Origin of the sequence: Psychrobacter sp. VH5, assembly GCF_050572635.1 — a bacterium.
Taxonomy (GTDB): domain Bacteria; phylum Pseudomonadota; class Gammaproteobacteria; order Pseudomonadales; family Moraxellaceae; genus Psychrobacter; species Psychrobacter celer.
In genome coordinates, this window is record NZ_CP192145.1 from 2364528 (window position 1) to 2825900 (window position 461373).

Consider the following 461373-nt stretch of genomic DNA (forward strand, 5'->3'; position numbering starts at 1 on the left):
GGGTAAAAAAGCACAAGACAAAAAGTACTATCGTCACAGTGGCTACCCAGGTGGTATCAAAGAAACCAACTTCACCAAGCTGATTGCACATAAGCCTGAAGATGTTCTATACAAAGCTGTTAAGGGTATGCTTCCAAAAGGTCCTCTTGGCTATGCGATGATTAAGAAGCTAAAGCTATATGCCGGGGAAGAACATCCACATACTGCACAGCAACCTAAAGAACTAGACATCTAAGGAGTCACTTATGGAACGCAATTACGGAACTGGTCGCCGCAAGACGTCTACTGCTCGTGTCTTTTTAGCGAAAGGTACTGGTGCTATCGTTGTTAACGGTAAACCACTTGATGAATACTTCAGCCGTGAAACTTCACGCATGGTCGTTCGTCAGCCACTAGAATTACTAGACTCTGCTAACGAATACGATCTATACGTAACCGTTGCAGGCGGTGGTATCAGTGGTCAAGCGGGTGCAATCCGCCACGGCATCACGCGTGCATTGATCGAAGCTGACGAAACATTAAAGCCTGCTCTAAAATCAGCTGGTTTTGTTACTCGTGACTCACGTCAAGTCGAACGTAAGAAATTGGGTCTACGTAAAGCACGTAAACGTCCACAATTCTCAAAACGTTAATCAAAGCTATCTCTTATCTTTTTGCGATTGGCCGCTTTATCTCAAAACAGTCCTATTCGCATTAAGCCAAAGAGTAGATTTGCAAAACCTTATAAGCTGGTCACAGCTTATAAGGTTTTTTTATGGCTGTTTTTCTAAGACTATTCTACAAAAACCTGCTACACGCAAAAACCACCTTGTAAAGTATTCAGCACTACCCCATCATGATAGTAACTTTTATTACCTCATCCTTATTATGAAAGCGCCAGAACAATACGACCCCAGCAAGCACCCAAAGACTGATGTATCAGGCTCACGCCCTGCGTCACCTAATCATACGGCCAAAAACAACAGCAAATCACCGACCATCCCTGCCGGTACGCCGACCATCACACAAAACCACAAACGCACCGCACAAGCAGAAAAAAAGCCTTTTGAATGGCAGTTTTTGTTGCCTAAATACTGGGGCATTTGGCTATTATTCTTTTTTATATTACCGATGATATATCTGCCACTACGTTGGCAGTTTTGGTTGGGTCGTAAGCTGGGTATTTTGGCTTACACCGTAGCAGGCTCGCGGCGGCGTGATACGCTGATAAATCTTAGGCTGGCCTTTCCAGAAAAGCCAGAAGCTGAGCGTGAGCTGATGGCAAAGCAAGTGTTTGTCAATCAGGGCATCGGTGTGTTTGAGACCTTATGTGCTTGGTTTCGCCCCAATGTCTTTACTCGTACTGTCTCAATCTCAGGACTACAGCATTTGGTTAATGCGCAAAACGACAATCGCGCTGTGATTTTGTTGGGTGCTCATTACACCATGCTGGATTTGGGCGGTTTACTCTGTACGCAGTTTTTTGCCGCCGATTGTATGTACCGACCTCAAAACAATCCATTGCTCGATTGGTTTATCTACAACGGCCGCACCACTATCTTTGGTAAGCAAATCTCTAGCCGCGATATGCGAAGCCTAGTCACCTCAATCAAAGCCGGACACGTGATTTGGTACTCACCCGATCAGGATTACGGCCTCAAACAAGGGGTGATGGCACCGTTTTTTGGTGTACCAGCGGCCACCATTACCGCCGCCAGACGCATGGCAAAACTGGGTGACAAACAGCATCCACCTGCCCTCATGGCACTGCATACCTATCGGCAAACGCCTGATAACCTACCGCGAGGCAAACGTCCTCATTATCACCTGACCATTACCCCAGCGCTGGAGAACTATCCTAGTAATGACGAGGTGGCTGATGCAACACGTGTCAATGAGATATTAGAAGGACTGATTCGTATTGATCCGACTCAGTGGATGTGGTTCCATCGCCGCTTCAAAAACGGCCCTGATGGTCGTACAGATATTTATAAGTAGACATTGATACCCAAACAAAGCAGTAGGTAAATTTGTTATAATTTGCGCCATCAAATTGAGTCGTTGACGTCAATACCACTCTTTTACTTAAGTAAAAACACTAGGGCCTGTCCTCATTTTAAAAATGGCGATAAAAATGAGATAAATTGCCGCCAAACAAGGAAAATAGCGCAGATAATATCAAGATATTCGTCAGCTATTTGACACCGTTTGGCCAGATTTAGCCGTTTTTAGCCCATTTAGATGGCTATCGATTGAATTGAGGGTACGCCCTAATAGCACTCTAAAAAATTAAAAAGTAAACCAACCACGGATTTATCATGACTAATCAAACTGACGCCCCTAATAAAGAACACAAACGCATCCTCACTGGCATCAAACCAACAGGTATCCCGCATCTAGGTAACTATGTCGGTGCCATTCGTCCAGCGATTGAGTCGATCCAAAATAGCGACGATGAGGCGTTTTTCTTTTTGGCCGACTATCACGGCATCATCGGCTGCTACGATCCTGCTGTCATCCATGAGTCAACCAAAATCATTGCTGCGACGTGGATTGCTTGTGGTCTTGACCCTGAGCGCGTGACTTTCTATCGTCAGTCGGATGTGCCTGAGATACCAGAGCTGGCTTGGATTTTGAACTGCTCATGCGCCAAAGGTCTGATGAACCGTGCCCATGCCTATAAAGCTGCCGTCGATATTAATATGGAAAAGGCAGATGTCGATCCAGACCAAGGCATCAACATGGGGCTGTTTGGCTATCCTGTGCTCATGGCGGCGGACATCTTAATGTTCAACGCCACCCACGTCCCCGTAGGCCGTGACCAAGTACAGCACATCGAGATGGCGCGTGACATCGCTGGCACCTTTAACCATCGCTATAAACCGCTCTTTACCCTCCCCTCAGCGGTCGTTGATGAAGACATCCCTCTGCTGACAGGGCTTGATGGTCGTAAGATGAGCAAAAGCTATAGCAACACCATTCCTCTATTCGGTGAGCCCAATCCGCAAGTCAACGCTGAAAAGCAAATGCACAAAGCCATCATGAAAATCGTCACCAACTCGCAATTGCCGGATGAGCCAAAAGACCCTGATGACTCAGCACTTTTTGAGATTTACAAAGCCTTTGCCACTGCTGAAGAAATCGCGGATATGCGCGCACAGTATGCCGCTGGTATCGGCTGGGGTGATGCCAAGCAAGTATTGTTTGATAAAATAAATAGCGAGATTGCGCCATTTCGCGCGCGTTATGAGGAGCTGATGGCCAACCCCAAAGAGCTTGAAGAAATCCTACAAATGGGGGCGAACAAAGCGCGCCGTCATAGCCGCAAACAGTTAGACAAGGCGCGCCGTGCTATTGGAATACGTCCACTTGCCAAACTTAAATAGCGCCTTACGTGGCAAAGTACGTCGCCATCAGGACAGATGCTAAACATGCAAACCTCAACGACCAAACAATCAGCCGCTTTAGATAAAGCGGCTTTGTCTGCTAGCACGCCTGACAAAAAAGACAGCACCGCTATCAGCCAAATACCGCTACGTATCTATCAAACGCCCATACAACATCTGCCCGATGATCTGTACGTGCCGCCTGGGGCCTTTGCCATTTGGCTTGAGCAATTTGCCGGGCCACTTGATTTTTTATTGTATCTGGTCAAAAAAAACAACGTCGATCTCACGCAAATGCCCATCTTGCCTATCACAGAGCAGTATCTGGCTTATATCAGTGAGCTAGATACCGAGCATTTTGAGCTGGCGGGCGACTACTTACTGATGGCATCCACATTGATTGCGATCAAGTCTGAACTGCTGCTGCCCGCGCCTGAGGTGCCAAGTGATGAGCGTGACCCAAAGGCAGAGCTGATCGAGCGCCTTGAAGAATACGCACAGATCAAGGCGGTCAGTCAACGCTTGGACAATCTGGTGCGTATTGAGCGCGATGTGTTTTTAGCGATGGTCAGCATGCCCAGCACCGAGGTGATGAGCGCCGAATTACCTAGCTATTCACCAACTCTGTTGATCGATAGTTTGTTTAAGATGCAGTTGCAGCCTGATTATCAGATGCACACCATCAAAGTCGATGCCGTGCCGCTGTCTGATCGCATCGCCAGCATCAGCCGTCAGCTAAGCACGGATGGCGCGCGCTCATTTTATGAGCTTTTGGACAATACCCAAGGTAAGATCGGTGTGGTGGTCAGCTTCGTTGCCGTACTGGAGCTGATAAAACGGCAGCTGGTTGGCGTTGTAAATACCGATTTAGAAAGCCGTCCTAACGATGCTGGTACTGATGCTGATGCTGATGCTGATGCTGATAAAGGGGCTGCAGAAAATGACCACATAGAACAACTCACGCTACAGTGGCTGGCTTAATAGTTTTTAGTAGAGAATATATGCAATGACAGACAACCAGCACCAATCGCCAACACAGACGGACGATTATTTAGAGACGATGAGTAAGCATATCGAAGTGCTGTTGCACGCATCAGAGACACCTCTTACTGACACGGTCTTAAAAAAACAGCTGTCGTTAACGGTCGAAGAGCTGACCCAAGCGCTAGAGCGGTTACAATTACGCTTAGCCAGCGGCGTGCTTAGGCTGTACAAGACCGCCAGTGGTTATCGACTACAAATCTCTGACGACTATAGCGCGCTCATTCAGCGTGTGTTTCCGCAGCGTCAAGAGCGCCTAAGCCAAGCCCTGCTTGAGACTCTAAGCGTCATCGCCTATAAGCAGCCTGTGACCCGTAGCGATATCGAGCATGTCCGCGGCGTGACGCTATCGAGTAACATCTTGCGCCAACTGTTTGATAAAGGCTGGATCGTCGAGGAAGGCTATAAAGACACCTTAGGGCGCCCTGCACTGCTGCATACCACGCCGCAGTTTTTGGACGCATTTGGGCTGACGCATTTGGATGAACTGCCGCCTATGCCAGATATGGAAGCTATCCAAGCGATGTCTTAGAGTCTTGCTGCCATAAAAAAGGACAAACCGCGCAAGGCTTGTCCTTTTTTTATACATAGTCGGTTGTTTTGAGGACTAGACTTACTGATTGATGACGTCCACACCCTTTGGCGGGGTGAATTTAAACTGGCTACTACCAATACTCGGGTTTAGCTTGATATTGCTAAACTTGATAGAAGTAGTCTGACCCAAACTGTCATTGAGCACCATCATCACAGGCTTGCCGCCGCTAAAGCTCATCGATAGGCTCTTAAAGCTCGCGCTATCAGCTTTTGGATAAAGCACGTAGTAGTTTTTATTATCATAAGGCTGGGTGATTTTGAAGTTTTTATCAATTTTACTAGGATCACCCGACAGCAATAACGCTGGCGTATTGCCTACTTGGCTATCGACATTTTGTTTGGTCGCTTGTTCTAAGTCTTTATCATAGACCCACATCGAGTTGCCGTTGGCTACGATAAGCTGCTGCGATGGGGATTTGGTTTCCCAACGAAAATTATTGGGACGCTGTACGTTCATCGTACCTGTGAAGGTGCCACTATTGGCGCCTTTGGTGGTTTGGCTAAAGCTTGCGGTCATACTTTTGGTGTTTGCCAAAAGCTTATTTAAGCGCTTAGCGGCCATTAAATTGTCCGCGGGGGCGGCGGTTGCTGACTGGCTGATCGCCATCATAGGGGCAGCCACGCCGAGTGATGTCATCAATACGCCTGTCAACGCACTGCTCATCAGTTTTTGCGTTAAAGTGGTTGGTTTGCTAGATATCGTCATACTCATTCCTCTCTCAACATGCAAATCGCATAAAAATAAAATGTCTTCATTAAAATTGTTTTTTTCAACAAGTGCTTATCTCGCGCCAAAAAATCGACGTGAGTAAACAATGCAGACAGTGTGCCAGTTTTTTTATTACACGCCTAGTCATCGTTTGCAATCTTTACTACGGCTGCCATACACGCTTGTAACTGATTGACGCGCGGCGACTGTACATCATAAACCAAACGCACTGCCCTATGGCGCGTGATTGGGCAAGTTTTTTAGATTCCTTCCAAACCGGTCGTCTAATAGGCCAATAGCCGTCTTTTAAACTCGTAAGCTGGCAGACAATGGCTGATACAAAGCGCCCAACAAAACACTTAGCTCAAAGCAATTAGCTCAAAACGCTCAATAACGTTCGTGAGAAATGACTGGCATAAAAAAAGCCCCTACTGCCATCAGACAGTAGAAGCTTTTTTGTCGTCATTTTATATAAATGAAAGATAAATAAAATGACGTCGCATCATTGCTAAGCCGTTATAGGCCATGAATTATGCGCTTTCAACCGATACATAACGACGGTTGAACTTACCTTTGGTCGCAAACTTTACAACGCCGTCATTTAGGGCAAATAAAGTATGGTCACGACCCATGCCAACGCCTTCGCCTGCGTGGAACTCTGTACCACGTTGACGTACGATGATGTTACCAGCTGTGATAGCTTGGCCACCAAAGATTTTTACGCCGAGCATTTTTGGGTTTGAATCACGACCGTTACGAGTCGAACCGGCAGCTTTTTTATGTGCCATGAGAAAATCTCCTTGTTAATGTGACTTATCGCCAATGCGATAACTCTTAAGCATTTAGTGCGCTAGTTTAGCGATAATCGCTAAATAGGGAATTAGGCATTAATGGCTTTGATTTTTAACAAGGTGTACCATTGGCGGTGACCTTGCTCTTTGTGATAGTGCTTACGACGGTTGTGCTTGATGATACGGATTTTTTCGCCGCGACCATGCTCAACCACTTCAACTTCTACGCTAGCGCCTTCAACAACAGGCTGACCGATTTTGACGTTATCGCCGTCAACAACCATCAACACGTCTTCTAGTTTGATTGTCTCGCCTTTTTCTGCTTTTAGTAGCTCAACTTTTAAAAGCTCATCGACGACAACGCGGTGCTGCTTACCACCAGTTTTGATTACTGCGTACATTGTATGACTCCGTTTAACCCGTGTGCCGTGGCTGATGTTATATCAACGCTTCGATAACGAACACGACAGGGAAAAATTAAAGGCAATATTTTACGGCTTTTTGCTCATAAAAGCAAGCCGCGCCTCTTGTTTTTGTAAGGTGGTTACCTGAATACCATCGTCCGTATCTCCCTGCTTGTCAGTGACGATCAAGCTTTATAAAGGCGGCCGCTATTGCTACACACTTTTTATGGCCAGCAACTGTTTATAACTTACAATCAATGAGTGTGAATGCCCAGTTGCTTAGTCTAGCAGACACGCTAGCAAATACGACGAATGGCTAATGCCTAACGGTGGCCATTATAGCTTATATAATCAGTGACTTACATTGCTTTATTTGCTCTTTGGTTGCTTTTAATGTCTATTCTCGGTTGGCTTTTAGCGTCTACCTTCCCAGCCCAGCACCTATCCGCATCAGCGCACTACACTTTAACCAACCATTCAAAAACACAGCTATGCTATTATAACCAAAACGACGCCTTTGCTATATAAGACCGAGGCTACCAAACTTTTTTATTTTGACTGATATGACGATTTATTATGACCAGTACCCTTTTAGACACGAATACGCCTAACGCTCAGCCCACGCCCAGCTATGCCGATATCCAAAGTATCGTGGCCGATGATTTTGAGATCATGGACAAACAAGTATTTGGCAGCCTGAACTCCAAAGTACAACTCGTCATGAGCGTCTCACAGCATGTGATCAATGCAGGGGGCAAACGTATGCGCCCACTGATTACGCTGCTTTGTGCGCGTATGTTTGACGACAATCCATCAGAAAAAGCGATGCATTTGGCGGCCATCACAGAGATGCTACATACCGCAACCTTAGTGCATGACGATGTGATCGATGAATCAGGTCAGCGCCGCGGCAAGCCCACAGCCAATGCCACGTGGGACAACGCCACCGCCGTACTGGTTGGTGATTATCTAATCGCCCGCGCCTTTAATTTATTGGTTGGTTTTCAAAGCTTGCCATTGTTGCAAGTCTTCTCTGATGGCACTTGTGATATCGCTGAAGGTGAGGTATTACAATTACAGCATCAGCATAATCCAGCCGCGACAGAAACCGACTATCTCAATATTATCGACGGTAAGACCTCACGCCTATTTATGATGGCGACCCAAGGCGCGGCTATTTTGCAAGGACAAGAGCAGCATCTACAAGCCCTAGCTGATTTTGGTCAGCATTTTGGTAATGCCTTCCAGATTATCGATGATGTGCTTGATTACAGCGGCGATAGTGAGCTGATGGGCAAAAACTTAGGCGATGATTTGAGTGAAGGTAAGCCAACGCTACCGACTATTAAGGCGCTTGAGCTACTCAAAAACAGCGACAAGCAAGGTTATGAGCAGCTGCGTATCGCCGTACAAACGGGTAAAACACCGAATGCTGAGCAGCTGATTGAGTTGGTACGCAGCTCCGGCTCATTAGATTACTGTAAACAGCGTGCACTAGAGGAGACGAGATTGGCACAGAAAGCACTGGGCACACTGCCTGACAACCGTTATCGTCAAGGTCTGTACCAGCTGACTGAGCTCGCTAGCGCACGATTGGTATAATGACATATGAATCGTCTGTGTTATTAGCTAATTGAGACGGCTCATTTTTTAGCAGCGTTTTTGAGCAACCGAGCCATAAATATTCATTGATCAAAAGCAACAGTATCTAAAAAGACACCCTCTTAAAACGGGTGTGTCAGCCAAATAGTTACCTTTCTTTAAGTTTCATAAATCCTGACGGTACTATAATTGTGTCAGGATTTTTTAATGGTTAAATACTGATTGACCACGCTCATTAGAGGCTACTGACTGGTCTAAGTCGCTATATTTTAAAGGTCATAGTTAGGGGTTGATAAATTCGTCAATTTGTTGACAAAGCAGATTTTTGGCGGTTTTAAAACCTCAATAACACTATGGCTTTACAATTATAACAAAAAATTACAATAAATTTGCATAGCGGGTTGTATGTCTTCTTATTAGCTGCTAGTTGGTGTAGCAGTTACTATGGCGGGATTTTATTTACTCAGCGAGCACAGTGCGGTCAGTTTTTGTCAGCTTTCCTATCGTGAATCACTTGACTGTGGGGTTACCCCAATAGTTTATAATAACTCTTTAAATTTACTAACCTACTTTGTGGTCTGCCTAAACTTGTAATATCACATTTACCAAATCGCGTCTCAATCAAACTCGCTACTGGCTGCCTTACTAGCGATTTTTATTAAATCCATTGACTCAAAGGTTGAGTATGCCGTACTGGCATGAATGTGCAGAATAAGTAGACCCTCGATATTTCGTACATCAAAATTTATTGATAAACTTTTCATACTGCCATTATTCTTTATAGATATTGCCGAGGACATTGATGAAGCATTCTACTCTTGCGCTTGTAATAGCATCTGTGCTATCTGGAGCTGTACTGGTTGGCTGTGACAAAAACGAGGACGCCGCTGGTGAGCAAGCCGCTCAGCAGCAGATGCCGCCTGCGGTCGTCAACGTCCAAACCGTCACATTTGATACCGTCCCTCAAGTACAGACATTCTCCGGACGTACCGCCGCGTATCAAACCGCTGACGTCCGCCCACAGGTCAATGGTGTCATCGACGAAGTGCTGTTCCGTGAAGGCAGTAACGTCAAAAAAGGCCAGCCCCTTTATCGTATCAATACCGACAACTATGCGTCTTCTGTCGCCAGTGGGCAAGCCGCGGTGCAACAAGCACAAGCCAACTATCAGACAGCACAGGCCAACAACGCCAATGCCAAAGCTGAGCTAGCCAGCCGCCAAGCATCATTGGCGCAGGCGCAAAACGACTTACAACGTCTGCAAGGGCTGGTCGATATCGATGCCATCTCCAAGCAGCAATACGAACAAGCACAAACCGCGGTACGCACCGCACAAGCTGCTGTACAAAGCGCGGCGGCCGCTGTCGCACAGACCCAAGCGGGCATCGAGAGTGCCAAAGCAAGCATTCAAACGGCTAAGGCTGGGCTACAAGCCAGCACGCTAGACCTCAACCGTACCATCGTACGTGCGCCATTGACGGGTCGCACGGGCCGCTCAAGCGTGACGGCGGGTACACTAGTGAGCGCAGGTCAGTCCGATCCGTTGGTGACCATCTCTCGCTTAGATCCTATCTATGTCGATATCAGTCAGTCATCATCTGAGCTACTAAAGCTACGCCAACAAATCTCTGAAGGCAAAGCACAACCAGGTATGAACTCTGTGGAGCTGGTATTAGAAGACGGCTCGGTCTATCCGGTACGCGGTAAGCTTGCGCTGTCTGAGGCCAAAGTCGATGAATCTACAGGCGCGGTCACCTTGCGAGCGATTTTCCCAAATAGCAACAATATCTTGTTGCCAGGCATGTACGTCACCGCTCGCCTCACGCAGAGCGTCATCACCAACGCCGCCTTAGTACCACAAAGTGCGGTCATGCGTACGCCTAAAGGCGACACGCAAGTGTACATCGCTGACAAAAACAACAAAATCCAAGTGCGTCCAGTCACCATCAATGGTACTTATGATGGACAATGGATCGTCACAGATGGCCTGCAAGCGGGTGATAAATTGGTCGTTATTGGTGGCTCGAAGGTCAAACCTGAGCAAGAAGTGGTGGTAAAACCACTAGAGAGCGCCAATCCAGCACCATCTACAAAAGGTGCTGAAGCCAAAACACCGCAGCAAGCGGCAAAAACAATGGATAAGAAGCCAGCTGGTAATGACACCTCTGAAAACAACGCTACCAAAGAAAAATCAACAGAAGCCGCTGCTAACTAATTCCATTCAAAGATAGGAAGACTTAGGGATATACTATGTCACGTTTTTTTATTAATCGCCCTATTTTTGCATGGGTGCTGGCTATTTTGGTCATGCTCATCGGGGTGATATCGGTCATCAATCTACCGATCGAACAGTATCCACGTATTGCACCGCCGACGATTTCGGTGAGTGCCAGCTATCCTGGTGCCAACGCCCAGACCGTCGAAGACTCCGTTGTCCAGATCATTGAGCAACGTATGAAGGGCCTTGATGGTCTGATGTATATGTCATCGTCGAGCTCCTCAAACGGTAGCGGCTCTGTGACGCTCACTTTTGAAAACGGCACAGACCCTGATACGGCACAGGTACAAGTACAAAACAAACTACAAGCGGCCATGAGCTCGCTACCTGAGTCGGTGCAGCGTCAAGGCGTCAACGTCAACAAATCCTCCAGTAGCTTTTTGATGGTGCAGGCATTTATTTCTGAAGATGGCAGTATGGATCGTGCTGATATTGCCGATTACATCAACTCAAACGTCGTCGATCAGCTTAGCCGCGTAGAAGGCGTGGGTGAAGTGCAAGTGTTTGGCTCCTCTTATGCCATGCGTATCTGGTTAGATCCTGCGCGATTGCGTAGCTACAACATGGTGCCCTCTGACGTGGTCAGCGCTGTACGCGCGCAGAACGCACAAGTCTCAGCCGGTCAGTTAGGGCAAGCACCTGCTGACACCGAACGACAAGTCATTAACGCCACCGTCACCGTACAGAGCTATCTACAAACTCCTGAAGAGTTTAAAGATATCTTGCTAAAAACAGACACCTCGGGCGCGCAAGTACGCCTCGGCGATGTCGCTGATGTCGAAATCGGTAGTGAAAACTATAGCATCATCTCCTTGTATAACGGTCAAGAAGCGGCAGGTCTAGGTATTTCATTGGCTGCAGGCGCAAACGCGTTAGAGACCCGTGAGGCGGTCGGCGCACGTATGGCGGAGCTTGAGAAAAACTTCCCAGCAGGCCTTATCTCTGTTGTCCCTTACGACACCACGCCGTTTGTGCGTTTGTCTATCGAGCAAGTGGTTCATACACTGATCGAAGCGATCGTGCTGGTATTTATCGTCATGTTTATTTTCTTACAGAACTGGCGCGCCACCATCATTCCTACTCTTGCTGTCCCTGTCGTACTCTTAGGTACGTTTGCGGTGTTGTATGTCGCAGGATTTAGTATCAACGTATTGACGATGTTTGCAATGGTACTGTCCATCGGTCTACTGGTTGATGATGCGATCGTTGTTGTCGAAAACGTAGAGCGAATATTAGAAGAAAACCCTGATATTTCGGTCAAAGATGCAACCGTTCAGTCGATGGGCGAGATCAGTAAGATTGTTATTGGTATTGCGCTGATTTTGTCTGCCGTATTTGTACCGATGGCCTTTTTTGGCGGCTCGACAGGTGTTATTTATCGTCAGTTCTCTATCACCTTGATCACGAGCATGGCGCTGTCAGCCTTGGTGGCATTGGTGTTCACCCCTGCCCTATGTGTGACCTTGCTAAAACGTGGTAAGAGCCATGAAAAAGGCAGTACTGAACAACAAAAAGGCTTCTTTGGCTGGTTCAACCGCGGCTTCTTTAAGCTAAGCCGCTCTTATGAAAACTTCGTCGGCAAAAGTATTCGTTTTAAGTGGTTGTACCTGATCGGCTATGCCGCCATTATCGGTATTATGGCAGTGGTGTTCTTGCGTATTCCAGGTTCGTTTTTGCCAGAAGAAGACCAAGGTATTATGTTTACCTTAGTCCAGCTTCCTGCTGGCTCCACGCTAGATGAAACACAAGACGTGCTCGATAAAGTCAGTAATTATTACGACACACAAGAAGGCGATAATATTGCCTCTGTCTTTACCGTTGCTGGTTTTAGTTTTGCAGGTCAAGGCCAAAACATGGGTCTGGCATTCGTTCGACTGTCAGATTGGGAAGAGCGCTCAGGCGATGAAAACACCGCACAAGCGGTAGCAGATCGCGCGATGGGTTATTTCTTTACCCAGTTAAATGAAGCGCAAGTATTTGCCATCGTGCCGCCAGCCATTACTGAGCTTGGTAATGCCAGTGGTTTTGATTTGATGCTACAAGACAGTGGTAACCTTGGACACGAAGGGTTGCTTGAAGCCCGTAATATGCTCTTAGGCATGGCAGCACAGAACGATAAAGTATCTGGCGTGCGTCCTAACGGTCAAGAAGATTCACCGCAGCTCAAAGTCAATATCAACCAAGAGCAAGCAGCGGCTTATGGCCTATCGCTTGGCAGCATCAATAGTGTTATTTCTACGGCTTGGGGCTCGAGCTATATCAACGACTTCGTCGATCGTGGTCGTATCAAGCGTGTCTATGTTCAAGGTGAAGCCAGTAGCCGTACCAATCCTGATGACATCGGTAAGTGGTATGTACGTAATGATACGGGCGACATGATTTCATTTGATGCATTTTCTAGCAGTGAATGGCAATCAGGGTCACCGCGTCTGACGCGTTATAACAGCTTACCTTCGATGAATATTCAGGGTAGCGCCGCTCCAGGCTTGAGTACTGGTGAAGCGATGAGCTCAATGGAAGCGATGATTGACAAGTTGCCTGAAGGCATCAGCTATGAGTGGACGGGCATGTCATTAGAAGAGCAAAAGTCAGGCGCCCAAGCGCCGATGCTTTATGCGCTTTCAATCCTCGTCGTATTTTTGTGCTTGGCGGCACTATATGAGAGCTGGTCTATCCCCTTCTCTGTCCTATTGGTTATTCCACTTGGGGTATTGGGTGCGGTGATATTTACGTGGTTACGCGGTTTTGCTAACGACATCTACTTGCAAGTGGGTCTACTCACCGTCGTTGGTTTGTCCGCCAAAAACGCCATCTTGATTATTGAATTTGCTAAAGAACACCAAGAAGAAGGCTATAGTCTCAAAGAGGCCGTTATGACCGCAGCACGTCAACGTCTGCGTCCAATTATCATGACCTCACTAGCCTTTGGGCTCGGTGTTGTGCCATTATTCCTCGCCACAGGACCAGGTTCGGGCAGTCAGAATGCTATTGGTACCAGTGTGGTCGGTGGTGTCTTAACCGCTACCTTCCTCGGCATCTTCTTTATTCCTATGTTCTTTATTTGGGTGCGCAGCATGTTCCCTTATAAGGACAATGAAGATCACAATGGTAAAGGGGATGATGATAACCATCCAGGTGGTAACGGCGGCGGTGATAATCCGGCCCCATCTGCCCCTACAGAAGATAAGCAATCATTAACTCCTCCTGCGAGTTATCAGCCTGTAAGCCTTGGAGATAATACACAATGAGCTCTTTATTCTTAACCTCTAACTCAGCCGTAAGAGCGGTAAGCTCTAAAGCTTTACTAGCTACTGGTAAATCATCGCGCCTACTTGGCCTGAGCGTGCTAGCTCTGAGTATGGCCGCTTGCAATACTATCCCTAAAGCAGATACAAGCCCCGTTCTCGCTGAGCCTAACCTGCCTATCGAGCAAGCTTATGGCGCTTTTGGTGATGAGACTGTTAGCACCTCTGAGCAGCCTAGTATCGCCGGACAGCGTTGGCAGGATTTTTATAGCGATGAGCGTCTTAAAGGGTTAATCGCTTTAGGTCTTAGCAACAATAAAGACTTTGAGAGTGCCCGTTTGGCTATCGAAAAAGCGCGAGCGCAGTATCGTATTACTGATATTAATGATTTGCCTGCGATCAACGCCAGTGGCGGCTACACGCGTCAAGCGCAAAATAGCGTCGACAAAAACCCCAATAGCAGCTATAACGTCAACCTAGGCTTGGCCAACTATGAGCTGGATTTTTGGGGCAAAATTGCCAGCTTAAAAGATCAAGCCTTGCAAAATTTCTTAGCGACGAGCGCCGCCAAAGACGCCACGCAAATCAGCCTGATTAGTAACATCGCCCAAAGCTATGCCAACCTAAGCTATAGCTTGGCGCAGCTAAAACTGGCAGAAGCCACTGCTGAGAGCCGTGAGCGCTCGCTGTTTATTGCCGACAAACGCTTTGAAGCTGGGGTCGATCCCAAACTGCCCTCATTACAAGCCAGCGCGTCTTTAGAAAATGCCAGACTGGCGGTACTACGCGCCCAGAGTAGTATTTTGACCTCGCGTAATGCCTTGCAGTATCTGATTGGCGCCCCGATTCCAAATGAGCTGATTCCAGCGCCTGCCGTCAGTAATATCACAAGCCAGCAGATCTTTAATGCCGGCTTGCCAAGTGAGCTGCTGCGTTATCGCCCTGACGTCCTACAAGCAGAGTACAGCCTCAAAGCGGCAGGTGCCAATATCGAAGTGGCACGCGCCTCTTACTTCCCTTCTATCAGCCTAGCCAGTAGTGTGGGCGTGAGTAGTGGTAGTTTGGATGACTTATTTAAGAGCGGCTCGGTGGGCTGGTCGTTTGGCCCAAGTATTAGCGTGCCTATCTTTGATGCAGGTCGCCTAGATGCCAACTACGACGTGGCCAAAATCGAGCGCGAGCAGACCTTGGCAAACTACGAAAAATCTATCCAAACCGCCTTCCGTGAAGTGTCAGATGTATTGGCCACACGTGCGACGCTAGGACAGCAGCTCGAAGCACAGTATCGTCTACAAGACAACTTTGAGCAGACCTATCAGATAGCAGATGCACGCTTTAAGGCTGGTATCGCAAACTATCTAGACGTACTCGATGCCCAGCGCTCGCTGTTCTCAACTCAGCAAGGTATCTTGGATTTGGAGCTACAAAAAATCGTCAGCCAAATCGAGCTATACCAAGCGCTCGGTGGCGGTGCCAACCTTGATGTACCAACAGCCATTCCCGTACCGCATAAAAACTTGGTACAATTGGTCAACTTACCTGCTAGCACCAACAAAGCAAAAGCAGTAAACGCTATCGAGGCTGCCAGCTCAGCACGGGTAGCCTCGCCGCAAGAAGCAGGTGCAATCAAGCAAGCACAGGCCAAAGAGACCGCGAGCTTTGAGCCAACCGCGGTGGTTGATGTCAACGACGATGGTACAACAGATGCTGCAGTCGGGGTGATCACCGAAAAAACCACCTTTGACACCAGTACAGAGACCGTCCCTGTGACCCAGATCGTTGAACCATAAGCAGTCTTAACGAGGGCAAGGCAACACAACGCCCCTCACTCTAACAGTCGATACGTACCATCAGCCCTACCGACTTGGTAGGGCTTTTTGCTTTTGACCGCGGCTATTGGGTATAGTAGTCAAACCATACTAGCCAGCCTCACATAGCCGTATCAGACGACAACGCTTAAAACATGTAAACCCATCAAACAAAACAAATATAAGGAATGATTATGAGCTATACCTTTAACCGTCAATATCCTGCCACTCGCTTGCGCCGCTTGCGTTATAACGACAATGTACGCTCGATGATTCGTGAAGTGGAGCTACACCCCAAACACTTTATCGCCCCTGTTTTTGTCTTAGAAGGCAAAAACCAGCGTGAGGCGATCTCTAGCATGCCAGGAGTCGAGCGTCTATCTATCGATCTGCTGATCGATTATGCCAAAGCGCTATTAAATGAGGGCGTCACAACCATCGATATTTTTCCCGTCATTGACAACGCCCTAAAAACCCCAGACGGCAAAGCAGCCTACGATAAAAATGGCCTGACAGCGCGCGCCGTAAAAGCCGTAAAAGACGCCGTACCAGAAATGGTGGTGATGACTGACGTGGCACTGGACCCGTATACCTCACATGGCCAAGATGGTCTGCTCGACGATAGTGGCTATGTCATCAACGATGACACCATCGAGGTATTGGTCAAGCAAGCCCTTGTCCATGCACAGGCTGGCGCTGATATCATCTCACCAAGTGACATGATGGATGGCCGTATCAAAGCCATGCGTGATGCCTTTGAGAGCGAAGGTCTTGTCAATACCGCTATCATGGCTTATTCTGCCAAATACGCCTCGGCCTATTATGGACCATTCCGTGATGCTGTCGGCAGTGCAGGCAACCTAAAAGGTGGGCACAAAAAACAATACCAAATGGACTTTGGTAACCGCACTGAAGCTTTGCACGAAGTGGCAATGGATATCAATGAAGGCGCGGATATGGTGATGATTAAACCAGGTCAGCCTTATCTGGATTTGATTCGCGAAGTCAAAAACACCTTTGGCATACCGACTTTTGCTTATCAAGTATCTGGCGAATATGCCATGCACATGGCCGCGATTCAAAATGGCTGGCTGACTGATGCGGTGATCCTAGAGTCTTTGATTGGCTTTCGCCGCGCGGGTGCCGACGGCATCTTGACCTATTTTGCCTTAGAGGCAGCGCGTCAGCTAAATAACGCTTAAAGATAAGTTTACTCAGTAGTTTATCTTTCAAAAACGCCCCAGCTCACATCGGTCAGCTGGGGCATTTTTTATTGTGGTATTTTTTTATCAGTATCCGTTAACCTATGTCAGTGAACCTCTTAAACACACAGACAATTTGATAAATGGTCACTTTAAGACAGACTTATGTCTTATCACGCTGATGTGGTGAATGAAAATCAATCGCAGGCCCGACAGGGATGATACGTGTTGGATTGATATTGGCATGACTGCCATAATAGTGCTGCTTGATATGCGTCATATTGACCGTCTCTGCAACGCCTGGCACTTGATACAACTCTCGTAGATAGCCCCATAGATTGGGATAATCAACGATACGGCGTATGTTGCATTTAAAATGACCAAAATACACACTATCAAAACGCACAAGCGTAGTAAATAAACGCCAATCTGCTTCTGTGATCGTCTGGCCGACCAAGTAGCGCTGCTGCGACAAGCGCGCCTCGAGCATGTCTAACGCCTCAAATAGCGCTGTCACTGCCTCTTCATAAGCAGCTTGCGTGGTAGCAAACCCTGCCTTATAGACGCCATTGTTTACCGCTGTATAGACCCTATCGTTGATCTCATCGATTTCGGCCAACTTCTCTGCTGGCAAAAAGTTACCAGCACGCGCGCCGACCTCATCAAAGGCGGTGTTAAACATACGGATGATCTCTGATGACTCATTGCTGACGATGGTGTTGGTTTTTTTATCCCACAAGATAGGCACCGTGACGCGCCCTGTATAATCAGGCTTCGCCGCAACGTATATCTCATAAGCATAATCGGCATCGTGTAGCGGATCAGCAATCACGCCCTCGCCTGCGGCAAACGTCCAGCCCTTATCACCCATAAACGGATGCACGACCGACAACGACACCATATCCTCCAAGCCCTTGAGCTTACGATAAAGGGTGGTGCGATGCGCCCAAGGGCAAGCCAGTGATACATATAGATGATAACGGTTTGGCTCGGCTTTAAAACCGCCCACCCCTGATGGGCCTGCGCTACCGTCTGCGGTCACCCAGTTTCTAAAGCCTGCGTCCTCACGCTGAAAACGGCCCCCACTGGATTTTGTGTCATACCACTGATCTTGCCACTCTCCCTCGACTAATAACCCCATAATCTATCCCACTCTACATTAATATCATCATAGCCTTGTCACCGTCATCATTGAGTCCTGACATCAAACAAAACAGTCTGTAAAACGACCTCTGATCAAAACCATTGCTCTTTTATGACAACCACTGAGCCATTATGACAACCATAGTAACATCAATGCCGGTGATATCTCTATGCAGCTTTATTCTTAATGCTTATCACCCACAAAACACCAGCCAAGCGCATCAGATAAATCGCTGACAGTCGCCAAACTGTAGAGGAAAGTCCATAAAAAGCTTCAATATCGAAGGAATTATAAGTATTTTCATAATAATTCAATTTTTTTATAAAAAAGGCTTGCAAAGTCTTAAAAACTTGCTAAAATGCTCAACCTAAATAGGCGTATAGCTCAGTTGGTTAGAGCGCTACCTTGACATGGTAGAGGTCGTTGGTTCGAATCCGATTACGCCTACCAGATTCGAAAGCCCCAATCTTTTTGATTGGGGCTTTTTTTATCCGTGAAATATGAGCTGTAGCGGAAAATACTTGTCTACATCGACTCATAATCATGATTACACAAACAGATTTAAATCATTTAAAAAAGTGACGGTGACCAAATGGTGACCGACCCTTTGTAACTATCCCCTAAAATAACACAGCTCAAACGTAGAGTTTCTTATAAAATACCCATAAGGAGTTTTGATATGAGCAAACGAATGACTGAGACCCAAATCGTATCGATATTAAAAGAAGCAGAAGCTGGGATACCTGCTAAAGAGCTGTGCCGTAAATACGGGGTAGCTAGCTCGACTTTTATAATGAGGAACGTTAAGAAACAGTCAGTATAGGGCGGTTGCCAGCAGATTTGATAAGCTCAAGCAGAGTTATGAAAATACGGTCGCTCTTGCTTGTGCTTATATCTGGCTCAAATTATGAATGTTCAACACGCCCTAATGATAAGCTGGTAAATAAGCTATTCTGAAAAATACATGTAAAACGCATCTCTCTAAAACAAAACTTGTAAAAGCTCTACTGATTGTCTTAGAATGGCATTGTTAAAAATCCTGTCTATTTTGTTAAGCCTTCTTTCTAAATTGCATCAACTTTAGGGTTTAGTCGAACAGGTCAACTTATCCATATATGTTACTTATACAGCATTCATAATGCTGAAAACACGATGACCCTATCATGTCTACTAAGCATCGAAAGCTTGTTTTACGATATTCATCACCAGTAACGATGTGGTTTGGCATGTTGGTCGCATGTTTCGCTTGGATCATGCACATCACGCTTTTTCTAACACCTTTATGGGACGATAACCCTCACTTAGGTCATGGCGTCTGTGCTGAGCTTGCACCAGTAGTATCGGTCATCAAACAGTATGAGCAAATACAGACTGATATTGCGCACACCAATCATCACATACCCATTGATAGTGCCGCTCATCATTTACCACACCAAGCATCGACTGCGACCGTTAAGCCTATAATAACGGTTGACGCCGCATCTTCGCAGGCAGCCTTATATAACAAAGATAAGGTTGAACGCTCTGAATCTAACCCTAATGCCGTCAAATACCATGGCTGCGACCTTTGCACTGCCATGTCTGCGGCACTATTACCAGTCACTTTTACACATACTGACTCGGCTTTGATTGAGCTGTCTCCTGTCTCAGTCACATTTTTATATCGCTCACATAGTTATTATTCGGTTAGTTTTCTAAGACCCCTCGCACGCGCTCCTCCACTAGTCACATCCATATAATCATTCACATTTATAGGCCAATATTTTTAGAGCATTAATAACGATACTCCCCATCAACGCACCTACTTGGCATGTTGATTGAGGTGCTGGTATACGCTTGCTTAAAAAAACCATGCTCAAAATGCTATCTCTTTATATCGAGAAACATTCAGTAAATGCTTACTCTAAGCCCATAAGTGGCTTGTCTGACATTCTATCTTGGTAAAAACTGAATAATCGATTTCATAAAATATTTTTGCAAATTTCTAGGAACATAAGATGTCATCTTCATCAATAAACGTTGTACCTATTTTAAAACTAAGTGTTTTAGCCTTGTCTTTGTTGCATATCAGTAGCGCTTATGCCGATTCTACAACCGTAAAGGCGTATACGCATACTACGGATGATGAGCCACATATCCGATTGCCAGAAATCGTCGTTTATGCGAAGCCATCTAGTACCGATGCCCTTGGAACAGCAGCCAGCATTAATCAAAAATTTATTAGCAGCAAACAAGTGGCAAGCAGTGATACAGCCACTATACTGACAAAAATACCCGGTCTGAATGTACAAAGTGCTGGTGGTATCTCAAACCTACCTGTGATGAGAGGCTTGGCGGACAATCGTCTACGTGTTTTAGTAGATGGTGTTGACTCAATCGCCTCTTGTCCAAATAGTATGAACTCACCCCTTTCTTATATCGCACCAAGCTCTGTAGATGAAACCACCGTCTATGCAGGTGTGACGCCTGTGAGTGTCGGTGGTAATAGTATTGGTGGCACTATCGTTGTCGAAACAGCAGAGCCTGTCTTTTCAACGGATAGCGACATACTAACTTTAGGTGAGATTGGCACATTTTATCGTAGCAATGGTGATGCTTATGGTGCCAACTTGTCGACCACAGCGGCAAACGATCAACTTAGCCTCACCTATAAAGGCAGCTTCGCACAAGCAGATAATTATAAAGCTGGTGGTAGTTTTAAATCTTATACCCAAACAGGGAACCCTAATAAAACATTAGCAAAGGACGAAGTTGGTTCAACCGCTTATGAGAGCAAAAATCAATCATTAGACATTGCTTATAAGAATGGTAATCATCTGCTACAAGGTACTTATCTGTGGCAAAACGTACCAAAAGAACTATATCCAAACCAGCGGATGGACATGCTCGACAATCAGCTTGACCGTATTAATCTACGCTATCAAGGAGAGTTAAACTGGGGACAGTTAGAAGCACAGGCCTATCATGAAGATGTCGATCACTATATGAATTTTGGAGAAGACAAACAGTTCTTGTACGGTGCCGCCAAAGGTATGCCTATGAGTACCAACAGCAAGACGATTGGAACCAATTTAAAAGCGATTGTCGACTTAGCTGAGCAAGGCACACTTAATATAGGGGCTGAATATCAAGACTATACGCTTGATGACACGTGGGCAGCATCTGGCAACGGTATGATGTCGCCAAACAAATTTCAAAATATCAACAATGGTCAACGTCAGCGTATCAGCATCTATGGCGAATGGGAAAAAGACATCTCTCCTGAATGGACAACTCAGCTTGGTACCCGCTACGAAAACGTACGTACCAGTGCTGATGAAGTACATGGCTATCAAGTCGGTGGTCAAAACAATATGACCAATCAGTTGCGAGATAGCGCTAACTTTAATGCCAGCGACCGTAGTACCACTGACCACAACATCGACGTAACCGCGATCGCCCGCTACAACATTGATGCACAAAAAATCTTAGAACTGGGGCTGTCGCATAAAGAACGCACACCCAGCCTCTATGAACGCTATACGTGGTCGACATGGCCCATGGCGGCTGTCATGAATAATACTGTTGGAGATGGCAATGGCTATTTTGGTGATCCCAATCTGAGTCCTGAAAAATCAAATACCCTATCAGCTACCTTAGACTGGCGCGCTGATGATGACAGCTGGGGTATTAAAGCCACACCTTATTATTCATATATTGATGACTATGTTGATGCCGTACAGTGGAATCGTATGACCAATACAGCGGCGGGTACTCAAACAACTAATCAATATAATGTACTGCGCTATACCAACCAAGATGCTGAGATATATGGTATAGATATCTCAGCCAATCAGGAGTTGGCAGCAAATGCTTGGGGGTACTGGGATATAGTAGGCTCTTTAAGCTATACCAAAGGGGAAAATAAAGACAGCGGCTCAGACTTATATAACATCATGCCATTTAATGGCAGTGTCGCCCTGAATCGGGAAAATAACGGTTGGACAAACCAAATCGAAGTGGTGGGTGTCGCGGCTAAAAAGGATGTATCCACCCCTCGCAACGAAATTAAAACCGCGGGTTATGGTCTCTTAAACCTCAGTACGGGCTATCAGTTTAAAGAGGTCGCAATTGAGGCTGGTATCGATAACGTATTTGATAAAAACTATGCATTACCTCTAGGGGGCGCATACATGGGTCAAGGTAGAACCATGTCTATGAATAAGGAGATAGATGGCAGCTCTAACTGGGGCACATCTGTCCCTGGCGTGGGGCGCTCGTTCTATATAGGTGTCAACTATAAGTTTTAGTTGTCATTAAGATAGATTTCTAACTTTTTTATACCATTTCCAAAAATGAGAATAACAAAGAAAACTTGGGTGATATGACCACTAACAGGTTTAATAAGTCACACAAGGCTAATCGTATTTTTGGATTTGGTATTATTTTATGGAACCATCTTTAAGACTATAGTATTTTTCACTGCGACAGTTTATATAAGGTTTTGGGGCTGTCCTAGATAAGTAAAATTATTTAGGATAGCACTATGAGAAAGAGTAAACTAAGTTGGTATAAACAAAGCAGACTCAACGAGCTATTTGTTGCTGGTTCTACAGCCAGAACAGCAGCAAGCTTAGTTGGTATTAATAAAACCACAGCCAGTTGTTACTTTCATAGGCTACGAGTGCTTATTTACGCGAATAGCCAAGACCCTGGTCTATTTGAAGGCGAAATCGAAGTAGACGAATCATACTTTGGTGGTACTCGTAAAGGCAAGCGAGGGCGAGGTGCTGGTAGCAAAGTGCCCGTGTTTGGTCTATTAAAGCGTAATGGCAAGGTCTACGCTTTTATTATACCCAATGCTAAAGCAGATACTTTGATTCCTATCATAAGAGAAAAAGTGAAGCCTGATAGCATTGTTTATACTGTCTCATTTAAAAGCTATAACGCATCAGATGTCAGTGAGTTTACTCATTATCGTATCAACCACCCCAAAACCTTTGTTAATGACAAGAATCGCATTAACGGTATAGAGAACTTCTGGAACCAAGCTAAACGGCATCTACGCAAGTTTAACGGAGTTCCAAAAGAGCATTTTCACCTCTATTTAAAGGAATGTGAGTGGCGTTTTAATCACAGTGACCCAAAGTCGCAATTACTACAATTAAAACAATGGGTTAAACAGGGTTTGAACTAGTTATCTAGGACAGCCCCATCCGTTTTATATGAATACGGGACTCAAAAAAGAAGACCTTATCGCCACCAAAACCGCCAATTCGTTCTTTGTAGGTATCGCTCAGATAGGTAGTTATACTTTTTTTGGTATCTTGACCGCGCAGCTTTGGATATATGGTTTGGTATTAGGATTAGGCGCTATCGCCGGTAATGTCATTGGCAAGCGCTTTTTGGCGGGCATGAGTGTGAAGCAGTTTCGCGTCATGCTGATTTTACTCATGGTAGTCAGTGGTTTGGTAATGATCGTACAGAATATAGAGTGGTGGCTTTAATAGTGTTTACTTCTATAAAACAGATGTATCATCGATAAAAACCCTTAGTGAATATCACCTTCACTAAGGGTTAGTGGCTATCTTAACGTTTACAGTAGTCTAGGACAGCGCATTGGCTGTTTTGCTCATAGCCGTCACTAACGGATCAAGATATTTATAGCGCTTTTGATTAAGCAAAGATGACGTCTCTAAGCTGACTGGTTTATCTATGTTTAGATAATCAAATAGCGCTTGCGCCGCTTGTTTACCAGAGGTGGCTGCTTGCTCCATCGTTGGGATTTTCCAGCGCCCAGTCACTGAGATAATCTCGCCAGCTAACACTATATTGTCCCACTGCGTCGCAGTATCAATCAGCTCGTCATCGGCATTACGTACGTAGATTTGCGCTAAGTTAACCCAGCGCTTACCGTTCTCTTGCAAGATACCCATCTCCGCCGTTTCGATATCAGCATAGTCTTGCCAATCCTCGGTATAGCGTAGATTGATAGCGTCAATAGAGCCGCCTTTTGCAATAGCTTTACGCTCGGCGGCATCGGTGATACCTAGCTGATAAAGGATTTCCTCGGCAGCTTCCTCAGGGCTACACTCCATAAAGCGCTTGCCAAACAGCGAGCCTTTATTAAACGGTGAGCTACAAGTGGCCGATAGGTTATAGTCAAAGCCGTCAGGAAACTCAACATCCTGCCAAAAGCCGTCACGGTGCTGAATTTGAAAGACGATATTCCACGGCGCATCAAAGCATAGGTTGTACGACTTACCCAAAAATGGCTCAAAAACTTTTGGCACTTCGCTCAACGGATACTGAGTGCCAAACGACCATTCATCGTTGAACGGCTTTTTGACTTGCGGCATGAGCCCCAGTTTCCACAGCACCTCATGCGGTAGCGCCATTACTGCCGCATCAAAACGCTGGTCTTGCAGGGTATGTTGTAATTGACTGTCACTTGCTTGAATATCTATGCTCAGCTGCTCGTTATCATGGTGATGCAGATTGACTATCCGTGTTTGGGTGATGAATTTGACCCCGCGCTTTTTTAGCTTATCAACTAACGCGTCAATGACTTTGGATGTGGGACGATTAAAGCAGTAGGACTTAGAAGCCACGCCTTTTGGCAGCACAGGCGCGTCAAGCATCGGCAGGAACATCAGTACAAAGCTGTCCATGATATCGACCGCTTTACTATGCATGCGCGCGCCCGTCAAAATCCCGAACCAATTGGTTATAAAGCGTTTAGTATGCGCGTCAAAGTCATCGATACCGATAATGTCGCCTGCTTTTTTATGAGCCATTGCTGCACGCTCTTCATCAGAGGCATTGACGTGATGGACGATGCGCTGCACGAGTTGCAGCATGTCTTTTTTGTTGAGATTAAAGGTCTCAATCATCGACTCAATAGTCGCCAAATCTAACGACGCGCGTCTATCGACAGCGACTTTGTTACCGCTATTTTTGCTCTGTATCTTTTCGTCATCAAGCGCGTTATTACCACTTTGATAAAACTGATAGTTATCAACAGGCGTCAACATATGCAATAAGCTCGCCCGATCAAAGAGATTAAACAAAGAAAAATAAGTCGAGCTTAAAGCACGAATAGAGTGCTCTTCAAAACGCTGCGCCTCTTCATTAAAATACCCAATCATTTTGCCACCGCAGCGCGCACGAGACTCCACAACAGTAATCTCTAGATTTGGGTCTTCGGACAGCTCAAAAGCGGCAGTTAGCCCCGAGATACCGCCGCCTGCGATAAGTATTTTACGGTTCGTAGTAGACATAGTTATACCTCGTTATTTTTATAAGTGTTATATCTTTGTTGATAACTTTGTTTGGCTCTTTGGCTGTAACAGCCTAAGGCGCTATTGAGCGTTAGACCCTACACCGCCGTTAGCTTTGATCCAGTTTTGCATCTGCTCAATCTTTGGCTGCTGAGCGGCAATAATCTCTTGCGCCAATTGTAGCATCTCCGGATCTTTTCCATACTCAAGCTGTACCTCAGCCATATCTACCGCGCCTCTATGGTGGGGGAGCATACCGCGTGCAAAGGCCATGTCGGGATTAGGGTCGGTAATACCAAGCGTCATCTCACCATGCATATCATTCATACCAAAGGGTAATCTTTAAAACAATATATATTTGAGCCTTTCTCATTATCAAGCTGTGAGGCCGCACAGCTTCCACAACTCTTTAACACCATTAGAGACAGAGAGACGCTACTTTAATCAAAACCTCTTATCAGGTGTCTAAAATTAGTTGACCACTACATTTGAAGGTGGTCTACTGTTATTGTTCTTTCCAATGATTGCGTGGTATTTAAGTATTAGCTTATGGGACGCGTTTATGATGGGTATCTCTTATAAGCTGTCCAAATTTATTGTGTCCCTACAGAGCGACTTATACTCACCTTTTACGACGCCCGCCAATACACTTTCATAACCATATCTTGGCGAGATAAATCAAACTTAGTCTTTAATTGGCGCCTTAATACTTTGGCATCAGCTGCGCTAAGCGCGCCCCAAACCTTCTCTATAAGAATAGAGCCGTCTTCTAAACGTGTATCTATAGCTGAGACAATAGCATCCGGAAGATCAATAGAAGGTGTATTCAAAATATGTACTATATTGTCTTGTTTAAAATTATCAATCTGTGCCAATGTCTGACTTAATTCAATATCTTGTAGATAAGCCGTATCTGCATCATCATTAGTGACGACAATGACGATTGGCGCTATCGTATTTTGCCAATTTTCTATTAAATTAGCGACTGTTGGTATAGACGTTTCGTCACAAATAAGCAGACACTGACCCTCATTTAAATGTGCAATTTTTTCTGGATAATCGCGTACACTTTTAAGTTGTGTTCCTGCTTGAACCGCTCTCGCCCAATTACCACCAGGTGTATCACCATGAATATAAGTATCCACCCAGCCTTGTACTTGCTGAGTTTCTGCGTCTTGCCATGCTTTTCGCAAGGTATAATAGCGCTGTAATTTCTCCGGAGCGTTATCAGGGGCGTTGGCAGATTCACTACTGATTGATATGCCACTATTCATTTCAAACAGATAAGCATATCCTGCATGATTCAGTGGCGAATCAGCAGGCGCAGTTACGACCAATCGATACATATTTGGACTGGCGTAATAACTATCAATCACAGTGAAATAACGCACTTGCTGTTTTATCGCAAGCTTGCCAAGTTTCTTTGAAGCCACCTGCAAGAGGTTAATATATTGCGACTTCAAAGTAACCGTTTCATCAATCACATTTTCAAATTCAATAAAGAATTGCTTGACCACATCAGGCAACGATTCAGCGTTATGACTTGGTAGACTTTCTGAGTTTTGAGCTGCTGCTTCGAGCAATAATCCATCGCTATAAACCTCTGCCACAACAACTGCTACATCATTACTGAGCTTAGTGTCAGCAAATGCCTCCACAAACATAGCCAGCTCATCTTGGTGTTCATCATTGACATGGTTCATGAACTTTATTTTAGCCGCCACGGGTAATGGCACTTTGTCTGTATAACGTTGATCAAAAGCTTGGGACATAATGCACCCTTTATAAAAAATTAGTTTTATAAAAAAGACAAGGCGCTTAATTCACTCAATGCGCCTCATTGATTAGGCTTGTAACCTAACAAGCCATGACTATTTCTAAAATTTAGCAGTCGCTGGTACTGACATAAAAAGTAACGATAAAACAGAATAGCATAGCGCAGATAGTCGGAAATGCGAGGATTGATTGGAGGCATTATTAATCAAGTGAGAATTACTTAAAGCCATAGTAGATAACCCATTGGGTTTGTTGGTGGTTTTAAAAACAGATCACGATTAAACGGAAACGACTCTGGCTTCATCTAGTGAAGTCAGAGCCTGTTCTTACCAGTTAGAACTCAACAACTAAAATCCTCTAGCATTATCACTAGTCACGGTATAAAAGATATTAAAAGCACTATTAGCACCAGTTTTGATAACTTTACCATCTACCGTTGCACTGGCTTCGAAATTAACACCTCCACCTGCGCTTTCACCACTGGCAATATTGGGTAGCGTCAGTGAGCGCAAAACCACTTTTTTATCAGTCACTGCGGTGTCTCGCTTGGTCAGCTTCGTACCGCGCGGTTTGACAACCTCCCCTTTGATCACTGCTTTAGACAAATCATCATAAATAATGTCAAAGTCTAATAACTGCGCCTGCTTAAGCTGAGCTTGTCCGTTTACAACAGGGATACCGATGAGCGACTTACTGCCGCGGTGAATCATGCGATTGTCTATCACTTTGCCATTATCCAGCGCTCGTGCTTCAGCAGCAACTGAGCTGGTACGATTCATCAGCATGACTTTATAACCTGGTACCGCAACTTTACCTTTTCCATCAAAAATATCAGCGACCAATTCTGGTGCATTTTTCGCTTCATTAATGACTACTCGCGCAGCGCTTTCAGAAACAGGATAGTCTTTGCCGTCAATCGTCAAATAACGAGTATCAGCATAGCTGCTTTGCGTTTTCATCAGACCCGTGGTGACAGCATTAGAGGGCGTTGCGCTCGATGATGACATCGTATTTTGACAGCCTGCGACTCCCAAAGATAATAGGGCAATAGATAAAATACAAACTTTAGATAATGGGTTTTTGCTGAAACATGAGTGAGTTGAACGTGACATAATTTAATCTCATAAGAAGGATTTTTGTGAAATACAGAATCATTAGAAAGCAGTATTATTGATAATGATTATCATATGCATTATTATTACGATATTGTAACTGATTGTCAATAATTATCAGTGGTATAAATTGCATGTGTTAATCCTCTTACAGCTTCAATATAAGCAACGCTATGTCTAAGACTTTGTTCAATAAACTAAATATGATAAAGGATAAGTATGTCAAGATTTCAGGGAAGCCTTGCAATGATAACGATAACCATGGCAGGAGTATTGATGTCACCAAGCTATGCTAAACCTGACTTGACCAAGACCGTAGATATGAGCTTATTGCATGCCAAAGATATCGGGTATCGTTTCGTATATCATACCTTTAGGGCACCTGCACCAGAACTACTCTCCTCTAGCTTAACCGATTCACAATTAAAAACACTGCAAACCTATGCAAAACCTCGTCATTATCGAGTGTGGTTAGCTATTCCTGAGCAGACAACCTATCATCTCCCCTCTAACAGTTCTGTAAAAACTCCTAGTAAAGTGCTTTATATGCTTGATGGTAATGCGGCTATTGATGATTTAGATAAGGATACGCTGCGCTTATTATCCCAGTCTACACCACAAAAATCAGCGCCTACTTTGGTCTTTATAGGTTACCAAACACCTTATCGCTTCGATGTTGATGCCCGCGCCTACGACTATACCCCACCATTATTAGCCAACACTGTAGATAACGGTGCTTTTCAAGAAGAAGGTAGAGAGCGATTAAATGGCGGGGCAGCACACTTTTATGATTTGATTGAAAAAGAAATTAAACCTTGGGTATATGAACAGTTGGGCGAGAAACCGAAGCAAGAAGCCATTTGGGGACACTCTTACGGTGGTTTGTTTGTGTTATATAATTTGTTCAAGCATCCTGAAGCTTATCAGCAGTATTTTAGTGCAGATCCATCACTTTGGTGGCAAAATGGAGAGATGATTAACTATTGGCAGGCATATCAAAATCTTCCTAAAGTGCAACTTGCAGATATAACCAATAATAAACACAAACAAATACGACTCACTTTTAGTCACTCTCCAGAGCAGACCACTATGCCAGTAGTAGCGCCTACTGTGATGAGTAAAAAAGAATTCGCCAAGGAAGTCTGTGAACACTTTGAGGAGCGTTGTAGCTATCAGTTTTACAACCAATCTCATGGAGAGGTATTTACAACCTCTCTATTAGAGAGCTTAAAGAACTTCTAAGATTAAGCCTATTCAAGATCACTTTAGCACTCTGACCTTATCTACTGCATAAGAAAAACCTCGCTAGGTTACCCAAGCAAGGCGGGAGAGAAACTTTTTACAAGATTATAAGACAATTGATCACCTAAATAAAAAGGTCTGAACCATTAGTTCAGACCTTTTTTATTCTTAAAGAAAATACTGTATCTAAGAATTAGAAATCAACACTCACATCAAACACATAAGTACGGCCAGGCTCATTAAAGGTACGTGCACCAGCATTCGTAGCGGTACCCTCACGATAAACACCCGTATCAAATAAGTTTTTGACACCAGCACCAACCGTAATCGCGTTTGTCAAATCATAGCGAGTGCTCACGTTAGCAATGGCATACGGCTCGCGATCAAGCAACGGGTCATCACTATCATCTCCCGTCGTCGCTGAAATCGTTGGGGCTTCAATCGTGCCATAGTAGCTCACATCAAAACCTGCATTCCACTGAGGCGTGATATCCCAATCGACACCCGTGTTTACAGTGAACTTAGGAATGAGCGATAATGGCTCGCCATTGTCTTTACGCTCTGAGCGGATGTTACCAGTGATATTAGAAGACCATCTTACATTGTCAGTGACTGGTACTTGTACAAAGCCTTCTAAACCTTCGACAATTGCTTCACCTTGATTGTCCCATTGAAAGATAGAACGATTGGTCGCTGTATCTACCGCCACACGATCCGTACCAGCACCAATGCGGTTATCATAGGCATTGTGATAATAAGTCAAGCCAGCATTGAGCCCAGCACCATCGTTATAAGTAAATGTCAGCTCTTTGTTCCAAGAGGTTTCATTTTCTAGGTCAGGATTACCTAAGACATGACAACCTTTTTCATCATCAGGTACCCAAGATGGGCAACCATAACCACGAGTGTAGTAAATGTAGTTTGGGTCAAGCTGGTATAGCGATGGCGCTTTAAATGCACGACTGACACCCGCCTTCACTGACCAATCAGGGCTAAAATGCCAAGTGGTGTTGATACTAGGCGACCAGTTACTGCCAGCTTCACTATGATAGTCAAAACGTAAGCCTGGCGTGACATACCAATCAGGCGTGATCTCATAGTTATCTTCTAAATAAGCACCGACGAGGTAGGCATCTGAGGTCGGATCGCGCTTGTCAGGATCGGTCTCTACATCACCAAACTCAAAACCATCCTCAAATGTCATATCAGATACCACAGGGTTATCCAGCTTTTCACCGCGGAACTCTGCACCAGCCGTCAAGGTATGACGGTCAAAATAAACATCCCACTCTGATTTGGCATTTAACGTATCGTAGGTTGCCTCTACCCATTCAAAATCCTCGCCGTCGTCAGGTATGACAATCTGACCTTCGCCACCACCCGCACTACCTTCACCCAAGCGCTCATTAATTGTCCGAGTGTACTCGACGAAACTGTTACTACTAGCGTCATCGTACTCACCGCGATGGGTGATCGCCGCGCCGTAGCGCTGCATCTTATTGGTGGTCTCACCTTCTAACTCATCTAACAAGTTTTCGTTCACTGATTGGAATAATGAGTCACCTGCCCAGCGGTTTTCTTGACGACTATAATTGACCTCAACACCGACCGTATTCATCGCATCCATCGCGTATTCGAACAGCTGACGCGCATCGATGTTTTCAACGCCTTCACGACCCGCCGCAATAGACGGTGCAGGGCCACCACGTCCATCAACAATCAGCGCATCGTCAGCATTGATATACGGGTCATCGCCTTCACTGTCGTGATAGCCAAGCGTGGTACGGAACGATAGCTTGTCTGATAGTGGACCTGCCATATTGATGTTGGTACGCCAGCTGCTGCCTTCTAGGTCACTCTCTGGCGTCTCATAGTGCCCACTGATAGAAAACTCTGACTCAGTCGGGCGCTTGGTGATGATATTGACTACCCCGCCCATACTACCAGAGCCATAACGAGCGGCTGCTGGGCCACGCAATACTTCGATGCTCTCGATAGCAGCTGGTGGTACCCACTGCGAGTCACCACGTGTGTCTTGCTCACCACCACGGCTCGGTCGCGAGGAATTACGAGAAGTGACAGGACGACCATCGATTAAAATCAAAGTGTTATTTGGCCCCATGCCGCGCAGGTCGATTTGACGCTGATTACCGCGCTGTCCAGAAGTAGAAGAGCCAGATAAATTGACGCCAGGCATTTTGCGCATGATCTCTGCAATGTCATTGGAAACAGAGGCTTTCTCGATGGCCTCTTCGCTAATGACAGACAACCCCGCCGCTTGTTCTAGCTCCTCTCGCGCCGCCTTGACGACGATAGTATCCAGCTCAACAGAAGGCATCGCTTGCTGCTCTGCCGCTTCTTGCGCTTCTATTTGTTGTACAGTAAGACCCTCGCTCTCAGCTGCAAATGCGGTAGTAGTGAGAATAGAGGCAATCGCCATGCCAAGCAGCGCTTTACCCGTCACTACGTGTAATGGCTTTGATAGATGAAGGACATGCTCAGAAGCAAAAGAGGGTGATGATGTTGGCATAAATGACAATCCTAAAGTATTTAGTATTTACCAATACCTGTTATGTTTTCTGATAGCGCTGGTCAGCAACAACCTAGTGAGTAAGTGGCAGCAAAGCACGGATATGGTTGTGTTTGATCGTTATAACGTCAGAATAAAGGCGGTATTGATATCCATAGCATCTTGAGGACAGAGCGCGCCTAGAGCGACTCGATGCTTAGTAATAAAGAGCACACACTCTAGCAACATTCAATAAATAAAGCAAATAATAATGATAACTATTATCGTTAGTATTTACTTTATTTTCTGGTGCCATAAAGTTATAAATCTAACGATCACACTTATGGTCAGGTGATGTGGCCAAAAACTCTCAAATGCATGACCTGCGAAGCTAATGGTCTGATAGTAGCAGTCATTTTCAGCGAGACGCTAAAAAAGCGACATCGTCATTACTACATAAAAGAGATACGCTGTATATATTCGCTAAACTGACATAAATTTTCTTGCGTGCTGTGCCTGCACCGACAGGTGCTGCGTAAAACTTATCTCAGTCTCGCTGTATCCTGTTTATATTGACCTGACTATATATAAAAACAGCCGATATATAATAGATATATAATGATAGCCTCTATAGTATGGGTAAAAAAACATGAATATCGAAAGTGATAACGTCAACCAAGTAGAGATTATTTATGAAGATGAGTTTTTGGTGGCGATTAATAAAGAGGCGGGGCTATTGGTGCACCGCAGCTGGCTGGATAAAGCCGAGACGCGCTTTGCCCTGCAGCTGACCCGTGATGCCGTAGGCTGTCATGTGTTTCCCGTACATCGTCTGGATCGGCCGACGTCAGGGGTATTGTTGTTTGCCAAAAGTGCGGACGTGGCGCGCACGTTGACCGAGGCTTTTACTACGCGCAAGGTAACCATATTTGGCGGTGGTACGCGGCTTTATGCCAGAGCAAGGATTTGTTGATCATGCGCTAAGCTTTCAGCCAGACGCCATCGCCGATAAGTTTGCCAATGTGGACAAACCTGCTCAAGAAGCGGTGACCCATTGGCAACGCTTAGCACAGATCGAGCTGCCATTTGCCGTATCAAAAAAGCACAACACCAGCCGCTACAGCCTCATGCGCTTAATACCCATCACTGGCCGCAAGCATCAATTGCGCCGGCATATGAAGCATTTGTTTCACCCCATCGTGGGTGATACCAGTCACGGCGATGGACGGCACAATCGATTTTTTCGTACTCAGTATGATTGCACGCGCATGCTACTGCATGCTCACAGTTTGGCGCTCAGCCATCCTGTCACCGGTGAGACACTGCTACTAAAAGCAGGACTGGACGAGCAGTGGCGGCATATTATAGAGACCTTTGCTTGGACAGCGAGTATTACAGACTAGGTACAGTTATCCATCGCTGCTATTTACCGATGCGCCAGCTTTTTATTTTGGTAAAAAAACCTTTTATTCTCTCAGAAAAGCCAAACGCCTCGGACGCAGGCACTGCTTCAACCTGATGGCGCGCCGCCAGTATCGGCTGCTGGAGTAGTCGCTCATGATGATCAAAAGCGCGATCCAAACTGATACTCATCATAGAAAAATTGGTCGGTCGTGGTAAGCAGCGATACACTTGACCCTTATTGATTAAGTCAATCACCATATGAGCATCTTTAAATTCAGTCAGCATCAACACCATCAAGTCTGGCTGGATGTTTTTTAGGGCATAAACCACAGGCGTGATGTTTTCTTCGTTGAGCGTGGCGTCAGCAATGGTGACCCCAAAGCGCTTTTTTTGTAATAAGCTTGCTGCCTGCTCCAACGTGTTTGCCCAGCTCACGGTATAGGCACCCTTAAAATGACTTTTTATTTGCTGATAGACATGCTCGTCATCGTCTAATACCAGTAGATGGCGCTTGCCAGCTGCATTACTGTATGCAGAGTGAGACAGTGCTGTGTCCCCAAAAACACTCGGGGCTATGTCTTGTGTTTGTTGAGCAATCTCTGTCGCTTTGTTGATGACGTCTTTTAGCTCGTCATTTTGCCAAGGTTTGGTGATATAACGATAAATCTCGCCTTCATTGACCGAATCAATCACCGCGTTTAGATCGGCATAACCGGTCAATAAAATACGAATGGTATTTGGCGATTTCTCTTTGATATCACGCAGCACTTCTGTCCCTTGCTTATCTGGCATACGCTGATCACTGATGACCACTTGGACATCGTGGCGGCTGACATACGCCATCAGCTCAGTGGCATCGGTGGTGGTAAATACATCGTGTGACTGGCGAAAGTGCATCTTTAAACTGCGTAAGATGCGCGGCTCATCGTCGATAAAGGCAATCTTTGGTTTTTGCATGTCATTCTCTTTATGGTTTTAAGTCTATTCATTTTCAAATAAAGCCCGAGCTGGTTTGCTCTTATGAGCATTCGACTGCACAGGCAGCAGCAGCGTAAACGTCGTGCCCTCCCCAACGACTGAGCTGACCTCCATACGTCCATGATGCTGCTCCATGATTTGCGCACTAATAGCCAGCCCTAGGCCTGTGCCCTCACCGGCTTTTTTGGTGGTGAAAAATGGCTCAAAAATCTGTACCAGCTTGCTCTCCTCAATGCCTACGCCATTGTCTTTGACACTCACGGCTAGGTACTGCTGGGTGTCATCGACAGATGACGTAATATGCAATGTGCCTTTACGATCGGCTGGCATGGCTTGAGCGGCATTATTAAATAGGTTTAATAACACTTGGTTGATTTGTGAAGGGTTGCATTGAATCAACGGCAGCTCGGCAAGCTCTGTGCTGACGTCTAGGTTTTTTAGATTGTTTCGCGCCATGACAAGGGAGGTGGTGATACAGTCATTGATATCGACTTCTTTGACTTTAGATTCATCAATTCGAGAAAAATCACGCAAGCTGACGACCAGCTCTGCAATCTGATCGACCCCGTACAGCCCGTCTTTAATCAAATCGGCCAAATCCTCACTGACCTCATCTTCTTTGATTGCCTCGCAGCATTGTAAGGTTTGCGCTATCAGTTGCTCGGTTTTTTCTGGCGGGGTATTTGGCGCTTTTAAGGCCTGCAATAACTGCTCGGTATGCTGTATCAGCTCATCAAAACGCCCAAGATTATCACCCACCAATTCCATATTGCTGCGCACATAGCCAAGCGGGGTATTGACCTCGTGTGCCACGCCTGCCACCATCTGGCCGAGCGTGGCCATTTTTTCGGAGCGTACCAGCTGCACTTGAGAGGCTTTTAGCTCATCCATGGCTTGCTGTAGGTCTTGGGTTCGAGCTGCGACTTGCTTTTCTAGATGGACATTGATTTCAGTCAGTGCGCCTTCGTTTTCGACGACACGATCAATCAGTTGGTTGGTCTGCTCACTGATGATTTGAATTTCGCTCACGCTTGAGCTGGGCAGCTTATGTGCGAGCAGTTTTTGATATTGTTTTTGTTCAATCAGTGCACCCATGTCAGCCACAGCATCCGCCATCCGCTTGAGCGGCCGCGTGAAGTAGCGACGAAACACCCATGCGGTCAATAACAAGATCGGTATAAAACCCAACAACATGGCCTGAATCAGCTTGTCAGACAACGCATTTGCCACGCTCATCATATCGTTATCAGGCTTGACGACGACCATCTTCCAATAGGTAAACGGCATACGAAAGACAAAAGCGGTCGCCGGCTGCTGCAATATAAAATCATCGGGCACAGCGATGGTCTCAACCAAATGGCTGTCTACAAGCGCAAACGTCTGATCGATATTTAATAGCAGTAAAGCAGAGAGCAGTTTGGACTCTTGCTCGCTAATCTTGTCTAGATTGGTGGTGCTCAAGATACTACGAGCAGCGAGTGTAAAGCGGCCTTCATCTTTTGCCAGTGCTTCATCGATTAGCTGATGATTGATACGCTCTAAGCTGTCCGCAATCGGTGCAAAACCAGGGCTTTGGGCGGCCAGCTGCCGTGCCGTGACTACCTCACCTTGCGGATTATTCTCAGTCGTTTGTGTGACCTTCGATTGCTCTGGAAAGGCCAAAAACCGATTGTCCAAATCGACCAAAAACACATAACCACCGAGCTTGTCTTGCCACTTTTTCATGGCAGCACCGAGGTTATCCAGCAACAAATTAAAGCTAACCACCCCATCAAAAGCCTGATTGCGACTGTCATACAGCGCCTTGGCACAGGTCATTACTCGCTGATTGCTCACAGGATCGACATAGGCTCGGCTCCAGACGCAGTGGTCGTGCCGCGCATACATCGCAGGGATGTACCACCAGTCCCGATAATACGGAGTTGGCGTTTGACGAGCTTGATTATAACGCGTCAATGGCTGCATCACGCCTGACGTGTCTCGCGCCCAGACAAACGACTGGCGCTCGCGGCCTTGTACATACATATTGGGATCAAACCACACACCGCCGCCCACGATACGCGCATCCGTCTGCTGCATGAGGTTGCCAAAGGTTTGTTTATAAATGTCATCTTGTTTTGGCAAGCCGCCTGCCATCGTGCTGGTGGCTTTGGCCAGTCCATCGACATGATTGATACTGGCCATGATGCTATTGATGGCTTCGTTGCCGGTTTCTACGACTATCTCTGACGTCATCGCTAGAATGCGCGGTTTGGCTTGGGTTTGTATGACCCAGTACACCAATAAAATAATCAACAAAAAAGCCAGTGCCAAAATAACCAAGATACGAGTGAAGATACTGCCAAACCGACCAACAACCTTCATAAACATCCCTAATGGCTATGCGTTGACTGCTATCGACATATCAATAAATAGCTAAAGATATGAGTGTGACGCAACCACGATTTATCGTGAGCACAAGGATACGGTGCCGTTATGACAATATGATGACAAAACTGGTGTTTACTATTCTTCAGACCATACAAATAAAAAAGCCCTCAGCAGTGACGCTAAGAGCTTTTTTAGAAAACGATAATAAACTTTAATTCACTAGCATTTTAAATGATAGCAAGTTAGATAATAGTACTTTAAATGATTTGTTGTATGACTCGCACTATGTGAGCGCTGGTGGCACCGAGTACGTTCCAACGACATGAGCCACCATATCACTTGAGCCTTCTGAGTACAGCGACACCTCACCCACTATCAGGGTTCGCCCCACTTTCATCAGGGTACACTCCGCCATGATACGAGCCTCAGACGAGGGTTTTCGCAAAAAATTAATCGTCAAACTGGTGGTCACGGTCAAAGGTACGATGCCGATCCTACCGAGGATGGCCACATAAATTGCCACATCCGCGATGCTCATCAATACAGGCCCTGATACCGTCCCACCTGGGCGTAGCTCATCTATGCCAATATCATGTGATAACACTGCCCCTTTATCATCTACCGACTCGACCACGCATTTGGTCTGCGGAAACTCTGCTGCCATAAAGGCGACGATCTGTTCTTTAGTTGCCGACATATAAACTCCTTGTTCAGCGGTTCTTATTCCTTTATAAGTTACTTTTTTACTTATTGCTGTTTTATTCACTGTCTTTTGCTGCTCGCGCCGTCACTCTTACCCCGCCCCACGTCACCAAAACCACACCTACCGCAATCAGTGAAGCGCCTAAAAACAACCCCTCAGGCGGCGTCTCTTTTTGCAAAAAAATAGCGATTGGCACGCCGACGACCGCGCCCACCGCGCCCAATAAGCTAAGCAGCACTGGGCCACCCGTCTTTTGTAATAAAAACAATAGCAAAAACTGCCCAGCAAAGAGCCACGCTTGTAAGACAATCACAGCAATCGGCAGCCATCCTGTATGCGGTAACGCCACTGAAAAGCCCGGCAACGCTGCACACAATAATAACAGCAATGCCGCCGCCAACAACATCCCTGGTGCTAGCGCATTGGGAGAGGCACCCGTAGGCCAGCGCAACGTGCGGTAAATATTACCAGCTGCCAGCAGCACTGGGCCACACAGCGCAATCAATACCCAAAACATACTGGTGTCTGGCGCAGAGAATTTGTGTGCCGCCAGCACCCCCGCCCCCAGTAGCGCAGCCCCCACACCAAACGCACGACTGATATCAAAGCGCTCCATGCGTAAAGTGAGCGCGGCCAGATAAGTGAGCAGCGGCGGCAACGACACAATCAGCGCCACAAACCCTGCGCCGACATGAGGAATGGCCGAAAACAGTAACAAATTAGACCCCGCCACACTGACCAAAGCGGCGATAACATAATACTCAAAGCTGCGTTTACTCAAGGGTGGCAACTCGTGCCTAAGCACAGCCAACACCAACAGTATGAGGGCGGCGCCTGCTATCGACCAAAACAAAAATGCCAATGGTGTTAGCCCCACCACTCCTGCATATTTTGCCACATTGGTCGAAACACCAATCAGTGCTCCACCCGCCAACAGACACAGTACGGGGACAAGCCATGTTGCTTTACCCGCACGTATGGGCGGCGTCATGCGTGTACTCATCGGCTATCCTATCGGATCGTATTTTATCGTTGGTCGTCATACTCATACGGTTTCATTCCGATGATGATTGGCCCCATCAGCGTAAGGGCCGCGGTAAAACCCTTGCCAATATGAGAAAACATCCATGTTTCACCCATTAATAATGCTTTAGAACGACTACCATAGCACATATCTTTGTGACTTCATCAGGTAATCCACCAAGCAGCTGTCATGCGTAGCCATCAAAAGTAAAAAAGAGTAAGACACCATACCTTACTCTTTCACTTATGCGCTTTCATTTGGGCGCCTTTAATCGTAAATACAGATCAAACCATCAAGGCGTAAACTGTGCGTATTTTGCGCAAGATGCTGGCTGCCAATAAAACTCAGTGGCAAAGAACTCATTATCACGCAGTCTGCCTTCATAGCTATCATCGAAGATAATCTTATACTGGCAAGTTTCTACGTTATTATCAGCGTCATAAAACTTGAGAATATAATCCCATTCACGAGCGTTAAAACCTTCGCTAAAGTGCGGTGTACCGATGAGCTTGTAAATCTCATCCTTTGTCGTCCCTACGCTGATCTTGGCAACATCATCGTGATTGACGATAGTACCGCCTTTTTGCCATGCTTTGTCGGGGTCAGGAAATACCAAGTCATCGGCATCGACAGAGCCATGCTGCGCCCCAGGGGTTAAGTGCCAAGTTGGTAAAATGTTTTTTTGGCTACAGCCCGTCATCGTAAAAAGTAATGCCGTCGTTGCCAGTAAGCCATAATGATATACAGATTTTTTCATTATACATCCCTAAATATGTTTTATAAGTGAGTTGACAGCGTCTACTCATGGGTAAACGCTGTCACGACATCGCAAGGTCTATTAGAAATGGAAGCCTGCACCCACTGCGCCGCCAGCATTGCCTTGGGTATCTGCGGTACCATTTACTTTAATGACCCAGCGGCCATTGTCAGACACTTTAGACACACCAATTGCCACGGCACTTTGACCATTATAAGTGGCGATACCACCGCCGACCATCGACTTTCCAGGGATGTAAGCTTGTGGCAGTGACGACATTGCCATTGCTGCCGAAATACCCGCATTGGCATCGTCTTCTACTTCATTGATTTTGTAACCGAGCTCATTGACGCTGTTACTGAGCTTCCCATCAAGCGCATTAAGCTGACCAAGATTGACAGCATCATTAACTTCGATGCCATCAGCGACACCAGTGATCGTTTTATCACCGGCATTGATACCGCCTGTGGTCATGCTTGGACCATCTTTGATGGTGATACCATTATTGCTGACTGTGGTATTACCTGTGGTCACACTATCAGCCGTGACACTGTCCACACTGATATTGCCGTTTAAGTCAAACTTGATACCGTCACCAGTGGCAGAGGTGGTGATATTATTGCCGCCCTCAAACTTAAGCGCACTACTGTCACCAATAGGCTTGTTGATATTATCCCCAGTGTCTGCCCCAAAGCTAAGACCCGTATCGAGCCTGTCAGTATTGGCTTGGATATTATCAGCATTGACTTGGATGTCTTCGTTGGCCTGAGCATTACCTTGGTTAATAGAAGCGATAGCATCGCTAATGTTGCCTTTACCAGTACCGCCGATGTTACTAGCAGTTAGATTTCCATTTGCATCATAAGTTGCATCACCACCGATAATACCTGCGACATCGCTACCAAGATTATGCAATTGACCACCATTGATGGCATCAGTACTACCTGCAGCGATAGAGCCACCTTTGACATTGGTGATAGTGGTACCTGCTGCGCCGCCTAATGTAATGCTGCCTTTATTGACAGTATCATCTGGGTTTTTGTCGTATTGCACGGCAGCGTTACTGAGCGCTTCATTGCTATCACCCAGTGCATCACTGACTGCTTTTAGCTGTGAGACGTTGACCGCATCGGAATCCGCCGTACCTGCGGCAACGCCAGTGACTTGACGATATACGTTATTAGCCGCATCACCCACAGCAACTGCGCCTATAGTACTGGTTGTGGCAGCAATAGCAGCATTGCTAACGGCCCCAAACCCTGCGATACCCGCGCCCGTCATCGCTGCAGAGCCGGTACCCAATACTACCGAGCCTTCGACAGTTTGGGTCACATTATTACCGAAGACAAAGGTGTCATTACTATTAATTGTATTGTTATTACCCACTGAGTAACTGTTACTGCCATTAATAATACTTGGATCACCAAAGGCACCAGATTTATCGCCATTAACAACGTTGCCGGTACCGATACTAATGGACTGATTACCTAACGCTTGCGCGCCATCACCAATAGCAATTGATGACTCACCTGCAACCTCTGACCTTTTACCTATAACGACAGAGTTTGTCGCATCGGCCGAGGCAAACGTGTCATGACCTAAGGCTACTGTGCTATCAGCGCCAGCTTCGATAATGGCGTTGACACCGATGGCAGTAGAGTCTAGACCACCTGCGCTTGAGTCATTGGTCACACCGTTAGCAATGTCGCCTTTGCTTTGACTACTAGCATTGGTATGGGCAAATTTTACGCCTTCCGTGTTCATTTTTTGCACCGTCTCACCGATGGTCAAGCGATCAGTGACTCCTTGGCCTTCTTTATTGTAGGTTAAGAATAAAGATTCTAAGTCATTGTTATTTACATTGTTGTTAACCACTTGATCTGCCAAATTTACCGTGACCTCATCACCGTTTTTATTAACAACTTTGACCTTAGTAACACTATCAAGCTGACCTTTATTAACTGCATCAGAAGCGTTGATACCATTGGCAACGTTAGTAAGCGTCGTTCCACCACTAACGACGATATCGTTATCATTATCATCTTTACCGACGATAGCTGGTGTACCAGCGAAGCTGACTTGGTCGTAGTTTACTGTGTTGTCAGGGTTTCGATTATACTGAACCCCGCCTGCGGTAATATTGCCAGTAATAGCGTCTAACTGACGTTTATTCACTGCATCGCCATCGTTTGTGCCATCTTTTAGGTTGGTGATGGTAGAACCACCGGCATTAATGCCACTTGCAGTAATGCTTGGACCGGTTACATCACCTTGGGTGTCTGTAAAGCTGATGCCGCTTTGATTAAAAATACTGCTGTTACCCGTTGCATCTGTAACAGTAAAGCCATCAGCACCATAATCGCTGGTGTTGGTGCCGTCTGTGACGTTGGTGCCAGTACTGGTGACAGCGGTGATATTGCTACCATCGGTGATGGTGATGCCGTCGTTGTCTAAGACGCTGTTGCCTGTGGTGACGCTATCAAGAGCAAGGTCACGCTTGGTTTTCACTTCGTAGTTACTGGCGCCAGTGGTTTGGTCGATGGTTTCAGTCACTAAGATGTTCTCACCTTGGGTCACGGTGGTCTTCGCTGCAGTCGCCGCTCCCTTCACGTTACTGATCGCATCGTTGATATTGTCTTGACCGGTACCGCCTATGTCAGTTGTGGTGATGACGCCATTTGTGTTGGATGCATTGCCGCCAATGACGTTTGCTACTGAGTCGGCTGAGTCAAACAACTGGCCGCCGTTGATGGCGTCTTTGCTGCCCGATACGACACTGCCGTTATCAACATTGGTGATCTTTTTGTTGCCGGCATTGATACCAGCGCTAGTTACGCTTGGACCGCCAGCAATGGCAAAGCCATCAGCGCCATAGTTACTGGTGTTGGTGCCGTCTGTGACGTTGGTGCCAGTACTGGTGACAGCGGTGATATTGCTACCATCGGTGATGGTGATGCCGTCGTTGTCTAAGACGCTGTTGCCTGTGGTGACGCTATCAAGAGCAAGGTCACGCTTGGTTTTCACTTCGTAGTTACTGGCGCCAGTGGTTTGGTCGATGGTTTCAGTCACTAAGATGTTCTCACCTTGGGTCACGGTGGTCTTCGCTGCAGTCGCCGCTCCCTTCACGTTACTGATCGCATCGTTGATATTGTCTTGACCGGTACCGCCTATGTCAGTTGTGGTGATGACGCCATTTGTGTTGGATGCATTGCCGCCAATGACGCTTGCTACTGAGTCGGCTGAGTCAAACAACTGGCCGCCGTTGATGGCGTCTTTGCTGTTGGCTGCCACGCTACCATCAGCCACGTTAGTAATCACCGTATCATTAGCATTAATGCCAGCTGCGGTGATGCTTGGACCCGTTGCGCCATTGGCATCAGTAAAGCTTAGACCAGTTTGGTTAACGATGGTGCTGTCTGTGCCATCGGTGACAGTGAAACCATTCGCACCATAATCGCTGGTGTTGGTGCCGTCTGTGACGTTGGTGCCAGTACTGGTGACAGCGGTGATATTGCTACCATCGGTGATGGTGATGCCGTCGTTGTCTAAGACGCTGTTGCCTGTGGTGACGCTATCAAGAGCAAGGTCACGCTTGGTTTTCACTTCGTAGTTACTGGCGCCAGTGGTTTGGTCGATGGTTTCAGTCACTAAGATGTTCTCACCTTGGGTCACGGTGGTCTTCGCTGCAGTCGCCGCTCCCTTCACGTTACTGATCGCATCGTTGATATTGTCTTGACCGGTACCGCCTATGTCAGTTGTGGTGATGACGCCATTTGTGTTGGATGCATTGCCGCCAATGACGTTTGCTACTGAGTCGGCTGAGTCAAACAACTGGCCGCCGTTGATGGCGTCTTTGCTGCCCGATACGACACTGCCGTTATCAACATTGGTGATCTTTTTGTTGCCGGCATTGATACCAGCGCTAGTTACGCTTGGACCGCCAGCAATGGCAAAGCCATCAGCGCCATAGTTACTGGTGTTGGTGCCGTCTGTGACGTTGGTGCCAGTACTGGTGACAGCGGTGATATTGCTACCATCGGTGATGGTGATGCCGTCGTTGTCTAAGACGCTGTTGCCTGTGGTGACGCTATCAAGAGCAAGGTCACGCTTGGTTTTCACTTCGTAGTTACTGGCGCCAGTGGTTTGGTCGATGGTTTCAGTCACTAAGATGTTCTCACCTTGGGTCACGGTGGTCTTCGCTGCAGTCGCCGCTCCCTTCACGTTACTGATCGCATCGTTGATATTGTCTTGACCGGTACCGCCTATGTCAGTTGTGGTGATGACGCCATTTGTGTTGGATGCATTGCCGCCAATGACGTTTGCTACTGAGTCGGCTGAGTCAAACAACTGGCCGCCGTTGATGGCGTCTTTGCTGTTGGCTGCCACGCTACCATCAGCCACGTTAGTAATCACCGTATCATTAGCATTAATGCCAGCTGCGGTGATGCTTGGACCCGTTGCGCCATTGGCATCAGTAAAGCTTAGACCAGTTTGGTTAACGATGGTGCTGTCTGTGCCATCGGTGACAGTGAAACCATTCGCACCATAATCGCTGGTGTTGGTGCCGTCTGTGACGTTGGTGCCAGTACTGGTGACAGCGGTGATATTGCTACCATCGGTGATGGTGATGCCGTCGTTGTCTAAGACGCTGTTGCCTGTGGTGACGCTATCAAGAGCAAGGTCACGCTTGGTTTTCACTTCGTAGTTACTGGCGCCAGTGGTTTGGTCGATGGTTTCAGTCACTAAGATGTTCTCACCTTGGGTCACGGTGGTCTTCGCTGCAGTCGCCGCTCCCTTCACGTTACTGATCGCATCGTTGATATTGTCTTGACCGGTACCGCCTATGTCAGTTGTGGTGATGACGCCATTTGTGTTGGATGCATTGCCGCCAATGACGTTTGCTACTGAGTCGGCTGAGTCAAACAACTGGCCGCCGTTGATGGCGTCTTTGCTGTTGGCTGCCACGCTACCATCAGCCACGTTAGTAATCACCGTATCATTAGCATTAATGCCAGCTGCGGTGATGCTTGGACCCGTTGCGCCATTGGCATCAGTAAAGCTTAGACCAGTTTGGTTAACGATGGTGCTGTCTGTGCCATCGGTGACAGTGAAACCATTCGCACCATAATCGCTGGTGTTGGTGCCGTCTGTGACGTTGGTGCCAGTACTGGTGACAGCGGTGATATTGCTACCATCGGTGATGGTGATGCCGTCGTTGTCTAAGACGCTGTTGCCTGTGGTGACGCTATCAAGAGCAAGGTCACGCTTGGTTTTCACTTCGTAGTTACTGGCGCCAGTGGTTTGGTCGATGGTTTCAGTCACTAAGATGTTCTCACCTTGGGTCACGGTGGTCTTCGCTGCAGTCGCCGCTCCCTTCACGTTACTGATCGCATCGTTGATATTGTCTTGACCGGTACCGCCTATGTCAGTTGTGGTGATGACGCCATTTGTGTTGGATGCATTGCCGCCAATGACGTTTGCTACTGAGTCGGCTGAGTCAAACAACTGGCCGCCGTTGATGGCGTCTTTGCTGTTGGCTGCCACGCTACCATCAGCCACGTTAGTAATCACCGTATCATTAGCATTAATGCCAGCTGCGGTGATGCTTGGACCCGTTGCGCCATTGGCATCAGTAAAGCTTAGACCAGTTTGGTTAACGATGGTGCTGTCTGTGCCATCGGTGACAGTGAAACCATTCGCACCATAATCGCTGGTGTTGGTGCCGTCTGTGACGTTGGTGCCAGTACTGGTGACAGCGGTGATATTGCTACCATCGGTGATGGTGATGCCGTCGTTGTCTAAGACGCTGTTGCCTGTGGTGACGCTATCAAGAGCAAGGTCACGCTTGGTTTTCACTTCGTAGTTACTGGCGCCAGTGGTTTGGTCGATGGTTTCAGTCACTAAGATGTTCTCACCTTGGGTCACGGTGGTCTTCGCTGCAGTCGCCGCTCCTTCACGTTACTGATCGCATCGTTGATATTGTCTTGACCGGTACCGCCTATGTCAGTTGTGGTGATGACGCCATTTGTGTTGGATGCATTGCCGCCAATGACGTTTGCTACTGAGTCGGCTGAGTCAAACAACTGGCCGCCGTTGATGGCGTCTTTGCTGCCCGATACGACACTGCCGTTATCAACATTGGTGATCTTTGTTGCCGGCATTGATACCAGCGCTAGTTACGCTTGGACCGCCAGCAATGGCAAAGCCATCAGCGCCATAGTTACTGGTGTTGGTGCCGTCTGTGACGTTGGTGCCAGTACTGGTGACAGCGGTGATATTGCTACCATCGGTGATGGTGATGCCGTCGTTGTCTAAGACGCTGTTGCCTGTGGTGACGCTATCAAGAGCAAGGTCACGCTTGGTTTTCACTTCGTAGTTACTGGCGCCAGTGGTTTGGTCGATGGTTTCAGTCACTAAGATGTTCTCACCTTGGGTCACGGTGGTCTTCGCTGCAGTCGCCGCTCCCTTCACGTTACTGATCGCATCGTTGATATTGTCTTGACCGGTACCGCCTATGTCAGTTGTGGTGATGACGCCATTTGTGTTGGATGCATTGCCGCCAATGACGTTTGCTACTGAGTCGGCTGAGTCAAACAACTGGCCGCCGTTGATGGCGTCTTTGCTGTTGGCTGCCACGCTACCATCAGCCACGTTAGTAATCACCGTATCATTAGCATTAATGCCAGCTGCGGTGATGCTTGGACCCGTTGCGCCATTGGCATCAGTAAAGCTTAGACCAGTTTGGTTAACGATGGTGCTGTCTGTGCCATCGGTGACAGTGAAACCATTCGCACCATAATCGCTGGTGTTGGTGCCGTCTGTGACGTTGGTGCCAGTACTGGTGACAGCGGTGATATTGCTACCATCGGTGATGGTGATGCCGTCGTTGTCTAAGACGCTGTTGCCTGTGGTGACGCTATCAAGAGCAAGGTCACGCTTGGTTTTCACTTCGTAGTTACTGGCGCCAGTGGTTTGGTCGATGGTTTCAGTCACTAAGATGTTCTCACCTTGGGTCACGGTGGTCTTCGCTGCAGTCGCCGCTCCCTTCACGTTACTGATCGCATCGTTGATATTGTCTTGACCGGTACCGCCTATGTCAGTTGTGGTGATGACGCCATTTGTGTTGGATGCATTGCCGCCAATGACGTTTGCTACTGAGTCGGCTGAGTCAAACAACTGGCCGCCGTTGATGGCGTCTTTGCTGTTGGCGGCCACGCTACCATCAACTACGTTAATGATCTTGGCACCACTGGCATCAAAACCACTTGCTTTAACTTGACCAGTAAAAACCGGCGCATCGGCAAAGTCAAATGTGACATTATTGCCTGTCTTGACTGCTGTTAGGTTAGAATCATTAGAGCTGATTGTCTGTACCGCTGTATCCGCTTTACCCAGACTGGTTTTGGTCGCTGCACTTAGATCGACGGCATAGTTAGTAGTATCATTGGTTTCAGTCCCTGGGGTAACGGCTACTGCTGTAGACCCTGCTGATACGGTGCTCTTCTTAGCGTTAACGGTGTACGCTGTGTTGTTGCCTGTGGTAGCACTGCTCACACTGGTGTTATTACCAGCCACTACTGAGCTGGTCAGTTCGCTCTCAGCCAATTGCGAGAAATTCACAGCATCAGTAGCGTTCGTGCCTTTAGCAAGACCAGTGATCTTGTTATTGTTTAAATTAGCACCACCATTCAGATTAGAAACACCAGCCACTGTTAAATCGCCACTAGTATTCAGAGAGCCTGCAGTCATTGCACCAGTAGAGGTGACAGTTGTAAATTCTGGAGTCGCAGACGTACCGATGGTAATGTCGTTACCACTACGAGTGATATTAACGTTTTTTCCATTAATAAATTTGACAGTGTCGCTAGATTTAACTGCTGACGCCGCATCACTATTCGCTTGAATCTTGAAAGTTTGGTTCTGTAAACCTGTAATATTAGTCGTATTGGTTGTCGTACGACCATCAATGTTAGTGAGTGCCGCACCCACATTATTGACAGTGGTAGCGTTATTATTCAATTTATATTCTGGTGCACTTACCACACCTGTGGTTGTATTATAAGTCGCGCTACCGCCTAGGTTTGTTGCGGTGCTATTGCCTAACGCATTTGTCTTATCATCGGAAGTAGTCTTAACAGCTTGAATGTTATCAATAAGCTTACTGCTCACCGCATAAATTTGGCTACCGTTAATTGCATCGGTAGATGTAGCTGATAGCTCGCCTGGTGCGACGTTTTTAATTTGACGTTCATTGCCGATAAGACCAACAGATACCTGACGACCTGCATCGGCTGCTGTTCCTGCAAAACTAGCGTTACCTACAAACCCAGTAAATTCAACTCCATTCACTGTCGCAGCCTGTACCTTTGAGGCAGAACCATCGGTTTTGCTTCCTGCGCCAATAGCGACTGATCCCTCTTTAGTCGCGCTTGCAGATACACCAAACGCTGATGACGCAGCCCCACTGGCTTTAGTTTGTGTGCCAAATGCAGTAGATAAACCGCCAGAGGCTACAGCTTGCACCCCAATAGCAACAGACGCAGTACCACTAGATGATGTGCTTGGGTAACGATTATTTGTATCAACCAAGTCTCTACCTGAGTATTTTTTAAAAATAGTGTTAATGTCACCACCATTAAGATCAGTCGCAAGCGTTCCATTTTGATTGGTTCTTGATGCTGAATCTAAGTCATCTCCACCAATCGCAATAGAGGAGTTTCCTGTAGCTCTTACATTAGCGCCCAAACCGACAGACTGATCACCACTGACTTGTGCATCGTAACCGATAGCGACACTTTGGCTACCTTGATTACCTGCTCTAGCAGTAGTTGACAAACCACCTATAGCGATTGCATTTGAGCCAGCTGCTGTACCGCCATCACCTGTAAATGCAAAAACTTGCGGTGATATGCTCAATCCAGCAGTAACCAGTCCCACACTTAAAGCACTCAATCGTAATAATTTCGCACCTGATGACACGGCAGCAGATGCAATAGACGTAGAACTCACGGTACTACTAGACTTACCACGGCTTTTTGCATATTCAGCAACCGCCGTAAAGCAGCCAAGCGAGCGGTTCCAGATAACTTTATAATTGCGATTCATGACATAACTCCATTACTGTCCACTGAGAAAAGCTGTTTGTTTAAAAAAGACAAAATCCATAGACTGGAATCATCAAACAATAGAAAAAAGATAGGTTTTATACAAAAAACTAAAATAATTATAACTTTAAATACTAGCTAAGATAACAGCTTTTACGTTTCACTTACCATACTAATATATATGCTCATGTCGTCAATTCTACTCATACCATGAATACAACCTTTTGTCTGAATAAAGCACAGGTCTAGTAAAAACTCTGCATTTATACAAACGAAAACAATTTACTTTTAAATCGTCTACTATCAACTTATATTTGCCCACCAATAAAAAGCTGAATGGTCATTATTTAGGTAATAAAAACTATTTTTTTATTGAGTCGCTCGGATATCGTTACAATCAGTTCGTTTCAAGCAATATGAGGTAAGCGCGTGTAAACATACGAGTAGAATGGGCAGTCAGATACTGTATTGACGTTTTATAGAGAATGATATTGAGGCCTTATTTTTCTAAGAAAATATACTTTTAAGTATCAGTATTTTAAAGAATACTGATACTTCGCTATGAACAAGTTAACTTTATATCTATAGCATCAGAAATTAAATTTACGTATGATAAGAACCAAAACTCCTAGACTCAGATATATTCGAAATTATAAATAAATATATAAATAAAAATGAATATATTACGGAAACAATATATAGCCGATCCTAAATAAAATTAGCACGCAAGGGCAATTAATACGAGTAACACTATACCTGTTTTAAAGTAGGTTATATATATTACCTTTTATGAATATTTTTATAGCTAAGATCTAAACTCACGCCAGTGCAGCCATAAACGCGTGTCTAATTCGAGCTGATGATACTCTGGCTCCATATGGCAACATAATTGATAAAATGCTTTGTTGTGCTCATGCTCCTTAAAATGCGCCAACTCGTGCACGACGATCATGCGCAAAAACTCAGGCGGCGCTTCTTTAAATAAGCTTGCCACCGTGATGCTGTTGTGCGATTTAAGCTTACTACCTTGGACGCGAGACTGCGTGGTATGAACCCCCAACGCCTGCTTGAGGACTTTTAATTTGCTGCTATAACTGACATTCGATAGCGGGCCGATTTTGCGCATAGACTGGTTTTTTATATCATTTATATATTGATAAAGCGCCTTATCGCTTTGCACTTGGTGATGATTGGGATATTTACTTTCTAGATAGTCGCCCAGCCTGCCCTCGCTGATGAGCCGTGCCGCTTGGCTTTGAATATGCTCAGAATAATGAGCGAGGTACTTGAGTGTGGTCACAGATTTATCCTTTTATATAGGGTATGTCTTAGTCAAAATACTTTAAGTACACTATGGTACTGCTGGTATAGATACCATGTTTCACTGACTATACTTTACAACTTATCTCTATATATTTTAACTTATACCACCTATTTACCTATCGCCAGCTCATAAATAAACCCCATAAGCTAACTGTAACTTATGGGGTCATCTAAAAGACAATTTTGTCACGGTATCTAGCCAGTTGACATCTGGTTATTCAACATCTAGCTCATTAACGCTCTAAATGTAGATACTGCAAATGGCGCTCATACTGATGCAGAATATCGACCAGCACTTGCTCTTTGGTGTAGCCAACCAAGTCGTACTCCTGTGAGCCATCACTTAAAAACACCTCAGCACGGTAGTAAAACTCAGCATGCTTGGTTGAGGTGTTTAAGGTAAAGTTTGGACGCTCAGCTTTGATGAGATTGACCTCATAAATAAAGTCATCTTCATCGCCATGACCGACGCGCAGCTTGATACCATCTATTTGACCATTGTCATCGTCTAGACCTGCATCGAGATCGTCGCCAATATTGGCCAGATTTCGCACATCCAATGACGTCTTTAGACCGCCAGCTCTTAGCTCTTTTTCGACATCACTCATGGCAGGTTTGACGATGTTTTGTAAAAACCGCTCGACTTGCGTATGACTTGGAAAACTAACAATACGCTGCAGACGCGCTTTCCAGCTCTTACCACTGTCAAGCACGTTTGCGGTGCCGACCGTACTGGCTTTACGCTTATTGCCCTCTTCTTTTAGGCTGCGCCACATCGACATCATGTAAAGCACCAAAATCAGCGAAAATGGCAAACCTGCGATGACAGACACCGACTGCAACGAAGCAAACCCGCCGGCGAACAGCAAACCTAAAGTGATCAGACCGGTGGCCGCTGCCCAAAATAGGCGCAACCAAACCGGTGCATCAGTATCATTGGTCATACCTTTTGAGCTAAGATTGGCCAGTACTAGCGCACCAGAGTCCGCTGAAGTGACAAAGAAAATAAGCCCAATGACCACGCCAGCGAATGATAAAACATCACTAAAAGGGAAGTACTCAAACAAGGCAAACATGCCCATCGCCGCGTCATTGATAGCGATTTCACCCAGCTCTGTCGCACCATTGGCGACCAAGTCTATCGCTGAATTGCCAAAGATAGAAAACCAAGCAAAGATAAAGCCCAGCGGGATAAACATCACACCAAAGACAAACTCACGCAAGGTACGGCCACGGCTGATACGCGCGATAAACAAACCGACAAACGGCGCCCAAGCCACCCACCATGCCCAGAAAAATATCGTCCAGCCTGATTTCCAATCGGCACCAGCGCTGCCGTCATAGGCATAGACGTCGAATGTTTTGAAAACGATGGTTTGGAAATACTGACCGATACTTTGGGTAAAGGTATTGAGCAAGTACACCGTATTGCCCATCACCAGTATCGCGATTAATAGCAATATCGACGAGAGCATATTGAATTCAGATAGACGGCGTACCCCTCGCTCTACACCAGTCATCGCTGAGATAGCCGCAGCAGCTACTACGCCTAAGATGATCAAGCTCTGCACCATCTTGCTCGACTCGATACCAAAGACATGGGTCAAGCCTGCATTAGCCTGCAGCACGCCGATGCCTAAGCTGGTGGCAATCCCCATCAAGGTACAGACCACACCAAAGGTATCAATGCCATCACCCAGCCAGCCTTTGACTAGGCGCTCGCCAAAGATAGGCGTCAGCGGTGAGCGTAGCGCCAGCGGCATGTTTTTGCGATAGGCAAAGTACGCTAGCGCCATACCGATAAGCGCATAAATACCCCAGCCATGCAAACCCCAATGCAAAAAAGTCTGAGATAACGCTTGGCGCATCGCTTCGGCACTGGCAGGCTCTAACCCCGTATGCGGCGTGAGATAATGCATCAATGGCTCAGAGGCACCAAAAAACAATAAATCGATACCAATACCGGCCGAAAATAGCATCGCTGCCCACGCCAAAAAGGGAAACTGCGCCTTTTCGTGGTCTTGTCCCAGCTTGATATCGCCGTATTTTGAAAAGCCCACAAACAAAGCAAATATACTATAAGCAGCCACCACCAGCATGTAATACCAGCCAAAGCTCTCTGATACCCACGCCATGCTCGCGCTTAATAATGCCTCACTATAATCTGGCAAGGCAATCGTCCAAATAATCAATAAAATAGAAATAATCGCTGAGCCTAAAAAAACTGTCTTATTTAGGCTCAAGGGTTTCGTCGCATCTTCTGATGGCGAGCTGTACATAAAAGACCTCAATAGGTAAATGAAACAGGATCTGATAATGCTTTGTCCGTCATAACATAGTGTAGAGTTACCACGTTATCTATATAAGCGCAGGATGCACAAAGCAGTACCAATCAATAAAAATTTGCTAAACAGTCCGCAGACCCCTTAGCACCACCGTTAAAAAACAATGAAAAGATAATCAGCGCAAAATAAAACCGATATGCTCATTTGCGTGCGGTACTGATGATATCAGTGCTCACAAGGGTGCCAGCAAATTTGCACTGATAAAAAAGACCTTTACGTTGAAAGGCCTTTTATTTGGAATTGACGTTATATTATCCTTATATCGTGCCTACTCGCTGGCACGTTTATTTATGCAGTCGTATGATAAGCACGCATCGGCTCAGCTCTGAGCGGTGCGCCATTGGCGACATAATAATCCGCTGTCGAGCGTGGTAATTGTTTACCGCGCATCTTATCAACGATTTTTTCGGCCAGCATAATGGTGGTAGCATTTAAGTTGCCACTGATGATATTTGGCATAATCGACGCATCAACGACACGCAGACCATCGATACCGTGTACCAGCCCTTCACCATTGACCACCGAATCATTACCCTCACCCATCGCACAGGTACACGACGGATGATAAGCGGTCTCGCTATGATTGCGGACATACTCATCGAGCTGCGCATCGGTCACCAGATCATCGGTCGGCGCGATAGCACGGCCGCGATATGGGTCAAGCGCTGGCTGATGCATAATCTCGCGAGTGATACGCATCGCTGCGCGGAACTCCTGCCAATCTTGCTCGTGCGACATATAGTTAAATAAAATGCTTGGATGCGCATTTGGGTCTTTTGAGATGAGCTTGACGCGGCCACGACTTGGCGACCGTAGTGAGCCCACGTGCGCTTGGAAGCTGTGCGATTTCACCGCACTACGACCATCGTAACGCACCGCTAATGGCAAGAAGTGATACTGGATATTGGGGTGAGTAAACTTCTCATCGGTACGGATAAATCCGCCACCCTCAAACTGATTGGACGCGCCAAGACCAGTACCATTAAACAACCACTCAGCACCAATCGCAGGTTTATTCCACCATTTATTGGCAGGGGCAATCGACACCGGCAGTTTACATTCATACTGCATATACAGCTCTAAATGGTCTTGTAGATTATTACCGACACCCGGCAACTCTAAAACCTCATTAATACCCAAGTCTTTGAGCCACTGACCAGGGCCAATACCAGAGCGCTGCAATAATTGCGGCGAAGCGATAGCACCTGATGAGACGATCACTTCACGAGCGGCATAGAATTTTTTGGTTTGACCTTGATGCTCAACTTTGACGCCGACCGCACGCTTACCATCGAATAAAATCACATCGGTCAAGGCACCGGTCAAAATGGTGATATTGCTACGTGGTTTGGCACGGTCGAGATACCCGCGAGCCGTTGATGCGCGGCGACCATTAGGCGTGACAAAACGATCCATTGGCCCGAAGCCTTCTTGCTGATAGCCGTTTAGATCCTCTGTACGCGGATAGCCTGCCTGCACGCCCGCTTCAATCATCGCTTCAAACAGCGGATTGACCCCAGGTTTTGAGGTGGTCATTTCTACCGGACCACCGACGCCATGATAGTCGTTTTCGCCTGCGTCGCGGTTCTCTGATTTTTTAAAGTACGGCAAGCAGTCGAGATACGTCCAGTCTTCTAAGCCCTTGATTTTGGCCCAGTCGTCAAAATCGAGCGCATTACCACGGATATAGCACATGCCATTGATGAGTGATGAGCCGCCCAGCCCTTTACCGCGGCCACAGTCCATGACACGGTTATTCATATATGGCTCAGGATCGGTTTTGTAGCCCCAGTTATACGTAGTGCCTTGTAGCGGCATCGCGAGCGCCGCTGGCATCTGCGTACGAAAGTCTAGTCGATAATCAGGTCGACCCGCTTCTAATAGCAACACCTTAATGTTGGCATCTTCGGTCAAGCGCGTGGCCAGCACGTTTCCGGCTGAGCCTGCACCGACAATGATGTAGTCATATTCAGGTGTGGTTGCTGTCATAAAACGCTCCATAATAGTAAAAATACGTCATGTCATCAGTAAGCTCACATCATGCCGGCGTATTTACCGACATGACGTGCTTACTAACGACAGCTTTCTTTGTACATTAAAACAAGTGGTTAAAACAGGTGGTTAAAAAACAAGCAGTTAACAAGCTATTAAAATACCGACTCAAACTTACCCAGCTCTACTTGGATAGATTTGGTCTGCGTATAATGCTCAAGGGCTTCGATGCCGTTTTCGCGGCCGATACCTGAATGCTTATAACCGCCAACTGGCATTTGCGCAGGCGACTCGCCCCAAGTATTTAGCCAGCAGATACCCGCCTCTATCTGTCCGATGACGCGATGCGCGCGGGTTAGATCTTTGGTTACCACCCCTGCCGCCAAGCCGTACTCGGTATCATTGGCACGGCGAATGACTTCTTCCTCAGTCTCATAAGTCAATATCGACATCACAGGGCCAAAGATTTCTTCACGCACGATAGCCATGTCATCGGTGCAATCGGTAAACACCGTTGGCGCGACATACGCGCCTTTAGCCAGCTCGTCTGTCGTCACTCGCTCACCGCCCGCCAATAGACGCGCGCCACCCGCTTTACCTTGCTCGATATAGCCAAGCACACGCTCCATATGCGGGAAGCTCACTAGTGGTCCCATATTGATATCTTCATCCATCGGATCGCCGAGTTTGATACGTTTGACCCGCGTCAAGATCGCTTCTTCAAACTTGGCTTGTAGCGCTTTTGGGATAAATACACGCGTGCCATTGGTACAGACCTGACCGGTACTATAGAAGTTCGCCATCATGGCAATATCCGCTGCCATATCGATATCGGCATCGTCAAAAATAATCAATGGCGACTTACCGCCCAGCTCTAAGGTTACGTCTTTGAGAGACGATGATGCCGCGCTCGCCATGACTTTTTTGCCCGTTGGCACGCCGCCTGTAAACGAGACTTTGGCAATATCAGGATGCTGGGTGAGTGCTTCGCCTACTTTATAATCGCCTTGTACGACGTTAAAGACGCCATCTGGCATGCCTGCCTCAGTAAAGATTTCCGCCAGTTTAAGTGCCGTCAGTGGCGTAACTTCTGAGGGTTTAAAAATCATCGCATTACCTGCAGCCAACGCTGGCGCGGCCTTCCACATCGCGATCTGAATCGGATAGTTCCATGCGCCGATACCAGCGACGACGCCGAGTGGCTCACGGCGCGTATAGACAAAGCTCGTGTCACGCAGTGGAATCTGACGACCTTCAATCATTGGCGCAAGTCCTGCATAGTATTCAACAACATCGGCACCTGTGACGATATCGACATACTTAGTCTCAGACAGCGCTTTGCCGGTGTCTTTGGTTTCAAGCAATGCCAGTACATCATTACGCTCGCGCAATATCGCAACTGCCTTTGACAAAATACGGCCACGCTCAACTGCGGTCATTGCCGCCCACACTTTTTGCCCTTGTTGCGCCGCTTTTACCGCTTCATCGATTTGCTCGGCAGTGGTTTGCTGAATGCTCGCCAGCACTTCACCTGTCGCTGGATTGATATCGTCAAAAGTCGTTAAAGAATCATCGACCGCCAGATAGCGACCGTTAATATAAGCGGTCTGCGTTTGTGTTAAATCAATAATATCTTGTAAATTATTTACGTTTGTCTGAGTAGTTGTCATAAGTTTTCCTTAAGGCGACTGAGAATTTATAAAAAAGCGTTCAGTCAATCATGCCGTCATAGGTTAAAGATAAAATTTTCTATGTGCGTGTTATTGACCAAAGCTGTTTATCAAGTTATTGGTCAAAGTCATTTATCAAAACGGTTTATCAAAGTCTTGCTGCGTCATATTTATCAAGCGCTCACGTATTGAGGCCTTGTCCGAGATATCGATACCCGAAAAGTCAGAGAGCCAAATACCATCGGCGACCAGACGTACCATACATAGCGTTTCGCTATTGTCGGTAGCGGCATATTTTTTTAGCTGCTCATTTGACCACTCAGCCCAGCGTTCGCGTAGCATCCGGTCTCCTAGCATCAACACATACAAAGTCGCTTGGCTATTAAACTCGGCCTGCCCTTTTTCGCCTAAGCTGATGGTGGCGTCGATATAAGCGCGGGTAAACGAGCCGTAGCTGACCGGATCCTTTGCCATGGCAGCATTGACTTCTGCCTCAAACTTGGCCATCGCATCATAAAACACCTCTAAGATAAGCGTATCCTTGGTAGCAAAATGATGCATCACTCCGCCTTTGGTCACGCCGACGGCATCTGCCACCGCTTGAAAGGTCACTTTAGACAAGCCCTGCTCTAGCGTGATACGCGCTGCCTCATCGAGCAGCGCCCGCCGCACCAGCTCTGGCTGTTTTTTACGTTTATGCGCGTTTTTCGTTTCCATTTTTGTGTCCATGTTCATTTTTATCTACCTGTCAGTGCACCACCGAGTTTGACAATAGGTTCATCACCACCACACCACCGACGATCATCGCAATACCGACCACCGCCGCGGTATCGAGACTTTGCTTAAAAAAGAACACCCCGACTAGTGATGTCAGCACAATCCCCAGACCGCCCCACAGCGCATAGGCGATGCCAAGTGGTATGGTCTTGATGGTCTGGGTCAACAAATAAAACGAGATGGCATAAAGCACGCCCATAATCAAGGTCGGCACCAAACGGGTAAATTGCTCTGACTTGACCAAAAAGGTCGTGCCAACCACTTCACAAATGATAGCGATAGCGAGATAACCGTAAGCAATGATGGTAGGACTCATAGCTAAGACACCTGTGTTAAATCCAGCGTACACGCTTGATTGAGTGAAATGGATAAGCAATAAATAATAGAATGCAGCCCCAAAAGAAACCACACGGTCGGTATTTTATAGAAATAATCCAGCAATGTGAAGGGCAGCCCAGCAGTTTTTTTGTTTCAAGCGATGTGCAGATTGCTTTTATATTCAAAAAGATAGCCAAATTGTCTAATCAAATTACCCGCAAAAGCTTGATAACCAACGCTGACAGCAGATTGCTTGAGCCATAAATAAAAGTAGCATATCGCTGCTATTTTTTTGTTACATGCCGCAGGTAGATGGAGACTTTAACAAAACAGACACACTATTAAGCCCATCCATATCCAGACCTATCCGCCCTAACGCGCCGTCTTATAGATACATCATTCTGAGGTGCGCTTATGACATATTAGGGTCGTTTTTATCGCTAAAATGCGCCAAGGACTGAGGGCTGGCAGTCAAACTTCACAACAACTAAAGAATATTTGCAAATTATGTCAAAATAAGGTTGACAGCCTATAACGACTTGGCTAAAATGTGCCCCACATAACGCAGACAGCAATTACTTTTAGCTTGTCATATTTACCGTTATCACAGCTTATTCTCCAATAGCTCAGTTGGTAGAGCAACGGACTGTTAATCCGTGTGTCCCTGGTTCGAGCCCAGGTTGGAGAGCCATATACGAAAAACCTTCATCATTATTTGATGAAGGTTTTTTTATGGCCGTCATTTTTGGCTCAGACAATTCTCTTATGAAATCAGTGATATAAATACCGCTGCGGTGTTCATTTGGACGATTTTGTTGTATGGTAAGAGTAGTTTGCTTGGGCTCGTTTTGTCTGAATATTTTACTCCTACTCACTAAAAATAATGGTTTATTATGATACCTGCACGTGTAAAAAATAAGTTTTCTGACCATCCGCAAAAAATCATGCGCCCGGTCAGTATTCGGCTGTCTGAAGAGATGATCGCATTATTAGAGACCACCTCAAAAGAGCTGGGCTTTAAGCGTATTCAAGGACTGATTCGCCTATACATCCGTCAAGGGCTTGATCGTGATCATCAAGACTATACCCTAGCGCACGATGAAGTGTTTATCGAGTCTTTGCGCAAGCGCGGCGTCAGTCAACGCATCATCGATGAGGCCATCGTGGTGACTCACAATAACAACATCTCCCACCCCCTATCCGAGCTACAAAACGATGATTAGCATAGATGATTAAGAAAGCCGATTCGATATACTGCCGACTATATATAGACAACAATATATAATCGACGATACATAAGCGACAGTATAAAAAACCGCTTTCTTAATGATGAACTAGATAGGCTGCGTACCAAAAGACTGAGCTTGCCCATGGCGCTCAGTCTTTTTTATGCGCCAAATGATGGTTGTCGCCCACACACAGTCTTTAGCCATAATCCAACACAACACCAAAAAAAAACCAGCTATATTAAAACCAGCCCTACTTATAAAAAAAGCCGATGACAATCACGGTCGTTGGTGCAAAACAAATTGACACGGAGGTGTACGATGGGAGGTTTCTATCCGCGTTTTAACCAAGCATTATTGTTGACGATGGCATTGGCATTTCTGCCTGCTATCTCTGCGTGCTCACAGCCGCAGGCAGATCCTAGCAAAAAAACCATTCCGACCAACTCTGATCAGTGGCAAAAAAAGCTCGGTGATACTTTTGAGCAACTGCCTAAGACCGATCAGCAGCTGCTCAGTCGTTATATGCTGCGCATGAAACTCAGCGGTGCCTATGAGTCTGGTGCGATGCCGCGCACTACGATCAAACAAGCCTTGATACAGCAGCGTGAATATGAGCGCTTGCATCCCAATAATCCCACGGGCAAAAAAAGCCCCATCATAAAAAGTCAGCAAGCGGCCACGGCCAATGCGCAACACTACCCTGTGGCGCTCTTGCCAGTCAAAAGCAGTGATAGCGACAGTTTAAACCAAGTAAAGCTCCAGTTTATGCTATCCAACCACGGCGAAGTCGCCATCGATAGCTTTAAGGGTACATTGGTGATGAAAGACATCGCTTTGACCCAAGGCAAGCGCTTTAATGTCCCGTTGACTGTGTTTGATCCTGCTATCAAACCTGAGCAGTCTGGCAAAATTATCATCGAGAGTAGCATTGAGGACATCAATGTCATGCGCGCTATCAGAAACACCAGAGACATGACTATTGAGATTAGCGAAGGGACATTGACACTAGCAGATGGTCAACACGTTGATTTTGATGAGTCTTTAATCAAATAAAACATCACTAGGTACACGACTGGGTATATAAATGAATACGCAGGTAAGAGACTGGCTAAAAAGTAACAAGCACTCTCTTGTCATTATTTAAGTGATAAAGCGCGCTGATACACACCCATAAAAAAAAGCCCCAATCAGCAATGATTGGGGCTTTTCGAATTTGGCGGAGACGGAGAGATTCGAACTCTCGAAGGGCTATGAACCCTTGCCGGTTTTCAAGACCGGTGCATTCAACCGCTCTGCCACGTCTCCATTGGTGCATCATTATATAGATATCATTTCATAATGCAAGCAGATAATCTAAAAAAATTAAATTAATTTATCGATGAGCACAAATCACGAATTTAATGACCGCTGGAGGCCAAATGCAAACACATATCAAGCAGTCTATTGGCATAGCCCCACTCGTTGTCGTACCAAGCAAAAACCTTATACTGCGTACCGACCTGCATCAGCTGCTGACCATCAATGATAAGCGACTCGGTCTGATGGATAAAGTCGCTGGATACTAGTGGCTCATCGGTATAGGCCATGATATCACGCAAATGACCGTCGCTGGCGGCTGTCAGTACTTCACGAATCGCCTCAGTGCTGACAGGCTGGGTGTCAAAGACAAAGGTCACATCGATCGCTGCAACGGTGATGGTGGGTACACGGATAGAGTGACCATTGATCTTGCCGACCATCGCCGGTAATACACGCTCAGTGGCAGCGATACTGCTCGAGGTCGTAGGTATGATGTTATGACCTGAGGCACGGGCACGTCTTGGATCTCGGTGCGCTTGATCGAGCACATTCTGGTCAGCGGTGACTGCATGAATCTCTGTCATCATCGCGGAGGTGACGCCAAAGGCCTTATCAAGGGTATCGATCAGCGGTACCAGCGCTTGGGTGGTACATGAGACGCTCGAGATAATCGGTAGCGCCCGCGTCAAGGTATCGCTGTTGACGCCCATCACGATACAGGCATCGACATCATCGAAAGGCGCTGCACCGATAATGACCTGCTGCGCGCCCGCCTCGATATGCAGATGCGCCTGCTCATAAGAGCGAAAGTGCCCCGTACACTCCAATACCACATCGACCCCTAACGCTTGCCATGGCAGGCTCTTGGGATCCGGCTCTGAGAGCATATTGATACAGTAAGTCAGGCTGTTTTTGGTCAGGCACAGCTGGGTTTTATTCTCATCCGTACTAGCGACCACCAGCTCAGCTGCCACGCCCAGCTGACTTAAGCGGCCATGCGCACTATCAAACTTTAATAAATGCAATAAAATATCAGCAGGTGCCAAGTCATTAATTGCCACCACATGAATCGCACGACCCAAGACCTCAAAACGCTCTAATAAGGCGCGCAGTACATTACGCCCGATACGGCCAAAGCCATTAATCGCCACTCGTAATGGCTGGGTATGCTCGCCTGTATAAGACATCGCGGCGACGGCTGGATCAGAGGTCAGTTGATAAGTGGCGCTAGAAAAATCAGGCATAAAAACATATCGCTATAAAGATAAAAAACACGGCAAATCACTGAGACGATATCACATCATCGCCCAGCCCTACGGGGTAATAAAAATCAAGGCCAGACGAATGGTGTTGTAATCGATACGCTGCTTGAGATGCTCAAAGACTGGGCGCAGCTTAACACTGCCATCATCATTAAAGTCATTGGGATTGTTGGCGACTTTGATCGCGATATAAGCGGTACCTACTGCCGTCATTACCTCATCGTCTGGGCGCAGATGGTCACAGGCCAAGCTTGGGTCCTGCAATTTTAACTCTGCAATATGGCGCATGATGGTAGATTGCGACAGCTGGCGCGCTTGTGATATCTCAGCGATAGACAAGCTCTCTTCGAGGAGCGTTTTGGTTACCAGCAAGGTGCTTTGGGACTTATCAGCGACTTGGTTGCGGCGTTTTTGTTTTTTGTCAATCTTTGCCTGCTGCTGCTCACGGCGCTTTTTTTGTAGCGCCGCGTAGGCATTAATCACTGATTGATTCAGCGTACCGCCCGACTTTAAGATAAACTTGTCATGCGCCTGTGTCAGACTCTCTTCATTGAGCATGGCATAGTTGGCATCCGCCTCTTCGGAGAGCGCCAAAAACCGCTTGTCCGCCCCGCGTGCGAGGGGGTCTAACTGCAGACTCATCTCATTCATGCCAAGTAGCTGCAGCCCTGCTAGCGACTTGAGGCGTGAGAGCGCCACATAGCCTTGGCCCAGCTCAAACGTGCGCGACAGATCAATCTCTGCGGCCTCTAGGGTCATGCCTTGCGATTTGTGAATGGTAATTGCCCAAGCCAGACAAAGCGGCACTTGGCTGTAGCTTGCCAGCACCTCCCCTGTCTCATCTTCGATGATCCACTCTTCTGTCTCAGCGACGACCTCACGGCCTGAGTTTAGCCGCACCACAGGCATTTTTTGCGTGGTGGGCTTTTTGGTTTTTGCCGTCTGTTTGTCTGACGTATCTGTCTTTTTGGCCGTCTCTGCGTCATCGTCTGCATCGACTTCTTCAATTAAGGCTTCGCTATTGCCCTTACCATCGTCTATCTTGACAGCGGCAAAGCCAACCAGCTCACCCATGGTGCCATTCGAGACGCCAAGCTCGGTGTTGTTTTTGATAAACATCACCTTAGCGCCGACTTTGAGCGTCAGCTCATCTTGGGTACGCACGGTCTTTTTGAGCGTGTCGACCAGCTTACTATCGCCCGTCGAGGTCGCCTCAAAACGCATCATCTCGCCATCTAGGGCGGCCAGCTCTTTATCATTGATTTTATTGACGTTGAGATTGTGAGTATACAGTCGGGTGCGCTTGATATCGACGTCTTGATCATAGGTTGCCTCTAGTGCCGCAATCGCCTCAAAGGTGACTTCTTGGCGGCGAATTTGGTTGAGAATGTCATCCAAATCCAGTCCGCCATTGGCCGCCTCGCTCACTTGACGATGCTGCTCAGACAGATAGCAAATATGAAACTTGGCATCGAGCCATGCCTCAGACATAAAAGCGAACTTTTCGCGGTTACTCTCGCCGCGACTGCCAATCGGTGGCAGCTGAAAAAAGTCGCCGGCAACGACCACTTGGATACCACCAAAGGCACTGTCGTTTTTGCGCACGTGTTTGAGCACTTGATTGACTAAGTTTAGCTGCTTGGCATGCAGCATCGATATCTCATCGATGATAAGTACCGCTGTTTCTTTTAGGCGATCTGCCAAAAACTGCTTGCGCGATAGATTGCTCAAATCGCGCTCCGTCAGCTCATCTTTGATGCCTATTCCTGACCAGCTGTGAATGGTGGTGCCGCTCATGTGCGTCGCTGCAATGCCTGTACTGGCTGTGACCGCCACTGGCACACGGCGCGCGCGCAAATAATCAATATATTGGTTAAGAGTATAAGTCTTACCCGACCCTGCCGATCCAGTCAAAAAAACGTTTTGACCTGTTTTTAAAATATTAAGAGCAGAAGATTGACGCATATATCCAAACCAATAAGTAATAAAAGAAAATAGGAAGTAAAAATACCGCACTGCATCGCACCCAAGTGTGCGGCACTGCCATTTAATTATAACAGTTGCACTCACTTTACAAAGTACTTTAGCAGGCGCTAATCGCATAACATAAAGTTATGTGATACGGAATATATCATTATAAAAAGTCATTATCTCTCAACGCCAAAGCTCAGTACGATAGAGTCATAGCTTGGTTAGGAAGGCCAAATATTTATGTTTCAACCATCATAATACCCAACAAGGAGTCGTTCATGTTATACGCCTATCCCAATACTGAAAACAGTCCCGTCCAATTCCGCAAAAAATACGACAACTTCATCAATAATGAGTGGGTCGCCCCCATCGATGGTGAATACTTTGACAACCCAAGCCCCATCGATGGCAAAACTATCTGCCAAGTGGCACGCTCAAAAGAAGCCGATATAGAAAAAGCACTCGATGCCGCACATGCTGCTAAAGACGCTTGGGGCAAAACCAGTGTCGCTGAACGCGCCAACTTGCTCCTCAAAATCGCAGACAAGATGGAAGCCAACCTCGAAGCCATCGCTATCGCCGAATGCTACGAAAACGGTAAGCCTGTACGTGAGACTTTGATGGCGGATATCCCGCTGGCTATCGATCAGTTTCGCTACTTTGCCAGTGCCATTCGCGCCCAAGAAGGCGGCATCAGCCAGATCGATGAAGACACCGTTGCTTATCATTTCCATGAGCCACTAGGCGTGGTCGGACAAATCATCCCGTGGAACTTTCCTATCCTGATGGCGGTGTGGAAAATCGCTCCCGCCCTCGCTGCTGGTAACTGTATCGTCATGAAGCCAGCTGAGCAAACACCAGCGTCCGTGCTATTTATGCTAGAGACCATCGGTATCGCTGACATCTTGCCAAAGGGCGTACTAAACATCGTCAATGGCTTTGGCGTTGAAGCTGGTAAGCCACTGGCTTCTAACCCGCGTATCAACAAAGTCGCCTTTACTGGTGAGACCACAACCGGCCGCCTCATCATGCAGTACGCCAGTGAAAACATCATTCCTGTGACGCTAGAGCTGGGCGGCAAAAGCCCCAACATCTTCTTTGCCGATGTGATGGATGAAGACGATGACTTCTTGGACAAAGCGGTCGAAGGTTTGGTCATGTTTGCCCTCAACCAAGGTGAGGTCTGTACGTGTCCGTCACGCGCACTGGTACATGAGAGTATCTATGATGAATTTATGAAACGCTGTATCGAGCGCGTCAAGGCCATCAAGATGGGCAACCCGCTAGATACTGATACCATGATTGGCGCGCAAGCCAGCTCAGATCAATTAGAAAAAATTCTCTCTTATCTTGATATCGGTAAGCAAGAAGGCGCAAAAGTATTGGTCGGCGGTGAACAAGCCAAACATGATGGCGCGCTGGGCGATGGTCATTATGTGCAGCCAACCATCTTTGAGGGCACCAATGACATGCGCGTGTTCCAAGAAGAAATCTTTGGCCCTGTACTTGCCGTCACAAAGTTTAAAGACGATGACGAAGCCATGAAAATCGCTAACGATACCTTATACGGCCTAGGTGCAGGCGTCTGGACTCGTAGTGTACATAAGGCGTATCGCTTTGGCCGTGGTATTCAAGCGGGCCGCGTCTGGACCAACTGCTATCACATTTATCCATCACACGCGGCCTTCGGTGGCTACAAGCAATCAGGTATCGGCCGCGAAAACCATCTAATGATGCTCGACCATTATCAGCAAACCAAAAACATGCTGGTTTCTTATAGTCCCAAAAAGATGGGCTTCTTTTAAGCCTGTCTGTCACGCACTTTATGGCAGCCGCCATAAAGTAATGAGTTGGTAGATATGATATCTATCAACTCACCATCCGCGATAAGGAGAATGCAACGTGAGTAATAAAATGAAAGCGGCCGTACTACATGAGTTCGGACAACCCTTGCAGATTGAAGAAGTGGATATCCCAACCCCAGGTGCCGGTCAAATATTAGTAAAAATGGAGGCCTCAGGCGTCTGTCACACGGACCTTCATGCCGTTGAAGGAGATTGGCCAGTCAAACCAAGTCCACCATTTATCCCTGGACACGAAGGCGTCGGATTGATCACAGCTGTCGGCGACAACGTCCACCATGTCAAAAAAGGTGACCGAGTCGGTGTGCCTTGGCTCTACTCTGCCTGTGGTCACTGTACGCATTGCCTAGGCGGCTGGGAAACGCTCTGCGAGCAGCAAGAAAACTCCGGCTACTCAGTAAACGGCAGTTTTGCTGAGTATGTCTTGGCCGATGCCAACTATGTCGGCATCATCCCTGAGGGCGTCGACTCTATCGAGATTGCCCCGGTGCTGTGCGCGGGTGTCACCGTCTATAAGGGTCTTAAAATGACGGATACCAAGCCTGGCGATTGGGTGGTGATCTCAGGTATCGGCGGACTTGGGCACATGGCCGTTCAGTACGCCATTGCCATGGGCCTTAATGTCGCGGCGGTCGATATCGACGATGAGAAGCTTGAATTTGCCAAAAAGCTGGGCGCCAAAGTCATCGTCAACGCCAAAGACACCGATCCTGGCGAGTATCTCCAAGAGCAGATCGGCGGCGCTCATGGCGCCCTTGTGACAGCGGTATCGGCCAAAGCCTTTGACCAAGCGCTAAGCATGCTCCGCCGCGGCGGCACCTTGGTGTGTAACGGCTTACCAACAGGCGACTTCCCTGTCTCTATCTTTGATACCGTGCTAAATGGCATTACCATTCGTGGCTCGATCGTCGGTACGCGCCTAGACTTACAAGAGTCGCTAGACATGGCAGCGGCAGGCAAAGTCAAAGCGACCGTCAAAGCTGAGCCACTTGAAAATATCAATAATATCTTTGCGCGGATGCATGATGGCAAAATCGAAGGTCGCATCGTCATTGACTATAACATGTAGACTCATGACGGTATAGGGAGTTCAGTATAAAAACGATACAGTGGGACTGGAATAAATTTTACGCAGCATCGAGCGGCGCAGGCACAGCACGCAAGGAAAATTTATACCAATTCCACGTTGACATATAATATATCTGTTTTATTGAGAATTGAGAATTGACTATATGATAGAGCTGTGCTGCGTTGTGCCGACTCTCTCTTAGTGCAGCACTGGCTTGTTGTATTTTATTTAGCCTTCTTAGTCGTATCGTTTTCACTCGCATGCTATCTTTGGTGTGAATGAAGAGGATACGACTTTTTACATGCCTCTGATTTTATACAGATATAGCCGATGCACTCTAAAAGGAATATAGCGCTACTGGGATGAATTTTGCGCAGCCTCTGGGAACGCAGCACGCAAGTAAAATTTATACCAGTAGCGCGTTTAAACTTATATAACAGTTTTATTTTCAATTGATTATAGTTAAACAATTTACCCAGTTTATTCAGTCAAGACACACCACCAATGATAAGGACATCATGATGAAAGTCACTGCTACCCCATCTTGTAAAGCACTGATCGACTTACTAAAATCCAAGCATGGCGAGCTGATGTTTCATCAGTCTGGTGGCTGCTGCGATGGCAGCTCGCCGATGTGTTACCCCTTAGGCGAGTTTGTCGTGGGCGGCCAAGATGTTTTGGTCGGCAAGCTGGTAGGCTGTCCGTTTTATATGGGTAAAGCACAATTTGAGCTCTGGCAGCATACTGACTTAACTATCGATGTAGTCGATGGTCGCGGCGCCAGTTTTTCGCTGGAGATACCCGAGGGCAAGCGCTTTATTGTGCGCTCTGAGGTGTGTGCGATCGATGATGAAACCGCTAAATAGATATTAGCTTACATTAACCACGCCGCGGCATTTAGGAAACTGCGCGCACCCATAAAAGGACTGTCCTTGGCGTGCGCCATTTTTCGCAGTGCATTACATACATTTAAATTAAGCATGTTGGATCGAAACATCATACCAAGCAATTACCGTTATGATATATTAAACAACATAATTCCGTTCTATTGAGATAACAGAATGCTACAATCAATTAGACTCAGAAATTTACGTAGTTTTGCAGATTCTGATAATTCACCTTATATCGATCTAAAGCCTATTACAGTGCTAATAGGTAAAAACAGTAGCGGCAAAAGTACGTTTTTGCGTAGTTTGCCATTACTAAGGCAGTCAGTTGAAGCCCATACTACCGGTCCTATATTATGGTATAGCTCCTATGTAGACTTTGGAGCCTTTTCTGAAGCAAAGAAATTTGATATTAAGGATAATATCATCTACTTTGACTTTAAAATTCAGCTCAGTCCTAATACTCCTAATTACTTCTCCTCCTACTACTACCATTTAAAAAGAAAAATATTAAGCTCTAAAGATGTTAATGTAGTGGTGGAAGTTGGTGTTACAGAAATCAATAATAAAACTATTTTAAAAAAATTGAGTTTGCAACTCTACAACCATAAATATATTTTTATATTTAACAATGACAAAAAGTGTGATTTGTATATAGATGGCACTTTAAGTAAGATTTCAGAAGACTTAGGTTATTTAAACTTAAATCAATTCCTACCTTTAATAGGTTTCTGGACAAAAGATAATCAAAGATTTGATGATGAAGGGGCAAGCGATTATTTCTATAATATATTACATTTAGAAATAAAGAAATATTTTGGAAAGACAAGTGACTCCACAATAAAAGATGGATTAGCTCGCATTGGTTTGAATGAAAGAGATGATATTAAAGATGTTCTAACTAAAATATTCAAAAGCAACAGAACATTTATAAAAAATTTAGAGAAAAAAGAAGAAGATATCTGTGATATGGTATATAACCTTTCTTTGTCTGCTAGTATTAGTAGCCTTTTAGTGACCATAAATAATGAGTTAGTAAATACTTTCAAAAATATCAAATATATAGCACCTCTTCGATCTACTGCAGAAAGATATTATAGACATCAGGATCTGCAAGTGAAAGAGATTGATCACACAGGTTCAAATCTAGCAATGCTTCTAAGGTCACTTCCAAAAAAAGAAAATGAACTATTTACTCAATGGACAAATGAAAATTTTGGATTCCAAGTAAAGGTTGAAGAACAAGGTTTACATTATGCTTTGAAAATAAAAGCTGGAAGTGACCCTAGAGAATATAATATTAACGATATGGGTTTTGGTTTTTCACAAATACTCCCTATCGTTGTATCTATATGGATGGAAACGTCAAGAAATAAGAAAACAACTTTGAGACAAAAAAAATCTGATATTATATTCGCAATTGAACAGCCTGAACTACATCTTCACCCTGAGTATCAATCGCGTCTTGCTAGAATGTTTGTATCTGTCATTAATACAGCAAAAGAAAGGGGGCTATCACTTAAAATAATTTTTGAAACTCATAGTCAAACTATGGTAAATACTCTTGGTGACTGTATCGAAGATGAATTACTAAACTCACAAGATGTTAATATAGTAGTTTTTGAGAAAGAACTGGATAGTAGCACCACTAAAGTAAAGTTCTCTCATTTTAATAATGAGGGATTTCTAGAAGAATGGCCAATTGGCTTTTTTTCAGGACGAAGATAATGCTATTTAAAGTTGAAAACTGCGATCCTAGTTCATATCTAAATGATTTAGATAAGATAATAGCCTTAGAAAATATAGTGAATACAAATGCCTCAAGAAACAATATAGTACTTCTTGATAGAGCAACTATAGATAGTATTAAAAAATCCGATATTTATAGTTTATCAACTAAACATTTTGTAATGGATATTGAAAAACAGAGACGAGAATATGGGGGTATCGTAAAAAATTTAGCTATATATAGTATAGTTGATTTCGACTTTGAAGGATTTGAGTGCATACGCAATATTAATCAGTGGGTTATCAAAATAGGTTATAAATTTTTTTGTGATCATGAGAATATTAGTCCCGTTAATATCGTGACTGAAGGGAAGCTAGATTTTGATTTCTACTCTTTAATAGCTAACTACTATACTAAACACATTTCATCAATTAAGCTACAGGTTAAATTCAAATTCCATAACGGCGGTGGAAGTCAATCAAAGCCTATTTTTGACAGTTTAGTCAAAGAAGGTAAGCTTGTATTATGCATTATTGATAGTGATAAATCTCATCCACATAAGGGTGAAGGATCTACTTCATCAGTTTTTACGGCTTCGGATAGAGCATATAATGGTAAAAATTTAGCTTATATCATTAACGTTAGAGAGATTGAAACGTTAATACCATTACAGATAGTTGAAAATACCCTTTCAAATAATAATCAAGTAGATACATTTGAAGAAGTAAAGCTTCTAGAAAAATCAAATCCTCTCTTTAGAACATATTTTGACCATAAAGATGGGTTGAACTTGCAGAGTGTTATTGATATTGACAATAAGCATGGAGCCTTTTGGTTACCTACTTTGTCAAGTATTAGTCGTTTCTCTAATAAAGATTGCTTCAAGAATAGTTTATGCTATAGGTGTAATGGTTGTCCTAAAATTATCGGGTTTGGTGATCATATGCTCGAGCGGGCTGTAAATAGTATGAAGACATCAAACTTAAGGAAATTCAATATTGAACCGCAGGTTATATCGCATTGGAAAAATATCGGAGAAATTATGATGGCATGGGGTTGCGTCCCAGTTTCTTCTATTTCGAGAGCGTCATAATCTAAGAAGACATATATAAAAAAAGCTGCCAGATAACTCCAGCAGCTTTTTTAAGTTTTTAGTTTGATTAAAGGATTAAACCAAACTATTTACCGCTTCAACCACAGCGTCGGCCGTAATACCAAACTCTTTATACAAATCGCTGGCTGGTGCTGACTCGCCATAAGTGGTCATACCGATGACTTTGCCATCGAGACCGACAAACTTATACCAGTAGTCTACGTGCGCCGCTTCTACTGCGACGCGGGCGCGGATGGTGGCAGGCAATACTGACTCGCGATAATCAGCGTCTTGCTCCATAAAGATCTCGGCACATGGCATAGACACCACACGCACGCCAATGCCATTTTCGCTAAGCGTCTTGTGCGCTTGCATCGCAAGACCAACTTCTGAGCCGGTTGCGATGATGATGGCTTGTAGCTCGCCTTGTTCTTTGGCTAGTACGTAACCACCTTTGGCGATGTTCGCGACTTGGCTCTCATCGCGCGCTTGATGTGGCAAGCTCTGACGGCTAAAGATCAATGCAGATGGATTGTTTGCTGACTTAATCGCTTCTACCCAAGCCGTAGCCGATTCGGTCGCATCGCAAGGGCGCCATGTGCGTAGATTTGGCGTGGTACGTAGGCTAGTCAATTGCTCAACTGGCTGATGCGTCGGGCCATCTTCACCGAGACCGATAGAGTCATGGGTATAGACATGGATGACGCGCTGCTTCATCAGTGCGCCCATGCGTACCGCGTTACGTGCGTATTCCATAAACATCAGGAACGTCGCTACGTAAGGGATAAAGCCGCCATGCAATGCAATACCATTGGCAATCGCGATCATACCGAACTCGCGCACGCCATAATAGATATAGTTGCCATCAGCGTCTTTCTCGATTCCTTTAGCACCTTTGAATAGCGTCAGGTTCGAGCCCGCTAAATCTGCTGAGCCGCCTAGTAGTTCTGGCAATAATGGCTGCAAGCTGTTGATCGCGTTTTGGCTGGCTTTACGACTAGCAACGTCACCGCCTGCTTCTTGCGTTTGCTGAATATACGCTTGCGCTTGGCTAGCAAAGTCAACAGGCAACTCGCCATTTAGGCGGCGTAATAGCTCGTCTGCCAGCTCTGGGTAGACTTTTTTGTACGCTGCAAAGTCAGCATCCCAGTTCTTTTGCTGCACATCGCCTTTGGCTTTGGCATCCCACGCTTCATAGATTTCATCGTCTAGCTCAAATGGGGCATGTTTCCAAGACAGCACATCACGAGTCAAGGCAATTTCATCATCACCAAGTGGCGCACCGTGGCTAGCCGCTAGACCTTGCTTGTTCGGGCTACCAGCACCGATAGTCGTTTTGCAAATAATTAGGCTTGGCTTAGCAGTTTCTGCAATCGCTTGCTCAGTTGCCCGCGTGATCGCATCAGTATCATGACCATCGACTTTGATAACTTGCCAGCCGTAAGACTCAAAGCGAGCTTCGGTATCATCAGTGAACCAACCTTCAACATTACCATCGATTGAGATACCATTGTCATCATAGAAGAATACCAATTTGCCAAGCCCTAGCGTGCCAGCTAGCGAGCACACTTCATGACTGATGCCTTCCATCAAGCAACCATCGCCCAAAAACGCATAGGTATGATGATCGACAACGTTATGGCCATCGCGGTTAAACTGGGCGGCAAGGGTTTTTTCGGCAATCGCAAAACCAACGGCATTGGCGATACCTTGGCCGAGTGGGCCTGTGGTCGTCTCAACACCAGGGGTATAGCCATACTCAGGGTGACCTGGGGTTTTTGAATGCAGCTGACGGAAGCCTTTTAGGTCATCGACACTGACGTCATAACCAGTCAAATGTAGCAATGCATAAATCAGCATCGAGCCATGACCATTTGATAAGACAAAACGGTCGCGGTTGTGCCAGTTAGGATCGGCAGGGTTGTGCTTTAAGAATTTACGCCACAAAACCTCGGCAATATCGGCCATGCCCATCGGCGCGCCCGGGTGCCCTGAGTTGGCTTTTTGAACCGCATCAAACGACAGTACACGGATGGCATTGGCTAGTTTACGTTCGCTAATTGGAGCTGGCATAGAGTGTCCTAATATTCGAATCAGAAATGTGGAGCATAAGAGAAGGGTTTACTCGAGGATAGTCTGCCAAAAACGCCTGACGCATCATCGACAGACAGACGATAAAGTCAAAGTGCTATATTAACATATTTGCCATCAGGCACGCTAAAAATGCGCTGATAGAATCGTTTGTATTTAATCATCATTTGTATCATTTTTTTCAAACCAACACGGATCAAAAAACCGCGAGCCCATTGATGACCCGCAGCTTAAATAGCAATGTAGATGGCAATTTAGAAAAACATCCCTGCATTAAACCAAAATGGTCTCAGCGCCGCCCATATATGGACGCAGCACTTCTGGAATGCTAATACTACCGTCAGCGTTTTGATGGTTTTCCATCACTGCCAGCAGCGTACGGCCGACAGCAAGGCCTGAACCGTTTAGCGTATGAGCAAGACTGGTTTGTTTGCCATCTTTGACTCGTGTGCCCATACGGCGCGCCTGAAAGTCGCCGCAGTTTGAGCAGCTAGAGATTTCACGATAGGTGTCTTGGCTTGGTAGCCATACTTCGATGTCGTAGGTTTTTTGCGCAGCAAAACCCATATCACCAGTACACAGCTGTACCACCCGATAAGGCAGATTTAGCTGCTGCAAGATATCTTCGGCTTGACCTGTCATCGCCTCAAGCAAATCATCTGACTGCTCGCTAGTGGCAATATTGACCATTTCGACTTTTTCAAACTGATGCTGACGAATCAGACCACGGGTATCACGGCCATGCGAGCCAGCTTCACTACGGAAGCAGGGCGTATGGGCGGTAAACTTCAATGGCAGCTCTTTGATATCCAAACGCTCACCGCGTACCAAGTTGGTCATCGGCACTTCTGCAGTCGGAATCAGATAAAAATCCATCTCATCGTTATTGGTATGATTGGTCAGTTTAAACAAATCCTCTTCAAACTTAGGCAGTTGGCCGGTGCCTTTTAGGCTCTCGCTATTGACGATATAAGGCACATAAGTCTCAAGATAGCCGTACTTGACCGTATGAGTGTTCAGCATAAACTGAATCAAAGCGCGATGCATCTGTGCCAGCTGCCCTTTGAGCACATTAAAACGACTACCGGTCAGCTTGGTGGCCGCTTCAAAATCCAGCATGCCCAAGGTTTCGCCGATATGGGTATGGTCTTTGATGTCAAAATCAAACTGACGCGGCGTCCCCCATTTGCGCACTTCGACATTATCATCCTCTGACGTTCCGACAGGCACATCTGCTGCTGGAATATTGGGGATTTGCATGGCCGCTTGTGTGATGCGCTCTTGCAAGGTGCGCAGCTCATCTTCTGCCGCCTTAATCTCCCCGCTGATGCTTTGCATTTGAGCCAGTAGCTCGCTGGCATCTTCGCCTGATTTTTTTAGCACGCCCACTTGCTTTGCACCCGCATTACGGCGCGATTGCAGCTCTTCGGTTTTGACTTGTAGAGATTTACGCTCGGTTTCGATGTTTTGCCAAAAAGCCATATCAAGCTCGTAGCCGCGAGTGGCTAGCTGCTGTTGTAAATCACTTAAATCGCCGCGTAAGAGTTTCGGATCAATCATAATAGTCGCCTGTAACGCTAAATGTGGGTAAAAGTTTAATAGGGCGTGTTGATAATCAGATCAGCCAATCAGAGCATGCTGTCAGGCCAATTCCGCTAAGATAATAGACTTACATGGCCTGTTAAAGGACCATCCCATTATCCTAAAATGGTTCTGATGAGTGTCTTCATGATGCACTGATGGATATCAAGCCGCCTGATGTGCCATGCTGGTTATAAGAATATATAATAGCCGCTATGATACCAAGACCCAGCAGATTTGACCATATTTTGCCTATATTTTGGCGATGTTCTCAGTGATATCGCGATAACGCCCTAACAAGACTTTAATGGTGCTATATTCACGCCGTAGCGCTTGTTATGCTGGAGTGATTTTTATTTTATGTAAATACCACCTGCGCACAGCGCATCCATAGAAATATAAGACCAATCCCGCCATCGCACCGCTTATATGTTTCATTTAAGAGCGCTTTTCGGTAAGATAAGCGCATATCTTTTTTCTGTCTTTAGCCAAGTATGGCGACGCTGTCCTGCTTTGGCGATCGAAACCCAACGCTGTTAACACAAGTATCTGAGAAACCTCTATGGCCCTGTACCCTTACACGCTCCAACCCATCGCCTTAAACCTCACCGAGGCCGAATTTCATCAAGCACAGTATGAGCTGTTTGCCAGTGCGAGTCCCTCATTTGGTTTATCCAGTTTTAAGACCAAAGAGTGGGTCGTCATGGCCGTGGTCGTGATACTAGCGATTGCAGGTTTGGTGTTTGTCACAGGCTACTCTACGATTATCTTTTGGTTAATGCTGGTGGCCGTGGTGATTTATGTACTGGTGCGTACCCTTGGTTTTAAATGGTACGTCAAAAGAGAGTTTGAAAAACAAGTGGCTGATCAAGAAATGCCCGATGAGATGCGCCAGATGAAGCTGGGCGTACAAAAGCACGGACTGGTGATGGCCATGCCTGTCAATCAACCAGAGATGTTTAATAGCAATCAGATGCGCGGCATGCAGATGCGTGCAGGCCAAACTCAGCAAGCCGTCATTCCATGGACTGCTGTCAAAAGCTGGGATGAAACCGACGATTACATCTTTATGATGTTTGAAGTTAAAGGCCAACAAGGCAGCCAGATCGTCCCAAAACGCCTACAAGCGCAAAAGTTTCCGATCGATACCGTGCGTCAGCATCTCCAAGAAGTGGTACCTGTCAAAGGCTTAAACCCTGAAAGCTTGCAACCTCCTGCTTAATCATATTTTTTAGCAGCTTATGATACAAAAGCGCTCTATACCTCTAGGGCGTGCCTTGGTTATAAATAACCAATCATATAGTTAAAATTAATAAATTTAACTTATCTATGATGTTTTGCTATGATAGCCACCAGTAGAAGAAAAAAGGGTTTAGAAGTCCCCAAAAGTTAGCATGAGGACGGTACCTACTTTTGATAGCAGATACCTTTGTTTATGATACTGGCTATCGGCCGCCTCATAGGCAACTGATAGATGTTGTGGTGCGAGTATCGCCGTATCATTTATATTGTTATTTTTTTTGGTAAAACGGCTATATTGTATGAATGAGCATAGCCACGTAGCCTATGACTTGCTACACTCTTAGTCTTCTTTATTATCAAGCTTTTTAGTGGTTTTTTTGGTCATCTTTTTGGTGACTCAAGATTACGTACGCTACTAGGCTTTTAATACGACTTTTTATTGAACACTCAAACTATAAGGATAATATCATGAGTAATAATGCAACCAACCAGATTGGCCTAGAAAAAGCAGACATGAGCGAAGTCATCAGCAAGCTAAACGACTTACTATCAAGCTATCATATGTTTTATATCAACGTCCGTGGTTATCATTGGAACGTCAAGGGCGAGCACTTCTTTACTTTGCACCCACAGTTTGAAGAGCTATATACCAGCCTACAAGTAGAGATCGACGAAATCGCTGAGCGTATCTTGACATTAGGTGGTACGCCACTACACGCTTATAGCGACTTTGCTCAGCACACCAGCATCTCTGAAGACAAAAACGTCAAAGATGGCAATGCTTGTGTAAAAGGTGTGGTCACAGGCCTAAAAGCTTTGATCGAAGAGCAGCGCGACGTGTCATTAGTGGCCGAAAAAGCCGAAGACCAAGGCACAGCAGACTTGGTCGATGAATACGTACAACAGCAAGAAAAACTGATCTGGATGTACAACGCGTTTTTGGGCTAAGGCTATAAAATACGCTGCTTATACTTATACATAAGCACTAAAAATATAAGTACAAAAAACATAAGCATTAAAAAAGCACCCAATGGGTGCTTTTTTTTGGTTCAAAATACTTAGGCTGCTTATTTTTGAATCCACTGACGGATTTTTTCGCGCTCCGCAGGGGTCGCCTGTAGCCATAACTGCATAAAGCTATCAAGAGTATTACCGGTTTGCACAGCCGCTGGCACAGGTTGCGCGGTGCCTGTATTGACACTACTCTGGGCCGGCTGCTCTAAAGCGGCAATCGCTCGCTGGTTTTGTCGCTCGGCGTCACCTGCACCACCAAACACGCCGCCGATGGCTTTACCCAAGCCTGAGAACAGTCCGCCTTGTTGATTGCCGAGACTTTGCTGGCTGGCGATCACGGTATTATTTTGCTCTACAGCCAATGTCGGACGTTTGGCATACTCTCTCGCCGCTTCGTACGCTTCTGGCTGATCTGGCATGGTCAGACGATAGGTCTGATTGTCTGCTAATTGCGCGGTCACACTGACATTGCCTGAGCGCAAATAGTCGTGCTCATCACGGCGCAAGTTGTACAAACGGTCGTATTTGGCCGTAATCGCATGCGTACCAGGCTGCAACGTAAACTTCTTTGTGAGCGGCTGAAAGGCACTCTGCTGCACTTCTTGACCATTGATGGCAGTGACCTTGATATGATCATCGACCAACAGCGTCACGGCCGCGTGCGATAGCATAGAGACAGAACCTGCCCCTATAAGCAAAGCACTGGTGGTCAGTTTTTTTAACAAAGAAGCATGTGGTTTCATAAGTGGGTCCAGTAGTCATGTGGCGTTTTAGAGAATAAAGCGGGTTGGCAAACAGTTGATAAAAAATGGGTAAAAACCGTTGTTTTTTTGTATGACAGCGTATGGGGTTACTCATAACATACGCCGTTATTTATCGCGCATTCAAACTTAAAAAAAGCAATCAAACCTATTAGAAGTAAGAAACACACCGCCTAAAAGTCGAGTGGCATGGTATGTTGGTCTTGCTCTGCTGTGCTGCTATCTATTTGCGTCTCTTGCGCAATATCTGCCAGCTCAGCAGCCAGCGTTTGCTCATCGATGGTACGCAGCGCATCACTGATGACGGCTTTGGAGATATTGCTGCGACCAAGATTGGAAAACATAGGCTGAATATAATTGAGCACGTCCATCATCGCACCGATACGGTGTGGTCCGTCAGTCAGCAAGTGATCGATGATACGGTCGTCAAACTGCCAGCCGCGGCGGCGCAAGATAGATTGCAGTAGCGCTTGACGGTCAGCGAAGTCATGGCCATTAGGAACCTTAAAGGTCGGCGATTGAGCCAAACGCGTCAGCAAGTCCCTTAGCCCAAAGGGTAACTCACTTGCAGGTTTGTTGGCAGCAAACAATAGCTGGCGCTGCCCTTCTCGGCTACGATTGATCAGATGAAACAAAGCCTCTTGCCACTGGGTGCTTTGCTCTAGCACCTCCAAATCATCAATGGCGATTAAATCAAAGTTTTCTAACGACGAGAGGACATGGACATCTGTATGAATCAGCTCATTGAGCGACAAGCAGATAGCCGTCTTATCCATTTCTATATACGACTCACAAATAGCGGACAACAGATGAGACTTGCCTGTCGCAGGACTGCCAAACAGGTATAACTGACCGATCAGGCCGACATGTAGCTGCCTGACTGCATCAATAATCGACATCCAACCAGGACCTGCAAAATCGCTAAGACTTGCATCGTGCTTAATGTCCAGATTGAGACTTAGCTGTGCTTCTGCCATGAATCATCAACTCGGTTTGCGTAGCGCAATCACTAAAAAGGCTAAACGACTAATATTTTTAAACTGGCTTGGGTAGCTTGTGCTTTTATGAACGCTGACCCAAGCCAACCTAGGAACGATAAATACCGTGAATACTGCGCCTATATATAACATATTTGTAAAATGACTGACAAGTCTTTTACCCTTTACCTTGCATCAATCAGCATTTACGTTCATACAATCCACGTTATCCATGTTATAACTTTTATCACTCATCATTCGGGCGCATTCTCATTTTAAAATGGTGATAACCACGGGGTAAATCAAACACTAAGACATATGAATCATTGATCCTTAAACAATGTCAGTTGCTTATGGCCTTTATACAGATCGGTTGAGCGATAATAATCATACAAATGGCGAAACAACACATTCAGGACAGCTGACACAGGCAGTGCAATCAGCATCCCGACAAAGCCTAATAAGCTTGCCCCTGCCAATACCGCAAAGATAACCCACAGCGGCGATAGACCAATCTTATCCCCCAACAACAGTGGCTGTAGGATATAGCCCTCTGCTGCTTGCCCCACCAAAAACGCCCCAACAATCAATGCCAAATAGGTCCAGTCTAGCCCAAACTGAAACAAACAGGCGACAATGGCCGCGATAAAACCGATACCAAACCCCAAGTAAGGCACAAAACTTGCGATACCTGCCACCATCCCGATGATCAGACCCAGCTCAAGGCCGATAAGCTGCAACTGCACCGCATATATCGCGCCCAGTAGTACCATGACCAGCAGTTGACCTTTGATAAATGCCATCAATGCACGGTCGCACTCATGCGCTACCTGTAACACTTTTTTGCAATAGGGTGCTGGTATGGCCATCTTCCAAGTCTGCAACCGCTGATCCCAGTTGAATAAAAAATAAAAAGTCAAAATCGGTACCAATACGATAAGACCTGCATTGTTGATAAAATTCATACTAGAGGCGATGATTTGACTCATCATCGTACTGGCATCTGCAAACTTATAGTTCGTCTGCATATAGTCGACCAAGGTTTCAGAAAACCCTTTGGCTTCTAGCTCAGGCAAACGAATACGGCTGTTATTAGCAAACCATTCACGCACGACTTGATTGTACCAATTTAGCACCTTTGGCAGATAGTCCCAAGCCGCTTGCAACTGATGCCATAACGTCGGTACCAGCCACCAAAGCAGCAGCATCATACCCAGCGTGATGGTGGCATAGACAATGATAATCGCCACCCAGCGCTTGATATATTTCGATAGGCGCTTGACCAGCGGATTAAACAAGTACGCCAGTACAAAAGCAAAAACAAACGGAATAATGACTGGCATCATCAAATACAATAAAAAAAGCGCCACCACCATCGCCGCCACAATAAATAAGCGCCGAAAAAAAGGATCTATGGTTTGGTTTATCATGGTGGGTAACCCTGCGATTGGCTAATAAAAATAGTAAACAGTGATTGACAATAATTTTGCGTTCTATTATCGCAAAGTACAGCAAAAAATCCGTCATTTTTTGTTTCTTATATGATTGTAAGTAGTAACATGCCAGCAAAACCATATGGTGCAATCACAGGCAACACTCACTTTTAGTCAATTCACTATAGTCATGATGTTTTATAGTTTGATAAGGTTTTTTTGGCAAGTACTAACGATCTGGCGCAAACTGATGCAAATATAGCGAATAAGTGGCAAGTTGCTTTGCGAGTCAGGGCGGTTTTTGGGTATAATGCGCCCACGACCTTCAGAGTTATCATAACCAACTCGCTTTTTGACCCACCTTCATTCCTTATAAATTTTGTGAGATGACCATGAGTAACAAGCCTTCTTTAAGCTACAAAGATGCTGGCGTTGATATTGATGCTGGCGATGCGTTGGTTCAACGTATTAAATCAGTGGCAAAAGCCACCTCTCGCCCTGAGGTTGTGGGCGGACTTGGCGGCTTTGGAGCGCTTTGTCGTATTCCGACTGGTTACACCTCGCCTCTACTGGTATCAGGGACGGACGGTGTCGGCACTAAGCTTAAGCTGGCACTACAGCTTGATCGTCACGATACGATTGGTATTGATCTAGTCGCTATGTGCGTAAACGATCTACTTGTATGCGGGGCTGAGCCATTGTTTTTCTTAGATTACTATGCAACAGGCAAGCTGGACGTCGATGTCGCAGCGACTGTGGTCACTGGTATCGGCGATGGTTGTAAACTTGCAAACTGTGCACTTATCGGTGGCGAGACTGCTGAGATGCCAGGTATGTATCAAGACGACGATTATGACCTCGCTGGATTCTGCGTGGGCGTGGTTGAAGAGGCAGAAGTCATCACAGGCAAAAACGTCAGCGAAGGCGATGTATTGATCGCTCTTGCCTCTAGCGGCGCACACTCAAATGGCTACTCACTAGTGCGTAAAGTCATCGAAGTTAGCGGTATTGACGTGGCTACTAGCGATGAGCAACTAGATGGTCAACCTATTCAAGATGCCTTGATGGCACCGACTCGTATCTATGTTAAAGCCATCAAAGCGCTGCAAGATACCCTTGGCAGCTCAGCCTTGCATGCCATGTCGCATATCACCGGCGGCGGTCTGACTGATAATTTACCACGTGTATTACCAGATCATCTTGCTGCTAGTATCGATACTACTAGTTGGCAATTCTCAGAGCTGTTTAACTGGCTACAAACTGAGGGCAATATTAGTCAGGCTGAGATGTACCGCACCTTTAACTGCGGCGTTGGTTTTGTGATTGTGGTGCCAGAACAGCAGGCTGATAAAGCTATTGAGATCTTAAACGACAATGGTGAACAAGCTTGGCAAATCGGCGAAATGGTCAAACGTGAAGCCGATGCCGTGGTATACCGTTAATGTCATTTGATAAGACAAACCAACCTGTCAAACCATTACGCATTGCGGTTTTGGTATCAGGAAGTGGAAGTAATCTACAAGTGCTCATAGATGCCATGCAAGCAGGTGCGCTACCGATTGAAATCGTTGGTGTCATTAGTAATCGCTATGATGCTTATGCGTTAACACGTGCGACCGATGCAGCCATTCCGGTTGCTGTCTTGTCGCACGTTGCTAGTGGCAAACGCATGGGCATCAAAACCTTTGAAAAGCACGCCACCGCACAGCTTGAAGCGTGGCAGCCTGACTTGGTCGTTTTGGCAGGCTTTATGCGGGTATTGAGTGCAGACTTTATCGATAATGCGCCTGCACCGATGATTAACCTGCACCCATCGCTACTTCCCGCTTATAAAGGGCTAGACACGCATACCCGTGTACTCTGCTCAGGTGAGCGTGAGCACGGCTGTAGTATCCATGTGGTCACCGCCGAGCTGGATGCAGGACAAGTGTTAAGCCAAGCGGTCTTGCCTATTCGTCATACCGATACGCCTGATAGTTTGCAAAAGCGCGTACAAGTGCTGGAGCATCAACTATTGCCGTGGACGATATTACAAATCGCTATTGGCGGCGTGTCATTAACGCCAAGTGAGCAAGCCTCTAGCATTTTGCCTGCCCTGCCCTTACGTCTATTAATTGACGCTTAGTTGTTTTAAGATATTATTTTCACCCACACGAAAAAAACCCAGCTATTAAGTAGCTGGGTTTTTCTTTTTAGTCTTTAACAATTTTACGTGTTATTCACTGTTATTTTCCAAATACGTGTACTGCTTTAATGTTTACAAACTCTTTGATACCAAATCCACCGTGCTCGCGACCATAGCCTGAATTCTTCACACCGCCAAATGGCAATGCAGGATTGGCAAGACCGTAACCATTGATATATACCATACCCGTATCGAATTGCTCACTGGCTAAGCGAATCGCTTTTTCTTCATCTTTTGAGAAGATAGCGCCACCTAGACCGTAACGGCTGTCGTTGGCAATGCGCATGGCATCGTCGTCATCTTTAGCGCGAATCAATGACGCCACTGGGCCAAACAATTCATCGTCATAGGCAGGCTGGCCTTTTTCGACATTTTCTAAAATGGTCGCTGGATAATAGCTGCTTTTACCTTCTGGCAGCTCACCACCGACGGCAACGGTCGCGCCTTTTTTCACACTGTCTTCAACCTGCTCATGCAGTTTTTCTTGCAAGTCTTTACGCGCTAATGGACCGATATCTGAGCTGTCATCCATTGGATCGCCAGATTTTGTACCTTCAAATTTTTCTACGATACGCTTGCGGAATTCGTCATACACGCTATCGACCACGATGAAGCGTTTTGCTGCTACGCAAGTTTCACCGTTATTGACTAAACGGGCTTGGGTACAGGTCTCTACTGCGGTTTCTATATCGGCGTCTTCTAGTACGATAAAGGCGTCATTTGAACCGAGCTCTAGTACTGATTTTTTGATTGCTTTGGCCGCTTGTTGACCAACGATACGACCAGCAGCATCACTACCTGTGAGCGTTACGCCACGTACTTTGTCATTTTCAATCAATTTTTCTGATTGGTCATGATCAATCAAAATCGTACGGAATAAATCATTTGGTAGATCGGACTCATGGAAGATTTTCTCTATTAATAATCCAGAGCCTGTTACATTGGCAGCATGCTTTAATAAAACACTGTTACCGGCCATCAAGTTAGCAATGGCATAGCGAAAGACTTGATACGCTGGGAAGTTCCATGGCTGCATACCATAGATAACACCGATTGGCTGATAAGTCACGATACCTTTTTTCATGCTTTCGATATCTCGCTCATCATCTGCAAGCGCAGCAATACCATTTTCAGCAGTGTAATCACAAATTGCTTTACAGAGGTCTACTTCTTGCTGGCTTTGCCCATAGAGCTTACCGCGCTCTTCGGTCATAAGGCGAGACAGCTCTTCTTTATATTCCATCAGCTTGTCACCGATAGTTTGAATGATACGGCCACGCTCTTCATGGCTCACCGTACGCCATTCTAAAAATGCATTATGTGACGCATCAACAATTTTGTTAACTTCATCGTTGGTCATATAATCATAATTTTTAATGTCTTCGCCCGTGGCTGGGTTTACAGTAGTAATATCTGACATGTGGATGTCCTTGTTATTTGGTTTTATGTACTTAGTATTATTGTCACTTTTAATTTAATTGTTTGGTACTTTTGATTGTTTGGTGCTTCATCGATAGTACGATTAATTTTATCGGTAGGTCGTTTTCTATCTGTGGTTATAATAACAAGGTATTTGGCGAGGAGTTTTACAATATATTGTGAAGTGTGTTGAACGTGTTAATAATGTGACTGTCTTATTAAGAATGGCTAAATAAAAAAACCAGCCGAGTGGCTGGTTCATGGCATATAAACTCATAAGGACGACACAATTAAGCTGCCTGTCATGTGTTTTTTAAATCCCGAAAAATGCTATTAAAACAAATGGTTAATAACAGGAATCTCTTGTGGCGGGTTTTCTTCTTCAGCGACCACCTGACGCGCCACGTGCATGATCAGCTGACGCAGCCAGCGATGGGCTGGATGGTGCTGAAGTAATGGCGACCAAGCCATCGTCAGCTCAAATTCAGGAATAAAAAATGGCGGCTCTTCCATGATGATACTGTCGTTGTTGGCCTGCATACGAGCCACGCGTGTCGGCAAAGTGGCAATCAAGTCTTTATTTGCTGCGAGCATGGCTGGCATCTGATAATGGCGAGTAAAAACGCTGATTTGCCGTTTTTGACCCAAGCGCTGCAATGCTTGATCAATAGAGCCAAGTCCGCCAGACTTTTCAGGGTTGACCCCAAACCCAACCCCCATACCTGTTTTGGATACCCAAACGTGCTGAGCTTTTAGGTAGTTTTTTAGATTAAAGCGGTTGGCATAAGGGCTTTCAGAGGACAGCAGACAACTGAAGGTATCACGCCAGACCAGCACTTGGTGAAAACTCTGCGGTATCTCATTAAAGCGGTTTATCGCCAAATCCACACGCCCCTGCTCCATATCACGGTAGGAGACATCAGAGGGCGTCAAAAAGTCCAAAATGACGTTGGGTGCTTCCGAACGTAGTGCCTTCACTAGCCTCGGTACCAAAGTCGCTTCGGCATAATCTGATGTCATGATTCGAAACACGCGTGAGGTACTATAAGGACGGAATTCTGTGCGTGGTTCCAGCACTTGTGTCAAGTCAGCCAATATCTCACGAATACGTGGCTGCAGCTCCAATGCACGCTCCGTTGGCGTCATACCCTCAGACGAGCGCACCAATAATGGGTCATTAAACAGCTTGCGCAACCGCCGCAAAATATTGCTCATGGCAGGCTGGGTAATGCCAAGCTGCTCGGCTGCCCGCGTGACGTTTTTTTCTCGTAACAACACATCTAAATGTACCAATAAATTTAAATCTACCCGCTGCAAATTCATATATATTTCTCTTGGCTTTTGAATAAACACCTTTTATAAGCTCGGCATTTTTTGTGCAATTATGCTGACCATCAGCCTATAACTGCATAATATCGCTATTTATTTTATATTTTGCGTTAACGCCCACTGATGATAACGCGATTTACCAGTCGTAAGCCGCTGTTATCTATACATTATAACCCATAAAAATACTAAAGATAACTATCATAAATTAGATAAATCTTGGTAAGACAGTTATAGTGAATCCATAGATGATTTGCAACACGGACCACAACTATCCTGTTTGTGCGCTATTGATGCCGGTCTATCAGAGTCTGATGAGCCGGTCGTACAAGCCGCCAAACCGTGTTGACAAAAGATACATTTATGAAAGTTATTGCTGCGACAACGTTATAAAAATCCCAATCGCAGGCCAGTTGTCCAAAGGATATCGGTCATGGATTGCGACCAAACCCAGCGAATACGGCATTGAATATTGTAACATCTCTTATCGCCAATGATGACACTGCTGTCTAATAATTTAGCGTAAGCCCCTGAGCGATATATGGATACACCCCATTGTTATTGATATTTTACCCATCATCTGTCGACGACCAAGTTTAGTAGTTTACTTGTATTTGCGAGAAAGTTTGTTTAGGGTAACTAAGGCTTGAACAGATGCTCGAACGGATGACTGATGATGGTCTCTGCTCTGATAAGCCGCCGATAACACTCAAATAAAGCATCACGAGATGCGCTTATCTGGTCAGACACCATTAGCGTTATTTTAACACGGAATTTTTCGTTTTTTTTACACCCCACCAAGGAGACTATAGATGTCAACTGCATATAAATCAGCGATCGACTTAGTACGTGAATTAAAGCAAAAGCACGGTAACTGGCAGAATATCAGCGAGACTGATGCGGCACGTATGATGATGCAAAACCGTTTTAAAACCGGTTTGGATATCGCCAAATATACTGCAAAAATCATGCGTCAAGACATGGAAGACTATGACAATGATACGTCTCAATACACACAGTCTTTAGGTGCTTGGCACGGTTTTGTCGCTCAGCAAACCATGTATGCAAAGAAAAAATACTTTGGCACCACATCTAAAACCTACATCTATCTATCAGGCTGGATGGTAGCCGCCCTACGCTCTGAGTTTGGTCCACTACCTGACCAATCTATGCACGAAAAAACCTCTGTGCCAAAGCTAATCGAAGAGATCTACACGTTCTTGCGTCAAGCCGATGCTAAAGTACTAAACGACTACTTCCGTGAGCTAAACGCAGCTGAAGAAGCAGGTCAAGATACCTCAGCTATCTTAGAGAAAATTGAAAACTTCGAATCACACGTTGTGCCAATCATCGCCGATATCGACGCAGGTTTTGGTAACGAAGAAGCGACTTACTTGCTAACCAAGCAAATGATCGAAGCCGGTGCTTGTGCCATTCAGATCGAAAACCAAGTATCTGATGCCAAGCAATGTGGTCACCAAGCAGGTAAAGTCACTGTACCGCACGAAGACTACATCGCCAAAATCAATGCCATTCGTTACGCATTCTTAGAGCTTGGTGTCGAAGACGGTGTTATCGTTGCTCGTACTGACTCTGAAGGCGCATCGTTGACGCAAAAAATCCCAGTATCACAGGAGCCTGGCGACCTTGCTTCTCAGTACATTGACTTCCTAGAAATGGAAGAAATAAGCATTGAAGACGCAAATGAGAACGATAGCCTACTTAAGCATAACGGCAAACTAGTACGTCCAGTACGTCTGGCTAACGGCCTATACCAGTTCCGTGAAGACACTAACATCGACCGCGTTGTGCTTGACTGTGTGACTGCGCTTGAAAACGGTGCTGACCTACTATGGATCGAAACACCAACGCCAGATGTTGCCCACATCAAATCAATGGTAGATCGCATCAAAGAGCAGCAGCCAAAAGCCAAGCTCGTATACAACAACAGCCCATCATTCAACTGGACGCTAAACTTCCGTAAGCAAATAATCGCTCAGTGGGAAGAAGAAGGCAAAGACGTATCAAGCTATGACAAAGATAACTTGATGAGTAGCGATTACGACGGCACTGAGCTTGACGCTGCCGCTGACGTTGCTGCACAAAACTTCCAGCGTGATGCATCACGTGAAGCAGGTGTCTTCCATCACTTGATCACCCTGCCAACTTACCACACCACAGCGCTTAGCGTACATGAGCTTGCTAAAGGCTACTTTGGTGAAGAAGGCATGCTTGCTTATGCAGCTGGCGTACAGCGCAAAGAAATCCGCGAAGGTATCTCTTGTGTTAAGCACCAAGCCATGGCGGGCTCTGACTTAGGTGATGATCACAAAGAAATCTTCTCAGGTGACAACGCGCTAAAAGCTGGCGGCGAAAAGAACACCATGAACCAGTTCTAATCATCGACTACTTTTAAGTATAGCTGATACAAAAAGCCGTCCTACATACTGTAGGGCGGCTTTTTTATTGTCCTATCATCACGCATAGGATGGTAGACTAATAATCATTCGTCGTCATTATTAGGAGTCATTATGCAAGAGATCGAACTTAAGTTTTTGGTCCCAGAGGCACGGCTGAAAGGCTTGATGCGTCAAGCAAAAGTCAAATCCTCTCAAACCACACAAATGGCTGCCCACTACTATGACACCCCTGATCAGCAGTTGGCGCAAGCAGGGATTGGCCTACGCATTCGTAAAGAAGGCGATACATGGGTGCAGACCATCAAAGCTGGCGGCGATAGTCTGGCAGCTCGCCTAGAGCACAACGCCACCTTAGACCCTGAGCATGTACAAGCCATGCTCGCTGACAAAGCGCTTATGCCTGATTTGAGTATATATAAAGACACCGCCATCGCCCCTGCTCTTGCCGCCTTTAAGCTCAAAAAACTCACCAAAAAACTCACTCAACTGTATGTCACTGATGTCGAGCGCACCACCCGCCTGTTGATAGAAGACAATGATGAAGGCGCAGACAATCAGCTGGAGATGGCCTATGACTATGGAGAGATTGTCCACGGTAATGATGATGCACTGCGTGATCGTATTCAAGAAATTGAGTTTGAGCTGGTGTCAGGCGATATTGATTTTTTATTTACGACAGCCAAGGTCTGGTGTAAGCGTTATAAGCTGTGCTTATCTACCATCACCAAAGCCGAGCGCGGTGGTCTATTGATTACAAGACAAGCGCATAGCCCTGCTGTCACTGCTGATACTCAGCTTTCTCATATCGACAACCATATCAGCATGCCTGCGTTTGTACGGGCGGCGGTGCATCATTGCCTACTACATATACTGCCCAATAGCAGCGCCATCGTCTCTGGGCGCTATGATGACGCACATGTCTTGCAGCTAGCGATTGGTATCACTCGCCTGCACGCTGCTCTGCAAGCGTTTGCCAGCTTCTCTGATGAGATCAACCCTGATTGGTCACCCATACTAGAGCAAACTCAAGCGCTACTCAGTGACTATCAGCACCTTACTCATTTGGCCTCTACTGTAGAGCCACATTTACAGCAATATGGCGCGCCTGCTGTAGAATGGACGGCTGATATTGATGCTATGAAGGTACGGCCCATGGACGCTGTCTGTGCCAATGACTTTCAATTAACCTTACTGGAGCTGATTGCTTTTGCAATGAGTGATCCAGCACTTGAGACGCACGCGGACAAAAGCGCAAAAGAGGCGCTAACAGCCGTGCTCCTCAAGCAGCAAAAAGCATTTGTGCAAGCCGAGGAGCGGCTACAACATAAAAGATACCCATGCTTAGATGGCGCTGAGTCAGAAGAGAGCGACACCGACGATGCCAAGAAAAACGGCAGCGCCCAAGAGATGAAAGGCGTCCAAGACATGCAAGAGGGTCAGCAAGCCCTACTAGCGTTAAACCAGCAGGTGACGAGCTTATATTATGTCCATGAATTTGCCGCGCCTTTGCTCAAGACAGGCCACAAAAAAAAGAAAGTAAAAAAGAAGCTCAAGCGTCAGCGTAAGCACTTGCTCAAAGCAAAACAGGCACTGAGCCACTATGACGACGCCATGCGTGATGGCCAGCACTATCAGCAAAAATCAGCGACAGAGACGCGTGCGCTATTTGGCGCAGGCTGGTTTGCTGCTACCCTAAAGACCCAACATAAACCTCTTCAAAAACGTTTGGCCAAAGTCAAAAAATCGCTGATATCAATCTAAACCATTATGCTACATACAAAAAAACAGCTCACGGTCGATGAGCTGTCTTTTTATCATTGATATTAGTAACACAAGGCCACGTTATCATCAGGCAGGCCTAGGGCGTATGAAATTACTGGCTCTCTTATAGACCCAGTACTTTCATACGCTCATTGACCGGCTCATAGGTTTTTTCGCCAGCAGGGGCTTTGATATTACCAAATGGCATCTGCGCTATCAGCTCCCAACTGTCCGGAATAGCAAACGCTGCCGCGGCATCTTCATCTACCAGTGGGTTATAATGCTGTAGGTTGGCACCGATATCCAGCGTACTCAGCTCTGTCCACATGGCATACTGGTGCATGGCTGAGGCTTGCTCTGCCCAAATAGGGAAACGCTCAGCATATAAAGCAAACTGCTCTTGTAATGATTTGGTCACGTTTCGGTCTTCATAAAACAAGACAGTACCCGCCGCCGCTCGAAAGGCGTCCAGCTTTTGCTGACTGCCTGAAAAGTCACCGTCGCCGACCGCTGCCCGCAGTTTTTCTTCAGCGATGTCCCACAGCTTTTGGTGCTCGTCACCAAACAACACCACCAGACGCGAAGACTGCGAGTTAAAGGCTGAAGGCGTATGCAAAAGCACTCGCTCTGCCATGTTGATAATCGCTTGCGGCGCGACTGGTAATTCATTGCCCAATGCATATACCGAACGGCGCTCATCAAAAGCTTGTTGTAACGTGACTAGACTTTCTTGAGACATGATCATTATCCTTATCGTAAAAGACATCATAAGTGAGCGATATCTGGCACGACACGCTCACTTTTAATAAGGCAAATATTATATCAATATGCTAAATAATATCTAGTCTCTATAAAGTTAATTTTATCAATCACTCTATAAAGTTATTCTGCTTGATGTTGCAATGTATCTGACACGCTTGATTGATCAAAGCCATTATCTGCCCATCTACGCTGCCACGATAGACACAGGCGTACCTTCCTTGACTTGCGCAAATAACGCTACGATGTCGTCATTACGCATACGCACGCAGCCATGCGAGCGCGCAACGCCCATCGGCTCGGTGTCAGGGGTGCCATGAATATAGATATAGCGCTGATAGGTATCACAGCCACCTTGGGCATTACAGCCTTTATTGTACCCTTCCTCGAGACCACTTAACCATAGAATGCGGCTTAGTATCCAGTCGCGCTCAGGGTATTGCTTTCCGAGCGCATCATCATAGATCTCCCCAGTTGGCACCCGTCCGACAAACACAGCATTGATCGGCGCATTGCCACCTATTTTTTGAGCAATGACATGCTCGCCAAGCGGCGTACAACCGCTATCTTGCTGGCTGCCGATACCGTTTTTGGCGGTAGATACGGCGTATTGCGCTATTTTTTTATCATATTGGTAGAGTGTTAAGGCTTGTTGAGCAATATTAATCACCAAATGCATATCAAGGTTTTCATGATTTTTCATAGGATATATCCAGCGGTCAGTCATCTAATTGACATCTTTGCCAACCGCGTTGTAAGTCAATGGATTGAATTTTTCTATTGTTAAGGGATTGTGCCGAGACATTTGGCACCGTAATATAGGGGCACACTTTTTGATGCTAGCAGATTATGACGACTATTTCACCGACACGTGTGTCGATGTATGATTTTTTATATCATGATACCCAGCCGATGGTATCACTTTTGGCAGATGCCGCCCAGCTTTCACTACCGCAGGCGCGTTTAGCGATGGATGCCAGCCTACAAGCTATTGTCAGTGCGCTCCTCGCCTATCAGCAGCGCTATCAAGGACAGGCGGTCAGCAAAAAGCTATTTGGGCGCGGCGCGGTCAAAGAGCTACGCCAATACAACTCGATGAACTTTGCGACGTTAGGGGCGACGTTGTACCATCGCCACGACGCTGCCGATGCGATATTTAGCGATAGTGCCCGAGTCATCAAAGCCAGTGAGCGCATTGCTTCTCAGATAAAAGCCACCTCGCCACAAGTACAAATTTTGCTCACGTCTTTGTGCGTGATTGCACTACGTGAGCTGGCTATCTTAGCAGATTATAGTCAGCTAGATAATGATGAGATCGATAAGTGGTTTGCGCTGCAGCCGCAGTTTTTGGCAGCTGAGCGTTTTGCGCAGGCTCATACGTCTAAGACAGTCGCCGCACAAGAACCGAGCCAACATGACAGTATAGACACGCCGTCTGCTGCGACAGAATCATCACCTGTAAACGCTGCCGAGCGCCGTCTATTGAGTAGCGCGCCGCTATCTAGCGTGCCCCCGATTTTTGACCCTTATTGGTATGAGCTGACTGGGTTTAGACCTGACAATCAAAGCCCTGTACAAGATATGCAGCTAGCCACTGGCAACTACCTTAAGGCCATCGGCCGCTCACCTGACAATGTCCAGCAAGGTCATCACAATGACATGCTGGTCTTTGCCCAAATGTCTGCCATCGCGCTACCACATCAGCGCTGGCTATTACAGCTGGCAAAGATATCTGATATCTATTTGAGCCGCAATCGCCTACGCATAACTTCCGAGCCTGCCAATCCACCAAAGCCGCCTTTGGTCAGTTTAGGGTTAATCGGCGGTAATAACGATAACACTCCGGCCACCATCAGCGAAAAACCAATTGAATATGACGCGGCCACGCCACTTTGGAAAAACCCCGTTATCCTTTTGATCGTCACTGTGATCGGTGTCCTTGGTGCTCTTGCGATGCTCAAATATCAAAACCAAAAGTCAGACGGTATGGTGCTGGCAACCGAGGAAGTCATAGAGCAAGACCGCCTAAAAGAGCGTCAGCAGCAAGATGTCGCCATCGTTCGAGTAGACGATGACGAGACTGCACCCGCAAATGATCAACAAACCAAATAGACAATATTTTTTTATGACCACCTCTATAACATCCTTATAACATCTTCATAATACTGTCATAAAAAAAAACAGAGGCCGCTATCGATAGCGGCCTCTGTTTTATATTTTATATAATGACGTGCTTTTTGATGATCAAGTTATCAAAAGCAGCGTAAGCGCTTATTTTGATAAATCACGACCGCGGCTGGCTTCGATGGCCAAACGCAAGCCGTTTAGACGGATAAAACCTTCTGCGTCTTTTTGATCATATGCGCCCGCATCATCTTCAAACGTGGCAATTTTTTCATCAAATAGTGAGTTATCTGACTTACGACCAACCACGCTCACCGCGCCTTTATACAGCTTCACACGTACCGTACCATTGACATACTCTTGTGATTTGTCAATCAATGCCTGTAGCATCATGCGCTCAGGGCTAAACCAGTAGCCATTGTAGATGATTTTTGCATAGCGCGGCATCAGCTCATCTTTTAGATGCGCCGCTTCACGATCTAGGGTCAGCGACTCGATACCGCGATGCGCTTTTAGCATGATGGTACCCGCTGGCGTCTCGTAGCAGCCGCGCGACTTCATACCGACATAGCGGTTTTCGACGATATCCAAACGACCGATACCGTGCTTGCCGCCTAGCTCATTTAGCTTAATCATTACCTCATATGGCTTAAGGCGCTCACCATCGATAGCAACGATATCCCCTTTCTTGTATTCAAGCTCAAGATATAACGGCTCATCGGGCGCCTCTTCTGGGCTGACCGACCAGCGCCACATATCTTCTTCTGCCTCAGCGTATGGGTCTTCTAAAATACCGCCTTCATAAGAGATATGCAGTAGGTTGGCATCCATTGAGTAAGGCGATTTTTTCTTATTGCCAGCATAGTCAATGGCAATATTATGCTCTTTGGCGTATTGCATCAAGCTCTCACGACTTGACAAGTCCCACTCACGCCACGGCGCAATAGTCACAACATCAGGTGACAACGCGACCGCCCCAAGCTCAAAACGTACCTGATCGTTCCCTTTACCTGTAGCACCGTGACTGATGGCATCGGCGTTGTGCTCTTTGGCAATCTCAACCAAACGCTTGGCGATGAGCGGACGGGCAATAGACGTACCGAGTAAGTACTCGCCTTCATAGATGGCATTGGCACGAAACATCGGGAAGACATAATCACGCGCAAACTCTTCGCGCAAATCTTCGATATAGATATTTTTGATGCCCATGGCTTGGGCTTTGGCACGGGCCGGCTCAACTTCTTCGCCTTGACCGATATCAGCGGTAAAAGTAATCACCTCAGCATCATAGGTTTCTTGCAGCCATTTAGCGATGATGGAGGTATCAAGACCACCTGAATAAGCCAATACGATTTTATTAATATTTTTTGGATCAAGTTGAGCCATGAATAACTCCTATTATAAAGTTTTGATGATGAGAATTGAGTGGGGATAAAAGCGCTAATCGTAGACAAAAAATAAGCCACCTGCTCAGTGTACATCATATTTACTATGGGCAAAAGTACCACTGCTCCGTGCGGCGCGCTTTTGCGTTAAATCTCAAATAAATATATTTTGGCGGTAGTTATTTGGCATGCCAGCTAGGTCGTTGCCCTCCTGTCTCTTTTATTGACTATATCTGGTCACATATTTAGTCAAGTAGGCAAATCTGTTATGATAGTCGGGCAGTATCACTCCCTTTTATTTCCCGTATATGACGATATAGAGCGCGACGACCTTATGACTGATTCGATTAGAGAGTTGACCATTCTTCAGCCAGACGATTGGCACATTCATTTGCGCGACGGCAAGGCATTGGGCACGACCGTGCCACATGCTGCAGGTAGCTTTAACCGTGTCATTTGTATGCCAAACCTTGTCCCCCCTGTCAAAACTGTCGATGATGCCCGCGCGTATCGTGAGCGTATCATGACGCACTTGCAAAACAGCGACATAAGCGCTGAGCGCATTGCAGCGTTTGACCCCCGCATGACGTTATACCTCACAGACAACACCACGCCACAAGACATCGAGATGGCCGCAAAATCCGGTATCGTCCAAGCGGTCAAACTTTATCCGGCAGGGGCCACGACCAACTCGGCTGATGGTGTCACTGACATCAGTGCATGCGTCGATGTGTTTGAAACGTTAGAAAAATACGACTTGCCGTTATTGTTACATGGTGAGGTGACGCAAGATCACGTGGATATTTTTGACCGCGAAAAGCGGTTTTTAGACGAGGTATTGGCACAAATCATCGTCAAATTTCCCACCCTAAAAATCGTCGTCGAGCACATTACCACCAGTGACGCCGCTGATTTTGTCTTGGCACAAGGCAATCATATTGCCGCGACCATTACCCCGCAGCATCTGATGTTTAACCGCAATCATTTGCTGGTCGGTGGTATCAAGCCGCACTTTTACTGCTTACCTATCTTAAAGCGTGAAAGCCATCAAAAAGTCCTGTTAGACGTGGCAACAAGTGGCAATCCAAAGTTCTTTTTGGGCACTGACTCCGCCCCGCACGCAACCGACAAAAAAGAAGCCACGTGCGGCTGTGCCGGCTGCTATAGCGCCTCTATCGCGTTGCCGTTATATGCCACCGCCTTTGACAGTGTCGGCAAGATAGACAAACTAGAAGGCTTCGCCAGTCGTTTTGGCGCACAGTTCTATGGTCTGCCTGTCAACCAAAGCACCATCACCCTTGTAAACACTCCAATGCAAGTGCCAAACGCTTATCCGTATTTTGACGGCACTTCTTTGACACCGCTGCTGGCGGGCGAGACACTCCCTTGGTCGATTAAAGACTAATTCGACTAAAAACTAATTCAACTAAAGACTAAGTTGATTAAAAAATAAGCCAACTCAAGAATAAGTGGCAGCGGATGCTAAAACCCGCGCTTTTATTTGCTATCCGACGATATCGACGCTACCTTGATTACCTAAAGCGTGGCTGAGATCGTAGGATGGTTTTTTAGTGATTGTTTATTCAACTTAATAATTATTTATTCAATATAACAGCACGACTGACAAAAGTGATTTAACGTGATATGACCATTCAAAACGATACCGCCTTACCCCGCAACCCTGAGCACACACCGGCGACTAGCGCAGATAGCACTGCAGGTTCGTCAGATGAGCAAGCACCACTGAGCCTAAAAGACCGGTTTCGTAAATTTTTGCCTGTCGTCGTCGATGTGGAGACAGCAGGGTTTAACGCGCAAACAGATGCGCTACTAGAGATTGCCTGCATCCCTATCTTACTCAATGAGCAGGGCGTGTTTTATCCAGGAGATGCGCTCAACGCCCATATCGAACCCTTTGAAGGAGCAAACCTAGAGCCGAGTGCGCTGGCATTTACCGGCATAGATCCCAAAAATCCCATGCGCAAAGCCATCGCCGAAGACGAAAAGACTGCCTTGCGGCGTATCTTTAAAGGTTTAAAAGAAGTCAGACGCGCAGAGGACTGTCGTCAGTGCGTGCTTATCGGTCACAATGCCCATTTTGATTTGGCGTTTTTAAATGCCGCAGTGCTACGTACCAATAGCAAAAACCACAATCCTTTTCATAACTTTTCGGTATTTGACACCGTGACACTGTCGGCCCTTGCTTTTGGTCAGACGGTACTGGCACGAGCCTGTAAAGCGGCAGGGTTAGAGTTTGATGGTAAAGACGCGCACTCAGCGCTATACGATACGCAAAAAACTGCCGAGCTTTTTTGTCATATCTTAAACAGCTACCCCATGCTCGCAAATGCCATGGCTACTGAGCCTACCGAAACTGACACCGCTACGCAAACTGACAAATAAGCCTTTAATCACATATCCTATATTGTTATGCCCTCATAATAATGCTATTGGTAAGACTAGCTGACTTTACCCTCTTGGTGCTTTAGTCGAGAAGGATATGAGAATAAAAACAGTACGCTGACGTGCCATACCAGCCTACTGCTTAGTGTTCTTATCACCCTACAGATGGTCAAAGTCGCCCACACGTCCTTGCAGTATGTGAGTCATCACTGCAAGGCTTGATAGGAGGGACTCTACTATGGATCCACAGCTCAAGTTATGGGGCACCATCCTCGGTTATATGCTACTAGCCCTGACCATCAGCGCTTGCACTTCTCTATGGATTCGGCATCATTTAAAGCGCAAAGACCTGCATCCGCGCCGTGCTATCAAAAAAAGATATTTAATTTTAAAAAGACGAAGAAAAAGGCTTGACAGAAAACGCAGACGCCATTAAAATACGCACCACTTCAGCATAAATGGTGAAAGCAGCTGAGGTATTGTTACTAGTCCCCATCGTCTAGAGGCCTAGGACACCGCCCTTTCACGGCGGTAACGGGGGTTCGAATCCCCCTGGGGACGCCACTATAAGGCGTCACTTATTAGCCCTTTTACTTAGCATAAGATAAGACTGATAAGCGCACCACCAAAAAGCCCGACTCATAACATATTATGAGTCGAGCTTTTTTTATGTTTGTTTTTTGACTCAATGACTCGGTATAGTTAAGCAAGCCACACCCTTTTTTTCTAACGAGCCACCCTTTTTCTAACTTTTAAGTTCTAGACTCGACGTACTCCCACCGCCAAAATTAAACGCTATCTGTCTGATAGATAGACACAAAAAAGCCAGCATCTATTGCTGGCTTTTTTGTGTTTGCAAGTTTAAAGTTGGCTACACACCGCTTATAGTCCGGTCAAATAAATAAGATATAGCGAAGCTGGAATAAAGGCTGGTATAAATCTTTGCCGTACCCGTCGGCGCAGGCTAACTTCCTACCAGATTTTATCTGATAGCATCAGCCACAACAATGCGACGACTATCATCGAGCCCAATACCGTTTGAATCAAAAAAAACGCTTGATGCTGACCGACTACTTTACTTAAGGTTACCCCTAAGGTACTGTACTTGATCGGCCGGGCATCAGTATTGCCTATTCTGATTTGTTCTTCGTAGTAGTTTTGCAAAATATCCAAAAACCTGTGCCACTCATCAGCACTCCAGCTATAGGGCTTAAACGGCATCAGCTTTTTCAACTCGGGGTCTCTTGTCATCCAGCGCTCAAGTGTGATAGAGCGCAGCGACCAGCTCGAAAAACGGCGCTCATCAATCGCTGAAAAATCCAAAATTTCCATGTCTTTGTGTCGCTCATCTGCCAACAAGCGATTTTTCAGATTGGTCAAAGCTTGCTCCGACCCCTCTACACATTGCAAAAAATACCCATTTCCATAGCAAAGGATACCAGTAATCTCATCCGTTTGGTTACGTTCAATCGCAATCTCTGAGATGTCATTAAGTGTACTGGGACTTGACAGACCAGTCGAAGTAATCCGGCTGATGTACACCAGCTGGCAAAGATCCGTCGTTACTGGATTTGTCGAATCATTGATTATTGACAATCCGCTTCTCCCTATATTTAGGTTAATGTAGCTAAGACAACCATACTAACGTTAAAAAAAATCTAGAGACAAGACAATCAAAAGTCATCAACTGGCTTGTTATATTATTGATTTTATAAGTATTTATATCAATTGTATTAAGTTAGTTACATCATAGGCTATTTTCGTCATTAAAGCAACCTATGTTTACCTTATAAGTTTGGTTATAGATAAATAATGATATGTTAGTACGCCTTACATTCACTAAAACAAATATAATAGAAGTATCGCTTTGTATTTTTTGCAGCGATAATATACGGTTGTATCAAAAAATCAAGGGGGTTAATAAAGCTGATGGTTCTAGCGTCTACGTAAAAGCTACCAAGGTAAAAGCTATCAAGTTTGTAGACTCAAGATAGCAGAGAGCAAGGCGGCATCATCAGGATACGTCAATTTGATATTTTGGCGACTGCCAGCCACCAAGCGGATGGGTAACCTCAAAGACTCAAAAGCACTGGCTTCATCCGTGATTGCTATCTGCTGTTCACTGACATGCTGTAGGACTTTTTGTAATTGGTCTAGGCGAAAGACTTGCGGCGTTTGTGCTTGCCATATATTGCTGCGATCAAGCGTTTTCGCAATATAAGTAGGCAGCCCCACGTCTTGTACATAGGAGTGCTTGAGGGTATCAGCGACTGGCGTCGCTAAGATGGCGCCATACGGCTCATGCATCGCCGCCGTAATGACCTTATCAATATCACAACTGGGCACCGCTGGGCGCGCAGCATCATGGATCAAGACCAAATCGGTGTCTGCAGCACCTGACTGCCGAATGGCCTCCACGCCCGCCTGCACCGACTGCCAACGCTCAGCACCGCCAGTGGCGTACTGTACCGGCAAGGCAAAATTGAGCGTTTGCGCAGTGGTGTCGTCCGCAGCGATGACCAACCAGCACTGCTCGATAAAGGCACTACAAGCGAGCCGCTCCATGCTATGCTGCAGCAATGTCTGGCCTTGAAACAAGGTATACTGCTTGGCCATAGACGCACCAAAGCGACTGCCGCGACCAGCAGCAACGATCATGGCATGTATGCGAGGAGTGGTATTCATGAGCCAAGGCCTATCAAAGAAAAATCACGGGGAGCCATGAGGTGGCGCTAAAAAAGAGGAAAAGATAAAAAGAGAGAGATTGAAAAGTGTCTGAATGTCATCGTGGTTATAATGATAATGACAAGACCAAGGTATCGCCAAACGACTGGGCTTAATGTGCCCGCCTTAATAACGACTGTGCGTCGTCGGCGCCGTGGATACCTGTACAAATGTTTCATTGGGTTTGATAAGACCTAAGTCTAAACGAGCATGCTCTTCTACCGCCTCAAGACCGTTTTTTAAGTCATGAACATCCGTACGCAACAAGTTATTTGCTGATACTTGATTGTCATTTAAGCGCTGCTGCTCTTCGATTTGTGTCAGCAGTTTTTGATGCTCAAAATGGCCATTTTCACCCAGCCAGTACTGATATTGCAGACCTAAGAGTACTGCAACGGCTAAGGCAAGTAGCATAAATTGGCTAAAGTATTTCATAAAGGGTTTACGCCAAACAAGACAGAGAGGATCAACACAGCTCAATATGCTGAACGATACCGCAAAAGCAGCCTATCGTCCAGCATACACTTACTTATCGACTGTAACTATAAGAGCGTTTAGCCACGTAGACCAATGAACTCTTCACGGCCACGGTAGCTGGCGCGTACTTGCTGCTCGATACGTAGCAATTGGTTGTACTTCGCTACGCGGTCTGAACGGCATAGTGAGCCTGTTTTGATTTGACCGGCTGCGGTACCGACTGCCAAGTCTGCAATGGTACTGTCTTCTGTCTCACCTGAGCGATGCGAGATAATCGTCGCATAGCCATTTTTCTTCGCCAGATAAATGGCGTCTAGGGTTTCTGACAGCGTGCCGATTTGGTTAAATTTAATCAAAATCGCATTGGCAATTTGCTTGTCGATACCTTCTTGCAAGATAGCAGGGTTGGTCACAAACAAATCATCACCAACCAACTGAACTTTATTACCGATTTGCTCAGTTAAGTACTTCCAGCCGTCCCAATCTGACTCATCCAGGCCATCTTCGATAGAGATGATCGGATATTGACGCGTCAGGCCTACAAGGTAGTCTGAAAAGCCTTGGCTATCAAAGGCCTTGTTGCCCTCACCTGCCAAGACATATTGTCCGTTTTTATAGAACTCACTGGCCGCACAGTCTAGCGCCAAATGAATCTCTTCACCGGCCTTATAGCCGACCTGCTCGATCGCTTGCATGATGACAGTAATGGCCTCTTCGTTGCTACGCAGGTTGGGCGCAAAGCCCCCTTCATCACCAACCGCAGTATTGAGACCTTGTGATTTTAGGACAGACTTTAGGCTATGGAAAATCTCTGTACCTGCGCGCAGGGCTTCTGAGAAGCTGGTAAAACCAACTGGCTCAATCATAAACTCTTGGATATCAACGGTGTTATCGGCATGCTCGCCGCCGTTTAGGATATTCATCATCGGTACCGGCATGGTCAATGATGTCTGATTGCGCAAGTTGGCAATGTATTGATGCAGTGGCAAGCTTTGTGACTTAGCAGCGGCTTTTGCCGTGGCAAGAGAGACCGCGAGCATGGCATTTGCGCCAAGGTTGTCTTTGTTTTCTGTACCATCTAATGCAATCATCGCATCATCAATGGCTTGCTGCTCGGTGACGTCTTTGTCCATAAGCGCACTACGGATCTGGCTATTGACGTTGGCCACGGCTTTTTTGACACCTTTGCCCATGTAGCGATCTTTGTCGCCATCACGTAGCTCGAGGGCTTCACGTGAGCCAGTAGACGCGCCGCTGGGTGCAGCAGCACGGCCGATAGTACCATCAGCCAAAATGACGTCAGCTTCGATGGTTGGGTTACCGCGCGAGTCTAAAATCTCACGGGCGCGAATGTCTTTAATTGCGGTGACGTTGGTGGTTTCTTCAGCGTACATAATGTCTGTTAATTCCTTTGGTCATGCCAAGTTTGTGGGATAAATAACGGCAACTAGAATACAAAAAAGATAAAATAAAATATCGTATAGCGCAGGTCCAAACCTATCTTGCCTACTTAGTATAATCGGCTGGGTTTGGACAAAACCAAGCGTTTATTTACGGCTTTCATGAGCGGCTATCGTACGTGGCATCATAGCATACATTTCGCCAAACTTCCCTTCTCTTGCACCGACTGACGCTCATAAAGTCATACAAACGCTCGGTTATCCGCCTATCTGGCCTCACGGCGATATCGGCGAAGGTGACTGCCCTAGCAGACTTAGGCACTTGGCAAGCGTTTATCATCAGTGTGATGAGTAGAGACGGTATTATCTAGCTCAACCTCAGTGCGAAAACGGGTCAAACGTAGCGCGTTCATCAAGACAGAGATGGAGCTCAGCGCCATTGCCGCCGCGGCAATCATCGGGTTTAAAAACCCAAACGCTGCCAGCGGTATGCCCAGCGTATTATAAAGAAACGCAAAAAATAAGTTTTGCTTGATATTGCGCAGTGTGGCGTTGGCGATTTTTTGTGCCGCATCGATATGCATCAGCGACTCGCCCATCAAGCGAGCGGAGGCGCTATGCTGCGCGACATCAGTACCCTCAAACATAGCAAAGCTGGCATCGGCAGTGGCCATCGCTGGCGCATCATTGACGCCATCACCGACCATGGCCACTTTATGGCCGGCAGTTTGCAACAGCGCGATTTGACTGGCTTTATCCCGCGGGCTCATTTGGCCATATGCCTTGTCGATGCCCAGCTGGCCTGCCACGTGATCGACCACAGACTGCTTATCACCACTCATCAAGATGACATGGATGCCGCTCTCTTGTAACGCCGCTATCGCCTGCGGAGTATCTGCCTTTAGATCATCTGCCAAAGCAAACGCCCCGAGCGGTTCATCATTGATACTAAGCGCTACGGTACTGGCGATTTGCCATACTTTTGGCATAAATTTTGGCAAAGTTAGATTGGCAAATTCTGCCGTGCCGACTTTTACCAGACCCAAGCCTGCGATATTGGCTTGGATACCCGCGCCTTTGATGACACTGATGTCAGTGACAGTCATCAGTGGCAAATGACGCTCAGCCGCAGCATTGATCAAGGCGGTCGCTAAGGGGTGACTGGCATGCGCCTCAACGCTTGCCGCAATTTGTAGCACATCATCGACAGCAATGGAGCTGTCCACCATGACATGGTCGACGATAGACGGCTTACCGACAGTCAATGTGCCGGTTTTATCAAGCACGACCGTGTCGATATTGCCTGCCGCCTCGAGGCTTTGCGCGTCTTTAAACCAAACGCCATGGCGCGCGGCCACGCCCATGCCCGCCATGATAGCCGCTGGCGTGGCCAGACCGAGCGCACAAGGACACGCGATGACCAATACCGACACCGCATGCATCAAGGCGGTATCCACCATGCCAGTCAGCCACCACGTTAGCCCAAAAGTAGCCAAAGCGATGGTCACCACCACTGGTACAAAAACAGCCGTTACTCTATCGGCAAGCCTTGCCAAGTCAGCCTTTGAGCCTTGGGCGTCGCTAAGGGCTTTGACCATATCGCCAAGCTTGGTATCGCTGCCTTTGGCACTGACGCGATACAGCAAACTGCCGTTTTCGACCAATGCCCCTGCCAGCAGCTCATCGCCTATTTGTTTTTTGAGGGGCACAGACTCACCCGTCAGATGACTCTCCACGCACCAGCCGCCGCCATCTATGACCACCCCGTCGGTCGCCACACGGCTGCCTTGCTTGGCACGCAGGATGTCACCGACTTGCACCGCCTGCAATGCGACATTATGAAAGTCGCCGTTGGGCTGCTGCTGCTCTACTTCATCTGGCGTCAGTGATAACAATAAATCGATACTGTTTAGACTGTGCTTTTTGGTGCGCTCCTCCAAATACTTACCCGTTCGCACAAAGGCGATGACCATAACCCCGGCTTCGAAATACACAGCGGGGCCATGTCCGCCAGCATATCCACTTTGCAATAGGCTGCTTAACGTGCCATCGCCATGAGTCAACCACAGATAAGTAGAATACGCCCAAATAGTCACCGTACCGATGACCACCAGCACGTCCATATTGGCAAGGCCGCCTTTGATAGACGCCCACGCACTTTTATAAAATGGCAATGCCAGTCCAAACTGGACAATGGTGGCTAGGACAAACTGAATCCAAACAGGCGGCATCCACGCCATACCAAACCCCGTTAGCATACCCGCCATACCAACCAAAAACGGCAACAAACAAATCCATAGCCCGATCAAGCGCCATGGATACTCGGTTGCCGTGTCTTTATCCGTCTGTGCAAACAAGCTGTCAGCGGCTTGCAGATTGGCGACAAAGCCGGTTTTGTTGACCCACTCTGTGACTTGTTCAGGGGTGGTCTGCGCCGGATCATAATCGATATTGGCAGTCTCACCAGCGAAGTTCACACTTGCCTCATATACCGCTGGCTTTTTGCTAAGTACCTTCTCAATCCGCGAAGCACACGCCTGACACGTCATGCCATCGATCGCCAGCTGCAAGTGCGCACGCTCAGGCGCTATCGCAGTTTTGGACTCAATATCAGTCGCCACCTTATAAGAGGGGTCAATACTGGTGCGGGTAGAATTTTTCATAAATAAAACTCGTGGTTGCGTTATAGCGCATTACATAGTCGGTTTACTCTAAAAGCGGCCAAGGCATCTATAAAGGCAACTGCCATCTCTTAACTAACAGGCGCTTCGTTTTGCGTAGGCAGACTATAGCGTTTATAAATGTATAATAAAATCAGTGAAAAAATCTAAATATCAGACGTCAAAATCAGAAAAAGGCGTCTGCAGGCAAATATAATCAATTGAAAATAAAACTGTTATATAAGTTTAAACGCGCTACTGGTATAAATTTTACTTGCGTGCTGCGTTCCCAGAGGCTGCACGAAATTACTCACAGTCGCACTGTATTTATTTTATAGTGGCTTAACGATAAAAATAAAAACATGCCCTAATCTAATGAGAGATAAATCCTACTCAAGCGTGGCTATTGCCTCATACCTAGTAAATGGCTACGACTATGCTCTATTCAAGCCCTGCAGTCAGCAACAGGCGCTGCCATCGCATCTCTCATGAAAAAAACCAGCCATGACAGCTGGTTTTGCGTTAAAGCGGTAAGACTTACGAGTTGGCGACGGTTGCATCAAAACCTGCCTCTTCGATCGCAGCGGCAATGGCTTCTGCGCTGGTTTTGCTATCATCAAATGTCACCGTTGCCAGCTTGTCAGCCAAATCGACAGTCATGGTATCTAAACCGTCGATATCACCTGTGGCTGTATGGACGCTTGCCACGCAGCCGCCACAAGTCATGCCATCGATATTGATAATACGAGTCTGGGTTGCCATGAGGGCCTCCTTATTGTTATATAACTAACCTAGTTTAAAGTAAATACAGTCATTTACTAAGGGCGTGTCCTAGCATAAGCCCTATCAGAGCCAACAACAAAGCGCTTTGGTATGACTTTATTAACTAAGGCCTTTATGCTTTATATAATCGAATCCAAATAAGTCAGATACACGGCTGTCACGTCGTTTTTATATCGGATTGACGTTATCCAGTAGGCGATACCCGATGTTCACTTTGCGCCGCCGTTATCTTTTAATTATGATAACGTTTAATCATGATAGCGTGGATTTTGCGGCGCATCGATAGGATATGGCTGCGTCACATAATCGACCATGCTAATCGCCGCCGTTAGGGCCTGAATACTGGTATCGGTATCATCATACCGCACGGTTGCTATACTGCTTGCCGCATCAAGGTCTATCGCGGTCACCCCTGTGATGTTTTTCAGCGCGGTCACCACACTGTCCAAGCCTTTGGCATCATCGATGTTTTCGATGCTGACTTGTGCTGTCTGAATTGCCATTATCCTATCCTCCTATCATGGGTTCCATTGACGCTATTAGTGAGTATCTAACACCTCAAAACCTTTGACCAAGTCATCAATCTGTTTAAGCTGACGCAAAAACGGCTCCAGCTGGCTGGTTCTGAGTGCACAGGGGCCATCACATTTTGCCACCTCTGGGTTTGGATGCGCCTCCAAAAACAGCCCCGCCAGTCCCGTTGCCATTCCTGCACGGGCAAGGGTGGTGATTTGCTCGCGGCGGCCGCCAGCACTGTCACTGCGCGCGCCTGGCTGCTGCAAACTGTGGGTCACATCAAAAAACACCGGTACGTTCATTTGTTTCATGGTATCAAACCCGAGCATATCCACGACCAAATTGTTATAACCAAAGGCACTGCCGCGCTCACAAAGTATGAGCTTATCATTGCCGCCTTCCAAGCATTTATTGATGATATGACGCATTTCATGCGGCGCTAAAAACTGCGCTTTTTTGATATTGATGATGGCACCTGTCTTTGCCATCGCATGCACCAAGTCAGTCTGACGCGACAAAAACGCAGGCAGCTGAATGATATCCGCAACCTCAGCCACTGGCGCGGCCTGATGTGGTTCATGCACATCGGTAATGATGGGTACTTGAAACTTTTCTTTGATTTGCCCCAGCCAGTCGATGCCTTTTTCTAAGCCTGGGCCTCGGTAAGAATGCAAACTAGAGCGATTGGCTTTATCAAAGCTGGCTTTAAACACATAGCCGATGCCCAAACGCTGACAGATATCTATATACTGCTCAGCAATCTCAAATGCCAATTCCTTGGACTCTAAAACGTTCATGCCGCCGAACAATACAAAAGGTTGGTCATTGCCAATATTGATCGTCTCGTTATTAGGCGTGTTAAGCGCGATATGTGATTGCGCGTTCAATAAGTTTTCCATTCAGCCGTTACCTCTTATCTTGTTATAAATAGGTCGATACCGTATTGTAACCGATAGCTTGACGAAAAAAAGTATGCAAGCGTAATTACCGACTCTTAATATCAATAACTACTAAATAATATGTCTCGCTGCTCAATATTAAGCCAAAAAAAAGACCGATCCGAAGATCAGTCTTTTTAGCAAACATCATGCTCTCACATAACAACAAATGCTTCAGTGATTACTATGTTTCGCTATGATTTTTTGCCGCTTTTACAAAGCTGTTGAACAGCGGATGACCACCGCGTGGTGAGCTGGTAAACTCAGGATGGAACTGTACCGCGATAAACCATGGATGATCTGCAATCTCAACCGACTCAACCAAATGCTGCTTAGCCGAGTAGCCTGAGATGGTCATGCCCGCTTGCTCTAGTGGCTCAATATAACGGTTATTCATCTCATAACGATGGCGATGACGCTCAGTGATATTGTTCGCGCCATAAATCTGAGCAAGCTTGCTACCAGAAACCAGCTCTGCTTGCTGCGCGCCTAGGCGCATGGTACCGCCGAGATCTGAATCATCGCTACGAATTTGTAACTCGCCGCGCTCATCTAACCACTCAGTGATCAGACCAATGATAGGCTCAGCTGTCTTACGATCAAACTCAGAAGAGTTGGCATCGATATGCAGCACATTACGGGCGTATTCAATCACCGCCAACTGCATACCCAGACAGATACCCAAATACGGCACTTTGTTTTCGCGGGCGTAAGTGATGGCTCTCATTTTACCAGTGGTACCGCGCTCACCAAAACCACCTGGTACCAAAATCGCATCGGCATCGTTTAGACGCGCATACAGCTCATCGTCCGTCTCTAGTAGCTCAGCATCGATATAGTCAATTTTGACATCTGACTGATGCACGATACCGGCATGTAGTAACGCTTCGTTGATCGACTTATAAGCGTCTGGTAACTCGACATATTTGCCGACCATCGCCACCGTCACTACCGCTTGAGGGTTGAGCTGGGCTTCGACCACTTTGTCCCAATCACTCAAATCCGCTTCAGGGACGTCAAGACCAAAACGCTCACAGATTAGATCGTCAAGATCTTGCTCATGTAGGGTGCGCGGGATTTGATAGATGCTTTGGGCATCTTCACACATGATGACTGCGCGCTCTTCGACATTGGTAAACAGCGCAATCTTGCGGCGGTTGTCTTGCGAGATATGGTGCTCAGAGCGGCAGATGAGAATATCTGGCTGCAGACCGATAGAGCGTAGCTCTTTGACTGAATGCTGGGTCGGCTTGGTTTTGGTTTCGCCAGCACTAGCGATATAAGGCACCAGCGTTAGATGCATGAGCATAGCGCGATTGCGACCAAGCTCTACTTGCATCTGACGTACCGCTTCCATAAATGGCAGCGACTCGATGTCACCGACTGTACCGCCAATCTCGATAATGGCGATATCGTAGCCTTCGCCACTGGCAAGAATCTTACTTTTTATTTCATCAGTGATGTGCGGGATGACCTGTACAGTACCGCCCAGATACTCACCGCGGCGCTCTTTGTTTAGCACGTTTTGATAGATACGACCGCTGGTAAAGTTGTTGCTCTTACTCATCTTAGAGTGGCGTAAGAAGCGCTCATAATAGCCCAAATCCAAATCCGTCTCTGCGCCATCTTCGGTGACAAACACCTCACCATGCTGAAATGGGCTCATCGTACCTGGATCGACGTTGATATACGGATCCATCTTGGTCATCGTGACAGTCACGCCACGCGCTTCTAAGACCGCAGCAAGAGAAGCGGCGGTGATACCTTTTCCTAGTGAGGACACTACCCCACCGGTCACAAATATAAACTTGGTCATAGTACTCTTTCGGTAATTGGTAAAGAAGGATTTTACTAAAAATACGCCATAAAATATAGGGCAAAAATGCAAACTGTCTGAAACTCTTGTTTTCCGCCTCAGCGGTAGACTTTTGTCACAAATAATACATACAACAAAAAAAACCCACCCCGAAGGATGAGTTTTTTATTTAGATTCTAATGGTTAGATTAGAATTTGTATTCGATACCACCACCGATACCAAAGCCGTCAAATTCAACAGACTTAACTAAGTCATCATTATAATAGATGCCTGTTTTATCAGTCGTGTTTGCTTCAGTTGATAAATAAGCACCATATAGGTGACCAGTTGTTGCCGCGTTAAATGCATATTTGCCGCCTACTACTGCACGGAATTTTTCAGCATCGTCAGCACCACCAACATTGTTTACGAAATCACCTTGAGCATAGGCAGTCCAAGGAGTCGCTGTCGCCATCTCACCACTGATAGTGAATGCATTTTCGTTATCACCTTCATCAAAATCAGTGTTTTGATATAGAGCGCCTAGCGTCACTACTGGGCTGATAGCATAGTTACCACTGACACGAGCAACTTTCAAATCATCACCTGCTTGGATGTATGTAGCACCAACGTTCATTGGACCTGCTTCGTACTTACCACCGACACCAAACGCATCACGGCCTAGTGTATCAGTATTGTTGTTTTCATCCATGGCGTACATTGCCATGAACTGCATGCCATTGATGTTAGGCGAGAAGTAGTTAAAAGTGTTGTTAGTACGCGGTGCGTCAAAGCTTGCAAGTACGACATCACCACCTAGTACGCCACCTTGAGTCACGTTAGCAAAGTTTACGTAATCATCGATAGCTGATAGACGACCACCAAGCAATGTACCGTACTGCGCGTTTTTCAAACCAAGATAAGTGTCACGTGAGTAAAACTGATCAGACTTCTCCATACGGCCACCGTCTGCATCTACAAAAGCATCACCAGCGTCAATATCGATACCGTACTCTAGTTGATAAACTAAGTCAGTGTTTGCAGTTAGTGCTTCAGAACCTTTTAGACCAATACGTGACGCGTTTGAATTTAGCTTGCTACGGTCATCTGCATCAAAGCTTTCTTTACTATTATCAGCATATACTACATCAGTATCGCCTGTGTTCAAATCTAAAGTTAAGAAGCCTTTACCATATACGGTAGGAGCGGCATTGGCTGCAGAAACAGATAGAGCAGCAACGGCTGTAGCTAAAAGTAGTTTTTTCATGGGGTATCTCCACTTTACAATTGTAGTAATGAGCGAGCTATTATTAGCTGGCGCCCATATTGGTATCGTCACAAATCCTCAAAGATATAATGTGTAACTGGCTACCGAGATTAGTCAGAAACAAGTGTGGCGAAGTTTTATTACAGTAAGATGAAAAAACCATGACTTACATAACCAGCATCAAAAAAAGTAACTGCCATGTAAACGTTGGTCTTTATCCTTCTGCTGCGTAACATCCGTTACCAAACTCATACTTCGAGTACAAGCATAACAACTTTGACATAATTTGCAACATATTTTTTTGTACTTTTAACGCGATATCTGGCGCACTCCATATCTTTTATAGTGCTCAGGCGTTGAAAAAAATGGCTATATAATGCGCTTAAATACCAATGGTTTACCGTAAGTTTTATGACAAACCATTCGATTATGCCCACTGTATTGTGTACAAAAATAAAGCGCTACTTATTCACTGATAAGTAGCGCTTATAAGCGAAACAGCATTATCGCTATCTACTATCGACATCGGGTCAATATAGCCATGTAGCAATATATACATGCATCGACACAGCTTTTATGCCGATGTATGGGATAGCGATGCACACAGGCTTAGACGTTGGCTTTTAGATCCAAGCGTGCTTGGTGCAATAGTGGCTCAGTATAGCCGCTTGGCTGCTCGCGTCCTTTAAAGACGAGGTCACAGGCCGCTTTAAAGGCATAAGACTGCTCAAAGTTGTTTGCCATAGGCTGATAGCTACTGTCGTCGGCATTTTGCTCATCGACGATCTTCGCCATACGCTTCATGGTATCCATGACTTGCTGCTCGCTGACCACACCGTGATGCAACCAGTTGGCGATATGCTGGCTTGAGATACGCAAAGTCGCACGATCTTCCATCAGGCCCACATCGTTGATATCAGGCACTTTTGAGCAACCGACGCCTTGGTTTACCCAGCGTACCACGTACCCTAAGATACCCTGCGCGTTGTTGTCCAGCTCTTGCTGCTTCTCTTCCTCTGTCCAGTTGGTGTCTTTGGCCAATGGAATGGTCAAGATATCGTCTAGGCTAGCACGCTCGCGTGATTTTAGGCTGTCTTGTACCTCGGCGACATTGACTTGATGATAATGCATGCTATGCAAGGTGGCGCCTGTCGGTGATGGTACCCAAGCGGTACTGGCACCAGATTTTGGATGCGCCGCCTTGGTCTCTAGCATCTCTTTCATCTCATCAGGCTTGGCCCACATCCCTTTACCAATCTGCGCCACACCCTGCAGGCCAGTTTCTAGACCGATATCGACGTTCCACTGCTCATAGGCGGGCTGCCATGCTTGCGACTTCATCTCGCCTTTTGGTACAAATGGGCCAGCATTCATACTGGTATGCATCTCGTCGCCTGTACGATCCAAGAAGCCGGTATTAATAAAGATAACGCGCTCTTTGGCTTGGCGGATGGCTTCTTTTAGGTTTACCGTCATGCGGCGCTCTTCATCCATGATACCTATCTTGAGCGTATGGCGCTCTAGACCGAGCAAATCCTCTACTGCATTAAACAAATCATTGGCCATTTTGACTTCATCAGGGCCATGCATTTTTGGCTTGACGATATACATCGAGCCTTTGCGTGAGTTTGATAGCGCGTTTTTTCCTTTTAGATCGTTTAGCGTCAACAGCGGCGTGATCAAACCATCCATCAAGCCTTCAAAGATTTGCTCTTGACCATTGCCCAAATCGACCAAAATCGCTGGGTTTTGCATCAAGTGACCGACGTTACGAATCAAAAGCAATGAGCGACCTGGTAAGATCAGTGTGCCGCCCTCTGGTGTGGTGTACTCACGATCTGGGTTTTGCTTACGGGTGCGGGTTTTACCACCTTTTTCAAACGTCTCTTGCAAATCGCCATTCATCAAACCTAGCCAGTTGCGATACACTTCGACTTTTTCTTCGGCATCGACCGCAGCGACCGAATCTTCGCAGTCTTGAATCGCGGTAATGGCGGACTCTAATAGTACGTCTTTGATGTTTGCTGGGTCATCTTTACCTACTGGATGGCTGGCATCGATTTGAATCTCTGCGTGTAGGCCATTGTTTTTGAGCAAAATACCAGAAGGGCTATCTGCCTCGCCGACATAACCGACGAATTTTTCGGCGTCTTTTAGCTCAGTGCTACTATCGCCCAGCTTGACTTCCAGCTTGCCATCGACGACTTTAAAGCCTGTGACATCGGTATAAGAGCCTGAGGCTAGCGCAAAATGCTCGTCCAAAAAGGCTTTGGCATAAGCGACAACGGCCGCGCCGCGCGTGGGATTATAGCTGCTGCCTGCTTCTTGACCATTTTCATCGCTGATGACATCGGTGCCATATAAAGCATCGTACAAGCTGCCCCAACGGGCGTTGGTGGCATTTAGCGCATAGCGCGCGTTGCGTACGGGGACGACTAGCTGTGGACCTGCAATATGAGCAATCTCGTCATCGACGTTTTGGGTGCTTACCGTAAAGTCATCGCCTTCTGGTAACAAATAGCCAATTTCTTGCAAAAAAGCCTTGTAAGCTGGGAAGTCAATCTCACCTTCTTTGGTAGGATTGTCTAGATGCCATTGATCGATTTGCGCTTGAATGCTGTCACGAGTCGCAAGCAGCGCTTTGTTGCGCGGCGTGAACTCTTTGATGACTTTTTCAAAACCTGACCAATAACTGTCTGAGTCCACACCGACTTTTGGCAGCACTTCGTTTTCGATAAAGTCATACAACTGCTGGTCGATGGCAAAAATACCTTTTTGAATCCGATTGGCGTTAGAAGATTGGCTCATGCTGTTATCCTTATCTATCTGTGATGGGTGTACCTACGAAGTTGCTACCACTATAGCGGTAGTAAATGGCGTGCATTTCTCTAAAATAGCGCATCCTTGATATGAGCAAGTGATCTGCGTGATGACTGTGCCTTTTCGTCGATAGTGATATCTGCTTTATATCGCGCTGGCAGTTGTTATAATGTTTGCCATCTCGAATGGGCGCTCATCGCTCCTTGATCGCTCCTTTATTGAGTCATCAAACAAAATGCCGCCTAAACAAAATATCATCCTACTATCAAATAAGGAAATAAACAAGAAAACACCATTCACCAAGTAAATACTGGGGTTGTATAATAATGATACCCTACAGCCTATCAGCGCTAAGGCTGTTTATCCTCAAATCGTGGTAATCGTTTTCTTAAGCTTTTATATAGTCAGCTCAGTATAAAAACGATAGTTAATAAGCTCAGGCGGCAAACCCAAACCTGTAAAACAACCTTTTATCTTATCCAATACTTTTTGACCATGACACAGACTATGAGTAAACCGACCATGCCAACCAATTCCCATGCTATAAATGACGACACTACAGTAGAAAGCAGTACAGAAGAAGACAGTGTAGATATCTCGCAGCTGCGCACACCGAACAAAGTAGATTTATCTGCGGTTTATGGTTTTTTGGGCGCACGTACCACGCCAGATTGGGTAGCCGCCGCTATCGCTGACCTACCTTTGATCATTCAAGATCATGCCAACTGCGAAAAAAAAGCCGCTGGCACCGCGATGAATCTACTGTTTCGCTATGAGTTTTCTTATGATTTGCAGCGTAAATTGGCGCAGCTGATACGTGAGGAGATGCTGCACTATGAGCAAGTGCTGGGTATCATGAATGAGCGCGGTCAAGAATGGCGGTACTTGAGTGCGGGGCGCTATGCCAAAGGCATGCTCAAGCACAAGCGCACTTATGAGCCTGCGGCAATGATTGACGTGCTAATCATCGGCGCGTTTATCGAAGCGCGCTCTTGTGAGCGCTTTGCAGCATTGGCTGAGGTGATTGATGATGAGCGATTGGCAAAATACTATCGCTATTTGCTCAAGTCAGAGAGTCGTCATTTTGAGGATTATTTGGCATTGGCACAGTCACTGTCGACAGAGGCTATCGATGAGCGAGTGGCATTTTTTAAAGAAGTAGAAGCAGAGCTTATCATCAGTCCTGATGCCGAGCTACGGTTCCATAGTGGCTCGCCCGCTTAACTATTTATTGTCTTCCATCAGAGGGCTATCGTACTGTTTATGGTCTTTGGCGACATGATGCGGGTCGTGATCATCTGTGACACGCTCTGCAGCCGCAGGATTGGCTTTTTGCAGCGCATCATCAGGCACGATACCGTCATTGTCGTCAGCATCTTTTAGTTCATGTTGCTGGTATTTTGGTGACTGCGCTGTCTCTGCTGGTTTTAATGAGTGGTCATTGGGATTATTCATAGCATTTCCTTATGATAGAAAGATGAAAGTAAATCAAGTGAATGAAGGATGTGCCCTAGATCATAAAAAAACTATCTGTCTTTTTTATGATTTTTTTCGTCAGGGTTTAACACCCGTGTCTGGGCATTATCGACAGTGGCATAGCGATTTTTATTGTTAATCTTATGGCTATCAGGGGCTTCGCTACTGACGGTCCTTTCATTGACGTTATCATCAAACGCAGTACCTTCTTGATCGCGTCGATCTGGCTGGCGCGCAGGGTTATCATCATCATTGACATGCTCTGTCTCTACGATGCCCTCTTCAAAAGTGTCGGTACCTTTATTTTCATTGACGTTTTCTTCGAGCTCCTCATGGTTTTTCACCGTTTGAGCACTGTCTAAAGTTTCATGCGTGTCCGTTTCTGCGATTCGAGTTTTACTTAAAGCAGGATCTCTGGTTTCCATTGTTTTGTCCTTATTATAATTATTGTTCGTATCGATAACATATTGTGCTTATCATTTGTTAGTCGTCTCGACTCAAATCATGAGCATTGAGATCAGCCACGTTTTTGCCGCCATCAGGTAGGTTTTCTTCTTTGCGCGGGTCGACATAGACCTCGTCTGTCTCCTGTGAGGCTTGTTCTGGCCCATCTATATTTGGCTGGTATTTTCGGCCTTCATAGCTGCCTTTTGGATTGTCTGGCTGTTTGATGGCAGGGTCGTGGATCGGTACTGCTTCTTCATTATTTGGGCGTGTATTGTCTGACATGCTATATCCCTCAAGTATGTATTGGCGTGGACGTGTCCTCAATTCAATCGATAGTCATCTAAATGCGCCAAAAATGGCTAGATCTAGCCAAACGGTGTCAAATAGCTAACTAATATCTCCATATTACCTGCGCTATCTTCCTTGTTTGACGGCGACTTATCTCATTTTTATCACCATTTTTAAAATGAGGACACGCCCTAATAAGTGGAGTCACTATTTATTCTGTTATCTGTTATCCTCTTATTTATCGGTACGCAAATCCTCTTCGATGAAGGCGGTTTGCTCCTCTTCGCTTAGCTGTTCAGGCGCATCGACTCTCTTATCTTCTTTGAGGTTTTGCTGAATCTTTTGACTGTCTACCTGTTCGGCTGCTTTTTTGATGTCTGATTTTGTATCAGAATTATCAGGCGTCGTATCGTGATTACTCATAGATGCTTCCTTTTTTCCTATGTTTTTATGATTGAGCGTATTTTTATTATAGAAACAAGGCTCGGCCAGACACCAGTGTGCTGCGGTATCAATGTGTGAATAAATGTGAGGTTACAAGACAGTTTGTAACTTCCTGCCAGCAGCATGCAAATAAAAGTACCCAAATGCACCCATAAAAAAAACCAAACGCCAGTATAGCCAGCGTTTGGTTTGAATCAGTATTAGAGGGCTGTTAAGACGATGCCTCTACCCCGTTGATGAGCGTTAATAAATGCTCTTGGGCAGCATGTGGCGGCGTACCAGCAGCGGGCTGTAGTTGCTGCCAGACGCCGTCGCCATTGAGTGTCCACGCTTGGGTATTGTCTTGTAAGTAGTTAATCAAGCCATCTTGATATATCTGCTGAAACAGTTTTTTATCTTCAATCGGAAACGCCACTTCGACGCGGTGAAACAAGTTACGATCCATCCAGTCGGCACTACCACAATACAGACGCTCGTCACCGTTATTATAAAAATAGTAAATGCGTGTGTGCTCTAAAAACCGGCCAATCACCGAGCGTACCGTGATGTTTTCCGACAAACCTTTGACCTGTGGACGCAGACAGCACATTGAGCGCAAAATCAGCTCGATTTTTACCCCTGCTTGAGAGGCGTCATAGAGCTTGGCGATCAGGCGACGCTCCGTCAACGCATTGACCTTGACCATGATATGAGCGCGTTTGCCTGCCTTTGCGTGAGCGATCTCATCGTCGATAAAACTCATCAACTTATCATGCAGGGTAAAGGGCGCATGCAGTAGTTTTTTGAGATTGGCAGGCTTGCCCATGCCCGTTAGCTCCTGAAATATCTTGTGCACGTCTTCTGAGATATCAGGATCGGCGGTAAACAAGCCGTAGTCGGTATAGACCTTAGCATTGGCGGCATGATAGTTACCCGTACCAAGATGCACATAACGACGAATGCGGTCATCCTCGCGGCGTATGATTAGCATCAGTTTGGCATGGGTCTTGTAGCCGACGATGCCATACACCACCACCGCCCCTGCTTCTTGCAGATAATTGGCGACTGCGATGTTTGAGGCTTCATCAAAACGCGCACGCAGCTCGATGACGGCAGTGACTTCTTTGCCATTTCGAGCAGCAGCGGCCAGCGCTTTAACGATTTCTGAATTGGTGCCTGAGCGGTACAGCGTTTGCTTAATTGCCAAGACTTTTGGGTCATTGGCGGCTTGCCATAATAGGTTGACGACAGGCGAGAATGAATGAAAAGGGTGATGCACCAGTACATCGCTTTTGCGCATGGCGGCAAACATGCTACTGGTTTTGTCCAGCTTTTTTTCTTCGCGGCGAAACGCTTTGGGTATCGCTTGCGTAAAGGGCTGATAGCGCAGCGCTGGTATATTAAAGTCGAACAATAAACGCGTGAGGTTGACCGGCCCGTTGACACGGTACAGCTGATTGTCGTGCAGCTCAAACTCATTGAGCAGATAGTCGCTGATGGGCGTTGGGCAGTCGGTGGTGACCTCTAGGCGTACCTTATCACCGAAGCGGCGGTTTTCAAGCTCACCCTCTAACGCTTTGGCGATATCCTCGACATCGTCTGCTAGGTCCAAGTCCGCATTACGCGTTAGTCGAAACTGATGACAGCCGGTGACATTCATCCCCGGAAACAGCTCGCCAATATGCTCATGAATAATGGCCGATAGCATGACGTGATGCTCTTTGCCGCCAGTCAGCTCATCAGGTAAGCGTATGACGCGTGGGAGACTGCGCGGCGCGGGGACGATGGCGAGATTGATATCACGACCAAAGGCATCTTTGCCCTCTAGGGTAGCGATAAAGTTGAGGCTTTTATTGACCAAACGCGGAAACGGGTGGGCAGGATCAATACTAATCGGCGTCAGTACAGGCGAGACTTGTTCGGTAAAATAGCGCTTCATCCATGCCGACTGCTCGCTATTTAGCTCATCGCGTTTGAGATAACGGATGTCTTCTTTGGCCAGCGCAGGCAAGATGTCTTCATTGAGAATGCGATACTGCTCAGCGATGGCTTCATGTGCCACAGCAGAGATATCATTGAGCACTTCACTGGGCCGCATACCGTGCGCGCTGGTCGACACATCACCGATATTGAGCTTTTGCATAATACCCGCAACGCGAATCTCAAAAAACTCATCAATATTTGATGAAAAAATAATCAAAAAAAACAAGCGCTCAAGCAGTGGGTGGCGCGGACTGGCTGCCTGCGCTAACACACGCAGATGAAACTGTAATAAAGACAGATCTCGGTTGATATAACTGCTGGGTGAATAACTGCCGTCTTCAAGCCGCAGCCATGCGATGTGGGCGAGATCATCCTCTTTTTTTCCATGCGCCCCATCGTTTATGCTCATCACGGCGGCGCTATTGTCAGTCTGATGCTGCTTATCATTGCTTTTGGTATCTGCCACGTCCCTACTCCTTTTGCCTTCTCGATACGTCATGATGCTGATTGTGGTAAGACTGCATTTTTCATACGTTTTTTGATGATACGCTGTTTGTTACGTAGCCGTCTATCGCCTTGGTTGTTTTCATAGTATTTTGGATTGGTCAGCATACTGATTAATAACGCCGATTCATCGCGATTTAGCTTGGCAGCCGATTTATTAAAATAGTGGTGCGCAGCGGCCTCGATACCGTAGATACCATCGCCAAACTCAGCCACGTTAAGATAAGCGGTCAAGATACGCTGTTTGTCCCACAACGTCTCTATCATCACGGTGATAATCGCCTCTTCGCCTTTACGAATATAGGAGCGATGCGCGGTCAAAAACAGATTTTTGGCCAACTGCTGCGTGATGGTCGAGCCGCCAGCCGACATCTTGCCTGTTTCTTCGTTTTTTTTGCGTGCAGCCTCGATACCCTTTAAATCAAAGCCATTATGCTGGCTAAAGGTTGCGTCTTCACTGACGATCGCTGCTTGCTTGGCAGATTTGGCAATGACGTCGTACTCTGCCCAGTTTTGCGTCACGGTGCCGCCTGTCAGGCGATGCGTGAGCATAAACATGCTGTTGTTAATGGGCTGGGTTTTCCAAATCAATAATAGCCCTGCGACCAAAACATGAAAAACCACAACCAACAACATGAACGCCAAAAATACTCGTTTGATAAATGTGCCAAAACTTGCCATGCGCGATATCCAAGTGATTGAAAAGATAAAAGGTAGCCGCTTATCCAAAAACAGCCCAAGCAGTTAACTCAAATAGCAGGTCATCTTACCTAATCTCATAATCGCTGTCATTATTTACCCCACTTCTTTATCATGTAATGAGCTATAAACAGTATTCACTTTTTATTTAAGGGTTTAAGATAAGTACTTTATAACAAACATAAAAATAAGAGAATAAATATGCATAATAGTAATAATATAAAAGCACTGCGCGCACGTATTATTGAAGCGAGCCCAAATCTTTGCAGCGCTGAAAGTTCTGATAAGTGGTGGCTACTCGGTACCTCTGGCTGCCATCTGTGTGAAATCGCTGAGCAACTTATGGTGCGCTTTCAAAGCGTACAACCTATTACCTACGAGAATGTCGATATTGCAGACTTTAATGAAGATCTGATGATGGAGTTTGCCACCACCATTCCCGTAATTCTGACGCCATCAAAACGATTAGACTATCCATTTTCAGTCATGGATTTACAGCAACTGTTAGCTCACAACTAACGGCACTTTGTTTTGATGTTATAGAGCTTTTAAATTTCTTATATTAGAATATCTACCGCTAATTTTAGCTAGTATGGTATTTCAATATTTGCTAGACTACTTTTATATTCTGTTTGGTAAATTGATTGTACTAATGCTAATGATTTACTGATCAATAATCTCAACTCTCTAACCTTGCACTCTGTTAAATCATATACATACAATTCTCAGCGAAAGCACCTAAGAGCAACTATTAGGGCGTGTTTAACACGCCTTAATAAATATAGTTAGCTGAATGTAAAACTGTTATGGATTTGAACGCGCTACTGGTATAAATTTTACTTGCGTGCTGCGTTCCCAGAGGCTGCGCAACCTACGTTTAAAAATAGCATCCCAGTAGCGCTATGACATTTTTAGAGTGTATCGACTATAGTAATAACTTAGTATGACTTTAAAACCAGTAAAAAATAAGCTGGTATACACAACAATAAGGACTGTTAATAACAATAAGGACTGTTAATTATGTACACTTTCTTAGCCTTAGCGCCAATTCTCGTTGTATTCATACTACTCATAGTTATGCGCCTGCCAGCTAAGATATCTATGAGTATTGCCTATTTGGTGACAGCTCTGCTAGCCTTTTTCATTTGGCACGCTAGTGGTGCTCAGGTAGCGGCTGCTACTGTTAATGGGATTATTGTGGCACTTACTATTTTATTCATTGTATTCGCAGCTATTTTACTGCTGAATACGCTGAAAGAAAGCGGCGCTCTTGTCGCCATACGTAAGGGCTTTATGGATATTTCACCTGATAGGCGCGTCCAAGCGATCATTGTGGCATGGTTGTTCTGCTCTTTAGTAGAAGGTTCATCAGGATTCGGAACACCATCTGCAGTGGGTGCTCCGCTGTTGTTGGCTTTAGGCTTTCCAGCGATGGCATCGGTCATGGTTATTCTTATCATTCAATCTACACCCGTATCATTCGGTGCAGTTGGTACGCCTCTACTACTTGGCGTTTGGTCTGGTATTACTGATAAACAAGATTTAGCACAGTCCATTGCCCCTACTACTGCCGAAAATTATTTATTACAGATTACAGCTAACGTAGGCCTTGTACATGCGCTTATTGGGTTTTTGATACCTTTAATTTTAAGTGCTTTTTTGACAAGGTTCTTTGGTGAAAAACGCTCCTTCATAGAAGGGCTTAAAGTATGGCCATTTGCCATTTTTGCAGGTCTTTGCTTTACTATTCCTTATTTTTTGGTTGCTAAATTTCTAGGGCCTGAGTTCCCTTCACTCATTGGCGGTTTCATTGGGTTGTTAATTGTACTTCCCGCTGCTAAGCGTGGTTTTTTGATGCCTAAAGATACTTTTGATTTTGCCCCTCGCGCAAAATGGGACAAAGACTGGCTGGGTACTTTAGACGAGGTAAAATATGATGATTCAGCAACCCCAAAGTTCTCTTTAATTCGTGCATTTTCGCCCTATTTCATTGTGATTGCTTTATTGGTCATAACTCGAGTGATTGCACCACTCAAAGCTTTTCTGGTAGGGGATTTAACAACCATTAGCCTTACTAATCTTTTTGGTACAACAATCTCTAGTAAGATACAGCTCGCCTATTCTCCTGGTAGCATTCTAATTATTACTTCTTTATTATGTATTTTACTGTTCAAAATGAATAGCCAAGCGGTGAAGCGCAGTTGGAGTAACTCGGCAAAGACCATGGTTGCTGCCGCACCAGCTTTGCTATTCTCAGTGCCTATGGTACAAGTATTCATTAATTCAGGCTCAGCCGCTGAAGTCGCTACTGCGCTACCGGCTATGCCAATATTACTGGCTGAAAGTGCTGCCGATGCTTTTCAAAATGCGTGGCCGCTAGTGTCTCCATGGATTGGGGCAATGGGTGCTTTCATCGCCGGTTCAAATACTATTAGCAATATGATGTTTTCATATTTTCAATGGTCAACAGCCAATCAGATCGGACTCAATAGCGACCTTGCAGCACAAGTAATAGCCTTGCAAGCTGTGGGTGGTGCGGCTGGTAACATGATTTCGGTGCATAATGTGGTAGCTGCTTGCGCAGTAGTCGGCTTGGTGGATAAAGAAGGCTATGTGATTCGCAAAACACTGCTAGCGATGATTTATTATGTCGTGCAAGCAGGTTTGATCGGTATGGCTATCATCTTCGGTCAAATATGGTGGTGGGCTTTAGCCGTTCTCTGGCCCATAACATTCTTTGGACTAATGTCTTTTTGTGGCAAATTTTCCCGTAGAAAACTGAATGGACGATAATCAGGCAAGCTGACGCTATTAAACTAGATCTAGTAGCGTTAGGTTAAGGTTGCCTTCTAGTTAAAACATAACAGCAATAAGAGATAAACCTATGAAAGACTTAACTAAAATCACCGAAATCGAAGATCTGCGCCGCGTTGCTGAGCGTAAAGTGCCGCGTATGTTTTATGATTATGTCGATTCAGGCTCGTGGACGCAAACCACCTATCGGAATAACGAAACCGATTTTGATCGTATTAAGCTGCGTCAACGCGTACTCGTCGATATGGAAAATCGCTCACTGGCAACCACAATGATCGGTGAAAAAGTCAACATGCCTGTCGCCATTGCACCTACTGGCTTCACGGGTATGATGTGGGCGGATGGTGAGATTCATGCCGCACGCGCCGCTGAGAAGTTTGGCGTACCGTTTTCGCTGTCGACTATGAGTATTTGCTCAATAGAAGATGTCGCACAGAATACTAATTCGCCGTTTTGGTTTCAGCTGTATGTGATGCGTGATCAAGAGTTTATGGCCAATTTGATACGACGCGCAAAAGACGCCAACTGCTCAGCGCTGATATTAACTGCCGATCTACAAGTGCTCGGCCAGCGTCATAAAGATATCAAAAACGGTCTTTCTGCACCGCCGAAGCCTACGTTGGCTAATATACTTAATCTGATGACAAAGCCTGAATGGTGCTTAAATATGCTCGGCACCAAAAGACGAACCTTTGGTAATATCGTCGGTCATGCCAAAAACGTTGAGGATCTTTCCTCCTTATCGTCGTGGACGGCGGAGCAATTCGATCCTGGCCTGAGCTGGGATGATGTGGCGCGTATCAAGGATCAATGGGGTGGCAAGCTAATTATCAAAGGTATCATGGAGCCTGAAGATGCAATATTAGCTGCGCGTAGTGGCGCTGATGCTCTAGTCGTCTCTAACCATGGCGGTCGTCAGCTCGATGGCGCACCCTCCTCTATCGCCGCGCTAAGCGATATCGTGCAAGCGGTGAGAGCTGAGAATAGCCAGATTGAGATTTGGCTCGATAGTGGTATCAGATCAGGGCAAGATGTGCTTAAAGCTATTGCATTGGGAGCGAAAGGCACGATGATTGGACGTGCGTTTCTGTATGGACTGGGCGCTTATGGTGAAGATGGCGTGCGCCGCGCATTGGAGCTAATCTACAAAGAGTGCGATGTAAGCATGGCGTTCTGTGGTCATACTGATATCAATAAAGTCACTGACGACATCTTAGTCAATGGTACTTATGAGCAGCTCAAATCGGCTTTGCCTTATCTTGCGCCGATGCGCTGGTAGTATTATTTTGTAGGTTCAAAGCTATACGAAGCGTAGCTTAAACTATTGAGTATCTAAGATGGCTATATACATACGGATTGTTTGTTGTAGCCACGCAAACCTTTATACTGCTACTCTTTAATTACTGTTAATAAATAACGGCATTTATGACTATTAAGCAGCTATTCGCCACCGCGCCTATCACCACTGTATTACTTATCAGTTTTATTGGTCTATTTATCATACAACTGCTCACAGGTGTCGATGCCAATAACCCTTCTACTGAGCAGTTATTGAATTGGGGCGCAAACGCTCTACCCTATACCATGGGTGAGGACCCTTGGCGCTTAGTCACTAGCGGCTTTTTGCATATTGGCTTGATGCATTTATTATTTAATAGCTTTGCGATGTATTTTTTTGGTCAAATCGCTGAGCCGATGTTTGGCTCCGTTAAATTCTTGGCGCTATTCTTGCTCGCAGTGGTCGGCGGTAACGTCCTCAATAACTATGTGACTTGGCAAGCGATCATAGACGGTAGCGGTCAGCCTGGACTGTCGGCTGGCGCGTCTGGCGGGATTATGGGCATCGGTGCGGCTTTACTCGTCGCGGCATTTTTTAAGATGTCAGTCAATGGCATGGTGCTCAATCTAAAAAGCTTAATTATCATCATGGGCATCAACTTAGTCTACGGCTTTGCGGTGCCGGGTATCGATAACGCTGGCCATATCGGCGGCGCGATTACTGGCTTGCTTATCGCCTTGCCTATTGCTCTCGCTTATCGTCAGCGAGAGCTGGCACAGCAAGCAGCTATGGCGCAAGCTCAGCAAGCTTATCAAAACGCGGTCCAAGCGAGCTATGCAAGCAATCATCAGCCAAGCTATCAAACGAGCTTACACGATAATCAGCGCGGTAATCCGCCGCTTACCAATATATTTGCTGATAATAATAGCCAAACCCCTGTAGACTTAAACAACACCGCGGATACTGCTGATTTTGACCAAAGTGGTGGCTATATAAATCACTACCCCACTTATATTGATCCCAAGAAATTTGCGCCAGAGCCTGTTGACGTGAGCCTGATCTGGCGACTACTGCCTTGGCTAGTCATGCTTGTTATTGTCATTGGTTTTTTGTGGTGGTGGCAAGATATTCATAACCAAATCTTGCAAATACTAGCTGCTACTGAATAACAAATTAAGTTAATATTGATGTAACCAATAACGCTAAAACTATTTCCTAACTCCCTGCCCATGAGACCCAACTATGCTTAAACTACCTGCTCCAAGCATGACTTATCGCGCTGTACTTTCCACCTTTGCTGCTACGATGCTCTTAGGGGCAGCTGGCACCGTAAGCGCCGCTCCCTTCAAAAACCTGCCTACCGATCAAGACGCTCAGCTCAGCGTAGGCGTTAACGTACTGTACTCTAATAGCGCTTATGATTTGGACGATGAAGAAGTGCGGGTACTGCCAGGGGTGTTTTATGACAACAACAGAGTCTATGCGCGCGGCGCTCAAGCTGGTGCTTATCTGATCAATGACGGCACTAACCAGCTATCTGCCTACGCCCAATTAGCAGGCAACTCATTCGATCCTGATGATGCCCACGGTGCGCTACAAGGACTAGATGAACGTAAAGCCTCGGCAGCGGCAGGTTTGACGTATTTACGCCGTACCCCGGTTGGCGGTTTCCGTATTCAAGCCGCTACTGACGTTTTAGACCGTAGTGGTGGTAATACTGCCCGCTTAACCTATCTGGCGCGTATCACTAAGAATAAACTGACCGTCTATCCGAGCATAGGTTTTGAGTATCACGATGATGACTACAACGAATACTATTACGGCGTCAGCGATGAAGAATCTGCAAAGACAGGCGTCGTCGCTTATAAATCAAACTCAAGCTTAAACCCTTATATTAACGTCAGCGCCAACTACGATTTCAACGAGCGCTGGGCAGGTTTTTTTAATCAAAGCTTAAGCTACCTGCCTAATGAGCAATACGATAGCCCTATGGTAGACTCACGTACTGATGCTACGACGACGCTTGGTTTGCTTTATAAGTTTTAATTGAGCTTAGATTTTGAATAAAAAAGACCTTGCCACATTACATGACAAGGTCTTTTTACTATTCTAAAAACTATTAGATAACTTACTTAGGATGTACCATATCGGCAGGAGTGACCCACTCATCGAACTGCGCTTCACTCATTAGATCAAGCTCAACGGCAACTTGCTTGAGCGTTTTGTTTTCTTTATACGCGGTCTTGGCGATTTTCGCTGCATTTTCATAACCGACATGACGGTTTAGTGCCGTCACCAGCATCAATGAATTATGCAAGAAGTCATCGATTTTTTCTTTGACAGGCTCGATACCGACGGCGCAGTTTTCGTTAAAGCTATTGCACGCATCGCCCAGTAGCTTGATAGATTGCAACAAGTTAAATGCGATCACTGGCTTATACACATTTAGCTCAAAGTTACCTGACGCGCCCGCCATGCTGATAGTCGTGTCGTTACCCATCACTTGCGCCACAACCATGGTCATCGCTTCTGATTGAGTTGGGTTTACTTTACCTGGCATGATAGATGAGCCTGGCTCGTTTTCTGGAATGGTCAGCTCGCCAAGACCACAACGAGGGCCTGAAGCAAGCCAGCGTACATCGTTGGCGATTTTATTGAGGCTACCTGCTAGGGTTTTGAGTGCGCCAGAAGCAAATACTTCGGCATCACGCGCCGCTAGTGCTTCAAATTTATTTGGGGATGTGACAAAGGGTAAGCCTGTCAATGTTGCCAATTGCTCAGCTGCTTTTACTGCGTAATCAGGGTGGGCATTTAGACCCGTACCGACCGCTGTACCGCCTAATGGTAACTCATATAGACCTTGTAGCGCATTGTCGATGCGAGTCAATGCATGGTCAAGCTGGCTGACATAACCGCTGAACTCTTGGCCTAGGGTCAAAGGCGTGGCGTCTTGTAAGTGCGTACGGCCGATTTTGACGATGCTATCGAACTCTTTGGACTTTTTATCTAAGGTATCACGTAGCGCTTTGACCGCTGGAATCAATAAGCTGTTGATCTGACGCGCAGCAGCGACACGAATCGCCGTTGGGAAGCTGTCGTTGGTAGACTGAGCGTGATTGACGTGATCGTTAGGATGAATCGGTGCGTAAGTGCCACGCTCAGAGCCTGCGATTTCATTGGCACGGTTAGCAAGCACTTCGTTCATGTTCATGTTTGACTGTGTACCCGAGCCCGTCTGCCAAACCACTAATGGAAACTGATCGGTAAGACCGCCGTTGATGACTTCGTCAGCGGCTTGCACGATAAGATCACGCTTATCGCCTTCGATACGCTCTAGGCTAGCATTAGTAATCGCAGCGGCCTTTTTGACTAATGCCATCGCTTCAATCATTGGACGCGGCAAGGTCTCACCACCAATCTTGAAGTTCTCACGGCTACGCTGGGTTTGCGCGCCCCAATAAGCGTCTGCTGGGACTTCGACATTGCCCATGGTATCTTTTTCGGTACGGGTGGCCTGATTTTGTGACATAACGATCCTCTTTTATTAGTAGTTGATAAATGGTTTATCATAAAAAATGCAACTAAAGCTGCACATAAGGAAAATAGGCTGTAAAGTGAGGTTATGATAGCATGGCTTATCATAAATTTCTCCAAGCCGATGCGAGTATTTATACTTACTAGACACTGAACAAATAGATACTAAGTAAAAGTGATTGATCGCCACATATCTTTTTAACCAATACTGTAAATATTATTATGACAACCAATCCACCTAGACGTCAGTTTACTCGCCTGCGCCGCCAACTAACAGATGGTGAGCGCAGACAATACGCACGCATGGCAAGTTTGTACTTGGTTAAATTGCAACAACGCTTGCCTCCGCGTGCTCGTATTGGCTTATATTATGATGGCTTTGGTGAGCTTCCTACTCAGCCACTATTGGACTGGTGTCAGCGCTCAGGCTACCGGGCATATCTGCCAGTGGTCGGCTCGCTCGGTCGTGACAATAAAGGAGACGACGATAAACGCTTGCGCTTTGTGCCCATTTATCACTCAAAACTTATCAACGTACCGACCTATATTCATCGTTTAGGGATGCCGCAAAACCGACATCGGCATTTATTATGGGCAACAGAACTGAACGTCATCATCTGTCCACTCGTAGCGGTAGATAAACAAGGCAATCGTATGGGCATGGGTGGTGGTTTTTATGATACGACTCTTGGAAGAAGCTATCAGTCTGGCGCTTCAAGGCCGCTAAAAATTGGCTGGTGCTACGACTTTCAAGTGGTAGATAAGCTTGAGCGTCAACCATGGGATGTGCCGTTAGACGGTTTGATTACGCCAAGTGGCTTAATGTGGTTTAAACCCACTCATATTGATGAGTCTGAACTAGAAACCTCTAGCGCCGATACCGTTGACACGTATTTAAAATCGTTAGGAAATGATAACAAAAGAGAAAAGCTCTACTACAGTCAAGAACAATCCTTTGACTCTGATGAGCTATCAAGCGTTATTAATGAGGCACGTTTGAATGAGCTGCTAGCGCAGAGTGACGCGTTTTTGGCTAGTTTAAGTGGTGAGATTGAGGATTTTGAAGATGACAATAAAGACCCATAAAGGATTTACAAAGACAACAATGAGCTACTTTTGCTCAAAACCACTAAGGATAGTTTTTACTATCTTGTGGATCATTTTCGTCGGTCTTATTATCACGTTAGGTTTTAGCACAGATCCCTATTTACTTCACGTTCAGAATATTCCTCCTCCGCATCCCTATCCTATAGAATTAGTCGTTATATTAATAATAGCGATGCTGTTTCACTTAAGCCTACTGGTAACTATGGATGTATATATGGATAGTCGCTGGAAGTTCTTCGCTATGCTGTTGACTAGCATTTTATTTTTATTTGGTTTCGGTATGATGGCGATGCATGCACCGCCGTCATTAGGTGGGATGATTTTTTGGACATTCCTGTCATCTTTACTATTTTTATTGCTTTGCTTTAAGCAGGTCTGTTTATTTTTTTTAAGACGATTTTTTTTGTAGAGAATCAGTTTAATAACAAGGTAATTGACATTTTAAAGCTAGGTTGAAAACCCAGCTTACACCAAACTCTACTTAACTTTGATAGCCTTACAACACCATCGCCGCTATCCAACCAAATACCAATAACGGAATGTTGTAATGGATAAAGGTTGGTACCACACTGTCTTTGATATGGTCGTGCTGGCCATCAACGTTTAGACCAGAGGTTGGTCCAAGCGTCGAGTCTGACGCGGGCGAGCCTGCATCACCTAACGCTCCTGCCGTACCAATAATAGCGACGGTTGCTAGTGGTGAAAATCCTAGTGATATACATAGCGGTACATAGATCGCCGCCACAATCGGAATGGTCGAGAACGACGAGCCAATACCCATGGTGACTACTAAACCAATGCCCAGCATGACAAATGCAGCGATCGCTTTATTTCCTGCAAACAGGTTAGTCGCACCATCAATCAGCGGCGCAATCTCCCCTGTCGCTTTCATCACTTCTGCAAAGCCTTGCGCGGTAATCATGATAAAGCCAATCATCGCCATCAGCTTAATACCATCATTAAACACCGTATCGGCATCACGCCATTTGACCACACCCGTCGCCATAAAGACCCCAAAGCCAAACATCGAGCCGAGCAGCAACGAGTCGGTATAAAGCTGCACCACAAAGGCGGTGACGATAGCCGCTAGCGCCACTAGGGTTTTGAGCTTACTTTGTGTCTTAGCGCCAGCAGCGGTTTTGCTCAAGGCGTCATTGGCCACCACGGCGTCATGCGCTTCTTTATCTACTGCGACTTGCTGATAGTCACGCGGCTTACGATAGCTGATAAATATCGCTGTTAATAAGCCGACAAGCATCCCTGTCGCCGGAATCGCCATCGCCTTAGTGACGGAGATATCGCTAATATCGATACCCGCTTCTCCAACGTTTTTGAGCATAATTTGATTGAGATAAATATCACCAAAACCATAAGGGATAAACATATAAGTGGTGACCAGACCAAAGGTCAACAGGCACGCGATCAGACGGCGATCTATCTGCATACGGTTGAACGCCAGCAGCAATGGCGGCACCAGCAGCGGGATAAAAGCGATATGAATGGGGATTAGGTTTTGGCTAAAGCAGCTCATCATCACAAGGCCTGCAAACAGCAGATACTTAATCATCGTGCTGGTGCCACCAGCATCGATACGCTTGATGACCGCTCCTGCGAGTGACTGCGGCAATCCTGAATGCGCAATCGCTACCGCAAAAGCACCTAATAATGCATAAGAGAGGGCAATACCTGCCCCGTTTTGGATGCCTTCTTGAAAGGCTTCTAAAGTTGCGGTGATACCTAAACCGGCGAGCAAGCCGCCCGCTATAGCACCAATGAGCAAACTGAGTACCACATGGACTCGCGCCAGTGACAGCCCAAGCATGATGACTACCGCCAACAGCACTGCATTGATGGTCATATTCTCGCCCCTTACCCTATGTTTTTAGCCTTGTGATGGCGCTTTTGCATTTTACCCGCTCTGCCTTATAGATAGCTTTGCCTGCCGATTGCGGCTAAGACGCGCGTCATTTTACCTGATTTTGCCCACAAAACCCACGCGCAGAACCCCGCAGACAAATAAAACCGAGCAAATAAAGAGACAATATCCTCGTTTCTGTTGGCAATAGAGCCTTGCAATTTTGTATAGCAACACCATTTATCTATCATGAAACACTGACTTGACTGAACAAGTCTAGTGAATAAGGAATGAATATATGACTGACTATAATATTGATAAAGACAATATCGACATCGATGTGTCAGCAGCAACGCCTGATACTGATGAACAAAATGTTGATAAAAACACTGCCGATAATGGCTCAGGCAATCATTTGCCGCTATTGGCGCTGCGCGATGTGGTGGTCTATCCGCACATGCAAATCGCCCTATTTGTCGGTCGCGCACCCTCCGTTAAAGCCGTCGAATTAGCGCAGGCGGAGTACGGCAACAAAGTACTGGTCGTGGCACAAAAAGACTCGCTGACCGAAGATATCGACCAAGATAACCTCTATCAGTATGGTACGGTTTGCCGCATCGTCAGCACCATGCCGCATGATAGCGATGAAAACTGCATCAAGGTGCTGATCGAAGGCCAATATCGTGCCCGCGTTGATGCTATAGAAAACCATGCAGACAGCCAAGACGACGTCTTGATGGCGACTTTTGAGCGTGCTGATCTCGATGTCAGTATGGATGAGAGCCAGCAAAAAAATACCATTCAAGCCTTAACCACGTTATTTGAAGGCTATGCTGATGCTCGTCTGCGTAATGCGCGTGAGCTAACTCGCGTGGCCAAACGCATCGATGATTTGCTTGAACTGGTCTATTTCATCTCAACCCGCGTGTCAATGGATCTTGAGGTTAAGCAATCGTTTTTAGAAGAAGACGATATCAAAACCCATATCAATACTTTAACCGAGTATCTGGTTAAGCAAAGCGCGGAACAAAACATCGAGCAAGATATCCAAGATGCGGTGCGTCAGCAGATGGAAGACAATCAGCGCGAGTACTTCTTAAATGAGAAGATGAAAGCCATAAAGAACGAGCTGTCAGAGATGAATGACGGTGCGTTTGATGGCGAAGATGATGTTGCTGAGCTAGAGCAGCGTCTCGAAGATGCTGACTTGCCAGAAGATGTGCGCAAAAAAGCCGAGCAAGAGCTGAAAAAACTCAAAATGATGCCGCCTGCATCGAGTGAATCATCAGTGGTGCGTAACTACATTGAGTGGATATTAGACACGCCGTGGAATGCCACGAGCAAAGTATCGATCAATTTAGAAAAAGCCAAAAACGTCCTCGATGAAGATCACTATGGCTTGCAAGATGTCAAAGATCGCATTTTAGAATATCTTGCCGTACAATCACGAGTGAAAAAACTTCGTGGTCCGATTCTTTGTTTAGTCGGTCCTCCGGGTGTTGGTAAAACCTCGTTGGGTGAGTCGATTGCACGTGCAACGGGTCGTAAGTTTGTACGTATGGCACTCGGCGGCGTGCGTGATGAAGCGGAAATCCGCGGTCATCGCCGTACTTATATCGGTGCGATGCCGGGTAAGATCGTCCAATCACTGGCAAAAGTCGAAGTTAAAAACCCGCTATTCTTATTAGATGAAATTGATAAAATGGCGCAAGACTTCCGCGGTGATCCAGCATCAGCGTTACTTGAAGTATTAGACCCTTCACAGAACGATACGTTTAATGACCATTATCTCGATATGGACTTGGATCTCTCACAAGTGATGTTTATCTGTACAGCCAACAGTATGGATATCCCGCCTGCGCTCTTAGACCGTATGGAAGTCATTCGTCTGCCGGGCTATACCGAAGAAGAAAAGGTCAATATCGCGCAGAAGTATCTTGTGCCAAAAGCGATTAAAAATAATGGCCTTAAAGACGGTGAGATTGAAATCGTTGAAGCAGCACTGCACAGCATCGTGCGTAGCTATACGCGTGAAGCGGGTGTGCGTAACCTTGAGCGTGAAGTCAATAAAATCTGCCGCAAAGTGGTTCGTGGTTCGGTCGAAACCCATGGTGCCCGCGCACCGAAAAAAGCAGAGCGTCAGCTGGTGGTGGTCGATGACAAAAACATCGATGATTATCTAGGCGTCCATCAGTACGACTACGGTCTGGCAGAAGAAGATCCTGAGATCGGCCGCGTGACTGGTCTTGCTTGGACACAAGTCGGTGGTGAGCTATTGACCATCGAAGCGGTGGCGATGAAAGGTAAAGGCGAGCTGAGCTTTACCGGATCGCTTGGTGACGTGATGAAAGAATCGATCCGTGCGGCCATGAGTGTGGTACGGGCGCGTGGCGACAGCCTAGGTATCGACTACGAGACCGTCAAAACCACTGATATCCACGTGCACATGCCAGAAGGCGCAACACCAAAAGACGGTCCATCGGCTGGTGGTGCGCTGACCACAGCGCTGGTCTCTGCCTTAACTGGCATTGCCATTCGCCCGGATATTGCCATGACAGGCGAGATTACCTTACGCGGTAAAATCTTACGCATCGGCGGTCTCAAAGAAAAGCTGCTGGCTGCGCATCGTGGTGGTATCAAACATGTGTTGATTCCAGAGAGTAATGAGCGCGACCTAGCTGATATCCCCGACAACGTCAAAGAAGGCTTGACCATTCAGCCAGTGGCGACAATTGATGAGATATTAAAAGTAGCGCTGGTCAGTATGCCAGTGCCACTCAAGCCTGCCAAAGTAACGGTCGATAAAACCTCAAGTAAAGCGCTGCATAACTAATCTGATTCGTTACTAATCCCGTCTTACAAAGTAAAGAGCCGCTCATCGTCATGATGGGCGGCTTTTTTGCCTCATGCTTTTTAAACCCATACGATACTTACATTTATTAACCGATTGTTGCGCATTTGATGAATAACTATACCCAATGCTTGGCTATACTGATTGCGACATTAAGCAATGCTTGAGTAATTAAGCAGTGTTTGAGGACAGTTTTTGAGTACAGTGTTTAAGTACTCAGAAAACATGAGTACTTTTAGAAAACAATAGACATTCATCACAACGAATAAATATAAATGGAGAGAATAATGAATAAGTTAATGCTTAGTAGTGCCCTATTATGTGGTTCGGCTCTTGCCATGACTGGCTGTCAAACGGTCGAAGGTCAAATGCAAACAGGCAACCCTGTCAATCAGCCAGCACTAAAATCTACCATCAAAGCCGTCGCTGGTAACCAAAACGAAGTCGGACAAGTATTTTTACGTCCAGTAGATGGCGGCGTACAGGTATATGGTAAGCTGATGAACTTGCAGCCTGGTAAGACCGTATCGCTTCATATTCATGAGACAGGCAGCTGTGCCAATATGGGTAAAGCAGCAGGTGGTCACTTCAATCCAGATAATAAACCGCACTCTAACCCTGATGACATGAATGGTCATGCGGGCGACTTGCCGAACTTAACCGCCAATGCTGATGGTGTTGCTACTATCAACTTTGTAAATAAGAAAATCTCCGCTGCTGATGCCGGTAAATATAGTGTTAACCGTTTAGCATTTATCGTGCATAGTGGGGTTGACGATTATACTAGCCAGCCAGCTGGTAATGCAGGCGATCGCGTTGCTTGCGGTATCATCGAAAAGACCTAATCGCAGTAGTTCGGTCGTGAAACATAGCCGTTTGCTAATAAAAAACCTCTTAGAGCATCTAAGAGGTTTTTTTATGGACATTAACATCGCAAGGTATGATCGAATCCAAATAAATCAGATACGCGACTATTAGGTCGCTCACTGTATCGGTATCGAAGATTGGCTATCGTTTGGACTGATATTGATTACTCCTCAACCCACTCGCCATTGCGCCAGTACAAACCCCAACGCGTGGCTTTGCCGTTTTTTTCAGAGCCGATATATTGCTCTTTTTTCTTACGTGACCAGCGCAGTATCGTTGGATTGCCATCTGGATCTTCATCTGGCCCGTCAAACAGATACTGGAATTTATCTTCCATCTTATCCTTGATAGGTCGCAGCTCAGCCAGCTTGGGCGCACGAGTTTCGCGCACTTTTGGGAACTTTGAGGCGGCGAGGAACATGCCTGCAGCGCCTTCACGCAAGATAAAATAGTCATCATGCTTGGTTGATTTGAGCTCTGGCAGATGTATCGGATCCATACGCGGCGGTGCAGCTTCACCGGTTTTTAGCACTTTGCGGGTGTTGTCACACTGCTGACAGGCAAAATAAGGGCCAAAGCGTCCAGTCTTTAGCTCCATTTGTCCATCGCACTTATCACAATCAATGGTTGGCGCATCCGAGCCTGGGACTTCAAACTTACCTTCTTCTAAGATATAACCGTCGCAGTCAGGATTGTTACCGCAGATATGCAGTTTCAGGCCGCCATCGACGATATAGCCGTTCATCGCTGTACCACATTTGGGGCAGCGTTTTTTCTCCATCAGGTCTTTGACTTCCGCCACTTCATCGGCCGCGTCGCTTTCATCAAGATTGGCAAAAGCTTCGACTGGCATCAAGTTTTTGGTGCCTTTGCAGCGCTCTTTTGGCGGTAAGTTATAACCGGTGCAGCCTAAGAACACCCCCGTCGAGCCGGTACGCAGCTGCATTGGACGCGAGCATATATCACAGTGCACGTCTGGCACATCGGTCGGGTCATTGGGGCGCATGCCATCTTTTCCTTTGGCGCGCTCGAGCGTCTTTTTAAAGTCGCCATAAAAGTTATCTAGCACATCTTTCCAGTCTTGATCGCCTTCTGCGACGTGATCTAGCTTGTCCTCTAACGCGGCAGTAAAGGTATAGTCCATTAAGTCTGGGAAGCTTGCGGTCAATCTATCGGTGACGATATCGCCCATTTTTTCGGCGAATAGACGCTTGTTTTCGAGCTTGACATAGCCGCGGTCTTGAATGGTGGAGATGATAGAGGCATATGTCGATGGACGGCCGATGCCTTTTTTCTCCAGCTCTTTGACAAGGCTGGCCTCAGTATAGCGCGGTGGTGGCTTGGTAAAGTGCTGGCTTGGGTCAAGCTTATCTAGGGTCAACTGATCGCCTTTTTTGACATCAGGCAGTAGCGTATCGTCAGTCTTGGCAGGCGGCATGACTTTGGTATAGCCGTCAAACACCATGGTACGGCCGCGGGCTTTTAGCTCGACATCGCTTGCCGCCACAAATAAATTCACCGATAGATACTTTGCTGGCAGCATCTGACAGGCGACGAACTGACGCCAAATCAGCTCGTACAGACGTATGGCATCGCGCTCAACGCCTTTGAGCTGGGTGGATTTCATATGGACATTAGATGGGCGAATCGCCTCATGCGCCTCTTGTGCGCCTTGTTTGTTGCCATAAAAATTTGGTTTTTCTGGCACATATTTATCGCCATAACTGTCTTCGATATAGCCACGCACAGCTGCCAAGGCATCACCAGACAAAAAAGTCGAGTCGGTACGCATATAGGTAATGTGCCCCGCCTCATACAGGCGCTGCGCCAAAATCATGGTCTTCTTCACTGAAAACCCTAAGCGTGTGCTGGCCGCTTGCTGCAAGGTCGAGGTGATGAACGGCGCACTCGGACGCGACTGCGTGGGTTTTTCTTCACGCTCTTTGACGATAAAATCGCTGGTTTTGAGTACGGCTAAGACTTTATCGGTCTGCTCTTTATTGGCCAGCTTAAGCGTTTTGCCGCCTTGTTTGGTCGCCTCTAGGCGAATCGAGATTTGCTCAGCATCTGTCGGTTTTTTGGCATTACTAGCAGTAACGTGGGTATCGGCATGGATCTGCCAGTATTCCTCTGGAATAAAAGCGCGAATCTCATGCTCACGCTCGACCACCAAGCGCATCGCAACCGACTGCACACGGCCCGCCGACAGACCACGTGCGATTTTTTGCCATAGCAGCGGCGATACCATAAAGCCGACGACACGGTCTAAAAAGCGCCGCGCTTGCTGGGCGTTGACACGGTCGATATCGAGCTTTGATGGCTCTTTAAACGCATTTTGAATGGCGGATTTGGTAATCTCATTAAAAACCACACGCTGGTATTTGCTATCAGGGCCGCCGATGACTTCTTTTAGATGCCAAGCGATGGCTTCCCCTTCTCTATCCATATCCGTGGCCAGATAAATTTTGTCAGCGTCTTTGGCCAGTGCCTTTAGCTCTTTGATGACTTTGGTTTTGTTTGGCAGCACTTCATAGACGGCCGCCCAGTCATGCTCTGGATCGACACCCATACGGCGCACCAGTGCTTGCTGCGCTTTTTCTTCTTTGCTCAGCGTCTCATCTTTTTTGGCAGCGGTTGTCTTTTTTGCACTTTTACTGGCACTAACGGGCAAATCACGGACATGACCGATACTTGAGCGTACGATAAAGTCATCACCAAGGTATTTATTAATGGTTTTTGCTTTGGCGGGTGACTCGACAATCACCAACGACTTGCCTTTTTTTGGGCTATCGGTCGCGGATGCTTGAGTTTTTTTGGTTGTGGTTTTTGCCATATGTGACGACACCATAATATAAGTAGATGAAAAGTAGGTTTAAATTCAGCAGCATGGCAATTTATGGTAGCTAAGTATATTCGCTCAGCAATTTATTGTAGTAATGGCTGCCAATAAAAACGGTTATGAAACAAACACTAACCATAATACAAAGCGCACGTTATAAAGACGTTACACTGCCGAGTATTAAGCTGTCAACTGCAAATGACTGAGAGTTTGCCAAAAGTGCTTGCATATTGCTATTAAATGGAGACGAAAAATTGCTTTACCAGCTTTAGGGATTTTTTTGCACTTGTCGCGCCCATTTGTCTAGGTTTGCCTTTAGGACTAATAGATCAGTCTCAATCATTTTTTGTTGATAGGCGGGGTTGGTCGCTGGACGCACATAGGCGATATCTTCCCAGTAAATCACGATGCTATTGGCTTTGGTCAACAGTCCTTTGACAAAAGGCTCGATGCTTGCAGGCAAGTCCAGCGGCGCTCTGTCCAAAGCAAAGTTGGCCGGTTTGATAACAGGCTTGCTATGAGTCGCGCGAATCGCACTTGGCACCACAAGCTTGCTGTCATCTGCACTCGTATCGACAAAGCTACTATCTGGTCGCCACTGTCCATCAATCACCTGATAGCGCGCATGGGGCAGCTGGATATCGTCCAGTATGAGGCAGTACTGCCCAAGCATGCCGCGGCCATACTCGTTGTCACGGCCTTTGATCCAATCAGGGCAACTGACCAGCTTTGGGTTGAGCTGCAAGCGGCGCGCTGTCATGCGCAGCTTATCCAAACGCTGATCGATACCGTTAGGCTTGAGCGCCATCATACTCCCTAATACAAATAGTACAATGATAACGCCGATCAATATTCCCATGATGGTGTGGCCTTTTGACTAAAAACAATGATATGAAAAATATAACGCTCACCGCTGGCGGCTAAAAAGCGCGCAGATAGACACTTATAATGCGTATCAACGCCTAAAAATCAAGCAAGTCATACACAGTAGCCGTAAACGCTTGTAGCGCGCCTCCGTACTATCACTCTTATGGATTCACTGGTATATCAATTACTTATCGATATACAAAAACACCAATACTCACAAGATACAAAAAGCTGGCGGCTCTAAAAGGTGCTATGATAAACCATAATTTTAAACGCGCGCAGGTTTATTATGAATTATCTTCTTCAGCAAAACTCATCGAGCACCGCGTCACGCCGCAAAGTCGCCACGCTAGCAAGCGATATACAAACCAGCCGACACGGTATACAAAAAAGCCGAGCAAGCCTGAGCTTGGCGATGATAGGTACGGCCGTGCTACTATTATCAGGCTGCGCCACGACCCAGAGCCTAACGCCGCAGCAGTGTCAAGCCAGCAATTGGCAGGAGGTCGGCTACGCAGATGGTGTCCGTGGTCGTTCTGGCGCGTACTTTGGACACTATACCAATCAATGCGCAAGCGTCGGCGGTGCGATGCCCAATCGCATCCAATGGGAGCAAGGGCGCCAGCAAGGCCTAAAAACCTACTGCACCGAGCTCAACGCCTATAAGCTGGGCCGTGAAGGCTACGACTGGCAGCCTGTTTGTCCGTTGGAAGGCATTGAAAAGCTAGAAGAGGCCTACTCGCAAGGGCGCTACTATTATATTCGTCAGCGCGACCTCGACTATTTGCGCACACCTTATCCATTCGGCTATGGATTTGGACGCTTTGACTATGGTTATCGTCCTTTTGGTTACGCTTGGTAATAGGGTCTACCAAACCTAAAATAAAGGAAACCTCGCAAGGTTACCCGAGCGAGGCTGGAGAAAGCATTTATTATTTTGATTTTTCTTATTGTTGTTTTGGTGGTTTTTCTGTTGATTGGCGCACTGCTACTTTTTACCACTCTGCTGCTATAACTGCCCGTTTACCCGCACTTTATACAGCCTACTCATTGACAAAGGCTATCTTGGTCAGTCCTGCTTGGCTAGCGGCGGCCAGTACCTGTGCCACGGTATCGTACTTACTGTCTTTGTCAGCACGTAGCTGCACCGAAGGATCCTCGCCTGTTGCACTTTGCTCTTGTAGCTTTGCCTCTAGCGCGTCCATACTAATCGGATCGCTGTCCCAAAATATGCCCGCGTCTTCATCAATACTGATTTGAATGGCTTTTGGTGGCGGCTCAGTGACTGCTGCGCTGGTTTTTGGCAAGTCCAATGGTACCGTTGGATTGAGCACCGTCGCCGTCAATAAAAATATAATCATCAAGACCAGCATGATATCAATCAGCGGAATGAGGTTCATCTCATTCATACTCTGACTATCATCATCACCCAGTTGAAATGCCATAATTTCCCTCGATATACTGCTTTCAATTCGTTTGGTTATTCACGCTACCACTTACATTCATTACCTAATCACTACCCTCATCAGTTTTAATGACCTTGTTAGAGGGAAGCCATTATCCCTGTGATGGGGCTGAGTTGCGATAGTGCGCGGTGTGCTGTGCGTCTTTTTGAGTGTCCTGCTGATCTTTTGCGGCCTGAGTCGCAGTGACAGTGCTAGGACGGCTATTGATCGCTACCTGCTTAGCAGATGTCGCCAACAAATCATGGGCGCGGTCATTGGCTTGGTACATCACTCGGCGATTGATACGCACCGAGAGGTTATAAAACACCACCGCTGGGATGGCAACGGCGATGCCAAGGCCTGTCATAATCAGCGCCTCACCGACAGGCCCTGCAACTTGTCCGAGTCCTGCCTGTCCGGTCATGCCGATATTGTGCAGCGCATGAAAGATGCCCCATACCGTCCCAAATAGCCCGATAAAGGGCGCAATCGCAGCGGTCGTGCCAAGGATAGGCAAGCCGCGCTCACTGGCAAAGCGGTAGCGGCCGATATGCTTGAGCAATGTCTGCTCGGTGACTAGGCGACGCTGCGCGGCATCACAGCCGGCCAGCTCAGGCTGCTTAGCGGTAATCTGCTGACTCAAATCGTCTGCGACAGTAGCGGCCAGTTTGCGGCTTTGTAGTACGCGAATAACCCCCGTCACCCAAGAGACGATAGACAAGATAAATAGCAAAAAAAACAAGGTTTTGGTCACCATGTCGCTGATTTGCCAGTAGTGCATAAAGTCCATGCCAGACTCCTTAATGTTTAATGTCATCCTATGATAGCGCGGCGTATATCACAGCTCGCCTTATCATAAAGAATCATAAAATTATAAATATTTTTTAAAATTAATGAGATGAATTCAATAAAATGCGCGCTAAGGTACAACGTAGCTAACTGGTAGATTCACAAAACCTACCTCGGGCACGCCGTTTTTTGTAAAAGGTACGAACATAGCAGAGTGCATCTTGTTTACTGCATCTCTGTCTACTCTCTTATTACCTGATGTTTCAACTAAAAGTACATCACTAACCCGGCCCTGTTTATCCACTGTCACTTTCAACAATACATTAAAAGTATCACCCGTCTTGGCATTTTTTCGAACACGATCAGGAACCTTGAAGCTCGGTGTTTTTGTTATCTCCGCATCACTAGCACTAAAACTTACTGGCGTATTGCTTGCTGCAGCTTTTGCTTTGGCTTGTGCCGCAGCCTCAGCAGCTTCTTTAGCCGCTTTCTCTGCCGCCAACCTCTCAGCCTCTTGCGCTGCTGCTCTATCACGGGCTTCTTGCTCAGCCTTCTGCTGTTCTTGCTCTCTTCTACGACGCTCCTCGGCTCTGCGACGTTCCTCAGCTCTGCGCTGTTCATCAGCCGCTTGGGTATCGACTTTAGGCTCAGTTGCCGGTGTTTTTGGCGCTTCTGTTTTAATGATATCAGGCTGCTTTTCTATTACTTTTTTAGGCGGCGCTGCTTTCTTCGGTGGCGTTGCTTTAGGCGGTTTTTCTTTGATAACCGGCTCTTTGATCGGTTTTGGTTGAGCCTTGACGATAGGCGTGGCTTTAGGTTTTGGCGGCGTTGGCTGCACTTTTGGCGCCTCCTCCTCTACCACGGCGACAGGCTCTTTTTGCGGCAATGTCACAAGCTCTATCTCAATGGGCGGCGTTTGGATTTTTGCTTCTACTGGTTTTTCAGGCGCTTTCATCGCCACTAGCGCAGCGACAGTCAAGGCATGAAGGCCGACGACGACCACGGCAGCGGCGAGCGTCAGTTTGGGAGATGGCGCGTCTAAAATCGTTGAACTCATAACACTCTAATATTCAGTGACCGAAGTAGAATGATGTAGATGATAGTGCAAACGATAATTATTATCAATAATAAATTGTGTTGATTTTATTAGACCAAGCCTAAATCAGTCGCACCCGATAAAAACGTGCTTGTTTTATTTGTAATTGGCAATACGTTAATAAAAACCATTATCATTTATATTGATAATAAGTCTCAATTAATTTATCATGACCGATTATCTATCCGATAAGACCGCTTGAGTACACTTAACTTACAATATCAACAACAACGAGCGCTTGGATAGTGAATGTACGAATGATAATAATACCGCTGAGCATCGTCTTGCCTATCACTCTATGCGATACATCCTGCAAGACCAGCTCTTTTTTTTATATAAGCCGTGTGGTGACTGTGATGGTTTTCAGACCGTCGTTGATGTTTTACAAGCTGATTACTTTGTCTCTACACCGCTCACCCAGCTGATTTACCGAGTTATTTATGTCTACTACTGTATTATCCAACCGCCTCTCTAGCACTTTTTTTAAACGTCCCTTATGGACGGCGATGGCCACCGCCCTTGCCGCGACGATCAGCGTGGCAGGCTGCAGCTCTCCTGAGTCCAACGACTCAGAGCCTGCGGACGCTCAGACCGAAAACCCAACCGCTGACCATGCCGAAAACGTCGCCAATAACGATGCTGTCTCGACGCATACCGTTACTGTCGATACCGCCAGAGGGGATATCGATCTGGCAATGAATCCATCGCCATTGGTCGTCTATGACATGACCTTGCTACAGGATTTGGCGGCGCTGGATGTGGCTGTCGATGGGGCGCCAAGTGACCTGCCTTTAGACAACTTGCATTCAGAGACGCAGCCTGATCCTGAAGAGGTGGGTACTTTATTTGAGCCTGATCTTGAGGCCCTAAACGCCATGCAGCCACAAGCGATTTTAGTCGGTTCGCGTATGGCGGAAAAATACGATGAGCTCGCAAACATCGCGCCAACCTTAGATATGACTATCGATACGGCTAATATCTATGAGTCCAGCAAACAGCGCCTGCATGATTTAGGTGCACTATTTGGTAAAAGCGCGGAAGCGGCCAAATTACAAAACGATATCGACAGCCTAATCACAGAGGCCAAAGCCGTCACCAAAGACAGTGGCACCGGTCTGGTGGTGATGGTCAATGGCAATAAAATGTCTGTCTATGGCGCTGACTCACGCTATGGCTTTATTCATAATGTCGTCAATGTGCCGATCGCTGACGATCAAATCAAAGACGGTCGTCATGGTCAGCCGATCTCTTTTGAATATCTACAAAAGACCAACCCTGATTGGCTATTCGTCGTCGATCGTAGCGCCGCTATCGGTGAAGACAGCGTGGGTGCCAAAGCAGTCTTAGACAATCCGCTGGTCGCCCAAACCACCGCGTGGCAAAAAGACCAAGTGGTTTATCTAAGCCCAGATTCTTATCTCGCCTTTGGTGGTTATTATCAGTGGATACAAGATCTGACCACGATAAAAAATGCGTTTGCAAGCGCAAAATAAACGCGGCAACCATACCAGCTATTTTTTGACCTATTATTTAATGAGCCAGTAGCCGTTATGTCGTTATTTTCATCGCGTGCCCAGGCCCGCGCCAATAGTCTTGAGGCCAGGCCCGCTTTGTCCACATCATCACCTTGGCAAAGCGGCAGCAAGGCTCTGAGCCTCACGCGTCGGCATGCGGCCCTACCGCCATGGCTTATCAACACAGCCAGCCTCATCATGATGGGGCTTTTGGTGTTATTAAGTTTGTCCATTGGCGTGGCGGATTTTTCATGGTCTGGTATTTTTCATAGCCTCATCAACCATAGCGCCAACTCAGACAGCTCGCTGATGCTGGTCAGCCGGTTGCCGCGTACTATCGCTATCATTCTCACTGGTATCGCCATGGCGGTGGCAGGGATGATCATGCAAGTGGTGCTCAAAAACCGTTTTGTTGAGCCATCAATGGTAGGGGCCACCCAAAGCGCAGCACTGGGATTGCTGGTCGTTAGCCTGCTGTTCCCTGCCAGTGCGCTACTGGTCAAGATGAGTGTCGCCACTGTCTCAACTGTGTTTGGCATGATGTTATTTATGCTCCTTATCCGCCGCATACCGCCGACAGATTATTTGATGATTCCGCTCATCGGTATTGTATTTGGCGGTATCATCGAGGCGGTGACGACCTTTATTGCCTATCAGACCGAGACGTTACAGATGCTCAGTGTTTGGCAATTTGGTGACTTCTCTGGCGTTTTGGCAGGGCGTTATGAGCTGCTATGGCTAACGGGCGCGCTGTGCGTGCTGGCTTATATCATCGCTGATAAGCTAACCATCGTCGGGCTAGGCGATAATATCGCGCTCAACTTAGGCATTAGTAAGCGGCAGGTCACTTGGCTTGGCGTCGGTATGGTGGCGATGATGAGCGCGGTCGTCGTCGTGACGGTGGGCATGATTCCTTTTATTGGTCTGGTGGTGCCAAATATCGTCAGCCGACTGATGGGCGATAAGCTGCGCCGTAGTTTGCCAGCTGTCGCGCTCCTTGGTGCCTCAGCGGTACTCTTGTGCGATATCATTGGCCGCTCTATTCGTTATCCGTTTGAAGTGCCGGTCGCCACGGTGTTTGGTGTGGTCGGCACGGTGCTGTTTTTATGGCTGTTATTGCGCGCGCCTGCTGAGCGATAAGGTGTTTTGTAATAAGGCACCTCATAACAATGTAGCGCATAATAACGCATCTGGCCATCAAGCAGCTGACTCACCACCATCGACCCTTTTCTTTATTTATTCGTCCTGTTGTCTGCTTAGACAAGCGTGGCGTTGTTACTGTTACAGGTAGCATAGTAGGATTTGCGTATGTTTTCACCGTCTAAGCATGGCTCTATAACTGGCCGCTCTACAAAGACTGACTCAGCGAAGCGTCGTTTAAAAAACAATAATTTAAATAACGAGCACCACGCAGCCCCCTCTAGCCAGAATCGCTTGGCTCAGCTTTGGGCATGGATCAGCAACCATCCAAAATCGATTGCCGCTGTTATTTTACTGGTCTCAATGACGCTATTTTTGACGCTTAACGTTCATGGTCATTGGGATTTTGCCCTACCACTACGAGGTAAAAAACTGCTGGCGCTCATGGTGGTCGGCTATGCGATTGGCGTATCGACTCTGCTCTTTCAAACCTTAACACACAATCCTATTTTGACCCCTTCTCTACTGGGCTTTGACTCGCTGTATGTGCTGCTCCAAAGCTTATTGGTGTTTTTTTTCGGGACGATGAGCTTTACCAGCATCAATCCTATTGCCAAATTCACCCTTGAGATTGTCCTGATGTTTGGCGCGTCGTTATTATTGTTTCGAGTGCTGTTTTCAAAAAGCAATCAGGATTTGACGCGGCTGATACTGGTGGGCGTTATCTTTGGGGTGTTGTTTCGCAGCTTATCAGCACTGATTGCGCGCCTGATTAACCCCGATGATTTTGTCGTGGTACAGTCGGCCAGTTACGCGCAGTTTAATACCGTCAACCCGCAGCTATTAGGGATTAGCTTCATTATCTGCACCATTAGCGCGCTGTGTATTTGGCGCTGGCGCTATCAATGCGATGTCTTGATGCTCGGTAAGGCGCAAGCGATTAATTTGGGCATTAATTATCAACGCCTCGCATTTGGGCTATTGACGGTCATCGCGGTATTGGTCGCCACCGCCACGGCACTGGTCGGGCCGGTGACTTTTTTTGGCTTGCTGGTCTGCGCCTTGACCAATCGCATCTCACGGCATATGTATCATAGCGAGCGTTTGATATTGGTCAGTTTGGTGGCGATGATTTGTTTAATCCTCGGTCAGACGCTGTTTGAGCAAGTATTGGGTATGGCGGGAGTGTTATCCGTGGTGATTGAACTGGCGGGCGGCTTGGTGTTTTTGCTACTGATATTTATGACTCAGCGGCGTTGATGACATGTCGTATTAACCTATCTAAAAAATAAGAATTATTATGATTAAACTCGATAATATCTCCCACCATATCGGCAAACAACAAATCCTGCATGACATCAGCTTGTCCTTACCAAGCGCCCAAGTCATTGCCCTAATCGGCCCCAATGGCGCGGGCAAATCCACCTTATTTTCGCTCATGGCAAGGCTACAACCGCTACAGTCTGGGAAGGTGATGTTTGGTGAGCATGATATTGTCAGTTGTCCTGCGCGCACTTTGGCTAAGACGGTGGCGATGCTCGGGCAAGACAATCAGGTACAAGGCCGCCTGCGCGTGCATGAGCTGCTGATGTTTGGCCGCTACCCGTATCATCAAGGACAGCCAAGCACACAGGATAAGCAAAAAGTACAAGAAGTGATCGCGCGTTTTGAGCTTGAACCCTTAGCCGAGCGTTTTTTATCGACGCTCTCTGGTGGTCAGCGGCAACGCGTGCTGATTGCGATGATTGTCTGCCAAGACACGCCGTATCTACTGCTCGATGAGCCACTAAACAATCTCGATATGTATCACTCTGGGCGTCTGATGCGTGAGCTGCGCGAGCTTAGCTGCAGTCAGCAAAAAACCGTGGTCATCGTCCTACATGATATCAACCAAGCCGCGCAGTTTGCCGATACTGTGGTCATGATGAAAACTGGCCAAGTGATGGCGGTTGGGCAGCCTGTCGATGTCATCACTAAAGATACCATGAAAGACTTATATAACGTCGATGTGACGGTACTTAACCATCAAGGTCGGCCAGTGATTATCGATACATTGTTATAGTTAAGCAGGACTGTAGCTACGTCACCTTATAACCCTAATGCAGCATCTTCGCGTTTGACGATTTTATGCTCATCTTCATTGCTGTCAAGTTTCCAGTAGCTAGAGATATAAAGATGACTCTTAGCCACTTCTTTTTGTTTGAAGTACTGGCGCAGCGCACGCATACTATTGAACTCGCACGCCGCCCACACTGCCACCTCACCAGCCGGCCAGCCTAGCGTCTTAATACGCTCAAAAATGGGGTAATGACTGCTGCTTGCTTCGGCATTGATTACCCACTCAAGCGTTATATTCTTCGGCTTTTGTAGCGGCTGGATATCATCCTCACTCAGCACCTCGATGACGGCATAGCCCTCGGCATCCTCGGGCAGCTGTGCTAAGTTTACCGTGATGGCGGGCAGCGCGGTCATGTCTCCCGCCAATAAAAACCAATCCGCCTCGTGATTGATAAGCTTTTTGGGGCCTGGTCCCCCAATCAAAATAGTATCACCGACTTGTGTGGTTTTGGCCCAATGTGAGGCAGGGCCTTCAGCGCCTTTGTGGTTGAGACCATGCAAGACAAAATCGACATCGATTTCATCGTCACGTTGCTGGATAATGGTATAAGTGCGCATGATGGGCTTTTTTCCTGTCTCCCCTGCAAACATCAGTTTGATATAGGCGCTTTCTTGCTCGATTGGGAAGTCTTGCATGCCCGCTCCACCAAGTGTAATGCGGCGCATGTTTGGCGTGATATCGGCAATGCCTTTTACTTCTAATACTCTTGGATTAGGTTTGGTCATTTTTTATCCTTTTATTATCATTTTAACACTTTGACATGTTTGTGCTTTAATTATGCAATGACTGCGACTCAGACATACTTTACCTTTAGTAGCAATCATAAAAAAGCCAGCTCTCATACAAAGACAGCTGGCTTTTAGATATTACCAATAACAGTTAGATTAGAATTGATAGGTCAAAGAGGTTTTGATATTACGACCCATCTCAAAATCTGTAGCCGTAGCATCAGCCGTATTTAAGCGCGATGCGTGACTGGCATAAGTTTCATCAAACAGGTTATAAACCCCAACGGTGGCTTTTAGACCATCAAACTGACGTGGTGAATAGTTCACATACACATCGTGCACATCATAGCTTGGCTTAGTCTCACCTTGATTATCAGTAATAGATGCTACATAAGTACTGCGCCAGCCTAAATCAACCATATCATTAGCTGCATAATCTAAGTTCACCATGTAGCGATCGCCCGAGTCAGCACCGCTGCCACTCACTGATGGGATACTATTGCCTGTCTTATCGCCTTCGCTACGAGCACGTGAGTAGCTCAGCCCCATACCAAAGTCACGAGTAGTGTAGTTAGCAGCCAGCTCAACCCCATCTATTTTATAGTCTTCATCACTGTTGAACATACCTTGACAGTCACCGCCTATCGCGCCGGTCTCACAGTCAATCCCAAATCTACCAGGGCGACTACCTGTACGCATAAACTGCTGATAGTTTTCGATATTAGATCTAAAGTATTTTGCACTCAATTGTAGCGCATCATCAGCAATGGTTAGATCGCGTAGCGTGGTGGCCACACCTACCTCAGAGTTATAGCCTTCTTCTGGCTTGAGATCATTATTGACATAAACACCCTCGCCATTGCTGTTAAAGACAGTTTGGCCTAAATCTGGGCCATTAAACAGCTCTGTGTAGCTTGCAAACACTTGCGTACGCGGCGCAATCTCGTAGCTGGCTGCTAGCGCGCCAACCACATTGTCGTAAGTAGAACCGCCCGCCACAAATTTAGGAGACTCATAGCGGTCGTAGCGTACACCTGGTGTCAGCGTCAGTTTGCCTATTTGCCATTGGTCTTCTAGATAGACTGAGGTGTTATTGGCATCATCATTCGCAGTTGCAGAACCATCACGTGCCATCTCAGATTCTTTTTCGTAGTGCTCAGCGCCTACGATTAGCTTATGACGACCGTTATTTGTGTCAATAACACTGGTATTTTCAATCTTAACACCTGTGGTTTTTACTTTTGCATCAAAATCAAAGTTGCCTACGTCTTCAGAATCACGCAGAATCTGCGTTTCTGTTTGATAAACGGTGGTATCAACGTCAATGAGTGAGTTTGCTGGATTAAAGTTATGATCGAGCGTATAAGTATCACGCTTTATTTCTTGTGGGATTACATCAAGACCACGACTGTTAGGAAGGCTTGGAAAATCTGGACGGAATGGGAAAACACCTTCTTTTTCGGTACGGCTAAAGCTTGCACCGACATGATGATCGTCACCAATATACGCGCCTGCTTTTAATAAGATGTTTTCGCTCTCACTGTCCTCATAAAGCTCACGGCCGTCGCCATCTTCACCAGAGTCGGTATCGCGCTTGCCATAATAAGCCAATAGGTCGATATTGTCTGTTGGCGCACCATACACAGTCGCTGACGTAAGTAGCTCATCATTATTACTGGCATAACCTGCGTGTAGTTTGGCACCGACCTTTTGACCCGGTTCGAGTAAATCTACTGCATCGACCGTTTCAAATGCTACTGCGCCGCCGATGGCATCGTTACCTAGCGTGACAGAATTGTTACCCACTGCCACTTCTGCTTGTTTTAATAGGTCTGGATCGATGGTGATATCACCCATGTGATAAAACATCGCGCCTTCTTGACGCGCGCCATCGACGGTGACTTTAAGATTGGTATCATCAAGACCACGCACACGCACGCGTTGATTGACCGATGAGGTGCCACCGACCTCAACCCCTGGTATGACATCCAAAAAATCACTTAAGTGGCTTGCCTGTGCTGCGGGCGTATAGTTGTCGATATAGACTGAGTCTTCTTGTACATTTTCACGTACTGAGGTGTTTGCCGTTACCGTAATCGTTTGTAGCGTAGTACTTGGCATGTCTTCTGCTGCCGCACTAGCCGCCTGCGTCCACAATATGGCTGCCACGCCCATAGATAATACGGTTAATTGATTGGATGAGATTGGTAACTTTACTTCACGCATAACACACTCACTTTGATGACGATCAATATTAAATTTTAGCTGTGACTGTAGCCTGTCCGGCATTTATCAATGTATTGCTATATCGCCACATTGACAAACACCAAGACGCTACAGCATGGCTCACATACGAATATTAATGATAATTATTAGCACTTAAATAATGACAGGCATCATAATCAAGTATTAACAATTTGGCAATAATGAATGTGAGAAATTAAGCGTTTTAATGATAATTTGTAAAGGCCGTCGAAAGACCTAAGGGAGGAGGATGTCGGTTGACGTATTAACATCATAAACCAATATCATAAAAAAATAGGCGGATACCTTGTTTTTTTTGTACTACTGTACTAGAATGCTGAAACAAGAGCCATTGTTCTGTTATTTATTATCTGACTGATTATTATAAGACGACATACTATGAGTACCAACCCTTATCACAGCTTATTACAGCATTTGGCAAACTGTCCTGATAGTGCGGATATCGAGGCGTTGTTTCGCGCGCTGCTGACAGAAAAAGAGCAGCAAGAGATTGCCAATCGTATACGCATCTTTGATTTGCTGGCGCGCGGCGTGACCCAGCGTGAGATATCTGAGCAATTAGGGGTTGGTATCGCCACTGTCTCGCGCGGCGCCAAAGCGATGCAGACGCATGACGTCAGCGCTTTATTGGCGACGCATAGAGAAAATGCGTAAGCGATTAGCCATTATATCAATTTTGCTTAGTATCAATTTTGTCTATCTCTATCTGACACCTATCTAACTCACTTTGGACATCACTATGACACCTACCCTACAGCACAATCCGCCTGCGGCGATTGAGATTCCCAGCAAACCGAAACGCATCAAACTCACCCAAGATATCGATTTTTTTACGTTATTTAAACGTATTGAGCGTGCTTTTGAGACCTGCTATCTGCTTGAATCACTAGGCGAAGATGGACATATGGCGCGCCACCATGCCATTGGTTTTGACCCTGTGATGACCATTGCCGCTATTGACCGCACGACTTTGGCAATTACTGATAATCAAACCGCCAAAACCCAGCACTATCAAACGGACAACCCTTATGAGCTTCTACGCAGCATCACCCCGCAGCACGTCATCGCTCGTGATCAGACAGGCGGACTGGTCGGCTACTTAGGTTATGACAGTGTCAATTTTTTTGAGCCAAGTCTCAATGCAAAGGCAAGCGACGATTTTGAACCCTTTAAATTTGGCGTCTATCTCGATGGCCTAACGCTTGATAAGATGACCGGTGAGATTTTTTATTTTTATTACCCGACTGCTCAGCAAGACAATCGTATCGAGCAAATCAAAGCCTTACTTGATGAGCCAACGCCTAGCTATGAGCCGCCCTCGGTTGAGTTTTTGGCTGATGGTATGAGCCAAGATGAGCATGCGCGCGCCGTCATGCAAGTCAAAGAAGACATCATCTCTGGGCGTATCTTTCAGTGCGAGGTGGGTTTTAAATCCAAATATCGTATCGCCGGTGATAAGATGCCGATTTATGAAAAGCTGCGGGCGGTCAACCCGTCACCGCACATGTACTTTATGAAATTTGCTGAGCAGTGCATCATTGGTGCCTCCCCCGAGCTGCTGTTTCGCTTGCGACAAGGTGAGATGGAAACCTATCCACTGGCTGGCACCGCCAAACGCGGCGTCGATGTCGCAGAAGACCGTCAGCTTGCCCGCGCGTTGCTAAACGATGCCAAAGAGATCGCCGAGCACAATATGCTGGTCGACTTGCACCGTAACGATATCGGCCGTGTCGCGCGCTTTGGTACGGTAAAGGTTCGCAGCCTGATGGACATCAAACGCTTCTCACATGTGCAGCACATTTCCTCTGAAATCGTTGGGATTTTGCACCCTGATGAAGATATGTTTAGCGCGCTTGCCAGCAACTTCCCTGCCGGTACCTTATCAGGTGCGCCAAAAGTCGAGGCAATCAAAGTCATCAACGAGCTAGAGCCTGATGGCCGCGGTGCGTATGGCGGCGCGCTTGGCTCGTTTAATTTTAATGGCGATTGTATTTTTGCCATTCCTATTCGTAGTCTATTTATCAATGGTGAGTCCGCCTACGCGCAAACCTGCGGCGGCAATGTCTACGACTCCAACCCTGCTGATGAATACTTAGAAATCCAGCGTAAGCTCTCTGCCATGAAAGTGGTGTTAGACAGCTTTATGACCGCCTAAACCCCTCTCTACTTCAGCAAAGAGTGATGACTTATGAATGTTTTGATTATCGACAACTACGACTCGTTTACCTTTAACTTATATCAATATATCGGCGAGATCTTGCAAACCATGGAGGATGATAAAGACGGCGCTAGCGCTGCAAACGTCATCGTCAAACGCAACAACGAGATCACCTTGGCTGACATACAAGCGATGAATCTGGACCGCATTATTATCTCACCTGGCCCAGGCGCACCTGATGATCCTGCTTACTTTGGTATTTGTGCAGAAGTCATCAAAATCATGGGAAAAACCACGCCGATATTGGGCGTCTGCCTTGGCATGCAAGGTATCGCCCACGTATTCGGCGGCGATGTGATACGAGCTTGCGTACCGATGCATGGCAAAGTCTCTGCCATTCGCCATGACGATGCAGGTGTTTATCAAGGCTTGCCACAAGAGGTAGAAATCATGCGCTATCACTCGCTTATGGTAAAGGCGGATACGCTACCTGACTGCTTAACCGTCACTGCTGTCGTTGCCAATGACGCCCATCATCACTTGAGCCTGACAGAGGCGGCGCTCGCAGGCGATGAGATAATGGGACTTGCCCACACCGACTATCCGATTCAGGGCGTGCAATTTCATCCAGAGTCATTTGCCACAGAAGGTGCCAAACGCTTGCTAGGCAATTTTTTACTGCAAGTTTAAATCATGCAGCCCAAGTAAATCGACTTTTAAGTTTAATGGACTTGTGTTAGTCCTTCATTAACGCTTTAATGTTAGACTGAAAACAACAAACAAAAGGCAGCCTTTAACAAGGTTGTCTTTTGTTATTTCAGCATAGTAATGAGTGATGAGCAATAGGCAACGAGCACCAAGTCAAAAAAAAGCGCCATTAGCTTAAAGACTGATACAGCTTATTGTTTGAATTTTCTAGAAAATAAAATAGAGAGCGATATGGCACATACCGAGAGCGCGATGACAGCGCGGCAGTCATGGATAGGCACCCTTCAAATCATTAGCGCTGCAGTCTGTTGGGGCACGCTTGGGATATTCTCAACCTATCTGAACCAATTAGGCTTTAGTGGCTGGCAGGTGACTATCTTGCGTATCGTGACCGCGGCGTTAATTGTTCTTTTTATGCTGCCCAAACTCTACCCGCAGCTGCTCAAGCTTAGCGCCAAACAATGGGGCGGCTTGGTATTGCAATCGTTGATTGGCGTACTGGGTATGTCGCTCTGTTATTTTTTTGCCGTCATCTATGTCGGCGCTGGCCCTGCGGTTGCTTTGCTATATACCGCACCAGTATTTAGCCTGCTGTTTTCTGCGGTGTTATTGCAGGAGCCTATCACTCGTCAGTCAGCGCTACTTGCCTTAGTTGCAGTATTTGGGGTAGGTCTGACGATGGCAGGAGATGGCGCGCAAGTCAACTGGGGTATAGGATTGGGGCTATTAGCAGGGGTGTGTTATTCGTTATATGGTGTGCTTGGCAAACGCGCGATGCATTATGCCCACCCTGCGCCGTTGGTGTTTTTTACCTCGATTATCATCAGTGCTGGCGCACTGCTGTTGTTGCCTGAGACGTATCGTACTTACGGGCAGTTATCCACCTTACCTCTGGCCACCTGGGGCTACGCACTGGGGCTTTCCTTGATTGGTACGGTAGTGCCATTTGCGCTGTATATGAAAGCATTAGAGAAACTGCCTGCCACGCGCGCATCGGTCTTTACTATCTTTGAGCCATTGACCGCTATTGCCTTAGCGATTTTATTATTGAACCAGTCGCTTAGCCTTGTTCAGTATTTAGGCGTCATGCTTATCTTACTCGCCGCGCTATTTAATGCGCTACTTAACGGTACTACTACTCGAGTGCCACGCTGGCTCAGACGGCGACCAAAATCTTTTTAGCAAAACAAAAGCCTCAGTGAAAAAACAACTTAAAAACAAATAAAGCCCCAACCATGACACCACAGTTGGGGCTTTATTTCGCTTAAAATTAAAGGCTGGTGCTATAGAGATTTGATAGATGATTTGGATGGCTGTAAATCTATTATTGTTCAATACGCTGCAAAAACGCTTGCGTACGCGGGTGAGTGGATAGCTCAAACATCTGCTGAGCGCTGCCCTCCTCAACCACATGGCCATCCTCAATTAATACCACATGATCGGCGACATCGCGCGCAAAGCTGATTTCATGCGTGACCACAACCATCGTCCAGCCCTCACTTGCCAGCTGCTTCATGGTCTCAAGCACATCTTGTACCAGCTCCGGATCGAGCGCTGAGGTCGGCTCATCAAATAGCAACAGCGACGGCTCAATGGCCAAAGCGCGGGCAATGCCGATGCGCTGCTGCTGACCACCTGATAGCTGAAACGGATACAGATCGGCTTTGTCTGCCAAGCCCACCTTATCGAGCAAGGCCAGCGCCTGCGTACGCGCTTGGGCTTTGCTTTGCCCTTGTACCACCGTCGGCCCAAGCATTAGGTTCTCTATCGCTGTTTTATGCGGAAACAAATTATAAGACTGAAACACCATGCCAGACTTACGCTGCAGTGCCAACAGGGCTTTTTTCTTAGGCTTGGTGGCAAAGTCTACCGTCAAACTACCGTCTTCAAAAGCAATAACGCCTTGATCGGGTATCTCCAGCGCATTTAGGCAACGCAAAAACGTGGTTTTGCCCGACCCTGATGGCCCTAATATCACCACCACCTTGCCTTTTTCGATGGTCAAGTCGATGCCCTTTAGCACTTGATTGTCACCAAAGGCTTTGTGAATATTACTGACTTGAATCATAGAGGTTTCCGCTGACAAATAAAGAATAATAACAAAACACGAGTAAACAAATAGCTACTACCATACTTGGCTCGTCGCTTGAGTGAAATGGCGGCAGTGGCCAATACTTGTCGGTTATTTGGCCACATAACGATCGAGTCTGGTCTCAAGCTTGCCTTGAATAAAGGTCAAAAACAAACAAATGGCCCAATAAATAAAGGCCGCTTCGGTATAGACCAGCATAAACTCATAGTTGCGGGCGGTAATGATCTGCGCTTGCTTAAACAGCTCTGTGACCAATACCAGCGACGCCAATGACGTGTCCTTGACCAGACTGATAAAGGTATTGGACAACGGCGGTACCGATACCCGTAACGCTTGCGGCAAAATCACGTGGCGAAAAGTCTGCAGATACGTCAAACCGACCGTCGAGCCTGCTTCCCACTGGCCTTTTGGAATCGACAAAATCGAGGCACGTACCGTCTCTGAGGCATAAGCACCGATATTGAGCGAAAAGGCAATAATCGCTGAAGGAAACGGGTCGAGCTTGACGCCGACGCTTGGCAGGCCATAAAAGATAATAAACAACTGCACCAGCATCGGTGTCCCGCGAATCGCCGAGACATAAATACGAGCCAGACGGTAGACAATCTCATGCAGCCAGCCGGTACGTGGCACGATACGAATCAGCGCCACGATAAGCGCAATCATCATACCGATGGCAAACGAAATCAAAGCCAACGGTATCGAATAGTAGATACCGCCCTTGAGCATCGGCCAAAACGAGTCGATGACGATTTGCGCCCGATCAGGACTCATAAAGGGCAGTAGTGCCAATAAATCGGTTAACGCTGAGGTAAGAGACGCTAGCATTATTTTTGTTGACTTATATCAGCACCAAAGAATTCTTCGCTAAGCTCGGTCAGCGTGCCGTCGGCATGCAGCTCGCTCATGGCTTTATTTAACTTCGTCACGACAGCATCATTGCCTTTTAATAGTACCAAACCTGAACCGCGCTGCTCGTCGGCCGGAGCAACCAGCTTGATCTCAAGGCCACTATCTGGGAATTTTTTTAGATAATCAAGTACGGCCAAATTGTCATTCATGGTAAAGTCAGCGCGGCCTTGCTTGACCAACTGAATCGCTTGCGCCATACCATCGACAGGGACGATTTCGGCTTGATAGCGTTCGGCCAGCTCACCATAGTTACTGCTTAACGACTGGGCGCTACGTAGACCTTTTAGGTTATCCCATGAGCCATAACGATTGTCATCGGTGGGCGCTAGTACCACAGCGCCAGACCAGCTATAAGGCTGCGCGAGGTCGTACTTTGCTTGGCGCTCAGGCGTCGTTAGGCTGACTTGGTTGGCCACCATATCGAAACGCTTAGAGTCGAGACCTGCTAGCATTGCATCCCACTGAGTTTCTTTAAACTCAACATCGACGCCGAGCTTATCCGCCACCGCACGGGTGACTTCGACATCGTAGCCGGTCAGCTTGCCGCTTTCATCGTGATAGGTAAACGGCGGATAGGTACCCTCAGTACCCACATTGATCGTGCCGCCATCGTTGATGCGTTGCAGCATATCAGAGTCACCGCTCGCGGCGTTATCAGTCGCATTGCTATCGGCGTCATTGGTAGTAGACTGACCACAAGCAGCGAGCAGGACTGTGCTGGCGGCGAGGGCTAAAAGAGTACGACGTTTCATAAGGCGTCCTTATAGATGAATGAATAAGTCTAAAAGTGTCTAGCAAAAGTATAGGGTGCCATGCTGTATGCAAAAGCTGTATAAGAAAACAGTATGATAAAACCATGCAGGCAAACACCTTTACAAACAAATCGTATTTGGACAGTGTCCGCACAGCGCGCATCGGCTTTAGCTGCCCGATTTGAGGACTGCAGATAAATTTTTCAATACTGTGTTGGCTACTTTCTGCATTTTCTTATCACAGCCTGTCCCTATCTTTAAAACAAAGGGTTTTCAAACACAAAAGCTCAATTGTTTCTATACTAGCGCACTTAGGTAAGAATAAACGTACAAAAACAGTGAGTAACAGCCAGCTCTGTACGTTTATGGTCACAGCTCGCCTGAGAACTGATAGCGCTCCCCTGCGTGCCACATTTTGACAAAGGTCAATACCTTCCCTGCTGAATAGGTCTGACGGCTCAGCACCAATGTGGGAGACTGCGGGGCAATCTGTAGCAGCGCGGCGATCTCATCTGGTGCTGCTAGCGCCTGAATGGTATAGCTACCGCGCTCCAGTGGACTTTTGGCAATCAAGTACTCACTGGTGTTGATAATACTAAAGTCTTGTTCGATAAACTCAGGCAGTTTTTGTGCATCGACCCAGCGCTCTTCAAACTGTATGGGCTGAGCATCCGCAAAATGAATGATTTTTACTTCGTATAAGACCGCCGCACTACTATCTGCCGCGCTCCTCTCGCCTGTGGTTGCCGCACTGTCGATAGCAAACTTACGGCGCAGCTCATCATCTAACATACTTGCGGTGATCACACGTTTGCTCACCACCTGCGCTTGATAATCGCGGTTAGCTGACTTTAAGTCTTGGGCGATATTGCGCACCTCTACAAAGGTATGATTAAACTGCTGCTGGGCGACAAAGGTCCCTGAGCCTTGCCGGCGCTCTAATACTCGCTCCTCGCTCAGCTCTTTTAGCGCGCGGTTGACCGTCATGCGCGATACACCAAACTCCTCAGCCAGCGCCATCTCTGTAGAGATGACCTCACCTGCTTGCCACTTCCCTGAGTGAATATTATCCAAGATTGCGTTTTTGATCCGCTGATAAGCGGGAACTTGTTTTGTCATGTCCGTGTTTTACCGTCAGTTTTAGCAAAATAATAGCTTCATAATACCATGACCATCCGTCGCCGCGGCAGCCCTCATCCATTAATCACTACCTGCGTTGGATCACCGACCACAGAAGACAAAGAAAAGCCGTCACCAAGACAGACGTACGTCAAAGATCTTACCCCATACAAAAAAATGCTTGCATGAAAAATAAATCTTTGATAATTTGTATATACAACTTATTAGGTACTTTCAATATTATCACTAAATGCCGCGCAAATAGACCACGTAAACATGCGGCATAAATAAGCGATGCACATTCAAAAGGATCTGTTCATGACTACTGCCAAAGAAACCACCACAAACAACACCCTTAAGGCAAACACCTTTACCCGCCTTGATGACAGCCGTGAAATCGCTGCGCCCACTGGTAGCGAGCTGCACTGCAAGAGCTGGCTGACCGAAGCGCCTTATCGTATGATTCAAAATAATCTACATCCTGACGTGGCCGAAAACCCAAAGAGCCTAGTCGTCTATGGCGGTATCGGACGCGCTGCCCGTAATTGGGAGAGCTATGATCAAATCCTCGCCTCTCTTAAAGAGTTAGAAGACGATGAGACCTTACTCGTACAATCTGGCAAACCCGTTGGCGTCTTTCAAACTCATGAAAACGCACCGCGCGTGCTTATTGCCAACTCTAACCTTGTCCCGCGCTGGGCAACGTGGGAGCATTTTAACGAGCTGGATCGTAAAGACTTGTTTATGTATGGGCAAATGACCGCTGGGAGCTGGATTTATATCGGCACCCAAGGCATCGTCCAAGGCACTTATGAGACCTTTGTCGAGGCAGGCCGCCAGCATTATGATGGCGATTGGAGCGGACGCTGGATATTGACCGCTGGTCTTGGCGGTATGGGCGGCGCGCAGCCATTGGCCGCAAGCTTTGCTGGTGCGACCTCTTTGAACATCGAATGTCAGCAATCCAGCATCGATTTTCGTTTGCGCACCGGTTACGTCGATAAGCAAGCGGACGATCTCGATCATGCTTATGAGCTGATCAAGCAGCATACCGCCGCTGGTGAAGCCGTCTCTATCGCCCTACTTGGTAACGCCGCCGATATCTTGCCTGAGATGGTCAAGCGCGCCAATGCAGGTGAAATCAAACCTGATCTAGTCACTGATCAAACCTCTGCTCATGACTTAATCAATGGCTACTTACCAAGTGGCTGGACCGTTGAAGAATGGAAGGCGGCACAAGAAAACCCAGAGCAACACGCGGCGTTGAGCAAAGCTGCTGCTGCCTCTTGTGCCGTACACGTACAGGCCATGCTGGACCTACAAGACATGGGTATCCCTGCCACTGATTATGGCAATAACATCCGCCAAGTGGCCTTTGATGAAGGGGTAAAAGACGCCTTTAATTTCCCAGGTTTTGTCCCCGCTTATGTACGACCACTGTTTTGTCAAGGTAAAGGGCCGTTTCGCTGGGTGGCGCTATCAGGCGACCCAGAAGATATCTACAAAACTGATCAAAAAATCAAAGAGCTGTTCCCTGAAAACACCCATGTGCATCGCTGGCTGGATATGGCAAAAGAGCGTATTCAATTTCAAGGTCTGCCAGCCCGCATTTGCTGGTTAGGTCTGGGCGAGCGTGATAAAGCAGGCTTGGCATTTAACGAGATGGTCAAAAACGGTGAGCTCAAAGGCCCCATCGTCATCGGCCGTGACCATTTAGATACTGGCTCTGTTGCCAGCCCAAACCGTGAAACTGAAAGCATGAAAGACGGCTCAGACGCGGTGTCGGATTGGGCGCTATTAAATGGTATGCTCAATGTCGCAGGCGGCGCCACCTGGGTATCATTGCATCATGGCGGCGGCGTGGGTATGGGCTACTCGCAGCACTCTGGCATGGTCATCGTCGCCGATGGTACAGAGAGCGCAGCCAAGCGCTTGGCGCGCGTACTGGTCAATGATTGCGGCTCAGGGGTGATGCGTCATGCCGATGCCGGCTACGAGCTGGCGATCAAAACCGCCAAGGACTATGGTTTACATCTGCCGATGATTAAATAGCTTGCTACTGTCCTTATATGCTCGGATGATATAAGGACATCATCAACACTTTATCAAGGACGATAATATGTCTGAACGTGATATTTTGCCTCCAGGCAGCTCTGTGCCTAGAACGCCTCTAGACAGTCCAGCGCCTGCTAGCCTACGGTCTGAAAAGCTGCTATCTAAACCCATCGCACTAATACAGCTAATCGTATGTAGCGCTATTGGCTTGGTGATGTTTTTTGTGCCCTTTACCATCGGTGACAAAAGCACGATTTTGTTTGATCATGGGGCCACTTATCTGGTCACTCAGCAACACACCTTATCTGTGACCTTGTTGTTTTTGCTGATGATATTTGGTGTTAGCAAGCCATTCATAGACGGTTCATGGCGCAAAAACCTCACCCACAAGACCCTGACCGTGTTTAAGATAATCGGTTTGGTTTTGGCGGTGATGTATATGACTGGCACCGCCCCTGCCTATATGATGGAAGCTGATATGCTGCCATTTTTGTTTGAAAAGCTGGCATTACCCGTGGGTATGATTGTACCTATTGGGGCATTAATCTTGGCTTTTTTGGTGGGTTTTGGTTTGCTTGAGATGGTCGGTGTGCTGATGCAGCCGATTATGAAACCGATTTGGAGAACGCCTGGCTCATCAGCTATTGATGCCGTTGCGTCTTTTGTGGGTAGTTACTCTATTGGTTTATTGATTACCAATCGTGTGTACCTACAAAAACAATACTCAGCGCGTGAAGCCGTCATTATTGCGACTGGGTTTTCTACGGTATCGGCAGCGTTTATGGTGATTGTTGCCAAAACCTTAAACTTGATGGAGTTTTGGAATGTATTTTTTTGGTCAACACTGGTGATTACCTTTATCGTCACCGCTATTACCGCTCGTATTCCGCCCATCAGTCTGTTTGATGATAAGGTGGAGCGTCCAACCCTCGATCATACCCGCGGCAAGCGGCTGGCCGCCGCGTTTGATTTAGGCTTAGCGACGTCGCGTCAGGCAACTGACCTAAAACAGATTTTATGGTCCAATTTTCGCGATGGTCTGATGATGGCTGCTGCCATTGTGCCCTCGATTATTGCTGTCGGGCTGACCGGTCTTTTGTTAGCCAAATACACCCCAGTGTTTGATATATTGGGTCTGCTTTTGTATCCATTTACGTGGCTCGGCGGCTTGCCAGAGCCTTTAGTGGCTGCTAAAGGTATGTCTGCTGGGCTCGCTGAAATGTTTTTGCCAGCCCTACTACTCAGTGAGGCAGATATCCTAACACGCTACGTCGCTGGGGTGATATCGATTAGCAGCGTGCTGTTTTTTTCTGCCATGATTCCGTGTGTACTTGCAACAGAAATTCCATTATCGGTTGGCAAAATGATCGTCATATGGTTTGAGCGTGTGGCCCTTAGCGTCCTACTCGCAGCCGCGTTCGGACATTTTGCTATGTATGTAGGCTGGATGGCTTAAATCGCGTCATCTGCCAGCATCAGCGCCGAGCCGATACCATTAAGTAAATCAGAACACTAAAGCATATTATTTATATTATTCATATTGTTTTTAACTTTGGGACTCTCCTATGACCGCTATCAAAACTCTGACTCTCCATCCACGTAAGCTAAGCTTTGAGATGCTACGTGATATCTATAATCACCCTGTCCACCTCACCTTACCCGCCAGCGCTTATGAGGCAATCGATGCCTCACATAACGATGTACGTACCATCATCGCACGTGATAAGAGCGCTTATGGTATCAATACTGGTTTTGGCCTGTTAGCAAAGACCCGTATCAGCGATGACCAGCTCGAACTGCTTCAACGCAACCTGATCATCTCGCATTCAGTGGGTACGGGTGAGGCGCTACCAGACAACGTGGTCAGGCTAATTATGGTGATGAAAGTAGCCAGCCTCGCTCAAGGCGCCTCTGGCGTCCGCCGCGAGGTCGTCGATAGCTTACTTGGCTTAATTAATCATCAAATTACGCCAAACATTCCGGCCAAAGGCTCCGTTGGGGCTTCTGGTGACCTTGCTCCTTTATCGCATATGACGCTGGCGATGATGGGCGAAGGCGATGTCTATGTTGACGGCAAAAAAGTCCCTGCCGCTGAGGCATTATCGCAGCATGGTCTTAAGCCTATCACTCTAGCGGCCAAAGAAGGCCTTGCCCTTATCAATGGTACACAGGTCTCAACGGCACTGGCATTGCGTGGTTATTTCTTAGCAAGAGATTTACTTGAGACCGCCACCATCGTCGGCTCTATGTCTATTGATGCTGCCAAAGGCTCGGATGCGCCATTTGATGCCCGTATTCATGAAGTGCGTGGTCATCATGGTCAGATAGAGATCGCCAAAGCGCATCGTCAGCTGATTAAAGGCAGTGCTATTCGTGCTTCGCACAATGACGAGCAAGATGATCGCGTGCAGGATCCGTATTGCTTACGCTGCCAGCCACAAGTGATGGGCGCTTGCCTTGATATCATCAACCAAGCAGGCAAGACGTTATTAATAGAATCCAATGCAGTAACGGATAATCCCCTTATTTTCAATAACGATGATGGCCCAGTGGCTATCTCAGGAGGTAACTTCCATGCCGAGCCAGTGGCCTTTGCCGCAGATATGCTCGCTTTGGCAATCGCTGAGATTGGCTCTATGTCTGAGCGCCGTGTGGCGTTATTGATTGATGCAACCTTATCAGGTGGCCTACCGCCATTTTTGGTAGAAAATGCAGGGGTAAACTCCGGCTTTATGATCGCTCACGTGACGGCCGCAGCGCTGGCTTCAGAAAACAAATCTATGGCTCACCCAGGCAGTGTCGATAGCATCCCAACCTCTGCCAACCAAGAAGACCATGTGTCGATGGCCACCTATAGCGCCCGCCGCCTATATGAGATGGCGCAAAATACCGCTACCATCGTTGGTATTGAGCTATTGGCTGCTGGTCAAGGGATTGACTTCCATCATAACCTTGCTACTTCCGAAGCATTACAGGCTGCGCATCAAAAGCTGCGTGAACAGGTGACTTTTTATGACAAAGATCGCTACCTAGCCCCTGATATCGAAGCGGCAAAACAGCTGGTATTAGATGGCGCACTGACAAAGCATTGGCAGGCATTGCGTAGCGATTGGTACGAGTCTAAATAAGTAGCATCCTTTTATAGTAAGTGCTAAATAAAAAGAGTACAGATTTTATGGCGTGCTACTGGGATGAGTTTTATGCAGCCTCTGGAGTGACGAAGTCACACAGCAAGCAAAGAAAATTTATACCAGTCGCACTGTACTTATTTTATAGCGGATCGACTATACACAAGCAATACGGATTAAAGGAAATCAGCAATGAGCCTACCAATGCCTGACACAGCCGTGAGCCACAGCGCCGCTGATATGAGCCGCTGGACTGGACGTGCCGAGCCGTTTGAGTCTGCACGCGCCCGCTATTGGTATCAAATAGCGCAGCCTTATAGCTTTGATAGCAGCAGTCAACAAAACAACCAGCAAAACGGCCAGCGCATTGGACTGGTTGGGTTCGCTTGTGACCAAGGTGTCAGACGCAATCAAGGACGCGTGGGAGCCAGAGCGGCGCCGCCTTTGATTCGTCAGGCATTTGCTGCGCTACCCGTCATCGCTGAGCTACAACAGCGCTTTGATGGGCAACTATCAACGCTACTGGGTGATGCTGGCGATATTCATTGTCATGATAATGATGATTTTGCCGAGCGTACCCTTGAGCAAGCTCAATTAACCTATGCTGATAAAGTCAGTCACATTATCCAGCAAGGCGGCCTGCCCGTCGGACTTGGTGGTGGTCATGCCATCGCTTATGGTAGCTTTTTGGGATTGTGGCAGGCGCTACAGCAGGCAGATGCTACCAGTAACAACGATGCGCCGCTGCGTATTGGCATTATTAACTTTGATGCGCATCTGGACATTCGTCAGTCTGATGTCGCCACCTCTGGTACACCATTTCGCCAAATAGCCGAGCACCTTGAAGCACAAGATCAGCCATTTCACTATTGCTGTATCGGCGTCAGCCGGTTTTCCAACACTGCTGCACTCTTTGACCGTGCTGAGCAGTTAGGCGTGCATATTATCAGTGACGAAGATTGCGCCAATAAGAAATGGAAAAAACTTGCGGCGCAAATAGAGACCTTTATCAATGACGTTGATGTCATCTATTTAACCATTGATATGGATTGCTTGCCAGCAAGCGTGGTACCGGGGGTCAGTGCGCCCGCCGCTTATGGTATTAATTTGGCATTCGTTGAGCGCGCGGTCAAATGTATCATGGCATCAGGCAAAGTAAAAATGGCTGATATCGCTGAGATTAACCCGACCTTTGATATTGATGCACGCAGCTGTAAAGTCGCCGCTCGCCTCTTAGCGACTATTATCGAGCAGCATTTACTTTTAGTATAAATAAATCGATATATAGTCGATACACTCTAAAAATGTCATAGCGCTACTGGGATGAATTTTGCGCAGCCTCTGGGAACGCAGCACGCAAGTAAAATTTATACCAGTAGCGCGTTTAAATCCATAACAGTTTTACATTCAGCTAAGCTAACTATAGAATCAAAATGTGGTTGCTATTGATATAAGTGACTGGGATAAATTTTGCGAAGCCTTTGTCTCGCTTGCGCACAACAAGCGAGTAAAATTATTTGTACCAGTCATGCTATAACATTTTAAAATAAACCAACCATACAAGGTTACTGAAGTAAATTTTGCACACCCTCTGTCAGCAGCACCACAGCAAGAAGCGTTTTTACCAACGACACACTGTCTATTTTAAAATAAACGGACGATGGATGGCTGCACTAAATCTATACTAATAAGCAGGAGCACACCATGACTCATACAATACATCCTACAGATCAAATGCATATAAACGACTCCATCCTGACTTCATTTGATCACCTCATTATCAATGCCAATCTTGCCACCTTTTCAGCGCAATACGGCTTTGATATTTATCGCGACAATCAGAGCAACAATCAAAACAATGATCAAAACAAAAGCACTCCTTATGGTCAGTTAGAAAGCGCCGCTATCGGTATCAAAGACGGCAAAATCGCATGGGTTGGTACGTATGAGCAAATCAAGCCGCATCTGACTCATTATAAAAGCGATCAAATCAAAGACGTACATGGCAAATGGATCACGCCCGGACTTATCGATTGTCATACCCATATCGTGTATGGCGGCAATCGCAGCAACGAGTTCGAAGCACGCTTGCAAGGTGCCAGTTATCAAGATATCGCCGCACAAGGTGGCGGCATCGTCTCAACTGTTAGCGCTACTCGTACAGCAAGTGAGGAAGAACTATTTACCCAAAGTGAAAAACGTCTGCTCGCCCTCTTGCGCGAGGGCGTGACCAGTATCGAGATCAAATCAGGCTATGGGCTGGACTTAGACACTGAGCGTAAAATGCTAAAAGTCGCTCGTGCGCTCGGCGACAAACACCACATTCATGTCAGCACCACGTATTTAGCCGCTCATGCGCTACCGCCAGAGTATAAAGACCGTGCCGATGCGTATATTGAGCAAGTTTGCCAGTGGTTGCCCATCTTACATAGCGAGGGCTTAATCGATGCGGTCGATGGTTTTTGTGAAAACATCGCCTTTAGTAGTGAGCAAATTAAGAGCGTCTTTGATGTTGCTCGCTCATTAGACTTGCCTGTGAAGCTGCATTCTGAGCAGCTCTCAAACATAGGTGCCAGCGCTTTGGTAGCAGAATACCAAGGATTATCAAGCGACCATCTTGAGCACTTGGCAGAAGATGATATCAAAAAAATGGCCACAAGCAACACGGTAGCTGTGCTATTGCCAGGGGCTTTTTATACGCTGCGTGATACCAAGCTGCCACCGATTGAAGCATTGCGCAAGCATCAGGTGCCGATGGCTATCTCAACCGATTGTAACCCCGGCACCTCGCCGCTCACCTCGCTGTTATTGGCGATGAATATGGGCTGTACTTTATTTTATCTCACTACTGAAGAAGTGTTGGCAGGCGCAACCGTGCATGCAGCGCAAGCATTAGGCCTCGCCAAAAAAGGCAAGATAGAAGTGGGCTGTGATGCTGACTTGGTATTATGGGACATCGCCCGCCCTGCTGACCTTGCTTATCAGATGGGGCTAAATCCTATCACAGGTATCATGGTACAAGGCAGATGGCGTGAAGCGGTATAACAAACCACTATAAAAACCTATTCATAACAAAAAATCTGGCAATACTTTATTGCCAGATTTTTTCTATTTTCAAAATTCAAACAAGCCTAGGCACCTTCTTTTTTATATAGTTAGCTGAATGTAAAACTGTTATGGATTTGAACGCGCTACTGGTATAAATTTTACTTGCGTGCTGCATTCCCAGAGGCTGCGCAACCTACGTTTAAAAATAGCATCCCAGTAGCGCTATGACATTTTTAGAGTGTATCGACTATACTATAATGAGCACATGACAAAAACCTAACCCACCGTCTATACCTTAACTACATTGATATGCTTGATCAACCATTATCAAACATCAGTAGTAGCCATCTTGCCGCAGAAGCATTTGCTGCGCTACCGCCTATCATGCAGGCGCGGCTAATACAAAGCCAGCGTGTGATATTGATCGCCAACAACCCGTCGATAGACACAGCGATCTTAAAGACGCTATTGCAGCCTACTGATATGTTGGTGTTATTTAATGATTTTATTCATGCAGACTTCTTTGCTTATCATCCGCTCGCCAAAGATTTACCAAAGCTACTGTTTTTTAGACAAATCGGTGACAGTAAACTGCATTTTGGCCTACCGCCTCGCAGCAATAATGTGACAGCAATACTCGATATGACCAAGCAAGCACCGCTTGGTATCTTGTTTGGCAATACTGCCTATCAGTTTCCCATGCCATGCGATGATCCAAACCCCGCTGATGATCCCATAACGGCTAACCGAGTGCTAGAGATTCCAGAACCGCTTGAGAAACTATTACATAGCGATAAACATTGCGCTGTGCTATCAGAGCAGCATAAAGTAGTGGCAGATTATCCTATTTTTGCTGATATTCATTCCTCTGCGCCGACGTCAGGGTTTTTATTATATCGGTTACTGTTGTCTGCACGCCTGCATATTCAGCAAAAACAGAAAGCTGAGACGCTGCTATCAATAGTTATGTTGGGTTTTAATAATGATGATAAAACTGCGCATTTTTGGGAAGGTCATAATTGGGCGTTTGAGCGGCAAGCGCTTGCAACGCCGCCGACAGGTGTGGAGATTATCCGTCAGTATTAGTTGCCCATCAAAACTCACTACTCATTGATACTAGTGACGCATCGGGATTAGCAGAACTAAGAGCCGTCTACACATACGGCGCAGCTGGACAATGTGCGGCGTCAATCTCAGCGCTACTTGGCTGCCGAAGAATCTCAATGGGCACTGTCTGCGCCTCTTGCCAGTCAATCAAACCTAGCTGCGCAAACGCTACCAGCCAGCCTGCCATCGGCCAATGTTGCCATTTATCATAAAAGCGATTGGCATTAATCACTATGCTATCGAGATGATTGAGTGGCGGCCGGTAGACGCTGTGCTGCTGATGGTAAACCACGTCATTGGTCAAATAAAAATCAATGTCTAAAGCACGTGCCATAAAAGCAAAATCGGTGTCTTCAGCGCCGTAGCCGACATAATCGGTATCAAAACCGCCGATCCGCTCAAACTGATGGCGCATTATCGCAAAGCAAAGACTCCAAAATGCGCCATAGTCTTGCGTTTTTTTAATATTAGCATCGACATTGTCATTGCGATGTTGGGTAAAGTTATCACGATAAGGGTTAAATACCGATAGCTGGTCTAAAGCGTCAGACGCCATTTGACCTTGCTGTAGTTGACTACCTTCATCATCCGTCAAAGGGCGCGTTAAATAACGTGGCTGTCCCATCAGTAGCGCATCAGGATACGTTTGCAATTTATCATATAGCCCGTCGATAAAGTCATAGGCGACGATACAATCCACATCCAAAAAAATCATAGCCTCATAGCTAGCACGTGCAGCGCCAAGATTACGGTTACGACCGATATCAAATGACATGCTATCTGCTACTCCATGCTCGGTCGCTGTAGTCGTTGCTATCTTAATAATATTTAAATCGTAGTCTGCCAGACGTTCAGCCTCGGCGTCATCATTAACGATAACCACCTCGCGCGGCCTGACGCTGCCCTGCGCCAGACTAGCAAGTAAATTGTAAAGATGACGATTGCGCCCATAGCAAGTCGTTATTACACTCACGGGAATGGTGTTATGTGCGGCGTCTTGAGCTCTGGTTGTCGTTGTCATGGAAATATTTGCTCTTATTATTATAAATTTCTTTGTTATTTGTTATTTTTTGGGTTTTAAGTCCAACTGCGGCAACAACCATTCTGCAAACCAATCTTTTACGGAAGTATAGTCAGCAATGCTATTCATAAAGCGTTGCGCCACCAAATTGGCTTGCCTATCTGTTAAAGCAGTCTGCTCATGGTCAATTGACTTATTATTCGTGGAGAGAGAAGACAATAGGCTCTGAATATCCATACTAGAGGCTGTGGCGATAAACTGTGGCCAACTAAGCGCACGACCTTGTTCGATTAATGCTGCTGCCATCACTTCTTGCTCACGGTGCGGGCGCACATCAGGCAATACAATAAGCGGCGTCGCATAATCATAGGCCTGCGCAATTGCGTTCAAGCCACACGCCATCAATAGCAGGTGACTATAGGCGATAAATGGCGTCACATCATCGACGTGGGCGGCAATATCGACACAATGCCGTACTTCATCATTGATAGGGCCAAGAGAGACGATTATAGCGTCTGGTAGTATTTGGCGTAGCTTTGACAACTTGGCATCAATCGCTTCGTGCCCGCCATAGCCTTTAATCACAGTAACGATAGAAGACTTATCGATGCTGGCGACCAGTTGTTTATGAATATAATCATCATGGGTCAATGTCATAAGCTCGTCCATAAACTCACAAAAGCTAGGCAAGCCTTGGGCTTTGCTTGGTAAAAAATCCAGATATAGCGTCTTTTGTCGTACCCAGTCTGGCGTGGCTGCCGCCTCCAATGCTTTAGGATAAGGAGCTAACAATCCAAGCGCGCCCGCAAAGGCGTTTAAGTGCGGCGCATCATCGCGCTCACCTGCTAGCCGTACATAGAGATAAGGCACACTAGCGGTACGGCATAGCATAGCGACTTCGGCGCTAACATCAATAATCATCAGGTCAATCTGGCGCTGATGTATCTCATCAAGCAGCTGCCAACTGCGTCTTTGAATGTCTTTGTTGCCCACTGGCGAGTAGTGCAAACAGCTTGGCTGCCAATACTCACCTGCTCGCCCCGCTAGCACATCATCTGGTCGCTCATCCTCAGCGTCTAAACGTACGATGTGCTCATTATTTATACTGCTAAAGCGATAACCATCAGCCGGTAAACTGGTGAATACTGTCATTTTCGAACGCAGCTCTGGTGGTAGTAAGGCGGCCAGCTTATCTGCTTGGCGGCAGTGCCCCGAGCCGTGATGATGAGCATAGTAGCCGATACGCATGGTAAAAAAGCTCCTAAGAGATGAAGGCAGTCACTGATAGTCACGACATAAAGAAAAAAGGAGAGAACGCTAGGGCGTGTCTTGGATGCTATCGCTGTCATCAACCGCTATTGCCTGCTCATATAAACGCAGATAACCATCGACCATCGTAGCGACTGAACAAAACTGCTCAGCGCGAGCACGACAGGCTGCTCGTGAAATATGCTGAATGTCAGCAAACGCTTGTATAAATGCCTTTTTATCCTTTTTGGGTACGATAATACCTGTCTGATGCGTGATAATCTCAGCACTGGCACCGACATCGAAGCCAATCACAGGTGTACCGCAAGCGAGGCTCTCAGCGAGCGTCAGACCATAAGGCTCATCCCAAGTACTGGTAAATAGCATGGCGGTGACTTGGCTTAACTGCTTGTTGATTTGATTCTTATTTAAATGACCAACATAATCAAATAACGGCATATCGCTATTCCTATCTGCCTCTAACAGCGGTGCCACATAGTCATCGAAATACGCTTCATTACTTTTGGGTCCTGCAATAATCAGGCGCTTGCCTGCCGCTTTGCAGTATTCCATCGCCAAATGCGTGCCCTTTTCAGGACAAATGCGCCCGTACCAGAAGTACACTTCATCAGCAATTGGGTTTGTATTGGCAGTAAATGAGTGAACATCGATGCCGTTATAGACCACATGCGAGGGCACAAACTCAGCAAATAGCTGCTGCTGATGACCACTGATCGCCGTAAACTGAGTCTGCGTACCCAGACGTAGCGTCAGTAGTGCCAGACGCAGCTGCGGAAAAATCGGCGTATGAAACGTGGTAAAAAACCGCGCGCCAAACGCCTGCCCCATCATCATCGGCACATGGTGCAAGCTATGATTGTGTACCACATCTATCATCCCTTGCTCATCACGGCTAATGATATCGCGCAGCGCCTGCTGGTAGACCAGATACTGATACAGCTCCTCGCGGCTCATCTCTACTGACTCATGCTCATCGGCATAAACTGTTTTTTCAAATTCATCACGGGTCATAAAGGGTACTAGTGTGGCATGGGTTTGACTGTCCGCATGAGCGTAGAGCAACACCTGATGACCTTGCGCCACCAACTCATCACAGATCAGCTGAGTGATCATCTCAAGACCACCTGCATAAGGCTGGGCAATGGGATATAACGAGTGCGCGATGATGGCAATACGTAGTGGTCTTCTTACTTTAGCGCTTGCCCCATCGATTGTCTCACACGCCGCCGGTGACTCAGGCAAGTCATATGTCTTGTGCATAACGATGTTAGGGGTTTTAGCTTTTATATGACTATTTGGGTTGGTTTTTATAGAAGTCAGCATACGTCATCCATTTATTATTTTATTATTCAGCTATATATTTTTTTATTGGATCGGTGTTATTTGGACGCTTATTTTGAGTAATATTATCTCTAGCCGTATTTGTATTTTTAGCGATATTATTTTTAATCACACAGCTTTGGTTTACAGTGTTATTGATCTCGTCATACGTATCATGCTCATCAGCATAGCGGTCATCCACCTCAGGTGGATACCCATAATTATCAAAAGCCACTTTTGCTGACCATAGCTTGAGGACAGTGACCACAAACGCACTGACAAATAACAAAGGCGAATACAGCGCTGATAGCGGTGAGGTCACAGCCAAAGTGATGACATTAAGTATGAGTAGCAGTTTTGGTAAGGCACAAACATTGGCCTGCCATACGCTGCGGCGGCTACTAATCACCGCCTGTTTGGGCGTACACACAAATGGCTTGTCGCGGCCCCACAGCACAGGCCACCATGACAACGCGCCGATTTCCCAAAAGTTCAGATGCAGTGCCCACGCTCGTCGCTTATTGGTAAAGGTTGGCGTAACGTGCCGAGCTACCTGCTGATTAAGCGGTGAGCGGTCTTGCGCATAGGCCCACAGCCGTCGCAACAAAAACACGCCATAAGCGGCATAAACCACATATAAGGGCGTAAGCAGCATTGCCATATCCACCTGTGCACCCATTATTAGAGCCGCCAGCACGATAAGCAGCGTACAGACATGCAGCACGATAAAAATCCCCGTGAAATTAATCCAGGCACTCAGCTGCGAAAAATGCGCACGCATATACTGCAAACGCTCGCCCATCGTCTGGCTTACATTTGTATTTGCGCTGCTATCAGCGGTCAGAGATGACGGCGTAACAAAGTAACGGTTGAGCACCTGTACATTGCCATATACCCAGCGCTGCCGCTGAGCGATCAGATCACACAGCGTGGTGGGCAGTATACCGGTAGCAATCACCTTGGGTATAAAACGACTGTGCAGACCCATACGATGGAGCAGCACCCCCATCTGCGCATCTTCAGTAATGGACGCTCCTGACCAGCCGCCCAAACCCACCAAAGCATCTCGGCGTATCACCGCGTAAGTACCGGTAGATAACGCCCGCTGACGATTAAAAGATCGATATAAGTGATGGTTAAAATAATGGTTTAATTCGCTATGGACATCCGCTTTATCTGCATCACGATAAAACTGCGGAAACTGCAATAAAGCATGCTCAGGATACTCGTGGATCGCGCTGATAATGGCATCACGAGCATGTGGCAACGCCTGATAATCACTATCGACCACCACCACATGACTGGCGCTAGGGTTCATCAGTCCTAGCGCCAAGTTGAGCGCACCAGACTTAAACCCTGCCACCGCATCGATATGATAAAAATGCACATTGAGATGCGGCTCTAAGCCATGACAAAAATCTGCCAAAGGCTTATAAAGCTCACGCTTAGTATGGTTGTTATCTATGATTAAAATCTCATCGTCGGCCGCTTTGATGGCTAGTAGCGATTGTATGGTCGCAAGCACCATTGTGGTAGGCTCAGCACGGGTCATCAACTGAAAGCTCAAGCGTATAGGCTGCGCGCCCTCTGCATGAGTCATCGCCTGATCGATAGTACTGACTGCATCATCTGCTAGACGCTCCATCCGCTCAAATTTACCGACAGGTTGCATGCCATTGTTTGTGTCATTTTTTATACCCTTTTGGGTGTTTTGGCGGTAGTGCTTTAGGCAATCATTGCTACGTAGATGGCTGGTTACTTGCTCGTTTATATGGTTGTTTATATGATTGTTTAATACAGGGTCTTTATACCATCTGGTCTGCGCGCGTTTGGAGGCTGGTAGATAAGCGCCAAAGGCATGCGCCGCTCGATTGCTTATAGCTTCACTGCCATTATCGTTATGATTCTGACCAACGCTGCAAGCAAACCGCTCAGCATTTGGCGTATCCTGTATCACTGGATATAAGCCCGACATACCTGAGCGGCCATCAGAATAGACCTCCTTATTGACTGTCATGATTCATCCTTTGATAAATATATCGACATTGTCAGCGGCATCGTTTGCCCGCGACATGAATGATTGATGATATAAATCCGTGCGATAAACACTGAGATAATTGATGATAGTCAAAAAGATCGGTGATAATTATTTATAAACTGTCTAAAAAAATAGATTAATGTAACTTCAAGTAAAACATGTAAAAACTTTTATAAATTAATACTTTATAATCCAAAAAACTTTAGCCGGCGTCTATTACCTCGAGTTTGCAACCAGTCTTTGCGCTCATAAATATTTTATACAGACAAAAAAATACCGCACTTATATATGATAAGCGCGGTATTTGACAGTGTCTCAGCAGCCAGAAGGCGTTAGTTTAAGATACCATAAGCGCACAGTGCGTCCGCCACCCGCTTAAAGCCGACGATATTGGCCCCTGCCATATAGTCGATATAGCCGTTGTCCGTTTGACCATAGTTTGCTGATGCTTCAGCCGCGCCGTCATGGATGTTTTTCATGATGCGCTTTAGGCGCTCATCTATTTCTTCAAAGGTTTTGTATTGACGTACCGAGTTTTGTGACATCTCAAGACCTGAGACTGCCACGCCGCCTGCGTTTGCTGCCTTACCTGGTGCATAGTGCACACGGTGCAAACGGATATGATCGACTGCCTCTGCTGTCAGCGGCATGTTTGCGCCTTCGACGATATATCTGATGCCGTTTTCGACCATATGTTTGGCATCGTCTTCGTTGACTTCATTTTGTGTGGCTGATGGAATGGCGATATCACCTTTGATGTGCCAAGGCTTTTGCTGCGCGAACCACTCACCACCATAGACATCGACATAATCGCACAGTGGCTTACTCTGGGCTTTTTGCGCTTTTAGCCAATCGATTTTTTCTTGATTTAGGCCATTTGCATCATAGAGCGTCCCTTGTGAGTCGGAGACCGTCAGAACTGTCGCGCCTAGCATGCAGGCTTTTTCGGCGGCATGGAGCGAGACGTTGCCTGCCCCTGACACCAGTACTTTTTTGCCTTCGATACTTTCGTTTTGAGCAGCGAGCATGTTTTCTAAGAAGTACACCGCACCGTAGCCTGTCGCTTCTGTACGCATCAAGCTACCACCGAATCCCACCCCCTTACCTGTCAACACGCCACCGTATTCGCGCGTTAAGTTTTTGTACATGGCAAACATATAGCTGACCTCACGGCCGCCGACACCGATATCACCAGCTGGCACATCGATGTCTTTATTGACATAGTGGTGCAGCTCACGCATAAACGCATAGCAAAAGCGGCGAATTTCGCTGTCTGTTTTGCCTTTAGGATCAAAATCAGCGCCCCCTTTACCGCCGCCCATCGGCAAGCCTGTCAAAGCGTTTTTGAAAATTTGCTCAAAGCCCAAAAACTTAAGCACTGACTGGTTGACGGTTGGATGAAACCGTACGCCGCCTTTGTAAGGGCCAAGAGCGTTGCTGAACTGGACACGCCAGCCGCGGTTGACTTGTACTTCACCTTTATCGTTTTCCCAGTTGACGCGAAAGCAGATAATACGATCTGGTTCAACCAAACGCTCGAATATCTTCATTTTTTGAAATTCAGGATGGGCATCGTATAAAGGCGCGATAGTCAGTGCCACTTCTTTGACGGCTTGGACAAATTCAGGTTGATGGGCGTAACGCGCTTCGACTTTTTCGATGGCCTGACTGATACTCATATAGGTTCCTTAGGGTAAAAATGGTGGACGTGTTTATTTACATCGATGTCGCGTCGTATGGCAACAAACGAAGGGGATTATGGACATTGATGTAAGACTACAATCGCCCCTATACACTGCGGGTATATAGAGGCTCGTGGGAGTAGAAAAGCGGGATAATGTGACGCCTGAACAAGACGCTCAGTAGCAATGACCGTTTCTATCGTATAACTATATATCATTTTTTTGGGGTATAAGTCTAGTGAATATCACCATCATGAAAAGTTATGGTCAACGTTTTTTGTATAAATCATTCGTTTGTCTGACCGCTACGCAGGCTGCTAGGCATTGTGAGCATAAAGTAAAGCGCTGGGTAAATGAAGCAAAAATTGCTACAAGCCTACTGTCTGATTGCAAGTGGCTGGGCAAAATAGAGAGAATAAAACCTTATTGCCAACTTTAGTTCGGCTTAAAATTAAAAACAACAGATAAAAGGTTGATAATGACAACTAGACGGTCAAAAAATAGCAGAACCCAGCCATTTGTTTGCTGTAACATATATCAATATAAGTGGTAAGGGTTTATAATGACCAGCGTTTGCTTCAGCCCTTTTTAGTGTCGCTGATAGTGATCTCATCCATTCAATAACCCGTCATAGAGAAAGTGATATGCGTACAGATTCGTTCCAACAAATCTTGGAAGACCTAAACAGCTCATCTGCCGATGTCGAAGCATCTGCCCTAATTTCTAACGATGGTCTGATGATTGCATCAGCCCTACCATCAGGCGTTGATGAAGACCGTGTTGGCGCTATGTCAGCCGCTTTATTGTCATTGGGTGACCGTGCAGGTCGCGAGCTGGCGCGTGGTAGTATCGATCGTATTATGATCCAAGGCGAAAAAGGCTATGTCATCATGACCTCATCAGGCGATGAAGCGGTATTGACCATCATGGCCAAGCCAAACGCCAAGCTCGGTTTGATCTTTTTGGACATCAAACGCGCCTCAGAAGCCCTAGCAAAACTTATTTAATCAATCATTGTTTGCCAGTCAATCATGACGAATACAACGATAGATAAATACAACAATAAATAAAGGAGATTACTATGGGTTCTCCAATCCCTGATGCACCAAAGCCGGATATGCCAGCTGAGCAGATGACGCTGACTTACTATGATGGCACCTCTCGGACTGTCTATGATACGGGTGTTGAGCGCCCTTATCCTGATGGTAAGCTTATCGTCTCGCGTACCGACTTAGACGGTATTCTAACTCACGTCAACGATGCTTTTGTCGAGATTAGTGGTTACACCAAAGACGAGCTGCTTGGCCAGCCGCAGTCTATCCTGCGCCATCCTGATATGCCAAAAGCGGCTTATCAAGATTTGTGGGACACAGCAAAAGCTGGAAAGAAGTGGCATGGCTATGTCAAAAATTTATGCAAAGACGGCAGTCACTACTGGGTATATGCTACTGTGGTGCCAAACGTGCGCCGCGGTGAAACCGTGGGCTATACCTCAGTACGCCGCAAGCCATCACGTAGCAAAATCGAAGCGGCAATGGCTCAGTACGCCCAAATGAAACAAGATGAGGAAGGGTAAATCATGACGACACACAATATGTTAATCGCCCCTGATTTTTCGCCTGAGCGTTTTGCAGGTTGGCATATGTTTAACACCTTGATTCAAAAGCGTGCCAACTTAAACATGCACCTAAATACGCCAGCCTCACACGCAGAGCAACAACAAATCATCACGGCTGGGGACATTCAGGTCATCTATGCCAACCCTTTTGATGCGGCAACTTTGATCCGTGAACAAGGCTACAAAGCGGTCGCACGTCCTATCGGCAAATCTGACGAAATGGTCATCGCCGCTGGTGCCAACAGCGACATCAATGTCTTAGAAGATATCAAAGCTGGTGCCACCATCGCGATGGCAAACAACCGCGATGTCAAGCTGATTGGTTTGCGCCTGCTTGAGGCTGTCGATATAGAAGAGTCTGATCTGAGCTGGGATGTCACCGAAACATATCAAGCTGCCGCGCGTAAAGTCATCAAAGGCGATGCGCAGGCAGCGTTCTTCTTGGCAGAGGTATTTCACGGTTTTTCTCGTCTTACCAAAGCTCAGCTATCGGTATTGATCGAAAGTGATTTGGCTGATATCAGTCATGTGCTGCTGATCAAAGACGATTTTCCAGATACCGATATCTTTATGGATGCCATACTCAACCTGCACAACGACCCAGACGGTCAAGAAGCATTGGCCGAGCTGGGTATGCCGCAAGGATTTGAGGCCATGGATGAAGAAGACGCCGAGTTTATGATTGATTTGATGGAAACCTTGCTTGATTAGTCGTTACTTGCTATCTTGCTTTGGCTGATTTTATTTTTTCATGGTCGATGACAGTCGTCATCGCCGTGATTATTGGGTCATGTCCATACAACTCAACACCATAGGCGCAGCCGCTATCAAGGCAAGAATAACCGCAACGAAGATGTGATCTAAAGGATCCTGTTATGTCTGATGTAGATCTGATCAAAGAAGCCGAGACCGAGGCGCGCCGTGCGTTTCGCTTTTACTCACGCAAAGTATTTTTGGCACCTGCCAATCGTCACTTTCATGAACAGCGTATCAACGCTGCCCTACTGCTGAGCGAAAAAGAGCCGCTACAGGGCGCGGTGGCAGATTTTTTTTATGGCTGCTGGTACGATATTCCTTACGATGTCAATAACCTATTTACCCGTATTAAAGACCGTCTGTACCCTCATGTTGCACAAGGCTTTCGCGACTGCATTGACAAAAAACGCTACATCCAGCGCAACAGTATGCTGGCGACGCGTTGGAGTGTATTGATATCGCCGTCGCTCAATGAGCAAAAACAGCGACTGCGCATCAGTAGCGACGATGCCAAAGAAATCTCCAAAGACATCACCGCCGAGCTGATGCAAGCACGTGCCGAGGAGGACTGGGGCACGATTGAACAAATCGAAAACGAGTTTTTTGCCCACTGTATCGCTCGCAATGATCGTCTGGCTTTTTCTTTGGTTTGGTTTCGCTTAGGCAAAAGTGACTGGCACTTTGACGAGCGCTGGAACAACTGCCAACAACGTCTTGATCAAACCAAAACCATCAAAACTTAACTTATCGCCTGTTTTATAATTTCATCACAATGGTAGCCGCTATGTCCTCTTACTTAAATGCTGATAAAACCTATCTTACCCTAACCCCAGCCGGTATTTTTGAGGCATTTTCCCAAAGCGAACCTACAGAGGAGCAGCTATCGTTACAAGACCTACTCTCTTATGAGCAAACCCTACTCGCCGCTGATTGGCTAGAGCGCTACTCTGAGACGTGGTTACAGCGCTTTATAGAGGCCGGCTGGATCGAAAAGTTGTCCCTGTTTTTGCCCGCGCCCAACTTACCATTGGATCAGTTTTTGCCTTATGTCGTCGCAAGCCTATCTGGTAAGCGCCGTGCCGCTATCGGCTCTGATGAGGGCTTTTGTCTGGCGCGCATCGGCTATAACCAAGAAGAAGCGGATATGCTGAGTGTGGCGGCGGCTGACTTTTCAGGCTTTATGCTGCGTCAAAAACAACGCGGCTGGGCAGTAGAAAGCCAAGCAATTTCGTTTTTTCAGCAAGTTGACTTGTTGATTCCTGAGACCAGTTTTGTGTTTTTGTGGATTGATGGCTCAGGATATGTGCTGATCATCGATGGCGAGCCGCTCACCAATAGCCGCGCTTTTGTAGAGCTGGTTTGGGCACTCAAAACCTCTGGACTCCGATTTTTAAATTAAGCATCTATGGCGTACTTGCTCATAACTCGTGACGGTCATGACTTTTATAAACATAAACATAAACATAAAAATAGACATGACTGACGTATCATATTCTCATTAAGAGGCACGCACTCCACTTCTATGTTTGCGTTTATAGCAGACAACTTGGTGCGGTGCGCGCTCTTTTTATCCACAATGCCCTCCTTTATCTTTATACCATACCGCCATGCTTTTATATAAGCAACGAGATAGCTGACGGCGGCACACTTCGCAACGATACTACCCTCATACGTAACAGTAGCTGGCATCGTATTGCGTCATACTGACCTTTGACGTATGCCAACCTTTACTTGTCTGTTTTTATTGATTTTATTGAACTGATGTTTTATTGAACTGCATATAGGCAGTGTTGAATATTTACCAATAACCACTGCTGTGTATGACCCACCATTTATATCAACCAGCTCCCTACACATTACGTCATTGCACAAAAACCCAGCCTTTGAACGTGGCACTCCTTGCCAAACCTTGCACTCTTGCTTATTTTTTAAGACAGTTTATGACTTCGCTGACGACTGTGCGCGTGCGTTATCAAACGATTGAAATCGGCAATACCGACATCCGTATTTGTACGCTACGTGACAATCAACAATTTTAAGCTGACCAATAAAATGCTGGAGTTTGGTTTTAGCAGTCAGCACGTAAGGCCAGAGGATACCTCTTATCTTGAGCTGCCTTTTAAGGGTCATATTTTGACCTTTGCACGCAAGGCTATGGCATCCCCCTCCTGTATGATGAACGCCTGATGTGATGGCCGCATCTTGCCACTGCTGGCGCGTGATCCAGTGAGCCATTAGGGGTTTGTAAATCCGCTGTGACATTGCTTGGTCAAAAAAACAAACCAAAGTTTATTTAATAATATGATTGCAATCGCAATATCATTCTTCTAGCATGAATTGATAGATAGCAATTGCGCATAAACCTCAAATAACTTTAAACAATATCAATTATATAAAAGATATCAGGCAGATAGATATGAAAAATACCAACACTCCCCTACGTATCGATATCGTCTCAGACGTGGTGTGCCCTTGGTGCGTCGTTGGCTACCGCCAATTGGCCGCAGCGCTTGAGCAAAGCAATACAGACTATGAGATACATTGGCACCCTTTTGAATTAAACCCAAAAATGCCAAAAGAAGGACAAAATATGCGTGAGCACATCATGGAAAAGTATGGCTCAAGTAAGGCAGAATCGGATGCCAGCCGCGCCAGAATAACAGAGGCGGGAAATGAGGTCGGCTTTCAGTTTCACTTCAACGACGACACATGGATGCACAATACCTTTAATGCGCACCAGCTCTTGCACTGGGCCGAAAAACAAGGCCACAGACATGAGTTAAAGCAAGCGCTTTTTGCAGCGCACTTCACGGACAACCGCGATATATCGGATAACGCGGTACTGGCCGATATCGCAGCAGAGGTCGGCTTAGATCGAAGCGAGGCACTGGCGGTCTTAGCAGACCAGCGTTTTGCTCGAGAGATACGCGCAGAAGAGCAGCACTGGCAGCAGCAAGGCATTCAAAGTGTGCCAGCGATGATTTTTAATGAGCGTCACTTGGTAAGCGGTGCGCAAGGGGTAGACAATTACCTCAATATCTTAGGGCAATTGGCCCATATGCCCGACTAAACCCTAAGCGTTGTCGATGAAAGGATATCTTATGCACGCTCACCCAACACCTGCGGTTATCGTCTTTGATGTCAACGAGACGCTACTCGACATAACCACTTTAGCGCCGTTATTTGCACGCCTATTCGGTGACGAAAAAATGCTCAGAGAGTGGTTTGCCCAGCTGGTGCTATAAGCGTTTCTCAAACGTCCTTATAATGCCTTGTTGTCCGCCCCCAATGTGCCAATACCGGACTTTATGGCCACAGACTTGACTACGCTTGCAGAGCAAATCATTCATCGCGCGCAAGGCTAATCGCTATGGTTTGTCTTGAGCATAAAAAAATACCGCCCCATAATAGGCGCGGTATTTTCAGTTTATCGTTTGCTGCTTAACTTAATGTTTACTCAGAAAAGTGCACCACCGAACGAATACTCTCACCTTTATGCATCAAATCAAAGGCCTCGTTGATGTCTTCTAACGGCATGGTGTGAGTGATGAAGTCTTGTAGCGGAATTTCACCTGCTAGGTAGCGCTCGACGTAGCCGGGCAACTCGCTGCGGCCTTTGACCCCGCCAAATGCTGAACCTTTCCAAACACGGCCTGTCACTAGCTGGAATGGACGGGTTGAGATTTCTTGGCCTGCGCCTGCAACCCCGATGATGACCGACTCGCCCCAGCCTTTGTGGCAGCACTCTAGTGCTGAGCGCATGACATCGACATTACCGATACATTCAAACGAATAATCCACGCCGCCGTCGGTCAATTCGACGATGACATCCTGAATGGGCTTATCATAATTTTTTGGGTTGATGCAATCTGTCGCGCCAAGCTTTTTGGCCAATTCAAACTTGCTCTCGTTGATATCGATAGCGATGATACGGCTGGCTTTGGCCATTTGCGCGCCGATGATAGCGGATAGTCCGATGCCGCCCAGCCCAAAGATAGCAACCGTTGCGCCCTCCTCGACTTTGGCAGTATTCATCACAGCGCCCATGCCCGTAGTCACGCCGCAGCCCAGCAAGCAGACTTCTTCTAATGGCGCTTCTTTATTGACTTTGGCCAATGAAATCTCTGGCAACACCGTGTATTCAGAAAAAGTCGAGCAGCCCATATAATGGTAAATCGGCTTACCATCTTTGTAAAAACGCGTGGTACCATCTGGCATCAGGCCTTTACCTTGGGTTTCGCGTACTGCCGAGCATAGGTTGGTTTTACCTGAACGACACATTTTACAGACGCCGCACTCTGCGGTGTACAACGGAATGACATGGTCGCCGACTTGCACGCTGGTCACGCCTTCACCGACTTGCTCGACGATACCGCCACCTTCGTGACCCAAAATCGCAGGAAATACGCCTTCTGGGTCTTCACCAGATAAGGTGAACGCATCAGTATGGCAAACGCCGCTGGCGACAATCTTTACCAGCACTTCACCTTTTTTGGGCAGCATTACATCGACTTCTTCGATAGATAGCGGCTCATTTGGCCCCCACGCGATAGCGGCTTTGGACTTAATAAAATTATCTGACATAGTATTCTCTCTTGTAATCATAAATAAGTGATGGCGTTAATCACGCTCAGACCAATTTAGCTTATAGCGCTTACACTGTAGAGGCAAGCGCTAGTTTGAGTCGTCTATAGGCGTTGGTTTTATATTGTCCATTATAGTTGTTTCTGCTGTGATAACAATGTGTTATATTTGCAAATATCTTTTTCACAGTGGTAATAATCATGCGCTGGGATGGTATTAGTGAGTTTGTCTATGTGGCTGAATACGAGAGCTTTACCCGAGCAGCAAAGGAGCTGGGCATCTCCACCGCGCAGGTCAGTCGGCAGATTAGCGCGTTAGAAAAACGCCTGAATATTAAATTGCTCTATCGTACGACGCGGAAGGTGTCGCTCACAGAAGAAGGGCGGGTGTTTTATCAGCATTGCCGCGGCGTGCTCGATGGCTTGGATGCCGCCGAGCAAGCGGTGAGTAACTTACAATCTAAGCCGCAAGGCAGAATCAAACTCACCGCCCCTGTCACCTATGGCGAGCAGCAACTATTGCCCCTGATCAATGACTTTATGGTGCAATACCGCGATATCGAAGTGACAGCCTTTTTGAGCAATCAAAAAATAGATCTAATAGAGGGCGGCTATGATCTAGCGGTGCGTATTGGCAAATTAAGCGACTCAACCATGATGGCAAAAAAACTCAGTCGCCGTACCAACTTTGTCTGCGCTGCACCTGCTTACCTCAAAAGATATGGTACACCATACACACTGTCTGATCTGCACAAACATAACTGCCTACTTGGTACACGTGATTATTGGCACTTTATCGAAATTAATAAACAGGCTAACAAGGCAGTGGGTCAGCAAGCGCACAAACCAACGGACACAGAAAAAAACCTACGCGTCTCAGGCAGCGTGCAATATAACAGCGGCCACAGCTTAGTGGATGCAGCATTAAAGGGTCTGGGTATCGTGCAGCTGCCTGATTATTATGTGCAGCAATATCTGGCCTCAGGGGCATTGATCAGCGTACTGGATAACTATAGAGAGCCTGAAGAAAGTATTTGGGCGATTTATCCGCACAATCGTCATTTATCGCCAAAGATTCGCTTGCTGGTGGATTATCTGGCAGCGCGTCTGGCATAGTTGGCGCTCTTACATCATCGCTGATAAGATCTAGTTGTCACGCGCGCCTTTATTATGCATGGTTTATTACGCACAATGCTATAAAGCATCGCGCTTTGATATACAAAGAGTACTTATATAGTGAGTTCAGTATAAAAACGATACAGTGAGACTGGGATAAATTTTACGCAGCATCGAGCAGCGCAGGCACAGCACGCAAGGAAAATTTATCCCATTTCCACGTTGACATATAAGGTAGGCTGCAAACGCATGACCCACCTTTTTTCTGCTTTGAAAGAATGCGCTTATTCGCAGCCCTCAGCGCATGCGATTTGCTCATGTAATTCTATTTTTAGCTTCTTTGCACATTCAATAATCTTTTTTCGATTGGCAGGTATAGCGCCATATTCAATCGCCGTTTTGCGCATTTGTACTGTCACATCATAGTGCGGATAGCTGGCGTCTCGGTGAAACAACCGCGTATCTATCTCAATCAAGGCGGCAAACTCATGGAGCTCTTGCAGGCTATCTGCCAGCATGTGGCACCATTTATAGCCTTTAAATTCTATCTGCATAAAATCGACATATATCGCCATAGAGTCGCCTCCTTTATTATCAATAGCTATTTTATCATGTGCTAAACAACGCTTTCACAAAACAGCCATTAGAACAATTCACGTGCATCTTTCTTAAGCTGCTTTAGGATAGTTTGGTACTCGCTATCATTGGTTTCAAGGTTGCTTAGACGTCCATAACGCAGCTGCCGATAGTCCCGCCTCATTTGCAAGATTTTTGCTTGTACAATCTCTGAATGGCCGCTATCTGTTAGCTTACTCACTTTACTGCTCTTATTACTACTTTTAGCATTGGTATCGGCAGTGGTATAGACAGTGGTATCAGCGTCGATATCAGTACTTGAATCATTTTCTCGATCATCAACCGCTATTGCCAAGCGCTCAAGCCAAGCCAGCTGCCCTTCACTCTCTTGACGAGCCAACTCTTTATCACTTTTACCAATACGTTTTGATAACTGTGCAAGTGGTAGGTCTGCTGGATGCCAACGCTTACGGCGACGTTGCCAAATGATTAAGATGACTATAGACATCACCATGATAGCACTGACCGCTAGCCATATAATCTGCTGCATGATTGAGCGGATATTAAACCATTTGAGTAGCGAGTCGGCTTGCTTGTCCTGATCGTAACCAACGACATCTTTTTGCCAATAGTAACTGGCTTGATCGGAGAGGCGGCGTAAGGTTTGTAGCATTTGATACTGCTGATAGCTGACTTGGGCGGCAGCACCGTCGCCAAACATCGCCGCGCCTTGCGACTGAGTCAGGGCCTCCATACCCTGCTCGATACGCTCAGGCGCGACAAAGGCGGTCGGATCGACACGTAGCCAGCCTTGACCGTCAAGCCAAACCTCCGTCCAAGCGTGCGCATCCTTTTGCCGTACTTCCCAGACATTGCCACCGCGGCTGGGCTCGCCGCCTTGATAGCCCGCCACGACGCGTGCTGGAATGCCAGCGGCGCGCATCATAAAGGTGAAGCTGGAAGCATAATGCTCACAAAACCCCGCTTTGGTCTCAAATAAAAACTCATCAATACGGTTATTATTCAGTCGTGGCGGAGACAGTGTATAACGAAAGTCCGTTTGGTTAATCCAGCGCTCCAGCGCCTGCATATAGCGCACAGGGTCTGAACCTGACTGAGCGAATAACTGCTGCGCCAAAGTTCGCGCTTGCAGGTTGCCGTCAGCTGGCAGTGTAAGATTGAGACGGCGTGATTCATCAGAGAGAACAGGGTCGATACGCATCGGTGCAAACTGCAATACGTCGTAGCGCAGCTGCTGAGTCACCGGCTGATCTTTTAATAAAGTAAAGTCTGAGGTGATTTTGACGTCTTGGCGCTGCGTAAACGGATAATCAAGCCCAAACAGCCAGCTTTGCTGCGTTGGCTCTAGGATAATCTCATAGTTAGTCGGCGCAACTTTCGCTTCATCAGGGATAGTTGCAAAGGCATTCTCAATCCAAGCAGGCGTTTGCGGTGCAGGCCGCCACTCTTGTTGCTGAGGGCTAGGACGCCACGTGACCCCATCAAACTCACTAAAGACCAAGCCGCGCCAATAGAGCTGCTGCTGTGGGGGACGATTGTCTGCAAACTCTACCCGAAATGCAAGTTCGGTCGATTGTCCTAAATTGGCAAAATCACCGGGTGACATACTATCAGAGACACCCGTGGTCGCTTGCTGACCTGAGAGCTGCACTGACCATAGCGGTGGCAGGCGCGGGAAAAACAAAAACAGCACGACCAATAACGGCAATGCGCCGATGCCAAGCACGCCCAACGTACGCAGACGCCCATCACCGCGCGTATTACCGTCGTCATTTAGCGTAATAAAGGCCAGCAGCACCGTCACCGCCCCCACGATTACCTCAAACGTCGTGACCAAGCCTTGATCCATCAAAAACAGCGCGGCGAGGACAAATAGCGATAAATTTAATACCACATAGGCATCACGGCGCTTATAGAGCTCCCACAGCTTGCTAATCAAGCATAGCACCAAAAACGCCACACCCATATCGAGGCCGAAAGCGGTGTGATAAGTCAGCCATAGCCCTGCCAGCCCTAACAAAAACCCGAGCATCTGCATGCCCTGATAGACGCGTTTTAGATGTGCTATTTTTCTAAATCGCGCTTTCACACGCGGCAGCTGAGCAATAATACTAACCACCGCAAACCCCATTAGCCATAATGGCAGATGGGCTGCATGCGGTAAGATAATGACCACTTGGGCGATCAACACCCAATAATAGGCAGGCAAAGCAAAAAATTTGGCATATCCGCTTGGCTTTTCCCCGTGTACTATCTGTGCACTGCGATGATGACCCAAGGCCAGCTGCTCAAAGCTGGCAGTTTTTATAGCGTCTGCTTTATCAAAGCGACTCGATGACGCTATCGTTTTTTTTGATAAAGGCTGTGTAGAATGATTCATGGCGCTTTTGCCAACCTTAGCAAGCACGCTTGTACAAAGCTGTCACCTGCCCCCATCGCCGCGCCGGCAGATTCATCTTGCGGTAGCTGCATCGTAAAGGGTACGCCCAGCTCACCCAAGGTCTGTACGCCATAAGCCAACTGTGCCAGTTTTTGTTCATGATGCGCGGCTGGCATATCGGCATAATCCAACGTTTGCTCATGACCGACCGGATCGGCGAAATGCTTGGTAAACATACCTTGACCTCGTGCCACATGCCCCCACGACACACGGGCCAGCGACTCACCTTCGATATAGTTGTCGAGCCGCTCAAAATCATCTTGACCTTGCTGATATTGCCCACCTGTTGGCAGATCTTTTTCATTGGCTAGCGCATACTGTGCTTGCCAATCAAAAGCCTCAGGTTTGGGATACACCCAAGCGCGACGGGCAAAATACACATAAGACCATGCGCGCATAATGCCGAGCGGGTAGACGGTTTTGATGGTGAGTCTGGGGAGCACCAGCTGGCCGCGGCTGTGCGTTTGTACTGGCAGGCGAATCGTTTGTTCGCCTTGTAGCCGTGTCACCAGTAGGGAGGTTTGAGGCTCAGCGCCAGCGTTTGCTCGGGCGTCGGTTTTTTTATCGGTCTTTTTAGTCTTTTTTCGTGGCCCTTTGCTCTTTACCTGTTCAAAGCCAAATAATAGCTGCCGTCTTGGTTGGCGGCTCTCACTAATCAGCTTTAAGGTCACCCAAACAGGCGCACCTGCCTCTGCCATAGTGACATCTATCAATTGCACCTTGAGACCTGAAATATGGGCAAAGGTCACATGAAAGCTGATAAGCCAAACGCTAACCAAATAAAAGCACAAACCCAGCACCAAGTTGTTGCCATAATTGATGCCAGCGATAAAAGTAATGATTAACAAAACAGCAAACAGCAGGCCTTCACGACTAAAAAAAATATAGACATTACGCAGCGTGAGGGTGGCGCTATCGCTTTTGGGCGCACGCGCGGCAAACCAGCGGCGTAGTGCAGAGTCCGCTGGTACAGTAAAGGCATTTGGCAACAGACTCATAACGACCCTATCCTCAAAATTAATCGTCTTATCGCTAATAAACGAGCAGCTTTAGAAGTGAGTCTATTATGAGTAAACAGACGGTCAAACAATAACAGCCACCTCAGCCAAAATACGTTGGGCGATGGTCTGCACCGCTTGTCCACCAGTCACATGCGCGGGTACAAAACGCTGACCGAGGCGATGATCGGTGACGGCAGCAAACACCGCTTGGATGTCCTCTGGTGCCACCTCCTGATGCCCCGATACATACGCATAAGCCTGCGCCGCTCGCTGTAGCGACAGCACACCACGTGGTGAAAGACCATGGTACTCCGAGCTAGCACGTGTCTTTGCAACCAGCCGCTGTAGATAGTCCAAGACCACATCAGCCACATACACGTGCTTGACACCCTGCTGCGCCAATAATACCGCCTCGGTATCAAGTACCGCGGGCAGCTCTTTTAGTAGCTCGCGGCGATCTTGACCTTGCAAAAGCTCACGCTCAGCGGCAGGCGATGGATAGCCAAGCGAGATACACAATAAAAACCTGTCGAGCTGCGACTCAGGCAATGGATAGACGCCTGCTTGCTGCAATGGGTTTTGGGTGGCAATGACAAAAAACGGCTGCGGCAGCGCATAGGTTTGGCCATCTTGCGTCACTTGCCGCTCCTCCATGGCCTCTAGCAGCGCGCTTTGGGTTTTGGGGCTAGAGCGGTTGATCTCATCTGCAAGTAACAACTGCGTAAAGATCGGCCCGGGCCGAAACTCAAAGCGCTGGTTTTTTTGCTCAAAGATACTCATACCCAAAATATCAGCAGGCAGCATGTCATTGGTAAACTGCACACGATTAAAGCTCAGGCCAAGCAGCTGGGCTAGCCCTTGTGCCAATGTGGTCTTGCCCATACCAGGCAAGTCCTGTAGCAATAAATGACCACCCGCCAGTATACCACTGAGCGCCAGCTTAATCGCCTGCGGCTTATCTAAAACGATGTGGTTTAGTTGCCCAAGCAGCTGAGCTATTTTTTGCTGATTGTGCTGATAGTCAGCGGCACTCAAGGCCGCCGTATCTGCCAGCTGCGTGGTTGGCTGAGAGGTGGTGCTAGAAGCGGGGTCGATCGCTGCATGGCTCATAGTCAGTTTTTGGCTCATTTTGGAAGAATAAACATAATAAGTCTGCGATCAATTGCCATCATCGGTCGCAGGCGGCGGCGCCGCCCTTAGGGTTGACAGATAAGCAATCACATCTGCTCGCTCTTTTGCATCCGGCATCGGGTCTGAGAGCATTTTTGAGTCTGGCATACTCTTTTGCGCATCGGCAATATAAGGGTCTAGTGTCTGTGCATCCCATACCCAGCCTGACGCCTTTAGTCCTTCACTATAAGTATAATCCTCGAGGGCGGCGGCAGGCGCGCCGTAGATATTCATCAGCTGCGGGCCTTTTTTGTTTAGCCCTGCATTTAGCTGGTGGCACTGACCGCAGGCATCTTGATAAATGATCGCACCGTTGTCGGCATCGCCCTCAGTATATATCGGCAATGTCACGGGATCACGGTGATCAGCAGGCACTTGCTCTCCGCACGCACTGAGCAATAAAACAGCGGCAACAAGGCCGCACAAACGATACTGACGAATCATAAACATGTTTGACAATCTTCAGTTAAAAGCCATAACAGATAAAAACAGGATGAGGCATGGCGTTATGAGACTTTTATGGTCTCGCTAGGCGCTTCTAGATAGTATCCTTGCAAATAGCGTGCGCCCACACTCCACGCCACCGACATCGTTGCGGCATCCTCGATATATGGCATGAGCACGTCAGCATGGACCTCAGAGGTACGCACAATCAAAGACTTAACCGTGTTGAGATTATCTGCAGAATTGATGTCTTGGATATAGCTTCGCGCCAAACGCACCATATCTGGATGTACAAAGCTGGCGATTTCGATAGACTTAGCAGATGAGCCAAAGTTATTGATACCTAACTGACAGCTGACTTGTGTCAACGCCGAAAACTGGGTTTTGGCAACGGTCAGATAGTCTAAGATGTCTTTTTCATTAAACTGCAGTGTCAAGACTCCAGCGGCACCGCCGACCGCCTTGATCAACTGACTGGCCACATTTGGCAGTTTTTTGTCGACGAGTGACGCCCCGGTGAGCTGCACCAACAGTCTGGCCTCGGGATGGGTTTTACGGACTTCGTTTATTTTTTTGCAGGCATTGATTAGTACCCAGCGGTCGATTTTTTCTAATAAATTATGCGTCTTGGCGACAGCCATGAACTGATCAGGGGTGAGTACGGTATTGTCAGCATCTGCCAGCGGTAAGCGCAGATACACCTCAAAAAAGTCGCTACGGTCTTTGTTGATGTCATATATGGGCTGAAATGACAGCTCAAAACGATTGTTGGTAATGGCATCGACCAAAGATTCAGCCAGTGCATGATCATCACTATTGGCATGCTCACTTGGGTCATACAAATGGTACGTCCCGCCATGATTGGAAGTCTCTATCATGATTTGATTGATGGCATCGATAGCACGCTCGAGCAGTACATTGGGCTCTGCAGCGTTTTTCTCTATCTTCACGATACCAATACTGACGGTGGTACTGGTGGTACGCTTATCAACTTCGATAAACATCTCACTGATGCGTGTGACAATGTGCTGTGCCAAATCTTTTAGCTCGCTGGCGCTTTTGTCTTCGACAAGCACCGTAAACACCGTATCACTAAAGCGGCTCACATGCCCGTCTTCTATCAGCTCATCTAACATATAGGCGACTTGCTTGACCGTCGCATCGACCCCTTGTAGGCCCAAACTGCTTTTTATTTTACCCACATTATCGAGCTGAATATACAAAAGCCCTGCTGTCAGTAGCCCTTGTCGTGCCTGCTCGTACACCAGCGCCATTTGTTTTTCAAAACCATGACGGTTATCGATACCAGTCAGTTTATCTTTACGCTCAGCCTCCGCTAAGCGCTTGGCCACCTCAGCGCTGTTATTGGTGTTTTGCTGAATGATAACTTGGGTGACAGGCTCACCGTCTAGGGTGGCTGAGGCAAGCTGTAGTTTGGCCTCAAAGGTGCTACCATCGGTACGTTTGCTTTCAAACTCAAACTCCACCTCTTGTCGATTGCCTTTGTCAAACTGCCGCAAAAACTGTTTAAAGCCTTTGACACTATCCCCGCCTGAAATCAAATCAACGATTGGCACGCCGATGGCATCGTTCATGGTTTTAAAGCCAAAAAGCTGCAGATAGGGGTCGTTGGCAAATATATGGATGCCTTGATCGATATAGGCGACCGCGCTTTTGGAGTTTTTAATCAAGACGTTCGCGCGTTGCTCTGCCTCAGAGATGACATGGCGTAGCGTCTTTAGCTCACGGCGGCTGCGCAAGTTGTCATGTTGCAAGCAAATAGCCATCACCACTGCCATCTCTTGCTCGGCTTTGAGCGCCTTGACCATTGTACCGCTGACGATAGCTGGCAAGCCGTCGTCATTTTGTGCGGTGGCTGCCGCCTCATCATGAAACAGACAAATCATCGGCAAATCAATACTTTGCTCTTGCACGATGCCCACCACTTCGGTGAAGTTCATGTCATAAGCACTGCCAAACACCAATACATCCCATGGCTGACGCAACAGCCTTAGCAGCTCTTCTTTATCGTCCAAAAACCCCAAATTCACACTGTCATAATAAGCGCTCAATAACTGCACAAGCCGCTCAGCATAGAGCTGATCATCATTGATGACTAACAGGTTTAGGATAGACTGAGTGCGCATAAATGGCCTTTTAATCTTATGATCATACGATCGTATTTTATCAGTGATGTTTGATACCTGAGCTTGCTTATTCAGTGCTTGGTCAGCAGATTGGGTATCGCATCAATAGAGTAACAATTTGTGCCATTATAGACAATAACTGCACCCCCTGCAGGCGAGTTTCATTAGCGGGGGTTCGCGCAGTATGTTTTGGCACTTATCCATGATTCAAATACAAAAACACAGACTTTCTCGTGTCTACTACAGGCCTGATAAAGCTTGCCTCAAATCAACCAATAGTGCTGGTAGTCAAACTATAAGCGTAGCACTTCATATTGGCTAAACTCATCAGTCATTAATAAGCGTCGCCCCAAACGTAACGGCGTCTGCTGCTGATTGATACGCATGATGACCCGATCATCGACTTGAAAATGGGCGGTTGGGACGATGAGGCTTGCCTCGGTTTGGAGCTGCTCGTCTTTCCCCATGATAAAAGCTGGCACAAAGTGCCGGTCACGCGTGTCATCACCATCGACACGTAGGCCGCAAGCCGCTGGATTGTGTCCGAGTACCTGCCACTCAATCTCTGGTGTAGCGCCATCGGCATTGACCCAGCGAGTCAGCCCTATCGAGCAATCAAGGGTGGTCGCAGTCTCAGCACGACATAACAAAAAAAGCCTCATGATCTGTAATGGCACCGGCGCGGCCACGCGCTCATCACGGGTTTTATGACTGGTGTCATGTTGGATATCTGCATCTGTAGGTAGAGGACTCAAATCGAGCTGCCTAGTCCGCGTCGGTGGTTGACGATCTACTGGCATGCTCGCAGGCTCAGTGCGCAGTCGCAAGATGCGAAACAACGATAAGGTATCATCGCCATCAAATGTCTCAGCGTTCAACCGCGTATGAGTGTTGGTGGGCAACTGATGGGTATCATAATGAGGCCGGTATGCCTCTGGCAACTCGTTTGCTACAATCAATCTGGTGAAGCTGCAGCCCTGACTGACTCGGTAATGCATGTCGTTAAATCCGCCAATCACCACAGCGTCTTGCTTTGAGCTATACTTGGTTGGCAACGTCAGCTGAGGTTGCAGATAGCGATACGTGAGCGTCATGATTACTTTATTGAGCAGCGCGCACGCCACCGCTTCTCGGCCTTCTTTTATCAATGCCTGCCTGCGTGCCTGCAGATAGGCAATCATCGGTGTCAGCTCTATAAATAAGCACTCATACCGATCCTCATAAGGATTGATGCATGAATGAGCCGTCAAGTAAGTGGGCGGCTGATTGTCTTTTAAATTGACAAACACTCGGGTTTCGCTCTCAGGCTCTATGGTGGCGAGCAGGTGCTCGGCCCACTCAGGCAACAAGCGCTGCACCAACAAGATATTAGGACGACGCATGGCACGTACGTTCAATAAGCTGTGCAAACATAGCTGACAGTACAGACGGTGAATACTGTCTGCGCGCTGAGTGAGCGTCGTATGGGCGCTCAGACTCATCAACGTTAGGCGCTGCTGATGAGCAAGGTAATACAGCTGATTGATCTTAGACCATAAGTACGATGACGGCTTTTGGTAGCAGAGCGCCGCCTCGCCTAAGAGCTTTTGATACATCAATAGTGACTGATAGATAGCAAGGGCGAGCACAGCTGATGCACGCTTTTCATGGTTGAAATAATGCTGCCAACCGTTTTTTATAGCAGATTTATCGGGATGGATGGAGCTTGTCATCTCACGCTGTATGACACCATCATAGATCATGATAACCAAATAATATAACGACCGAACTTGAGCCACGTACGCCATCTGCGCCTCACTAAAGGCAGCAGTCTCATAAATATAGTGTTGGCGCAGCGCCACAATCAATTGCTCGGCGGCCTCGATGACACAAACGGTGAGCTTAAGGCGCTGCTCCTCCTCCATATCCGCTGCCTGCAAGCCCTTCAAAATCTCTTCTAGCCGCTCAGCTTGCGCCTCATGTGTCTGTGACGGCAGACCGGTCAATAGTGTCTGCAAATAGCGCGCTTCATTATCAACAGAACGCCTTGCTGTCGTTGACTGCAGTTTTGTAGCAGACAAATACTCTTGAAACGTCGATAGGGTGATCATCCAGATTCCTAATAACTTTTAATCCAATAACTTTTCATGATATCGAATAGTTTGGCCGCGAAGCCGTTTTGTCAGACAGGCAAGAAAAGCTGATGCCAGTTGCAGGTTAATAACAGCGTATCGATTTTACTTCGCATGGCTATACTTTAATACCATCCTTACCCGCACGCTTGATCAATCCTTTACCAAGCGTCACTATTGATATTGCTTATTTGGTAGTCAGCAGCTCGCCCACTCTTTATTAGTCATTCTTTGTTTACTAATTTTTAATATAGCATATTTTGCATATCAAGCATCATGGTAAATGTTAACCGGCACTTTAAAAGGTTTATTCGGTAATTCTCTGACCAGTTTGGGTACCAGATAGCCTGGCAAAGCCGCCAGCAGCGACCAGTATAGCCTCACAGCGCTGTGCTCATCACTATCAAAATGAGCCGCGCCTGCCACTTTATCCAAAACGTGTAAATAATACGGCAGCACGCCTGCAGCAAACAGGCGCTGACTGAGCTTCGTCTGTATCGCCACGCTATCATTGATGCCTTTTAACAACACCGCTTGGTTGAGTAACGTAATGCCAGCGGCTCTTGCACGCTGTAGATGCTCCGCCGTCAGCGTGTCAATCTCATTGGCATGATTGCAGTGGATGACCATCACAATCTGACAGCGGCTTTTGGCCAACCTATCTAATAGCGGCGCATCCAAACGCGCAGGAATCACAAGCGGTAAGCGCGTATGCAGACGAATGGTGGTCAGCTGCGGGATGGCCTCAAGCGTCTCCAGCCATGCAAACAGTCGCCTGTTGGTCACATTTAGGGGATCACCGCCACTTAAGATAACCTCATTGATTTCAGGGTGCGCTGTGATATAGTCAATGATATGTGCTTTGGCATCGGCGGTGGGCATATTGGCACTATAATCAAAGTGCTGACGAAAACAGTAGCGGCAATGAATGGCACAAGCCCCCGTGATGGTCAGCAGCACTCTTGATTGGTATTTGTGCAGCAGGCCTTTGATAGGGTTTTGGTCGTTTTCTGCTAGTGGGTCCGCCACGTAGCCTGTGACTTTTATTTGCTCTTGCTGGTCGGGCAAAACTTGTTTGAGCAGCGGATCCTCGGAGTCGCCGACTTTCATTTTTGCAACAAAAGCACGCGGCACACGTAGCGCAAAGTGTTTCGGCACATAGATCTCTGTGCGTAGCGTCTCAAGCTTTAGGATGCTAAGCAATTCATCCACGGATGTAATGGCTTCGGATAATTGCGTTTGCCAGTTTTTTTGTGTGATTAAATGGTTTATCATGACAGCCTATTACCTGTGCCCAAAAGCCGCTATTATACGCCCTTAGTGTCTACCCCATCAAAGTATCCCGCCTAGCCTATTTTGCTAAGTGCGACAGACACAAGTGATGGTATGAAGTTTGGCGCAATAAGCCCTGCAACCACCAGCACATAGCATAGTGATACCCCCTACTTACAAACCCTTAGGAGTCTCTTGTGGCAAGTTTTTCTACCAATGAATTTAAAGCAGGTCTAAAAGTCATGCTGGATGGCAATCCTTGTGCCATTCTTGAAAACGAATTTGTCAAACCGGGTAAAGGTCAAGCCTTTAACCGCGTCAAACTGCGTAACCTTCGTAGTGGCAAAGTACTTGAGCAAACGTTTAAATCAGGCGACAGCTTAGAAGCCGCTGACGTACTAGACACTGAAATGAACTATCTATACAACGACGGTGAGTTTTGGCACTTTATGCATCCAGAAACCTTTGAGCAGCTGCAAGCCGACAAAGCGGCCGTTGGTGATGCACCAAAATGGCTAAAGGACAACAGTAATGAGCTTTGTGTCATTACTTTATTTAATGGCGTACCCTTATCCGTCACGCCACCAAACTTTGTTGAGTTGCAAATCACAGAGACCGATCCTGGCGTACGCGGCGATACCTCAGGCGGCGGCGGCAAACCTGCCACGCTAGAGACTGGCGCGGTTGTACGTGTACCATTATTTGTCCAGCAGGGCGAAGTGGTCCGTGTGGATACCCGTACTGGTGACTACCAGACCCGTGTCAACTAGTCGACGCTTACTATTTACTGATTGTTACTGAGTACAAAAAAAGCTTAACCTTTATGATAAGGGTTAAGCTTTTTTATTGCCCCGCTATTCTTGATTGGATGACTGCTGAATCAGCCAATACTGCACCAGCGCATTGAGCTGCTCTTGTTTAAAGGGTTTGGTGCAATAATCCTGCATCCCAACCTTGAGATATTTTTCACGCTCGCCGTCCATCGCGTTGGCCGTCAAAGCGATAATCGGCGGCAAAGACTGCGGATCATAGAGCTCGTGTAGCTTGATGGTGGCCTGTACCCCGTCCAAAATCGGCATATGATGATCCATCAAAATCAAATCATAGCGATCAGGCGATACGGCAAATATCTCAAGCGCTTGCTGTCCATCCGTGACGTGGGTGACGACATGCCCACTGTTGGTCAAGGTTTTTTTGGCAATAATGGCGTTTACCGCATCGTCTTCGACCAGCAAGATATGACCTGCCCGCTCATGACTTGGCTCATCTGTAATGAGCTCATTGGCGTTCTGCCAAGTTTCATATTTGGCAGCATCGATGGTTGGCAGCGGTAGTAGGACACTAAACGTCGTGCCAACGCCCACTTCGCTGTCGACATTGATTTCACCGCCCATCAAGTCTACCAACGACTTACAGACAGATAGCCCAAGCCCTGTACCGCCATAAAGCCGGTGCGTCGACTTATCCGCTTGATTATAGGCATCAAATATCGCCTCTAACGACTCAGGCTTGATGCCCACTCCTGTGTCTGTCACCTCGATACATACGGTCATATAGTGATAGTCAGCAGACACCGCCGTATCATCGCCAGGGTGGTCACTCGATAGATTGGCTGGTACGCGGATCGCCTCACCTGAGTGATGATGATTGTCATCAGCGTGGTCGGTATCGTCGACACAGTGGCAGTTGGGCACGTGCTTGACCGCGATACTCACCTGCCCCCCTTCACGGGTAAACTTGATGGCATTATTGACCAGATTGGCGAGGATTTGTTTGAGCCGTATCGGATCGCCTTGTACATAAGGCGATAGCGATTCAGTATAGTGATAATCTAATATCAGCCCGCGCTGACGTGCCTTTATCGCAAAGAGGCTCACCACCTCGTTGCATAACGTGGAGAGGTTGAGCGGAATGGAGTCAAGGGTCATTTTGCCAGATTCAACTTTTGATAAGTCCAAAATCCCATTGATAATCGCCATCAAATGCTCATTGGACACCTTGATATTGTCCACGTATTCTTGTTGCTCGTCACTAAGCTCCGTCTCGCTTAGCATCTCCACCATACCGATGATGCCATTCATCGGTGTCCGTATCTCGTGGCTCATATTGGCCAAAAAATCCGACTTCATCTCATTGGCATGCTTGGCATCGCGCTGCTTGTCCTGTAGCTGTAACGCATCCGCTGCGATCAGGGCAAATTGCGCCAGTACTTTCGCTTGCGACTCATCAAAGTCGTCGTGCGGCTTGGTATCCATCAGGCACAAAGAGCCCAAGCGAAAGCTTTTATAATCCTCGTGTAAGATAATGGGCGCCCCTGCATAAAATCGTAAATGCGGTGACTCGGTAATCAAAGGGTTTTGGCTAAAGCGGCTGTCTTTTGATAAGTCCGCCACCACAAAAACGTCATTGGAGAGCACCGTATAATTACAGATTGCCACTTCACGTGAGGTTCGGCATATCTCACCTAAGCCATGGGCAGACTTGAGATATTGCGTCTCCTCGTCCATAAAGGTGATGGTGACAATCGGCATGCCAAAAAAAGACTTGGCAAGCTCTACCAAACGCTTAAATGCAGGCTCATCATTGTCATTGAGCACTTGATACTTTCTTAGCTTGTTGATGCGCGCCGCTTCATCGACTGCGACCGGATAGCTGAGCGTTGGCAAGTTGGTTGTAGACAAGATGGACTCCATTTAATAATCTCAGACGGTTGGCATTACGCTGTCTGCTTTATCAATAATTGTAACGCTTCGCTCACCATGACCATGGCCACCACTGAGGTGACGACGACGGCTGAGCCATAACCACCACAATGCAAGCCTCCTGTTTGACAGCTCTTATCTACTCGTGGCGGCTCTGTAGAGTAAACACATTTGATACCAAACTTATCTTTTAGCTCGCGGTTGATGCCTTTTTCGTGCCGGAGCTTGTTGCGTAGCTTGGCCAGTAACGGGTCTTGATAGCTCTCACGCAAGTCACTCACTCGAATTTGGCTTGGGTCTATCTTACCACCAGCGCCCCCAGCACAGACCAGTTTTAATTTGTTAAAACGGCAGTGCAACGCGATGGCCAGTTTGGCATTCATATCGTCCACACAGTCAAGCACCACCATCGGTTTGCCCTGCTGGGCGGCTGTTTTGGCCACATCGCGACTGGGCAATAACGCTGCGACATTCTCTACTGTCAAAAAATCATCGACCAATTTTACGGTGATTTTTGGGTTGATCTCCTGCAGGCGTGTGGCCATCGCTGCAATTTTACTTTGACCAAAGGTGCTGTCTAGTGCCGGTAATTGACGGTTGACATTGGAGGCGACCAACACGTCCAAATCTATCAAGGTAATGGTGCCGACCGCGGTTCGAGCCAGCGCCTCTGCCGCCCAAGAGCCGACACCGCCCACCCCGATGACATAGACGTGAGCGGCGGCAAAGGTCTCTGCCGCTGCTGCGCCATAAAGCGTCTTGGTACCCTGAAAACGGCGCTCATACTGGTTATCTTCGGCTTGCATCGCCAAAGGCGCGTTGCTCATCACTTCATTTATTTGCTCAAAACTTTTTGTATCACTTATCACAGATTCAACGCTCTTTTAAATTGAAATAACTTGTCTACATGATGCTTGATGTTCTACCCCCATTATACGGGATAAGGCCAACGCGTTTGTAAAGCATCATTGCTGTTTTGCCATAATTGTTTGGCAAGCTCGTCGATGGGTATTTCGAGCAGCTCACTGAGACTCGACAGCACCCATGGCAAGTTGGCCGGCACGTTCCTATTGTGAGCACATCCCGCAGTAGACGGCGCGCTCCACTCATCATCTGGAGACTGGCCTAATGCCGATGCGCTGTCGCCTGCCGTCTGACACATGATGGGCGTCATATCAGGGCAATCCGTCTCTAACACCAAGCAGCTGATGCCGTGCGCGTTTACCGCCGCACTAATCGCGCGGCGCAGTTTTTTGGCATTGGGATTGGTGACTTGCCCCGTCACTCCCAGCTTAAAACCAAGTTTGACAAAAGCCTTGGCTTCTTGCTCGCCGCCGCTAAAACTATGGGCGATACCACCGAGCTGCTGCGCGTCGTAGTCGTGTGCTTTTAAAATAGCCAGTGCCTCTGCATGTGCCTTACGGATATGCAGCATCACAGGCAACTGATGCGCCACTGCCATGTCCAGCTGTGCGCAAAAAAACTGCTGCTGCTTGGCAAACACGGCAGGGACTTTCATAGCATCTGTAAACGTATCTAGTCCAATCTCACCGATGGCGATAGGACGCTTTTGCCCCAACATTTGAGCCATATCCGCCAAGTGCTGGTCAGTATGCTGCTCAATATAAAAAGGATGCAAACCTAACGCAATATGCGTGACAGGCATCGGCGGGCGGTCACGATTGTCCCCATCTTTGTCTTGAAGTGCATCAGTCGCCGTGAGTGCGTGCTTGGTCTCATACATACGCTCGAAATGACGCGCCAAATACCCCACCAGTACCAAATGACGCACCCCTCGCTCATAGGCTTGTTGCGCAAGGGCTGTGCGGTCATGATCAAATACAGGCGCATCAAAGTGTGTGTGCGTATCGATGAGCGGGTAGATAGTAGATATCCTCTCATGGTTATAGTTAGGGGTTGATAAGTCGCTAGCAGTCATAATCGTCACTCCATGACACGGCACGCATTAGGTCTCTAGCAGCTGTCTTTACCTTGGGCTTTGTTTGCATCGCCGCTTGATTAGGCCGTGTCACGAGTGGTCTGTGCAGCTCTCATGGCAGCTCGTAGCAGACTGCCGGCTACTACGCCGAGGGATCAGTAACAAAGCCGCCGCGGTTAGCCCCAAGGCCAGCCACTTTTTTGTTGGCTGTTTATGGTCTTTATGCCTGTTGTCTTTATGCTTGGTCATTTTGATGCTTTGACATGATAGCTACTCTTGATACTTGCTTAGTTTTTTTGGCAATTGGTACCAACAATTACTTATTACCCATTATTATACGGCGATATCAAGTGTGCTATGTGTATCTGTGTTATGAATGCGCAAGCTAATGTACGATGTCATGTGCGTGATTACATCATGATCCGGCCTCGTAAGCGCGTTCGCTTTATGCCGGATTGATGATAGTGAATTAAAAATTGGTGAATTAAAAATTGGTGAATTAAAAACCAGCTACCATCAGCCATCAGCGCTTTAACGGATAGGTGGTGATACCACTGCTTGGGCTGTCTACTTTTGTAAAGCCTTGCGGCGCAGCAGTTGGGGTTTGATCGCGCTTGGGTACGAGAGGGTTGAGCGGCATCAGCTCATAGTCGGCGCTGACATCGCCATTCCAGCCTTCTGTACCGCTCAGGGGCAACTGTTTGATTGTGCCGTTTTTATCAATGACCAGCTGTAGCACGCGCATCTGATTGTATTTACGCTCAGTGACACTCGCGACCGCACCGCCATCACGTAAGATGGTGGGCTGCAGAAATATGATTAGGTTGCTTTTTTGGGTGCTGTCGTTGTCTGAGCGAAACAACCGACCAATCACTGGAACGTTGCCCAGCCCTGGGACTTTTTGCTGGCGGGACGTCGTATTATCACGCATCAGGCCACCTAAGGCGATGGTCTGCTGATCGTCTGCCAAAATCGTGGTATTAATCAGGCTTTTATTGGTAATCAGTCCGCTCGCGTTGCCAGTACTGCCAGGCACCACCGATGAAACCTCTTGTGAGACCTCAAGGCGTACCGTGCCATTGTCACCGATATGCGGAATGACATTGAGATTGATACCGATGTCCTGACGATCAATGGTCTGAAAAGGATTGGTCGAGGAGTTACCACTGGTCGTATAAGAACCTGTGACAAAGGGTACGTTTTGCCCGACCAAGATACTGGCTTTTTCGTTGTCCAACGTCAAGATAGAAGGCATCGACAGCAGATTGGCACTGGTCGTCGAGTCAAGCGCTTGTAAGATTGCGCCATAAAACTGAGTGTTGCCTTGGCTGTCTTTGCTGCTATCACCGATACCGACCAACGCGCCTGCTATCGAGCCGGCGGCGGCGCTGATACTCGATCCACCTGCTAAAGCGGCGGCGGCAAGCGAGGTAGCGCTAGCGCCTACGTTATTGAAGTTGACCACGCCGTAGCCGCTATTGGCATTGCCCAGCGCCCACTGTACGCCAAGCTGGGTGGCATCATCGCCTGAGACTTCGACGATCGCTGCCTGAATCAACACTTGCGCGCGGCGACTGTCTAGCTGGTTGACGGCATCTTCGATCTCAAACATCAGCTCAGGGGCGGCGTTGACGATGACAGCGTTTTGGGTTTCATCAGCGATAATACTAAAGGGTCGCCCATTTGCACTGGCGCTGCCAGCACCAGCGCCTGCAGAAGACAACGCCGATGCAGCCGTACTATTCGTACTGGTATCGTTGGCAGCACTGCTCAGCCCTGCCCCAGCACTACTGGTGTCGTTTAGGGAGGCAGATTCCAAAGTAGAGGTCGCCCCTGCACTATTGATCGACTGATTGGCCAGTAGTCCGCGTAGCATCTCTGCAATATGACTGGCACTGGCATACTTTAGACGAAAGACCCGTAAGCCGCTAAGACGCCTGCTAGGCGTGGTATCTAGTTGATTTACCATCTCCTGTACTTTGGCGATCATCTCAGGGCTACCCTTGACCAATAGCCTATCGCTGGCACTATCAGCAATCACCTTCAGCTGACTACTACCGCCTTGTGCTTGCCCGCTGCCTGCACTAGAGACCAATGCGCTGATCAGCTCCATCATGCGCTCAGAATCGACATGGCGTAGCGGTATCACGCGCAAGCTATCGTTGACATTGCTGTCCAAATCACGGATGAGCGCCGTCAGCTGATTGAGGCTATCGGCGCGATCAGACAACACCAGCGCATTGACACCAGGTACCGCAGCAGCATGGGCAGACTGCGGCATCAGGGGCCGAATGACGCCCAATACTTCTGCCGCCTGAGTATTGGTCAGATAAATCACGCGTGTGGCCAAGGACTCACCGACACTATCTCCGCGCAAATCGACGGCGACGCCAGATTGCTTGGCGACATTATCAGGCACCAGCTTGACCGTCGTACCAGAATCAATCGCGGCAATGCCATTGACCTGCATCACACTCAAAAACAGCTGGTAAATCTCATCACGTGATAAGGCTTTGTTTGAGATCACCGTTACATTGCCATTGATACGCGGGTCGAGGACGAAATTTTGATTGGTGATGGTCGCCACTTCATTGATAAACGCCTTGATATCAGCGTCTTGTAAGTTGACCTTCCAGCTCTCAGCACTCGCAAGCCCTGTACTGGCAGCCCATAGCGGTATCGCCAGACATAAAGGACGACACATACGCATCAGACGCTGCATAATACGCTGCAAAGGTGTGACTGAAAATTTGTGAGAACTGACCATATTGATAATTACCTGCAGTGATGTTGCTAAATATGTACTGGCTTTAGGTCAAAACCTACCTAGCCAGTATTTAAAACCACTATGTGAGCGTGAAGACTCAAACACAACGATACAACTGAGCGAATGCTTAATCCATCTGGTGATGGGCTTACTATAAATGCGATAAATACAAAGTGGCAACCTTGCTGCAACCTGTTAAATGGCATCAAAACTGCTGACGAATGGTGATCACTTGCTCGCCGCGCTGCACTTGTATCTGCGCCTCGCCAGTTTGCTGGACTTGCTGCAATATGCCAGCGTCTTGGGCAGGATTGTTGCCCACACTTTGCCCATTGACCGTGATGACTTTGTCCCCTGGCTCAAGACCCAAGCGATTACGCAGTTGCGTTGGCATCGCCGCCGTCACTTGATAACTCTCTCCTGACGCCATCACCCCCATTCTACTTAGATAGCTGGCGGGGTTTTCTTGCAGCTCGGTGACCGCCTCGGCGATGGCTGATTGCGGACTACTGTCACGAGCGTCGTTGCCTGTCATGGCCGCCTCATTATCTATATCAGCTGGCGGCGCGGTGGGCAACATCGTATGATCTGGCAAACGCTGGTTGCTCACCGCACCTGCTATGTTATCGCTTTGATCCAGCGGCATCGCCTCAACCATTCTAATCACAGTTTGCTTGTCAAAGGCATCAGCGATGACGACAGCATTCCAATCGACGGCCACCAATGCATAGTCGCTACCTGTCAGCGTATCACCGATACGATAGTTTTTTACCTCACCATTGACATCGAGTAATGCCGACGACTGGCTCTCTGGCATAGCGAGTAGCACCCCTTTTAACTCGACGTTTGGTGGCGGCTGCACAGGCGCTGCACTCGGCTCGGGGTCAGAGAAGATCGCAAACAAACCTGCGTTGTCATTGCCTGAAGCCGTGCTGCTTTGTAATGGCGCTAAGGGCAAGGCTGGTGCGAGCGGTGCCGCCAGCAAGAGCCAAAATAGCCGCGCCGCTGTCCAGCATAGCCATACCATGGCCAAAAACAGCAACCAACCCGAAAAGCGATTTAGGATATTGAGTACAGGTTTGAGGTTTGCGCTCATATTCAGCATTTACTGCGCCCCCAAACCAGCCAATAAAGGCTGACGCACACTGACGACTGGCGTATCTTGCGGCGCTTGTCCTTTATAGTCAGGCATGTTTTCTAGCAGACGTTGGGTCAAACTGACATCTAGCATATTATCGCCATCGATATATAAGTCACCCAAGCGCTTATCTTGTTGGTTTAGTAGATTGATATGCAAAAGGTTTTTGTTGTTTTTTTGCTCAGCGCTCAGCTCAGCACGCAGCGCAGGCATGGTGATATAAAATACCTTACCGCCACTTGGATAGCCAACCTCACCGCCCACCCACGTAAGCTGACCATCTGCTTGGCTAAAGCCTGCCGCCTTGGCGCTGGTCGCTGATTCATCGGCGGCGGTACCGCTAGCTGTCTGGCGTTTGAGCGAGACATTATTGACCTGAATTGGTGTATTGGGCAGTTGCCAATCGATGATACTGGCAAGGGTGGACGGGGCAATTTTGCCACTCATATTATCTACCTGCCACGAGTGCCAGCCTATTTTTACTTGCCCATGCAGGCGGGTTTGCTCTGATTGGATCTCAACCTTGGCACCGAGCTTACCGAGCAGCAACTGCCAAGGCTGCCATGACCAGTCGGCTGTCCCCGTAAGCGAGCTTGCTGCCACAGGCATCTGCCAAATAGCAGACCCTTGCCAGAGATTGCCCGATACGTGCTGCACATAAGGCGTATCTGGCGCATACTTGTTGAGCACCCATGCGGCAGGCATCTGCAGTACCGCAAATAGCGCAAAAAGCACCAGCCCAATGAGCCACCACAGCTTACGGGGACGCTTATGAGACGACGCAGATACTTGGGGCACAGTGTGATAACTCTTATATAAGACAAAAACGTCATTATCATAACAAACAATGGCATACAGATGACAGAAAAAAAGCCAGTATCTTTTTACCAAAAGACTGGCAAAAAAGATACTGGCTTTTATCTGATGCTTGGCTCAGCAACCAGACGCTGGCTGTGCTAATTAAACAGCAAAGTCTTCAAGTTTGCGACCTGCGGCCAACGCCTCTACCAACCAGGTAGGCTTGCGGCCACGACCCGTCCACGTCTCTTCGCTGTTGTCAGTATTGCGGTATTTAATACTGCGTTTTTTCTCCAGCGTCTCACCGGCTTTTAAAATCTCTTCGATGGTGGTATTGCTGTCTTCTGCAATTTTTTCGAACTGCATATAAGCGTCATATAAACGTTGATGCTGTTTTTTAGCGATAAGTTGCTGAGCGTTTTCGGTAATGGCACGTAGCTCATCAACGCCTAAACTATCCAAATCAATAGCACTGTTTTTAGTCATAATAAATCCAACTCTATAATAAAATAACAATCTTAATGATCTAATGAACCATTAAGGACGTAACTGCCTCAGTATCTGAGTTATCACTTAATCATATGATAACAGCGTTAAGATTATAAACCCATTAAATATCATCTGGTTTAAAATAGCTCAATATCGCCATACTCAAACCAAAAAAAGGTTTTGGGTTATAAAATATATTCGCAAAAGTAATATAAACAAAAATATCGCTTATCACAACAGTAGTTTTTTATACATTTTTATATAGATTCAGCAGACAGTAAACTTAAGTAAATTTTTAATCCGCTATTACTCCCCATTATTTCTTGATTTTATAAAAAATCATATTTAATAACAAACAAATTTTGTTTTTATTAAAAAAACTCAATAATAAAAACGGATATAAAAAAAGAGCCTATTCACATAGGCTCTTTCCAATTTAATCAACACTATTAGATTACGTATTCCTCAGAACGGAATATCATCATCGACTGGACCATCAGGCATCGCTGTTGGCTTAGGCTGAGAGGCATTTTGCGCTGGCTGATTGAATGGGTTTTGCTGAGGATTGCTTTGGTTGTTATAAGCATTTTGATTGTTATAACCCCCTTGGTTACTGCCCTGCGCCATACCTTGAGCTGCTACGCCGCCTGCTTGGTTGTAGCCACCTTGCTGACCAAAGCTGTTTTGGCCGCCTTGATTACCATAGCCCCCGCCTTGGCTTTGACCACCACCGCTTGCGCCATCGAGCATCTGCATTTGATCAGCGCGAATCTCGGTGATATAGCGATCTTGACCATTTTGATCTTGGTATTTGCGCGTGCGCAAACTGCCCTCGATATAGACCTTACTGCCTTTACGAAGATACTGCGCTGCAATCTCGCCTAGACGATTAAAGAGTGAGATACGGTGCCATTCGGTCGCTTCTCTTTTTTCGCCGCTTTGCTTATCTGTCCACTGCTCTGATGTCGCAACCGAGATATTGGTCACGCTACCACCGTTATTAAACTGACGTGCCTCAGGGTCTGCTCCAAGGTTACCGATGATGATAACTTTATTAACTCCGCGCATGATACCGTCCTTTTATTTATGAATAATTTAGTGAATCGTATCTATGATGATTCAATGAAGCCAATGTGCCCCATCATCGTTAATGCTATCGACAATACGATTTTACAGTGATTTGATTTTACTTTAACCAATTTTTATTTAAATATCTAGTGGGCTTTGTGCCAGATGCGACAGTGCTTGTCGCGAGTCGTCGGTGAGCTGGGTTTTGTCCAGCTTAAGATAGGCCACCTGCTCTTTTGCCATGACCACCAGCTCATCTACGCCATCTACCGCCAGCATTTGCCGCGACCAGTCTTGGATATTGATGTTTTTAGGAATGGTAATGGTGGTACTTGATAGATACGGGGGCTGGGCGATCGGAAATATCAGTAATAGCGCCGCGCCCATAATCAGCGCCAGTACGCCCCATGCTAGCAAATTTGGCTGCGTCAATAGTAATCCGCCCAGCGCCCCACCGACAAAGGCACCAAAAAACTGACTGGATGAATTGAGTCCCATCGCTGTGGCTTTATTGGCGACTGGTGCACGCTTGGATATCCAAGACGGTATCGTCGCCTCAAGCAAGTTAAAGCCCATAAAGTATAAGAGCAACCCCAAAACAATCCCAACGCCCACATGGCTACCCAGCGCCAGTAATGCCAGTGCCGCAGTCATCAAGCCGATCGCACCCAAAAACACCTGACGCATTTTGCGCTTTTTTTCTGCGACAATAATAAAAGGTATCGCCACCGCAAAGCCAATAAACAACAATGGCAAATACACCAAGCCCTGCTGACGAACCGATAAGCCCAGCACCTCAGAGAGCTGATGCGGCAAGAGGACAAATATCGCCGTCATGGTCAAATGTAAGGCAAAGATACCAATATGCAAACGGTTTAAATCGCCGATTTTTAGCACACTGGCCAACTGCTGACCGATAGATTTGTTGTCCAAGTTATGTTTGAGCACTCGTAGCGGCGTCGGCACCACAAACAGTAACATCATTGCCAATACCGCAAAGCCCGATGTCAGCCAAAACAAGCCTGACATACCAAGCGAGCCGACCAACAAAGGGCCAAAGGCAAAGGCCAACATAATAGAGGTGGCAATGGTCAAGCCCATCGTCGCCATCGCCTTGGTACGCATCTCCTCGCGGGTGACATCAGCGAGTAGCGCCATCAATACCGCCGACACCGCACCACTTCCTGCCAGCGCGCGACCGATGATGACCTCATAAATATCGGTGGCGTTGGCTGCAATCATACCGCCCAAAGCAAACAATATCAGACCCAAAAAGATAATCGGCTTACGCGGAAATTTGTCAGCAGCAAGGCTCATCGGTATCTGAAAAATCGCCTGACCCAGCCCATAAACCCCGACCGCCAAACCAATCAAAAACGGCGTGGCATGCGCATAATTGTCGCCATACACCGAAAACACAGGCACAATCATAAACAGGCCAATCATACGCAGGGCAAAGATGCCGCCGACCCCGAGGATTGCCCGTTTTTCTACGCTATTCATACTTGCCTCACAGGTTTATCATTGCTGATCTCACAGGTTTATCATTGCTGATATAGTCGATTCACTCTAAAAATGACGACCAGTAGGACCATACTTATTTTAAAATAGATTAGCCATACATCAATATCACAGTCGATCTATCAGGGCACTCGCCTACAATTCAAGCCCTCTAAATTAAGGCCCCTAGTATAAGACATTCGCCGTTTGGTTGCCGAGACTTTTGTTTTTTGTTACCAAGTGCGTCTCTAGCGGCTTTTTGCCTTGAATAATGCACGCATCATGACAATAAAGTACAACGTTATCAACAAGGTTGCGGATTAGCTTGAGCCGTTAAGTGCTGACTAAGACAAGCGTGCTGGTCAAAACCATAACAAAGGATACCTGTTACGTAACACAGATTTGATTTAGATTGGCTGAGTCTAACAAAACTTGTGAGATAAAAACGGCCTAGATGGTTTAGCCGCCTTAAACGGTTTGGTTAAAGATTACCCAGCTTATAAAAAACGCGCGCGAAAAAGCACGCACTAAAAAATGGGGTAAAAACCGCAGCGAAGCCTGATAAAGACACTATAAAAACCGAAGCAATAAAGAAAGCGTGTCGTCTATAAAAGCATCGCTTATAAATCGTTTGTAAATAGTTATCGTAAAAACATAGCTTGCAAAAACGCGGTTTATAAAAACCAGCTATCTTTTGCGTCACTATTTTGACCCTCATACACTTTAAAAATAACATAGCGCGACTGGGATGCCGTTTTACATGGCTGGTTTAAATGTAGGTTGCGCTCACTACTTCTTATACATCAGTATTTTTATCCATCACTTTAGCAAATAGGAAACCTATCACCGATGGCAAATGACCACATTGCAATACGCGGCGCCCGCACGCACAACCTAAAAAACATCGATCTGGACATCCCACGCGATAAGTTCGTGGTGATTACTGGTTTATCCGGTTCTGGTAAATCGTCCTTGGCCTTCGACACCCTGTATGCCGAAGGACAACGCCGCTATGTCGAGAGTTTGTCCGCTTATGCGCGTCAGTTCCTCTCGCAGATGGAAAAGCCTGAAGTCGATAGCATCGAAGGCTTGTCACCGGCAATTGCTATTGAGCAAAAATCGACCAACCATAATCCACGCTCAACGGTCGGTACGATTACTGAGATTTATGATTACCTGCGTCTATTATACGCGCGTATCGGTACGCCTTATTGCCCAGAGCATGGCGAACCTATGGTGGCGCAGTCGGTGACCGAGATGGTCGATCAGATCATGGCGCTGCCGACAGATACCAAGCTTATGATACTGGCGCCTGTAATTCGTGAGCGCAAAGGCGAGCATACGGTCCTACTTGAGCAGCTGATCGGACAAGGCTTCGTCCGTGTGCGTGTCGATGGCGATGTCTATGATACCGACGAGCTACCCACGCTCGATAAAAAGAAAAAACACACCATTGAAGTCGTCGTCGATCGTTTTAAAGTTCGCGACGATTTGGGCAACCGCGTCGCCGAAAGTCTCGAGACTGCCCTGCGCTTAGGCCAAGGTCTGGTCACGCTGCACTTTATGGATGGCAACCCAAACGCAGACAGTGCTGACGACCAAGTGATGTCAGCCAAGCACTCCTGCCCTGTCTGTGATCGCGCCGTGCCTGAGCTTGAGCCGCGCATGTTTAGTTTTAACAACCCCTACGGTGCTTGCCCAACTTGTGATGGACTCGGTAAGCGTCAGTATTTCGCTGCTGAAAAATTGATTACTCACCATGAAAAATCGCTTAATCAAGGCGCGATCAATGGTTGGGATAAGCGCCACTCGTACTATTTTGGGCTGCTAACCACCGTTTGTAACCATTTTAATATCGATATGGATATGCCGTGGCAAGACCTGAGCAAAGCGCATCAAGACATCATCATGCAGGGTTCTGGCAAAGAAAAGCTCACCTTTAACTTTACCGATGAGCGCGGGCGCAAGACCAATAAGACGGTACCATTTGAAGGCGTACTACCCTATCTTGAGCGCCGTTATGCTAAGACGCAAAGTAACCTTGTACGTGATGAGCTGGCCAAATATTTGGCTGATACCACCTGTAATGTCTGTGATGGCGCGCGTCTCAATGAAATCTCGCGCAACGTGCGTGTCGATGAGCAGACCATCGCCGATATCGTCAAGCTATCTATCGGTGATGCTGCTGACTATTATAAGACCTTAAAGATCGGCGGTCATAAAGGCGAAGTGGCGGAAAAAATCTTTAAAGAGATTAATGAGCGTTTAAATTTCCTCGTTAGTGTCGGGCTAGATTATTTGACCCTTGCTCGCTCTGCTGAGACGTTATCGGGCGGGGAGGCACAGCGTATCCGTCTTGCCAGCCAAATCGGTGCCGGCCTCATGGGCGTGATGTATGTGCTCGATGAGCCGTCGATCGGTCTGCATCAGCGTGACAACGATCGCCTGCTAAAGACTCTAACGCGGCTGCGTGACTTGGGTAATACGGTACTGGTCGTTGAGCATGACGAAGACGCCATACGTCAAGCCGATCACGTCATCGATATCGGTGTCGGCGCAGGCGTGCATGGCGGTCATATCATCGCTCAAGGTACGATCGATGAGATCATGGCAACCCCAGACTCGCTGACCGGACAATATATGTCGGGCGAAAAACGCATTGAGATACCAAAAGTGCGGCATAAAGCCAAGACTATGGAAGTTGAGACCAAAGGTAAAGCCAAACCAAAGCAGGTGCCAATGACTATCGAGCTCAAAGGCGCCTCAGGCAACAACCTAAAAGACGTCGATCTGAGCTTGCCAGTCGGTGTGATGACCTGTGTCACGGGTGTATCGGGTTCTGGTAAATCAACCTTGATCAACCGCACCTTGATGCCGATTGCAGCGACTCAGTTAAACAATGCGTCTACCCTTATCGCGGATAAGCATGACAGCATCAGCGGGCTTGAGCATTTGGACAAAATGGTCGATATCGATCAAAGCCCAATCGGTCGTACCCCGCGCTCCAATCCTGCGACTTATACTGGCGTCTTCACTCCCGTGCGTGAGATGTTCGCCCAGACACCAGAAGCCCGCGCACGTGGTTATAAAGCTGGGCGCTTTAGCTTCAACGTCAAAGGCGGACGCTGTGAGATGTGCCAAGGCGACGGTCTCATTAAAGTTGAGATGCATTTTTTACCGGATATGTATGTGCCGTGTGACACCTGTGAAGGCAAGCGTTATAACCGCGAGACCTTAGAGATTCACTATAAAGGCAAAACCATCGCTGACGTGCTCGAGATGACGGTAGAGGACGCCACTGAGTTCTTCTCGGCGATTCCAGCGATCTATCGTCGCCTGCAAGCGTTGATGGATGTGGGGCTTAGCTACATTCGCTTGGGTCAGTCTGCACCGACACTATCTGGCGGTGAAGCGCAGCGGGTGAAACTGGCACGCGAGCTTGCCAAACGCGACACGGGACAGACGCTCTATATCTTGGATGAGCCAACCACAGGTTTGCATTTCCATGATATTGATAAGCTACTCAACATCCTGCATGCGCTGCGTGATAAAGGTAATACCATCGTGGTCATCGAGCATAACCTCGATGTCATCAAAACCGCGGATTGGGTGATTGATCTTGGCCCTGAAGGCGGTAAAGGCGGCGGTATGATCATCGCGGAGGGTACGCCAGAAGAGGTCGCAGAAGTCAAAGGCTCACACACGGGTGAGTTTTTAAAGCCAATGCTTGAGCAGGCGATGTCTGAGGCAGGTTAAGTTTTACTTTTATTCGTTATTTAACGGCTGCTCTTTTGAGCTGCCCCCATAAGTTGGATACAACTAACTTATGGGGGCATTTCAGTTTGACTTACCTTTTTTAATGTTATGTACTGATTTATTTATGTTTAATCGTCCGAGTCACTACTCCAGTCGTGGTACCACTCATGGTATTGGTCGGCGCTTTTACAGCAGCTTGATAAACTGGCATCACGTCAGGTAGCAGCCCTTGGATTTTAGCGATACGCTGCCCTGAGTTTGGATGCGTAGACATCAACGTGACTAAGGTGTTGCTGCGACCATTTGCCGCTTCCATTTTTTTCCATACTGCAATGGCAGCTTCTGGATTGTAGCCTGCTTGCGCCATCAAACGTAAGCCACCTGCATCGGCTTGTGACTCTTGACTACGAGAAAACGGCTTATCAATACCAAAGTCACTAATCAAACCCAGCGCCTCATTACTCAGCCCTGTTTCCGCCTGTATCGCAGCACCCCCTAACTGAAGTGCTAGGCTTGTCAGAATTTTTTGCCCAGCATCCTTTTTGCTGTGCTCAGCTAACGCATGGGTCATTTCGTGTCCCATGATTGCCGCGATTTCTGCATCTGTTAACTGTAGCTTCTCTACAATACCGGTATAAAACGCCATTTTACCACCAGGCATTGCCCAAGCGTTTAATTCAGGCGAGCGTATCACAGTGACCTGCCAATCAAAGGGCACCCCTGTTGTGTTAGCGCGCACAGCATAGGGCTTCATACGATGAAAAACCCGATTTACCCGCGCGGCGGTGGCAGAGGTATTGTCTACCGCGCCTTGACTACGAGCGCTAGAAACCACTTGCGAGTAGCTTTTTGCCGCATCGATATTCATGGTAGCAGTATCATATCCTGCAATATCAGCGACCGTGGTGCAGCCTGCTAAAGTAGTAACCGTAGTCAGCAATAGTGCATTTTTTATTTTTTGAAACGTTGTCATCAGACGTCCTATTTAAGAGCCATAACCATTAAAATGTAACCGATATGTAACTAATGTGTCTAAATTGCACAAAGAGATTATCACGGTAAAAAACAAAAGTCTATCAATTTAATAGTCTATTGGTTGGCTATATTAAGATTACACGCTCATCCTAACCGCTAAGTTAGGTTTTTTTTCCTTGCAGCAATGATTTACGCCTTATAATAGTAGCAAATAAGCACAGCAAGTTATGCTATCTTTACCTCTATCCATATCGATATCGCAGCCAATATGCATATTCCTCCAATGACCTCTATCAGCTACGTACAGCAACAGCGCATTACTCGACTCTGCGTGCGCTGCGGCTTACTCCTTATGCAGTATGGCGCTGAGTCTGCCGTGGTGGTGGACTTATCGAAGCGTTTGGGGTTTGCATTGGGAATGAGTAGCGTCGAGTGTTCGCTAAATTTTAATGCGATCACTTTGACGACTATCTGTAATGAGCGTTGTATCACCACCACTCGCGACACCATCAACCAAAGTATCAATGTCAATTTATTGGTGCAAATTCAGCAAATCGTCAATAAAACCGAAGCCGCTATCAATAATAATGATTTGATTGACCGCACAACCCTTGCGTTTGATGAGTTGGATAAAACGGTATATCCGACATGGCTAGTCAGTATATTCGTTGGTGCGTCATGTGCGGCGTTTGCTTATCTAAATGGTGGCAGTTGGTCGATTACCGCCGTAACCTTTATCGCGGGTATGGTGGCAATGTTCACCCGCATCTACTTAGCAAAGCACCACTTCAATCCCTTTATCACCGTCATCGTGACGGCCTTTATCGCCTCTTTGATTGGGGCGACGACCTATTACTTTGATATTGGCAATAACGCCGATATCGCCGTTGCCTCTAGCGTGCTGTTGCTAGTTCCAAGCTTTCCTTTGATTAACTCTTTCTCAGATATCTTAAAAGGCTATGTCAATATCGGTATTGGACGTGCGGTTTTTACTTATATGCTGACCTTATCCGCGTGCGTGGGCATCGTCATGGCGCTGGTGTTACTACGCATACAACACTGGGGGTTTTGATATGTGGTTCATCGAAACCGTGGTGCTGTCATGTATTATCACCCTTGGTTGGACGCTGATGTTCAGCGTGCCCAAACGCTATATTTTGCCGTGTTTGCTGATGACCGCTCTGGGATTCGGACTAAAAACCGCCCTTGTCTATCAGCATATACATTTGGTGGTGGCGAGCTTTTTTGGTGCGATGCTTGCCAGCTTTTTGGGGGTGTACTTTTCTAAAAAACACACCCTACCGCCCAAAGCGTTAATCTCCCCAAGTGTCATCTGTATGATGCCAGGTATCGCCGCTTATAAGGCGATGGTCAGTATGGTGCAGATTGGTTACTTTGGCTTTTCAGACGAGTTATTTAGCCAAATGATGGTGTATTTATTCGAAGCCTTGTTTGTGACCTCAGGATTGGTACTGGGCTTGTCCATTCCTGGGCTATTATTTTATAGACGGCGTGCCATAGTCTAGGCAGGTTTAAGTGGGTTTAAATGAGATTATTATGTGTTAGGCTATTTTTGTTTAAATACTTTTATAAACTGATGCTAGCTGGCACACCCTTATGATAAAAAACTTGTAAGATGGATTATCCATACCCATTACAATAGAGTTCAAAACTGTACCGAAACTTAATGAAGAGACATAACAATGACAAAGCATTACGATTATATTTCTATTGGCGGCGGTAGCGGCGGTATTGCCTCCATTAACCGTGCAGCAAGCTATGGCAAAAAGTGCGCGATTATCGAAGCGGAGGAATTAGGCGGCACTTGCGTCAATTGGGGCTGCGTACCCAAAAAGGTGATGTGGTACGGCGCGCAAGTCGCCGAGGCGATTGAGAAGTACGCGCCAGACTACGGATTCGAGGTTGAGTTAAAGAATTTCGATTTTCAAAAACTCATTCAAAGCCGTCAGCAGTACATCGAGAATATCCATCGCGCTTATGACAATAACTTAGCCAAAAACGGCGTGGAAGTAATCAAAGGCTTTGCTAAATTTGTCGATACCAATACGGTCGAAGTCAATGGCGAGCATATCACTGCTGACCATATTTTGATTGCGACGGGCGGTCATCCTATTTTCCCTGATATTCCAGGCGCAGAGCACGGTATCGATTCTGATGGTTTTTTTAAATTGACTCATTTGCCCAAACGCGTCGCTATCGCAGGCGCAGGTTATATCGCTGTCGAAATCGCAGGCGTGCTGAACAGCTTAGGCGCTGAGGTGCATCTCTATGTCCGCCAGCATTCGCCGCTGCGCTCTTTTGATCACACTATCGTCGAGGCGCTGTTGATAGAGATGGAGCAAGACGGTATTCATTTGCATACCAACACCACCCTTACCGAAGTCAATAAAAACGAAGATGGCAGCTTAGAGCTATGTACTAAAGATGGCACGCTTGATACGGTCGATTGCTTGATTTGGGCGATTGGGCGCGCGCCTTCAACCGACAACATCAACCTACAAGTAACGGGCGTAGAAACCACCGAGTTTGGCAAAATCAAAGTCGATAAATTCCAAAATACCAATGTCGATGGTATTTACGCGGTCGGTGATATTATCGAAAACAGCATTGATCTGACACCAGTTGCCATCGCCGCTGGTAGGCGTCTGTCTGAGCGCTTGTTTAACAACAAGACCAATGAGCATTTGGTTTATGATTTGATACCGACGGTTATATTTACTCATCCCGCTATCGGTACTATTGGTTTATCTGAGATTGACGCGGTGGCGCAGTATGGCAAAGACAATATCAAATGCTACACCTCGACCTTTACCTCGATGTATAGCGCCGTGACTCAGCATCGCCAAAAGTGCGTGATGAAGCTGGTGTGCTTAGGTGAGGAGGAGAAAATCATTGGCCTACATGGCATCGGTTACGGTGTCGATGAGATGCTGCAAGGGTTTGCCGTAGCAGTGAAGATGGGCGCGACCAAAGCAGACTTTGATAATACCGTTGCTATTCATCCAACCGGTGCAGAAGAGTTTGTGACGATGCGTTAGTGGGCGTTAACGAGCGTTAATGGGCGCTAGATGAGCGTTATAGGCGTTAACAAGTGTTATTGCTGTCAGTAGAAGCTGATCAATAAAGAGTAAACATATCGAGTTAAATAACAAAAGGAGTGCCGCTTGGACACTCCTTTTTTTCATCGTTTGTATCTCATACCAACCACTATGGCGTCAATACCCATTCGCCATTGACATCACTGACCTTAAAAGCGCCGTTATCAGTACGACTATTGCCACCGATAGTTTGCGTGACATCAGCGGTACACAGATAAGTGTTGTCACCCTCAGTCTTATCACAGCTGACATTGTCTACGCTCTCAAGCGTTGGCATCATACCTGCCATCATGCCGCTCACAGCTTTTGCCATCTCATCATCGCCCGCTTGCACCATTGCATCGTCCATGATGCTATTGGCCTTGTCATACTGCGCCTGAATCAGCTCTTCTACGTCACTATCAGAGGGGCCGCTCGAGCAAGCGGCAAAAAGCGGTGTCAATACAGCGATGATTGCTAATTTTTTTATACGTCTCATCATATTCTCGTTTCGATTAGGTAGTGCTCAAAGTATACCTAAACACCCTTTAAAACCCAACATAATTTCTTTGTCAATAGCACTGCTTTTTAGGATGAGCCGTTTATTCTTGCTAGTAATTTGCTCTTTTTATGCCTTAGCCTCAAGTGACTTACAGACAGTCCAATCTCCTTGCTGTTATTATGCCAGTATTCTAATAAACGATAAGAGAGTTGCAAGATGGTAGCCGTCTACCTTTATATTTTACCTGTTGGCTTAGGCATTATGACTTTAGCAGCAAGTTTATTGTTCTTGTTTGCATTTTTGATGTCTGATGACCCTGCGACCCGCTTGCCTGCTTTTAACTGGTTCAAGCGCTTAATTATTGTGGCATTTATCTTGCTCAGCATTGGGCTGTTTATGACTTTTGGTCACTTTTGGGGCGCATAAAGTCCGCTGTTATGCGTTAACGATTTTCTCAAGCTCCAATAGCACTAAGTCATCGCGCTTAGGCTCGCCATTATTGCCATCGACAGGAAACGGCATACTATTACCATTTAGCTGATAACCGCGGCGCAGATAGTAGGCTAATAATTCAGGGCGGTGACTTAAGATGGACATAGTAAGACGGGTGGGTTGATTGTTACTTTTTAGATGTCTTTCAGCGAAAGTTTCGGCGGCTTGCAATATCACGTTACCGATGCCCGCTCCTTGCAGCTTTGGATGTACGGCAAACATGCCGATATAAGCTTTGTTGCTATGAGATTTTTTATCTGAACCTGTCTCGACCTTTATATCGACAGCTATGCAGCCCAATAGCTCGCCTATCTCCTTGCCGCCGCGCTCGCCGGTATCGGTCTGTGGATAAACAAAAACATAGTGCTTAGGATTGGCAATGACGCCAGCTAGCTCGTCTGCCGTGGTGCGAATACCGCCCACCAAATCGGCCTCATTGGTCCAGCCTTCATCTTGGCGATAGCAGAGGTTTAAGAGTTGCTCTAAAGCGCTCACATCATTAGCATCCGCTTGCCGTAAAAATACTTTTGCTGCTTTGTCAGCAGTGTCATTATCAGTTTTTTTGTTTTTTGCGGTAACAGTCATTTGGGTACTCTCTCGGGCTAAACATTATTGCTAATAAAAAGGGCTGACCTAATATACTAGGACAGCCTTTATGATAATTATTAACCGCTAATTAGTCTATGGTGATAGCGCATGGGCTTGCTCGATAATATCGAATCCTGCATTGATTTGAGCGCGGGTTGGCGCATGACCACGGCGTAATAATTCGCTAAAAGCAATCAGCTCTTTGTCTCGGCCTAGGGAGCTGGCGGCACTAGCGCGAGTATTCTCTCCTTCGTCATCAAAATAGTACTCGATGTAATCTAAATCGTCAGGCGTACCAAATAAAATGCCTTTATCTGGCGTCGCGGCATGACCACTATAGCGCAGACTCTTGCCATATTGCGCCGTCCAAAAGAAAGGAATACACTCCTCTAGCGAGTGGTCATTGTCTTCATTTAAGATGGCAGTAGCCGTTACCATGCCATGCTGTAAGGCCACGCGCCAATGCTCGATACGCATCCGTCCCATCTGATTGGTAGCTTTGGCAATATCGCCCAGTGCATAGACGCCGTCGCGTAGCTGTAAATGCTCATCAACTTGCACGCCATCGGGGTCATTTACTTCATTTAATATCTCGGTACGTGGTGCCACGCCCGTACCCAAAACCACCATGTCCGCTGCCAGCGTACTGCCGTCTGACAGTGTGACACCGCTGACGTGACTGCCGTCTCCATCGATGCTCTCAACACCTGCACCAAACACAAAGCGCACCCCATTTTCTTCATGCAGTTTGATGAGCGCATTACTCACCGCCTCAGAGACGATATTGCTCATTACCCGCGCGCTACGACCAACGACAGTGATTGAGGCGGCCTCGCCTGCTTGCGATAACGCCGCTGCAGCTTCCATGCCGATAAACCCAGTACCGACGATGACCACTTGCTTATCTTGGCTGGCCTCTTTGATGGCTTTGGCGTCGCTCATGCTACGTAGCGTAAACACGCTTGCAAGATCAGCACCTTTAAACGGTGGTATCTTAGGTTCAGCGCCGGTCGCCACCACCAAAAAGTCTGCGCTTTGTTTTTCATTATCGCCGTTGTTATTTTCGATAATAATAGCGTTTTCATTGGGCAATATTTCGCTGACTCGCTGATTCAGACGCAAGTCGATATTGTTTCTATCAGCCCAATTTGAGCCGCCTAAAATAAGTTTACCCTCATCCATTTGACCTGCTAAAAACGCTTTGGACAACAAAGGGCGATTATAAGGCGCTTTATTGTCGGCACTGATTAGGGTGATTTTGCCGCCATAACCAGTGTGACGTAGCTGATTGGCGGTCATAAAGCCTGCACCGCCGCCGCCGACGATGATGGTATGCGTATCAGCAAGCTGATCGTTATCTGCTCGCTCGTTGATATTGCTAGTCGTATCAACGATTAAGTTGTCGCCTTGCCTAGTCACGCTATAGCGCGTCAAGCCTTTTATCGCAACCGGCTCTATCAGCGAGCCATCAGTACTATCAAAAGTGCCGTGATGCCAAGGACAAATCACGCGATTACCGCAGCGTAGTCCTTCACCTAAGTCCGCGCCTGCATGGGTACATTTACCATCAAAAGCATTAAACTCATCGCCATCGCGGGTGATTAAAATGATACTATCATCGTCTTGTTTGAACGACTTCATACCGCCATCTTTTATACCCTCTGCGCTAATAGTAATTTTGTTATTGTCAGTCATAAGTTATCCTTAACGTTTGCTATTTCATTATTAGGTATTGATCGTTAGTTGCTTCTACTAGGCTGATTGTGAAGCACTACTTTTTTGATATTACAGATAAATAAGTACCATCAAAAATGGCGTCATCTTTAATAGTAGCAAGACCACTTGGCGGCCGATGTTTTTTTGTATATCTAGCGCGTTGCAAATCGTAACTTTTCAGCGGTTAATCCAAAACTCGATAGTTTAAGCGTTAAGCGTTTATGCTACTTTATTCATTGACTTATAAAAAATTCTTACTCACTCTTTTATCACCTATCAAATGACTATTTTATGACTGCTATAGAGAATCAACATCTTGACCTTACCACTGTCGACTTTGCGGCAGTAACCAATCCCGCTGATCTACCTCAGCCTATGACGCCACCTATCAAACAGGCGCTCTATAAAGCTAAGCCTGAAGACTTTGTGGTCAATGAGCGGTTAGAGGTAGACTTCACAGACGCAGGCGAGCATTTATGGCTACATATAGAGAAATCAGGGATTAATACCGCTTATTTAGCTAAATTACTCTCTGAATGGGCGGACATACCTTTGCGCGATGTCGGCTATTCAGGACTTAAAGATCGCCAAGCGCTAACGACGCAGTGGTTTAGTCTACGGCTGCCTAAAAAACAAAAGCCTGATAGCGACTTTGCGCCTGTAGATATCAAGGCGCATGAGACGGTCAAAATTATCGCTGAGCATTGGCATAATAAAAAATTAAATCGCGGTACGCATAACGCCAATCAATTTGTGATTACTCTACGTGATATTGAGTTTGCAAAAGATCAAACGCTGGGCGATAAATCATCCGTAGAGCAGCACTTACAGACCATCAGCAAGACCGGCGTGCCTAACTATTTTGGTCCGCAGCGCTTTGGTTTTGGTGGTAATAATATCCGCGAAGCGCTAAACCTATTTGCCAGACCATTAAAAAGCACTTCATCAGCTAAAAAGAAAAATAAACGTAAAAGTGCCGTACGCGAGCAAAATTCGATGGAGTTATCGGCGGCGCGAAGCCTCATTTTTAATCAGATATTGGCCGCTAGAGTGCAAGACGGCAGCTGGAATACAGGATTAAATGGCGATGTATTTAATCTAAATGGCTCAGGCTCGATATTTGCCAGCAAGCACATGGATGAGACCTTGCAAGCGCGATTGGCCAGCGGTGATATTCATCCAACCGCGGTCATGTGGGGCGCAGGCAATAATAAAGTAGCAGGAGAAGCTGCTGAGTTAGAGAACACAGTCGTACAGCAAGATGCTTTATTGGCGGCCTTAGCAACAGGACTTGAGCAGCGTGAGGTAAAAGCGCAAAGACGAGCACTGCGACTACCAGTTGAGGATTTGAGCTGGCAATGGGCGGATGAGCAAGATGAGGAGCAAACGCTGGTCTTGAGCTTTACCTTAACGACTGGCAGCTTTGCCACCAGTGTATTGGCCAGCATCGTCCAGCATTTACAGTTGGGCTCAGCTTAGATACCACACAGCATCACATGGCGGCTATTTTCGCTGTCGAACATATGATTGGCACTGACTACTTGGTCGCGGCCACGGTCTTTTGCTTCATAGAGCGCCTTGTCCGCTGTACAGATTAAACGCTGGCAAATATCAGGTGGCAAAAGGGTCTGGTACTCTGGCGGTAAGGCGGATCTGTGGTGGCGGGGTTTGCCTGCGGGCGCTGGTTTCAGCGCCGCCTCTAACTGTAGCTGCTCCGTACGGGCTTGTTTCATACACACGCTTTGTTCGTGAGTGAACGTGTATAGCCCCAAACTTGCGGTGACGCTAAACGCCTCATTATCATCGACCTTGATGATGTGCTTGCTGATGTCTTTGCGGAGCTGTTCGGCGATGAGCATCGCCCCATCATGACTCGTGGCTGGCAGGACAATCAAAAACTCTTCGCCGCCATAGCGGCTTACGATGGCCGCATCGGTCAATGCCTGAGTCAGCGTCTGCGCCACTTCAAACAACACCTGATCGCCGACCTCATGGCCATAGGTATCATTGATGTCTTTAAACCAATCCAAATCTAGCAAGATAACGCTAAAGTCCTGCCCGTCTTGTAGCTCTTTTAGCGCCTGCTTCATCTGCGTCAAACCGTATCGACGATTTTTGAGCTGGGTTAGCTCGTCTTGATTGGCATGCTTTAATATCTCGTTTTTGCTGTCATCTAATATCAACAACAACGTACGAAACATATAAACGATAAAGATTGCTTTGGGTAAGGCCAGTAGCACATGGGTTGCGCGCCAAAAAAACGTCGAAGAGCGCTGTAGCTCGCTGATACTCGACCAGTCTAACGTCACCCCCTTAAACACCGAGGTGGCAAGCGTGTTTTCGATCGCCATCAGCTCGTTATACGTCAGATAGTTTTGGCTGTCTAAAAATGGATAAACAAACGTCAGTTGACGCAAGTTGGGCAGATGAATACCGAAGTAAGGCGCCAAGATAGCCAATAAAATCAGAGCAATCTGTAGCAAAAATACACGCCACGCATAGCGGCGCTTGATCAGCATCATCCCAAGCATCGCACCGCCTACCAGCGAGACACCCGCAAACAAACTGCTATAACCGACCATGACGATCACAGTGGCGATATAGAAGGTATAAGGCACTACCAACAGCAGCTGCCATTTATTTAAGTTTTTGTTTTTTATGGCAGTCGTTTGCCGTTTAAGACGCGATAGATGGCGTGCAATACCCCAAAAAAACACACCCATCACCGTAATGCCAAGCCACAGCAGATACAACAGATGAATATAAACATAAGCGCCTAAGGCATCTTGATACCACCAGACAAACGCACACCAAAGCCAGTGTAAAAACACCTCCATTAAGATAAACACTGCCAACAAAGCAGTCCTATCAGCAGCTTGCCATTCAAAGATTGCTTGTGAGAGTCGCTTGTAGCCTAAATGAAGAACCGATACAGACATAGTGTGGCTACCGCAAAAAATGTAAATACACCAGACATAACATGAGTGAAAGCAACCAACAACTACAACTGCTATATAAAATAAGCGTCTATTAAATATAAGCTCAGATAGCTGCGTACTTAAGAGATAAACGTCCTACTCATCGTACAAACGCTGGCCACCACTTAAGTGTGGCAAGATTTTTCTGAGGTTTCAATCTGTTTTGGCTATTTATTAGACAAACGCTCACCTCAAAGTGTAACCAAATAAGCGGGGGGGGGCCTCACGCTTCTAGACAGATGTATATGAGCCGTTAGCCAAGCGTGGTAAACGACTGCCAGACGCCTTGTTGGTCAGGTGTCAATACAGGAACGTCACCCAAGCGCCGCCACGGCATATTGCTACCATGAAAGTCACTACCAACCGAAGCCACCAAATTGTTGGCAGCGATACTACGGTCGACCATGCGGCGGGTGCTGATAGGCTCACTGGTGGCAGGCAGCTCACAACCATCACCGCCTAGCCCAGCAAACTCTTCGACCAGCTTACGCACCCGCGTGGCTGAGAGATGATAACGCGTCGGATGCGCCAATACAGCCTTGCCGCCACACGCGTGTATCAGCTCGATACCCTCAGCCATGCTCAGCGCATCGATCGCCACATAGGCAGGTTTATTATCCGCCAGATATTTGTCAAAGGCCTTTTGCACCGTTTTGACGTCGCCGCGCTCAAACAGCACCTGACCGATATGAGCGCGTCCGACCCCTTGCGGGTTGCCACCGGCTTTATCCAGTACAGCCTGCCACAGCTCCTCATAATCGAGACTTAATAACTCACTAAGCTTCTCAGTGATTTTCTGACCGCGACTGGCGCGGCTGTCTTGTAATTGCTGCAAAGTTGCGTGCATTTTATCTCGGTCAATAAAATCCAGCCCCAGTACATGGATGATTTTTTTGGTTGATTTGTTTTTGCCATAACCGCCGCTGAGCGTATGCTCACAGCTAATCTCAACCCCATTAATCAGCTGCATACCGCAGGCCGTCGCCGCTGCCCGCGCCTCATCAATCCCTGCCAGCGTATCATGATCGGTCAGTGCCAATACATTGACGCCAGCTGCATGGGCACGTTGCACCACTTCGGTCGGTGCATAAGTACCATCAGAGCAGGTACTGTGACAATGTAAATCAAATTTCATAAAATAAGCCTTAGCTTTAATAGTATATAAAAGTAAGTTCGAAATAAAATCGACGCGCTCATATGAACGGGCAACTGGTATAAATTTTCCTTGCTTGCTGTGTCTATGCTGACAGATGCTGCGCAAAATTTTCCAGCTGCACTGTATCGGTTTTAAAGTGAGTTAACGATATAAAAAGTCAATAATAACTCGGCGCGCCCGCGCATCAGCAACAACCCTTTCGATATAGCAGTAGCACGACTAATAAGCCGCATTGACTATTGGCGCGCAGGCTTGTGATATCGTATGATTATCGCGTTGTTTGCTTTTTTTTGCCGCAGTAGACGTGTAAACTACCCCATACGTTTTTGTTGGACATCCCACTTGCTATGAAAGCCTTATTAGACTTTATTCCTTTAATTGCCTTTTTTATCGCTGCTCGTTACAGTGGTATCTTGGCCGCGGCGGGTGCACTACTGATCGCCACCATCTTCGTTTATGCCATTCACTTCATTCGGCAAAAAGGCAAATTTGATAAACAGCAATGGGTCGTTTTGTTATTGACCATTTTGTTCTGTGGTGGCACGTTATTGCTGCGTGATGATGTCTATCTACGCTGGAAGTCGCCAATCATCAACGGCATCTTTGCCTTAACGCTGATTGTCAGTGCCGCGATCAATAAACCCTTGATGCAGCTGGCCATGAAAGATGTCTTTTCACTGACGATGAGCGGCTGGAAAAAACTGACTGTCGCGTGGGGGTTGTTTTTTGCCTTTATGGGCATCTTGCATTATATCACAGCGTTTATGATGTCAGATGAAGCTTGGATCAACTTTAAAACTTATGGCTGGATTCCAATTATGTTGGTGTTTGTCGTCGCTCAGTTTGCAGTCTTAAAAAAGCATCTCAATCCAGCATTGACGGATAAGTCGGCAAAATAGCAAAGTCGCGCGCATTATGATTTCTATGATTTTATAATAATTTGCAGCGCCAGCTAAATGCCAATCGCGACCATCATGATGCCATCGTGGCACGTTTGTATCGATACTCGCGATTTTTTATCAGCTTATATGGTTAGGGCTTGTTGAACATTCATCCCTTTTATTTACTGTTTATTTTATGAGGAAGTCTCATGTCCTTATTTGCCATCATCGGTCATAACGTAGCCGATAGCCACGCGCAGCGTCAACTTACCCGCGCTGAGCACGTCGCCCGTCTGCAGGCACTCGACCAAGAAAACCGCCTAATTATCGCAGGCCCTACCCCTATCGAACACGGTTTGGAGGCAATGTCAGGTAGCTTAATCATCGCTGACTTTGAGTCTATCGAGGCGGCGCAGGTGTGGGCAAACGACGAGCCCTACCTACGTGATGGCGTCTATAGCCATGTCGATATCAGACCCTTTATTCATACGTTGCCGAAATCTGGCAACGACGCTGCACAAGTGACCAAACCGTGAGCCGATACCCCTCTGTACTAAATACGCTTGGCTCTACGTCTGCGCTTGCTGGAGTGTTGTTGGTCATGGCGCTGGCCGCGCAGTCTGCTTATGCAGCGCCGAGCGTCACCGATACGGCTGCCAGCACTGCCGCCCCTTTGGTAGAGCAAGCCGCACCGCCTGCAGCGGGTGCCAATACCAGCCTTGATATTAATAACACCTTGGCCGCGCAGTTGCAGCCGTCCAGTCAAGCGCTCTCCGATGCCAATCAGCAGCTCCTTAGCCGCAATGCCCAATTGCAGCGGCAAGTGAATGACTTACAAACCCAAGTCAATGTCTTGATATATGAGAGTAAGGGCCAGTTGTTTTTATATGGCGCTTTTACGGTTTTGATCAGCTTGCTTGTGGGTATTTTTATCTCGTGGCTTGTGTTTGTCCGCCGTGAGCGCTGGTAGTTTTATTTATCGTCTTTTTGCTTTGTCTGATGTGACCATTTATGTCTAACGCCGCCCCAAAAAACAGCAGTACATCTGCCTCCTTGCCAAATAGACAGCCAGATAGCCAGCCAGATACTCAGTCGCCAAACAGTCATTCACCACAGCCTTCTGCCATCCATCCTGCTAAGATTGACTGGCAAATGGATGACACGGGCAATCAGGTACCGGTATCTGGTGAGTTTGGTGATGTGTATTTTTCCCATGCCGATGGTCTCGCAGAGTCGCGCTACGTGTTTTTGGCACACAACCAACTCGCCGAGCGCTTGGCAAACCTTGCGCCAATGCAATGCTTTAGCATCGCGGAGTTGGGGCTTGGCACAGGGCTAAATTTATTGGCAACGTGGCAGCTCTGGCGTGCGCTGCGTGACATGCATCCGCACTTAGCCACAGCGAAGTTGCATTTTATTACCACAGAAAAATTCCCGATACCGCTCACGGATCTTACTCAAATTTTAGCCTTATGGGCACAGCGTGCGCCTGAGCTGGCCGAGCTGATTGAGCAGTTTTTGGCCGCTTATCCGCCGCTCATCGCAGGCTGTCATCGCTTGCGTTTTTTCGATGACAACTTAACGGTCGATATATGGTTGGGCGATGCCGCGGATAGCTTGGCAAAATTGGCACCAGGGACGTACCTAACGCCAGCGCCTGCTGTCGATGCTTGGTATCTGGACGGATTTGCGCCGTCGTGCAACAGCACCTTATGGGCTCAAAATATCTTTGCACAAATTCAGCGTCTCTCCCGCTCTGGCACAACCGCGGCCACTTATAGCTGCGCCGGCATCGTCAAACGGGCGCTACAGAGCTGCGGCTTTGAGATCCAAAAAGTCAAAGGCTTTGGCCGCAAGCGTGAGATGCTCACTGCCATCATGCCAGCGCCAGTAAGCGATGAGACATCTGGCCACACTGATAATCGAGCGGCTGACCACCAAGCTATAGATAATAGCCATAGTATCGTCATTGGTGCTGGTATCTCAGGGCTGATGATGGCGTGGACGCTGGCCAATCGCGGTGTCCAGGTGACCTTGCTGGATAAAATGGCACCGTTGGCAGGGGCGTCAGGCAATCCGCGCGCCCTACTCGCGCCCAAAATGACGCCCATCCATCATGTCGACGAGCATCTGCATACTATCGGCTATCTCTATAGTAGCAGACTATATCGAACGCTCAATGGCAAGGCTACGCAGCAGCAGCTAGCGCCAGTGCTTGAGCCGACAGGCGCGCTCGATTTGCTGATAAAAGCCAATATCGGCACCGAGCAGATTGCAGATTATCCAGATGAGATGGCGACCACTTTATCTCATGAACAAGCCCAAAGTATTAGCGGGCTAAAAGCGCAAGACTTAACAGAAAACTTATATTTACCACAGTCTGGCTTGGTCAATCCGCACGCCTTAAAAGACGTCGTTCTGACGCATCCGCTCATCCGCTTTCAGCAAATAGACGTTTACGATATTAGCGAGACGGCGCAAACCGCTACGATTAAAGGTAATGATCAGGCAAACAACACCGTCTCTCTTGATGCTGATAACGTGGTGATTTGCGCCGCATTTGAGAGCCATAAGCTAGATCGGCGCATTTTTGATTGCCGTAAAATACGCGGTCAGCTCTCTTGGTTTACGCCGACCGCCGCTGAGCTTACAAACTTACCGAAAGTACCACTTAAATACAGCGGTTACTGTGCCCCCTTTACCGCGCACGCTGGCGATAACGAGTTAAACGATGTGGTAGAAGGTGCAACGCATTTATTGTTAGGAGCGAGTTTTGTGCGTAATGACACAGGCACCGATATCCGTGATGAAGAGCATCAGATTAGCCGCGACAAGCTCGTCACTGCCATTCCTGAGATGGCAGCCGTGATTCCAACAGATACCACTCTGTGGCGGGGACGTGCAGGCATTCGCACCCAAACGCCTGATTACCACCCCATGGTTGGGCTGTTGGTAGATAGTAAGCGGCTTTGGACAATGAGTGCAATGGGCGCAAAAGGCTATGCACTCGCCCCCATATGCGCTGAGGCCTTGGCAGATATGATGCTTGGCTCGTTTGCACCGCTATCAAAAGCGATGCAAGCACGCCTATCGCCCAATCGTACCCGTTTGCAAACACCGCTCACTTAATATCATTTAGGATGATATTTATGTACATCAAAACAACGCTTTCGACGATTCATATTATCTTGTGATATCTTTATTTAATATTCATTCCGACAATGAGATAAGCATCATGAGCTATCATCAAACCACCCTTAAGCTACCTGCCTACGCGCGTGGCATCCATGTCATCACGCCTATCATCGAGGAAGCCATCGCTCAGCTCATACCGTCCAGCGCCAAAGCGGGGCTGGTTCATTTGTTTTTGCAACACACCTCAGCCAGTCTCGCCATTAATGAAAATGCTGACCCAGATGTAAGATTGGACACAGAGGATTGGCTCAATAAAATCGCCCCAGCCGATCAGCCAGAGTACCGTCATACCTTGGAGGGCTCCGATGATCTACCAGCGCATCTCAAAAGCATAATGATAGGTGTCAGTTTAACCATTCCTCTGATAGATGGTGTCTTGGGTTTGGGGATGTGGCAAGGGGTTTACTTATGTGAGCACAGAGACATGAAGGGTTATGGCGGACAGCGTAAGCTGGTCATTACAGTCAATACGTAATACTATATAGTGATGAGATGGCAGGTTGACCCTTGCAAATTGCCACATTGATATAGCGCGCTATTAACGGATAAACCTGACTATGAGAACCTCTTTACCAAAACGGCTCAGCTTTTTGAACGCTAACACTTACTGCCTCAGTGCACCTGCTATTTTTTTGAGTGTGTTTTTGCTGACTGCCTGTCAAGAAACGCCAGAACCCGAAGAATCTGCCGAAACACCATCTGCAACGTCAACACAGACAACGCCAGTAACGACAAATATCAATGTCAATGAATCGGCGGATGACAGTATAGAGGAGGTACCGAACTCAGCGCAGACTACTACTGATTCAGAGCGCGATGTGAGCTTGACTGAACTGGAGCAAGACCTTGAAGAGACTAAAACGGTATCAAATAACGCTGTAACCCCTAGTCCAGAGCAGGCCATCAAAGGCGCACAAATCACCGATGTCCGTTATAAGAGTGCTGCAGGTGATACCTTATCGGTGGTTTTTGAAACATCAGCTTCTGGGCTACTCAATGCCATCGTCACTCGCCCCAATCAGCCAAAGTTGACACTCAGCGCACCAGAAGGCCAAGGTAACAACCCCACATATCGCTCAGCCGATGGTAGCATCCAATTGGTGAGTCATGTAGGTGGCGGTACCATTGATCTTATCCAAAACAATAAAGTCACTAGCTTTGATGCAGTCAGTGCTGAAGCAGAAGTCGTCACTGAATAAAACCTAAACATGTACTTTATCTAAATCGGTATTTAAAACTAAAAAAAAGCGGCAAACGCTATTATCGTTGCCGCTTTTTTTATCTCTATTTACTGGTCTCTACTCACTCGGATTTACTTAACTTTCTGGTAGATGATTTTATTTAACCAAACCCAGTCGATTGACCAAAAAGTCCGACCAACCAACTTATCGCCGTCCATATCCCCCAGCCAACAAATAAAATCACGATGAGTCCCAATATGTCAGGGATATGCAAGTACAGCCACGCTACTATAGAATTACGCCAAAAGCGACTTTGCTGCTGCTTGTCTTCTAACGATTGATGCAAAAACGGCCGATCCATATGCATGGTTTCGGTGATGCCATATTCATCGTGTAGATGCTCATGTACGATACCCAAGGTCTTACGGCTAGGACGTATAAAGATATCCAGCAATGTGCCGATACCAGGGACGATACCGACCACCATATCAATCAGCGCCAGTCTGACCGCAGGTGTCATTTTATGTGCCGGTACCCCTAGCTGACGACCTAATATAAAGGCATAGCTGGTCAACGCCAGCCCCGCCAAATCCCCTGCCAGCGGAATGGTTGACAGCGCAGCATCAGCGCCCATGCCTTGCTTGGTAAATGGCACCCGCACCAATGAGTCCATGGTGTTGGCAAATTTGGCCAGTTTACGCTCAGTGGCGATGACCTGCGCGCGCGTCAGTCCATGTTCAGCAAGATTAATCTCATAAGCTGTTTGTACTTCATTAACTACAGGCTTCTTAGTCGAGCGTCGCTTTAATGACTCAGAGAATTTATCCATTAAAAGTCGTCCATAAACACGCAATTGCGATAAGTGCAAAGACATAGCGTCCGACCCAGATATTGGCCAAAAACGCCTGAAAGCAAGACATCGAATGACGCGTGGCACAAGCGCTGTTTTGCTTAGCGAACATCATTGCTACTAAGGCTAAGCCAAAGATAGGAATGATATTTAAGCTCGTTGGGGCAAAATAATGCCACATCACCACACCCATAATGAGCAAAAATAGCATCTGTAGCAGCGAGATGATAACGACATCATAGCGGCCAAAGAGTATCGCTGTGGATTTAACCCCAATCTTTAAATCGTCCTCACGATCCGCCATGGCATACTGGGTATCGTATGCTACCGTCCAGCACATATAAGCGATAAACAACAGCCAACACCAGATGTCAGGCGCACCTTGTATCGCGACATACGCCATCGGTATCGCCCAGCCAAACGCTGCAGCCAAAAACACTTGCGGCAAATGGGTATAGCGCTTCATAAAGGGGTAAATAAAGGCCAATATGACCGCCCCTAACGACCAATAGAACACTTGTATCGGTAAAAAAAACAATAAACTGGCACTGAGTAAGACAAGTATCACAAAAGCTGCGATGGCTTCTTTGGCAGACAAGCGGCCATCTGCTAATGGTCGGCCTTTGGTACGAGACACATGACCGTCGACCTTACGATCGGCAAAGTCATTAATCGCACAGCCTGCCGCCCGCATCAAAATTGCCCCAAGCGCAAAGATAATAAATACTTTTAGGCTGGGCAAGCCTGCTACCGCCCCTTGCTGCTGCGCCTCACCCATCGCCGCCAGCATCACACCCCAAAGCGTCGGCCACAAAAGTAGCTCAATACCGACTGGCTTATCAAAGCGCGTCAACTGCATATAGGCATGCAGCTTGTCTTTTAGGCTTAACTCTAAGGGCGTACTACTCATAACTTTGATGCTCTTTATAGGTTCTCATACAGACTATTGGCTTCGATTAACGACAACTCAGGATACTGCTTACGTAATGCCTTGATTGCTGTAACTTTATTGTCTTGGACGTTTTGCTGACGTAGATAGGTCATATATTCTTGCGGACTGCGTAGCTTTTTAAGCTCGCCTTCTAAACGCAAAATACGGGTGCGCAAAAATATATTTATTAATAATAATGCGGCTCCTACCGCCCAAACTATGATGGTTAAAATCGCTCTCTCCTAAGCTGACTGCTACTAAAAATCAATATAAACATAATGACTCATATTCCACTAAACGAAATAACCATCAAAGCGGACGGCTGCATTATGCCAGCTTTCACTAACCGGCTCATCGGCAAATAGTGGCGCAAATTGTGGGCGCTTGACGATCACGCGACCTTGGTCTTGCGCGCTTTGACGCACAACTGCCTTAGCGCTATTTAGTAGTTGTCGCTCTTCATCTTGTGTCGGTGGACGAGCCAATTGATGCAATGCCTGCATGTGCTTGCCTACTTTTGCGCCTTTGCCAGTCTTACTATCTTGATAGCTGTCTTCTGGAAACATCGGATCTAGATAGACCACATTGACGGCTTTAGTCGCACCTGTCATATCAGCTGGTAAAGTGGCAAAGTAGCTGAGCGCATCGGTGTTGATGATGTGCAGACGGCTCATCAGCTTTTGCCAATTGGGCTGTGCACTCATCCGCTGCTGCTCTACCAACAATAGCAATGCCATCAACGGCTGCTGCTCGAGCATGGTGACTTGTGCGCCGGTGCTGGCCAATATCAAACTGTCATGACCAAAGCCTGCGGTGGCATCAATCACACGGCTGTCCGCTGTGACCTTCGCTGCTTGCAGCAATAGCTCAGATTTTCGTCCTGCGCTTACCACGCGGCGCTGCAATTTATCCCATTCTGGCGCCACGCTTAGCCCATCGCTCAGCCACGATAACTTGTCTTTTTGATCCAATACTAAAATAGGTACGCTGGAGGTTTGGCTTAACTGCTGGCGACGTTTTTGAGTGACCTTATCGTGCAATCGCTCAGTATTTAAGACAATGGGCAGATGGTGCTGTACTATCAAAGCTTGCAAGCGCTCAATCTGTGCTTGCTGGCTATCGCTGATATAAAACAGCTGACAGTAACTTTGCACATTAGGAGGGTTAACTGCTGGTCGCGGCGCGCTCATGACTATTTCTCTCTATTTATTGCCTGTATAACCACAAATCATCGCGCCCATTTAGCCTGCCATTTGATAGCCAAATAGCCAAGACGCCAACAGTACGATGACTCCTGTGATAATCCGTAGCCATGCAAAAATCGTAAAATCACGGCGACTGACCCATGCTACCAGCCAGCGAATACAAAGCAGCGCGACGATAAATGACACCACTGTGCCTACGCCCAATACCAGCCAGTCTTCACTGCTATCCAGTACCTCATGATGCTTCGCTAAATCAAGCAAGCCTGCACCAACGATGACCGGAATCCCCAAAAAGAAAGAAAACTCTGCCGAAGCCTTGCGCGAGACGCCAAGCCAAAGCGCACCAATGATGGTCGCCCCTGAGCGAGAGGTCCCTGGAATGAGAGCCAGACATTGAAACAACCCTATCATCAGCGCTGTCTTTAGACTGACGTCTTCGGCCTCACACGCAGTGACGGTCTTAGGGCGTTTTTCGACATAAAAAATCAGCAGACCACCGATAATAAGCATGATGGCGACTGTGATCGGATTAAACAGATAAGTCTTAATCTCATCGGCAAAGGTAAAGCCCACCAGCATCACCGGAATGGTGGCGACAATCAGACTCAGCCCCAGCTGCCGTGGGTTGCTCATGCCAGCGGCCTTGCCAGTCAGCAGACCCATAAACGCTTGCCACAGCCTTCCCCAGTAGTCATAAATGACCGCCAAAATAGCACCAAGCTGCACCACCACCACAAACAAATCAACTTTGTCTTTGCTCCAAAACCCCATGACATCGGCTGACAAAATCATATAGCCGGTACTAGATATGGGCAAAAACTCAGTGATACCTTCAACGATACCCATGATGACAGCTTGAATTAGTAAAATGATATCCACGGTGGTATTCCTAAACCCAGATTGACAGGTGACTGAGTATAATGTTTGCGGTGTTGTTATCGTCTATACGGCTAGCCGCAGTTAGGCCTTGCCTTGCTCTTTGAGGGTTTTCCATGCTTGGTTGCGCAGATACTTTGGTAGTGCATGTGCCGCATCGGTACCGCCAGTACGCATAAATTGGGCGATACCAATCTGCCCTATCACCACGGCGTCCGGCCAGACATCATCATGACACACCTGCTCGTCTTGTGGTTTGAGTAATATCGAGCCGTTACCAGCGATAGGTAAATTCAGCGTCGTCTGACTGTCATAATCGAGCAGCTGCTCTGTGCTGTCGTCATCCGCCGTCGACACTGGCTGCATAATGGCGGCTGTCTCTTCGGTCTGCTCTATCTTATAGTGACCAAAATATACTTGCTGCATCCGCGCATCAAGGGCGCTATAAACCTCTGTCACGCCATACTGCTGATAAGCGCACTGAGCAATGGCTTGCAGGCTTGAGACGCCGACGCAAGGCAGATCATGCGCCACAGACAACGCTTGCACCACGGCGGTATTGATACGTATGCCGCTAAACGCGCCAGGGCCACGGTTAAATATTAATGCTTGTATATCCGCAAGCTTTAGATTGGCCTCCAACAAGGCCGCATCAATCATCGGCAAGATTTGCTGGGTTTGCTGACGTTTGCCGCTCTCTGTATGAGGGGACAATACCTGTCCACTGGCATCTAAAACGGCGATCGAACACTGATCGAACACGGTATCCATTGCTAAAAACATCACAACCTCGATTTTGTCGCTCGGCACAAAACTTATGCCCTAATAAATCAGCGCCTATCATAGCATTTAGGATAGGCAAGTTTTATGAATTTCTACGTTTTTCATACTTTCTTTATCAGTACCAACCCACGCTTGGCAAACAGAAAAGACCCCAAAGCCGTCACAGCTTTGAGGTCTCTTTGATGGTCGTTATACTTGCCGTATTTATAATACTGACGACAATACTGACGACCATGCCTGCCAATCAAGGCTTAAAAGCGCGTTTTGAACTTTTTGGGCGCTTGGTTTTGTAGCTCTTGCATCTGCTTTTGCATCTCTTCGGTGCTCGGCATGTTGTTTGGATCTAGCCCCATTTGCTTTGCCATCTGTGCAGGATTCACGTCTTTAGCGCCGCCTTGCTGACCACCGCCAAACAGTGGACCGCCGCCAGATCCGCCGCCACCCATCAAGCCTTGCATCGACTTCATCATTTTACTGATGCCTTCTGGCTTTGAGATCATTTTCATCATCTTTGCCATTTGCTTATGCTGCTTGAGCAAACGGTTGACGTCTTGAATCTCACGCCCAGAGCCTGCGGCAATACGGCGCTTGCGGCTTGGGTTGATCTTATCTGGGTTTTTACGCTCAAACGGCGTCATAGAGTTAATCAACGCCTCCATTTCACGTACTTTTTCTTCAGGTTTGGCATCCTCGACCGCTTTTTGCATATCAGAGCCGCCCATACCCGGCATCTTATCTAAAAAACCTGCCATGCCGCCCATACTCTTCATTTGCTGAAACTGTGTCAATAGATCCTCAAGGTCGAAGTCACCGCCCTTTTGCATCTTTTTCGCCATTTTTTCGGCTTTATCACGGTCGATTTTTTGTTCGACTTCTTCGACCAGACTCAGTACATCACCCATACCGAGGATACGCTGGGCGATACGCTCAGGATGAAAGAGCTCTAAGGCGTCCAGCTTTTCGCCGCGACCCAAAAACTTAATCGGCTTGCCTGTGATGGCACGTACAGACAACGCCGCACCGCCGCGCGCATCACCATCGGTCTTGGTGAGGATAACGCCTGTCAGCGGTAGCGCATCATTAAAGGCTTTGGCAGTATTGGCGGCATCTTGACCTGTCATCGCATCGACGACAAACAACGTCTCAGATGGATTGACCGCAGCCGTTAGCGCCTTGATCTCATCCATCATGGTGTCGTCAATGTGCAAACGACCCGCGGTATCGATGATCAAGATATCTTGGTATTGGATTTTGGCTTCTTCGATAGCGCGGCGGGCGATATCTATCGGGTTTTCATCGACACTTGAATTGACAAATTTAGCATTCACTTGACCAGCCACTTGCTCAAGCTGCTTAATCGCGGCTGGACGATAGACGTCGGCTGAGACCAGCATGACTTTTTTCTTTTGCCGCTCTTGTAAGTACTTGGCAAGCTTACCTGCCGTGGTGGTTTTACCCGCCCCTTGTAGGCCTGCTAATAGATAGACAACCGGCGGTTTACCAGTCATCTCAAGCGTTTGGTTGGCACTGCCCATCATCTCGGTCAGCTCGTCATGGACGATTTTGACAAAGGCTTGGCCCGGCGCCAGCTCTTTTAGCACCTCAGCACCCAGTGCCTGCTCTTTGACACGTTTGACAAAGTCACGGGTGACAGGTAGCGCCACATCAGCCTCTAGTAATGCCATACGCACTTCGCGCAGCGTGTCTTTGATATTGTCTTCAGTCAGTTGTCCAGATCCTACGATATTACGTAGGCTCGACGATAAGCGTTCTGTTAAGGTATCAAACATAAATAACTCTCAGTTAAAATAATACAGTTAAAATAGTTGTTCGTTAAATCAGCGCTTAGTAAACCAGTTAACCGATTTATCAATAATATCAGGGTGTCTGAACATATTAAGGGATGCTTTTGGCACAAACCCTTATGAGATGGCCACAAAAAACAGCAGATAATCCTTACTATACCATTAAGACGACACGGTACTTATGGTCGTTTTGCAGAGGTTTAAACCCTCTTGCTGCGGATAATGCGGCCACCAAGCATTTATCAAGAATAAGTAAGATGGTGCTCAATTGCCACCCATTTTATGATAAATTGGAGGATTATTCTAATCATTCCGATAATACCACTTTGGTGATACATTGAGCGGTCATGTTGCGCTCAGTATGAGATGAGGTTTTATATCTGTGCACTTTGCATTCTTACTTGCTAGCCTGACTTATATAGCGGTCAGCGTTTACATCGGTTGGGCGCTGATTGCTGATAAACCTATCTACAAAGGCCGCAGTCTAGGCTTATTGCTGATCGGGATGGCCGCGCATGCCGCGCTACTTTATCCATCTGTGGTGACGTTGTATGGCCTAAATTTTAATTTGTTTAACGTCATCAGCCTGATCAGCTTATTTTTCTTGTGTTTTTATGTGCTGTTTAGCCTGTATCGTCCGATTGTCAGCCTCGGTATCTTGGCGGCGCCGACCGCGCTGGCAGGCATGACCATCGGCTATGTCGGCCGTGCCCCCTATCAGCCCATTACCGATATCAGCCTCGGGCTTGAGACCCATATTTTACTGTCGCTGGCGGCCTATTGTGTGCTCTTGATGGCTGCGGTGCAGGCGCTGTTTTTACGGCTACAAATCCGTGAGCTTAAGCACAAAACCATCCACCGATTTTGGGTCAATAAGCTGCCATCTCTACAAAGTATGGAGAGCTTATTGTTTGATATGCTCTTAGTTGGCTTTGTCTTGCTGAGTATCGCGCTGGGGATTGGCTTTATTTACGTACAGGACTTGATGGCGCAGCATATCGTCCACAAGACCGTGTTTAGCCTGCTGTCTTGGTTGTTATTTGGTGGCTTATTATTCGGTCATTGGCGCGCAGGCTGGCGCGGCAAACGTGCGGCCAACATCACCATTTATGCTTTTATCCTGCTGGCTATTGGCTTTGTTGGTAGCAAGTTTGTATTAGAGATGCTGCTATAGTTGGTATTTTCAAGCAGCAAACATAAAAAGGCCGCCAGTCATGATAGAAGATGACTGGCGGCCTTTTTACTGACTTACAGTGATTTCAGCACTATTTAATTAAATACCTTAATTAAACACCACGGTTTTATTACCCGCTACAATCACGCGGTTTTGTACATGCCAATTGACTGCACGTGCCAAGACATTGCGCTCGATATCACGGCCAATAGCGCGCAGCTCCGCCACGCCCTGACGATGGGTGACGCGGTGTACGTCTTGCTCGATGATAGGCCCTTGATCGAGCTCGGCGGTGACATAGTGCGCTGTTGCGCCGATAAGTTTGACACCTTTGTCATAAGCCTGACGATACGGGTCGGCACCGACAAACGCTGGCAAAAATGAGTGATGGATATTAATCACCTGCATCGGCCAGCGTTTGACAAAATCGGACGACAATATCTGCATATAACGCGCCAATACCAATAAGTCATTGCCTGCCATCAGCGTATGAATCTGCTCTTCGGCATCTGCTTTGTTGTCTTTAGTCACAGGTACATGATGAAAGGTAATACCAAAGTTTTCTACCGCTTGGCGCAGGTCTGGATGGTTGCTGACCACACACGTAATATCACAATCGAGCAAGCCACGCTGATGACGCCATAATAAGTCCAATAATGCATGATCGAACTTTGACACCAAGATACCGACCTTGGTCTTGATGGCATTGTTGTGTAGCCGCCAGTCCATATTGTGACGCTTAGCCACGGTATGTGCAAAGCTGGCTTCAAAGTTCTCAATGATATCGCTCAAGCCTGCCAAAGCAAACTCCAAACGCATGAAGTACTGCCCGCCCTCATGCGCGGTGGAGTACTGATCCAAGGTAATGATGTTCGCGCCATAGCGATGGATAAACTCAGATACAGCTTGGACGATGCCCGCTTGGTCACGGCACTTAATGAGTAGCGTCGCCGTATCGATAGCCGCTGTCGTTTGCGAAGATTTTGCTGATGTACTTGGCAATGACACAGCTGGCGAGGACACAGCTGCATTGTTGCTCGAGGTGGTGTTATTTGGTGTTGTTTTACTTAGCATAATGCGCCCAATTCAAAAAACAAAGCTATCAGCTTTACATGGTCATGCTGATAGCAAAAATCTAATAAAAGTATAGGAAACCGACTATTCTAATCGTTTTTGCAAAACTTTGCTGATTGAGTTGCTTGTATTTGGTTATTAAGATTATAAATGCAAAAACCCCCAACGCAGGGTTGGGGGTTTCGAAAATGCGGAGATAACTATAGTTACTATCTAATAGTATAAGTATAACTAGTTACATTACCACTTGGAGCAGTAGCAGTAATTTTAACCTCATCAGTTGCTTGACAATTCTTCAGCTTAAAAGTTGTAAAAGTTCCTAAGTTATCACCAGGCATACCAGTTGCCACGTTAGCAGGTACCTTAGTAACACCTGATAAGGTTGCTTCACAAGTATTATTTTTGCTTTCTACACTAATTTCGCCTTCAGGTGGATTTACAAACTTTGAAGAAACACCCTGACCCCTACTGTTTGTAGTTATCGTATACTCTATTTCTCCAACTTTTACGATTACACTTGATTTAGGGTTAGCGTCAGCTACCTCTATCACGTATCCGTTTTCTACTGCAACAATTTTGGCTGTTGGATCTGCAGAAGTTTGATCAATACCTGCACCACTGATCGTAGTACCAGAAGGCATAGGACTTAAGTCGTAAAAACCACCACTATTCACTCTAAATGATATTAAGGTATCACTACTAAAAATATCTTGAGAGGGTCGAACTGTAAAATTACCACCTTGATCTAAATTTCCTACGGTGAAACGCGCATCATTACCATTAGATAGCAAAGTAATACCTTGATAACGCACTACTGTATCTAAACCAGTATTACAAGTATTGGCCTTGTTTGGAGAAACAAACTCACTTATATAATTAGCTTCGTATTGACGCTTTTTCAGCTCAGACAATGATGGAAATTTTAGATTAATATATCTATCAAGGTTGTTTTTACACTGATTACTTGCCCCAGTTGTCATTGGATAAGTAAACTCACCAATTTCAAACTCACCGCTTTCATTATCATCACGAAATGTATCACCGATATTGTGAACTAATATATCAACACCTTCATCCCAAGCATTGTTTTCGTTCATATCAATATATTCTTTTTCACCTTCAGCAACCGCTAGAATGCTTACACGACCATCGCCCGGACGTGGATTTTGCGTTGTAAAAGTGACAGTACAGTTACCATCGACTGTGGCACAGCTAGAAGTAATCTTGCCACCTTCAGCAGTAAAGTTAATTACTGTGCCATCGGGCACTTTATTACCATTCCGGTCAACCATTCTTGCGTTTATTTGAGTGCTATCACCATCATAAGACCAATCTAAAACGTTCTTCTCCCATGATAAACTAAGGCCCGTCTGAGTGACTCGTGAGCTGGCTACTGTTATATTTTTTGACAAAGCGTTTATTAATGGATCGTCTACTAAAGAAACCTCAATCTCTACTGGGCCAGGCGTTGTACCAGGAAATATAGGCACAATAATCTGACCATTAGCATCAGTGGTTGCTACATAAGACTGCTGGTTTCTATTCGGCCCAAAAGTAAGCCCAAAAGGTGACTTCTCTAAAGAAACTCTAACTTGTTCATTTGCAAGGGTAGTAGATCCGGAATATACTGTAAACTCCGCTTGTCCTGTAGAAGATGAACCACTACCTCGAATACCTAGACTTAGGTCATCAGAGGTATAAATAATTGAAGTAGCTTCAGCAGAGGCTACAGTAATAGTCGTCGATTTAGTTTGATTACCTGTACGTGCAGATACCCTCACTAAACCACTACATAGCGTGGTATCTAAATTGATGGCTTTAAAAACTGCTTTAACCATCCCTTCGCTATCAGAAGTCACTTGCTCTGGTATTTGACCGCAGCCACTATTGAAGTTTACTAAAACGCCACTCAGTGCATCACCTGCTTCATTAGTAACCTTCAAACTGATGGGCGTTTGGCCTCCTGATGCCAAACTATTGGACCCGACCGTTATTTCTGATAAAGTCACATTTGTTGCCTGAACGGAGAAGGTCGTATCGGCTGTGGCCGTTTGCTGATTATAGGTTGCATTCGCTGATATAGTATATGCACCTGAAACCTCTGCGTTATCAGGCTTTAAAAATATTTGTGCTATGCCTTCCGCATCTGTCAAAACTGCACCTGATGTCGTTTGAGAAAGGCTTATCCCTTCTGCATCAATATCAAAAACAACTTTTGCATTTATAATAGGGTTTTTAGCGTTATCAACAACCTTTATTTGATAGTAAGCTCCCTCTAAGTTAACTGAATTTATAACGTTACCATCAGCATTATAGAGTGCACTTTCAACAATATTGATTTCTTCGACATTTTGCTCGCCACCGTCAGAACCTCCTCCATTGCCAGGCTGCTCAGGGCCCAAGTCAGGTGTTGGTGCTATTGTATCTGTACCATCACCGCCGCCACAGCCAGCCAATGTAAGTGCTAAAGTTAGCGCTGTCAGTTGAAACAACTTAGAAGAAAGTGGACGTGAACTATATGACATATTTGGAACTCCGCATCGGCAGTAATTTATTCGCGCAAATAAGCAAAATATCATTGTCTAGAATCATGACAGACTGATAATGATACATAGAATTACAGTAAGGTTGGTTGTATTAACAGATTGTATTAAATATATAACAGCAACTTTACTGACTTTTGTTATAACTTACAACTAAAAAATGAATCTTTACTATTAAATAATCAACAACATAGACGGCTCATTTCAAGGTATAATAGATACCCTTTAGACCGACGATAATCACAAAAATATTTGAGTATTCATCTGTTTTATGGTATAAATGTCGGCTTTAAAATTTTCTGAATTGGTGGGTCTGTTATTTGCCTTTAGTAACAGTCATATCAGCTCAACCTTCATATAGTTTTGTTTGGTGCAAAGCTGCCGCTTGCTGTGTCCATGCCGCAAAAACGCGCAACTTGCCCAGACTGGTATGAGAATCCCTCATGCCTCATAGATTAGGAGTTCGCCATGTCTCGAGTTTGCCAAGTGACTGGAAAGCGCCCTATGGTGGGTAATAATGTTTCGCACGCAAACAACAAAACCCGTCGTCGCTTTCTACCAAACCTTCACAACCATCGTTTTTGGGTAGAGTCAGAAAACCGTTTTGTACGTCTACGTGTGTCTACCAAAGGTATGCGCATCATCGACAAAGTTGGTATTGATAAAGTGTTAGCAGATTTGCGCGCACAAGGTCAAAAAGTTTAAGCCACGCGCTTATCACCACCATCTAAAGGAAAGCTATCATGAGAGATAAAATCAAATTAGTATCGACTGCTGGTACTGGCTATTATTACACCACGACCAAAAACAAGCGCACGATGCCTGGCAAAATGGAGATCAAAAAATATGATCCTAAAGTCCGCCAGCACGTGATCTTTAAAGAAGCAAAAATCAAATAATACGGCAATATAATACGGCAATGCTGATTATTTGAATACAAAAAAGGGCTTATCGATTGATAAGCCCTTTTTTTTGTCTGTTTTATCTGCTACTTTTTTCTACTGTCACTCGCATGGCGCTTTGGCCGTAGGTTTTCAGCTGACTATTTGTCTTCAGCTGACTATTTGTCTATAGTACATCGGCCAGCTTAGTGCAGTACACCAGTCAACTAGCTATAGTGCGCCGGCTCTTTGTCATAGACATGGGCGTGCCACTGGCTCATTTGTTTTTGCATGATCACCTGAATGGCAGCATGAATCATATGCTGACCTATCGCCTGCGTATCACTGCCGAGGATGTCTTTGAGTTTTTCAGAAAAATCAATGGTCATGAGCGGTGCTTCATTTTGCTCAGCATCACGTAGTAGCAGCCGCCCATCATCGGCCTCTACCAGCTCAAGCGTGGTTTCTCTTCCAAATCCTGCGAATTGATCGCTATTCTCGTTATCTACTTCTATCTCATTATCGATGTCGTATGGCATTCATGTATTCCTTATTGTCCCGTGATGAAGTACTGGCAAAATACGTCGCGTCTGGCCACGTGATTACGCTAAGTAATACGGGTAAAACTGTCTTATTCATACAATGGACGCTTTGGCCCTGAAATTCAAGGGCTGTCACGTAAGTCTTCTGTTCTAGAGTCCGCTTTTGTGTCAAGTATTTGCGCCAGCACATGCGTCGATCAGCGCCAATAGCGCAGTTTTGCTAAGGTAAATAAGAAAGCGACAAACATACCCAGATAATACATGAGCTTGAGCTCAAGCGATGGGTCACGGTATTTAAATGGCAAGGCAACAGTCGCTGTCGCCGTAGGAAATATCAGCAGCATCAGTAGCCAGTTTTCGATGACATTGAGCCAGCCTTGCAGGTCGGTGCCATGACGTAAGGATGACAGCCCAAGCAGCAGACAAGCCACTATCAGGATGATAAACAAACTGTTGGGTAAGTCTTTGGGAAAAATAAGATCGAAGATTTTATCAGAAGGTTTTGACATGCAAGCGTCCAGTCACGCCCAAACAGCGTGACATATTTATGAATGAAAAAAAAGTAAGCAGTCACAAAAGGGTGAATTGCGCTCATACACACGAACCTGTCCTCATAACAGGGTATTTGATATGTACGATACGCAAAACCCCTTAGTTTGTGCAGTATAGCGAGGCATATAACAACTTAACTATAAGTCCCCATCAGCCACAGCATGGCCACGCACGCGGTCAGCCAGCCAAGCGTTAAGGCATTACGAGTTTCGATATGCATGCCTTTGACTTTGTTGAGCAGGCGCGAACTCAGCCAAAAAAACAGCGGAATACCCAGCACAAAGGCTGGAACGATGACCGCTGCATGGCGCAGCACCGTCTCTACATCCTCACCGAGCATCAGCCGAAAGCCATAACCGGCTAAGCTGAGCACAAGCGCAAATACAGCAAGACCAATGGTAATACCTTTAGGCACCAAGCTGCGCTGTCGCGGCACGCGGCTATTTACAGAATCAGGCGGCACCAATACGTGTGGCAGTTTGTTTGTGTTCATATGTCACCTTTTTACTTTTATAGGGCGCTCACGCTCACAGCAGCCGTGAGCCGTGCCCCATCTCAGCTATGCACTCGCGTTGGCCAATGCCAGCTCTGCACGCATGGCGTCGATTGCAGCTTTATAATCTGGTTGATTAAATATCGCCGAGCCTGCGACAAACATATCAGCGCCCGCTTCAGCGATCGCACGGATATTGCTGGCCTTGACGCCGCCATCCACTTCAAGCCTGATATCACGGCCACTGGTGATGATGCGCTGACGCACCTCACGCACCTTGCCCAGCGTACTGTCGATAAACGACTGGCCACCAAACCCTGGGTTGACACTCATTAGCAGGATTTGATCGACCTTATCCATCACGTAGTCTAAGTAATGTAAGGGCGTTGCTGGGTTTAATACCAAACCGCACTCAGCGCCGCCATCTTTGATCAGCTGCAAAGAGCGGTCGATATGCGCGCTGGCTTCTGGGTGAAAGGTGATAATACTCGCACCCGCCTCTAAAAATTGCTCAATCATACCGTCGACAGGTGACACCATCAGATGCACATCGATAGGGGCATCGATGCCATAATCACGTAGCGCTTTACAGATCATGCTACCAAACGTTAAGTTGGGTACATAGTGATTGTCCATGACATCAAAATGAATGACATCAGCACCCGCCTCTAATACCTTTTCGACCTCTTCACCAAGTCTGGCAAAGTCAGCCGATAAGATAGAAGGCGCAATAAGATAAGGCTTAGAAGGACTGCTCATAAATAAACTACCTGATTGATGATTGTATAAAAATAACAAGGCTAGAAACCACAGCTAACGCGGCTTATATTGCGTTTTGCAATAAGCGCGTCCTACGCTAAAGGAGCGTTTGGCGTCATGTTTGGTAGCACGGCAGCTGACACGCCGACGCCATAGGCGAAAAGACGACGGTTTTAGCGTGTGACGCATCAGCTTAATAACTGCTGTCTCATTTAGACCATAACCATGCTCTATCGCTGAAAATGGCGTCCTATCCTCCCACGCCATCTCTATCACGCGTGATATCTGCGTCTCATCTAGCACGCTCAGACCACTACCTATATGCTGAGGACAGGGCTGCGGCTCAGTTGACGCCCGCTTACCACGTTGCTTGTTTTGTAAGGCGGCAATCATATCAGCGCGCATGATGGTAAGCGAGGATGAGGCACAAGCGGCCTGCGATATAGCAGGCCTGGAAGTCATAATATCTTGATAACTTGCCATCATATTTTAACCTTAATAAACATAAGCAATCTACCGTACAGCACCTATATGAAAGCCTACGCACAAAAAACAGCTCGGGACAAACAAGCCACTAGCCAAACTGCGCCATACGCCAATGGTGCTCGATATGATCATTAATAAAAGTTTGGATAAAGTAATAGCTATGGTCATGCCCTGCTTGATAACGTAATGTTAAGGGCTGTTTGGCTTTTTCACAAGCGTCAAGCAACTTATTGGTCTGTAATTGGCCGTCTGCCAAAAAATTGTCCGCCGCGCCTTGATCGACCAAAATACTTGTATACTGCTGACCGACTTTTTCTATCGTTTTTGCTGCATCTGCTTGCGTCCACTGCGCTTTATCATCACCAAAGTACTCTGTAAAAGCAGCCTCGCCCCATGCCGACTCGCTGACGGCGCATACTGGCGACAGCGCTGATACGCTGACAAACTTACTCGGGAATTTAAACCCCAATAGCAGTGCCCCATGACCACCCATCGAGTGGCCTGTCACACCGATGCTATCGATAGGAAACTCTGAGCGCAGTAAGTCATATAGCTCATCTACGATATAACTTTGCATATTAAAATGCTCGGACCACGGTGCCTGCGCAGCATCGACATAGTAGCTGGCGCCCTGCCCGACAAAATAACGCTCATCATTTGGCACATCCACCGACTCACTACTTCTCGGCGAGGTGTCTGGCGCGATAAATATCATCCCAAGCTCGCTACATTTTTGTTGAAAATGCGCTTTGTGCGTGACGTTATCGGCATTACACGTCAAACCTGATAAATACAAAACAGCTGGACAGCGGCGACCTGCAAGCGCCTCATCTGGCAAGTAGATACTAAACGTCATCGCAGTCTTTGTCGCTGTCGATTGATGGCTATAATAGTGCTGCTCGCCATCAAAACAGCGATTGATACTAAGCTGCGTGAGCTGTGAGCTGGCAGAGAGGCTATGATGATAGGAGTTATTCATAAGTCAGATCCTTTTTATCTAAGATAAAATACTGGTCAAATATATGACGCTTAACGAGAGAATACATGGGTCATGCTGTTTTATATTGATAAGATCAACGTATCTCATCAATAGCGGCGACTGCTGGACGGGCAGCGTTTTTAGGTGCGGTATCGATGCCAGCCCTCTCTATAATGCGTGCCACTGGCAGCCGCGTTTTATCAAACAGCACTTGCTCAAAGGCTGGCAGCGCCGTCTCCATTAGACTACCGATGGCCATTTGCGGCTCAGAGGGCTCAAAGCCCATCAGGTTTTCGCGCTTACTAACCCGCCGCCTTGCGTCGTTAAAGGCCGCCGCAAAGCTGGTATTGCTACGCAAGCTCTCGGCAAAAAACGCCTGCCCAAAGTAAGTCATCTCAGCGGTGTTGGTACAACCAAACGACATCTTGTCAGCAGCTGAGGCGGTAATCACCACTGTAGTCGGCGACGCCAGCTCGTCGATAAACGAGCCAGAATAACAGGCAGACACCACAATCACTCGCCAGCGAATACCAGACGCATCCAGTGCCTCACGCAGCCATGCCGCATCGAGGTTTTCCATGGCGAGCGGCGGGTTGGCCAATTGCATCAGGTCTTCGGTGCCGTGTGATGAGAGCGTCATAAACAGCACATCTTCATCGGTATTCATCTGTTGGCCAATTTTTTTTAGCCCGCGCAAGATACTGGTCTTGGTCGCCACTGGCTCATCTAGCCAGCTATAAGTATTATTAATCAAAGCAAGCGAGCGACCACTGGTGCCAAACCGCACATCGAACAGCTCACGGACTTTATTGATCTCCGAGCGAAATACATTTTGCTCAGAAAACCCCGCCACACCCATAAAATACCAGTCAGTTTTGCCTGTAATACCCGGATCGATACTGTTTAGAGCGTTTTGGAGCAAACGCGGCTGCTTATAGAGCGCCGCCTCCTCTAGCACAGGCTCGATAGGGATTTGTTTAAATATGGGCTGATCAGCGACGTTACGCTGCCAGATAGTCAAAAGCGCCACCGCACCGAGCAGCACAAGGATACGCTCCCACCATGGAATACGCAGACGCCGCGAAAATATCCAAAGCAGTGCCAGTGTCTGCCACAAAAAAAGCAGCAAAAATAAAATAGGTAAAAACGAATAGCTCCAGTCAGGTAGCCAGCCGTGACTGCCCAAAAACTGTACCAAGCTTTGTAGCAGCGCCGATAACGTATCCGCGACCAGCCATAGCACCACGGGCACAAACACCAAGGCTTGATTGCTCGCTCGCCGTGCCAAGATGATACCACCGAGCAAAATAATCATCGGCCAAATAAGATAGCTGACCAGTCCTTGCTCATTAAACACGCTGCCATTTTCGGCTGCCAGCCACGAAAACAGCACATTACTGCCCAGCGCCAATAGCGCAAAAACAGCAAACTGTATAAACGTAGGCTTGACCCAAGAAAACGCCCGCGTTGAGCCTACTAGCATCCATAAGGTTGCAATGATATTGGCCGCGAAATTGAGCGAAAAACGCTGAAGCGATACGGTTTTTAACGACGCAAGTGACAAAGACTTAGACCTCTAGCCAGTCGAGAGAAATAATGCAAATCTAGGATAGCACGATTTACTGTCGGCGTTTTTTAATCGACCATTTTATATACTTTATCTAGGGCGTGTTGAACAGTCACAAATAGGCACTGTCAGTGCCACAGTTGAAGGTTCAACACGCCCTAAGGTTTGTACGGTGTACCGACAGCAGTTTTATCCCTAATTGACGATAAAACAGGGTTAAAAATAAAAAACCCAGCCAAACAGCTTAGCGCGCTAATCTATCGCGATTGTAACGGATTGTCGCCTAAGAGGATAAGGCTGATTTGTAAAATTCGGCTATATTTACATAAAAACATATAAAAAAAGAGGCCTTGAGTACAAGACCTCCTTTATTAGTCCCTGATATCAGTCGTGTTTACTTCATCAATAGCTCGTTGACGCGTTTTAGATACGCGGCTGGGTCGTCAAGTTGACCACCGTCGGCCAATAGTGCTTGATCAAAAATCACTTGCGCCAGCTCATCAAACTGCTCGCTGGTTTCTAGTTTTTTGATCAATGGATGCTCTGGGTTGACTTCAAGCGTGGGCTTACTCTCTGGCACCTCTTGACCCATTTGCTTGAGCATCTGAATCATCTGCGGGGAGAGCTCACCTTCGCCGACCACTAAACACGCTGGGCTGTCGACCAGACGCGTTGAGACTTTGACGTCTTTGGCACGTGCGCCTAGGGTCGTTTTGAGTTTATCAACGACTGGCTTCATGGCCTCTTGCGCCTTTTCCGCTTCCGCTTTTTCTTCTTCGTCTTGCAAATCGCCCAAATCTACCGCACCTTTGGCGATGTTTTGTAGCGGCGTGTCATCAAACTGGGTCAAGAAGTTCATCGCCCACTCATCAACACGGCTGGTCATCAAGATCACTTCGATGCCTTTTTTCTTAAACAGCTCAAGCTGCGGGCTATTTTTGGCAGCAGCGAGGTTGTCTGCCGTGAGATAGTAGATGGCTTTTTGCCCATCTTTCATACGTGCTTTATAATCCTCAAAGCTGGTCTCGACCTTGTCATTAGTGCTGGTGGCATAGCGCAGCAACTTGGCAATACGCGCTTGGTTGCCCATGTCCTCGCCTAGGCCTTCTTTGATGACATCGCCAAACTCGCTATAGAACTGCGCAAATTTTTCTTGCTTGTCGCTGTCCTCGCTGTTGGCAAGGCTTGCCAGCAAAGTCAGTATGCGGCGCGCGTTACCATCACGGATAGATTTTACATCGCGTGACTCTTGCAACAGCTCACGGCTGACGTTCAGTGGTAAGTCAGCAGAGTCGATCACCCCTTTGACAAAGCGCAGATACATCGGTAGTAGCTGCTCGGCGTCATCCATGATAAAGACGCGTTTGACATACAGCTTTAGCCCATGCTGCTGCTCGCGTGTGTACAGATCCATTGGCGCTTTTTTAGGAATATATAACAGCTGGGTGTACTGCACGCGGCCTTCGACACGGTTGTGTGTCCATGTGAGCGGATCGTCCATGTCATAAGTGATGTTTTTATAAAAATCGACATATTCATCATCTTCGATTTCAGATGCTGAGCGTGTCCACAGCGCACTGGCTTTGTTGATGGTTTCCCACTCATCGGTCAAGACCATCTGGCCGCCGGCTGGTGCGTCGCTACTATCATTTTCGTCCGCACCTTCCTCTTTGACATCTTCTTGCCAAACTTCTTTACGCATCTGAATCGGCAAGCTGATGTGATCTGAGTATTTGTTGACCAAACGCTTGATCTTTCCGCGGTCTAGGTAGTTGTCTTCACCTTCACTGTATTCTTCTTTTAAGTGCAGCGTGATACGGGTGCCGCGAGTGTCTTTTGTGATGGTCTCAACCGTAAAGCTTCCCGTGCCATCAGATACCCAGCGGACGCCTTGATTGGCAGGCTCACCAGCTTTGCGCGACTCAACGGTGATAGTGTCGGCCACGATAAACCCTGAATAAAAACCCACCCCAAACTGACCGATCAGCTGACCGTCTTGTTTTTGCGACTCAGACAGCTTATCTAAGAAAGCTTTGGTGCCTGATTTGGCGATGGTACCTAGGTTTTCGATGGCATCGGCTTCATTCATACCGATACCATTATCGATAAAGCTGATGGTTTTGGCCTCGGTGTCGACATCGATGCGAATTTTAAGCTCGCCGTCGTCTTCATAAAGGCTGTCATCGTTGGTGGCTTCAAAGCGCAACTTATCACAAGCGTCCGAGGCGTTAGAGACCAGCTCACGAACGAAAATATCGGCATTAGAATATAGCGAATGGGTCACCAAGTGCAGTAGCTGGGCGACTTCTGCTTCAAAACTGTGTTTTTTTACATCAGCGGAACTTTGATTGTCCACTTGGGTCTGCTCACTCATAAAAACTCCTATTATTCATACCAAAGATGCTGTCATCAGCAGCGGTGAATCACAAATTTTCCAATACCAACAGTATGGCATCTCTGGCCATAAAGGCTGGGCGATAAATACTGTTAGGCTGGTTAATCAGATAGGGGCACAGGCAAAAATTTCAAGCCAAAATACCGCAAAAACCAAGATTGGCCATAAAAATCGGCCACAAAAAAAACCGCCTAAGTTGACTTAAGCGGTTTTTATGATTTTTTAGCATTGAGTGGCATTGCCTCGCTTGCTACCTCTAAGCGCGCCAAGCGATGCGTCGCGGCTTATAGACAGCTTGGCAGATGACGCGCTGGATCAGCGTCACGGGCAGCCATCGCATCTTCGACGCGCAAGCCCAAAGCCTTGGCCACGCCCTCGCCATACGCAGGGTCACACCAGTGGCAGTTGCGAATATGACGATACTGGATAAAGTCTGGCACGCCTGCCATGTTTCTGGCGGTATTATCAAACAAGACCTGCTGCTGCTCAGCACTCATCAAATGAAACAACGCGCGTGGCTGGCTAAAGTAGTCGCTGTCGTCTTCGCGAAAATCATAGTGCGCCGCATCGCCATAAATCTTTAAGGGTGGCTCGGCATAATCAGGCTGCTCCTGCCACTGGCTAAAGCTGTTTGGCTCATAGTGTGGGCGGCTGCCATAGTTGTCATCGACGCGGCCTTGACCATCACGGTGGTTGCTCATCACAGGGCAACGCGGTTTGTTGACAGGGATCTGCTGATGGTTGACACCGACACGGTAACGCTGGGCATCGGCGTAGTTTATCAAGCGGTTTTGAAGCATTCTATCTGGTGAGACGCTGATACCTGGGACTAGGTTGCTAGGTGCAAACGCAGCTTGCTCGACATCGACAAAATAGTTGTCAGAGTTTTTGTTCAGCTCAAACTCACCCACTTCGATAAGCGGATAATCCCCTTTTGGCCATACTTTGGTCAAGTCAAACGGATGATAAGGGACGGTATCTGCCTCAGCTTCTGGCATGATTTGCACGTACATTTTCCACTTCGGAAAATCGCCTTTTTCGATAGCATCGTATAAGTCTTTTTGATTACTTTCACGGTCCATACCGACGACTTCACGAGCTTCGTCATCGGTTAAGTTTTTGATGCCTTGCTGCGTACGAAAATGAAACTTCACCCAATAGCGCTCGCCCGCTTCATTCCAAAAGCTGTAGGTGTGCGAGCCAAAGCCATGCATGTGTCTGTACGAGGCTGGGATGCCGCGATCACTCATGACGATGGTGACTTGGTGAAAGGCTTCTGGTAATAAAGTCCAAAAGTCCCAGTTGTTGGTCGCTGAGCGCATGTTGGTACGTGGATCGCGTTTGACCGCTTTGTTTAAATCTGGGAATTTGCGTGGGTCGCGTAAAAAGAACACAGGCGTGTTGTTACCGACCATATCCCAGTTACCCTCTTCGGTATAAAACTTCAAAGCAAAGCCGCGAATGTCGCGCTCTGCGTCGGCCGCGCCGCGCTCGCCTGCCACAGTACTAAACCGCGCAAACATCTCGGTTTTTTTGCCCACTTCGCTGAAAATAGAAGCGCGGGTATATTTGCTGATGTCGTTGGTCACGGTAAAGGTACCAAACGCGCCTGAGCCTTTGGCATGCATACGGCGCTCTGGAATCACTTCGCGGGCAAAATTGCCAAGCTTTTCATTGAGCCAGATGTCTTGAGCCAATAATGGGCCGCGCTTGCCTGCGGTCATGCTGTTTTGGTTGTCAGCGACTGGTGCGCCATTACCCATGGTCAATTGGGTTGGGGCGTAAGGACATTTTTTATCACTCATGGTCATACTCCTGTAAAAACAAATGAAAGTGCCAAACTTATACTGAATACGCTTCTAGCAGTACGTCTAGAATCCTCGTCAGTTTGTTTGAAAATCGGTGATTCTTGTTCAGATAAATTTTGTTCATAGTAACCTGCCTGTGCAGTTATCTTACCTAGCCTTTGCTTGATTACTATTACAACTGATTTATATTGTTTTGTATAATAAATTAATCACATACTTTCGTTTTATTTTACAGAACTATAGAAGACTTTGCGATAATCGGCATGGTTCTGGCTCTGCCTTGCCTTCGTTAATATGATCAGCATAGTTAGCATGGTCGCGAATGCGGCGTATATGCTCGCTTACCTATGCTCGCTCACCTTCCTTTATACTAGCGCGGCATCGGGCGAATGGTCAGTATTTGCTCGCTACGACCAAAGGGACCATGCACATCGTGGAGCACAGCACTGGTCAGCCCGATACCATCAGCGCCATACTGCTGTACCGCTTCGATACCGAGCCAGCGACCTTTAGGGACACGGTGCATATGGATTTGCAGGTCTGTATTGGGAAACATCCACTCTAGTTTTGACAGACCTAAACCCAGTCTTGGTACCACGCCATTGGCAGTATCGACCATGCCCAGCAGATGCACCATATCATCAGTGGGTACGCCCTCTACCATCTCGACATCGTTGGTTATCCAAACCATGCCGCGACCTTCTCGGCGATCTGGAGCGGCCACCAAGCGCACACTTTCAATAAAGCCGCCCGGCCAGCCTTTCATATCCTCCCAAACAGGCAACGTTTCTGGCTTATGCTGTGCTGGTTGATCCTCAATGCCAGCGATGGCGCTGGTGTCTTGCGTCAGCAGTCGCCATGCCCTAGCAATAATGGCATCTCGACCACGGCTGCTCATTACCGCCTCGACAAGCTCGATGGTCTTACCTGGGCGAATACAGCGCGTGGTGATAGTAAACTCATCAAGCGGTATCAGCCCCAAAATATCTAAGCTAATACGAGCAATGCGCATGTTTTTTTGCGGCGCATACCTTTGCAGCTCAGCGCTCAGCACCCCAGTAGCTGGTGCCATATGTTGCTCGTGCTCGTTCCACGCGCCTTGGGCATGCTGGGTCGGCCGATAATGCGCGACACTGACGCCCTCTGCCAATGGTTCGCGTTTGACCAATTTGTAATACGCTGACATAATTTTCCTTAATATTTTCGATTCTCTTTTTTATTTAAAGTACACTATTTATGACCGCAAACTGTCTGGCTGATCTTGCCTGACTTATCGTCGACGTGTACCTTATATGAGCTTGGTTGGATATGAGCTTGATTGAAATAACGTGTTGCCAGATTCGATAAGCGTACGTTATTTACTCAATCGTTGTTTTTGCATGGTCAGCAGTGTACGACTCTTGACCATGATAAATAGAAAAAACGCCATCACCGCAATCAGTACGCCATATAAGACGCTATAACCCTTCATCAACTGAGCGGTATTGAGTAGCAGCATCAGCACCAAGACGATGGTGACAAAGGTATTGATTTTTAGCTGCTTGTTGATCTCATCTAGCGTGGCTTCTGCTAAGACAAACTTTGTTTTTGGCCGCTGTTGACTCATATCACTTGCCTACTTGAGTGACCGGAATGCGCAGCGCTTTTGGCAGGCTAAACGTCACGTTTTCTTCGATACCCGATAGCTCGCTTGGCAAATTACCACCCCATTCTTGTAGCTGCTTTAGTACTTCTTGGATCAGGACTTCCGGCGCTGAGGCACCAGCCGTCACCCCGATACTCTGCACACCCTCCAGCCAGCTTTTGTCCATCTCGCTGGCATTGTCTATCAGATACGCTCGGCAATCCATACGTTCGGCCAGCTCGCGCAGACGGTTGGAGTTTGATGAGTTTGGTGAGCCAACGACCAACACCACTTCACAGCGGCCCGCCAAGTCTTTGACCGCATCTTGGCGGTTTTGGGTGGCGTAGCAGATATCGTCTTTGCGCGGGCCTTGAATACTTGGAAACTTATCGCGCAGTGCATCGATGACGCGCGCGGTATCATCCATCGATAGTGTGGTTTGGGTGACAAACGCTAGGCGCTCAGAGTCTTGGGCACTGAGTGCAGCCACATCACTTTCGTTTTCGACCAGATGAATCTGACCGCCATGCCCACGATTAAATCGCCCCATGGTGCCTTCGACTTCTGGATGTCCAGCATGGCCGATCAGCACAGCATCCATGCCCTCTTGTGCAAACTTTGCCACTTCGATATGCACTTTGGTGACGAGCGGACAAGTGGCGTCAAATACTGTCAAATCGCGGCGCTCAGCCTCATCCTCGACCGCCTTTGATACCCCGTGTGCTGAAAAAATAACGATGGAGCCATCTGGTACTTCATCCAATTCTTCAACGAATACCGCGCCGCGATTGGCCAAGTCTGAGACCACAAATTTATTATGTACCACCTCGTGGCGGACATAAATGGGCGGCTCAAAACGTGTCAATGCTTCGTTGACAATCGCAATAGCACGATCGACACCAGCACAAAATCCCCGCGGATTGGCAAGATAAATTTGCATAAAAAGGCCTATCATTAGATAATTTGTATTTAAGACTATATAAAACGTCTCACAACAGCTTGGAGTAAGCTTTGATTGAAGGTTTGGGATAAAACCCATGCGTTACTGTAGCATAATTTGCTTTTATTGCCTTTGAAATTCCTGCGCCGGTCACAGTTAGTAAGTGGTAGTCATGTGACTACCGCCTACTGATGGGCAGGTGCTTTATTATGCGTAACAGCTGTTTATCACGGTACCAATCACCCCTGCTATCGCCATAAATGATGGCGATTTTTCTTTTTACCAGCTTTTTATATTTATTAGGGCACTCGCTACTAGGACACACTGTATGACAGGTTCACTATTTATCATCACCGCCGCTTCAGGTACTGGCAAGACCTCACTGGTAAAACAGCTATTGGCTACCACCAATGACTTGACTGTCAGTGTGTCACATACCACGCGTGCGCCGCGTCCAGGCGAGGTCGATGGTCAGCATTATCATTTTACCAATGTCGACAAATTCGTCGCCGCCATCCATGACAATCAGTTTTTGGAGCATGCTGAGGTGTTTGGCAACTATTATGGCACCTCAGAGCAAAGCGTACGGGCGCAGTTAGACGCAGGCGTCGATGTCATCTTAGAGATTGACTGGCAAGGGGCGCTACAAGTCAAAAAAATCTTTACGGACGCGGTGATGATTTTTATTTTACCGCCTAGTATCGACACCCTGCGTCAGCGTCTATCGACACGCGCGCAAGACTCGATGGAGGTCATTGAGCAGCGTTTGGCCGGTGCAGTGACGGAAATGGCGCAGTACGTCCATTTTGATTATGTGATTATAAATGACAACTTTGAGGTGGCATTGACTGAGCTAAAGGCCATTATCGTCGCTGATAGGCAGACCCTAAGCCGCCAGCAGCAGCGCTACCATCGCACCATTGCCAATTTGCTCGGCACTCAGGCAGACTAAAACGTCAGATAAATGAACACATTAAAAGGGCGGCGTGCCAGACTTTGCGCAGTAGAGATAAAAAAGCAACGACGCGGCGGGGCAAAAATGCTATAATGTCTAGCTATCCCCCTTTATATATTTTTGATATTATTTTTATTGAGTGGCGGCCATCTTCGCCACTTAATAAAAACAACCGAGGTAGCTATTTATGGCACGAGTGACGATTGAAGATTGTTTAGATAACGTAGATAATCGCTTTGAGCTGATTTTAGTCGCAAGCAAGCGCGCCCGTCAATTGGCCAAAGGTATCGCTGAGCCAATGGTTGATGTCGATAATGACAAACCAACGGTTTTGGCATTACGTGAGATTGCTGCTGGCAAAATCACCCGCGATATTTTAAATCAGCCAGAGCATAACTTTGCAACCAGCTCATTAGACTTAGCCCTGTCAGGTGATCATAGCTTTTAATCTTTAATCGTGGTTTGATAGACCAATCAGATTAAGGCGGGCTATATATGCCCAAAAAGCCGTTATATCACCATGACAAAAGAGACCACAGCATCGGCTGTGGTTTTTTGGTTGTATCAGTTGTAATCACCACTCAGACCCCAAAATATACCACTGAGTAGGATTTTTTAGATTTTTTGCCGCGCGATTTGCTTAGCTGTTGACATTGAATGCGATTTACGATTAATTAGAAGCTGCACGGCTCCCACTCTCGCGTTTTCTATAAAGAGTTCACATTTTGTCAGCCGCCGTTTATCTTGATCGATGATTGATTGTTATCGCAGTTGCCTAGTCATAAAAAGCAGCCATAAAAACTGGTCATAAAACCCAGTCATCAAATATAGGATCGTCACTTTATGATTCAAACCTTGCCCAAACTCAGTCATCACCTAGTCGATGAAGCTCAATATAACTTATTGCGCTCAGTAGGCTACCTCACTGCCGCCGAGCGCCGTGATGTTATTGATGCCTGTGAGTTTGGTGACATCGCCCATATCAAGGATAAGCGCAAATCAGGGGAGCCTTATATCACCCACCCTATTGCAGTCGCTGAGATATTGGCAGGTTTTCGCTTGGATCGAGACACCATCATTGCGGCGATTTTGCATGATACGGTGGAGGATACTGAGGTCAGTGATGAGCAAATCGCCGAGCGCTATGGCAAAGCCGTAGCCAGATTGGTCGATGGTGTCACCAAGCTCAAATCCTCGGCACACAATAAACAAGAAAACAAAGCTGCCACTTTTCATAAGATTTTGACCGCGACCCTCGCAGATCCACGAGTATTGATCATCAAGCTGGCAGATCGCCTGCATAACATGTCGACATTGGATGCGGTGCGCCCAGAAAAACAGCGCACCACCGCGCAAGAAACGCTGGATTTTTATGTGCCCTTTGCGCGGCTGATGGGTCTCAATGACATCGCCGATTATATCGAGGTACTGTGCTATCGCAACCTTGATTCTGAGATGTACAACAAGCTCTCAGATAAGCTGTTGCAGCATGGCTTGGGGCGCAATTTTCAACGAGAAGCCATTCATCGCTATCTGAGTATCGTGTTAAATAACTTAGATCTAAACGGTCTGGTCAAGGTCTTGGACAACCGCGTGGTGATTTACCGACAGTTTTTTCGCAACCGCGGCGAAATCAATGCGCTATTGCGTCATTATGCGTTTGAGATCGTACTCGACAATATCGAAGCTTGCGATAAGCTCGCCTATTATCTGATCAAAAAATACCAAATCGACGACACCCATATTGCTGACAATATTCGCCGCCCGCTGCCAGGTGGCAATCAGTCGCTGACGCTCATCTACGAGCGCGACAATGACGTGGTCAAAGTTACGATTTTGACCAAGCAAATGCAAAGCGCGGCAAGGCTTGGGGTCATCGGTGCTGAGCACGCCTCTGATGTCAGTCAATCGGTCATTCAAGCGTCCTTGCGTAACATGAAGGACTTGGTCGAAGAAGACAGCTTAAATGATGGCAGTCCTGACTTTTCGGCGGCCGTCTCTACCATTAACGAGCTGATGGATTATCTACACTCTAGCAAAATCATTTGTTATAGCCCCAAAGGCCGAGCCTACGAGCTGCCGCAAGGCGCCACCGCCCTAGACTTTGCTTATGCTGTCGGCCCGATGGTCGGCAACGTCGCTGTCGGTGCCAACATCGATGGCAAAAAAGCCAAACTGGGCACGGTGGTCAAAAATGGCCAACTGGTTGAAATCGAGGTCGACAACCACTCAGAGCCAAAAGCAGAGTGGCTTGGGTTTGTAGCCACCAACAAGGCCCGTGAAGAGATATTGCGCTGGTTTAAGGACTTGTCCGCTGCTGACAAACAGCATCATGGAAAGCAAGCCTTAGATCGCGCGCTTAAGACTTATCAAAAAAGCCTTGACGATCTGACAGACAGCGACTGGAAAAACCTAACTGAATGGCGCGGTTTGACAGAAAAAAACACCTTATTTGAGCAAATCAGCTCTGGCACATTGCTGCCGCAGCTGGTCGTTACCCGTTTATTTAGTGACGAAGTCAACGACCTACACGCGCAAGAGAATAGCGATGACATGACCCAGCCGCAGCAGCTGATCGTCAACGCCTCAGGGGTTGAGATCAACTTTGCCAATTGCTGTCATCCGATCTACGGCGACCCTATCGTCGGTCATTTATCGCGCCACGGTCTGGTCGTCCATCGTCATAAGTGTTTTTCGCTTGATGACATTCGTAAAGACAATCCTTATCAGGTCATTCAACTGCGTTGGCGCAGCGATAAAGCTGTCAACCAAAGCGAGGCGGGCGAGACGGGGATCAAAAATAACGGTAAGGTTCGTTTCCCCGCTTATCTTAAACTCTCTATTGCCTTGAGCGATGAGCAAATCAGTGAAGTGATTTATCACTTGCGCCAGCTCAATATAGGCGTCGAAAAAATCGATGTTCGCAGCAGCGATACCATCCTCCATATCGTGGTACGTAGCCGTAACCACTTAGCGCAGGGTATCCGCGAGCTGCGCTCATTACTCGGCTTCCCCAATATTATCCGTCTATATCAGCTATAACGCTAAATGGCGACCAGATGTGTCGCTCTATCGTCGAATCCAAATAAATCAGACACATGGCTATCAAGTTATGTTTATATTGGATTGACGATCGCACAAGCAGCTTTTGACTTCTTTTGATGACGCGGCAAATTATAAAACGCGGCGCGATGCTCAGAGGTTTTTAGAAAGCAGTAAACAATGCTAAACTGGGCAGCTTGCAGCAAGACAGTACAGGCTGCCACTGTATGCTCAAAACCCAACTGAGAAACCCATCTAACAACAGATAACAAGGATATCCTATGACTCGTCAAACCATCCAAACAGACAAAGCACCTGCCGCCGTTGGCACTTATTCACAAGCCGTTAAAGTTGGCAACACTGTCTATGTCTCAGGTCAGCTGGGTTTTGACCCAGACACCATGGAGCTAAAAGAAGGCTTTGAAGCACAAGCCAAGCAAGTATTTGCCAACCTAAAAGCCGTTTGTGAAGCTGCTGGCGGTAGCTTAAGTGACGTGGTGAAGTTCAACGTTTCTTTGACCGATCTAAGCGACTTTGCCGTGCTCAACGATGTGTTTGCCGCCAACCTAAGCGAGCCATACCCAGCGCGCGCGGCGGTACAAGTCGCCGCGTTGCCAAAGGGCGGCGTGGTTGAGATCGAAGCCATCATGTATATTGAGTAAGCCTACCTCTCAGATCTGTGTTGTAACGATAAGCTTAGCACCCTGCTAAGCTTATTGGTTTTTAGCAGTGAATAGCTGAATAGAGTCTATTAAATATTCAAATATTTTTGGTTAGGGTGTGTCCTCATTTTAAAAATGGCGATAAAAATGAGATAAATCGCCGTCAAACAAGGAAAATAGCGCAGATAATATTGAGATATTAGTCAGCTATTTGACACCGTTTGGCCAGATTTAGCCATTTTTAGCCCATTTAGATGACTATTGATTGAATTGAGGACACGCCCTAATGCGGCGTTATTTCGACTTTAATGTCCTAATACTGCCTATGCCGACCATGTAAATCATCGTCTGTGGCAATGATATTTCTCTAATAAGACGGCGACGCCTTTTATGTTGGTACAAGTTGCTCTACCTGTGCCCCTTTACCGGGTATTTGACTATCGCCTGCCAGCAGCTACGCAGGCTACCCCAACCGCTGAGCCTAGCGCGCGTCCAGCAATCGGTAGCCGTGTCGAAGTTCCTTTCGGTCGGCAGACACTTATCGGTATCGTGGTTGCTCATATCGCTGCCGCCGATAGCAGCGTACCACTAAATAAGCTCAAATCTATCTATCGATGCTTGGATGACGAGCCTATCTTAAACGCGGCGATGCTAAAGCTTGCTTACTGGCTGGCACGCTACTATCACTATCCACTGGGCGATGTGTTTGGCGTGATCTTGCCGACGCTGGTGCGTCAAGGCAAGCCGCTAGAGCTTTTGATCACGCACTGGCGTATACTGCCGAACATCACTGATGACGACTTTCATCCCAATGCCAAAAAACAAAAACAGCAGTTTGATATGCTCAAATTGCACGGCGAGCGCGGTGCCAGCGAAGACGTTTTATTATTAGAAGGCATGCAGCGGCCTTTTTTAAAGACACTGGAAGAAAAAGGACTCATCGAGCACTATATCGAGCCAAAACAAGCACCGACGCCTGTCAAACTGGCCAAACTGCCACTTGATCTCAATGACGAGCAACAACAGGCGGTCAGCACCATCATCGCCGCTCACAAAGCTGGCCGTTATACTGGGTTTTTATTAAACGGCATTACTGGTAGCGGTAAGACCGAAGTGTATTTACAAGTCATGCAAGCGGTACTTGAGGCGGGCAAACAGGTTTTGATTTTGGTGCCAGAGATTGGCTTGACACCGCAGACGCGCGCCCGTTTTGCCAGCCGTTTTGCCGCAGATATCGTGCTGCTACACTCTGGCATGAACAACACTCACCGCCTGCAGGGCTGGCAAGACTGTCGTACAGGACACGCCCAAATCATCATTGGTACACGCTCAGCAGTGCTCTATCCTTTTGCCGATTTAGGGTTGATTGTCGTTGACGAGGCACATGATGGCTCGTATAAGCAGCAAGACACCCTGCGCTACCACGCCGCAGATGTCGCGCTTTATCGAGGCGTGCAATACAACATCCCTGCCATACTCGGCACCGCCACCCCTTCGCTTGAGCACCTAAAACTGGTCGATGATGGCAAACTCATAGAATGTCAGCTATCGACACGGCCAGGCAATGCCAAACCTGCACCCATGCAGCTTATCGATGCGCGTCTGCAAAGTACGCACCAGCAGACAACGGACGACGGCGCCCGCTACGATACTGGACTGACAGACGCCATGATTGGGGCAATACGGCAAACCCTAGAAGCTGGCGATCAGGTGCTGGTGTTTTTAAATCGGCGCGGCTACGCACCTGTCTTATTGTGCGAAGCTTGCGGCTGGCAAGCAGATTGTCCGCGCTGTGATGCGCATTTAACAGTACACTATAGCCGCCAAAACAGCAGTAATGCCTATCTCAAATGCCACCACTGCGACTGGCAAGCTTATATTCCAGCGGTGTGCCCTGACTGCGGCAGTCAAAACTTGGATGCCAAAGGTATAGGCACGACCAGGCTTAGCGAAAATTTGCACGCGATTTTTGCCAATCCGCAAACCAGCAAAGAGCTGTACCCGATTATTCAAATCGATCGTGATACCACAAGGCGCAAAGACAGCTGGGAAAATATTTATCAGCGTATCAATCAAGGTGATCCTGCTATCTTGGTTGGCACGCAGATGGTCGCCAAAGGTCATCACTTTCCAAACGTTACCTTGGTGTGCTTGCCCAACGCCGATCGCGGCTTTTTGTCCGCGGATTTTCGCTCGCCTGAGCATACCGCGCAGCTGATGATTCAGGTCGCCGGTCGAGCAGGACGCGGAGACAAGGCAGGACGCGTGCTGATCCAGACGCTACAGCCTGACAACGCGCTACTACTAAAGCTGGTAAAAGACGGCTACCTGTCATTTGCGCGGGATCTACTACAAGAGCGCAAAATGATGGGACTGCCGCCTTATACCCATGCCGCGCTGATTCGCTGCGAAGGCAAAACCCTAGCCGCCACCATGCAAGCGCTCAAAGATGCCATCGCTATCTTGCCCAGTAACCACAATTTGGCCGTGCTCGGGCCCATCGAGGCGCCCATGAGCAAAAAAAACAGCCGCTACCATGCCCAGCTACTCCTCATCGCCAAAGAGCGCGGACAGCTCCACCAAGTACTGAACCACTGGTGGCAACCGGTACTGGCGCTACCCAGCGTTAAATATCTAAAACTGGCTTTAGATATCGACCCTGTCGGCTGGTAGGCTGACACCTCAAACCTATCACCGTTTCCTCTTATTATTCTTAGGCTCCTAAACGTATAGTCAGTTCAAAATAACATGGTGATAAATTGAAGAGTGCTACTGGAATGAATGTTGCGCAGTATCTTTGATAACAGCATGCAAGGAAGATTCATACCAGTAGCACGATGTCATTTTTGCAGTGAATCGACCATAGCTTACTGGCTGCATTTTTACCTCGTCGTTACAGCTTCTAATACTCGACTATGTTAGATTTATCATTAATCCTTGAAGTTATTTACCATAAGTCTTAATAAATTTGAGTAACGTTATGAGTCAAGAAGATCCTAGTCATAAGCAAAATAAGCATTTGCCTCCAAGTGAGCCTATTGATGTCTATAAAAGCAACGATAGTAACTATACTGCTGGCAATCAAGACGCTCATGATCATGACACTCACCTAGAGCAAAACACCGCGCCAAGAGATACCAAAGGCTATCAGCGTACGTTACTGATTAGCTTTGTGATCATCACAGGCTATATGTTTATCGAGGCGATTGGTGGCTTACTGACAGGCAGCTTGGCGTTACTCTCTGATGCAGGACACATGCTCAGCGACGCCATCGCCCTTGGTGCGACGTTAATGGCATTTAAAATCGGCGAAAAAGCCGCCACCCATCAAAAGACCTTTGGCTATAAACGCTTTGAGATTATCGTGGCCACCGTCAATGGTGCGACGCTAGTAATTATCGCCTTGATGATTTTTTATGAAGCGATCAAACGCTTTAACTCACCGCCTGAGATTGCGACGCAAGGTATGCTGATTGTGGCAACGGTCGGTATGTTGGTCAATATCTTGGTCGCTTGGCTGATGCATCGTGGTAGTAGCGGCAGCGATGGACACACCCATAGCCATGGAGCAAATGCAGACAAAGTAAATAAAGAAAAAGCAAATAAAAGCGATGACTTCAAAGAGCCTGTCAACCTCAATATGCAAAGCGCTTACTTGCATGTATTAAGTGATTTGATGGGCTCAGTGGCCGCTATTATCGCCGCTTTACTGATGATGGGGTTTGGCTGGGTTTGGGCCGATGCCGCAGCGTCGGTGATCGTCGCCATACTTATCTTAGTAAGTGGTTATCGCGTTGTACGTGATTCGGTACATATCTTGATGGAGGGCACGCCAGAAGGCATATCGCTGGTAGATGTCGAAGACAAGCTGCTTGCTCATCCACAAGTAAAACAAGTTCACGACCTGCATGTCTGGAGCATCACCAGCGGGCTAAATGCGCTATCTTGCCATGTGATGGTCGATGGGGATATGAGAATCTCGGATGCCAGCGTATTGATTGCCAATCTTGAGCAAGGGTTGCTTGCGCTTGGTATTCATCACGCCACCATTCAGGTTGAAAGCCTGTCACACCCGCAGACCAGCACCCATAGCGATGCATTGGTCTGCGACATATCAGAGCAGCAAAGCTCTGTGAATGACCATATCGGGCACAGTCACTAGGGCGTGCCCTCCATTTAATCGACAGTCACCTAAATGGGTTAAAAATTGCCCACTTTGCTTATCACTTACCCATTACCGCCAACCTATCTCAACAATTTCTAGCAAAACTTTACTTATCCTATTTAAAAAAAACCTTTTATTGGCGTTTATATGGTTATAATAATTAGAAACTGCTATTTACTGATTCATTTGCCATGGCAGATACACTGAGTTGTATTTTTTAACCGATTCCTTGACGATGTGATCTTATGTCTAGACGTTCCGCGCCCTTTGTCGCCCCAGACTATATTGACAACCCAACGTCAAAAGAGGGCAAAAAACACGCCAAAGTTTTGCTATCGACGCTGCAAGACGATATTGCTCAGTTTCGTGACGAGCAGTTTCCACCTGATATCTTGCGTCAGATCCGCGACATGCCCATTTACGAAGGTAACTTAGCCGAGGTACAGGCCTACCAGCAGCGTTGGCAGCCCCTACTTGAGCGCGCGATGGCTTTTTATCCTGCAGCCAACCTACCGCCCGATTATCTGCCACTGCCAGCCAGCCTTGAGATACCGCAGTTTATTTATCATGTGCAGCGCCTGCATCTGACCAAAACCCGAGCCAAAGAATCCAAAAGCTTTGGCTCGGTCGGTGCCCTGATTGATAAATGCGGCGATTATAGTGCCGAGGAGACTGCGTGCATGTCAGCAGTATTTGATAACGATGACGAGGCAAGATTGGTGGCGCATCGTGAGTTTATTGACCTACGTGCTTATGTATTTTGCCGCGATAGTAAGGGTGAGATGATGGAGCCTGAGCGCGTACGCTTTTATCGTACCGGTCTTATCGTCCATGCGTTGCCTGATTTTAAAGTGGTCGATAGCAGACAGACACCGCGTAAGCGCCGTAATGATGCTTACAACAACCCCATCGCCGACAATGGCGTTTGGAAAATTTACCGCAAAAAATAACGCAGGTTTCTGATATTTTTTTGACCACGTTTTTGATTATGTCTTTGACCTTGCCACTATTTGAGGATACCAGATGTTCGCTGCCGCCGCCGGCTCACCAAATTTGATGTTACAAGCTACAATCTTCTTAGGAGCAGCGCTGCTGTTTGTACCCCTTGGTAAACGATTTGGTATCGCGACAGTTTTAGGGTATCTCATTACTGGTTTGATTTTGGGGCCGAGCGGCTTGGATGTGGCAGGTAACGCTGAGAGCTTGCTGCATTTCTCTGAATTTGGCGTGGTCATGTTGCTGTTTATCATTGGCCTTGAGCTACAACCATCGCGGCTTTGGGCACTACGGCGCTCGATCTTTGTCCTCGGTGGTCTGCAAGTTGGCCTCACTGGCATGCTGTTAATGTGGCTTTTGCACCAATTTTTTTCTTTGGCATTAGATACTGCCTTTATCGTCGGTTTTGGCCTTGCGCTCTCCTCCACCGCTTTTGTCTTACAGATACTGACCGAAAAGCAGCAGCTCTCTAGCACTCATGGCCGTGAAGCCTTTACTATTTTATTGTTTCAAGACATCGCCGTCATTCCTTTATTGGCGGTCATTCCGTTTTTGTCAGGGGTGCGCGAGCAAAGCTACGACCTGGTGTATTTTGGTAAAGTGTTTGCCGTATTTGCGGGTCTGATTTTTGCCAGCCGTTATGTGGTACGTCCATTTTTTAAGTTTGTGGCCTCCAGTGGTGCCTCTGAGCTGCTCACGGCGGTAGCGCTTTTTATTGTGATGGGCGTGTCGATTTTGATGGGTCAGATTGGTCTATCAATGGCACTGGGCGCGTTTTTGACGGGCGTATTGCTGGCAGACTCTGAATATCGTCACGAGCTCGAAGCCAGTATCGAGCCGTTTAAAGGCTTGCTTTTGGGCTTGTTTTTTATGTCGGTTGGCATGCTCACAGACGTCAAGCTTATATTAGCGGAGCCTATTTTTATTATTGGCTGCGCCATTGCGCTGATGGTGATTAAGTTTGCCGTGATTACCGCCATCGCCAAAGTCTCAGGCAATCGCTGGCCGACCAGTATTAGGCTGGGCGTGACACTGGCACAAGGTGGTGAATTTGCCTTTGTCCTCTTTAGCGTGGCGAGCGCCCAAAACGTCTTGCGCCCTGAGGTTGCCAACACCTTAAACCTCATCGTCACCATCTCTATGGCGCTCACGCCGTTGGCGTTTTTATTGCTAGAAAAAATCGGCGAGCCATTATTTGCCAAAAGCAAGCCCAGCCGTGAGTACGATGCAATTCCTGATCATGAGCATCAAGTCATCATTGCAGGGTTTGGCCGTGTCGGGCAGATTATCGGGCGCGTACTGCGCATGCACAATATCGAATTTACCGCCATTGAACGCTCAGCCAACCGTGTCGATTTCGTGCGTAAATTTGGTAACCAAGTCTATTACGGCGACCCAAAAAACCCTGAAATCCTCCGCGCTGCTGGCATCAAAAAAGCACGGGTGTTTATATTGGCGATTGACGATTTGGAGCGCTCTATCACCACCGCCCAGTATTTGCGCAAAAACTATCCCGATATGATCGTCCTAGCACGAGCACGGGATCGTCAGCATTATTATCGCTTGCGTGAAGTAGGCGTACGTCATATTTGGCGCGAGACTTACCTATCGTCGTTAGATATGTCGCGCGAGTCGCTACAGCTGCTGGGCATCTCTCCAGAAAAAGCCCGAGAAACGGTGCAGACATTCCGTGATTACGATGATGACTTGATTGAGCGCCAGCAAGCCATTTATGGCGACGAAGCCAGCCTGATCGAGTCGGCGCAGTCAGCCATGGCAGAGCTTGAGAGTCTATTTGATGAAGATATCGATAAAGCGCGCAAGATGGATTTGACTGACTTTTATGAGCCACTAAAGAGTCAAGCAACGCCTGTCGATGACCAAGATGCCAGCGCCGCTGATTCCAAACCCTAAAGCATTGTCATTCTAAAACATTGTCCTCGACTACTTTGACGACATTGACTGGGATACACGCTCGATAGCGCAGCACACCCTTGCTCCGATATCCATGCATCAATCAGCTAGGCAGCTTTTGGGGGCTTGTTTTTTATTGAGTGAGCTGGTGCAAGCCCAATCATCACTATCTGGCAGATGATAAAAAACCAAGGTCTGATCATTGAGGTAGCGCACTGGAAAGCTAACGTTTTGAATGGTCGCAATGATGGCGCAATCGGTATTGGTCACCCCTGGCGCTTGGGCGGCGATATGCATGCGCACCTGCTGATCCTCGGTACTAAGCGGCAGATTCACAGGACACTGCCCAGTCTGCTGATAGATCAGCGCCACCCGGTTTTGGGCATTTTTGGCGATATCATAGGTATCAAACAGCACCGCGTTTTCTTTTGGTTTGGCAACGATAGGCAAAAACTGCACTTTAATCACCAATAGTGCAAATGCAAAAAACCCAAAACCAAGCCCTAAACCAAACAAGCTCACGCCGCCTTCTTTTTTTAGGTGCGCCTTTTGCGCCTCCTCATCACGCGGATGGTCATTGATAGCATCCGCAATCTCACGACGCGCCATACGATAATAATAGGCATCCGTCCAACGCGCCACCATAAACGACCAAAAGAGCCAAATAGCCGCGGCAATACCGATACGGGTGGCCATCTGATACGCATCAGGGACATAAGACATCGCCACAAACTCAAACGCAACCAAGACCAGTGCCACATTAAGCTGAATAAACGACCAACCCGCCACACTATAGACAATGGCGTCCATATAGCGCTTGCGGTATAGCAGCCAAGGAAAGGTGACGAAAAATGCCGCCCAGTGCCATTTGGGCGACAAATATCCTTGCTCATCAAATTCCTCAAAGCGCTTTAGATAATAATGCTGGCTACGATGGCCAATAAACCATTTGTCCAGCTGCCTGCGCTTGGCTGCTGTGAGCTGTTCTTGATAAAACGGTGGTGGCGAATCCGTTTCGATAAATAACATGAGAGTACGCTCTATAGTTAGCTGAATGTAAAACTGTTATGGATTTAAACGCGCTACTGGTATAAATTTTACTTGCGTGCTGCGTTCCCAGAGGCTGCGCAACCTACGTTTAAAAATAGCATCCCAGTAGCGCTATGACATTTTTAGAGTGTATCGACTATAAGTTTTAAAAAATATCAATCATCATTATATGATAACGCCAACTGCCCTGCATAGAAAACCCGTGTGCACCGATTTGACGTCTTTCGATACTTTAATACCCTTTATCATTGCGATAGTCTTTACTATCGTCTTTGATGTCACCTCTATTCTCATCTCCTATAACCGTATAAAACCGCTAAAAACGTATTGCACATTCACAGTCGCAACAATATCACTTATAATGACGCCATCTCACTCACCTAATGAAGCACTGCCCATCTTATGAGTCAACATCCTGATAGTAATGACAATCTCACCAGTGCGCCAACCACTGATGAGCAAACCCTAATCGACGTCGACACAGCGAGCGCTGACGTTGATGACAACCAAAGCACGCCTGCCGCGGACAAACACATTCGTATCGTCAATACCTTTATGAAACGACGTACACACATGAACAAAAACGCTGAGCTGGCGTTGACTGCGCCCGAGTTCGCCGATTATTTGGTCAATAACAGCTTTGGCGATGGCGACTTAACAGGCATCCATGACTTGCGCGCGCTATTTGCCGATAGCCCAAATGGCAGTGACGCACCGCTGACCCTAGAGATTGGGTTTGGCTTGGGCGACTCGTTCATCGAGATGGCCGCCGCAGAGCCGGCGCGCAACTTTGTCGGTATCGAAGTCCATGAGCCAGGCATTGGCAAATGCGCCTATATGGCCGGCACCCAAGGCTTGCGTAACGTCAAGATTATCAATGGTGACGCCATCCAACTACTCAAACAGCTTCCAGAAAACCATATCGACCGTATTCAGCTGTACTTCCCTGACCCATGGCAAAAAAAGCGCCACTATAAGCGCCGCTTTGTCAGTCCTGAACGCATGGCGATTGTGACACGCAGCCTAACCCAAGGCGGCTGGTTTCATGCCGCCACTGACTGGGAGCATTATGCTTTTTGGATGCTGGAGGTACTAGACAACTTTGCTGGCCTCACCAACCAAGCAGGCACAGGTAACTTTATTGACAGACCAGACTTTCGTCCAATGACCAAATTTGAGCGCCGCGGCATCGCGCGTGGTCATGGCGTTTGGGATTTGATTTATAGCAAAGACTAACACCAAACAATTAAAAATCTTCCCTTAGATAAAGAGCGATAAAGGCGGCTAACAGATTAGCCGCCTTTTTTATGCGCGGCGCTTTGCCAGCGAAGATGATAAAGAGCGCAGCGGAATGTGACCGATACAGCGAATAAAAACGCCCCTTAACACGGCCGACTAAGTATAAAAAGCTTACCATACGGTCAACTCAGCGCTTCTTGCGACCATTTTGACGGTTTTATTTTTATAAAAATAACTATTTTATGGTGTGAAACGTCGGCAACACAGACTAATTTTTTGAGAAAAATACACACGTGACATCACAAAATCCACTTTGATCTTTAAGAAGTCATAATAAGCGATTTGCGCAAACATTGATGTTACAAGGGCTTGGTGAGTTCTCCCCATAAGCTGTGGATAACCCTGTGTATAAGTCAGTACTTGACAAGCATTTTTCTAGATATATTAAAGGGTCAGGTAAAATCGTTCATTTTTTGTACAATTTAAAACTATTTAAAAATCAATAACTTACATAGATATAGAGAAGCTAAAAATTTATTTTTCATATTTTTTAGAAAAACCGAAATCAGAGCCGATGTTTCACAATCAGCGAATTTTTACCGAGGATTTATTGTGGACAACTGCAAACCCTATTGACAAACAATACCATTTTCCTATCCAAAATACTCACTAATTTTGCCAATACTTATATCACTCTAAAAATAATATGCATGCGACAACTGATGTCGTTTAGCATACCTGCACCCTTAGTATGCTATCCAGATTTTGTTATAATACCTTTATCCAATCAACCATACACCCCTAACGCTCAGCGAGATGAACAAACGCCTTAATAATGAGAAGGCGCTGCTTGCATAAGCAGTTATATCAAACTTTTATTTACTTTTATCCGTCATTAATTTTACTGTATAGTAGAATGATTGCACTCTCGACATCATCGATACGACATCTTATTTGTCTTGTTAGACACTGGCCGTTGCCTAACATTTGGGGAGCCGTCAGTATATATGGCCCATAGCCCTCCTATTACCCGTATTTTATCTATCATCGAATTTATCGTTTTACACTAATGATTGAAGACAAGGAATCCAGTATGGACGACAATAAAGCCAAAGCCCTCAAAGCCGCACTTGGTCAAATCGAAAAACAATTTGGTAAAAATACCATCATGCAACTGGGCGATGACTCTGCAGTCCTCGATGCCGATGTGGTCTCGACAGGCTCGCTAGGATTAGACATCGCGCTTGGTATTGGCGGCTTGCCAAAAGGCCGTATCATTGAGATTTATGGGCCAGAGAGCTCAGGTAAAACCACCATGACGCTACAAGCAATCGCTGAGTGTCAAAAACAAGGCGGTACTTGTGCCTTTATCGATGCCGAGCATGCGCTTGATCCGGTTTATGCGCGTAAGCTTGGGGTCAATACAGATGACCTACTACTCTCTCAGCCTGATAACGGTGAGCAGGCGCTGGAGATTACCGATATGCTGGTACGCTCGGGGGCGGTCGATATGATCGTGGTCGACTCCGTCGCCGCACTTACGCCGCGCGCTGAGATTGAAGGCGAGATGGGTGACTCACACATGGGTCTACAAGCCCGCTTGATGAGCCAAGCGCTGCGTAAGATCACAGGTAATGCCAAACGCTCCAACTGTATGGTGGTGTTTATTAACCAGATCCGTATGAAAATCGGCGTGATGTTTGGTAGCCCAGAAACCACAACCGGTGGTAACGCGCTGAAGTTCTACGCTTCAGTACGTATGGATATTCGCCGTATCGGTGCGGTCAAAAACGGTGATGAAATCATCGGTAACCAAACCCGTGTCAAGGTCATCAAAAACAAAATGGCACCACCCTTCCGCCAAGCTGAGTTTGAAATCACTTATGGCGAAGGCACCAATCACCTAGCAGAGGTCATCGACTTAGGTGTCGAAATTGGCGCTGTGGGTAAAGCAGGCTCTTGGTATAGCTATGGCGATGAAAAAATCGGTCAGGGTAAAGCCAACTCTGTGCTTTTCTTAAAAGAAAACCCTAGCATTGCTCAAGAAATCGAAGATAAGATCCGTGAAGAAAAACTTGGTAGCAAAAAAAGCGCCAAAGACACTGACGCCTCTCAAAAAGATGAGGACCTAGCGCCTGAGCCAGTACAATAACGGCAAGCTTATTTATCGTTATGATTGATTATGAACATTAAAACCTTAGCTGAAATACTCGCTGAATCGGACGCCGACTCAGCGAGCGCCCCTACTAGTAAACCAAAAAAAATATCTAAAACCTCTCAAACACCCAAAGCGCTCAGATCGCCTCATGCAGCACGGGTCGATAAAAATACGTCTCAGAAGTCGGCGTCTACAGCCAAACGTAAAAGACGTGAAAAACGCTTTCATCCAGCCGCGAGCTTTAGCCCTGAGCCTAACGACGCACCTGCGTATCAGCCACCAAAAGCGCAAAGTATCAAAGAGATGCTGGCCGAGGTAAAGCATCATATTCATGGTCATTCGGACGATAGCGCCTCTACCATCACCGCTGATAGCGATGCGCGCCTAGAGGGTGCAGATTATTTAGAGAGCACAGAAGGCTCAGCGCCACTGCTTGACCCTAAAGCCACCCATCATCACGATACAGACGCGCAAGCGGACAACTTACCTTCTGCTCTAAAAGCGTATCTTCGCACCCCTGAACAAAGGCAAGCTGAGATTGATGCTATCAAGGCAGAGAGTCGCCTGCGCTGGCTGGCTTTTTATTATCTGTCGCGCCGTGAGTACGGCAAAGCAGAGCTAAAGCAAAAACTGCTCGATAAGGAGCAAGACCCAGACAAGATTGATGCCTTACTCGATGAATTTGAGGAAAAAGGCTACCAAAGTGATTATCGCACCACCCTCATGCTCATCCGTGAAAACATCCGTAAAGGACGGGGGCGCGGCCGCATCAAGCAAGCGTTTTATCAAAAAAAAATAGCCATGCCAGACAACATCGATGAGCTGATCGATATGGCAAATGCAGAGTCTGAGGAATTTAGCGAATTTGTCGAGGATAGTGATGACAATCTGGTCGAAGGCGTTGACTGGCTAAAGCTAGCGGTGACCGCTCGCACCAAAAAATACGGCAATACCTTGCCCCGTGAGCCAAAAGACAAGGCTCGTCAATTACGGTTTTTGCAGTATAGAGGCTTTAAGAGTGACATCTGCTTTGCCGCCCTTGACTACACGCTTGAGACATTAGATGAGCGATTTTAACCGTGACTCATCTAACACTCAGATACCTATTAATAATAGCCAAGCACTTTCCACCATATCATACCTGCCCCTATCCAAATCACCAGATTGACCACACTCATGATAGCGCCGATGCTCCACCACTCTTTTAGGGTTACATACCCTGAGTTAAAGATGACGGGGGCGGTGCCGGTCGCATAATGAGTAAGGGTCATCATAATATTGCCCGCTGCTGCCAAAATCAGCGCATATAGCATGGGCGGCGCTCCTAAGCTCAGCCCGACGGCATAAAAGGCGGCAAATAAAGCGGTGATATGCGCAGTCGTACTTGCAAAGAAGTAATGAATGTACAAATACACCAGCGTCAAAATCGCCACGGCACCTACCCAGCCCAGACCCGTCGTACCAATCATCGCTTCGATATTATCAGAAAACCAGCGAATCAAGCCAAGCTCATTCAGATAAGCGGCCATCATAATCAAGGCACCAAACCAGATGATGGTATCCCAAGCAGATTTTTCTTTGAGAATATCCTCCCACGTTAGCACCCCAGTCAATATCAAGGTCGTCAGACCGATAAAAGCCGTCGTCGTGGCATCGACGCTGTATTGCTCACCCAATAGCAGCGCTGGGATATTGGCCCAGAGTAGTAGCATCAGGCCAAACACACCGAGCATGATTTTTTCTTGGCGGCTGATGCTGCCCATGTCTGCCAAATTGTCCTTTGCAAAGCCTTTAGCGTCGGGCGTGACTTTGACATCAGGTGGATAAATCAGATAAATCACCAAGGGCATCACCACCAAGCACAGAATGCCCGGCACAAACATCGCCACCGCCCACGTTGTCCACGACAGCTGAATGTTGCCGCCTGTGGCTTTATTTACCAGGTCTACCACTAAAGGGTTGGGCGCGGTCGCGGTGATAAACATCCCTGAGGTAATCGGATTGGCATGGTAATTGACCATCGCCAGATAGCGACCAATTTTATTTTGCGTGCCTTCCTCTGGCGTTGAATGAAAGCTTTGGGCGATAGACCTCATAATAGGATGAATAATACCGCCACCACGCGCGGTATTCGACGGCGTGATAGGCGCTATCATCAGCTCAGCCGCCGTCAATGAGTACGCGACTCCGATGGTTTTTTTGCCAAAGATAGAAATAAAATAATAAGCAATGCGGCGACCAAGACCGGTTTTGATAAGGCCGCGCGATATCATCACTGCGATACCAATCAACCATATCAGCGGGCTTGAATAGCTAGAGAGCGCATCATTGATGGCTTGTTTTGGGCTGTCACTGGTCACACCCGTCAAAGCCACGAGCGTCACGGCGATGACCGCTATCGCCCCGATGGGTAGCACTTTACCAATAATGGCAACGATGGTGGCGATAAATAAAGCCAGCATATGCCATGCGTCAGCGGTGACGCCCGTCGGTACAGGAATGACAAACCAGATGATAAGACCTACGACGATGGCAATAGCGGCTTGGATCGGCTTAAACGGCATGCGTCAGTATCCTATGCAGTGGCTGATACCCTCATCTTATAAGATTACCAGCACCGTTGCGCATTTGTTCACCATTTTTAACATATCTATGTAGCATGTATTATTGAATTCCTCACAACGAAAAAGAGCACGCTATACAAACGTGCTCTTTTGGCCGCTATCAGCCGTCTGCGTAAGTAGCGGCAGACTACACAGCTAAAGGTAGCTATAACACAAACATGGGGCCATTATCGTAAAGTGCCTAGACGGTTGGATAACTGGCTGATGATTTGATCAATCTCTTCATTAGCCTCCGCTTCGGTATCTAAGTTACCTTTGGGGGTAAGCTGATTTACGACTTCAGGTAGCAGCTCTGCAATGCCTTGGCGCACCTCGGCTTCGTTGGCACCAGTACGCGCTGCCACTTGTTGAATCTCACTTTCATCAAACAATCGATTGACATCGTTTGGATCGAGGTTTTCATTGTCTTGCTGATTGCTCATCCAAGAGCGTGCTTGGTTTTCATAGCCCATGCCCGTGATTTTGGATAATGCACCGCTCAGACCACCATTACGCTTGATCCAGCTGAGCACCATGGGCATAAGCACGGCGATAAGCATGCCTTTACCGCCAAAGCCGCTTTGATTGCGCTGACCACCCAGCACGCTTCCTAAGATATCACCCAAACCACCAGCGCCTGCGCTGACACCACCACGCTGCGCGCCGCCAGTAAGACCGCCGATGATGTCATCTAGGCCAAAGCCGTTATCAGGTCTACGGTCATACTGCTGCGGATTATAGCCACCTCCCTGACTGCCTCCCAGTACGCTTCCTAAGATATCACCCAGGCCGCCTGTCCGCCTTGTATCAGCACGCTGATTGACTGGGTTATGCTGGACGTCAGCAGGATCCATGGCTTGACGAGCCACCTGACTGACTAAATTCCCTAATAAACTCATATTTTCCTCCTTTTTTATCATTATCGTGGTCTAGCACAGTGTTTTTTTAGCCGTTATTTTTCGGTAGCCATTTTTTAATGGCACTGCCTCATAACGTGCATTATCACTATATTTTTTATAACCATAATTTTTACAACAGTGTTGTTATAGTCAGCTCAAAGCAAAACTGTCATAAGTTTAAACGCGCTACTGGTATAAATTTTACTTGCGTGCTGCGTCCTCAGAGGCTGCGAAAAATTCATCCCAGTAGCGCTATAACACTTTTAAAATGTATCGACTATAGTTAGTTGCCAATTAATAGTGCTATTAATATAGCAAGCTTTTTTGACAATCGAGATAGGTATTTTGTTATGACATGTAGGCGCTTGTAAGCCTGCACATCGGTGCAAGGGGAAAGAAGATAAGTATTTAGACCGTATTGCCCGTGCTCATATTGGCCAAAACATTTAGCTCTCGCCACTGCTCAGGGCTGACTTGATCGCGAAAAACTGTCACGGCCAACGAATGCTGATAAGGCTCGATGATATCAAATTCAAAACTGAGCGCCCACTCAAAACGGTGAATGGCTTGTAGGTTTGCCAACCATAAACCCTCCCCCTGTGCCGTACGCATCAGAAGCTGCCAGTGTTGATCAAGGCGCTGACTCAGTGGCGGCTGGCTTAGATGTAGCAGGGTCGGTCGCGATACGGTCAAATAACCAACCACGGCGGCTGCCACCGCTAAGACCAGCACATACTGCCAAAGCGCCAAAGACGCCAATATACCAAGCCCTATCATGATACTTGCTAAGCTCAGATATAACAGCAAGCGCAACCAGCTCTTAGGCTCGATAGCAGTATCAATACGCAGGGCAGTTATCGAATCCATGATATCGCGGTAATCTCATAAGGTGTGTGGTAGCGAATTAGGGCATCAACTCTTTGGTATGACGCCATGTTTTAATTTTATTGACCAGCGCCCAGATTGCATCATCTTCAGGTCGCGATTGATTGGTAAAATAATCTAATAAATCTGGGTCTTCATAGGTGAGCATTTCGGCAAAGGTCGCCTGTTCAGCAGTATCTGCGGTCAAATACCGCTCCTTGACGTAAGGGTCGATATAAAAATCCAGCTCTTTTAGGCCGCGGCGGGCTTGATAGATGACGCGGCGCTGCTCATTGGTTGGCTCAGGTTGTTTGTTTTCAGATATGCTCATAGGAAACGCCTCATAGCTAGTAGGTACATTATTTAGTGGATTGATAGTGATGGTTGTTGGTCGTAATGACAGAGGTTTGATGATACTCGGTTAATTGCTGCCAGAGCGCGGCCACTTGCTGCATCATCGCTACATTATGAGTACGGATGATACTCGCGCCTTGCTGCAATGCCAACAATCCAGCCGCAGTACCGATCGCATCGCGCTCGCTCGCTTGCGTAGTGGCAACTGCTGGTATGCCGCTCTTAGTGAGTACCTGTGCCAAAAAACGCTTACGCGAGATACCAAACATCAATGGCAAACCAAGCGTTTGTAACTTATCAAGCTGGGTCAATAGTGCACGATGATGCTCGTAATCTTTTGCAAAACCAAAGCCTGGATCGATGATGAGGTTTTCACGCTTCACGCCAGCACAAGTCACCTCTTCAATACGAGCAAGCAGCTCGCGACTGACATCACTGACTACCTCACCATACTGCGCCAACTCATTCATGGTCGTGGGCTCGCCGCGCATGTGCATCAGCATCACCGGTATATTAAGTTTTGCTGCTAATTGGGCCGCACCCTCACGTCTGAGCGCGCGTACATCATTCCAAATATCAGCGCCTGCATCAAACGCTGCTTGCATCACAGTCGGGCTGCTGGTATCGATCGACAGCCAAATATCCTGACTCATTTCACCTAACTGCTGACGAATGGCTGTCACCACTGGCACCACACGCTGCACTTCTTCATCCGTCGCTACAGGCGCGGCATTTGGACGGGTAGATTCGCCGCCGATATCGATAATCGTCGCCCCTTCATTTATCAGCTGTTTACAATGCTGCAGCGCTTTATCTACCCCGGTAAACTGACCACCATCTGAAAACGAGTCTGGCGTCACATTTAATATTCCCATCACCTGCGGCTGCGATAAATCCAACAGTTTGTTGCGGCTGCGAATGCGATAAGTCGGTAAAGGCTGAAACAATGACATAGGCCATCCATTATCAATAAAAGGAACTAAAAAAATGACAATCGGTATTGGCTACCGTTTGCTTATGATACCAGTAAATACCATACGGTTCTAAATTCTGAGTAAAATACGAGCCATAAAAAAGCCCTTTATCAAAAAGGGCTTTTTAGCTTAAACAGTGATCTGCCAGCTGTCTTTTGCAATTTTATTTGCTTGCTCTACATCGCTGGTAATGGCGGCGGTGTCGGACCCGTTGTTTTAACGTCATTTTTTGACAAGTTCACTTCGTTGGGCTGATACACTCTTGGTGGACGTGGCTCTTCACCTGCCAAGATGTCTTGCAACTGATCCCGATCAATGGTTTCCCACTTCATCAAGGCGTCGACCATCGCATGCATTTTATCTTGATTTGCCTCGATTAATTCACGCGCGATGTCATATTGCTCTTCTAACATCCGGCGAACTTCGTCATCGACCTTTTGCTGCGTGGCTTCAGAAATCGTCCGACCACCGCCACCGAAGTACCCTTGCGAGCTATCATCGTCTTCGTACACCATGATACCTAGCGCATCTGACATACCATACTTAGTCACCATTGCTCGTGCCATCTTAGTCGCACGTTCAAAGTCATTAGAAGCACCAGTCGACATCTGATTGATAAAGACTTCTTCAGCGATACGACCGCCGAACAAAATAGCAATATCATTGAGCATTTTTGACTTATACATACTTGTCTGATCATGCTCAGGCAACTGCCAAGTGACACCAAGGGCAAATCCGCGCGGCATGATCGTTACTTTATGTACAGGGTCGGTACCTGGTAGTAGCTCAGCAACCAAGGCATGTCCTGCTTCATGATAAGCAGTAGCACGGCGCTCTTCTTCCCGTATTACCATCGATTTGCGTTCAGGACCCATATATAGCTTGTCTTTTGCGTCCTCAAAGTCATTCATATCGACGCTGGTTTTGTTGCGACGGGCGGCAAATAGTGCCGCTTCGTTGACCAAGTTAGCCAGCTGGGCACCACTAAAGCCAGGCGTACCACGCGCCAAAGCTCGCGCATCGACACTGATCGTATTTGGCAGTTTCTTCAGATGTACTTTTAGGATTTGCTCACGGCCTTTGATATCTGGCAAACCTACTTGTACCTGACGGTCAAAACGACCAGGACGGAGTAGCGCTTTATCGAGTACATCAGCGCGGTTGGTCGCGGCAATCACGATCACGCCTTCGTTACCTTCAAAGCCGTCCATCTCAACCAATAGTTGGTTCAATGTTTGCTCACGCTCATCATTACCGCCGCCCATACCAGAGCCACGGTGGCGACCAACGGCATCGATCTCATCGATAAAGATAATACAAGGGGCACTCTTTTTCGCTTGCTCAAACATATCGCGCACACGTGAGGCACCCACACCGACAAACATCTCGACAAAGTCAGAGCCTGAGATAGAGAAGAACGGTACTTTGGCTTCACCAGCGATGGCACGCGCCAATAGTGTCTTACCCGTACCAGGCGGTCCAACCATCAAGATACCGCGTGGGATGGTCGCACCTAGCTTGGTAAACTTGTCTGGATCGCGCAAGAAGTCAACGACCTCGACCACTTCTTCTTTGGCCTCTTCACAGCCTGCGACATCCTCAAAATTGACTTTGATTTGGTCTTCGGTGAGCATTTTGGCTTTTGATTTGCCAAAGCTCATCGGACCACCGCCCTTGCCGCCAGCGCCGCCTTGCATATTACGCATAAAGAATAAAAACAAACCAATAATCAATAAAATTGGGAAACTGGCTATCAGCAATTGCATCAATACGCTTTGGCGTTTCGGAGCAGTTCCTTGAACTTCAACCTGATTTTCACGCAACAGCGGCATCAGCTCGTCGTCTGACACAGCGGGTCTAATGGTCTCAAAAGATGAGCCATTTTTCTTTTCACCGGTGATTTGTTCGCCATCGATTTCAACACTGGCTACCTGATTTTCTGACACCGCGGTCACAAACTCAGAGTAGTTAAGGTTATCCGGCTCAGAGGATTGATCAAAGCCGCTAAACACCAGCACCAAAATGCCGATTACCACCAGCCACAATAAGGTATTTTTTACCATGTCGCTCACTAGTTATTCCCATCCCTTACTTATTGGTGTGTTTACTAAACACGTGACGTCCATAAACGTTTGGCTCATTTGACGATATATAAATCTCAACGAGCGTATCGGGCGTTTATTATCAGACGACTTTGCCTAAAACGCATGCTTAAAACAAAGTTAATATACCATGATATGTGGTGTTTCCCTGCATAATTCAAGCAGGTTTCACTTTTATTCAGTTAACGATTGTAGCGGATTTTCACGCATGGTATCCATCTTTTATAATGGCATACTCTCCCGCTTACAATAGCAGCAACTCATTGAAACTAAAACTATTTGATCGCCACCCAAAACATCTCTTTTGATCGTGGTCGTGAGGCAGCGGGCTTGATGCTACGGATTTTACTAAAATCACGCTGCATCTGCTGACGTAATTCTTGTGTACCCTCACCCTGAAACACTTTCATAATAAGCGCGCCACCTTTGGGTAAGGTTGCCAGCGCAAAGTCGACCGCCAGCTCGCATAGGTACATCATACGCGGCTGATCAATCGCGCGATTGCCGGAAGTATTGGGCGCCATATCTGATAGCACCACATCGACCTGCCGATCGCCCACTTCTGCCATAATCGCGTCAAACACCTCAGCTTCACGAAAGTCACCTTGGATAAAGGTGACATCTGGCAACGCATCCATCGGCAAGATATCAGAGGCGATTAAAATGCCTTTATCACCCACCAACTGCCCGGCCACTTGTGACCAGCTACCAGGCGCACTGCCCAAATCCACAACCGTCATGCCTTTTTTGATTAGGCTGGTCTTTTCGTTGATTTCTAGGAGCTTATAAGCTGCGCGGGCGCGGTAGCCGTCTTTTTGGGCCTTTTGTACATAATGGTCGTCAATATGCTCTTGCATCCAAGCACTGCTGCTTTTTGACAATTTTTTGTTTTCGATACGCGTGGCCAAAATACCTGCTCCTATTACTCTGCAAAACTTGATGCGCTTTGCTAACGATACACTTTGAAACGCCTGATGCGCGCAAGACATAGTACCAATATAGTACCAATGAGGCGATTTATCTATAAATGCGCTTAAATCATCAAATTCTCTTGGTTAAATAACTGTTTTATAAGGCAGTAGCGTTTATAATGTGGTCAAACCTTCAGTTTAACATTTCCGGCACGTAAAATCGTGCAAAATCCTGCCGATCTCATGCAAGTTGGTCATAGATTATCTATAATGATCACTCACTGCTGTTGGCGGTAATATTTTTATTTTTATCAATACCTAGGAATTCTATGCAACTCGATAACGCTACCATCAAACGTCTAAAAGGCATCGGTCATGAGCTAAAACCTATCGTTATGATTGGCAACAAAGGCATCACGTCCACCATCACCGAAGAGATTGATCGCGCTTTATCAGATCATGAGCTCATCAAGGTAAAACTACCGGCCGGCACCAAAGAAGAGCGTGATACCATCGGGGCAGAGCTTGCAGCGGCGGCAAACGCCACTTTGGTCCATTCTATCGGTCGTATGGCGTTGCTACTACGCCAAAACCCAAATGCCAATCCAAAACTCTCTAATCTCAATCGCCACGCCCAGTAGCATGTCGGCACAAAGAGGCGGTGTGGATTTAGTGAGGATAAACAAATGGTCGTGCTGTGTGTGACCATGCCGCAATACGCCTGCTATCTGCTATACCCTAAAACCGCGCGGCATGTTGCTCGCGGTTTTTTGCATGATGGGTATATAATCAATCTACTATGACATAAATATCAGTAGCACTCTGGCACCGCAGTTTTTTATGTAGGATTAACTAGGGCGTGTTGAACATTCAAAAATAGGCACTGCTGATCGCTAAAATTGTTCCAGACAAGGCGCAAAGCGACGATAATGCAGATGCCTTAGCTAGATTTGCAACGCAGTATGGCGCAATTTTAGCATCAGCCGTAGGGACAGGACTCTTTTTTGCCGCTTCATTGGTAAAAATAGACGCTTAGAGCGACTAAGCTTACTATTTTTACCTTCGAATCGTCTAAAAAATAGTCTCTGTCAGTGCCATGGTTGAATGTCCAACACGCCCTATATAGACCTCGCGCAGCATTCATTCTACCTATCGAAAAGATTACCTATCAAAACTAGTGCATATCAAAACAGTGATTACATCATGAGCCAAATCTTTCATTTGCGTTTAGCCACCGACAGCCTCGCCACCAAGGCGCAGCAATTAGGTGTCAGTATCGCTGCGCTATCAGAGATCCGCGTGAGCGTACACGCAGACATCAGCCAGACGTCGCCTTTTTATCTACAGCTTCATTATCAGCTCAGCATGCCCACACTCTCTATGGCGCACCGACTAGAGTGGCCAGCATGGCAGCCAGACAAGGTCGGTTTTGCAGACTATCTGTGGGAGGAGACCTGCCTTGAGTGCTTTATCAGTGCCAAAACGCCGCAACCTTCTACGCTGGCAGTGACAAAGACACCCTATATCGAAATCAATGCCAGTCCAGATGGCCGTTACGCGCTGTATCAGTTTGATGGCTATCGGCATCCAGATACTTTGCCGCCGCCAGCCTTGATGACAGATATACACACCCGTGCCACGCTCGATTGGCCAACATCGAGCGTAAATTCAAGCTTAGGTATAAACTTGGCCCGCTCAGTTGATTTTGAGCGTTACTTGCATATACCAGTGACGCCATTGCCGCATCAGCAATACGCCATATATGGCACCGTGATTGAGTACCTCCACCCCTGCGTTATCTTATGGCTGGATAAAACAGCGCTATATTTTGCGCCCTCTCACGCTACCCCGCCTGATTTTCACAATCGCCAGCATTGGGGCCAGTTTGTGCTTTAGGTCTTATGTGCTTCGTACTATGACAGCGCAAATAAAAAAAAACTCAGTAACGTCATAAAGAGCATTACTGAGTTTGGAGAAAACTGGTAAATCAGCTCGCTATCAGCTGATTACTAAACAGATTATTATTTGTCTGCCATCGCAAGATAGATACCACGATCTGAGGCATCATCTACGTATTGTGAGTCGCGCCATGTGGTATAACTGTGGACACCGCTGTATGGGCTGATACCTTTTTGGCGGAAGTCAGATACCCAGTCGGTACCATCAAAAATCTGGATATGACCGTGCGGGCGTCTTGAGCTACGGTCATAGACGATCACATCACCCACCTGATGCGGTGTGTCATTACTGATTTTGGTAAAGCCTGCTTGAGCAAGCGTGCCACGCGTGGCGTACTGATACGCTGAAGGATTTGGCGTAAACTCATAGCCTGCTGATTGCAAGGCTTTACGGACGTAGCGGGCACAGTAGCCAGAGCTTCTAGATAACGCCACGCGTGAAGCACGTGCTGCGGCAATGGCAGGGGCTGAGTTGCTATCAGGTACACGGCTTGCTTGCTGCTGGCGCTGCTCATAAGAGAGGCGGCTGGTGAGCGAGGCAAGCTGATATTCTTTTTGCTTGGCATGAGCACTTAGGTTGTCAATTGCTTGACTGATTTCATCATTACTATAAACATGGGCGCCGCTATTGGTGCTATAGATATTGCGACTAGAACCGTAGTTCACAGCAGTAGAGATGTTTGTGACGGTATGACTCAAGGTATTATTTGGTTGAAAGGTCGTTTCGACAGCACCACTCGTCTGTGCTATGCCCATTCCCAATACTGACAAAATTAATAAAGCTTGTTTCATAAATTTACTACCTATGGTTAATACAGGATTGCTCGTCATCCCTGACGACGCATCAATTAATTTAGAGGATATTCACATCAAGCAAACATGATAAAATCCTTATCACAACCATTTCTTTTATCATGACTCACACCGATAGTTTTGGTCTGGTCAACTGCCTCATCACTCACTTGTTATATACTGCGGTTAGCATGTTTATGATAAATATCGTTTTTGTCACCTACTAGATGAGTTATCACGATGTCAAAAAAACAGCCCAATCGGCTTGCCAAACTTATTGATCATCAAGCTTTTGCTGGTAGCGCACTACCCCAAACCCTTGCTGATAATATTCAGTTTTATATAAAAGCGACCAATGAGATAAAAGCGCTACTGGTAGACTGTCTACCTGAGGAAATCCTCAATAGCTGCTGGGTCGTCGGACTTACTGCTGAGCAATTGGTGCTCAGTGTCAGCTCAATGACGGCTGCTAACCATATTCGCTATTTACAGAGCGCGTACTTGCAAGTCCTTAATGAGCAGTCAATTACATTTAAACAACTCAAGCAAATTCGCGTCATTGTAGCCAATACTTCTACTGAAAATCATCTATCAAAATCATCTTCAGGGCTAGCGGCGGCCTCATCAAAATCTCGTAAAGCTAATAAAAATCAGGCTCTTAGCCAAAACACAAAGCGGACTATATCACAGGCTGCAGAGCATGTCACCACTGATGAAAATCTCAAAAAAGCACTTTTGCGCCTCGCAAATCACTAAAAATCATCTCGTTACTATGTAAAGTTATGTAAACAAAAACAGAAAACCACCCCTTGAACGCTGGGTTTTTGTAATATCGCAAACAAAAAAAATCGTCTATTGCTTTCATTCATCATTTGAATGAAAGCAATAGACGATTATAAAATTATCCACAGCTTTTATATTGTCTAGGTTAGCGCAGAATTGTTAAAGTAAACTACACAATATATTCAAAAATACGAATATTTTGTAACTGTAAGCATGGTCGACTTATGTAATATTGCGTAAGTGTTTCGATACTTCGTGTATATTCCTGTATTTATCCTTCAACGGCCAAACCATTGAGTGGCAAATATTCGATCGGACAAGTTACGTTGTCATCAAATGTTACAATTTCAAAGTTATCATGATTAGATAATATCTCACGTACCAGCAAATTGTTTAGAGCATGACCAGACTTATAGGCATTAAAACGACCTAAAATAGGATAACCTATCAGATATAAATCGCCCAATGCGTCTAAAATTTTATGACGGACAAACTCATCATTGAAACGCAGGCCTTCTTCGTTGAGCACGCTCATATCATCGATGACAATGGCATTGTCCATACTGCCGCCTAGCGCCAAGTTGTTTTGACGCAACGCTTCGATATCACGTAAAAACCCAAATGTACGAGCCGAGCTGAGCTGCTCGATGAAGTTTTGGGTCGAGAACTGCAATTGGGCGTGCTGAAAGTCTTTGTCGATAGCAGGATGATCAAAGTCAATCTCAAAGTTTAATTCAAACCCCTCATAAGGGCGTAACTCCGCCCATTTATCATCGACTTTTACTCGTACAGGTCGCACAATCTTAATGAATTTTTTGGGTGCTTCTTGCTCACAAAATCCCGCCTCCAGCAGTAAGGCGACAAAAGGTGCGGCACTGCCATCCATAATCGGTATCTCTGATGCCGACACGCGAATCAATAAATTATCAATACCCAGTCCAGCAATCGCACTAAGCAAATGCTCTACCGTACCCACGCGCGCACCTCCAAAGACCAGATTGGAGGACATCATGGTATCTTGTACCAAAAAGGCACTGGCTGGGATCGGTTGGCTGCCGGCGATGTCTGAGCGCTCGAAAACAATACCTGTATCGACTGGCTGCGGATGAAACGCTAAGTCAACAGGCTGACCACTATGGAGACCAGTACCTGTAACGGCTATCGCTGTTTTTATGGTTCTTTGGTTCATGGCTGTCTTCTCACATATTTTGTTACAATTGCCATAGTGTACCATTACCCGCCCCTATTTCGCTATAGTTAAAAGTAGCTAATTTACTTATCTCCTTGATTGATAACACTTATCACTGATTTTTTGCCGTTATCTATGCTCTGTTTTTTCTCTTATATCCGTGCCTGTATCTCAAAATCTGTCATACTTTTTAACACTTAAAGCAGGCTTGTAAACTACGGCAGACACAAAAAAACCAGCAATGTATGCTGGCCTTTTTGTCTATATCTTATATGACAGACAAAATCTGTATGACAAACTACTTGTTTTGCTGACGCTTTAGATAGTCTTGAATACTGTTAGTTTTGGTCTTAGGCTGCTCTTGTATGGTGTTTGTGCGAGCAGTATGGTCTTGATACATTTGCGCTTGTGACTGCTTTTGACTGTTTAACGCACTGGTATGTACGTTAGGATCAACTGGCTGAGTACTGTTTACAGACGGTACTGGCTGCTCTTTCACTTCCGGCTCTTTGCCAGCGTTTTCGTCTAAAGTAAGACCGGTTGCGATGACAGTAACATGTAAATCATCGCCCATTTTTTCATCGATCACTGAGCCGTAGAAAATATGCGCGTCATCGATGTCTGTGATTTCTTCGACGATTTCACTGATTTTGCTCATCTCATCGAGTGATAACGACTCAGAGGAGATAACGTTGACCAACAGGCCTTTGGCGTTTTCTAGGCGTAAATCATCAAGTAGTGGCGATCTGATGGCTTTTTCTGTGGCTTGACGAGCACGATCATCACCGCTGGCGCGGCCAATTCCCATCATAGCGTGACCTTTGGCTGTCATCGCGGTGCGAATATCGTTAAAGTCAATATTAATCATACCTTCGCTGGCGATGGTCTCAGCGATACCTTGAACCGCATGCAATAATACGTCATCGGCTTTTTTAAAGGCATCCTGCATTGAGATATTGCCATAGACGCTCATCAGCTTGTCGTTTGGAATGGTAATGATAGAGTCTACAAAATTGGTCAGCTGCTCGATACCTGCCTTTGCCGCTTTGATGCGTTTACCACCTTCAAATTTAAATGGCGTGGTCACCACAGCAACTGTCAGCACTTCCATCTCTTTTGCGATACGAGCCACCACTGGCGCGGCACCCGTACCCGTACCACCACCCATTCCAGCGGTAATAAACACCATGTCTGAATGCTCAAGCAAGCCGCGGATGGCCTCTTCTTCGCTCTCTGCTGCTTCGCGGCCTACTTCTGGGTTGGCACCAGCACCTAGCCCGCGGTTGGTCTTTGCGCCCAGCTGCAGTTTATGCGGCGCCGTCAGACGGTCAAGTGCTTGTTTATCCGTATTGGCACAGACGAAGGTTACACCTCTAATCCCTTGTTGTACCATATGTTCAACCGCATTACCGCCGCCGCCACCCACACCGAATACTGTGAAGCTTGCTTGGCCGTTATTTTGAAGCTGGTTATCATCTGGCATGGTGTATTTTAACATAAGAAAGATTCTCCAGTTGCAGATAGCGTAGTGGTCGATACGTAGTAACGCACTCATGTGGCGCGCTATCGACATACTATATATAAATGTATTTAAATAAAATAGGGTAAATGGCCCAAATAGTTTGGCTAAGACGAAATATGTCGTCTTAGCACGGTATTTACTGCTTAATCTATTGTTTGTCGGTCTCGCTCTTGCCTCACCCCTCTATAAGCCTATATCAGAGTGTCTCGACTAAAAGCATGGCCTAACAGTATCAGCGGCACTTAGCAGCGTTATAGTATCTTTTTTAAGACATTGGCAAAACGCTGGCCTGCGCTCTGAAAAACGCCCGTGACGCGGCTTTTTTTGATGGCTTCAGGCTCGCTCTTTTCACTGCGGCGAAACTGCTCACTTTGACTATATAGTAGTGTACCAAATGCCGTCTGATAAGCGCGATCATTCACTTGGATATTGAGCTGTCTAAACGCTTCGTCATTATCAAAATGATTGTGTGCGCTGATTGCAGGATGAGTATTGGTCAGCACCACCGGCATTTTTAACAGCTTTTTGGTAAAGGGTATCATGCCTTTGATGGCCGTACCGCCGCCTGTGAGCACGATGCCTTTATCAATATAGCCGATTAGATCAGCCTCATGCAATTGACGCGCCACTTCGGTAAATATCTGTATATAGCGCGCTTCAATAATGCGTGCCAGATTATAGGTACCGATATTGATCTCGTCATTCGAGCCTTGTGGCTTAAAAAGAAAAAACGAGCTGGGATCGACGCTATCGACATCGACGGTACCATACGTTTTTTTGAGCTTTTCTGCCTCAATCATCGAGATACCAAAATCTGCTGAAATGTCCATCGTTACCTCATGGCTACCCGTGGCGATACAATGGGTAAAAATCAGCTTGTTTTCTTTATAGACACAAATACTGGTCGTACTAGCACCAATATCCACCAAGCAAACCCCTTGCTGGCGCTCATCGCTCATCAAGCTATACTCAGCACTAGTCACCGCATCAAACACAATATGATCGATGCCGACATCACAGCTTTGCAACAGTTTTTGGATATTTTGGCGACTAGAAACCGGCATCATCATCATGTGATACATCACGGTGATGTTGTGTGCCATCATCTCAATGGCATCATCGACCATAAAGTCTTGCTCATCGACATAGATACCCTGCTGGCAGCAATGCATCAGATAATAATCTGGCGACAAATCGCGGGATTTGGCATTGGATAGGGCTTGCACCATGTCTTTGGCACGGACCACTTCGTCTTCGACTCGCACCTCACCTGCACTGTTGCTACTGAGGAGCTCGGGCGTGGCAAGCGTGAGCCACACACTATGCACGCGGCAATTGGCCGTGTCTTCGGCTTCTTGAATGGCTTGTTTGATGGCGCCTTGTAGACGTTCGCGGTGTTTGATTTGCCCTTGATAAAAATCGCTGTTTTTAACTTGTCCCACGCCCAGTATGCGAATGTCTGTTGCAGAGACGACATTGCCTATCACGACATATACTGCCGTGGCGCTTAGATGGACAACAACCAGATTTTCAGTATTTTTCATGGTACCAGACAAATTATCGCTAAACAGGAGAGCAGATGACGTCTCCATTAAATCATTAAAACCATCGCTATATTCTTTGTAGCAAATAAGCAAATTTTACTAAATAAACAATTTTTACTAAATAAACAGCATCTATCTATCGGTGCGCTATGACTGGCTGTTTATCGGGTTTGTGCATGACCGCTCATGCTTATCTTTCTGAGCCGGCTTTTATCATTTTTTACTCAGCATCACCACCGATTATGATGAGCGTGCTGGTGGCGCGCTGATATCCCAAGAGATGGTAAAGCCGTTTTTGTAACGCAAGTCCACTGACTGTATCTCATCGCGGCGATCGCTTAATTGATTGGCCAGTAATTGACTCAGATTAAGCAGTTTTTGCGCCGTATTTTCGTTATCAACAATCACTCGCAATCCATTATCGAAACGAATCAGCCACGTCATTCTGGGTGATAAGATGATGTCCTCGACCTGTATACCTAGCGGCGCATACCAGTCGTTGACTTGCTGCATCTGCTGCATGATGACTGGTGCTTGTGATATCTCACCTTGCAGCGTTGCAAACCCCTCTTGCGCCAGATCTTTGCTATCAGCAGGCACAAAAACCGCGCCTTTTGCATCGACCAGTCGCTCTGTACCAAAGTTTGCAATCGCTTGTTTGGGCAGTGCCGTCACCACGATGCCGCGTTGCCAATCGCGTGAGACACTCACTTGATCGACCCACGCCAACCCTGTTGCGATGTCTCTGAGCGCTTGCAAATCAGAGGTAAAAAAACTACTGACTTTTTGCTGATTCATCACTTGGCTGAGCGAACGATACTGCGTCACGGTCAAGCCCTGATTGCTCACATGAATAGCAGCTGGTGGGGCATCACGCAGCGCCTTGCCGCCCATCAGTAGTATCAGTACCAACAAACCTAGTACCAAGACCATAAATAAGTATCTAACCGAAGTCGGTACTTGAAAACTAGAGGTCGGGCGACGGGTTTTATCACTCATCAAGTCAGTTGCCTCGTTGACGGTTTGAGCCATAACGACCTTTTTCCCTATATTTGCATAGATTGCTCATGCTGTTTGTTGATATTAATTTTCTCATCGATGTTGCAAACCGTTTGAGTGCAAACCGTCTAAATAGTAGGTTAGCAAATACTTGGAAGAAAACGACATTTATAGTGCGGTCATGCTCTGTTAAATGTAACATTTTTCTTACTTTATGAACGACTTATGACAGCTGCTCATAAAAAACACAAATATCACCAAAACAACCTAATAATTACAATATTAACGTATTTTGTGGTCAAACAATAGCCTAACCCCAAAGAGTGACTATGAATTTACACAAGTTTACATGAAGCTATGACACAGCAGCGCTAGCGACACATTATCCGTTTTCATGCCTTGCAGATTTTTGGGTAAAACGGCTTTTGCTAACCATCACTACACAGTCTGAGACAAAATATGCCAGCACAGCGCGTCAAAATCCATACCGCGCGCTTTTGCGGCCATCGGCACCAAGCTATGACTGGTCATCCCAGGTACTGTGTTGATTTCTAGCAGCCAAAAGTTGCCCGCCTCGTCCTGCATGGCATCGATGCGGCCCCAGCCTTTGGCATCGACGGCACGGAACGCGGCAAGGCTCAGCTCTTGTAAATGCTTTTCGTCCGCGGCACTTAAGCCGCAAGGGATATAGTAGCTGGTATCGTTGCGATTATATTTGGCTTCAAAGTCGTAAAAATTGGTGATATCGGCAGGCTCAAGGCGAATCACAGGGTAGGCCTCGTCATCGATGATCACGATGGTAAACTCACGGCCAGTAATCCAGCGCTCTGCCATGACCGCGTCGCCGCACTGCACGGCTGTTGCATAGGCGGCCGGTAGCTCGTCGAGATTGTTGACTTTGGTCATGCCAATGCTTGAACCTTCATGCACCGGTTTGATAATGAGCGGCAAACCCAGCATATTGACCACTTGCTGCCAATCGGTGTCGGCTGTCAATAATGAGAACGGCGCGGTTGATAAGCCGCACCCTTGCCATAACTGCTTGGTGCGTACTTTATCCATACCCAGTGCCGAGGCCAAAACACCTGAGCCTGTCTGCGGAATATCGAACCATTGCAGCACGCCTTGTAGCAAGCCGTCTTCGCCGCCGCGACCATGCAACACATTAAACACGCGATCATATTGACGCAGCTCGGTGATGTCTTGGTGCTTAGGATCAAAATGGGTGGCATCAACGCCTTGGTTTTGCAAAGCCTGTAATACAGCAGCCCCGCTGTCTAGTGACACGCTGCGCTCATTGCTACTGCCACCATAAACAACGGCTACTTTACCAAATTCACTGGCATTTTTAACTTTAGAGGTCACCGCTTTTGATGACTGCTCTTTGGTTGATTGCTTGTTTTCCATACTGCTCTTCCCTGCTGGTGCCGCTGCTGCGATGGCTGGCTCTGGGTTGATGATAATGGTTTTATCCTCAGTGATAGGCTCATCTTGTTTTAGCGTCTCTGCCAGTCTATCTAGAGTGTCTTGCTGAGTTTGTATCGTCATGAGGATAATTCCTAAAAGTCTTTTAGCTTACTGGATATAAAGGTTGTTTGCGGCCAAGTCGATAGCAATCTGCCCAACATTACCAGCGCCTTGGGTGATTAGCATGTCATTGGCCTTTAATAAACGCTGCATAGCAGGGGCCAGATTGTCCTTATCGATAATCGTCGGCTCGACCTCACCGCGCAGACGGATACTGCGTGCTAAGGATTTGGTATCAGCACCAGCAATCGGATTTTCGCCTGCAGAGTAAACCTCTAATAACAACAACTCATCGACGCTTGAGAGCACTTCGACAAACTCATCATAGCAGTCACGCGTGCGGGTATAACGGTGCGGCTGAAACAGCATCACCAAGCGGCGATCCGGAAAGCTTTGGCGCGCCGCTTTAATCGTCGCATCGACTTCTTTTGGATGATGACCATAGTCATCAATGAGTAACACATCACCCTCATCAACAGCCACAGCGGCGTGCTGCTCAAAGCGGCGACCAACGCCTTCAAACTTTTGCAAAGCGCGAGTAATCGCCTCGTCATCAACGCCTTCATCAGTCGCCATGGTGATAGCGGCCAGCGCATTGTAGACGTTATGGATGCCAGGGATGTTTAAGGTAAGATGCAGCGGCTCGCGGTCGCGGCGCAATACAGTGAAATGCGTCTTGGTGCCTTCACTCACCACATCGATCGCTTGCACATCATTGAAAGGCTCAAACCCAAAGGTCAATACTGGACGGCCAATATCGTCAATCATCGCATACAGCTCAGGATCATCACCGCAAACCACCGCCAAACCATAAAACGGCATGTTTTGTAAAAACTGAATATAAGCCGCTTTGAGCTTATCAAAGCTGTTTTCGTAAGTGTCCATATGGTCTTGATCGATATTGGTCACAATCGCTGCCATCGGATGCAAGGACAAAAACGACGCATCTGACTCATCGGCCTCGGCCACCAAATAACGACTGCTACCGAGCGCGGCGTTTTTGCCAGACGCATTGAGTTTACCGCCGATGACGTAGGTTGGGTCTAGCTGCGCCTCTGCCATCATTGTGGTCAATAAGCTGGTGGTGGTGGTCTTGCCATGTGCACCCGCAACCGCGATACCATGACGATAACGCATCAGCTCGCCCAACATATCAGCACGGCGCACCACAGGCAGGCGCGCTTCTAATGCTGCTTTGACCTCAGGGTTGCTCCGATCAATCGCGGAGGACACAACGATGACATCGGCGTTGGCGATGTTTTTAGAGTCATGCCCAATTGATATATCGATGCCTATCTGCTGTAAGCGGCGCGTCACCACACTGTCAGCAATATCAGAGCCGCTGACCTGATAGCCTTGATTGTTCATCACCTCTGCAATACCGCACATCCCCGAGCCGCCAACACCGACAAAATGCAGATGTTGAATACGGCGCATTTCTGGTATTTCGATCAAACGCTTGGGTAGAGATTTTTCAGAGGTAGACATAAGAGATTCTCTTGGTTAAAGGCAAATAAAATAGGGTGAGTCAAAATAACTGATTAAGACAATCAGCCTCAACGCCTGTCGCTGACAACGATAGAAACTATAACGTTTGCCAAATGATATCAGCAACCTGCTTGCTGGCATGGCGATTGGCAAGCGCGTGGCCTTTTTTGGCCATCTCCAAACACGTCGCGCGATCCAGTGCTGCCAGCTCTTGGCTCAGGCGCTGCGCGGTCAGCTCAGACTGCGGCAATAAAATCGCAGCACCGTGGTCAGTTAACGTGCGGGCATTGGCGGTTTGATGGTCATCCACCGCGTGTGGCAATGGCACAAAAATCGCCGCAATACCGACGTTTTGAATCTCAGTAACCGTCAAAGCGCCGGCACGGCATACAATGACATCTGCCCAATTATAGGCGGCAGCCATGTCATCGATAAAAGGCTGTACCACAAACGTGTGCTGGCTCAAATCCTCATGATCGTAGGCCGCTTGCGTCGTTTGTTCATTATTACGGCCGCATTGATGACGCACATCAAACGGCTGATCTAATAGCGCTAAAGCCTTGGGCACATTGGTGTTGAGCGCCTGTGCACCCAGCGATCCGCCTACTACTAATAGCTTTAGGGGCGTGCTGTCGTGGATATCATAACGCTCAGTAGGCTTTGTGACGCCCGTAATGGCGTTGCGCACAGGGTTGCCCACAGTCTCAAGCTTAGCATCCTGCTGGCTATTGGCAAACGTATCTTCAAACGCTTGTAGCACCTTGGTCGCCATCTTGGACAAATAGCGATTGCTCATACCAGCGATGGCGTTTTGCTCATGAATGATCAGTGGGGTTTTGGTCAAACGCGCTGCAATACCGCCAGGCGCAGTGACATAGCCTCCAAAACCCACCACCATATCGATCTGATTGCTACGAATCACTTTGATAGCCGCCATCGTTGCCGAGAGCAGGGTCACCGGCAGCTTTAAGAGACGGCCAACGCCCTTGCCACGCAGACCCTGCATATCGATTGCATGAAAGCGGTAGCCTGTCGGCTCGACCAAACGGTTTTCCATACCAGCGGGCGTGCCCAGCCAGTGAATCACCGCGCCGCGTTTGCTCAGCTCTTCACTAACGGCCAATGCCGGAAACACGTGACCACCCGTCCCAGCAGCCATCATTAGTATATGCGGTGTTTTCATGAACCCCTGCCTATCTTTTTTGTATTTATATGAAGCACTTATTGTCCTATCGTGGTCATGGCCCACCGTCCAAAACGAGCCGCCGAAAGCTGGCATAGTATAGTGTAAATTATGGGCTGATATATAGTACTTTATGCACAGTTCATAACAAAAATCCAAGCCATGAAAAATCACGGCTTGGGCGTTATTAGCATGTGCTTAGAGGCGCATTTTTCGGCCCCATCTTAGCACAAGGTTTTTTTCTCATTGTGCACATACTTTAGTAATAAATTACGCTATCGTTACTGCTTTGTTTAGGGTGTGCCCTCAATTCAATCGATAGCCATCTAAATGGGCTAAAAATGGCCAAATTTTGCCAACCATCGTCAAATAGCTGGCTAATATCTCGATATTATCTGCACTATTTTCCTTGTTTGGCGGCAATTTATCTCATTTTTATCGCCATTTTTAAAATGAGGATACGCCCTAATGAGCGCTCTTGCGCTCGATTGCGATAATCAAATCTGTAGCAATATCGGTGCCACACTGGTCATCAATCTCGCGTACACAAGTCGGACTGGTAACGTTAATCTCTGTGATACGGCCGCCGATCAAATCAAGCCCGACAAACATAAGACCTTTTTCTTTGACAATGGGCGCGACGACCTCTGCCACTTGACGCTCTATATCGGTGAGCGGCATCGCCACCCCACTACCACCGGCCGCAAGATTGCCACGCGTTTCACCTTTGACTGGAATACGTGCCAAGCTATAATCGACCACCACTCCATCGACGATAAGCACACGCTTATCGCCCTCGGCGATCTCAGGTAAGTAGCGCTGCGCCATGATCGGCAAGGTCTCAAGCTCGGTTAAAACCTCTAACGTCACCCCGATATTTGGGCTGTCAGCGGTCAGGCGAAAAATACCGTTGCCACCCATGCCGTCTAAGGGTTTGACGATGACGTCTTGTTGCTCGGCGATAAACTGGCGAATGTGTGCCTGTTTGCTGGTCACAATCGTCGGACTCATATAGTCGCTAAACCAAGTGGCAAACAGCTTTTCATTACAGTCGCGAATCGCTTGTGGGTCATTGACCACCAATACGCCTGCTGCCTTGGCATGATCTAGCATATAAGTGGCATAAATGAAGCGCATGTCAAACGGTGGATCTTTACGCATCAAAACCACATCATAATCACTGATCGCGCCTGTGGCCTTGTCGCCCAAGCTATAAAAATCTGCCGGATCACGTTTGACGGTCACAGGCTGGGTATCGGCCATCAACTGACCGCGATCCAGCCACAGATCATGAATCTGACAATAGCCAAGCGTATGACCACGGTCTTGAGCCGCCCACGTCATCGCCAAGCTGGTGTCCTTTTTATAATTGACCTGCTCGATAGGGTCCATGATGACCAGTATGTGTAAGGATTTTTTTTGATTTTCTTGGCTCATAATAATACTCATTTATATTAGATGGTTTCGGCGTGCTGATATATAACTGATATATAGCCGATATGTACACTAGCAATCACAGAGCAGCAGCCACTATAACGATAATGACCAACTATACACCGTACTGGGCGCGGTAATGCTGCATTTTTGCAAGTTGGGTGGCGTCTTTGTACTGGCCGTTTGCCGCTGCCAAATAGCTGATCAGATCGTCGATATCGACCAATGCTCGTACTGGTACGTTTAGCGTCGCGGCCAGCTCTTGGATAGCAGAGTGCTCACCTTGGCCTTTTTCTTTTCGATCAAGCGCCACGATAATACCTGCCACGCTGGCGCCCGCTTGCTCGAGTATCTCGACCACTTCACGCATCGCTGTGCCAGCCGTAATCACATCATCGAGCACCCAGACCGCCTTACCGCTGACATCTGCACCCACCAAGTTACCGCCCTCGCCATGTGTTTTGGCTTCTTTGCGGTTATAGCCCCATTTGGCGTTGATACCGTGATGCTGCCACAACGCTTGCGCGGTGGCAGCAACAAAGGGAATGCCTTTATAAGCTGCACCAAAGATGACCAGCTCTTGCATGTCCGCCTCGTCACTTTTGGTCATTTGTGCCGCCAAAGCATCTGCATAGCCGCGTGCCAGCAGAGACAACATCTCACCTGTCGCCAGCAAGCCTGCATTAAAAAAATAGGGGCTGATACGACCAGACTTTAGGACAAACTCGCCAAACTTAAGCACTTGGTTATCAAGCGCCAGCTGAATAAATTGATGAGAAGAGAAAGAGGCGGTTTGGGCGTCAGCAGTTGCGGCATTTAGCATGAGATATTCCTATTGGCAAAAAAAGGCAAAAAAAGGCAAAAAAGTGGCGTTATTGTACGCATTATTGATCAGCTTGACCAACCGTTGATGGCATAATCCTGCATATTGGGATAACGCATCAATAAGCCATTACGCGATGAGAGGTTAAAGTAACAGTGACCGTCATGGCTGACTTGTATGTCCCAGCCCAAATAGTAGGCGGCGACCACGATATGCCCTGCAAATACTCGAATTTGCCGATAAACATGGCGCTGCGCAGGCTCACAGATCACCTGACTGAGCAAATAGCTGCGTACGTACTGGCACACTTGCGCCGCACTATAGCGGTGATTGATGCTTTTACGCGTCTGGCACTGCTTTAACGCATGAACCGCCGCGCTGCACGCCATGATGTCAGTGGCCAAGCTGCCTTCACCCGTTTCAAACTGCTGCGGCTGCAAGATTACCTGCCAGTCATCAGCATAGGCATCGCTTAGTAACTCGTCAGGATTATAGCGTTTGATAAGGGCGTACAGGGAGGCGGTAGAGGCTTTGGTCTTCTCAGGCGAGCCTGCGCTTGTTTGGTGAGTTTTTACCGAGCGATCAGCAGGCGCAAAACCATAACGATGGAGCGCTGGATACGCGCGCATGGCCTGATGGATATCGGCCATATCCAACAATATCATGTCACCGAGCGGCGATAGTAGCGGCTGTTCGCTGTGGTTTTGATAAAAGCTGTCAGGCAGCTCGACAAGCTTTGCTGCCTGTAATAGCGCCAAATGCTCAGCCAACGCCTCAGAGGCAATCAGCGCCCATTTTGATAAACTGCTTGTACAAGGCTGATAGAACCGTTTAGAGTTGCCGTAAAGCCGGCGCAGCTGACCGTTTAGCCGCCGCGCTGGCTCTGGAATATCACTCAGCGGCCGTGCAGGATCGAGCGGCGCTTGGCTTGGATCAAAATTAGGGTGCACGATGGCAGGCTGCTGACTATCAGGCAACGTAGAGGAGCGCTCAGCATTGCCTTCTGCCAGCATGTCGCTTGCTGCGTGCTTTGCAGTAGATAAGCGGCTCTCAGAAGTAGAAGGCTGGGTCATGAAATCTCCATCAATGATAAAAAATGATAAGCGCGAAATAAGTACCAGCTGTGCTGTATCGGTTTTAAAATAACTGAACGATAGGGTTGACGATAGATGGCTATTTTACGCTTGATGGCGCAAAATATCACGGTAACCTACTTGCCAGTCAGGATAGTCAAGCCACGCTAATGGTATATTGCTGTGCAGACGCTTGCCCGTGACAGCGGTTTTTTCGTCCGCTATCGCTGGCGGTGCTTCTCCCACTTGCGCACTGAGCCAAACACCAAGCTCCAAGGTGGTGACTGGCGCATAATCCGTCGCAATATAAAGCGGCTTTGGCGCAGCAATGGTCAAGACATTGACGATGATATTGACCAAATCGCTATCCATAATACGATTGCTCCAGTGGGCAGCGGCGACGGGCTTTTTTTGCGGATCGCGGGCTTGACGCAGGCGCATCAGACGCTCGCGCCCATAGATACCACTCGGGCGAATAACAATGGCGCGATCACCAAAGCCTTGCTGCAGTACCTTTTCTGCTTGCAAGATAATTTGCGAGGCTTCGCGCTCAGGCAGGGTCGGCACCGTCTCTTCGTCTATCCACTCGCCGCCATCCTGCCCATAAACGCCCGTTGACGAAATAAACACAACGCGCGTCAGATGTGGTAGTTGCTCGGCCAGCGCGGCTACATGCTGAGCAATCGCCAAATAGCTGTTTTGATAACCGCTAGCTGAATAGTCATCCGGCGTGACGATAATCGCCAAATGGGTAAAGTCTTGTAGCTCATCAGCGCGCAAGCGCAAGGCATCTGCTTGCATAAAGCTTGCTTGATCATTTAAATCATAGTGCTCGCGGGTGCGGCGAGCAAGACCGGTGACTGACAAACCGTCTTGCGCCAGTTTATTGGCCACGGGCAGTCCGATGTCGCCTTGTCCGATAATCAGTAGGTGCATACTCATTTTATATCCTTAAAAATAGCGTCGGTATGACAGCTGTATATCGTCATTGGCATCGATACGCTCCTGCCACTCATAGCTGACATTGATGCGCACTGCTTGATTTTTATCGATATCGTACTGTAGGCCGACGCTTGAGATTGGCTGCCAATAATGACTGCGAGCGTCTGGATCGTCACTGCTGCCATGATACCAATATGGCAATTGTAATTGGGCCTGCGCGCGTAACTGATTGTTAATCTGATAGTCACAGCCTGTATTGACCCCGGCACCGATACGAAAGCCTTTATGGATGCCGCGCCCTGCTTGCCCCTTCCCTGACAATAGGGCGTAGCATAGCTGCGGCGGCATCTCACCGCTGCCAGCTTTTGGGCTGCCGAGCGCCCACGACCAGCCCGTCTCATAGCCGGCGCTACCGACCAAGTGATCACGCCCTGATGGTTGCGAGCCATCATTTACGCGGGTCGCCTCGACACTGGCGCCCCAGGTTTTGCCTTGCTTGGCGGTATTGACAGGATTAAAAGAGCGACCTCGTAGTATTGTAAAATTCTCTAACACCACACGATCTGGCTCATGGTCTTTACTATTGTCTGTCTCATAAAAACGCACGGTCGCAGCCAGTGCCTCTAGATTAAAAAACTGAGGGAATCCTGAAGCACGATCCAAGGTATCATGGAATCCCAAACGCAACCCCACATCAAGGTAGCCATTATCACCGCGCTGACCTGCGCCAATCTGAGCCACTTGTAATGGATGTCTATCGATTGGGTTGTTGTCCGAGGCAATAATGCCATGATCTATGATGGTCTTTTTATCGCCAGCTGAGATACTCGATGCCACATTGCGCGCGGCTGATTGAATATTACTCGCGTCATCATTGGTGAGGTTTTGATAGTCCAGTGCGGCCGCCTTGGCGTTATTTAGCTCGGCTTGACGCACGGTACTGTCAGATGGGGTATAGCGGGCATCTGCCAATAAAGACTCCTCATCAAGCAGCTTGACCACATCGGAGGGGATGACCACATAAGGCAGCTGGCTGAGCAAATCCTGCTCGGGGCGCACCACATCGATCAGACGCAGAATCTCAGAGGCGCAGTTATCCGTGGTAAAATAATAAGGAATCTCTAAATCCTTAGTTTCCCACACATGCAGGATGATTTGCTGCACCTCTGCGGGTGTCAAATCCAACTGATACGTCCACGCGTCACGCTCATCGTCTTTGAGATATTTGGCCAGCTTTTCGGGATAAGGGTCGATCTCAATTCTATTATTATAACCGCCGCTGGTGGCTTTAATGGCATAAACAGCGAACGCATCGTCAGGGTCGCCATCGACGGTGTCATTGAGGGCGTAAGCATGGTGAATCTGACTGGGGTCAGCAGCGCTGATTGGTGAGTCGATACGTAGCAGGGTATGGGCGAACGCGGAGATTGGATTGTCCAAGTACTCCTCAGCAAACATAATGGATAGCTGCTCGGGGTTTAGCATCGCCATCCACTCTGTCAGCTCAGGGCAGTCCGCTTGCAAGCTTGAGCTATCAATGCCTAGCCTCTGAGTGAGCCAGTGTGTGCGCGCAGGAAACCGGCAAATAGCTGACTGTGCATCGCTGCTGGGTTTGGACTCAGGCGGTGCGACCATCTGCTCGGCCAAGGCCACTAGCAGCGCATCCAGCTCAGCGCCAGCGTCGTGCTGGCCGTCAGTGCTGAGAAAAAACGCAGGACTATCAATAAGGCTTTTGGACGCGTTTTTATTAAAGAGTGATTTTTTATCATCCAAAAAATACAACAATCGCCGCCAAGTGGTATGCTCAGCCAGACTGTTCGCTTGCACCTGCTGACGCCAGGTGGCTAATAATTGCTCGGCTTCGCTATTTTGACTAGGCAAGGTGCCATCAGTCTGCGGCGTTAGGCTCTGGCTAATATCAGCCGTGATGGTTGGCCCAGCCGCCAGCTCACCCGTCATCACCAAGGACGCAGGCGTCGGCAGCACAGCCTGCACTTGCGCTGAGAGTAGTAGCGCTGCCACTGCAAAAGGCAAACGTGCACGCACGCAGCACGCTCGCAGGCGAGTAGCGCTTGAGGTACAATTTACAGAAAAAATCGGCTTTGTAGACATGAGGAAACTCTCGCCCGTTATCATATGAATCATATGAGTGAATATAAATCTAAATAACAACTAAACATGCTAACCACCATCATCGATGCCATACATCTGACATCTGCGCTCAACCTATTTATAACGAAAACGACAATATAAAGAGAACATTATGCCCAGCTCAACCATCCCATCATCCATGACTATCGATGATGGCCTACTATCGGCCGCCACTTGGCTTGCATCACCCAATTTTAATAAGCGACCTGAGCACACCACGATTGATACCATTGTCATTCACAATATCAGTCTACCGCCCAACGAGTTTGGCGCATGCGGCTCTGATGGTGTGCATTATGTCAAAGCACTATTTACCAATCAGTTGGACTGGGACGCCCATCCATATTTTCAGACGATCAAAGGCGCTGAAGTGTCAGCGCACCTGTTCATAGAACGTGATGGCGCAATTACGCAGTTTGTCAACTTCAATGAACGTGCGTGGCATGCTGGCAGATCCAGCTACCTTGGGCGACCTGAGTGTAATGATTATAGCATCGGCATCGAGCTTGAAGGGTCTGATTTTGTGTCCTTTACCGCCGCGCAATACCACACGCTTGCAGCCGTCGTCGCGGCTATATATAGCGCCTACCCCAACACCCGCCGTCACCTCACTGGACACAGCGACATCGCCCCTGGACGCAAGACCGATCCAGGCGAGTTCTTTGAATGGGCGCGGCTGCGTGAGCTTATTGCTCACCAAATGGCAGGATAGCTGCTGCTGGCTGGTAGCATTTCCACAGTCACTCCATTTATCTCGATAACGAAAGTGCTATAATTTGTCAGTTTTTTGACACCCACCACTCAGTAACTGCTTATCAGCAGCCCCTTATCAGTAAACAACATAGCAAAACAGGTTCTTATGGCAAAAAGTCGGTTATTTCGCTCTACGATGGTCGTCAGTAGCATGACCATGCTGTCTCGTATTTTAGGCTTGGTACGTGATGTGGTGTTATTGGGCGTGTTTGGCGCAGGTGGCCTGATGGATGCCTTTTTGGTCGCTTTTAAGATTCCAAACTTTTTGCGGCGTCTGTTTGCCGAAGGCGCCTTTAGCCAAGCATTCGTCCCTGTGCTGTCTGAGTATAAAGAAAAATATAGCCTACAGCAGGTACAAATTTTGGTCAGTCGTACCTCAGGGGCACTGCTACTAGTGCTGTCCATGCTGACGGTGCTGGTGATTTTAATTGCGCCGTGGGTGGTGACACTGTTTGCCCCAGGGTTTGCTGAACAACCCGACAAATTTGCCATCACCGCTGAGCTGCTGCGCCTGACTTTTCCGTATTTGCTGTTTATCTCTATGACCGCCTTTGCCAGCGGTATCCTACAAAGCTATGGCCGCTTTGCCGCACCAGCCTTCGCCCCCGTGTTATTAAACTTATGCATGATTGGTGGCGCGCTGATTTTCGCGCCGATGTTTGATACACCGATCATGGCGCTCGGCTATGCAGTGGCTATCGCAGGATTGCTACAGTTTTTGATACAGCTGCCGCAGCTTTGGCAACAAAAGCTGCTGGTCGCGCCCAAGGTTGACTTCAACCATGAAGGCGTCAGACGTATTCTAAAGCTGATGCTACCGGCTATCTTTGGTGTCTCGGTCACCCAGATTAATCTGTTGCTCAATACCGTCTTTGCCTCATTGATGATAGGCGGCTCAGTCTCTTGGCTCTATGCAGCCGAGCGCATGAGCGAGCTACCGCTTGGGCTCATCGGGGTGGCGATTGGGACGGTTATTTTGCCCAGCTTATCAAAGAGCGAAGCGCAAAAAGACGATGTCAGCTTTAAAAAGACCATCGACTGGGCGGCTCGTCTGATTATTTTGGTGGGCGTGCCAGCGTCGGCGGCGTTATTTATCTTAGCCGATGTGCTCATGCAGGCGCTGTTTTTGCGCGGAGAGTTTACTTTGCGCGACTCACAGATGAGCGCGCTGGCGCTGCGTAGTATGGCGGGCGGTATTTTAGGCTTTATGCTGATTAAGATTTTTGCGCCTGCGTTTTTTGCGCGGCAAGACACCAAAACCCCAGTAAAAATCGGTATTATCTCTGTCTTTGCCAATATGATTTTTAGCGTGGTTTTTATCGGTATTTTTTACTTTTTAGAGATGCCGCTACATGGCGGATTGGCCTTAGCCACCACAGGTGCCGCTTTTGTCAACGCCGGCTTGTTGTATTACTTCTTATATCAGCGTGAGATTTTTCGCTTTGGCAGTCATTGGAAAAAACTGTTTGCTCAGTTTGCGATTGCTACAAGTGCCATGATTGCCGCTCTGTACGTCATGCTGCCTTATTTTCCAACCGATGAGGCGCAGTGGCAGCGTATCATTGCTCTGCTCGTCATGTGTGCGGTGGGCGCAGCGGTCTATGGTGTGGCTTTATTGGCCACAGGCTTTCGTCCGCGCCAGCTCAAACATGGCTAAACGACGCCTTTACCAAACCAAAACAAGCCTTATATGAGAAATGATAGTGCGTGATGCGGATAGTTGTGATAATTGACGTTTAAGGAATACATAAATTTTGAGGGTCAATATGACAACGAAACAATCCACCTTACTACGCTTACCGACCTTACTCACTGCTGGCGTTCTAAGCACCGGCTTATTTGTGAGTGGTTGTGGCAATAATGATAATGTAGATACCACAGCTATTGAAGATAACGCAGCTGTTGCCAAAACCTCTGAGGATGACCTAACGACTTCGGTAGAGACAGTCGATAGCGACAATGACGTAAAGAACGAGCAGATAGCGGCCAATACTGAAGATAAAACTGCTATCGATAGTGATAATGTTAATCCTGTCACCGCCTCTGCCAAGCAAAAAAGCTTGGTCACTAATCCCACCCAAGCAGGCACGCCAGAAGATACGGTAAAAAAAGCGCTAGATAGCTTATATTATGGTGATGCCAAAAAATCCGCCTCATATTATGAAGTGGATATGGCAAACTTTGAAGAAGAGCTGGCCAACACGCAGTCAGCGTTTCAACAAACAGTCGATGGCGTCACCATTACGGATACCAAGTATAGTGATGATAAAACGCGTGCCACCATCACAGGCGAGCTGATGCTAAAAGGCCAAAGTGAACCTGCACCACTGACTTATGAGCTGCAAAAGATAGATGGTCAGTGGAAAATTTTGGGTTAAGTTTTTCGCTTATTTGTTTGAAGTGCCATCCGACGTCACGGCTTTGCCAAGCATCACAACATCCGCGATAAATCCCTGCATATCACATACCTTTGGCATATAGCCCCACTGCTCAAAGCCAAGCTTACCAAACAGTCCTAAGCTTGGCTGATTGTGCGCAAAGATTAGCGCGACGACATTATGAATACCAAGACTTGGTGCTTGCGTCAGCATCCAGCGTGTCAGCAAACTGCCTAGACCCTTTGCTTGATAGTCTTGATGCAAATAGATACTCATCTCTGTGCTGATATGATAAGCCATACGCGCATATAAGTCGCTAAAGCTGCCCCACGCCACGATTGGTACTGTTTTTTGATTGGTTTGCACCGCTTGCACTGTTTGATCTGTATCCTCGCTCGCTTGCTCCATCGATTGCGCCCTAGCTCTAACGACATAAATAGGCCGCGTCGGACTGTTTATGTGCTCGGTAAACCACGCGGCACGCTCTTCACAGGTCACGGGTGTTAGCTGCGCTGTGGCTTGTTTGCCAGCGATACTTTGATTGTAAATCGCCACAACCTCGGGCAAGTCCTCTGCTCTAGCATGCTGTACCGACCATACATCATTGAGACGGTAAGACAGGGCCAAAGCAGGTAAAGAAGTAGCAGTCATAGAATGTCCATAGCTAAAAAGCGATACGGGGTATTTGGGGAAATAATACTCACCATCTAGGCCATCATCAACAGACAGTAAAGCCGCGATAACGCAGATCAGCAAACGCGTTTTTTACGATGCAGCCATCGCTGACACAAATCGTTTGATACAGGTATTATCCATAGACCATAAGATGTTAGTATGGCTATTTTACTTTATAATGGCTGGTTTTAGACACCTCAATGTTTTATCTGGGCGTGTTTTTTCCTTCTTTATTTGGTCTTATTTATCATAGCTGACATTTATGAACACCTATTTTCTTGAGCAACTGATTGCCACACCCAGCGACCTGCCTGCCCATACTCACCCAGTAGCGCTAGCGCCTTGTGTGCTCACTATCGGTAACTTTGATGGTGTGCATTTAGGCCATCAAGCGATGCTTGCCCAAGTACGCGATATCGCCGATGCGCGTGGGCTTGATGCTGCCGTCATGATATTTGAGCCGCAGCCACGTGAGTTTTTTGCGCCAGAAAGCGCCCCTGCTCGCCTCACCAACTTAGGAGAAAAGCAGGCGCTACTTGCAGAGTACGGCGTAGAGACACTCATTGTCGCAGGATTTGACAATGAGTTTCGCTCGCTATCGGCGCAGGCATTCGCGGATTTACTGGCACTGCGCCTAAACGTCAAAGCCTTGGTGCTAGGAGATGATTTTAAATTTGGTCATGACCGGACGGGCGACAGTGCGTTTTTGCGCAGCTATGGCTTAGACGTGACTAATCTGCATACCGTCGTCGATGATGGCGGCAAAGCGGCACGTATCAGCTCAACCCGTGTGCGTGATTTGTTATTGGCAGGAGATATTGCGTCGGCCAACGCCTTGCTTGGCCGTGATTATACAATGACAGGCGAGGTCATCGGTGGGGATAAAATCGGCCGTACTCTGGACTTTCCCACCGCCAATATCGAGCTTAAGCGCTTAAAGCCTGCGCTGCATGGTATCTTTGCCGTCGATGTGGTCAGCTTGGATGATAAAGGCGAGATAGTCGCAGATGGTTTAACAAAACTGGCTAATGATGACAATATGGGCATCACAGGTTTGCGTCCGCACAGTTTGTTTGGCACGGCCAGCATCGGCATCCGCCCCTCTGTCGACAAAGCCCACGACTGGCGCTTAGAAGTACATTTCCCCAACCTACAAGCTGACTTATATGGCCTGACGCTACAAGTGCGCTTTTTGCATTATTTGCATGGCGAGCGCCATTATGAGAGCTTAGACGCCCTAAAAACAGGTATCCATAATGATGTCAAAGAACTGATTGCTTGGCGCGCGCAACAGCCTGATTGAGCAGTATATTCAGATGTGATAGGTGTGAAGCTAAGATTTTTAGACATAAAAAACCATTGCCAGTATCTGAACTGAACCCCATAAGTTGGACGCAACTTATGGGGTATTTTTATGCTTTTCTAATACTTCTATATTAGGTTTTTTATGTCAGCTTTTAGGCATCTGGATGCATACGGACATTTAGCTCATCAATTGTCTCTACCCAAGCGGCGTCTTTTTGCCATTCTTCTTGCAAAAACATACGCTGATTGTCCGTCCAGATATCAGAATCTACCAGTTTTTCATCTTTGGCCAATTTGTTTTTTTCGATAAACTGATTAATCGCCTCATCAGAGCTATCGAGTCCTAACTGGGCAAATAGCTCATTCATATTATATTCAGGTTCACCTAGCATACTGTCTCTCCTTAAATGGTGCAGGTTTAATTGTACTTATTATTGCAACGAACCCATTTATTGTAGCAAGCTTTTTTTTGTTCGCTGTTAATGCACGTTTATCTAACGTTATCAATTGTATTGATGAGGGTCTCAATAAATATCAACGCACAAAACAGCCCTCAGTTCATCAATGAGGGCTTTTTTTATGGCTGTCTATCATACTTTTAGCAAAGTCATGGCTTATGGTAGTAGGTGTGCTACCGCATCACGCTCTTCGCTCAGCTCTTGCTCAGTGGCGGCCATTTTCTCTTTTGAGAATTCTGATGACACATCAACGCCGTCTACGATAGACCAGTCGCCGTTAGCGCATGTGCATGGGAATGAGTAGATAAGGCCTTCAGCGATACCGTATTCCCCATTTGAGTAAACACCCATAGAGACCCAATCGTTCTCGTCAGTACCAAGTGCCCACGTACGCATATGGGCGATAGCAGCGTTGGCAGCAGAAGCTGCAGACGAGGCACCGCGAGCTTTAATGATGGCCGCGCCGCGCTGCTGTACTTCTGGGATGTACGTGTTTTCGTACCAATCACGATCAACCAACTCTAGCGCTGGTTTGCCATTGACAGTCGCAGCCGTTAGGTCTGGATACTGGGTCGATGAGTGGTTGCCCCAGATGGTCATGTTTTTGATGTCATTGACAGTGCTGTCAGTTTTTTCGGCCAGCTGTGCCATCGCACGGTTATGATCTAGGCGAGTCATGGCGGTGAAGTTACGTGGATCTAGGTCTGGTGCGTTACGCTGAGCGATTAGCGCGTTGGTGTTGGCAGGGTTGCCGACGACCAATACTTTTACATCACGGCTAGCCACTTCGTTCAATGCTTTGCCTTGTGCTGAGAAAATCGCAGCGTTGGCTTCTAGTAAGTCCTTACGCTCCATACCTGGGCCACGTGGACGGGCACCGACGAGTAACGCGTAGTCAGCATCTTTGAATGCCACATTTGCATCATCAGTTTGAACGATACCTGCCAACAATGGGAATGCGCAGTCTTCTAGTTCCATGACCACACCCTTTAGGGCGTCAAGCGCTGGTGTGATTTCAAGCAATTGCAAAATAACTGGCTGATCTTTACCTAGCATCTCGCCAGATGCAATACGAAATAGCATCGCGTAGCTGATATTACCAGCGGCACCAGTGACGGCAACACGTAAAGGTTGTTTCATTGACATTGAATACTCCCTAATTGATGATTAGATCATTCATGATTGTAATAGATGATTATCTTTTTAGATATCGACTTGTTTGCTGCACAAAGGCAGCGCTAAACCGAGAGCTAGTGTAGCACTTCGTTTGGCAAATCGTCTAGAGACAATCAGAGGCTTGCCGCGGATTCTCACGGATTATATTGTTACATTTTATACAAAATAATCGATGGGGTCACAAAAGCACTGAGGCTACCAGCGTTTAAAAAAACGGATAAAACAAGGTAAAAGACAGCGAGTAAAGGCTAAAACACGGCCATAAACAATCACCACAGAGAGAGCATATCAACACCTACTTACCGCCTGAGATGATAAACTTGCTACCGCAATTATTTACCACTTGATAGCACTTACCAAAATCACTGCCATCATAGCAGACATGGATGTCGGTCAAAATCGACTGACGACGATTGCCCGCCTGACAGATCAGATCAATACCACTAGCGGACAGACCGCTATTTAAGCGTGTCATTTGCCTGATAAATCGCGCCTTAGACACAGTGTAACTGTTACCCGTATGCAGCTCGTTTGGGAGTTTTAGCGCACCTGCGTAGTTGGTGATTTGACGAAAGTAGCTGGCTGCACTCAGAGGGCTACAAGCGCCGTAACGCTGCCATGCCTGACTACGAACCGTGGTATCAGGCATGATACGATTGACGACTTTTAGCTGTAGCGGTGTCAGACGCGGCTCACTGCCCACACCGCAGCGCTCACCATAGCCCATATCTAGCCCCGACACCGTCAAAGAATAACCTTCTAGACATTGACGCATGCGCGCGCGTGTCGGCTGTATGCTGCATAGCGCAGGGGTCATCTCAATCATCAACACCCGCTGTCCTGTCTTGACGGTGCTAGCAGCGTGCGCGGGTAACAACATCACGCCTTGCAACATGATCAGCGCGCCTATACTAGATGACGCCATAATGGCTCGGCCAGACGGGCTAAACTTGGACGTCTTGGACGTCGATTTATAAGACAAGTGCATTTTCATCTGTGATGATGAGGGATGCCTCGCTTTTGATAATACAGACAGGGTAAAATATTTTTTGATCATAAGAGGCTGGAAACATCTAGCAATGACAAAACATGGGCTATCACTTAGGGCTGCACAAAGACGTCGATATCAGAAATCGCAAGGCTTACTAAGCATAACGGTAACAAAAATATGAGTGCTTACCAATTGATAAACACAAAACTTTGGCGCTAAACAACAGGCCAATAACCACAACACAATAAAGTCATGGTAGCAAACCGTTTTTTTTAATCTATAGCAGAAACGTAAACATCGGAGCAAGGCGGCGGCAGTAACACCGCCATATATACGGCTCCCTGACCATGTTGTCGCTACATCTGTCCTAAAATAAGCCACCAAAGACAAACCATCAAAGACGACGCATTGATGGCTATTAAAGGATAAAAGTATTAAAACGCTGCTGGCACGGTGCCCATACGCTGCGAGATCGGCTGACTGCGGCCAAGCAAACTGCTATATACCGTCGCGTTTTCCATCACATGCTTGACATAGTTACGAGTCTCAGGAAAAGCTATCGACTCCACATACTGGTCGGCCGCAAGTGAGCCATACACAGGCTGCCAGCGTTTGGCGTTGTTGGGTCCAGCATTATAGCCTGCGGTGGCCAGTACTGGCTGGTAGTTGAGCTTGCCTAAGATATCACCCATATACCATGTCCCATAGCGGATATTGGTGTCGCCGCTGTTGGCACGGCTGGCGCTATAGCTCTCGCCCAAATGACGAGCGATATACTTTGCTGTACCTGGCATGATTTGCATCAAGCCGCTTGCACCAACGTTTGAGCGTGCCGATGTCACAAAACGGCTCTCTTGACGCATGATGCCATAAGCCCACGCAGGATCGATGCCCGCCGACTGGCTATAGCGTACCACTGCGCTCTGGTGCGGCATCGGGTGCGATAGCGCCAGACTGTTTACGCTATCGGTGTTATCAATCGCATAAATCGCCCGATCCAGCCAGCCCATGTCATAGGCCTGCCGAGCGGCAGCAATGATGAGACTGTTATCACGATTGTCTCGAGCCTGTTTGACAGCCCAGTTCCACTCGCGGTTGGCGTAGCCGCGACTCGCGTCAGAGTTGTATAGTGCAAATGCACGGGCAAAGTGTGGGTTTTGCATGACGCGGGCGCGATCTGCGGCGCTGACTGTTGGCAAGTTATTGCCGCCCAAACGGCTGGCATCAAAACGCTGACCGACTTTATCTTTTGCTAGCAGGCCATAGTAATCATTACTCTTGGCGATATTTTGATACATTCTTTTTGCTAGGCCGCGTTTACCTGCATCACTTGATTGCTCATAAGCGCGTGCCAGCCAATATTGCCACTGATTGCTTTTTTGGGTTTCGCCATCCATCTTTGAGATGGCTTCGACCACATCATCCCAGCGGCTAAAGCGAATCGCGGCCATGGCATAGTCTTCGGCTTCTTCAAAGTTAAAGTCATCATCTAAGCTATTGCGAAACCAGTCCACCGCCTCAGCATTAAACCCATCATCGGTATTATGATTCATACGCTGTACCCCAAGGATACGATAGGCGTAGCGGCGGGTTTCGTCATTGAGCAAGCGTGTCGCGCGCTGATTGTCTTGTTTGATATCAAAGTCCAACTGTAGCGCTGCTTCACGATAAGACTTATCGGCGACGCGGCCCAATGCATATAAGTACAAGTATTGGTTGGTTTGGCTGGCAGGCTCACGACCAAAACGCGTAAAAAACGCTGATGGGTTGAGCTGAATCTCACTGAGCGCCGAATAAGCAATGGGCGTCCCTAAACGCGATGACAAAGCCATGATATCGCCCGTCTTGCCTTTACGTAGCATACGCTTGAGGCGCGCGGCGCGATCTTGGTTGCTAATCAAGGCGTTATTGTTCATCTCCATCGCCAGCTGATCACACAGTGCTGGCTGCTTTTTGGTGGTCAGCCATACATCAGACTTGGCCGCCATGGCACGCATGATATCGCCGCCATTATTAAAGCCAAGCGCCACCGCACAGCGCTCAGAGCTATCGGCATTGGTTATCAGATTGGCCACTTGCCTTACAGCAGCATAGTCATTGGCTGCCGCTTTGGTCTCAGCAAAGTCCGCCACCAGCTTTTCGGCCATGACCGTATTAGGATACTGACGGACAAACTGTGCCACCGCCGCCGAGCTTTGTGAGCCCAAATCCAGATTCATGCGCCAATAGGTCGGGTACATCGCAAACAACCCACCACTCATTAACTGTTCATAATTATACAGTGCGCTGACATCTCCCCGATCGGCTGCTATCGCCGCCGCCATAAACGAGTCAATGCTGTTGTCTTGTTGATAACTGGGTTTTTGCTCAAAGCGGTCATCCTCGCCCCACGTCAGCTCCGCACAAGCAACTTGTGATAGGCCAAGCGCACCAAGGGCTGTCGCCATGAAGACGCCAAACCGCAGCGTACTGGTGGTCAACCGCGATGGACGGTATTCTCGATGAACAGAGGCTCTATCCTTGATGCTATGAGCGGCGCGCAACTTTGTCATACTGACTCTCTTTCTTATGTCTTTATCAATAGGTAAACAGCGGTTTATCACGTACCGCTAAGCGTATGCCACTTATCATACTATACCCGTTGCACTTTCAACCATCAGCTTTACCTTTTGTTAATAAATACGACAGCACGGTGTAACATAAAAGTGATAGTAAGCGGCGTTATTTTGCAAAGTGGTGATTAATCGCAGTAAATAATTGATAGTGTTAGAAATAACCCACCCTATCGCCGCTTAATGACCCTTGCTAATTTTTCACATTGGCACAGGGTTGTGATAAAATACGCCACCTGTTAATCGGCTACCCTGCTATATTTTAGTCAATCATGGACTTATCCTTATGAGTGTTACTGTATTTAATCCCCGCCTCGATGACGCTAATGTTACCCCAACAACGGCGAGCGCGCCTACCGTTGCGGCACTCAAAGACTCAAGTTCTGCCAGCATGTCTGCCGATCAAGCCCCGACCAAAAAAGTCTTTGTCACCACGCAAGGCTGTCAGATGAACGTCTATGATTCTGGCAAGATGCTCGATGTGCTCGGTGATTCACACGGCATGGAGGTCACGCACAACATCGATGAAGCAGATGTCCTGCTGATGAACACCTGCTCTATCCGCGAAAAAGCGCAAGAGAAAGTCTTTTCAGAGCTAGGCCGCTGGCGCAAACTGAAAGAAAAACGTCCTGACCTTGTCATCGGTGTCGGCGGCTGCGTGGCCTCACAAGAAGGCGATAATATTCAAAAGCGCGCGCCCTACGTCGACATGGTGTTTGGTCCGCAAACCTTGCACCGTCTGCCAGAGCTGTATGATCAATCAAATGAGCAGCGTAATATCGCACCCAAAAACCGTATTGGCACCATTGATGTGTCATTTCCGAGTATCGAGAAGTTTGACTTTTTGCCGGAGCCGCGTGTCGAGGGCTACAAAGCGTTTGTCTCTATCATGGAAGGCTGCTCGAAGTATTGCTCGTTTTGTGTGGTACCTTATACTCGCGGTGAAGAGCTTTCGCGCCCGCTCGATGACGTCTTGGCCGAGATTGACAGTCTTGCCGAGCAAGGCATTCGTGAGATAAACCTACTTGGTCAAAACGTCAATGGCTATCGCGGCGAAAAAGACGACGGCAGTATTTGCCGTTTTGCAGAATTGCTGCACTATGTCTCGCACGTCGATGGTATCGAGCGTATTCGCTATACCACCAGCCACCCGCTGGAGTTTACTGACGATATCATCGATGCTTATGCCAAGCTGCCAGAGCTGGTGTCGCACCTACACCTGCCGGTGCAAAGCGGCTCAAATAATATCCTTGCGGCGATGAAACGCAACCATACTATCGACGTCTATATCAATCAGATCAATAAGTTAAAAGCCATTCGCCCCGACATTCACTTATCGAGCGACTTTATCATTGGGTTCCCTGGTGAGACCGATGAAGATTTTCAAGATACTTTGAACTTGGCAAAGGCGTTGAACTTTGATCACTCGTACAGCTTTATTTACTCTAAGCGTCCGGGCACGCCCGCCGCTGAGCTGCCTGACGATGTGAGCTTTGCTACCAAAAAAGCGCGCTTAGCAGAATTTCAAAAAGTCATTGTTGAGTCAACGCTAGCCAAGACCCATGAGATGGTCGGCACCACGACGCGTGTCTTGGTCGAGCAAGTGGCCGATCGTCACCCTGATTGCTTGATTGGTACCGCGGACAACACCCGCACGGTGATGTTCCCTTATAATGAGGCACAAATGAACGAGTTACTCGGTAAAATCGTCAGCGTACGCGTGACCGACTTCGTCAGCCCGCACATGGTCAAGGGTGAGCTGGTCGAGGTATTGGCGTAATGTTGCCTGCGTAGATATCAGCCTTCTGCTTCTTAAACGCTCATCAAAAAGCCGCTCTCTACTGAGGTAGGGAGCGGCTTTTTTTAGTAGTGGCTAGAGCGTGTTGAGCATTCAGCCTTGGCAAGATTAAACCATAAATCCATTTAATACCTCAGCCAATAGTGCCGCTGCGATAAGGATAAATATCACCCCGCAGCCACGGTTGAGCCATGCTAAGCGACTGCCTACATCTAGCCAGCTGGCCAGCTTTTTGCCACCAAGCGTATAGACAATCTGCCAAATCGTCTCACTCAAAAACAGCCCGCAAGTCAGCACAAGATACTGCGGCCATAATGGCGCACTAAAATTGATAAACTTGGGGAAAAAGGCGGCAAAAAACAAGATGGCTTTGGGGTTGGACAACGATACCCATATCCCAGTGCGAAATAACGTCATATTGCTCGGCGAGGCCTTTACCGCGGCGCTAGAGAGCGAACGCGGCCGAGGGGTGTCGTGCGCGGCCAAGGACGGCAAGCTCTCTGGATAATCGGCCGTCACCTCTTCGCTCATCTCGCGCGCATCATTCATCAAGCTGCCTGCACTTGCATCACGCCAAGAGCTGATACCCAAATAGATCAAATAAGCAGCACCGACAGTCTTAATCAGGGTCAGCAGCCACGGCGACTGACGACTAATCACATCGAGCCCCAGTAGCGTCGATAGCAACAACAAAAACAGCCCAAGGCTCAGACCCGCCAGCGTCCATAGCGTGCGCTTTACCCCATAGTTCATCCCATACTGAAACGCCAGCAGCATATTAGGACCAGGGGTCGCCGAGATAAAAAACGTACTTGCAAAAAACATCGCAAACAGATGCCAAGACATCAGCCAACCCCTACTTTTTTATAAAAATAACTAAATATACCGAAAACGAAGACACGTAAACACCACCATAAGGACGGTGTATTTTATGCCTACTTATATCGAAAACAAGCGATTTTATGCGTCAGACTCGCTATAGGCGAATCCAAATACATCAGATACGTGGCTATCAAGGCGCTCCAATGAAACGTTGTGTCGTTTTGTTTTTATATCAAATTGACTGTATTAAACTCACGACTGCGATGTAGCGCTTGCTAATAGTTTTTGCAAAAACGCATCACAGCGCGCCATCTCACTGAGCGCGACAAACTCATCAGCCTTATGCGCCTGCTCGATACTACCAGGACCGCAGATAATCGTCGGAATACCACTATTGGTGAACTGTCCGCCCTCTGTGGCATAAGCCACTTTGTGACGGGTGTCATCATCGGTGAGTGCCGCTATCAGCGCTTGTAGCTCGGCACTGTCGTTGTCAGTCATCGCAGGTACGGCCTCCATCTGTAGCAGCTCAATGCCGGTATCAGCAGCACGCGCTTGCATCTGCGCGCTTAGCTCTGCGACCTTGGCTTTGATCGGTACCAAGATATCGTCTTGTGTCATGTGCGGCAGGTTACGATAATCAAAGGTAAACTCACACAGATTGGGCACGATATTGGTCGCAGTGCCGCCTTGTATGGTGCCGACAGACAATGTCGAATACGGCACATCAAACCACTCATCATTGTCATCACGGCCGCTGATCTCGTCTGCCAGCTCATCGACATAACCAATCAAACGGCTGGCATAGCTGATGGCGTTGACACCTTGCGCGGTCAATGACGAATGCGCCGACTGACCATGTACACGGCAACGATAAACCGCGATGCCTTTGTGCGCGACAACCATCGTCATATTGGTCGGCTCGCCGACGATACAATAATCAGGCGTGATACCGCGCGCCTTGAGATCCGCCAGCAGCAATGGCGCACCCAAGCAGCCAACCTCTTCATCAAACGACAATGCCAAATGCAACGGCCGGCGCAATTGACCGGCGTTAGACAGCTTTACTGCTTGCGGTAATAGTGTCAGCGCGCAAGCAATAAAGCCTTTCATGTCGCAGGCACCGCGGCCATAGAGCTTATCGCCGCGAATGGTCGCAGTAAACGGTGCTGTCGTCCAGTCTTGCCCTTCCACTGGTACTACATCGGTATGACCGGACAGCACCAGACCGTGGTTCACCTCATCAGCGTTTGCCCCAGCAGGTACTGTGACAAACAAATTGGCCTTATCTCTGGCGTCATTAAAGGTCAGATCTACGGTCAAACCCAACTGCTCACAGTACGCTTGCACATCCTCAATCAACGCTAGATTTGAGTGGCGACTGACAGTATCAAAACCAATCAAACGCCTAAGCCAGTCGATACTATCCGTAGGATAGCCAGTGGCGTACGAGTCGTCTTTAAGCTGATCATCACTATGTAAAGTCATAAAACATCCTTATTATGAGGTACCTGTTACGATATAGGCGTCGTCCCCCTTTGAGGTTTAAGAGGGATTATTTTGGTTCATCGCATCCATGACTGGCGGCATCGGTTTTGGCAACTTACCTTCTGCTTGTAGCTCTTTGGTGGTTTTTGCATCGATGGCCAATCCAGCGATTAGCGCGATGTCTTTTACTGGTTTGCGCTTGCGAGTTGCAAAGCTCACGGGCACCATCCGCGCAAACTCGTAAATATACAAATAAGACTCTTCGCCGCCCTCAAAGTCCTCATCTTCTGCCAGACGAATCGACCCAATCTTGGCCAAATTCGACAGCATCTCGTTTTCCTCGCTACTGATCTGGCAATCAGTGATACCAAAGCCTGTCATAAAACCATTGGCCCACTGTTTCAACGCCATCACACGCTCGTATAGATCGTGTTCGTCATCCGGCAGCAGCGGCATATACGCATAAGCATCGTCTTTGTCTTTGAGCTGAAACACCGTGTCTTCTGCTTCTTCTGCGAGCAAAGTCAGCGCCGCTTCAGGCAGTGGCGCAAAGCTCAGCTCTTCAAACACCTTTGCCCATACTTGCTCGTCAGGCGCGTTACACGCCGTCATCAGCCCCGTCATCAGACCATGCACCTCACTGATCGATACGTCATTCCAGTCGTCAAATGCGGTTAGCCACGTATTCCAGCCAGAGATATTGTCATTCATAATAATTGTCCTAGTAAATGGTTGTGACTTATAAAATCAGAAAAATCGCTTATAAAACAAAAAATCAGCTCGATACCACTCATCGCGCTGAGCCAAAAAATACATAGATAAGATTTAGGTATATGTAATTACTTTGTTGATATAGATATTATGCGGTCACCTATGGCATTATTAAATACACAAAACAAAATTCATTCACGCTTACTTGTTAAGGATAAAAACTGACTATGTATGATCAACTTAAAATATTAGAAAAAATGATACTCGACATCAAAAAACAGTATCAGCTTGTCAGTGCTGAACTTAGCAGCCTAAAAAAGCAGCCAACCACAGATCCAAAGCAAATCACCGACTTACAAAACAAGCTAAATACCAGCCATAGCGAGCGTGACGGTGCCAAAAAACAACTGAACGATCTGGATAAACGTTATCAAAGCTTGGCCGAAGCCCATCATATGATCGGTGAGGAGCAAGACAAGCTACAAAAGCAGATCAGCCAATTACAACAACAAAACCGTGAATTGCAGCAGCATAATAATGAACTAAAGCAGCAGTATAGCGATATCAAACAACAAAATAGCGAATTACAGAAAAAAAACCAGTTGGCAGCAGAGCGTACTCAAGTTGTCCTCAAACGCCTCACGCGTATCGACCAAGCCGAAGGTTAGAGTCTTGGTGATCGCTGTAATAGCTGATACCCCCATTTACTGACCCATATATTGTAGGATTTATCATGACTGATGACCATACCAATGCCGCAAACAACTCGCCTAAGCAAGCAGAGCCAAGCGTATCCAAAGCCCCTATCAGCCCAACCACGGCAGGCGCTACCAGCAAGCCTATGACACCCGAGTCACAAGTCAAAAAAGTCGATATTGTCATCGCGGGCGTGACCTACCCCATTTACTGTCCGATCCATGAGCAAGAAGAGCTACTATCTGCCGTCTCTTATATCAATAACTACGCGCTGGATCTTAGACGTGAGGCACCCAGCCTGAGCCAAGAAAGCCTGCTGGTGCTGTGCTGCCTTAACTTGTATGAAAAAATCCATGCCAATCAAAGAAGCGAAGAGGATCGCTTGCAGCAAGACAAACAGTCTGAGGCGCTACTCAATAAGATCATGAAAGACGCCCAATCTATTTTGTAGGCCAGCGCGTCTTTTGGCCTGCTTGATAGATAGGTTAAAAAGAGAGTTTATGAGTAAGCAAAAAAGCGCTTGGCTCATAGAGCCAGGCGCTTTTTTTATACGCTTTTTTGATACTATGGCTAGCCGCCATCATGCATTAGGATCATATCCCTTGCCTGCATGATAGTCTGCCTGATGCTCGTAATTACAAAAAAACAAAACGTTACTATCCGTCTCCATACTGCCAGCACTTGGCTGTGCAGTATTTGTCGTGACAGATGCAGGCTTGGTTTCGAGGACACCGCGGTACTCAGCCAAGCTATTGCCACAAAAGTCACAGGTGCGCGGCGTGACCACATCGCCTTTTTGCGGCATCATGCTTTTGGGCGGCCGCGGATACATAAACTTATAAAAGGCCCACATCACAGCCCAGATGATGAGAATCACAACAATCACAGCAAACACGGCGGTGCTCCTTTGAAGACGGGTTCAGACATGATAAATGCAGCGCGGCAGCATCGCCCAAAAAGCTGGCAATATACGGCCAGCTTTTTTATGGGCTAAATAGGCTGGTAGATGCGATATAAACCAGCAAAAACAGGCATAGAACCTTTGACTATAATAGATATAGTCGTTACTAAATAAAAGAGATACACGGTACAAATTCGCTAGACTGGTACAAATTTCCTTGCGTGCGGTGCTGCGCCGATAGGTGCAGCAAAAAATTTATCCCAGTCTCGCTGTATTCTTTTTATACTGACCTGACTATATCTTAGCGACAACGAGCGCTATAGCTGTAACTCACTGATATCAGCTACGGTCAAAAACAGCGCTCGTACTTGCTTGAGCAGCGCCAAGCGGTTGTTTTTTAGCGCCGCATCTTCACTGTTGACCATGACATCAGCGAAAAATTGGGTCAAAGGCGCATCCAGACTTGCCAGCGTTTGCAAAACTTGCGTATAGTCAGCGGTTTCTAGCAAAGGCTTGACCGCTGTTTGCGCTTGTTGAACAGCCTGATACAATTCCTGCTCAGCAGGCTCAGACAATAACGCCTCGTCGACGTTATCTGCCACGCTGACCTCTGACTTGGCCAATATATTTGCCACCCGCTTGTTTGAATCGGCAAGTTTTTCAGCTTGAGCCAGCTCACTAAACGCTTGTACCGCACGAATACGCTGATCAAAATCCAGCGGCATATGCGGCTGGATCGCTTGCACCGCTTGGATGGTATCGACGCTCACGCCTTGCTCGGTGTACATCGCCCGATAGCGAGAATTTAAGAAGCCCATCACTTGAGTAAAAGTATCACCCATTTTGGCAATCTTACTGCCATCGCTGGTGCTATAGCCTTTAACCGCTTGCTCAACCAAAGCGGCAAGATTGATCGGTAGCTGTTTTTCGATCAAGATACGCAAAATACCAATGGCCGAGCGGCGCAGACTAAACGGATCTTTTGAGCCGGTAGGTGCTTGGTCAATGGCAAAAATACCGACCAGTGTATCCAAACGATCGGCCAATGCCAGACAAATACCAATCGGCGTCTGCGGTAATACATCCCCGCTAAACTTCGGCAAATACTGCTCTTGCAGGCTGGCCGCGACTGCCGCAGGCTCACCATTTAAGCGTGCATAGTAGGTTCCAGCGATACCTTGCAACTCCGGATACTCACCGACCAGCGAGCTTGCTAAATCGGCTTTGGACAAGATGGCAGCGCGCACGGTGTCTTCGACCTCGATATCGTGGCCTTGCTGCTGCATCAAGGTGGCGACAAAGGCAGCAAGCTTGGCAATACGCTCAGATTTTTCCCAAATCGTACCGAGCTTGTCTTGGAAAACGCGAGTCTTTAAGCTCTCGGTCAAAGCAAACAATGGCTGTTTTTGATCTTGCAAAAAGAAAAACTCGGCATCAGCCAAGCGCGGCCGCACGACTTTTTCGTTGCCTTCGATGATTTGGTTGGGATCTGTGGACTCAATATTGGTGATAAAAATAAAGTACGGCTGCAACTTACCTGCTTTATCGGTTAAGCAAAAATACTTTTGATCCGCTTGCATGGTGGAGATTAGCGCCTCTTGCGGCACTTGCAAAAAGCGCGGCTCAAAGCTTGCTCTAAGCGCAATCGGGAAATCAACCAGCGCGGTCACTTCATCTAGCAACTCTTGCGGTACGATGGCGTCGGCATTGACTTCATCGGCCAGTGCTTTGACTTGGTTTTTGATGAGCATTTGACGCTTATCAAAATCGGCCACCACTTTTAGATCCGTTAGTAGCGACTCATAGTCGGTAGCATGAGCAATCTTACGATAGTCAGGGCTGTGGAAGCGGTGACCACGGGTTTGGTTGCTGGTTTGATGCCCTTGGATAGTGGCATCGATCACCGCATCGTCTTGCATCAAGACTGTCCACTGTACCGGACGCACAAACTCTTCTCGGCTGCTACCTGAGCGCATACGCTTGGCAATTGGCAGACTATCTAATGCCGTCTGAAAGATGCTCGGTAGCAGCTCTGTGGTCGCTTGACCGTGAATGGTCTGCTCGTAGCCGACATAATCCCCTTTATCGGTGTTAATCGTTATCAGCTCGCTGGCTTCAATCCCTAAACCCTTAGCAAAGCCCATCGCTGCACGGGTTGGGTTGCCATCGCTATCAAACGCTGCTTTAATCGCAGGGCCACGTTTTTGTTCGGTACGATCAGGCTGCTTGTCGCTAATTCCTGTGATCTGAATCGCCAAACGGCGCGGTGCGGCAAAGGACTTGATGCCATCAAAACTGATATCGGCGTCTTTTAGTTGCTCGGTGACACTCGTTTGCAGGGCATCGCGTAGCGGTTTTAGGCTTTTTGGAGGTAGCTCTTCACACCCCAGTTCAAATAAAATAGTACTCATGGGATGCTCCTATTTGTCGTTGGTAGATTGGTGGTTGTTGGTGACAGCTTTATCGCCTGTCACATCGCCTGCTGCCGCGTCTTCTTCTGGTGCTTTTGGTAGATACTTATCGAGCGCCGCTTGGCGATGTTCTTCATCAGCCAATGGGAAGCCAAGCTTGGCACGCGCTTCGACATACCCAAAGGCCACTTTGCGCGCCAAGGTACGGACACGCAAAATAAAGCGCTGACGCTCCGTCACAGAAATCGCACCGCGGGCATCAAGTAAATTAAACGCATGAGAGGCTTTGAGTACCATCTCGTAGGCTGGCAGCGGCAATCCTTCGGCCACAAGCTTATCAGCCTGCTGCTCATAAAAATCAAACATCTGCCCCATCATCGGCACATCGGCGTGCTCAAAGTTATAAGCGGACTGCTCCACTTCGTTTTGATGAAAGACATCGCCATAGGTCACGCGGCCAAACTCACCATCCGCCCAAACCAAATCATAGACGCTATCGACGCCCTGTACATACATCGCTAGACGCTCAAGACCGTAAGTAATCTCACCGGTGACTGGAAAGCACTCAATGCCGCCCACTTGCTGAAAATAGGTAAACTGCGTGACTTCCATACCGTTTAGCCAAATCTCCCAGCCTAGCCCCCACGCCCCAAGCGTTGGCGACTCCCAGTTGTCTTCGACAAAACGCACGTCATGAACCAGCGGATCGATACCGATGGCGCGCAGTGAGTCCAAATATAGCTCTTGGATATTGGGCGGGTTGGGTTTTAGCACCACTTGAAACTGGTAATAATGCTGCAAGCGGTTTGGGTTGTCACCGTAGCGGCCGTCTGTCGGGCGGCGTGATGGCTGCACATAAGCGGCATTCCAGCGCTCGGGGCCAAGCGAGCGCAAAAACGTCGCCGTATGAAAGGTACCGGCACCGACTTCCATATCGTAAGGCTGCAAGACCACGCAGCCTTTGTCAGCCCAATAGTTTTGCAAGGTTAGGATGAGATCTTGAAACGTCATCGGTTGAGAATCTTTCGCTTGTGATGTCATAGTTTGGATTGTCATAGTTTGGGGCATCTTAATAAAGCCACTGTGAAATGAGTATTATGAAATATTGATAGCGCTCGTATTGCCTATTCGGCAACGACTCTATTTGCCTGCTCACCTTACTAAAAATTGACCATTTTATCCATATTTACCGCAACTAAATTTATGCTATCTGTCCAAATACCGTGCGCTATGCCCCATATCAAATGGTATCGAGGGTATTTATGTCTATCGAGCAGTGTAGATATAGCACGCACATAAACCCTATACCCATCGCGCTGCCCACATTAAGGCTACCCTATAACCATTTTTTCAATTGACCATAAAGGCAAAAACAAAAAAATACCCAAATGCGTGAGCATCTGGGCAGGAGGAAAAGTATGTCGCTGGTATCCTGATGGGTCAGGCTTTTTGTTTTTTTAGTAACGCTTATTTGGTGACGCTTGTTTTTTGATACAGATTTTAATATAAGTTTTAAGCAAAGCTGGGTAACAAACCGTTTGTATAGTTAGCTAAATGTAAAACTGTTATGGATTTAAACGCGCTACTGGTATAAATTTTACTTGCGTGCTGCGTTCCCAGAGGCTGCGCAACCTACATTTAAAAACAGCATCCCAGTAGCGCTATGACATTTTTAGAGTGTATCGACTATATGTCAATCTATGAAATATCAGCCTATTGGGCGCTACTGATAAGACTCATGAGTGGCTTTTGGCATGATAATCCATAAAATAATATAAATTAAGATACCTGGAACCGCCGCACTCAGTGAAGACACAATCACAAACAATACTCTTACCCAAGTAGGCGACCAACCGACGTATTCTGCGATACCGCCCATCACCCCTGCTATCATACGATTGTTTTGCGAGCGATGTAATTTTGCTAATTTAGCCAAATCCAATACCTCTCTATTTTATGTTTTCTATTTCTTGTTATTTCAACCTAGATAAAAGAGCGCTGTTTTTACCTTATATTCTGTGCATTATATTTTTTATCTTATGTCTTTTAGTTAGGCTAAATCTGTAGCCTTTCTAACTTGCAAATCAGTATAGCAACTATTTTCTTATGGTCTGTTGAAGATGTACCAGTGCTTTGTGAGTTTATGCTACCTAAGCTTGCCCTAATCTGTCCTAACTGCCTGTAAGCTACTGATTTTAAATAATTATTTCAAAATGTTTCAGAAGCGGGTTTGTTGCCAAAACCTTATTTTTACGGCCTACCTACTTTAAAATACCAAGCACAATCAAATAGATACGCTTATATACTTTTACCGGTTATACTGATACTGGTTAGGAGCGTATCGATCTTATTTCAAACTGACGATACCCTAGCCACATTGTTTTATCACCGATTAACGCCTGTTTAATAAAAACAACCTTTATCAGCGCTTGTTTACAATAACCTACCTGTAAATCGACCAAAACCTTTATACCATGCAGATTGTCTTACTTTTATAAAAACGCTTACTAACAAACCAACAAGGATTGCTATGTACGACACGGGGTTGATGATTGGTCATTTTGAACCACTACATTTGGGGCAAATGCGCAGTATTTTGGAGGCCGCAGGGCAAGCTAAAATACTACATATCGTCATCACAGCGCACCCAACGCCGCATCCAGACTTTAGCATTACGTTACAAGACAAGGCGCGCTGGCTACAGATGGCCTGTGCTGACTTGCCTTTTATTCACATTCACACCACCCATGAGATTGCCCTGCCGCTTCATGACAGCTTTGATGAGGTGCACATCGATATCCCAGCCAGCAATGCCAAGCTGCATCGTCTGAGCCAAACGCTCGCGTTGCCTGCAGAAGCGGTGCTATTTGTGGCACAAAACCATCCTTTAGCCCAACCCCATATCACAGAACACCTGCAGATGCCCGTGGTGACGACGGCGCTACAGCCCGCGTTTGACTCATATGCCATCGCTCGCGATCCTGTCGCCCATTGGTCAGCGATTCACCCGCAAGCGCGCGGTGATTACACAAAGACGGTCGCTATCGTCGGCGGTGAAAGCTCAGGAAAAACAACCTTGGTACACAAGCTTGCCAACTATTATGGCGCAAGCTTTGCGTTAGAGATGGGACGTTTATACGTCGGTACGGACTTGGGTGGCAGCGAGATTGGGCTACAGTATAGTGACTATGGCCCCATCGCCCTCAATCATGCTCAGGCGATTCGAGAGGCCGCAGCCGTAGCGACTGCCCCTGTGACCATTGTCGATACTGATTTTGTGACCACGCAGGCGTTTTGTGAGGAGTACGAAGGTCGTAGCCACCCGTTTGTGGCCGCATGTATCGATGAGTTTCGCTTGGACCATACCATCATGCTAGACAACAATACGCCATGGGTAGATGACGGCATGCGCTCACTGGGCACCCCTGAGGCGCGCGGGCGCTTTGAGCAGCGGCTGGTCGATATCTTTTCCCGCCATGGTATTGAGCCACATTTGATCGATGCGCCTGATTATGATGCTCGCTATAAGCAAGCGTTACGTTTTATCGATCGATACGTCTATAACAAAAACCAATAAACAAAGCGCGGTGAGTCAACGCCAAATAAAAAACAGATAAAGCAAAAGACAAACAAAGTAAAAATACAGAATAAAAACAGCATATTATAAAAGAAGTGGCTTGTAAAAAAGTCAAAACCACAACGGTCAAACAAGCCGCTCCCAACATTTATTTTAGGAAAAACCTATGCGTATTCAGCTATTAGACAATATCACTGGTAAGTGGGCCATGCAGTGGATCATCACTTGGTTTATCTGCGGCGTGATTGCCTTATCAGCAGGCTTTTGGTTGACCACCGATCATACCACCCTAGATTGGTTTTATTTGGCGGTGTCCTTGATCGGCTTGATTTGTGTGGTATCGCTATCATTTCGCAAAAACGTCTTGGGCAATGGCTTTGGCATGGCCGCTACTGCAGGTGAAGTGGTGGTGCAGGCAACCTCGGGCGCGGTGGGTTTGATGCTGGCGCCTTTATTTAACTTTTTCACCCATGTCTATGGTATTTTTTATTGGTCAAAGCACACCGACCCTGACGGCGACATGATACCCAAGTCTGCCAGCAAAGCCGTTTGGCTGATTACCATTGCCTTTATTGTGATTGGGTTGGCGCTATTCCCTACCGTCAACGACCTTTTAGCCAGCTATGGTTATGCGGTGGTTGAAGACGACAACAGTCTGTTTTTAGGCTTTATTTCCTTTTTTTGGATCAATGTCATCGCCTTTGTACTCTCAATCACCGCCCAAGCCGCCATGATTTTGCGCTATTCGTTTAACTGGTGGCTGTGGATTATCGTCAATTTTGTTTGGCTCATTGTCAATCTTATGTCTGGCAACTACATTTTTGCCATTCAGACCATGATCTATCAAGTCAACTCCTTTATCGGTCTGTATGAATGGCATCGTAGCGAGAGAAGCTAATATACTGAAATAATAGGGCTTAGATGACTCAGACTATTTAGATGGCTTAGACGCCTTTGATAGACCCTATCGCATCTAGGATAAAGCTGACTGAACCGCCTATCAGATACTATGGTAGAGAAGTCCAATTAGTGCTACAAATGATACTAGAGGCGCTCTGATATGAGAGAGGAGTGTCGTATCTTAATGACTAACAAGGAGGTTAGTATGTCTCGTCGTCCGCCCCGCCTGTCAAAACGCACACTTGAGCAGTGGCTCAGTGAGTACTCTGTCAGCCACCAAAACCTAATCAACAAAAAAATACATTGGCTCTGCGTGCCGAGCATCTTTGTCAGTTTGCTTGGGATGGGTATGTCGCTATCTGTTTGGTTTACCTTAGTGCTTAGTGCCTTGGTCTTGCTGTTCTACATGCGTTTGTCCACGCCATTATTTTTGGCGATGGGCATGTTTATCCTTATCTGCCTGTCTGTCATGACCTTACTACCGTGGGGCTTTAAGGTCTGGGCAGGTGTCTTTGTTGTGGCTTGGATTGGGCAGTTTATCGGTCATAAAATCGAAGGCAAAAAACCCTCATTTTTTGAAGACTTACAGTTTTTATTAATTGGGCCTGCATGGGTGGCCAATAGCCTGATGGGTGACAAAACCAGTAGCTAACTCTCCGGTGGAGCGCGTTATGTGCTCAGGGCTGGTGTTCTGACGGTTTTTATACCGATTATTTTCGTTTATATGGTTTTATCCTTACTCTAGCCATGCTGTACGACGACAAATCGCTTGATTTCTTCACCCTAAAAAAGCGCCACCCATGAGCTGGATGGCGCTTTTTTGGTTTTTTATCTCTTACACTACCGAGCTTTGGTGCTTATTTACCAAACACCTTCATACGCTCTTCTACTGGCTTAAACTCTTTGTCACCAGCTGGCTGTTCGATGGCACCAAATACCATCTGCGCGTTTAGTTCCCAATCATCAGCGATATTCCAAGTATTGGCAACTTGCTGGTCAATCACTGGATTATAATGCTGCAAGTTGGCGCCAACATCGATACTTGCCAATGCCGTCCAAATCACATACTGATGCATGGCGCTGGTCTGATGTGCCCAGATTGGGAATTTGTCCGCATATAAAGGGGCCGCTTCTTGCATGCTTCTGACCACACCTTTGTCTTCAAAAAACAATATCGTACCAGCACCGGCTTTAAAGCCTGCGATTTTATCTTTTGTACCTTGAAATTTCTCGTCGTCACCCACGATGACCTTCAATGTCTCTTCGGTGATGTCCCACAGTTTTTGATGATCCTCATCGAACAAGACAACGATACGAGCTGACTGAGAGTTGAAGGAGGAAGGCGTGTGTAAAATAGCGTGCTCTACCAATTTTACAATCTCATCCTTAGAGACTGGTAGTTGATCGCTCAAGGCATAGATAGAGCGGCGTTTTTCGGCAAGATTTTGTAAGGTGGTTAGCTCTGACATAATAAGACTCCGTCGAGTTAAATATTTAGGTTGTATACAAAGTATGTGTTTTAAAATGAGTCGATAGTAAAAATAGTAAAACTTGCTTGATCGTCATTCGATTGTAAAAGCAACACCGACCGATCTATATTCAAATTTTGTAAAAAATCTTCACAATAACGTGAATCATAAAAGATAAGTTAACAATCTGTATTCTCAAATCATCCTTTAAAACCGTCTGGCAGCGCTGGAGCGGGCAGACGTTTCATATCAGAGTCGACATTACCAAAGCGCTCGTGGCCATTGTTCCAATCGAGGATAGACTGCTCAATCTCTTCTTTATTATCAGCGGCAAAGTTCCACCACAGCAGCACTTGATTGTTTAATGGTTCACCGCCGATAAACATCACCCGTGTGCCTTTTTTGGCGACCAGCCTGATGCTTTCGTTATTTTCGACATCACTATCGTGGAAGCGAAATAGCTGGTCTTGCTCACAGATTTTGCCTTCAGACTCAACCTGCCCTTCGCTGACCAAGATACCGTATTCAAAACCAGACTCTAGCGTTAGGGTGACCTCGCCATCCTCTAGCCAGTACACATCGATACCGACCATTTTGGAGTACTGTATCGTTGGCGCCTCGTAGCGCTCGCCTGTGACGCTGGTGTAGTTGCCCGTGGTCAATATCATCTCTACATTATTTCCCGTCCACGTCGGTAGCTCTGGATAGTGATGAAAGCCGCGCTCGATTTTTTGGTCTGTCGGTAGAGCAATCCACAGCTGCACCATACTCAGCGCACGCGCCGCATCTGGCGAGCCGCCTGTATCAGGAAAGACACTTTGCTCGGTATGACTGATGCCTTGGGTCAACCCCGTACCTGCGGTCATAACGTTGACTTGGTTTTTGGTAATTACTTGCTCGTTGCCCAAGCTGTCTTTGTGCAGCACTTCGCCATCTAACATCCAGCTAAAGGTTTGCAAATTGGTATGCGGATGACGACCCACTTGCATGCCAGCCTCACCGTCCTCAAACTCAGCAGGGCCTGCGTGATCCAAAAAGCACCACGCACCGATCGGTTTTTTGCCAGTATTAGGTAACAGACGGGCGATAGGAATACCGCCAACATCGGCCAAACGCGGCTCTAGGGTTTTAATACTCATGACTCACCTCTTACTATACAGCATACAAGTGTTACAAAAAGCAACGAATAGACACATTTATAATAGACATTAGCGCTCAAATGTCCTATTTTTTTGCTAAACTTAACTATAGCACCTATAAGCACTACTTAACGGAAATAAATGAAAAAACGTTAAGCCAATGCGCTCTTTTCTTTACCATAATTCTCGATCACAAATAAGGATAATGAACCATGATGCTCCCTTCTATCAAACAAGCCAATCGTGCCTTCGCCTTCGCTGCTATCAGCGCCCTTGGCATGATGAGCATTGTCGGTCAGGCAGCGACCTATGAGCTGGACCCTAAGCATACCGCGGTGCGCTTTTTTGTCGATCATTTTGGCACCTCGACCAATGCTGGTGGCTTTTATAACCTCTCAGGCATTCTGGAGTACGCACCCAAAGAACAAAAAGGCTTTATCGGCATCACCATTCCGATGGGCAGCTTGAGCACAGGTATCAAAGAGTTTGATGGTCATTTAAAATCTGCGGATTTCTTTAATGTCAAAGAGCATCCAACTGCTTATTTTAAATCTACCAATTGGCAGTTTGATGGTAATAAAGTCAAATCAGTCACAGGCGACTTAACACTACTGGGTCAGACGCATCCTGTGACCCTGACAGCCACTAAGTTTAACTGCTATGACAACCCAATGCTAAACGCTGAAGTGTGCGGCGGCGATTTTGAAACCACCATCGACAGAACCAAGTGGGGTATCGATACTTATACCGACGGCGGTATGATGAAAAACATCAAACTGGTCGTTCAGGTAGAAGGCAGTAAAAAGGCCGATCTCAAGTAACGACCGCTTGTCTTATAAAGATCATATAGTCGATTAGAGATAAAACAGATACACGATATGTACTACAATTAAGCTGAGTTTTTAACTCAGCTTTTTTGACGGTATAAAGATTTAATTTATGATGTCTCGTATGTTACTTAGTATGCGCGCTTACTCTAAAATACGTATGTCAATTCATCCGTAATTTGTAACCGCTTTTGCGTAAGCTTTGATCAGCTGCCAAATTTCACCCATAAAAAAAGCCTCACAATAATGTGAGGCTTTAGTGCTCTAACAGAGCCATATTTGGAGCGGGATAAGAGATTCGAACTCTCGACCCCAACCTTGGCAAGGTTATGCTCTACCACTGAGCTAATCCCGCTAAACATCGAATCGCGTCATTGTTAACAACAACTCCGTCTCGATAGGCTGGCTATTTTAGCAAAAATTCTAAGCCTGTCAACACCTTTTTTGGCATTTTTTGCAGATATTTTCGCTGCCAACCTTTATTTACCAGCGATTCTGTTATAAACGTTTGATTTTACAATGAGTATTATCAGCCAGTTTTTCTAAAATATTTTAGCAAATAAAGGGCTGGACTTGCTGGGCTCACGGCTATGCATGTCTATCACTGTGTTTGGGCGCGCTGTTTACTTACAATCATAGGGTGTACTGTTACTTTTTCTGTCTTGGTTTTGGCTTATTAACATTATTATACTTTGTGCAACTTTATTTATTATTTACAGTGAGGATGTTTATTATGAAAAAATTACTGACCACAACTGTCATGGCCGCGTCTTTATCGGCGCTGACACTGACTGGCTGTAGTAGCACCACCAATACTGGCGCGGTGGGCGTTGATCGCCAGCAGTTGCTCTTGGTCTCTAATGAGCAGGTGTTACAATTATCAGCGCAAAGCTATGCAAAGACCTTGCAAGAAGCAAAAGCTCGCGGTTTGCTCGATACCAATAGGGCCCAGCTCAATCGCCTCAAAAACATCTCCAACCGTCTGATCGGGCAAGTCGGCGTCTATCGTCCTGATGCGGCAAAGTGGCCATGGGAAGTACACACGATCAAATCAAATCAGCTCAACGCTTTTGTGATGCCAGGTGGCAAAATCATGTTTTATTCAGGCATCATCGATCGCCTCAATCTGACCGATGATGAAATCGCTGCCATCATGGGACATGAGATGTCTCACGCATTACGTGAGCACTCACGCGAGCGTATCTCCCGCCAATACGCCACTCAAACGGGCATCGGCGTCGCCGCTAGTATCTTTGGTCTCTCGCAAGGTCAGGCGCAGCTAGCCAATGTCGCCGGTGACCTAGGCCTGAGTCGTCCGCATGGTCGTACTCAAGAAGCAGAAGCCGACCAGATTGGCCTTGAGCTAATGGCTCGCGCAGGCTACAACCCGCAGGCCGCGATTAGCTTATGGCAAAAAATGCAGCGCGCCAGCCAAGGCGAGCCGCCGCAGTTTTTGAGCACTCACCCAAGCAGCAGCAATCGCATTGCCCAGTTGCAGTCATTGATGCCCAAAGTCGTGCCGCTTTACCAAAAAGCACGCCGCTAATCATCATTTAGCATGACTGATTAGATTGACTGTCAAGCAGAGTACAGACCACGGTTTGTATTCTGCTTTTTTTATAAAAGTGGCCATACTCCATTATCTGCTGAATGATAAGGCGTGCGCATCAGTGTCTGCTATAATAACCTCATGCATCGCCGCAAGACGCTAATACGTCATCGGTGCCCATACCTCATCAAACACCACTTTATTACGTAACACTTTATCAAATACTACCTTATCAAACCATATCGCGTAAAAGGATGCTATCCATGAATACCACGCCTACCGCTGATACCCTCTATGCTGAGCTACAGAGCTTGCAGCCGCAGCATATCGAGCTGATTAACGAATCGATGAATCATGCAGGCTACTTTGATGGCAAAGAAAGTCATTTTAAACTCACTATCGTAAGCGATGCCTTTGAGGGCAAGCGTTTGGTCGCTCGCCATCAACTGGTTTATGGCTTGGTCGCGCCCCTACTGACCTCGCAAGGTGGCTCGGTGTATGCCTTAGCCATACATGCCTATACGCCAACAGAATGGCAAGGGCAAAGCCCAGATAGCCCCTTGTGTGCTGGTCAAAACAGCTGAGCCATCGACAGAATAACAGAATAATCAACCATGACTGCGCGTCGTATGAACGTTGTGACGGTAGCGCTGCGTGATTGGATCACCTCAGAGGGAAGGATATTTAATGAAACATTTACATATGCTGATGGCCGTCCTGACCATCGTTCTGTTTTTATATCAAAGCTATCTGGTATTGAGTGCCAATAGACGCGCCCCAAAGGCGGTGAAGATAGCCACGCACATCATTTATGCGCTTGTCATCGGCTCAGGTGCCATCATGTTGATGCAGCTAATGAGTGCCAACGCCCCTGTGCAGTGGGTGTTTGCCAAGGTTATTTTGTTAATCGCTGCCATCAGTGCCAGTATAAAAGCCTTTAATAACCATGCAACGCCCGGCCAAAGAAAAACGGGGATTTTGATCTCGGCGATCGCCTACGCAGGTATCGTGATACTTGCTGTGGTCAAACCAGCCAACTTATTTTAAGGCACTGTTTACGGAGGCTGCGCAAAATTCATCCCAGTAGCGCTTTGGAACTTATGACAGTTTTGTTTGCAACTGACTATAGCTGGCATATTTCATAAATGACATATTTTTCAATATCTTAATCTGTTTATTTTTGCTATCTTAAATATAAACAACGGCGTTTATCACAGATCTTGCTGTTTATATACCCCCTATCTTGCCTTATGGAGCCACTATGAAAACTCTCTTTTCCGCGACATTACTGGTCTCAGCAGGCATTTTTGCGCTTGCAGGCTGCGCCTCGACTGGCAATATTACCCCGCAGTATGTGCCGCCCAGCACCTACCAAAACTATGACTGCCAAGCGCTGAGCCAGGAGTACAACCGTATCAATCGCTATGTTGAGACTGCGCGCAATCAGCAGTCGACCATCGCTGCCTCTGGCGTGGGGGTCGGCGTCTCAGCAGGCCGCTGGGGTATCTCACCCAATATCAGTTTTGGCCTGGGAAAAAGCAACAATACCAAAGCCCGCGATGCCAAGCTATCACGGCTCTACGGCGAGCGTGATGCCGTTGTTCAGTCCGCACGCATCCAGCGCTGCAGCTTTGCCAATGGCATCAAGATATATGGCGAATAAACAAACTATGGTGAGTTGATATATGTCAAATCGATAAAATATCATCGTTGCTCATACGACCATAAAAAAGCCAATACGCGATCAACGTATTGGCTTTTTTGGAGGACATCTAGTGGTTATGATTGCAGGCTTTGTACCCACTGCACGATTTGCTGACTGGGTAGCGCGCCTGACTGCCGCGCAATCTCTTTACCACCTCTAAAGGCTACCATCGTCGGTAAGCTGCGTATACGATAAGGGGCGGCAGCTTGTTCGTACTTATCGGTTTGCAATTTGGCAAAGACTACTTTTGGCAATTGACTGGCAGCCTCTTTAAACTGCGGCGCCATCATCAGGCACGGCTGACACCAGCTCGCCCAAAAATCCACGATGGTCAATACCTCATTTTTTTGAATGACTTTATTGACGGTTTGTGCGCTCAGCTCATGTGCGCTGCCTGTCAATAATGGCTGACGACAGCGACCACAGTTTGGCGCAGCAGTCAGCCGCGCTGCTGGTATACGGTTGGTCGCTTGGCAGTGTGGGCAGACCAGATGCAGGTGTTGTTCATTCATCATCAAACTCCTTTTTTAGCCCTTATGATTTTTGCGGCGTATGTGTTTGCTACTTTTAAATATAGCATAACTTTACATGCTGCCATTATCCCAGCGCATTGATGGGTACTTTAAGATAACGGGTGCCATTGGCTTCTGGTTGCGGAAAATTCCCTGCATCGATATTGACCTGTACAGCCGGAATAATCAGACGCGGCATCGAAAGCGTGGCATCACGCCGCTCACGCATCTGCACAAACTCTGCTTCGTTGATACCGTCTTTGACATGAATATTGCCCATTTTTTGGGCGGCAACCGTGGTCGTGGGGCAGTGTTTGCGTCCTTTGCTCGGATAGTCATGACACAGATACATGATGGTATCTTCGGGAAGCGCCAGCAACTTTTGGATAGAGTGATACAGAATCTTGGCATCACCACCTGGGAAGTCACAACGCGCCGTGCCGACATCGGGGGCAAACAACGTGTCTCCGACAAACACCACGGTTTTTTCGGCATCGGCTGCCAGATAGGCCATATCTGCACGCGTATGACCTGGCACATACATCGCTGTGATGGTGATGTCACCAAGCGCTAAAGTATCGCCGTCGTCTGTCAAAATGTCGAACTGACTGGCATCGGTACGAAAACTCATGTCAAAGTTAAAAATTTGCTTAAATATTTTTTGCACTTCCGTGATGTGCTGACCGATGACGAGCTGCCCGCCGAGTGTTTCTTTGACATGGATAGCCGCAGATATATGATCGGCGTGGGCGTGGGTTTCGATGATATACACCAGCTCCCAGCCCTGCTCGCGGACAAAGGCGATGACCTCATCGACACTACTGGTAGCGGTGTGACCAGACTTGGCATCAAAATCCAATACAGGATCGATGATGGCACATAACTTGTGTTGGACATCGGCCAGTACGTGCGTATAGGTCTCAGTATCGCTATGTAAGAAAGAATGAACTTGCATGGCAGCCTCGCTATCAGAATGTTTCATCTATAAATATTTTTAACCTATAAATAATAGTTAAGTATGATATCGAGTCGTATATAATGTTTACACAGTTGCCGACTCACTTATGGTGTTAATATAGCAACTCCCATACATTTTATCAATTTATATAATGTAATTAACGATAACTTGCTATCATTGATGATATCATTGATAATTAACCATATATTTATTAGGGCGTGTTGAACATTCGCAAATAGGCACTGCTGATCGCTAAAATTGTTCCAGACAAGGCACAAAGCGACGATAATGCAGATGCCTTAGCGAGATTTGTAACGCAGTATGGGGCAATTTTAGCATCAGCCCGCAGGGACAGGACTCTTTTTTGCCGCTTCATCGTTAAAAATAAGCGCTTAGAATGACTAAACTTATTATTTTTAACATCGAATCGCCTAAAAAATAGTCGCTGTCAGTGCCATGGTCGAATGTTCAACACGCCCTAATGTCACCGAGATAATTATTGCTATTTATAAGGAGCTCACTCTGACTACTTCTACTTCAGCATCGAGTGCATCCATTCAGAGTACGAATGAGGATGCATCCACACATCCAGCAGACTTTGTCCCTGCCGATCTTGCCAAGCAGATGCAACAAGCCTCTATGCAAGCCAGCCAACTATTAAAGTCGCTCTCGCACCCTGATCGCTTGCTGCTGCTGTGTCAGCTCACCCAAGGTGAATACTGCGTCAGTGAGCTTGAAGGTTTGGTCGGCGTTGGACAGCCCAGCTTGTCGCAGCAACTCGGTATCTTGCGCAAAGATGAGCTGGTCACGACCCGCCGCGAAGGCAAACAGATCTACTATCGTATCGCAAGTGAGGATGCGCTGGCGGTCTTAAATCTGCTGTACCAACGTTTTTGTGCCAAAACCGACTAGCCACAGTCAATCAATAGCCGTTCACAGAAGCGGACGGCCACTATCACTTGATGGCGCTGCTATCTTTTGGTGTCGAAATATTTTTTAAGATGATGTACTGATATGTCTTCTATCGCTGCTCGCCTGACTCCCACGTGGCTACGCCAATACCAGCTAGCCACCTTGCCAACTGACGTCATCGCCGGATTGGTCGTGGGCGTGCTTGTCATTCCGCAGAGCCTCGGCTACGCAGTATTGGCAGGATTACCACCTGTGTATGGTCTGTATGCGGCGATTGTGCCAGTCATTGTCTATGCTTGGCTGGGCTCGAGCAATGTCCAAGCGGTCGGTCCTGTCGCCATCACGGCTATTATGACGGCAAGTAGCTTACTGCCCTATGCCGATAAAGGCGCTGAGCAGTACGCCTTGATGGCGAGCCTATTGGCGTTTATGGTAGGAGCGCTGCTCTGGGTAGCCGGACGTCTCAAGCTCGGCTGGATCATGCAGTTCATCAGCCGCGGGGTCTCGGCAGGCTTTGTCAGCGGTGCAGCGGTGCTTATTTTTGTCAGTCAGCTGAAGTATTTGACCGCTATTCCAGTCGCAGGTAGTAGCTTGATTGGCTATCTGTCTAGCCTGCAGATGTACGCGCGCCAGCTGCATCCTCTGACCTTGCTCATCGGTGTCATCGCCTTTGCTCTTTTGGTAGCGAACCGCTATGCCAGCAAGTGGGTCTGGCGTACGTGGCTGTCAGCGTCATCGGCTAAATGGGCCGAGCGCTTATTTCCTCTGATTTTGCTCGGTGTGGCGATCATACTGAGTATGTCGCTACATTGGGGCGCGCTGGGGGTTGCGACCATCGGCAGTATCCCGCAAGGGCTGCCAAGCTTCACACTACCGCATCTGCCCGATGTGCAAGAAGCGCTCAAGCTTTTGCCCACTGCAGGGCTGATGGCACTGATTGTCTTTGTGTCCAGTAGCTCTGTGGCGAGCACTTATGCACGCTTGCGCGGTGAGCGTTTCGATGCCAACCGTGAGCTAACTGGTCTTGGGCTGGCCAACTTATCTGGCGGTCTGTTTCAGAGCTTTGCGGTCGCTGGCGGGTTTTCGCGTACCGCTATCAACGTCGACTCAGGGGCCAAAACGCCAATGGCCAGCCTCGTCACTGTGGTGGTGATGATCGCCGCGCTGATCGCTTTTGGTAATGCACTCGCGCCGCTACCTTATGCGCTGCTAGGAGCGACCATCATGGCCTCTATCATTGGGCTCATCGATATCGATACCCTAAAGTCGGCGTGGCAGCGAGATCGTTTGGATGCCGCTAGCTTTATTGCAGCGTTTGCAGGCGTACTGATATTTGGCCTAAATACAGGACTGGTCATCGGTCTGATGGTGTCTTTTGCCAGCCTTATCTGGCAATCAAGTAAGCCGCACGTGGCGATCGTCGGTCAGTTGGGCGGCACTGGTCACTTTCGCAATATCAATCGTCATGATGTGGTGACTTTTGATAATTTGTTGCTACTGCGTATCGATGAAAGCTTATTTTTTGGCAACAGCGAATCGGTGCACCTGCGCATTTTAAAGGCATTACAACAATACCCTGAGGCGCGCGAGCTTATCTTAATCATGTCTGCTGTCAATCATATCGACCTGACCGCCCAAGAGATGCTCAGTACGCTCAACAAAGAGCTGGCACAACAACATAAACGTCTGCACTTTAGCTTTGTGAAGGGGCCTGTCATGGATGTCATCGGCCATACACCGCTCATCACCGAGCTATCAGGGCAGGTCTATCTCAGTACACTAGACGCGGTCAATGCGTTGACAGCGCGCTAGCGGGCGGCTGGTATGTATGATTTTATAGTTGCAAGCTGCTGTTTGCCGCTTTGTTTTTACGACATCGCATCAATCACTGGTGTCACTGGCAATAAAATATCGTTATGATAGGATATAAAGCAGGCTATTTTTTGTATAGACAAATAAATTAAAATGGTAGGCTGTCATCTCCCGCTCACGGAGGGTGCCTGACGCTTTGCCGTCTTATGACAGACCGACTGCCCTATCCCATTTTTCACATATTTAATCAAAACTATTTATGACCGATGACATAACGATTTATAAGCAAATTCATCCCAGCCAGTGTATCAAACTTGCCGAGCTGGGCTATCGCTCTGTGCTCAACATCCGCCCTGATGCAGAAGTGGAGTCACAGCCCAATAGTGACGAGTTTGCCGATGCCACCGAGCAGGCAAACCTAAGTTATCAGCACCTGCCTTTTGATGATGAGCGTTTGAGTATGCTGACCGTCGAGCAGTTTGCCGCCCTTTATCACGCGCTGCCCAAACCCATCTTGATGTTTTGTGGTACTGGAGCGCGTGCCAAGCTCTTGTATCAAAGCGCCTTGATGCAGGGTTTGTTGTAAGCCTATATATAGTTAGCTGAATGTAAAACTGTTATGGATTTAAACGCGCTACTGGTATAAATTTTACTTGCGTGCTGCGTTCCCAGAGGCTGCGCAAAATTCATCCCAGTAGCGCTATGACATTTTTAGAGTGTATCGACTATAGCCAAGTGCCGCTGGGGTATTGCTCTGCGCTCTATGACTGTATGGCTTTATGAATACACGCTATAAGCTACAAACAGCCATCTCTGATTTTTGGCTGATAAGAAGCCATGATAGAGCCCAACAGCTCTATACACGTAAAATGCTGGCGCAAAAACCAGCCCATACAACTAAAAATAGGAAGATTTATGAGTCATCAAGTTCGTATCACAGGGCAAATCACCCCTGACCAAGTCCCTATGCTCGCCGAAAATGGTTTTAAAACCATCATCAATAACCGCCCTGATGGTGAAGAGCCAGGACAGCCAACCAGCGCAGAGATTGAAGCGGCAGCGACCGAGGCAGGCTTGGCTTACAAAGAAGTGTCTTTTGCCGGTAGTGAGCTCAGCCAACACCACGTCGAAGAATTCGCAGATTTTTTTAATCAAGCTGAGCAGCCCATGCTGATTTTTTGCCGTACGGGCAATCGCTCAACCGGCATTTATGAAGCGGCCAAACGCATGGATTTGCTAGACGACTAGCCTATCATTAAGTCATGCACCTGCCAGATACCCCATGGCAATAACAATAAGTGCCTGTGCTAATGACATTAACAATGCTCAAGACGCTTGGCATAAACGATGCACCATAAAAACCCCTGAAGCCTATATAGACTTCAGGGGTGTGTTTTATAAAAGATAAGTAATTAAGTAAGAGCTTACTGCATAACCAAGTATTCAAACGCTGATAATGCTGCTTTACTACCCTCACCCATCGCGATATTGATCTGCTTAAAGGGAACTGTGGTCACGTCACCACAAGCAAAGATGCCTTTGCGGTCAGTGCGGCAGCGCTCATCAATTTCAATCTCACCAAAGCGATTTAGATCGACAAAGCCTTTGACAAAATCTGTGTTTGGCATCAGACCAATCTGGACAAATACCCCTGACAAATCGCGCTCATGGGTCTCACCGGTGCTGCGATCTTGATAAACGATAGACGTCACCTTATTGTCAGTCGCTTTGATCTCTTGAGTGGCCGCATTGGTGATAAACTCGATATTGTCTTTTTCTTTGGCTTTATTAATCAGCACCTGATCGGCTTTGAGGTCGTCTGCAAACTCAAGCACCGTCACATGATTGACAATACCTGCTAAGTCCAGTGCTGCCTCGACACCTGAGTTACCACCACCGATGACGGCGATGTCTTTACCTTTAAAGAACGGGCCATCACAGTGAGCACAGTAAGCCACGCCTTGACCGATGTTTTCTTCTTCGCCTGGTACACCAAGCTTACGCCACTGGGCACCGGTCGCAAGGATAATGCTGCGCGTCTCAAAGCTCTCACCGGTATTTAGATGAATGCTGTAGTTTTCCTCGACCGTCTCACCGATTTCTTTGACACTGACGTGCTCTTTTAGAGTGATGTTGTACTCGCGCAAGTGTTTTTCAAAGTTGACTGACAACTCGTTACCCGTGGTCAACGGTACAGAAATCAGGTTTTCGATGTCTTGTGTGTCTTTTACTTGTCCGCCAATACGGTCAGCGACCATGGTGACTTTGAGGCCTTTACGCGCGGTATAAATCGCGGCGGCAACCCCAGCAGGACCAGCACCGATGATGGTGACATCTTGCTGCTCTAATTGGTCTTCGTCAGCGCCTGCCTCTGCTAGCAAGTCAGGGAACTGCTCTTGCAGTTTTTCGATGAGCTTTGCCGTATCGATCAGACCATTGGCAAACGGCTTACCGTTTAAGAAAACCGCTGGCACGCCTTGAATATTGTTTGCCTCGACCTGCTCTTGGAACAACGCACCATCGATCATCTCGTTGCTGATATCATCGTTGAGTATCGCAAATTGGTTAAGCGCTTGCACCACTTCTGGGCAGTTGTGGCAAGACAACGAGACATAAGTCTGGAACTGCAACGGCTTATTAAAGCGTTTGATCAGTTTTTGAATACCCTCATCTAACTTCAGCGTATGACCGCCTGCTTGCAAGATTGCCAAAACCAGCGAGGTAAACTCATGGCCACCTGGGATACCGCTAAAGACGATACCCGTATCACTTAGCGCGCCATCGATATGGCTATAAATCGCAAAGCTGATCGCGCTTGGCAAGCTGTCGTCAGTGGCTTGTGCGTCGAAATTGATCTTATCAGTCGTGCCTGCGATTTTACTCAAAAAGTCAATCAACTCACTGCGTTTTTCGTGCTCACCGCTACCTAATATAAAGGTAATCGGACGAGTCATGTTTTCGCTATAGCTTTTGATCGCGTCTAATAAATTTTGATCTATCATGTTTGTTCCCCATCATTATTGAATATGTAACGGCAACTGTCGCATTGCCTGTTCAAATACGGTTTTTTGTGACTGTTTCTGTTATAAAGAAGCGATTGGGCATTTGGTTTATGCCCTTTGATGTCTCTATTATCATGGGTTTAGACATGTTGGGCAAGCTGAGAAACTCAAACTTTACGTTTTATAAAACCAATCACAAACTATTAAATATGATTAATATTAAAACCACCCTTGACGGAATGCCATGGTATCAAGGCAGTTTTTTCGCTACAATCAAATGAGGCGAATGGGAAGGGTTCTTATTTGTCTGCATCAACCTCAAGTCTCACCATTACAGCAATCTTCACGATCATGCGCTCATCTTGCTGGTGTTTGTGGCAAGCTGGCGCTTCATAACAAGGATGACAATATGAGAAAGACTGATACATGGCAAGATAACCGAGAGATCATCAGCGAGCTAAAACAAAAAGACAGTCACTTTGCCAGCATTTTTGATGAGCACACCATGCTGGATCAGCAAATCAATCAGCTGGAAAAAGACACAGTCAAACATACCAGCCGCGAAGACGAAATCGAGCAAATGAAACGACGAAAGCTGCATTTAAAAGATGAGATTTATCAAATCATCGATAAAAACAAACTACAGTCTCAGGCTTAGCACCATACGCCCTAGGGCAAAAACACAAACATTTTTTAATCATATAAACCCCCATCAATTTTTGCTGATGGGGGTTTTGTTTCATAATATAACTACATATAACTACGGCGTGTCTTCAATTCGCTTGATCGCGACTTTGCCACCCAGCTTGCCATCTGGATAGTCACGCGGTAGTACCTCAGGGCTTGGCTGTTGTTGTTTTTGCGAGCCTAGCAAAGACTGCTGCTGAGGAAAGTCTTTATTTTTTGATTGATGATTCATGATTTTACTCTTTTATTATCATATTCATACTTATAATGGTCTTGATTAAATCATCGATGATAAAACAAGCTGTTGAATAATCCACTGCCGCTTATCGTGCAAAGCCTGTTGTCGGCACAAATAACCGAAAATAGAATTTGGTAAAATCTGGTGTCAACCTGTGGACGAGATGTAAAAAGACCCTATCAACATCTGCTGATAGGGTTTTTGTCTATATGATACTGGCTCTAAACATAGTTAGTCGTCAGTGCCATAACGTTATCTAAGAGGTCAATCGACTACTTAGATTTTACCAACCAAATCAAGGCTTGGTTTTAGGGTTGCTTGACCTTGATCCCAAGCGGCTGGGCAAACTTCGCCGTCGTTGTCACGAACGTACTGAGCGGCTTTTACTTTGCGAACCACGTCTTTTGCGCTACGGCCGATGCCTAGGTCATGGATTTCAGCCACTTTGATGAGGCCGTCTGGATCGACGATGAAAGTACCGCGAAGGGCAGCGTTGTCTTCTTCGATCATGATGTTAAAACCACGAGTGATTTTACCAGTGCCATCACCTAGCATTGGGAAAGTGACTTTACCAATCGCTTCTGAAGAGTCGTGCCATGCTTTGTGCACAAAATGCGTGTCAGTTGATACTGAGTACACTTCTACGCCTAAGTCTTTTAGCTCTTGGTAATGGTTTGCCATGTCTTCAAGCTCAGTTGGGCAAACAAAAGTAAAGTCATGTGGGTAAAACATAAATACAGCCCAGCTGCCTTTTACGTCTTCTGAAGTGATGGTTTTGAACTCACCGTTTACAAACGCTTCTGTTGAGAATTCTGGGATTTCTTGATTGATAATAGCTGCCATGATTGGCTCCTTTTTTGATTACAGTGTTTTAAGTTACATTGTGATGATAGAGTTGGCTGTTTTTACCAAGCCTTTAACTCTCTGGGCTACATGACAAACTATACGCGAATTTCATGGTTAATCCAGTTAAAAGTTTTTAATGTGATGTTTTGTTTTATTAAACTTGTTAAACTATTATCTCTAGTTTTTATCATCAGTGCTGTACGCGTGTATGCTGGCCTGATAGTAAGCAAGTATCCGACATCAATCATCTGACAATATAGCATTAAAAAGCCCATAAATAGAGAGGTTTTATGATTACTTTACGTCAACTTGAGTTTGCCTTAGCCGTCGCCAAACACCGCCATTTTAAGCGCGCGGCCGAAGAGTGTAATATCTCACAGTCTGCGCTGAGTCTCGGTATCGCTGAGCTCGAAAAACAGCTGGATACGCAGATTTTTGAGCGTAACAATAAGCAAGTGCTGATCACCCCGATTGGGCAAGATATCTTGACACGCGCTCAGCGGGTGTTTTCTGAAGTGCGGGATTTGACCACACGCGCCCACAGTCACAAGACCCCGCTTGCATATCCGATGACGGTCGGCATCATTCCAACGATTGCCCCGTACTTGCTGCCTAAAGTACTGCCCGCGCTGCGCGAGCATTATCCTGAGTTTCGCATGACCATCATCGAGCAGCAAACCGAGCGACTACTCGAGCAGGTACGCTACGGCCATATCGATACGGCTATTATTGCCTTGCCTTATGCGGTCGATGGGCTACACAGTTTTGAGTTTTGGAGTGAGGACTTTTTTGCGGTATTTCCCAAAGATGATGTACACGCCAAGCTTGATAGCATTAGCTCTGATGAGCTAGCGACCGCGAATCTGATGCTATTGGGCGAGGGTCACTGCTTAACCGATCAAACCTTATCCGTCTGTCATTTCGATCGCGCGCAGATGAAATCGAGCTTTTCTGATGCCAGTCTCAATACTTTGATTCAGATGGCACTTGCCAACATGGGGACAACGCTGGTGCCAGAGATGGCCTTAGATCAGCTGCATCTACATAACCAAAACGCGGTCGCTGTGCCACTTGCCGAGGCCGGACCGCATCGTCACATTGCCTTTGTCACGCGTTTAAATTATGCGCGGGTCGATGATGTCAACTTGCTGGGTAATGTGTTTAAACAAGCATTAGAAGAAGCGGCCAATAAGAGCTAAGCAAATATGACCGACCTCTTGCAAACCAGCTCTCGTCTTAGTCAATGCTTTGAGAAGCATCTACTATCGGCTACAAATAGCGATATCAAGCCGACGACAGTCCATGCGCTGTGGCAAGATATCGCTACTCGCTATAACGAAAATCAGCGCGCTTATCATACCTTACGCCACTTGCAGCAATTGTTTGAACAGTTTGAGCAAATCAAGCATAAGCTTAATGAGCCTCATATTATCGCATTAGCCCTGTTTTATCATGATGTGGTATACGACCCGCTGCGTACAGACAATGAGCAAAAAAGCGCCGAGTACGCAGCAGAGACGTTACGCCCGTATCTTTGCGCTGAGCAGTGCGAGCACCTCTATGCGCTGATCATGATGACTGCTAACCATCAACTTACGGGACTATCCGGCCCTGACAAAATCAGTGATGCAGCGTACTTGTTGGATATGGATTTAAGTATTTTGGCTGCGCCTTGGCCACAGTACGAGCGCTATGCGCAAGCGGTGCGCCAAGAGTATCGCCATGTGCCATTAGCCGAATATCGTACAGGACGAATGGCGGTATTAAACAGACTATTGGCGCATCCAAAGCTTTATCTGACTTGCTATTACTATGAGCGGCTTGAGACGCCAGCACGAGCGAACATCCAACGCGAGCTTACTTTGCTTGCAGCTTAATAAATAGCTCTCTGCCTTGCCGTGCCGGATGTGAGTTATAGCAGCGCTCCATAATATCGATATCAAAATGGCTGGCAAAATGCTGCTGATACGCTTCTTTTGTACCACCAAAGGGCGGCTCATCACGGCCAAAATCGACATTAAACAACACGCCAACCAGCTTACCTTGTGGTTTGAGCAGTGAGGCCATTTTTTTGACATAATCGTCGCGGCGTGAAGGGTCAATGGCACAAAAAAACGTCTGCTCAAATACCCAATCAAACTGATACTGCGCAGGCGATAATTCAAAAAAGTCGGCGCAGACTAAGTGCTCAGATGGAAAGTTAGCATAACGTCTAGCAAAGTCGGCAATCGGCGCAGGCGCAAAGTCTAATAACGTGACGTTAGTAAATCCTTGCTCATAAAGATAACCGACTTCATAAGCATTGCCCGCGCCCGGTACTAAGATAGCATCATGCTTTGCCGACTCAGGTAATTGGTCGATATAGGCTTTGAGCGGCGGTGATACCTGTCTCATATCCCAACCGATACTATCGGTTTCGTAGCGCTGCTGCCAAAACTCGGCTTGACTGACATTTTCCATATTATATTTATCCTTGATTGCTTATTTTAAATAATACGTTTTGTACTGTTATAGATTATCATATCAGTATTATATAGGTTACTTGGCGTTATTATTGATATAGTCGATGCACTATAAAATAAGCACAGTGCTACTGGGATGCTGTTTTTAAATGTAGGTTGCGCAGCCTCTAGGTTTGCAGCACGCAAGAAAAACTTATACTAGGGTGTGTCCTCATTTTAAAAATGGTGATAAAAATGAGATAAATCGCCGTCAAACAAGGAAAATAGCGCAGATAATATTGAGATATTAGTCAGCTATTTGACACCGTTTGGCCAGATTTAGATGGCTATCGATTGAATTGAGGACACGCCCTAGTAGCACGCTGGCATAGCTGTATAGTTTTTATATCGGATTGACCATACCATTCTTAATCCAGCTGCCCTGTCTTGCCTGCTAGCATATCGTGCCAATACCGGTAGTCTGGCATCGCGGTCGCCACCGTTTGCCAAAACTCATGGCTATGGTTGGCATGGTGCAGGTGACACAGCTCATGGACGATGACATATTCGGTGCATTCAATCGGGTAGGCAGGCAGATACACAGACAGCCAAATACGACGCGCGCGCGTGTTGCAGCTGCCCCAGCGCGTATGCATCTTTTTTAGGCGTATCTCATTGGCATAGGCACCGACCACAGGTTGCCATTTGTCAAACAATGACGGCATGATAGCCGCAAGCTGCTCACGGTAATAGGCCAGTTTTTTATCATGGCTGAGTGTGATAGATTGCTCGGCACCCCAAAGTAAAACAGGGCTGTCGGCCGTTGAAGCGTCCGTTAAAGGACGGTGTTTACGCTGGTGCTGCTCTAAGACTTGTGCATGATTGTCGATTGCCCAAGACACACGCTTGGCAATGGCTTGCTCGATTTGCGCGGTACTGATAAAAGCCGGTGCGGAGACCATCAATGTGTACGGCTTTAAGCGAAAATTGATGTTTTTGACGCGCTTTTTATTGATTTGCAGCTCTATCCCTGCCTGCGCAAGATGTTGTCTCACCGCATGTAAACTGATGGCCTGTCTCCTTACATACTTATATTCTTGCTTTGTTATTTAGCACTTATCGCCGTTATAGCGCTTGCAAATGATTGTCAAAAGACATTTTATGCCACTTGCTGTCGATCCTCACTTGCCAAGCGGTATCTAGCAATGTGTTGGCTGCTGTCGGTGCCGACTTCACCTCCAATGTCGTTAGCCGCCCTTGCCCATCACTCACGATAAAACCTGCTTTTTTCTCATCAGCCAACACCGACGCGCCCGCACAATCTGGCAAACTGACATCATCGATCAGCTGCTGCGTATTTAGATCATAAATCGCCGCACAGCCGCCAATTGGGGTGGTGACACATAGTAAATCATGCACACTATCGACGGCGACGCTGGCGATATACTGATGAAAGCGCTGCCACTCATCATTAGGCATGGTGAGCGGCTCGAAGTCAGCATCGCCGCGATGATGCGTCAGTACCAAGGGCACATTGATATGCTTATCTCCTTGAAACTGAATACCAATCATCACTCTGCCATCGTCATGCATGGCGAGATGGCGCACGCTCATCTGGTTGTGCGCTGGGACGACCTGCTCCAGCAACGCCCCCGTATGACGATTGAGATACACCAATGACGGGCGCATGCTATCGAGATTTAGCTCTTCTCGTGAGGCACGCTCGGTTTTGATACCGCCATTGGCGATCACCAGTGTGTCGCCGTCAGGATGCATCACCAGCTCATGCGGGCCGATACCAAAAGCATCAAATTCTGCGATTTTCTGATAGTCATCAGTCGCATCATAGACACCGATTTTGCCATCGAGGCTCACCGTATCGTTTTCGGTCACATACAAACGCTGGGCATCTAAGCTATAGCAGGCATGACCATAAAAATGTCGATGGTTTGCCGCTTGAATAGCTGTCTTGACCTGCCCTGTGGCAGTATCAAGCACCCAAAACTTCTCACTAGGGCGACGCCCCATCACCACGACATCACGGCGCTGCTGATGATTGGTTTTATGGTATTGCATATCGTACTGGGTATCTGTATCAAGCACTCCATCGACAGACGGCTGTACGACGATATCATGGACACGCTCAGGCATGGTGGTCTGCCAAACGATCTGTCTATCAGCGTCAATACCGACGACGCCAAAGTCATTGTCAGACTGGCCATCAGGGTGGTCAGTGGCAGTGAGATTTTTTGGCATAGATGCTACCCCACTCACCCAGCACACAGGGCGTGCCATCATGGTGGTGGTATGCACAGCAGCCAAATTAGAGATAACATTGTTATCAGTATTATCTGAATAGGGCTGCTGATAGGCTCGCTGCCATGTCACTACCGCCTGCTGGCAAGCATAGCGAAAGCGTGCTAGCTTTGACCACTTAGGCTGCCCTGACGGCTGTGGCTCTGAGCTACTGCTCAGCTGCCATGTCTGCCACTGCGCACGGACACCGATCACGTAATCTTGCAAGCTTGCATCGGGCTGCCGGCGTTTACGATAATGATGATGAACAGCGACCAGCGCCGCTGTACCTGTGACGCTAGCGAGCGTCGTCATGACAGCGGACGTCAGTCGCTCGTGGCGAGACTGATTGCTATCTTTCGATAGTAAAGCTCGGTTATGGGTATCGTCATTACGCTTACGCATTATTTAATCGCCATCGGTACTATTAAAGCCCACACGGATACCGAGTGTCGGTATCAGCTGGCGCTTAATAATACGAGTAATGGTGGTCAGATGGTCATACAATTCTTGCTGCGTTGCTTTATCAGCCGTGGCGATATCTTCTGGCATCTGCGCCAATAGCGTGGTGGCATCTGCTAAGGCAGTCGATAGCGTATCAGCGACGTTGTTTTCATTATTACTGCCGAGGATTGCCGTCAGGACAGGGTCGGTCAGCGCCTCATTTAACGTGGCTAATTTGGCATTGATAATGGCGCGGCTTTGGCCAGCGGTGGCGGCTGGCACATGACCTTTGGCTTTGCCGTTCAGTCCCAAAGGCTGGTCAATGGCGTTAGATTTCATGGTCTCAACCAATGACAATAACGAATTGAACCATTGGTTTAGGCCCTGATCGCTATCAGCTGTTTTATCAATCGCCAACAGCGTTGTCGCCTTTTTTTGCCAGTCTTTTTCGATGTTTTGTAGGCGCGTACTCAAGGCGTCACTGGCGCTTAGCACATAAGCACACTGCCCCGCATCCAAGCGATCATTGGCGTACAGGGCTTCTTCTAGTCCTGGCACCCCTTGCACGATAGCACTCTCATCAGCGAGCTGCTCTGCAGTGAGCTTTGGATTGGCTGCGATCAAATCAGCCACACCGCTATGCACCAGCCTGCGCTCATCAGGATAGTAGTTGATATATAGGTTGCTCATGCTAGCGGTGGCAGGCCCAAAGTTGATCATCTCAGCGCGCGCCCACGCTTGTGCCAGCACCAGCCACTGATCCCGCAGCGCTTGCAGCTCATCACCGCTGACTGCGTCTGACTGACAGTGCTTTTGTGCCAGCTCATGCAGCAGCTCACTTTGACGCGCCGCATCGGCATAGGCAGGAATGACGAGGTCATCTGCTACATGGGTCAGATAGGTCTTTTCTGTCTCAGCGCTGATATCGACAGCAGCGATACGCTCTGTACTGTTATTTTTGTCATCTACAGAAGGCGTAGCAGCGCTATCTTGCGCGACTTCTTGACCCTCAGAGTCTGGCACTTTGTTTTCATCTGCAGGTTTGACGCAGCTGATCAGCAGGCCCGCACTCAAAGCAGACAGTGCCATTGCTACAGCAGGGTTTATTTTCATAAGTTTCTCGGTATTTGTATGAATGGTTTTATCAATTGTTTATTGGTCGTTTGCTAAGAGCACACCCTTTGCCCACAAGCCTTTGGTCAAGCAATTTATAGCGACTGCAAGAACGCTGTCAATTCAGCTCGTCCTTGCTTATCTAACTGTAGGACTTTTTGTTTTTGTTTTTCGGCCTCGCCGCCGTGCCATAGTACTGCTTCCATCAAGGTGCGTGCACGGCCATCATGCAAAAACGTCGCTTGCGGATCGACCGTTTGGGCAAGACCAATACCCCATAAAGCCGGCGTTCGCCACTCATAAGAGTTGGCCAAAAACTCTACTTGCGCGTCTTTGGGCGGCAGCTTACCAGAAATCGTCCGATCGGCAAGCTCGTCGCCCATATCATGCAGCAGCAAATCAGTATAAGGATAAATCACTTGTCCGTGCTGCTCAAGATGGTCGTCGTCGGTTTTTGGCAACTGATAGCGCGGGGTATGACAACTTTGGCAGCCCATATCATAAAAGCGTTTTTTGCCAGCAAGTACTAGCTCATCCTCGGCATGACGGCGATGCGGGACGGCCAGATTGCGTGTATAAAACTCCACAAACTTGGCCACCTCGTCATTGACTTCCACCGGCGGCTTACCACCGCCTTGCTCATCAGCGCCCGTGGTTGCATTGACACACGCCGTTTGCGCAGGCATGCAGGACTCATGAGGACGGATGTTTGAGGTCAGCCCCATATCTTCATTAAAAGCACTTTGGTTCTGTGTCAAAAGCTTGGTTTGTCCTGCTTTCCAGCCAAAGCGTCCCAACGCGGTTTTGCCCGTCTGTGGATCCATGACCCAGTTAAACTTGCCACTGATATCAGCGCTGTCATTATCGACGGCTTGTTTCTTGATATCGTCATCAGGTATTTGTTCCAACAGTCCAAGCCCAATCATCGGCAAGGCCACGCGCGGCGATACCATCATCTCATCATCAAACGCCCCATAGCCAGGGTTGGTTAGATGAAAGGTGGGCGCGCGCAGGGTTTCGACGTGACCATCAGCGAAAGTGACGGGCTTGTCTGTCCACTGCACCGCGATTCTTGCTTCAGCAGGCACGCCCTGAATACCGCGATCTTGTAGCTGGCCGCCATACATCGGATGCACGACTTTTTCGATCAGCGAGTTTTGCAGCTGCGCTCGCTCCTCATCGGTGGTCGCTGGCATCGCCAAACGAATCAGCAAGCTATCGGCATCGTCCTCACTACTCATCGGTGCGTGGCCACGGCCGTCCTTAATATGACAAGATTGACAAGCCGCGACGTTAAACAATGCCCCCAGACCATCACGGCTATCGGTACTGGCAGGTGCGACCACCCACGGCTGACGAAAAAATGCATTACCAATAAAAAAACTGCCCTTACGCGAGGCCGACAGATTGGATGAGGGTTTGGAGTAACTCTCGCTACTGGTGATGCTAATACCCGTGTCGCCGCCTTGTTTGATCTCTTGCGGGTCAAATGTTACCAGCTGCTGCATTGGCACGCCAGCCAGCGCTTCCACGGTTTGCGTACGTTTAGGCGTCAAAGCGGACGCGCCTTCGCCACTTGCAACGGCAGTGTCATTGGTATTTTTATTGGTCGATGCGCTGTCTGACGTGCTATCCGTGGGCTGACAAGCGCTGATGGCGATTGCACCTGCGACGGTGAGCGCAAGTTTCAACGATGTACCTTGTAAGCTTGAAGAAAAGAAAGGGAAAGCAGAGGGTTTGGCAGGAATGACGCTCATAGGTGTTGCCTTAGTTCTCAAGTAGAACCATTAAAATGGCTGGCTATAACAGTATTTTTTCTTATCAATATAACGGTATAAAAATACATCGACGCTATAAGTCAACGTCTGACCTATTTTATTGCACGTAAAAATACGTTGCTAACGGTCGTTAACAACGCATGTATTATATATAACTTGTCCTTTTACAAACATATCTTCCGTCAGCTTTTCATGACTTGTAAAACATAATCGACATCATGAAATTATTCTATGTGAGAGAAGTCAATCGCTTAAAACTGTGAGCCAGCGTCCGCGTCTAAGTTATCGATACCGACTGCTTTTGCCGCATTTTCGATACCATCTGTTAGCGCTTGCAGACTTGTGATACCCGCCTCGATCCAGCCGCGGCGTTTGTTTTGCTCTTCTGCTGAGATGTCATGCTTGCTCGCTTGACCGACCGTTGCAATCATCTGATCGACCTTGATGCCTTCTTTTTCGCCTTTTTCTACGATGACATTAAAGGCGTCTTCGACCTTTTTAAAGTCAGCAGTCAGCTTATCAGCCGCTTCTTGATGACCACTATCGATCAGATAGTTTTTGACACCGTAGCCACCGATGGTTTTGCCAGCGACAGTCTTATAGCTGCCATTAAAGACGTTTTGGATGCCGCGTGCGTTATTGGCATAGCTTAGGTGAGTTAAGTCACTAAAGCACTCGTGCTCATCTTCAGTAGAGCCGGTCACAAACGCGACCTGCATGCGCTCAGAGGCCAGCTCACCTAAAGCCAAGCTGCCCATTTGATACATGATTTGACGTAGGCCATTGTCGTATTTACGCGCCATCAGATCGCTACGTAGAGTGTTTTCGCTCTCAGGCTGCCACTCAGCTTCCATCGCTGTGAGGTCATCTACCAGCAACTGCGCTGCCGCTTTTAAGAACTCGCCGCGACGCTCACAGATACTGACGTCTTCATTGACCGTATCACCGCTGGTACATTGTCCGGCTTCGGTGACATAGTCAGTCACAGGGCGCTCGCCTGCCCCTGCGCTGACGCCGTTGGTGTCTTGGCCCCATAGCATAAACTCAATCGCATGATAGCCTGTGGTGACATTGGCTTCACTACCGCCGATCTCATTCATATCTGCCAGTAACTCAGGTGTAATATTGCTGGTATCTTGTTTGATACTACCGACCGTGATGCTGTCGCTATTGATGATATTGTCTTGGCTGTTGTACTCGCCTTCGTAGCTATCGCTGACATAGTCGATCAAAGCTTCATCAAGTGGCCACGCATTGACCTGACCTTCCCAGCCATCGACACTACCGATGGCGCGCTTATCATTGGCCGTCACAAACCCTTCATCAAAACGGAAAACCTCTGTCTGAGAGTATGGCTGACGCGCCGTTTTGTAAGCTGCTTTTGCCGCCTCTAGATTGGCTTCAGTGGGCGTCTCTACATAGGTCTCTACCGCCTTTTGTAGCGCTTTAGCCGTTTCAAGTGAGTCTTTGTAGGCGGCATGAGCCATATTGGCATAGCTGATTACCAATCTGTCAGTATGTGCCTGATCCGTCGCCGATAGCTCGCCGCTGTCCACTGACTCTGCGCTTTGTACTTCTGTTTGACTCTCTGCACTTGTCTCGGCATTTTCGTCGGTTTGTTTGGTGCAACCCGACACCATTAATAACCCTGTCAGCGCAGCAGCCAAAGCGGTGGGGAAAATCTTACGGCTCGTTCCTGTGGTAATCGTCATACACATCCTCAAAGATATTACAAAAGAAAAAATCGTCGTCAGTGCCACAGCGCGTACTGACTTTATCTATATATCATAATGTAGATAAAGTCAGTATCGGTTATTGCGCTTATGTTACGGCATTTATCTAAAACCTCTATGAATTATAGGGTTATTGATAATCATTATCAATATTTAATTTTACATCAGCATTCACGGCGATGGTGATAGTCTGATATTAGGCATAAAAAAGCCAGCAATTCGCTGACTCTTTTATGATCAATCTACTTATTATAACTATTTAACTTATCGACAGAACGATAAATTAGTTAACGCTCTGTGGCGAGTTGATGGTCAACTCAACGCGGCGGTTTTGCTGGCGACCATAGTCAGTGCTGTTGTCCGCAACTGGGCGAGACTCGCCGTAAGCCACTACATTGATACGATTAGCAGACACACCGCGTGCTGTTAGGTAGTTGGCTACTGAATAAGCGCGGTCACGTGATAGACCCATGTTATAAGAGGCTGAACCGCGGCTGTCTGTATGACCTGCGATGTTTACCGTGGTCTTGTTATACTGGTTCATGGTCGAGGCCAGCTTATCAAGCGTTGGCTTGAAAGATGAGCTTAGGGTCGCATCATCAAAAGCAAAGGTAATGTTGCCTGGCATGACTAGATCAATGTCACCTGTCGTTGGGTTCTGCTCAACAGTAACGCCAGTGCCTGCCATTTGCTGTTCAAGCTGCTTGGCCTGACGCTCCATGTAATAGCCCACGCCTGCGCCTAGTGCTGCACCGATAGCCGCATCACGGCCAGTCTTTTCGCCGCCTGTTGCTTTAGAGATTACCGCGCCGCCTGCTGCACCTGCTAGAGTACCTAGAGCGGTTTTGTTTAGACGCTGCTGTCCGGTGTTTGGATCAGTAGTACAGCCGCTTAAAGCTAGACCTGATGCTACTGCCGCAATCATAAGTTGGTTACGCATAATATTTCCTCTTAAGTTTAAACCAGTAAAATGACAAATAAATTGTGTTTTTATGAAGATTTTTCCATTAATCTTATTTAGGTGCTTGTATACACTCATCATTATTATGGCAATTACAATCTCATTATGTGTAATATTTTGTCACACCTATGTATGAAAAGTGCAGAAGATACTATTAGGGCGTGTCCCTAATTCAAGCGTTTATGACTAAATGGGCTAAAAATGGCTAAATCTTTGGTAAACGGTGTCAAATAGCTGGTCAATATCTTGATATTACCTGCGCTATTTTCCTTGTTTGCCTGTGATTTATCTCATTTTTATCACCATTTTTAAAATAGGGACATGCCCTAAAAAAGACAGGGCTTTGTGCGGTTTTCTTCTGCTACGATATCTTTTACTCATGAGCCCTGATAATCATAAAAAAATTCTTTACCCACAAAATCTCTTGCTCTCACGCCGACTATCAGTCTCATCTCAAAACTTGTTATCGTAAGTCACGTTTACACTCGTACACTATGAGTGCTTTCTGCTAAAATCACTTCGTATATGAACTTACTTCACCATACCTTTTGTCTTAAGCGGTGGACCATAAATATCCCAACAATACCGATTGAAAAGGATTTAGCATGCGACTGACATCTACTATCAAAAAAATACATAAGCGCAGCCCAAAGCTCGGAAAAGCGGTCTCGCTTGCGACAGCGACAGGCGTCATTGCAGCCAACAGCTTCGTTGGTAGTATTCCTTTATGGTTAATGGGCGTGGGCAAAATCATCACCGGCGCACCGATCGCCGATAAAACCGTCATCAAAATCACCAACCACTGGATCAGTAGCAATAATGCCTTGATTGATAACATGTTGCCGCGTAAGGACTGGCGAATCAGCCTGCCCGACGACGTCAATACTGAGGGCAAATATCTGCTCATTAGCAACCATCAGTCTTGGGTCGATACCAGCATCGTCCAATATATCAGCGAAAAACGCTTGCCGCTCACACGGTTTTTTACCAAGTTTGAGCTGATTTATATCCCAATCGTGGGTCAGGCGTTTTACTTTTTAGACTTCCCAATGATGCGCCGACACTCAAAAGAAGCAATGGCAAAAAACCCCGCCCTAAAAGGCCAAGATATCGAGGAAGCCAAACGTGCCTGCGCGTTGTTAAAAGACAAGCCCTTCACGTTGTTAAATTACCTAGAGGGCACGCGCTTTACCCAAGCCAAACACGAACAGCAAAAATCTCCTTATACACATTTGCTCAAACCACGCGCAGGCGGACTCTCTTTAGCCATCAATGCACTGGGCAGTGAGATGGATGGCCTGCTGGATATGACCATCGTGTATCCTGATGGCGTCCCTACCTACAGCGATCTGTGGAAAGGCAATATCAAACGCTTAGGCGTTGACGTCAGATACCTAAACATCCCAGCTGAGCTGTTTGCTGGGATTAAACGCGGCGGCTACGAAAACGATGAGCAAGTAAAAGCACAAATGTTTGCGTGGATTGAGCAAGTTTGGCGCGACAAAGATCAGCGCATCAGCGACATGTTAGCAGATTTTGAGCACAACCCTGCCGCTGACCATACTTCATAATACTTGAATGCTGCATGATGGCTAAATAGCAGCCAAATCACTGGTGGCTGGTCTTGCGCGGCGAGCCACGCTATCGGCATTCACGTATCATTTTTATTGCAAGCGACCGATATCATAAAAGATGGGTTGTTTTTTAGTCCTATTCATTGATAATGTGAGTCATGATCCGCTGATGGTGAAGATGTATTTATCGTACGCCGTCTATCTCACCTATGCTTTGTACCATTTATCATTTTATCATTAATAAGGTCTGACTGTGCCCGCCTCATCTACTCCTAGCTCGCAGCTGAACACAGCCTCTGTGCCCAATCAGTCGACTCGGCTACCTGATCATCCGCCACCCAGTCGCCCCAATCGGCCAAAGCCAAACCGCGCAAAGCTGGCTTATGACATTGTGATGATCGTGGCCATCAGTATTGATCTGTTGTTGATCAGTATCGATGCGATTTTGATGAGCAATTTTAGCAGTCATGTCGCAGAGTGGCTGCGCATCAGTGAGGCGCTGCTTTGGTATCAAAACACTTTACACGACCCCTTGCGTACCGCTGGTGGGTTTTTTACGATATTTTTGATTGCAGAGCTGTTGCTACGTTGGGCAATTGCAATCAAAGACAACGTATATTATCGCTGGTTCTTTTTTCCTTTTGTGCATTGGTATGAAGTGCTTGGCTGTTTTCCGCAGCTGCGCGCGCTGCGCTTGTTTCGTGCTGTCATCATTGGCCGCCGTCTGTATCAGCTTGGCTATCAAGTACTGCCGCAGCCTTGGATCAATCGCATCAAGTTTTATATTGACCTCTTATTAGAAGAGCTGTCTGATCGCGTGATACTGACCACCATCCAAAACTTTCGGCAGCAGCTGACCAATCCTGAAACACACAAATCCTTTATCGAGTCCACGATAGCGCGCAATCGTCGTGAGATAGAAGCTGCGGTACTCTCCGTCCTGCGCACAGAGCTGGTGCCCAAACTACAGGCACTGACTGCAGCCTCAGGCGGCGGCAGCATACTCGCCCGTGAGATGGGCGGCGCTATCGAAGAAGGCTTGGCCAATACGCCTGAGCTGCGTCGTTATCTGCGCATGATACCCATCGCTGGCAGCCTGATTGAGTCGCAGCTACAGCATGTCGGGCACAATATTGGGGAAAACGTCGTGTACGCTCTCAATAAACGCCTGCTAGACCCTGAACGCTTAGACGAGTTGATGGTGGCCATTGCCAGTGGTATTGCGCAAATAGACACCGACAACAGCGCACTGGACACTTTAATTTCTAGTATTATCGACGACAGTTTGACGGAGTTTGAAGCACAGGTAAAAGTCCAGCAGTGGAAACATCAAGACATGCTCAACCTTTGAGCGATACATTTGACCATCAACCCAATGCCAGATAAAGACTGGTATCACACAGCATCACTGAGTCATACAGCGTATGACACGACAATACATAGTACGGTAAAGACAGCGACAAGATTATCTCTTGAGGATTGATATATGACAGTTTTAGATAATGGCACCCAAGGCGCAAGCGCCGCACCAGCGTTGGCGTTTTATGGCAAGATGCTGACCTTTTCGCGTTTGCAGTTTGGCACAGATGATCTCAGTGCTATCGAAGCTCAGCTTGCAGCCACACTCAGCGGTAAATCGAGCAATATCCCAGTCCTTATCGATAGCGAGGTCGAGCAGGATCTCTCTGCTTTGGTAGAGCTGCTATGGTCGTGGGGACTACAGCCCATCGGTGTCGTCACAGGTTTGCTGGATGCACAGGCGCGTGAGCTGCGTTTGGCCATTTTTCCTGCTGATGGCAAGCGTATTGAGCGCATCTTACCGACCAAAAAACCAGCGACCCAGCGTCAGCAAGTCACCGCAGACCAACCTGCTGAATCAAGCGCGGCCAGCAGTCCAGAAGACAACGCCGCGACAGATAGCACCGCTACCACTGAGACAACGCTCGCTGATGTTGCCGCTGAGACATTGGTCAGCGCTGAGCAAATCACCAGCCTTATTTATGACCAAATGCTACGCTCAGGCCAAAGCCTCAATCATGTGGGCGGCGATTTGATTTTGACCAATAGCGTCAATAGCGGAGCTGAAGCCATCACTGACAACAGCCTACACGTATATGGGCGTGCGCAAGGCCGTCTGGTAGCAGGTGCCACCGGCGACAAAGACGCGCGTATCTTCTGTCAAGTCTTTAACCCCTCATTGGTATCGGTCGCTGGCACTTACTGCCTGCGCGACAACCTACCTGAGCACGTGATCGACAAATCAGTACAAGTGCGGTTTGTCGAAGGAGAAGGTTTAGTATTTACAGTCATGGATGATGTATAGCGCTCGTAGACAAAAATGCCAGCCGCAATACCAGCAGCTCTGGCTTGTAAACGTCTGCGCAAATAAAAACATGGCTGGCGACAAATAATGCTACGATATTGGCAGTCTCGCTATAGATAATGACCGCTTTAATAGTACTGTAAGTTTATTTAACAAAACTGCTCTATGATGAATTGCTGGCTCTGCCACTATTTACCCTATTCATCAGCGCTCGTTATATCATCTATTAAGGCGTTTATGTTACGCCGGTCTATAGTCTATAGAGAGGTGTCATAGCACGAGTCATACTGGTATTGATATTGGTATTGAACTCGGTATCGTCGTTTAGATATAAATACACTGGCATCTGATGGTGTGCAGGGCGACTGATACAGATTGTTTACTGCTGTATAGACCTGCTATAAATTTTTGTTTATTTATGCTAGGCTACTTTCGCAGGTAGTGCTTATATTTACAGTGAACGATATAAGCGTGCGCTATTTTTTATAATAGATATCCCATTGATTCATAGGAGTGTGCCATTGTGGCGAAGATAGTTGTCATCACTTCAGGTAAAGGCGGCGTGGGCAAAACCACGACAAGTGCCTCTTTTGCCGCCGGTTTAGCATTGCGTGGTTATAAGACGGTCGTTATCGATTTTGATGTGGGTCTACGTAATCTAGACTTAATCATGGGTTGTGAAAATCGAATCGTGTACGACTTTGTCGATGTGATCAACGGCAATGCTCGTTTGTCGCAAGCGCTTGTCAAAGACAAACAGCTTGAAAACTTGTATATCCTTCCTGCCAGTCAAACGCGTGATAAAGACGCTCTGACAGATGAGGGCGTGAGCGAGGTCATGTCTGAGCTGTCTAAGCAGTTTGACTATATCATCTGCGACTCGCCTGCTGGTATCGAGCGCGGCGCGCAGCTGGCCATGTATCATGCTGATGAAGCCATCATCGTCACCAACCCTGAGATTTCCTCGGTTCGTGACTCAGATCGCATTATTGGTATTTTGCAAAGCCAAACAAAAAAAGTTGCAGAAAACCAAGGCTCCGTCCGTGAGCATTTGGTCATCACGCGCTACAATCCTGAACGTGCAGCAGCAAATGAGATGATGGACATTAACACCATCTCTAATGATATTTTAAAAGTGCCATTGCTCGGTGTGGTGCCCGAAAGCCACTCCGTCTTGGAAGCCTCTAACCATGGTGAGCCTGTGATTCATTATGGCGATTCGGTTGCTGGTCAATGTTATGATGACATCGTTGCCCGCTTTTTGGGTGAAGAGCGTCCGCTACGTCATATCGATGTGAAGAAAAAGAGTCTACTACAGCGCTGGTTTGGGAGTTAATAATGAGTAAGAAAAAAGGATTTTGGAGTAGCCTATTTGGTACTGATGACAGCAGTAGTGCTGGTAGCGCCAACCTAGCCACTGAGCGTCTTAAGGTCATCGTTGCAAGCGAAAACCGCCTAAACAGTCGTCTCACCGTCGATCGCATCGAAAAAATGAAGCGTGAAATACTAGAGGTGGTCAATAAATACGTCAATGGTGTACAGATTGATGATGTCAATATCAATCATCGCTCCGAAGACAGCTTAGACGTCTTAGAAATGAACATCAATTTGCCTGAGCACAAAAAAAGATAAGTCTAGCAGTACAGCGCCTCTTATCAGCGATTTTGTGACGCATACGAAAAAGCCCTAAGCATCTTACTTAGGGCTTTTCTATGTGGCAATCTGTCAGTACGCTTATTTCATACGAGCGAGCAGGTTGTCTTTTTTGACAAACTGATGATACAACGCTGCAGCGATATGTAGCAATGTAAAGCCGATAATCATCGGCCAAATGATATCGGTATGCATGTCATTAAAAAAACGCGCCAAGCTTCTATCTGGTGTGACAAATACTGGAATCTGAAACAAACCAAAAATATCTACCGGTCTGCCACCATATACAGACATCAACAAACCCGCCAACGGCATCGCGATCAATGTAGCATACAAGGCAAAGTGCGACAGTTTAGAGACCCACAACTGCCAAGCTGGCATGGGCAGTGCTGACGGCGCTTTGGTAAAAACACGGTTAATCACCCGCGCGATCATCCAAAACAATAAACTGATCCCAAACGCCTTATGCAAGCCGATATAAAGATTGCTATCGAGGTTTTCGTATAACAATATCAGAATCCAAGTGACTAGCAACAAAACCGCACTAATCCAATGAAACACGCGACTAGTGACTGACCACTTGGACATATTTGACTGTGTGTTATTCATGAGCTGCTCTATTATCCTTATCGCTATTTATGACAGTGATTGGTTGGCAATGCACACAAGGAAAATGAATAGCCGTAGGTTTGTATCTATTTTAAAACAGATTAACGATACCAACCGAACGCTAGCTGTCCATCTCAACCAACTGATGCGCGATTTTTTCTAAATCAGGCACCACATAAACGGTGTCCTCAATCATCACCGTTTGAAAAAGGTAGGATAGCATACCCTCTGCCGTAAAGCGTCCCTCAGCGGTAGTTTTATCCGTGCTGTCAGAGTCGGCAAAATACGCCTGCCTATCTGTATCTTTCACATCAGAGATACCCACTTGGCGCTGATACAATTGACCTGACGTCTGGAGCACCATGCGGTGCTCTATGGTGTTACCTTCTAGTATAATCATCTTATCAGGCGTTTGTTCTTGCGTGAGCAGATCAAACACAGGCAATACTTGCTGCTGCCAATGATAGCTGGAGGCTCGCTTATGAGTGTCCTCAATGCTCAAAATCAGACCGCTTGGAATAATCCAATCAGGCTGATTAAAAGCGGGAATAAAAGTGACATCCAGCATACCGTGGTTTGTGGTCAGCAAGCTGACTGCTTCAAACGAGTGTCGTAAAATTTGTTTCATACATCGCTCACAGTAAGTTAACGCAAAGAGGCCGTCGCCTTTTCACCAATATAGTCGGTAAGTTTTTGTGCCAATTGAACAGGGCTGCCGACAAAATCACAATAACCTGAATCAATGATGGCTTGTGGTTGGCTCGGACAAGCACTCAAGCTTGGCTCTTGTGCCCATAATTGGCTGTCATTATCTTGAATAAGATCCAAGTATTGCGAGCCATCATCACCCATACCTGAAAATATGATGTTGATAAGCTCACTGCCGTACACATCGCTGGTGTTTTTTAAAATCTGGCCAATAGCTGGTTTGTATTCACCATCCCAAGGCTGTTCTAGCAGTATCACCCGCCCAGTAGAGTCACAGACTATCTGCTTGTCTATAGGGGCTATCAGACATTGACCAGCTCGCAGACGCTGCGATGAGGTGATGACCTGACAGCGCCACTCGTTGTGGCGATTTAAAATACGGGGCAGCGTACCAATCATGGTTTGGTTAAAATGATGCGCGAGTAAAATACAAATCGGTAGCGTGGGCGATAAGTTATCCAAAAACTCTTTTACCGCGCTCGGCCCGCCCATAGAGGCACCCAAAAACACCACATAATCCCAGTCGTTATCAGTATCATCGCTTTTATAGACAGGCGTATGCACCAACACGGGCAATGCCAGCATCTGCGCCAGCTTACGCTTTAGTTGACGCTGCCATTTAGCATACAGCTGCGCTTCATTGAGATAAGGGGCTTGACTAAATCCCACCAGCATGGCGGCAGGTTTGGAGGCAGCCGTCACCGTCGCCATATCATCGTCATAGTCACTATCGATCAGCCAAATGTCTATTTCGGCCTCAAAAAGTGCGGTTTTTTCTTGTAATTGCGCACGCGACACACAGTCTATCAGCGCAAAACCGCAGCTACGAACTGTGTCTGAAAACGCCATGCGCTGATGATGGTCTTCGGCCACCACCAGCACCTTTATATTTGCTTTTGTCTTTCCTGTTAGTGCCAAAACACCTGCATTATCCTTCATAAGTTAAGCTGACCTCATCACCCAGTAATCTCTGAATTTTATCAAGCAGCTGTTTTTCTTGGAACGGTTTGCCCATATAGTCATTTACCCCAATCTCTAAGGCGCGCTGACGATGCTTTTCACCAGTACGCGAGGTGATCATAATGATTGGAATATGCTGTAAGCGCTGATTGTTTTTGACTTGCGTTGCCACCTCAAAGCCATCCATCCGCGGCATCTCAATATCGAGCAATATCATATCTGGCGTGGTTTCTTGTAGTATTTCGATAGCATCGATACCATCTTTGGCAAGCGCCACATTGAAGCCTTGACGCTCTAAGAAACGAGAGGTCACTTTACGTACCGTGACTGAGTCATCCACCACCAATACCGTCGGTTTTGACTGAGTGACGCTAGGCTTGGTCACGTTTTTGACTCTTGGCGCATTTCGCATTAGGGCAATCAAGTCCAAAATCGGCATGACTGAGCCATCACCCATGATGGTCGCCGCCGAAATGCCTGAGAGGTTGGATAGCTGCTGTCCCAATGGTTTGACGACCACTTCAATACGTGAGCCTGCAATCTGATCGACCTGTAAGGCGATGTTTTGTCCCGTGCGGTTTTTGATGATGATCAGTGGTAGGCTAGTGTTGGTATTGACCATCAGCTCGTTGAGCTTATTACCCGAGAGAATCTCGTTGAGATAACGTACGCGGTAATCATTCCCTTCAAACGCTAACGTGGCGTCGTTGGACTGATAATACTCATAAAGTTTTTCTGGGTTGATACGCACCACACGCTCGATCTGTACCAGTGGAATAGCATAGTAGCGATCGGCTGCACGTACGACCAGCGCATCAGACACTGCAACTGTCAGTGGTAAGCGCATGGTAAAGCGTGACCCTTTGCCCAGCTCCGACACCACAGTGACCGCCCCGCCCAACTGGCGAATTTCACTGATCACTACATCCATACCAACGCCGCGGCCTGAGATTTGCGTCACTTGCTTACTAGTACTCAAGCCGGCATTAAAGATATATTGCATGATATCGACATCAGTCAGGCTATCGTCATTGGCATCGATAAGGCCTTGAGAGATGGCTTTGTTGCGTACGGCTTCTACATCGATACCACGGCCATCATCCGATAACTGAATGACGACTTCACTCCCTTCGCGGTGCACCTCTAAAGTGATATGACCGCTACGCTCTTTGCCTGCTTTGAGTCGAGCCGAGGTGTTTTCGATACCGTGGTCGACAGCGTTTCGCAGCATATGCTCAAGCGGTGAGGTAATCCGCTCCAAAATGGTTCTATCCATCTCATCATCAGCATTGATAATGGTCAATTCTACAGATTTATTAAGCTCGTTTGCAGTCTGACGGACGACACGCTCCAGACGCGGAGTCAAGCGCGTAAACGGCACCATACGCGAGTTCATCAAACCGTCCTGTAGCTCGGTTTGTGTACGTGCCAGCTGCAGCAGCAAGCTTTCGCTATCACGGGTTTTTTCTAATAAAGTGTGGTTGATATCGACCAAATCCGAGGCCGACTCTGACAATGATTTGGACAACTGATTGAGTGACGAGTACTGATCCATCTCCAATGGATCAAAACCTTCATTATTAATCAGCTCGTCATCGATTTGCGACAGTATCTGTGCTTCAAGTTCCGTCTCCATACGGCGCAGCTGATCGGCCAAGCGCTGTACGGTAATGCCCATCTCTTCGATACTGTTGGTCAAGCTGCTCATACCCATATCGATACGAGCACGGTTGATCGCAGACTCACCCGATAGGTTGATCATATGCTCAATCAAGCCACCTGAGATACGAATCATCTCATTGCTGCTGGCGCTCTGCTCTTCCTCATCGGTCTCTGCAAACATCGACGGCATCTGACTGATGTCTTTTTCTAGATATTGTGAATCCTGTGCTTCTTTTGCCAGCAAGATCGCTGTACGCTGTGCTTGCAGCGACTCTTTTGGTACTTGTTTTAGGCTATTAGGGTTTTTACCAAACTGCTGTAGCGCTTCAATCAGTAGCGTCGGCGTTGGCGGGTTGACCTGTAGACCTAGCATAAATACCGCATCTGCCAGCCAGTCGTGACAAGCAACAATCAATGCTTGAGCTTTTTCGGATGCAGGACGGCGACGGCTGGCAAAGTTTTTATACGTCGCTTCTAGCTCATAAGCCAAGTCAGCGATGCCGCTGGCGCCGACCATTTTGGCACCACCTGTGATGGTATGCAGATCACGCTGTAGCGACTGTAACGCCACGGTATCTTCGGCATCTTGCAAAAACACTTGCAAGTGTCGGTTTTGGTTGGTCAGATCTTCTGCTTCTTCTAAAAACACCGCCAAAAGATCAGGATCAGGCAAACCATTGGCCCATGATTGCTTGATCATGGTATCTAAGCTGACCGTGTCTGCTACTTCATGGCTCTGCTGGGTATTGTCAGCCTGTGCTTGGGTGTCGGCGTCGAAGTGGTTGGTCGGTGCTGGTATGATCAGCTCAACCACCGCTGGCAATGTGTCTGCTTTTTCAAACTGTTGTAACTGTTCAATCAATTCTGTAGCAAAAAACGACTGCTGATGACGAACGATATGCATGACTTGCAATGACATGGTGTCCTGCACCACTTGCATAATCTTTAGCCACTGCGCGGTTGGTGTTTTCCTGTTTTCTACAAAGGCTTCATAAATGCTCTCCGCCTCGTGGGTCAGGTCGCCAATACTGCTAATGCCCGCCATTCTTGCGCCACCTTTGATGGTGTGTAGGTGACGCTGCAATACTTTAAGCGCGTTGATATTGGTGATATCGGCACGCCACTTATTAAAGCTTTCATCCAGCGCGTCATCTAGCTCTTGCGCTTCTTCTAAGAAGATCTCAAGCAGCTCTACATCGGTATCGATCGACTCAAGCTGCAGCTCGGGTGCAGCAACCGTGCGAACCATCGACTCGGCATCATCGCCGTCATCGAAGCCAGCAAGCGCCTGCAACTCATGTAGCACTTGCGGGTCGACTTTTAGTGAAGTGCTGCCAGCGAGTGCATCAAACAAGCCGACCAATTGCGCGTGGCCAGCGAGTAATACCGCCTGCACCTCTGCTTGTTTTGCCGATTCTGGATGCCGCTGTAGATAAGTATAAGCGTGCGCCAAACCGCCAAGAATAGTAGTGAATTTTGGAAATTCTTGGGCTTTATTGGTGAGGTGTTTGATTTGGCTAAGTTGCTGCTCTATATAGCGCTGAGCCTGCGAGATATCCCCCTGACTTAGCGCCTCCTCTAGCTCCCACTCAGCGTCTAATAACTCATCAATATTGTCATCCAACAACTGCTCGATCGTTGGCTTATTGTCGGAGGCTGTCTGATCGTCATGAATGAGATACTGCTCACCAAGCATGGCTTGCAATGACGCAATATCTTGCTGGCTTTGGGCATCTTCCACCGAGACATCAGTTTGTTGAACGTTTTGCTTATAATTCGTTAGATAGCCATTGATCAGCATAGCTGACCGTGCCAACGCCTCTAAATGCAGCGGCGTCATCGCGGTATCTTGCTGTTGTAGCAGCTCTAAACTATGCTCTATCGTCGCACTCACGTCACTGATCGCCGCTAACGCACTAGAGCCTGATGCGCCGCGCAGCGTATGAAAGGCTCGTACAATCTCATCGGTCACCTCAATCTGAGGCTGATCTCGATGCGTGGCAACAAACTGCTCAATGTCTTGTAATAACGCTTCGGCTTCATCGATGAAAATCTCACAGAAGGCTTGCTCTTCTTCGCTCTGCGGCGTCAAAATCACCGGTGCTTCTGCCATCATCTCATTGACAGAGGTGAGCGACTGCAAGGTGCTATCTACCTCTATGGCCGCTACAGCTTCCCTTACCTCGCTGTCATCACTGTCATCACTACCTTCATAGTCGCTCGCAGCCTCAATCTCATCGGCATCAGTTTCATCCCACCGCTCTGAAGCTAAAGCCAAGTCGTCTTTGTGAATATCAGACGCAGGCGTACTGCCCGTTTGCGCCAGTAAGGCTGGGTAACTAAAGTCCTGAGATTTTTGTTTGCTATAGGCGTTTGCACAGGCAATCCATAATGGTATCAGTGCTGGATACTCTTCAGCACCTTGCTCAAAGGTAGCGAGCATCGCTGGGTAAGCGGCTAATACATCAGCCATTAGCTGAATGATATCTGCTGTCACCTCAATACTGCGATCCAGTACACGATTGAGCATATTTTCAATGGCCCAAGCCAGCTCAGCGCTATAGTTGGCCCCGACCATGCGGCCTGAGCCTTTTAGGGTATGGAAGCCGCGGCGAATATCTGTCAAGGCATCTAGGTCAGTAGGAGACATGCGCCAGTTTTCATACAAAGGCACGATTTCGCTCAATACCTCATCGGCCTCTTCGATAAATATCTCTTTAATATCAGGGTCTGCATCATTGGCATCGGCTGGTAGCTGCTCAGTATCTGGCATAAAGGGCGCAAGCACTGCTGGAACCTCAAGATCAAACAAAGACACCGTTTCGCCGCGCACTTCGGTATCGGCTGTATCCATACCGATCTCATCAGACGCAGCGGCATCATTACTCTGTGATGCAGCGACGTCAGCTGCCACCCGCACTTCATCAGCCAGCATTTCCGCCTCAGCCCCTGACTCGTTGTCAGAGATGGCCAATGCAGACTCGCTCTCGGCCAATCCTGCGTCGATAGGCTGTCCGCTCAATAGGTTACGGCTTTGCAAAATTGTCATAGCAAGATCCACACTTGGCGGCCGTTTGGCTTGAAAGTCGGCGACCAGAGTGGGCAGATACGTTGTGGTTTGCGTGACCAGTGTTACCACGTCTTCGGTGACGGGCAAGGTTTTGTCCAACAATCGATTCAGCAAGTTTTCGATAGACCAAGCCATCTCACTGATGCTAAAAGCCCCCACCATGCGCCCTGAGCCTTTTAGAGTATGAAAACCTCTGCGCACTTCTGTCAAGGGTGTCAAATCCTGTGAGTCTTGCTGCCAAATAGGCAAAAAATCTTCTAAATCAGCGATCACTTCTGTGACTTCTTCGATAAATATCTCACGGATATCGGCATCTGCCTCAAAGCTATCAGGCTGCAGCTGCGCGCGAGCCTCGGCCAATGCCTCACTATCCTTATGCGTAGCACTGTCATCGTGCACGTTGTCATCACGCATGTTGTCATCCTCTAGCGCATCATCGGATGGCTGGGCAGATAGATCATGACTGGCAGGAGCAATCTCACCGCTGTCATCATAGCGCAGCACGTCAGTTGCGGCAGGTGTCTGGGTATGAAAAGTCTCACTAACCATCTCTGGTGCCTCAATATAGGCATCAAGCAGTGCTTCTGCTCTGGCCGTATGCTCACTTGCGAGCGTTAATAGTTGCTGATCAAAAATCTGCTGAGCCAAATAGTCTAACAACAGCTCAATTGACGTCAGTGCTTCCGCCAAGGCTTGCGTCACATCCCAACTCAGCGCATCAATCTCGTGCGTTTTTAGCTGGCTAAAGATATGCGCGATCTGATCGGTGGTTTGGCAGATCGTTGGCAACCCCATATCATCAAAGGCTTGACCGATTTTTGCAAAGTCAGCAGTCGTCGGTAGCAGCTGCACTTCTTGACGCTGTATATACTCATTAAAGCTTTGTTTGACGTCTTCGACAGCGATGCGCAGCTCACGCAGCCCTTCACCCGCCGACACAGCATCAGCACTTGTAACGGGTTGATCGTTGGCACTGGCAAGTACATCAGAAAAAGGAACAAACGCGGCGGCTTCACCAATCTTTTGCGAGATCACTTGCTCCGTATTGTAAATGGCGCTGTATAGCTCTTGCAGCTTTTGTTCAATTTGCCATTGTACTTGGGTCAGCGCCGCCTCAGACGCAATCGCCTGCTCTATCTCGGTCAGTATTTCTGCCACTTGTGCGGCATAATATGTCCAACCACGCCCCTCCAGCTGGGTTTGTATCTTTTGCAGCGGATACAACAGTGTGGTTGGCTTGTCTAAATGAAAAACCAAAGTCTCAAGTTCACTCAATATACGCGGTAAAAAACGCGACTCTACTGCCGAGCTTTGGGGCAAGTTGCTCAGTATCGACTGCGTATTGTCACTGCTTTGGTCGAGACCACTTAGCTCGATATAGATATTGGTTATAAGGCTGTTGATGACACTTGGCACAGGCGGTGTTTGCTGTACAAAAGTGTCAATGATCTGCTCCAGCTCGCTTAACAGAGGGGCATACTGCTTAGGCAACGGAGCGGTATTTTGCGCAAGCTCACTAAACCACAGCTCAGTCAAGTACCAAAGCTGCTGCAAATCTTCATCTTGGCTCGTCTGCCGCAGGTATTGGCTGACTTTTTCTAGCGGGGTTAATAACGGCGGCTGATTACTATTAACACTTAACAGCACCTGTACTTGTTGTCGCCAGACGAGCAACAACTGCTGGTATTGCTGCTCGTCTAGATGCTCGGTGACGTCATCTGTTCGCACTGGTACGGCCAGCTCAAACCCAGCCACAGCCGCATCTGTGTCAGTTTTTTGATGCAATGCACCCTGCTGAATAGCGCTGGATGCCAATGATGACCCACTAGCCGCTCCCAATTGCGTTAGCACCTCAAGCAGTTGCTCCGCGGCGGCCGTGATTGAAGCGGTATGGTGATTGCCGATGCGAGCATACTGATTTAGCGCTCGCTGCAACAATCGATGCGCAAGCTGACCCACGCGGCGCGCCTCGCTAGCTAGGCCATCGCGGCCACCAACTTCTGCTAATGCGCTGAGCTTGTATGCCAGATCTGCCAATGCCGGTAGATTGCTTATGATGAGCGCGCCACCGAGCTGATGATAGGGCATGACCATGTGCTCATAATTGATGGGATCAGCGTCTAATTGCCAGCCATCCGATACCTGTGATAATTGCTGATTAAATAGAGGGAGCAACCACTCAAGCGTCACTATGTCATTGGGCTGGTTTTTCATAGGGTCATCCTAACTCGTCTAGGCACTAATTTCTCATGAAGGCACGGGTTTTAAGTGTTGGTCTTTTGCCACACATTAACCTGTGGGTGCGCAATACGGCGCATATTTGCAGGACGCCAAAACAGCGCCTCACCCGGAGCCAATACAATGTATCCACCGGGAGCACACTGCGCTGACAGCCGCGCCAAAATATCACGCTGATCAAATTTGCGAAAATACAGCAGCATGTTTTGGCAAATAATCACCTGCTGCAGATGTGGCGTGGGTGGTTGCTGCTCGATAATATTATGTAAAGCAAAGCTTACGTGTGATTGCAGCGTGGGGGCAACTTGCCATGATGTCTGTATCGCTGTAGCAGGCATCGCGGTATCTGCCAAGCTCGATGTAGGCGTTGGGCGGTTTGCTGATAACGGATACACATACGGCTGACAGTGCTGCGGAATCAAGGCCTGCTGACGTTTGTCATATTGCGCCAACCGTGCTTTTACCAGTGCTTGTTCACTAACGTCAGTGCCTAATATCGCAAACCTCGTCAGCTGCTGCGCCGCCAGACTCATGGCCAGCGACCACGCCTCTTGCCCACCGGCACAGCCCACACTCCAAATACGAAAAAACTTATCTACGCCGCTTACCCCATTAGCACTTATCCTATCGGCGTTTAGGGCTAGGCGTTGATGCTCAGCGGCGCACTGGGTCACAAAATCTATCGAAGGCTGATGTCGAAAAAAACGGCTTTCGTGGATAAGTACTTTGTCCAGCAGCTGTTGACGCAGCGCATTGCTTTTGGGCAGCTGATACCATAGCTGCTTGACGCTTAAGTCATGCGACTGGGCGGTATGGTCAATCGCATTTTTTAACCATTTTAGCTGGGCAGCTGGTAGTACAAAGCCTGTTTCGAGCTCTATATACCGCTGCCATTGCTGCGCATCAAAATGATCGTTTTGCATTATCGTCTTACCCAGCGCAGCGCTGCTTGCGTTAACAAAGCTGCGGGTTGGTTGATTAAGATCGTCCACATGACCTGCTATCATTGTTATGCACCGTTACTGCACCTGTTTGCCGACTCAGGCTCTGGCACCAAATACTTATCAGACGCTCTCTGATAAGGCCTCTTCAGACTCTAGCATATCAGCGTCCAACAACTCATCGTCATTTGAGATTTTAAACCCAGTGACAGACTCTTGTAGTGCAGCTGCCATCTCACTCAACTCGCCGATAGAGCGCGCGGTCGCCATGGTACCTGATGAGGTCTGTGACGTAATGTCTTGAATGACGTTCATGGTGTGTGAAATATGGCCTGCAGATTCAGCTTGCTGCAATGCCGCGTTTGAGATGTTTTGGATCAAATCAGCGAGCGTGTTTGAAACGCTTTGCACTTCTTCTAGTGCCTCACCGGCGTCTTTTGCCAGACGTGCACCGCGTACGACTTCAGAGGTCGTTGATTCCATCGAAACGACCGCCTCATTTGTATCTGCCTGAATGGTTTTTACCAGTGTTTCGATCTGCTTGGTCGCATTGGCTGAACGCTCAGCAAGGCGCTGAACTTCATCAGCAACGACCGCAAAGCCTCGGCCTGCCTCACCTGCCATCGACGCCTGAATGGCCGCGTTCAAGGCCAAAACGTTGGTCTGATCGGCAATGTCATTAATCAAGCTAACGATATCGCCAATCTCTTGTGACGACTCACCCAAGCGCTTGATACGCTTTGAGGTTTCTTGAATCTGATCACGAATCACGTTCATACCTTCGATAGAGCGCTGTACCACCTCGGCTCCATTATAGGCAATGGCAACTGAGCGCTGGGCCACGGTCGCTGACTCTGAGGCGTTGTTAGACACTTGGTCAATCGACACCGTCATCTCATTAATCGCCGCCGACACGCCAGCGATCTCTTGTGCTTGGTGCTCAGAGGCTTCGGCCAGCTCTACAGCGTTCATCTGTGTTTGCTCTGATGATTGCGAGACGCGCTCAGCGGTACTGTTAATGACCAGTACCAGCTGACGCAGCTGGTCGATGGCAAAGTTGACTGAGTCGGCAATCGCCCCTGTAAAATCTTCTGATACAGTCGCATTGACGGTCAAGTCCCCTTCTGCCAAGTCGCCTAGCTCATCGAGTAGACGCAAAATAGCAATCTGGTTACGCTCGTTTTCCTCTTGGATTTGACGAGCACGCTCAGACTCCGCCTCGGCTTCTTGACGGCGACGTAGGGTCTCTTTTTCGATCAAGATGCGCTCTGAGCCGCCCCGTTGTTTTAAGATTTTATATAGGGCAAAGAAAATACCTAGCATGCCTATGATCAATACCACCACAGGCAGAATGACCGATTGATTAAAGTCAGAGAAATACTGACTCACTGACGATACAGAGTTGCCTAGCCAAATCAAACAAGCCACGCTTATCACCACAAACAGAACCAGCAATAAATTCCATTCACTATAGGCATCTTTGCCATCCGCTGTGGTTTTGGGCGTACCAGCTACAGGTTTTTTTATAACATCACTCATCTTACGTATTCCTTTCAAACAATCGTCAAAGTCTTATCGTGACTGACTTTGACAATCTTATTGTTATCAAAACAACGATCAACAAAGCCTGTATGAATGCTGACATCCAACCGCATCATGTCAGTCGCTAATCCTCTGTCTTTATGAATGAGACAGATTCTGTATTATCGACAGTTATATTGCCGCATCACTATACTGCAAATCCTGCGCTAGTAAGCTTGGCATGAAAACATACCAATCTTGCTCATTTTTATAAAACTTACCGTGATTATAAGGCGCAAATGGTGAGCTTGGCTCGATAGCCTCGGCGCGATATTGGTCACTGGTAAACTGCTCAATACCGATCACCTGATCGACGAGCAAACCTGAAAACAGGTTGTCGTGATCGATGACAATGACCTTACGCTGACTCATTTGCGCCACACGGCTAGGTACTTGTAAAAACTGTGACAAATCCGTGATCGGTAATAAACGACCACGGATATTGGCAATACCTAGCATCCAAGGCTTCACTAAGGGTAAGCTGGTATATTCTGGCATGGCCAACACCTCCGATACCTGACCCATTGGCGCCACCAAACGCTGTTCGCCAATCTCAAATACCACACCTTGCCAGTCATATTCTTGCCCACTGCGGCGACCACTTTTGCGCGCGCGTGCCAGATCTGCTAGACGCAGAAGCTCAATAAACCCTTTGGAAGCCACAAGCTACTCCATTACTCGACGAATGATATTGACCAAGCTGCTCTCGTCAATGGGTTTGTTCATATACTCTTTAGCGCCTTGACGCTTACCCCATACACGGTCTGTTTCTTGGTTTTTGGTACTGATCATGATCACTGGGATGTGAGCGGTGGTTTTGCCGCGGGTGATCTTGCGTGTCGCCTGAAAACCATTCATCTCTGGCATCACCACATCCATCAAAATCACATCTGGCAGATGATCTGCTGCCATCTGACAGCCCTGCTCCCCATTGGTCGCCTCCAACACTTGAAAATTGTTTTTGGAGAGCATATCGCGAAATTTCGCCATTTCAGATGGCGAGTCGTCAATGACTAAGACGGTAGTCATAGGATTTTCCTTTATTTACGAAGATATCCATTTGGATATTCAAATATATTATAAAGACCAACTGCTAAAGCCTGTGCTCCAAATACTCATGATCACACGCCTCTCACCGCAGTGGTTACTCGTTGTCAAGCGGCTAGCAACAGCCGTACGTGATATCAAAACCTGCACAAAATATGCCACGCTCAAAGATAGTCTGGCACATTTATTTTGACCCTTTGCCTAGCGATATTGGTTGATCGCGTCAAACAGCTCGTCTTTACTAAATGGCTTGGTCAGATACTCATCAGAGCCAACGATACGGCCGCGTGCTTTATCAAATAAACCGTCTTTAGATGACAACATGATTACAGGCTTATCGGCATAATCCGGGTTGTTTTTGATCAAAGCACAGGTTTGATAACCATCTAAACGTGGCATCATAATATCCACAAAAATAATATCGGGATTGTTATCGACAATCTTTGCAAGTGCATCAAAGCCATCAATAGCAGTTACAACTTCGCAGCCCGCCTTTTGTAACAAGGTTTCTGCAGTACGGCGAATGGTTTTGGAATCATCAATCACCATCACTTTTAAGCCATCAAAATTATTTTCCATTCTCATTGTCCTATGAACGACTATGGGTTTGTCACGCGATCTATCAACACAGCTGTTAGGGTATTCTCAATTGATCATTTATTGATTATGGGCTTGAGACGACCTCTGCCATCTATCTATATCGTAGCGGACCTATCTTTTCTTTTATAAGTATCTGGCTTTTATCAGTCCTGAGCAAAAGTAGCCCCGCCATCTGGGTCATGATAGGCAGTTTATGATGGCTGAATCGATTGACGCTCAATCCGGTGGCCAACCACCAACCACTGTGCTTAGCGTGTCGCCAGATAAAGGTATCTTAATGCATAAAAAACATTAAAGCACTTTGCCATAAACTATCGTCATCCTACTTTTTGATAAAAACAGGGCAAGAAATTTACCAACTTCATGATATTTCTGCATTATATAGAATCAACCACCACATTGCTGAATAATTTTCGATTGTGATAAAAATGTATCAATATATTTTGTTATGTTTGTTTTAGCACAGTTGTTCATGCAATTCCAGTGATTAACAAATTTATGTTCAGACTGACCAGTCTCCTAGCTAATAACTTAGATAGCTATCCAAATAATTACCTAAATGGTTATCTAAATAGCTACCTATAGTCATACTCCAGTCATGCTTCTATCAGCAGGTCGTTAGCAGGTTGTATGGCTTAGCATTTGGCAGTCATGATTGCATGACGACCGGCAATGTTTGGTCACTGCACAATCAGCTAGCGTACAATCGTTTCACCTCATAGAATTTCACTATATAATAAAACGACGATTATAACGGTGACTGCTATGACAGCTTTTCAATGGTTAAAAAAAAGCCCGTACTTACTTAGCGTTTTGCTGCTGCTGGCTTGTCAGCCCTCCCCGCCTACCGATGAGCCGGTCACAGCCGAAAACAGTGAGACAGTAGATAACCCACTGATCATCAGTGATAGCACGGTGACGATGACGCCAGACCATATTCTAAGTATCAAACCATCGCGCTATCAACCCAGCCTCGGGCTACAGGGCAATATACAACCGATCAAACAAAGTCAGTTTGTCGCCGCCCAGCCGCTGTATGTCGAACAAGTACTGGTCAGTGAAGGTCAGCAGGTCGAAAAAGACGCGCCTTTGCTTATCGTCCGACGGCTGGACATGACCAGTCAAACACCTCCCAAACGCTCAGATGAGATAAATACAGAGGCCGATGGCAACTCAGCGCCGCAAACCGAGAATGCAGCACCACAAACCAAAAGTGCAGCAAAAGATCCAGCTACTGAGAAAACCTCACCTCGTCCGGATCAGACAAAACAAGCCACTTCCGACAGCAACCCTGCCTCAGCCAAGCTGCCGCGCCAAAATGACACGGATGCAGACGCTGCGACAGACACACCGGACGACGCCTCAAAGCATTCGTCATACCAACTTATCACGGTGCGTGCCAGCTTCGCTGGGCGGGTCACGCAGTTAAATGCCGCCGCAGGACAGCAGCTCGCTGCACGTACGTCCTTATTGCAGATCGCTGATGAGACCAAGCTATACTTTGTCGCAACCGTGCCTATTCAGGCAAAGCCGCAGCTATCGGTAGGACAAACGGTTAATTTTACAACCGCTGAGTTGACAGATCAGTTCACCGGTCAAGTCAGCAAACTGGTCGAAGCCCAGCACCCCAAAAAGCTGCTGGTCCATGTCAATGTGATCGATAACGAAAGCAGTCGCAAAAAACTGCTGCCTAAGATGCAGGTCACAGGACGGGTCAACTATGGACAAATCGATGTCGGCACTATCGTGCCTAGACGCGCCTTACATGATGTGAACTTGACAGAATTGCATTCACCGCCATATAAACCTCTAAGGCCATTGGCGGCAAATGTGTGGATCATCGGACAAGATCAGCGTCTGGCGCGCCAGCCTGTAGAAGTGATCGAGTTTAACCCCACCACTCAGCAGTATCTGATCGCAGGCATCAGTAATGATAGCTTGATTTGCTTGGCCGATTTACCCTTTGATTCTAAAGGCAAAAAAGTCATTGTGTCCTAATGGCTTACGCTGGCAGTTACATTATGCAGAAACATTAACAAAGCTTGTCTTGTTTTGTCACAGCAAAATTAGGCACTATGTCTTTATTATTAGCGGTTTTTATTATTAGCGCGTTTACAGCAAGCATACGTATTTAAGCGTATGTATATTTACGAGATAGTACCTTTAAATAGTGCCTTTAAATAGCACATAACACATTCAGACGTTTGGCATAATAGCGATCGCATCTGATGTATTTATCAGAATGGCTGTACAGAGTTGTATAAACGCCTGACCCATGATAACAACAACTAGAGGATAACCCATGAGTAAACAGATCTTATTAATAGAAGATGATCCAGATTTAGCAGAATTGATCAGCGATTATCTGACCATGAATTATTACGACGTGCATCACGCAGGGCTTGGTCAAGAAGGTCTTGACTTACTAGATACCAAAGAGCGCGATATCGATTTGGTAGTGCTTGATTTGATGCTGCCCGATATGGATGGTATGCAGGTCTGTCAAAAGATCCGTGGCAATAAAAACAACATGACCAATAAGGTACCTATTATCATGTTGACGGCCAAAGGCGATACCACAGATCGCGTGTTGGGCCTTGAGATGGGTGCCGATGATTATATCGCCAAGCCTTTTGAGCCGCGTGAGTTATTGGCTCGTATCCGCGCTGTGATTCGCCGCCATGAGCAGCCAAACCAAGCAGACAGCCAGTCAGATAGCTTGACGTTTGGCCGCTTAAGCGTATTTCCTGACAGTCATGAGGTGACGATTGATGATGAGCCTGTACGTTTGACCACGCATCAGTTTCAATTACTACACTACTTTGCCACGCATTCTGGTAAAGTACTCAATCGTGAGCAGCTCTGGCAGGCGATGCCAAATGATGACAGCTCAGACAATATCGACCGCGCCATTGATGTGCATATTTCACGTTTACGCGCCTTGATTGAAGACAACCCTCGCCAGCCCAAACGTATCATCACCGTACGCGGCGTCGGTTATCAATTTGCCACCGATCAGGTCTGATTGTTTGTTCATATTATAAGCGGCAGCACGCTATAAACGGCAGACCATATAGTAACCGTTTTGAATCGTTATAAACGTCTGATAATAGAGATGGTTTAATGCAGCACTTGGGTTTTCGCTCTTTATTTGCCAAGCTATTTGCCAGTGTGATGCTGGCGCTTATCTTATTTGCAGTGGCGATGGTGCTGTTGACCCAGCTGGTCCATGATAAAGATGCGGGAATTCGCTCCGAGGTATTGGCCACTCAGATATTAGGGCAAATCGATCCTTTTTTGCATGAGCTAAATACCGCCATTAGCAAAGACAACCGTTTGCAGTCGCGGTTTATGCTGGCGGTCGTCAAAAAAAGCTTTGATATTTTTGACGAGTCTTTACAGGCCAAAATGGGTCTGTATGACAGCAATGGTCATTTGCTGATGCAAACCGACCACAGCGATTTGCCATTAGAGCTGCCGCCTACCCCTTCTTTGTTATCACGCGTTTTCCCTTCTTTTTCTGATACCGCCACGACCCAGCAAGCACAAGTATATAGCAGCACAGGCTATACGCTGCTGTACGAATCACGTTTACCGCCCAAAAAACCAGCCCTTTCTGCGGCATTAAACCTATTTACCGGCACCTTATTGCTGCTGCTTATCATGGCAGGGGTTTTGTGGATTATTGCTCGCACCATGACGTGGCGTATCAATCAAATGAGCCAGCAGATGACGCAGCTGGGTGATGGTGATTTTACCGTGCGAGTCAATGCGCGCGGTAATGATGAGATTGCTTCCTTGGCGCGCGGTTTTAACCAAGCGGCACAAAAAATCGAGCATTTGGTCGATGCCAATAACTTACTGCTGGCGCACGCCTCTCATGAGCTGCGCACACCCATCACGCGTATTCGCTTGCAGATTGAGATGATGGACATGCTGGCAGGCGCGCTGCCTTCTGATATCAAAGAAAAGTTTGATAAACGCGCCCAAGCCATCAATCGCGATTTGTCTGGGCTCAATGACTTGGTAGAAAGCATCTTGCTGGTCAGCCGCTTGGATGCAGGTCATGCGTTGCAGCAAGTAGAGCGCCTAGATCTATACGATCTCATCAATCAAGAGCGCCAACATTACCCTGAAGCGACGTTGATCGGCGAGCACATCGTCATCGATGGGCAGGCCTCTATGCTAACCCATTTGATTCGCAATCTATTGACCAATGCGATGCTACATGGGGTGCCGCCAGTGACCGTACTGCTATATGGCGTACAGACCATTGACGAGGCCGATAGCATCCCAGACTATCTGCTGCAAACCCTCATTTGCAGTAGTTTCGCCGACTATAATAGCTCAGACTTTGACTCCTATGATGAGACCGCGGCACCAACCCAAGAGGATGGGCGGGCGGCATCAGCGCAAGGCGACGATACCGCGCTCACAGATACCGCCGCGGCTGAAGCAGACATGACAGAGACGGTCATGGCCCTGCCTGCACCGCCTATCTACAAAAACGGCGAAACGCTCGTTGACGAGACTGCTGTCGTTAATGAGGCAGATAATACTGATGCTACTCACACTGCGGTCGACACGACAAACGACAACGCTGCTGACCGTCCTAACCACGATGCAACACCAAGCTGCGAGACGCATCAGATTAAGACATCTGCAGTAGGGGCGGATGACACGCTTGCAACGGAGACGGATGATAACGCTCTCGCTTCGGCCAATAACCGTACCGCTCTTAAACCAAAGGACGCGCGCGTATCGCTATCTGTGACGACAGACTATCAGCGCTTTACCTCTGAGTTTGCGGACAAAATCAAAAAAGTCATTTGGCGTGCGCTACCTGAGAGCGCGGCGCAGGCTGATAGTAACCAGCCCCCTCTCCTTGACGCGGCAGCAGCGGATAGTGACCTTACAGTACAAAAAACCAAAGACAGTCTGATGAGCAAAGGTATCAATGCGCTAAAAAATGGCCACAACCAAAAAAGCGCCATCGCCGATAGCACAGCCACTAGCGATGATAGCAAAAAGCCAAAAGACCAAAAAACCAGTAGCAAAAACGCGACGCAGCTTGATGGGGAGGCTATGGACGCGCCGCGCAAAGAAGGCTTGTTTACCAAGCATCTCAAAAAAACCAAAACAGAGCCTGAACGTCCTCTGCCCAAATACGCGGTACTGGCCGTCATCGACGAAGGAGCTGGCATCCCTGAAGAAAAGCGCGAAGAAGTGTTTAGCCCATTTGTGCGTTTGCAACAAAAAAACAAAGGCTCAGGGCTGGGGTTATCACTGGTATCACAAATCGTCACCGCGCATCAGGGCCGTATCACCACTGATACCATCAATGGCCATACAAGGTTTTTGGTCATACTGCCAGTCAAGCATAATCCGCACTATCATCCAAATGGCTAGGACGTATTCTTATCTTGCTAGCGCAAACCCCTCTATTAAGTGTGCCTATCTAGTCTTCTTGTCAAAAACTGCTCTTATTATCTGCCTCTTTTCCTCGCCTCCCCGCCTAATCACTATTCATCATAAGCGGGTCGCGGATGCGCATATCCAAAGTACCCGACAATATGCTATATTAGCGCCCCTTATTATAGGGTTATGAACGGTTGTTTTTTTACCTCTTAGATGACTATAGAGGCAAAACAAGGCGTTTGTGACATTAAAAAAACCATTGAATTTTGAGCCCTCCATGAATGACATGATTGTCTTAAACGATGTGACCAAAAGTTTTTTAAGTGACCGCTCAATCAAAGACAAAGATGGCAAACCCCACTGGTTTACTGCTGTCGAGCCGACGTCACTGTCCATCCAGCAAGGTGAAATCTTTGGCCTAATGGGCTATTCAGGTGCCGGTAAATCCACCTTGTTGCGCCTGATCAATATGCTCGAGCGTCCAGATTCAGGTCAGGTCATCATCGATGGCACTGATTTGACAACCTTATCGGCCAGCGACCTACGAGTGGCGCGCCACAATATCGGTATGATATTTCAACAGTTTAATCTCATGTCCAATCGCACCGTCTTTGACAACGTGGCCTTTAACCTGATGGTCGCAGGCTATCCGCGTCGTGATATTCATCAGCGTGTCATGGAATGCCTAGAGATTGTCGATCTGACTGATCGCGCCGGTCACTATCCAGCGCAGCTCTCAGGCGGCCAAAAGCAGCGCGTTGGTATCGCCCGCGCGATAGCGCCTAGTCCAAAGGTGCTACTGGCCGATGAGCCGACCAGTGCCCTCGATCCTGCGACAACTCGTAGCTTGCTTACCTGTCTGCGTGATATCAACGAGCAGCTAGGCGTGACCATCGTCATCGTCACCCACGAGATGAATGTGATTCGCAGGCTTTGCGACCGCGCCGCCTTATTACACCAAGGCAAGCTGCTTGAGGTTGCAGACGTAAGAGATGGTCTGATTCAGGCTACCACCCCGATTGGCCAAGGCTTAGTCGTTGAGGACTAATGAGGTAGGAGAAATAATATGTTAACTGGTACGGAACTATCCGCCTCGATCGACAAGCTGTTTGCGCTGCGTAAAGAGATTGTGACTGCGTTTATTGATACCTTTATCATGCTGGGTATCTCAACGACGGTTGCCATTTTGATCGGTGGGCTATTTGGAATATTCTTATTCTTATCCAGCGATAGACAGTTTTTGCAAAATAAAACACTATATGGTGTGTTAGGCGGCATCACCAACTTTATGCGCGCCTTCCCGTTTGTGATTTTAATGATTGCGATGAGTCCATTTACCAAAGCCATCGTCGGTACAGGTATCGGACCGATTGCCGCCTCTTTGGTGCTTGCGATTGCCGGCTCGTTTTATTTTGCCCGCTTGGTCGAGCAAAACCTGCGTGAAGTCCCGCGCGGTATCATCGAGGCCACCGAGTCGATGGGCGCTCGCCCCTTTACTATTATCAAAGTCTTGCTCAACGAAGCGCGCTCAGGGCTGGTGCTATCAGTGACTATCTTGTGTATCAGCTTGCTGTCATACTCTGCGGCGGCGGGTATGATCGGCGGCGGCGGTTTGGGCGATTTGGCCATTCGTTATGGTTATTATCGTTACCAAACTGAGGTGATGATTTTTATCGTGATTATGCTATCGATCATGGTCATTGCTATCCAAGCGTCTGGTAACTGGCTGGCCAACCGCCTAGACAAACGTTAAGCCGCTTTGGCAAATACTTGACATTGCCAGCGACTCGGTTTATTTTTGGCAGTAATGAATCCTCTTAGTTCTTATCATAAAAAGCAGCATTACTATGTAGAATGTTGCTTTTTTAATGCTCAGGCGCGACTCACATAACCCAATCCCATGTACGAATAAGGAAATTTTATGAAATTAACAGATATCAGCCGTCAGTTGGCCACTGCCTTTGCAACCGTTGGTGTGACGGGGCTCGTATTGGTGGGCTGCAACAACTCATCAGCGCCAGAAGCCAACAAAGAAGCGTCGACTGAAAACACCACAGCGCAAACGGCGGACAGCGATATCGATCCTGAGCATAGCAAAATCGTCATCGGTACCACTGAAGGTGACTTTGCCGACATGGTACGTAACCAAGTCAAAGGCGCGCTAGAAGAACAAGGTTATGAAGTTGAGCTCATCGCATTTACCGACTATGTGCGTCCTAACTTGGCGCTGGCTGAAGGCGACTTGGATATCAATATCTTCCAGCATAAGCCTTATCTTGATACCTTTAAAAAAGAAAACAATCTAGATTTGGTTGAGGTATTCCAAGTACCGACCGCCCCGCTTGGTCTTTATTCAGGTAAAAAGACCAGCCTTGATGAAGCCTACAAAGGCATGAGTGTCTCAGCACCAAACGATCCAAGCAACTTTGCGCGCGCCCTTGTGATGATGGACGACCTTGGCTGGATTACGCTAAAAGACAATATCGATCCGTTGACAGCCTCAAAGACTGATATCGCGGATAACAGCAAATACGACATCAATATCGTCGAATTAGAAGCCGCACAGCTGCCACGTGCCCGTGATGAAGTTGATTTTGCGGTGATTAATGGTAACTATGCCACCGACTCTGGTATCAAATTGACCGAAGCACTGTTTCAAGAGCCAAGCTTTGCTTATGTCAACTGGTCAGCGATCAAGTCTGCCGATACTGGCAAAAAATGGGTAGAAGACGTCACCAACGCCTATAACTCAGAAGCCTTCAAAAAGTACGCGCATGAGACATTCCCTGGCTACAAATACCCAAAAATCTGGGGTGAAAACACCGCCGACGCAACCAAAGCCTCTGAAAATGCGGCTGTAGAGACCGAAGCGGCGCAGTAATTTATAACCGTGCTTCCGCGTCTATAAAAGCGCCCAATATCAATCGATATTGGGCGCTTTTTTTGCTTATTTCTCATCCGTCCGCTACACTTCTTACGCCTTGACTCTACTGTCTTTTCTGACTCTCGTGATTACACTGACAACGTTTATCCATAAGTCAGACAGCTTTAGAGCGTGTCTTCATCTCAAAAATAATGATAAAAATGACGTTACAGCCTGTTTGTCCTTTGTAGGAAAGCGTCAACCGATCTTTTACTTTATTCTATTTTTTTCTATAGTAACTGGGTTGCCGAGTTGTTCTGTTAGGGCAAGTTGTACAATCAACACTATGATACGACTGTTATTTATTCAGGTTTAAAAGCTTCTCACTCAGATGGTGACATTGATAGATAGTGATAGGTAGTGACATTGATAGATAGTGATAGGTAGTGACATTGATAGATAGTGATAGGTAGTGACATTGATAGATAGTGATAGGTAGTGACATTGATAAGTAGTGACACTGAATTTAGTGCTTACTTATTTAAAGAACAGTTATATAAAGAACACTTATACAAACAGCCATAAAACCACACTCAACACATAATAAGGATAATAATATGAGCAAGAAAACTTATAATATTCGTACCGCAGGCCAAGCCAATATTCCTGTGCTAGGGCTAGGTACTTGGCAATCAACAGGCCAAGACTGTATCGATGTCGTCAGCCAAGCGTTAAAAATGGGCTATGAGCACATTGATACTGCGCAAGCTTATGACAATGAAAAAGAGGTCGGAGAAGGTATCAAGCAATCAGGCGTGGCGCGTGATAAGTTCTTTTTGACCACCAAGATTTTCCCGGATGACATGAAGTTTGAGCCAGAAAAGCTGATAGCCGCCGCCAAGCGCTCATTAGAAAACCTAGATACCGATTATGTCGATCTACTGCTACTACACTGGCCTGATGATCGCGTGCCATTGTCTGAGACCATTCCTGCGCTGTGTGAACTGCAAAAACAAGGGCTGACGCGTCATATTGGAGTTTCTAACTTTAATATCGCTCATATCATCGAAGCAAAAAAACACGCTGATGTGCCTATTGTCGTCAACCAAGTAGAGTTTCATCCGTTTATCAAACAAAATACCTTGCAGACTTTTTTGAATAATCATCATATTTTATTAGAAGCCTATTCGCCACTGGCGCGCGGTGATGTGTTTGACAATGAGGTCATCAAAGAGATTGCGGATAGGCATGGCGTGACACCTGCGCAAATATCACTGGCTTGGATATTATCGGACAAAAACCGTGTGGCCATTCCCAAGACGTCCAATCCCGACCATTTACAAGGCAACTTGGATGCCATCGATATCCAGCTTAGCGCCGATGAGTTAGAAAAAATTGGCAACTTGGCCCGTAGCGATGGCCGTAAAATCGAGCATCCTGACTATACGCCTGAATGGGATGACTAGGGCATATCCTCAATTCAATCGATAGCCATCTAAATGGGCTAAAAATGGCTAAATAATGGGCCAAAAATAGCTAAATTTGGCCAAACGGTGTCAGATAGCTGACTACTATCTCGATAGTATCTGCGCTATTTTCCTTGTTTGACGGCGACTTATCTCATTTTTATCGCCATTTTCAAAATGAGGACACGCCCTAATATTTTTATCAAAACCCACATAAAAAAGCGCCGCTAATCAAATATTAGCGGCGCTTTTACGGTCAGTGTGGCTATTTTTGAACGCTACTGCTGCAGCGTTTGGGTCTCATGGATTGGCTCTGCTGGATTGTACTGCTCAGAAGGCGGCGTCAATCCATTGCGATTGTTTTCTTTCATAGATTTGGCAACCTCAGGCGGCATGTAGTTTTCGTCGTGTTTGGCCAGCACTTCCCCTGCGACAAAGGTCTCGCCTTGCATTTTACCTGTAGCAACCACGCCTGAGTTTTCAGCAAACAAATCTGGCAAGATACCTTGATAAGTCACAGGCACCGTCGATTCAAAATCGGTAATCGCAAACTCCACACTCAGCGGATCATTTGGTGCTCGCTGCACACTGCCAGCGACGACCATACCTCCAGCACGGATACGCTTATTTTGCGGCGCTTCCCCTTGGGCGATGGCCGTTGCATCAAAATAGTAGTCAGTCTGCTGCCCAATGGCATAGATGACCAGCGCCACGGCTATCGCGGCTCCTGCCAGCGTAAACATCACCCACATCAGTTTTTTGCGACGAACTGCGTTCATACCACTACCTCATTGATGAGTCACTGTCTTATAGTCAAACCATTCTAAAAATAACATAGTGCTATTGGGGTAAATGTTGCGAGCTTCGAACGATAACAGCACGCAAGTAAAATTTATACCAGTAGCGTGTTTAAATCTAAAACGGTTTTACTTTGAACTGACCATATCAGTCATATCCAATGCAATATAAACCCATAAAACAGAAAATATTAAAGAAACCACCATTAGAAAAACCTTTTTTAAATATTTTTCTAATCGTACTTTCTAATGGCTATATAGTAGCATTTTTTGCATCAATCAATAAGCCCCAAGCCTTCATATCGCCATATAGTGACGATATAGACACCCTAAGTCTTGCGGGCTAAACCGATGATATTCAGATGATTTTTTGACTACTTAGTTGTAGGACTGGAGGTGTTGGCAGTACGCTGTGCTTGCCGCGCTTGCTGGATGGTCAATTGCTTAATCAGCGCTTGTCGCTGTCTGCGGCTATAAAAAATAAAAGCCAGCACCACACCCACGGTAATCGCCCAACACGACCAGACAAACACGCCATGCTTACCCATGGCGATAAACTCAGACACGCTATAAAAATAAGGCTGCATCATCATCTCCTAGCCGTTATTTATTTTGTCCACGAATATATTCTTTGACCCAAGCCTTGCCCTGATCGCGGTACAAAATCAAAGTATTGGTGCGATAAATCGCCAAGGTCGCCACCAGTAAATAGCTACCGACAACCATAAGCAGCAGCGGCATCCACATATCGGCTGACATTTTTGGTGCAGCGGTCAAGGTAAAAGTCGAGCCTTGGTGCAAGGTGTTCCACCACTGTACCGAATATTTGATAATCGGCAGGTTGACCGCACCGACGATAGACAAGATAGCTGCCGCTTTGCCGCGGTTGGCGGTATGCTCAAAGGCGGCAAACAGCGCCATGACGCCCGCGTACAAAAACGCCAAAATCAGCATCGAGGTCAAACGCGCGTCCCAGACCCAATACGTCCCCCAAGTGGGTTTTGCCCAAATAGAGCCGGTGATTAAGCTGATCACACAAAGCAAAAACCCCAGCGGCGCGAGCGCTTGCGCCACCAAACTGGCCGTCTTGATTTTCCAAACCAAAAAGATAACCCCCAACACTGCAAGGGCAAAATAGATGGAGATGGCCAGACTGGCTGCCGGCACGTGGATAAATATAATACGGTAGCTGTTGCCTTGTAAGTAGTCAGGCGGCGCAAATGCCAGCCCCCAGACACTACCAATCGCAAGGCAAATACTGGCAAGTATGGCAAGCCACTTGACCCAAGGCGCAAAAATGCGAAAAAACTGCTTGGTACCAACAGTGGTCAAAAAGCCTTGCCAAATGCGCTGCCACAGGCTAGGAGATGAGACATTATTCAGGTTGGGCATGAGGATAAACCTATTTACACAGCATAGTGGTTTGACAGATAGGGCATCATGGACGCTACGACATCATGATTGCTACTATCCGCTAACCTGCCGGCGTTAAACACTGGATAGAATCTACAAGTGACTTGTTTGTATCGTTAATTGGCTATTATAGCAAAGTTGCCCGTTTTCAACATGCTGTTGATATAAAGGTTTTTTTTAATTGAGCCACGCCATCTTTAAGGTCACGGCAATCACCCATGGCATCACCAGAACAGAGATGATGCTGCCAGCTAATAACAGCGCTAGTATCGGCAAACCATTGAGACCTGTGGAAAACAAATCCACCGCCCCAGTGGCAAAAATCAGTACCGGTAGCTGCATGGGCAAAGCTATCAGCGGCACCAGCACGGCACCGTTTTTTAATGACAGTGTCAAACTACTGGCAACGGCAGAGAGCATCAGCAGCATCGGACTGCCAGTGACGATAGAGGCTAGTAATATCCACGCCTCAAACCAGCTAAGCTGAAATAGCGGCACCGCCAATAAGCTGAGCACCGCCACAATCCCACTACTAAAAATCCAGTGTATGACTAAGCGGATAAGTACCCAAAGCGGTAGCGATGCTCTGGCAACCACCAACTGCGCCAGCGTGCCATTATCGAGCGCGGGCTTAAACAGCCCATCAACCCCCATCACCAATGACAAGAGCGCGGCAATCCACACAGCAGACACGCCTAAACGCTGCAATAGCGCAGGCTCACTACCGACGGCCAGCGGAAACAAGGTAATAATCACTAAAAACAGTACGAGCGGATATAACCACTGTACCGCTCCTTGCTGCTTGACCTGCCATTCGCGCCGCCAGAGCTGCCCAAAGCTGATACCGCGCGTAGCGTCGGAGGTATTTGAGCGCGGCTTTGCTGCTTGCATTGGTGCAGACTGTACTGGGCTATCTGTCATGATCCATCCTTTTACTGAGACTCATCGCCCTTATACCATATAATCTGACAAATCGAGCATTTGATTGGCGACGCCGACGGCCTGATGACTGGTCATTAATATCGCACCGCCCGCACTGGCAAAGTCGCACAGCCTATCCTCCATTCGTGCCACCATATCGACATCCAGCGCGGTAAACGGCTCATCCAGCAGCCATAACGGTGTCACCGCAGGCGTCAATAAATACAATCTGGCAAGAGTAATACGCCGCGTCTGCCCAGCGGATAGATGGCTTGAGCTTACAGTCTCAAAGCCTTGTAACCCTACCCACGTCAGAGCAGCATCAATGTCAGTGCTGCTTGGCGCGATGCCATATAGATTGAGCAAAAACGTCAAGTTTTGTGCGACTGTCAGATTGGGATGGATACCCAGCTGATGCGAGATATATAACGGCTGTACAGGTAAGCTCTCGACGCCTTGATAGCGCACGGTACCTGTCAGTACCGGCAGTAGTCCTGCCAGCTGCATGAGTAGCGTCGTCTTACCCGTACCATTGGCACCGATGAGATGGCAGATATCCCCTGTAGACAGTGTGAGCGCGACCTTTTCGCATAGGGGAGTCTCACCGCGCTGGACGGTCAGCTCAGCGAGCGCAAGTAAGGGTGCATCCAGTACCGTCATCAAATCTCTCATTATTTATTAAGCGTTATCAATATTCATCACAACAAAACACCGCGTTCGTGACATAATAGTTGATGCGTTTACCATTCACAAAAACTTGTCCGTGCTTCCTAAATGAATAAGACTGACACTGATAATCGTATTTTTTGGGGTTGATATTACCCCAGCCACACAGTATAACAAATTGTCCATCACTATGACCTCAAAACCTATGCCGACTTCACAAGATAACCCTAGTTTAGAAACCTACCCTGCCCCCTCTCAGAGGCAAACAGCAGATGTCCAGCCAAGCACTCAGCCAAACAGCCAGTCAAACACTAGCGCTGGCGCGCCTCTCAGTCTTGATAGTATCATCGAGGCACAAGTTGGCTTTATGCAGCAATGGCTTAGGGCACAGGCGGATACCTTGAGCGTGCAGGCATGTCAGTGGTTTGGCGAGCAGCCATTATGCCAGTACCTACAGGCTGATGATTTAAAGCGCCTCATCAATGACGGCTTATTACAGCAGCCGATGAGCGACGTCATGCGCACCGATATCCGTGATATCCTGCATACCGTTATCTACCATCCGATCAATGACAATGTCCCATTGTCTGAGCTGATAGACGACACCCAAGTCGAAACCCTTGCCAGCTATATCGGCCGTCACGACGAGCAGCGCAACGCCCTTATTCATACGCTCATCGGCAACGAGACCTTTGCTGACCTACTCACCCAGACGCTTTATCACGCTATCAATGATTTTATGGAAAATACGCTCGATAAAGCAGGTGGCGTGGGCAAACTGATGAAGCTTGGCCGCAGCTCATTTGAAAAAGCCACCAATAAAAACCTAGATGAGAAGCTGCAAACTTATTTGCACCGTAACATCAAAGACTTGACGCAGCGCGCAGAGACCAACGCTCAAACGCACTTGTCTAACGATGAGGTCACGCGACTGTTGGTCATGGGCTGGTCACGTATCAAAGACCTACCGATCAGCGAGATACAAACATACCTAAATGACGAGGCCGATAATAACAGTATCGAGCATATCGAAGCCAGCATTCAGCAAAGCTATAACCGCTTGCGCTTATCGCCCTATCTGCGCATTCTAGTAGCAGCCAGCATCGACACGTGGTACAGCAATCATCAATCAGACACCATTGCGGCAGTGGCGGCGAGCCTACCTATCGATACCTCGCTCGCCTCACCACTGAGCACAGCATTACGACCGATCATACAAGACGCGCTTGACAGTCCATGGTTTACCGCTCATATTCGTGAGATGCTACAAGCTTTTTATGCGCAGCCTGCTATCAAAGCTTCGTTTGCGGGGCACGGCGATGAGCCCCGCTAATCACCCAGCGCGGTAGTTGATAGGGGCGGCGTAGCAAACAGTATGGTCATCGGCAAAGTGACATTATTGTCTTTACGGTATTATCTTTACTATATTGCCTTTACTGTAACGCCCTTACTTCTCTATCGATCATGGCAATCTTATGAGTCAACGTAACAAACTCAGCTTATGGCAACGACTCAAGCGGCTGCTGACAGAGGCCGCGCCGCCTGCTGTTGTCGATGACGATAATGACGACTTGCGGCAAACCACGATCGATGATGAGCTCAATGACAGGCCGTTATCTAGCGACAGATTTGCCAGCCGTCTAGACAGTAATTCAAACAGCCATGTAGACGTCTCTGATAATGACAGCAAGCCTATCGGCACCGCGCCTCCTCAACCTACGTCAGATAGCACTCATCAGTCGCCCGATCCTACCGACACTCATATCGATATTGTCGAGTGCTTAAAACAATACTTTGAGCAAAAACAATGGCACTATGTCTACTATCGCCCAAGCAAAGGCGATCAGCGGCAGTCGCATCATTTGTCGCTAAAGATGCAACATAAGCAGCTAAGCTGTGGCTATTTGTTTCGCGTACCAGCAGAAAACAAACTGCTGGCCGTATATGGCATATTGCCTTTTTTGATTCCAGAGAGTCACCAAAGCGCGGCGATGCTATTGATTACCCAAATCAACTATGACATGCTGATTGGCAATCTAGAGATGGATATCAACGATGGCGAGATTCGCTATAAATATGCTATCGATGTCGAAGCCGTCGGTATCAATGACGATATCATCGAACATGTCTTACAAAACGTCATCGCCATGACCACAGTCGCCCATGAGCTGTTTTATGATTTGATCAATCAGCAATATCCTGCCGAAGACATGCAAACGTTACTGACAGAGCTGCGTCAACAAGCAGATTCGCGCACCTTCTTTTTGCCAACTCAGTATGTTCAGTAATCTACTGATTCTGATGGCTATCCCCAGCTTTTACAATTCCTCACCAACCCCTTATTTCCAAAGCGTTTAAACTTCTCTATCCTTAAAACACTTTTCAAAAAAGACATGCTTTAACACTATGCTAAAAATCGCCTATTCTGACGTGTTTCGTTATAGCGTGCCTGACAAGCACCGCTTCCCTATGCAAAAATACATCATGATTCCTGAGCGCTTGCTTGAAGAAGGCACCATCACCCATGATAACTTTTTTGCGCCAAAACGTCTGACAGAAGAAGAAATCTTAACCACGCATACAGCGGACTACTGGCATAAGCTTAAAACCCAAACGCTACCTCGTAAAGAAGCGCGACCTATCGGTTTTGAGATGACCGAAGCATTAGTGGATCGGGGTCGTCATATCGCGCACGCCACTTATGAATGTGCACTATATGCCCAGCAATACGGTGTGGCGATGAATGTCGCGGGCGGCACCCATCATGCATTTGCCGATCATGGCGAGGGGTTTTGCGTGTTTAATGACGTGTGTATCGCCAGTAATCTACTGCTTAATCGCAGGCAGGCGCAAAAGATTTTAATCGTGGATTTGGATGTCCATCAAGGCAATGGTAATGCCAGCATTATGGCGGATGAGCCGCGTGTTTTTGTCTTTAGTATGCATGGCGCCAAAAACTATCCGTTTCGTAAAGAAATATCCGACTTAGATATTGAGCTGGCGAACGATACGGGTGATGCAGAATATTTACAGATATTAAAAGACACCTTGCCGCGTTTGATCAGCGAGGTTGCACCAGATATGATTTTTTATCAGTCTGCAGTCGATGTGCTGGCGACCGATAAGCTGGGTAAACTTGGTCTCACGCGCGCTGGCTGCAAAGCGCGCGATGAATATGTGCTTGAGCAAGCAAAAGCCGCTAATATTCCAGTCGCTATTGTCATGGGCGGTGGTTATTCAGAAGATATTGAAGATGTGGTCGAAGCGCACTGCAATACCTTTCGCATCGCCCAGCAGCTGTATTTTGGTGAAATAGCTGGTTAAGGTTCAGCGCATGTATGGTGGAGACAAAAGAGTAAAATAAGATTAGCGAGGCTTATATGGCAAAGATATTGATTATTATAGGGGCTGTACTGGTCATTGTCGGGGTTATTTGGCTGCTGTTTCCTAGCGCGTTTTCTTGGATAGGTAATCTGCCAGGCGATATTAAGCACACCTCAGGCAATACTCGGGTTTATTTTCCAGTGGTCACTATGGTAGTTATCAGTGTTATCGCGACCATCGTGTTAAATTTATTCAATCGCTAACCTGAAAAACACTCCCTATAGTCAACTTACTTTAAACCGAGTCGGTGCTACTGGGAGGTTGTTTGTGCAGCATCGAACGATAGCAGCACGCAAGCAAGATTTATACCAGTAGCCCGTAATAGTTGATGGTTTGATTCTGTTTATTACTGACTATACTACAAAAACGCCATCACCCCCTGCCAGCCCACACGCAGACCTAGTACGGAGAGAATCACTAAAATAAGCTGACGAAAGCGTGCTTGCGGCAAATAACGACGCAAGCGGATACCAACCAACAACGTCGCAACCGACAATACACTAAATACCGCTATCAGCTGCCACTCACCACGGCCAAGCGCCATGATTGGCTCACACAATACGATGATTTGAGCGATTTTACCCAAAAAATAACACATATTGCCGACTTTGGCGATGGTGTTTTTATCATTGCTGGCAGAGAGCAAATACATCATCAGGATGGTCGACATCGCATTGGTCGCACCACCAATAACGCCTGCACTAAAACCTACGATAATCAGTACTGGCTTGGTATCAGGCAGGCGGATTTGCTTACCGAGTAAGCTACTGACCACATAATAGCCAATGACCGCCGCCAGCAGTACTAAGATGTACGCGCTATCGACCCAAAGTAGTAGCTTTGCCCCCAAAATACTGCCAAGCAGACTGGTCAGCGCCAGCAGCCAGTAGCGTCTGCCATAATAGATAAAGTTTTGCCAAATACTACGGCCGCCGCCCGCCAGCCACGTCAGCGCGTTGAGCAGTAATGACGGAAAAATAATCAGCACAATGGCGTATGGCAGCGGGTACATGCTCGCAAGCGCAGTGGTGGTGACCAAGGTGACGCCCAGCCCACTGATACCATGCAGCAGTGATGCTAGCGCAAAGATAGCCATCAGTAATACGGTCTGGGTACTTGTATCATCCATTCTACCTACCACACCGCCTTAGCGCCCGATTTGACCCAACTGATCTGCATCACTATTCTGACATCACTATATAGCTGTGCCTTGATAGCTGTGCCGTGATTGATCTATCACTAAGCATCGTACCGATGCCAGAGGGTCTCACCGATAATACGGGTCAACTGCTCAGCGATTTTATCCTTGCTTGCTTTTTCTAACGTGACACTGTCGTGTTCATAACGCTCGGAGAAAAACACTTGCATGGCGTTATCATCACTGGCAAATCCAATATCCGCGCGAGACACATCATTGCAAGCAATCAAATCCAAGTCTTTTGAGACAAGCTTACCGCGTGCATAACGCTCGACATCTTGCGTTTCTGCTGCAAAACCCACGACAAACAACCCAGGATGCGCAAGCGAGATAGTCGCTAAGATATCAGGGTTTTTTACCAAGTCTAGTGTCATCGACTCTTGGGTTTTTTTGATTTTTTGCGGCGCCGCGTCTCGGGTACGATAGTCAGCGACAGCCGCAGTGGCGATAAAGATATCAGCGACTCTAGGCTCGTCATCAGTGACATGGTCGTGCATATGAGTGTGACCACCTTCGTCCTCATGCGTCTCACCGCAGCCACAGTCATCGTGATGTTCGTGCGAATGGTCATGAGAATGCTCAGAATGGTGTTCATGCTCCTCTTCGGGCATATACTGTAATGCTGTATGCGTACCTGCCACACACTGCTGAGCCGTCAGCAACATCTCTTCGGCAGACAGCACATCGATACGCGTGACATTGAGCGGCGTCGGTAAACCCACCTTGCCACCTGCTATCAAGACCACCTCGGCACCGGCGGCCACGCAAGCGCGCGCTAACGCAAAGCCCATCTTCCCTGATGAATGATTGGACAAGTAGCGTACCGGATCGATCGCCTCGACCGTCGGCCCTGCAGTAATGACCACTCGTTTACCAGCCAATAGCTGCGGCGTGGTCTGCATGGCATTGAACAATAACACCTCGGCCAACAGCGCCTCAGGCTCAGGTAAGCGGCCGGCTCCCACATCACCGCACGCTTGCTCACCGCTGGCAGGGGCAATGATTTGATAGTTCATATCGCGTAGGGTCTGCACATTGAGATTGACCGCAGGGTGCGCCCACATCTGCTGGTTCATCGCTGGCGCAACCAGCACCGGCGCGCTCGTCGCCAGACAGACTGTGGTGAGCAAATCGTCCGCCATACCCATCGCTAGGCGTGCCAAAGTATTAGCAGACGCAGGCGCGATGACGACCAAATCTGCCCATTTTGCCAGCTCGATATGCCCCATACCCGCCTCCGCTCGCTCATCAAGCAAAGAGATATGCACCTCGTTACCCGTCAGCGCCTGCAATGTCAGAGGCGTGATAAACGCTTGCGCGCCGCTGGTCATGATGACGCGCACATCAAAGCCTGCTTTGACAAGCAAGCGAGCAAAAATAGCGGATTTATAAGCGGCGATACCGCCAGTGATAGCGAGCACGATATTGGACATAAGCATGACATCAATAAAAAAAGTGGAAAGATAAATTGCGCTTATAGTAACAATTATGAGATAAATTGGGTAAAAATTTACGTATTTCGCCCATTTATCGATACGGGCGTGTTTATCAAAATAGCACTTTTAGGAAATAATAATGGCAATCAAGGACTGGCACGAGGACGACCGACCGCGTGAGAGACTACTCAAAAACGGGGCAGCAAGCTTGTCTGACGCTGAGATTTTGGCGATATTTTTACGTACGGGTACTCAGTCACAGTCGGCAATCGAGCTGGCGCGGCATCTTATCGACCAATTCGGTAGCCTCGCTGAGCTGTTGGCCGCCCCGCAAGACACCGTCCTCGCCTGCCATGGCATCGGCCCTGCCAAGTACGCCCAAATACTGGCCTCGCTTGAGATGGGGACACGCTACTTGGACAGTCAGCTAAAAACAGGGCAAGCGCTTGGACGCTCTCAAGTGGTCAAAGACTATATCAGCACCCAGCTACGCGGCGAGCACCGCGAGGTCTTTGCCGTACTGTGCTTGGACAACGCACTCAATTTATTGAATTTTGAGATACTGTTTACAGGTGGTATCTCCTCTTGCTCTGTCTGTATCAAACACGTCCTACGCCATGCGCTGAGTCATGCAGCCAATCAGCTTATCATCGCCCACAATCATCCGCACACCGATGCGACCCCATCGACTGCCGACAATGTGCTTACCTATGAGCTAAAAAAAGCCTGCGACCTAATCGACTTGTCATTGGTGGATCATATCATCGTGGGGCGCAACAACACGTTGTCTTATGCCGAAAACGGCTTTGCACCTTTTTCTTAAAGGCGCCCGTAATACAGACGGTAATCAAAGTATTGATAAAATCAGTGATAAAAATATCGATAGTCATCCCATAATCGCCATACCTAGCGTCTTATGATACATATTTTCGACACAGCGTAGCACTTTCGCTATTGATAGTCATCGACAACTGTTTCATATTGATGGCTAACTGTGTTTTTCGTAGAGATTTGACTCTCAGTACTTTGACACATGGCCATAAAAAACACTTAGAAACCCACGTCAGAAAAACCATAACTATATGTATCTGACTTGCATTCACACATTTTTACGCTATTGTTTGGCGTTATAAAGGAGACAGTCATGGCAATTGGCTTATTTATTTTGGCAATATTCATTCAATTAGCCATGGTCTTGGCCATCTTTTTGATGTCCTTATCACGTGTCACAGGCAGTATCGTCGCCCTTGCCACCGTTATCATCACTGCTGTTATCAGCCCGTGGTCGCTTGTTTTGGGTATTCCAATCGCGGTGTTGTGCTTGATACTGCTTATCTCGCCGCTACGGCAGTCCCTTATCACCAAGCCGGTCTATAAGACGCTGGGCGGTGCGATGCCCAGCATGAGCGATACTGAGCGAGAAGCGCTGGATGCTGGCACCAGCTGGTGGGAAAAAGAGCTGTTTATGGGTGCACCCAATTGGGACACTTTTGCCGAATATCCTTATCCAGAGCTGTCAGATGAAGAGCAAAGCTTCATCGATAACGAAGTAGAGGCGCTTTGCGCCATGCTTGATGAATGGAAAATTCAGCATGAGGATAAAGAGCTTTCGGCTGAAGCATGGCGATTTATCAAAGACAATGGCTTTTTGGGTTTGATTATTCCAAAAGAATTTGGTGGCCGAGCGTTTAGCTCTTATGCCCAAAGTCGGGTGATGAGCAAAATCGCCTCACGCTCGCCGACAGCAGCAGTGAGCTGCATGGTGCCAAACTCACTCGGCCCAGGCGAGCTGCTCATGCATTATGGTACCGATGAGCAAAAACAGCGCTGGCTACCGGGACTGGCAAGCGGTGATGAAGTGCCTTGTTTTGGTTTGACAGGGCCTGAAGCAGGCTCTGACGCAGGCGCGATACCGGATACTGGTGTGGTGTGTTATGGCAGGCATGAAGGCGAGCACGTGCTCGGCCTACGGATGAATTTCTCAAAACGCTGGATTACTCTGGCTCCTATCGCGACAGTCGTGGGCTTAGCCTTTAAGATGCACGATCCAGAAGGCTTGCTTGGGGATGCTAAAAAGACCGACTACGGCATCACTTGTGCGCTGATTCCCGCCGATCACGAGGGCGTGGTCGTCGGGCCTCGTCACAATCCTATTGGCTCACCCTTTATGAATGGTACGGTCGATGGCAAGGATGTCTTTATTCCGCTGGATTATATCATCGGCGGCGTCGAAAACGCGGGGCGCGGCTGGCGTATGCTGATGGAGTGCTTGGGCGTCGGCCGCGGCATCTCTTTGCCTGCTCTGTCCACGTCGGCCAGTGAGATGACCTACCTGTCTGTCGGTGCCTTTGCCAAAGTCCGCGAGCAGTTCAAAATCTCTGTCGGTAAGTTTGAAGGAGTACAAGACGCCACCAGCCGTATGGCCAGTCATACCTATATGCTAGAGGCGTTTCGTCATCTCGTCACCTGTGGTCTCAACCAAGGGGGCACACCATCGGTCATGACGGCCATGGCAAAATACTACGCCACCGAAACCATGCGTGAAGTGGTCAATGACGGTATGGATGTGGTCGGTGGCCGTGCGGTACAGATGGGGCCACGCAACTTTTTGGCGACGCCTTATCAGGCAATCCCTGTCTCTATCACCGTTGAGGGTGCCAATATCTTGACGCGCTCACTGATGATATTTGGTCAAGGAGCGATGCGCTGCCATCCTTATCTGTTTGATGAGCTACAACTGCTACAAAGCGAGGACAAACATCACGCTATCCGCGAGTTTGATACTTTATTCTTTAAGCATTTGGGTTATACCTTTAACCGCGGGGCAAAAGCCTTTGTCGCAGGCTATGTCGGCGGCAGCAATCATGTGCCAAGCTTTGCCGATCGCTTTACCCGCCCTTACTATAAGCACATCAACCGTTTGAGCGCCAGCTTTGCCTTGACTGCCGATATGGCGTTGGGGCTACTCGCAGGTGATCTAAAGCGTAAAGAGATGCTCTCTGGGCGTCTGGCTGATATTCATAGTCATTTATTTATCGCGACGGCCATCTTGCAGTTTTATGAGCATGGCAGCAAGTCTGAAGCGGAGCGTTTGCATGCCGAAGTCGCTTTACAAAATAGCCTGTTCACCATCCAAGAAGCGTTTGAGTCATTTTTTGAAAACTTCCCAAATCGCTTTGCCGCAGCGTTGGTTGGATTTGTGACTTTCCCCAGTGGCCGCATCTTTACGCCGCCAAGCGACGAGCTAAAACGTCAGCTCGGCGATGCCTTTATGGAAGACTTTGAGGCCAATCCTTTTCGCGATTACCTCAAGACCATGGTCTATTACAATACCGACGAGGACGATGTGACGGGCCGTATGGAAAACGCCTATCAGACCTTGTTGGGTATCGAGCCGCTGTGGCAAAAATTTAAAAAGGCAGAGCACAAAGACAGCTTTGCCGGTCTGAGCTTTGAAGACCATGTGGTCTATGCCAGCCAAAACGAAGATATCACCGAAGAAGAAGCCGAAGTGCTTATTCAATACAATGCCATACGTTTTGATTCACTATTGACCGATGTCTTTGACAAGCATCTATCACAAGCGCAGCCACGCTTTAACCCTCATACGCTCGAAAATGCGGTCAATCAGTTGACTGACTATGCTGAGCGCAAACGTGCGGCGCAAGCTCAGAGTGACGCCGCGCCTTATGATGAGTCTGCTACCGACACAGTCACTGACACAGCAGCCAATAGCATAGCAGCGGGCGCAGCAGATGAGCCAACAGGCGATGATAACCCCAACCATGGCTATGAGCCTGATGGTGAGGTAGAAATGGTCGCAGAGCAAGACTCTCAAAAAGAAGCACAAGCTCAGACTGACTTTGATGACTCTCATCCTGAGATTGAGGCCTTGGATGCACGTCACCGTGACGCCGCCTCGCACCTCAATGAGCGTATGGGCAACAATCATCGTAGCACAGCCTCAGAGCGCGCTGAGCCAGACAACGCTCAACTGCATGGCACTCAGCTAACGGACAATGCCGACCAGATAGATACTGACCATGCCAATACTGATGACATTAATCACGACGACGTCAATCAAAAAGACAGGGCGCAAAAAACGCAGTCTATCGACGAGCACTTAGACGAGCTGGGACGAGCTGGGCGATAGTGAGCCATGGCAAGACAAACATCGCCACGAGGAAAGCAAAAACTAAGCGATGGACTATTTAGAAAGTGCCTCTTTAGAAAGCACTGTTTTAAAGCACTGTTGCTTATTAGCGCGTGACCTCATTTAGAGAGCTATCGATAGAATTAAGAATACGCCTAGCCTCTCATCTTGATAGACTTATGTTTTATAGTAAGGTAATTCTTATCAGTGGCCTGAGACTTAACCATTGATATATTATCTGTCATTTTTACAAAAGACTGCCGCGGTTAGGCAGTCTTTTTTTGTCCGAGCGTTTTTGGTCATCGCACCCTTTTGATGATGACATTTAACAAAAACGCGTTGGTGCTGGCTTAAATGTCGATATTTTAGCGACGTTAACCTAATGATTATGGTGCTATTGCCGATTTATAGCATCAGATCTGTTTTTTGCTAAGTGATTATCTCAGCCAATTTTTTAACAAAAAAGCTTAAACCGCCTTTAATCAGTTATAGATTATTATTTAAGTGATAAAAAAATCTTGCAGTAACCTTAACAATTATTTTATATTGTCGAATAGCCTGACATGAAATGACAGACAAAATTTTGCAGATGCAACACCATCAGGCGTAAGGATGACAATCATAAACGCATTGGTTTAGTAGCACCTTTGATACTGAATGTTGCGGATAAAAGGATAGAGTTTATGTGGAAAAATATGGGACTAACGGGCAAGATCATCGTTGCCATGGTGCTCGGTATCATACTGGGATTATTTATCAACTATTCAGGACTGAACGCTGAGGGCGGTTTTGTTAGTACATATATCACCAATGGGTTTTTGGCCATCATCGGCAAGCTATTCGTAAACTCCCTCAAAATGCTGGTCGTGCCTTTGGTACTTATCTCGCTGATTTGCGGGGTGTGCGGTATTGGTGATATTCGCTTGCTTGGGCGCATAGGTACCAAGACTTTCCTAATCTATATGATGACGACCGCGCTTGCCATTGCAACTGCTATCGGGCTTGGGTTTTTATTTGGTATCGGTAAAGGCATGGAGGTTGAGACAGAAGCGGCATTTGAAGCCAAGTCTGCGCCACCTCTACTCGATGTTTTTGCAAATATCGTTCCGTCAAACCCCATCAGTGCGATGGCAAATGGCGACATGCTGTCGATTATCTTCTTTGCTATCTTGATCGGTATCAGCATTTTGATGGTCGGCAAACCTGCCAAAGGGTTGGTACAAAGCTTGGAGCTGATTAATGAAGTCATCTTAAAGATGGTGACCATCATTATGAATCTTGCGCCTTATGGGGTTTTTGCGCTATTGACCAAAGCCATGGCGGAGCTGGGTTTAGATCTGATTTGGTCTTTGCTCGGTTATGTTGCGGTACTGATTGGCTCACTGGCTTTCCACTTTTTTATCACTATGATGATCGTGCTAAAGCTGTTTTCTGGTCTGTCTATTAAGACATTTTTGGCGAAAATGCGCGAAGTACAGATTTTTGCTTTTAGTACCTCAAGCTCGAACGCCACCATTCCGATCACGCTGCGTACCGTCACCAAGCGTATGGGTGTCAACAACTCAGTAGCCTCGTTTACCGTGCCTTTTGGGGCGACCATCAACATGGATGGTACGGCCATCATGCAAGGTACGGCGACCATCTTTATTGCCAATATTTATGGTATTGATTTGGGTTTGACCGAGTATCTAACGGTTATCTTGATGTCAGTGCTGGCCTCTATCGGTACCGCAGGCGTCCCTGGTGTGGGCTTGATCATGCTGTCTATGGTATTTGCTCAAGTCGGCCTGCCCATCGAAGGTATTGGTCTGATCTTGGGTGTGGATCGTATTCTTGATATGCTGCGTACGGCGGTCAACGTCGGCGGCGATGCAGCAGTGACAGCAATCGTGGCAAAATCTGAAGAAAAAATGGACGTCGCTATCTACAACGATCCTGAGGCAGGCACCAAAGACGTCTTTGATGGTCACATCGATGAAGACAATGAGCGTGAGTTCTCTCAAGTGTTTAGTGATGGCATCATGGGTAGTGAGTACGATGATATTGATCGTCGCCGCTAATCGATAAAGCGTTTATTTATTCATTTATAAAAACCTTAGTTCACTTTGAACTGAGGTTTTTTTATGGCTACACTACCTATAAACAGGCTGTATCGATACTCAATAAATCACAGCTTGTGTTAGCCAATCACATACTTGGTAATCATGGCAAGGCAAACCAGCACGATGACAGGACGAATCAGCTTACTCCCCCCTTTGACCACCATATGCGAGCCAAAATACGCCCCTATCGTTTGTCCGACCATCATTGCCAGACCGACTGTCCACAACACATTACCACCCAAAATAAAAAAAATCAGCGAGCCAATATTGGTCGATAAGTTCAAAACCTTAGCCGCGCCTGTTGCCTCGATGATCTGCCGACCACGTAGCGCCACATTACCCAGCGCAAAAAACATGCCCGTCCCTGGCCCGATATAGCCATCATAAAACCCAATCAATGGCGCCACAATTTTTTGCCACTTGCCCTCTGAGATACGCGGCGCCGCTTCCACCTCGCCAAGCTTGGGCGCAAACAAAGTATAAATCCCAATAGCGGCAATCAAAAACGGAATCAGCTTTTCGAGTAGATCCGGCGGCGACATCTGTACAGCGATGGTACCGATGACTGAGCCAATAAAAGCCCCGACAATCGCCACCTTTATATTTTTAGGGTTGATGACGCCTTTTTTTATCATCGTAATCGAGGCCGCTAGCGCACCCGAGGCGGCTTGTAGCTTGTTGGTACCAAGCGTGAGCACTGGCGGGATATTGGCAAGTAGCATGGCTGGTATGGTGAGTAGTCCACCGCCGCCTGCGATGGCATCGATAAAACCGGCTATTGCGGCCACCGCCGTAAGCATTAAGATGATCTCGATAGAGAGGGATAAGTCCATGACGCTGACCTGCAAAATTGATAAGAAAAATCAGCCTCGATATTGAGGCTGCCTGTACCGTTATCTATCAGCGGATACACTGACCTGCTGACACATTTATACCCATAAGGGGCGCTGTAAAGTGACGCTCATTATAAAGATAAAAACGTAAAAAAAAGCCAAAAACGTAAAAAAGTCTGCTAGATTTGTCTAAGGCCTGCCCTCGATTCAATCGATAGTCATCTAGATGGGCTAAAGATAGTGACGCGCGCTGGGTAGTCAGTAACGACTTATCACTATATTTACCAGTGTTATCATCGTTATAATATCGCTATTGTGGATATAGCAAGACGCGCTTATGCTTATGACTTTGGGTTGACGTATTTTGTTGTCTATATGAATCAGAGTATGAGAAACTGTTGCTATCTGTTTGTATGGCGCGCTAAGCGGCCGCATCGATATTTGAGGTTATTGAATTGTTTGGCAATTCGTTTTTAGTAATTTGTATTTAGGAAATGAGGGTAATATGGCAATACGAAGGATTAAGGCATTTTTTGAATTTGAGGCAGCAGGCGGCATCGTGTTAGCACTGGCTGCCATTGCTGCAATGATCATTGCCAACTCCCCTCTAAGCACATGGTATGAAGGCTTTATCCATGCCCCCGTTGCCATTCAAATCGGTGATTTTGCGATTGCCAAAGACGCCCATCATTGGATCAATGATGGCCTGATGGCGATTTTCTTTTTTTTGGTCGGTCTTGAGCTCAAACGCGAAGTGCTCATCGGTGAGCTGTCCAATGTCAAACAAATCATTTTGCCAGCGGGCGCGGCCATCGGCGGGATGATCATGCCCGCTGTAGTCTATCTGCTCTTTAACTATAGCGAGCCTGAGTTTTGGAAAGGTTGGGCCATTCCTGCCGCCACAGATATCGCTTTTGCCCTCGGCATCTTAAGCCTACTTGGCAATCGCGTCCCAAACTCTCTCAAAGTATTTTTGGTATCGATTGCTATTTTTGATGATATCGGCGCGATTTTGATCATTGCTTTGTTTTATACCAGCGAACTATCCCTTGAGTCATTGGCCTTTGCAGGGCTATGCTTGCCATTTTTGTATTTGCTAAACCGTCGCAACGTGACCAGTATCACCCCTTACCTACTCATCGGCGTCATCATGTGGATAGCCGTCCTCAAGTCGGGTATCCATGCGACATTAGCAGGCGTGGTGTTGGCGTTGTTTATTCCTATGTTTGATCGCACTGACCCTGAGCACTCCCCTGTCGAAGAGCTAGAGCACGACCTACACAACACCGTGGCTTTTGGTATCTTGCCGCTATTTGCCTTTGCCAACTCAGGCATCTCGCTCAAAGGCGCAGGGTTTGCAGAGCTGTTTCACTCTGTGCCGCTGGGGATTGCCGCCGGTCTATTTATCGGTAAGCAATTGGGTGTCATGGCGATGTGCTGGTTGATCTTCAAGCTCGGTATCTCAACCATGCCAAAGGGCATGAATTATAAGCAAATTTATGGTGCTGCGTTGCTTTGCGGTGTGGGTTTTACCATGAGCTTATTTATCGGTGGCCTTGCTTTTGCAGGCGACACCACGTTATTTGATGAGCGTCTAGGCATCATCATGGGCTCTATCGTCTCTGGGGTTGCAGGTTACCTCATGCTCAAAGTCAGCCTAAAAGACAACGTCAGCGGCACCTCAGTCGATTTGACGCGGCCTCAGCCATAATCCATCATCAGAAAAAGGCGAGCTATTTTGCGGTTATTTAGCCAACACATAGCTCACCGCTTTCTTCTTTCAACCCTAACCGTAAAAACAATAACCGCAGAAAGACAGCATCGCAAGCCATGTTTGGATAAAGGCAGTAAGCGCAATAACACCTCGCCTCGTAACATCTAAATGCATACTGGGCGCAACTGATAGCAGCAGTCTTAGGAGATGACCATGCAGGGACTTATCAGACCTATATCGTTTAGTCTGCCTATCCTTGGCAGTATGTTTTTACTATCATGCGCGACTCTCTCCAAACAACAATGCCTGATCGGTGATTGGCAAACGATAGGCTATAACGATGGCGTAGCAGGCTACTCCTCAGAGCGCCTCGCCTCACACAGCAAAGCCTGTGCCAAAGCGCATGTGACCCCTGATTATCTTGCGTGGGAGCGCGGCCGCAAGCTTGGTCTGCAGCAATACTGTACAAGCAACAATGCGTACAATGTCGGTCGCCGCGGGCGCAGGTTAAACAACGTCTGCCCTGCTGCTATGGTAAACCACCTTCAACAGGCCAATCAGCACGGCCTAGCCTACTATCGTCTAGACAACCAGCTCGACACAGACAGACGCCTATTAGATGAGTATCAAACAGAGTTTGATCAGCTTAAGAGCGGCGCAATGCTAGACTTTGCCAACGAAAAAGACGCTCGCAAACGGCTGTTGTTTTTGGCCGATGAGCTTGGGTCGATCAAACGTCGCCTCGATGACACACAAAGGCAGCTCGATATGCTAAACCACACGTCTAAATATTAGGCCATCATAAAAAGCCTACTGATAAAGGCATTTGCTACCTATGAATCCAAACAATACAGCCCAGCCACAGCCAGCGCGCGTGTCCAAATCGAGCCAACCTACCTTTGCATCGTATCAGCGTCATGGGCGTACTACAGCGATTGATGATCATCATGACCTACAGGTCTTAAAGCGGATCAAGCGCTATTTGCTGCCCAAAGATTTTGTCATCTCGCAAGATTTATTAGAGGAGATGGTCGCAGGCTACGACATCGGCGACCCCCTGACAGATACGCTCGCGGCTGACGGCCTGCGTTTTGCCAAACCCTTACAGCAGCTTATCCTCGATAACAAAACCGATAATAAACTCGCAGCTCATCCATCCTTTTGTGCACTGGCTGAGCAGTTTAGCGACCATCCTGCTTGGTTTGATCCACAGCTTGCACAGACTGGGGCCGTCGCCTATCGGCGCTATCCGCTGATGCTGATTTGGCTACTACGAAATGTGGCATTGATGGCAGGTTATAGCATCCCTGCCCTATCGCTGCCACTGATCCAAACCGGCGCGTTGATGCACGATGCCCTGCCAAGACTCATGCGCACTTATGCTTATATTTTGGCTGTCTCTGAGCATCCATTATTGCCCAAAACAAGCACACGTATGCCACGCACACGAGTGCCTATCGATAGCGTTTTGGCGATCGGCTCTGAGGGTTGGCGTCAGTCGATTCAGGTGCGGCAGATTCACACGCTCGTACGGCAAAACTTGCTCAGTGGCAAAAACAATACGGCAAAAGGCGTCGCCACAGAGGCCGATCAACATCGAAATCCCGATGGCAGCTGGAACACTGCTTATTGGGGTGTACCGATCAACCAAACTGATATGATTGCCACTCATCTGCAGTTCTCGTTACTGATTATGCGCGGGCTACGGCTGCTTGGCGCGCGTATCAGTAGCGAGGAGGCCGAGGGGATTTTGCATTTATGGAATCTTGCCAGTTACTGGATGGGTGTGGATTTAGAGCGCCTACCAAAGGATGAGGCCGCCTGCTGGGAGTGGCTTTACACTTACTTGTCCATTCAACAGCTAGACTTTGAGATGGGACAACCTTTAGCAAAAGCCCTACACGATCTGCCGCGGCAACTGATGGGCGAAGACAATCGCCGCGGGCGTTTTGTAGAGATGGTCAATGCCAGTGTGACACGTACTCTGGTCGGTGATGATATCGGAGACGGCTTAGCGCTACCAAAATCAAAGCTTCGGTTTGGTGTCTTATCCTCCGTGCCTATCTTGTTTGCCCTCGATACCGCCCGTCAGCACAACCAAACGGTAGCCACCAAACTAGAAGCCTTTCGCGCCAAACGTCAAGACAATATGAACTGGTGGCTCAAGAAAAACGACGCCTATTATCAATGACGCAACATCTGTCGGCTCAGCTCATTACAATCTTACAATCGGCTGTCTTGCACGCGGTAATACCATTCTAACTGCCGATCAAAAGCTGTCTCTAATAAGCTGGCAATGACGCGGCCTGTCAGCCCCCAGACCGTCTCGCCATCGACTTGCCAGCTGGGCGTAAGTATCGTCGCCACCTGATCTTGCATGGCATATTCTATCGCGTACTCAACGGTAGGCTGCGTGAGTAACGCCTCAAAATCTGCCCAAAAAATACGTGATATCTCACCGATCTCAGGTACCAGTACCAAATCAGGCGCGATCAAAGCCACGATTGGACGCACACTCATGCCGCTTTTGGAGGTCTGAATGGGTAGCTGACCGATTAGCTGTACCTTGTTGGGCGGGAGAGCCGTCTCTTCACAGGCCTCACGTAGCGCTGTGACGACGTTATTACCATCCCCTATCTCGTATTTACCGCCAGCGCAAGATACCTCGCCTGCATGGCTATTCATGTGCGCGGCGCGGCGCGTCAAAAGCAGCTTGGGATGGCGCTCATGGGTTATGGCCACCAGTATCGAAGCATCGGCAATGGGCGTCTGGTATAAACTGTCTAAGACACGCGCGCTGCGAGAGCTTTGCTGCGCGGTATGCAGCGCTGAATCGGCCAACGCATTTAACGTCTCTTGCTGAACCCGCTCGGTCAGTTGCCTGAGTGTCGGATAGCGAATAAAAGGTGGTATAGCAACCGACTGCTCATCTAACTGCACAGTCTGGGAAGGGAGTAACATGATCTTGCCTTATGTTTTTATCAATATGTGGCGTGACTAGCTGTAGACTAGCGTACTCTTCACGCAGCTGCATGCTATTTGTGTGACTGTTCATTTGTCAGGAGGTATTCGTCATGAGGTATTTGTCATGAACGTCTCAAATCGCATCGACAGACATGCGCCGCGTATTGTTTTTATAAGTCAACGTGTTTTATGAATTAGCGTGACCGCTTATGACAAACGGCGGTGATGGCTTGCCACGATGCCGCAGGGCTTTGCTGTCATTTATCGGACTATGATCCGCCAGCGATATGCAGCGTTACTGTTATCATGCTGCGCTACGAGCAAAATATGTGCTATCTTAAGGCGGTGCTTGCTTATTAGAATAACATCTTGCAGCGCCGCTTTACCGGTATCCTGATAGCACACACAAAAACCAACGTATGAAGGGCGGGCGCGTCTGACAATGACGGGGTGTTTTTGTCATTAGGAGTCCTGATTCTTTATCTCTTACGCTTACTACATTTATAAAGGCAGTTGATATGCGCTATTGTCTCCAATGCGGTCATCAAGCAGAACGAAAAATACCAGCCACGGATAATATGCCGCGTTTGGTATGCCCAAATTGCAACTATATTCACTACGAAAACCCAAAAGTCATCTGTGGGTCGCTGGTCGTACATAAAGACAGAGTGCTGCTATGCCGCCGCGCGATAGAGCCGCAATACGGTCTTTGGACAATACCGGCAGGCTTTATGGAAAACGGGGAAACCATGGCAGAGGGCGCCGCGCGTGAGAGCTATGAAGAAGCGGATGCGGTGGTGTTAAACCCTCATCTGTATTGTATCTATGATCTGCCAGACATCGGACAGATATACTCAATTTATTTGGCCGATCTCAAAGACGGTGCATATGGTGTCGGCTCTGAAAGCCTTGACTGTGCGCTGTTTAGCGAAGAAGACATCCCGTGGGATAATCTCGCCTTTGAAGCCGTGCGCCGCACTTTACGAAGCTACTTTGCCGATCGACAGCAGTTTAGCCAATTGTCTGAGTTTCCTATTCATCAGGATATGATTGGCAAAGACTTGAGTATCAAACGTTTTTAAACGCCTTTAAACGTTGACTCAATCATCAGCCTTTTTACTAAAAACTATAAAAGCAGACAATAACCTAGTATTGTCTGCTTCATAAATGCTCACAGTGACAGATTGGTTTTTATCTAAAAAAACACCATTAGCTCTTTATTTTGCAAACATTAAAGCCGAGGTTTTTCACGGTTTCTTCTTTATCATAAGGCGCTAGTACTGCACGTACATGCTGTTGCCCTTGCAGGTATTGCTTGGCCACGCGCTGTAGGTCCGCCACCGTCACATCCAATATGGCGGCGCGCATCTTACGTTGCCAGTCAGCACCGCGATGGTGCAAATCAGCAAAGCAGGCTTTGATTGCCTCGCCAGCTGGAGAGCCTGGCTTATCCATACCCGAGATGATACCTAAGATGGCTTCTTCTAGCTGCTCATCGGTCTGCGGCTCATTTAGTAGCCACTCAATACTGGCCTCAAAATGTGCGAAGGTCTCAGCACACTGCGGGTCGCGGTAGCTAAAGAACTTAAAGGCACATGCATTGGCGTCATAGCCTGCGCCGCCGCCGTAAGCACCGCCGCGCTCACGGATGGCGCTGTGCAAGTAGCCATTGCGCAGATACGGCGCTAATACCATCAAAGCAGCGGTATCAGGATGATCGGCCGCTGGCACACGATAAGCGCTGGCATTATGATAGACGTTGGTCGGTACTAGCCATGCCAAGTCCTCGGCATCGAGCGCGCTACTGCTCTCTCGTGCCTTGATGGTGTCTGTCTCGCCATTTAACGCTGCCGCAAGGTGCAGCTCGGCAAACTCACTTGGGATAGTGTCTTCGATAGTCGCATCAGAGGCACCCAATTGCGCGGCAAGCGCTGGCGCTTGACTGTCTTTCCAGCTCTCGACAATTAAGTCGCTTAAGCGCTCGGTTTGCTCAGCTTCACAAATGATCACGGCATGCTTGGGCAAGCTGATCACACGCTGGTGCAAGTCCATCAGGCTGGTTGCCAATTTATCCCACTGCGTGTCATCATCACTGGCATGCGCCAAAAAGTCTTTTAGCGCGTTTAGTGCAGGCAAGCCACTACGCACATACTCAAGCTGCGCTTGACGGCTCATACCGCGGCTGGCGGTTTGCATGGCATAAGAATGCCCAGAGCTTGCCAAATTCGACTGCCAGCTCGCTTGACGCTGCTGCAAAATCTCTTTGATACGGTCATGCTCGCTAAAGACGCTATGCTCCATGACCTCTTTGAGCAAATCAATCGCTTCAGGCTTGCGGTTGAGCGCACGGGTCGCCACCACAAAATAACTGCTGATCGTTTGGCTATCATCGATACTGGTGCGCTGGCTGATACGCGCCGTCACGCCAGAAGAATGCGCCGCTTGCTTGGCCTGCATCTCATGAGCACTCATCGAGTCAGTACCCAGCTCTGATAGTAGGCTTAAATAAATCGGTAGCAATGGATGATTGATCACCTCGTTCACAGGCAGACTGCTGGTGTCCTGATTGCCAATGGCATCGGTCAACGGCACAATCACTTGATAATAATACAAGCCGTTGGTGCCCGCTTCATATTCAAACAGCGTACTGTCTTGCCCGCTTAGGCGCACTTGTTTTTGTGTGCCTTGCTTAAAGCTGATATCGGTCGGGACATCCTCCAGTCCGACTTTTGGCAATAGGCTTAAATCATCAGGCGCTGCTTGCCGCGCTGCCAAATCAAGGGCTTGCTGTTTTAAGATGGTTTTATCATCAGCGCTCAAGTCCATCGCGATGGTATCAAGACGGGTCTGCTCTGCTGCAGCAAGGCGCGCTGATTTTTCGCTATCTGGCGTCAGCGTCACGCGCACACGGTGCTGATTGTCGAGCAGATGGGTTTTGATAAGGTTTGGTAGCCACTGTGCGTCTTTTACTTGCTCACGCAGCCACTGCAAATGCTCATCCACTTCCCAGACGTCGATCGGGTTGCCATCATGAATGGCCGTACTAAAGGCTTCGAGCATCAAATTTAAACCATAAGGAATACTATCGCCGCCGATATGGCGCTGATCGATCTCGATCTGATGCAAAATGGTCTCAATCGTATCGTCATCGATCGGTTTACTAGCCACTTCAGTCAGTAAATCCATAATACCCTGCTCTACTGCCTCGGCATGCTCAGGGTTGGAGCCGCGTAGACCGGTATAAAATACCATCTCATAATGGCTGTCATCGAGTCCCAACAGCGGACTTGGCGCTTTGCCAAGCGGATGACTGTCGAGATACGCACGCAATGGCGAGCCAGCATGCTCGACCAACACGCCTTCTAGCAGACGCAATGCCAGACGCTGCTTGGGATCGGTGATCGATGGCAGCAGCCACGCCACCACATGATGGGTTTGGTCAGGGCCCGCCTCATCAGCCGTATAAGTGTCGATAGCGCTGATTGGCGCAGGCAGGCGCTGCTCTGGACGTGAAACGTGTTTTTTACCCGCTTCAAACTGGCTCAAAGCATCGTCATGGATTTTCGCTTGGGTCTCGGCGACCGGAATATTACCAAAGCTCATAATCACGCTGTTTGATGGATGGTAATGGCTTTGATGGAACTCAACAAGCTCGGTGTGGGTCAAATCAGGAATATCCGCAGGATCACCGCCCGAGTTATAATGATAAGTGGTCGTCGGGAATAAGTGATGAGCGACCGTATGATAGAGCTGGTCGATCTCGCCGCTCATCGCGCCTTTCATCTCATTAAAGACAATACCTTTAAACTGCGGTTTGTCATTTTCGTCCAATTCTACGCGGATACCTTCTTGAGCAAAATCAAGCGGATGAATATTGGGGAAAAACGACGCATCAAGATACACCGCCAGCAAATTGAAGTAATCGTTTTTATTTTGTGTGGCATACGGATACGCTGTCCAGTCGGCCGCGGTCATGGCGTTCATAAAGGTGTTTAATGAGCGCTTAATCATCGAAAAAAACGGATCACGAACCGGAAACCTTGCCGAGCCGCAAAGTGCCACATGCTCCAAGATATGTGCCTCGCCCTTTGAGTCCATCGGCTGAGTACGAAAGCCAACCAAAAAGGCGTTTTCATCACTTGGGTGCGCCAAATGATAATGCATCGCGCCGGTTTTGACATGCTGACTGATCAGCACGTCCATTGACAACGCCTCAATATGGCGATGCTCAATCAACTCAAACGCTGGATGAAGCGTTAGATCGGCGATAAATGGCATGTCAGTCATAGTGATCCTTATCAAATTATAATATATAGGGTGCCGTAGTAGATGGGGCTGCTGTTTTGATAAGTCAAGCGATCTGAGCGTTAATATTCTACGTCGCCCCTTCTCTTTATGAGTCGATTGACAGGTCGTTTTGTAAGTCGCTTGATCAACAAAGTCTTATGGGCTGTCTGTTAAATGCTAAATCACTTAGGAGGTTATAAAGATTGTCTATCTGGGAATATCCATAACAAAATAATGGATTTAACCCTTAACAAACACCGCCACCACTGCTACTATAAAATAAACGTCTTAATAGGAGCTGATGATGGGCTATCAACATATTTTACTGGTCACCGACTTGTTGTCTGATGCAGATGCCGTCGCACTCAAGGCCAAACGTATCCTTGCAGGCTCTCCTGAAGCGAGGCTGTCTGTATTGCATATCGTCGAGGACGACATGGTGCGCTTTGGCTTTGAGCTGGTGCCAGCCTCCAGCCTATCAGGCGATGTCGATGGCGAGCACTGGCAAGAAGCACGAGAAAAACTGGCGCAGTTTTTGGCGCGTAATGAGTTGCAGGCGGTCAACTCTGAGGTGACATCTGCTATCTCGAACAGTAAGGGTATCGTCAATTATTGCCGCGACCATCAAGTCGATTTGCTCATCATCGGCCGCCATGAGCGTCATGGTATCGCCGCATGGTTGGCCAAAGCGACGGCCGACAGTATCTTGCCAAATATTCCTTGCGACAGCTTGGTGGTCAAGCTCGACCAGCCCTTTGCAGAGTAATACGCGGCCTGCATCATCTGTATGATGACGCTTGATAACGACTTAACAGCGCTCTGTAGTAGTGCTATAGTAAATACTATCTGTCATGAGGAAGACGCTATGAGTTACGAACACATACTACTGGTCACCGACTTACTCTCTGATGCCGATATCGTCGCACAAAAGGCCAAACGTATCGTCGATAACCGCCCAGGCGCTAAGCTATCCGTACTGCACATCGTCAAAGACACCATGGTCGGTTTTGGTTATGAGTTGGTCCCCGCCTCGAGCTTATACGATGAGATCGATGACGAGCGCTGCCAAGAAGCACGGGCAAAGCTGGCGCAGTTTTTGGCGCGTAATGAGCTAGACGCCGTCAACTCGCAAGTGACCACCGCCATTTCTAGCAGCGAAGGCATCGTCAATTATTGCCACAAACACGACGTCGATCTCTTGGTCATCGGTCGGCACAAACGCACAGGCATCGCCGCGTGGATCAGCGGTGCTACGGCGGACAATATCCTGCCCAACGTCCCATGCGACAGCTTGGTCGTAAGACTCGACAAACCCGTATCCAAGTAGCGCCAATAACACGTTACTTAGTAGCGCTCAAACCGTAACGCACAAATAGTCGCGCTCAAAACCTCAAACGCTAAAAAAGCGCGGTGTATCTACGACGCCGCGCTTTTTGCGTTTGCTCAATCGTCTTGTATCATATCTATAAAAGTCTGCCAAATCGGGCTTTGATGGCGGGCTTTGTGCCAGACCAACCACCACGTCCGTGACAGATCGATACCTGCGACTTTTACTTGTACCAGCTTTCCTGCTGCCAGCTCCGCCTCGATGACATGCTGAGACAGGCAGCCAAGACCGATATCGGCACTGACCATATGCTTGATGGCCTCCGACTGCTGAATTGCCATGATCACCTCAGCCTCTGGCAGATGCTTGAGCAGCTGCTCATCAATGATCTGCCGCGTGCCCGACCCCGCCTCTCGCACCAGTAGCGGCAGTTTGGCCAACTGCGTAAGAGTCATATGATACAGACGTTCAGCCTCTTGATAATCTGCAAGACCTGCCAGCCATCTGCTATCTCGTTTGGCAAATATCATCAAAGTATCTGTCCGCCATGCGCGCTGCTCGATGGTCTTAATATCTGTGGGGCGCGGCATGCCCTCTACCAACGCGATATCGATATTTAGCTGCTCAACCTCCGCCACCACCTCTTGCGTATTGGCGATATACATATCGACACGAGCGTCTGGCAGCACTTGATACAGCTTGGCCAGCAGCGGCGGCAAGGCATAGTTACCGATGGTGGTGCTGGCGCCAATATGAATCTGACCGGCTTGATACTTATGATAATGCTCCAGCGTCAACGACTGCTCTAAGATCGCTTGCGCTTGTATATAAATAGGATGGGCATTGGGGTGCTGGTTGAGCCTACGTCCGACCCGCTCAAATAACGGCATCTGCAAACGCGCCTCCAGCTCACTCAGCGCACTACTGACGGCCGACTGCGAGAGATGCAGCGCTTCACTGGCGCGGCTGGTGCTACCAGTTTGATAAATACTCACAAACACCGCCAGTTGCTTTAGGGTAATCTTCGGTAGCGTTTGCATGGCTTTTTTCATTGTCTCGCTTGCCTTATATCCGTCTGTAGATGTATGTCACACGACCTATATTTTTTAATACACAACAGATTTAACAATCTGTCTTTTACTATAGTGAATTCAGTATAGTAAAAGACACAGTCGGACTGGGATAAATTTTTCGCAGCATCGAGCAGCGTAGGCATAGCACGCAAGGAGAATTTAGACCAGTTCCACCTTGATATATAATGTATCTGTTTTATTTAAGATCGACTATAAGCTTGTTTTAACAACGCCTTCGTCACTGCTGGCACCTCTGCTTTTAATAGAGGTGTTTTTCACGCCACTCTTACCTATATTTTCGATAACTTCTATCTTATTAATCTGTTTTTATTATAAGTTGGCTTGTCTTATACTGTCTACTCATAAGCTTATGCTTATTTTGATTATAGCCATGAGGACGACGAACCATGTATGCTTTTACACAGTCAATGAATCACTATTGCCCGCGCAACCGCCACTTAGCAGGGCTGATGGTGGTGTTCTTTGGTAGTTTGCTGTGCTTGTGGTTGGATACTAGCATCGATAGTTGGTCAAATGGCCGTATCGTTGGCCTCTCTCCGTTGACGCTGGCGATATTGCTTGGCATGGTACTGGGCAATACCGTCTACCCGCAGTTCGCGGAGCGCTTACAGGTGGGCGTGGCCTTTGCTAAGGGGCAAATATTGCGTCTGGCCATTATTTTTTATGGCTTTAAGCTGACCTTAACACAAGTCTCCAGTGTCGGAATGCCAGCGATCATGACCGATGCTCTGGTCTTGACCTCGACGTTTTTATTGACTTACTGGCTCGGTACCAGATGGCTAAAGGTCGATAAGCAAACGACACTACTGATTGGCTCAGGGGCTAGCATTTGCGGGGCGGCAGCAGTCATCGCCGCAGAGCCTGTGGTCAAGGCCGAAGCGCACAAGGTGACGATCGCTGTGGCGACGGTAGTGGTATTTGGCACCATTGCCATGCTGCTTTATCCATTTTTATACCATCTTGGCTGGCTGCAGCCGTGGCTCGACGCTCAGCAATACGGTATTTATACCGGCTCCACCATTCATGAAGTGGCGCAAGTGGTGGTCGCGGGTAACGCGGTGAGCACCGAGGTCGGCAATACCGCGGTCGTCACCAAAATGATAAGGGTCATGATGCTCGCGCCATTTTTGCTTATTTTATCATTTGCCTTGACCTCATCTAGTAGCGGCCAAACTGACAAACCTTCCCTAATGAGCCGTGTACGACAAGTGAATGTCCCTTGGTTTGCTTTTATCTTTATCTTGGTGGTGCTGTTGCACACTTGGATACCGATGTCCGATGGCTTTGAGCAAAGTATGGTGATGCTAGATGATGTGATGCTGACGATGGCGATGTTTGCGTTAGGCTTAACCACACATATGAGCGCTATCAAACAAGCTGGCGTCAAGCCGCTGATTTTAGGAGCAGTGATGTTTGCTTGGTTGCTGCTCGGCGGCGGGGTGATCAATATCGCTATCAGCTCATTTGCCTAAAACTAGAAAGGCCAACGATAGTGAAGTCGTTGGCCTTTTTTATTGCTCGTCTGTATAAGCGATGATAGCCATCATAAATGATAACTATCTATAATCCCATAACTTACGACCCTTAACTACAGACGAAAAAAAACGAACCCAAAGGCTCGTTTTTTTATCTTGCTCTATTTATCTATAAAAGACAAATTAGATAGCAACGATGTTGTGTGCTTGTGGGCCTTTTTGGCCTTGAGTTACAGTGAACTCAACTTCTTGGCCTTCAGCCAAAGTTTTGAAGCCTGAGCCTGAGATTTCGCTGTAATGAGCGAAAACGTCTGCGCCGTTTTCTGGAGCGATGAAACCAAAGCCTTTAGCTTCGTTGAACCACTTAACTGTACCTTTTTGAACGTCTGACATAGTCATAACCCTGATATTTAATTTATTTGTGGTCTAATAGACCGATAACGCTTGCAAATAGCTACTGAACGATAAATATTAAAACGAAGGATTATAACTAATACTACGAGGTAATGATTTGGTGCAGAACTGCTCTTAAGCTTGGATGTATTATATGAGGAACATTCTAGTATCGCAAGCCTTATCTCAGGTTTTATGTAACCGGACTTAACTATTGCCCTATATTGGCGACTTTATTTGGCATTTGGCAGACGAAACAAATAGGCGGCAACCCCGCTACAGACCAGTGCTACCAGCCATGCCGCCCATGTCATATCAGCGGGCAGACGATAAAACAACATGGCAGTCGATATCGCCATCATGATGGTCGCAAGCCACTTAGCATAAAGCGGTACTGCATGATTTTCTTCCCAATCACGGACGTATTTGCCAAAGTATTTGTGATTGATTAGCCAAAAATGAAAGCGCCGCGAGCTACGTGCCCAGCACCCTGCTGCCAGTAATATAAAAGGCGCAGTCGGCATCACGGGTAGCAAAATGCCGATGATACCCAGCACAAAAAACAACCAGCCTAATATGACAAATGTCCAACGCACTGTCGGGCTGTGGTGCTGATTGGTCTTTGGGCGGTAGTAGAAGTGCTTTTTTTGGCTCATAAAGGATGTCGTTGGATAGTGGATATCGTTGGATAGTGTCAGATAGTCAGGTTTTGGCCGGCAAATTTATGACAAAGACGGCGGCTTATAGAACTCACTAAGGATGCCGTATCAGGAGATATGCTACAAGACTATTTTTATGAGGGTTTTGCTATCAATCGGTATGTTTGGTTAGTGATTGGGTAAGTACCAATGACAAATACTGCGCTCTTCTATTAACACGTCGATTGAAAGCGCTTATAAAAAGCCGTCACAAATGAGAACTTTTATAAAGGGCGGTTAACGAGCGTCAGTCATCACCTTTCATTGTCATTCCTGATACGCTTGCATCACCGCTTACAAGTCGTCTATGATAATGCAGTAGCTATCGATAATAGCCATTCGCAGTACGGATTCATTAGCAGTACTGATCAAAAATAATGCAGCACCACTCAATCTTGTCGGGGTGCTTTGCTTTTAACCTTGTAACGATTGTTAAAATCATCGCTGAGACACACCCGTGAACCTGAAGCAGTTAGCACTGACGTAGGAAACAAGCGTGACACGTTTTAATGAATCTTTTGGCCATACGTTCATGGTGATGGCGTAGCTGATTTTGAGATTTTGCCTTTCTTGTTTTGCCTTTTTTGTTTTATTTAAACAGCATCAGTCTGATTGTTTTCTATCATTAAAAAGGAAACAACCATGCAGTCAACCACCAAACTGACCCTCACCCTCGAATGGTTCTTAAACCCTGATCACCTGTCCTTTATCGCGGGTGTGACCACAGAAGCATATGAGCAGGCAGGGCTAGATATCACTATCATTGAGCCTGATGACCACTATGATGGCTTTGCTGAATTGCAAAATCAAAGTATCGATCTGCATGTGAATGAGCCGATTCATCTGTTTGAGCATTACGCGCCGAATCTGCTCGCGCTGGGCTGTTTTTTTGAGACCGATGGCGGCATATTAATGCGTCAATCCAGTATGGATAAGCTCAAGAATAATCAACCCATTCGTATCTGCACACCTGCGGCTGAAGAAAAAACCAATCGCATTGGCTTTGAGATTTTATCCCGCTATGCCAAGAAAAACGGCTTTAGTATCAGTCGTGACAATGTAACCTTTGTACAAAAGGACTTTTATCATATAAAAAACCTGCAAGAAGACCCAAGTCTCGATGGTGCATGGCTGTGCTTTTATAACTTTGAAGGGGTTGAAGCGACGCATGAAGGGTTGGACTTTACGTTTATCGACCAGCATCTGTCCCCTTATCCGAACTTTTCGGCGTTAGAGATTCTGACGACTGAGGATATCTATAACGCGAAAAAAGACGCGATAGATACCTTTATCCAAGTGACCAACCAGATGACTGAGCTGTGTAAAAATGATCCAGAGACTGCCCACCATATGTATTACAACTATAGTAAAACTGAGGCGGACGCGCTGATGGATGCGATCATAGATAATACGCTGGGCAGATTGATCACGCCTATCAAGCCTGATGCGAATAAATGGCAAGAGCTACGCGAGATGCTGGCCGAAATCGATATTGTGACGTTGACTGATGAGCAGTATCAATCGCTGTGGGCATTTTAGAAGTTAAAATATTTTGAACAATAAAAAACCGCCGTCGTGTTTACTATGGCGGTTTTTTAATGTCAGTATGACAATTTGGTTCTAGAATCTTAATCGCTATTTCTCTTATGTGAGTTTTTATAGTTAAATCCAGGAGGTACGCTTTTAAAGGTGTTTGTTGATATAGAAGTATAACCTGTTTTGCCAAACTGAAAATCTCTCAGCTTAGATATATCAACAGTAGTTTTTAATACACATTCATTTTCACCACCCTTTAGATACAACATCTTCTTAAGTTCTGTTTTAGATGGTCGCAATACACAAGAGCCACCATATTGGGATGTGTTTACCTGCACAACGTAACAATGCAGATCTCGAACTACAGACTCCATAATATGATCATAATAATTAGTATCAGAATTGAAAACAGAGGCAACCAGTAAGTCTATTTCATTTTTAAATATAGCTCGATGATTAATATCAGCTAGCTCATAGCAATTGTAAGTAGCTAAAGATACTCCTTTCCATTTGACCTTATGGTAACAACTTACTTTATTCAAACTAAAAGGTTCTATAGGAGATTTTAAATGGTATTCATTAATCAATCTATCTTCTCTAGGTGAATAATGGTTTTTAAGCCTTGCCGTAAAAATATTCTTTCTGTAGCGCTTTACTCCCTCAATATAAGGTAAAGACTCAATCATTAAGTTATACGCTATTTTGTTTTTTGATACCCAATGTTCTAAGCCAAATATAACTCCTATATTTCTTGTTCTGGAAAAGGATATAATATACGGTAGCCAGAGCACAGGTACACTGACCTCAGGAAGAACCAGCAGATCACATTCATTTTTTTTAGCTGACTCTAAAATATTTTTTAATTTATTCCATCTTTTGATAGATATATTAGGTGCTTGATCATCCTTAAGATTTATATATATATCCGATTCATCAATTCTTATATTAGCTATGCCAACACCAATTTCACCCAACTTACTATTATCGGGTAAGTTCACATCTACGATTTTTAGAGAGTTACTCGATAAATTAGGATTAGTTTCAACCTTAATATTATCTAGAGTGAAACCATATTGATAGGCATCTTTACATCCTTTGAAATATTGTTCAAAGTCAAAAGCAATCTCGTTTTCGCGCCCTTCTGGAGAAGAGTTTATTTTCTCTAACAGTTTCAACAATTGAAGCTCATCAAAGTTAATAAATCTTGGAGAGTATTCCACCTTATTCTTATCAAGCTCTAGACCTGTAGAAGTAAGTATCTTATCTTGATTTATAAAGCTCCCACGATAACTACTATAGTTTATTAAAGGCCATACAACCAAGTCGTGATTAAAAATATTACTAACTTTAAATTTTTGTGCTAGCGCCTCTTCTGGGGGTAAAAGCAGTGAAACATCAACAAAACTAATCTCTTTTCCTATCCTCGAAAAATTCACAGTTGGTGCTTTTGCTAGGTGAAAGCATATATTATTATACGCTTCAAGAGATTCGATAAGGCTGTTACGGTATCTTTCATCCTCTATATCAAGATAAGCCTTACTAGAAGTCGAAATTATTTCCAAATCTATTATACTTTTAAGTTCTAGGGCTTCTGTCAATCTATTATTGACAAAAAGATATTCATATATTTTATGCCAAAAACCATAAAATCTTAATATATTAAAACCTTTAAAAAGATGTTTTATCTTATAATAAATATCGGTTGAGTTATTAAACCCACAAAGTTTATTTGCTAAAATATGGCTATTTAAAAAATTCAACAGTTCTCTTTTGTTTTCTGTTACACCTATTAAACTCTTTAAATGGTCTTCCTCCTGACTATACAAGGCCTTATAAGCGAAAAAATCTAAATCCTCATCAATATGGCTATTATGAAAATTAATTATACTAGTTTTTGAATCCAATTCTTTCTTCAAGAACTTCAGTCCTGCCTTGCTATCATCTTTCCCAAAATGTTGTAAAACCACTTTCTTCATTTGAATTTTTGGATTATCTAAGTTTATTGATCCAGTTAGACAAACCGTCAATTCGCTTCCTTCAAATTTTATCAACTTACCTAGATATCTATAGATAAAGTTCTTTATTGTATCTTCAGAAGACAGTATGGGTTTTTTAAAAACCATTAAAATATCATCTACATATCTTCCATAATACGAAGGTCTAACAACTTCGGAAATATGTTCATCAAAGCGCTTTAATGCATAATTACCTAATATCGATGAGCTAACAAAACCGATCGGAAGAGTATTTTTATTACAATTATTTTTGCTTGATCCTAATCCAAGGCTTTGTCTCCTCAAAGAATTATAAGACTTTAAAATATCTTCTAACATTAGAGTTAAATTTCTGTATTTATTTTCTGGTAGGTTCCTAAAATCTATATCCAAATTATAGTAGAAAGACTTTATATCTAAAGATAAAATTGCTACATCTTCGTTGTTCTCAGATATAGAAGCTGCTTGCTTAACAGCGTTTCTTCTCCAATGGTCATATTGAGTAAAGTAGTATTTATATATCTTATTTGACTTATATTCTGACGTATGATTTGTAATAAAACTTTTAGCGTCTTTTGATAATCTATTCCCATAACAATCGTCAGATAAAGAGTTATCTAACTCACTACCCACCAATAAAGACCAGAGAACATCAAGTAAATGAAACTCTATAGGAGCATCAATTATAAAGTTACAGCCTTCAAATTTATATCTTTCCTTCGAATTATTATTCGTATAAAAATTTTCTTCTTTATAACTATCCTTCTCGTCACTAACCTCTAGAAACCTTTTTGGTAAATATCTGACCTCAATTTTATTTAATAGTGCAGTAAACTCTTCAGACTCTAAAAAATTTTCATTATTTATTTTCTCGGAGAAAGTCTGAAAAAAATCCTCCAATAGTGAGTAGTTAAGATTAGGATAGTCTGTAGATTGATTACTTGTGTCTCTACACTGAGCAAATTCGAACTCTGCTACTCTTTTTTTTATAAATAGATTATACTTTTCATTGTATGCATATGTTTTCAAATATTTATATGCTTTTTCTATCATTTCAGCTGTTATATTCAAAATTTATACCCTGTAGATAACTATCATTAATTTTACACGTCCTTGTGTATTAAATTGCATAGATTCAAACACATCTAATAAAACCTACAACGCTTTTAACTGCTCCATCTGCGCCGTCATCGCCGTCAACTGCCCTTCTAACTCAGCCAGTTTCGCCTTCTCAGCATCGACTACTTGCGCAGGCGCTTTACTGACAAAGCCTGCATTGCTCAGCTTGCGAGCGATACCGTCTGCTTGCTTTTGTAGCTTCTCATACGCTTTGTCCAGACGTGCCAGCTCAGCCGTTGGATCGATTAGCCCTTTCATCGGTACCAGTACGCGTAGCTGACCGACCATACTTGATGATGACAGTGGCACCTCATCACCTTCTTTGACGATCTCTAAGCTCTCGACTTTGGCCAGTGCTTTAAACTGGTTTTTGATACGTGATAGCCGCGCTTCTTCCTCATCTGAGATATTTTGTAGCAATACTGGTAGGCGTACGGCGTTACCCAGTTTCATCTCACCGCGGATATTGCGGATACTGGCGATCAGCTCTTGTAGCCATGCCATGTCCGCCTCCACCTGCTCACTGATCTGCGCATTATCAGCTTGAGGATAAGCTGCGACGACGATGCTGTCGGTATCTTTACGGCTCAGCAGCGGCGCGACAGTCTGCCAAATCTCTTCGGTCAGATACGGCATGATCGGATGGCTAAAGCGCAGCGCCGTCTCGAGCACATGCAGCAGCACGTAGCGGATTTGCGCTTTACGCTCGTCTGTCACCGAGTCATCATTGAGGCTGGCTTTGGCAAGCTCGACATACCAGTCGCAGTACTCGTTCCAGATAAACTCATAAATGTCATGGCTGACCATATCGAGGCGATACTGGGCAAAGTGCTGATGGATATTGCTAATCGTCGAGTTGAGACGGCTCATGATCCATTTTTCTGGTAATTCCCAAACATCTACGTTGGCCGCTTGGTCGATAGGTTTGGCGTTACCGTCATTATCGATACAGTTCATCAGTACAAAGCGGCTGGCGTTCCAGATTTTATTACAGAAGTTCCGATAGCCCTCAACGCGCTTGAGATCAAAGTTGATGTCGCGGCCAGTACTGGCAAGAGAGGTGAAGGTAAAGCGCAGCGCATCGGTACCATAGGCTGGGATACCCTCTGGGAACTCTTTACGCGTTTGCTTCTCAATCTTCGCCGCGTCCTTGGGATTCATCATATTGCTGGTGCGTTTTTCGACCAGCGCTTCTAGATCGATACCGTCAATCAAATCAATCGGATCTAAGACGTTGCCTTTCGATTTGGACATCTTTTGACCATTGCCATCACGTACTAGGCCGTGGACATAGACAGTCTTAAACGGCACTTGCGGCGTACCATCTTCGTTTTTGACAAAATGCATGGTCATCATGATCATGCGCGCCACCCAAAAGAAGATAATGTCAAAACCAGTGACTAACACGCTGGTCGGGTGAAAAGTCTGCAGCACGCGCGGATCGGCCTTAGGGTCTGCCCAATCTAACGTACTAAAGGTCCATAGCCCTGAGCTAAACCACGTATCAAGGACATCATCGTCTTGGCGCAATACCACATCATCGCCTAAATTGTACTTAGTGCGAACCTCCGCCTCGCTACGTGCGACATACACCTCACCTGCCGCATCGTCGTACCACGCTGGGATGCGGTGACCCCACCACAGCTGACGGCTGATACACCAGTCTTGCAGGTCAGTCATCCATGCCATGTACATGTTTTTGTACTGCGCAGGGACAAACTCAATACGACCATCTTCGACCGCATCGATCGCTGGTCCCGCCAGCTTATTGACGGCGACATACCACTGATCAGTCAGCCACGGCTCGACGATGGTACCACCGCGCTCGGCACGCGGCGCTTTTAGCGCGTAGTCTTCGATGTCTTCTAGCCAGCCTTCGCTACTTGCTTGCTCGACCAGTTGCTTGCGCGCCGCAAAACGCTCAAGCCCAGCGTATTCGCTCGGCGTGGTCTCAAGTGCAGGCTCACGCGTTTGCAGATCAGCATAGACCTCCATCTCAGGCAAAATGTTGGCACGCTCATCTAAGATGTTAATCAGTGGCAAGCTGTGACGACGGCCCAGCTCATAGTCATTAAAGTCATGGGCAGGGGTAATCTTGACACAGCCTGTACCAAAGTCGCTTTCGACATAATCATCGGCCACGATCGGCACCACGCGGCCTGTGATTGGCAAAGTAATGGTCTTGCCGATCAAATGCGCATAGCGCTCATCGCTTGGGTTGACGGCCACAGCGGTATCACCCAATAATGTCTCAGGACGGGTGGTGGCGACCACCAGATAGTTTTTGCCGTCTTGGGTGGTGATGTCTGTATCGGTGAAATAGTAGCGGAAATGCCACAAGCTGCCTTTTTCATCGACGTTTTCTACTTCTAAATCAGACAGTGCGGTTTGGAACTTAGGGTCCCAGTTGACCAAGCGCTTACCGCGGTAAATAAGACCTTCATCAAACAGACGCACAAACACTTCTTTGACCGCATTGGATAAGCCATCATCCATGGTAAAGCGCTCACGCGACCAATCCACCGAGCTACCAAGACGGCGAATCTGACGGGTGATGTTGCCGCCCGACTCTTCTTTCCACTCCCACACTTTATCGATAAAGTCTTCGCGCGTCATATCACGGCGGCGGATGCCTTGCGCCTCTAGGCGGCGCTCAACGACCATCTGGGTTGCGATACCAGCGTGATCGGTGCCCGGTTGCCAAAGCGTATTGTCGCCGTCCATACGGTGATAGCGGGTCAGCGCATCCATGATGGCATTATTAAAACCATGCCCCATGTGTAGCGAGCCTGTGACGTTCGGCGGTGGCAAGGCGATAGAAAACGAATCGTCCTTATCAAAAGTTGGGGCAAAATAACCGCTCTCCTCCCAGCCTTGATACATGCCCGCTTCGACATCCTTTGGGCTGTAAGCGTTTTCTAATTGGCTCAAGGCGGCTTGAATAGACTCGGTCAAGTTGGTCGTGCTGTTGGTATGATTCTCAGGATTGCTCATAATAGAATAATCTTTTATTAATAATGAATGAATTCGGTCAAACAAATAACATGAAACGTAAGCGATGAGATTGATAGAGTGATTTTAACGCAGATGGCCAGATTTTGTTAGATGCTAAGGCAATTTATCGGCTTTTCGGCTTTGAAGCGCATCCATTAAACAATTAACGAACAGCAATCCCCCTCTGGCAAATATAATACGTTATAGTCATGCTATAACATATAACGTCTGTCCATATATTGGCCGAGACCTTCTGCCAGTCGGTAGCGCCCCATCATTGTCCCATAACCAGCGAGTTTACTGTGCCCAAAGATACCGAGCATAACAACACCTACCAAGCCGAGCCATCACGCAATAAGCCTACCGCAGAGGATATCGCGCGCCCTGACGATACGCCAGCCAATGACGCTGCCGCAGACCACTACCCGCCAGACCACAGCGAGGTACAAGCAACTAAGACCCTAAAGGATGAAGACCTACCCAAAGAAATCAGCGATGAAGACAAAGAAACCATCAAAAAAGTCGCAGGCGATGACAATCTAAGCCAAGCAAAAAGCTATGCCAGTATCTTGGTGGAGCAAGTGATACATGCCAAAGAAACCTTTGAGCGCTCTTTGGGCTCATTATTTACCAGCGCCTTTACCGCAGGGTTTGAGATTGGCATCAGCTTTTTTATGATTTTATCAGCCTTTGCGCTACTGAGCGCCGTCATACCTAGCGAGTATGCCATCGTCCTCGCCTCCTTGCTGTATCCGGTGGGCTTTATCATCGTTGTCATCGGCCAGTCGCTATTATTTACCGAGCAGACCTCCCTCTTAAGCCTGCCTGTCTTAAACAAAATCGAACCATTGCACAAGCTGCTAAGGCTATGGGGCATCGTTATCGCAGGCAATATCGTCGGCGGCTGCCTGTTTGCCGCCTTGATGATTGGCCTTGGCCTGAATATGCAGCTGTTTGGCGCCAGTGATATCGATGCTTATGCTGAGCATATTTTGGGGTTTAGATGGTGGGTCATCTTTGGCAGTGCCGTACTGGCAGGCTGGATGATGGGCATCGCGGCATGGCTTGTGACCTCAGCGCGCGATACCATTAGCCGTATCGTCTTGGTAACGCTAATCACCAGTAGTATTGGTTTTTTGGGACTGCATCATAGCATCGTCGGCAACATCGAGATTTTCTCCGCCCTACTATATGGCAATACCGTCAGTCTGTGGCGCTATTTGCTGTTTTTGATAGTGGTGCTGGCTGGCAATACGGTGGGCGGCGTGGTCTTTGTCGCGATACTAAAAAACCGCGCTTTTTTATTTGAAGTGGAGCGTGTCAAAGAGCAGACCGACGACAAAATATAGTCAGTCCGATATAACATTGGCACACTTTATGTCTTATGCCACTGGTATGTATTTTGCGCAGTATCAAGCAGCATCGAGCAACATCGGCACAGCGCGTAAAGAAAGCTAAACACCCGTAGCGCTGTCCCAATTTTAAAATAGATTACTTATAAGTATCGATGCGCGTAGCCTTAGCGCTAGTCAACACCCTATAAAACCAATACAAGGCGACACAAGGTGACTCGGATCGCTTTGAGTAGCCAGTTACAAACGGCGAGCAGCTAAGACGCTCATCTCCACCTCTGAGCGCTTTACTTGACGATATTTGGCGCCAAACACTCTGACCAAGATACCAGCAGTCAAAAACATGATGAGGGTATAAATCGCAGGCGTCATCGACATTTTATAATTGGCCAATAGGGTCAATGCCATAAAGAGAGATAACGTGCTGTTTTGTAGGCCGACTTCTAAGGTTACCGACGTTCTTTGCACCAAGTTTAGGCCGAACCATTTACTGCTATAGTAGCCAAGCGCCATGGTCGAGAGGTTAAGGAGCAACGATACTTTTAAAAGCGGCTTTATCTGTTTTATTCAACGACTTATCAGTCAGATGTGGTGGTCAAAGCAAGGAGAGCAAACTAGGAAGGGAAATCAGGAAGGCAAATAAAGCGTAAAAGCAAGACAATTAGAGCGTGTCATCGATACTATGCACCGCTGTGCCATAAGCAATGGCCTCCACCATGCTACCGAGCTGGTCGACATTGGTCACCTCAAGGCGTAAACCATAGATGTGATTGTAGCCTTTGGCATGTGCTTGAGTGCGCATACGTACGATGGCCTCGCGGCGCGCGCGATCCAGCAGTGTCTCATAAGTGGTTAGGTTTTTGCCAAAGGTGCTCAGCACTCGCGCGACGATCATTTTAAAATAATCCTGTGCGATCACGACACTGCCGAGCACCAGCTCACCTTGCGTGTCCGCCGCCAGTTTGGGGCGATAAAACCGCTCGCTTGAGACCACGATATGACCCAGCGTTTGCTCAGCTTGCCGTAGCTGCGCTAGATGCTGACGCTCATGACGGGTGCCAAAAAACCACCCCACCACAAACAATACAAGGAGCGGCGCATAGTTGATAAGCATTTGGGTGAATGACTGGTTCATGACACGTCTCTTCTTATAAAAAAGCGGATAGGCTTTTTAGGTGGTTAACCAAAAGGGTTGAAACGTGGTAAGTCATCAGCTGGCACTGCGCTTGGCTGGGTGGTCGCGGCTTGCGGTGGGCGTGATGAATCATCGTGACGATGGGGCGGCTGAGACGCTGGATCCGGCATCGGTACGGCCTTGACCGCCGTACCATAGACAAACAGCTCGGAAGCCCCTTGAGCGATACTAGAGGTCGAAAAGCGCAAGCCCACCACCGCATCTGCGCCCAGTGCTTCGGCCTTGACCACCATACGATCGATTGCCTCTTGGCGCGATTCTTCTAACAGCTCGGTATAGGCAGTCAGCTCGCCACCGACGATGTTTTTTAGCCCAGCAAACAAGTCTTTGCCGACGTGTTTTGAGCGTACCGTACTGCCATAGACCACATCCAAACGCTCAGTGATCTGATACCCTGGTAGATGCTCAAGATTGGAGAGTTGCAAAGCCATGATATTACCTTATGCATACAAAATAACAGCGGCAGCTGTCTGTTAAAACAGTTGCTACTTAAAAGAACTGACGCGTGGGAAGATCTAGGTACGGTATCAGTCGTTGGTATGAAACAACAAAAACAGCTCGGTCAGATTGCCTTCGATACTATTGGCCATCTGTGCCAGCTTGTCTTCATCACGGCGCATGGCAGCCAGCTCAGGATCTTCATCATCGATACCACTGAGCACAATCATCGGTAGCGTCAATACCGCCACATCCTCGCTGGTTTCTTCATCTTCAAACCAATCACTGGCTTCCTCGCCATACATCGCATCGACAAAACCAATCGACCAAGCGACGATGTCTGACTCATCGGAGAAATCTACCGCCACTTCCTCATCACCAGCGTCTTCGTTGAAAGGCAACTCGATGGGTGTCTCGTTTTTTAGCTCAGCCATGATAGCGGCACGCCAGCGTTTGATACCATCGACGACGTTTTCTGGAATCTCGCTCACATGACCTTCAAAAAACGCATCCAACCAATTAGGCAGCGGGCGACCGATAACGGTGGCGGTCAAAAAACCATGGGCGGCGACACTATCGAGGACGTAGGGGTTTTCTTGGGTGTCTAAGTAGTCTAGTAGTTCGTCAAAGCTTAATGGATCACTCATGAGTAAAAGTCCTTAAATGAGGGGTGTCAATCGCAAAACGATCGAAGATAGGCATGATGATAGAGGGGACAAGAAAGCGACTGTTAAAAGTTACGTATCCAAACCGTCATGATAAAAAATAAAAGCAGGCAACGCCAAATCTCGATAGAAAGATGAAGCGCTGCTGTAGAGCGGTCATTAAAAGGCTTTAGTTGACAAACATACGGCGCTAGAGCGACAGACGAATGCTGCTGACAGAAAAAAAATGCCGGCATTATGACGTAGCCGCTCAGATATCGTCGTCGTCCCAATCATCGTCGTCTTCATCGAAATCGTCGAGATCATCGAGATCGTCTTTTAGCTCTCTTGCCAAACGCTTTTCTTCGAGCAAGTTATCGATCAATCGACGCTTTTCGAGGCTACTTAAGCGTGTGCGCACACTTGTCTCAGCCTCTTCTACTATCTTTGCGTCATCATCATCGACAAAGTCATCATCAAAATCGTCGTCAATATCAGCATCACTCATGACAAACTCCTATCAGTTTTAGCAAAGGTATAAAAAATACATCAATATATATATGCCTTATAAAGTCTCTGTTGAGAGTTGTCAATCCTTTTTGTCAATATGGCATATTTCCCAGTCCCAGCCGAACCTCTTTGCCAAGCGGTATTGTAGGCAATTGTACAGACTACATCGGTACAAGACAGCGCTCTTGATGAGCACTTACGAATAAGAAGCCTCTTGATTGTCGACCATCAATACCGCATTACGCACATCCGCCAACCGCTGAATCATCGCATCATTACCTCCCTCAAATATCGCACACTCACGCTCATAGACGGTCGTTGGGCGCATGATGCTCTGTACCTGTACATGGTGGCTGATTTGTTTGAGACCTGCATTGGGCAATAAGATCAGCATTTGCTCTTTTTTGCCGATACCATGCAGCAGATGCATCATGGCTTCACTTTGTGCATCATCACTGACGCCTGCTTTGGCAGGCAGTGCAAAACGCGACAGCTCGATATGCTTATCATGGATGATTTTGTTTAGCATCAAATACAGCTTGCCCAGCATCACGCCTGCCAGCGCCACTTTGGCATGGCTGTTGTCGGCTTTGAGCAGCACACTGGCTCCTTTATCATCAAAACTTGGCTCATTTATCACGCTGACACCGAGCAGTAGCGGCTGTTTTAGTAGCTCAGTCGTCGCTTGGTTGAGCAGCTGTGTGCATAGTGCCAGATATGGTAGGCGCTGGGCGGGCGCTAGACGCTCAAGCATATTAAACTCATCATGAAAGACGATTTGTACCCTGACACTATCAAACGTACGCGTGGCTGATAGGCCCGCGCTGCCATGAGCCGCTTTGCCTATGCTTTGGTTATGGCTTGTTTCTGATGGTTTATTCTCTGTATGATGGGCTGACTCTGCTTTGGACGTCGCATCAACATCGTCCTTTATACCCGCACTTATATCCGTACTTATATCCGAGTCATGCTCGGTATCAGTCCGAGTATCAGCATCTGCAGACGTTGCGCCTTGCTGCCCTCTGATATAGCTATTGACTGCGCCATGAATGTTTAGCTTACGTACCGCAGCGCTGGCATCGGCGGTGGTTGTATTGACAACTGTGCTCTGTGTCACCTCAACGTCTGCGGCGCGGCGGTCGTCCTCATAGCTGCTACGATCATAATCGCGCTCAGAGCCTCGCTGATCGAGCTGTCTAAACTGCTCGCGATGTAGCTCTGAGACATCACGGCTGATGGCGTTGATTTGCTCTTTGGTCGGGCGCGCAAGATAACCATAAATCAGCCATAGCAATAGATGCAGGAGCAGCATGCCAATGACAAACGGCCACTGCATGGCGATAATCTCACCCTTGCTGATATCTTTTAGCGTCAGCGCCACACTACCGATGACCGCATCGCCTTTGGTAGCGATTTGACGGATGGTATCGCCCTGCTGCATCGGTGCGTTGCCCACTGGTACCAAGATATCATCGTTGTTGTCTTTGATCAAAATACGCGTCACGTCCTGCTCACTGGTGTAACGATTGGCGATGACACTGAGGCTGACACGGTCTTTGTTTTCTAGCGACAGCCTCGCTTCATCTATCAGTTGTGCGACCATCTGTTCGCCTTTTAACGCACGACTTTTGCTCAACTGCTGATCAGTACTGATGACCAATAGTAGTGTCTGCAAACAAAAACTAACCAGAAGAATAATGGCAAACAACCCTTGCCGCGGCGCTAAATACGTCATGATATGGTAAACTTTTTTGGATAAATGAAATTAAAAAACGAGACTGTCGCTCATTTTTTGGCTAATTTTAAAAAATCGTCGGTCTTGTCTATTGTGCTTGCTATCATACTTACACACAGCTGTGCTTACATACCGCTATCGCTCTTATCATACAGACCAAGCGGACGCGCTTATCATAGCTACTATAGCACCATAATAAGCCTTATAGCGTTAGCAGTTTTAGAAATTTATGTGGGCAACGCAGCCGTTTTTTGCAGACCATAATACTTTGCGCGCCATCTATAGGCGCTGACCTGTAAAACTGTTATTATTCCTAATCTTATATGAGCATACAAGGGACAATTGAGTCATGCCAAAAAATACCTCTTATTCGTTACCAAAAGACAGCAAAGCATGGCAACAAGCCGTGGATTCTGTTGCATCGCTACTACCCAACAATACGAATTTGCAAGATTTTGACGCATTGCAGTCCCTTCCTGTTTTTGCCCTTATCGTCGTCCTGCCAACTCACGTATCAGCGCTGGACATTCATCAGTATGTACAGTCTTGGGTCGATGAGCAGCCCAACTGGCATTTGGTCACCGTAGCAGAAGACGCCGATGCCAGCTTTGTCAATATCACGGTGTCTGATACCGAGCCTACAGCAGGTGATGCGCAGCGCTTGCCATTTACCCCCGTGCAGGTCTATCGCTATTTGTTGGTGCCTGTGACCGACACCTTGATGCACCCTGCCAAAAAGACGGCAGCCGCCCACATCATCGACGATCAGCTTACCACCCGCTTACGTCACGACTTGACCAAAGCCTATAACAATACAAGCCGTACAGACAGCGGCGAGCAGTTAGATGTGGTCGATTGTCATATCCTGTCCATCGGTCATATGCTGCGTACGCACAAGCTTGCCTGCTTTGATATGGACTCGACGTTGATCGAACAAGAAGTCATCGTCGAGCTGGCCAAAACCGCTGGTATTGGCGAAAAAGTCGAAGCCATCACCGAGGCGGCAATGCGCGGAGAGATCGGTTTTGATGAATCTTTTGCCCAGCGCGTGGCGCTACTCAAAGGCACCTCAACCGATGTCCTCGATGATATCTGCCGCCGTTTGACCTTATCGACAGGCGCGCGCACCACGATCAGTGCACTCAAAGCACTGGGCTATCATACGGTACTGGTATCAGGGGGCTTTACCTATTTTGCCAACTATATCGCCGAGCAGTTAGGTATCGATGAAGTACACGCCAACGCCTTAGATATCGATGAAGGTGAAGTGACCGGTCATGTGCAGCTGCCTATCGTCAATGGTGCCAAAAAAGCCGCCATCGCCGAGCAGACTGCCGAGCGCTTAGGTATTGATATGTCACAAGTGGTCTGTGTCGGTGACGGTGCTAATGACTTACCGATGATGGCCATTGCTGATTTGGGCGTCGCTTACCGCGCCAAACCCATCGTTCAAGCGCGTGCCGACGCTGCCATCAATGTCACAGGACTTGAGGGCGCGCTTTATGCCTTGGGTTATCCAGCGCTCGCCCCGACCAAGTAACGGCAAAACACACTATAGCCAGTCCCCTATAATACTGGCTGGCAAGATACTATGTACTACTGGGTGCCACGTGCTACTGGTATTTACTTTGTGCAGCATCTATCGGCGTAGGCACAGCACGTAAGGAACATAAACACCAGTCGTGCTGTGCCTGTTCTAAAGTAGAGTAGCTATACGCTCAAAAAAGCTAGGTTGATACCTTGTCATCGACCTAGCTTTTATGTTTATCTCGTTGCATTTTTTCTTTATTAGCTTTGTTTCACTCGATATTTTACCCCATCACGTATTTTTGTATAAAGGATGTACCCATGACGGCACCTCAATCACCGCGGCCAAGCGAGTCGTCAGCAGCGGATAACCAACCAAAATCGCTAGCAGCCACTTATATCAAGGGCATGGCGATGGGCGCCGCTGATATTGTCCCTGGTGTCTCTGGCGGCACTATTGCTTTGATTGCCGGCATCTATGAGCGCCTGATCAATGCGCTCGGCAGTATTGGCCCCAGCTTGTGGCAGGTGTTTCGCGCAGAGAGCGGTTTGCGAGGTTTGCTTGCGGTCTGGCGACAAGTCGATGCCACGTTTTTGTTGTTTTTGTTGCTGGGTATTGCCAGTAGTTTTGCCACGTTAGCAGGTATGATCAAGCACCTCTTAGACCATCAACCGCTACTGATTTGGTCGTTCTTTTTTGGTCTGGTCGTCGCCACGGTATTTTTATTACTGACAGAGATTAAACGCTGGAATATCGGCCGCATGCTACTGTTTTTGGTAGGGATTATCAGTGCTGTGGTGATTAGCAGCCTACCAATCATGACCACCACGCCAAGCTTGCCTTATTTGTTTTTTGCAGGGGCAGTGGCTATTTGTGCGATGATATTGCCTGGGGTATCAGGGTCTTTTATTTTGCTGTTATTGGGTGCTTATGACGCTGTGTTAGAAGCGGTCGATACCATGAACCTTAGCATTCTTTTGACCGTAATCGCTGGTATGGCAACAGGGCTGTTGTTATTCACGCGGGCGCTCAAATGGTTACTAGCGCACTATTACCAAGCCACGCTCGCCCTACTGACCGGCTTTATCGCCGGCTCCTTGGTCAAAGTATGGCCGTGGAAGGTCGATGCGTTGGGGGCGCTCGACAGCGACGCCATTTATAACGTCATGCCATGGCAGTATCCGGCAGGCGCGCAGTGGGCGACCACGATAGGGCTAATGCTGCTTGGCGCTGTATTGGTATCCTTGCTCTCGTGGTGGGGTAATCGCCACGCTTAAGGCCGCTTATCGGCTTTGTGATTGGTGCCTAGTATTCTAAAAAACCAAACGTCAACGGTTGTCGCAAAGCCGCCTCTACCCTCTTTAGCTTTACTCAGCAAGCTTTCATAATAGTCGCATTGTTATAAGAAATTCACCTTATCAATAGCGAGATGAATGATGTTAATGACTGTTTTTTCCTTTATCGGTATAGATAGCTTGAGTGGTACGGCACTGTTTGCGTATGGGCTACTGGCAGGTTTGGTGCTGGCGTTGGCGTTTTCATCACAGCGCTGGCTGCTATGGTATCTGTTTGGCGGTATGGCATATTGGCTAGCAGTCGAGGCCGTCCAAAGCCTATTGATCAGTCGCCCGGCTCTGCTAGCGCTATCAGAATGGCACAGCTATGTCATCGCCATGGGTATCAGCTGGTTGCCGCTGGCAGGCTGGGTGCTGTATCGAGCCATACGCTACGATGATGTCAGTCAGTCAGTACAGCAGCAGCGCGAGTTGCAAGCCGCGCGCTATATCGAGCATACGCCAGTGTATGACGACGATTATCAGCCGCGTTTTCATTGATGATGGCTAATGTTACAAGATACTAAACGCTCTCTACTTAACTACTAAAGAATTGAGGGTATTTGATGGTTTATACTCTAACTATATATTTGCCGCAAAAATTCATATAAAGTACGCTATATTTTTTGTCTTATTCTTTAGGAGTTTTATGATGTTTACGCTACCTGTATTAGATATCAAGTCTGACCCGTTAGATGTATTGCTGGCAGTGATTGGCTATCGCCTCTCTATGCTGGCCGATAGTGATAATGAAGACGTACAAAAACTGCTTGCGGATCGTGATGTGACCATCGAGCTTGCCAGCACTGAGTCTGGTATTGCACGCTATTATCGCTTTGACAATGGTCAGTTTAGTCAGCAAAGTGGCCATGCAACAGAAGCCGATTTGACCATTACTTTTAAAGACTCGATGACGGGCGTAAAGCTGCTAACCAAAGGCGATTTGCCAAGCTTTATGACGGCGGTACAAGAAGGCAACTTAAGTATCGAGGGTGACTACAGCTTGATGATGTGGTTCAATAAACTTGCCAAGCACATCGTGCCCGCTATCCCAGAAGAATACAAACCTTATATCCAAAAGGCCAAGCCTTACGCTTATAAAGCGCAGCAGTTTGCCAATCATTGGATCGGCGTTGTCAAGCACAAACTGGGTAAGTAATCACCTATTTGCTAAAGTGTCCTTTATAACTCTATATTCCTTTATAATTCTATAAAGGCTAGACTTATCAAGTCGTTGTCATTGGTGTTTTGATGGTATCGACTATCAGTACGCTTTGGCAGCATTCTGACTTTCTAAAAAGGTTGCGGTATACTATATCGTAGCCTTTTTTATCATATAAAATCACAACCTACTCTCTTCATCGTATTATAAAAGGATTTACCTTATGGCAGGATTGCTTAATATTTCAGAGCCCAGCAGCCAGCAAAACACAAAAGACAACGGCTTGGAGCCTGACTTTTTGACCGACATAAAGACTGAAGCGACGGCGCAGTCTACCTCTCGTAGCAGCTATAGCCGTGATGATATCGCGCGGTTGTTTGACTTGCCATTGATGGACTTGCTGATGCAAGCACAGACTGTGCATCGTCAGCATTTTACAGCCAACGAAGTACAGATTAGCACCTTATTGTCTATCAAAACTGGCAACTGCCCTGAAGACTGTGGCTACTGCTCACAATCAGGCCACCACCGCGACACCACCAAACTGCAGGCAGAAAAACGTATCGAAATCGATAAGGTCATCGCCGCCGCCAGGCGCGCCAAAGCCACGGGTTCGTCGCGCTTTTGTATGGGTGCGGCTTGGAAACACCCAAGCGCCAAAGACATGCCGTATGTGGTCGAGCTGATCAAAGAAGTCAAAGCATTGGGGCTTGAGACCTGCATGACCCTAGGTATGCTAGATGACCAGCAGGCCGCGCAGCTGGCTGATGCAGGGCTTGATTATTACAATCACAACCTAGATACCTCGCGGCGCTACTACGAGCAAGTGGTCAGCACCCGCAGTTATGACGAGCGCCTAGATACTCTCGCTCATGTCCGTAACTCTGGTATCAATGTCTGTAGCGGCAATATCGTGGGGATGGGCGAGAGCCGTGATGACCGTATCGAATGGGTACATGAGCTGCTAAAAATGCCCAAAGCGCCTGAATCTATTCCGGTCAATCTATTGGTGCCCATTCAAGGCACACCGATCGGTGATAAAGTCTTAGCAGAAGGCCAGCTCTCTGTGCTGGAGTGGATACGTACCATTGCGGTGACGCGTATCTGTTGTCCGACCAGCTACGTGCGCTTATCTGCTGGCCGCGAGAGCCTCTCTGATGCCGAGCAAGCTTTGGCCTTTATGGCAGGTGCCAACTCGTTTTTTTATGGTGACAAACTATTGACCACAGGTAACGCCAGTCAATCGAGTGACAATAGACTGATGCGTGAGCTCGGCCTCACTGCTCAGTTTGCCGCCCCTCGTGCGCCAAAGCAGGTGCCTGTGCTGGATGCGATGAGTGGTCATCAATCACAGGTCGTTTTGGCGCAGTAGTCCTTTGTATGCCATTGATTGATAGCTGTGTTGGTGGTCATGTTGGTAGTTGCGCTACTAATGAGCAATATGTGCTAAGCTTGCCGACATGATGGAGCCTACCCGACCAAACAGTAAGAGAGAGGATAATGGCAGATTATTTTAATTGGATCAAAGCAGCGCATATTATTTCTATGGTTTGCTGGTTTGCTGCGATATTTTATTTACCGCGCTTGTTCGTCTATCATGCGATGAGCGAGGACAGCATCAGCCACGAGCGTTTTGCTATCATGGAGCGCAAGCTTTATCGCGGCATCATGACGCCATCAATGATAGCGACATGGGCTTTTGGCTTATGGATGTTAGGACTGGGCTGGGAGGTATACAAAACCCAAGGCTGGCTACATGCCAAGCTACTGCTGGTAGTACTGCTCTCAGCCTACCACGGTGCTTGCGGTTTTTATCGCAAAAAGCTAATCGATAACCCACATTACAAAACCCATAAGTTTTGGCGCTGGTTTAATGAGATACCTGTTTTTGCCTTGATATTTATCGTTATTTTGGTGGTAGTCAAACCGTTTTAAAGACAGCGACACGAGCTAGAGTGATCAAACCAAAACGCCCGTCATCTCTTTAGATAACGGGCGTTTTTTGTAAAGCATGTAAGGTTGCTGTGCCTACGCCGCTTGCCGCTGTGCAAAACTCATCTTCGTCTCGCTGTAGTGTTTTTATCCTGAACCTATTTATCACGCTTAAACACTTGGGCGCATGATTTGATAGACATTGCTCAAATCATACACGCGGTAACGCGCAGGCTCTCGGCGGTTTTCGCCTGCATAGCTGAGAATCAGTGCTTGCTTGGCACGCTCATCGACCCAGCCGACAAACAAGCCGCTATGCTCGACGCCATTGTAGCCGTGATTGATATAATAAAGCCAGTCACCTGCTTCTATTTGACTGCTATGAGCATAAGGCCCTTGGCGGTATGTGCCTTTGTGCACCGTATCGCGCGTCACCCCTGCTCGCTTAAACACCGCATCTAAATAATCCCAGCAGCCGCCTTGAATGATTGTACGCTCATTGAGCGCCATTTTACGCGCTGTACTAATGACTTCACGCGCCGCCATACTGCTTTGGCGCTCTGCGCTACTCAGTATCGGTAAATATTCACTATCGACATTGTCATAGCTACCAGACAAAAACGCTGGCAGCACAGATGGCGCTTGATAGGCGCGCTCAGGATAGCGATATGCTGTGCGCCTCACTGGTGCAGTAACTGCCGTGTCAGCGCGATAGCTATCGGCGCGCTGAATACGAGAGCGCGTACTGATCTTAGCAGAAGGGACGGCTGAATATGATGGGGTATAACGGGCGCTCAGATCTGACTCAGCTGATTTTTGCGCGATAAGCGCACTCATACTATCGGCATGAGAGGATGTCATGCCACCTACAAGTAGCAATAACACGCTACATGACGCTGTAATCGGGAACGATACAGACAGTGACATAGACAATGACAAACGCGACATGACTGACTCCTTGTCAAAGGTACCATTGACAACAAAAAAGCAAAATACCAGTTTTCAGTCTTACTTATAAACCATTTGGGCATAAATCTGCAAGCACTATAGTTCAGTCACTATAAACACGATACCGTGTAACTGGTATGAGCGCATCGATTTTATTTCGAGCTGACTATAGCACCGCTTAGAGAAAGGAAATAAGGCCTAAAAAAGGTAGATAGAAAAACTAAGAGGGAGGCGGGTTGTCATTCATCTTAATATTGACATGGCGTTTGCCAAATGTCTGGCCTTGTAATATCGCTTGGGCGGCTTTGGCCTCTTGTACACTCTCAAAGCCGCTGATCTGGCACTTACAGCTACCATCGACATCCGTAATCTGTAGCTGCTCACCCATCTGTGTGACATTATCACTAGTGATAAGGGTAATGTGTTGACGCTTGCCTTGATGGTCATGCACCAGCTCACCACTACGCACCCACAGCACACCGCTACTGATATTTTTGCTCAAAGCTTGTTTTTGCTGCTGGCGTTTTTTATTAAAAATAAAACTACCAACGATGAGCAAAGCCAGCGCGCCAATAGCAAGGCGCTCAGGCAACAAGCTCATGGCCATCGCGACCGCCACGGCACCCACGAGCAAGGCGGTGCCAAACCAAAACATACCATTGTCAGCCGCTGGCGCTTGATTTTGTAAGGTGATTTTGGCGCCGTCATCGGTCAGCTTGAGCATGTATCGTTACCTATTGCCGAGTATTTACTGCAAAATTAATGCGTTGTTAGAGGACGATAAGACAAAAAAAAACGTCGCTTACCAGCCCAGCGCCGTCTGCTGCATGGTAATGAGCTCTGCAATGCCTTTTTCGGCCAGCGCTAGCATATCGTCTGCTTGGGCACGAGTAAACGGTTTTTCTTCGGCAGTGCCTTGTAGCTCAATGAACTCGCCTTTTTGGGTCATGACGACGTTTAGATCGGTATCACAGCTAGCGTCTTCTTCGTAGTTGAGGTCCAAGTACGCTTTGCCATCTTTCATACCCACAGAGACCGCCGCCACTAGGCCAATCAATGGATCAGCTTTGAGCTTTTTGGTTTTTTGTAGGCTCTCTAACGCATCGATAAGCGCGATGGCCGCTCCTGTGATACTGGCGGTACGCGTACCACCATCCGCTTGGAGTACATCACAATCAAGATAAATGGTGTTTTCACCAAGCTTGCTAAGATCAATCATAGCACGCAGGCTACGACCGATGAGACGCTGAATCTCTTGCGTACGACCTGACTGCTTACCGCGCGCCGCTTCGCGTTGGTTACGGGTGTTGGTCGCGCGTGGCAACATACCGTATTCGGCCGTGATCCACCCTTTACCCTTACCCTTTAGCCAGCGCGGTACACCAGACTCAACACTAGCGGTACACAGGACTTTGGTATCGCCAAAGCTGACTAACACTGAGCCTTCAGCATGCTTGGTATAATGGCGCTCAAAGCTGATCGAGCGAAGTTGGTCAAGCTCACGATTGTCAATACGCATAAAAATTCCTAGTACTTGTTTTAAAGCAGTGTTGTAAAATAAGTGTTGTCAATAAAAGGTTGCACGCGCAAAGCGGCATGAACCACAAACTCTCAGCCAGTCAATGTCTAAGCCGATGCCCGTATGACGATATCCTAACGTGGCAGCGGCGCAATAGCAAGATTCACTCCAGCCATTACGCCGCTGCAAAAAAGACGCTGGTGTTATTCTAGACCTTCCATCTTACGCAATTCTTTACGCAAAATCTTACCGACGTTTGACTTTGGTAATTCATCGACAAACTGTATATGACGCGGACGCTTATAGCCTGTCAGTTGTTTTTTACCAAAATCAAGCAACTCTTGCTCGGTGACCTCGCCTTTTTTGACCACAAACAGCTTAGGCTCTTCGCCGCGCTGCTCATTTGGCACACCAATAGCGCCGCACTCTACCACAGCTGGATGCTCGCTCATGGCTTCTTCGATTTCATTTGGATAGACATTAAACCCTGACACCAAAATCATGTCTTTTTTGCGATCAACGATTTTGATAAAGCCTTTTTCGTCCATGATACCGATGTCGCCTGTTTTTAGGTATCCATTGCTGGTAAAGGTCTCGGCGGTTTCTTTTGGACGGTTTTGATAGCCGATCATCACCTGTGGGCCTTTGACGCAAATCTCGCCGCGATCGCCTAATGCCACTTCGTTTTCGTCCTCATCGATGAGTATCACATCGGTGCTCGAAGCTGGAATACCAATCTTGCCAGTAAACTCAGAGATGGTCATTGGGTTAAAGGCCACCACAGGCGAGGTCTCAGACAGACCATAGCCTTCAACGATAGGCAATCCTGTGATTTTATGCCACTCTTTTGCCACGCTTGGCAACACCGACATCCCGCCGCCGATAGAGGCTTTTAGATTAGAAAAGTCCAAATCGGCAAAGCTTTCTTTGTGTACCAAACCATTAAACAAGGTATTGACCGCTGGGATAAACGAGGGCTTGTATTTGCCCATCTCTTTAATCAAACCATCCAAATCGCGTGGGTTTGGAATCAGCAGCCCTGCATAGCCTTGATACATGCCGTACATACCGCAGACCATAAAGGAGAAGACATGATACAGCGGTAGTGCTGTCAAGATAACATCATTGGCATCGACATCATCATCAAAGGCACTATTCATCAAGGCGCTGATCTGTAGCATATTGGCGACTAGGTTGCCGTGAGAGAGCATGGCACCCTTGGCCACGCCTGTGGTGCCGCCGGTATACTGGAGCAGCGCCACATCGCTGAGGTTCATATCTGGACGCTGGTACTTGCTGGCTGATACAGCGTTTAGCGCCTGTTTAAAGCTCACACTGTCTGGCAAGCTATAGGCTGGAATCATTTTTTTGACATGGCGAGCCACAAGATTGACCACCGCGCCTTTGAGCGTGCCCAGCATATCGCCGATTTTGCACAAGATCACATGCTCGACCTGACCTTTGTCTTCGGCATCTTGATAAGTCTTAGCAAAGTTTTCGACGATAAACAGCGCTTTGGCACCGCTATCATGCAGCTGATGCGATAGCTCGCGGCTGGTATAGAGGGGATTGACATTGACCAGCACCATCCCTGCGCGAATGATACCCAAGGCCACGACAGGATACTGCAAGATATTGGGCATCATCACCCCAACCTTATCACCCTTGACCAGTCCTAGTGACTGCAAGTAGCTGGCGATTTGGCGACTGTACAAATCCAATTGCTTAAAGCTAATAGAAGCACCCATGCAGATATAAGCAGGCTTTTGCCCATAACGACTAAAATTACGCTCAAACACATCAAGTAAAGAGGTATTGTCCTCTGGCATATCGATAGTTGCTGCGATGCCATAACGCTCATAAGCACTCAACCACGGACTGTCGCTGTCTATCGTCGGCATATCGGGAAAGGCATTGTCTTGATATGCCTGCCTAGCGGTATGGCCCGTGGCAGCTTGATCCTTTGTCGTCTCTTTATTGATACTGTCGGTCATAATTTTCCCTAAATGTTGCCGTTAAAAACATAAAATAATCAAAAGCGCGTCATCATTTCTCGCCCTTTAGCGATGCATTGATTAAAAGCAATACATCGATTAAAAGCAGTGCATCGATTCAATGAAAGACATGCCCCAATAAAGCACCCTTATCTATCGCAGCAAATCTGTGGCTACAAAAGCTTATGAATAAAAAAACAAGGCAACACCATTGGGTTTATCATTCATAAGCTTTGCAAGTCACAAAGCCATACCACGTCATCGATAAGTGGCACCATGCCTTAGCCACACGCTAAGGTATAACTTACTGTCATTATGATGGTTTTGCCAAACCGCTCAAGCCAAACCAACAGATATATACAAAAATAGGTCGGTGGGCACTATAGCAGTTTTATGCAAAATTCTCTATCTATGGCGATGATGTTGTACAGACAAAAATAGCAGAAAAGACAAAAAATGATAAAGCAGAAATCAGCGGCCTTATCATTTTTGTGTACGATGACATCTCGAGCAAAACCCACTCAGACTATACAATCATAGCCCTAGTGAGTCATGAATAGCTGATCAGCTCGGCTTAAGCAAGAGCCTAACCGTGGTTTTTTTCTTCAAGCTCTCGCAAGTCTTTGCGTAAGATTTTACCCACGTTTGACTTTGGTAGCTCGTCGATAAACTCCACATAACGCGGACGCTTATAACCCGTTAGATTCTCTTTGCCATACGCGATAACTTCTTCTTCTGTCAAGCTGTCATCACTACGTACCACATAAATCTTTGGCACCTCACCGCTTTTTTCATCATCGATACCGATGACACCGCACTCTAAGATTTTTGGATGGCCTGACATGGCGTCTTCTACTTCGTTTGGATAAACGTTGAAGCCTGACACCAAGATCATGTCTTTTTTGCGATCGACAATCTTAAAGTAGCCTTCTTCATCCATCACACCGATGTCACCGGTACGGAAATAACCATCCGCCGTCATCACCTCGCTCGTGGCATCATCGCGTTTCCAGTATCCTTTCATCACCTGCGGCCCGCGCACACTAATCTCTCCGCGCTCACCAATCTCAACCTCATTACCCGCCTCATCCAAGATGGCCATATCCGTGGCTGGCATTGGCAGACCGATGTTGCCTGAGAACTCACCTGTCCCTTGTGGGTTTGCTGAGGCAACGGGCGAGGTCTCTGATAGACCATAGCCCTGTACAATGATATTGCCCGTGATTTGCTGCCATTTTGCCGCTGTATCCTTTAGCACAGCCATACCGCCGCCCATCGACATCTCAAGCTTGCTATGATCGAGCGCTTTGAACACCTCACTATTGGCAAGCGCATTAAATAAGGTATTTACCGCTGGGAAAAACGCAGGTGGATAATCTTTGTAGGCTTTGATTAAGCTTGCGCCATCGCGTGGGTTGGGTACCAATAGTCCAATACAGCCGCGATAGAGGCCGTACATACCACAAACGGTAAATGAGAAAATATGATATAGCGGCAGTGCCGTCATAATCACTGGCTGCTCATTCATTTTTTCAAACTTATCAAAAGCATCGCCTAAGTACGTGTCACACTGAATCAAGTTGGCAACCAAATTGCCATGCGTGAGCATCGCGCCTTTGGCCACGCCTGTGGTGCCACCGGTATACTGTAGTACCGCGACATCATCCAAACCGATGTCATTGGGGCGCTGATAGCTGGCCGCCGAAAAGCGATTAAGCGCTTTTTTGAATTTGACGCTACCATTGATATGATAGGCTGGCACCATTTTTTTGACATGGCGCACCACCATATTGACGATGAAGCCTTTCAGCGGGCTCATCAAGTCGCCCATCGATGTCACTACCACATGATCGACCATCTCCTTGCCGATATCTTCATAGGTTTTGGCAAAGTTTTCTAATAAAATCAATACCTTGGCATCAGAATCTTCTAATTGATGGGCAAGCTCTTTGGTGGTATAAAGTGGGTTGACGTTGACCAGCGTCAGACCTGCCCGCAGCACGCCCAAGACAGCAACGGGCAACTGCAGGATGTTTGGCATCATTACCGCGACTTTATCGCCTTTTTTTAGGCCGAGGGACTGTAGATAGGCGGCGACCTGCTTACTATAACGGTCTAATTCTTCGTACGAGAGCTTGACATCCATACAGACAAACGCGGTTTTGCCAGCGTGATTGATGAAGTTTTGCTCAAGTATCTCGATCAACGAGGTGTCGGCGGGCGGCATATCGATATCGTACTGCATGCCAAGTTTTTCGTAAGTTTTGACCCATACTTTGTCGTTACGACGAATCAAGTTACCGTGATTTTCCATAATCTTTTCTCTCCTAGTAATAGTACGCTACCGTCCACTCATACAAATCACAGCGTGACAAACACACAAAGTCTCAAAGCACTGGCAAACCATGATGATGGCTGTCAGGCATCGACCTTGTTGTGCATCGACCTTGTTGTATGGTGACAAGCAAACCCTATAGCGGTAAATAGCCCTTTGTTCATTAACATACACACTTTATAAAGACTACTCAATACAAAAGATTGCTACTTGCGTTCGCAAAGCTACTTGACGCTCATTAATACTATTATTATCAAACAGTTAAGTGATAAATGACTCGCCATTTCATAGATTTTCATTTTCCTATTTATTACTGGACAATTTTCTGATTTTATACCAAACAATCCTCACTGCTACGGTTTTGCTAAAGCGTGGCGAAAACGCTGGCTTTTATGGCAGGTGAAGCGAGTTGTATTATTTTACCTTGCTTGCCTGCTTGACTGCTTGCCTGAATAGGCACGTCACACCTTGTCGTCTATTCTGAGTTATCTCTTTTTAATTTTGCTGATATCCTTTACGATAGCACTATCTTATTTTGGCGCTGATGCGCATTATTCATACCTATTACCGATACCTATTAAAACTGATAAGTGAACCTTACTTTATGTCCGATGTTATTGATCATACCGCCCCTGCCGCCCCTTCTCATGAGCCGATGGACACCCGCTCGGTAGCGGAGTTCACCGAGCAGGCTTATCTCAACTACGCCATGTACGTCATCATGGATCGGGCGCTACCAAATATCGCCGATGGCCTAAAGCCCGTCCAGCGCCGTATCGTCTATGCCATGAGTGAGCTTGGCCTAAAATCCTCTGCTAAAGCCAAAAAGTCTGCCCGTACCGTCGGTGATGTACTCGGTAAGTACCACCCGCATGGCGACAGTGCTTGTTATGAGGCCATGGTACTGATGGCGCAGCCGTTTAGCTATCGCTATCCGCTGATCACCGGTCAAGGCAACTGGGGCAGCCCTGATGACCCTAAATCCTTTGCCGCCATGCGCTATACTGAGGCCAAAATGTCTGCCTATGCCAACACCTTGCTGGCCGAGCTCGGCCAAGGCACGGTCGATTGGCAAGATAACTTTGATGGTACCTTACAAGAGCCTGTCACCCTGCCTGCGCGCTTGCCCAATATCTTGTTAAACGGCACGACAGGGATCGCCGTCGGTATGGCCACCGACATCCCGCCGCACAACCTAAATGAAGTGGTACGCGCCGCCATTCGCTTACTAAAAAATCCTGAGCTATCGGTAAAGCAGCTTACCCAATCGATACCTGCGCCTGACTTGCCCACGCCAGCTGAGATCATCACCAGCAAAAAAGACTTGCAGGCGATGTACGAAAGCGGCCGCGGCAGCTACAAAATGCGCGCGACCTACCATATCGACCCCAAAGAAAAAAACCTCGTCATCATCGATGCGCTGCCCTATCAAATCTCAGGCAACAAAGTGCAAGAACAAATCGCCAAACTCATGCTGGACAAAAAACTGCCATGGGTGACCGACATCCATGACGAGTCTGACCACGAAAACGCCTGCCGTATCGTGCTTGAGCTACGCTCTACCCGCGTCGATGTCGAGCGCGTGATGAGTCACCTGTTTGCCAGTACTGACCTTGAGAGTAATTATCGCGTCAATATGAATATGATTGGCCTAAACGGTAAACCGCAGGTCAAAAACCTCAAAGAAATCCTTGAAGAGTGGCTGATCTGTCGTCGCTCTGTGGTCACGCGGCGCTTACAGTATCGCCTCGATAAAATCGATAAACGCTTACATATCTTGGCAGGGTTGCTGATCGCTTATCTACATATCGATGAGGTCATTCGTATCATCCGCGAGGAAGACGATCCAAAGTCAGCATTGATGGAGGGTTATGATCTGACCGATATCCAAGCCAATGCCATCTTGGACATACGCTTGCGTCAACTGGCAAGGCTCGAAGAGATTGAGCTGCGCCGTGAGCAAGATGCACTAGACGCTGAGCGCGCCACCATTCAAGAGTACTTGGACAATCCAGACAGCCTGACCACTCTGATGATTGAAGAGCTGAACGCCGATATGAAAGAGCACGGCAACGAGCGCATGTCACCACTAGCAGAGCGCGAAGAAGCACAGGCGCTAAAAGAGTCGGATCTGGTACCAAGCGAGCCTATCACCGCGATACTCTCAAAAGCAGGCTGGATTCGCGCTGCGAAAGGTCATGACGTCGATGCCGCTGGCATGAGCTATCGCTCAGGAGACAGCTATCAAGCGCACGCACGCGGTAAGTCCAACGAGAGAATCTACGTACTCGATAGCACAGGGCGTAGCTATAGTGTCGACGCGCATAGCCTAGCCTCAGCGCGTGGTCAAGGCGATCCGCTGACCAGCGTACTCAAGCCGCCAGCAGGTGCCAGCTTTGAGCAGCTAATAACTGGTCGCGACGATCAGCGTATCATCCTCGCCAGCTCTAACGGCTATGGCTTTATCAACACGCTTGGTAACCTCGATAGCAATCAAAAAGCCGGTAAAAAAATCATCAATCTAGCGGCCGATAGTCGTCTGCTTCCTGTCGCTCGTATCGACGCGCCAGCAGAAGTGGCGACCCATGCTGATGGTGAAAACAGCAACGAAAACGTGGCACCTGACCATGTCGCGGTGGTGACCAATGCCGGATATCTACTGATATTTGCCCTCGATGATTTGCCCGAACAGGCTCGCGGTAAAGGTAATAAGCTGATTAAACTAAAAGACGGTGAAGAAATGCTTGCTATCACGCCGCTAAGCTTGCAAGACAGCCTAGTCATCACCGCAGGCAAACGTCATGTGACGCTAAAGCCCAATGATTTGGCGAATTATACAGGCACTCGTGGTAATCGCGGCGGTCAGTTACCAAGGGGCTTTCAGAATGTGAGTTCGGTTGAGGTTGGTTGATTGGATTTTTGAAAATCATAACGCTAATCTAGAGCCTTAGTTTAAAGTTACTATTATGGGTATTTATAAAAAAGGTATCTTAGGATGCCTTATAAGTGCTGGCCCCACTCTGACCCATTAACTCAAAAGACTTACACGGTTGTTTTTTAAACGTAAAGGATGCTCATGTTTATAGTAGATAAGGCTGCGACAGCCAGTATGCCTCACAAGCTGCTCATACCAAAAGTGATATTTTTTGATATCGACGATACGCTAAGCCGCAACGGTATTATTGCAGCGCACAACAAGGCTACCCTTGAGGCGCTTGCCCAAACCGACATTAAACTGGTGATTTCTACAGGGCGCTCTAAAGCGATATTGCCGGCTGATATTTTGGCCTTGCTCGAGGCAGAGGTTTTAGACGCCATTATCTGTATGAACGGACAGTACAGCTTTGATAATCAAGGCTTAATCAGTCACTATCCGCTGTCTGCTGAGCAGGCGGACAAAATCGTGCAGTTATGCAAAACAAGCGAGCTCATTCATAAGTTTGACTCAGCGACTCATATCGCTTGGTCGGGGGAAAATGAGCGTCTGCGCGAATTCAATGCCAAAACCCCCAACTCCATCGTCGATCCCCTCTACTATCTATCAAACCCTGTTTATCAGTGCTCGGTGTTTTTTAATAATCAATTCGATAAAATGCAGGATATCGACTTTGCGCAGGACGATTTAAAGCTGGTGCATTGGCATCAAATTGGTGCGGATATTTTACCAGCCAACGCCTCAAAAGCCCGTGGCATCCTAGACGTTTGTGACTATTACGGCGTAAATGCCAGTGAATGTATGGCGTTCGGCGATGGTATGAATGATTTGGAGATGTTTGATTTGGTCGGCTATGCGGTCGCGATGGGCGATGCCCAGCCTGCGCTGATCGAGCGCGCAGATTTTGTCACAGGTACCATTGAAGAATATGGTATTCAAAAGGTGCTTGAGCAATTTAAGGTGGCGTCATAAATAGAATAGTCTTAAGCAAAACCCTTCAAAACTCTTTTCTTTATCGCCCAAAAAAACCCTTGCCAATCGCTGACAAGGGTTTTTATTTTGCGAATAACAACTACTGAGCAGGATAATAGGTCTCTGCGCCAGGGCCGACTGGCAGACCCAGCACAAACACCCAGACAGAAAACAATATCGTCCAACCAATCAAAAAAGCCATGGAGTACGGCAGCATCATCGCCATCAAGGTTCCCACCCCAGTGTCTTTTTTGTAGCGCATTGCTACTGCCAAGATAAGACCAAAATAGCTCATCATCGGCGTGATGATATTGGTGGTCGAGTCGCCAATACGGTAAGCCGCCTGAATCATCTCTGGCGCATAACCTGTGAGCATGAGCATCGGCACAAAGATCGGCGCAGTCACTGCCCACTGTGCTGACGCTGAGCCGAGCATAAGGTTGACCAGACCACAGATCAGGATAAAACCAACCAATAGCAGCGGTCCAGTTAGGCCAACATCACTTAAGAAGGTCGCGCCAGATACCGCCATCACCGAACCAAGATTTGACCACTTAAAAAACGCGGTAAACTGCGCGGCAAAAAACACCAGTACAATATAAATACTCAAGGAGCTCATGGCGTTGCTCATGGCGTCGACGACGTCTTGGTTGCTCTTGATGCTGCCCGTGATCTTACCGTAGATATAGCCTGGTAGGGCAAAGAACACAAAGATAAAGACCACGATGCCTTTTAAAAATGGTGAGCCTGATACTAGACCTGTCTCTGGGTTACGTAAGATACCGTCTGCAGGGATGATGGTCCATGCCAGCAATAAGCAGAACACCAACATGCTGATACCGGCCCATAGTAGACCCTTTTTCTCAACTGACGATACTTTTTCGATTTGCGTCTCTAGTACAGAGGCATCATCAGCGTCGTTAGGATTGTATTTACCTAGGCTTGGCTCAACGATTTTTTCGGTGACAAAATAACCCAGGCCACTGATCAAAAAGGTACTGGCGATCATAAAGTACCAGTTGGCCTCTGCACCGACGGTGTAGGTAGGATCGATGATACGCGCCGCTTCTTGGGTAATCCCTGATAATAAAGGATCTACCGTACCAAGCAATAAGTTAGCACTATAGCCGCCTGACACCCCAGCAAACGCCGCAGCCAGACCGGCTAGCGGATGCCTACCAAGTGAGTGAAAGATAACTGCCGCCAGTGGTATCAATACCACATAACCAAGCTCGGCGGCGGTGTTTGACATGATGCCAGCGAACACAATGGTAAAGGTCACCATTTTTTTGGGCGCATTCATGACCAGACCGCGCAGGGCAGCTGATATCATACCAGAGTGCTCAGCAATACCGACACCGAGCAAGGCCACCAGCACCGTACCAAGCGGCACAAAGCCGGTAAAGTTGGTGACTAAATTTTCAACAATGCGTGCTAAACCCTCGCCGTTCAATAGATTAACGACCTCGATCATGCCATCGGCACTACGTCCGCTGGTGCCCTCAGGGCGCGGATCTATCACCGACACCCCAAAATAAGACATCACAGCTGAGAGTAGCAACAGCAGCACAGACATCCAAACAAACAAAATAACCGGATGCGGCAGTAGATTACCGAGCCACTCAACCCCTTGCAAAAATCGCTGCATACGAGAACTTTTCGCTGCGGTATCAAAGTTATTGTTTGGTGGACTGCCATTTGGCGAATTACTTCCTTGCATAACCACTGCTCCATTTAGGGCTTAAATAAATTGATAGGTTTCAAACATATGAAAAAATTGATAAAAGATAGCGATTGAAACATAGTTGGGAAACAGAAACAAATACTTTTTGCTCATAAAACCAAATGTTTGCAATTTTGGACAATCTATAAATGACAAGGAGCCTATATACAGTGCGTTCAATATAAAAACGCTACAGTGGGGCTGGGATAAATTTTACGCAGTCTTTGTCGGCGCAGGCACAGCACGCAAGGATAATTTATACCAGTAGCGCTATAACATTTTTAAATTGAATCTACTATATTCACCAGTACAATCATCAATACAAGTAAACCAAAAACAAAAAAGCGAGAGATTAGAATATCTCTAATCTCTCGCTTTTGCAGCGGTGCAGCAGTACTGTTATTAACGCGTGCGCGCTAGCAGACCATAAATCCAGCCGCCTATTTTATAAAGCCCAATCACCAGTAAAATCAGCACCAGCGCCGCCAGCACATAAGCCAACCAATTCGGCACGCTGCTCAGCCAACCAATGGTAAAGGCCATCCCCATGTAGGTTTCTACCGGCCAATTGACGATAGGCGTCGGTGAGCCTGAGTTAAACATCGCCATAAAAACGATGATACCAATGATGGCAGCAATTACGCCGGCACGGTTACGGTTATTCATGCTTTCTCCTAGTATTACACATATATTTGGTTTTTTAATGACTTGCTCAGTAACATACCCTGAAACGACAGCATCACCTTAGTTGTTTTGTTGTACTTTTTATGGTGACGGTAGGCGCGGTCAAAATCTCTTTGCGCCGACCCTTTAAATCAGTAACACTAATGGTCATAATAGTATCAATCACCGTATGCAGCGTTTAGTGCTTTGTATACGCCCGTTTTTATGCCGTTTTATTGATTTGACTTTATTATTTAGGAGAGATATTTTGACACACGTATCATCATCCCAAGCGCCTGCCTGCTCTGTGGCCGGCATCGGTCGCCTATTGCCTACGGCCGTGACAAAGACTGCGCCAAAAGCCTTGCTTGCTATGGCAGTCGGCTTGGTACTTGCCAGCTGTAGTAGCTCTGACAATGCAGCAGCGGATGGCAGTGCTGACGCAAGCAATGAGACGCTTAATCTGTATAACTGGTCAGAGTATATGCCTCAAGAGATTCTCGATGGTTTTGAAGAAGAGACCGGTATCGCCGTCAATTACACCACTTTTGACTCCAACGAAGCGATGTACGCCAAGCTCAAGCTACTCGATGACTCTAGCCAATACGACTTGGCGATTCCATCGACGTACTATGTCGAAAAAATGGCCAAAGAAGGATTGTTGCAAGAGCTCGATAAATCAAAATTAAGCAACTTTAACAACCTTGATACATCATTTACCAATACCAAGGTCGATCCAGACAATAAGTACTCGATTCCTTATATGTGGGGCAGTACAGGTCTTGCCATCAATGGTGATAGCGTCGACCCTGCGACCGTCAATAGTTGGAATGATCTGTGGGACCCGAAATACAAAGGTCAAGTGATGCTCACCAATGACGTGCGCGAAGTCTTTGGTATGGCACTACTAACCCTCGGCTACTCAGGCAACAGCAGCAATCCTGAGGAAATAAAAGCCGCTTATGACAAGCTCACCACGTTGATGCCAAATGTCAAAACCTTTAACTCAGATGCCACGCGTATGCCCTATATCGAAGGGGAGACGACGCTTGGTATGACGTGGAATGGCGAAGCGGTCATGGCCAATGATGAAGGCTTGACCAGCTTGGTTTATAAATATCCATCTGAGGGTGCGATACTGTGGATGGATAACTTTGTCATTCCCAAAAATGCCAAGCAAGTGGATGCCGCGCATAAGTTTATCGACTACCTGCTTCGCCCCGAAAACGCCAAAATCGTCAGTGAAGAGATTGGCTATGCGTCGCCAAACTTAGCCGCACGCGAGATGATGGACGAATCAGTGCGCAACAATCCGGCGATTTACCCTTCTAAAGAAGTACTGGCAAAAGCAGAGTTCCAAGAAGATGTGGGTGATGAAGCCTTGCAAATGTATCAGCAGTATTGGGATAAGCTAAAAACAGGCCGTTAATAGCCATGACGTAATCGCTTAATCCTAGTAGTCCAAAAGTAAAAACGCTGATCTAAGATCAGCGTTTTTTATATTATAAATGCAAATCCGTCTCGCCGCCTTTGTCCTCGATGCGTCGTTGCTCGCGGCGCTGATAGCGTAAACCTGAGGCTGCAAACCACTGCGGTTTAGTCGTTTGTAACAAGTCGCTCAACTGTTGCAACTGGGTTTGCAAGGTTTGGGTCAACCAAAAGTATCCCTGCCACTCAAACGCTAAACGCTGTACGCTTGGATACTCTGAGACGGCAATACGCGTAATGGGACGAAACACTTCATCACTGGGACTACGTAGCACCGCAGCCATATGCTGCATCGCTTGCGTCAACTCATGCTGATAATGAACCAACAAAACATGGTTCTCCTCATCGATTTCAATATTTGCCAAGCGCGGTGCAGCACTTAATAACAAATCAATTGTGCCAATGATATTGCGATGGGTACGTTGAATGGTCTCCAGCGTCTCTTTTTCGATCCCTGACTCACTTGCGGTCGCAGCGATATGTGGACGCACGGCCAGTAGGCGCTTATTGATCTGTTGTAATGTGGTGACCAACGCTCTATCAACAGGTATTTCTTCAACTGAAAAAGCCACTGGATTTGATTTATGGGTCGTGTTGCCCGCCGCTCCGTCCGCTGCATCAATATGATGGCCAACGCTTGCATATAAGCTGCTACAAGCATCAAGATTGCTACTCAATAGAAATCGCCACATCAGCGTTGATTTTAGCGGCAAAATGAGTGTGACTGCGACCGCCACGCCTGTCCCTAGCAAGATATTGAGCGCACGGTAAATGCCGTCTTGACCAATACTACTATTGCCTAGATCGGAGACAATCATTAACATCGTAATACCCGTCAGCAGCCCTGTGTAGCCAAGCTTACGAACGGCCAGATAGCCAATAATGCCGCTTAATATACCGATAAGTGCATAATCGATCCATAGCCATGCCCCTACATTTTGATTGAACCACAACACCCCTAATGCTGTGCCAATACCTAGTAGCGTGCCCAGCACACGCTCTTTGGCTTTGGTATAGATAGCGCCTTGATACTGTAACAACCCTAAAATAATAAAAACCGTAATGGTGGTCCACTCACCATGCGGCAGGTTTGTGACTTTATTGACTAATAGTGCCAGTATGACAGCCACTCCCAGACGACAAGCATGTAACACATCTGCACGTTGATAACGAATGTAAGGCTCGATGAATGGAGCAGTAACACGCTGGTAAAAGGTTGATTTCACGCCAGGCTACTCTTTTTAGTGAATAAACGAGTTTTAGTGGATAAATGAGGTAAACGATAAAGAATATAGGGTACGCACAAACATGCTAGCAGTCGAGCTTTTATTTACCAAGCATCACTCAAAAAAAACGCCTTTTGTCTGATAAAAGACAAAAGACGTTTACATCACAAACCATTAATAAATCGTGGAAGCTAAATCGAGGTAATTATACTTCTAAAAAGTCTAAGATACCTTCCGCCGCTTCACGGCCTTCCCAGATGGCGGTCACGACCAAATCAGAGCCGCGCACCATATCGCCACCTGCAAAGATTTTGGGATTGCTGGTTTGAAATTTAAATGTCTGCTGCTCGAGCGCTAGCACGCGGCCCGAGCTATCCATACTCACTTGCTGACTCTCAAACCAGTCGGCAGGGCTAGGACGAAAACCAAAGGCCATAATCACCGCATCACACTCAATGATCTCTTCTGAATTTGGAATCGGCTCAGGACGACGGCGGCCACGATTGTCTGGCGCGCCCAGTTGTGTGGTGACGACCTTGACGCCATTGACCTTACCATTTAGGCCGATGATTTCGGTCGGCTGACGGTTGAACAAAAACTGCACTCCTTCCTCGCGCGCATTAACCACCTCGCGGCGTGAGCCTGGCATGTTTTCTTCATCACGGCGATAGGCACAGACGACTTGCTCAGCGCCTTGGCGAATGCTGGTACGGTTGCAGTCCATCGCTGTATCGCCACCGCCCAGTACCACGACTCTTTTGCCTTTAAAGTCGATGTACTCTTCAGCATCTTTTTCCCAATCATTACAGCGATTGACGTTGGCAATCAGATAATCTAGAGCGTCATAAACGCCGTCGAGCTCTTCGCCTACAAAGCCGCCGCGCATATAGGTATAAGTGCCCATTCCCATAAACACCGCGTCGTACTCGCTCAACAGCTCATCGATAGTGACGTCTGTACCGATTTCGGTCTCAAGGCGAAACTCAATACCCATGCCTTCAAAAATCACGCGGCGATTGCGCATGACGTCTTTTTCCATCTTAAACTCTGGGATACCAAAGGTCAGTAGGCCGCCAATCTCAGGACGCTTGTCAAAAACCACAGGCTTGACGCCATTTCTTACCAAGATATCAGCGCAGCCAAGACCTGCCGGCCCAGCCCCAATGATGGCAACTTTTTTGTCTGTCCAAACCACATCCGACATATCAGGTCGCCAGCCTAAGGCAAAAGCAGTATCGTTGATATATTTTTCGACATTACCGATGGTCACCGCGCCAAAACCATCGTTTAGCGTACAAGCGCCTTCGCACAAGCGGTCTTGAGGGCAAACGCGGCCGCATACTTCAGGCAAAGTATTGGTACGATGACACAGCTCTGCTGCCTGAAAGATTTGGCCTTCGGTAGCCAGCTTTAGCCAATTAGGGATGTAATTGTGAACTGGGCATTTCCACTCACAATAAGGGTTGCCGCACTCAAGACAACGATGGGCTTGCTGCGCCACCGCCTCGCTCTCAAACGGCTTATAAATCTCAACAAACTCTGTCGAGCGGGTGGCAATGTCTTTTTTGGCAGGATCAAACCGTGGTACATCTAAAAACTGAAAACTATTTTCTAAGCGTTTTGCCATGATAACTGTCTCTTCTCTAGGTGGCTTTTATCGTGGGTGGGGAGCCGCTGCGACACACTGTCAGTCCATCTGATATATGTCACTGCGGGCACCGACCTGCGAAAAAACCAATGTATTAAAACGTCTCTTATACCCTATACCCGACTACTGTGGATCAGCCATGGTGGTTTTTAGGAGACTGGCAATATTCGCCGCTTTGGGCTTGACCAAGTAAAATTTGCGCACATAGTGCTCAAAGTCAGCCAATATCGTCTGGCCCCAAGCGCTGCCTGTTTTATCTACGTGGTTTTCTAACACTTGCTGCAAATAAATGCGGTGCTCTTCGGTTTGCTCGCTGGAGATACGGTTTAAATCAATCAGCTCGTGATTGCAGCGATCAAAAAAGTCGCCATCCATGTCGAGCACGTAAGCAAAGCCACCGGTCATCCCTGCGCCAAAATTCAGCCCTGTCCGTCCAAGGATGGTCACCACGCCGCCAGTCATATATTCACAGCAGTGATCGCCTGTGCCCTCTATCACCGCGTGCGCCCCTGAGTTACGTACGCCAAAGCGCTCGCCTGCGGTGCCTGCCGCATATAACTTACCGCCTGTCGCACCATAAAGGCAAGTATTACCGATAATGGCGGTCTCTTGGGTACTAAAACTAGCACCCTTTGGCGGATAGATAACGATCTCGCCACCAGCCATACCTTTACCGACATAGTCATTGGCATCGCCTTCTAGCTCGATATTTAGGCCGCCTGCATTCCACACACCCAAGCTCTGCCCTGCTGTGCCCGTTAGATGCAGCTTGATTGGCATATCACTCATACCAAGATTGCCCCAGACTTGAGCGATCTCACCGGAGATACGCGCGCCGATTGAGCGATCGCAGTTGCCGATTGCATAGCTATAATCGCCGCCTGTACCTTGACGAATATTAAGGAGCATATCACTGACCATCTGCTCAGCGAGCAAGCCCTTATCAAATGGCTCATTACGCTCTACCTGACACGTTTGCGCGTTGCCAACGCTGGCTGGATGACTAAACAAGAGTGGCGTTAAGTCGAGGTGACGCTGCTTTGCAGTATTGCCTTCTAACACCTCGAGCAAGTCAGTACGTCCGACCAGCTCTTCCATACTACGTACGCCAAGGGCGGCAAGCCATTCACGTGTTTCCGTCGCCACAAACTTAAAGAAGTTAATGAGCATCTCCGCTTCACCGATGAAGTGCTCGTCACGCAACTTGGCTTTTTGGGTAGCAACACCTGTCGGGCAGTTGTTTAGATGGCAGATACGCAAGTATTTACAGCCCACCGCAATCATCGGCGTGGTACCAAAACCAAAGCTTTCTGCACCAAGGATAGCGGCTTTTACCACATCAAGGCCTGTCTTGAGTCCGCCGTCCGTTTGTACCCGCACTTTATCGCGCAGGCCATTGACGCGTAGCGACTGATGCGTCTCTGCCAAGCCCAGCTCCCACGGCGAGCCTGCATGATGGATAGAAGACAGTGGTGACGCTGCCGTACCGCCATCATAGCCTGAGATGGTGATTAAGTCGGCATAGGCCTTGGCCACGCCTGTCGCGATGGTGCCAACGCCTGGACGTGAGACCAGCTTCACCGAGACCAAGGCATCGGGATTGACTTGTTTTAAGTCAAAAATCAGCTGCGCCAAGTCTTCGATAGAATAAATATCATGATGCGGCGGCGGTGAGATGAGTGTCACCCCTGGTACAGAGTAACGCAGGCGCGCGATCAGCGAATTGACCTTACCACCTGGCAGCTGTCCACCCTCCCCTGGTTTTGCACCCTGAGCGACCTTGATCTGCATGACTTCTGCTGAGCGCAAGTACGCAGGCGTGACACCAAAACGACCAGAAGCCACTTGTTTGATTTTTGAATTGCGCAGCGTGCCATAGCGTACCGGATCTTCGCCGCCCTCTCCTGAGTTTGAGCGGCCACCGATGGTATTCATCGCCATGGCGATCGCTTCATGTGCTTCTGGTGATAGAGCGCCAAGCGACATGCCCGCCGAATCAAAGCGTGTCAAGATAGCCGAGATGTCTTCGACCTCATTCACGTCAATTGAGTTATCTGTCTTTAGTTGCAACAAATCCCGCAAGGTTGCTACAGGGCGACTATTAACCAGGTCGGCATAATGACGATAATTGTCATAATCGCCTGTCCGTACAGCGGTATGCAGGCTGTTAATCACATCAGGATTAAAGGCGTGATACTCTTTGTTAAAGACAAACTTGAGCAAACCACCTTGATCAAGGGGCGCACGGCGCTTAAAGGCGTTGGCCGCGAGTATGGCCTGATCTGCTGCCAGATCGGCAAAGGTGGCGCCTTTGATACGGCTTTGCACACCTTTAAAGCATAGGTTTACCACTTCTTCTGAGAGACCAACCGCTTCAAATAATTGTGCACCGCGATAAGAGACGATGGTTGAGATACCCATTTTTGATAAGATTTTTAGCAAACCTTTATCCAAGCCTTTACGGAAATTGACCCGCGCCTGAATCGGATCGCCAAGCAGCTCACCACTTGCCACCAAATCATCGATGACATCATAAGCCAAATATGGATAGACGCAGGTGGCGCCAAAGCCAATTAATACCGCCACCTGATGCGAGTCACGCGCCAGCCCCGTCTCGATGATGAGATTGGCATCGGTGCGGATACCTTGGGCGATCAGATAATGATGCACTGCCCCTGTCACCATGATGGCATTGGCAGGGACTTTGTCGGCGACGATGTTTTTGTCAGACAATACAATCAGCGTATGGCCGGCGCGAATACTGCTTGCCACTTGCTCACAGATAGCAATGATGGCTTCTGACAGCTCAAGGGTGCGATCATAATTTAAATCAATACGCGCCATCTGAAACGCTGGGTCGTCTAAGCGCTCAAGCTGCTTCATTTTGCTGGCTGACAATACTGGTGAGGATAAAATAATACGGTGTGCATCGCGCGCAGATGGTGCAAACACATTGGTTTCAGCGCCGAGACACGTCTGTAGTGACATCACGATTGACTCACGTAATGGATCAATCGGTGGGTTGGTCACCTGCGCGAACTGCTGACGAAAAAAATCGCCGACATGACGAATTTGCTGCGACAGCACTGCCATTGGTGTGTCATCGCCCATCGAGCCCACTGGCTCTTGACCATTTTCGGCATTAGGACGGATGATTTCGGTGCGCTCTTCATTGGTGATGTGATACATCTTTTGTAGGGCCTTGAGTGGCTCGCCGCGGCAGGCCTGCGCCGCCAGCTGCTCTTCTAGGCGCTCATCATCACGGATACGGGTCGCTTCTTCGCGCAGCCATTTGCGATACGGGTGCGCTTTTTTTAGTAGGGTCGCTATGGCTTTGGTATCTAAAATCTGACCAGTCATGGTATCGATGACCAGCATTTGACCGGGACCGACGCGGCCTTTTGCCAGTACATCTTTTGGTGCATAATCCCAAACACCCACCTCAGAGGCGACCGTAATGTAGCCATTCTTCGTCGTCACCCAGCGCGATGGACGCAGACCGTTTCTATCGAGCATACAGACGGCATAACGGCCATCTTGAATCACCAGACCCGCTGGCCCATCCCATGCTTCCATATGCTGCGAATAAAACTCATAAAACGCGCGCAAATCCATGTCCATGCTATCGACATTTTGCCAAGCAGGTGGCACAAGTATCGACATGGCATGAAACAGACTCATGCCGCCAGACATCAGCACCTCAAGCATATTATCCAAACTCGAAGAATCCGAGCCTGTACGATTGACCAGTGGCGTCAGCTCATTTAGGTTGGGCAGTTTGTCCGATTTGAGTTTTGGGGTGCGTGCCTCCGACCAGTTACGGTTGCCCGTGATGGTATTTAGCTCACCATTGTGCGCCAGATAGCGAAACGGCTGCGCAAGCGGCCAGCGCGGTAAGGTATTGGTAGAAAAACGCTGGTGGAATACCACAATATGTGAGGCCAGGCGCTCATCTTGCAAATCCAAAAAGAACGCTGGCAAGTCAGACGGCATCACCAACCCTTTATAGATAATCGTCTGAGCGCTCAACGAGCACACATAAAACAACTCATCGTCTGCCAAACGTTGCTCGGCTTTCTTGCGCGCGACAAACAGCTTACGATTAAAATCATCTGCTGATAAATCATCAGGCGCATTGACAAACACTTGCTTAAAATCAGGCAATGTCTCACGGCCTATGTCACCGACAATCGTCAAATCAAGTGGCACATTACGCCAGCCCGCCACATCCAAACCTTGTGCAGTAATCTCTTCAGAGAGTATTTGCTGGCTGTGTTTTGCTTTAGCAGCGTCGAGATTGACAAAGACCATGCCCACCGCAAAGTTATCAGTAATATCAAACTGCAGCTCGGCGGCAATTTTTTGAAAAAACTTGGTCGGCGTTGCCAACAATAGACCACAGCCGTCGCCCGTCTTACCATCAGCAGCAACACCGCCACGGTGCGTCATACAGCTTAAGCTATGAATGGCTGTTTTTACCAAATCATGGCTGGCCTCACCCTCAATGTGAGCGATCAAACCAAAACCACAGTTATCAGAGAAATCATCTGGCGTGGCCAAATGCGTATGGGAGGAAATCATTGACATGGCTAGTCCTTTTAAGTGAACGGGTCGCTTATCATCCAATGCGGAGCATAAACGGCTATCCGTAGGCAGAACGGGCTAATAATTAATATTCGTATATCCGAATTAATAATTGATGTGACGTTCTTATTCATCATACTCTGAGAATCAGGTTAGCACCTTGACCCTCCTAGTCATTAATGATGTCTGAACAGATAATTAATGTATGAATAGACAGTAAGTAATAGATCTTGGCAATCAGATAAAAATCGTTTTATCTGCCAGTTACTCAGTTCTCAATCACATGCTATTGTTAACTGGAGTATCGCTTGTCACCGTGTATTACCGAACGCTATGATTATATTGGCTAGGTAGTGTAACGGTGCGATGATTTATATTGAATATTTGACGCTCTGTATTTAAGCGCTTTATTCACTCTAACAAGAGCGACCGTAAGGGAGGCTGCGCCATTTATTAGCGTATAAATGCAAATAAAAATGGCGGCGCTTGGGACAACAAACAGTAGCAAAGCGTCTTGTAAATTTGATGCAAGCACTCACCGAATGCTCAATAAATAGTTATTTACGATAACTATACAGAACGTCGCCCACCGTTATATTAGTTAATGATTGGCAAAAAATCTAGTCTTTTCTATCGATTCATCACCCATATTTTGTAAGAGAACGTATTACTAATGGTTATACAACGACGAAAAACAGCAGATAAAAACGCATATAAAGGCAGGTTTCAGCCATCATTTAATCCATGGTTCATGCAACTAAGATAGTAGAACATCAAAGCAAAAGCGGTAACTGGAGAAAATAACAACGGTCACTTGATACACAAAACACCTGCCAAAAAAAACCCACCAGCATCTTTGCTAATGGGCTCTATTACTATCGCTACGGCTATGACTCTGATCAAATCATCAGACGCAACTTAATTGCTTTTTTCTTCAATCAGCTCTTTAATACTGTCGCCGTTATTTTTGGTCGCATTGTCAGTTTTTGTAGCATTGTCATTTTTGGCAGCGTTATTGTTTTTAGCTACACCTTGGTTGGTGCTTTTATTGCTGGCGTTATTGACACCGCTATTTGCCGCATTGTTTGCGCCCGCATTTGCCCCACTGCTACTACTTGGCGGCTTCGGCGTTGGCACGACTGGTGGCTTCTTATTGCTACTATCACCGCCTGCCGCTACCGGTTTTTGATTGTCCGCAGGTTTGTTGCTCGACTCTTCGTTGCCTGCGGTCACAGACGACTGCTCTTCACCGCCTATTATACGCTCCTCAGTGACAGATAAGGTCTCAGAGGTATCGATAGACTGGCGAATACTGGTCTCACTGCTACTCGGTGCGCGCCGTGTTTCATCGACGTCGTTGCTGTCATCGGCAGGTTGACGCACTGGTACTTCGCGCTTGGTCGGGCGCAAATCAACCGCGCGCGTTCGCCTATTGCTCAAATCTTTTATGGGACCGGGGCGCTCATAATTATCGATGATACCGATATAGCGATTGATTTCTTCTGGCAACACGCGGACATCAGCCGGTAATTTAAAGTCCACCAGTTTTGAGGCGCCAACCGCTTCTTGCGGACTGCTCATCAGTCCATAAGTTAGCATATAACGCGCTTGGTTTTCGTCATCTAAATAGCGAAAATACGCAAACTTTTTGCGATCATCACGGCTTTCTAGATAGCTGACGATGACGTCGTTTTCGGCGACATTCATCACCTGCACTGTCCATTTGCCCTTGTTTGCTAGCAAATAGCGCTTGTCTTTGAACTCATCAGGATAGCTGCGCAAATCGCGAATGGTCGCATCAAAGCTGAGCGGCTGCACATCCGTATCCAGCTCATGCAAGGATTCTATGGTGAGCGGCTGCTCAAGCTCAGCACTAAGCGGCTGCGGCGTGGTTATCGGTGCGTTTTCGATTTTGGCACCCATCGCTGGGGTCTGACTAAACATCCAAACCAAAGCGGTAACCACGCCAAGTAGCAACGTCGCTACCAGCCAAATCAATGCTTGGCGGCGATATGCTTGGCTTGCGCTACGCGTCGTCGATCTTGGTGCTGCCATGAGAGTATCCTTGGTGAAAATAGGGTTAAGAATGCAACATAAAGACTCGTTGAAATAAATGCCAGCGGTCGCGTTAGGCGCTAAACGCACATTGTCTTCACCAAACGCTTATGATTGTAAAATCAGTATCTTACGTACTGTGTGCGGCCAGCACGTCGGTTAATAGCGTGGCATCAAAGTCATTGGTCAATACCGCCTCACCCAGTGATTTTAACAAAATCAGGCGGATTTGTCCGTGTTTCACTTTTTTATCATGGCCCATCAGATCAAGCGCAGTGTCCACCGCGATCGCAGGCGGATAGATGGGCAGGTTTGCCAAGGTCAACACATGCTTAACACGCGCCACCTCCTCATTACTTAGCCAGCCCATTTTTTGTGAAAGCTCGGCGGCCTGTACCATACCTGCCGCCACAGCCTCGCCGTGTAGCCAATTGCCGTAGCCTTGATGCGTCTCGATCACATGACCAAAAGTATGGCCAAAATTAAGCAAGGCACGCACACCTGACTCGCGCTCGTCTTGGGCCACGATATCGGCTTTATATTGACAGCAGCGTTTTACCGCTTCACCAAGCACGGCCAAATCCAGCGCCATCATGGCAGGCAGATTGCTCTCCAGCCACTGCAAAAAACCGACATCCATGATAAGAGCATACTTGATGATCTCTGCCAGCCCTGCTGAGAGCTCACGAGCGGGCAAGGTTTTGAGTGTACTCATATCAGCCAATACCATTTGCGGTTGCCAAAAAGCACCAATCATGTTTTTGCCTTGTGCATGATTGATGCCTGTTTTGCCGCCGACACTAGAGTCTACTTGTGACAGCAATGTCGTTGGTATCTGGATAAAGTTCACGCCGCGCATAAAACTTGCCGCCGCAAAGCCTGTCATATCGCCAATGACGCCGCCACCTAGGGCGATGAGCGTCACGTCACGGTTGAAATGGGCATCCATCAGTGCATTATAAATCTGATTGATGCTGTCTTGATTTTTATACTGCTCACCATCTGGCAGCACGCAGACTCTCACAGCAAAGTGCGCGGCCAGCGCTTGTTCAAATGCAGATAGGTATAAAGGCGCAACCGTCTCATTGGTGACGATTAAAACCTGACGGCCCGTGATATAAGGCGCCACTTGCTGCGCCATACTGCCATTTTTGGCCGCATCTTCAGTGATAATAATGGGATAATCATGGCTTTGTGTCTGAACGGTTAAACCCTCAAAAAACTGTGGCATGGCCATGAAGTACTCCTTAAATAGTGGTCATAAGCGATGAGCAGTCGACTGTCCGTCATCCATACAGTTAGCTTCGGTTATTGGGGGCGGTAATGGTAGACATATCAAACGATGCCAGCTGCTGCAAGAGTTGATTGACCATATAACGCGGATAAGTATGGCCAGTTGGCATGATGATATGCGCCACTTGACGATATAGCGGATCACGGATGCTGTAGAGATCCTGCAATATCTGCTTGGGGTTGGGCTGCTGTAGCAATGGTCGCGACTTGTCTTTTGCCGTACGCGCCATTTGCACATCAACGGGGGCATTGAGATACACGACGATGCCACGCTGGTGCAAAAATGCGCGATTTTCGGCAGACATGACCGCACCGCCACCAGTTGCCAATACAATTTGCGGTTTTTGGGTCAACTCATCGATGGCGCGTGTCTCACGCTCGCGAAAGCCTGCTTCACCTTCTTTGGCAAAGATCCACGCAATATCGGCACCTGTTTGCGACTCGATATACCAGTCACTATCCAAAAACTCACGTCCTAGCTGCTTAGCCAGCAGTTTACCGATTGTCGTTTTCCCTGCTCCCATCGGCCCCACTAAAAACACCGACGGCAATTCCTCCACCATAGTACTTACTCAGCTAAATTAGCTATGATACAACGTCATTGATATTCTGGCTAGTAACGAGCCGCGATAATTGTCCGCAAAACCTCATCCATCTTTCGGCTGACTCATAAAAAAAGCAAGCACTCAGGCTCGCTTTTTTAAAGTAGGTCAACCTGTGATTAATTCAAGCGGCTGGTACCATCATTGATGAGTTTTGGTGTGACAAAGATTAATAGCTCTTCTTTGGCATTACTACGCACATCTTTGCGGAAGGCGCGGCCAATATACGGCAAATCTCCTAAGAAAGGCACTTTATCCACGCCGTTACTGGTACGGTTTTTGAACACGCCACCTAAGACCACGGTTTGGCCATCTTCGATGATAACGTTGGTTGAGATTGAGTCTTCAGCGATGGCGACCTGATTGTTGATGATGGTCGGTGTGCCATTGGTGATGAGGAGTTGTAGGCCAATTTTACCATCAGGGGTGATGTTTGGCGTGGCCTCCAAGCTCAGCGCCGCTTCTTTAAAGCTGGTGGTGGTCGCGCCACTGGCTGAGGCCTCTTGATACGGAATCTGAGTCCCAGATGACACCTTTGCGGTTTGTTTATCCGCGGTCAAAATCTTCGGCGTCGAGATGACTTCACCGCGATTGTCCGCTTGCAGCGCTGATAGCTCAAGGTCGAGCATCACATCTGACATACTGAGCAAACCAAAGGCAATACTACCCGCTGGGTTGGCCACACCCAAATCGACGTTTAGGTTATCAGGGCGCGTGATGTCATAAGAGGGATACGAGACCGTCTGGCCGTTGACGGTGGTGGTTTCTACATCAAAGTCTTTTAAATCCCACAATGTCTGGTTACTGCCACCCACCAATAAGTTACGGTTATTGGCCGCACCATTTGACAAGATACCCCAACGAACACCGATCTCTTTACTAAAGCTGTCGGTCGCACTGACAATACGCGCCTCGATCATCACCTGACGCACCGGAATATCGATTTTGCTGATCAGTTTATGAATGTTTTCAATGCTGTCTGCCACATCTTTGACAATCAAGGTATTGGTACGCTCATCCACTGTGACGGTGCCGCGATTTGACAACAAAGAGTTATTGTCGTCGGCACGGTTTGAGCTACCACCAGAAGAGCCGCTGCCTTGAGAAATCAATGTCAGAACATCTTGCGCTTTAGCATAGCTTAAGCGGATGTACTCTGTACGTAACGGTGCAAAAGATTCAACCGCTTGCTGCGCTTCAAGCTCACGTGCTTCTTGCTCTGCAAGCTCTGTCGCTGGCGCGACCAAAATCACATTGCCGTTTTCACGTTTGCCCAGATTTTTACTCTTTAAAATAATATCAAGCGCTTGATCCCAAGGCACGTTGATCAGGCGCAACGTGATGTTACCTGCAACCGAATCACTTGCCACGATATTCATCTCGGTAAACTGCGCCAAAATATCTAAAACGCTGCGGATCTCGACATCTTGGAATTCCATAGACAGTGGCTCACCGCTATAGACCCTTTCTTCGAGCGTCGGCTCACGCAGTAGCTCAGGCTTACTGATGCTGATATTTAGCTGATTGCCTGACTGGTACGCTTGATACTCATAGTCGTCGTTCATATTGATGGTGACGACACCATTTTGACCTTGATTTTTGGTATCAATACTACTGACCAGACCGCTATTGATATTTAGACGGCGCAGCAAGTTTCTAGGCACCGTACTGCCTGTCAAACGGACGACCAGCTTATTGCCTTGACGTTGTACATCTACTGGAATGGCTTCATTGGCCAAAGCGATACTGATATTACCACCACCATCGCTACCTGCAGCAAAATTGACGGCGGTTAGGCCTTCATAGCTATATTGCTTACTCACTTGTGAGGCGGCAAGCTGTGGATCCAATAGCGGATTGACCCGAACCACCATCGTATCTGCGGGCACTTGGTTTTTGACCACCGTAGTATTGGTGCTATTGACGGCCGCAACAGGAACGCTACTGGTTTCTACAATGGGGGTGACAACTGCTGTGGTTGTCATGCCACTACTGTTATTCAGCACATCTTGCACAGGATCATTGGTGATTACTTGATTAACGACGGGGCGGCTAGGGTCAGTGATGGTCAGCAGCAAATCATTACCATCGACCGCTGTGGTATAATTGCCTGCTTGCTTGAGACCCACAATGAGACGCGTGGTGCTGTCGCTGCTTAGTGTCGTGACATCATTGACCATACCGATGTTGTATTCGTTAAATCGGCTAGCCAGCCCATTTTGCACTTGTTCAAAATCTAGTACCAAACGGCTTGGATCATCTAGCTGATAGGCTGCAGGCAATGCTGGCGCACCAGCAAAGCTCAAGCGCATTTGCGTCACAGCTGGCGCAGTTTGTACCACAGAGACGTTATTGATACGCTGGGCAGCTTGGGCATGGTTACTCACTGCTACCATACTGACTGCCAATGCTGAAACGGCAAAAGCAGAAGATACGCGGTTACTCATCGTCATTACCTTGTTGTTGCGTACTGTCATTATTTATTCCTCAAAAAATCTGCCGACTTAGCTTATAGGAGAGACCAGCGACTGGGGTTTTTCGATAAACCCTGCGCGGCTGTCTGGCACAATTTCAATCAAGTTAATCTGGGTCGGCGTGATTTCAACAATACGGCCGTCATTCAATCCAAGATAATCACCTACTTTCACACTCGCAACTGAGCCATCAGGACGTTGTACCAACGCATATCGCTGACCTTCAGGCGAAACAACGACACCGCGAAAGACCAGCTGTGATAGCTCGTACTGCTCAAGCGGCCCTTTGACCCTGGTAATATCAGGGCGTACACCATCGATAGGCGTCGTCGGCCCTTGTACATTGACCAAACTTGGGGGCAAAAACGGACTGCGCTGCGTGCTTGCGCTGTATACAAAATCTTCTACCAGCTCCGCCTTAGGTGGGGGCTCAATCGGCTGCGCTGGCTGGTTGCGTATGTCATTCATCGACTGCTGTGCCATCCCTATGCGATCGCTACAGCCCGTCATCGACAACACAACCATACTTAACGCCAGTAACGTGGGCAGTTTATTTATCATCATTGACTGTCTCCTGCAGCAGCGGCATCACCTTCAGGATTTGCTTCTTTTGAACGATAGGTTTTGGTTTGTAGTACCAGATTTAGCTCTGGCAATACATCCAAGCTCGGCTGCGGGTTACTCACCTCAAAATCATGCATCGTGATGATACGAGGTAGAGCAGCCAGTCCACTGATAAAGCTGCCAAACTGATGATACTCACCCAATGCGGCAATACGTATCGGCTGCTCAATAAAAAACTCGTTTTCAATTTCAGGCTCAACCGAGATATCCTGAAAACGAATATTACTGCCCACACCAGTCATGTTGATGCCCTCTACCAGTTCTGACACCCGTGTGTCTTTTGGTAGTTGATCAAGTAACGAGTTAAACTCAGCTTCCATCTGCACCACTTGCGCTTTATACGCTTCTAAGTGACGGGCGCGTGATTCTTTTTCACGATAACTATCAAGCAAGGTTTGCTGCTGGCTTTCGGCGGCATTGATTTCATCGATTTTGCTACTGATCGGCAGCGCCCATGATAAGGCGGCGATAAAAACAATGATAAGCCCTATCACCGTTACCTTGACGGGCAATGGCCAGCTACCATAGTTTTCGGAGTCTAACGACTCAAAACTGCGACGAAACTCTTGTAAGTCAAACTGCTTTTTTGGCTTTAGGTCTGCTTTTTTGATTTTGATTAGGCTTTTTTTGCGGCTCAGTTTCATAACGCACCTCCAAGCCCATCACCCTTGTCAGGTGTGGCCGTCTCTGACTGCACCTTTGTGGTTACCACAAACTGTACATAGCTGTCTTCTGGATAAACAGGGCGCGTCTGCTCACCTGTCTTGATGGTGTTATTTAGCGCAGGCGCTGCCTGATAAGCACTGATGTTTTGTTGAATATTGCTGACAGCAGAGTTACCCATCCATTTACTACTATCGAGATTACGAATCAGATTGGACACCACATTTGGGTTATCTGCCAGGCCGGTCAAGGTGATGACATCCCCTTCGCGCTTGAGATTATTGAGATAAAGTGCCGACGGCATTGCTTTAGCCAAATCGTCCCATAGACGTACAGGAACAGGGCGGCGACCTTGTAAGTCTTGAATCACTTGCATGCGTGAGATAATATCTTCACGGCGCTGCTCTAAGCTATCGATTTCGCTCAACACGGTGTCTAAGCGCGCGTTTTCTTGTTCAATCAAAGCATTGGCATCGAGTTGCTCTTCAAGCTCATTGTTAAAATAGCTCCACGTAGCAAATGCGGCCAACAACGTTAGTAGTGTCACAGCTACCACAAGCGTGATAAACTCTTTGTTGCGGCGTTCGCGCTCTTCGGCGCGCCAGGGTAAGAGGTTAATACGAGCCATTAGTCAAAGCTCCTTAACGCAAGACCACATGCGGCCATGAGGCTTGGGGCATCGATCGCCAGTTGCTCATTATCGATATGTGGCGCGATGGTCATATTGGTAAATGGATTGGCGATACTGACAGTCACACCCAGTTTTTGTTGCGCCATTCCAGCCAGACCGGGAATCGAGCTACTGCCCCCCGCGAGGACCACGTGATCGATATTGCTGTATTGGCTCGAAGAAAAATAGAACTGCAAAGAGCGAGTGATTTGCTGAATGGTGTTTTCGATAAACGGCGTCAATATCTCAGGATAGTAATCGTCAGGCAAGGTGCGCTCACGCTTACTCAGCGCCGCTTCCTCAGACGATAAGCCATAGCGATTTTGTATTGCCTCTGTAAGCTGAGCACCGCCAAATAGCTGTTCGCGGCTATAGATAAATTCGCCATTTTTGGCGACATATAAGGTGGTTTGATTGTGACCAATATCGACCAAGGCGACTAATTCTGGTAGCCCTGGTAAATTATCTACCATCAAGCCAAAAGCACGCTCAATGGCGTGCGACTCAATATCCATGACCTTGGTTTGCATGCCGCCGAAGGTTAAGGCATCGACGCGTTGGTCGACATTCTCCGAGCGTGAGGCCGCCAGTAGCACCTGTACCATATCGTCACTGACCAAAGAAGGGCCTAAGACTTCAAAATCCAGGTTGACGTCTTCAAGAGGATAAGGCACGTATTGATCGGCATCGAGACGTATCTGCGCTTCGCGCTCGACATCGCTGAGTGCCATGTCCATATCGATGATCTTGGTAATCACTGCTGACCCTGATACGGCTGTCGCTGCATGGGCATTAGCCACTTGACAGCGTCTGGCCAAACTGGCAATCGTATCGCCAACGGCTTCAGTATCCACGATGAGTTTATCGACGACTACGCCTTCCGGTAGTCTTTCAATGCCATAAGATTTTAAGTGGAACATGCCTTGTTGGCGCTGTATGTCAACCAACTTTACTGAGGTGGCACAAATATCCACTCCAATCAAATGTCGACTTTTGGAAGTAAATAGCCTCACAAACTCTATACCTTATATTAAGTGTACAATCTGATAGTTATTTGTAATAATTGAATACAATACTTTACTTAATAGATAGATTCAAGCATTTAAATTATATATTAAGGCTAACTTACACATTTATTATGACCTACCTATTTCGTTCAAGGTATAATGCACTACCTGTTGCAAATCATTAATTAATAAGTCTTATTATGGCCAAAAAAAATGCTACTGCTCACATTATTCACTTTTTGGTAGGGCTATTTATTGCTTGTTTAGCCTTGGCGGTCATCTTGGCAATGGCAGTTCCTATTGGCTTTTATGGCATGGCCATGTATTTATCGCCTACCCTGCCAAGTACGCAAGAGATAAAGACCGCAACACTAGAAATGCCATTGCAGATATATAGTAGTGATGACAAACTCATCGGTCAATACGGCAATCGTTTATCATTGCCGATCACTTTTGAGGAAATCCCTGAAGATTTGACTCATGCTTTTTTGGCCGCAGAAGATGCGTCTTTTTTCCAGCACAGTGGTATCAGCATTAAAGGTCTAGGTCGCGCGGTCACCGAAGTGGTGACCGATGATGATAGTCAAACAGGTGGTTCAACCATCACCATGCAGGTGGCCAAAAACTACTTTTTGAGCCCAGAGCGTACCTTAAATCGTAAACTAACTGAGCTGTTTTTAGCTCGTAAAATAGAAGACGAGCTCAGTAAAAACGACATTTTGACCCTTTATGTCAATAAGATTTATTTGGGTGAAGGCGCTTACGGCATCCGTGCGGCCGCCAAAAAATACTATAGTAAGTCACTAGACAACCTCACCATTGCAGAGATGGCAATGCTGGCAGGTCTGCCAAAAGCCCCTTCTAAGTACAATCCTGTCGCCAATCCTGAACGCGCCCTGACCCGCCGCAACTGGATCATTGGCCGTATGCATGAGCTGGGTTATATCAGTCAAGCGCAGCATGATGAAGCAGTCAACTCCCCCATCGGCATCAAGCTCTATCAAGAAAAACTCGATGTTAATATGCCTTATTTGGCAGAGATGGCACGCTCTACCTTAGTAAATCGCTACGGCGAGCAAGTCATGCATGGCGGCTGGCGCGTACGTCTGACCGTCGATAGCAAAGCGCAAACCGATGCAGAGGCCGCCGTACTCAAAGGTCTCATCGCTTATGAGCATCGCCATGGCTGGCGCGGCGCTGAAGCGAATGATGAGCCATTAGAGAACTTCCGTCGGTATAGTAACCTATCACCTGCCAAAGTGACAAAAGTAAATGCTCGTAGTTTTGAGGCCACTATCCCCTCGGGTGAGACGGTGACGGTTAACTGGTCTGGGATGAGCTGGGCGCGCAAATACATCTCTGCCGATCGTATCGGTTATTATCCAAGTAATGCCAGTCAAGTCGTCAGTAAAAACGATATTGTGCGCCTGATTCCGACAGCGAGCAACCGCTGGCAGCTGGCTCAAATTCCTGACATACAAGGCAGTCTGGTTTCATTAAACCCAGAAACAGGCGCGCTCAATGCTTTGGTCGGTGGTTTTGATTTTAATCACAGCAAGTTTAACCGAGCGCTGCAAGGCTGGCGGCAACCTGGCTCTACCATCAAGCCTCTAGTCTATACCGCAGCCCTAGAAAAGGGCTACCGCCCTGACAGTATCGTCTCAGACCGCCCTATCCAAGTTGGAGACTGGAAACCCAAAAACTCTGACGGGCGTTTTTTAGGAGACATCACCTTACGTCGCGGTTTGTATCTATCGCGCAACCTTGTCTCTATTCGTCTGTTACAGGCCATCGGTATCTCTGATACTCGTACATTATTAGACGAGTTTGGTCTCGATAAAGAAAAGCTGCCAACTACCCTATCGTTGGCATTGGGTACAGGGCAAGCGACACCGCTACAGATGGCTACCGCTTATGCAACCTTTGCCAATGGCGGTCACCGCATACAGCCTTATTTTATTGAGCAAATTTATAACTACAATAACAATCTGCTTTTTCAGGCCAACCCGCAGCAAGCCTGCGCCTCATGTTTTAATGAGCAACTAGAACGCGTCAACAAAAAACTGCTAGAAGACTATGATAACGCGCTCGAACAAGCGGCAACTGTAGATGCAGCAGCAGACTCAAAAGACCGTGATACCGAAGCAGGTACACAGAGCGATCAAAGCCGTATCTATGATGCCAGTCCGCAATCAGATCGCCTAAAAGCGCCTGCAGTACAGTACGTGATGGCCAAACAAGCACCGCGTATCTTAAAGCCTAGAGTGGCCTTTGAGATGGCAGACATATTACGTGATGTTGTACAGCATGGCACGGCAAGAAGAGCAAAAGCACTGGGACGTGATGATATCGGTGGTAAAACTGGTACCACCAACGAAGCAAAAGACGCTTGGTTTGCAGGGTTTCATCCCAGTAACGCAACCGTCGTCTGGATGGGCTTTGACCAACCATCGACCATGGGTCGGCGCGAATACGGCGGCGTGGCAGCGCTACCAGTATGGATTGACTTTATGAAAGCCCAGCTCAAAGACACCCCTTACCAATGGGTCTCTATCAATAATCGCTCAAAATCCAAAAAACAAAAACAAAAAATCATAGAAATGACGGATGATGGTATCGTTACTAGCGATGAAGACGACAATACGTCTACCGACACTGTATCAGAAAAACCTGTCAAAACCAGCACCCAGCAGCGCAAGCCGCCAGCACCTGAGCCGGTCGAAGACGAGGGCTCAGCACTAACGACGCGTTATGATAGCGTACCGCAAAATCCGCTATCGGTAACCCCGGTGGAGCGTATGCCAGCCATGCCTGAGTAGCCCTAGTATGGTTAATTCACTTTAAAACCGATACAGTGCAGCTGGTATGAGTTTTGCGCAGCATCTGTCAGCGTAAACACAGCAAGCAAGAGAAACTTATACCAGTTGCACGTTAATTTGAGACTATCGACTTTATTTTGAACTGGCTATACTTTATATAAAAGCGTGTTTGACCATGATCAAACACGCTTTTTTCTTGATGCTGTCATGTAAGGTAAGGCTAAAAAGCCGTTAAACAACAGTATGGATTAGGGTGGTTAAAACTCAACCATACCCGCACGCAGCTGATCTATCAGCTCTAAGAGCTGCTGACGCCACTCGCGGATGGTGGCTTCATCTGGCAGCCACTGATTCGATAACGTCACAACGTTGACAATAAGATCAGTCGCTTTTGCCGTATCTCTACTCGCACTTAGCGTCTCATCAATCACTGTATCTGGCGGTACCGCATACAAGCTACGCTGATACGCGCGCTCTATGTTGGCCACAAAGCCCTGCTGCTGTAACTGTTGTAAACGCTGAACTTCAGGCGATACCTGCGTGCGCGCACTTAGTGCTTGCTCGATGTCGCACAATGTCGGCGCTGTCATGTTTAAACCATAAAAATGTCCAAGCTCCTGAGTAAAAGCCAACAACGCACCATATAAATGAAAAATAGCGGTTTCACAATGAGCCTGATATAGCTGCTTATCACTACTACTGTCCGCCGCTTGGCAGGCAAGACGACAAAAATACAGCTTTTGATTGGTGCGGTCTGCTTGATACTTGGCAACACGGGTTTTACCAGCCATTGGCGATTTATCCTTCTATAAGATATAAGTGAGGGCTTATTTCCCAGTGTACTATTTTTTTGGATAACAGTACCACGTCTTTCTGACTTTTGTACGTGCACAAAAAAGCCAGCAACATAGGCTGGCTTTTTTGACAGTGATAAGACATCAAAGACAATTAATTGTCTTGATTTAGCTCTTGCGCAAAGGCTTCATCAAAGCTTGCAAAGTCTTTACTATCGGTGCTGGCCGTCATATCAAAAGCTGCGTTTAGATCTGACTCTTGCAGTTTTTGCTCTGCTTTTTCTTTACGGGCTTTGTGATAAGCAAGCCCTGTACCAGCAGGAATCAAGCGACCAACGACCACGTTTTCTTTTAGACCACGTAGCTCATCAACTTTACCTGTTACCGCAGCAGCAGTTAGGACACGAGTAGTCTCCTGGAACGACGCCGCTGAGATAAAGCTTTCTGTTGCCAGACTTGCTTTGGTGATACCAAGCAATTGACGCTCATACTGAACTGGGAACTTACCTTCAGCTTCCAGTTTAGCATTCAAGGCTATGACATCAGCGTACTCGACCTGATCGCCTTTAAAGTGATTTGAATCACCGCCATCAGTCACTTCAACTTTGCGCAACATCTGACGAATAATAACTTCGATGTGCTTATCGTTGATTTTTACACCTTGCAGACGATAGACGTCCTGTACTTCGTTGACGATATAATCAGCAAGGGCGGTTTGACCTTTTAGACGTAGGATATCGTGCGGGTTTTGCGGACCATCAGCGATGATCTCGCCGCGAGCAACGGTCTCGTTTTCGAAAACGTTGATCTGACGCCATTTCGGGATCAGCTCTTCATGTACCTCACCATCTTCATTGGTGATGATAAAGCGGTTTTTCCCTTTGGTTTCTTTACCAAAGCTGACCACACCTGTCATCTCTGCCATGATGGCATGATCTTTCGGACGACGTGCTTCAAACAAATCAGCCACACGTGGTAGACCACCGGTAATATCCTTGGTACCTGATGACGCTTGTGGTACACGGCCTAATACCGAACCTGCGGCTACCTTTTCACCGTCGCTGACGCGGATGATGGTTTCCGCTGGCAAGAAATAAACCACTTCTTTGCCTTCATCCGTATTCAAGATGATAGCAGGACGCAAATCTTTAGCCGAGCTTGAACGGTCACGAGTCGCTAAAATCTCAAACGAGCTCATACCCGTTGCATCATCGACTTTGACCGTCGCTGTCGAACCATCAATGATATCGCTAAAGCGTGCCGTACCGGCAAACTCTGTGATAATTGGGTGCGTGTGTGGATCCCATTTAGCGATGGTCTGGCCACCTTCGACTTGCTCTTCGTTTTTCACCAGAACGCTTGAACCATAAGGAACTTTATAGCGCTCACGCTCACGACCAAGCTCATCGGTCAGCGCAAGCTCTGCTGAACGCGAGACGATAACCAAGTGGCCATCAGTGTGTTCAACCGTTTTCATGTTTTCAAAATGCACTTGACCTGCATTACGTGCTGAGATGCTGTTGTCCACAGATGCTGAGCTTGCCGCCCCGCCCACGTGGAAGGTACGCATGGTCAACTGGGTACCAGGCTCACCAATTGACTGGGCTGCCATGACACCAACTGACTCACCGATATTGACTTTATGACCACGAGCCAGATCACGACCATAACACTGTGAACACACACCATGCTCAACTTCACAGGTGATCACTGAGCGTACCCAGATGTCATCAATGGCGTTGTTGTCTAGTACATTTACCCAATGCTCATCGATCAACGTACCCGCTGGAATCAAGACTTTTGACGGATCGTCATTGTACGTCACATCACGCGCGGTCACACGGCCAAGAACAAGCTCACCGAGTTTTTCGATGATCTCACCACCTTGGATGTGCGGCTTCATGAGCAAGCCTTCTTCGGTACCACAGTCTTCGCTGGTCACAACCAAATCTTGCGCCACATCGACCAAGCGACGGGTTAAGTAACCTGAGTTAGCCGTTTTTAGGGCGGTATCAGCAAGACCTTTACGCGCACCGTGCGTCGAGATAAAGTACTGTAGTACGGTTAAACCTTCGCGGAAGTTGGCTTTAATCGGTGTCTCAATGATTGAGCCATCTGGTTTTGCCATCAAACCACGCATACCAGCAAGCTGACGAATCTGCGCGGCACTACCACGAGCACCAGAGTCTGACATGATAAAGATAGAGTTAAATGATTTTTGCTCGTCTTCTTCGCCTTGGGCATTGATGACTTTATCGGTCGCCAAGTTATCCATCATCGCTTTAGCGACTTTATCGTTGGTACGCGACCAGATATCGACGACTTTGTTATAACGCTCACCTGCAGTCACAAAACCTTGCTCAAACTGATCTTCAATTTCGCGAACTTCAGCTTCAGCGGTTTCGATGATTTGTTTTTTCAGCGGCGGAATCACCATATCATCAATACCGATTGACACGCCTGATAATGTCGCTTGAGCAAAACCAAGATACATCAATTGGTCAGCAAACATGACACTTTCTTTGACGCCGACTTTACGGTAGCAAGAGTTGATCAAACGCGAGATGTTCTTTTTGGTCATCTCTTGGTTGCACTCATCAAACGACATGCCTTGTGGCATGATATTCCAGATAAGCAAACGACCAGCCACCGTTTCTTTTAGAGTGGCTTCTTTGCTTTCGTTGCCCTCTGCATCGACGTGCGTTTCTGTCACACGCACTTTGATTTTTGCGTTGACATGCAAGTCGTTTGAACCAATGGCACGCAAAGCTTCGTTGACGGTCGAAAATATCATGCCTTCGCCTTTGGCATTGATCGACGAGCGGCTAATGTAATACAGACCAAGTACAACGTCCTGTGAGGGTACGATAATTGGATCACCGTTGGCAGGCGATAGGATGTTGTTGGTTGACATCATCAATGCGCGCGATTCGAGCTGGGCTTCTAGCGTCAATGGCACGTGTACGGCCATTTGGTCACCATCAAAGTCAGCGTTAAACGCGGTACAAACCAGCGGATGCAATTGGATCGCTTTACCTTCAATAAGTACCGGCTCAAATGCCTGTAAGCCCAAACGGTGAAGCGTTGGCGCACGGTTTAGTAGGACTGGATGCTCACGGATAACCATGGCCAGCATATCCCATACTTGCGGCTCTTCACGCTCTACCATCTTTTTGGCGGCTTTAATCGTTGTGGCAAGGCCATGCGATAGTAGCTTGTTGTAAGTAAACGGCTTGAACAACTCAAGTGCCATTTTCTTTGGCAGGCCACACTGATGCAGACGCAGGGTCGGACCAACAACGATGACCGAACGACCAGAATAGTCAACACGTTTACCAAGTAAGTTTTGACGGAAACGGCCTTGCTTACCTTTGATCATATCTGCCAAAGATTTCAATGGACGCTTGTTACTACCAGTAATGGCACGACCACGGCGACCGTTATCAAGCAAGGCATCGACTGATTCTTGTAGCATACGTTTTTCGTTACGTACGATGATATCAGGCGCACTTAGCTCGAGCAGACGCTTTAGACGGTTGTTACGGTTGATAACGCGGCGATACAGATCGTTTAGATCTGATGTCGCAAAACGGCCGCCTTCTAGTGGTACCAACGGGCGCAAGTCTGGTGGCAATACTGGTAAGATATTCATTACCATCCACTCAGGCTTGTTGTTCGAGTCACGGAACGCTTCTAATAGTTTTAGGCGCTTAGACATCTTTTTGAGCTTGGTTTCAGAGCCTGTTTGCGGGATCGCTTCGCGCAGCTCATCAATCTCGATATCGATATCGATCTCTTTAAGCAGGTCTTGTACCGCTTCTGCACCCATTTTGGCGGTGAATTCGTCACCGAACTCTTCTAGAGCTTTGTAGTAGTCTTCATCATCGAGCAGTTGGTACTTCTCTAAAGAAGTCAGGCCAGGCTCAGTGACGATATAGCTCTCAAAGTATAGAACGCGTTCGATATCGCGTAGGGTCATATCGAGAAGTAGACCGATGCGGCTTGGCAGAGATTTTAAGAACCAAATGTGCGCAACAGGGCTTGCAAGGTCAATGTGACCCATACGATCACGGCGAACTTTGGCAGTGGTGACTTCTACGCCACACTTCTCACAGATAACGCCTTGGAACTTACGACGTTTGTACTTGCCGCACAAGCATTCAAAGTCTTTGACTGGGCCAAAAATTTTGGCACAAAACAGACCATCACGCTCAGGCTTAAATGTACGGTAGTTGATTGTTTCTGGTTTTTTAACTTCACCATGTGACCACGACTTAACCACATCAGGGGCGGCTAAGGTAATTTGAATACTATCAAACTCTTGATTACCGCTAGCGGTAGGGCTTTGCATGATATCGAGTAAATCTTTCAAGTTGCTTCTCCGTTATCTTTATAATCATCTAGCAGCATATTGTCGACGCCAAGTTAGATGAATGAAGGCAATGAATCGGGTTGAGACAAATCACCAAAAGCAGTCGCCATAAGCGTACTACTTTTGGTTGACAACTAGGTTAAACAGCAATCTTTCTGCTTTGGGTTTAGTTGCTTTGTTTTAACTCAATATTAATACCCAGTGATTTGATTTCTTTGGTCAGTACGTTAAATGACTCAGGCATACCTGGATCCATGTACTGCTCACCATCGACGATGTTTTTGTACATACGGGTACGGCCTTCGACGTCATCTGATTTCACTGTCAGCATCTCTTGCAATGTGTAGGTTGCGCCATACGCTTCTAGTGCCCATACTTCCATCTCACCGAATCTCTGACCACCGAACTGTGCTTTACCGCCTAGTGGCTGCTGGGTGACCAGTGAGTAAGAACCCGTTGAACGCGCGTGCATCTTGTCATCGACTAAGTGGTTAAGCTTGAGCATATACATGTAACCCACGGTCACTTTACGGTCAAACTTCTGACCGGTACGGCCATCATACAAGGTTTGCTGACCATCACGATCCATACCAGCAAGCTCTAGCAAGTCTTTGACTTGATACTCGTGAGCACCATCAAATACTGCTGTACCCATCGGCACGCCATCACGTAGATTGTCTGCTAATGCCAAGATATCATCATCAGACAAGCTGTCTAGATCGACTGACTCACCACCGACTTGGTTGTAAATCTTGTCTAAAAACTCACGTAACTCTTTGATTGCCGCTTGCGCTTTTAGCATACCGTCAATCTTTTCACCCAAGCCCTTAGCCGCCATACCTAAATGCGTCTCAAGCACCTGACCGATGTTCATACGCGATGGTACACCTAGCGGGTTCAATACGATATCAACGGTATTGCCATGCTCATCATACGGCATGTCTTCGACTGGCATGATGCGTGATACCACACCTTTGTTACCATGACGACCGGCCATTTTATCCCCTGGCTGGATACGACGTTTCACTGCCAGATAGACCTTAACGATTTTTTGGACGCCATGCTGTAAGTCATCACCAGCCGTTAATTTGCGTTTTTTCTCTGCAAATTTCACATCGATGTCTTTTTGCTTATCGACCAAGTAATCAGCGATCTGCGTGAGACGCTCAGAGACCTCTTCTTCGACTGGCTGGATATCAAGCAGCGTCTCAAGACTCATCTCTTTCATGTCAGCCAACGCCATGACTGTGCCGGCTTTTAGACCAGCGCCGCCACTGACTTTTTGACCATCAAGCAAGGTACCAATACGGCCGCGAGCCGCTTCTTCAAAGATACGTAGCTCTTCTTTTAAATCTTTACGATAGCTATCGAGCTGCGACTTCTCGATTGCTTTGGCACGCGCGTCTTTTTCGACGCCATCACGGGTAAAGACTTGTACGTCGATGACCGTACCTTTGCTTGATGTTGGCACTCGCAATGAGGTGTCTTTTACATCAGCAGCTTTTTCACCAAAGATAGCCCGTAGCAATTTCTCTTCTGGCGTGAGCTGCGTCTCGCCTTTTGGTGTGACTTTACCAACCAAGATGTCGCCTGCGTCTACTTCAGCACCGATATAAACGATACCTGCTTCATCAAGGTTTGAGAGCGCCGCTTCACCAACGTTTGGAATATCAGCAGTGATTTCCTCTGTTCCAAGCTTGGTATCACGCGCCACACAAGTCAACTCTTGAATATGAATGGTGGTAAAGCGATCTTCTTTGACGACTTTTTCAGAAAGCAAAATCGAGTCTTCGAAGTTATAACCATTCCACGGCATAAAGGCGATACGAATGTTTTGACCAAGCGCCAATTCACCCAAATCGGTTGATGGGCCATCAGCTAGAATATCCCCTGACGCGATTTCGTCGCCTTGGTTGACAATGATGCGCTGGTTGATACAAGTATTTTGGTTTGAGCGCGTGTATTTGATCAAGTTATAGATATCGATACCCGCTTCGCCTGCGACCATCTCCTCTTCGTTGACACGCACGACGATACGCGAGGCATCGACGTCTTCGATCACACCGCCACGCTTGGCGATCACACATACGCCAGAGTCACGCGCGACGTGACGCTCCATACCCGTACCCACTAACGGCTTATCCGCACGTAGCGTCGGAACCGCCTGACGCTGCATGTTTGAACCCATCAATGCACGGTTGGCATCATCATGCTCTAGGAATGGAATCAAACCTGCGGCGACCGATACTACCTGACTTGGTGACACATCCATATGCGTCACTTTTTCTGGTGGCATACGGACAAATTCACCATAACTACGCACGCTGACCATCTCATCACTTAGCTCACCATTTTCACTCACTGGCGAATCTGCTTGAGCAATGACCGTACCAACTTCTTCGATGGCTGATAGGTATTCGATCTGGTCAGTTACTTTGCCATCAACCACACGGCGATAAGGCGTTTCTAAGAAACCAAAGCTGTTGGTTTTGGCAAAGGTCGCTAGTGAGTTAATCAGACCAATGTTTGGACCTTCAGGCGTCTCAATCGGACAGACACGGCCATAATGGGTGTCATGAACGTCACGTACCTCAAAGCCTGCACGCTCACGGGTCAGACCACCTGGGCCAAGCGCGGATACACGGCGCTTATGCGTGACTTCAGACAATGGGTTGTTTTGGTCCATAAACTGTGACAACTGACTTGAGCCAAAGAACTCTTTGACAGCAGCTGCTACTGGTTTTGAGTTGATCAAATCTTGTGGTGACAAGTTGTCTGATTCAGCTGACGACAAACGCTCTTTGACAGCACGCTCTACGCGCACAAGGCCCACGCGGAACTGGTTCTCTGCCATCTCGCCCACTGAACGAATACGGCGATTACCTAAGTGATCGATATCGTCGACTTCACCGCGACCATTACGAATCTCAATCAGCTCTTTTAACACATTGATGATGTCATCATTGGTCAAAACACTACGCGCACGCTGGATATCAGCGTCGTCAGTGTCCTCAAACTCAAGACCTAAGCGACGGTTAAACTTCATACGACCGACGTTTGACAAGTCATAACGATCGGCGTTAAAGAACATGCTCTCAAACAGCTTTTCAGCGGTCTCAAGCGTTGGTGGCTCACCTGGGCGCATGACTTTGTAGATCTCAATCAATGCTTCTTCACGGCTAGAAGTGGTATCAGCACGTAGCGTATCGGCGATATAACTGCCTTGATCGATATCGTTGGTGAACAAAATACTAAACTCTTTGAGTG

General features: G+C 47.3%; 369 protein-coding genes, 5 tRNA genes and 5 pseudogenes (2 of these 379 running past the window's edge). 161 read left to right on the top strand and 218 right to left on the bottom strand.

From position 1 onward, the window contains the following. The 6 genes from rplM to scpB all read left to right on the top strand — a co-directional run. A protein-coding gene (gene rplM, locus ACNFVB_RS09890) for a 50S ribosomal protein L13 (protein WP_075100632.1) crosses the window boundary here: on the top strand, window positions 1–235 show its 3' portion. Its footprint begins 194 nt before the window's first position; the window shows 235 of its 429 coding nt (coding positions 195–429); its start codon lies off the left edge, out of view; its stop codon occupies window positions 233–235. A 10-nt stretch (window positions 236–245) separates the two neighbouring features. After that, window positions 246–632, top strand: coding sequence for a 30S ribosomal protein S9 (gene rpsI, locus ACNFVB_RS09895; protein ID WP_075100631.1), 387 nt, complete (start codon window positions 246–248; stop codon window positions 630–632). A gap of 235 nt (window positions 633–867) precedes the next feature. After that, window positions 868–1977: a lipid A biosynthesis acyltransferase gene (locus ACNFVB_RS09900; protein ID WP_430737371.1), complete on the top strand. Its 1110-nt coding sequence runs from the start codon at window positions 868–870 to the stop codon at window positions 1975–1977. A 320-nt stretch (window positions 1978–2297) separates the two neighbouring features. Beyond that, window positions 2298–3365: a tryptophan--tRNA ligase gene (locus ACNFVB_RS09905; protein ID WP_430737372.1), complete on the top strand. Its 1068-nt coding sequence runs from the start codon at window positions 2298–2300 to the stop codon at window positions 3363–3365. 45 nt (window positions 3366–3410) lie between these two features. Then, window positions 3411–4346 (top strand): segregation and condensation protein A, encoded by a 936-nt coding sequence (locus tag ACNFVB_RS09910; RefSeq protein ID WP_430737373.1) that lies wholly within the window; start codon window positions 3411–3413, stop codon window positions 4344–4346. 25 nt (window positions 4347–4371) lie between these two features. After that, entirely contained in the window at window positions 4372–4938 is a 567-nt protein-coding gene (gene scpB, locus ACNFVB_RS09915) for an SMC-Scp complex subunit ScpB (protein WP_289056138.1), read from the top strand. 81 nt (window positions 4939–5019) lie between these two features. Here scpB and lolA read toward each other — a convergent pair whose 3' ends face one another. The 3 genes from lolA to rplU all read right to left on the bottom strand — a co-directional run bounded on the left by lolA (window position 5020) and on the right by rplU (window position 6901). Further along, window positions 5020–5706 (bottom strand): outer membrane lipoprotein chaperone LolA, encoded by a 687-nt coding sequence (gene lolA / locus ACNFVB_RS09920; protein ID WP_430737374.1) that lies wholly within the window; start codon window positions 5704–5706, stop codon window positions 5020–5022. Between the two features lie 533 nt (window positions 5707–6239). Further along, a complete protein-coding gene (rpmA, locus tag ACNFVB_RS09925) occupies window positions 6240–6497 on the bottom strand; it encodes a 50S ribosomal protein L27 (protein WP_075100627.1) in 258 nt (85 codons plus the stop codon). Between the two features lie 92 nt (window positions 6498–6589). Then, on the bottom strand, window positions 6590–6901 hold the full coding sequence (rplU, locus tag ACNFVB_RS09930) for a 50S ribosomal protein L21 (RefSeq protein WP_075100626.1): 312 nt from the start codon (window positions 6899–6901) through the stop codon (window positions 6590–6592). A 579-nt stretch (window positions 6902–7480) separates the two neighbouring features. Between rplU and ACNFVB_RS09935 the strand changes: the two genes are divergently transcribed. The 5 genes from ACNFVB_RS09935 (at window position 7481) to hemB (ending at window position 17039) form a co-directional block, all read left to right on the top strand. Continuing rightward, complete coding sequence (locus ACNFVB_RS09935) at window positions 7481–8506, top strand: polyprenyl synthetase family protein (RefSeq protein WP_430737375.1); 1026 nt, start codon at window positions 7481–7483, stop codon at window positions 8504–8506. Between the two features lie 802 nt (window positions 8507–9308). Then, on the top strand, window positions 9309–10721 hold the full coding sequence (locus ACNFVB_RS09940) for an efflux RND transporter periplasmic adaptor subunit (protein ID WP_430737376.1): 1413 nt from the start codon (window positions 9309–9311) through the stop codon (window positions 10719–10721). 35 nt (window positions 10722–10756) lie between these two features. Next, entirely contained in the window at window positions 10757–14032 is a 3276-nt protein-coding gene (locus ACNFVB_RS09945; RefSeq protein WP_430737377.1) for an efflux RND transporter permease subunit, read from the top strand. Continuing rightward, window positions 14029–15819, top strand: a complete 1791-nt coding sequence (locus ACNFVB_RS09950) for an efflux transporter outer membrane subunit (RefSeq protein ID WP_334222313.1) — start codon at window positions 14029–14031, stop codon at window positions 15817–15819. Before ACNFVB_RS09945 ends, ACNFVB_RS09950 begins: the two co-directional genes overlap by 4 nt. Window positions 15820–16031: 212 nt before the next feature. Beyond that, on the top strand, window positions 16032–17039 hold the full coding sequence (gene hemB / locus ACNFVB_RS09955; protein ID WP_430737378.1) for a porphobilinogen synthase: 1008 nt from the start codon (window positions 16032–16034) through the stop codon (window positions 17037–17039). Window positions 17040–17202: 163 nt separating this feature from the next. Here the strand turns inward: hemB and ACNFVB_RS09960 are convergent, their stop codons facing one another. Next, complete coding sequence (locus tag ACNFVB_RS09960; RefSeq protein WP_430737379.1) at window positions 17203–18180, bottom strand: glutathione S-transferase family protein; 978 nt, start codon at window positions 18178–18180, stop codon at window positions 17203–17205. 376 nt (window positions 18181–18556) lie between these two features. Here ACNFVB_RS09960 and ACNFVB_RS09965 point away from each other — a divergent pair. From ACNFVB_RS09965 to ACNFVB_RS09975, 3 genes and pseudogenes are all read left to right on the top strand, one after another. After that, window positions 18557–18633: transfer RNA gene (locus ACNFVB_RS09965), tRNA-Val, on the top strand. A gap of 229 nt (window positions 18634–18862) precedes the next feature. Continuing rightward, window positions 18863–18970, top strand: a pseudogene (locus tag ACNFVB_RS09970) (transposase); the annotation flags it as partial. 19 nt (window positions 18971–18989) lie between these two features. Continuing rightward, a pseudogene (locus tag ACNFVB_RS09975) lies at window positions 18990–19094 on the top strand (IS5/IS1182 family transposase); the annotation flags it as partial. Window positions 19095–19484: 390 nt separating this feature from the next. On the opposite strand, the gene ACNFVB_RS09980 reads toward ACNFVB_RS09975, so the two are convergent. Beyond that, window positions 19485–19607 carry a hypothetical protein gene (locus ACNFVB_RS09980; protein WP_430737380.1) on the bottom strand — a complete coding sequence of 41 codons (123 nt, stop codon included), beginning with the start codon at window positions 19605–19607 and terminating at the stop codon, window positions 19485–19487. 573 nt (window positions 19608–20180) lie between these two features. On the opposite strand from ACNFVB_RS09980, the gene ACNFVB_RS09985 reads away from it, so the two are divergent. The 3 genes from ACNFVB_RS09985 (at window position 20181) to ACNFVB_RS09995 (ending at window position 23669) form a co-directional block, all read left to right on the top strand. Continuing rightward, the gene (locus tag ACNFVB_RS09985) at window positions 20181–22472 is read left to right on the top strand and encodes a TonB-dependent receptor (protein ID WP_430737381.1); all 2292 of its coding nucleotides are present in this window, start codon (window positions 20181–20183) and stop codon (window positions 22470–22472) included. Window positions 22473–22708: 236 nt separating this feature from the next. Beyond that, window positions 22709–23359 carry an IS1595 family transposase gene (locus ACNFVB_RS09990; RefSeq protein WP_430737382.1) on the top strand — a complete coding sequence of 217 codons (651 nt, stop codon included), beginning with the start codon at window positions 22709–22711 and terminating at the stop codon, window positions 23357–23359. A gap of 28 nt (window positions 23360–23387) precedes the next feature. After that, window positions 23388–23669 (top strand): TSUP family transporter, encoded by a 282-nt coding sequence (locus tag ACNFVB_RS09995; protein ID WP_430737383.1) that lies wholly within the window; start codon window positions 23388–23390, stop codon window positions 23667–23669. Window positions 23670–23768: 99 nt separating this feature from the next. Here the strand turns inward: ACNFVB_RS09995 and ACNFVB_RS10000 are convergent, their stop codons facing one another. Both ACNFVB_RS10000 and copM read right to left on the bottom strand, forming a co-directional pair. Continuing rightward, the gene (locus ACNFVB_RS10000) at window positions 23769–25442 is read right to left on the bottom strand and encodes an FAD-dependent oxidoreductase (RefSeq protein ID WP_430737384.1); all 1674 of its coding nucleotides are present in this window, start codon (window positions 25440–25442) and stop codon (window positions 23769–23771) included. Between the two features lie 81 nt (window positions 25443–25523). After that, entirely contained in the window at window positions 25524–25769 is a 246-nt protein-coding gene (copM, locus tag ACNFVB_RS10005) for a CopM family metallochaperone (protein ID WP_430737385.1), read from the bottom strand. Window positions 25770–25917: 148 nt separating this feature from the next. On the opposite strand from copM, the gene ACNFVB_RS10010 reads away from it, so the two are divergent. Then, a complete protein-coding gene (locus ACNFVB_RS10010) occupies window positions 25918–26100 on the top strand; it encodes a chlorhexidine efflux transporter (RefSeq protein WP_430737386.1) in 183 nt (60 codons plus the stop codon). Here the strand turns inward: ACNFVB_RS10010 and ACNFVB_RS10015 are convergent. Both ACNFVB_RS10015 and ACNFVB_RS10020 read right to left on the bottom strand, forming a co-directional pair. Beyond that, on the bottom strand, window positions 26072–27214 hold the full coding sequence (locus tag ACNFVB_RS10015) for a siderophore-interacting protein (protein ID WP_430737387.1): 1143 nt from the start codon (window positions 27212–27214) through the stop codon (window positions 26072–26074). The genes ACNFVB_RS10010 and ACNFVB_RS10015 overlap by 29 nt on opposite strands. Window positions 27215–27565: 351 nt before the next feature. After that, entirely contained in the window at window positions 27566–28225 is a 660-nt protein-coding gene (locus ACNFVB_RS10020) for a hypothetical protein (RefSeq protein ID WP_430737388.1), read from the bottom strand. A 324-nt stretch (window positions 28226–28549) separates the two neighbouring features. On the opposite strand from ACNFVB_RS10020, the gene ACNFVB_RS10025 reads away from it, so the two are divergent. Next, window positions 28550–29572 carry an alpha/beta hydrolase gene (locus ACNFVB_RS10025; protein WP_430737389.1) on the top strand — a complete coding sequence of 341 codons (1023 nt, stop codon included), beginning with the start codon at window positions 28550–28552 and terminating at the stop codon, window positions 29570–29572. Window positions 29573–29765: 193 nt separating this feature from the next. Here the strand turns inward: ACNFVB_RS10025 and ACNFVB_RS10030 are convergent, their stop codons facing one another. After that, window positions 29766–32102 (bottom strand): FepA family TonB-dependent siderophore receptor, encoded by a 2337-nt coding sequence (locus ACNFVB_RS10030; protein ID WP_430737390.1) that lies wholly within the window; start codon window positions 32100–32102, stop codon window positions 29766–29768. 628 nt (window positions 32103–32730) lie between these two features. Between ACNFVB_RS10030 and ACNFVB_RS10035 the strand changes: the two genes are divergently transcribed. Then, complete coding sequence (locus ACNFVB_RS10035; RefSeq protein ID WP_430737391.1) at window positions 32731–33054, top strand: pseudouridine synthase; 324 nt, start codon at window positions 32731–32733, stop codon at window positions 33052–33054. Beyond that, a complete protein-coding gene (locus tag ACNFVB_RS10040) occupies window positions 33032–33484 on the top strand; it encodes a pseudouridine synthase (protein WP_430737392.1) in 453 nt (150 codons plus the stop codon). Before ACNFVB_RS10035 ends, ACNFVB_RS10040 begins: the two co-directional genes overlap by 23 nt. A gap of 19 nt (window positions 33485–33503) precedes the next feature. Here the strand turns inward: ACNFVB_RS10040 and ACNFVB_RS10045 are convergent, their stop codons facing one another. From ACNFVB_RS10045 to ACNFVB_RS10120, 16 genes and pseudogenes are all read right to left on the bottom strand, one after another. Next, window positions 33504–34442: a response regulator gene (locus ACNFVB_RS10045; RefSeq protein ID WP_430737393.1), complete on the bottom strand. Its 939-nt coding sequence runs from the start codon at window positions 34440–34442 to the stop codon at window positions 33504–33506. 24 nt (window positions 34443–34466) lie between these two features. Then, window positions 34467–36827: an ATP-binding protein gene (locus tag ACNFVB_RS10050; protein ID WP_430737394.1), complete on the bottom strand. Its 2361-nt coding sequence runs from the start codon at window positions 36825–36827 to the stop codon at window positions 34467–34469. A 289-nt stretch (window positions 36828–37116) separates the two neighbouring features. After that, window positions 37117–37530, bottom strand: coding sequence for a PaaI family thioesterase (locus tag ACNFVB_RS10055; RefSeq protein WP_430737395.1), 414 nt, complete (start codon window positions 37528–37530; stop codon window positions 37117–37119). A gap of 61 nt (window positions 37531–37591) precedes the next feature. Then, complete coding sequence (locus ACNFVB_RS10060) at window positions 37592–38539, bottom strand: DMT family transporter (RefSeq protein WP_430737396.1); 948 nt, start codon at window positions 38537–38539, stop codon at window positions 37592–37594. A gap of 313 nt (window positions 38540–38852) precedes the next feature. Beyond that, entirely contained in the window at window positions 38853–39317 is a 465-nt protein-coding gene (locus tag ACNFVB_RS10065) for an outer membrane protein assembly factor BamE (RefSeq protein ID WP_430737397.1), read from the bottom strand. An 81-nt stretch (window positions 39318–39398) separates the two neighbouring features. Beyond that, a complete protein-coding gene (locus ACNFVB_RS10070) occupies window positions 39399–40370 on the bottom strand; it encodes a YadA-like family protein (RefSeq protein ID WP_430738518.1) in 972 nt (323 codons plus the stop codon). 6 nt (window positions 40371–40376) lie between these two features. Next, a pseudogene (locus ACNFVB_RS10075) lies at window positions 40377–41321 on the bottom strand (hypothetical protein); the annotation flags it as partial. Window positions 41322–41423: 102 nt separating this feature from the next. Continuing rightward, a pseudogene (locus ACNFVB_RS10080) lies at window positions 41424–45242 on the bottom strand (hypothetical protein); the annotation flags it as partial. After that, window positions 45239–45478, bottom strand: a complete 240-nt coding sequence (locus ACNFVB_RS10085; RefSeq protein ID WP_430737398.1) for a hypothetical protein — start codon at window positions 45476–45478, stop codon at window positions 45239–45241. The pseudogene ACNFVB_RS10080 and the gene ACNFVB_RS10085, both read right to left, overlap by 4 nt. Beyond that, a complete protein-coding gene (locus ACNFVB_RS10090; RefSeq protein ID WP_430737399.1) occupies window positions 45450–48422 on the bottom strand; it encodes an ESPR-type extended signal peptide-containing protein in 2973 nt (990 codons plus the stop codon). Before ACNFVB_RS10090 ends, ACNFVB_RS10085 begins: the two co-directional genes overlap by 29 nt. 804 nt (window positions 48423–49226) lie before the next feature. Next, window positions 49227–49721: a M48 metallopeptidase family protein gene (locus ACNFVB_RS10095; protein ID WP_430737400.1), complete on the bottom strand. Its 495-nt coding sequence runs from the start codon at window positions 49719–49721 to the stop codon at window positions 49227–49229. Between the two features lie 256 nt (window positions 49722–49977). After that, the gene (gene betT / locus ACNFVB_RS10100) at window positions 49978–52023 is read right to left on the bottom strand and encodes a choline BCCT transporter BetT (protein WP_298738312.1); all 2046 of its coding nucleotides are present in this window, start codon (window positions 52021–52023) and stop codon (window positions 49978–49980) included. A 354-nt stretch (window positions 52024–52377) separates the two neighbouring features. Continuing rightward, window positions 52378–54078 (bottom strand): choline dehydrogenase, encoded by a 1701-nt coding sequence (gene betA, locus ACNFVB_RS10105; protein WP_430737401.1) that lies wholly within the window; start codon window positions 54076–54078, stop codon window positions 52378–52380. Between the two features lie 158 nt (window positions 54079–54236). Then, on the bottom strand, window positions 54237–55751 hold the full coding sequence (gene betB / locus ACNFVB_RS10110) for a betaine-aldehyde dehydrogenase (protein ID WP_430737402.1): 1515 nt from the start codon (window positions 55749–55751) through the stop codon (window positions 54237–54239). A gap of 135 nt (window positions 55752–55886) precedes the next feature. Beyond that, entirely contained in the window at window positions 55887–56468 is a 582-nt protein-coding gene (locus ACNFVB_RS10115; RefSeq protein ID WP_430737403.1) for a TetR/AcrR family transcriptional regulator, read from the bottom strand. A gap of 31 nt (window positions 56469–56499) precedes the next feature. Next, window positions 56500–56844 (bottom strand): DMT family transporter, encoded by a 345-nt coding sequence (locus ACNFVB_RS10120; protein ID WP_274633097.1) that lies wholly within the window; start codon window positions 56842–56844, stop codon window positions 56500–56502. A gap of 617 nt (window positions 56845–57461) precedes the next feature. Here ACNFVB_RS10120 and ACNFVB_RS10125 point away from each other — a divergent pair. From ACNFVB_RS10125 to ACNFVB_RS10135, 3 genes are all read left to right on the top strand, one after another. Then, window positions 57462–57537 (top strand) — tRNA-Asn (locus ACNFVB_RS10125). Between the two features lie 202 nt (window positions 57538–57739). Next, window positions 57740–58069: a CopG family transcriptional regulator gene (locus tag ACNFVB_RS10130; protein ID WP_105243922.1), complete on the top strand. Its 330-nt coding sequence runs from the start codon at window positions 57740–57742 to the stop codon at window positions 58067–58069. Window positions 58070–58393: 324 nt separating this feature from the next. Then, window positions 58394–59128, top strand: a complete 735-nt coding sequence (locus tag ACNFVB_RS10135; RefSeq protein ID WP_430737404.1) for a hypothetical protein — start codon at window positions 58394–58396, stop codon at window positions 59126–59128. A 161-nt stretch (window positions 59129–59289) separates the two neighbouring features. Here the strand turns inward: ACNFVB_RS10135 and ACNFVB_RS10140 are convergent. The 3 genes from ACNFVB_RS10140 to ACNFVB_RS10150 all read right to left on the bottom strand — a co-directional run bounded on the left by ACNFVB_RS10140 (window position 59290) and on the right by ACNFVB_RS10150 (window position 62601). Then, window positions 59290–59380: transfer RNA gene (locus ACNFVB_RS10140), tRNA-Ser, on the bottom strand. Window positions 59381–59472: 92 nt separating this feature from the next. Then, window positions 59473–60561 (bottom strand): type I glyceraldehyde-3-phosphate dehydrogenase, encoded by a 1089-nt coding sequence (locus tag ACNFVB_RS10145; protein ID WP_430738519.1) that lies wholly within the window; start codon window positions 60559–60561, stop codon window positions 59473–59475. 126 nt (window positions 60562–60687) lie between these two features. Beyond that, window positions 60688–62601 carry an AAA family ATPase gene (locus ACNFVB_RS10150; protein WP_430737405.1) on the bottom strand — a complete coding sequence of 638 codons (1914 nt, stop codon included), beginning with the start codon at window positions 62599–62601 and terminating at the stop codon, window positions 60688–60690. 284 nt (window positions 62602–62885) lie between these two features. On the opposite strand from ACNFVB_RS10150, the gene exaC reads away from it, so the two are divergent. The 5 genes from exaC to ACNFVB_RS10175 all read left to right on the top strand — a co-directional run bounded on the left by exaC (window position 62886) and on the right by ACNFVB_RS10175 (window position 69247). Then, complete coding sequence (gene exaC / locus ACNFVB_RS10155; RefSeq protein ID WP_430737406.1) at window positions 62886–64412, top strand: acetaldehyde dehydrogenase ExaC; 1527 nt, start codon at window positions 62886–62888, stop codon at window positions 64410–64412. 97 nt (window positions 64413–64509) lie between these two features. Further along, complete coding sequence (adhP, locus tag ACNFVB_RS10160) at window positions 64510–65538, top strand: alcohol dehydrogenase AdhP (protein WP_430737407.1); 1029 nt, start codon at window positions 64510–64512, stop codon at window positions 65536–65538. A gap of 518 nt (window positions 65539–66056) precedes the next feature. Continuing rightward, window positions 66057–66404: a DUF779 domain-containing protein gene (locus ACNFVB_RS10165; protein WP_430737408.1), complete on the top strand. Its 348-nt coding sequence runs from the start codon at window positions 66057–66059 to the stop codon at window positions 66402–66404. A gap of 195 nt (window positions 66405–66599) precedes the next feature. Next, window positions 66600–68153: an AAA family ATPase gene (locus ACNFVB_RS10170; protein ID WP_430737409.1), complete on the top strand. Its 1554-nt coding sequence runs from the start codon at window positions 66600–66602 to the stop codon at window positions 68151–68153. Continuing rightward, entirely contained in the window at window positions 68153–69247 is a 1095-nt protein-coding gene (locus ACNFVB_RS10175) for a hypothetical protein (RefSeq protein WP_430737410.1), read from the top strand. The genes ACNFVB_RS10170 and ACNFVB_RS10175 overlap by 1 nt, the downstream gene beginning before the upstream one ends. Before the next feature lie 75 nt (window positions 69248–69322). On the opposite strand, the gene tkt is transcribed toward ACNFVB_RS10175, so the two are convergent. Together tkt and serS are read right to left on the bottom strand one after the other, a co-directional pair. Continuing rightward, the gene (gene tkt, locus ACNFVB_RS10180; protein ID WP_430737411.1) at window positions 69323–71320 is read right to left on the bottom strand and encodes a transketolase; all 1998 of its coding nucleotides are present in this window, start codon (window positions 71318–71320) and stop codon (window positions 69323–69325) included. A gap of 291 nt (window positions 71321–71611) precedes the next feature. Further along, window positions 71612–72898 carry a serine--tRNA ligase gene (gene serS, locus ACNFVB_RS10185; protein ID WP_075100598.1) on the bottom strand — a complete coding sequence of 429 codons (1287 nt, stop codon included), beginning with the start codon at window positions 72896–72898 and terminating at the stop codon, window positions 71612–71614. Window positions 72899–73481: 583 nt separating this feature from the next. Between serS and ACNFVB_RS10190 the strand changes: the two genes are divergently transcribed. Then, a complete protein-coding gene (locus ACNFVB_RS10190) occupies window positions 73482–74141 on the top strand; it encodes a YcxB family protein (protein WP_075100597.1) in 660 nt (219 codons plus the stop codon). Window positions 74142–74629: 488 nt separating this feature from the next. Next, window positions 74630–75109, top strand: a complete 480-nt coding sequence (locus ACNFVB_RS10195; RefSeq protein WP_105243933.1) for a Dps family protein — start codon at window positions 74630–74632, stop codon at window positions 75107–75109. A 119-nt stretch (window positions 75110–75228) separates the two neighbouring features. Here the strand turns inward: ACNFVB_RS10195 and ACNFVB_RS10200 are convergent, their stop codons facing one another. The 3 genes from ACNFVB_RS10200 to ACNFVB_RS10210 all read right to left on the bottom strand — a co-directional run bounded on the left by ACNFVB_RS10200 (window position 75229) and on the right by ACNFVB_RS10210 (window position 78343). Next, window positions 75229–75918: a DUF2057 family protein gene (locus tag ACNFVB_RS10200; RefSeq protein WP_289054816.1), complete on the bottom strand. Its 690-nt coding sequence runs from the start codon at window positions 75916–75918 to the stop codon at window positions 75229–75231. A gap of 191 nt (window positions 75919–76109) precedes the next feature. Next, complete coding sequence (gene hda, locus ACNFVB_RS10205; protein WP_105243935.1) at window positions 76110–76913, bottom strand: DnaA regulatory inactivator Hda; 804 nt, start codon at window positions 76911–76913, stop codon at window positions 76110–76112. 323 nt (window positions 76914–77236) lie between these two features. Beyond that, window positions 77237–78343 carry an AI-2E family transporter gene (locus tag ACNFVB_RS10210; protein WP_100749790.1) on the bottom strand — a complete coding sequence of 369 codons (1107 nt, stop codon included), beginning with the start codon at window positions 78341–78343 and terminating at the stop codon, window positions 77237–77239. Window positions 78344–78738: 395 nt separating this feature from the next. Here ACNFVB_RS10210 and purM point away from each other — a divergent pair, with 395 nt between their 5' ends. After that, window positions 78739–79788: a phosphoribosylformylglycinamidine cyclo-ligase gene (gene purM, locus ACNFVB_RS10215; protein WP_430737412.1), complete on the top strand. Its 1050-nt coding sequence runs from the start codon at window positions 78739–78741 to the stop codon at window positions 79786–79788. Next, window positions 79788–80471 carry a phosphoribosylglycinamide formyltransferase gene (gene purN / locus ACNFVB_RS10220; RefSeq protein ID WP_430737413.1) on the top strand — a complete coding sequence of 228 codons (684 nt, stop codon included), beginning with the start codon at window positions 79788–79790 and terminating at the stop codon, window positions 80469–80471. The genes purM and purN overlap by 1 nt, the downstream gene beginning before the upstream one ends. A 100-nt stretch (window positions 80472–80571) precedes the next feature. Here purN and ACNFVB_RS10225 read toward each other — a convergent pair whose 3' ends face one another. Together ACNFVB_RS10225 and ACNFVB_RS10230 are read right to left on the bottom strand one after the other, a co-directional pair. Beyond that, window positions 80572–81951 carry an NAD-dependent succinate-semialdehyde dehydrogenase gene (locus ACNFVB_RS10225; RefSeq protein ID WP_430737414.1) on the bottom strand — a complete coding sequence of 460 codons (1380 nt, stop codon included), beginning with the start codon at window positions 81949–81951 and terminating at the stop codon, window positions 80572–80574. Window positions 81952–82283: 332 nt separating this feature from the next. Continuing rightward, window positions 82284–83273, bottom strand: a complete 990-nt coding sequence (locus tag ACNFVB_RS10230) for a LysR family transcriptional regulator (protein ID WP_071002118.1) — start codon at window positions 83271–83273, stop codon at window positions 82284–82286. 815 nt (window positions 83274–84088) lie between these two features. Here ACNFVB_RS10230 and ACNFVB_RS10235 point away from each other — a divergent pair. Both ACNFVB_RS10235 and ACNFVB_RS10240 read left to right on the top strand, forming a co-directional pair. Next, the gene (locus ACNFVB_RS10235) at window positions 84089–85675 is read left to right on the top strand and encodes an isocitrate lyase (RefSeq protein WP_334221911.1); all 1587 of its coding nucleotides are present in this window, start codon (window positions 84089–84091) and stop codon (window positions 85673–85675) included. A gap of 132 nt (window positions 85676–85807) precedes the next feature. Continuing rightward, entirely contained in the window at window positions 85808–87457 is a 1650-nt protein-coding gene (locus ACNFVB_RS10240; RefSeq protein ID WP_430737415.1) for a CYTH domain-containing protein, read from the top strand. Between the two features lie 124 nt (window positions 87458–87581). Here the strand turns inward: ACNFVB_RS10240 and ACNFVB_RS10245 are convergent, their stop codons facing one another. Then, a complete protein-coding gene (locus ACNFVB_RS10245) occupies window positions 87582–88196 on the bottom strand; it encodes a nitroreductase family protein (RefSeq protein WP_430737416.1) in 615 nt (204 codons plus the stop codon). Between the two features lie 207 nt (window positions 88197–88403). Further along, entirely contained in the window at window positions 88404–88919 is a 516-nt protein-coding gene (locus ACNFVB_RS10250; RefSeq protein WP_105246361.1) for a L,D-transpeptidase, read from the bottom strand. Window positions 88920–89065: 146 nt separating this feature from the next. Between ACNFVB_RS10250 and ACNFVB_RS10255 the strand changes: the two genes are divergently transcribed. After that, window positions 89066–90328 carry a hypothetical protein gene (locus ACNFVB_RS10255; protein ID WP_430737417.1) on the top strand — a complete coding sequence of 421 codons (1263 nt, stop codon included), beginning with the start codon at window positions 89066–89068 and terminating at the stop codon, window positions 90326–90328. A 159-nt stretch (window positions 90329–90487) separates the two neighbouring features. Here the strand turns inward: ACNFVB_RS10255 and ACNFVB_RS10260 are convergent, their stop codons facing one another. Then, a complete protein-coding gene (locus tag ACNFVB_RS10260; RefSeq protein WP_430737418.1) occupies window positions 90488–91726 on the bottom strand; it encodes an argininosuccinate synthase in 1239 nt (412 codons plus the stop codon). Between the two features lie 333 nt (window positions 91727–92059). Between ACNFVB_RS10260 and pyrC the strand changes: the two genes are divergently transcribed. From pyrC to ACNFVB_RS10275, 3 genes are all read left to right on the top strand, one after another. Continuing rightward, window positions 92060–93130, top strand: coding sequence for a dihydroorotase (gene pyrC / locus ACNFVB_RS10265; protein ID WP_430737419.1), 1071 nt, complete (start codon window positions 92060–92062; stop codon window positions 93128–93130). 239 nt (window positions 93131–93369) lie between these two features. After that, the gene (rnt, locus tag ACNFVB_RS10270; protein WP_192995788.1) at window positions 93370–94128 is read left to right on the top strand and encodes a ribonuclease T; all 759 of its coding nucleotides are present in this window, start codon (window positions 93370–93372) and stop codon (window positions 94126–94128) included. 488 nt (window positions 94129–94616) lie between these two features. Next, window positions 94617–94692: transfer RNA gene (locus tag ACNFVB_RS10275), tRNA-Glu, on the top strand. 408 nt (window positions 94693–95100) lie between these two features. Here ACNFVB_RS10275 and ACNFVB_RS10280 read toward each other — a convergent pair. The 11 genes from ACNFVB_RS10280 to ACNFVB_RS10330 form a co-directional block, all read right to left on the bottom strand. Beyond that, window positions 95101–95724, bottom strand: coding sequence for a BLUF domain-containing protein (locus ACNFVB_RS10280; protein ID WP_430737420.1), 624 nt, complete (start codon window positions 95722–95724; stop codon window positions 95101–95103). 375 nt (window positions 95725–96099) lie between these two features. Further along, a complete protein-coding gene (gene ispD / locus ACNFVB_RS10285; protein ID WP_430737421.1) occupies window positions 96100–96813 on the bottom strand; it encodes a 2-C-methyl-D-erythritol 4-phosphate cytidylyltransferase in 714 nt (237 codons plus the stop codon). Window positions 96814–96978: 165 nt separating this feature from the next. Further along, window positions 96979–97287 (bottom strand): FtsB family cell division protein, encoded by a 309-nt coding sequence (locus tag ACNFVB_RS10290; protein WP_100749800.1) that lies wholly within the window; start codon window positions 97285–97287, stop codon window positions 96979–96981. Between the two features lie 119 nt (window positions 97288–97406). Beyond that, window positions 97407–98723 carry a phosphopyruvate hydratase gene (gene eno, locus ACNFVB_RS10295; RefSeq protein ID WP_430737422.1) on the bottom strand — a complete coding sequence of 439 codons (1317 nt, stop codon included), beginning with the start codon at window positions 98721–98723 and terminating at the stop codon, window positions 97407–97409. Window positions 98724–99043: 320 nt separating this feature from the next. Beyond that, window positions 99044–101392, bottom strand: a complete 2349-nt coding sequence (locus ACNFVB_RS10300) for a heavy metal translocating P-type ATPase (protein WP_430737423.1) — start codon at window positions 101390–101392, stop codon at window positions 99044–99046. Window positions 101393–101926: 534 nt separating this feature from the next. Continuing rightward, on the bottom strand, window positions 101927–102151 hold the full coding sequence (locus ACNFVB_RS10305) for a heavy-metal-associated domain-containing protein (protein WP_100749802.1): 225 nt from the start codon (window positions 102149–102151) through the stop codon (window positions 101927–101929). A 269-nt stretch (window positions 102152–102420) separates the two neighbouring features. Next, window positions 102421–102675, bottom strand: coding sequence for a heavy-metal-associated domain-containing protein (locus ACNFVB_RS10310; protein ID WP_430737424.1), 255 nt, complete (start codon window positions 102673–102675; stop codon window positions 102421–102423). Between the two features lie 36 nt (window positions 102676–102711). Then, on the bottom strand, window positions 102712–103587 hold the full coding sequence (gene kdsA, locus ACNFVB_RS10315) for a 3-deoxy-8-phosphooctulonate synthase (RefSeq protein ID WP_430737425.1): 876 nt from the start codon (window positions 103585–103587) through the stop codon (window positions 102712–102714). Between the two features lie 223 nt (window positions 103588–103810). Then, complete coding sequence (locus ACNFVB_RS10320; RefSeq protein ID WP_289054844.1) at window positions 103811–105442, bottom strand: CTP synthase; 1632 nt, start codon at window positions 105440–105442, stop codon at window positions 103811–103813. A gap of 188 nt (window positions 105443–105630) precedes the next feature. After that, window positions 105631–106689, bottom strand: a complete 1059-nt coding sequence (locus ACNFVB_RS10325) for a porin (RefSeq protein ID WP_288997808.1) — start codon at window positions 106687–106689, stop codon at window positions 105631–105633. A gap of 609 nt (window positions 106690–107298) precedes the next feature. Continuing rightward, window positions 107299–109497 (bottom strand): malate synthase G, encoded by a 2199-nt coding sequence (locus ACNFVB_RS10330; RefSeq protein WP_430737426.1) that lies wholly within the window; start codon window positions 109495–109497, stop codon window positions 107299–107301. 534 nt (window positions 109498–110031) lie between these two features. Here ACNFVB_RS10330 and ACNFVB_RS10335 point away from each other — a divergent pair. Then, on the top strand, window positions 110032–110733 hold the full coding sequence (locus ACNFVB_RS10335) for a tRNA-(ms[2]io[6]A)-hydroxylase (RefSeq protein WP_430738520.1): 702 nt from the start codon (window positions 110032–110034) through the stop codon (window positions 110731–110733). Here the strand turns inward: ACNFVB_RS10335 and ACNFVB_RS10340 are convergent, their stop codons facing one another. The 6 genes from ACNFVB_RS10340 to mtgA form a co-directional block, all read right to left on the bottom strand. Then, the gene (locus ACNFVB_RS10340; RefSeq protein ID WP_430737427.1) at window positions 110734–110964 is read right to left on the bottom strand and encodes a hypothetical protein; all 231 of its coding nucleotides are present in this window, start codon (window positions 110962–110964) and stop codon (window positions 110734–110736) included. A gap of 71 nt (window positions 110965–111035) precedes the next feature. Continuing rightward, a complete protein-coding gene (locus ACNFVB_RS10345; RefSeq protein WP_430737428.1) occupies window positions 111036–111410 on the bottom strand; it encodes a hypothetical protein in 375 nt (124 codons plus the stop codon). 58 nt (window positions 111411–111468) lie between these two features. After that, the gene (locus tag ACNFVB_RS10350; protein WP_430737429.1) at window positions 111469–111714 is read right to left on the bottom strand and encodes a hypothetical protein; all 246 of its coding nucleotides are present in this window, start codon (window positions 111712–111714) and stop codon (window positions 111469–111471) included. 240 nt (window positions 111715–111954) lie between these two features. Next, the gene (locus ACNFVB_RS10355) at window positions 111955–112143 is read right to left on the bottom strand and encodes a hypothetical protein (protein WP_289054857.1); all 189 of its coding nucleotides are present in this window, start codon (window positions 112141–112143) and stop codon (window positions 111955–111957) included. 232 nt (window positions 112144–112375) lie between these two features. Next, window positions 112376–114535 (bottom strand): polyphosphate kinase 1, encoded by a 2160-nt coding sequence (ppk1, locus tag ACNFVB_RS10360; RefSeq protein WP_430738521.1) that lies wholly within the window; start codon window positions 114533–114535, stop codon window positions 112376–112378. 86 nt (window positions 114536–114621) lie between these two features. Further along, the gene (mtgA, locus tag ACNFVB_RS10365) at window positions 114622–115311 is read right to left on the bottom strand and encodes a monofunctional biosynthetic peptidoglycan transglycosylase (RefSeq protein ID WP_430737430.1); all 690 of its coding nucleotides are present in this window, start codon (window positions 115309–115311) and stop codon (window positions 114622–114624) included. Between the two features lie 219 nt (window positions 115312–115530). On the opposite strand from mtgA, the gene ACNFVB_RS10370 reads away from it, so the two are divergent. The 5 genes from ACNFVB_RS10370 (at window position 115531) to ACNFVB_RS10390 (ending at window position 121468) form a co-directional block, all read left to right on the top strand. Beyond that, window positions 115531–115848 carry a glutaredoxin family protein gene (locus tag ACNFVB_RS10370; RefSeq protein WP_430737431.1) on the top strand — a complete coding sequence of 106 codons (318 nt, stop codon included), beginning with the start codon at window positions 115531–115533 and terminating at the stop codon, window positions 115846–115848. Window positions 115849–116349: 501 nt separating this feature from the next. Beyond that, the gene (locus ACNFVB_RS10375; protein ID WP_093071257.1) at window positions 116350–118122 is read left to right on the top strand and encodes an L-lactate permease; all 1773 of its coding nucleotides are present in this window, start codon (window positions 116350–116352) and stop codon (window positions 118120–118122) included. Window positions 118123–118213: 91 nt separating this feature from the next. Then, window positions 118214–119422 (top strand): alpha-hydroxy acid oxidase, encoded by a 1209-nt coding sequence (locus tag ACNFVB_RS10380; protein WP_430737432.1) that lies wholly within the window; start codon window positions 118214–118216, stop codon window positions 119420–119422. 146 nt (window positions 119423–119568) lie between these two features. Further along, on the top strand, window positions 119569–120591 hold the full coding sequence (locus ACNFVB_RS10385; protein ID WP_430737433.1) for a rhomboid family intramembrane serine protease: 1023 nt from the start codon (window positions 119569–119571) through the stop codon (window positions 120589–120591). Between the two features lie 73 nt (window positions 120592–120664). Next, a complete protein-coding gene (locus tag ACNFVB_RS10390; protein WP_430737434.1) occupies window positions 120665–121468 on the top strand; it encodes a MipA/OmpV family protein in 804 nt (267 codons plus the stop codon). An 82-nt stretch (window positions 121469–121550) separates the two neighbouring features. On the opposite strand, the gene fumC is transcribed toward ACNFVB_RS10390, so the two are convergent. Beyond that, window positions 121551–122951, bottom strand: a complete 1401-nt coding sequence (gene fumC, locus ACNFVB_RS10395; RefSeq protein ID WP_430737435.1) for a class II fumarate hydratase — start codon at window positions 122949–122951, stop codon at window positions 121551–121553. Window positions 122952–123178: 227 nt separating this feature from the next. On the opposite strand from fumC, the gene ACNFVB_RS10400 reads away from it, so the two are divergent. Next, complete coding sequence (locus ACNFVB_RS10400; RefSeq protein WP_430737436.1) at window positions 123179–124042, top strand: 5-formyltetrahydrofolate cyclo-ligase; 864 nt, start codon at window positions 123179–123181, stop codon at window positions 124040–124042. Between the two features lie 517 nt (window positions 124043–124559). Here ACNFVB_RS10400 and ACNFVB_RS10405 read toward each other — a convergent pair. After that, on the bottom strand, window positions 124560–125921 hold the full coding sequence (locus tag ACNFVB_RS10405) for a Na+/H+ antiporter family protein (RefSeq protein WP_430737437.1): 1362 nt from the start codon (window positions 125919–125921) through the stop codon (window positions 124560–124562). A 454-nt stretch (window positions 125922–126375) separates the two neighbouring features. Between ACNFVB_RS10405 and lon the strand changes: the two genes are divergently transcribed. After that, window positions 126376–128751, top strand: a complete 2376-nt coding sequence (gene lon / locus ACNFVB_RS10410; protein ID WP_430738522.1) for an endopeptidase La — start codon at window positions 126376–126378, stop codon at window positions 128749–128751. Between the two features lie 305 nt (window positions 128752–129056). After that, window positions 129057–129614 (top strand): superoxide dismutase family protein, encoded by a 558-nt coding sequence (locus ACNFVB_RS10415; RefSeq protein ID WP_430737438.1) that lies wholly within the window; start codon window positions 129057–129059, stop codon window positions 129612–129614. Between the two features lie 185 nt (window positions 129615–129799). On the opposite strand, the gene topA is transcribed toward ACNFVB_RS10415, so the two are convergent. Together topA and ACNFVB_RS10425 are read right to left on the bottom strand one after the other, a co-directional pair. Further along, on the bottom strand, window positions 129800–132469 hold the full coding sequence (gene topA, locus ACNFVB_RS10420; protein ID WP_430737439.1) for a type I DNA topoisomerase: 2670 nt from the start codon (window positions 132467–132469) through the stop codon (window positions 129800–129802). 274 nt (window positions 132470–132743) lie between these two features. Continuing rightward, window positions 132744–133334 (bottom strand): hypothetical protein, encoded by a 591-nt coding sequence (locus tag ACNFVB_RS10425; protein ID WP_430737440.1) that lies wholly within the window; start codon window positions 133332–133334, stop codon window positions 132744–132746. 297 nt (window positions 133335–133631) lie between these two features. On the opposite strand from ACNFVB_RS10425, the gene ACNFVB_RS10430 reads away from it, so the two are divergent. Beyond that, window positions 133632–134204 carry a DUF2799 domain-containing protein gene (locus ACNFVB_RS10430; protein ID WP_430737441.1) on the top strand — a complete coding sequence of 191 codons (573 nt, stop codon included), beginning with the start codon at window positions 133632–133634 and terminating at the stop codon, window positions 134202–134204. Window positions 134205–134385: 181 nt separating this feature from the next. Here the strand turns inward: ACNFVB_RS10430 and ACNFVB_RS10435 are convergent, their stop codons facing one another. The 3 genes from ACNFVB_RS10435 to ACNFVB_RS10445 all read right to left on the bottom strand — a co-directional run bounded on the left by ACNFVB_RS10435 (window position 134386) and on the right by ACNFVB_RS10445 (window position 136633). Then, on the bottom strand, window positions 134386–134787 hold the full coding sequence (locus tag ACNFVB_RS10435) for an ExbD/TolR family protein (protein ID WP_430737442.1): 402 nt from the start codon (window positions 134785–134787) through the stop codon (window positions 134386–134388). 112 nt (window positions 134788–134899) lie between these two features. After that, on the bottom strand, window positions 134900–135577 hold the full coding sequence (locus ACNFVB_RS10440) for a MotA/TolQ/ExbB proton channel family protein (RefSeq protein ID WP_430737443.1): 678 nt from the start codon (window positions 135575–135577) through the stop codon (window positions 134900–134902). A gap of 129 nt (window positions 135578–135706) precedes the next feature. After that, a complete protein-coding gene (locus ACNFVB_RS10445; protein WP_430737444.1) occupies window positions 135707–136633 on the bottom strand; it encodes an energy transducer TonB in 927 nt (308 codons plus the stop codon). Window positions 136634–137112: 479 nt separating this feature from the next. Here ACNFVB_RS10445 and ACNFVB_RS10450 point away from each other — a divergent pair, with 479 nt between their 5' ends. From ACNFVB_RS10450 to ACNFVB_RS10465, 4 genes are all read left to right on the top strand, one after another. Further along, on the top strand, window positions 137113–138165 hold the full coding sequence (locus tag ACNFVB_RS10450; protein ID WP_105243970.1) for a siderophore ABC transporter substrate-binding protein: 1053 nt from the start codon (window positions 137113–137115) through the stop codon (window positions 138163–138165). A 219-nt stretch (window positions 138166–138384) separates the two neighbouring features. Beyond that, entirely contained in the window at window positions 138385–139326 is a 942-nt protein-coding gene (locus tag ACNFVB_RS10455; RefSeq protein ID WP_430738523.1) for an ABC transporter permease, read from the top strand. A gap of 168 nt (window positions 139327–139494) precedes the next feature. After that, window positions 139495–140586, top strand: a complete 1092-nt coding sequence (locus tag ACNFVB_RS10460; protein WP_430737445.1) for an iron chelate uptake ABC transporter family permease subunit — start codon at window positions 139495–139497, stop codon at window positions 140584–140586. A gap of 40 nt (window positions 140587–140626) precedes the next feature. Further along, the gene (locus tag ACNFVB_RS10465; protein WP_430737446.1) at window positions 140627–141388 is read left to right on the top strand and encodes an ABC transporter ATP-binding protein; all 762 of its coding nucleotides are present in this window, start codon (window positions 140627–140629) and stop codon (window positions 141386–141388) included. Between the two features lie 26 nt (window positions 141389–141414). Here ACNFVB_RS10465 and ACNFVB_RS10470 read toward each other — a convergent pair whose 3' ends face one another. Further along, the gene (locus ACNFVB_RS10470) at window positions 141415–142170 is read right to left on the bottom strand and encodes a siderophore-interacting protein (protein ID WP_430737447.1); all 756 of its coding nucleotides are present in this window, start codon (window positions 142168–142170) and stop codon (window positions 141415–141417) included. A gap of 159 nt (window positions 142171–142329) precedes the next feature. After that, entirely contained in the window at window positions 142330–144399 is a 2070-nt protein-coding gene (locus ACNFVB_RS10475; RefSeq protein WP_430737448.1) for a TonB-dependent receptor domain-containing protein, read from the bottom strand. 417 nt (window positions 144400–144816) lie between these two features. Between ACNFVB_RS10475 and ACNFVB_RS10480 the strand changes: the two genes are divergently transcribed. The 4 genes from ACNFVB_RS10480 (at window position 144817) to ACNFVB_RS10495 (ending at window position 148486) form a co-directional block, all read left to right on the top strand. Then, on the top strand, window positions 144817–145092 hold the full coding sequence (locus ACNFVB_RS10480) for a Trp family transcriptional regulator (RefSeq protein ID WP_430737449.1): 276 nt from the start codon (window positions 144817–144819) through the stop codon (window positions 145090–145092). An 85-nt stretch (window positions 145093–145177) separates the two neighbouring features. Then, entirely contained in the window at window positions 145178–146593 is a 1416-nt protein-coding gene (locus ACNFVB_RS10485) for an anthranilate synthase component I family protein (RefSeq protein ID WP_430737450.1), read from the top strand. 33 nt (window positions 146594–146626) lie between these two features. Continuing rightward, window positions 146627–147286: an anthranilate synthase component II gene (locus ACNFVB_RS10490; protein WP_430737451.1), complete on the top strand. Its 660-nt coding sequence runs from the start codon at window positions 146627–146629 to the stop codon at window positions 147284–147286. A gap of 249 nt (window positions 147287–147535) precedes the next feature. Further along, a complete protein-coding gene (locus ACNFVB_RS10495) occupies window positions 147536–148486 on the top strand; it encodes a DMT family transporter (RefSeq protein ID WP_430737452.1) in 951 nt (316 codons plus the stop codon). 142 nt (window positions 148487–148628) lie between these two features. On the opposite strand, the gene ACNFVB_RS10500 is transcribed toward ACNFVB_RS10495, so the two are convergent. The 4 genes from ACNFVB_RS10500 to ACNFVB_RS10515 all read right to left on the bottom strand — a co-directional run bounded on the left by ACNFVB_RS10500 (window position 148629) and on the right by ACNFVB_RS10515 (window position 152179). Then, window positions 148629–149372 carry an amino acid ABC transporter ATP-binding protein gene (locus ACNFVB_RS10500; RefSeq protein WP_430737453.1) on the bottom strand — a complete coding sequence of 248 codons (744 nt, stop codon included), beginning with the start codon at window positions 149370–149372 and terminating at the stop codon, window positions 148629–148631. Between the two features lie 114 nt (window positions 149373–149486). Further along, window positions 149487–150224: an amino acid ABC transporter permease gene (locus tag ACNFVB_RS10505; protein WP_075100545.1), complete on the bottom strand. Its 738-nt coding sequence runs from the start codon at window positions 150222–150224 to the stop codon at window positions 149487–149489. After that, window positions 150224–151060 carry a transporter substrate-binding domain-containing protein gene (locus ACNFVB_RS10510; RefSeq protein ID WP_430737454.1) on the bottom strand — a complete coding sequence of 279 codons (837 nt, stop codon included), beginning with the start codon at window positions 151058–151060 and terminating at the stop codon, window positions 150224–150226. The genes ACNFVB_RS10505 and ACNFVB_RS10510 overlap by 1 nt, the downstream gene beginning before the upstream one ends. A 369-nt stretch (window positions 151061–151429) precedes the next feature. Continuing rightward, window positions 151430–152179: a UTRA domain-containing protein gene (locus ACNFVB_RS10515; RefSeq protein ID WP_430737455.1), complete on the bottom strand. Its 750-nt coding sequence runs from the start codon at window positions 152177–152179 to the stop codon at window positions 151430–151432. 318 nt (window positions 152180–152497) lie between these two features. Between ACNFVB_RS10515 and hutU the strand changes: the two genes are divergently transcribed. From hutU to ACNFVB_RS10545, 6 genes are all read left to right on the top strand, one after another. After that, the gene (hutU, locus tag ACNFVB_RS10520; RefSeq protein WP_430737456.1) at window positions 152498–154231 is read left to right on the top strand and encodes a urocanate hydratase; all 1734 of its coding nucleotides are present in this window, start codon (window positions 152498–152500) and stop codon (window positions 154229–154231) included. 67 nt (window positions 154232–154298) lie between these two features. Beyond that, entirely contained in the window at window positions 154299–155690 is a 1392-nt protein-coding gene (locus tag ACNFVB_RS10525; protein ID WP_430737457.1) for a YjiH family protein, read from the top strand. A 109-nt stretch (window positions 155691–155799) separates the two neighbouring features. Then, the gene (hutH, locus tag ACNFVB_RS10530; RefSeq protein ID WP_430737458.1) at window positions 155800–157362 is read left to right on the top strand and encodes a histidine ammonia-lyase; all 1563 of its coding nucleotides are present in this window, start codon (window positions 155800–155802) and stop codon (window positions 157360–157362) included. A 192-nt stretch (window positions 157363–157554) separates the two neighbouring features. Next, window positions 157555–158634: a formimidoylglutamase gene (hutG, locus tag ACNFVB_RS10535; RefSeq protein ID WP_430737459.1), complete on the top strand. Its 1080-nt coding sequence runs from the start codon at window positions 157555–157557 to the stop codon at window positions 158632–158634. A gap of 432 nt (window positions 158635–159066) precedes the next feature. Then, window positions 159067–160407, top strand: coding sequence for an imidazolonepropionase (hutI, locus tag ACNFVB_RS10540; RefSeq protein WP_430737460.1), 1341 nt, complete (start codon window positions 159067–159069; stop codon window positions 160405–160407). Between the two features lie 312 nt (window positions 160408–160719). Beyond that, the gene (locus ACNFVB_RS10545) at window positions 160720–161496 is read left to right on the top strand and encodes a hypothetical protein (RefSeq protein ID WP_430737461.1); all 777 of its coding nucleotides are present in this window, start codon (window positions 160720–160722) and stop codon (window positions 161494–161496) included. Between the two features lie 67 nt (window positions 161497–161563). On the opposite strand, the gene ACNFVB_RS10550 is transcribed toward ACNFVB_RS10545, so the two are convergent. The 5 genes from ACNFVB_RS10550 to gdhA form a co-directional block, all read right to left on the bottom strand. After that, window positions 161564–162538, bottom strand: a complete 975-nt coding sequence (locus tag ACNFVB_RS10550; protein ID WP_430737462.1) for a glycosyltransferase family 2 protein — start codon at window positions 162536–162538, stop codon at window positions 161564–161566. A gap of 42 nt (window positions 162539–162580) precedes the next feature. Continuing rightward, window positions 162581–163786, bottom strand: coding sequence for a hypothetical protein (locus ACNFVB_RS10555; protein ID WP_430737463.1), 1206 nt, complete (start codon window positions 163784–163786; stop codon window positions 162581–162583). 69 nt (window positions 163787–163855) lie between these two features. Further along, entirely contained in the window at window positions 163856–165130 is a 1275-nt protein-coding gene (locus tag ACNFVB_RS10560) for a glycosyltransferase (RefSeq protein WP_430737464.1), read from the bottom strand. Window positions 165131–165152: 22 nt separating this feature from the next. Next, window positions 165153–167144, bottom strand: a complete 1992-nt coding sequence (locus tag ACNFVB_RS10565) for a glycosyltransferase family 2 protein (protein ID WP_430737465.1) — start codon at window positions 167142–167144, stop codon at window positions 165153–165155. Window positions 167145–167497: 353 nt separating this feature from the next. Beyond that, on the bottom strand, window positions 167498–168844 hold the full coding sequence (gene gdhA, locus ACNFVB_RS10570) for an NADP-specific glutamate dehydrogenase (protein WP_198335420.1): 1347 nt from the start codon (window positions 168842–168844) through the stop codon (window positions 167498–167500). Between the two features lie 647 nt (window positions 168845–169491). On the opposite strand from gdhA, the gene ACNFVB_RS10575 reads away from it, so the two are divergent. From ACNFVB_RS10575 to ACNFVB_RS10605, 7 genes are all read left to right on the top strand, one after another. Further along, entirely contained in the window at window positions 169492–169854 is a 363-nt protein-coding gene (locus tag ACNFVB_RS10575; RefSeq protein ID WP_105243989.1) for a roadblock/LC7 domain-containing protein, read from the top strand. A 74-nt stretch (window positions 169855–169928) separates the two neighbouring features. After that, window positions 169929–170423: a PAS domain-containing protein gene (locus ACNFVB_RS10580; protein WP_430737466.1), complete on the top strand. Its 495-nt coding sequence runs from the start codon at window positions 169929–169931 to the stop codon at window positions 170421–170423. 3 nt (window positions 170424–170426) lie between these two features. Continuing rightward, entirely contained in the window at window positions 170427–171176 is a 750-nt protein-coding gene (locus ACNFVB_RS10585; RefSeq protein WP_430737467.1) for a PhnD/SsuA/transferrin family substrate-binding protein, read from the top strand. Window positions 171177–171340: 164 nt separating this feature from the next. Next, window positions 171341–171964: a hypothetical protein gene (locus ACNFVB_RS10590; protein ID WP_075100532.1), complete on the top strand. Its 624-nt coding sequence runs from the start codon at window positions 171341–171343 to the stop codon at window positions 171962–171964. A 41-nt stretch (window positions 171965–172005) separates the two neighbouring features. Beyond that, entirely contained in the window at window positions 172006–172620 is a 615-nt protein-coding gene (locus ACNFVB_RS10595) for a hypothetical protein (protein WP_105243993.1), read from the top strand. Window positions 172621–173637: 1017 nt separating this feature from the next. Beyond that, window positions 173638–174291 carry a DsbA family oxidoreductase gene (locus ACNFVB_RS10600; RefSeq protein WP_430737468.1) on the top strand — a complete coding sequence of 218 codons (654 nt, stop codon included), beginning with the start codon at window positions 173638–173640 and terminating at the stop codon, window positions 174289–174291. A 31-nt stretch (window positions 174292–174322) separates the two neighbouring features. Then, window positions 174323–174466 carry a hypothetical protein gene (locus ACNFVB_RS10605; RefSeq protein WP_430737469.1) on the top strand — a complete coding sequence of 48 codons (144 nt, stop codon included), beginning with the start codon at window positions 174323–174325 and terminating at the stop codon, window positions 174464–174466. A 208-nt stretch (window positions 174467–174674) separates the two neighbouring features. Here ACNFVB_RS10605 and ACNFVB_RS10610 read toward each other — a convergent pair whose 3' ends face one another. Continuing rightward, window positions 174675–175805 carry an S-(hydroxymethyl)glutathione dehydrogenase/class III alcohol dehydrogenase gene (locus ACNFVB_RS10610; RefSeq protein WP_201583587.1) on the bottom strand — a complete coding sequence of 377 codons (1131 nt, stop codon included), beginning with the start codon at window positions 175803–175805 and terminating at the stop codon, window positions 174675–174677. Between the two features lie 200 nt (window positions 175806–176005). Between ACNFVB_RS10610 and ACNFVB_RS10615 the strand changes: the two genes are divergently transcribed. Then, a complete protein-coding gene (locus ACNFVB_RS10615) occupies window positions 176006–176920 on the top strand; it encodes a LysR family transcriptional regulator (RefSeq protein WP_430737470.1) in 915 nt (304 codons plus the stop codon). A gap of 284 nt (window positions 176921–177204) precedes the next feature. On the opposite strand, the gene ACNFVB_RS10620 is transcribed toward ACNFVB_RS10615, so the two are convergent. From ACNFVB_RS10620 to epmB, 8 genes are all read right to left on the bottom strand, one after another. Further along, window positions 177205–177495, bottom strand: coding sequence for a DUF4031 domain-containing protein (locus ACNFVB_RS10620; RefSeq protein ID WP_430737471.1), 291 nt, complete (start codon window positions 177493–177495; stop codon window positions 177205–177207). 68 nt (window positions 177496–177563) lie between these two features. After that, window positions 177564–179897 (bottom strand): transglutaminaseTgpA domain-containing protein, encoded by a 2334-nt coding sequence (locus tag ACNFVB_RS10625; protein WP_430737472.1) that lies wholly within the window; start codon window positions 179895–179897, stop codon window positions 177564–177566. Then, window positions 179894–180955 carry a hypothetical protein gene (locus ACNFVB_RS10630; RefSeq protein ID WP_430737473.1) on the bottom strand — a complete coding sequence of 354 codons (1062 nt, stop codon included), beginning with the start codon at window positions 180953–180955 and terminating at the stop codon, window positions 179894–179896. Before ACNFVB_RS10630 ends, ACNFVB_RS10625 begins: the two co-directional genes overlap by 4 nt. A gap of 84 nt (window positions 180956–181039) precedes the next feature. Beyond that, on the bottom strand, window positions 181040–182068 hold the full coding sequence (locus ACNFVB_RS10635; RefSeq protein WP_430737474.1) for an AAA family ATPase: 1029 nt from the start codon (window positions 182066–182068) through the stop codon (window positions 181040–181042). Between the two features lie 48 nt (window positions 182069–182116). Then, window positions 182117–182578 carry a c-type cytochrome gene (locus ACNFVB_RS10640; RefSeq protein WP_430737475.1) on the bottom strand — a complete coding sequence of 154 codons (462 nt, stop codon included), beginning with the start codon at window positions 182576–182578 and terminating at the stop codon, window positions 182117–182119. 56 nt (window positions 182579–182634) lie between these two features. Continuing rightward, window positions 182635–184719: an EAL domain-containing protein gene (locus ACNFVB_RS10645; RefSeq protein ID WP_430737476.1), complete on the bottom strand. Its 2085-nt coding sequence runs from the start codon at window positions 184717–184719 to the stop codon at window positions 182635–182637. A 293-nt stretch (window positions 184720–185012) separates the two neighbouring features. Then, window positions 185013–186809, bottom strand: a complete 1797-nt coding sequence (locus tag ACNFVB_RS10650) for a hypothetical protein (protein WP_430737477.1) — start codon at window positions 186807–186809, stop codon at window positions 185013–185015. A 288-nt stretch (window positions 186810–187097) separates the two neighbouring features. Beyond that, a complete protein-coding gene (gene epmB, locus ACNFVB_RS10655) occupies window positions 187098–188105 on the bottom strand; it encodes an EF-P beta-lysylation protein EpmB (RefSeq protein WP_430737478.1) in 1008 nt (335 codons plus the stop codon). A 194-nt stretch (window positions 188106–188299) separates the two neighbouring features. Here epmB and efp point away from each other — a divergent pair, with 194 nt between their 5' ends. Continuing rightward, window positions 188300–188872 carry an elongation factor P gene (gene efp / locus ACNFVB_RS10660; protein WP_192996005.1) on the top strand — a complete coding sequence of 191 codons (573 nt, stop codon included), beginning with the start codon at window positions 188300–188302 and terminating at the stop codon, window positions 188870–188872. An 84-nt stretch (window positions 188873–188956) separates the two neighbouring features. On the opposite strand, the gene ACNFVB_RS10665 is transcribed toward efp, so the two are convergent. From ACNFVB_RS10665 to ACNFVB_RS10705, 9 genes are all read right to left on the bottom strand, one after another. Continuing rightward, the gene (locus ACNFVB_RS10665) at window positions 188957–190783 is read right to left on the bottom strand and encodes an ATP-binding protein (RefSeq protein ID WP_430737479.1); all 1827 of its coding nucleotides are present in this window, start codon (window positions 190781–190783) and stop codon (window positions 188957–188959) included. A 35-nt stretch (window positions 190784–190818) separates the two neighbouring features. Continuing rightward, window positions 190819–191610 carry a tRNA threonylcarbamoyladenosine dehydratase gene (locus tag ACNFVB_RS10670; protein ID WP_430738524.1) on the bottom strand — a complete coding sequence of 264 codons (792 nt, stop codon included), beginning with the start codon at window positions 191608–191610 and terminating at the stop codon, window positions 190819–190821. Between the two features lie 125 nt (window positions 191611–191735). Beyond that, a complete protein-coding gene (locus ACNFVB_RS10675; protein ID WP_430737480.1) occupies window positions 191736–192743 on the bottom strand; it encodes a TatD family hydrolase in 1008 nt (335 codons plus the stop codon). Between the two features lie 523 nt (window positions 192744–193266). Beyond that, window positions 193267–195510, bottom strand: coding sequence for a type II secretion system secretin GspD (gspD, locus tag ACNFVB_RS10680; protein ID WP_430737481.1), 2244 nt, complete (start codon window positions 195508–195510; stop codon window positions 193267–193269). Window positions 195511–195715: 205 nt separating this feature from the next. After that, the gene (locus ACNFVB_RS10685; protein ID WP_430737482.1) at window positions 195716–196615 is read right to left on the bottom strand and encodes a type II secretion system protein N; all 900 of its coding nucleotides are present in this window, start codon (window positions 196613–196615) and stop codon (window positions 195716–195718) included. Beyond that, window positions 196616–197446: a type II secretion system protein N gene (gene gspN, locus ACNFVB_RS10690; protein WP_192996012.1), complete on the bottom strand. Its 831-nt coding sequence runs from the start codon at window positions 197444–197446 to the stop codon at window positions 196616–196618. Between the two features lie 162 nt (window positions 197447–197608). After that, entirely contained in the window at window positions 197609–197932 is a 324-nt protein-coding gene (locus ACNFVB_RS10695) for an H-NS family nucleoid-associated regulatory protein (RefSeq protein ID WP_105244013.1), read from the bottom strand. 468 nt (window positions 197933–198400) lie between these two features. Continuing rightward, window positions 198401–199003 (bottom strand): single-stranded DNA-binding protein, encoded by a 603-nt coding sequence (gene ssb / locus ACNFVB_RS10700; RefSeq protein ID WP_430737483.1) that lies wholly within the window; start codon window positions 199001–199003, stop codon window positions 198401–198403. Between the two features lie 138 nt (window positions 199004–199141). Continuing rightward, window positions 199142–200506 (bottom strand): MFS transporter, encoded by a 1365-nt coding sequence (locus ACNFVB_RS10705; RefSeq protein WP_430737484.1) that lies wholly within the window; start codon window positions 200504–200506, stop codon window positions 199142–199144. Between the two features lie 846 nt (window positions 200507–201352). Between ACNFVB_RS10705 and uvrA the strand changes: the two genes are divergently transcribed. Continuing rightward, a complete protein-coding gene (gene uvrA / locus ACNFVB_RS10710; protein ID WP_430737485.1) occupies window positions 201353–204259 on the top strand; it encodes an excinuclease ABC subunit UvrA in 2907 nt (968 codons plus the stop codon). A 118-nt stretch (window positions 204260–204377) separates the two neighbouring features. Here uvrA and ACNFVB_RS10715 read toward each other — a convergent pair whose 3' ends face one another. Continuing rightward, window positions 204378–205232 carry a M48 family metallopeptidase gene (locus ACNFVB_RS10715; RefSeq protein WP_430737486.1) on the bottom strand — a complete coding sequence of 285 codons (855 nt, stop codon included), beginning with the start codon at window positions 205230–205232 and terminating at the stop codon, window positions 204378–204380. 285 nt (window positions 205233–205517) lie between these two features. On the opposite strand from ACNFVB_RS10715, the gene ACNFVB_RS10720 reads away from it, so the two are divergent. From ACNFVB_RS10720 to gorA, 3 genes are all read left to right on the top strand, one after another. Beyond that, the gene (locus ACNFVB_RS10720) at window positions 205518–206306 is read left to right on the top strand and encodes a threonine/serine ThrE exporter family protein (protein WP_430738525.1); all 789 of its coding nucleotides are present in this window, start codon (window positions 205518–205520) and stop codon (window positions 206304–206306) included. A 1-nt stretch (window position 206307) separates the two neighbouring features. Then, window positions 206308–206760: a threonine/serine exporter family protein gene (locus ACNFVB_RS10725; RefSeq protein WP_430737487.1), complete on the top strand. Its 453-nt coding sequence runs from the start codon at window positions 206308–206310 to the stop codon at window positions 206758–206760. Window positions 206761–206937: 177 nt separating this feature from the next. Then, a complete protein-coding gene (gene gorA / locus ACNFVB_RS10730; RefSeq protein WP_430737488.1) occupies window positions 206938–208293 on the top strand; it encodes a glutathione-disulfide reductase in 1356 nt (451 codons plus the stop codon). Between the two features lie 169 nt (window positions 208294–208462). Here gorA and ACNFVB_RS10735 read toward each other — a convergent pair whose 3' ends face one another. Continuing rightward, window positions 208463–208834, bottom strand: coding sequence for a hypothetical protein (locus tag ACNFVB_RS10735; RefSeq protein WP_430737489.1), 372 nt, complete (start codon window positions 208832–208834; stop codon window positions 208463–208465). Between the two features lie 261 nt (window positions 208835–209095). On the opposite strand from ACNFVB_RS10735, the gene ACNFVB_RS10740 reads away from it, so the two are divergent. Continuing rightward, complete coding sequence (locus ACNFVB_RS10740) at window positions 209096–209260, top strand: hypothetical protein (RefSeq protein ID WP_226941366.1); 165 nt, start codon at window positions 209096–209098, stop codon at window positions 209258–209260. 9 nt (window positions 209261–209269) lie between these two features. Here ACNFVB_RS10740 and ACNFVB_RS10745 read toward each other — a convergent pair whose 3' ends face one another. Next, entirely contained in the window at window positions 209270–209911 is a 642-nt protein-coding gene (locus tag ACNFVB_RS10745; RefSeq protein ID WP_430737490.1) for a GNAT family N-acetyltransferase, read from the bottom strand. Window positions 209912–210007: 96 nt separating this feature from the next. Beyond that, the gene (locus tag ACNFVB_RS10750) at window positions 210008–211609 is read right to left on the bottom strand and encodes an FAD-dependent oxidoreductase (RefSeq protein ID WP_430737491.1); all 1602 of its coding nucleotides are present in this window, start codon (window positions 211607–211609) and stop codon (window positions 210008–210010) included. 312 nt (window positions 211610–211921) lie between these two features. Between ACNFVB_RS10750 and truD the strand changes: the two genes are divergently transcribed. Then, window positions 211922–213109 carry a tRNA pseudouridine(13) synthase TruD gene (gene truD / locus ACNFVB_RS10755; RefSeq protein WP_430737492.1) on the top strand — a complete coding sequence of 396 codons (1188 nt, stop codon included), beginning with the start codon at window positions 211922–211924 and terminating at the stop codon, window positions 213107–213109. Here truD and ACNFVB_RS10760 read toward each other — a convergent pair. Both ACNFVB_RS10760 and ACNFVB_RS10765 read right to left on the bottom strand, forming a co-directional pair. Then, on the bottom strand, window positions 213106–214569 hold the full coding sequence (locus tag ACNFVB_RS10760; protein ID WP_430737493.1) for a diguanylate cyclase: 1464 nt from the start codon (window positions 214567–214569) through the stop codon (window positions 213106–213108). The two genes, truD and ACNFVB_RS10760, sit on opposite strands and share 4 nt — an antisense overlap. A gap of 292 nt (window positions 214570–214861) precedes the next feature. Beyond that, a complete protein-coding gene (locus ACNFVB_RS10765) occupies window positions 214862–215743 on the bottom strand; it encodes a PHP domain-containing protein (protein WP_198335392.1) in 882 nt (293 codons plus the stop codon). 368 nt (window positions 215744–216111) lie between these two features. Between ACNFVB_RS10765 and ACNFVB_RS10770 the strand changes: the two genes are divergently transcribed. The 6 genes from ACNFVB_RS10770 (at window position 216112) to ACNFVB_RS10795 (ending at window position 221039) form a co-directional block, all read left to right on the top strand. Then, the gene (locus ACNFVB_RS10770) at window positions 216112–216663 is read left to right on the top strand and encodes an inner membrane-spanning protein YciB (protein ID WP_430737494.1); all 552 of its coding nucleotides are present in this window, start codon (window positions 216112–216114) and stop codon (window positions 216661–216663) included. A 191-nt stretch (window positions 216664–216854) separates the two neighbouring features. Continuing rightward, a complete protein-coding gene (locus tag ACNFVB_RS10775; protein ID WP_430737495.1) occupies window positions 216855–217181 on the top strand; it encodes a YciI family protein in 327 nt (108 codons plus the stop codon). Then, complete coding sequence (locus ACNFVB_RS10780; RefSeq protein ID WP_430737496.1) at window positions 217178–217615, top strand: hypothetical protein; 438 nt, start codon at window positions 217178–217180, stop codon at window positions 217613–217615. The genes ACNFVB_RS10775 and ACNFVB_RS10780 overlap by 4 nt, the downstream gene beginning before the upstream one ends. A gap of 182 nt (window positions 217616–217797) precedes the next feature. After that, on the top strand, window positions 217798–219774 hold the full coding sequence (mnmC, locus tag ACNFVB_RS10785; RefSeq protein WP_430738526.1) for an FAD-dependent 5-carboxymethylaminomethyl-2-thiouridine(34) oxidoreductase MnmC: 1977 nt from the start codon (window positions 217798–217800) through the stop codon (window positions 219772–219774). Between the two features lie 106 nt (window positions 219775–219880). Beyond that, window positions 219881–220315, top strand: a complete 435-nt coding sequence (locus ACNFVB_RS10790) for a secondary thiamine-phosphate synthase enzyme YjbQ (protein ID WP_430737497.1) — start codon at window positions 219881–219883, stop codon at window positions 220313–220315. 82 nt (window positions 220316–220397) lie between these two features. Next, the gene (locus tag ACNFVB_RS10795) at window positions 220398–221039 is read left to right on the top strand and encodes a hypothetical protein (protein WP_430737498.1); all 642 of its coding nucleotides are present in this window, start codon (window positions 220398–220400) and stop codon (window positions 221037–221039) included. A gap of 142 nt (window positions 221040–221181) precedes the next feature. Here ACNFVB_RS10795 and ACNFVB_RS10800 read toward each other — a convergent pair whose 3' ends face one another. From ACNFVB_RS10800 to ffh, 7 genes are all read right to left on the bottom strand, one after another. Then, window positions 221182–221850: a DUF4112 domain-containing protein gene (locus tag ACNFVB_RS10800; protein WP_430737499.1), complete on the bottom strand. Its 669-nt coding sequence runs from the start codon at window positions 221848–221850 to the stop codon at window positions 221182–221184. Further along, on the bottom strand, window positions 221843–222781 hold the full coding sequence (gene ubiA, locus ACNFVB_RS10805) for a 4-hydroxybenzoate octaprenyltransferase (protein WP_430737500.1): 939 nt from the start codon (window positions 222779–222781) through the stop codon (window positions 221843–221845). Before ubiA ends, ACNFVB_RS10800 begins: the two co-directional genes overlap by 8 nt. 14 nt (window positions 222782–222795) lie before the next feature. After that, the gene (locus ACNFVB_RS10810; RefSeq protein ID WP_430737501.1) at window positions 222796–222978 is read right to left on the bottom strand and encodes a hypothetical protein; all 183 of its coding nucleotides are present in this window, start codon (window positions 222976–222978) and stop codon (window positions 222796–222798) included. A gap of 117 nt (window positions 222979–223095) precedes the next feature. Continuing rightward, window positions 223096–223992, bottom strand: a complete 897-nt coding sequence (locus tag ACNFVB_RS10815) for a class I SAM-dependent methyltransferase (protein WP_430737502.1) — start codon at window positions 223990–223992, stop codon at window positions 223096–223098. Between the two features lie 51 nt (window positions 223993–224043). Beyond that, the gene (locus tag ACNFVB_RS10820; protein WP_430737503.1) at window positions 224044–224886 is read right to left on the bottom strand and encodes an undecaprenyl-diphosphate phosphatase; all 843 of its coding nucleotides are present in this window, start codon (window positions 224884–224886) and stop codon (window positions 224044–224046) included. A gap of 81 nt (window positions 224887–224967) precedes the next feature. Further along, a complete protein-coding gene (tsaB, locus tag ACNFVB_RS10825; RefSeq protein ID WP_430738527.1) occupies window positions 224968–225666 on the bottom strand; it encodes a tRNA (adenosine(37)-N6)-threonylcarbamoyltransferase complex dimerization subunit type 1 TsaB in 699 nt (232 codons plus the stop codon). A 251-nt stretch (window positions 225667–225917) separates the two neighbouring features. Beyond that, on the bottom strand, window positions 225918–227456 hold the full coding sequence (ffh, locus tag ACNFVB_RS10830; RefSeq protein WP_430737504.1) for a signal recognition particle protein: 1539 nt from the start codon (window positions 227454–227456) through the stop codon (window positions 225918–225920). Window positions 227457–227853: 397 nt separating this feature from the next. Between ffh and ACNFVB_RS10835 the strand changes: the two genes are divergently transcribed. After that, complete coding sequence (locus tag ACNFVB_RS10835; protein WP_348549469.1) at window positions 227854–228645, top strand: cytochrome C assembly family protein; 792 nt, start codon at window positions 227854–227856, stop codon at window positions 228643–228645. A 108-nt stretch (window positions 228646–228753) separates the two neighbouring features. Here the strand turns inward: ACNFVB_RS10835 and purU are convergent, their stop codons facing one another. Both purU and ACNFVB_RS10845 read right to left on the bottom strand, forming a co-directional pair. Further along, a complete protein-coding gene (gene purU, locus ACNFVB_RS10840) occupies window positions 228754–229719 on the bottom strand; it encodes a formyltetrahydrofolate deformylase (protein ID WP_430737505.1) in 966 nt (321 codons plus the stop codon). 209 nt (window positions 229720–229928) lie between these two features. Further along, window positions 229929–232244, bottom strand: coding sequence for an Ig-like domain-containing protein (locus ACNFVB_RS10845; protein WP_430737506.1), 2316 nt, complete (start codon window positions 232242–232244; stop codon window positions 229929–229931). A 486-nt stretch (window positions 232245–232730) separates the two neighbouring features. Here ACNFVB_RS10845 and rpmB point away from each other — a divergent pair, with 486 nt between their 5' ends. After that, the gene (gene rpmB, locus ACNFVB_RS10850) at window positions 232731–232967 is read left to right on the top strand and encodes a 50S ribosomal protein L28 (protein WP_075100488.1); all 237 of its coding nucleotides are present in this window, start codon (window positions 232731–232733) and stop codon (window positions 232965–232967) included. Between the two features lie 38 nt (window positions 232968–233005). Continuing rightward, window positions 233006–233161: a 50S ribosomal protein L33 gene (rpmG, locus tag ACNFVB_RS10855; RefSeq protein WP_075100487.1), complete on the top strand. Its 156-nt coding sequence runs from the start codon at window positions 233006–233008 to the stop codon at window positions 233159–233161. A gap of 209 nt (window positions 233162–233370) precedes the next feature. Here rpmG and ACNFVB_RS10860 read toward each other — a convergent pair whose 3' ends face one another. From ACNFVB_RS10860 to ispH, 12 genes are all read right to left on the bottom strand, one after another. Continuing rightward, window positions 233371–233682, bottom strand: a complete 312-nt coding sequence (locus ACNFVB_RS10860) for a hypothetical protein (protein WP_192996055.1) — start codon at window positions 233680–233682, stop codon at window positions 233371–233373. A gap of 200 nt (window positions 233683–233882) precedes the next feature. Next, a complete protein-coding gene (locus ACNFVB_RS10865) occupies window positions 233883–234194 on the bottom strand; it encodes a hypothetical protein (RefSeq protein ID WP_075100485.1) in 312 nt (103 codons plus the stop codon). Window positions 234195–234370: 176 nt separating this feature from the next. After that, window positions 234371–234730, bottom strand: a complete 360-nt coding sequence (locus ACNFVB_RS10870; RefSeq protein ID WP_430737507.1) for a hypothetical protein — start codon at window positions 234728–234730, stop codon at window positions 234371–234373. A gap of 66 nt (window positions 234731–234796) precedes the next feature. Further along, the gene (gene rpe, locus ACNFVB_RS10875) at window positions 234797–235489 is read right to left on the bottom strand and encodes a ribulose-phosphate 3-epimerase (RefSeq protein WP_430737508.1); all 693 of its coding nucleotides are present in this window, start codon (window positions 235487–235489) and stop codon (window positions 234797–234799) included. A gap of 54 nt (window positions 235490–235543) precedes the next feature. After that, window positions 235544–235798 carry a TIGR03643 family protein gene (locus ACNFVB_RS10880; RefSeq protein WP_342454257.1) on the bottom strand — a complete coding sequence of 85 codons (255 nt, stop codon included), beginning with the start codon at window positions 235796–235798 and terminating at the stop codon, window positions 235544–235546. 265 nt (window positions 235799–236063) lie between these two features. Further along, the gene (fghA, locus tag ACNFVB_RS10885; protein WP_430737509.1) at window positions 236064–236954 is read right to left on the bottom strand and encodes an S-formylglutathione hydrolase; all 891 of its coding nucleotides are present in this window, start codon (window positions 236952–236954) and stop codon (window positions 236064–236066) included. Window positions 236955–237048: 94 nt separating this feature from the next. Continuing rightward, on the bottom strand, window positions 237049–238518 hold the full coding sequence (locus ACNFVB_RS10890) for a C13 family peptidase (RefSeq protein WP_430737510.1): 1470 nt from the start codon (window positions 238516–238518) through the stop codon (window positions 237049–237051). A 397-nt stretch (window positions 238519–238915) separates the two neighbouring features. Then, window positions 238916–240895, bottom strand: coding sequence for a molecular chaperone HtpG (htpG, locus tag ACNFVB_RS10895; protein WP_430737511.1), 1980 nt, complete (start codon window positions 240893–240895; stop codon window positions 238916–238918). A 305-nt stretch (window positions 240896–241200) separates the two neighbouring features. Further along, complete coding sequence (locus tag ACNFVB_RS10900; RefSeq protein WP_430737512.1) at window positions 241201–242727, bottom strand: catalase; 1527 nt, start codon at window positions 242725–242727, stop codon at window positions 241201–241203. A gap of 367 nt (window positions 242728–243094) precedes the next feature. Beyond that, window positions 243095–243910 carry a thioesterase family protein gene (locus tag ACNFVB_RS10905; RefSeq protein WP_430737513.1) on the bottom strand — a complete coding sequence of 272 codons (816 nt, stop codon included), beginning with the start codon at window positions 243908–243910 and terminating at the stop codon, window positions 243095–243097. A gap of 168 nt (window positions 243911–244078) precedes the next feature. Next, window positions 244079–244330 (bottom strand): hypothetical protein, encoded by a 252-nt coding sequence (locus tag ACNFVB_RS10910; RefSeq protein ID WP_430737514.1) that lies wholly within the window; start codon window positions 244328–244330, stop codon window positions 244079–244081. A gap of 1 nt (window position 244331) precedes the next feature. Then, a complete protein-coding gene (gene ispH, locus ACNFVB_RS10915) occupies window positions 244332–245288 on the bottom strand; it encodes a 4-hydroxy-3-methylbut-2-enyl diphosphate reductase (RefSeq protein WP_430737515.1) in 957 nt (318 codons plus the stop codon). 328 nt (window positions 245289–245616) lie between these two features. Here ispH and gmk point away from each other — a divergent pair, with 328 nt between their 5' ends. The 8 genes from gmk (at window position 245617) to ACNFVB_RS10955 (ending at window position 257022) form a co-directional block, all read left to right on the top strand. Beyond that, window positions 245617–246240 carry a guanylate kinase gene (gene gmk, locus ACNFVB_RS10920; RefSeq protein WP_075100474.1) on the top strand — a complete coding sequence of 208 codons (624 nt, stop codon included), beginning with the start codon at window positions 245617–245619 and terminating at the stop codon, window positions 246238–246240. Between the two features lie 190 nt (window positions 246241–246430). Beyond that, window positions 246431–246691, top strand: a complete 261-nt coding sequence (gene rpoZ, locus ACNFVB_RS10925; protein WP_068403827.1) for a DNA-directed RNA polymerase subunit omega — start codon at window positions 246431–246433, stop codon at window positions 246689–246691. Between the two features lie 395 nt (window positions 246692–247086). Beyond that, window positions 247087–249285, top strand: coding sequence for a RelA/SpoT family protein (locus tag ACNFVB_RS10930; protein WP_430737516.1), 2199 nt, complete (start codon window positions 247087–247089; stop codon window positions 249283–249285). A gap of 281 nt (window positions 249286–249566) precedes the next feature. Further along, window positions 249567–249947, top strand: a complete 381-nt coding sequence (locus tag ACNFVB_RS10935; RefSeq protein ID WP_075100471.1) for a RidA family protein — start codon at window positions 249567–249569, stop codon at window positions 249945–249947. A gap of 390 nt (window positions 249948–250337) precedes the next feature. Then, window positions 250338–252620 (top strand): primosomal protein N', encoded by a 2283-nt coding sequence (locus ACNFVB_RS10940; RefSeq protein ID WP_430737517.1) that lies wholly within the window; start codon window positions 250338–250340, stop codon window positions 252618–252620. 307 nt (window positions 252621–252927) lie between these two features. Then, entirely contained in the window at window positions 252928–254109 is a 1182-nt protein-coding gene (locus tag ACNFVB_RS10945) for a cation diffusion facilitator family transporter (protein ID WP_430737518.1), read from the top strand. Window positions 254110–254357: 248 nt separating this feature from the next. Further along, window positions 254358–255062 carry a hypothetical protein gene (locus ACNFVB_RS10950; RefSeq protein WP_430737519.1) on the top strand — a complete coding sequence of 235 codons (705 nt, stop codon included), beginning with the start codon at window positions 254358–254360 and terminating at the stop codon, window positions 255060–255062. A gap of 73 nt (window positions 255063–255135) precedes the next feature. Then, window positions 255136–257022, top strand: a complete 1887-nt coding sequence (locus tag ACNFVB_RS10955) for a monovalent cation:proton antiporter-2 (CPA2) family protein (protein ID WP_430737520.1) — start codon at window positions 255136–255138, stop codon at window positions 257020–257022. 99 nt (window positions 257023–257121) lie between these two features. On the opposite strand, the gene ACNFVB_RS10960 is transcribed toward ACNFVB_RS10955, so the two are convergent. Beyond that, window positions 257122–258051: a DUF2628 domain-containing protein gene (locus tag ACNFVB_RS10960; RefSeq protein ID WP_430737521.1), complete on the bottom strand. Its 930-nt coding sequence runs from the start codon at window positions 258049–258051 to the stop codon at window positions 257122–257124. Window positions 258052–258474: 423 nt separating this feature from the next. Between ACNFVB_RS10960 and trmB the strand changes: the two genes are divergently transcribed. The 3 genes from trmB to ACNFVB_RS10975 all read left to right on the top strand — a co-directional run bounded on the left by trmB (window position 258475) and on the right by ACNFVB_RS10975 (window position 262546). Next, complete coding sequence (gene trmB / locus ACNFVB_RS10965) at window positions 258475–259308, top strand: tRNA (guanosine(46)-N7)-methyltransferase TrmB (RefSeq protein WP_430737522.1); 834 nt, start codon at window positions 258475–258477, stop codon at window positions 259306–259308. Between the two features lie 1096 nt (window positions 259309–260404). Continuing rightward, window positions 260405–261463 carry a recombinase RecA gene (gene recA / locus ACNFVB_RS10970; protein ID WP_430737523.1) on the top strand — a complete coding sequence of 353 codons (1059 nt, stop codon included), beginning with the start codon at window positions 260405–260407 and terminating at the stop codon, window positions 261461–261463. Between the two features lie 30 nt (window positions 261464–261493). Then, the gene (locus ACNFVB_RS10975) at window positions 261494–262546 is read left to right on the top strand and encodes a regulatory protein RecX (protein ID WP_430737524.1); all 1053 of its coding nucleotides are present in this window, start codon (window positions 261494–261496) and stop codon (window positions 262544–262546) included. Window positions 262547–262575: 29 nt separating this feature from the next. Here ACNFVB_RS10975 and ACNFVB_RS10980 read toward each other — a convergent pair whose 3' ends face one another. From ACNFVB_RS10980 to ACNFVB_RS11010, 7 genes are all read right to left on the bottom strand, one after another. Continuing rightward, window positions 262576–264033 (bottom strand): anion permease, encoded by a 1458-nt coding sequence (locus ACNFVB_RS10980; protein ID WP_430737525.1) that lies wholly within the window; start codon window positions 264031–264033, stop codon window positions 262576–262578. A gap of 227 nt (window positions 264034–264260) precedes the next feature. Further along, complete coding sequence (locus ACNFVB_RS10985) at window positions 264261–264971, bottom strand: YidB family protein (RefSeq protein WP_430737526.1); 711 nt, start codon at window positions 264969–264971, stop codon at window positions 264261–264263. A gap of 408 nt (window positions 264972–265379) precedes the next feature. Then, on the bottom strand, window positions 265380–265838 hold the full coding sequence (locus ACNFVB_RS10990; protein WP_430737527.1) for a hypothetical protein: 459 nt from the start codon (window positions 265836–265838) through the stop codon (window positions 265380–265382). Between the two features lie 37 nt (window positions 265839–265875). Further along, the gene (locus tag ACNFVB_RS10995) at window positions 265876–266166 is read right to left on the bottom strand and encodes a succinate dehydrogenase assembly factor 2 (protein ID WP_430737528.1); all 291 of its coding nucleotides are present in this window, start codon (window positions 266164–266166) and stop codon (window positions 265876–265878) included. 28 nt (window positions 266167–266194) lie between these two features. Then, window positions 266195–267142, bottom strand: a complete 948-nt coding sequence (folP, locus tag ACNFVB_RS11000; RefSeq protein WP_430737529.1) for a dihydropteroate synthase — start codon at window positions 267140–267142, stop codon at window positions 266195–266197. A gap of 197 nt (window positions 267143–267339) precedes the next feature. Then, entirely contained in the window at window positions 267340–269235 is a 1896-nt protein-coding gene (ftsH, locus tag ACNFVB_RS11005; protein WP_430737530.1) for an ATP-dependent zinc metalloprotease FtsH, read from the bottom strand. Window positions 269236–269540: 305 nt separating this feature from the next. Next, window positions 269541–270173 carry an RlmE family RNA methyltransferase gene (locus ACNFVB_RS11010; protein ID WP_075100456.1) on the bottom strand — a complete coding sequence of 211 codons (633 nt, stop codon included), beginning with the start codon at window positions 270171–270173 and terminating at the stop codon, window positions 269541–269543. A 332-nt stretch (window positions 270174–270505) separates the two neighbouring features. On the opposite strand from ACNFVB_RS11010, the gene ACNFVB_RS11015 reads away from it, so the two are divergent. After that, window positions 270506–270817: a YhbY family RNA-binding protein gene (locus ACNFVB_RS11015; protein WP_430737531.1), complete on the top strand. Its 312-nt coding sequence runs from the start codon at window positions 270506–270508 to the stop codon at window positions 270815–270817. Window positions 270818–271379: 562 nt separating this feature from the next. Beyond that, window positions 271380–272072 carry a hypothetical protein gene (locus ACNFVB_RS11020; protein ID WP_430737532.1) on the top strand — a complete coding sequence of 231 codons (693 nt, stop codon included), beginning with the start codon at window positions 271380–271382 and terminating at the stop codon, window positions 272070–272072. A gap of 125 nt (window positions 272073–272197) precedes the next feature. Here the strand turns inward: ACNFVB_RS11020 and ACNFVB_RS11025 are convergent, their stop codons facing one another. Continuing rightward, the gene (locus ACNFVB_RS11025) at window positions 272198–272926 is read right to left on the bottom strand and encodes a CHAP domain-containing protein (protein ID WP_192996101.1); all 729 of its coding nucleotides are present in this window, start codon (window positions 272924–272926) and stop codon (window positions 272198–272200) included. A gap of 240 nt (window positions 272927–273166) precedes the next feature. Here ACNFVB_RS11025 and ACNFVB_RS11030 point away from each other — a divergent pair, with 240 nt between their 5' ends. Next, complete coding sequence (locus ACNFVB_RS11030; RefSeq protein ID WP_430737533.1) at window positions 273167–273682, top strand: DciA family protein; 516 nt, start codon at window positions 273167–273169, stop codon at window positions 273680–273682. A gap of 298 nt (window positions 273683–273980) precedes the next feature. Here the strand turns inward: ACNFVB_RS11030 and lpxC are convergent, their stop codons facing one another. From lpxC to ACNFVB_RS11090, 12 genes are all read right to left on the bottom strand, one after another. Continuing rightward, the gene (lpxC, locus tag ACNFVB_RS11035) at window positions 273981–274898 is read right to left on the bottom strand and encodes a UDP-3-O-acyl-N-acetylglucosamine deacetylase (protein WP_430737534.1); all 918 of its coding nucleotides are present in this window, start codon (window positions 274896–274898) and stop codon (window positions 273981–273983) included. Between the two features lie 298 nt (window positions 274899–275196). Further along, window positions 275197–276396, bottom strand: a complete 1200-nt coding sequence (gene ftsZ, locus ACNFVB_RS11040) for a cell division protein FtsZ (protein WP_192996105.1) — start codon at window positions 276394–276396, stop codon at window positions 275197–275199. 275 nt (window positions 276397–276671) lie between these two features. After that, a complete protein-coding gene (ftsA, locus tag ACNFVB_RS11045) occupies window positions 276672–277964 on the bottom strand; it encodes a cell division protein FtsA (protein ID WP_199774450.1) in 1293 nt (430 codons plus the stop codon). A 240-nt stretch (window positions 277965–278204) separates the two neighbouring features. Continuing rightward, window positions 278205–278996, bottom strand: a complete 792-nt coding sequence (locus ACNFVB_RS11050; RefSeq protein ID WP_075100450.1) for a cell division protein FtsQ/DivIB — start codon at window positions 278994–278996, stop codon at window positions 278205–278207. Between the two features lie 405 nt (window positions 278997–279401). After that, entirely contained in the window at window positions 279402–280370 is a 969-nt protein-coding gene (locus tag ACNFVB_RS11055; RefSeq protein WP_430738528.1) for a D-alanine--D-alanine ligase, read from the bottom strand. Window positions 280371–280538: 168 nt separating this feature from the next. Beyond that, window positions 280539–281978, bottom strand: a complete 1440-nt coding sequence (murC, locus tag ACNFVB_RS11060; RefSeq protein ID WP_430737535.1) for a UDP-N-acetylmuramate--L-alanine ligase — start codon at window positions 281976–281978, stop codon at window positions 280539–280541. Between the two features lie 97 nt (window positions 281979–282075). Next, window positions 282076–283161, bottom strand: a complete 1086-nt coding sequence (gene murG / locus ACNFVB_RS11065) for an undecaprenyldiphospho-muramoylpentapeptide beta-N-acetylglucosaminyltransferase (RefSeq protein ID WP_334221335.1) — start codon at window positions 283159–283161, stop codon at window positions 282076–282078. 465 nt (window positions 283162–283626) lie between these two features. Continuing rightward, on the bottom strand, window positions 283627–284598 hold the full coding sequence (gene gshB / locus ACNFVB_RS11070; protein WP_430737536.1) for a glutathione synthase: 972 nt from the start codon (window positions 284596–284598) through the stop codon (window positions 283627–283629). Window positions 284599–284710: 112 nt separating this feature from the next. Beyond that, window positions 284711–285418 (bottom strand): orotate phosphoribosyltransferase, encoded by a 708-nt coding sequence (gene pyrE, locus ACNFVB_RS11075; RefSeq protein ID WP_075100446.1) that lies wholly within the window; start codon window positions 285416–285418, stop codon window positions 284711–284713. Between the two features lie 68 nt (window positions 285419–285486). After that, window positions 285487–286491, bottom strand: a complete 1005-nt coding sequence (locus ACNFVB_RS11080) for a hypothetical protein (protein ID WP_430737537.1) — start codon at window positions 286489–286491, stop codon at window positions 285487–285489. 105 nt (window positions 286492–286596) lie between these two features. Further along, complete coding sequence (locus ACNFVB_RS11085; RefSeq protein ID WP_288996229.1) at window positions 286597–287433, bottom strand: SDR family oxidoreductase; 837 nt, start codon at window positions 287431–287433, stop codon at window positions 286597–286599. Between the two features lie 9 nt (window positions 287434–287442). Next, the gene (locus ACNFVB_RS11090; protein WP_430737538.1) at window positions 287443–289545 is read right to left on the bottom strand and encodes a DUF4105 domain-containing protein; all 2103 of its coding nucleotides are present in this window, start codon (window positions 289543–289545) and stop codon (window positions 287443–287445) included. 151 nt (window positions 289546–289696) lie between these two features. Between ACNFVB_RS11090 and ampD the strand changes: the two genes are divergently transcribed. The 3 genes from ampD (at window position 289697) to ACNFVB_RS11105 (ending at window position 292715) form a co-directional block, all read left to right on the top strand. After that, window positions 289697–290296: a 1,6-anhydro-N-acetylmuramyl-L-alanine amidase AmpD gene (gene ampD, locus ACNFVB_RS11095; protein WP_274632663.1), complete on the top strand. Its 600-nt coding sequence runs from the start codon at window positions 289697–289699 to the stop codon at window positions 290294–290296. 147 nt (window positions 290297–290443) lie between these two features. Beyond that, complete coding sequence (gene murJ / locus ACNFVB_RS11100; protein WP_430737539.1) at window positions 290444–291994, top strand: murein biosynthesis integral membrane protein MurJ; 1551 nt, start codon at window positions 290444–290446, stop codon at window positions 291992–291994. A 109-nt stretch (window positions 291995–292103) separates the two neighbouring features. Next, window positions 292104–292715, top strand: coding sequence for a hypothetical protein (locus ACNFVB_RS11105; protein WP_430737540.1), 612 nt, complete (start codon window positions 292104–292106; stop codon window positions 292713–292715). Between the two features lie 9 nt (window positions 292716–292724). On the opposite strand, the gene ACNFVB_RS11110 is transcribed toward ACNFVB_RS11105, so the two are convergent. Further along, a complete protein-coding gene (locus tag ACNFVB_RS11110) occupies window positions 292725–293366 on the bottom strand; it encodes an N-acetyltransferase family protein (protein ID WP_430737541.1) in 642 nt (213 codons plus the stop codon). Between the two features lie 286 nt (window positions 293367–293652). Here ACNFVB_RS11110 and ribF point away from each other — a divergent pair, with 286 nt between their 5' ends. Then, a complete protein-coding gene (gene ribF / locus ACNFVB_RS11115) occupies window positions 293653–294693 on the top strand; it encodes a riboflavin biosynthesis protein RibF (protein ID WP_430737542.1) in 1041 nt (346 codons plus the stop codon). Between the two features lie 154 nt (window positions 294694–294847). On the opposite strand, the gene ACNFVB_RS11120 is transcribed toward ribF, so the two are convergent. The 4 genes from ACNFVB_RS11120 to ACNFVB_RS11135 all read right to left on the bottom strand — a co-directional run bounded on the left by ACNFVB_RS11120 (window position 294848) and on the right by ACNFVB_RS11135 (window position 299767). Beyond that, complete coding sequence (locus ACNFVB_RS11120; RefSeq protein ID WP_105244085.1) at window positions 294848–295087, bottom strand: DUF2789 domain-containing protein; 240 nt, start codon at window positions 295085–295087, stop codon at window positions 294848–294850. Window positions 295088–295309: 222 nt separating this feature from the next. Next, window positions 295310–296299, bottom strand: a complete 990-nt coding sequence (locus ACNFVB_RS11125) for a malate dehydrogenase (RefSeq protein WP_172953122.1) — start codon at window positions 296297–296299, stop codon at window positions 295310–295312. A gap of 325 nt (window positions 296300–296624) precedes the next feature. Further along, window positions 296625–297254: a ribonuclease T2 gene (locus ACNFVB_RS11130; protein WP_430737543.1), complete on the bottom strand. Its 630-nt coding sequence runs from the start codon at window positions 297252–297254 to the stop codon at window positions 296625–296627. A 500-nt stretch (window positions 297255–297754) separates the two neighbouring features. Further along, window positions 297755–299767: a transglycosylase SLT domain-containing protein gene (locus ACNFVB_RS11135; protein WP_430738529.1), complete on the bottom strand. Its 2013-nt coding sequence runs from the start codon at window positions 299765–299767 to the stop codon at window positions 297755–297757. 451 nt (window positions 299768–300218) lie between these two features. Here ACNFVB_RS11135 and miaB point away from each other — a divergent pair, with 451 nt between their 5' ends. After that, window positions 300219–301712 (top strand): tRNA (N6-isopentenyl adenosine(37)-C2)-methylthiotransferase MiaB, encoded by a 1494-nt coding sequence (gene miaB, locus ACNFVB_RS11140; RefSeq protein WP_430737544.1) that lies wholly within the window; start codon window positions 300219–300221, stop codon window positions 301710–301712. A gap of 126 nt (window positions 301713–301838) precedes the next feature. Here the strand turns inward: miaB and ACNFVB_RS11145 are convergent, their stop codons facing one another. The 3 genes from ACNFVB_RS11145 to ACNFVB_RS11155 all read right to left on the bottom strand — a co-directional run bounded on the left by ACNFVB_RS11145 (window position 301839) and on the right by ACNFVB_RS11155 (window position 304751). Next, window positions 301839–302576 carry a LysE family translocator gene (locus ACNFVB_RS11145; RefSeq protein ID WP_430737545.1) on the bottom strand — a complete coding sequence of 246 codons (738 nt, stop codon included), beginning with the start codon at window positions 302574–302576 and terminating at the stop codon, window positions 301839–301841. Between the two features lie 228 nt (window positions 302577–302804). After that, window positions 302805–304040: an acetylornithine deacetylase gene (gene argE, locus ACNFVB_RS11150; protein ID WP_430737546.1), complete on the bottom strand. Its 1236-nt coding sequence runs from the start codon at window positions 304038–304040 to the stop codon at window positions 302805–302807. A 57-nt stretch (window positions 304041–304097) separates the two neighbouring features. Beyond that, a complete protein-coding gene (locus tag ACNFVB_RS11155; RefSeq protein ID WP_430737547.1) occupies window positions 304098–304751 on the bottom strand; it encodes a UPF0149 family protein in 654 nt (217 codons plus the stop codon). Between the two features lie 227 nt (window positions 304752–304978). On the opposite strand from ACNFVB_RS11155, the gene ACNFVB_RS11160 reads away from it, so the two are divergent. Next, window positions 304979–305419 (top strand): hypothetical protein, encoded by a 441-nt coding sequence (locus tag ACNFVB_RS11160; protein WP_192996149.1) that lies wholly within the window; start codon window positions 304979–304981, stop codon window positions 305417–305419. A 65-nt stretch (window positions 305420–305484) separates the two neighbouring features. Further along, window positions 305485–305898 carry a cell division protein ZapA gene (locus tag ACNFVB_RS11165; protein WP_430737548.1) on the top strand — a complete coding sequence of 138 codons (414 nt, stop codon included), beginning with the start codon at window positions 305485–305487 and terminating at the stop codon, window positions 305896–305898. 129 nt (window positions 305899–306027) lie between these two features. Here the strand turns inward: ACNFVB_RS11165 and ACNFVB_RS11170 are convergent, their stop codons facing one another. From ACNFVB_RS11170 to ACNFVB_RS11185, 4 genes are all read right to left on the bottom strand, one after another. Next, on the bottom strand, window positions 306028–306342 hold the full coding sequence (locus tag ACNFVB_RS11170) for a hypothetical protein (protein ID WP_430737549.1): 315 nt from the start codon (window positions 306340–306342) through the stop codon (window positions 306028–306030). A gap of 323 nt (window positions 306343–306665) precedes the next feature. After that, window positions 306666–308759, bottom strand: a complete 2094-nt coding sequence (gene glyS / locus ACNFVB_RS11175; RefSeq protein ID WP_430737550.1) for a glycine--tRNA ligase subunit beta — start codon at window positions 308757–308759, stop codon at window positions 306666–306668. A gap of 9 nt (window positions 308760–308768) precedes the next feature. After that, entirely contained in the window at window positions 308769–309770 is a 1002-nt protein-coding gene (gene glyQ / locus ACNFVB_RS11180) for a glycine--tRNA ligase subunit alpha (protein ID WP_430737551.1), read from the bottom strand. A gap of 712 nt (window positions 309771–310482) precedes the next feature. After that, window positions 310483–310695 carry a PspC domain-containing protein gene (locus tag ACNFVB_RS11185; RefSeq protein WP_075100736.1) on the bottom strand — a complete coding sequence of 71 codons (213 nt, stop codon included), beginning with the start codon at window positions 310693–310695 and terminating at the stop codon, window positions 310483–310485. Window positions 310696–311289: 594 nt separating this feature from the next. Here ACNFVB_RS11185 and nadR point away from each other — a divergent pair. The 3 genes from nadR (at window position 311290) to ACNFVB_RS11200 (ending at window position 313888) form a co-directional block, all read left to right on the top strand. Then, window positions 311290–312336: a multifunctional transcriptional regulator/nicotinamide-nucleotide adenylyltransferase/ribosylnicotinamide kinase NadR gene (nadR, locus tag ACNFVB_RS11190; RefSeq protein WP_430737552.1), complete on the top strand. Its 1047-nt coding sequence runs from the start codon at window positions 311290–311292 to the stop codon at window positions 312334–312336. Between the two features lie 166 nt (window positions 312337–312502). Then, window positions 312503–313234, top strand: a complete 732-nt coding sequence (pnuC, locus tag ACNFVB_RS11195; protein WP_289055106.1) for a nicotinamide riboside transporter PnuC — start codon at window positions 312503–312505, stop codon at window positions 313232–313234. Between the two features lie 207 nt (window positions 313235–313441). After that, window positions 313442–313888 (top strand): DUF962 domain-containing protein, encoded by a 447-nt coding sequence (locus tag ACNFVB_RS11200; RefSeq protein WP_430737553.1) that lies wholly within the window; start codon window positions 313442–313444, stop codon window positions 313886–313888. Between the two features lie 205 nt (window positions 313889–314093). Here ACNFVB_RS11200 and ACNFVB_RS11205 read toward each other — a convergent pair whose 3' ends face one another. Next, on the bottom strand, window positions 314094–314705 hold the full coding sequence (locus ACNFVB_RS11205; RefSeq protein WP_430737554.1) for a nitroreductase family protein: 612 nt from the start codon (window positions 314703–314705) through the stop codon (window positions 314094–314096). A 200-nt stretch (window positions 314706–314905) separates the two neighbouring features. Continuing rightward, complete coding sequence (locus tag ACNFVB_RS11210) at window positions 314906–315844, bottom strand: pirin family protein (RefSeq protein WP_430737555.1); 939 nt, start codon at window positions 315842–315844, stop codon at window positions 314906–314908. Between the two features lie 212 nt (window positions 315845–316056). Between ACNFVB_RS11210 and ACNFVB_RS11215 the strand changes: the two genes are divergently transcribed. After that, window positions 316057–316665, top strand: coding sequence for a YceI family protein (locus tag ACNFVB_RS11215; RefSeq protein ID WP_430737556.1), 609 nt, complete (start codon window positions 316057–316059; stop codon window positions 316663–316665). Between the two features lie 286 nt (window positions 316666–316951). Here ACNFVB_RS11215 and ACNFVB_RS11220 read toward each other — a convergent pair. Beyond that, window positions 316952–317026, bottom strand: a tRNA-Gly gene (locus tag ACNFVB_RS11220). A 378-nt stretch (window positions 317027–317404) separates the two neighbouring features. On the opposite strand from ACNFVB_RS11220, the gene ACNFVB_RS11225 reads away from it, so the two are divergent. From ACNFVB_RS11225 to ACNFVB_RS11240, 4 genes are all read left to right on the top strand, one after another. Next, window positions 317405–318217: a M48 family metallopeptidase gene (locus tag ACNFVB_RS11225; protein WP_430737557.1), complete on the top strand. Its 813-nt coding sequence runs from the start codon at window positions 317405–317407 to the stop codon at window positions 318215–318217. Between the two features lie 266 nt (window positions 318218–318483). Next, on the top strand, window positions 318484–318804 hold the full coding sequence (locus ACNFVB_RS11230; RefSeq protein ID WP_430737558.1) for a BolA family protein: 321 nt from the start codon (window positions 318484–318486) through the stop codon (window positions 318802–318804). A gap of 103 nt (window positions 318805–318907) precedes the next feature. Continuing rightward, window positions 318908–319267: a SirB2 family protein gene (locus ACNFVB_RS11235; RefSeq protein ID WP_105244101.1), complete on the top strand. Its 360-nt coding sequence runs from the start codon at window positions 318908–318910 to the stop codon at window positions 319265–319267. Window positions 319268–319481: 214 nt separating this feature from the next. Continuing rightward, window positions 319482–319883, top strand: coding sequence for a hypothetical protein (locus ACNFVB_RS11240; RefSeq protein WP_430737559.1), 402 nt, complete (start codon window positions 319482–319484; stop codon window positions 319881–319883). A 116-nt stretch (window positions 319884–319999) separates the two neighbouring features. On the opposite strand, the gene trxC is transcribed toward ACNFVB_RS11240, so the two are convergent. Continuing rightward, window positions 320000–320440: a thioredoxin TrxC gene (trxC, locus tag ACNFVB_RS11245; RefSeq protein ID WP_430737560.1), complete on the bottom strand. Its 441-nt coding sequence runs from the start codon at window positions 320438–320440 to the stop codon at window positions 320000–320002. An 82-nt stretch (window positions 320441–320522) separates the two neighbouring features. Then, the gene (locus ACNFVB_RS11250; protein ID WP_192996176.1) at window positions 320523–321392 is read right to left on the bottom strand and encodes an MBL fold metallo-hydrolase; all 870 of its coding nucleotides are present in this window, start codon (window positions 321390–321392) and stop codon (window positions 320523–320525) included. Between the two features lie 459 nt (window positions 321393–321851). On the opposite strand from ACNFVB_RS11250, the gene ACNFVB_RS11255 reads away from it, so the two are divergent. The 4 genes from ACNFVB_RS11255 (at window position 321852) to ACNFVB_RS11270 (ending at window position 325367) form a co-directional block, all read left to right on the top strand. Next, complete coding sequence (locus tag ACNFVB_RS11255; RefSeq protein ID WP_430737561.1) at window positions 321852–322307, top strand: ArsR/SmtB family transcription factor; 456 nt, start codon at window positions 321852–321854, stop codon at window positions 322305–322307. 102 nt (window positions 322308–322409) lie between these two features. Next, entirely contained in the window at window positions 322410–324119 is a 1710-nt protein-coding gene (locus ACNFVB_RS11260) for a SulP family inorganic anion transporter (RefSeq protein WP_430737562.1), read from the top strand. A 259-nt stretch (window positions 324120–324378) separates the two neighbouring features. Then, window positions 324379–324705, top strand: a complete 327-nt coding sequence (locus ACNFVB_RS11265) for a beta-lactamase hydrolase domain-containing protein (protein ID WP_105244106.1) — start codon at window positions 324379–324381, stop codon at window positions 324703–324705. Window positions 324706–325034: 329 nt separating this feature from the next. Further along, complete coding sequence (locus ACNFVB_RS11270) at window positions 325035–325367, top strand: TIGR01244 family sulfur transferase (RefSeq protein WP_100750024.1); 333 nt, start codon at window positions 325035–325037, stop codon at window positions 325365–325367. Window positions 325368–325543: 176 nt separating this feature from the next. Here ACNFVB_RS11270 and ahpF read toward each other — a convergent pair whose 3' ends face one another. Further along, window positions 325544–327121 carry an alkyl hydroperoxide reductase subunit F gene (gene ahpF, locus ACNFVB_RS11275; protein ID WP_430737563.1) on the bottom strand — a complete coding sequence of 526 codons (1578 nt, stop codon included), beginning with the start codon at window positions 327119–327121 and terminating at the stop codon, window positions 325544–325546. 409 nt (window positions 327122–327530) lie between these two features. On the opposite strand from ahpF, the gene ACNFVB_RS11280 reads away from it, so the two are divergent. After that, the gene (locus ACNFVB_RS11280; protein ID WP_075100410.1) at window positions 327531–327779 is read left to right on the top strand and encodes a YdcH family protein; all 249 of its coding nucleotides are present in this window, start codon (window positions 327531–327533) and stop codon (window positions 327777–327779) included. A 102-nt stretch (window positions 327780–327881) separates the two neighbouring features. On the opposite strand, the gene ACNFVB_RS11285 is transcribed toward ACNFVB_RS11280, so the two are convergent. Beyond that, window positions 327882–328040 carry a hypothetical protein gene (locus ACNFVB_RS11285; protein ID WP_430737564.1) on the bottom strand — a complete coding sequence of 53 codons (159 nt, stop codon included), beginning with the start codon at window positions 328038–328040 and terminating at the stop codon, window positions 327882–327884. 282 nt (window positions 328041–328322) lie between these two features. After that, a complete protein-coding gene (gene ahpC / locus ACNFVB_RS11290; RefSeq protein ID WP_430737565.1) occupies window positions 328323–328889 on the bottom strand; it encodes an alkyl hydroperoxide reductase subunit C in 567 nt (188 codons plus the stop codon). 293 nt (window positions 328890–329182) lie between these two features. Here ahpC and ACNFVB_RS11295 point away from each other — a divergent pair, with 293 nt between their 5' ends. Continuing rightward, on the top strand, window positions 329183–330091 hold the full coding sequence (locus tag ACNFVB_RS11295) for a hydrogen peroxide-inducible genes activator (protein WP_430737566.1): 909 nt from the start codon (window positions 329183–329185) through the stop codon (window positions 330089–330091). Window positions 330092–330097: 6 nt separating this feature from the next. After that, window positions 330098–330769, top strand: a complete 672-nt coding sequence (locus ACNFVB_RS11300) for an HD domain-containing protein (RefSeq protein ID WP_430737567.1) — start codon at window positions 330098–330100, stop codon at window positions 330767–330769. Here the strand turns inward: ACNFVB_RS11300 and ACNFVB_RS11305 are convergent. From ACNFVB_RS11305 to ACNFVB_RS11335, 7 genes are all read right to left on the bottom strand, one after another. Further along, a complete protein-coding gene (locus ACNFVB_RS11305; protein WP_430737568.1) occupies window positions 330750–331352 on the bottom strand; it encodes a methyltransferase domain-containing protein in 603 nt (200 codons plus the stop codon). The genes ACNFVB_RS11300 and ACNFVB_RS11305 overlap by 20 nt on opposite strands. Before the next feature lie 409 nt (window positions 331353–331761). Next, window positions 331762–332388: a M48 family metallopeptidase gene (locus tag ACNFVB_RS11310; RefSeq protein WP_430737569.1), complete on the bottom strand. Its 627-nt coding sequence runs from the start codon at window positions 332386–332388 to the stop codon at window positions 331762–331764. Between the two features lie 70 nt (window positions 332389–332458). Further along, window positions 332459–334033 carry a DUF1513 domain-containing protein gene (locus ACNFVB_RS11315; RefSeq protein ID WP_430737570.1) on the bottom strand — a complete coding sequence of 525 codons (1575 nt, stop codon included), beginning with the start codon at window positions 334031–334033 and terminating at the stop codon, window positions 332459–332461. A 3-nt stretch (window positions 334034–334036) separates the two neighbouring features. Further along, the gene (locus ACNFVB_RS11320; RefSeq protein ID WP_430737571.1) at window positions 334037–335185 is read right to left on the bottom strand and encodes an imelysin family protein; all 1149 of its coding nucleotides are present in this window, start codon (window positions 335183–335185) and stop codon (window positions 334037–334039) included. Window positions 335186–335280: 95 nt separating this feature from the next. After that, window positions 335281–336942, bottom strand: a complete 1662-nt coding sequence (locus ACNFVB_RS11325) for a di-heme oxidoredictase family protein (protein ID WP_430737572.1) — start codon at window positions 336940–336942, stop codon at window positions 335281–335283. A gap of 272 nt (window positions 336943–337214) precedes the next feature. Beyond that, window positions 337215–338675, bottom strand: a complete 1461-nt coding sequence (locus tag ACNFVB_RS11330; protein WP_274632006.1) for an imelysin family protein — start codon at window positions 338673–338675, stop codon at window positions 337215–337217. Between the two features lie 304 nt (window positions 338676–338979). Then, window positions 338980–339636: an OmpA family protein gene (locus ACNFVB_RS11335; protein ID WP_274632005.1), complete on the bottom strand. Its 657-nt coding sequence runs from the start codon at window positions 339634–339636 to the stop codon at window positions 338980–338982. A 626-nt stretch (window positions 339637–340262) separates the two neighbouring features. Here ACNFVB_RS11335 and ACNFVB_RS11340 point away from each other — a divergent pair. From ACNFVB_RS11340 to minE, 5 genes are all read left to right on the top strand, one after another. Continuing rightward, window positions 340263–341228, top strand: coding sequence for an acyltransferase (locus tag ACNFVB_RS11340; protein WP_430737573.1), 966 nt, complete (start codon window positions 340263–340265; stop codon window positions 341226–341228). A gap of 256 nt (window positions 341229–341484) precedes the next feature. Then, window positions 341485–342582 carry a hypothetical protein gene (locus ACNFVB_RS11345; protein ID WP_201583910.1) on the top strand — a complete coding sequence of 366 codons (1098 nt, stop codon included), beginning with the start codon at window positions 341485–341487 and terminating at the stop codon, window positions 342580–342582. A 135-nt stretch (window positions 342583–342717) separates the two neighbouring features. Then, window positions 342718–343554 (top strand): septum site-determining protein MinC, encoded by an 837-nt coding sequence (gene minC / locus ACNFVB_RS11350; RefSeq protein WP_192994937.1) that lies wholly within the window; start codon window positions 342718–342720, stop codon window positions 343552–343554. A gap of 523 nt (window positions 343555–344077) precedes the next feature. Next, a complete protein-coding gene (gene minD, locus ACNFVB_RS11355) occupies window positions 344078–344890 on the top strand; it encodes a septum site-determining protein MinD (RefSeq protein ID WP_192994936.1) in 813 nt (270 codons plus the stop codon). A gap of 2 nt (window positions 344891–344892) precedes the next feature. Continuing rightward, a complete protein-coding gene (minE, locus tag ACNFVB_RS11360) occupies window positions 344893–345186 on the top strand; it encodes a cell division topological specificity factor MinE (RefSeq protein ID WP_288996164.1) in 294 nt (97 codons plus the stop codon). A 102-nt stretch (window positions 345187–345288) separates the two neighbouring features. On the opposite strand, the gene ACNFVB_RS11365 is transcribed toward minE, so the two are convergent. The 9 genes and pseudogenes from ACNFVB_RS11365 to pilG form a co-directional block, all read right to left on the bottom strand. Next, window positions 345289–345816: a cytochrome b gene (locus ACNFVB_RS11365; protein ID WP_430737574.1), complete on the bottom strand. Its 528-nt coding sequence runs from the start codon at window positions 345814–345816 to the stop codon at window positions 345289–345291. A 121-nt stretch (window positions 345817–345937) separates the two neighbouring features. Continuing rightward, window positions 345938–346444, bottom strand: coding sequence for a hypothetical protein (locus ACNFVB_RS11370; protein WP_274632000.1), 507 nt, complete (start codon window positions 346442–346444; stop codon window positions 345938–345940). Window positions 346445–346461: 17 nt separating this feature from the next. Beyond that, on the bottom strand, window positions 346462–347463 hold the full coding sequence (locus ACNFVB_RS11375) for a chemotaxis protein CheB (RefSeq protein WP_430737575.1): 1002 nt from the start codon (window positions 347461–347463) through the stop codon (window positions 346462–346464). Further along, window positions 347453–354430 carry an Hpt domain-containing protein gene (locus tag ACNFVB_RS11380; RefSeq protein ID WP_430737576.1) on the bottom strand — a complete coding sequence of 2326 codons (6978 nt, stop codon included), beginning with the start codon at window positions 354428–354430 and terminating at the stop codon, window positions 347453–347455. The genes ACNFVB_RS11375 and ACNFVB_RS11380 overlap by 11 nt, the downstream gene beginning before the upstream one ends. A gap of 50 nt (window positions 354431–354480) precedes the next feature. Beyond that, a complete protein-coding gene (locus ACNFVB_RS11385) occupies window positions 354481–355377 on the bottom strand; it encodes a CheR family methyltransferase (RefSeq protein ID WP_430737577.1) in 897 nt (298 codons plus the stop codon). Between the two features lie 141 nt (window positions 355378–355518). Then, window positions 355519–356592: pseudogene (locus ACNFVB_RS11390) on the bottom strand (methyl-accepting chemotaxis protein); the annotation flags it as partial. A gap of 516 nt (window positions 356593–357108) precedes the next feature. Further along, window positions 357109–357639 carry a chemotaxis protein CheW gene (locus ACNFVB_RS11395; protein ID WP_288996152.1) on the bottom strand — a complete coding sequence of 177 codons (531 nt, stop codon included), beginning with the start codon at window positions 357637–357639 and terminating at the stop codon, window positions 357109–357111. Between the two features lie 3 nt (window positions 357640–357642). Then, window positions 357643–358005, bottom strand: a complete 363-nt coding sequence (locus tag ACNFVB_RS11400) for a response regulator (RefSeq protein ID WP_075100388.1) — start codon at window positions 358003–358005, stop codon at window positions 357643–357645. 219 nt (window positions 358006–358224) lie between these two features. Continuing rightward, on the bottom strand, window positions 358225–358602 hold the full coding sequence (pilG, locus tag ACNFVB_RS11405; protein WP_075100386.1) for a twitching motility response regulator PilG: 378 nt from the start codon (window positions 358600–358602) through the stop codon (window positions 358225–358227). Window positions 358603–359388: 786 nt separating this feature from the next. Between pilG and ACNFVB_RS11410 the strand changes: the two genes are divergently transcribed. From ACNFVB_RS11410 to ACNFVB_RS11440, 7 genes are all read left to right on the top strand, one after another. Next, entirely contained in the window at window positions 359389–360621 is a 1233-nt protein-coding gene (locus tag ACNFVB_RS11410; protein ID WP_430737578.1) for an efflux RND transporter periplasmic adaptor subunit, read from the top strand. Window positions 360622–360925: 304 nt separating this feature from the next. Beyond that, window positions 360926–361648: a response regulator transcription factor gene (locus ACNFVB_RS11415; protein WP_058025471.1), complete on the top strand. Its 723-nt coding sequence runs from the start codon at window positions 360926–360928 to the stop codon at window positions 361646–361648. A gap of 98 nt (window positions 361649–361746) precedes the next feature. Further along, on the top strand, window positions 361747–364032 hold the full coding sequence (locus ACNFVB_RS11420) for an ATP-binding protein (protein WP_430737579.1): 2286 nt from the start codon (window positions 361747–361749) through the stop codon (window positions 364030–364032). 286 nt (window positions 364033–364318) lie between these two features. After that, window positions 364319–365089 (top strand): methionine ABC transporter ATP-binding protein, encoded by a 771-nt coding sequence (locus ACNFVB_RS11425; protein WP_288996145.1) that lies wholly within the window; start codon window positions 364319–364321, stop codon window positions 365087–365089. An 18-nt stretch (window positions 365090–365107) separates the two neighbouring features. Then, entirely contained in the window at window positions 365108–365794 is a 687-nt protein-coding gene (locus ACNFVB_RS11430; protein ID WP_075100384.1) for a methionine ABC transporter permease, read from the top strand. A gap of 168 nt (window positions 365795–365962) precedes the next feature. Then, window positions 365963–366922, top strand: a complete 960-nt coding sequence (locus ACNFVB_RS11435; RefSeq protein ID WP_430737580.1) for a MetQ/NlpA family ABC transporter substrate-binding protein — start codon at window positions 365963–365965, stop codon at window positions 366920–366922. 599 nt (window positions 366923–367521) lie between these two features. Next, window positions 367522–368370 (top strand): aldo/keto reductase, encoded by an 849-nt coding sequence (locus ACNFVB_RS11440; RefSeq protein ID WP_430737581.1) that lies wholly within the window; start codon window positions 367522–367524, stop codon window positions 368368–368370. A 278-nt stretch (window positions 368371–368648) separates the two neighbouring features. Here ACNFVB_RS11440 and ccmE read toward each other — a convergent pair whose 3' ends face one another. From ccmE to ccmA, 5 genes are all read right to left on the bottom strand, one after another. After that, window positions 368649–369149 carry a cytochrome c maturation protein CcmE gene (gene ccmE, locus ACNFVB_RS11445; RefSeq protein ID WP_075100381.1) on the bottom strand — a complete coding sequence of 167 codons (501 nt, stop codon included), beginning with the start codon at window positions 369147–369149 and terminating at the stop codon, window positions 368649–368651. A 392-nt stretch (window positions 369150–369541) separates the two neighbouring features. After that, window positions 369542–369754 (bottom strand): heme exporter protein CcmD, encoded by a 213-nt coding sequence (gene ccmD, locus ACNFVB_RS11450; protein WP_192994910.1) that lies wholly within the window; start codon window positions 369752–369754, stop codon window positions 369542–369544. 16 nt (window positions 369755–369770) lie between these two features. Continuing rightward, window positions 369771–370559 carry a heme ABC transporter permease CcmC gene (ccmC, locus tag ACNFVB_RS11455; RefSeq protein ID WP_192994909.1) on the bottom strand — a complete coding sequence of 263 codons (789 nt, stop codon included), beginning with the start codon at window positions 370557–370559 and terminating at the stop codon, window positions 369771–369773. 198 nt (window positions 370560–370757) lie between these two features. After that, window positions 370758–371471, bottom strand: a complete 714-nt coding sequence (locus ACNFVB_RS11460) for a heme exporter protein CcmB (protein ID WP_430738530.1) — start codon at window positions 371469–371471, stop codon at window positions 370758–370760. A gap of 60 nt (window positions 371472–371531) precedes the next feature. Next, a complete protein-coding gene (gene ccmA, locus ACNFVB_RS11465) occupies window positions 371532–372161 on the bottom strand; it encodes a heme ABC exporter ATP-binding protein CcmA (protein WP_289055289.1) in 630 nt (209 codons plus the stop codon). 211 nt (window positions 372162–372372) lie between these two features. Here ccmA and ACNFVB_RS11470 point away from each other — a divergent pair, with 211 nt between their 5' ends. The 4 genes from ACNFVB_RS11470 to ACNFVB_RS11485 all read left to right on the top strand — a co-directional run bounded on the left by ACNFVB_RS11470 (window position 372373) and on the right by ACNFVB_RS11485 (window position 375754). Beyond that, complete coding sequence (locus ACNFVB_RS11470) at window positions 372373–373500, top strand: hypothetical protein (protein ID WP_430737582.1); 1128 nt, start codon at window positions 372373–372375, stop codon at window positions 373498–373500. Window positions 373501–373642: 142 nt separating this feature from the next. Continuing rightward, entirely contained in the window at window positions 373643–374455 is an 813-nt protein-coding gene (locus ACNFVB_RS11475) for a YbjN domain-containing protein (RefSeq protein WP_430737583.1), read from the top strand. 118 nt (window positions 374456–374573) lie between these two features. Continuing rightward, window positions 374574–375491 carry a histone deacetylase family protein gene (locus tag ACNFVB_RS11480; RefSeq protein WP_430737584.1) on the top strand — a complete coding sequence of 306 codons (918 nt, stop codon included), beginning with the start codon at window positions 374574–374576 and terminating at the stop codon, window positions 375489–375491. Window positions 375492–375547: 56 nt separating this feature from the next. Further along, window positions 375548–375754, top strand: a complete 207-nt coding sequence (locus tag ACNFVB_RS11485) for a DUF2905 domain-containing protein (RefSeq protein ID WP_192994904.1) — start codon at window positions 375548–375550, stop codon at window positions 375752–375754. Window positions 375755–375909: 155 nt separating this feature from the next. Here the strand turns inward: ACNFVB_RS11485 and ACNFVB_RS11490 are convergent, their stop codons facing one another. Together ACNFVB_RS11490 and coaBC are read right to left on the bottom strand one after the other, a co-directional pair. Beyond that, the gene (locus ACNFVB_RS11490) at window positions 375910–376680 is read right to left on the bottom strand and encodes a sulfite exporter TauE/SafE family protein (protein ID WP_430737585.1); all 771 of its coding nucleotides are present in this window, start codon (window positions 376678–376680) and stop codon (window positions 375910–375912) included. Between the two features lie 110 nt (window positions 376681–376790). After that, a complete protein-coding gene (gene coaBC / locus ACNFVB_RS11495) occupies window positions 376791–378182 on the bottom strand; it encodes a bifunctional phosphopantothenoylcysteine decarboxylase/phosphopantothenate--cysteine ligase CoaBC (protein WP_430737586.1) in 1392 nt (463 codons plus the stop codon). Window positions 378183–378324: 142 nt separating this feature from the next. On the opposite strand from coaBC, the gene radC reads away from it, so the two are divergent. The 3 genes from radC to ACNFVB_RS11510 all read left to right on the top strand — a co-directional run bounded on the left by radC (window position 378325) and on the right by ACNFVB_RS11510 (window position 384398). Continuing rightward, the gene (gene radC / locus ACNFVB_RS11500; RefSeq protein ID WP_105244142.1) at window positions 378325–379008 is read left to right on the top strand and encodes a RadC family protein; all 684 of its coding nucleotides are present in this window, start codon (window positions 378325–378327) and stop codon (window positions 379006–379008) included. A 321-nt stretch (window positions 379009–379329) separates the two neighbouring features. Next, window positions 379330–382338 carry an acyl-CoA dehydrogenase gene (locus tag ACNFVB_RS11505; RefSeq protein WP_430737587.1) on the top strand — a complete coding sequence of 1003 codons (3009 nt, stop codon included), beginning with the start codon at window positions 379330–379332 and terminating at the stop codon, window positions 382336–382338. A 683-nt stretch (window positions 382339–383021) separates the two neighbouring features. Continuing rightward, a complete protein-coding gene (locus tag ACNFVB_RS11510; protein WP_288996125.1) occupies window positions 383022–384398 on the top strand; it encodes a dicarboxylate/amino acid:cation symporter in 1377 nt (458 codons plus the stop codon). 119 nt (window positions 384399–384517) lie between these two features. Here the strand turns inward: ACNFVB_RS11510 and ACNFVB_RS11515 are convergent, their stop codons facing one another. Continuing rightward, window positions 384518–385273, bottom strand: a complete 756-nt coding sequence (locus ACNFVB_RS11515) for a TSUP family transporter (RefSeq protein ID WP_201583963.1) — start codon at window positions 385271–385273, stop codon at window positions 384518–384520. Between the two features lie 505 nt (window positions 385274–385778). On the opposite strand from ACNFVB_RS11515, the gene nhaA reads away from it, so the two are divergent. The 3 genes from nhaA (at window position 385779) to ACNFVB_RS11530 (ending at window position 389178) form a co-directional block, all read left to right on the top strand. Then, entirely contained in the window at window positions 385779–386984 is a 1206-nt protein-coding gene (gene nhaA, locus ACNFVB_RS11520; RefSeq protein WP_430737588.1) for a Na+/H+ antiporter NhaA, read from the top strand. A 216-nt stretch (window positions 386985–387200) separates the two neighbouring features. Beyond that, entirely contained in the window at window positions 387201–387782 is a 582-nt protein-coding gene (locus ACNFVB_RS11525; protein ID WP_430737589.1) for a DUF2799 domain-containing protein, read from the top strand. A gap of 40 nt (window positions 387783–387822) precedes the next feature. Next, window positions 387823–389178, top strand: a complete 1356-nt coding sequence (locus ACNFVB_RS11530; protein WP_430737590.1) for an oxygenase MpaB family protein — start codon at window positions 387823–387825, stop codon at window positions 389176–389178. A 32-nt stretch (window positions 389179–389210) separates the two neighbouring features. Here the strand turns inward: ACNFVB_RS11530 and ACNFVB_RS11535 are convergent, their stop codons facing one another. Beyond that, a complete protein-coding gene (locus ACNFVB_RS11535) occupies window positions 389211–389948 on the bottom strand; it encodes an NUDIX hydrolase (protein WP_100750056.1) in 738 nt (245 codons plus the stop codon). Between the two features lie 521 nt (window positions 389949–390469). On the opposite strand from ACNFVB_RS11535, the gene ACNFVB_RS11540 reads away from it, so the two are divergent. Then, entirely contained in the window at window positions 390470–391033 is a 564-nt protein-coding gene (locus ACNFVB_RS11540) for an NUDIX hydrolase (protein WP_430737591.1), read from the top strand. A gap of 127 nt (window positions 391034–391160) precedes the next feature. Here ACNFVB_RS11540 and ACNFVB_RS11545 read toward each other — a convergent pair whose 3' ends face one another. Beyond that, on the bottom strand, window positions 391161–394238 hold the full coding sequence (locus ACNFVB_RS11545) for an insulinase family protein (protein ID WP_430737592.1): 3078 nt from the start codon (window positions 394236–394238) through the stop codon (window positions 391161–391163). 304 nt (window positions 394239–394542) lie between these two features. Between ACNFVB_RS11545 and ACNFVB_RS11550 the strand changes: the two genes are divergently transcribed. Together ACNFVB_RS11550 and ACNFVB_RS11555 are read left to right on the top strand one after the other, a co-directional pair. After that, window positions 394543–395004 (top strand): universal stress protein, encoded by a 462-nt coding sequence (locus ACNFVB_RS11550; protein WP_207969785.1) that lies wholly within the window; start codon window positions 394543–394545, stop codon window positions 395002–395004. 99 nt (window positions 395005–395103) lie between these two features. Beyond that, on the top strand, window positions 395104–395565 hold the full coding sequence (locus ACNFVB_RS11555; protein ID WP_075100364.1) for a universal stress protein: 462 nt from the start codon (window positions 395104–395106) through the stop codon (window positions 395563–395565). Window positions 395566–395681: 116 nt separating this feature from the next. Here the strand turns inward: ACNFVB_RS11555 and ACNFVB_RS11560 are convergent, their stop codons facing one another. Then, window positions 395682–396617 (bottom strand): LysR substrate-binding domain-containing protein, encoded by a 936-nt coding sequence (locus ACNFVB_RS11560; protein ID WP_430737593.1) that lies wholly within the window; start codon window positions 396615–396617, stop codon window positions 395682–395684. Window positions 396618–397045: 428 nt separating this feature from the next. On the opposite strand from ACNFVB_RS11560, the gene ACNFVB_RS11565 reads away from it, so the two are divergent. Then, window positions 397046–398131 carry a YeiH family protein gene (locus ACNFVB_RS11565; RefSeq protein ID WP_430737594.1) on the top strand — a complete coding sequence of 362 codons (1086 nt, stop codon included), beginning with the start codon at window positions 397046–397048 and terminating at the stop codon, window positions 398129–398131. Window positions 398132–398317: 186 nt separating this feature from the next. On the opposite strand, the gene cspE is transcribed toward ACNFVB_RS11565, so the two are convergent. Both cspE and ACNFVB_RS11575 read right to left on the bottom strand, forming a co-directional pair. Continuing rightward, window positions 398318–398527 (bottom strand): transcription antiterminator/RNA stability regulator CspE, encoded by a 210-nt coding sequence (gene cspE / locus ACNFVB_RS11570; protein WP_025644841.1) that lies wholly within the window; start codon window positions 398525–398527, stop codon window positions 398318–398320. Window positions 398528–398760: 233 nt separating this feature from the next. Next, the gene (locus tag ACNFVB_RS11575; RefSeq protein ID WP_105244153.1) at window positions 398761–399183 is read right to left on the bottom strand and encodes a YbaN family protein; all 423 of its coding nucleotides are present in this window, start codon (window positions 399181–399183) and stop codon (window positions 398761–398763) included. 684 nt (window positions 399184–399867) lie between these two features. On the opposite strand from ACNFVB_RS11575, the gene ACNFVB_RS11580 reads away from it, so the two are divergent. Continuing rightward, window positions 399868–400764, top strand: a complete 897-nt coding sequence (locus tag ACNFVB_RS11580; RefSeq protein WP_430737595.1) for an ABC transporter substrate-binding protein — start codon at window positions 399868–399870, stop codon at window positions 400762–400764. 89 nt (window positions 400765–400853) lie between these two features. Here ACNFVB_RS11580 and ACNFVB_RS11585 read toward each other — a convergent pair whose 3' ends face one another. Continuing rightward, window positions 400854–403826, bottom strand: a complete 2973-nt coding sequence (locus tag ACNFVB_RS11585) for a reverse transcriptase domain-containing protein (RefSeq protein WP_430737596.1) — start codon at window positions 403824–403826, stop codon at window positions 400854–400856. Window positions 403827–403910: 84 nt separating this feature from the next. Beyond that, window positions 403911–406868, bottom strand: coding sequence for a valine--tRNA ligase (locus ACNFVB_RS11590; RefSeq protein WP_430737597.1), 2958 nt, complete (start codon window positions 406866–406868; stop codon window positions 403911–403913). A gap of 302 nt (window positions 406869–407170) precedes the next feature. On the opposite strand from ACNFVB_RS11590, the gene ACNFVB_RS11595 reads away from it, so the two are divergent. Continuing rightward, complete coding sequence (locus tag ACNFVB_RS11595; protein ID WP_430737598.1) at window positions 407171–408217, top strand: formate/nitrite transporter family protein; 1047 nt, start codon at window positions 407171–407173, stop codon at window positions 408215–408217. A gap of 243 nt (window positions 408218–408460) precedes the next feature. Here the strand turns inward: ACNFVB_RS11595 and ACNFVB_RS11600 are convergent, their stop codons facing one another. From ACNFVB_RS11600 to ACNFVB_RS11625, 6 genes are all read right to left on the bottom strand, one after another. Beyond that, on the bottom strand, window positions 408461–408754 hold the full coding sequence (locus tag ACNFVB_RS11600; protein ID WP_430737599.1) for a hypothetical protein: 294 nt from the start codon (window positions 408752–408754) through the stop codon (window positions 408461–408463). Between the two features lie 127 nt (window positions 408755–408881). Further along, window positions 408882–409355, bottom strand: coding sequence for a YbjQ family protein (locus tag ACNFVB_RS11605; protein WP_430737600.1), 474 nt, complete (start codon window positions 409353–409355; stop codon window positions 408882–408884). 44 nt (window positions 409356–409399) lie between these two features. Then, on the bottom strand, window positions 409400–409846 hold the full coding sequence (locus ACNFVB_RS11610; protein ID WP_105244159.1) for a YbjQ family protein: 447 nt from the start codon (window positions 409844–409846) through the stop codon (window positions 409400–409402). A 96-nt stretch (window positions 409847–409942) separates the two neighbouring features. Further along, entirely contained in the window at window positions 409943–410500 is a 558-nt protein-coding gene (locus ACNFVB_RS11615) for a YecA family protein (RefSeq protein ID WP_075100354.1), read from the bottom strand. 268 nt (window positions 410501–410768) lie between these two features. After that, window positions 410769–411005 (bottom strand): hypothetical protein, encoded by a 237-nt coding sequence (locus tag ACNFVB_RS11620; RefSeq protein WP_105244160.1) that lies wholly within the window; start codon window positions 411003–411005, stop codon window positions 410769–410771. Between the two features lie 198 nt (window positions 411006–411203). Beyond that, window positions 411204–412742 (bottom strand): hypothetical protein, encoded by a 1539-nt coding sequence (locus ACNFVB_RS11625; RefSeq protein WP_430737601.1) that lies wholly within the window; start codon window positions 412740–412742, stop codon window positions 411204–411206. 349 nt (window positions 412743–413091) lie between these two features. Here ACNFVB_RS11625 and serB point away from each other — a divergent pair, with 349 nt between their 5' ends. The 6 genes from serB to hemJ all read left to right on the top strand — a co-directional run bounded on the left by serB (window position 413092) and on the right by hemJ (window position 418701). After that, window positions 413092–414282, top strand: a complete 1191-nt coding sequence (gene serB / locus ACNFVB_RS11630) for a phosphoserine phosphatase SerB (protein ID WP_430737602.1) — start codon at window positions 413092–413094, stop codon at window positions 414280–414282. A 308-nt stretch (window positions 414283–414590) separates the two neighbouring features. Continuing rightward, window positions 414591–415547 carry a DUF368 domain-containing protein gene (locus tag ACNFVB_RS11635; RefSeq protein ID WP_430737603.1) on the top strand — a complete coding sequence of 319 codons (957 nt, stop codon included), beginning with the start codon at window positions 414591–414593 and terminating at the stop codon, window positions 415545–415547. Between the two features lie 165 nt (window positions 415548–415712). Beyond that, window positions 415713–416105 (top strand): AciT family ciprofloxacin tolerance protein, encoded by a 393-nt coding sequence (aciT, locus tag ACNFVB_RS11640; protein ID WP_226941226.1) that lies wholly within the window; start codon window positions 415713–415715, stop codon window positions 416103–416105. A gap of 148 nt (window positions 416106–416253) precedes the next feature. Continuing rightward, on the top strand, window positions 416254–416763 hold the full coding sequence (locus ACNFVB_RS11645) for an SCP2 sterol-binding domain-containing protein (RefSeq protein ID WP_430737604.1): 510 nt from the start codon (window positions 416254–416256) through the stop codon (window positions 416761–416763). Between the two features lie 226 nt (window positions 416764–416989). Then, window positions 416990–418138 (top strand): biotin synthase BioB, encoded by a 1149-nt coding sequence (gene bioB / locus ACNFVB_RS11650; RefSeq protein WP_430737605.1) that lies wholly within the window; start codon window positions 416990–416992, stop codon window positions 418136–418138. A gap of 128 nt (window positions 418139–418266) precedes the next feature. Beyond that, window positions 418267–418701: a protoporphyrinogen oxidase HemJ gene (hemJ, locus tag ACNFVB_RS11655; protein WP_430737606.1), complete on the top strand. Its 435-nt coding sequence runs from the start codon at window positions 418267–418269 to the stop codon at window positions 418699–418701. Window positions 418702–418869: 168 nt separating this feature from the next. On the opposite strand, the gene ACNFVB_RS11660 is transcribed toward hemJ, so the two are convergent. The 5 genes from ACNFVB_RS11660 to ACNFVB_RS11680 all read right to left on the bottom strand — a co-directional run bounded on the left by ACNFVB_RS11660 (window position 418870) and on the right by ACNFVB_RS11680 (window position 425473). Beyond that, entirely contained in the window at window positions 418870–419646 is a 777-nt protein-coding gene (locus ACNFVB_RS11660; RefSeq protein ID WP_430737607.1) for a hypothetical protein, read from the bottom strand. A gap of 220 nt (window positions 419647–419866) precedes the next feature. Next, entirely contained in the window at window positions 419867–420370 is a 504-nt protein-coding gene (locus ACNFVB_RS11665; RefSeq protein WP_430737608.1) for a hypothetical protein, read from the bottom strand. A gap of 78 nt (window positions 420371–420448) precedes the next feature. After that, complete coding sequence (gene rph / locus ACNFVB_RS11670; RefSeq protein ID WP_100750069.1) at window positions 420449–421165, bottom strand: ribonuclease PH; 717 nt, start codon at window positions 421163–421165, stop codon at window positions 420449–420451. Between the two features lie 203 nt (window positions 421166–421368). Beyond that, window positions 421369–423159, bottom strand: coding sequence for an AMP-binding protein (locus ACNFVB_RS11675; RefSeq protein ID WP_430737609.1), 1791 nt, complete (start codon window positions 423157–423159; stop codon window positions 421369–421371). 586 nt (window positions 423160–423745) lie between these two features. Continuing rightward, window positions 423746–425473 carry an AMP-binding protein gene (locus ACNFVB_RS11680; RefSeq protein ID WP_192995293.1) on the bottom strand — a complete coding sequence of 576 codons (1728 nt, stop codon included), beginning with the start codon at window positions 425471–425473 and terminating at the stop codon, window positions 423746–423748. A 625-nt stretch (window positions 425474–426098) separates the two neighbouring features. Between ACNFVB_RS11680 and parC the strand changes: the two genes are divergently transcribed. Both parC and ACNFVB_RS11690 read left to right on the top strand, forming a co-directional pair. After that, window positions 426099–428405 (top strand): DNA topoisomerase IV subunit A, encoded by a 2307-nt coding sequence (parC, locus tag ACNFVB_RS11685; protein ID WP_430737610.1) that lies wholly within the window; start codon window positions 426099–426101, stop codon window positions 428403–428405. A 165-nt stretch (window positions 428406–428570) separates the two neighbouring features. After that, window positions 428571–429401: a Cof-type HAD-IIB family hydrolase gene (locus tag ACNFVB_RS11690; RefSeq protein WP_430737611.1), complete on the top strand. Its 831-nt coding sequence runs from the start codon at window positions 428571–428573 to the stop codon at window positions 429399–429401. Between the two features lie 100 nt (window positions 429402–429501). Here the strand turns inward: ACNFVB_RS11690 and ACNFVB_RS11695 are convergent, their stop codons facing one another. Together ACNFVB_RS11695 and ACNFVB_RS11700 are read right to left on the bottom strand one after the other, a co-directional pair. Beyond that, a complete protein-coding gene (locus ACNFVB_RS11695; protein WP_430737612.1) occupies window positions 429502–431121 on the bottom strand; it encodes an AbgT family transporter in 1620 nt (539 codons plus the stop codon). A 405-nt stretch (window positions 431122–431526) separates the two neighbouring features. Then, window positions 431527–431790: a hypothetical protein gene (locus ACNFVB_RS11700; protein ID WP_075100341.1), complete on the bottom strand. Its 264-nt coding sequence runs from the start codon at window positions 431788–431790 to the stop codon at window positions 431527–431529. 265 nt (window positions 431791–432055) lie between these two features. On the opposite strand from ACNFVB_RS11700, the gene ACNFVB_RS11705 reads away from it, so the two are divergent. After that, window positions 432056–433216 carry an ABC transporter substrate-binding protein gene (locus tag ACNFVB_RS11705; protein WP_430737613.1) on the top strand — a complete coding sequence of 387 codons (1161 nt, stop codon included), beginning with the start codon at window positions 432056–432058 and terminating at the stop codon, window positions 433214–433216. Between the two features lie 73 nt (window positions 433217–433289). Here ACNFVB_RS11705 and ACNFVB_RS11710 read toward each other — a convergent pair whose 3' ends face one another. From ACNFVB_RS11710 to ACNFVB_RS11760, 11 genes are all read right to left on the bottom strand, one after another. Further along, window positions 433290–434501: an FUSC family protein gene (locus tag ACNFVB_RS11710; RefSeq protein ID WP_274632106.1), complete on the bottom strand. Its 1212-nt coding sequence runs from the start codon at window positions 434499–434501 to the stop codon at window positions 433290–433292. 205 nt (window positions 434502–434706) lie between these two features. Next, complete coding sequence (locus ACNFVB_RS11715; protein WP_201584034.1) at window positions 434707–436128, bottom strand: FAD-dependent oxidoreductase; 1422 nt, start codon at window positions 436126–436128, stop codon at window positions 434707–434709. 144 nt (window positions 436129–436272) lie between these two features. Further along, the gene (gene gltB, locus ACNFVB_RS11720) at window positions 436273–440736 is read right to left on the bottom strand and encodes a glutamate synthase large subunit (protein ID WP_430737614.1); all 4464 of its coding nucleotides are present in this window, start codon (window positions 440734–440736) and stop codon (window positions 436273–436275) included. Window positions 440737–441651: 915 nt separating this feature from the next. Beyond that, window positions 441652–442788, bottom strand: coding sequence for a hypothetical protein (locus ACNFVB_RS11725; RefSeq protein ID WP_430737615.1), 1137 nt, complete (start codon window positions 442786–442788; stop codon window positions 441652–441654). Window positions 442789–442918: 130 nt separating this feature from the next. After that, window positions 442919–444025, bottom strand: a complete 1107-nt coding sequence (gene aroB / locus ACNFVB_RS11730; RefSeq protein ID WP_430737616.1) for a 3-dehydroquinate synthase — start codon at window positions 444023–444025, stop codon at window positions 442919–442921. A gap of 61 nt (window positions 444026–444086) precedes the next feature. After that, window positions 444087–444644 (bottom strand): shikimate kinase AroK, encoded by a 558-nt coding sequence (gene aroK, locus ACNFVB_RS11735; RefSeq protein ID WP_430737617.1) that lies wholly within the window; start codon window positions 444642–444644, stop codon window positions 444087–444089. A gap of 158 nt (window positions 444645–444802) precedes the next feature. Further along, window positions 444803–447160 (bottom strand): type IV pilus secretin PilQ, encoded by a 2358-nt coding sequence (pilQ, locus tag ACNFVB_RS11740; RefSeq protein WP_430737618.1) that lies wholly within the window; start codon window positions 447158–447160, stop codon window positions 444803–444805. Between the two features lie 27 nt (window positions 447161–447187). Continuing rightward, window positions 447188–447721, bottom strand: a complete 534-nt coding sequence (locus ACNFVB_RS11745; protein WP_105244181.1) for a pilus assembly protein PilP — start codon at window positions 447719–447721, stop codon at window positions 447188–447190. Further along, complete coding sequence (locus tag ACNFVB_RS11750; RefSeq protein ID WP_198335261.1) at window positions 447718–448425, bottom strand: type 4a pilus biogenesis protein PilO; 708 nt, start codon at window positions 448423–448425, stop codon at window positions 447718–447720. The genes ACNFVB_RS11745 and ACNFVB_RS11750 overlap by 4 nt, the downstream gene beginning before the upstream one ends. Then, on the bottom strand, window positions 448422–449072 hold the full coding sequence (locus tag ACNFVB_RS11755) for a PilN domain-containing protein (protein WP_430737619.1): 651 nt from the start codon (window positions 449070–449072) through the stop codon (window positions 448422–448424). Before ACNFVB_RS11755 ends, ACNFVB_RS11750 begins: the two co-directional genes overlap by 4 nt. Continuing rightward, window positions 449072–450127, bottom strand: coding sequence for a pilus assembly protein PilM (locus ACNFVB_RS11760; RefSeq protein ID WP_100750080.1), 1056 nt, complete (start codon window positions 450125–450127; stop codon window positions 449072–449074). The genes ACNFVB_RS11755 and ACNFVB_RS11760 overlap by 1 nt, the downstream gene beginning before the upstream one ends. Before the next feature lie 194 nt (window positions 450128–450321). Here ACNFVB_RS11760 and ACNFVB_RS11765 point away from each other — a divergent pair, with 194 nt between their 5' ends. Then, a complete protein-coding gene (locus ACNFVB_RS11765) occupies window positions 450322–452940 on the top strand; it encodes a penicillin-binding protein 1A (RefSeq protein ID WP_430737620.1) in 2619 nt (872 codons plus the stop codon). Window positions 452941–453197: 257 nt separating this feature from the next. Here the strand turns inward: ACNFVB_RS11765 and ACNFVB_RS11770 are convergent, their stop codons facing one another. From ACNFVB_RS11770 to rpoB, 3 genes are all read right to left on the bottom strand, one after another. Next, the gene (locus tag ACNFVB_RS11770) at window positions 453198–453731 is read right to left on the bottom strand and encodes a DUF6586 family protein (protein WP_288996061.1); all 534 of its coding nucleotides are present in this window, start codon (window positions 453729–453731) and stop codon (window positions 453198–453200) included. A 157-nt stretch (window positions 453732–453888) separates the two neighbouring features. Continuing rightward, window positions 453889–458106 (bottom strand): DNA-directed RNA polymerase subunit beta', encoded by a 4218-nt coding sequence (gene rpoC / locus ACNFVB_RS11775; protein WP_430737621.1) that lies wholly within the window; start codon window positions 458104–458106, stop codon window positions 453889–453891. Between the two features lie 166 nt (window positions 458107–458272). After that, window positions 458273–461373 carry the 3' portion of a DNA-directed RNA polymerase subunit beta gene (gene rpoB, locus ACNFVB_RS11780; protein WP_289055272.1) on the bottom strand. The gene runs 1018 nt beyond the window's last position, so the window shows 3101 of its 4119 coding nt (coding positions 1019–4119); its start codon lies beyond the right edge, outside the window; its stop codon occupies window positions 458273–458275.

Coding starts and splice junctions, on each gene's coding strand:
- ACNFVB_RS11135 (WP_430738529.1), bottom strand. CDS start 299,767: ATGGCGACAGCCCTTGGTGCGCTTGGCCTATCACAAGTTGCTTGTGCG.
- ACNFVB_RS11320 (WP_430737571.1), bottom strand. CDS start 335,185: ATGAAAATAAACCCTGCTGTAGCAATGGCACTGTCTGCTTTGAGTGCG.
- ACNFVB_RS10600 (WP_430737468.1), top strand. CDS start 173,638: ATGAAAAATACCAACACTCCCCTACGTATCGATATCGTCTCAGACGTG.
- ccmE (WP_075100381.1), bottom strand. CDS start 369,149: ATGAACGCAGTTCGTCGCAAAAAACTGATGTGGGTGATGTTTACGCTG.
- ACNFVB_RS10165 (WP_430737408.1), top strand. CDS start 66,057: ATGATGAAAGTCACTGCTACCCCATCTTGTAAAGCACTGATCGACTTA.
- hda (WP_105243935.1), bottom strand. CDS start 76,913: ATGGCAGAAGCACAGCTAAGTCTCAATCTGGACATTAAGCACGATGCA.
- ACNFVB_RS11385 (WP_430737577.1), bottom strand. CDS start 355,377: ATGCAAAACGATCATTTTGATGCGCAGCAATGGCAGCGGTATATAGAG.
- ACNFVB_RS10040 (WP_430737392.1), top strand. CDS start 33,032: ATGCCAGAGCAAGGATTTGTTGATCATGCGCTAAGCTTTCAGCCAGAC.
- ACNFVB_RS10135 (WP_430737404.1), top strand. CDS start 58,394: ATGGGAGGTTTCTATCCGCGTTTTAACCAAGCATTATTGTTGACGATG.
- ACNFVB_RS10975 (WP_430737524.1), top strand. CDS start 261,494: ATGAACATTAAAACCTTAGCTGAAATACTCGCTGAATCGGACGCCGAC.
- ACNFVB_RS11020 (WP_430737532.1), top strand. CDS start 271,380: ATGAGCCAAATCTTTCATTTGCGTTTAGCCACCGACAGCCTCGCCACC.
- ACNFVB_RS11105 (WP_430737540.1), top strand. CDS start 292,104: ATGACAACGAAACAATCCACCTTACTACGCTTACCGACCTTACTCACT.
- ACNFVB_RS10560 (WP_430737464.1), bottom strand. CDS start 165,130: ATGCTGACTTCTATAAAAACCAACCCAAATAGTCATATAAAAGCTAAA.
- ACNFVB_RS11085 (WP_288996229.1), bottom strand. CDS start 287,433: ATGAGTATGCACCTACTGATTATCGGACAAGGCGACATCGGACTGCCC.
- ACNFVB_RS10845 (WP_430737506.1), bottom strand. CDS start 232,244: ATGTCATATAGTTCACGTCCACTTTCTTCTAAGTTGTTTCAACTGACA.
- ACNFVB_RS10470 (WP_430737447.1), bottom strand. CDS start 142,170: ATGACCAAACCTAATCCAAGAGTATTAGAAGTAAAAGGCATTGCCGAT.
- ACNFVB_RS11080 (WP_430737537.1), bottom strand. CDS start 286,491: ATGACCCAGCCTTCTACTTCTGAGAGCCGCTTATCTACTGCAAAGCAC.
- parC (WP_430737610.1), top strand. CDS start 426,099: ATGTCCGATGTTATTGATCATACCGCCCCTGCCGCCCCTTCTCATGAG.
- tkt (WP_430737411.1), bottom strand. CDS start 71,320: ATGCCAGCTCCAATTAGCGAACGTAAACTAGCCAATGCCATCCGTGTA.
- rplU (WP_075100626.1), bottom strand. CDS start 6,901: ATGTACGCAGTAATCAAAACTGGTGGTAAGCAGCACCGCGTTGTCGTC.
- ACNFVB_RS10580 (WP_430737466.1), top strand. CDS start 169,929: ATGGGTTCTCCAATCCCTGATGCACCAAAGCCGGATATGCCAGCTGAG.
- hutI (WP_430737460.1), top strand. CDS start 159,067: ATGACTCATACAATACATCCTACAGATCAAATGCATATAAACGACTCC.
- ACNFVB_RS10460 (WP_430737445.1), top strand. CDS start 139,495: ATGTTTTCACCGTCTAAGCATGGCTCTATAACTGGCCGCTCTACAAAG.
- ACNFVB_RS09935 (WP_430737375.1), top strand. CDS start 7,481: ATGACCAGTACCCTTTTAGACACGAATACGCCTAACGCTCAGCCCACG.
- ACNFVB_RS10385 (WP_430737433.1), top strand. CDS start 119,569: ATGACTATTAAGCAGCTATTCGCCACCGCGCCTATCACCACTGTATTA.
- ACNFVB_RS10815 (WP_430737502.1), bottom strand. CDS start 223,992: ATGAGCGCGCCGCGACCAGCAGTTAACCCTCCTAATGTGCAAAGTTAC.
- ACNFVB_RS10030 (WP_430737390.1), bottom strand. CDS start 32,102: ATGCCAACATCATCACCCTCTTTTGCTTCTGAGCATGTCCTTCATCTA.
- ACNFVB_RS10790 (WP_430737497.1), top strand. CDS start 219,881: ATGAGCTATCATCAAACCACCCTTAAGCTACCTGCCTACGCGCGTGGC.
- ispH (WP_430737515.1), bottom strand. CDS start 245,288: ATGCAAATTTATCTTGCCAATCCGCGGGGATTTTGTGCTGGTGTCGAT.
- ACNFVB_RS10120 (WP_274633097.1), bottom strand. CDS start 56,844: ATGAGTCCTACCATCATTGCTTACGGTTATCTCGCTATCGCTATCATT.
- topA (WP_430737439.1), bottom strand. CDS start 132,469: ATGGCAAAAACCACAACCAAAAAAACTCAAGCATCCGCGACCGATAGC.
- nhaA (WP_430737588.1), top strand. CDS start 385,779: ATGGCAATACGAAGGATTAAGGCATTTTTTGAATTTGAGGCAGCAGGC.
- ACNFVB_RS10475 (WP_430737448.1), bottom strand. CDS start 144,399: ATGCGTGAAGTAAAGTTACCAATCTCATCCAATCAATTAACCGTATTA.
- ACNFVB_RS10375 (WP_093071257.1), top strand. CDS start 116,350: ATGTACACTTTCTTAGCCTTAGCGCCAATTCTCGTTGTATTCATACTA.
- ACNFVB_RS11420 (WP_430737579.1), top strand. CDS start 361,747: ATGCAGCACTTGGGTTTTCGCTCTTTATTTGCCAAGCTATTTGCCAGT.
- ACNFVB_RS11430 (WP_075100384.1), top strand. CDS start 365,108: ATGTTAACTGGTACGGAACTATCCGCCTCGATCGACAAGCTGTTTGCG.
- ACNFVB_RS11365 (WP_430737574.1), bottom strand. CDS start 345,816: ATGAATAACACACAGTCAAATATGTCCAAGTGGTCAGTCACTAGTCGC.
- ACNFVB_RS11725 (WP_430737615.1), bottom strand. CDS start 442,788: ATGGCAGCACCAAGATCGACGACGCGTAGCGCAAGCCAAGCATATCGC.
- lolA (WP_430737374.1), bottom strand. CDS start 5,706: ATGACGATATCTAGCAAACCAACCACTTTAACGCAAAAACTGATGAGC.
- ACNFVB_RS10465 (WP_430737446.1), top strand. CDS start 140,627: ATGATTAAACTCGATAATATCTCCCACCATATCGGCAAACAACAAATC.
- ACNFVB_RS10495 (WP_430737452.1), top strand. CDS start 147,536: ATGGCACATACCGAGAGCGCGATGACAGCGCGGCAGTCATGGATAGGC.
- ACNFVB_RS10945 (WP_430737518.1), top strand. CDS start 252,928: ATGAGTCAAGAAGATCCTAGTCATAAGCAAAATAAGCATTTGCCTCCA.
- ccmA (WP_289055289.1), bottom strand. CDS start 372,161: ATGACGGTACTGGATGCACCCTTACTTGCGCTCGCTGAGCTGACCGTC.
- ACNFVB_RS10405 (WP_430737437.1), bottom strand. CDS start 125,921: ATGACCATCAATGCAGTGCTGTTGGCGGTAGTCATCATGCTTGGGCTG.
- pnuC (WP_289055106.1), top strand. CDS start 312,503: ATGCGTATTCAGCTATTAGACAATATCACTGGTAAGTGGGCCATGCAG.
- ACNFVB_RS10435 (WP_430737442.1), bottom strand. CDS start 134,787: ATGGCATTTCAACTGGGTGATGATGATAGTCAGAGTATGAATGAGATG.
- ACNFVB_RS09900 (WP_430737371.1), top strand. CDS start 868: ATGAAAGCGCCAGAACAATACGACCCCAGCAAGCACCCAAAGACTGAT.
- ACNFVB_RS11590 (WP_430737597.1), bottom strand. CDS start 406,868: ATGAGCAATCCTGAGAATCATACCAACAGCACGACCAACTTGACCGAG.
- ACNFVB_RS10225 (WP_430737414.1), bottom strand. CDS start 81,951: ATGTCAGATATTACTACTGTAAACCCAGCCACGGGCGAAGACATTAAA.
- glyS (WP_430737550.1), bottom strand. CDS start 308,759: ATGAGTACTATTTTATTTGAACTGGGGTGTGAAGAGCTACCTCCAAAA.
- ACNFVB_RS11240 (WP_430737559.1), top strand. CDS start 319,482: ATGAAAACTCTCTTTTCCGCGACATTACTGGTCTCAGCAGGCATTTTT.
- ACNFVB_RS09995 (WP_430737383.1), top strand. CDS start 23,388: ATGAATACGGGACTCAAAAAAGAAGACCTTATCGCCACCAAAACCGCC.
- ACNFVB_RS11645 (WP_430737604.1), top strand. CDS start 416,254: ATGATGTTTACGCTACCTGTATTAGATATCAAGTCTGACCCGTTAGAT.
- ACNFVB_RS10045 (WP_430737393.1), bottom strand. CDS start 34,442: ATGCAAAAACCAAAGATTGCCTTTATCGACGATGAGCCGCGCATCTTA.
- ACNFVB_RS11750 (WP_198335261.1), bottom strand. CDS start 448,425: ATGAAACTGAGCCGCAAAAAAAGCCTAATCAAAATCAAAAAAGCAGAC.
- hemB (WP_430737378.1), top strand. CDS start 16,032: ATGAGCTATACCTTTAACCGTCAATATCCTGCCACTCGCTTGCGCCGC.
- ACNFVB_RS11325 (WP_430737572.1), bottom strand. CDS start 336,942: ATGAGCGTCATTCCTGCCAAACCCTCTGCTTTCCCTTTCTTTTCTTCA.
- ACNFVB_RS10870 (WP_430737507.1), bottom strand. CDS start 234,730: ATGAACACAAACAAACTGCCACACGTATTGGTGCCGCCTGATTCTGTA.
- ACNFVB_RS11055 (WP_430738528.1), bottom strand. CDS start 280,370: ATGGAAAACAAGCAATCAACCAAAGAGCAGTCATCAAAAGCGGTGACC.
- ccmD (WP_192994910.1), bottom strand. CDS start 369,754: ATGCAGCCTTATTTTTATAGCGTGTCTGAGTTTATCGCCATGGGTAAG.
- ACNFVB_RS10605 (WP_430737469.1), top strand. CDS start 174,323: ATGCACGCTCACCCAACACCTGCGGTTATCGTCTTTGATGTCAACGAG.
- ftsA (WP_199774450.1), bottom strand. CDS start 277,964: ATGAAAAATACTGAAAATCTGGTTGTTGTCCATCTAAGCGCCACGGCA.
- ACNFVB_RS11235 (WP_105244101.1), top strand. CDS start 318,908: ATGAAACATTTACATATGCTGATGGCCGTCCTGACCATCGTTCTGTTT.
- ACNFVB_RS10705 (WP_430737484.1), bottom strand. CDS start 200,506: ATGAATAGCGTAGAAAAACGGGCAATCCTCGGGGTCGGCGGCATCTTT.
- ACNFVB_RS10550 (WP_430737462.1), bottom strand. CDS start 162,538: ATGACAACGACAACCAGAGCTCAAGACGCCGCACATAACACCATTCCC.
- ACNFVB_RS10795 (WP_430737498.1), top strand. CDS start 220,398: ATGAGAACCTCTTTACCAAAACGGCTCAGCTTTTTGAACGCTAACACT.
- ACNFVB_RS11050 (WP_075100450.1), bottom strand. CDS start 278,996: ATGGCTCAAACCGTCAACGAGGCAACTGACTTGATGAGTGATAAAACC.
- ACNFVB_RS11165 (WP_430737548.1), top strand. CDS start 305,485: ATGACTGATGACCATACCAATGCCGCAAACAACTCGCCTAAGCAAGCA.
- ACNFVB_RS10370 (WP_430737431.1), top strand. CDS start 115,531: ATGCATAATAGTAATAATATAAAAGCACTGCGCGCACGTATTATTGAA.
- gshB (WP_430737536.1), bottom strand. CDS start 284,598: ATGAGCCAAGAAAATCAAAAAAAATCCTTACACATACTGGTCATCATG.
- ACNFVB_RS11485 (WP_192994904.1), top strand. CDS start 375,548: ATGGCAAAGATATTGATTATTATAGGGGCTGTACTGGTCATTGTCGGG.
- ispD (WP_430737421.1), bottom strand. CDS start 96,813: ATGAATACCACTCCTCGCATACATGCCATGATCGTTGCTGCTGGTCGC.
- ACNFVB_RS11550 (WP_207969785.1), top strand. CDS start 394,543: ATGGGCTATCAACATATTTTACTGGTCACCGACTTGTTGTCTGATGCA.
- ACNFVB_RS10350 (WP_430737429.1), bottom strand. CDS start 111,714: ATGTCAGACAATACACGCCCAAATAATGAAGAAGCAGTACCGATCCAC.
- purN (WP_430737413.1), top strand. CDS start 79,788: ATGTCATTTGATAAGACAAACCAACCTGTCAAACCATTACGCATTGCG.
- ACNFVB_RS09960 (WP_430737379.1), bottom strand. CDS start 18,180: ATGGGGTTATTAGTCGAGGGAGAGTGGCAAGATCAGTGGTATGACACA.
- ACNFVB_RS11525 (WP_430737589.1), top strand. CDS start 387,201: ATGCAGGGACTTATCAGACCTATATCGTTTAGTCTGCCTATCCTTGGC.
- ACNFVB_RS10865 (WP_075100485.1), bottom strand. CDS start 234,194: ATGTCAAAACCTTCTGATAAAATCTTCGATCTTATTTTTCCCAAAGAC.
- rpmG (WP_075100487.1), top strand. CDS start 233,006: ATGAGAGATAAAATCAAATTAGTATCGACTGCTGGTACTGGCTATTAT.
- ACNFVB_RS11130 (WP_430737543.1), bottom strand. CDS start 297,254: ATGGCGTCATCTAGTATAGGCGCGCTGATCATGTTGCAAGGCGTGATG.
- ACNFVB_RS10985 (WP_430737526.1), bottom strand. CDS start 264,971: ATGAGTTTATTAGGGAATTTAGTCAGTCAGGTGGCTCGTCAAGCCATG.
- nadR (WP_430737552.1), top strand. CDS start 311,290: ATGTACGACACGGGGTTGATGATTGGTCATTTTGAACCACTACATTTG.
- ACNFVB_RS11555 (WP_075100364.1), top strand. CDS start 395,104: ATGAGTTACGAACACATACTACTGGTCACCGACTTACTCTCTGATGCC.
- ACNFVB_RS11765 (WP_430737620.1), top strand. CDS start 450,322: ATGGCCAAAAAAAATGCTACTGCTCACATTATTCACTTTTTGGTAGGG.
- ACNFVB_RS11575 (WP_105244153.1), bottom strand. CDS start 399,183: ATGAGCCAAAAAAAGCACTTCTACTACCGCCCAAAGACCAATCAGCAC.
- ACNFVB_RS10645 (WP_430737476.1), bottom strand. CDS start 184,719: ATGCGCACTCAGTCTATCCTAAACCTGTTAGTCATCAATGATGATCAG.
- epmB (WP_430737478.1), bottom strand. CDS start 188,105: ATGATAAACCATTTAATCACACAAAAAAACTGGCAAACGCAATTATCC.
- ACNFVB_RS10545 (WP_430737461.1), top strand. CDS start 160,720: ATGCTTGATCAACCATTATCAAACATCAGTAGTAGCCATCTTGCCGCA.
- ACNFVB_RS11675 (WP_430737609.1), bottom strand. CDS start 423,159: ATGACCGACAGTATCAATAAAGAGACGACAAAGGATCAAGCTGCCACG.
- ACNFVB_RS11285 (WP_430737564.1), bottom strand. CDS start 328,040: ATGAATCATCAATCAAAAAATAAAGACTTTCCTCAGCAGCAGTCTTTG.
- ACNFVB_RS10740 (WP_226941366.1), top strand. CDS start 209,096: ATGACTTTAGCAGCAAGTTTATTGTTCTTGTTTGCATTTTTGATGTCT.
- ACNFVB_RS11280 (WP_075100410.1), top strand. CDS start 327,531: ATGAGAAAGACTGATACATGGCAAGATAACCGAGAGATCATCAGCGAG.
- glyQ (WP_430737551.1), bottom strand. CDS start 309,770: ATGACGTTTCAAGATCTCATCCTAACCTTGCAAAACTATTGGGCTGAC.
- ACNFVB_RS11530 (WP_430737590.1), top strand. CDS start 387,823: ATGAATCCAAACAATACAGCCCAGCCACAGCCAGCGCGCGTGTCCAAA.
- ssb (WP_430737483.1), bottom strand. CDS start 199,003: ATGCGCGGAGTTAATAAAGTTATCATCATCGGTAACCTTGGAGCAGAC.
- ACNFVB_RS10430 (WP_430737441.1), top strand. CDS start 133,632: ATGAATTATCTTCTTCAGCAAAACTCATCGAGCACCGCGTCACGCCGC.
- ACNFVB_RS11375 (WP_430737575.1), bottom strand. CDS start 347,463: ATGAAGGATAATGCAGGTGTTTTGGCACTAACAGGAAAGACAAAAGCA.
- ACNFVB_RS09945 (WP_430737377.1), top strand. CDS start 10,757: ATGTCACGTTTTTTTATTAATCGCCCTATTTTTGCATGGGTGCTGGCT.
- ACNFVB_RS11440 (WP_430737581.1), top strand. CDS start 367,522: ATGAGCAAGAAAACTTATAATATTCGTACCGCAGGCCAAGCCAATATT.
- ACNFVB_RS10300 (WP_430737423.1), bottom strand. CDS start 101,392: ATGAAAAATTCTACCCGCACCAGTATTGACCCCTCTTATAAGGTGGCG.
- ACNFVB_RS11110 (WP_430737541.1), bottom strand. CDS start 293,366: ATGACTGCTACTTCTTTACCTGCTTTGGCCCTGTCTTACCGTCTCAAT.
- ACNFVB_RS11230 (WP_430737558.1), top strand. CDS start 318,484: ATGAATACCACGCCTACCGCTGATACCCTCTATGCTGAGCTACAGAGC.
- ACNFVB_RS11300 (WP_430737567.1), top strand. CDS start 330,098: ATGACCGACCTCTTGCAAACCAGCTCTCGTCTTAGTCAATGCTTTGAG.
- ACNFVB_RS10455 (WP_430738523.1), top strand. CDS start 138,385: ATGATGGGGCTTTTGGTGTTATTAAGTTTGTCCATTGGCGTGGCGGAT.
- ACNFVB_RS10055 (WP_430737395.1), bottom strand. CDS start 37,530: ATGTCGGCAACTAAAGAACAGATCGTCGCCTTTATGGCAGCAGAGTTT.
- ACNFVB_RS11425 (WP_288996145.1), top strand. CDS start 364,319: ATGAATGACATGATTGTCTTAAACGATGTGACCAAAAGTTTTTTAAGT.
- ACNFVB_RS10860 (WP_192996055.1), bottom strand. CDS start 233,682: ATGCCATACGACATCGATAATGAGATAGAAGTAGATAACGAGAATAGC.
- ACNFVB_RS11340 (WP_430737573.1), top strand. CDS start 340,263: ATGCGACTGACATCTACTATCAAAAAAATACATAAGCGCAGCCCAAAG.
- ACNFVB_RS11370 (WP_274632000.1), bottom strand. CDS start 346,444: ATGAAACAAATTTTACGACACTCGTTTGAAGCAGTCAGCTTGCTGACC.
- ACNFVB_RS10415 (WP_430737438.1), top strand. CDS start 129,057: ATGAATAAGTTAATGCTTAGTAGTGCCCTATTATGTGGTTCGGCTCTT.
- mnmC (WP_430738526.1), top strand. CDS start 217,798: ATGGATGACACGGGCAATCAGGTACCGGTATCTGGTGAGTTTGGTGAT.
- scpB (WP_289056138.1), top strand. CDS start 4,372: ATGACAGACAACCAGCACCAATCGCCAACACAGACGGACGATTATTTA.
- ACNFVB_RS10130 (WP_105243922.1), top strand. CDS start 57,740: ATGATACCTGCACGTGTAAAAAATAAGTTTTCTGACCATCCGCAAAAA.
- ACNFVB_RS10210 (WP_100749790.1), bottom strand. CDS start 78,343: ATGATAAACCAAACCATAGATCCTTTTTTTCGGCGCTTATTTATTGTG.
- miaB (WP_430737544.1), top strand. CDS start 300,219: ATGAGTGTTACTGTATTTAATCCCCGCCTCGATGACGCTAATGTTACC.
- htpG (WP_430737511.1), bottom strand. CDS start 240,895: ATGAGTGAGCAGACCCAAGTGGACAATCAAAGTTCCGCTGATGTAAAA.
- ACNFVB_RS11505 (WP_430737587.1), top strand. CDS start 379,330: ATGGCAATTGGCTTATTTATTTTGGCAATATTCATTCAATTAGCCATG.
- ACNFVB_RS11560 (WP_430737593.1), bottom strand. CDS start 396,617: ATGAAAAAAGCCATGCAAACGCTACCGAAGATTACCCTAAAGCAACTG.
- radC (WP_105244142.1), top strand. CDS start 378,325: ATGGCAATCAAGGACTGGCACGAGGACGACCGACCGCGTGAGAGACTA.
- ACNFVB_RS11210 (WP_430737555.1), bottom strand. CDS start 315,844: ATGAGTATTAAAACCCTAGAGCCGCGTTTGGCCGATGTTGGCGGTATT.
- ACNFVB_RS11665 (WP_430737608.1), bottom strand. CDS start 420,370: ATGCTCAAGCTGACCGATGACGGCGCCAAAATCACCTTACAAAATCAA.
- ACNFVB_RS10695 (WP_105244013.1), bottom strand. CDS start 197,932: ATGACTAAAAACAGTGCTATTGATTTGGATAGTTTAGGCGTTGATGAG.
- ACNFVB_RS11510 (WP_288996125.1), top strand. CDS start 383,022: ATGTGGAAAAATATGGGACTAACGGGCAAGATCATCGTTGCCATGGTG.
- rph (WP_100750069.1), bottom strand. CDS start 421,165: ATGCGTATTGACAATCGTGAGCTTGACCAACTTCGCTCGATCAGCTTT.
- ACNFVB_RS11695 (WP_430737612.1), bottom strand. CDS start 431,121: ATGCAAGGAAGTAATTCGCCAAATGGCAGTCCACCAAACAATAACTTT.
- ACNFVB_RS10640 (WP_430737475.1), bottom strand. CDS start 182,578: ATGTTTATGATTCGTCAGTATCGTTTGTGCGGCCTTGTTGCCGCTGTT.
- rpoZ (WP_068403827.1), top strand. CDS start 246,431: ATGGCACGAGTGACGATTGAAGATTGTTTAGATAACGTAGATAATCGC.
- ACNFVB_RS10260 (WP_430737418.1), bottom strand. CDS start 91,726: ATGGCTCAACTTGATCCAAAAAATATTAATAAAATCGTATTGGCTTAT.
- ACNFVB_RS10485 (WP_430737450.1), top strand. CDS start 145,178: ATGACACCTACCCTACAGCACAATCCGCCTGCGGCGATTGAGATTCCC.
- ACNFVB_RS10150 (WP_430737405.1), bottom strand. CDS start 62,601: ATGCGTCAATCTTCTGCTCTTAATATTTTAAAAACAGGTCAAAACGTT.
- ACNFVB_RS11615 (WP_075100354.1), bottom strand. CDS start 410,500: ATGAGTGATCCATTAAGCTTTGACGAACTACTAGACTACTTAGACACC.
- ACNFVB_RS11380 (WP_430737576.1), bottom strand. CDS start 354,430: ATGAAAAACCAGCCCAATGACATAGTGACGCTTGAGTGGTTGCTCCCT.
- eno (WP_430737422.1), bottom strand. CDS start 98,723: ATGTACGCTGAAGAAACCACCAACGTCACCGCAATTAAAGACATTCGC.
- ACNFVB_RS10035 (WP_430737391.1), top strand. CDS start 32,731: ATGAATATCGAAAGTGATAACGTCAACCAAGTAGAGATTATTTATGAA.
- murJ (WP_430737539.1), top strand. CDS start 290,444: ATGGCAAAAAGTCGGTTATTTCGCTCTACGATGGTCGTCAGTAGCATG.
- ACNFVB_RS11660 (WP_430737607.1), bottom strand. CDS start 419,646: ATGTCGCGTTTGTCATTGTCTATGTCACTGTCTGTATCGTTCCCGATT.
- ACNFVB_RS10230 (WP_071002118.1), bottom strand. CDS start 83,273: ATGAATTTGCAGCGGGTAGATTTAAATTTATTGGTACATTTAGATGTG.
- ACNFVB_RS10000 (WP_430737384.1), bottom strand. CDS start 25,442: ATGTCTACTACGAACCGTAAAATACTTATCGCAGGCGGCGGTATCTCG.
- ACNFVB_RS11015 (WP_430737531.1), top strand. CDS start 270,506: ATGCAACTCGATAACGCTACCATCAAACGTCTAAAAGGCATCGGTCAT.
- ACNFVB_RS10905 (WP_430737513.1), bottom strand. CDS start 243,910: ATGTCAGCGTATTACAAATTGGTCAAACGCGAACCATTGGCAGAGGGC.
- ACNFVB_RS09910 (WP_430737373.1), top strand. CDS start 3,411: ATGCAAACCTCAACGACCAAACAATCAGCCGCTTTAGATAAAGCGGCT.
- ACNFVB_RS10595 (WP_105243993.1), top strand. CDS start 172,006: ATGTCCTCTTACTTAAATGCTGATAAAACCTATCTTACCCTAACCCCA.
- ACNFVB_RS10565 (WP_430737465.1), bottom strand. CDS start 167,144: ATGACAGTCAATAAGGAGGTCTATTCTGATGGCCGCTCAGGTATGTCG.
- ACNFVB_RS10145 (WP_430738519.1), bottom strand. CDS start 60,561: ATGTCTTATACAGGCGAGCATACCCAGCCATTACGAGTGGCGATTAAT.
- ACNFVB_RS11475 (WP_430737583.1), top strand. CDS start 373,643: ATGAGTCAACGTAACAAACTCAGCTTATGGCAACGACTCAAGCGGCTG.
- ACNFVB_RS11745 (WP_105244181.1), bottom strand. CDS start 447,721: ATGATGATAAATAAACTGCCCACGTTACTGGCGTTAAGTATGGTTGTG.
- ACNFVB_RS10085 (WP_430737398.1), bottom strand. CDS start 45,478: ATGCCGGCAACAAAGATCACCAATGTTGATAACGGCAGTGTCGTATCG.
- ACNFVB_RS11580 (WP_430737595.1), top strand. CDS start 399,868: ATGCAGTCAACCACCAAACTGACCCTCACCCTCGAATGGTTCTTAAAC.
- ACNFVB_RS10590 (WP_075100532.1), top strand. CDS start 171,341: ATGTCTGATGTAGATCTGATCAAAGAAGCCGAGACCGAGGCGCGCCGT.
- murG (WP_334221335.1), bottom strand. CDS start 283,161: ATGAAAACACCGCATATACTAATGATGGCTGCTGGGACGGGTGGTCAC.
- ACNFVB_RS11025 (WP_192996101.1), bottom strand. CDS start 272,926: ATGAAACAAGCTTTATTAATTTTGTCAGTATTGGGAATGGGCATAGCA.
- ACNFVB_RS11200 (WP_430737553.1), top strand. CDS start 313,442: ATGTCTCGTCGTCCGCCCCGCCTGTCAAAACGCACACTTGAGCAGTGG.
- ACNFVB_RS10330 (WP_430737426.1), bottom strand. CDS start 109,497: ATGAGCCAATCTTCTAACGCCAATCGGATTCAAAAAGGTATTTTTGCC.
- ACNFVB_RS11515 (WP_201583963.1), bottom strand. CDS start 385,273: ATGGACTTATCCCTCTCTATCGAGATCATCTTAATGCTTACGGCGGTG.
- ACNFVB_RS10960 (WP_430737521.1), bottom strand. CDS start 258,051: ATGTTATTTATCGAAACGGATTCGCCACCACCGTTTTATCAAGAACAG.
- ahpC (WP_430737565.1), bottom strand. CDS start 328,889: ATGGCAGCTATTATCAATCAAGAAATCCCAGAATTCTCAACAGAAGCG.
- ACNFVB_RS11160 (WP_192996149.1), top strand. CDS start 304,979: ATGTATGATCAACTTAAAATATTAGAAAAAATGATACTCGACATCAAA.
- lpxC (WP_430737534.1), bottom strand. CDS start 274,898: ATGAACCAAAGAACCATAAAAACAGCGATAGCCGTTACAGGTACTGGT.
- ahpF (WP_430737563.1), bottom strand. CDS start 327,121: ATGATAGATCAAAATTTATTAGACGCGATCAAAAGCTATAGCGAAAAC.
- ACNFVB_RS11305 (WP_430737568.1), bottom strand. CDS start 331,352: ATGGAAAATGTCAGTCAAGCCGAGTTTTGGCAGCAGCGCTACGAAACC.
- ACNFVB_RS10615 (WP_430737470.1), top strand. CDS start 176,006: ATGCGCTGGGATGGTATTAGTGAGTTTGTCTATGTGGCTGAATACGAG.
- ACNFVB_RS10020 (WP_430737388.1), bottom strand. CDS start 28,225: ATGTCATCATCGAGCGCAACGCCCTCTAATGCTGTCACCACGGGTCTG.
- ACNFVB_RS11330 (WP_274632006.1), bottom strand. CDS start 338,675: ATGACGATTACCACAGGAACGAGCCGTAAGATTTTCCCCACCGCTTTG.
- purM (WP_430737412.1), top strand. CDS start 78,739: ATGAGTAACAAGCCTTCTTTAAGCTACAAAGATGCTGGCGTTGATATT.
- ACNFVB_RS11605 (WP_430737600.1), bottom strand. CDS start 409,355: ATGAACCAGTCATTCACCCAAATGCTTATCAACTATGCGCCGCTCCTT.
- gorA (WP_430737488.1), top strand. CDS start 206,938: ATGACAAAGCATTACGATTATATTTCTATTGGCGGCGGTAGCGGCGGT.
- serB (WP_430737602.1), top strand. CDS start 413,092: ATGCCAAAAAATACCTCTTATTCGTTACCAAAAGACAGCAAAGCATGG.
- ACNFVB_RS11205 (WP_430737554.1), bottom strand. CDS start 314,705: ATGTCAGAGCTAACCACCTTACAAAATCTTGCCGAAAAACGCCGCTCT.
- ACNFVB_RS11295 (WP_430737566.1), top strand. CDS start 329,183: ATGATTACTTTACGTCAACTTGAGTTTGCCTTAGCCGTCGCCAAACAC.
- ACNFVB_RS10940 (WP_430737517.1), top strand. CDS start 250,338: ATGTTGGTACAAGTTGCTCTACCTGTGCCCCTTTACCGGGTATTTGAC.
- kdsA (WP_430737425.1), bottom strand. CDS start 103,587: ATGGAAAACTTATTGAACGCGCAATCACATATCGCGCTTAACACGCCT.
- ACNFVB_RS10670 (WP_430738524.1), bottom strand. CDS start 191,610: ATGCAAGCCGAAGATAACCAGTATGAGCGCCGTTTTCAGGGTACCAAG.
- ubiA (WP_430737500.1), bottom strand. CDS start 222,781: ATGAGTAGTACGCCCTTAGAGTTAAGCCTAAAAGACAAGCTGCATGCC.
- ACNFVB_RS11315 (WP_430737570.1), bottom strand. CDS start 334,033: ATGCGTAAGCGTAATGACGATACCCATAACCGAGCTTTACTATCGAAA.
- ACNFVB_RS10320 (WP_289054844.1), bottom strand. CDS start 105,442: ATGACCAAGTTTATATTTGTGACCGGTGGGGTAGTGTCCTCACTAGGA.
- ACNFVB_RS09940 (WP_430737376.1), top strand. CDS start 9,309: ATGAAGCATTCTACTCTTGCGCTTGTAATAGCATCTGTGCTATCTGGA.
- ACNFVB_RS10505 (WP_075100545.1), bottom strand. CDS start 150,224: ATGCTAGCGTCTCTTACCTCAGCGTTAACCGATTTATTGGCACTACTG.
- ACNFVB_RS10355 (WP_289054857.1), bottom strand. CDS start 112,143: ATGAGTAATCACGATACGACGCCTGATAATTCTGATACAAAATCAGAC.
- ACNFVB_RS11270 (WP_100750024.1), top strand. CDS start 325,035: ATGAGTCATCAAGTTCGTATCACAGGGCAAATCACCCCTGACCAAGTC.
- ACNFVB_RS11225 (WP_430737557.1), top strand. CDS start 317,405: ATGAAAAAATTACTGACCACAACTGTCATGGCCGCGTCTTTATCGGCG.
- ACNFVB_RS10990 (WP_430737527.1), bottom strand. CDS start 265,838: ATGGATTCGATAACTGCCCTGCGTATTGATACTGCTATCGAGCCTAAG.
- ACNFVB_RS10240 (WP_430737415.1), top strand. CDS start 85,808: ATGCAAGAGATCGAACTTAAGTTTTTGGTCCCAGAGGCACGGCTGAAA.
- purU (WP_430737505.1), bottom strand. CDS start 229,719: ATGCTAAGTAAAACAACACCAAATAACACCACCTCGAGCAACAATGCA.
- ACNFVB_RS11125 (WP_172953122.1), bottom strand. CDS start 296,299: ATGTCAATGAAACAACCTTTACGTGTTGCCGTCACTGGTGCCGCTGGT.
- ACNFVB_RS10650 (WP_430737477.1), bottom strand. CDS start 186,809: ATGATCACCCTATCGACGTTTCAAGAGTATTTGTCTGCTACAAAACTG.
- ftsZ (WP_192996105.1), bottom strand. CDS start 276,396: ATGTTAAAATACACCATGCCAGATGATAACCAGCTTCAAAATAACGGC.
- lon (WP_430738522.1), top strand. CDS start 126,376: ATGCAAATCGCCCTATTTGTCGGTCGCGCACCCTCCGTTAAAGCCGTC.
- hemJ (WP_430737606.1), top strand. CDS start 418,267: ATGGCAGATTATTTTAATTGGATCAAAGCAGCGCATATTATTTCTATG.
- ACNFVB_RS10335 (WP_430738520.1), top strand. CDS start 110,032: ATGCCAACCAATTCCCATGCTATAAATGACGACACTACAGTAGAAAGC.
- ACNFVB_RS11265 (WP_105244106.1), top strand. CDS start 324,379: ATGACCGATGACATAACGATTTATAAGCAAATTCATCCCAGCCAGTGT.
- ACNFVB_RS11540 (WP_430737591.1), top strand. CDS start 390,470: ATGCGCTATTGTCTCCAATGCGGTCATCAAGCAGAACGAAAAATACCA.
- ACNFVB_RS10255 (WP_430737417.1), top strand. CDS start 89,066: ATGACGACTATTTCACCGACACGTGTGTCGATGTATGATTTTTTATAT.
- ACNFVB_RS10510 (WP_430737454.1), bottom strand. CDS start 151,060: ATGAAACGTCGTACTCTTTTAGCCCTCGCCGCCAGCACAGTCCTGCTC.
- ACNFVB_RS09980 (WP_430737380.1), bottom strand. CDS start 19,607: ATGATGAGCGGCACTATCAATGGGTATGTGATGATTGGTGTGCGCAAT.
- tsaB (WP_430738527.1), bottom strand. CDS start 225,666: ATGTTTTTAGCAATGGATACCGTGTTCGATCAGTGTTCGATCGCCGTT.
- ACNFVB_RS10400 (WP_430737436.1), top strand. CDS start 123,179: ATGACAACCAATCCACCTAGACGTCAGTTTACTCGCCTGCGCCGCCAA.
- trxC (WP_430737560.1), bottom strand. CDS start 320,440: ATGATGAATGAACAACACCTGCATCTGGTCTGCCCACACTGCCAAGCG.
- gdhA (WP_198335420.1), bottom strand. CDS start 168,844: ATGAGTATCAGTCAGGCCATCGAAAAAGTCGAAGCGCGTTACGCCCAT.
- ACNFVB_RS11120 (WP_105244085.1), bottom strand. CDS start 295,087: ATGCTAGGTGAACCTGAATATAATATGAATGAGCTATTTGCCCAGTTA.
- ACNFVB_RS11410 (WP_430737578.1), top strand. CDS start 359,389: ATGACAGCTTTTCAATGGTTAAAAAAAAGCCCGTACTTACTTAGCGTT.
- ACNFVB_RS11770 (WP_288996061.1), bottom strand. CDS start 453,731: ATGGCTGGTAAAACCCGTGTTGCCAAGTATCAAGCAGACCGCACCAAT.
- ACNFVB_RS10090 (WP_430737399.1), bottom strand. CDS start 48,422: ATGAATCGCAATTATAAAGTTATCTGGAACCGCTCGCTTGGCTGCTTT.
- rpe (WP_430737508.1), bottom strand. CDS start 235,489: ATGAGCAGTCCTTCTAAGCCTTATCTTATTGCGCCTTCTATCTTATCG.
- betT (WP_298738312.1), bottom strand. CDS start 52,023: ATGTACAGCTCGCCATCAGAAGATGCGACGAAACCCTTGAGCCTAAAT.
- pilG (WP_075100386.1), bottom strand. CDS start 358,602: ATGGAAAATAATTTTGATGGCTTAAAAGTGATGGTGATTGATGATTCC.
- cspE (WP_025644841.1), bottom strand. CDS start 398,527: ATGTCAGACGTTCAAAAAGGTACAGTTAAGTGGTTCAACGAAGCTAAA.
- ACNFVB_RS10200 (WP_289054816.1), bottom strand. CDS start 75,918: ATGAAACCACATGCTTCTTTGTTAAAAAAACTGACCACCAGTGCTTTG.
- bioB (WP_430737605.1), top strand. CDS start 416,990: ATGGCAGGATTGCTTAATATTTCAGAGCCCAGCAGCCAGCAAAACACA.
- ACNFVB_RS10685 (WP_430737482.1), bottom strand. CDS start 196,615: ATGCTGAATATGAGCGCAAACCTCAAACCTGTACTCAATATCCTAAAT.
- gspD (WP_430737481.1), bottom strand. CDS start 195,510: ATGGTCAGTTCTCACAAATTTTCAGTCACACCTTTGCAGCGTATTATG.
- ACNFVB_RS09950 (WP_334222313.1), top strand. CDS start 14,029: ATGAGCTCTTTATTCTTAACCTCTAACTCAGCCGTAAGAGCGGTAAGC.
- hutH (WP_430737458.1), top strand. CDS start 155,800: ATGACCGCTATCAAAACTCTGACTCTCCATCCACGTAAGCTAAGCTTT.
- ACNFVB_RS10910 (WP_430737514.1), bottom strand. CDS start 244,330: ATGAGTCAACAGCGGCCAAAAACAAAGTTTGTCTTAGCAGAAGCCACG.
- rpsI (WP_075100631.1), top strand. CDS start 246: ATGGAACGCAATTACGGAACTGGTCGCCGCAAGACGTCTACTGCTCGT.
- ACNFVB_RS10715 (WP_430737486.1), bottom strand. CDS start 205,232: ATGACAACGTTTCAAAAAATAAAAAATGCACTATTGCTGACTACGGTT.
- ACNFVB_RS10190 (WP_075100597.1), top strand. CDS start 73,482: ATGGCCCTGTACCCTTACACGCTCCAACCCATCGCCTTAAACCTCACC.
- ACNFVB_RS10720 (WP_430738525.1), top strand. CDS start 205,518: ATGACCTCTATCAGCTACGTACAGCAACAGCGCATTACTCGACTCTGC.
- ACNFVB_RS10725 (WP_430737487.1), top strand. CDS start 206,308: ATGTGGTTCATCGAAACCGTGGTGCTGTCATGTATTATCACCCTTGGT.
- ACNFVB_RS10745 (WP_430737490.1), bottom strand. CDS start 209,911: ATGACTGTTACCGCAAAAAACAAAAAAACTGATAATGACACTGCTGAC.
- ACNFVB_RS11090 (WP_430737538.1), bottom strand. CDS start 289,545: ATGTCTACAAAGCCGATTTTTTCTGTAAATTGTACCTCAAGCGCTACT.
- ACNFVB_RS10555 (WP_430737463.1), bottom strand. CDS start 163,786: ATGCGTATCGGCTACTATGCTCATCATCACGGCTCGGGGCACTGCCGC.
- ppk1 (WP_430738521.1), bottom strand. CDS start 114,535: ATGAGCATAAACGATGGGGCGCATGGAAAAAAAGAGGATGATCTCGCC.
- ACNFVB_RS10245 (WP_430737416.1), bottom strand. CDS start 88,196: ATGTCTCAAGAAAGTCTAGTCACGTTACAACAAGCTTTTGATGAGCGC.
- aciT (WP_226941226.1), top strand. CDS start 415,713: ATGACTGTTTTTTCCTTTATCGGTATAGATAGCTTGAGTGGTACGGCA.
- ACNFVB_RS11250 (WP_192996176.1), bottom strand. CDS start 321,392: ATGCAAGTTCATTCTTTCTTACATAGCGATACTGAGACCTATACGCAC.
- aroB (WP_430737616.1), bottom strand. CDS start 444,025: ATGGCCATGCCACAGTTTTTTGAGGGTTTAACCGTTCAGACACAAAGC.
- ACNFVB_RS10900 (WP_430737512.1), bottom strand. CDS start 242,727: ATGACCATGAGTGATAAAAAATGTCCTTACGCCCCAACCCAATTGACC.
- hutG (WP_430737459.1), top strand. CDS start 157,555: ATGAGCCTACCAATGCCTGACACAGCCGTGAGCCACAGCGCCGCTGAT.
- ACNFVB_RS10065 (WP_430737397.1), bottom strand. CDS start 39,317: ATGAAAAAATCTGTATATCATTATGGCTTACTGGCAACGACGGCATTA.
- ACNFVB_RS10930 (WP_430737516.1), top strand. CDS start 247,087: ATGATTCAAACCTTGCCCAAACTCAGTCATCACCTAGTCGATGAAGCT.
- trmB (WP_430737522.1), top strand. CDS start 258,475: ATGAGTCAACATCCTGATAGTAATGACAATCTCACCAGTGCGCCAACC.
- ACNFVB_RS11415 (WP_058025471.1), top strand. CDS start 360,926: ATGAGTAAACAGATCTTATTAATAGAAGATGATCCAGATTTAGCAGAA.
- ACNFVB_RS10345 (WP_430737428.1), bottom strand. CDS start 111,410: ATGGAAACCAGAGATCCTGCTTTAAGTAAAACTCGAATCGCAGAAACG.
- pyrC (WP_430737419.1), top strand. CDS start 92,060: ATGACTGATTCGATTAGAGAGTTGACCATTCTTCAGCCAGACGATTGG.
- betA (WP_430737401.1), bottom strand. CDS start 54,078: ATGACAGCAACCACACCTGAATATGACTACATCATTGTCGGTGCAGGC.
- ACNFVB_RS10290 (WP_100749800.1), bottom strand. CDS start 97,287: ATGAAATACTTTAGCCAATTTATGCTACTTGCCTTAGCCGTTGCAGTA.
- ACNFVB_RS10170 (WP_430737409.1), top strand. CDS start 66,600: ATGCTACAATCAATTAGACTCAGAAATTTACGTAGTTTTGCAGATTCT.
- ribF (WP_430737542.1), top strand. CDS start 293,653: ATGAACACCTATTTTCTTGAGCAACTGATTGCCACACCCAGCGACCTG.
- ACNFVB_RS11610 (WP_105244159.1), bottom strand. CDS start 409,846: ATGGCTTTGCAACTCTCCAATCTTGAGCATCTACCAGGGTATCAGATC.
- ACNFVB_RS10775 (WP_430737495.1), top strand. CDS start 216,855: ATGTCCTTATTTGCCATCATCGGTCATAACGTAGCCGATAGCCACGCG.
- ACNFVB_RS10390 (WP_430737434.1), top strand. CDS start 120,665: ATGCTTAAACTACCTGCTCCAAGCATGACTTATCGCGCTGTACTTTCC.
- ACNFVB_RS10325 (WP_288997808.1), bottom strand. CDS start 106,689: ATGAAAAAACTACTTTTAGCTACAGCCGTTGCTGCTCTATCTGTTTCT.
- pyrE (WP_075100446.1), bottom strand. CDS start 285,418: ATGCTAAATGCCGCAACTGCTGACGCCCAAACCGCCTCTTTCTCTTCT.
- rpmA (WP_075100627.1), bottom strand. CDS start 6,497: ATGGCACATAAAAAAGCTGCCGGTTCGACTCGTAACGGTCGTGATTCA.
- ACNFVB_RS11335 (WP_274632005.1), bottom strand. CDS start 339,636: ATGCGTAACCAACTTATGATTGCGGCAGTAGCATCAGGTCTAGCTTTA.
- ACNFVB_RS10950 (WP_430737519.1), top strand. CDS start 254,358: ATGTCTAGACGTTCCGCGCCCTTTGTCGCCCCAGACTATATTGACAAC.
- ACNFVB_RS11400 (WP_075100388.1), bottom strand. CDS start 358,005: ATGACTACCGTCTTAGTCATTGACGACTCGCCATCTGAAATGGCGAAA.
- ACNFVB_RS11435 (WP_430737580.1), top strand. CDS start 365,963: ATGAAATTAACAGATATCAGCCGTCAGTTGGCCACTGCCTTTGCAACC.
- ACNFVB_RS10015 (WP_430737387.1), bottom strand. CDS start 27,214: ATGTCCCAAGCTTTTGATCAACGTTATACAGACAAAGTGCCATTACCC.
- hutU (WP_430737456.1), top strand. CDS start 152,498: ATGACTACTGCCAAAGAAACCACCACAAACAACACCCTTAAGGCAAAC.
- ACNFVB_RS11545 (WP_430737592.1), bottom strand. CDS start 394,238: ATGACTGACATGCCATTTATCGCCGATCTAACGCTTCATCCAGCGTTT.
- gltB (WP_430737614.1), bottom strand. CDS start 440,736: ATGTCAATGATTTCCTCCCATACGCATTTGGCCACGCCAGATGATTTC.
- ACNFVB_RS11535 (WP_100750056.1), bottom strand. CDS start 389,948: ATGTTACTCCCTTCCCAGACTGTGCAGTTAGATGAGCAGTCGGTTGCT.
- rnt (WP_192995788.1), top strand. CDS start 93,370: ATGACCATTCAAAACGATACCGCCTTACCCCGCAACCCTGAGCACACA.
- ACNFVB_RS10340 (WP_430737427.1), bottom strand. CDS start 110,964: ATGAATAATCCCAATGACCACTCATTAAAACCAGCAGAGACAGCGCAG.
- ACNFVB_RS11255 (WP_430737561.1), top strand. CDS start 321,852: ATGGTCGAATGTTCAACACGCCCTAATGTCACCGAGATAATTATTGCT.
- ACNFVB_RS10575 (WP_105243989.1), top strand. CDS start 169,492: ATGCGTACAGATTCGTTCCAACAAATCTTGGAAGACCTAAACAGCTCA.
- murC (WP_430737535.1), bottom strand. CDS start 281,978: ATGTCTACCTCTGAAAAATCTCTACCCAAGCGTTTGATCGAAATACCA.
- mtgA (WP_430737430.1), bottom strand. CDS start 115,311: ATGGCAAGTTTTGGCACATTTATCAAACGAGTATTTTTGGCGTTCATG.
- ACNFVB_RS10995 (WP_430737528.1), bottom strand. CDS start 266,166: ATGAGCATATCTGAAAACAAACAACCTGAGCCAACCAATGAGCAGCGC.
- ACNFVB_RS10195 (WP_105243933.1), top strand. CDS start 74,630: ATGAGTAATAATGCAACCAACCAGATTGGCCTAGAAAAAGCAGACATG.
- ACNFVB_RS10610 (WP_201583587.1), bottom strand. CDS start 175,805: ATGTCAGATAATTTTATTAAGTCCAAAGCCGCTATCGCGTGGGGGCCA.
- ACNFVB_RS11700 (WP_075100341.1), bottom strand. CDS start 431,790: ATGAATAACCGTAACCGTGCCGGCGTAATTGCTGCCATCATTGGTATC.
- ACNFVB_RS10770 (WP_430737494.1), top strand. CDS start 216,112: ATGAAAGCCTTATTAGACTTTATTCCTTTAATTGCCTTTTTTATCGCT.
- minE (WP_288996164.1), top strand. CDS start 344,893: ATGAGTAAGAAAAAAGGATTTTGGAGTAGCCTATTTGGTACTGATGAC.
- rpmB (WP_075100488.1), top strand. CDS start 232,731: ATGTCTCGAGTTTGCCAAGTGACTGGAAAGCGCCCTATGGTGGGTAAT.
- ccmC (WP_192994909.1), bottom strand. CDS start 370,559: ATGCCCAACCTGAATAATGTCTCATCTCCTAGCCTGTGGCAGCGCATT.
- aroK (WP_430737617.1), bottom strand. CDS start 444,644: ATGGTGGAGGAATTGCCGTCGGTGTTTTTAGTGGGGCCGATGGGAGCA.
- ACNFVB_RS10175 (WP_430737410.1), top strand. CDS start 68,153: ATGCTATTTAAAGTTGAAAACTGCGATCCTAGTTCATATCTAAATGAT.
- gmk (WP_075100474.1), top strand. CDS start 245,617: ATGACAGGTTCACTATTTATCATCACCGCCGCTTCAGGTACTGGCAAG.
- ACNFVB_RS09985 (WP_430737381.1), top strand. CDS start 20,181: ATGTCATCTTCATCAATAAACGTTGTACCTATTTTAAAACTAAGTGTT.
- ACNFVB_RS10480 (WP_430737449.1), top strand. CDS start 144,817: ATGAGTACCAACCCTTATCACAGCTTATTACAGCATTTGGCAAACTGT.
- ACNFVB_RS10630 (WP_430737473.1), bottom strand. CDS start 180,955: ATGAGTCTGTTGCCAAATGCCTTTACTGTACCAGCGGACTCTGCACTA.
- ACNFVB_RS11635 (WP_430737603.1), top strand. CDS start 414,591: ATGACGGCACCTCAATCACCGCGGCCAAGCGAGTCGTCAGCAGCGGAT.
- ACNFVB_RS10635 (WP_430737474.1), bottom strand. CDS start 182,068: ATGAGCCATGCAGCGATCGACCCCGCTTCTAGCACCACCTCTCAGCCA.
- recA (WP_430737523.1), top strand. CDS start 260,405: ATGGACGACAATAAAGCCAAAGCCCTCAAAGCCGCACTTGGTCAAATC.
- ACNFVB_RS09990 (WP_430737382.1), top strand. CDS start 22,709: ATGAGAAAGAGTAAACTAAGTTGGTATAAACAAAGCAGACTCAACGAG.
- ACNFVB_RS10310 (WP_430737424.1), bottom strand. CDS start 102,675: ATGGCAATTCAGACAGCACAAGTCAGCATCGAAAACATCGATGATGCC.
- ACNFVB_RS11480 (WP_430737584.1), top strand. CDS start 374,574: ATGCTAAAAATCGCCTATTCTGACGTGTTTCGTTATAGCGTGCCTGAC.
- ACNFVB_RS11680 (WP_192995293.1), bottom strand. CDS start 425,473: ATGGAAAATCACGGTAACTTGATTCGTCGTAACGACAAAGTATGGGTC.
- ACNFVB_RS10445 (WP_430737444.1), bottom strand. CDS start 136,633: ATGAGTTCAACGATTTTAGACGCGCCATCTCCCAAACTGACGCTCGCC.
- ACNFVB_RS10935 (WP_075100471.1), top strand. CDS start 249,567: ATGACTCGTCAAACCATCCAAACAGACAAAGCACCTGCCGCCGTTGGC.
- ACNFVB_RS10450 (WP_105243970.1), top strand. CDS start 137,113: ATGTCTACTACTGTATTATCCAACCGCCTCTCTAGCACTTTTTTTAAA.
- coaBC (WP_430737586.1), bottom strand. CDS start 378,182: ATGTCCAATATCGTGCTCGCTATCACTGGCGGTATCGCCGCTTATAAA.
- ACNFVB_RS10585 (WP_430737467.1), top strand. CDS start 170,427: ATGACGACACACAATATGTTAATCGCCCCTGATTTTTCGCCTGAGCGT.
- ACNFVB_RS10765 (WP_198335392.1), bottom strand. CDS start 215,743: ATGAAATTTGATTTACATTGTCACAGTACCTGCTCTGATGGTACTTAT.
- ACNFVB_RS10025 (WP_430737389.1), top strand. CDS start 28,550: ATGTCAAGATTTCAGGGAAGCCTTGCAATGATAACGATAACCATGGCA.
- argE (WP_430737546.1), bottom strand. CDS start 304,040: ATGACTTTACATAGTGATGATCAGCTTAAAGACGACTCGTACGCCACT.
- ACNFVB_RS10625 (WP_430737472.1), bottom strand. CDS start 179,897: ATGAATCATTCTACACAGCCTTTATCAAAAAAAACGATAGCGTCATCG.
- ACNFVB_RS11215 (WP_430737556.1), top strand. CDS start 316,057: ATGATGCTCCCTTCTATCAAACAAGCCAATCGTGCCTTCGCCTTCGCT.
- ACNFVB_RS11155 (WP_430737547.1), bottom strand. CDS start 304,751: ATGAATGACAATATCTCTGGCTGGAATACGTGGCTAACCGCATTTGAC.
- fumC (WP_430737435.1), bottom strand. CDS start 122,951: ATGTCACAAAATCAGGCCACCCGTACCGAAAAAGATACCATGGGCAAT.
- ACNFVB_RS10500 (WP_430737453.1), bottom strand. CDS start 149,372: ATGATTCAAGTCAGTAATATTCACAAAGCCTTTGGTGACAATCAAGTG.
- ACNFVB_RS11260 (WP_430737562.1), top strand. CDS start 322,410: ATGTCTTCTATCGCTGCTCGCCTGACTCCCACGTGGCTACGCCAATAC.
- ACNFVB_RS09905 (WP_430737372.1), top strand. CDS start 2,298: ATGACTAATCAAACTGACGCCCCTAATAAAGAACACAAACGCATCCTC.
- ACNFVB_RS11030 (WP_430737533.1), top strand. CDS start 273,167: ATGTCAAAAAAACAGCCCAATCGGCTTGCCAAACTTATTGATCATCAA.
- ACNFVB_RS10750 (WP_430737491.1), bottom strand. CDS start 211,609: ATGACTGACAATAACAAAATTACTATTAGCGCAGAGGGTATAAAAGAT.
- ACNFVB_RS11460 (WP_430738530.1), bottom strand. CDS start 371,471: ATGCAAGCAGCAAAGCCGCGCTCAAATACCTCCGACGCTACGCGCGGT.
- ACNFVB_RS10115 (WP_430737403.1), bottom strand. CDS start 56,468: ATGGAAACGAAAAACGCGCATAAACGTAAAAAACAGCCAGAGCTGGTG.
- ACNFVB_RS10250 (WP_105246361.1), bottom strand. CDS start 88,919: ATGAAAAATCATGAAAACCTTGATATGCATTTGGTGATTAATATTGCT.
- ACNFVB_RS10490 (WP_430737451.1), top strand. CDS start 146,627: ATGAATGTTTTGATTATCGACAACTACGACTCGTTTACCTTTAACTTA.
- ACNFVB_RS10050 (WP_430737394.1), bottom strand. CDS start 36,827: ATGAAGGTTGTTGGTCGGTTTGGCAGTATCTTCACTCGTATCTTGGTT.
- ACNFVB_RS10305 (WP_100749802.1), bottom strand. CDS start 102,151: ATGGCAACCCAGACTCGTATTATCAATATCGATGGCATGACTTGTGGC.
- truD (WP_430737492.1), top strand. CDS start 211,922: ATGACTGCTATAGAGAATCAACATCTTGACCTTACCACTGTCGACTTT.
- fghA (WP_430737509.1), bottom strand. CDS start 236,954: ATGAATAACTCCTATCATCATAGCCTCTCTGCCAGCTCACAGCTCACG.
- ACNFVB_RS10525 (WP_430737457.1), top strand. CDS start 154,299: ATGTCTGAACGTGATATTTTGCCTCCAGGCAGCTCTGTGCCTAGAACG.
- ACNFVB_RS10735 (WP_430737489.1), bottom strand. CDS start 208,834: ATGATGAGACGTATAAAAAAATTAGCAATCATCGCTGTATTGACACCG.
- exaC (WP_430737406.1), top strand. CDS start 62,886: ATGTTATACGCCTATCCCAATACTGAAAACAGTCCCGTCCAATTCCGC.
- ACNFVB_RS10800 (WP_430737499.1), bottom strand. CDS start 221,850: ATGGATAAATTCTCTGAGTCATTAAAGCGACGCTCGACTAAGAAGCCT.
- copM (WP_430737385.1), bottom strand. CDS start 25,769: ATGAATGATATGCATGGTGAGATGACGCTTGGTATTACCGACCCTAAT.
- ACNFVB_RS10760 (WP_430737493.1), bottom strand. CDS start 214,569: ATGTCTGTATCGGTTCTTCATTTAGGCTACAAGCGACTCTCACAAGCA.
- uvrA (WP_430737485.1), top strand. CDS start 201,353: ATGGCAAATGACCACATTGCAATACGCGGCGCCCGCACGCACAACCTA.
- ACNFVB_RS10515 (WP_430737455.1), bottom strand. CDS start 152,179: ATGACAAAACAAGTTCCCGCTTATCAGCGGATCAAAAACGCAATCTTG.
- ACNFVB_RS11625 (WP_430737601.1), bottom strand. CDS start 412,742: ATGACGTATTTAGCGCCGCGGCAAGGGTTGTTTGCCATTATTCTTCTG.
- pilQ (WP_430737618.1), bottom strand. CDS start 447,160: ATGACAGTACGCAACAACAAGGTAATGACGATGAGTAACCGCGTATCT.
- ACNFVB_RS10425 (WP_430737440.1), bottom strand. CDS start 133,334: ATGGGAATATTGATCGGCGTTATCATTGTACTATTTGTATTAGGGAGT.
- ACNFVB_RS11490 (WP_430737585.1), bottom strand. CDS start 376,680: ATGGATGATACAAGTACCCAGACCGTATTACTGATGGCTATCTTTGCG.
- ACNFVB_RS10980 (WP_430737525.1), bottom strand. CDS start 264,033: ATGCCGTTTAAGCCGATCCAAGCCGCTATTGCCATCGTCGTAGGTCTT.
- ACNFVB_RS10380 (WP_430737432.1), top strand. CDS start 118,214: ATGAAAGACTTAACTAAAATCACCGAAATCGAAGATCTGCGCCGCGTT.
- ampD (WP_274632663.1), top strand. CDS start 289,697: ATGCCCAGCTCAACCATCCCATCATCCATGACTATCGATGATGGCCTA.
- betB (WP_430737402.1), bottom strand. CDS start 55,751: ATGACAACTACTCAGACAAACGTAAATAATTTACAAGATATTATTGAT.
- ACNFVB_RS10955 (WP_430737520.1), top strand. CDS start 255,136: ATGTTCGCTGCCGCCGCCGGCTCACCAAATTTGATGTTACAAGCTACA.
- ACNFVB_RS10235 (WP_334221911.1), top strand. CDS start 84,089: ATGTCAACTGCATATAAATCAGCGATCGACTTAGTACGTGAATTAAAG.
- folP (WP_430737529.1), bottom strand. CDS start 267,142: ATGTCATTGTTTCAGCCTTTACCGACTTATCGCATTCGCAGCCGCAAC.
- ACNFVB_RS11715 (WP_201584034.1), bottom strand. CDS start 436,128: ATGGCAAAACGCTTAGAAAATAGTTTTCAGTTTTTAGATGTACCACGG.
- ACNFVB_RS10060 (WP_430737396.1), bottom strand. CDS start 38,539: ATGAGTACACGCATGACGCCGCCCATACGTGCGGGTAAAGCAACATGG.
- ACNFVB_RS11690 (WP_430737611.1), top strand. CDS start 428,571: ATGTTTATAGTAGATAAGGCTGCGACAGCCAGTATGCCTCACAAGCTG.
- ACNFVB_RS10675 (WP_430737480.1), bottom strand. CDS start 192,743: ATGACTGCTAGCGACTTATCAACCCCTAACTATAACCATGAGAGGATA.
- ACNFVB_RS11565 (WP_430737594.1), top strand. CDS start 397,046: ATGTATGCTTTTACACAGTCAATGAATCACTATTGCCCGCGCAACCGC.
- minC (WP_192994937.1), top strand. CDS start 342,718: ATGACAGTTTTAGATAATGGCACCCAAGGCGCAAGCGCCGCACCAGCG.
- ACNFVB_RS11620 (WP_105244160.1), bottom strand. CDS start 411,005: ATGAGTGATGCTGATATTGACGACGATTTTGATGATGACTTTGTCGAT.
- ffh (WP_430737504.1), bottom strand. CDS start 227,456: ATGTTTGATACCTTAACAGAACGCTTATCGTCGAGCCTACGTAATATC.
- ACNFVB_RS11470 (WP_430737582.1), top strand. CDS start 372,373: ATGCCGACTTCACAAGATAACCCTAGTTTAGAAACCTACCCTGCCCCC.
- serS (WP_075100598.1), bottom strand. CDS start 72,898: ATGATTGATCCGAAACTCTTACGCGGCGATTTAAGTGATTTACAACAG.
- ACNFVB_RS11145 (WP_430737545.1), bottom strand. CDS start 302,576: ATGTCTTGGCATCTGTTTGCGATGTTTTTTGCAAGTACGTTTTTTATC.
- ACNFVB_RS11755 (WP_430737619.1), bottom strand. CDS start 449,072: ATGGCTCGTATTAACCTCTTACCCTGGCGCGCCGAAGAGCGCGAACGC.
- ACNFVB_RS10440 (WP_430737443.1), bottom strand. CDS start 135,577: ATGGACTTTATGCACTACTGGCAAATCAGCGACATGGTGACCAAAACC.
- ACNFVB_RS10620 (WP_430737471.1), bottom strand. CDS start 177,495: ATGGCGATATATGTCGATTTTATGCAGATAGAATTTAAAGGCTATAAA.